Origin of the sequence: Herbaspirillum sp. C7C8 (assembly GCF_022627875.1) — a bacterium.
Classification (GTDB): Bacteria; Pseudomonadota; Gammaproteobacteria; order Burkholderiales; family Burkholderiaceae_D; genus Herbaspirillum.
Map to the genome: position 1 here is coordinate 1 of NZ_JABXGG010000001.1, position 459477 is coordinate 459477.

404 protein-coding genes, 2 tRNA genes, 2 other RNA genes and 1 pseudogene (1 of these 409 only partly in view) are annotated in these 459477 nt (G+C 62.7%); 177 read left to right on the forward strand and 232 right to left on the reverse strand.

What is annotated here, in order from left to right; genetic code table 11:
- Positions 1-220: 220 nt before the first annotated feature.
- The 11 genes from HWE01_RS00005 to HWE01_RS00055 all read right to left on the reverse strand — a co-directional run bounded on the left by HWE01_RS00005 (position 221) and on the right by HWE01_RS00055 (position 11544).
- Entirely contained in the window at positions 221-721 is a 501-nt protein-coding gene (locus tag HWE01_RS00005; protein WP_241820767.1) for a cupin domain-containing protein, read from the reverse strand.
- Positions 722-759: 38 nt separating this feature from the next.
- Entirely contained in the window at positions 760-1317 is a 558-nt protein-coding gene (locus tag HWE01_RS00010; protein ID WP_008331043.1) for a TetR/AcrR family transcriptional regulator, read from the reverse strand.
- 9 nt (positions 1318-1326) lie between these two features.
- Positions 1327-1797, reverse strand: coding sequence for a nuclear transport factor 2 family protein (locus tag HWE01_RS00015; RefSeq protein WP_008331044.1), 471 nt, complete (start codon positions 1795-1797; stop codon positions 1327-1329).
- Between the two features lie 246 nt (positions 1798-2043).
- Complete coding sequence (locus HWE01_RS00020; protein ID WP_241820768.1) at positions 2044-3162, reverse strand: hybrid sensor histidine kinase/response regulator; 1119 nt, start codon at positions 3160-3162, stop codon at positions 2044-2046.
- Complete coding sequence (locus HWE01_RS00025; RefSeq protein WP_008331050.1) at positions 3159-3794, reverse strand: chemotaxis protein CheB; 636 nt, start codon at positions 3792-3794, stop codon at positions 3159-3161. The genes HWE01_RS00020 and HWE01_RS00025 overlap by 4 nt, the downstream gene beginning before the upstream one ends.
- Complete coding sequence (locus tag HWE01_RS00030) at positions 3791-4642, reverse strand: CheR family methyltransferase (protein WP_008331052.1); 852 nt, start codon at positions 4640-4642, stop codon at positions 3791-3793. Before HWE01_RS00030 ends, HWE01_RS00025 begins: the two co-directional genes overlap by 4 nt.
- A complete protein-coding gene (locus HWE01_RS00035) occupies positions 4627-8115 on the reverse strand; it encodes a response regulator (protein ID WP_241820992.1) in 3489 nt (1162 codons plus the stop codon). Before HWE01_RS00035 ends, HWE01_RS00030 begins: the two co-directional genes overlap by 16 nt.
- Positions 8116-8347: 232 nt before the next feature.
- Positions 8348-9007, reverse strand: a complete 660-nt coding sequence (locus tag HWE01_RS00040) for a DUF1345 domain-containing protein (RefSeq protein ID WP_175343333.1) — start codon at positions 9005-9007, stop codon at positions 8348-8350.
- Between the two features lie 111 nt (positions 9008-9118).
- Positions 9119-9337 carry a hypothetical protein gene (locus HWE01_RS00045; protein WP_008331060.1) on the reverse strand — a complete coding sequence of 73 codons (219 nt, stop codon included), beginning with the start codon at positions 9335-9337 and terminating at the stop codon, positions 9119-9121.
- 106 nt (positions 9338-9443) lie between these two features.
- The gene (locus HWE01_RS00050; RefSeq protein ID WP_008331062.1) at positions 9444-10865 is read right to left on the reverse strand and encodes a sensor histidine kinase; all 1422 of its coding nucleotides are present in this window, start codon (positions 10863-10865) and stop codon (positions 9444-9446) included.
- Between the two features lie 16 nt (positions 10866-10881).
- Entirely contained in the window at positions 10882-11544 is a 663-nt protein-coding gene (locus HWE01_RS00055) for a response regulator transcription factor (protein WP_241820769.1), read from the reverse strand.
- 357 nt (positions 11545-11901) lie between these two features.
- Between HWE01_RS00055 and HWE01_RS00060 the strand changes: the two genes are divergently transcribed.
- A complete protein-coding gene (locus HWE01_RS00060) occupies positions 11902-14130 on the forward strand; it encodes a TonB-dependent receptor (protein WP_241820770.1) in 2229 nt (742 codons plus the stop codon).
- Between the two features lie 16 nt (positions 14131-14146).
- Positions 14147-14833, forward strand: a complete 687-nt coding sequence (locus tag HWE01_RS00065; RefSeq protein WP_241820771.1) for a Fe2+-dependent dioxygenase — start codon at positions 14147-14149, stop codon at positions 14831-14833.
- Positions 14834-14866: 33 nt separating this feature from the next.
- Here the strand turns inward: HWE01_RS00065 and HWE01_RS00070 are convergent, their stop codons facing one another.
- The 5 genes from HWE01_RS00070 to HWE01_RS00090 form a co-directional block, all read right to left on the reverse strand.
- Complete coding sequence (locus tag HWE01_RS00070; RefSeq protein WP_241820772.1) at positions 14867-16282, reverse strand: DHA2 family efflux MFS transporter permease subunit; 1416 nt, start codon at positions 16280-16282, stop codon at positions 14867-14869.
- 112 nt (positions 16283-16394) lie between these two features.
- Entirely contained in the window at positions 16395-17249 is an 855-nt protein-coding gene (locus tag HWE01_RS00075) for an ABC transporter permease (RefSeq protein WP_008331071.1), read from the reverse strand.
- Positions 17250-17307: 58 nt separating this feature from the next.
- Complete coding sequence (locus HWE01_RS00080; protein WP_008331072.1) at positions 17308-18135, reverse strand: ABC transporter ATP-binding protein; 828 nt, start codon at positions 18133-18135, stop codon at positions 17308-17310.
- Positions 18136-18279: 144 nt separating this feature from the next.
- Complete coding sequence (locus HWE01_RS00085; RefSeq protein ID WP_241820773.1) at positions 18280-19293, reverse strand: ABC transporter substrate-binding protein; 1014 nt, start codon at positions 19291-19293, stop codon at positions 18280-18282.
- 66 nt (positions 19294-19359) lie between these two features.
- Positions 19360-20415, reverse strand: a complete 1056-nt coding sequence (locus HWE01_RS00090) for an ABC transporter substrate-binding protein (RefSeq protein ID WP_008331074.1) — start codon at positions 20413-20415, stop codon at positions 19360-19362.
- A gap of 167 nt (positions 20416-20582) precedes the next feature.
- Between HWE01_RS00090 and HWE01_RS00095 the strand changes: the two genes are divergently transcribed.
- From HWE01_RS00095 to HWE01_RS00155, 13 genes and pseudogenes are all read left to right on the forward strand, one after another.
- Positions 20583-21254 (forward strand): response regulator, encoded by a 672-nt coding sequence (locus HWE01_RS00095; protein ID WP_008331081.1) that lies wholly within the window; start codon positions 20583-20585, stop codon positions 21252-21254.
- Positions 21247-22626 carry a sensor histidine kinase gene (locus HWE01_RS00100; protein ID WP_008331083.1) on the forward strand — a complete coding sequence of 460 codons (1380 nt, stop codon included), beginning with the start codon at positions 21247-21249 and terminating at the stop codon, positions 22624-22626. The genes HWE01_RS00095 and HWE01_RS00100 overlap by 8 nt, the downstream gene beginning before the upstream one ends.
- Positions 22627-22827: 201 nt before the next feature.
- On the forward strand, positions 22828-24099 hold the full coding sequence (locus tag HWE01_RS00105) for an ABC transporter substrate-binding protein (protein ID WP_241820774.1): 1272 nt from the start codon (positions 22828-22830) through the stop codon (positions 24097-24099).
- A 77-nt stretch (positions 24100-24176) separates the two neighbouring features.
- The gene (locus HWE01_RS00110; RefSeq protein WP_008331085.1) at positions 24177-25055 is read left to right on the forward strand and encodes a carbohydrate ABC transporter permease; all 879 of its coding nucleotides are present in this window, start codon (positions 24177-24179) and stop codon (positions 25053-25055) included.
- Complete coding sequence (locus tag HWE01_RS00115) at positions 25043-25855, forward strand: carbohydrate ABC transporter permease (protein WP_241820775.1); 813 nt, start codon at positions 25043-25045, stop codon at positions 25853-25855. Before HWE01_RS00110 ends, HWE01_RS00115 begins: the two co-directional genes overlap by 13 nt.
- 9 nt (positions 25856-25864) lie before the next feature.
- Complete coding sequence (locus HWE01_RS00120; RefSeq protein ID WP_241820776.1) at positions 25865-26902, forward strand: NAD(P)-dependent alcohol dehydrogenase; 1038 nt, start codon at positions 25865-25867, stop codon at positions 26900-26902.
- Positions 26903-26904: 2 nt separating this feature from the next.
- Entirely contained in the window at positions 26905-28125 is a 1221-nt protein-coding gene (locus tag HWE01_RS00125; RefSeq protein WP_241820777.1) for an ABC transporter ATP-binding protein, read from the forward strand.
- Positions 28061-28942 carry an AraC family transcriptional regulator gene (locus tag HWE01_RS00130; protein WP_034350823.1) on the forward strand — a complete coding sequence of 294 codons (882 nt, stop codon included), beginning with the start codon at positions 28061-28063 and terminating at the stop codon, positions 28940-28942. Before HWE01_RS00125 ends, HWE01_RS00130 begins: the two co-directional genes overlap by 65 nt.
- Positions 28943-28974: 32 nt before the next feature.
- Positions 28975-30456, forward strand: a complete 1482-nt coding sequence (gene xylB, locus HWE01_RS00135) for a xylulokinase (protein ID WP_241820778.1) — start codon at positions 28975-28977, stop codon at positions 30454-30456.
- Positions 30457-30635: 179 nt separating this feature from the next.
- Entirely contained in the window at positions 30636-30971 is a 336-nt protein-coding gene (locus tag HWE01_RS00140) for a hypothetical protein (protein WP_241820779.1), read from the forward strand.
- 29 nt (positions 30972-31000) lie between these two features.
- The gene (locus HWE01_RS00145) at positions 31001-31615 is read left to right on the forward strand and encodes a hypothetical protein (RefSeq protein ID WP_241820780.1); all 615 of its coding nucleotides are present in this window, start codon (positions 31001-31003) and stop codon (positions 31613-31615) included.
- Positions 31570-31821 (forward strand): annotated as a pseudogene (locus HWE01_RS00150) (DUF6708 domain-containing protein); the annotation flags it as partial. The gene HWE01_RS00145 and the pseudogene HWE01_RS00150, both read left to right, overlap by 46 nt.
- A gap of 11 nt (positions 31822-31832) precedes the next feature.
- Positions 31833-32096, forward strand: coding sequence for a PAAR domain-containing protein (locus tag HWE01_RS00155; protein WP_008331097.1), 264 nt, complete (start codon positions 31833-31835; stop codon positions 32094-32096).
- A 31-nt stretch (positions 32097-32127) separates the two neighbouring features.
- On the opposite strand, the gene HWE01_RS00160 is transcribed toward HWE01_RS00155, so the two are convergent.
- The 5 genes from HWE01_RS00160 to HWE01_RS00180 all read right to left on the reverse strand — a co-directional run bounded on the left by HWE01_RS00160 (position 32128) and on the right by HWE01_RS00180 (position 36016).
- Positions 32128-33537, reverse strand: a complete 1410-nt coding sequence (locus tag HWE01_RS00160; RefSeq protein WP_008331100.1) for a DUF2130 domain-containing protein — start codon at positions 33535-33537, stop codon at positions 32128-32130.
- Between the two features lie 142 nt (positions 33538-33679).
- Positions 33680-33754 (reverse strand) — tRNA-Val (locus HWE01_RS00165).
- A gap of 147 nt (positions 33755-33901) precedes the next feature.
- Complete coding sequence (gene dnaQ / locus HWE01_RS00170; RefSeq protein WP_008331101.1) at positions 33902-34636, reverse strand: DNA polymerase III subunit epsilon; 735 nt, start codon at positions 34634-34636, stop codon at positions 33902-33904.
- Positions 34637-34697: 61 nt separating this feature from the next.
- Complete coding sequence (gene rnhA / locus HWE01_RS00175; protein ID WP_241820781.1) at positions 34698-35132, reverse strand: ribonuclease HI; 435 nt, start codon at positions 35130-35132, stop codon at positions 34698-34700.
- An 89-nt stretch (positions 35133-35221) separates the two neighbouring features.
- Positions 35222-36016, reverse strand: a complete 795-nt coding sequence (locus tag HWE01_RS00180; protein WP_241820782.1) for a class I SAM-dependent methyltransferase — start codon at positions 36014-36016, stop codon at positions 35222-35224.
- Between the two features lie 62 nt (positions 36017-36078).
- Between HWE01_RS00180 and gloB the strand changes: the two genes are divergently transcribed.
- A complete protein-coding gene (gene gloB, locus HWE01_RS00185) occupies positions 36079-36873 on the forward strand; it encodes a hydroxyacylglutathione hydrolase (protein ID WP_241820783.1) in 795 nt (264 codons plus the stop codon).
- A 340-nt stretch (positions 36874-37213) separates the two neighbouring features.
- Positions 37214-38740: a transglycosylase SLT domain-containing protein gene (locus HWE01_RS00190; RefSeq protein ID WP_008331107.1), complete on the forward strand. Its 1527-nt coding sequence runs from the start codon at positions 37214-37216 to the stop codon at positions 38738-38740.
- Between the two features lie 150 nt (positions 38741-38890).
- On the opposite strand, the gene HWE01_RS00195 is transcribed toward HWE01_RS00190, so the two are convergent.
- From HWE01_RS00195 to HWE01_RS00210, 4 genes are all read right to left on the reverse strand, one after another.
- Positions 38891-40480, reverse strand: coding sequence for an ABC transporter ATP-binding protein (locus tag HWE01_RS00195; RefSeq protein ID WP_241820784.1), 1590 nt, complete (start codon positions 40478-40480; stop codon positions 38891-38893).
- The gene (locus HWE01_RS00200) at positions 40477-41523 is read right to left on the reverse strand and encodes an ABC transporter permease (RefSeq protein WP_008331109.1); all 1047 of its coding nucleotides are present in this window, start codon (positions 41521-41523) and stop codon (positions 40477-40479) included. Before HWE01_RS00200 ends, HWE01_RS00195 begins: the two co-directional genes overlap by 4 nt.
- The gene (locus HWE01_RS00205) at positions 41520-42590 is read right to left on the reverse strand and encodes a microcin C ABC transporter permease YejB (protein WP_034351175.1); all 1071 of its coding nucleotides are present in this window, start codon (positions 42588-42590) and stop codon (positions 41520-41522) included. The genes HWE01_RS00200 and HWE01_RS00205 overlap by 4 nt, the downstream gene beginning before the upstream one ends.
- A 70-nt stretch (positions 42591-42660) precedes the next feature.
- Positions 42661-44487, reverse strand: coding sequence for an extracellular solute-binding protein (locus HWE01_RS00210; protein WP_175343313.1), 1827 nt, complete (start codon positions 44485-44487; stop codon positions 42661-42663).
- Positions 44488-44859: 372 nt separating this feature from the next.
- Between HWE01_RS00210 and fabI the strand changes: the two genes are divergently transcribed.
- Positions 44860-45642, forward strand: coding sequence for an enoyl-ACP reductase FabI (fabI, locus tag HWE01_RS00215; protein ID WP_241820785.1), 783 nt, complete (start codon positions 44860-44862; stop codon positions 45640-45642).
- 389 nt (positions 45643-46031) lie between these two features.
- Positions 46032-47558, forward strand: a complete 1527-nt coding sequence (locus HWE01_RS00220; protein ID WP_008331120.1) for a DEAD/DEAH box helicase — start codon at positions 46032-46034, stop codon at positions 47556-47558.
- A gap of 78 nt (positions 47559-47636) precedes the next feature.
- Here the strand turns inward: HWE01_RS00220 and HWE01_RS00225 are convergent, their stop codons facing one another.
- Genes HWE01_RS00225 through HWE01_RS00240 form a run of 4 tightly spaced genes read right to left on the reverse strand, consistent with a single transcriptional unit; the run spans position 47637 to position 51296 of the window.
- Entirely contained in the window at positions 47637-48275 is a 639-nt protein-coding gene (locus HWE01_RS00225; RefSeq protein WP_241820786.1) for a PqiC family protein, read from the reverse strand.
- Entirely contained in the window at positions 48272-49900 is a 1629-nt protein-coding gene (locus tag HWE01_RS00230) for a PqiB family protein (RefSeq protein ID WP_241820787.1), read from the reverse strand. The genes HWE01_RS00225 and HWE01_RS00230 overlap by 4 nt, the downstream gene beginning before the upstream one ends.
- The gene (locus HWE01_RS00235) at positions 49897-50658 is read right to left on the reverse strand and encodes a paraquat-inducible protein A (RefSeq protein WP_241820788.1); all 762 of its coding nucleotides are present in this window, start codon (positions 50656-50658) and stop codon (positions 49897-49899) included. The genes HWE01_RS00230 and HWE01_RS00235 overlap by 4 nt, the downstream gene beginning before the upstream one ends.
- Complete coding sequence (locus tag HWE01_RS00240) at positions 50655-51296, reverse strand: paraquat-inducible protein A (RefSeq protein ID WP_241820789.1); 642 nt, start codon at positions 51294-51296, stop codon at positions 50655-50657. The genes HWE01_RS00235 and HWE01_RS00240 overlap by 4 nt, the downstream gene beginning before the upstream one ends.
- A 535-nt stretch (positions 51297-51831) precedes the next feature.
- On the opposite strand from HWE01_RS00240, the gene HWE01_RS22845 reads away from it, so the two are divergent.
- The 3 genes from HWE01_RS22845 to HWE01_RS00250 all read left to right on the forward strand — a co-directional run bounded on the left by HWE01_RS22845 (position 51832) and on the right by HWE01_RS00250 (position 55854).
- Entirely contained in the window at positions 51832-51963 is a 132-nt protein-coding gene (locus HWE01_RS22845; protein WP_008331140.1) for a hypothetical protein, read from the forward strand.
- A gap of 124 nt (positions 51964-52087) precedes the next feature.
- Positions 52088-53791, forward strand: coding sequence for a 2-isopropylmalate synthase (gene leuA, locus HWE01_RS00245; protein WP_008331142.1), 1704 nt, complete (start codon positions 52088-52090; stop codon positions 53789-53791).
- A 317-nt stretch (positions 53792-54108) separates the two neighbouring features.
- The gene (locus tag HWE01_RS00250; RefSeq protein ID WP_241820790.1) at positions 54109-55854 is read left to right on the forward strand and encodes a methyl-accepting chemotaxis protein; all 1746 of its coding nucleotides are present in this window, start codon (positions 54109-54111) and stop codon (positions 55852-55854) included.
- A gap of 72 nt (positions 55855-55926) precedes the next feature.
- Here the strand turns inward: HWE01_RS00250 and egtB are convergent, their stop codons facing one another.
- Both egtB and egtD read right to left on the reverse strand, forming a co-directional pair.
- The gene (egtB, locus tag HWE01_RS00255) at positions 55927-57279 is read right to left on the reverse strand and encodes an ergothioneine biosynthesis protein EgtB (RefSeq protein ID WP_008331146.1); all 1353 of its coding nucleotides are present in this window, start codon (positions 57277-57279) and stop codon (positions 55927-55929) included.
- Positions 57280-57324: 45 nt separating this feature from the next.
- Positions 57325-58299 (reverse strand): L-histidine N(alpha)-methyltransferase, encoded by a 975-nt coding sequence (egtD, locus tag HWE01_RS00260; protein ID WP_241820791.1) that lies wholly within the window; start codon positions 58297-58299, stop codon positions 57325-57327.
- A 314-nt stretch (positions 58300-58613) separates the two neighbouring features.
- On the opposite strand from egtD, the gene HWE01_RS00265 reads away from it, so the two are divergent.
- Together HWE01_RS00265 and HWE01_RS00270 are read left to right on the forward strand one after the other, a co-directional pair.
- A complete protein-coding gene (locus HWE01_RS00265) occupies positions 58614-60455 on the forward strand; it encodes an ABC transporter transmembrane domain-containing protein (RefSeq protein WP_241820792.1) in 1842 nt (613 codons plus the stop codon).
- A gap of 96 nt (positions 60456-60551) precedes the next feature.
- Positions 60552-61691: an NADH:flavin oxidoreductase/NADH oxidase gene (locus HWE01_RS00270; RefSeq protein WP_241820793.1), complete on the forward strand. Its 1140-nt coding sequence runs from the start codon at positions 60552-60554 to the stop codon at positions 61689-61691.
- A 67-nt stretch (positions 61692-61758) separates the two neighbouring features.
- Here HWE01_RS00270 and HWE01_RS00275 read toward each other — a convergent pair whose 3' ends face one another.
- Positions 61759-62400: a DedA family protein gene (locus HWE01_RS00275; RefSeq protein ID WP_241820794.1), complete on the reverse strand. Its 642-nt coding sequence runs from the start codon at positions 62398-62400 to the stop codon at positions 61759-61761.
- A gap of 374 nt (positions 62401-62774) precedes the next feature.
- Here HWE01_RS00275 and HWE01_RS00280 point away from each other — a divergent pair, with 374 nt between their 5' ends.
- The 4 genes from HWE01_RS00280 (at position 62775) to HWE01_RS00295 (ending at position 66787) form a co-directional block, all read left to right on the forward strand.
- Positions 62775-63560 carry an SDR family oxidoreductase gene (locus HWE01_RS00280; protein ID WP_241820795.1) on the forward strand — a complete coding sequence of 262 codons (786 nt, stop codon included), beginning with the start codon at positions 62775-62777 and terminating at the stop codon, positions 63558-63560.
- 41 nt (positions 63561-63601) lie between these two features.
- A complete protein-coding gene (gene kce / locus HWE01_RS00285; protein ID WP_175343302.1) occupies positions 63602-64534 on the forward strand; it encodes a 3,5-dioxohexanoate:acetyl-CoA acetone transferase in 933 nt (310 codons plus the stop codon).
- Between the two features lie 162 nt (positions 64535-64696).
- The gene (locus HWE01_RS00290; protein ID WP_241820796.1) at positions 64697-65668 is read left to right on the forward strand and encodes a thymidylate synthase; all 972 of its coding nucleotides are present in this window, start codon (positions 64697-64699) and stop codon (positions 65666-65668) included.
- A 57-nt stretch (positions 65669-65725) separates the two neighbouring features.
- Complete coding sequence (locus HWE01_RS00295) at positions 65726-66787, forward strand: NAD(P)H-dependent flavin oxidoreductase (RefSeq protein WP_241820797.1); 1062 nt, start codon at positions 65726-65728, stop codon at positions 66785-66787.
- Between the two features lie 12 nt (positions 66788-66799).
- On the opposite strand, the gene HWE01_RS00300 is transcribed toward HWE01_RS00295, so the two are convergent.
- The 4 genes from HWE01_RS00300 to HWE01_RS00315 all read right to left on the reverse strand — a co-directional run bounded on the left by HWE01_RS00300 (position 66800) and on the right by HWE01_RS00315 (position 73931).
- The gene (locus tag HWE01_RS00300; RefSeq protein WP_241820798.1) at positions 66800-68278 is read right to left on the reverse strand and encodes an efflux transporter outer membrane subunit; all 1479 of its coding nucleotides are present in this window, start codon (positions 68276-68278) and stop codon (positions 66800-66802) included.
- 88 nt (positions 68279-68366) lie between these two features.
- Positions 68367-69557 carry an efflux RND transporter periplasmic adaptor subunit gene (locus HWE01_RS00305; RefSeq protein WP_008331166.1) on the reverse strand — a complete coding sequence of 397 codons (1191 nt, stop codon included), beginning with the start codon at positions 69555-69557 and terminating at the stop codon, positions 68367-68369.
- A 109-nt stretch (positions 69558-69666) separates the two neighbouring features.
- Positions 69667-72333 carry a glucans biosynthesis glucosyltransferase MdoH gene (gene mdoH / locus HWE01_RS00310; protein ID WP_241820799.1) on the reverse strand — a complete coding sequence of 889 codons (2667 nt, stop codon included), beginning with the start codon at positions 72331-72333 and terminating at the stop codon, positions 69667-69669.
- The gene (locus tag HWE01_RS00315) at positions 72306-73931 is read right to left on the reverse strand and encodes a glucan biosynthesis protein G (protein ID WP_008331171.1); all 1626 of its coding nucleotides are present in this window, start codon (positions 73929-73931) and stop codon (positions 72306-72308) included. Before HWE01_RS00315 ends, mdoH begins: the two co-directional genes overlap by 28 nt.
- A 343-nt stretch (positions 73932-74274) precedes the next feature.
- Between HWE01_RS00315 and HWE01_RS00320 the strand changes: the two genes are divergently transcribed.
- Positions 74275-74769 carry a dihydrofolate reductase gene (locus HWE01_RS00320; protein ID WP_175343298.1) on the forward strand — a complete coding sequence of 165 codons (495 nt, stop codon included), beginning with the start codon at positions 74275-74277 and terminating at the stop codon, positions 74767-74769.
- Between the two features lie 211 nt (positions 74770-74980).
- Positions 74981-77233, forward strand: coding sequence for an arginine/lysine/ornithine decarboxylase (locus tag HWE01_RS00325; RefSeq protein ID WP_008331174.1), 2253 nt, complete (start codon positions 74981-74983; stop codon positions 77231-77233).
- A 79-nt stretch (positions 77234-77312) separates the two neighbouring features.
- Here HWE01_RS00325 and HWE01_RS00330 read toward each other — a convergent pair whose 3' ends face one another.
- Both HWE01_RS00330 and HWE01_RS00335 read right to left on the reverse strand, forming a co-directional pair.
- Positions 77313-77843, reverse strand: a complete 531-nt coding sequence (locus tag HWE01_RS00330) for a chromate transporter (protein ID WP_008331175.1) — start codon at positions 77841-77843, stop codon at positions 77313-77315.
- On the reverse strand, positions 77840-78457 hold the full coding sequence (locus HWE01_RS00335) for a chromate transporter (RefSeq protein ID WP_175343296.1): 618 nt from the start codon (positions 78455-78457) through the stop codon (positions 77840-77842). The genes HWE01_RS00330 and HWE01_RS00335 overlap by 4 nt, the downstream gene beginning before the upstream one ends.
- A 100-nt stretch (positions 78458-78557) precedes the next feature.
- On the opposite strand from HWE01_RS00335, the gene HWE01_RS00340 reads away from it, so the two are divergent.
- The 5 genes from HWE01_RS00340 (at position 78558) to arsH (ending at position 82528) form a co-directional block, all read left to right on the forward strand.
- On the forward strand, positions 78558-79484 hold the full coding sequence (locus tag HWE01_RS00340; protein WP_008331177.1) for a LysR family transcriptional regulator: 927 nt from the start codon (positions 78558-78560) through the stop codon (positions 79482-79484).
- A gap of 160 nt (positions 79485-79644) precedes the next feature.
- Positions 79645-80013 (forward strand): ArsR/SmtB family transcription factor, encoded by a 369-nt coding sequence (locus HWE01_RS00345; RefSeq protein ID WP_050978116.1) that lies wholly within the window; start codon positions 79645-79647, stop codon positions 80011-80013.
- Positions 80014-80065: 52 nt separating this feature from the next.
- Positions 80066-81349 carry an arsenic transporter gene (locus HWE01_RS00350; protein WP_241820800.1) on the forward strand — a complete coding sequence of 428 codons (1284 nt, stop codon included), beginning with the start codon at positions 80066-80068 and terminating at the stop codon, positions 81347-81349.
- Between the two features lie 47 nt (positions 81350-81396).
- Entirely contained in the window at positions 81397-81825 is a 429-nt protein-coding gene (gene arsC / locus HWE01_RS00355) for an arsenate reductase (glutaredoxin) (protein WP_175343293.1), read from the forward strand.
- Positions 81791-82528: an arsenical resistance protein ArsH gene (arsH, locus tag HWE01_RS00360; protein WP_034350837.1), complete on the forward strand. Its 738-nt coding sequence runs from the start codon at positions 81791-81793 to the stop codon at positions 82526-82528. Before arsC ends, arsH begins: the two co-directional genes overlap by 35 nt.
- Positions 82529-82632: 104 nt before the next feature.
- Here arsH and dcd read toward each other — a convergent pair whose 3' ends face one another.
- The gene (gene dcd / locus HWE01_RS00365) at positions 82633-83202 is read right to left on the reverse strand and encodes a dCTP deaminase (protein ID WP_008331199.1); all 570 of its coding nucleotides are present in this window, start codon (positions 83200-83202) and stop codon (positions 82633-82635) included.
- Between the two features lie 224 nt (positions 83203-83426).
- Here dcd and HWE01_RS00370 point away from each other — a divergent pair, with 224 nt between their 5' ends.
- The 3 genes from HWE01_RS00370 (at position 83427) to HWE01_RS00380 (ending at position 87114) form a co-directional block, all read left to right on the forward strand.
- Complete coding sequence (locus HWE01_RS00370) at positions 83427-83648, forward strand: lysozyme inhibitor LprI family protein (protein ID WP_241820801.1); 222 nt, start codon at positions 83427-83429, stop codon at positions 83646-83648.
- A gap of 663 nt (positions 83649-84311) precedes the next feature.
- The gene (locus HWE01_RS00375) at positions 84312-85655 is read left to right on the forward strand and encodes an HlyD family type I secretion periplasmic adaptor subunit (protein WP_241820802.1); all 1344 of its coding nucleotides are present in this window, start codon (positions 84312-84314) and stop codon (positions 85653-85655) included.
- Positions 85645-87114 (forward strand): TolC family protein, encoded by a 1470-nt coding sequence (locus HWE01_RS00380; RefSeq protein ID WP_241820803.1) that lies wholly within the window; start codon positions 85645-85647, stop codon positions 87112-87114. The genes HWE01_RS00375 and HWE01_RS00380 overlap by 11 nt, the downstream gene beginning before the upstream one ends.
- Positions 87115-87152: 38 nt before the next feature.
- Here HWE01_RS00380 and hrpA read toward each other — a convergent pair whose 3' ends face one another.
- Positions 87153-91202 carry an ATP-dependent RNA helicase HrpA gene (gene hrpA, locus HWE01_RS00385; RefSeq protein WP_241820804.1) on the reverse strand — a complete coding sequence of 1350 codons (4050 nt, stop codon included), beginning with the start codon at positions 91200-91202 and terminating at the stop codon, positions 87153-87155.
- 185 nt (positions 91203-91387) lie between these two features.
- Between hrpA and argA the strand changes: the two genes are divergently transcribed.
- The 3 genes from argA to HWE01_RS00400 all read left to right on the forward strand — a co-directional run bounded on the left by argA (position 91388) and on the right by HWE01_RS00400 (position 95962).
- Positions 91388-92701 (forward strand): amino-acid N-acetyltransferase, encoded by a 1314-nt coding sequence (gene argA / locus HWE01_RS00390; RefSeq protein ID WP_241820805.1) that lies wholly within the window; start codon positions 91388-91390, stop codon positions 92699-92701.
- Between the two features lie 97 nt (positions 92702-92798).
- Positions 92799-93071, forward strand: coding sequence for an oxidative damage protection protein (locus tag HWE01_RS00395; RefSeq protein ID WP_008331210.1), 273 nt, complete (start codon positions 92799-92801; stop codon positions 93069-93071).
- A 143-nt stretch (positions 93072-93214) separates the two neighbouring features.
- A complete protein-coding gene (locus tag HWE01_RS00400) occupies positions 93215-95962 on the forward strand; it encodes a M16 family metallopeptidase (protein WP_241820806.1) in 2748 nt (915 codons plus the stop codon).
- 126 nt (positions 95963-96088) lie between these two features.
- Here the strand turns inward: HWE01_RS00400 and rpiA are convergent, their stop codons facing one another.
- The 3 genes from rpiA to HWE01_RS00415 all read right to left on the reverse strand — a co-directional run bounded on the left by rpiA (position 96089) and on the right by HWE01_RS00415 (position 99611).
- Positions 96089-96769: a ribose-5-phosphate isomerase RpiA gene (rpiA, locus tag HWE01_RS00405; protein WP_241820807.1), complete on the reverse strand. Its 681-nt coding sequence runs from the start codon at positions 96767-96769 to the stop codon at positions 96089-96091.
- 83 nt (positions 96770-96852) lie between these two features.
- Positions 96853-98616, reverse strand: a complete 1764-nt coding sequence (locus HWE01_RS00410) for a cation:proton antiporter (RefSeq protein WP_008331216.1) — start codon at positions 98614-98616, stop codon at positions 96853-96855.
- A 482-nt stretch (positions 98617-99098) separates the two neighbouring features.
- Positions 99099-99611 (reverse strand): Lrp/AsnC family transcriptional regulator, encoded by a 513-nt coding sequence (locus HWE01_RS00415; RefSeq protein WP_008331218.1) that lies wholly within the window; start codon positions 99609-99611, stop codon positions 99099-99101.
- 203 nt (positions 99612-99814) lie between these two features.
- Between HWE01_RS00415 and HWE01_RS00420 the strand changes: the two genes are divergently transcribed.
- A complete protein-coding gene (locus HWE01_RS00420; protein ID WP_175343990.1) occupies positions 99815-100957 on the forward strand; it encodes a branched-chain amino acid ABC transporter substrate-binding protein in 1143 nt (380 codons plus the stop codon).
- Positions 100958-101182: 225 nt separating this feature from the next.
- On the opposite strand, the gene HWE01_RS00425 is transcribed toward HWE01_RS00420, so the two are convergent.
- Positions 101183-101509 (reverse strand): hypothetical protein, encoded by a 327-nt coding sequence (locus tag HWE01_RS00425; RefSeq protein WP_008331220.1) that lies wholly within the window; start codon positions 101507-101509, stop codon positions 101183-101185.
- 343 nt (positions 101510-101852) lie between these two features.
- On the opposite strand from HWE01_RS00425, the gene HWE01_RS00430 reads away from it, so the two are divergent.
- From HWE01_RS00430 to HWE01_RS00445, 4 genes are all read left to right on the forward strand, one after another.
- A complete protein-coding gene (locus tag HWE01_RS00430; RefSeq protein ID WP_008331221.1) occupies positions 101853-102359 on the forward strand; it encodes a hypothetical protein in 507 nt (168 codons plus the stop codon).
- A gap of 130 nt (positions 102360-102489) precedes the next feature.
- Positions 102490-102565: transfer RNA gene (locus HWE01_RS00435), tRNA-Thr, on the forward strand.
- Positions 102566-103001: 436 nt separating this feature from the next.
- Positions 103002-103613, forward strand: a complete 612-nt coding sequence (locus tag HWE01_RS00440; protein ID WP_241820808.1) for a TetR/AcrR family transcriptional regulator — start codon at positions 103002-103004, stop codon at positions 103611-103613.
- A 59-nt stretch (positions 103614-103672) separates the two neighbouring features.
- Positions 103673-104614 carry an alpha/beta fold hydrolase gene (locus HWE01_RS00445; RefSeq protein WP_241820809.1) on the forward strand — a complete coding sequence of 314 codons (942 nt, stop codon included), beginning with the start codon at positions 103673-103675 and terminating at the stop codon, positions 104612-104614.
- A 106-nt stretch (positions 104615-104720) separates the two neighbouring features.
- On the opposite strand, the gene HWE01_RS00450 is transcribed toward HWE01_RS00445, so the two are convergent.
- The 10 genes from HWE01_RS00450 to HWE01_RS00495 form a co-directional block, all read right to left on the reverse strand.
- On the reverse strand, positions 104721-105209 hold the full coding sequence (locus HWE01_RS00450) for a hypothetical protein (RefSeq protein ID WP_157174304.1): 489 nt from the start codon (positions 105207-105209) through the stop codon (positions 104721-104723).
- Positions 105210-105733: 524 nt separating this feature from the next.
- Positions 105734-106804 (reverse strand): site-specific integrase, encoded by a 1071-nt coding sequence (locus HWE01_RS00455; protein ID WP_241820810.1) that lies wholly within the window; start codon positions 106802-106804, stop codon positions 105734-105736.
- On the reverse strand, positions 106797-107018 hold the full coding sequence (locus tag HWE01_RS00460; protein WP_241820811.1) for a DUF4224 domain-containing protein: 222 nt from the start codon (positions 107016-107018) through the stop codon (positions 106797-106799). Before HWE01_RS00460 ends, HWE01_RS00455 begins: the two co-directional genes overlap by 8 nt.
- Positions 107019-107065: 47 nt before the next feature.
- The gene (locus tag HWE01_RS00465; protein WP_241820812.1) at positions 107066-107431 is read right to left on the reverse strand and encodes a hypothetical protein; all 366 of its coding nucleotides are present in this window, start codon (positions 107429-107431) and stop codon (positions 107066-107068) included.
- Positions 107428-107574 (reverse strand): hypothetical protein, encoded by a 147-nt coding sequence (locus HWE01_RS00470; RefSeq protein WP_008330650.1) that lies wholly within the window; start codon positions 107572-107574, stop codon positions 107428-107430. Before HWE01_RS00470 ends, HWE01_RS00465 begins: the two co-directional genes overlap by 4 nt.
- On the reverse strand, positions 107571-109622 hold the full coding sequence (locus tag HWE01_RS00475; RefSeq protein WP_241820813.1) for a replication endonuclease: 2052 nt from the start codon (positions 109620-109622) through the stop codon (positions 107571-107573). The genes HWE01_RS00470 and HWE01_RS00475 overlap by 4 nt, the downstream gene beginning before the upstream one ends.
- The gene (locus tag HWE01_RS00480; protein ID WP_241820814.1) at positions 109612-109968 is read right to left on the reverse strand and encodes a hypothetical protein; all 357 of its coding nucleotides are present in this window, start codon (positions 109966-109968) and stop codon (positions 109612-109614) included. Before HWE01_RS00480 ends, HWE01_RS00475 begins: the two co-directional genes overlap by 11 nt.
- Positions 109969-110053: 85 nt before the next feature.
- The gene (locus HWE01_RS00485; protein ID WP_075259306.1) at positions 110054-110275 is read right to left on the reverse strand and encodes a hypothetical protein; all 222 of its coding nucleotides are present in this window, start codon (positions 110273-110275) and stop codon (positions 110054-110056) included.
- 103 nt (positions 110276-110378) lie between these two features.
- Positions 110379-110624, reverse strand: a complete 246-nt coding sequence (locus tag HWE01_RS00490) for an Ogr/Delta-like zinc finger protein (RefSeq protein WP_283817497.1) — start codon at positions 110622-110624, stop codon at positions 110379-110381.
- Positions 110615-110812, reverse strand: a complete 198-nt coding sequence (locus HWE01_RS00495; protein WP_241820816.1) for a hypothetical protein — start codon at positions 110810-110812, stop codon at positions 110615-110617. Before HWE01_RS00495 ends, HWE01_RS00490 begins: the two co-directional genes overlap by 10 nt.
- 529 nt (positions 110813-111341) lie before the next feature.
- Between HWE01_RS00495 and HWE01_RS00505 the strand changes: the two genes are divergently transcribed.
- The gene (locus HWE01_RS00505) at positions 111342-111809 is read left to right on the forward strand and encodes a helix-turn-helix domain-containing protein (RefSeq protein WP_241820818.1); all 468 of its coding nucleotides are present in this window, start codon (positions 111342-111344) and stop codon (positions 111807-111809) included.
- Positions 111810-112114: 305 nt separating this feature from the next.
- Here HWE01_RS00505 and HWE01_RS00510 read toward each other — a convergent pair whose 3' ends face one another.
- Together HWE01_RS00510 and HWE01_RS00515 are read right to left on the reverse strand one after the other, a co-directional pair.
- Positions 112115-112552 (reverse strand): hypothetical protein, encoded by a 438-nt coding sequence (locus HWE01_RS00510; protein ID WP_241820819.1) that lies wholly within the window; start codon positions 112550-112552, stop codon positions 112115-112117.
- A 37-nt stretch (positions 112553-112589) separates the two neighbouring features.
- A complete protein-coding gene (locus HWE01_RS00515; RefSeq protein WP_241820820.1) occupies positions 112590-120998 on the reverse strand; it encodes a two-partner secretion domain-containing protein in 8409 nt (2802 codons plus the stop codon).
- Positions 120999-121249: 251 nt separating this feature from the next.
- On the opposite strand from HWE01_RS00515, the gene HWE01_RS00520 reads away from it, so the two are divergent.
- The gene (locus HWE01_RS00520) at positions 121250-122953 is read left to right on the forward strand and encodes a ShlB/FhaC/HecB family hemolysin secretion/activation protein (protein ID WP_241820821.1); all 1704 of its coding nucleotides are present in this window, start codon (positions 121250-121252) and stop codon (positions 122951-122953) included.
- Between the two features lie 154 nt (positions 122954-123107).
- Here HWE01_RS00520 and HWE01_RS00525 read toward each other — a convergent pair whose 3' ends face one another.
- The 9 genes from HWE01_RS00525 to HWE01_RS00565 all read right to left on the reverse strand — a co-directional run bounded on the left by HWE01_RS00525 (position 123108) and on the right by HWE01_RS00565 (position 128400).
- Positions 123108-124568, reverse strand: a complete 1461-nt coding sequence (locus HWE01_RS00525; protein ID WP_241820822.1) for an aminotransferase-like domain-containing protein — start codon at positions 124566-124568, stop codon at positions 123108-123110.
- Positions 124569-124577: 9 nt separating this feature from the next.
- The gene (locus HWE01_RS00530) at positions 124578-125162 is read right to left on the reverse strand and encodes a LysE family translocator (RefSeq protein WP_241820823.1); all 585 of its coding nucleotides are present in this window, start codon (positions 125160-125162) and stop codon (positions 124578-124580) included.
- 978 nt (positions 125163-126140) lie between these two features.
- The gene (locus HWE01_RS00535) at positions 126141-126398 is read right to left on the reverse strand and encodes a hypothetical protein (protein WP_241820824.1); all 258 of its coding nucleotides are present in this window, start codon (positions 126396-126398) and stop codon (positions 126141-126143) included.
- Between the two features lie 16 nt (positions 126399-126414).
- Complete coding sequence (locus HWE01_RS00540) at positions 126415-126651, reverse strand: hypothetical protein (protein WP_241820825.1); 237 nt, start codon at positions 126649-126651, stop codon at positions 126415-126417.
- Positions 126652-126662: 11 nt separating this feature from the next.
- Positions 126663-127070: a hypothetical protein gene (locus HWE01_RS00545; RefSeq protein ID WP_241820826.1), complete on the reverse strand. Its 408-nt coding sequence runs from the start codon at positions 127068-127070 to the stop codon at positions 126663-126665.
- Positions 127071-127182: 112 nt separating this feature from the next.
- Positions 127183-127410: a hypothetical protein gene (locus tag HWE01_RS00550; protein WP_241820827.1), complete on the reverse strand. Its 228-nt coding sequence runs from the start codon at positions 127408-127410 to the stop codon at positions 127183-127185.
- 10 nt (positions 127411-127420) lie between these two features.
- A complete protein-coding gene (locus HWE01_RS00555) occupies positions 127421-127903 on the reverse strand; it encodes a GNAT family N-acetyltransferase (RefSeq protein WP_241820828.1) in 483 nt (160 codons plus the stop codon).
- An 18-nt stretch (positions 127904-127921) separates the two neighbouring features.
- Positions 127922-128134 (reverse strand): hypothetical protein, encoded by a 213-nt coding sequence (locus HWE01_RS00560; RefSeq protein WP_241820829.1) that lies wholly within the window; start codon positions 128132-128134, stop codon positions 127922-127924.
- Positions 128125-128400 carry a hypothetical protein gene (locus tag HWE01_RS00565; protein WP_241820830.1) on the reverse strand — a complete coding sequence of 92 codons (276 nt, stop codon included), beginning with the start codon at positions 128398-128400 and terminating at the stop codon, positions 128125-128127. Before HWE01_RS00565 ends, HWE01_RS00560 begins: the two co-directional genes overlap by 10 nt.
- Before the next feature lie 988 nt (positions 128401-129388).
- On the opposite strand from HWE01_RS00565, the gene HWE01_RS22915 reads away from it, so the two are divergent.
- The 5 genes from HWE01_RS22915 to HWE01_RS00590 all read left to right on the forward strand — a co-directional run bounded on the left by HWE01_RS22915 (position 129389) and on the right by HWE01_RS00590 (position 133229).
- Entirely contained in the window at positions 129389-129862 is a 474-nt protein-coding gene (locus HWE01_RS22915) for a helix-turn-helix domain-containing protein (RefSeq protein ID WP_241820831.1), read from the forward strand.
- The gene (locus HWE01_RS00575; protein WP_241820832.1) at positions 129862-130446 is read left to right on the forward strand and encodes a PIN domain-containing protein; all 585 of its coding nucleotides are present in this window, start codon (positions 129862-129864) and stop codon (positions 130444-130446) included. Before HWE01_RS22915 ends, HWE01_RS00575 begins: the two co-directional genes overlap by 1 nt.
- 616 nt (positions 130447-131062) lie before the next feature.
- A complete protein-coding gene (locus HWE01_RS00580; RefSeq protein ID WP_241820833.1) occupies positions 131063-131455 on the forward strand; it encodes a toxin-antitoxin system TumE family protein in 393 nt (130 codons plus the stop codon).
- A gap of 1 nt (position 131456) precedes the next feature.
- Positions 131457-131828 carry an HVO_A0114 family putative DNA-binding protein gene (locus HWE01_RS00585; RefSeq protein WP_241820834.1) on the forward strand — a complete coding sequence of 124 codons (372 nt, stop codon included), beginning with the start codon at positions 131457-131459 and terminating at the stop codon, positions 131826-131828.
- A gap of 285 nt (positions 131829-132113) precedes the next feature.
- Positions 132114-133229, forward strand: coding sequence for a sterol desaturase family protein (locus tag HWE01_RS00590; protein WP_241820835.1), 1116 nt, complete (start codon positions 132114-132116; stop codon positions 133227-133229).
- A gap of 38 nt (positions 133230-133267) precedes the next feature.
- Here the strand turns inward: HWE01_RS00590 and HWE01_RS00595 are convergent, their stop codons facing one another.
- From HWE01_RS00595 to HWE01_RS00605, 3 genes are all read right to left on the reverse strand, one after another.
- Complete coding sequence (locus HWE01_RS00595) at positions 133268-133837, reverse strand: hypothetical protein (protein WP_034350847.1); 570 nt, start codon at positions 133835-133837, stop codon at positions 133268-133270.
- 128 nt (positions 133838-133965) lie between these two features.
- Positions 133966-134487 carry a DUF2846 domain-containing protein gene (locus HWE01_RS00600; RefSeq protein WP_157174247.1) on the reverse strand — a complete coding sequence of 174 codons (522 nt, stop codon included), beginning with the start codon at positions 134485-134487 and terminating at the stop codon, positions 133966-133968.
- A 132-nt stretch (positions 134488-134619) separates the two neighbouring features.
- Complete coding sequence (locus HWE01_RS00605) at positions 134620-135522, reverse strand: DNA/RNA non-specific endonuclease (RefSeq protein ID WP_175344059.1); 903 nt, start codon at positions 135520-135522, stop codon at positions 134620-134622.
- 243 nt (positions 135523-135765) lie between these two features.
- Between HWE01_RS00605 and HWE01_RS22850 the strand changes: the two genes are divergently transcribed.
- Both HWE01_RS22850 and HWE01_RS00620 read left to right on the forward strand, forming a co-directional pair.
- The gene (locus tag HWE01_RS22850; RefSeq protein WP_283817498.1) at positions 135766-137043 is read left to right on the forward strand and encodes a methyl-accepting chemotaxis protein; all 1278 of its coding nucleotides are present in this window, start codon (positions 135766-135768) and stop codon (positions 137041-137043) included.
- Between the two features lie 183 nt (positions 137044-137226).
- A complete protein-coding gene (locus HWE01_RS00620) occupies positions 137227-137463 on the forward strand; it encodes a hypothetical protein (RefSeq protein ID WP_034351194.1) in 237 nt (78 codons plus the stop codon).
- Here the strand turns inward: HWE01_RS00620 and HWE01_RS00625 are convergent.
- A complete protein-coding gene (locus HWE01_RS00625; protein WP_008331230.1) occupies positions 137460-138080 on the reverse strand; it encodes a LysE family translocator in 621 nt (206 codons plus the stop codon). The two genes, HWE01_RS00620 and HWE01_RS00625, sit on opposite strands and share 4 nt — an antisense overlap.
- A gap of 256 nt (positions 138081-138336) precedes the next feature.
- Here HWE01_RS00625 and HWE01_RS00630 point away from each other — a divergent pair, with 256 nt between their 5' ends.
- Positions 138337-138714: a response regulator gene (locus HWE01_RS00630; protein ID WP_008331232.1), complete on the forward strand. Its 378-nt coding sequence runs from the start codon at positions 138337-138339 to the stop codon at positions 138712-138714.
- A 31-nt stretch (positions 138715-138745) separates the two neighbouring features.
- Here HWE01_RS00630 and HWE01_RS00635 read toward each other — a convergent pair whose 3' ends face one another.
- From HWE01_RS00635 to HWE01_RS22855, 4 genes are all read right to left on the reverse strand, one after another.
- The gene (locus HWE01_RS00635; RefSeq protein WP_175343998.1) at positions 138746-138916 is read right to left on the reverse strand and encodes a hypothetical protein; all 171 of its coding nucleotides are present in this window, start codon (positions 138914-138916) and stop codon (positions 138746-138748) included.
- 296 nt (positions 138917-139212) lie between these two features.
- Positions 139213-139824, reverse strand: a complete 612-nt coding sequence (locus HWE01_RS00640) for an OmpA family protein (protein ID WP_241820836.1) — start codon at positions 139822-139824, stop codon at positions 139213-139215.
- The gene (locus HWE01_RS00645; protein ID WP_237713574.1) at positions 139817-140302 is read right to left on the reverse strand and encodes a FecR family protein; all 486 of its coding nucleotides are present in this window, start codon (positions 140300-140302) and stop codon (positions 139817-139819) included. Before HWE01_RS00645 ends, HWE01_RS00640 begins: the two co-directional genes overlap by 8 nt.
- 474 nt (positions 140303-140776) lie before the next feature.
- On the reverse strand, positions 140777-140899 hold the full coding sequence (locus tag HWE01_RS22855; RefSeq protein WP_008331242.1) for a hypothetical protein: 123 nt from the start codon (positions 140897-140899) through the stop codon (positions 140777-140779).
- Positions 140900-141141: 242 nt separating this feature from the next.
- Here HWE01_RS22855 and HWE01_RS00650 point away from each other — a divergent pair, with 242 nt between their 5' ends.
- Entirely contained in the window at positions 141142-141390 is a 249-nt protein-coding gene (locus HWE01_RS00650) for a DUF3297 family protein (protein WP_008331244.1), read from the forward strand.
- Between the two features lie 113 nt (positions 141391-141503).
- Here the strand turns inward: HWE01_RS00650 and HWE01_RS00655 are convergent, their stop codons facing one another.
- From HWE01_RS00655 to HWE01_RS00665, 3 genes are all read right to left on the reverse strand, one after another.
- Entirely contained in the window at positions 141504-143444 is a 1941-nt protein-coding gene (locus tag HWE01_RS00655) for a methyl-accepting chemotaxis protein (protein WP_241820837.1), read from the reverse strand.
- A gap of 390 nt (positions 143445-143834) precedes the next feature.
- Positions 143835-144662, reverse strand: coding sequence for a substrate-binding periplasmic protein (locus tag HWE01_RS00660; protein WP_008331248.1), 828 nt, complete (start codon positions 144660-144662; stop codon positions 143835-143837).
- A 254-nt stretch (positions 144663-144916) separates the two neighbouring features.
- Positions 144917-145213 carry a hypothetical protein gene (locus HWE01_RS00665; RefSeq protein WP_034350849.1) on the reverse strand — a complete coding sequence of 99 codons (297 nt, stop codon included), beginning with the start codon at positions 145211-145213 and terminating at the stop codon, positions 144917-144919.
- A 206-nt stretch (positions 145214-145419) separates the two neighbouring features.
- Here HWE01_RS00665 and HWE01_RS00670 point away from each other — a divergent pair, with 206 nt between their 5' ends.
- From HWE01_RS00670 to HWE01_RS00680, 3 genes are all read left to right on the forward strand, one after another.
- Positions 145420-145731: a hypothetical protein gene (locus HWE01_RS00670; RefSeq protein WP_008331249.1), complete on the forward strand. Its 312-nt coding sequence runs from the start codon at positions 145420-145422 to the stop codon at positions 145729-145731.
- A 139-nt stretch (positions 145732-145870) separates the two neighbouring features.
- Complete coding sequence (gene rarD, locus HWE01_RS00675) at positions 145871-146776, forward strand: EamA family transporter RarD (protein ID WP_008331250.1); 906 nt, start codon at positions 145871-145873, stop codon at positions 146774-146776.
- A gap of 109 nt (positions 146777-146885) precedes the next feature.
- Positions 146886-148433: a sensor domain-containing diguanylate cyclase gene (locus HWE01_RS00680; RefSeq protein ID WP_241820838.1), complete on the forward strand. Its 1548-nt coding sequence runs from the start codon at positions 146886-146888 to the stop codon at positions 148431-148433.
- Between the two features lie 103 nt (positions 148434-148536).
- Here HWE01_RS00680 and HWE01_RS00685 read toward each other — a convergent pair whose 3' ends face one another.
- Together HWE01_RS00685 and pepN are read right to left on the reverse strand one after the other, a co-directional pair.
- Positions 148537-149538, reverse strand: a complete 1002-nt coding sequence (locus HWE01_RS00685) for a class 1 fructose-bisphosphatase (RefSeq protein ID WP_008331252.1) — start codon at positions 149536-149538, stop codon at positions 148537-148539.
- Between the two features lie 75 nt (positions 149539-149613).
- Positions 149614-152310, reverse strand: a complete 2697-nt coding sequence (pepN, locus tag HWE01_RS00690) for an aminopeptidase N (protein WP_241820839.1) — start codon at positions 152308-152310, stop codon at positions 149614-149616.
- Between the two features lie 424 nt (positions 152311-152734).
- Here pepN and HWE01_RS00695 point away from each other — a divergent pair, with 424 nt between their 5' ends.
- Positions 152735-153388, forward strand: coding sequence for a DUF4136 domain-containing protein (locus HWE01_RS00695; RefSeq protein WP_008331254.1), 654 nt, complete (start codon positions 152735-152737; stop codon positions 153386-153388).
- A 6-nt stretch (positions 153389-153394) separates the two neighbouring features.
- On the opposite strand, the gene HWE01_RS00700 is transcribed toward HWE01_RS00695, so the two are convergent.
- The 6 genes from HWE01_RS00700 to HWE01_RS00725 form a co-directional block, all read right to left on the reverse strand.
- Positions 153395-154330: a DMT family transporter gene (locus HWE01_RS00700; protein WP_241820840.1), complete on the reverse strand. Its 936-nt coding sequence runs from the start codon at positions 154328-154330 to the stop codon at positions 153395-153397.
- A 107-nt stretch (positions 154331-154437) separates the two neighbouring features.
- Positions 154438-155526, reverse strand: a complete 1089-nt coding sequence (locus HWE01_RS00705) for an ABC transporter substrate-binding protein (protein WP_241820841.1) — start codon at positions 155524-155526, stop codon at positions 154438-154440.
- Between the two features lie 260 nt (positions 155527-155786).
- Positions 155787-155957 (reverse strand): hypothetical protein, encoded by a 171-nt coding sequence (locus tag HWE01_RS00710; protein WP_241820842.1) that lies wholly within the window; start codon positions 155955-155957, stop codon positions 155787-155789.
- A gap of 48 nt (positions 155958-156005) precedes the next feature.
- Complete coding sequence (locus HWE01_RS00715; protein WP_008331264.1) at positions 156006-156980, reverse strand: quinone oxidoreductase family protein; 975 nt, start codon at positions 156978-156980, stop codon at positions 156006-156008.
- A gap of 75 nt (positions 156981-157055) precedes the next feature.
- Positions 157056-157976: a DMT family transporter gene (locus HWE01_RS00720; RefSeq protein WP_008331269.1), complete on the reverse strand. Its 921-nt coding sequence runs from the start codon at positions 157974-157976 to the stop codon at positions 157056-157058.
- Between the two features lie 69 nt (positions 157977-158045).
- Entirely contained in the window at positions 158046-159689 is a 1644-nt protein-coding gene (locus HWE01_RS00725) for a helicase HerA-like C-terminal domain-containing protein (RefSeq protein WP_241820843.1), read from the reverse strand.
- 228 nt (positions 159690-159917) lie between these two features.
- Between HWE01_RS00725 and HWE01_RS00730 the strand changes: the two genes are divergently transcribed.
- The 13 genes from HWE01_RS00730 to HWE01_RS00790 all read left to right on the forward strand — a co-directional run bounded on the left by HWE01_RS00730 (position 159918) and on the right by HWE01_RS00790 (position 173115).
- Positions 159918-160643, forward strand: a complete 726-nt coding sequence (locus HWE01_RS00730) for a YebC/PmpR family DNA-binding transcriptional regulator (protein WP_008331277.1) — start codon at positions 159918-159920, stop codon at positions 160641-160643.
- A 72-nt stretch (positions 160644-160715) separates the two neighbouring features.
- Positions 160716-161984, forward strand: a complete 1269-nt coding sequence (purD, locus tag HWE01_RS00735) for a phosphoribosylamine--glycine ligase (protein ID WP_008331278.1) — start codon at positions 160716-160718, stop codon at positions 161982-161984.
- 178 nt (positions 161985-162162) lie between these two features.
- Positions 162163-162993: a mechanosensitive ion channel family protein gene (locus HWE01_RS00740; RefSeq protein WP_008331279.1), complete on the forward strand. Its 831-nt coding sequence runs from the start codon at positions 162163-162165 to the stop codon at positions 162991-162993.
- A 133-nt stretch (positions 162994-163126) separates the two neighbouring features.
- The gene (hemF, locus tag HWE01_RS00745; RefSeq protein WP_175344012.1) at positions 163127-164047 is read left to right on the forward strand and encodes an oxygen-dependent coproporphyrinogen oxidase; all 921 of its coding nucleotides are present in this window, start codon (positions 163127-163129) and stop codon (positions 164045-164047) included.
- A complete protein-coding gene (locus HWE01_RS00750) occupies positions 164047-164715 on the forward strand; it encodes a nicotinate-nucleotide adenylyltransferase (RefSeq protein ID WP_008331281.1) in 669 nt (222 codons plus the stop codon). The genes hemF and HWE01_RS00750 overlap by 1 nt, the downstream gene beginning before the upstream one ends.
- Entirely contained in the window at positions 164715-165464 is a 750-nt protein-coding gene (gene rsfS / locus HWE01_RS00755) for a ribosome silencing factor (protein WP_241820844.1), read from the forward strand. The genes HWE01_RS00750 and rsfS overlap by 1 nt, the downstream gene beginning before the upstream one ends.
- Positions 165464-165934 (forward strand): 23S rRNA (pseudouridine(1915)-N(3))-methyltransferase RlmH, encoded by a 471-nt coding sequence (rlmH, locus tag HWE01_RS00760; protein ID WP_006464668.1) that lies wholly within the window; start codon positions 165464-165466, stop codon positions 165932-165934. Before rsfS ends, rlmH begins: the two co-directional genes overlap by 1 nt.
- Positions 165935-165991: 57 nt before the next feature.
- Entirely contained in the window at positions 165992-166606 is a 615-nt protein-coding gene (locus HWE01_RS00765; RefSeq protein ID WP_241820845.1) for a Maf family protein, read from the forward strand.
- Positions 166603-168066 carry a ribonuclease G gene (gene rng, locus HWE01_RS00770; protein WP_008331299.1) on the forward strand — a complete coding sequence of 488 codons (1464 nt, stop codon included), beginning with the start codon at positions 166603-166605 and terminating at the stop codon, positions 168064-168066. Before HWE01_RS00765 ends, rng begins: the two co-directional genes overlap by 4 nt.
- A gap of 162 nt (positions 168067-168228) precedes the next feature.
- Complete coding sequence (gene msbA, locus HWE01_RS00775; RefSeq protein WP_241820846.1) at positions 168229-169971, forward strand: lipid A export permease/ATP-binding protein MsbA; 1743 nt, start codon at positions 168229-168231, stop codon at positions 169969-169971.
- A gap of 2 nt (positions 169972-169973) precedes the next feature.
- Positions 169974-171077: a glycosyltransferase family 9 protein gene (locus HWE01_RS00780; RefSeq protein WP_241820847.1), complete on the forward strand. Its 1104-nt coding sequence runs from the start codon at positions 169974-169976 to the stop codon at positions 171075-171077.
- The gene (locus tag HWE01_RS00785) at positions 171077-172063 is read left to right on the forward strand and encodes a glycosyltransferase family 8 protein (RefSeq protein WP_241820848.1); all 987 of its coding nucleotides are present in this window, start codon (positions 171077-171079) and stop codon (positions 172061-172063) included. Before HWE01_RS00780 ends, HWE01_RS00785 begins: the two co-directional genes overlap by 1 nt.
- 32 nt (positions 172064-172095) lie before the next feature.
- Complete coding sequence (locus HWE01_RS00790; protein ID WP_241820849.1) at positions 172096-173115, forward strand: glycosyltransferase family 8 protein; 1020 nt, start codon at positions 172096-172098, stop codon at positions 173113-173115.
- On the opposite strand, the gene HWE01_RS00795 is transcribed toward HWE01_RS00790, so the two are convergent.
- On the reverse strand, positions 173116-174324 hold the full coding sequence (locus HWE01_RS00795; protein WP_241820850.1) for an O-antigen ligase family protein: 1209 nt from the start codon (positions 174322-174324) through the stop codon (positions 173116-173118).
- 129 nt (positions 174325-174453) lie between these two features.
- Entirely contained in the window at positions 174454-177912 is a 3459-nt protein-coding gene (gene dnaE, locus HWE01_RS00800) for a DNA polymerase III subunit alpha (RefSeq protein ID WP_241820851.1), read from the reverse strand.
- A gap of 219 nt (positions 177913-178131) precedes the next feature.
- Here dnaE and HWE01_RS00805 point away from each other — a divergent pair, with 219 nt between their 5' ends.
- Entirely contained in the window at positions 178132-179013 is an 882-nt protein-coding gene (locus HWE01_RS00805) for a sulfurtransferase (RefSeq protein ID WP_241820852.1), read from the forward strand.
- An 85-nt stretch (positions 179014-179098) separates the two neighbouring features.
- Here the strand turns inward: HWE01_RS00805 and HWE01_RS00810 are convergent, their stop codons facing one another.
- Positions 179099-179674: a flavodoxin family protein gene (locus HWE01_RS00810; RefSeq protein ID WP_241820853.1), complete on the reverse strand. Its 576-nt coding sequence runs from the start codon at positions 179672-179674 to the stop codon at positions 179099-179101.
- 101 nt (positions 179675-179775) lie between these two features.
- Positions 179776-180477, reverse strand: coding sequence for a pirin family protein (locus HWE01_RS00815; RefSeq protein WP_008331323.1), 702 nt, complete (start codon positions 180475-180477; stop codon positions 179776-179778).
- A gap of 149 nt (positions 180478-180626) precedes the next feature.
- On the opposite strand from HWE01_RS00815, the gene HWE01_RS00820 reads away from it, so the two are divergent.
- Positions 180627-181565 carry a LysR family transcriptional regulator gene (locus HWE01_RS00820; RefSeq protein WP_241820854.1) on the forward strand — a complete coding sequence of 313 codons (939 nt, stop codon included), beginning with the start codon at positions 180627-180629 and terminating at the stop codon, positions 181563-181565.
- Complete coding sequence (gene gluQRS, locus HWE01_RS00825) at positions 181562-182455, forward strand: tRNA glutamyl-Q(34) synthetase GluQRS (RefSeq protein WP_241820855.1); 894 nt, start codon at positions 181562-181564, stop codon at positions 182453-182455. The genes HWE01_RS00820 and gluQRS overlap by 4 nt, the downstream gene beginning before the upstream one ends.
- Before the next feature lie 24 nt (positions 182456-182479).
- Here the strand turns inward: gluQRS and HWE01_RS00830 are convergent, their stop codons facing one another.
- Both HWE01_RS00830 and HWE01_RS00835 read right to left on the reverse strand, forming a co-directional pair.
- Positions 182480-183934, reverse strand: coding sequence for a DEAD/DEAH box helicase (locus HWE01_RS00830; RefSeq protein ID WP_241820856.1), 1455 nt, complete (start codon positions 183932-183934; stop codon positions 182480-182482).
- A 325-nt stretch (positions 183935-184259) separates the two neighbouring features.
- Positions 184260-184943, reverse strand: a complete 684-nt coding sequence (locus HWE01_RS00835) for a fumarylacetoacetate hydrolase family protein (protein WP_241820857.1) — start codon at positions 184941-184943, stop codon at positions 184260-184262.
- Positions 184944-185233: 290 nt separating this feature from the next.
- On the opposite strand from HWE01_RS00835, the gene HWE01_RS00840 reads away from it, so the two are divergent.
- The gene (locus HWE01_RS00840) at positions 185234-187045 is read left to right on the forward strand and encodes a tetratricopeptide repeat protein (protein WP_241820858.1); all 1812 of its coding nucleotides are present in this window, start codon (positions 185234-185236) and stop codon (positions 187043-187045) included.
- A gap of 170 nt (positions 187046-187215) precedes the next feature.
- On the forward strand, positions 187216-188220 hold the full coding sequence (locus tag HWE01_RS00845; protein WP_034350855.1) for a glucokinase: 1005 nt from the start codon (positions 187216-187218) through the stop codon (positions 188218-188220).
- Positions 188221-188397: 177 nt separating this feature from the next.
- Here the strand turns inward: HWE01_RS00845 and ffs are convergent.
- Together ffs and ubiD are read right to left on the reverse strand one after the other, a co-directional pair.
- Positions 188398-188496: signal recognition particle sRNA small type (gene ffs / locus HWE01_RS00850), an RNA gene on the reverse strand.
- A 163-nt stretch (positions 188497-188659) separates the two neighbouring features.
- A complete protein-coding gene (ubiD, locus tag HWE01_RS00855) occupies positions 188660-190144 on the reverse strand; it encodes a 4-hydroxy-3-polyprenylbenzoate decarboxylase (protein ID WP_241820859.1) in 1485 nt (494 codons plus the stop codon).
- 463 nt (positions 190145-190607) lie between these two features.
- Here ubiD and HWE01_RS00860 point away from each other — a divergent pair, with 463 nt between their 5' ends.
- On the forward strand, positions 190608-191603 hold the full coding sequence (locus HWE01_RS00860) for a lytic transglycosylase domain-containing protein (protein ID WP_175344028.1): 996 nt from the start codon (positions 190608-190610) through the stop codon (positions 191601-191603).
- A 130-nt stretch (positions 191604-191733) separates the two neighbouring features.
- Here HWE01_RS00860 and HWE01_RS00865 read toward each other — a convergent pair whose 3' ends face one another.
- From HWE01_RS00865 to HWE01_RS00930, 14 genes are all read right to left on the reverse strand, one after another.
- Positions 191734-192915: a pyridoxal phosphate-dependent aminotransferase gene (locus HWE01_RS00865; protein ID WP_008331352.1), complete on the reverse strand. Its 1182-nt coding sequence runs from the start codon at positions 192913-192915 to the stop codon at positions 191734-191736.
- A 94-nt stretch (positions 192916-193009) separates the two neighbouring features.
- A complete protein-coding gene (gene nusB, locus HWE01_RS00870) occupies positions 193010-193480 on the reverse strand; it encodes a transcription antitermination factor NusB (RefSeq protein WP_008331354.1) in 471 nt (156 codons plus the stop codon).
- Between the two features lie 104 nt (positions 193481-193584).
- Positions 193585-194070 (reverse strand): 6,7-dimethyl-8-ribityllumazine synthase, encoded by a 486-nt coding sequence (ribH, locus tag HWE01_RS00875; protein ID WP_008331356.1) that lies wholly within the window; start codon positions 194068-194070, stop codon positions 193585-193587.
- A 57-nt stretch (positions 194071-194127) separates the two neighbouring features.
- Positions 194128-195249: a bifunctional 3,4-dihydroxy-2-butanone-4-phosphate synthase/GTP cyclohydrolase II gene (ribBA, locus tag HWE01_RS00880; protein ID WP_008331358.1), complete on the reverse strand. Its 1122-nt coding sequence runs from the start codon at positions 195247-195249 to the stop codon at positions 194128-194130.
- A gap of 66 nt (positions 195250-195315) precedes the next feature.
- Complete coding sequence (gene dusA, locus HWE01_RS00885; protein ID WP_283817499.1) at positions 195316-196347, reverse strand: tRNA dihydrouridine(20/20a) synthase DusA; 1032 nt, start codon at positions 196345-196347, stop codon at positions 195316-195318.
- Between the two features lie 607 nt (positions 196348-196954).
- Positions 196955-198796 carry a translational GTPase TypA gene (gene typA / locus HWE01_RS00890; protein ID WP_008331395.1) on the reverse strand — a complete coding sequence of 614 codons (1842 nt, stop codon included), beginning with the start codon at positions 198794-198796 and terminating at the stop codon, positions 196955-196957.
- A gap of 155 nt (positions 198797-198951) precedes the next feature.
- Positions 198952-199956 carry a tRNA pseudouridine(55) synthase TruB gene (gene truB, locus HWE01_RS00895; RefSeq protein WP_241820860.1) on the reverse strand — a complete coding sequence of 335 codons (1005 nt, stop codon included), beginning with the start codon at positions 199954-199956 and terminating at the stop codon, positions 198952-198954.
- Positions 199957-200053: 97 nt separating this feature from the next.
- Positions 200054-200446: a 30S ribosome-binding factor RbfA gene (gene rbfA, locus HWE01_RS00900; protein ID WP_008331399.1), complete on the reverse strand. Its 393-nt coding sequence runs from the start codon at positions 200444-200446 to the stop codon at positions 200054-200056.
- Between the two features lie 109 nt (positions 200447-200555).
- The gene (gene infB, locus HWE01_RS00905) at positions 200556-203432 is read right to left on the reverse strand and encodes a translation initiation factor IF-2 (RefSeq protein ID WP_034350894.1); all 2877 of its coding nucleotides are present in this window, start codon (positions 203430-203432) and stop codon (positions 200556-200558) included.
- Positions 203433-203484: 52 nt separating this feature from the next.
- Positions 203485-205044 (reverse strand): transcription termination factor NusA, encoded by a 1560-nt coding sequence (gene nusA, locus HWE01_RS00910; protein ID WP_008331401.1) that lies wholly within the window; start codon positions 205042-205044, stop codon positions 203485-203487.
- Positions 205041-205535: a ribosome maturation factor RimP gene (gene rimP, locus HWE01_RS00915; RefSeq protein WP_175344034.1), complete on the reverse strand. Its 495-nt coding sequence runs from the start codon at positions 205533-205535 to the stop codon at positions 205041-205043. The genes nusA and rimP overlap by 4 nt, the downstream gene beginning before the upstream one ends.
- Positions 205536-205919: 384 nt before the next feature.
- Positions 205920-207968 carry a 23S rRNA pseudouridine(2605) synthase RluB gene (gene rluB, locus HWE01_RS00920; RefSeq protein ID WP_241820861.1) on the reverse strand — a complete coding sequence of 683 codons (2049 nt, stop codon included), beginning with the start codon at positions 207966-207968 and terminating at the stop codon, positions 205920-205922.
- A complete protein-coding gene (gene scpB, locus HWE01_RS00925) occupies positions 207955-208869 on the reverse strand; it encodes an SMC-Scp complex subunit ScpB (protein WP_175344036.1) in 915 nt (304 codons plus the stop codon). The genes rluB and scpB overlap by 14 nt, the downstream gene beginning before the upstream one ends.
- Positions 208870-209291: 422 nt before the next feature.
- On the reverse strand, positions 209292-211376 hold the full coding sequence (locus tag HWE01_RS00930) for a putative bifunctional diguanylate cyclase/phosphodiesterase (RefSeq protein ID WP_192811583.1): 2085 nt from the start codon (positions 211374-211376) through the stop codon (positions 209292-209294).
- Between the two features lie 412 nt (positions 211377-211788).
- Here HWE01_RS00930 and HWE01_RS00935 point away from each other — a divergent pair, with 412 nt between their 5' ends.
- Positions 211789-213384, forward strand: coding sequence for an FMN-binding glutamate synthase family protein (locus HWE01_RS00935; RefSeq protein WP_008331414.1), 1596 nt, complete (start codon positions 211789-211791; stop codon positions 213382-213384).
- 104 nt (positions 213385-213488) lie between these two features.
- Here the strand turns inward: HWE01_RS00935 and HWE01_RS00940 are convergent, their stop codons facing one another.
- The 5 genes from HWE01_RS00940 to ugpQ all read right to left on the reverse strand — a co-directional run bounded on the left by HWE01_RS00940 (position 213489) and on the right by ugpQ (position 218662).
- A complete protein-coding gene (locus HWE01_RS00940) occupies positions 213489-213725 on the reverse strand; it encodes a sulfurtransferase TusA family protein (protein WP_006464319.1) in 237 nt (78 codons plus the stop codon).
- Positions 213726-213886: 161 nt separating this feature from the next.
- Positions 213887-214441 carry an NUDIX domain-containing protein gene (locus HWE01_RS00945; protein ID WP_241820862.1) on the reverse strand — a complete coding sequence of 185 codons (555 nt, stop codon included), beginning with the start codon at positions 214439-214441 and terminating at the stop codon, positions 213887-213889.
- Positions 214442-214469: 28 nt separating this feature from the next.
- Positions 214470-217094: an alanine--tRNA ligase gene (alaS, locus tag HWE01_RS00950; protein WP_241820863.1), complete on the reverse strand. Its 2625-nt coding sequence runs from the start codon at positions 217092-217094 to the stop codon at positions 214470-214472.
- Between the two features lie 339 nt (positions 217095-217433).
- Entirely contained in the window at positions 217434-217652 is a 219-nt protein-coding gene (locus tag HWE01_RS00955; protein ID WP_008331427.1) for a hypothetical protein, read from the reverse strand.
- Positions 217653-217918: 266 nt separating this feature from the next.
- A complete protein-coding gene (ugpQ, locus tag HWE01_RS00960) occupies positions 217919-218662 on the reverse strand; it encodes a glycerophosphodiester phosphodiesterase (RefSeq protein ID WP_241820864.1) in 744 nt (247 codons plus the stop codon).
- Positions 218663-218846: 184 nt separating this feature from the next.
- Between ugpQ and HWE01_RS00965 the strand changes: the two genes are divergently transcribed.
- From HWE01_RS00965 to HWE01_RS00975, 3 genes are read left to right on the forward strand one after another with little or no spacing between them, the layout of a single operon-like run.
- The gene (locus HWE01_RS00965; protein WP_241820865.1) at positions 218847-219158 is read left to right on the forward strand and encodes a 2TM domain-containing protein; all 312 of its coding nucleotides are present in this window, start codon (positions 218847-218849) and stop codon (positions 219156-219158) included.
- Between the two features lie 48 nt (positions 219159-219206).
- Positions 219207-220349 carry a sensor histidine kinase gene (locus tag HWE01_RS00970; RefSeq protein WP_008331430.1) on the forward strand — a complete coding sequence of 381 codons (1143 nt, stop codon included), beginning with the start codon at positions 219207-219209 and terminating at the stop codon, positions 220347-220349.
- A gap of 29 nt (positions 220350-220378) precedes the next feature.
- Complete coding sequence (locus HWE01_RS00975) at positions 220379-221179, forward strand: LytR/AlgR family response regulator transcription factor (protein WP_241820866.1); 801 nt, start codon at positions 220379-220381, stop codon at positions 221177-221179.
- Positions 221180-221197: 18 nt separating this feature from the next.
- Here HWE01_RS00975 and HWE01_RS00980 read toward each other — a convergent pair whose 3' ends face one another.
- Positions 221198-221338, reverse strand: a complete 141-nt coding sequence (locus HWE01_RS00980; protein WP_008331432.1) for a hypothetical protein — start codon at positions 221336-221338, stop codon at positions 221198-221200.
- A gap of 268 nt (positions 221339-221606) precedes the next feature.
- Here HWE01_RS00980 and HWE01_RS00985 point away from each other — a divergent pair, with 268 nt between their 5' ends.
- A complete protein-coding gene (locus HWE01_RS00985; RefSeq protein ID WP_008331433.1) occupies positions 221607-223358 on the forward strand; it encodes a glutamine--tRNA ligase/YqeY domain fusion protein in 1752 nt (583 codons plus the stop codon).
- Between the two features lie 115 nt (positions 223359-223473).
- Positions 223474-223836 (forward strand): hypothetical protein, encoded by a 363-nt coding sequence (locus HWE01_RS00990; RefSeq protein ID WP_008331434.1) that lies wholly within the window; start codon positions 223474-223476, stop codon positions 223834-223836.
- A gap of 41 nt (positions 223837-223877) precedes the next feature.
- Here HWE01_RS00990 and HWE01_RS00995 read toward each other — a convergent pair whose 3' ends face one another.
- From HWE01_RS00995 to HWE01_RS01005, 3 genes are all read right to left on the reverse strand, one after another.
- Positions 223878-224891 (reverse strand): transporter, encoded by a 1014-nt coding sequence (locus HWE01_RS00995; RefSeq protein ID WP_008331435.1) that lies wholly within the window; start codon positions 224889-224891, stop codon positions 223878-223880.
- A gap of 108 nt (positions 224892-224999) precedes the next feature.
- Complete coding sequence (locus HWE01_RS01000; RefSeq protein WP_008331436.1) at positions 225000-225233, reverse strand: hypothetical protein; 234 nt, start codon at positions 225231-225233, stop codon at positions 225000-225002.
- 238 nt (positions 225234-225471) lie between these two features.
- Complete coding sequence (locus HWE01_RS01005; protein ID WP_008331439.1) at positions 225472-226767, reverse strand: solute carrier family 23 protein; 1296 nt, start codon at positions 226765-226767, stop codon at positions 225472-225474.
- Positions 226768-227067: 300 nt separating this feature from the next.
- Between HWE01_RS01005 and HWE01_RS01010 the strand changes: the two genes are divergently transcribed.
- The 5 genes from HWE01_RS01010 (at position 227068) to sbcB (ending at position 231114) form a co-directional block, all read left to right on the forward strand.
- Positions 227068-227484, forward strand: a complete 417-nt coding sequence (locus HWE01_RS01010) for a DUF2721 domain-containing protein (protein WP_008331443.1) — start codon at positions 227068-227070, stop codon at positions 227482-227484.
- A gap of 127 nt (positions 227485-227611) precedes the next feature.
- Positions 227612-227914 (forward strand): antibiotic biosynthesis monooxygenase family protein, encoded by a 303-nt coding sequence (locus tag HWE01_RS01015; RefSeq protein WP_008331444.1) that lies wholly within the window; start codon positions 227612-227614, stop codon positions 227912-227914.
- A gap of 204 nt (positions 227915-228118) precedes the next feature.
- Positions 228119-228688: a YqhG/Tai3 family protein gene (locus HWE01_RS01020; protein ID WP_241820867.1), complete on the forward strand. Its 570-nt coding sequence runs from the start codon at positions 228119-228121 to the stop codon at positions 228686-228688.
- A 252-nt stretch (positions 228689-228940) separates the two neighbouring features.
- The gene (locus HWE01_RS01025; protein ID WP_008331449.1) at positions 228941-229540 is read left to right on the forward strand and encodes a YqhG/Tai3 family protein; all 600 of its coding nucleotides are present in this window, start codon (positions 228941-228943) and stop codon (positions 229538-229540) included.
- Positions 229541-229677: 137 nt separating this feature from the next.
- Positions 229678-231114 (forward strand): exodeoxyribonuclease I, encoded by a 1437-nt coding sequence (sbcB, locus tag HWE01_RS01030; protein WP_241820868.1) that lies wholly within the window; start codon positions 229678-229680, stop codon positions 231112-231114.
- 31 nt (positions 231115-231145) lie between these two features.
- Here sbcB and HWE01_RS01035 read toward each other — a convergent pair whose 3' ends face one another.
- Together HWE01_RS01035 and HWE01_RS01040 are read right to left on the reverse strand one after the other, a co-directional pair.
- Positions 231146-231472, reverse strand: a complete 327-nt coding sequence (locus HWE01_RS01035) for a DUF3861 domain-containing protein (RefSeq protein ID WP_175344047.1) — start codon at positions 231470-231472, stop codon at positions 231146-231148.
- Between the two features lie 34 nt (positions 231473-231506).
- On the reverse strand, positions 231507-232133 hold the full coding sequence (locus HWE01_RS01040; protein WP_008331455.1) for a PadR family transcriptional regulator: 627 nt from the start codon (positions 232131-232133) through the stop codon (positions 231507-231509).
- A 241-nt stretch (positions 232134-232374) separates the two neighbouring features.
- Between HWE01_RS01040 and HWE01_RS01045 the strand changes: the two genes are divergently transcribed.
- On the forward strand, positions 232375-232971 hold the full coding sequence (locus tag HWE01_RS01045; protein WP_241820869.1) for a peroxidase-related enzyme: 597 nt from the start codon (positions 232375-232377) through the stop codon (positions 232969-232971).
- 4 nt (positions 232972-232975) lie between these two features.
- Here HWE01_RS01045 and HWE01_RS01050 read toward each other — a convergent pair whose 3' ends face one another.
- Positions 232976-233476: a nucleoside 2-deoxyribosyltransferase gene (locus tag HWE01_RS01050; protein WP_008331457.1), complete on the reverse strand. Its 501-nt coding sequence runs from the start codon at positions 233474-233476 to the stop codon at positions 232976-232978.
- 55 nt (positions 233477-233531) lie between these two features.
- On the reverse strand, positions 233532-235997 hold the full coding sequence (locus HWE01_RS01055) for an acyl-CoA dehydrogenase (RefSeq protein ID WP_241820870.1): 2466 nt from the start codon (positions 235995-235997) through the stop codon (positions 233532-233534).
- A 240-nt stretch (positions 235998-236237) separates the two neighbouring features.
- Between HWE01_RS01055 and ypfJ the strand changes: the two genes are divergently transcribed.
- The 12 genes from ypfJ to HWE01_RS01115 all read left to right on the forward strand — a co-directional run bounded on the left by ypfJ (position 236238) and on the right by HWE01_RS01115 (position 243741).
- Positions 236238-237116: a KPN_02809 family neutral zinc metallopeptidase gene (ypfJ, locus tag HWE01_RS01060; RefSeq protein WP_241820871.1), complete on the forward strand. Its 879-nt coding sequence runs from the start codon at positions 236238-236240 to the stop codon at positions 237114-237116.
- A gap of 31 nt (positions 237117-237147) precedes the next feature.
- Complete coding sequence (locus HWE01_RS01065; RefSeq protein ID WP_241820872.1) at positions 237148-237528, forward strand: MAPEG family protein; 381 nt, start codon at positions 237148-237150, stop codon at positions 237526-237528.
- 14 nt (positions 237529-237542) lie between these two features.
- Complete coding sequence (locus HWE01_RS01070) at positions 237543-237830, forward strand: hypothetical protein (RefSeq protein ID WP_241820873.1); 288 nt, start codon at positions 237543-237545, stop codon at positions 237828-237830.
- A 92-nt stretch (positions 237831-237922) separates the two neighbouring features.
- Complete coding sequence (locus HWE01_RS01075) at positions 237923-238144, forward strand: RNA-binding S4 domain-containing protein (RefSeq protein ID WP_241820874.1); 222 nt, start codon at positions 237923-237925, stop codon at positions 238142-238144.
- Positions 238141-238758, forward strand: a complete 618-nt coding sequence (locus HWE01_RS01080) for a DUF924 family protein (RefSeq protein ID WP_008331470.1) — start codon at positions 238141-238143, stop codon at positions 238756-238758. The genes HWE01_RS01075 and HWE01_RS01080 overlap by 4 nt, the downstream gene beginning before the upstream one ends.
- A 92-nt stretch (positions 238759-238850) precedes the next feature.
- The gene (gene pilV / locus HWE01_RS01085; RefSeq protein ID WP_175344145.1) at positions 238851-239366 is read left to right on the forward strand and encodes a type IV pilus modification protein PilV; all 516 of its coding nucleotides are present in this window, start codon (positions 238851-238853) and stop codon (positions 239364-239366) included.
- 32 nt (positions 239367-239398) lie between these two features.
- On the forward strand, positions 239399-240280 hold the full coding sequence (locus HWE01_RS01090) for a PilW family protein (protein WP_008331474.1): 882 nt from the start codon (positions 239399-239401) through the stop codon (positions 240278-240280).
- Complete coding sequence (locus HWE01_RS01095; RefSeq protein ID WP_241820875.1) at positions 240277-240909, forward strand: pilus assembly PilX family protein; 633 nt, start codon at positions 240277-240279, stop codon at positions 240907-240909. The genes HWE01_RS01090 and HWE01_RS01095 overlap by 4 nt, the downstream gene beginning before the upstream one ends.
- A 2-nt stretch (positions 240910-240911) precedes the next feature.
- Positions 240912-241367, forward strand: coding sequence for a type IV pilin protein (locus tag HWE01_RS01100; protein WP_241820876.1), 456 nt, complete (start codon positions 240912-240914; stop codon positions 241365-241367).
- A 4-nt stretch (positions 241368-241371) separates the two neighbouring features.
- Positions 241372-241845 (forward strand): GspH/FimT family pseudopilin, encoded by a 474-nt coding sequence (locus HWE01_RS01105; RefSeq protein WP_008331481.1) that lies wholly within the window; start codon positions 241372-241374, stop codon positions 241843-241845.
- 106 nt (positions 241846-241951) lie between these two features.
- Entirely contained in the window at positions 241952-243073 is a 1122-nt protein-coding gene (gene ribD, locus HWE01_RS01110; RefSeq protein ID WP_241820877.1) for a bifunctional diaminohydroxyphosphoribosylaminopyrimidine deaminase/5-amino-6-(5-phosphoribosylamino)uracil reductase RibD, read from the forward strand.
- Positions 243074-243120: 47 nt separating this feature from the next.
- On the forward strand, positions 243121-243741 hold the full coding sequence (locus HWE01_RS01115; RefSeq protein WP_241820878.1) for a riboflavin synthase: 621 nt from the start codon (positions 243121-243123) through the stop codon (positions 243739-243741).
- 26 nt (positions 243742-243767) lie between these two features.
- Here the strand turns inward: HWE01_RS01115 and HWE01_RS01120 are convergent, their stop codons facing one another.
- The 9 genes from HWE01_RS01120 to andAc form a co-directional block, all read right to left on the reverse strand.
- Positions 243768-244631, reverse strand: a complete 864-nt coding sequence (locus HWE01_RS01120; RefSeq protein WP_241820879.1) for an alpha/beta hydrolase — start codon at positions 244629-244631, stop codon at positions 243768-243770.
- Between the two features lie 73 nt (positions 244632-244704).
- A complete protein-coding gene (locus HWE01_RS01125; protein WP_008331489.1) occupies positions 244705-245415 on the reverse strand; it encodes an ABC transporter ATP-binding protein in 711 nt (236 codons plus the stop codon).
- On the reverse strand, positions 245412-246179 hold the full coding sequence (locus HWE01_RS01130) for an ABC transporter ATP-binding protein (RefSeq protein ID WP_008331490.1): 768 nt from the start codon (positions 246177-246179) through the stop codon (positions 245412-245414). The genes HWE01_RS01125 and HWE01_RS01130 overlap by 4 nt, the downstream gene beginning before the upstream one ends.
- Entirely contained in the window at positions 246169-247122 is a 954-nt protein-coding gene (locus HWE01_RS01135; protein WP_241820880.1) for a branched-chain amino acid ABC transporter permease, read from the reverse strand. Before HWE01_RS01135 ends, HWE01_RS01130 begins: the two co-directional genes overlap by 11 nt.
- A gap of 8 nt (positions 247123-247130) precedes the next feature.
- Positions 247131-248045: a branched-chain amino acid ABC transporter permease gene (locus tag HWE01_RS01140; RefSeq protein ID WP_008331492.1), complete on the reverse strand. Its 915-nt coding sequence runs from the start codon at positions 248043-248045 to the stop codon at positions 247131-247133.
- 12 nt (positions 248046-248057) lie between these two features.
- A complete protein-coding gene (locus HWE01_RS01145; RefSeq protein WP_241820881.1) occupies positions 248058-249236 on the reverse strand; it encodes an ABC transporter substrate-binding protein in 1179 nt (392 codons plus the stop codon).
- Positions 249237-249338: 102 nt separating this feature from the next.
- Entirely contained in the window at positions 249339-250412 is a 1074-nt protein-coding gene (gene andAb, locus HWE01_RS01150) for an anthranilate 1,2-dioxygenase ferredoxin subunit AndAb (protein ID WP_241820882.1), read from the reverse strand.
- 7 nt (positions 250413-250419) lie between these two features.
- Positions 250420-250920 carry an anthranilate 1,2-dioxygenase small subunit AndAd gene (andAd, locus tag HWE01_RS01155; RefSeq protein WP_175344158.1) on the reverse strand — a complete coding sequence of 167 codons (501 nt, stop codon included), beginning with the start codon at positions 250918-250920 and terminating at the stop codon, positions 250420-250422.
- Complete coding sequence (gene andAc / locus HWE01_RS01160) at positions 250917-252197, reverse strand: anthranilate 1,2-dioxygenase large subunit AndAc (protein ID WP_241820883.1); 1281 nt, start codon at positions 252195-252197, stop codon at positions 250917-250919. The genes andAd and andAc overlap by 4 nt, the downstream gene beginning before the upstream one ends.
- A 256-nt stretch (positions 252198-252453) precedes the next feature.
- On the opposite strand from andAc, the gene HWE01_RS01165 reads away from it, so the two are divergent.
- Entirely contained in the window at positions 252454-253614 is a 1161-nt protein-coding gene (locus HWE01_RS01165) for a muconate/chloromuconate family cycloisomerase (protein WP_283817500.1), read from the forward strand.
- Between the two features lie 64 nt (positions 253615-253678).
- Positions 253679-254590, forward strand: coding sequence for a catechol 1,2-dioxygenase (gene catA / locus HWE01_RS01170; RefSeq protein WP_241820884.1), 912 nt, complete (start codon positions 253679-253681; stop codon positions 254588-254590).
- An 81-nt stretch (positions 254591-254671) separates the two neighbouring features.
- On the opposite strand, the gene HWE01_RS01175 is transcribed toward catA, so the two are convergent.
- Positions 254672-255574 carry a LysR family transcriptional regulator gene (locus HWE01_RS01175; RefSeq protein WP_175344161.1) on the reverse strand — a complete coding sequence of 301 codons (903 nt, stop codon included), beginning with the start codon at positions 255572-255574 and terminating at the stop codon, positions 254672-254674.
- A gap of 425 nt (positions 255575-255999) precedes the next feature.
- Here HWE01_RS01175 and HWE01_RS01180 point away from each other — a divergent pair, with 425 nt between their 5' ends.
- Positions 256000-257016: an AraC family transcriptional regulator gene (locus HWE01_RS01180; RefSeq protein WP_241820885.1), complete on the forward strand. Its 1017-nt coding sequence runs from the start codon at positions 256000-256002 to the stop codon at positions 257014-257016.
- A 43-nt stretch (positions 257017-257059) separates the two neighbouring features.
- On the opposite strand, the gene HWE01_RS01185 is transcribed toward HWE01_RS01180, so the two are convergent.
- From HWE01_RS01185 to HWE01_RS01215, 7 genes are all read right to left on the reverse strand, one after another.
- Positions 257060-260332, reverse strand: a complete 3273-nt coding sequence (locus tag HWE01_RS01185) for a hybrid sensor histidine kinase/response regulator (protein WP_241820886.1) — start codon at positions 260330-260332, stop codon at positions 257060-257062.
- An 8-nt stretch (positions 260333-260340) separates the two neighbouring features.
- On the reverse strand, positions 260341-261000 hold the full coding sequence (locus HWE01_RS01190; RefSeq protein WP_034350906.1) for a response regulator: 660 nt from the start codon (positions 260998-261000) through the stop codon (positions 260341-260343).
- Positions 260990-261847, reverse strand: a complete 858-nt coding sequence (locus HWE01_RS01195; protein WP_241820887.1) for an EAL domain-containing protein — start codon at positions 261845-261847, stop codon at positions 260990-260992. Before HWE01_RS01195 ends, HWE01_RS01190 begins: the two co-directional genes overlap by 11 nt.
- 11 nt (positions 261848-261858) lie before the next feature.
- Positions 261859-262629, reverse strand: a complete 771-nt coding sequence (locus HWE01_RS01200) for a fimbrial biogenesis chaperone (protein ID WP_241820888.1) — start codon at positions 262627-262629, stop codon at positions 261859-261861.
- A complete protein-coding gene (locus HWE01_RS01205) occupies positions 262626-265238 on the reverse strand; it encodes a fimbria/pilus outer membrane usher protein (RefSeq protein ID WP_241820889.1) in 2613 nt (870 codons plus the stop codon). The genes HWE01_RS01200 and HWE01_RS01205 overlap by 4 nt, the downstream gene beginning before the upstream one ends.
- A 10-nt stretch (positions 265239-265248) precedes the next feature.
- Entirely contained in the window at positions 265249-265953 is a 705-nt protein-coding gene (locus HWE01_RS01210) for a fimbrial biogenesis chaperone (RefSeq protein WP_175344167.1), read from the reverse strand.
- 125 nt (positions 265954-266078) lie between these two features.
- Positions 266079-266606, reverse strand: coding sequence for a fimbrial protein (locus HWE01_RS01215; protein WP_008331518.1), 528 nt, complete (start codon positions 266604-266606; stop codon positions 266079-266081).
- Positions 266607-266989: 383 nt separating this feature from the next.
- Here HWE01_RS01215 and HWE01_RS01220 point away from each other — a divergent pair, with 383 nt between their 5' ends.
- On the forward strand, positions 266990-268327 hold the full coding sequence (locus HWE01_RS01220; protein ID WP_241820890.1) for a fimbrial protein: 1338 nt from the start codon (positions 266990-266992) through the stop codon (positions 268325-268327).
- 143 nt (positions 268328-268470) lie between these two features.
- Here the strand turns inward: HWE01_RS01220 and HWE01_RS01225 are convergent, their stop codons facing one another.
- The 3 genes from HWE01_RS01225 to HWE01_RS01235 all read right to left on the reverse strand — a co-directional run bounded on the left by HWE01_RS01225 (position 268471) and on the right by HWE01_RS01235 (position 270620).
- Positions 268471-269508, reverse strand: coding sequence for an Lnb N-terminal periplasmic domain-containing protein (locus HWE01_RS01225; protein ID WP_241820891.1), 1038 nt, complete (start codon positions 269506-269508; stop codon positions 268471-268473).
- A gap of 33 nt (positions 269509-269541) precedes the next feature.
- Positions 269542-270399, reverse strand: a complete 858-nt coding sequence (locus tag HWE01_RS01230) for an NAD-dependent protein deacetylase (protein WP_241820892.1) — start codon at positions 270397-270399, stop codon at positions 269542-269544.
- A 65-nt stretch (positions 270400-270464) separates the two neighbouring features.
- The gene (locus HWE01_RS01235; RefSeq protein ID WP_241820893.1) at positions 270465-270620 is read right to left on the reverse strand and encodes a hypothetical protein; all 156 of its coding nucleotides are present in this window, start codon (positions 270618-270620) and stop codon (positions 270465-270467) included.
- Positions 270621-270734: 114 nt separating this feature from the next.
- Here HWE01_RS01235 and HWE01_RS01240 point away from each other — a divergent pair, with 114 nt between their 5' ends.
- Entirely contained in the window at positions 270735-270914 is a 180-nt protein-coding gene (locus tag HWE01_RS01240; protein ID WP_175344172.1) for a DUF3311 domain-containing protein, read from the forward strand.
- Positions 270914-272410 carry a monocarboxylate uptake permease MctP gene (gene mctP, locus HWE01_RS01245; RefSeq protein WP_008331527.1) on the forward strand — a complete coding sequence of 499 codons (1497 nt, stop codon included), beginning with the start codon at positions 270914-270916 and terminating at the stop codon, positions 272408-272410. Before HWE01_RS01240 ends, mctP begins: the two co-directional genes overlap by 1 nt.
- A 163-nt stretch (positions 272411-272573) precedes the next feature.
- Here the strand turns inward: mctP and HWE01_RS01250 are convergent, their stop codons facing one another.
- The 23 genes from HWE01_RS01250 to gyrA form a co-directional block, all read right to left on the reverse strand.
- Positions 272574-274328, reverse strand: a complete 1755-nt coding sequence (locus HWE01_RS01250) for a methyl-accepting chemotaxis protein (protein WP_241820894.1) — start codon at positions 274326-274328, stop codon at positions 272574-272576.
- 527 nt (positions 274329-274855) lie between these two features.
- Complete coding sequence (locus tag HWE01_RS01255; protein WP_241820895.1) at positions 274856-275707, reverse strand: ABC transporter permease; 852 nt, start codon at positions 275705-275707, stop codon at positions 274856-274858.
- Between the two features lie 36 nt (positions 275708-275743).
- Positions 275744-276553, reverse strand: a complete 810-nt coding sequence (locus HWE01_RS01260) for an ABC transporter ATP-binding protein (protein ID WP_175344176.1) — start codon at positions 276551-276553, stop codon at positions 275744-275746.
- Positions 276554-276678: 125 nt separating this feature from the next.
- Entirely contained in the window at positions 276679-277716 is a 1038-nt protein-coding gene (locus tag HWE01_RS01265; RefSeq protein WP_008331535.1) for an ABC transporter substrate-binding protein, read from the reverse strand.
- 103 nt (positions 277717-277819) lie between these two features.
- A complete protein-coding gene (locus HWE01_RS01270; RefSeq protein ID WP_241820896.1) occupies positions 277820-279067 on the reverse strand; it encodes a CaiB/BaiF CoA transferase family protein in 1248 nt (415 codons plus the stop codon).
- Positions 279068-279426: 359 nt separating this feature from the next.
- Entirely contained in the window at positions 279427-280023 is a 597-nt protein-coding gene (gene recR / locus HWE01_RS01275) for a recombination mediator RecR (RefSeq protein WP_008331539.1), read from the reverse strand.
- The gene (locus HWE01_RS01280; protein ID WP_008331540.1) at positions 280020-280322 is read right to left on the reverse strand and encodes a YciI family protein; all 303 of its coding nucleotides are present in this window, start codon (positions 280320-280322) and stop codon (positions 280020-280022) included. Before HWE01_RS01280 ends, recR begins: the two co-directional genes overlap by 4 nt.
- Positions 280323-280421: 99 nt before the next feature.
- Positions 280422-280748 carry a YbaB/EbfC family nucleoid-associated protein gene (locus tag HWE01_RS01285; RefSeq protein ID WP_008331542.1) on the reverse strand — a complete coding sequence of 109 codons (327 nt, stop codon included), beginning with the start codon at positions 280746-280748 and terminating at the stop codon, positions 280422-280424.
- A gap of 82 nt (positions 280749-280830) precedes the next feature.
- A complete protein-coding gene (locus HWE01_RS01290; RefSeq protein WP_241820897.1) occupies positions 280831-282993 on the reverse strand; it encodes a DNA polymerase III subunit gamma/tau in 2163 nt (720 codons plus the stop codon).
- 97 nt (positions 282994-283090) lie between these two features.
- Positions 283091-284062, reverse strand: coding sequence for a GGDEF domain-containing protein (locus HWE01_RS01295; RefSeq protein WP_034351217.1), 972 nt, complete (start codon positions 284060-284062; stop codon positions 283091-283093).
- 191 nt (positions 284063-284253) lie between these two features.
- Positions 284254-284697 (reverse strand): ComEA family DNA-binding protein, encoded by a 444-nt coding sequence (locus tag HWE01_RS01300; RefSeq protein ID WP_008331547.1) that lies wholly within the window; start codon positions 284695-284697, stop codon positions 284254-284256.
- 133 nt (positions 284698-284830) lie between these two features.
- Positions 284831-285766 carry a D-glycero-beta-D-manno-heptose-7-phosphate kinase gene (gene rfaE1 / locus HWE01_RS01305; protein WP_008331548.1) on the reverse strand — a complete coding sequence of 312 codons (936 nt, stop codon included), beginning with the start codon at positions 285764-285766 and terminating at the stop codon, positions 284831-284833.
- Between the two features lie 37 nt (positions 285767-285803).
- Positions 285804-287183, reverse strand: coding sequence for a UDP-glucose dehydrogenase family protein (locus HWE01_RS01310; protein ID WP_241820898.1), 1380 nt, complete (start codon positions 287181-287183; stop codon positions 285804-285806).
- Positions 287184-287220: 37 nt separating this feature from the next.
- Complete coding sequence (gene lapB / locus HWE01_RS01315; protein WP_241820899.1) at positions 287221-288396, reverse strand: lipopolysaccharide assembly protein LapB; 1176 nt, start codon at positions 288394-288396, stop codon at positions 287221-287223.
- Between the two features lie 16 nt (positions 288397-288412).
- Positions 288413-288739: a LapA family protein gene (locus HWE01_RS01320; protein WP_008331551.1), complete on the reverse strand. Its 327-nt coding sequence runs from the start codon at positions 288737-288739 to the stop codon at positions 288413-288415.
- 326 nt (positions 288740-289065) lie between these two features.
- Positions 289066-289371, reverse strand: a complete 306-nt coding sequence (locus HWE01_RS01325) for an integration host factor subunit beta (protein WP_006462119.1) — start codon at positions 289369-289371, stop codon at positions 289066-289068.
- Between the two features lie 13 nt (positions 289372-289384).
- Entirely contained in the window at positions 289385-291100 is a 1716-nt protein-coding gene (gene rpsA, locus HWE01_RS01330; RefSeq protein ID WP_008331552.1) for a 30S ribosomal protein S1, read from the reverse strand.
- A 216-nt stretch (positions 291101-291316) separates the two neighbouring features.
- Positions 291317-291985 carry a (d)CMP kinase gene (gene cmk, locus HWE01_RS01335; RefSeq protein WP_008331553.1) on the reverse strand — a complete coding sequence of 223 codons (669 nt, stop codon included), beginning with the start codon at positions 291983-291985 and terminating at the stop codon, positions 291317-291319.
- A gap of 57 nt (positions 291986-292042) precedes the next feature.
- Positions 292043-293374, reverse strand: a complete 1332-nt coding sequence (aroA, locus tag HWE01_RS01340; protein WP_008331554.1) for a 3-phosphoshikimate 1-carboxyvinyltransferase — start codon at positions 293372-293374, stop codon at positions 292043-292045.
- Between the two features lie 81 nt (positions 293375-293455).
- On the reverse strand, positions 293456-294343 hold the full coding sequence (locus HWE01_RS01345) for a prephenate dehydrogenase (RefSeq protein ID WP_241820900.1): 888 nt from the start codon (positions 294341-294343) through the stop codon (positions 293456-293458).
- Positions 294344-294382: 39 nt separating this feature from the next.
- Positions 294383-295456 carry a prephenate dehydratase gene (gene pheA / locus HWE01_RS01350; RefSeq protein WP_241820901.1) on the reverse strand — a complete coding sequence of 358 codons (1074 nt, stop codon included), beginning with the start codon at positions 295454-295456 and terminating at the stop codon, positions 294383-294385.
- A gap of 128 nt (positions 295457-295584) precedes the next feature.
- Positions 295585-296697 (reverse strand): 3-phosphoserine/phosphohydroxythreonine transaminase, encoded by a 1113-nt coding sequence (gene serC / locus HWE01_RS01355; RefSeq protein WP_241820902.1) that lies wholly within the window; start codon positions 296695-296697, stop codon positions 295585-295587.
- Between the two features lie 58 nt (positions 296698-296755).
- A complete protein-coding gene (gyrA, locus tag HWE01_RS01360; protein WP_241820903.1) occupies positions 296756-299401 on the reverse strand; it encodes a DNA gyrase subunit A in 2646 nt (881 codons plus the stop codon).
- 741 nt (positions 299402-300142) lie between these two features.
- Here gyrA and ompA point away from each other — a divergent pair.
- From ompA to HWE01_RS01480, 24 genes are all read left to right on the forward strand, one after another.
- The gene (ompA, locus tag HWE01_RS01365; protein ID WP_008331561.1) at positions 300143-300754 is read left to right on the forward strand and encodes an outer membrane protein OmpA; all 612 of its coding nucleotides are present in this window, start codon (positions 300143-300145) and stop codon (positions 300752-300754) included.
- Positions 300755-300923: 169 nt separating this feature from the next.
- On the forward strand, positions 300924-301640 hold the full coding sequence (gene ubiG, locus HWE01_RS01370; RefSeq protein WP_008331562.1) for a bifunctional 2-polyprenyl-6-hydroxyphenol methylase/3-demethylubiquinol 3-O-methyltransferase UbiG: 717 nt from the start codon (positions 300924-300926) through the stop codon (positions 301638-301640).
- Positions 301641-301735: 95 nt separating this feature from the next.
- Positions 301736-302392, forward strand: a complete 657-nt coding sequence (locus HWE01_RS01375) for an HAD family hydrolase (RefSeq protein ID WP_241820904.1) — start codon at positions 301736-301738, stop codon at positions 302390-302392.
- 194 nt (positions 302393-302586) lie between these two features.
- Positions 302587-305988: a DUF748 domain-containing protein gene (locus HWE01_RS01380; protein ID WP_241820905.1), complete on the forward strand. Its 3402-nt coding sequence runs from the start codon at positions 302587-302589 to the stop codon at positions 305986-305988.
- A 173-nt stretch (positions 305989-306161) separates the two neighbouring features.
- Positions 306162-306542, forward strand: a transfer-messenger RNA (tmRNA) gene (gene ssrA, locus HWE01_RS01385).
- Between the two features lie 567 nt (positions 306543-307109).
- On the forward strand, positions 307110-307934 hold the full coding sequence (locus HWE01_RS01390; RefSeq protein ID WP_241820906.1) for a beta-ketoacyl synthase chain length factor: 825 nt from the start codon (positions 307110-307112) through the stop codon (positions 307932-307934).
- Positions 307927-308715 carry a lysophospholipid acyltransferase family protein gene (locus HWE01_RS01395; RefSeq protein WP_008331566.1) on the forward strand — a complete coding sequence of 263 codons (789 nt, stop codon included), beginning with the start codon at positions 307927-307929 and terminating at the stop codon, positions 308713-308715. The genes HWE01_RS01390 and HWE01_RS01395 overlap by 8 nt, the downstream gene beginning before the upstream one ends.
- 3 nt (positions 308716-308718) lie before the next feature.
- A complete protein-coding gene (locus HWE01_RS01400) occupies positions 308719-308982 on the forward strand; it encodes a phosphopantetheine-binding protein (protein ID WP_008331573.1) in 264 nt (87 codons plus the stop codon).
- Between the two features lie 64 nt (positions 308983-309046).
- Positions 309047-309325, forward strand: coding sequence for an acyl carrier protein (locus tag HWE01_RS01405; RefSeq protein ID WP_241820907.1), 279 nt, complete (start codon positions 309047-309049; stop codon positions 309323-309325).
- A gap of 4 nt (positions 309326-309329) precedes the next feature.
- Positions 309330-309896, forward strand: a complete 567-nt coding sequence (locus tag HWE01_RS01410; RefSeq protein ID WP_034350918.1) for a COG4648 family protein — start codon at positions 309330-309332, stop codon at positions 309894-309896.
- A 10-nt stretch (positions 309897-309906) separates the two neighbouring features.
- Positions 309907-311646 (forward strand): ApeI family dehydratase, encoded by a 1740-nt coding sequence (locus HWE01_RS01415; RefSeq protein WP_241820995.1) that lies wholly within the window; start codon positions 309907-309909, stop codon positions 311644-311646.
- Positions 311643-312419 carry a glycosyltransferase family 2 protein gene (locus HWE01_RS01420; protein ID WP_008331585.1) on the forward strand — a complete coding sequence of 259 codons (777 nt, stop codon included), beginning with the start codon at positions 311643-311645 and terminating at the stop codon, positions 312417-312419. The genes HWE01_RS01415 and HWE01_RS01420 overlap by 4 nt, the downstream gene beginning before the upstream one ends.
- Complete coding sequence (locus HWE01_RS01425; RefSeq protein WP_241820908.1) at positions 312416-313378, forward strand: lysophospholipid acyltransferase family protein; 963 nt, start codon at positions 312416-312418, stop codon at positions 313376-313378. Before HWE01_RS01420 ends, HWE01_RS01425 begins: the two co-directional genes overlap by 4 nt.
- Positions 313365-314945, forward strand: a complete 1581-nt coding sequence (locus HWE01_RS01430) for an HAL/PAL/TAL family ammonia-lyase (RefSeq protein WP_241820909.1) — start codon at positions 313365-313367, stop codon at positions 314943-314945. Before HWE01_RS01425 ends, HWE01_RS01430 begins: the two co-directional genes overlap by 14 nt.
- Positions 314938-315402 carry an acyl-CoA thioesterase gene (locus HWE01_RS01435; RefSeq protein WP_008331592.1) on the forward strand — a complete coding sequence of 155 codons (465 nt, stop codon included), beginning with the start codon at positions 314938-314940 and terminating at the stop codon, positions 315400-315402. Before HWE01_RS01430 ends, HWE01_RS01435 begins: the two co-directional genes overlap by 8 nt.
- Positions 315399-316010: an outer membrane lipoprotein carrier protein LolA gene (locus HWE01_RS01440; protein WP_241820910.1), complete on the forward strand. Its 612-nt coding sequence runs from the start codon at positions 315399-315401 to the stop codon at positions 316008-316010. The genes HWE01_RS01435 and HWE01_RS01440 overlap by 4 nt, the downstream gene beginning before the upstream one ends.
- Entirely contained in the window at positions 316003-318417 is a 2415-nt protein-coding gene (locus HWE01_RS01445; protein WP_241820911.1) for an MMPL family transporter, read from the forward strand. Before HWE01_RS01440 ends, HWE01_RS01445 begins: the two co-directional genes overlap by 8 nt.
- Entirely contained in the window at positions 318414-318977 is a 564-nt protein-coding gene (locus HWE01_RS01450; protein ID WP_241820912.1) for a DUF3261 domain-containing protein, read from the forward strand. Before HWE01_RS01445 ends, HWE01_RS01450 begins: the two co-directional genes overlap by 4 nt.
- Before the next feature lie 13 nt (positions 318978-318990).
- A complete protein-coding gene (locus HWE01_RS01455) occupies positions 318991-320190 on the forward strand; it encodes a beta-ketoacyl-ACP synthase (RefSeq protein ID WP_241820913.1) in 1200 nt (399 codons plus the stop codon).
- On the forward strand, positions 320187-320660 hold the full coding sequence (locus HWE01_RS01460; protein ID WP_241820914.1) for a hotdog family protein: 474 nt from the start codon (positions 320187-320189) through the stop codon (positions 320658-320660). Before HWE01_RS01455 ends, HWE01_RS01460 begins: the two co-directional genes overlap by 4 nt.
- Complete coding sequence (fabG, locus tag HWE01_RS01465; RefSeq protein WP_008331599.1) at positions 320657-321394, forward strand: 3-oxoacyl-ACP reductase FabG; 738 nt, start codon at positions 320657-320659, stop codon at positions 321392-321394. The genes HWE01_RS01460 and fabG overlap by 4 nt, the downstream gene beginning before the upstream one ends.
- Positions 321391-322635 carry a beta-ketoacyl-ACP synthase gene (locus HWE01_RS01470; RefSeq protein WP_008331600.1) on the forward strand — a complete coding sequence of 415 codons (1245 nt, stop codon included), beginning with the start codon at positions 321391-321393 and terminating at the stop codon, positions 322633-322635. The genes fabG and HWE01_RS01470 overlap by 4 nt, the downstream gene beginning before the upstream one ends.
- Positions 322636-322793: 158 nt before the next feature.
- Entirely contained in the window at positions 322794-323519 is a 726-nt protein-coding gene (locus HWE01_RS01475) for a 4'-phosphopantetheinyl transferase family protein (protein WP_008331603.1), read from the forward strand.
- Positions 323520-323607: 88 nt separating this feature from the next.
- Positions 323608-324366, forward strand: a complete 759-nt coding sequence (locus HWE01_RS01480; RefSeq protein WP_241820915.1) for a hypothetical protein — start codon at positions 323608-323610, stop codon at positions 324364-324366.
- Positions 324367-324525: 159 nt separating this feature from the next.
- Here the strand turns inward: HWE01_RS01480 and HWE01_RS01485 are convergent, their stop codons facing one another.
- Positions 324526-325596, reverse strand: coding sequence for a maleylacetate reductase (locus HWE01_RS01485; protein WP_008331608.1), 1071 nt, complete (start codon positions 325594-325596; stop codon positions 324526-324528).
- Positions 325597-325603: 7 nt separating this feature from the next.
- Entirely contained in the window at positions 325604-326470 is an 867-nt protein-coding gene (locus HWE01_RS01490) for an intradiol ring-cleavage dioxygenase (protein ID WP_241820916.1), read from the reverse strand.
- 139 nt (positions 326471-326609) lie between these two features.
- Between HWE01_RS01490 and HWE01_RS01495 the strand changes: the two genes are divergently transcribed.
- From HWE01_RS01495 to HWE01_RS01545, 11 genes are all read left to right on the forward strand, one after another.
- Positions 326610-327527: a LysR family transcriptional regulator gene (locus tag HWE01_RS01495; protein WP_241820917.1), complete on the forward strand. Its 918-nt coding sequence runs from the start codon at positions 326610-326612 to the stop codon at positions 327525-327527.
- A gap of 101 nt (positions 327528-327628) precedes the next feature.
- On the forward strand, positions 327629-328222 hold the full coding sequence (locus HWE01_RS01500; RefSeq protein WP_241820918.1) for a chalcone isomerase family protein: 594 nt from the start codon (positions 327629-327631) through the stop codon (positions 328220-328222).
- 5 nt (positions 328223-328227) lie between these two features.
- Positions 328228-329472, forward strand: coding sequence for an MFS transporter (locus HWE01_RS01505; RefSeq protein WP_241820996.1), 1245 nt, complete (start codon positions 328228-328230; stop codon positions 329470-329472).
- Positions 329473-329502: 30 nt separating this feature from the next.
- Positions 329503-331077: a cryptochrome/photolyase family protein gene (locus tag HWE01_RS01510; RefSeq protein WP_241820919.1), complete on the forward strand. Its 1575-nt coding sequence runs from the start codon at positions 329503-329505 to the stop codon at positions 331075-331077.
- A gap of 226 nt (positions 331078-331303) precedes the next feature.
- Positions 331304-331945, forward strand: a complete 642-nt coding sequence (locus HWE01_RS01515; RefSeq protein WP_008331625.1) for a response regulator — start codon at positions 331304-331306, stop codon at positions 331943-331945.
- A gap of 29 nt (positions 331946-331974) precedes the next feature.
- On the forward strand, positions 331975-333642 hold the full coding sequence (locus tag HWE01_RS01520) for a cache domain-containing sensor histidine kinase (RefSeq protein WP_241820920.1): 1668 nt from the start codon (positions 331975-331977) through the stop codon (positions 333640-333642).
- Between the two features lie 37 nt (positions 333643-333679).
- Entirely contained in the window at positions 333680-334054 is a 375-nt protein-coding gene (locus HWE01_RS01525; RefSeq protein WP_157174256.1) for an Hpt domain-containing protein, read from the forward strand.
- Between the two features lie 31 nt (positions 334055-334085).
- The gene (locus HWE01_RS01530) at positions 334086-336332 is read left to right on the forward strand and encodes a hybrid sensor histidine kinase/response regulator (protein ID WP_241820921.1); all 2247 of its coding nucleotides are present in this window, start codon (positions 334086-334088) and stop codon (positions 336330-336332) included.
- Between the two features lie 154 nt (positions 336333-336486).
- Positions 336487-338241 carry a methyl-accepting chemotaxis protein gene (locus HWE01_RS01535; protein WP_241820922.1) on the forward strand — a complete coding sequence of 585 codons (1755 nt, stop codon included), beginning with the start codon at positions 336487-336489 and terminating at the stop codon, positions 338239-338241.
- 14 nt (positions 338242-338255) lie between these two features.
- Positions 338256-339218, forward strand: coding sequence for a chemotaxis protein (locus HWE01_RS01540; protein ID WP_008331639.1), 963 nt, complete (start codon positions 338256-338258; stop codon positions 339216-339218).
- Between the two features lie 322 nt (positions 339219-339540).
- On the forward strand, positions 339541-339987 hold the full coding sequence (locus HWE01_RS01545; protein ID WP_008331640.1) for a bacteriohemerythrin: 447 nt from the start codon (positions 339541-339543) through the stop codon (positions 339985-339987).
- A gap of 30 nt (positions 339988-340017) precedes the next feature.
- Here HWE01_RS01545 and HWE01_RS01550 read toward each other — a convergent pair whose 3' ends face one another.
- Positions 340018-341643, reverse strand: coding sequence for an EAL domain-containing protein (locus HWE01_RS01550; protein ID WP_241820923.1), 1626 nt, complete (start codon positions 341641-341643; stop codon positions 340018-340020).
- A 363-nt stretch (positions 341644-342006) separates the two neighbouring features.
- Between HWE01_RS01550 and HWE01_RS01555 the strand changes: the two genes are divergently transcribed.
- The 6 genes from HWE01_RS01555 to HWE01_RS01580 all read left to right on the forward strand — a co-directional run bounded on the left by HWE01_RS01555 (position 342007) and on the right by HWE01_RS01580 (position 352969).
- Positions 342007-343638: a methyl-accepting chemotaxis protein gene (locus tag HWE01_RS01555; protein WP_241820924.1), complete on the forward strand. Its 1632-nt coding sequence runs from the start codon at positions 342007-342009 to the stop codon at positions 343636-343638.
- Between the two features lie 55 nt (positions 343639-343693).
- The gene (locus HWE01_RS01560; protein ID WP_241820925.1) at positions 343694-345058 is read left to right on the forward strand and encodes a PAS domain-containing sensor histidine kinase; all 1365 of its coding nucleotides are present in this window, start codon (positions 343694-343696) and stop codon (positions 345056-345058) included.
- Positions 345055-346401 carry a response regulator c-di-GMP phosphodiesterase, NosR family gene (gene nosR / locus HWE01_RS01565; RefSeq protein WP_008331647.1) on the forward strand — a complete coding sequence of 449 codons (1347 nt, stop codon included), beginning with the start codon at positions 345055-345057 and terminating at the stop codon, positions 346399-346401. The genes HWE01_RS01560 and nosR overlap by 4 nt, the downstream gene beginning before the upstream one ends.
- Before the next feature lie 158 nt (positions 346402-346559).
- On the forward strand, positions 346560-351086 hold the full coding sequence (locus HWE01_RS01570) for a CHASE domain-containing protein (RefSeq protein ID WP_241820926.1): 4527 nt from the start codon (positions 346560-346562) through the stop codon (positions 351084-351086).
- Positions 351083-352057, forward strand: coding sequence for a diguanylate cyclase (locus HWE01_RS01575; protein WP_241820927.1), 975 nt, complete (start codon positions 351083-351085; stop codon positions 352055-352057). Before HWE01_RS01570 ends, HWE01_RS01575 begins: the two co-directional genes overlap by 4 nt.
- A 276-nt stretch (positions 352058-352333) precedes the next feature.
- A complete protein-coding gene (locus HWE01_RS01580; RefSeq protein ID WP_241820928.1) occupies positions 352334-352969 on the forward strand; it encodes a response regulator transcription factor in 636 nt (211 codons plus the stop codon).
- 60 nt (positions 352970-353029) lie between these two features.
- Here HWE01_RS01580 and HWE01_RS01585 read toward each other — a convergent pair whose 3' ends face one another.
- Genes HWE01_RS01585 through HWE01_RS01600 form a run of 4 tightly spaced genes read right to left on the reverse strand, consistent with a single transcriptional unit; the run spans position 353030 to position 356013 of the window.
- Positions 353030-353752, reverse strand: coding sequence for a GGDEF domain-containing protein (locus HWE01_RS01585; protein ID WP_241820929.1), 723 nt, complete (start codon positions 353750-353752; stop codon positions 353030-353032).
- On the reverse strand, positions 353752-354141 hold the full coding sequence (locus HWE01_RS01590; RefSeq protein ID WP_241820930.1) for a DUF1987 domain-containing protein: 390 nt from the start codon (positions 354139-354141) through the stop codon (positions 353752-353754). The genes HWE01_RS01585 and HWE01_RS01590 overlap by 1 nt, the downstream gene beginning before the upstream one ends.
- Before the next feature lie 28 nt (positions 354142-354169).
- Entirely contained in the window at positions 354170-354733 is a 564-nt protein-coding gene (locus tag HWE01_RS01595) for a SiaB family protein kinase (RefSeq protein WP_241820931.1), read from the reverse strand.
- Complete coding sequence (locus HWE01_RS01600; protein WP_241820932.1) at positions 354730-356013, reverse strand: PP2C family protein-serine/threonine phosphatase; 1284 nt, start codon at positions 356011-356013, stop codon at positions 354730-354732. The genes HWE01_RS01595 and HWE01_RS01600 overlap by 4 nt, the downstream gene beginning before the upstream one ends.
- A 375-nt stretch (positions 356014-356388) precedes the next feature.
- Between HWE01_RS01600 and HWE01_RS01605 the strand changes: the two genes are divergently transcribed.
- The 3 genes from HWE01_RS01605 (at position 356389) to HWE01_RS01615 (ending at position 358136) form a co-directional block, all read left to right on the forward strand.
- Complete coding sequence (locus HWE01_RS01605) at positions 356389-357249, forward strand: SDR family oxidoreductase (protein ID WP_034351224.1); 861 nt, start codon at positions 356389-356391, stop codon at positions 357247-357249.
- Between the two features lie 47 nt (positions 357250-357296).
- Positions 357297-357683: a four-helix bundle copper-binding protein gene (locus HWE01_RS01610; protein WP_008331671.1), complete on the forward strand. Its 387-nt coding sequence runs from the start codon at positions 357297-357299 to the stop codon at positions 357681-357683.
- Positions 357684-357776: 93 nt separating this feature from the next.
- Positions 357777-358136 (forward strand): response regulator, encoded by a 360-nt coding sequence (locus tag HWE01_RS01615; protein ID WP_241820933.1) that lies wholly within the window; start codon positions 357777-357779, stop codon positions 358134-358136.
- A gap of 247 nt (positions 358137-358383) precedes the next feature.
- On the opposite strand, the gene HWE01_RS01620 is transcribed toward HWE01_RS01615, so the two are convergent.
- From HWE01_RS01620 to HWE01_RS01665, 10 genes are all read right to left on the reverse strand, one after another.
- On the reverse strand, positions 358384-359703 hold the full coding sequence (locus HWE01_RS01620) for an MFS transporter (protein WP_034350929.1): 1320 nt from the start codon (positions 359701-359703) through the stop codon (positions 358384-358386).
- A gap of 474 nt (positions 359704-360177) precedes the next feature.
- Entirely contained in the window at positions 360178-360888 is a 711-nt protein-coding gene (locus HWE01_RS01625; RefSeq protein WP_034350931.1) for a response regulator transcription factor, read from the reverse strand.
- 166 nt (positions 360889-361054) lie between these two features.
- The gene (locus HWE01_RS01630; RefSeq protein ID WP_241820934.1) at positions 361055-361465 is read right to left on the reverse strand and encodes a response regulator; all 411 of its coding nucleotides are present in this window, start codon (positions 361463-361465) and stop codon (positions 361055-361057) included.
- A 233-nt stretch (positions 361466-361698) separates the two neighbouring features.
- Positions 361699-362094 carry a response regulator gene (locus HWE01_RS01635; protein ID WP_241820935.1) on the reverse strand — a complete coding sequence of 132 codons (396 nt, stop codon included), beginning with the start codon at positions 362092-362094 and terminating at the stop codon, positions 361699-361701.
- A gap of 2 nt (positions 362095-362096) precedes the next feature.
- The gene (locus tag HWE01_RS01640; RefSeq protein ID WP_241820936.1) at positions 362097-363572 is read right to left on the reverse strand and encodes a DUF7125 family protein; all 1476 of its coding nucleotides are present in this window, start codon (positions 363570-363572) and stop codon (positions 362097-362099) included.
- 335 nt (positions 363573-363907) lie between these two features.
- Complete coding sequence (locus HWE01_RS01645; protein WP_008331689.1) at positions 363908-365305, reverse strand: MFS transporter; 1398 nt, start codon at positions 365303-365305, stop codon at positions 363908-363910.
- A gap of 85 nt (positions 365306-365390) precedes the next feature.
- Positions 365391-366551, reverse strand: a complete 1161-nt coding sequence (locus HWE01_RS01650; RefSeq protein WP_050978123.1) for a porin — start codon at positions 366549-366551, stop codon at positions 365391-365393.
- Between the two features lie 347 nt (positions 366552-366898).
- Positions 366899-367771, reverse strand: coding sequence for a sugar phosphate isomerase/epimerase family protein (locus tag HWE01_RS01655; protein WP_241820937.1), 873 nt, complete (start codon positions 367769-367771; stop codon positions 366899-366901).
- Entirely contained in the window at positions 367768-368613 is an 846-nt protein-coding gene (locus tag HWE01_RS01660) for a shikimate dehydrogenase family protein (RefSeq protein WP_008331694.1), read from the reverse strand. The genes HWE01_RS01655 and HWE01_RS01660 overlap by 4 nt, the downstream gene beginning before the upstream one ends.
- Before the next feature lie 4 nt (positions 368614-368617).
- Entirely contained in the window at positions 368618-369499 is an 882-nt protein-coding gene (locus HWE01_RS01665) for a 4-hydroxyphenylpyruvate dioxygenase (protein WP_034350938.1), read from the reverse strand.
- 129 nt (positions 369500-369628) lie between these two features.
- Between HWE01_RS01665 and HWE01_RS01670 the strand changes: the two genes are divergently transcribed.
- Both HWE01_RS01670 and HWE01_RS01675 read left to right on the forward strand, forming a co-directional pair.
- On the forward strand, positions 369629-370411 hold the full coding sequence (locus tag HWE01_RS01670; protein WP_241820938.1) for an IclR family transcriptional regulator domain-containing protein: 783 nt from the start codon (positions 369629-369631) through the stop codon (positions 370409-370411).
- A 16-nt stretch (positions 370412-370427) separates the two neighbouring features.
- Positions 370428-371240 (forward strand): IclR family transcriptional regulator domain-containing protein, encoded by an 813-nt coding sequence (locus tag HWE01_RS01675; protein WP_008331697.1) that lies wholly within the window; start codon positions 370428-370430, stop codon positions 371238-371240.
- 21 nt (positions 371241-371261) lie between these two features.
- On the opposite strand, the gene nfsB is transcribed toward HWE01_RS01675, so the two are convergent.
- Positions 371262-371915, reverse strand: coding sequence for an oxygen-insensitive NAD(P)H nitroreductase (gene nfsB / locus HWE01_RS01680; RefSeq protein WP_008331705.1), 654 nt, complete (start codon positions 371913-371915; stop codon positions 371262-371264).
- A 196-nt stretch (positions 371916-372111) separates the two neighbouring features.
- Here nfsB and HWE01_RS01685 point away from each other — a divergent pair, with 196 nt between their 5' ends.
- Complete coding sequence (locus tag HWE01_RS01685) at positions 372112-373017, forward strand: LysR family transcriptional regulator (protein ID WP_008331707.1); 906 nt, start codon at positions 372112-372114, stop codon at positions 373015-373017.
- Between the two features lie 12 nt (positions 373018-373029).
- Here the strand turns inward: HWE01_RS01685 and HWE01_RS01690 are convergent, their stop codons facing one another.
- From HWE01_RS01690 to HWE01_RS01720, 7 genes are all read right to left on the reverse strand, one after another.
- Complete coding sequence (locus tag HWE01_RS01690) at positions 373030-373986, reverse strand: DMT family transporter (protein WP_008331709.1); 957 nt, start codon at positions 373984-373986, stop codon at positions 373030-373032.
- 328 nt (positions 373987-374314) lie between these two features.
- Complete coding sequence (locus HWE01_RS01695; RefSeq protein ID WP_241820997.1) at positions 374315-375895, reverse strand: methyl-accepting chemotaxis protein; 1581 nt, start codon at positions 375893-375895, stop codon at positions 374315-374317.
- A 192-nt stretch (positions 375896-376087) separates the two neighbouring features.
- Complete coding sequence (hydA, locus tag HWE01_RS01700; RefSeq protein ID WP_241820939.1) at positions 376088-377512, reverse strand: dihydropyrimidinase; 1425 nt, start codon at positions 377510-377512, stop codon at positions 376088-376090.
- A gap of 101 nt (positions 377513-377613) precedes the next feature.
- Positions 377614-378342, reverse strand: a complete 729-nt coding sequence (locus tag HWE01_RS01705; RefSeq protein ID WP_008331712.1) for a maleate cis-trans isomerase family protein — start codon at positions 378340-378342, stop codon at positions 377614-377616.
- Between the two features lie 11 nt (positions 378343-378353).
- The gene (locus tag HWE01_RS01710; RefSeq protein WP_241820940.1) at positions 378354-379145 is read right to left on the reverse strand and encodes an ABC transporter ATP-binding protein; all 792 of its coding nucleotides are present in this window, start codon (positions 379143-379145) and stop codon (positions 378354-378356) included.
- A 45-nt stretch (positions 379146-379190) separates the two neighbouring features.
- On the reverse strand, positions 379191-380006 hold the full coding sequence (locus HWE01_RS01715) for an ABC transporter permease (protein ID WP_008331731.1): 816 nt from the start codon (positions 380004-380006) through the stop codon (positions 379191-379193).
- Positions 380007-380034: 28 nt separating this feature from the next.
- Complete coding sequence (locus tag HWE01_RS01720) at positions 380035-381075, reverse strand: ABC transporter substrate-binding protein (protein WP_241820941.1); 1041 nt, start codon at positions 381073-381075, stop codon at positions 380035-380037.
- 361 nt (positions 381076-381436) lie between these two features.
- Between HWE01_RS01720 and HWE01_RS01725 the strand changes: the two genes are divergently transcribed.
- From HWE01_RS01725 to HWE01_RS01735, 3 genes are all read left to right on the forward strand, one after another.
- Positions 381437-382201 carry a GntR family transcriptional regulator gene (locus tag HWE01_RS01725; protein WP_008331734.1) on the forward strand — a complete coding sequence of 255 codons (765 nt, stop codon included), beginning with the start codon at positions 381437-381439 and terminating at the stop codon, positions 382199-382201.
- Positions 382202-382287: 86 nt separating this feature from the next.
- On the forward strand, positions 382288-383082 hold the full coding sequence (locus HWE01_RS01730; protein WP_241820942.1) for an enoyl-CoA hydratase: 795 nt from the start codon (positions 382288-382290) through the stop codon (positions 383080-383082).
- Positions 383083-383360: 278 nt separating this feature from the next.
- A complete protein-coding gene (locus HWE01_RS01735; RefSeq protein WP_241820943.1) occupies positions 383361-383933 on the forward strand; it encodes a hypothetical protein in 573 nt (190 codons plus the stop codon).
- 18 nt (positions 383934-383951) lie between these two features.
- On the opposite strand, the gene HWE01_RS01740 is transcribed toward HWE01_RS01735, so the two are convergent.
- The 12 genes from HWE01_RS01740 to HWE01_RS01795 form a co-directional block, all read right to left on the reverse strand.
- Positions 383952-384662 carry a response regulator gene (locus HWE01_RS01740; RefSeq protein WP_008331741.1) on the reverse strand — a complete coding sequence of 237 codons (711 nt, stop codon included), beginning with the start codon at positions 384660-384662 and terminating at the stop codon, positions 383952-383954.
- A 9-nt stretch (positions 384663-384671) separates the two neighbouring features.
- Positions 384672-387428 (reverse strand): DUF4118 domain-containing protein, encoded by a 2757-nt coding sequence (locus HWE01_RS01745; protein ID WP_241820944.1) that lies wholly within the window; start codon positions 387426-387428, stop codon positions 384672-384674.
- A 91-nt stretch (positions 387429-387519) separates the two neighbouring features.
- On the reverse strand, positions 387520-388131 hold the full coding sequence (gene kdpC, locus HWE01_RS01750; protein WP_241820945.1) for a potassium-transporting ATPase subunit KdpC: 612 nt from the start codon (positions 388129-388131) through the stop codon (positions 387520-387522).
- Between the two features lie 29 nt (positions 388132-388160).
- Entirely contained in the window at positions 388161-390269 is a 2109-nt protein-coding gene (gene kdpB, locus HWE01_RS01755) for a potassium-transporting ATPase subunit KdpB (protein ID WP_241820998.1), read from the reverse strand.
- Between the two features lie 152 nt (positions 390270-390421).
- Entirely contained in the window at positions 390422-392203 is a 1782-nt protein-coding gene (kdpA, locus tag HWE01_RS01760) for a potassium-transporting ATPase subunit KdpA (protein ID WP_008331752.1), read from the reverse strand.
- Position 392204: 1 nt separating this feature from the next.
- Positions 392205-392294: a K(+)-transporting ATPase subunit F gene (gene kdpF / locus HWE01_RS01765; protein WP_034350945.1), complete on the reverse strand. Its 90-nt coding sequence runs from the start codon at positions 392292-392294 to the stop codon at positions 392205-392207.
- A 330-nt stretch (positions 392295-392624) separates the two neighbouring features.
- Positions 392625-394775 carry a diguanylate cyclase domain-containing protein gene (locus HWE01_RS01770; protein WP_241820946.1) on the reverse strand — a complete coding sequence of 717 codons (2151 nt, stop codon included), beginning with the start codon at positions 394773-394775 and terminating at the stop codon, positions 392625-392627.
- Between the two features lie 354 nt (positions 394776-395129).
- On the reverse strand, positions 395130-396713 hold the full coding sequence (locus tag HWE01_RS01775) for a gamma-glutamyltransferase family protein (protein ID WP_241820947.1): 1584 nt from the start codon (positions 396711-396713) through the stop codon (positions 395130-395132).
- Positions 396714-396784: 71 nt separating this feature from the next.
- Positions 396785-397195, reverse strand: a complete 411-nt coding sequence (gene hpxZ / locus HWE01_RS01780; protein ID WP_008331757.1) for an oxalurate catabolism protein HpxZ — start codon at positions 397193-397195, stop codon at positions 396785-396787.
- Between the two features lie 21 nt (positions 397196-397216).
- The gene (locus HWE01_RS01785; RefSeq protein WP_241820948.1) at positions 397217-399796 is read right to left on the reverse strand and encodes a branched-chain amino acid ABC transporter ATP-binding protein/permease; all 2580 of its coding nucleotides are present in this window, start codon (positions 399794-399796) and stop codon (positions 397217-397219) included.
- Positions 399793-400671, reverse strand: a complete 879-nt coding sequence (locus HWE01_RS01790; RefSeq protein ID WP_008331767.1) for a branched-chain amino acid ABC transporter permease — start codon at positions 400669-400671, stop codon at positions 399793-399795. The genes HWE01_RS01785 and HWE01_RS01790 overlap by 4 nt, the downstream gene beginning before the upstream one ends.
- Before the next feature lie 72 nt (positions 400672-400743).
- Positions 400744-401928, reverse strand: coding sequence for an ABC transporter substrate-binding protein (locus HWE01_RS01795; protein WP_008331769.1), 1185 nt, complete (start codon positions 401926-401928; stop codon positions 400744-400746).
- Positions 401929-402139: 211 nt separating this feature from the next.
- Here HWE01_RS01795 and HWE01_RS01800 point away from each other — a divergent pair, with 211 nt between their 5' ends.
- From HWE01_RS01800 to HWE01_RS01815, 4 genes are read left to right on the forward strand one after another with little or no spacing between them, the layout of a single operon-like run.
- On the forward strand, positions 402140-402583 hold the full coding sequence (locus HWE01_RS01800) for a nuclear transport factor 2 family protein (protein ID WP_241820949.1): 444 nt from the start codon (positions 402140-402142) through the stop codon (positions 402581-402583).
- A gap of 9 nt (positions 402584-402592) precedes the next feature.
- Complete coding sequence (locus tag HWE01_RS01805; protein ID WP_241820950.1) at positions 402593-403561, forward strand: polysaccharide deacetylase family protein; 969 nt, start codon at positions 402593-402595, stop codon at positions 403559-403561.
- 26 nt (positions 403562-403587) lie between these two features.
- Complete coding sequence (locus tag HWE01_RS01810) at positions 403588-404826, forward strand: amidase (protein WP_241820951.1); 1239 nt, start codon at positions 403588-403590, stop codon at positions 404824-404826.
- A 31-nt stretch (positions 404827-404857) separates the two neighbouring features.
- Positions 404858-405694: a GntR family transcriptional regulator gene (locus HWE01_RS01815; RefSeq protein ID WP_175344625.1), complete on the forward strand. Its 837-nt coding sequence runs from the start codon at positions 404858-404860 to the stop codon at positions 405692-405694.
- An 84-nt stretch (positions 405695-405778) separates the two neighbouring features.
- Here the strand turns inward: HWE01_RS01815 and HWE01_RS01820 are convergent, their stop codons facing one another.
- From HWE01_RS01820 to HWE01_RS01835, 4 genes are all read right to left on the reverse strand, one after another.
- The gene (locus tag HWE01_RS01820; protein ID WP_241820952.1) at positions 405779-406789 is read right to left on the reverse strand and encodes an LLM class flavin-dependent oxidoreductase; all 1011 of its coding nucleotides are present in this window, start codon (positions 406787-406789) and stop codon (positions 405779-405781) included.
- Between the two features lie 91 nt (positions 406790-406880).
- Positions 406881-407909 carry an NADPH-dependent curcumin/dihydrocurcumin reductase gene (gene curA / locus HWE01_RS01825; RefSeq protein WP_241820953.1) on the reverse strand — a complete coding sequence of 343 codons (1029 nt, stop codon included), beginning with the start codon at positions 407907-407909 and terminating at the stop codon, positions 406881-406883.
- Positions 407910-407978: 69 nt separating this feature from the next.
- Positions 407979-408584, reverse strand: coding sequence for a TetR/AcrR family transcriptional regulator (locus tag HWE01_RS01830; RefSeq protein ID WP_008331792.1), 606 nt, complete (start codon positions 408582-408584; stop codon positions 407979-407981).
- Positions 408585-408641: 57 nt separating this feature from the next.
- Positions 408642-409889 (reverse strand): MFS transporter, encoded by a 1248-nt coding sequence (locus tag HWE01_RS01835; RefSeq protein ID WP_241820954.1) that lies wholly within the window; start codon positions 409887-409889, stop codon positions 408642-408644.
- Between the two features lie 101 nt (positions 409890-409990).
- Between HWE01_RS01835 and HWE01_RS01840 the strand changes: the two genes are divergently transcribed.
- Complete coding sequence (locus tag HWE01_RS01840; protein WP_008331796.1) at positions 409991-410950, forward strand: GlxA family transcriptional regulator; 960 nt, start codon at positions 409991-409993, stop codon at positions 410948-410950.
- An 11-nt stretch (positions 410951-410961) separates the two neighbouring features.
- Here the strand turns inward: HWE01_RS01840 and HWE01_RS01845 are convergent, their stop codons facing one another.
- Complete coding sequence (locus HWE01_RS01845; protein WP_008331798.1) at positions 410962-412119, reverse strand: metallophosphoesterase; 1158 nt, start codon at positions 412117-412119, stop codon at positions 410962-410964.
- A 327-nt stretch (positions 412120-412446) separates the two neighbouring features.
- Here HWE01_RS01845 and HWE01_RS01850 point away from each other — a divergent pair, with 327 nt between their 5' ends.
- Positions 412447-412989 carry a hypothetical protein gene (locus tag HWE01_RS01850; protein ID WP_241820955.1) on the forward strand — a complete coding sequence of 181 codons (543 nt, stop codon included), beginning with the start codon at positions 412447-412449 and terminating at the stop codon, positions 412987-412989.
- Between the two features lie 104 nt (positions 412990-413093).
- On the opposite strand, the gene ppk2 is transcribed toward HWE01_RS01850, so the two are convergent.
- Positions 413094-414005 (reverse strand): polyphosphate kinase 2, encoded by a 912-nt coding sequence (gene ppk2 / locus HWE01_RS01855; RefSeq protein ID WP_034341306.1) that lies wholly within the window; start codon positions 414003-414005, stop codon positions 413094-413096.
- 243 nt (positions 414006-414248) lie between these two features.
- On the opposite strand from ppk2, the gene HWE01_RS01860 reads away from it, so the two are divergent.
- A complete protein-coding gene (locus HWE01_RS01860) occupies positions 414249-415196 on the forward strand; it encodes a LysR substrate-binding domain-containing protein (RefSeq protein WP_241820956.1) in 948 nt (315 codons plus the stop codon).
- Positions 415197-415276: 80 nt separating this feature from the next.
- Here the strand turns inward: HWE01_RS01860 and HWE01_RS01865 are convergent, their stop codons facing one another.
- The 4 genes from HWE01_RS01865 to ugpB form a co-directional block, all read right to left on the reverse strand.
- Complete coding sequence (locus HWE01_RS01865; RefSeq protein ID WP_008331808.1) at positions 415277-416371, reverse strand: sn-glycerol-3-phosphate import ATP-binding protein UgpC; 1095 nt, start codon at positions 416369-416371, stop codon at positions 415277-415279.
- Between the two features lie 26 nt (positions 416372-416397).
- The gene (ugpE, locus tag HWE01_RS01870) at positions 416398-417249 is read right to left on the reverse strand and encodes a sn-glycerol-3-phosphate ABC transporter permease UgpE (protein ID WP_008331809.1); all 852 of its coding nucleotides are present in this window, start codon (positions 417247-417249) and stop codon (positions 416398-416400) included.
- 52 nt (positions 417250-417301) lie between these two features.
- Positions 417302-418186 (reverse strand): sn-glycerol-3-phosphate ABC transporter permease UgpA, encoded by an 885-nt coding sequence (ugpA, locus tag HWE01_RS01875; protein ID WP_008331810.1) that lies wholly within the window; start codon positions 418184-418186, stop codon positions 417302-417304.
- Between the two features lie 175 nt (positions 418187-418361).
- On the reverse strand, positions 418362-419675 hold the full coding sequence (gene ugpB, locus HWE01_RS01880) for a sn-glycerol-3-phosphate ABC transporter substrate-binding protein UgpB (protein ID WP_008331811.1): 1314 nt from the start codon (positions 419673-419675) through the stop codon (positions 418362-418364).
- Positions 419676-420020: 345 nt separating this feature from the next.
- On the opposite strand from ugpB, the gene ubiA reads away from it, so the two are divergent.
- On the forward strand, positions 420021-420875 hold the full coding sequence (gene ubiA, locus HWE01_RS01885) for a 4-hydroxybenzoate octaprenyltransferase (RefSeq protein ID WP_241820957.1): 855 nt from the start codon (positions 420021-420023) through the stop codon (positions 420873-420875).
- Positions 420876-420947: 72 nt separating this feature from the next.
- Positions 420948-421607: a thiopurine S-methyltransferase gene (locus HWE01_RS01890; RefSeq protein WP_241820958.1), complete on the forward strand. Its 660-nt coding sequence runs from the start codon at positions 420948-420950 to the stop codon at positions 421605-421607.
- Positions 421608-421619: 12 nt separating this feature from the next.
- On the opposite strand, the gene HWE01_RS01895 is transcribed toward HWE01_RS01890, so the two are convergent.
- The 4 genes from HWE01_RS01895 to HWE01_RS01910 form a co-directional block, all read right to left on the reverse strand.
- The gene (locus HWE01_RS01895) at positions 421620-421847 is read right to left on the reverse strand and encodes a hypothetical protein (RefSeq protein ID WP_008331814.1); all 228 of its coding nucleotides are present in this window, start codon (positions 421845-421847) and stop codon (positions 421620-421622) included.
- A gap of 51 nt (positions 421848-421898) precedes the next feature.
- Positions 421899-422660, reverse strand: a complete 762-nt coding sequence (locus tag HWE01_RS01900; protein WP_008331815.1) for a peptidoglycan DD-metalloendopeptidase family protein — start codon at positions 422658-422660, stop codon at positions 421899-421901.
- Positions 422660-423472: a pyrroline-5-carboxylate reductase gene (gene proC, locus HWE01_RS01905; RefSeq protein ID WP_008331817.1), complete on the reverse strand. Its 813-nt coding sequence runs from the start codon at positions 423470-423472 to the stop codon at positions 422660-422662. The genes HWE01_RS01900 and proC overlap by 1 nt, the downstream gene beginning before the upstream one ends.
- 63 nt (positions 423473-423535) lie before the next feature.
- On the reverse strand, positions 423536-424237 hold the full coding sequence (locus HWE01_RS01910) for a YggS family pyridoxal phosphate-dependent enzyme (RefSeq protein WP_008331819.1): 702 nt from the start codon (positions 424235-424237) through the stop codon (positions 423536-423538).
- Positions 424238-424310: 73 nt separating this feature from the next.
- On the opposite strand from HWE01_RS01910, the gene HWE01_RS01915 reads away from it, so the two are divergent.
- Both HWE01_RS01915 and HWE01_RS01920 read left to right on the forward strand, forming a co-directional pair.
- Positions 424311-425339, forward strand: a complete 1029-nt coding sequence (locus HWE01_RS01915) for a type IV pilus twitching motility protein PilT (RefSeq protein ID WP_241820959.1) — start codon at positions 424311-424313, stop codon at positions 425337-425339.
- Positions 425340-425422: 83 nt separating this feature from the next.
- On the forward strand, positions 425423-425908 hold the full coding sequence (locus HWE01_RS01920; protein ID WP_008331823.1) for a glutathione peroxidase: 486 nt from the start codon (positions 425423-425425) through the stop codon (positions 425906-425908).
- Between the two features lie 13 nt (positions 425909-425921).
- On the opposite strand, the gene HWE01_RS01925 is transcribed toward HWE01_RS01920, so the two are convergent.
- The 3 genes from HWE01_RS01925 to HWE01_RS01935 form a co-directional block, all read right to left on the reverse strand.
- Positions 425922-426770, reverse strand: a complete 849-nt coding sequence (locus tag HWE01_RS01925) for a phosphate/phosphite/phosphonate ABC transporter substrate-binding protein (protein ID WP_502798411.1) — start codon at positions 426768-426770, stop codon at positions 425922-425924.
- A 44-nt stretch (positions 426771-426814) separates the two neighbouring features.
- Positions 426815-429100, reverse strand: coding sequence for a bifunctional diguanylate cyclase/phosphodiesterase (locus HWE01_RS01930; protein WP_241820999.1), 2286 nt, complete (start codon positions 429098-429100; stop codon positions 426815-426817).
- Between the two features lie 271 nt (positions 429101-429371).
- Positions 429372-430505, reverse strand: a complete 1134-nt coding sequence (locus tag HWE01_RS01935) for a sigma-54-dependent Fis family transcriptional regulator (protein ID WP_241820960.1) — start codon at positions 430503-430505, stop codon at positions 429372-429374.
- Between the two features lie 190 nt (positions 430506-430695).
- Here HWE01_RS01935 and HWE01_RS01940 point away from each other — a divergent pair, with 190 nt between their 5' ends.
- Positions 430696-431610, forward strand: a complete 915-nt coding sequence (locus HWE01_RS01940; protein ID WP_175345144.1) for a LysR family transcriptional regulator — start codon at positions 430696-430698, stop codon at positions 431608-431610.
- A gap of 9 nt (positions 431611-431619) precedes the next feature.
- On the opposite strand, the gene HWE01_RS01945 is transcribed toward HWE01_RS01940, so the two are convergent.
- The 7 genes from HWE01_RS01945 to HWE01_RS01975 all read right to left on the reverse strand — a co-directional run bounded on the left by HWE01_RS01945 (position 431620) and on the right by HWE01_RS01975 (position 439407).
- The gene (locus tag HWE01_RS01945) at positions 431620-432693 is read right to left on the reverse strand and encodes a DUF6708 domain-containing protein (protein WP_241820961.1); all 1074 of its coding nucleotides are present in this window, start codon (positions 432691-432693) and stop codon (positions 431620-431622) included.
- A 2-nt stretch (positions 432694-432695) separates the two neighbouring features.
- Complete coding sequence (locus HWE01_RS01950; RefSeq protein ID WP_241820962.1) at positions 432696-433625, reverse strand: hypothetical protein; 930 nt, start codon at positions 433623-433625, stop codon at positions 432696-432698.
- On the reverse strand, positions 433528-434337 hold the full coding sequence (locus HWE01_RS01955) for a T6SS effector BTH_I2691 family protein (protein WP_241820963.1): 810 nt from the start codon (positions 434335-434337) through the stop codon (positions 433528-433530). Before HWE01_RS01955 ends, HWE01_RS01950 begins: the two co-directional genes overlap by 98 nt.
- A gap of 357 nt (positions 434338-434694) precedes the next feature.
- Entirely contained in the window at positions 434695-435495 is an 801-nt protein-coding gene (locus tag HWE01_RS01960; RefSeq protein ID WP_241820964.1) for an SDR family NAD(P)-dependent oxidoreductase, read from the reverse strand.
- A gap of 10 nt (positions 435496-435505) precedes the next feature.
- Positions 435506-436276, reverse strand: a complete 771-nt coding sequence (locus tag HWE01_RS01965) for an SDR family NAD(P)-dependent oxidoreductase (RefSeq protein ID WP_008331842.1) — start codon at positions 436274-436276, stop codon at positions 435506-435508.
- Between the two features lie 109 nt (positions 436277-436385).
- Entirely contained in the window at positions 436386-438269 is a 1884-nt protein-coding gene (locus HWE01_RS01970; RefSeq protein ID WP_008331844.1) for a TRAP transporter large permease, read from the reverse strand.
- A 103-nt stretch (positions 438270-438372) separates the two neighbouring features.
- Positions 438373-439407: a TRAP transporter substrate-binding protein gene (locus HWE01_RS01975; protein WP_034350964.1), complete on the reverse strand. Its 1035-nt coding sequence runs from the start codon at positions 439405-439407 to the stop codon at positions 438373-438375.
- A 764-nt stretch (positions 439408-440171) separates the two neighbouring features.
- Between HWE01_RS01975 and HWE01_RS01980 the strand changes: the two genes are divergently transcribed.
- From HWE01_RS01980 to HWE01_RS01995, 4 genes are all read left to right on the forward strand, one after another.
- Positions 440172-441353 carry an acetyl-CoA acetyltransferase gene (locus HWE01_RS01980; RefSeq protein ID WP_008331847.1) on the forward strand — a complete coding sequence of 394 codons (1182 nt, stop codon included), beginning with the start codon at positions 440172-440174 and terminating at the stop codon, positions 441351-441353.
- A 111-nt stretch (positions 441354-441464) separates the two neighbouring features.
- The gene (locus HWE01_RS01985; protein WP_349640991.1) at positions 441465-443081 is read left to right on the forward strand and encodes an acyl-CoA synthetase; all 1617 of its coding nucleotides are present in this window, start codon (positions 441465-441467) and stop codon (positions 443079-443081) included.
- On the forward strand, positions 443078-443647 hold the full coding sequence (locus tag HWE01_RS01990; RefSeq protein ID WP_008331849.1) for a PPC domain-containing DNA-binding protein: 570 nt from the start codon (positions 443078-443080) through the stop codon (positions 443645-443647). The genes HWE01_RS01985 and HWE01_RS01990 overlap by 4 nt, the downstream gene beginning before the upstream one ends.
- 2 nt (positions 443648-443649) lie before the next feature.
- Positions 443650-444102 carry a PPC domain-containing DNA-binding protein gene (locus tag HWE01_RS01995; RefSeq protein ID WP_008331850.1) on the forward strand — a complete coding sequence of 151 codons (453 nt, stop codon included), beginning with the start codon at positions 443650-443652 and terminating at the stop codon, positions 444100-444102.
- Between the two features lie 73 nt (positions 444103-444175).
- Here the strand turns inward: HWE01_RS01995 and HWE01_RS02000 are convergent, their stop codons facing one another.
- The 6 genes from HWE01_RS02000 to HWE01_RS02025 all read right to left on the reverse strand — a co-directional run bounded on the left by HWE01_RS02000 (position 444176) and on the right by HWE01_RS02025 (position 452338).
- Positions 444176-445471 (reverse strand): dicarboxylate/amino acid:cation symporter, encoded by a 1296-nt coding sequence (locus HWE01_RS02000; RefSeq protein WP_008331851.1) that lies wholly within the window; start codon positions 445469-445471, stop codon positions 444176-444178.
- A gap of 351 nt (positions 445472-445822) precedes the next feature.
- A complete protein-coding gene (gene glcF, locus HWE01_RS02005) occupies positions 445823-447067 on the reverse strand; it encodes a glycolate oxidase subunit GlcF (protein ID WP_241820966.1) in 1245 nt (414 codons plus the stop codon).
- 24 nt (positions 447068-447091) lie between these two features.
- The gene (glcE, locus tag HWE01_RS02010; protein WP_241820967.1) at positions 447092-448165 is read right to left on the reverse strand and encodes a glycolate oxidase subunit GlcE; all 1074 of its coding nucleotides are present in this window, start codon (positions 448163-448165) and stop codon (positions 447092-447094) included.
- 2 nt (positions 448166-448167) lie between these two features.
- Positions 448168-449655 carry an FAD-linked oxidase C-terminal domain-containing protein gene (locus HWE01_RS02015; protein ID WP_241820968.1) on the reverse strand — a complete coding sequence of 496 codons (1488 nt, stop codon included), beginning with the start codon at positions 449653-449655 and terminating at the stop codon, positions 448168-448170.
- 251 nt (positions 449656-449906) lie between these two features.
- The gene (locus tag HWE01_RS02020) at positions 449907-450797 is read right to left on the reverse strand and encodes a LysR substrate-binding domain-containing protein (RefSeq protein WP_008331861.1); all 891 of its coding nucleotides are present in this window, start codon (positions 450795-450797) and stop codon (positions 449907-449909) included.
- A gap of 125 nt (positions 450798-450922) precedes the next feature.
- Positions 450923-452338 carry an FAD-binding oxidoreductase gene (locus HWE01_RS02025; RefSeq protein ID WP_241820969.1) on the reverse strand — a complete coding sequence of 472 codons (1416 nt, stop codon included), beginning with the start codon at positions 452336-452338 and terminating at the stop codon, positions 450923-450925.
- A 307-nt stretch (positions 452339-452645) separates the two neighbouring features.
- On the opposite strand from HWE01_RS02025, the gene HWE01_RS02030 reads away from it, so the two are divergent.
- Positions 452646-453200, forward strand: coding sequence for a cob(I)yrinic acid a,c-diamide adenosyltransferase (locus tag HWE01_RS02030; protein ID WP_175344687.1), 555 nt, complete (start codon positions 452646-452648; stop codon positions 453198-453200).
- Positions 453201-453231: 31 nt separating this feature from the next.
- On the opposite strand, the gene HWE01_RS02035 is transcribed toward HWE01_RS02030, so the two are convergent.
- The 3 genes from HWE01_RS02035 to dxs form a co-directional block, all read right to left on the reverse strand.
- Positions 453232-454575, reverse strand: a complete 1344-nt coding sequence (locus tag HWE01_RS02035) for a DUF3999 domain-containing protein (RefSeq protein ID WP_241820970.1) — start codon at positions 454573-454575, stop codon at positions 453232-453234.
- Complete coding sequence (locus HWE01_RS02040) at positions 454572-457460, reverse strand: DUF2339 domain-containing protein (RefSeq protein ID WP_241820971.1); 2889 nt, start codon at positions 457458-457460, stop codon at positions 454572-454574. Before HWE01_RS02040 ends, HWE01_RS02035 begins: the two co-directional genes overlap by 4 nt.
- Positions 457461-457668: 208 nt before the next feature.
- On the reverse strand, positions 457669-459477 hold the 3' portion of the coding sequence (gene dxs, locus HWE01_RS02045; RefSeq protein WP_008331873.1) for a 1-deoxy-D-xylulose-5-phosphate synthase. Its footprint extends 57 nt past the window's final position; the window shows 1809 of its 1866 coding nt (coding positions 58-1866); the start codon falls outside the window, past its right edge — the gene reads right to left on this strand; the stop codon is at positions 457669-457671.

Consider the following 459477-nt stretch of genomic DNA (forward strand, 5'->3'; position numbering starts at 1 on the left):
CACGACGCGTCGCGCGCCTTGCCAGCGCCCTTTCTGGACAGAACGCATCTCACGCCTATTTATGAAATGGGTTCTAGCTTTATCCACTGGCACGTCTATTCCCGATCAGGAGCTCCGAATGCAAAAACGCCCGCGATATGCAGGCGCTTTCTTGGAAAGACGAGTTCCGCTTCCGGCCGTCAGCCGACTTCCGTGGCACTTCTGTCGATGAACACCATAGTCACTTCCGCGCCAACCGTTCAATCAGTTCTTTGTGCTGCGACCAGTCTTCCAGCAGCTGATCTGCCTGCGCGATTTCAAACGCATCAAATTCGAAGCCCGGCGCCACCGTGCACCCGACCAGGCTATAGCCCTCCCGAACCGTGCACTCGGCCGCAAACCAGGCGCCTGCCGGGACCAGCGCCTGGAAATCGGCGCCCTCATGCTCCAGCGCATTGCCCAGGCACAAGGTCTGAAGCTCCCCCTGCGGCAGCAGGACATGGACGTGCAGGGGGTCGCCTTCATAGAAGTGCCACATCTCTTCCGAATCGATCCGGTGCCAGGTTGACCGGTCCCCGCCAGCAAGCAGGTAATAGATGGCGGTCGCCGCCGAGCGGCCAGCACCGCCCGATGCGCGCGCTACACGCTCCGGGCTGCGATGGCTCTCCCGAAAGAAACCGCCCTCCGGATGGGGTTCAAGATTGAGATGTGAAATCAATTCTTCGAGGCGATGTCGGGACATGTTCTGGGTGATGGACGGGTTGAAGGGGGATATCAATATCAGCTTAAAAGCCGTTTCTCAAAGCGCTTCAATGTCTCCGCAAACACATCGGTACTGTCCAGCGCGCGCGCCAGCACCAGTGCCCCCTGTATTCCCCCCACGACCTCTTCGGCCAGCGCACGGGCTTCCTTGGGCTTGCGCCCGGTGCGCACCAGCGCAGAGGCCAGCGCCTCGATCCAGGCGGCAAAGTAATCACGCACCATCACCGCAAAGCGGTCGCGCTCATTGCCCAGCGCGAACACGCCCACCAGGCAAACCCGTTGCCCCGACAGGAAGTAGCGACTCACATCGCCGAACATGGCCTTGATCCCCGCAACCGCATCTTCGCTCTCGTTCAACGGATCAAACACATGCCGCCTGAACCACGCATCCACATGGCTCAGCACGGCTTCGGCCATTTCCTCTTTGCCACCAGGGAAAAAGTGATAGATGCTGCCCTTGCCCAGCCTGGTCCCTTCGCTGATGCGCGCCAGGCTCGCCCCCTCGAAACCGTAGGTGCGAAACACTTCCGCCAGCAAGGGGATCACATCGTCCTTTTCCGCAATGACTCTAGCCATTCATTTTCCTCAGATACCGAAATCGCTCAGCCCGGGATGATCGGCCGGGCGTGGGCCGCTATTGTCCCACAGGAATTTGCGTTCTTCCGGCTTGATCGGATGCTCATTGATGCAGGCGTGACGATGGTGCATCAGGCCGTTCTCGTCGAACTCCCAGTTTTCATTGCCGTAGGCGCGATACCACTGGCCGGAGTCGTCATGGTACTCGTAGGCGAAACGCACCGCGATACGCGCACCGTCAAAGGCCCACAGCTCCTTGACCAGTCGGTAATCCAGCTCGCGCGTCCATTTGCGCTTGAGCAAGGCGGTGATCGCTTCGCGGCCCTGGGCGAACTCGGCACGATTGCGCCACCAGCTGTCTTCGGTATAGGCAAGCGCGACCTTTTCGGCATCGCGGGTGTTCCAGCCGTTCTCGGCGAGACGAACTTTTTCGATGGCGGTTTCACGGGTGAACGGCGGAAGCGGCGGACGGATCGACATGGTTATTCTCCTTTAATGTACCGATCAACACACTATGTACTGTTCGGTACAGACAATATAGACCGATCAACTTTGATTGGCAAGCATTTTTGCCGTGCCATGTCGCATTGGCGACACCCCCTTCGAGAGACCATCAACCTGGAGACTGCTGCAAACGCGCAGGAGCGCCAGCACCAATGAAAAAGGCCCGCTTGGTGGAGCAGGCCTTCATCTCATGCAGTGGCGATCAACGGGGTTGAGCGTTCGTCAGCGCCTTGGCAACCTCACCGTCACCATGGTCTGCACCTGATCGTCCGAGGTCATGGTGATACTCCCCCCATGCGCCTTGACGATCTGCTGTGCGATGAACAACCCGAGCCCGAGTCCTTCCTTGCGGCCGACCTCGCGCTCGCCGCCACGGAAGGGGTCGAAAATCACCGGCAGCAAGGCCGCCGGAATCACGCCCCGATTGGCGATGACAAGCACCACTTCCCGCTCGCTGCGACCATCGATACCGATGCAGATCGGGCTGCCCGGCGCACCGTGCTGCAAGGCATTGCCCAGCAGATTGGCCGCCACCTGGCCGAGGCGGTCGCCGTCCCAATAGCCGTTGTCATCGCCTTCGATGCGGCGCTCCACGACGCTACCCGGATAGGTGGTCTGGTACTCCTGCACCACCCGTTCGGTGATCTCGCCCAGGCAGGCACTGGCACGTACCAGCGGGATGCCGCCGGCCAGTCGCGCACGGGCCAGGTCAAGCATGTTCTCGATCAGCTTGGCCATGCGCTTGCCGCCATTGAGGATTTGCTGCGAGGCCTTCTGCGCCACCTCATCCTTGTAGGTCCGCTGCAAGAGCGTTGCGGCCATCACCACCGCACTCAAGGGATTGCGCAGATCGTGACCGAGGATGGCCACGAACATCTCATTCATGCGCAGGGTCTCGGTGCGCTCCTTCAACTCCAGCGCCAGCAACTGCTTCTGGCGATACAGCTGGAAGAACACCTCGGCCTTGTTGCGCAGGATGTGTGGTTCGATGGGCTTGTAGAGAAAATCCACCGCGCCGCTCTCATACCCTTTGAACAGGCGACGCTCGTCCCGCACACCGGCCGTGACGAAGATCAGCGGCACGTTGCGGGTACGCTCGCTGCCACGAATCAGCTCGGCCAACTCGAAACCGTCCATGTCCGGCATCTGCACGTCCAGGAAAGCCAGCGCCACCTCATGCTGCAACAGCAGTTCGAGCGCTTCCAGGCCCGAACGCGCCAGCAGCAGCTCCACATCGTCCCGCTGCAGCAGGGCGGAGAGGGCCAACAAGTTTTCTTCGAGATCATCGACCAGCAGGAATTTCACCCGCGGCAGGTCTCTCTCTTTATGCTTTTCTGTCACCTGCTTTCCTTTTTCTGGTCATTCCCCGTTACGCCCAGCGAGCGCAACAAATCGGCGATCTGCGAGAGCGTGAGCACATGATCGATCTGTCCCAATGCCAATGCCTGTGCCGGCATGTAAGGCACCTGTGCCTGTTGCGGACTTTGTACCACGGTAACGCCGCCGGCGCGCGCAATGGCCTGCAATCCGGCCGCACCATCGTGATTGCCACCGGTCAGCACGATGCCCAGCAGGCGCTCACGATAGACATCGGCGGCCGATTCGAAGAGCACATCGATGGCCGGACGCGAATAGTTCACCAGCTCATCGTTGGACATGGCCAGTATCGGACCTTCGTCGCCGCGATCGACCAGCAGATGATAATCCGGTGGGGCAAAGTAGATCATGCCGGGCTGTACCGGCTCCTTGTCCTGCGCTTCCACCACCGGCTGGCGGCAACGGTCGGCGAAGATGGTGGCCAGCAGACTGGGGCGCTCGCGCGGAATATGCAGCACCACCATGGTCGCCACACGCGCACCACGCTGCAGCGCCGGCAGGATTTCCGACAAGGCTTCCACCCCACCGGCAGACGCACCGATGACGATCGCATCAATGGCACGCCCCCCCAGGGCCGGCAGCGGGACGGAGCTCACAGGTCCCCCTTTTTCTGGAAGATGCGATCTTCCCGCACCACTTCATCGAAGGCAGGACCGTGCGTCGAGAACCGCATCGACTCCTTTGAACCCAGTCCCAGGAAGCCCTTGCGCACCAGCGACTCGCGGAACAGGCCGAGCGCACGTTCCTGCAGATGGCGATTGAAATAGATCAGCACGTTGCGGCAGGACACCAGGTGCATTTCGGCAAAGACGCTGTCGGTGGCCAGGCTGTGATCGGAAAAGACCACGTTCTTGCGCAGTGATTTGTCGAAAACCACGGCCCCGTAGGCGGCCGTATAGTAATCCGAAAGCGAGGTCCTGGCTCCGGATTTCTGGTGATTGCTGGTGAAACCGGGGATACGGTCGAGCTCGTAGACGCCCGCCTCGGCCTTCTTGAGGGCGGCCTGGTTGATATCGGTAGCATAGATGATGCTGCGTTCCAGCAGCCCTTCCTCGCGCAGCAGGATCGCCAGCGAATAGACTTCCTCGCCGCTGCTGCAACCAGCCACCCAGATCTTGAGCGAAGGATAGGTGCGCAGCAATGGAATCACCTTCTCACGCAGCGCAAGAAAATAGCTGGGGTCGCGGAACATCTCGCTGACCTGTACCGTCAGGTAATCCATGAGCGCCGGGAACACGGTCGCATCATGCAGTACCTTGTCCTGCAACTGCGACAGCGTCTCGCAGCCGAAACGGATCATGGCCGTGGCCAGGCGGCGCTTCAACGACGCGCCGGCATAGCCGCGAAAATCGCAGTGATACTTGAGGTAGATGGCATCGAGCAACAACTGCATCTCGATATCGAAATGCTGGTTGGCCAGCGCCTGGTTTATTTCGGCATCCATACACGTACCAGGGACAGCAGTTTTTCCACATCCAAAGGCTTGGCGATGTAATCGTTGGCGCCGGCGGCCAGGCATTTCTCCTGGTCATCCTTCATGGCCTTGGCCGTCAGGGCGATGATGGGCAGGCGCTTCCAGACGGCCTGCTTGCGGATCTCGCGCATGGCGGTCAGGCCATCCATCTCCGGCATCATGATATCCATCAGGACCAGGTCGATCGGCGCACCGGGCTGTTCCTGGCTGCGTTGCAGGGCCTCCAGGGCTTCGCGGCCGTTGCGGGCGATGTCGACCTTCATGCCCTTGGGTTCCAGCACCGAGGATAGCGCAAAGATGTTGCGTACATCATCCTCCACCACCAGGATGCGGCGGCCTTCGAAGACCGTCTCGCGGTCGCGCGCCACCTTCAGCATGCGCTGGCTCTCCGCCGGCAGCGTGGTTTCCACCTGGTGCAGGAACAGCGTCACTTCATCGAGCAGGCGTTCCGGCGAGCGCGCATCCTTGATGATGATGGAGCGCGAGAAGCGGCGCAGGTGCTGTTCTTCCTCGGCCGACAGCGAGCGTCCGGTATATACGATCACTGGCGGGAAGGCCACGTGTTCCTGCTCGGCCATCCGCTCCAGCAGCTGGTAACCGGACAGGTCGGGCAGGTTCAGGTCCATCACCATGCAGTCGAAGGTGGTCTCGCGCAGGCGGGCCAGCGCATCGGCGGCGGTCCGCACACCCACCAGGTTGATGTTCTCCCCGGCCAGCAGCTGGCGGATGCTGTCGAGCTGGCGCGCATCGTCTTCCACTACCAGCACGTGGCGCAGGCCCTGCAGGAACTTGGCTTCCAGCTTGCGAATGGCACCCACCAGTTCCTCTCGCTGCACCGGCTTCAAGGCATAACCGATGGCGCCGCGTTCCAGCGCCTCGTGCGAATAATCGGCCACCGACACCACGTGCACCGGAATGTGGCGGGTCTTGGGATTGCGCTTGATCTGGTCCAGCACGCCCAGGCCGGAGAAGTCCGGCAGGTTCATGTCCATGAGGATGGCGCTGGGACGATACATCTCGGCGGCCGCCACGCCTTCGTTGGCCGAATGCGTGACCACGCACTGGAAGCCCATCTCGTGCGACAGGTCGCGCAGGATCATGGCGAAGGCGGCATCATCCTCGATCACCAGGATCAGGCGCGAGGACGATTCGATGCGATGACGGTCGTCGTCGATGGTGATGTCCTGCAGTTTCACCGGCGCACCCGGCACTACCTGCGGGCTGGGGATACGGACGTCCGGTGCGGTGGCCACCTGCGCGGCCTGCAGGGTCGCAGCCGCCGCCGAAGGTGCGGCAACGACCGCCGGCGTACGCACCACGGCCTGCTCGCCACTGTAGACCTGCGGCAACGAGAGCGTGAAGATACTGCCCTCGCCCACCCGGCTCTGCACCTGGATGTCGCCGCCCAGCAGATGCGCCAGGTCGCGCGAGATCGACAGGCCCAGACCGGTACCGCCGTACTTGCGGTGGGTGCTGCCATCGGCCTGGCGGAAGGCTTCGAAAATGAACTGGTGCTGGTCGGCACCGATGCCGATGCCGGTGTCGCGCACGGCGAAGGCGATGCGGCCACCTGCATCCGGATAGATGCGCAGGCTGACCTCGCCCTTCTCGGTGAACTTGATGGCGTTGGAGAGCAGGTTCTTCAAGATCTGGCCCAGGCGCTGCATGTCCGTTTCCATGCGCTGCGGCACGCCCGGGTCGACCTCGACCTTGAAGCCCAGGCCCTTCTGCTGCGCCGTCATGGCGAAGCTGGCCTTGAGTTCCTCGGCCATCTTGCTGACCACGAAGGATTCGGAAACGATATCGAGCTTGCCCGCTTCCATCTTCGACAGATCGAGGATGTCATTGATCAGGGCCAGCAGGTCATTGCCCGCCGAGGAAATGGTTTGCGCGAAGCGCACCTGCTCCTCGGAGAGGTTGCCCTGCTTGTTGTCGGCCAGCAGCTTGGCCAGGATCAGGGTGGAGTTCAGCGGTGTGCGCAGCTCGTGGCTCATGTTGGCCAGGAACTCGCTCTTGTACTGGTTGGCGCGCTCAAGCTCGGTGGCCTTTTCCACCAGCACCACCTGGGTCTTGGCCAGGTCATCCTTCTGGATTTCCAGCAGCTGGGTCTGTTCTTCCAGCTGGGCATTGGTTTCTTCCAGCTCGGCCTGCTGGGTTTCCAGGCGCAGTTGCGAGGCCTTCAGGGCCTGGCCCTGTTCTTCCAGCTCTTCGTTGTTGACGCGCAGCTCTTCCTGCTGGGCCTGCAATTCCTCGGACTGGCGCTGGGTCTCTTCAAGCAGTTCTTCCAGGCGGGTACGATCCTTGGAGGAGCGCACGGCAATGGCGATCTGGTCCGACAGCCGCGCCAGCAGCTCTTCTTCCTCGGAGCGCAACTGGCGCAGGAAGCCCAGTTCGAACACTGCCTGCACCATGCCATCGGCCGAGGCCGGCACGATCATCAGTTCGCGTGGCGCATGGCGTCCCACGGAAGAAGCCACGGTGAGGTATTGCTCCGGCACCTCCTTGACGTGCATGACGCGGTTGAGCTTGGCAGCCTGGCCCAGCAGACCCTGGCCATCGCGCAGGTGTGGCGGCTGTTCGCTCTCCTCTTCTGCCAGCGCATAGGCAGCGAAGCGCCGGAACTCGCCGTGCTCGGTACGCAGATAGATCGCACCGACCTGTGCATTCAGGTAGGCGGTCAGGAAGGCCAGGGTATTCTCCCCCAGCGCGTCCAGGCGTTGTTCGCCCTGCAGTCGTTCGGCCAGGCCCATCTGTCCGGCACGGATCCAGGCCTGCTTTTCGCGGGCGCGATAATCGCGCGAGGTGGTCACGGCCGCGGCCATGATCAGGACCAGCAGCAAGCCCGAACCACCCCACGCCACGGCGGTGGAGAACACCACGGCATCGCGCCAGTCGGCCTGGCGGCTGGCCAGCAGGTCACGCTCCTGTTCTTCCATGTCGTGCGTGAGTACGCGCACGCGGTCCATGAACATCTTGCCGCGATCGGATTGCACCACCGCCAGTGCGCCGACGGTATCGCCGTTGCGGCGGCGGCTGACGGTCTCGGCCAGCTCTTCGAGCTTGTCGGCGACCACGCGCTCGATCTGCGAGAGCCGTTGCAACTGATCCGGATTGTCGGAGAGCAGCCCGCGCAGCTTGGCAATCTCGCCGGGCAGCGCGGCACGTGCCTGGTTGTAGGGACTCAGATAGGACTCGGTGCCGGTGAGCAGGAAGCCGCGCTGGCTGGTCTCGGCATCCTTGAGGGTGGAGACCAGCATCTGCAATTGCTCGCGCACCTTCATGGTGTGCGAGACGGCGCTGGCAGCCTCGCCCCGGCTGACCGAGGCCTCCCAGGTGAACAGGGCAATCAGTACCACCGCCAGGATGGCGACGGCAAATCCGATCAGCGGCCCCAGGGGCAGCGGTGGTCCGGAAAAGGCGCCCTTGCCCTGGCGCTTCAACATGGCAATACGTTCTTCAGCTTGGCTGGAATAAACCCGCACGGTGCGCTCCGTTGTTCGAATCGTTGGTCGAGCTGCGGGGGTTCTGTGTGTCGCTGTGTCCCCCTCCCCTTGGTCTTGCCACCGGGAAAGCCGCCGATTATACGGGCCGCTTCCGGTTTGCGCAGAGCGCCGGTAGGACAAAGTGCCGGCAGTTCAGTTCCACGGCACGGTCATCCTGGCATGGGCATTCGTTTCAGCTGCCGGCCAGGCCGGCGGCGATATTGATGGACAAACCGATGATGGCGGCATTGAAGACAAAGCAGATCAGCGAATGCGCCAGCACCGATTTGCGCAGCGCGCGCGAGGCCACGGCCACGTCCGAGGTCTGCACCGCCACACTGATGGTGAAGGCGAAATACAGGAAATCCCAGTAGCCGGGATTGCGTATACCATCGGGAAAACGCAACGGCAGGGCTTGCGCATCGTCGTCCTCGGCATAGAAAAGGCGCGCGTAATGCAGCGTGAAAATGGTCCCGATCAGAGACCAGGAGCCGAAGACGGTAGAGGCCGTGAAGGCATAGCGCAACAACCGTCCACGCTCGTCGTGATGACTGCTGCCGCCGAGCTCCAGCAGGATGGCCAGAAGACTGGCAATGGCAGCCACGCAGATCATCACCAGCACCACCTGGGCGCTCTCATCCTCGGTCTCGGCCAGACGCCTGACGGCCCCGGCATCGGCGCGCAACATCATCAGCCACAGGCTCAGCAGATAGAACCAGACGCCGACATTCCAGCCGATGAGGCTGCGGCCTGTCCAGTTGCCGGCAGGAGCAAGGAGGGCGGCGGCAATCCCCACGCCGATGCCGATGAGCAAGCGCGGGTGGACCTGGAGGATGTGGCGGGCGACAGACATTGTTCTTCTTGGTAGGGTGAGCCTTCTGGAGCGACGCCTGCATCCTCAGGCTGCGGCGTCACGCAGGGGCAGGTTAGCATGGCCTGTGCGCTCCCGCCAGCGGCGCGCGGCTCAGAATTCATGCTCCTTCAAGGCGCGCCTGGCGCGTTCACGGGCGCTGGCCAGGGCTTCTTCCTCGGTCGGGAAAATGCCCACGGGAATGTAAGTTTCGGCAATCTCGGGCTCACGCGAGAGACGCACGAAGACTTGGGCCTCGAAGCCTTCATCGGGTTTTTCCACCGCATCGTAGCGGGCGATATGGGTGCCACTTTGCAAGACCTTGTCCGTCATGCTGCCTCCTGTGTCGTTCACGATGAAGCCCGTTTGACACAGCCGCAGGCATGAGGTTCTGTGCAAGCATGATGTCCTGCGGCAAGTACGGCCATCGCCGGCGACGTCAGGCCGCCAGGGGAAAGCGCACGGTGAAGATGGTGCCCTGCCCCTGCTCCTTGCAATCGACCGTGATGACGCCGCCATGGTCATGCGCGATCTCGCGCACGATGGCCAGACCCAGGCCGCTGCCGGCGATCTTGTCATTGGCGCGATAGTAGCGGTCAAAGATCAGCTCGCGGTGCTCGGGAGCAATGCCGGGACCGGAATCTTCCACCGTCAATACGGTGGCGCCCGCTTCTTCCAGGCAGCGCACCGTCACCGTCCCGTGTTGGGGAGAGTAGCGCACGGCATTGTCGATGAGGTTGTCGATCAGGTCGGCGAGCAGGAAACGGTCGCCGCGCAGACGCGCCGGTTGCAGATCGAAACCGAGGTCGATCTGCTTCTTGTCGGCCTCCTCGATGAAGTGCTGCACCGATTCTTCCACCAGCTTGTGCAGCGACAGTTCTTCCAGCTTGCGGCTTTCGAACAGGCCCGGTTCGGAGCGGGCCAGTGCCAGCAGTTGCCGGCTCTGACGGATCATGCGTTCCACCGAGGAATTCATCATCGCCAGCGAGCGGGCGGTATCGGGCTGGTCCTGGTGCTTGTCGTGCAGCAGCTCCAGTTGCAGCTTCAGGCCGGTCAGGGGCGTACGCAACTGATGGGCGACATCGGCCATGAAGTTCTGCTGCGCCTGTTCGCCCTTGCTGATACGGGCCATGAGTTCATTCATCGCCACGATCAGCGGCTGCAGTTCCACCGGCGCGCCGAGTCCGTCGATGGCCCCCAGCTTGCCGTGGCCGCGCTGCTCCAGGTTGCGCTGCAGGCTCTTCAAGGGACGCAGACCACGCCGCACGGCGATCAGCACCACCGACAGCGAACCGAAGGTCAGCGCGCCATCCAGCAGCAGGAAGGACAGCAGGATGGTGTAATGGGCACGGTCGCGCTTGCGCAGGGTCTCGGCCACGGCCACCGAGATCACGCCATTCTTGACCCGCACCTGCATGGCCGAAATACGGACCGGCTCACCGCGCATCTGGCCGTCATAGTTGAAGGGACGATCGTAGATCTCGCTTTCCGGCAATTGCGGGAATCCCTTGTCGCCCACCAGGATCTCGCCCTCGGTATTGCGCACGGCAAAGAAGGTGGTGTCGGAGTGATTGCTGCGCAGGATCTGTTCGGCCTGCTGGGTCAGCTCGGCCGTGGTGCGTTCCTGGCGATGGCGCACTTGCGCATACAGGCCCCAGGTGGAATCCATCAGGTTCTGGTCGAAGGCATGCTGGGCCGGCAGCCAGGCCAGCCAGTAGGTCAGGCCGGCCCCCACCAGGTTCAGCAGCAGCAAGGGCGCGATCAGCCACCTGAGCAGGTCGCGCCGGATGCTGAGGTGAGGGTTCCCGGAAGGACGCGGGGCCGCAGCAGTGCTGTCCGCCTGCTGGTCGATGACCGTCATGGTGCGGCGTACCGGTTCAGTTCTCGCTCTTTTCGAGCATGTAGCCGAAGCCGCGAATGGTGCGGATGACCACGCCCGAATCAGCGATCTTCAGGCGGATGCGCGAGACATAGACTTCCACCGCATTGATGGTGAAGTCCTCGCCCCAGGGCAGGACGGCATCGATGATCTGCTGCTTGGAAACCACGCGCGAGGCGTGCTGCATAAGGTATTCCAGCACCGTCCATTCGCGCAGCGACAGTTCGATCTTGCGACCATCGATATCGGCGCGCTTGGTGGCATTGTCCAGCGACAGACCGCCCACGGCCAGTTGCGCCGGTTGCGGCGCGCTGCGGCGGATCAGCGCCTTGATGCGGGCCACCAGCTCGGGCGTGGCGAAGGGCTTGACCAGATAGTCATCGGCCCCCAGTTCCAGGCCATGCACGCGGTCGGGAATGGTATCGCGGGCAGTCAGCAGCAGCACGGGCGTGTTGTTGCCGTTGGCGCGCATGCGGCGCAGGACCTCGAAACCATCGATGCCGGGCAGGCCGATGTCGAGCACCAGCACGGCCGCGTTGAAACGCTGCGACAGCGCATCGTTGCCGTTGTTGACGGTATGCACGGTGAAACCATGCGAGTTGAGTACCCGCGACAGACCGTCGGTGAGTACCGGGTCGTCTTCGACCAGCAAAACATTCATAGGGGGACTTCTGTTGAGAAAAACGGCGCAAAACATCTGCGTAACGCTGCATCGTATTGCAGCCCAGGCCATGCTGCAAATGAGGCGTTCGCCCAGGCGGGGGGCGGCATGCGCAGAGTGTTTCTTTTTTGTCACACTCAGTTCGGCGTCAGCTTGTTGACAGCACTTTGTCAGGCTTGACCCTTAATCTTGCCAGCCATGCGAATGAGAATCCCAATCATTAGCATGTAAAAAACACTGGTCACCAGCCAGCCAAACGTCCCTCCTTGTCGAAGGACGGAGTAGCCAGCCATGCGAGGCGGTCCTGCGCGAGCGGACCGCCTCATCATTTCCTACTCCACTAGCGACAAGAACAACATGAACCGTCTCACGCCGATGGCCGCCGCATTGGTCGCCCTCTTTGCCGTCCCTCTCGCCGCCCACGCGCAGCAGGCCACTCCCGACAGCGCCACCACCGCCGCGCCGGCCGACAGCCAGCTCGCCCCCGTCACGGTGGAAGGCCGTCGGGATGACTTCGCCAGCACCGGCACCGCCCTCACCAAACTGCCCGCCGACCTGCACGACGTGGCGCAATCGGTGACCGTGGTCAACAAGGCGCAGATGCAGTCGCAAGGCGTGAGTTCGCTGGCCGATGCGCTGCGCAACGTGTCCGGCATCACCCTGGGCGGGGCCGAAGGCGGTCAGATCGGCAACAACATCAACCTCAACGGCTTCTCGGCGCGCACCGACATCTATCTCGATGGCTTCCGCGACCGTGGCCAGTACTACCGCGACACCTTCGCCATCGAGGAAGTGGAAGTCCTCATGGGCCCTTCCTCGATGCTCTTCGGGCGTGGCTCCACCGGCGGCATCATCAACCAGGTCAGCAAGAAGGCCAATCTGAAGGCTGCCACCGAAATCTCCGGTTCGGTCAGCACCAATGGTCTGGTGCGCAGCACGGTCGATGTGAACCGTCCGCTCTCGGACACCTCGGCCCTGCGCATCGAAGCCATGGCCCAGAACGGCGCGGCCAGCACGCGCAACCAGACCGACGTGCAGGACTTCGGCCTGGCCGGCTCTTATGTCTGGGGCATCGGTACCCCCACCGAGATCACCCTGTCGGCCCTGTTGCAACACAACCAGGACCAGCCCGATTACGGCCTGCCGGCACTGAACGGCCATCCCGTCAACGTCGACCGCAATACCGCCTATGGCCTGGACAGTGACCGCACCATCCAGGACGTGGCTTCGTTCAATGCAGGCATCAAGCACCGAATCGCCCCGGACGTCACGCTGCGCAATCAGACCCAGTTCAACTACGTGCACACCGATGCGGTGGAAACCGCGCCCAATACCATCGGCACGATCTCTTCCAGCGGCTTCACGGCGCTCACCAATGCCAGCAGCAGCCTGCCGCTGTCCAGTCTCTACGTGCGCGGTCAGAGCCATGACCGTGTGATCACCGACTATTCCATCTTCAACCAGACCGAACTGGCGGCCAAGTTCGCCACCGGCAGCGTCAAGCACGATGCCATCGTCGGTGTGGAAGTCGGCCACGACGGCTACGACAACCAGGCCTCTTACCGCAACGGCAGCTGCAATGGCCGCTCGCTCAATGCCTCCGGCGCCACCACCGGCTACCTGGATTGCGTGAGCGTGGTCAATCCGTCCTACAGCGCTGCCGGCAGCAGCGTAGCCGATGCCGCCGGCAACCATGCCGGTGGCAGCGCCAACACCATCGCCGCCTATGTGGGCGACACCATCGCGCTGGTGCCGCAATGGAAGCTGGTGGGCGGCCTGCGCTATGACCGCTATGTCGCCAGCATCACCAATTCGATCAACTCGGGCAATACCACCGGTTCCACCGCACTGGGCTATGCCCAGCAGAGCGTGAACTTCCTGAGCGTACGTTCGGGCGCAATCTGGCAGCCCAGTGTCGCGCAGTCCTATTACGTTTCCTACGGCACCTCATTCAATCCTTCGCTGGAGCAGTTGACCGGTACCGCAGGCCAGCAGAACCTGGATCCGGAAAAGAACCGTTCCTATGAAGTCGGTGGCAAGTGGGATGTCGCAGAAGGCCTGGCGCTGACTGCCGCCGGCTTCCAGATCACCAAGGAAAACGCCCGCAGCCAGGTGGCTACCGGCGTCTACGCACTGGCCGGTACGGTCCGCGTCAACGGTGCGCGCGCCGGTGCCACAGGTCGCATCACGCGCGACTGGCAGATCGCCGCCAACTACACCTACCTGGATGCCAAGGTCATCGGCGGTGCCGTGGCTGACACGTCGGTAGGCAAGATCCCGGTCAACACGCCCAAGCACACCCTGACCACCTGGACCACCTACGACCTGGCCCCGCACTGGCAGGTCGGTGGCGGCGCGACCTATATGTCGCAGCGCTATGCCAACGCTACCAACACCGTGCAGGTCGGCGGCTACACCCGTTACGACGCGATGCTGGCCTACACCACCAAGGCCTACGACATCCGCCTGAACCTCTACAACCTGAGCAACAAGATGTATTACGATGCGCTGATCCAGTCCGACGGCGGCCGTTCGGTCCCGGGTTCGGGCCGTACCGCCCTGCTGTCACTGGCCTATCGCATGTAAGAAAGAAGACGCGCCCATGCTCATCACCATCCCTCAGCTGCTGGATCCGCAAGCCCTGCAGCAGGTACGCAACTTGCTGGACCAGGCGGGCCAAGCCTGGGTGGATGGGCGCGTCACGGCGGGCTACCAGGGTGCGCCGGTGAAGTTCAACCAGCAGATCGACGAGCATTCGGAGGTCGCCCTGCAATGCCAGCGCATCATCGTCTCTGCGCTGGAGCGGCATCCGCGCTTCATCAGCGCGGCACTGCCCAACCTGATCTACCCGCCCATGTTCAATCGCTATGGCGAGGGCATGCACTTTGGTGCCCACGTCGACGGCAGCGTGCGCATCCATCCGCATACGGGACGCAAGCTGCGCACCGACGTTTCGGCCACGCTGTTCCTGGCCGACCCGGCTGACTACGATGGCGGTGAATTGCAGATCGACGACAGCTACGGCATGCACAGCGTCAAGCTGGCCGCCGGCGACATGGTGCTCTATCCGGCCACCAGCCTGCATACCGTGACACCGATCACGCGCGGCGTACGCATGGGCTGTTTCTTCTGGATTCAAAGCCTGGTGCGCGACGATGGCCAGCGCCAGATGCTGTTCGACATGGACAACGCCATCCAGCGCCTGAACCAGACCGATGCCGATGCGCTCGCACGGCGCACCCTGGTGGGCTGCTACCACAACCTGCTGCGACAATGGAGCGAGACCTGATCGCTCCTGCGCCGGCCCGATGATTGATATCGTTTATCGGAAGTAGCGCGGATCCATCTTGCGGAACACCCAGGCCGAGATCAGGGTGATCGCGCCCACGATCACGAAGGTAATCTGGAAGCTGGCGTTGGTCGCCATGCCCGCCTCGTTCTTGAACAGATTGACCATGGTGCTGCCGATGGTCACTCCCAGCCCGATGGCCAGCATCTGCACCATCGAGAACAGACTGTTGCCGCTGCCCGCATCTTCCTTGCGCAGCCCCTTCAAGGTCACACTGTTCATGGCCGCGAACTGCATCGAGTTGGAGGCGCCGAAGACGGCCAGTTGCACGATCGACGCCGCCAGCGGCCAGCCGGGCGTGATCAGCGCGAAGGAGACGATGGACAGGCCGACGATGGCCGTATTGACCAGCAGGAAGCGGTCATAGCCGAAACGCTTGACCAGCGGGGCGATCCACGGCTTGGCGATGGTGCCGGCAATGGCCGCCGGCAGCAGCAGCATGCCCGCATGCAGCGGCGAATAGCCCAGCCGCACCTGCAAGAGCAGGGGCAGCAGGAAAGGTACCGCCGAAGAACCGATGCGACACACCAGGTTGCCGGCCAGTCCGATGCTGAAATTGGGCTCACCAAACAGACCAAGCCGGAACAGTGGACGCGGATGAACGGACGCATGGCGCCAGTAGACCAGTACAGTCAGCGCTGCCAGACCGAACAGTCCGATGCTCCAGCCAGTACGGTTGTGATCGAAAGGCACGTCCAGCGCCAGCGAGAAGGCCACCATGCAGGCGGACAGCAAGACGCACCCGATCAGGTCGAAGCGAAGTGGACCGGCAAGCTTGTCATCGGGAAGAAAGTACAGTACGGCCCCCATCCCCAGTACACCTACAGGCAAGTTGATCAGAAAGATCCAGTGCCAGGACAGGCTTTCCACCAGCCACCCGCCCAGTACAGGGCCGACCACCGGCCCAAGCTGCCCGGCAATCGAGATCGAGGCCAGCGCGGCGATATACTGCGCGCCCGGCACGGCCCGCAACACGGCCAGGCGTCCGACCGGCAGCAACATCGATCCCCCCAGCCCCTGCACCACACGCGCGGCCAGCAGCAATGGCAGCGTCGACGCCACCGCGCACAGCACCGAGCCCAGCGCGAACAGCAGGATCGCCGCAAAATACACGCGGCGCGTGCCGAAACGGTCGGCCAGCCAGCCGGAGGCCGGCGTGAGCGAGGCCATGGTCAGCGTATAGGCCACCACGACCGGGTGCATGTTCAGGACCGGTTCGCCCAGGCTGCGCGCCACGGCGGGCAAGGCGGTGTTGACGATGGTGGTGTCCAGCGTCTGCATGAAGAAGCCCGACGCGACGATCCACAGCAAGGCACGCTGGGTCACGGGATCGTTGAGAGAGGCGGGGGCGGGCGTGTCGCGAAGACGCGGCGGCAAGTTGGCGGACATGGCGAAGTCGAAGTGGGAATGCGCTGGCGAAAATACGGCGGGGACACGTCGCTCGCAAGCATCCGTGTCCCCGCGTACTACCGCCACATTCTACGCCTTGAGCGCCTTCTCATCAGAAGGCCTGCGGACGCCACTTCAGCAGGCGTCGTTCCAGCGCATGCAGCAGCCAGTCCGCCGCCAGGGCCACCACCGCCAGCACGATCATGGCCGCGAACACGCCGCTGGCATTGAAGGCGCCCTGGGCAGTGGAGATCAGCAGGCCGATACCCTGTTTGGAACCGAGGAACTCGCCCACCACGGCCCCCACCAGTGCAAAGCCGAAGCTCACGTGCAGGCTGGCCAGGATCCACGACAGCGCCGAGGGAACCACTACCGCCATGGTCACCTGGCGGCGCGAGGCACCGAGGATCTGGGCGTTGGCGATCATGTAGCGGTCAGCCTCGCGTACGCCCTGGAAGGCATTGGCGAACACCACGAAGAACACCATCACCACCGCCAGCGCCACCTTGGAGGCCATGCCCAGGCCGAAGGCGATGACGAAGATCGAACCCAGCACCACGCGCGGGATCGAATTGGCGATCTGGATGTAGAGGCTGAAGACATCCGAGAGCAGCTTGTTGCGCCCAAGGACGATGCCGGCGATGACCCCGGCCACCGAGCCGATCAGGAAGCCCAGCACGGTCTCTTCCAGCGTCACCAGGACCTGGGTCCAGAGCGAACCCTGGGAAGTCCCTTCCACCATCCAATCGTAGATCTGCGCCACGATCAGCGAGGGCTGGGAAAAGAAGAACGGATCGATCCAGCCGATACGCGCGCAGACTTCCCAGCCGCCCAGGACGATCACCAGGATGGCGATGCGCAGGCCGATCACCAGTTGGTGACGCGCGCGGATCTTGCGTTGCGCCTCCGCTTCGACGGCGGCGATGTCCATCATCGGGGCGTTGTGGCTTGCTTGTGCTTGTGTCATGGGATTCCCCTGTATTTCAGAATTGAATAGGCGATGTACGTACGCGCGTCCAGCCGCATCACGCGATGTGGACTTCCTCGCGCAGATCGGCCCAGATACGGCGCGAGATATCGATGAAGCGCTGCTCGTAACGCACCTCCTCCATCACGCGCGGACGCGGCAGGTCGATGGGGTAGACGCTCTTCAAGGTGGCCGGACGTGCGGTGAGCACATAGACCTTGTCGGCCAGGGCGATGGCTTCCTCCAGGTCGTGGGTGACGAACACCACCGAGCCCGAATGGGCCGACCACAGGCGCAGCAGTTCATCCTGCATCAGGGTGCGGGTCTGCATGTCGAGCGCCGAGAAGGGTTCATCCATCAGCAAGATCTCGGGGCTGTTGATGAAGGTCTGGGCCAGCGCCACGCGCTTGCGCATGCCGCCGGAGAGCTGGTGCGGATAGTGGTCGCCGAACTTGTCCAGGCCCACGCGGCGGATCCATTCGTCGGCCAGGGCATGCGCCTGTTCCTTGGACTGGCCACGGAACATCGGACCGGCGGCGACGTTGTCACGCACGCTGCGCCAGGGGAAGACGGCGTCGTTCTGGAATACGAAACCGATGCGCGGATCGATGCCGTTGACCGGCTGCCCCATCACCCGCACCTCGCCCACGGTGGGCTTGAGCAGGCCGGTGATGAGCGAGAGCGTGGTCGACTTGCCGCAACCGGTCGGGCCGACCACGGCGACGAATTCACCGCGCGCCACGCTCATGGAGAAATCACGCAGCGCCACGGTGGCCTTGCCATCGGCGGTAATGAAGCGGCAGCTCACGTTGCGCAGTTCGATGGCCGGCGTTGCCTGGGCGGCCTGGCCGGCGGGGGTGAAGGCCTGCTGGTTGATGGCGTTCATCGTGGTGCTCTTTCGTAGCTGAAGGTTGAGTGCCGCCCTGACGCGCGCACGCGCATCATGGCGTAGATCATTGACGGGATGGATCGAATGCAGGGAAGGACTGGCCAATGCTCACTGGTCACTGCTCACTGGCCAGTCCCGGCTTCATTTCACGGTGCTGACGAATTCATCCGTGTAGGTCTTGGACAAGTCCACATGCTTGCCCTTGACGTTGGGGTTGAAACCCGACAGCACAGCCAGTACGGTTTCGGGGCCGCCCTTGGGCATCTTGCCGTCCTGCGAATACATCGGCAGCGAATTGCTCAGCGCCTGGACATACAGCGGCTTGTTGTTGCCGTAATAGTCCTTGGGCATCTTGTCGGCGATCTGCTCGGCGGTGTGGGTATTGATGAATTTGAGCGTCTTGACGAAGGCGTGTGCCAGCTTCTGGGCCTCGTCCTTGTGGCTGTTGAGCCAGCTGCGCTGCACGTAGACGCTGGAGGCCGGATACAGTCCGCCCAGCGCCTTGACGGTACCCTCCACGGTACGCATGTCGATGAGCACCTTGGCGTCGCCCGTCTTGAGCAACTGCGATGCGGTCGGTTCGGTGGTCATGCCGGCATCGATGCGGCCCTGCTTCATGGCGGCGATGAAGGTATTGTCGGCGCCCACCGGCAATACCGAGAACTGCTTGGAGGTGATGCCCTCGCGGGAGGCCAGGTATTGCGTCAGGAAGTTGGTGGACGAACCCAGTCCGGTCACGCCCAGGGTCTTGCCCTTGGCATCGGCCATGCTCTGGAAGTGCGGCGCGGCCTTGGTCGAGACCAGTTCCACTTCACCCGGCACCTGGCCCAGGATGGTGATGGCGGTGACTTCCTTGCCCTTGGTCTGCAGGTCGATGGAGTGATCATAGAAACCGACCACCGCCTGAACGGCCCCGGCCAGCAGCTCATTCTCGGCATCGACCCCGGCCGGCTGCGACTGCAGCTCCACGTCCAGGCCCTCTTCCTTGAAATAGCCCAGCTGTTCGGCCAGCTTGGCCGGCAGGTAGACCATCTTGTTGATGCCGCCCACCATGATGGTGATTTTGGCGGCAGCCGACGCCTGGATCGGCATGGCGGCCAGCACGGTGCCGGCAACGGCCAGCGACAACAGGCCACGACGGAAATTTTTGTTCATGTCAGCTCCTCGAAATGGATCCAGCAGCCCGCGAATTCTACGGGGTCTTCATATAGACGGCGCAATTCACTGTGCCGCGTCGACAAACTCGTTGGTATAGGTCTTGGCAAGGTCGATGTTCTTGCCCTTGATGTTGGGATTGAAGCCGGCCATCACCTTGAGCACCTGCTCGGGGCCGCCGGCGGGCATCTTGCCATCAGGCGAATACATCGGCAGCGAGGCCTTGAGCGCCTGCACGTAGATGGCCTTGTTGCCGCCGTAGTAATCCTTGGGCATCTTCTCGGCGATGTCTTCGGCGGAATGGGTCTGGATGTACTTGAGCGTCTTGACGAAGGCGCGCGCCAGCTTCTGCGCCTCGGCCTTGTGGCTGTTCATCCAGGAACGGTGCACATAGACGCTGGAGGCCGGATAGAGTCCGCCCAGCGCGGCCTTGGTGCCCTCCACGGTGCTCATGTCGACCAGCACCTTGGCCGCACCCGAGGCCAGCAGGATGGAGGTGGTCGGTTCAGTGGTCCAGGCCACATCCACGCGCTTCTGCTTCATGGCGGCGATCAGGGTATTGCCGGCACCGACGGGCAGCATCGAGTAATCGCCCGACTTCAGTCCGGCGCGGGCGGCCAGGTATTGCGCCAGGAAACTGGAGGACGAACCCAGCCCGGTCACGCCCAGGGTCCGCCCCTTGAGGTCGGCCATGCTGTGGACACTGTCAGCCAGGTCGGCGCGCACCATCTCCATGCCGCCGGGTACCCGCAGCAGCTGGGTGATGGAGGTCACTTCCTTGCCTTTGCTCTGCAGGTCGATGGAGTGGTCATAGAAACCCACCACCGCCTGCACGGCCCCGGCCAGCAGTTCATTCTCGGCATCGACCCCGGCCGGCTGCGACTGCAGTTCCACGTCCAGGCCTTCGTCCTTGAAGTAGCCCAGGCTTTCGGCCAGCTTGGGCGGCAGGTAAATGAGCTTGTTGATGCCGCCCACCATGATGATGATCTTGTCGGCCGCATGGGCCTGCGGGGCGATCAGGCCGAGCGTGCAGGCGGCCATGGCGCCGATGGTCAAGGCGCGCAGGCTGCGGCGCAATGGGGCCGCGAGCGAACGCGGAAACACAGGGGTGTCGTGACGCATTATGATTGTCTCCATATTTTTTGGGGTGGGATGGTCTGTCGCCATCTTCACTTCTTGTAGACTTGCGGGCCTATTCTAAGAAGCCGAAACCTTCATCCAGCTTTCCAAATTTCGGCTTTTTGCTTTGCAGTGCAACAAAAAGAACGTCAAGAACAAGAGACCAACGCATGAAATTGCTCCTCATCGAAGACAATCCCCAGCTTGCCCACTGGCTGGAGCAGATCCTCAAGGAACACAAGTTCAAGGTCGATATCGCCGCCGATGGCGAGATCGCCGACCAGGTGCTGCGCGACGAGAATTACGATGTCGTGCTGCTGGACCTGATGCTGCCCAAGCTGCACGGCAAGAACGTGCTGCGCCGCCTGCGCGAGCGCCACAACGGTGTGCCGGTGATGATCCTGACGGCCAGCGGCTCCATCGATGAAAAGGTCGAGTGCCTGGGCGCCGGCGCCGATGACTACCTGGTCAAACCCTTCGAGATCCGCGAGCTGGTGGCCCGCATCAAGGTGCTGGTGCGCCGCCAGACACCCGACAAGGCCGCCGAGATTCATTGCGGCGACCTGGTCTATGACAGCAACACGCGCCAGTTCGCCATCGCCGGTGCCACCCTGGCGCTACCGGCACGGGAGCATGACGTACTGGAAGTGCTGATGTTGAAGCAGGGCAAGACCGTATCGAAAACGGCGCTGATGAAGGGTGTCTTCAGTCTTTCCGAAGAGCCCAGCGCGGACGCCATCGAAATCTACATTTCGCGCCTGCGCAAGAAACTGGAACACTCCAGCGCGGCCATCATGACCCTGCGCGGCCTGGGCTATCTGTTGAAGCAGAAAGATGATTGACAGCCTGCGCCTGCGCCTGCTGTGGTGGCTGCTGATCCCGATGGCGGTCTACGTGGGCTTGTCCACCAGCGATGCCTATGACAACGCCGTCTCCAGCGCCACCCTGGTGCAGGACCGCGCGCTGCTGGCGTCGGCCCGCATGATGGCGGGCCAGGTGGGCTGGAATGATGGCGCCCCGGTGGTTTCAATACCGCCTGCCGCACTGGAACTGTTTGCCTCGCCGGCCCAGGATGCGGTGTATTACCAGGTGCGCATGGATGATGACACGCTCCTGGCCGGTCGCCCGGACTTCCCCGTCCGGCCTGACTTTGCGGCGCTCTATCCGGTCTATGCCACGACCACCTTCGAAGGCAAGCCGCTGCGCGTGGTCAGCTACATCCGCGCGCTGTTCGACGAAGGCACGCTGCGCATGGTGGCCGTGTCGGTGGGCCAGACCATGCAGGGACGCCAGGAAATGATCGCCGACCAGTGGCATGCCTCGCTGCGTCGTCAGATCGTGCTGCTGTTGCTGGCCATCAGCCTGGTGGTGCTGGGCCTGACGATGGAACTGCGCCCCCTGCTGGCGCTCAAGGATGAACTGACCACGCGCGAGCCGGACTCACTCACGCCGCTGCGTGCCGGCGCTCTGCAGCAGGAATTGCGGCCCATCGTGGAAGCCATCAACCAGTACATCTTCCGCCTCAATGCCCAGGTGACGGTGCAGAAGCGCTTCGTGGCCGATGCCGCGCATCAGTTGCGCACGCCCCTGGCGGTGATCGATTCACAGATCCAGTTCGCCCGCCAGCTGGACGATCCGGCGCGGGTCAAGGAAGTGCTGGCCGCGCTGCAGGACAGCAGCCGCAGCATGACCGACCTGACCAACAAACTCTTGCTGCTCTCGCAGGCCGAAGCCTCCAACAGCATCGCCTTCCCGCGCGCGCCGGTGGACCTGATGGCGGTGGCGGCCATGGTGCTGGAAGAACTGGCCGGGCTGGCCCTGAAGAAGGGCATCGATCTCGGGCTGGAGAGCACGCTGGAAAGCGCCATGGTCAACGGCAACGAGGCGCAATTGATGGGTCTGTTCATGAACCTGATCGACAATGCCCTGCGCTATACGCCGCCGGGCGGCAAGGTCACGGTGGGGCTGGCACACAGGCGTGGCCAGGTCGTCATCACCGTCACCGACAATGGCCCCGGCATTGCGGCCGAGGTGCGCGAACGCGTCTTCGAACGCTTCTATCGCAATGCCGCGCCGGACCAGCCGGGCTCCGGACTGGGACTGGCCATCGTGCGCGAGATCGTGCAGGCTTCGCAGGGATCGATCCGGCTCGACGCGCCGGCCGGGGGGAGCGGGCTGGTGGCGACCGTGAGCCTGCCGGCATTGGAAAGCTGACGCCTCGGCGCGCAGCAATACAAAAGCGCGCAGCGCCCAATACAAACGATCAAAAAGTATCAGCCCGCGGCACGCTTTTGGCGTGGAGCGGCGCGCCCTGCCCTCGTACTCTTGCTCCTGCCCTCAAGGCAAATGGGGCTGCGCAGTGTCCCCCGCTGCACCGGCACCCGCCTGAACGATAAAAAAACCAGGAGACAAACCGTGAACAAGATCCGCTTGGGCGCCGCGTGCGCCGTCCTTGGCGCTGCCCTGCCCTTGATGGCATCGGCGCAGTCCTGCAATGTCCCCGTGCTGAAGGTGCTGGCGCAGAAGAGCCTGGGCCTGACCGTGATGGAAAAATCGCTGGCCGATTACCAGAAGCGCACCGGCACCCGCATCGAGATCAGCTACTTCGGCGAGAACGACCGGCGCGCCAAGTCGCGCCTGGATGCCTCCACCAAGGCCGGTTCCTACCAGGTGTATTACGTCGACGAAGCCAACGTGGCCGAGTTTGCCTCGGCGGGCTGGATCGTGCCGCTGTTGAAGTATTTCCCCAAGGACGCCGACTACCAGGACTTCCTGCCCGGTCGCCGCGCCGTGGCCAGTTACAAGGACGTGGCGTATTTCGCACCGCTGATCGGGGGCTCGGACTTTCTCTTCTATCGTCGCGACCTGCTGGAAAAAGCCGGGCTGCCAGTGCCACGCACGCTGGACGAACTGGTGGCCGACATCAAGAAACTGCATTCTCCCCCGAACGTCTATGGCTGGGTGGCACGCGGCCAGCGCGGCTCGGGGATGAACGTCTGGCGCTGGGCGCCCTTCATGCTGGCGCAGGGCGGCCAGTGGACCGACAGGAACAACCAGCCGGCCTTCAACTCGCCCGCTGCGGTCAAGGCCACGCAACTCTATGCCGAACTGTTCAAGTACGCGCCCCCGGGCGCGGCTACCTATGACTGGAGCAATGCACTGGAAGCCTTCCGCTCCGGCAAGGTGGCCTTCATGATCGAGTCCACGCCCTTCGCCGACTGGATGGAGGACAGCAGCAAATCCAGCGTGGCCGACAAGGTCGGCTATGCGCGTCCGCCCGCACCGCTGCCTTCGGCCGCCTATGGCCACGGGCTGGCCATTTCCGCCGTCGGCGCCAAGGATGAGTGCACCCGCCAGGCGGCGGGCAAATTCATCGCCTTTGCTACCGGCAAGGAACAGGAACAGGCCCGTCTGCGCGAAAAGGTCTTCAGCGACTACAATCGCACCAGCACCATCCAGAGCGATTACTTCCAACAGCACGTCAAGCCGCAAATCCTCGCCGGCCTGAAGGACACCACGCCGGTCTCCAGGCTGACCATCTGGCCCAGCCCGCAATGGCCGGACATCGGCGACAACCTCGGCGTGACGCTGGAAGAAATCTTCACCGGTACCCGCAAGGATATTCCGCGCGCCCTGGACGAAGCCGCGCAGTATGCGCAGGACGCGATGGAACACGCGCGTAAATAATTTACTTCATTCAATCGCGTTACACGCTGCAGCCGCCCTATTCCCTTGCCGGACCAGGGCGGATTCCGGAGTCCTGCATGTTCAATCGTGGAAAGACCTCGCTGCCCTACCTGTTCCTCGGCCCCTCACTGTTGGTGATGCTGGTGCTGGGGCTGGTGCCGACGGTGGCGGCGATCAACCTGGCGCTGAAAAATCGCGTGCTGCGCTATCCCGACAGTGACTATGTCTGGCTGCGCAACATCGAGCGGCTGATGTCGGACCGGCGCTTCCTCAACGCCATCGAAGTCTCGGCCATCTGGGAAGTGGTCACCGTACTGGGTGCGGTGGCGCTCGGCATCCTCATCGCCATCTACCTGTTCGAAAACGTCCATGGCAAATGGCGCCAGGCCATGTGCGTGCTGCTGATCACGCCGGTGCTGCTGCCGCGCGTGTCGGCCGCCTTCATCTGGAAGTTCATGTATTCGCCGCTGACCGGCATCCTGGGCTGGCTGCTGGGGCTGGTGGGCATCCATGACACGGCCTTCCTGTCGGACCCGGTGCTGGCGCTCTATGCGGTGGCCGCCGTGGATATCTGGCAGTGGGGACTGTTCTTCGCCGTGATCGTATTGAAGCTGCTGGAAACCTTGCCTCCCGAACCGCTGGAAGCGGCCCGGCTCGATCATGCGCGCACCTGGCAGGTGTATGCCTATATCGCCCTGCCGATGTTGAAGGCCCCGCTCATCAGCCTGGTCTTCATCAAGATGGTGGAATCGCTGCGCTCCTTCGACCTGATTTACGTGATGACCAAGGGTGGACCGGGCGTGGCCACCGAGACGCTGGACATGTATGCCTATGCACAAGGCATCGGACTCTCGGGCAAGGTCTCCTATGCCTCCACCATGGCGGTGCTGATGATGGTGGCGACCACACTGATCTTTACCCTGATCTGGAAACGGGTGAGCCAATGGGAAGACTGATCACACGCTGCGCCATCTGGGGCGTGGGCATCCTGCTGGTGCTGGTGGCGGTGTTTCCGCTGTTGTGGGCGCTGCTCAATTCCTTGAAGACCTTGCTGGACATCGTCACACCGACGCCGCGCTTCATCTTCACACCCACGCTGGAAAACTATCGCCAGGTCATCGGCAGCCCGGAAGTGCTGGTGGGCCTGAGCAACAGCATCGTCATCGTCGGCAGCGCCGTGCTGCTGGGTACGCTCATGGGCGTACCGGCGGCCTACGTGATTGCGCGCTACCACGTGCCGGGCAAGCGCGACATCCAGTTCTTCCTGCTCTCGCTGCGCTTTCTGCCGCCGGTGGCGGTGGCCATTCCGCTCATTGCGATCTGGGTCGATCTGGGACTGTATGACACGCGTTTCTCGATGATCGTGACCTACCTCCTGACCACGCTCTCGACCATCACCTGGCTCTCGATTCCGGTATTCCAGCGCATGCCGCGCGAGATTGAAGAAGCCGCCACCCTCGATGGCTACGGCCCCTACGCGGTGTTCTGGAAGATCGCCCTGCCCAACTGCGCCGGCACCTTGCTGGGCGGGATCATCTTCAGCTTCGTGCTGGTCTGGAACGAACTGATGATCGCCCTGGCGCTGACCTCCTCCAACAGCGCCACCCTGCCGGTGGTGGCCTCGGCCTTTACCTCCATGGGGCAGGAAGTGCCGTGGGGCGTGATCAACGCTTCCACCGTCTTGCTGGCGCTGCCGCCCCTGATCTTTGTCGGCGTATTGAGCCGGCTGTTGAATTCCATCCTCACCGGAAAATAAGGAGACCCCATGCAAGCCCTCGTACTCGAAGCCACGCGCGAACTGGCTCTGCGCGACATCGACCTGCCCCAGGAGCTCGGCCCGCAGGATGTGCGCATCCGCATCCATACCGTAGGCATCTGCGGCAGCGACCTGCACTACTACACCCATGGCCGCATCGGCCCCTTCAAGGTGGACGCGCCCATGGTACTGGGACACGAAGCCTCGGGCACCATCACCGAGGTCGGCAGCGAAGTCAGCCAGATCAAGGTCGGCGACCGTGTCTGCATGGAGCCGGGCATCCCGCGCCTGGATTCGCCGGCCACCCTGCGCGGCCTGTACAACCTCGATCCCGCCGTGCGCTTCTGGGCCACCCCGCCCATCCACGGCTGCCTCACCGGCAGCGTGGTGCATCCGGCGGCGTTCACCTACCGGCTGCCGGACAATGTCAGCTTTGCCGAAGGTGCCATCGTCGAACCCTTGTCCATCGGCCTGCAAGCCGCTACCAAGGCACGCATGAAACCGGGCGACACCGCCGTGGTGATCGGTGCCGGCACCATCGGCGCCATGACCGCGCTGGCCGCCCTGGCCGGGGGCGCGGCGCGCGTGATCCTGGCCGATGTGGTGGCGCAGAAGCTGGCGCATTTCGCGCACAATCCGGCCGTCATCACGGTGGATGTGACACGGCAGGCGCTGAGCGATGTGGTACGGCAAGTTACCGAGGGCTGGGGTGCCGATGTGGTCTTCGAAGCCTCGGGCCATGCCGGGGTCTACCAGACCCTGCTGGACCTGGTCTGCCCGGGCGGCTGCGCGGTACTGGTCGGCATGCCGCCGGAACCGGTGGCGCTGGATGTGGTGAGCATGCAGACCAAGGAAGTACGACTGGAATCAGTGTTCCGCTATGCCAACATCTTCCCGCGCGCACTGGCCCTGCTGAGCTCGGGAATGATCGATGTGAAGCCTTTCATTTCACGCAGCTTCCCCTTCTCGCAGGGGATTGAGGCTTTCGAGGAAGCCGCGCGCGCTCATCCGCAGGATGTGAAGATCCAGATCGAAATGGAAGGCTGACCATGGCTGACATCCACTGCCAGGGCCTCTCCAAGCATTACGCCGGCGGCCCGCCGGTGCTGCATCCGCTGGACTTGCGTATCGGCGACGGTCAATTCGTGGTCCTGCTCGGCCCCTCCGGCTGCGGCAAATCCACCATGCTGCGCATGATCGCGGGGCTGGAAGAAATCAGCGGCGGCACACTCTCCATCGGTGGCCAGGTGGTCAACGACCTGCCCGCGCGTGAGCGCAACGTGGCCATGGTGTTCCAGAACTATGCGCTCTATCCGCACATGAACGTCTATGACAATATCGCCTTTGGCCTGCGGCGCTTGAAGCGCCCGGCGGATGAAATCGATCGCCGCGTACGCGAGGTGGCTGCCATGCTCAATCTCGAGACCCTGCTCGACCGCAAGCCGCGAGCCATGTCCGGCGGACAGCAGCAGCGTGCCGCGATTGCGCGCGCCATCATCAAGACGCCCTCGGTGTTCCTCTTCGATGAGCCGCTCTCCAATCTCGATGCCAAACTGCGCGCCCAGTTGCGCGGCGACATCAAGCGCCTGCACCAGCGCCTGCGCACCACCACCGTCTACGTCACCCATGACCAGCTCGAAGCGATGACCCTGGCCGATCGCGTCATCCTCATGCACGGCGGCCGCATCGTGCAGGCAGGCTCACCGGCCGAGCTGTACCGTTATCCACGTACGCTCTTTGCGGCGGGCTTCATCGGCACGCCCGCCATGAACTTCCTCGATGGCGTGGTCGAACGGGACGACGCCGTGCTGGCCGTACGCTGTGAAGAGCGGCGCTGGATTCTTCAGAATGAAAGGTTTTCACGCCTCACGCCGGGAATGACGGTAAAGTTGGCGGTACGTCCTGACTACGTCCGCATTGCCGACGAGCGGGAAGCCATCCGCAGCCTGAACTGCCCGGTCAGTGTGGAACTGGTGGAGATCCTGGGAGCCGATGCGCTCCTGACCACCCGCTTCGGTCAACAGACGCTGACCGCCCTGGTGAGCGCACAGCACCTGCCGCAGGCAGGCGAGCGCCTGCACCTGGCCTTCGATGAGCAGGCGCTGCATGTGTTCGATGTACAAAGCGGAGAGAACCTGTCGCTGCCCGCAGCCGCCTGCGCGGCCAGCGGGCATGATGACGGCCCGCATGGCAAGGAGACCAAGCATGAGTCCGGATCTGGAGCTGGTGCATACACGCCAGGACGAATCGTTCAGGGCCTGGGTGCATGACTACCCGCACACGGTGGCCAAGTGGCATTTCCATCCCGAATACGAAGTCCACATCATCACCGCCTCCAGCGGCAAGTTCTTCGTGGGCGACTTCATCGGCGACTTCGCCCCCGGCAACCTGGTGCTGACCGGCCCCAACCTGCCGCACAACTGGGTCAGCAATCTCGGTGCGGGCCAGCAGGTGGCCGCGCGCGACCTGGTACTGCAATTCTCGCGCTCCTTCGCCGACCGCATGCTGGGGGCCATCCCGGAGCTCTCGCCCTTGCAGGATCTGCTGGAGGGGGCGGCGCGCGGCTTGCAGTTTCCTGATGCCCTGGGCAGGTCGATCATCCCGCTGATGCGGGACCTGGCACAGGCCAATGGCGCGCGCCGTGTGGTGCTGATGATGAGCGTGCTGGAACAGCTGGCCTCCTGCCGCGAACGCAGACCACTGGCCGGACCGGGCTACGATCTGGATGCCCAGCGCCACATGTCCTCCACCATCAACCAGGTGCTCTCCTGCATCCGCCAGAACCTGGGCGGCAATCTGCGCGAGAGCGACGTGGCCGAACTGGCCGGCATGAGCGTGAGCAGCTTTACCCGCTTCTTCAAGCGTCATACGGGCTGCACCTTCATCCAGTACCAGAATGGCCTGCGTCTGAACGAAGCCTGCGAACTGCTCATGTGCACCGCACTGAGCGTGACCGAGGTGTGCTACCGGGTCGGATTCAACAATCTCTCCAATTTCAACCGCCAGTTCCTGGCCCACAAGGGCATGCCGCCCTCGCGCTTTCGTGCGCTGCACCGGCTCAACGACGACGTCCGGGCAGTTGCGTAAAGCCCATCCACGTGTACGCAAAGGAAAACGATTTGAGCTATCTCGGCATCGACCTCGGCACTTCCGAAGTCAAGCTCGTCCTCACCGACGACGCCTCCCAAGTCATCGCCACCAGCAGCGCCCGGCTGCGCGTGGACAATCCGCATCCGCTGTGGTCCGAGCAGGCTCCGCAGGCGTGGTGGAATGCCACCCTGGACGCCATCGCCGCACTGCGCAGCCAGGCTCCGCAGGACTTCCGGGCACTGCGCGGCATTGGCATCTCCGGCCAGATGCACGGGGCCACGCTGCTGGACCGCAACGGCAACGTACTGCGTCCGGCCATCCTGTGGAACGACATGCGCGCGCATGCCGAATGCGTGGAGCTGGAAGCCCTGGTACCCGACGCGCCGACGATCACGGGCAACCGAGCCATGCCGGGATTGACGGCACCCAAACTGTTGTGGCTGTCGAAATACGAAGCTGCGGTGTACCGCGCCATCGACAAGGTCCTGCTGCCCAAGGATTACCTGGGCTGGAAGCTGACGGGTGAATTCGTCTCCGAGATGTCGGACGCGGCCGGAACGCTGTGGCTGGATGTCGCCCGACGTGACTGGTCCGATCGCATGCTGGCCGCCACCGGGCTGGATCGCAGCCACATGCCGCGCCTGGTCGAAGGCAGTGACGTGGCCGGGCATCTGCGTGAAGAGTTGCGGCGCGAGTGGGGTCTGAGCGGCCCGGTCGTGGTGGCCGGTGGTGCCGGGGACAACGCCGCCAGCGCGGTGGGCATCGGCGTGATCGAGGCGAGCGATGCCTTCCTGTCACTGGGCAGTTCGGGCGTCCTGTTTGCCGCCACGGCGCGACATGCGCCCAATCCACAGCAGGGTGTGCATGCGTTCTGCCACTGCCTGCCGGGGCAATGGCACCAGATGAGCGTGATCCTGTCGGCGGCGGCCAGCCTGCATTGGCTCGCAGGCGTGACCGGGCAGCCCGTGGCCACGCTGGTGGCGGGCGCGGCGCAACTGACGGCGATACAGCAGGCGCAGGCGCCGCTGTTCCTGCCCTATCTGAACGGCGAGCGTACGCCGCACAATGATGCGACGGCCAAGGGCGTGCTGTTCGGCATGACACCGGCGCATGACAGTGCACACCTGGCCTATGCGGTGATGGAAGGGGTGGCCTTTGCGATGGCCGATGGCTATGCGGCTTTGCAGGCGGCAGGTACGCTTCTCAAGAGTGCAGCCCTGGTCGGCGGCGGGTCGCGCAGTGCGTTCTGGGGGGAATTGTGTGCGACGGCCTTGGGCATTGCACTGCGGCGACATGCGGGGGCGGAGGTGGGGGCGGCCATGGGCGCGGCCAGGTTGGCGAGGTTGGCCGATACCGGTGAAGAGGCGGGCCGCGTGTGCGTGGCGCCCGAGGTACTGGAGTGGTACCGGCCCGACTCGGCAAGGCAGGCACAACTTCAGCGCAGGCTGACACAATACCGGCGTCTCTATCGCGGTCTTGCAGACGAATTCATCGCCTTCTCGCAGTCCTGATGTTGGCTGATGGCTGAGCTCCCATCTACTCCGCGACAAAAATAAAACCACAGCATTTATCAAAGAAATTCAACAGACTTCATGCAGGTCCTCGGGCAACATCTGCGCTTCCCGATGCGGCCTGCTGAGGTCTTCTGCGCCTTCTTCGGGACATTCATTTTTCCCGCAGAAGGACACGCATGCACGCCAGTACCACCCGCTGGGACAAGCTCACCCGGCAGCGCCAGCACCATCGCATCCTGCAACTCTCTTTCGTCAATGACGACGCTCCCGACGCCGAACTGCTGATCAATCGCCTTGAGGCCAGCGAGGCGCTCAGCCGCGATTACGCTTACACGCTGGAACTGCTGAGCAACGATGCCGGCGAGCTGGTGCGGGCCTATTGTGTCGATATTTCCCACACCCCAGCCGACCCGGCCGGCAATTTCTGGATAGGCTGGTCCAATGTGCAGTGGACCAAGACCCTGATCAAGAAAGTCAGTGAAGCGGGTTGGCGCAGGTTCATCTTCAGTTGATGTCAGGGGTTGCCATCAAGGTCAGCAACATGAGCAGTGTCGATGTGGCGAGATGGGCAATCGCACAAGCGAAAGAGCAAGGCATCAAACTGGAGACGGCGCGACAGCAGACCCGAACCGATGCACGCAAGGAAGCCGGCAGAGCAGTCAAGCAAGCCAAGGTGCAGAAGCACTTCGCCTATGAACTGGATATCGCCAGACTGGAGAAGGAGGGACGCATCGTGCCGGGGACCACCAAGGGGATTGGACTTCCGGGTGTCGCGATGACGCAGAAGTGGCTTGGCTCCGGATCGCCTCGAGACTTCAGGCTCGGTGTTGCGACCATGATCGTGCAGATGGTGGCGCTGAATTTTGCGATGAAGGATCTGGCGGGCAATGATCAGTTCAATCAGGTCGAGACGCGATTCAAAGCGACGCTGGCAGTCGTCAGTCTAGCGGCGACTATTGTAGAAACAGCAGCGATTAGCGTTGAGAAATCGGTGGAGCATCCATTGGGTGCGTTTATTCGAAAGCAGTGGGCAGCGAGTTACGGACGTGCTGCCAAGATCGTCTTCCATGCTCGGGTGACCGGATTAATCGCAGGGCTTTTTGCAGCGGGATGGTACTCTGGACCTGCCGCGATCCAATCTGGCCTGACACGGTAGCCAAAGTCAGCGTCATTGAGCCTGACGATCCATTCGATCAACCGTCCTGGAACACTCCCGTGGGTTGGGCAGAAACTATCCACGCTATTGATCGTGGCGAATATCCCGATGGCGATAAACGAGAAATGAAAAACTGGTCTGGCGAAAAGAATCCTGCTCTTAACGCTCTACTTTGGGCGAAAGACATCCCTCCCCCAACAAGATAATGAAAGCGCCCATGAAAGACCATCAAGGCCGAGCCGTGATCCGCCTCGGCGACAAAACCTCCCACGGCGGCGAAGTCATTTCCGCCTGCGACTCGCTCAAAGCCATGGGCAAAGCCGTCGCACTCGAAGCAGACATGACATTCTGCCCCAAGTGCAAGGGCCAGTTCGCCATCCAGCCCGGTGGCGGCGGCAGCACCCGCAAGCATCATGGCAAGCAGGTGGCCTATCACGGAGATACCACCGCCTGCGGTGCCACCCTGATCGCTTCACTGTAAAAAGCTGAAGCTGTCACCAGCAACCAGACCATCATTGCCCGTCGTCAGACTGCTCCTTCTTGAGCTCCGCAAACTTGGCCGCCATGGTTGGATTGCCCCGCGTCAATCGCTTGATGGTCACATCCTGCGCCTTGTCATTGGCCAGACGCAGGTTGCGGTCAGTACCGAGCAGGGCTTCCTTGGTCTTCTGCAAGTGGTCGATGGATTTGTCGATCTCGTCGATGGCCGTCTGGAAGCGGCGCGAGGCCAGGTCGTAGTTCTTGGCGAAGGCCGCCTTGAAGGTGTCCAGCTCGGATTCGAAGTTGGTGATGTCGATGTTCTGCGCCTTCACCAGCGCCAGCTCGGTCTTGTATTTCAGCGAGTTGAGCGCAGCATTGCGCAGCAACGTGATGATGGGAATGAAGAACTGCGGACGTACCACGTACATCTTCGGATAGCGGTGGAAGACATCCACGATCCCGGTGTTGTACAGCTCGCTCTCCGGCTCCAGCATCGAAACCAGGACGGCGTATTCGCAGCCCTTCTCCTGACGGTCCTTGTCCAGTTCCTTGAGGAAGTCTTCATTGCGATTCTTGGTGGCGGTGTGATCGTTCTCATTCTTCATCTCGAACATGATGGAGACAATCTCGGTGCCGGCTTCATCCGTATCACGGAAGATGTAGTCACCCTTGCTGCCGCTGCGCGCATCGTTGTCCTTCTCGAAATACGCGCGCGGGAAGGCGGTGGCGCGGATACGGTTGAACTCGGTTTCGCAATGCTGCTCCAGCGTCTCGCCGACCATCTTGGTCGATAGCCGCGCCTTCATGTCGCGCAGGCGCTCGATCATGTCTTCGCGGTCCTTGAGCTGGGTCTCGTATTTGTCCTTGAGTGATTTCTCGGCCAGCTGTTTTTCCAGCTCGGCGCGCATCAGGTTGTTCCTGAGTTCGTCGCGCTCCTTCTCCACCACGCCGACGGCCTCGTTCACGGCCAGCTTCTGGGTCAGCGCGATGGAATCCATCTTCGCTTTCAATGCCTGGATCTCGGCATCCTTCTCACTGACGGTCTGCTGCAATTGCCGGGCGAGGCGAGCCTCGGCCAATTGCTGGTCGGCGAGCTTTTCTTTTCTGGCCTGTTCGAGTTCATTGGCCAGCTTGTCCCGCTCGCGCTCGACATTGGCCATGGCTTCGGCCACGGCCATCTTCTGCGCCATTTCACCGGCTTCCAGTCTTGCCTTCAATTCCTGGATCTCGGCATCGCGCGCTGCCGCGGCCTTCTGCAATTGCGCCTCGGCCTTGGCGCTCGCCAGCGCGATGGCGTTGCGCTTGTCCTGCTCGGCCAGCTCCAGGCGCTCGTGCAATTGCTGCTCGAAGGCACTGTCGCGCACTTGCGAGAGGATGTCGGCATAGCCGGCCTCATCGATCTTGAAGGCTTTGCCGCAGTGGGGGCAGATGATGTCGTGCATGGATGCTCGGGTCCTGTTCTTGTCAGATGACCGCTAGCTTAACGGATCGCGCCCGCGGTGCAGAGAGAGAAAACGAGGAAAGAAAATCGGCAGGAAAGGCAGGAATGCAAAAAGCCCGCACAAGGCGGGCTTTTCTGAATTTTGGTGGAAAGTGCAAGGTTTGAACTTGCGACCCCTGCAGTGTGAATGCAGTGCTCTACCACTGAGCTAACCTTCCGTACCTGACTGGCTTGTTGCTACTGAACCAATCGAGAAGCGAGATTATGCCAACGTTTTTCGACCTGTGCAAGTGCTTCGTAAATAATTCTTCATTTTTTATCGAAAGCGCTGCCGGATGACGACAAAGACCTGACCAACATCAGCCTCACGCCGCTTCAGCGGCCGCCTCCGGTGGCGGCGGTTCGAAGCGCCACACACAGCTGCCGCGCGCTTCCTTGTCAAGCTGGTTGAGCACGTCTTCATGCAGGCCCAGTTCTTCCTCGCTGGCCGTCACCACGATCACTTCGGCCAGCGGCGCCAGCTCCAGCTTGCCCTCGCCTTCACTGACCTCTTCCTCGGCACCCAGATCCATGGTCAGCGAGTTCTGCCCGCGCGTCATCGACAGATACACTTCGGCCAGCAACTCCGCATCCAGCAGCGCACCGTGCAGCACGCGATGGGCGTTGGAGATGCCGTAGCGGTCGCACAGCGCATCAAGCGAATTGCGACGGCCCGGGTGCAGTTCCTTGGCCATCTGCAAGGAGTCCACCACATCGGCCACGTGCTCCTTGAACGGCGGCAGGCCCAGCAAGGCCAGCTCCGCATCCAGGAAGCCGACGTCGAAGGGCGCATTGTGGATGATGATCTGCGCACCACGCACATAGTCCAGGAACTCGGCGGCAATCTGCTTGAAGGTCGGCTTGTCGGCCAGGAACTCGGTGGTCAGGCCGTGCACGGCCAGCGCGCCTTCTTCGGAGTCGCGCTCGGGATTGATGTAGAAGTGAAGATTCTTGCCCGAAAGCTGGCGATTGAGCACCTCCACACAGCCGATTTCCAGGATGCGGTTGCCGTTGCGCGGCGAAAGGCCCGTGGTTTCGGTATCGAGGATGATCTGACGCATGCTTGCTCCTGCTGATGTTGATGCTGCTAAAACACTGATATGAAAGAAAAAACCGCCCCGCTCAGCCTATGCTGTCCACGCCGCGATTGGCCAACTGGTCGGCGCGCTCGTTGCCGGCGTGGCCATTGTGCCCGCGCACCCAGCGCCACTCGACCTGGTGCTGCTGCTGGGCGGCGTCCAGCGCCTGCCACAAGTCGGCATTCTTGACCGGCTCCTTGCTGGCGGTCTTCCAGCCGCGCGCCTTCCAGCCGTGGATCCACTCGCTGATGCCCTTCTGCACATACTGGCTGTCGGTATGCACCACCACTTCGCAGGGGCGCTTCAAGGCATTGAGCGCCTGGATCACCGCCATCAGCTCCATGCGGTTGTTGGTGGTGTCGGGCTCGCCACCGAAGATTTCCTTCTCCTTGCCACCGGCCACCAGCAACGCGCCCCAGCCGCCACGGCCAGGATTGCCCTTGCAGGCACCATCGGAATAGATCTCTACTTTGTCCATACTCTTCACTTCAATCGGTTTGCCCATGCACATTGGCGCATGATAAGCGGGCCGCGATGATACCTGATCTCGCCGCAAGGCCCGTAGATTCAGTCGGTCTTGTGGATGCGATTGGTCACCGGCACGCCACGCGGGGCCTTCAGCTTCTGGCGTTGCAACGCCGGGCCGATCAGGCGCATGCCCGGCACCCGCTTGATGGCCTGGACGATGTAAACCGCGCCGAAATACGGCCACCAGCGGTCGCCGGCCTTTTCCATGAAGCCGAAGCGGTCCAGCCATTGCGCGGTCTCGCAGGGCGGAGCGTAGCAGCCGAAGTGGCCGCGATTGACCTCCATGTTCAGCAACTTGAGCCAGTCCTTCAGGCGCGGCAGGCGGATGAATTCACCATCCTGCGGCAGGAAATGCGCACCGGTCAGGCGGCCGGCAGCCTGGCGCATGCCCCACAGGCTGCTGGGATTGAAGCCGCAGATGATGACCTGCCCTTCCGGAATCAAGACCCGCTCCACCTCGCGCAGTACCTGATGCGGCTCGGCGGCAAACTCCAGCACGTGCGGCAGCACCACCAGGTCCAGGCTCTGCGTGGCGAAAGGCAGTTCGCCGAAGTCCGGCGTCACCACCTGCGGGATTTCCAGCTCGGACTGGCCTTCCACCGGCATGCACTTGTCGGCCAGCCAGCGATAGGGCATGCGGTTGGCCTGCAGCGCGTGGATCTGGGGTGAACCGATCTGCACGGCGTTGAAGCCGAAGATGTCCGCCGTCAGGGCATTGAGATGGCGCTGCTCCCACTGGCGCAGATAGTCGCCGATAGGCGTCTGCAACCAGGCGGCCAGGTCTATAATTTCGGCGTTGTTCGCAGTCACTGCAGTGTCAGCCTTGTCAGCCATCTCTTCTTTCGCGCCTCATGACCCAGCCAGCCCAGCCAGCTCAAGCAGATCAGAAAACTTCATTGGACGTCCTGGCCGTACCGGCGTTCGACGACAATTACCTGTGGATCATCCATGACGGCCGCCATGCCGCCGTGGTCGACCCCGGCGACGCGGTCCCCGTCCTGGCCGCATTGCAGGCCGAGGGCCTGACATTGGCCGCTATTCTACTGACTCATCACCATGCTGACCATGTCGGCGGTGTGCTTGAGCTGGCGCGCAGTGCCGTCAGCGACGCCTTCCCGAACATCCCCGTCTATGGCCCGGCGCGCGAGCATTCCCGCATCAAGGGCATGACGATCCCGCTGCACGGGAATGACGAAGTGAAGATTGCTTCCCTGGGCCTGTCGCTGCAGGTCATCGACGTACCCGGCCACACGCTCGGTCACATTGCCTATTACGCGGCAGATCAAGGCCTGCTGTTCTGTGGCGATACGCTTTTTGCAGGAGGATGCGGGCGCCTCTTCGAAGGCACGGCAGCACAGATGGTCCAATCACTGACCAGGCTCGCCAGCCTGCCCGGCGATACACAAGTGTATTGCGCCCATGAGTACACGCTCTCCAATCTGAAGTTCGCTGCCGAGGTCGAGCCCGGCAATGAAGCGCTGACCGCACGGATCCTGCGCGAGCGTGCCAGACGCGAACGCGGGGAGGCGACCGTACCGACCAGCATCGCCCTGGAGCGCGCTACCAACCCCTTCCTGCGCACCGGCGAAAAGGAAATCCTCGAATCGCTGCAAAAGGCAGGTCGTTTGGCGCAGTTGGACGACGTTAGCAGCTTCGCAGCCCTGCGCGAATGGAAAAATACCTACAGATAAGGGGATATTGACAGACGTTCAGGAGCAAATTCCTGCCAAATCAAGGACTTGGCTTTGTAACAGAGGCCAATTTTTGCTTGACTGCCGAAAAGGGTCTTTCGTACACTCCTTCAATTCCCCAAAATGGGCACCAGCGTTTTTACGAAGTTTTACGAACGCTGTCCACTCTGCACCACGCCGGGGAGACTCGCAGCTTCCGACCTTGCATTACCGTCAACCTGCACGCGCCCGTGATCGGACTGATCCGGACTCCGCCGGCAGGAGGTGTCGAGCTTCATCACAGCTCTGCAACGGAAGCGCCGCACGCAAACTTTTGCCTCTGGTACAGGATATCGCCCACATGCAGCGTACTTTGAAACAACTCGCCATTGCCGCCCTGTTCTGCGCTGGTACCCCGCTGCTCTCCCACGCCAACGATATCTCGATCTACCCCGCCCCCTTCAATGCGATCAATCCCGAACTGGCCGGCAATGCCCTGCCGGGGATGAACGACATCGACATCTGGACGCGCATTCGCAAGGGCTTCGGGATTCCCGATCTGGACAATGCCTTGGTGGAGAGCCAGACCCAGTGGTACAGCTCCCGTCCCGACTACATCCAGCGCACCACGGTGCGCGCCTCGCGCTATCTGTTCCACGTCGTGCAGGAGCTGGAAAAGCGCGGCATGCCCACCGAACTGGCGCTGCTGCCCTTCATCGAATCGGCCTTCAATCCGGAGGCACTGTCCACCGCCAAGGCAGCGGGCATGTGGCAGTTCATTCCCTCCACCGGGCGTGACTACAACCTCAAGCAGAACATGTTTACCGACGAGCGCCGCGACGTGCTGGCCTCCACCGATGCCGCGCTGACCTATCTGCAGAAGCTCTATGGCATGTTCGGCGACTGGCAACTGGCGCTGGCAGCCTACAACTGGGGCGAGGGCTCGGTGCAGCGCGCAGTCAACCGCAATCTCGCCGCCGGCCTGCCGATCGACTTCAATACGCTGTCGGCGCAGATGCCCGCCGAGACCCGCAACTACGTACCCAAGCTGCAGGCAGTCAAGAACATCATCGCCAATCCGGCCGCCTACGATATCGCTCTGCCCAAGGTGGACAACCAGCCCTACTTCGTCACCATCGGCAAGACCCGCAATATCGACGTGAAGGTCGCCGCGCAACTGGCTGAACTGTCGGTCGACGAGTTCAAGGCGCTGAACCCGCAGTTCAACCGCCCCGTCATCATCGGTGGCGACGATACCAAGATCCTGCTGCCGGAAAGCAATGCCGAGAAGTTCAAGGCCAACATGTCCAAGTGGACCCAGGCCTTCTCAACCTGGACGGCGCACACCGTCTCCAGCGCCCGCGAACGCATCGAGACCATCGCCAGCAAGTTCGGCACCACTCCCGAAGTCATCCGCAGCGTCAACCAGATCCCGCCGCGCATGGTCTTGAAAGCGGGCTCCACGATTCTGGTGCCCAAGAACGAAGAGACTGCCTCCCTCGATACCGACCTGACCCCGGAAATCGCCGACAACGCCCGCCTGGCCATCGCTCCTGACGTTCCGGAAACCCGCCGCATCTATGTGAAGGCCGGCAAGCGCGACACCCTGGGCGGCATCGCCAGCCGCTACCACGTGAGCGTGGCGCAGATCAAGCAATGGAACGGCTTGAAGCACGACACCCTGGCTGCCGGCCAGAGCCTGCAACTGCACGTGGCCAACGTCGCCGTCCATGCGGCGCCGCGACGCGTTGCCTCCCATCGCGCCGCCCCGGCGCGACGTCAGGTCGCCTCGGCCAAGGCACCGGTGCGCAAGGCGGCCCCGCCGGCCCGCAAGGTGGCCGGCAAGCCGCTGACCCTGGCCTCCGGCAACGGCGCCCGCAAGCAATAATCCGGAGGAAACCGGAGGAGACCCGGGCGGCTCGACCGCCCACTACAAGAAGACGCGCCCCAAGCACGGAAGAAGAAAAACATTGCAGTCTGTATGGACCCGAAGCCCCGGAGCTGATCCGGACTTCGGGTTTTCTTTTTGGCGAGACCTTCAGCGCGCGGCTTCGGCGTAGGTGGCGGCGGCCACCAGGCGGCGCGTGTAGTCCTGCTGCGGATGCTGCAGTACCTGCTCGGCAGGGCCGCTTTCGACTACCTTGCCATCCTTCATCACGATCACCTGGTGCGCCATGGCCTGCACCACGGCCAGGTCGTGGGTGATGAACAGATAGGCCAGGCCATGTCGGCGCTGCAGGTCGGCCAGCAGTTGCAGTACCTGCTGCTGCACGGTCACGTCCAGGGCCGAGGTCGGCTCGTCCAGCAACAGCAGTTCCGGCTGCAACACCAGCGCGCGGGCGATGGCGATACGCTGGCGCTGGCCGCCGGAGAATTCATGCGGATAGCGCTCCAGGGCGGCTGTCGTCAGACCGACCTCTTCCAGCGCGCCGACGATGGCCTGGCGCTGCTGCGCGGGGGTCTTCTCGGGATGGTGCAGGGCCAGGCCTTCGCCGACGATCTGCTCCACCGTGCGACGCGGTGAAAGCGAGGCGAAGGGATCCTGGAACACCACCTGCAGGCGCGAGCGCAAAGGCCGCAGTGCACGGCTGCTGCGCTCGGAAATGGGCTCGCCGTCGAAGCGGATACTGCCACTCACGCTGGCCGCCGACAGCCGCAACAAGGCCATGCCCAGCGTGGACTTGCCGGAGCCGGATTCACCGACGATGCCGATGGTCTCGCCACGACGCAGTTGCAGGTCGATGCCGTCGACAGCATGGAAGGCGCGTTTGGCAAACCAGCCCTGCTTGATGTGATAGGTGCAGCGCAGTTGCTCAGCCTGTAGCACAACAGGCGCCTCGGCCGGCACCTCTGCCGCATTGCGCTGCGGACGGCTCTGCAACAGCTTGCGCGTATAAGGCTGCTGCGGATTGGCGAAGAGCTCGGCGACGCTGGCGCTTTCGACCAGCTTGCCCTTTTCCATCACGCCGACGCGGTCGGCGAAGTGGCGTACCAGGTTCAGGTCGTGCGAAATGATGAGCACGGCCATGTTCTCTTCCCGCTGCAACTGGTTCAGCAAGGCCAGGATCTGTACCTGGATGGTCACATCCAGGGCCGTGGTCGGCTCATCGGCAATGAGGAGCCTGGGCTTGCAGGCCAATGCCATGGCAATCATGGCGCGCTGGCGCTGGCCGCCCGAGAGTTCATGCGGATACGACAGCGCACGCCGCGCCGGTTCGGCAATGCCAGTCTTCTCCAGCAACGCCACGGCGCGTCTGGCCGCATCGCGCGCATGGAGACCCTCGTGCAGCATCAACACCTCGGCGATCTGGTTGCCGATGGTAAAAAGCGGGTTCAGGGCCGTCATCGGCTCCTGGAAGATCATCGCCACATCCTTGCCGCGCACCTGCTGCATCTGGCGCTCGTTCTTCTTCAGCACATCCTGGCCGTCGAGCAGGATACTGCCTTCGTAGCGGGCATCCTGATTGAGCTGCATGACCGCCAGCGACGACACGGTCTTGCCCGAGCCCGATTCCCCCACCAGGGCAAACTTCTCGCCAGGGGACATCGCAAAGCTCACGCGGTCCACCACCACGGTGTCGCCGAAGCGTACCGTCAGATCCTTCACTTCCAGCAGCGGGGCGCTCATGCCTTCCTCCGTACGTCCAGGGCGTTGCGCAGCCCGTTGCCGATATTGGTCAGCAGCAGCAGGGTCACGGTCAGCACCACGAAGGTGGAGACCGCGATCCACCAGGCATCCAGGTTGTTCTTGCCTTGCGCCAGCAGTTCACCCAGGCTGGGGGTGGAGGGCGGCACGCCCAGGCCGAGAAAGTCCAGACTGGTCAGCGCCAGGATGGCGGCGCTCATGCGGAAAGGGAGGAAGGTCACCACCGTCGTCATGCTGTTGGGCAGCACGTGGCGCCAGATGATGAGGCGGTTGGGCAAGCCCATGGCGCGCGCGGCCTGCACGTATTCCAGGTTGCGATTGCGCAGGAAATCGGCGCGCACGTAATCGGACAGGCTCATCCAGCCGAACAGCGACAGCAATACCAGCAGCAGACCCAGGCTGGGCTGGAAGATGGAGGAGAAGATGATCAGCAGGTACAGCTCCGGCATCGATCCCCATATCTCCAGCAGGCGCTGGGTGATGAGGTCGGTGCGTCCGGCAAAGTAACCCTGCAGCGCACCGGCGGCCACGCCCAGCACCACCCCGATGAACGTGAGCGCCATGCCGAACAGCACCGACACGCGGAAGCCATAGAGCAGACGCGCGAACACGTCGCGACCGCGGTCGTCGGTGCCCAGCCAGTTCTCGGCCGAGGGGGCCGCCGGGTTGGGTTCCTTGGCGAAGTAGTTCAGGGTGTTGTAGCCATAGCGGTTCAGTGGATAGATGACCCAGTTGCCGTCCTTGCGGAATTGCTGCTCGATGAAGGGATCGAGGTAGTCGGCGGGCGAGTCGAAGTCGCCGCCAAAATGCCTGTCTGAATAATCTTTCAGTATCGGGAACATCAGCCTGCCCTGGTAGCTGGCCACCAGCGGCTTGTCGTTGGAGATCAGTTCGGCGCCCAGACTCAGTATGAAGAGAAGGGAAAAAATCACCAGGCTCCAGTAGCCGGTGCGGTCCGCGCGAAAACGCAGCCAGATGCGACGGCTGGGCGAGAGGGAGGGGGTGGCGGGCGTAGTCATGCTCATTGCGCCAGGCTTTCGAATTGGACGCGCGGGTCAGCCCACACATAGCAGAGATCGCCCACCAGCTTGACCACCAGGCCGATGAGCGTGAACAGATAGAGCGTACCCATGACCACCGGATAGTCACGCCGGATCGCCGATTCATAGGCCAGGAGCCCCATGCCGTCCAGCGAGAACAGCGTTTCGATCAGCAGGCTGCCGGCGAAGAAAGAGGCGATGAAGGCCGAGGGAAAACCGGTTACCAGCGGAATGAGTGCATTGCGAAACACGTGCTTGTACAGCACCTTGCGCTCTGACAAGCCCTTGGCGCGGGCGGTCAGCACGTATTGCTTGCGGATCTCTTCGAGGAAGGTGTTACGGGTCAGCATGGTGATGACGGCGAAGGCGCCGATGACCGAGGCCGTTACCGGCAAGGTGATGTGCCACAGGTAATCGGTGATCTTGCCCATGAAGGAGAGGCTGGCCCAGTTGTCCGAGGTCAGGCCGCGCAGCGGGAACCACTGCACGAAGCTGCCGCCGGCAAACAGCACCAGCAGGAACACCCCCAGCACGAAACCGGGAATGGAATAGCCGACCAGCACCAGCCCGGTGGTGGCGGTATCGAAACGGCTGCCCTCGCGCACCGCCTTGGCGATGCCCAGCGGCACCGAGATCAGGTAGCTCAGCAGGAAGGTCCACAGCCCGATGCTGATGGAGACCGGGAGCTTGGATTTGACCAGGGTCCAGACATCGCCGTGGTGGTAGAAGCTCTTGCCGAGGTCGAAGGTCAGGAAACCCTTGAGCATGATCCAGAAACGCTCGACCGGCGGCTTGTCGAAGCCGTAGAGCTGCTTGATCTCGGCGATGCGCTGCTCGTCGATGCCCTGCCGTCCGCGATAGGCCGAGGCACCGCTGGCGGCGCCGCCACCGGAGGCTTCACCGCCACCGCCGCGCCCCTTCATCTCCAGCATGGCCTGTTCCACCGGACCGCCGGGGACGAACTGGATCACCGCGAAGGTGATGGCCACCACACCGAAGAGCGTGGGAATCATCAACAGCACCCGCTTCAAAATATAGGACCAGATATTCATGCCTGCCACCATCCTCGTTCGTGCCCGCCGCACCGGATGCGGGCCTTGGTCTTTTCATTCATTTTTTGCCTCACCGCGCCTTTTCCTCCCACCAGGTGCTGATCACATAGGGATCGGCCTGGTAGTAGAGCGGCGCCACCGCCGGGATACCGAAACGGTTGCGGTAGGCGATGCGATGCGTGGAGGAATACCAGTGCGGCACCACGATGTACTTGTGCAGCAACACACGGTCGAGCGCGCGGGCAGCCGCAGTCAACCTGGCGCGGGTATCGGCGGCCACCACGGTCTGCACCAGCTGGTCCACCACCGGGTCCTTGAGCCCCCAGGCATTGTTGGAACCCTTTTCGTCAGCGGCCCTGGAGCTGAACATGTCGAACAGTTCGTTGCCGGGGCTGCTGGTATCGGGAAAGCGCACGCTGGTCATGTCGAAATCGAAGTCTTCCATGCGCTTGGCCACCAGCGCATAGTCGGCACTGCGTTGGACCACGTCGATGCCCAGCGTACGCAGGTTGCGGGCGAATACGCTGATGACGCGCGACATCGAACTCTGGTCATCGAGGATCTCGAAGGACAGCGGCACACCCTGGGCATTGCGTACCGCGCCATCGCGATAGACCCAGCCGGCCTGGGCCAACAGCGCGCGGGCCTGGCGCAGGTTGGCGCGCAAGGAAGACGGCGGGTCGGTCGAGGGCGGAACCGGCGCCGGTCCGAAGACCGCAGGATCAAGCTTGAAGCCCTTGGCCTGCAAGGACTTCAGCAGGGCCAGCTCATCGCCTTGCGGCTCCCCCGTGGCGGCCAGCTGGCTGTTGTTGAAGAACGAGTAGATACGCTTGTACTGGCCGTAAAACAGCTGACGGTTCATCCATTCATAATCCAGCGCCAGCCCGATGGCCTGGCGCACGCGTACATCCTTGAACTGGTCGCGCCGCAGGTTCATCACGAAGCCCTGCATGCCGGCGCCGTTGGAATGCCTGAATTCCTTCTTGATGATGCGACCATCGCGGAACTGCGGGCCGGTATAGCTGCGCGCCCAGTTCTTGGCGCTGTATTCCACGACCACGTCAAATTCGCCGGCCTTGAAGGCTTCCAGCCGCGCCAGGTCATCCTTGTAGAAGCGGTAGACGATGCGCTCGAAGTTGAACATGCCGCGTCGGGCCGCGACGTCCTTGCCCCAGTAATCCGGGTTGCGTTTGTAGATGATGCTGCGACCGGTATCGTAGCTCTCGATCAGATAGGGGCCGGTGCTGATGGGCGGGGTCAGCTGGATCTGGTCGAAGGGCGTGCCCTGTGCCCATTTCCTTGAGAACACCGGTACGCTGGAGACGATCAGCGGCAACTCGTGGTTCTTGCTGGCGAAGTCAAAGCGCACGGTGGCGGCATCGACCACCACGCAGCCCTTGACATCGGCGAAGACCGACTTGTACTGGGGCGCGCCCTTGGCGATGAGGGTGTCGAAGGAGTATTTCACATCCTCGGCAGTGACCTTGTCGCCATTGTTGAAACGCGCCTTGGGGTTCAAGTGGAAGGTCATCGACATGCGGTCCGGGGCCAGCTTCATGTCGTCGGCCAGCAGGCCATAGACGGTGGCGACTTCGTCGGAAGAGGACACGGCCAGGCTCTCGAACATCAGCTGGTCCAGGCCAGCGGCGGCCACGCCCTTCATCGACATGGGATTGAACTTGTCGAAACTGGTGCGACGGTCCGGATTGGCCAGGTACAAGGTGCCGCGCCGGGGCGCATCCGGATTGACGTAGTCGAAATGAGTAAAGCCGGGCCCGTACTTGGGCGTGTCATACAGTGAAAAGGCGGGCTCGGCGAATGCCAGGGTGCCATGGGCCAGGGCGGCGGCCAGCAGGCAGGAGAGAAAAATCTTGGCTGTCTTCAGGGGCGGGACCATGCGGTTGTCTGTCTGCACTCTCGTGGGCTGTGATGTCTCGGGGGCAAGCAAGTCCCGCGCCTGATGGGCTCCGGCCGAATGCCAGCAGCCTGGGGGACGGGATCAGGAAACGATTTCCGTGTCGGGGCATTGTAAAGAGAGCGGCGATTACAGGGAAGCAATTAAAGCAACTTGACGAATGCTGCTTGGCTTGCCGCGTCACGCCCTGCCGGTGCCGCAAAGGTTGCCGCGCCTGCCGCAAGCCCCTACAATCCGGGTCTGTCCCATCCCGGCCGCCGCCGCTGCGCGGCGCCGCTATCATTTACCGACCGCGCCACGCCTGCTTCTGCCCCGCAGAAACACGCAATACGCGGCGGACCCTACGGAGTCAACATGGCATTTCTGCAAGGCAAAAAAATCCTGATCACCGGCTTGCTGTCCAACCGTTCCATCGCCTACGGCATCGCCCAGGCGTGCAAGCGCGAAGGTGCTGAACTGGCCTTCACCTATGTGGGTGAGCGCTTCAAGGACCGCATCACCAAGTTCGCCGAGGAATTCGACAGCAAGCTGATTTTCGACTGCGACGTCGGCAGCGATGAGCAGATCAATGCCCTGTTCGCCGACCTGGGCCAGTCCTGGAGCCAGCTCGACGGCCTGGTGCACGCCATCGGCTTCGCCCCCTCCGAAGCGATTGCCGGCGACTTCCTGGAAGGTTTCTCGCGTGAAGGTTTCAAGATCGCCCACGACATCTCCGCCTACAGCTTCCCGGCCATGGCCAAGGCTGCCATGCCGCTGCTGTCCTCCAACGCCGCCCTGCTGACCCTGACCTACCTGGGTTCGGAGCGTGTGGTACCCAACTACAACACCATGGGCCTGGCCAAGGCCTCGCTGGAAGCCTCGGTGCGCTACCTGGCCGAATCGCTGGGCCCCAAGGGCGTGCGCGTCAATGGCGTCTCGGCCGGCCCCATCAAGACCCTGGCTGCCAGCGGCATCAAGGGCTTCGGCAAGATCCTCGGGGCGGTTGCCGCTACCGCCCCGCTGCGCCGCAACGTCACCATCGAAGATGTCGGCAATGCCTCGGCCTTCCTGCTCTCCGACCTGGCCTCGGGCATCACCGGCGAAATCACCTATGTGGATGGTGGCTTCTCCCGCGTCGTGGGTGGAATGGCAGAATAATCAAGCACCGCCCACAATAAAGAGACAGTTTCTCGAAATAGCTTCGTGCCAATTTCGATGTTTTAGGGTATGATTCGCCTTGTGCATTGCAATAACCAATGCACAGGCGAATCGGACGTGAAATCTGTTCTGCAGTGTTTCCAGCCGTATTTGTCCAAGCAGCTTCGCAAGCCTTACCTGTCATTACGACAAGTTCCCAGTAAAAGCCCCCCGCCCCTGGCATCCCTTGATGATGCCGTCCCGGCGCAAAGCTTTTGTGCCGAAATTTCTTTGTATTTTTCATAGTCATTTCGTCGGTTGGCGTTGCTTTTTTTCGTTCAGGCACTCGATGCCCGGCGCGCTCGCGTGCGCCCGTCTCGTGCCTGGCGTTCACTTTCACGAAAGAGATTATGACTTTTGAAGCACTCGGCCTGAACCCTTCGATCATCAAAGCCCTGACCGAAGCAGGCTACACCTCCCCGACCCCGGTGCAGGAAAAGGCCATCCCCGCCGCCATCAGCGGCCAGGATCTGCTGGTGTCCTCGCAGACCGGCTCGGGCAAGACCGCCGCTTTCATGCTGCCGTCGCTGCACCAGCTGGCAGACCTGCCGCAGGCGCCGCAAGCAGCCCGTACCCCCAACCAGGAACGCCAGGCCAGCCGTGCCCGTGGCGAGCGTCCGCGTTACCAGCCGGCACAGCCGAAGATGCTGGTGCTGACCCCGACCCGCGAACTGGCCCTGCAAGTGACCACCGCCACTGACAAGTACGGTGCCTACATGCGCCGTGTGCGCGTGGTGTCCATCCTGGGCGGCATGCCTTATCCGAAGCAGATGCAGCTGCTGTCGCGCAACCCGGAAATCCTGGTGGCGACCCCGGGCCGTCTGATCGACCATATGGAGTCGGGCAAGATCGACTTCTCGCAACTGCAGATCCTGGTGCTGGACGAAGCCGACCGCATGCTGGACATGGGCTTCATCGACGACATCGAAAAGATCGTCGCCGCGACCCCGGCCACCCGCCAGACCATGCTGTTCTCGGCCACGCTTGACGGCGTCGTGGGCAACATGGCCAAGCGCATCACCAACAACCCGCTGACCATCCAGATCGCTAGCTCGTCGACCCGTCATGAAAACATCATGCAGCGCGTGCACTTCGTGGATGACCTGTCGCACAAGAACCGCCTGCTGGATCATCTGCTGCGCGACACCAGCATCGACCAGGCCGTGATCTTCACCGCCACCAAGCGTGACGCCGACACCATCGCCGATCGCCTCAACATCGCCGGTTTCGCTGCTGCCGCACTGCATGGCGACATGCACCAGGGCGCCCGCAACCGTACCCTGAACAGCCTGCGCCGCGGCCAGGTGCGCATGCTGGTGGCCACCGACGTGGCCGCGCGCGGCATCGACGTGCCGGGCATCACCCACGTGTTCAACTACGACCTGCCCAAGTTCGCTGAAGACTACGTGCACCGCATCGGCCGTACCGGCCGTGCCGGCCGCAATGGCGTGGCGATCTCGCTGGTCAATCACGCCGAAGGCATGCAGGTCAAGCGCATCGAGCGCTTCACCAAGCAGACCATTCCGGTGGATGTGGTCGAAGGTTTCGAGCCGAAGAAGTCGGCTGCGCCGCGCAGCCCGCGCAAGCCGGGTGGCTGGCGTCCGGGTGATGGCCGCAGCAACAGCGGCCCGCGCTTCGGCGCCGGCAACCGCGAAGGCGGTGGTCATCGCGAGGGCGGTTTCGGTGGCAACCGTGAAGGTGGTTTTGGCGGCAATCGTGAAGGCGGCTTCGGTGGCAACCGCGAAGGCCGCAGCTTCGGCGGCGCCAAGCCGGCCGGCAACGGCCCGCGTCGCGAAGGTGGCGGCGGTGGTGGCTACAAGGGCAATGGCGGCGGCTTCCGCGCCGACGGCCCGCGCCGCTCCTACGGCGATCGCTGATCGCTGCAAGCTGTCCTGATGTTGAAAAGCCGCTTCCTTGGAAGCGGCTTTTTCTTTGGTGCGACAAAATGCGCCAGCTCAAGCTGAGCACTGTCCTCCCCGCCCCGCCTGCAAAGCGCGAACATCATCGGCAATGGCCTGCACCGCCTTCCCGACTGCCCTCTGCGTGGCAGCGACGACATCGGCATTGGCAGCGCCTGCCACCCGCTCCACCACCGTCAGGCGGCACGCCGCGCTGCGACGGTCATCCGAGCGCGTGATGGTCCAGCCGAAGCTGGCCTGGACCTGGCCGTTGCGGGCTGCGTCGAAATCGCGCAATTCCACATGGATGCGATAGCTGGCCTGGTCCGCCGGTCGGCCGCCGCGCGAGACGTCGATGGCTCCCAGCCTTGCCGCCACGCCCGCAGACAGCGCATCGCGCAACTCATTGTTGAAGGGCGAGGACCAGCGGTCCTGCTCCAATACCTCCACCCGTGTAGCATCGCTGCGCACCACCAGTTGCGGACGCGCCAGGCGGTCGGGCACGGACACCGGCATGACTTCGATGAAGGTCTGCGGCCCCTGGCTGGTCGTACGTACGGACGCGCCGCCATCGGCCGGGGCCGCCAGCGTGTAGAAGCGCGTCGGCGGTGAACTGCCGCAGGCGGCCAGCAGGGAAGCGGCCAGTACGGTCGCCACCAGGGTCTTGAGGGAGAACGAAGTCTTGTCTTGCATCATGGCTCCTGTTTGCCCCGGATCAGCGCTTCCGGATGCTGTTGCAGGTAATCGGTGAGGATACGGATCGAGGCCGCAGCCTTGGACAGTTCCTGCATGGTCTGGCGGATGTCCGACTGCAGCGGTGCATCATCGGAGAGCGTGCGCTCGGCGGCATTCAAGGTCTTGCGGGCATCCTTCATGGTCGCCTGCATCTCCGGCGCGATGTCGTTGTTGATGTGTGCGGCCGTCTGCTCGGCCGTGGTCAAGGTCTTGTTCAAGGTCTTCAGAGTAGTCTGCAGATCGCGACCGATCTCGTCGAACGGTACCTTGGAGAGCTTGCCCGCAATGTCGGAGAGCTGCTTCTGCAGTTCGTCCAGGCTGCCCGGGATGGTCGGCAGCTCCAGCGGCACCTTGTCCGGATCGATCTGCACCGGCTTGGCCTTGGGGAAGAAATCGATCGCCACATACAGCTGACCGGTCAGCAAGTTGCCATTGCGCAGCTGCGCACGCATGCCGCGCTTGACCAGCATGCGCAACAACTGCGCGTTGGAACGGCGCTGCTCGCCGGTCTCTTCGTGGAAGCGGCGGCCCAAACGATCCGGATAGATCTGCACCAGCACCGGCATGCGGAATTCACCGCGCGCCTTGTCGTACTCCACGCCGATGCTCTTGACCTCGCCCAGCACCACGCCACGGAAGTCCACCGCCGCACCCGGCTGCAGGCCACGCAGGGACTGGTCGAAATACAGCAGGGCCGTTTGCGGCGCGCCATCCGGCTCCTTCATGGCAGTGCTTTCATCTTCCACCAGCGCATACTCGGTGCCCTCCTTGGCCGGTGGGCTCACGTGCTGTTCATCGCGCTCGCGGAAGGCGATGCCACCCAGCACCACCGTGGAGAGCGCCTGGGTGTGCAGCTTGAAGCCGCTGGCGTTGAGTTCCATGTCGAAGCCGCTGGCATGCCAGAAGCGCGAAGCCTGGGTGACAAACTTGTCGTAGGGCGCATTGACGAAGATGCGCAGGGTCACCCCCCGACCATCGCTGTCGAGGTCATAGGCGACTACCTGACCGACCTTGATGCGCCGATAGAAGATGGGCGAGCCGATATCCAGCGAACCCAGGTCATCGGTATGCAGCACGAACTGCCGTCCCGAGGCATCGCGCGTGACGATGGGGGGCTGCTCCAGGCCGACGAAGTCTTTCTTGGTCTCTTCCGAGACACCGGCATCGGCGCCGATGTAGGCCCCCGAAAGCAGGGTGCCCAGGCCCGAGATGCCCGAGGCGGCAATGCGCGGACGCACCACCCAGAAACGCGTGTCCTCGGCATTGAAACCGGAAGCGTCCTGGTTGAGCTGGATGCCCACCAGCACGTGCGAACGATCGGCGGCCAGCTTCAGGCTCTGCACCTGGCCGATCTCGACATCCTTGTACTTCACCCTGGTCTTGCCGGCCTCCAACCCTTCTGCGGAACGGAAGCTGACCGTGACCATGGGGCCGCGCTCGACCAGGATCTTGGCCACCAGCGTCAGGCCGACGATGGCCGCAACGATGGGAATGAGCCACACCAGCGAGGGCAGCCAGTTGCGCTGGCGCGCGCGGCGCGGTTGCAGCAGCGCCGGCTTGTCATCGGAATGATCGGGTGGAGTCATGCGGTTTCCTGTGGCTTGTTGACGTTGTCATGGGGAGAAGCAGTATCGGGGAGCGGCTGGCCAGGTGCAGGGAAGGCTTGATCGGTCTCGCGCTCGTCCCAGATGAGGCGCGGGTCAAAGGCCAGCGAGGCCAGCATGGTCAGCACCACCACTGCGCCGAAGGCGGCGATGCCGATACCGGCGTGGATATTGGCAAAGCCGTGGATCTTGACCAGCCCGGTCAGGACCGAGACCACGAAAACATCCAGCATGGACCAGCGTCCGATGGCCTCGACCACGCGATACAGCCTGGCGCGTTGCAGACGGCGCCAGCGACTGCGGCGACGGGCCGAGAAAACCAGGATGCCCAGCGCCACCAGCTTGAACAGCGGCACCAGAAAGCTGGCCACGAACACCACCAGGGCCAGGCCCCATTCGCCGGATGTCCAGAAATAGATGACGCCGGAGAGAATGGTGTCGCGCTGTTCATCGAACAGGGTACGGGTCACCATCACCGGCATCATGTTGGCCGGGATGTACATGATGCAGGCCGCAATCAGGAGCGCCCAGGTACGGGTGAGGCTATCGATCTTGCGTACGTGCAGCCGCGCATGGCACACGCCGCAGGCTTGATGGGGCTGGGCCCCTTCCCACACGGTGCCGCAGTGATGGCAGCCGATCACGCCCAGCGCGGCGGCATCCTGCACGGGCAGGTCTTCATCCGGCTCTTGAGTGAGGTCGGGCGCATGCGATGTCACCTGGCGGGTGGAGAAGCTCATGCACCGGCCTCCTTGTCACCGTATTGCCCGGCTTGCTGCTGCTCCCACACGTGCCAGAGGTAGCGTGGATTGAAAGACACCACGACCGTCAGCAGCACCGTCAGTCCACCGAAGGACCACAAGGCCGGACCGGGGATGACCTCGGCCATGTTGGACAGCTTGATCAGCGCCACCAGCACGCCCAGCATGAATACCTCGATCATGCCCCAGGGCCGTGCCACCTGCATGAGCCGCAGCAGCAGCACGAAGCCGGGCGGACGTGACTGGCGTCCCCCCGGCAGCAACAGGTAGAGCAACACCCCCAGCTGGATCAGCGGGAACAGCAAGGTCGTGGCCAGCACCAGCAGGGCCACCTCCGACATGCCGTCACGGGTCAACGCCACCACCGCACCGATCAGCGTGGTCTGGCTGGAGAGCCCCTGCAGCTCGATGGTAACGATGGGAAAGGCATTGGCGATCACGAACAGGATCAGCGCAGCAATGGTCAGCGGCAGCAGGTGCTGCAGGCGGCGACCGGTATCACGCTCCAGTTCGGCGCCACAACGCAGGCAGCGGGCGACCTCGCGCTCGCCCAGCGTCATGCGCTGGTAGACGGCGTCGCATTCTTCGCAAACGATGAGGTCGGTACGTTTCTGCATGGATGTTGGCGGTTATTGACTATCCTTCCGGGGTGGCGGAGGCGTCGGCATTCTGTTGTTTGTTCTTCGTGGCAGGCGACGCAGAGAGCGGTGCCGGCGCAACAAGTCAACCCTGGTTGGCAAAAGGACTACTGCGGCGCTCGGTTTGGAGCATTTTCACCCGGCGGCGTTCCATCCTCACAAGGAATTGATATTGCAGCAGTGCAGATAAATGACCAGCCGGTTATTAACAAGACGATTCTAGCAACGAATTTATTGGAATGTGCCTTTCTTTTACGTGTGTCAACCGTGTGTAAAAAAGATAGCCCTTGACAAGCGGATGCCCAATCTTCTACATTGCTCGGATGAACTCCGCAGCAACCACCTCCATCCGCCACAACAGCGCCAGCAGTCTGCTAGCGTTGCTATCGGTGTCGCTACTACTAGCCTCGCGCTAAAATCCGTTTTCCTGTCGTATCCGCTGACTTCACGCGATCCGGCAAACCCACAAAATCCAGCAGGTCCGGCAGTACAACCAGGCAGTGACGCGCGTTCCATGATGAAAGCCGACGTCGCCGCCCACCAGGCCAAGCATATGTATTCGATGATCCGCACAATCTGCAACCAGCGCGCGCAACTGCCCCAGGCAGGCGCCCCGCTGCGGGAGATGCCGCCTCTGGCTCTATGAAGGGTTGCCTGGCCACGCGCTCGTGGCAGCCAGGCAACCCGATCGGCCACATCTGACGCACTGAAGCATTCACGTATCCAAGCACTGAAGCATTCCACGCCATCCGGAAACCAAGAGGTCCATCATGATGTTAAGCAACCCCGCCGCCAAATACCGTCCCTTCCCTGCCATCGACCTGCCCGACCGCACCTGGCCCGGCAAGGTCATCGACACTCCGCCGATCTGGATGAGCACCGATCTGCGCGATGGCAACCAGGCCCTGATCGAACCGATGAACGCCGAGCGCAAGCTGCGCTTCTTCGAACTGCTGTTGAAGACTGGCCTCAAGGAAATCGAAGTCGGCTTCCCCTCCGCCTCGCAGACCGATTTCGATTTCGTGCGCAAGCTCATCGTCGAGAACCGCATCCCCGATGACGTCACCATCATCGTGCTGACCCAGTCGCGCGAAGAACTGATCCGCCGCACCGTCGAATCGCTGGAAGGCGCCAAGAAGGCCATCGTCCACCTGTACAACTCGGTGGCCCCGGCCTTCCGCAAGATCGTCTTCAACATGTCGCGCGAGGAGATCAAGAACATCGCCGTCACCGGCACCCGCCTGGTCAAGGAACTGACCGATGCGCGCCCGGGCACCGAATGGCGTTTCGAGTATTCGCCGGAATCCTTCAGCACCACCGAGCTGGATTTCTCCAAGGACATCTGCGATGCCGTCTGCGAAACCTGGGGTGCCACGCCGCAGCGCAAGATCATCCTGAACCTGCCCTCCACCGTCGAGTGCGCCACCCCCAACGTCTACGCCGACCAGATCGAATGGATGTGCCGCAACCTGAAGCACCGCGACAGCGCCATCATCTCGGTGCACCCGCACAATGATCGCGGCACCGCCGTGGCCTCGGCCGAGCTGGCCGTGATGGCCGGCGCCGACCGCGTCGAGGGCTGCCTGTTCGGCAACGGCGAGCGCACCGGCAACGTCGACCTGGTCACGCTGGCATTGAACCTGTACACCCAGGGCGTGAACCCGGGCCTGGACTTCTCCGATATCGACGTGGTGCGCCAGGTGGTGGAAGAATGCAACCAGATCCCCGTTCACCCGCGCCACCCGTATGTCGGCGATCTGGTCTTCACGGCCTTCTCCGGCTCGCATCAGGACGCGATCAAGAAGGGCTTCGCCAAGCAGCAGCCCGATGCCATCTGGGAAGTACCCTATCTGCCGATCGACCCGGCCGACCTGGGCCGCAGCTACGATGCCGTCATCCGCGTCAACAGCCAGTCCGGCAAGGGCGGCATGGCCTACCTGCTGGAACAGGAATATGGCCTGGCCCTGCCGCGCCGCTTGCAGATCGAGTTCTCGCGCGCCATCCAGCGCGAGGCCGATGCCACCGGCAAGGAAATCGCCGCCTCCGATATCCACGCCATCTTCCAGCGTGAATACCTGGAGCGCGTAGAGCCCTATGTCTACCGTGCGCACCGCATGTCCGAAGACAGCTCCAAGGCCGAATCCATCAACATCGAAGTTGACATCGTACGCAATGGTCAGCCGGTCACCGTGCGCGGCAGCGGCAATGGTCCCATCGATGCCTTCGTGCATGCGCTGGGCCTGGACATCAAGTTGATGGACTTCCATGAACACGCCATCGGTGCCGGCGCCGACGCCAAGGCCGCCAGCTATATCGAGCTGCGCCTGAACGAAGCCCCGACCGGATTCGGTGTGGGCATCGACGCCAACATCGTGACTGCCTCCTTCAAGGCCGTGCTGTCTGCCGTGAACCGCCAGATCGCCATCAGCGAGAGCGCCAACCAGGCTGGCTCCGCACAGGCCAAGGCTGCCTGAAACGGAATCCGGCCGGCGATCCCGGCCGCTTTCTGAACGCGACGCCGCCCTACCGGGCGGCGTTGTTGCATCCCCCTCCCCCGCCCTCTTGCCGTCTGACGCCGTTGCACGGCCGCCACGTTGATGCGCGGCAATCTGCGCTGATCCTCGTTTTCCCTGACGCCGGACAAGTTCGCAGAATTTACGTGTGCCAAACGTTCTCAATGTACGTAACTGGCTTATTATTGCTTCCTGGTCGTCATACCAGTTAAAAGTCACATGCCACGTGTGACATCTCTCATCAGCAAGCCGCATCCACATTTTTCGGGGGGAAAATCATGCGCTTCAACAATCTCAGCATTTCCATACGACTCACACTCGCGTTCTCGGTACTGATCCTGGTGATCGCCGCCATCGTCACGCTGGGCCTGGCCCGCTTGAGCAACATCAACCAGGCGCTGGACCTGGTGGTCAATGACCGCTACAAGAAGATCGACATCATCAACAACATTTCCGGCAGAGTCGACGATCTGGCCATCTCGCTGCGCAACCAGTTGCTCATGAGCGATCCGGCGCAAATTGCCAAAGAGCAACAAACCATCGAGCGCCTGTCAGCGGAAAACACCAAGCTCTACGATGAACTGGGCAGCCTGATCGTCAATGCGGAGGCCCGCGCCAAGTTCGAAAAGGTCACGGAAACGCGCAAGAGCTACGCCGCCCTGCGCAAGGAGATCGACCGCCTCTACAACAGTGGCGAGAAGGATGCCGCCATCAAGCTCATGCTGGAGCAGATGATGCCGCTGCAGAAACTCTATTTCGGCCATCTCGATGCGCTCTCGGACATGCAGCAGAAACTGATGGATCAGTCGGTTGCCGATGCCGAAGCCATCTACAGCTCCACGCGTACGATCATGCTGGTCTCCGGCCTCCTCTCGGCGCTGTTCGCCGCCTTCATCGCCTGGACCATCTCGCGCAGCATCACCCGTCCGCTCAGCCGTGCCGTGGAAGTGGCCGAGACCGTGGCGGCGGGGGATCTGACCGCCGTCATCGCCGCCCACTCCAACGATGAAACCGGCCGACTGCTGCAGGCGCTGGCGGCCATGAACCAGAAGCTCAAGGCCATCGTGCAGGAGGTGCGGCGCGGTACCGACTCCATGGTCACCGCCTCGACCCAGATCGCCAGCGGCAACCTGGACCTGTCCTCGCGCACCGAGGAGCAGGCCAGCGCCCTGGAAGAAACCGCCTCCTCGCTGGAACAGCTGACCTCCAGCGTCAAACAGAATGCCGACCACACCCGCAAGTCCAGCGAGCTGGCCGGCAACGCCACGCAAGTGGCCAACCAGGGCGGCCAGACCGTCAAGCAGGTGGTGCAGACCATGGGCGCCATCAATGATTCCTCGCGCAAGATCGTGGACATCATCTCGGTCATCGACGGCATTGCCTTCCAGACCAACATCCTGGCGCTGAATGCCGCCGTGGAGGCAGCACGCGCAGGGGAACAGGGCCGCGGCTTCGCGGTGGTGGCGTCGGAAGTGCGCGGCCTGGCCCAGCGTTCGGCCACCGCCGCCAAGGAAATCAAGGAACTCATCAATGATTCCGTCGGCCAGGTCACGGCCGGCACTGAACTGGTGGCACAGGCCGGCAGCACCATGGATGAGGTGGTCCACAGCATCGAGCAGGTCAGCCACATCGTCGGGGAAATCTCGGCCGCCACGCGCGAGCAGAGCGATGGCATCGAGCAGGTCAACCAGGCCATCATGCAGATGGACAACACTACCCAGCAGAATGCCGCGCTGGTGGAGGAAGCCGCCGCCGCCGCGCAGGCCTTGCAGGATCAGGCGCAGCGACTGCTGGAACTGGTGAGCGTGTTCCGTCTCGATGACCTGGGCACGGCACCCGCACCGGCTCCCGTGGTGCGCGCCGCACCGTTGCGCACGGCGACACCGGCATCGACGACGGCCCTGCCCGGCAAGCCTGCTGCCACCAAGCCGCCCGCAGTCCGCGCCGCGGCTGCCGCGCCGGCACCACGCGCGCTTCCGGCCACCAGCAAGGAAGACAAATCGGAAGAGTGGGAAACCTTCTGAGAGGTCAAAGTCGGTACCGCCACCAGGGCCGGCTGCGGCCCTGGTGGCGGCTTGAAGACGCAAGCAAGGCCATCAGCCCTGGCGGGCCAGGCGTATGCCGCTGACCTGCCAGCGTGCGCTGGCCGGGAAGAAATTGCGATAGGTCAACCGTGCATGGTTCAGCGGCGTGGCCGAAGATGACCCACGCAGCACGTACTGGTTGACCATGAATTTGCCATTGTATTCACCTACCGCACCCGGTGCGGCGGTGAAGCCGGGGTAAGGCCCATAGCTGCTGCTGGTCCACTGCCAGGCCACGCCAAAAAATTCACGTCCGCGCCCATGCAGCCGCGCGGCTGCATGTTCCCACTCGGCCTCGGTCAACAGACGGGCCTGAGCCCAGCGGGCATAGGCATCGGCCTCGTAATACGAGAGATGCACGGCAGCCCGATGCGGCTGCAAGGGCTGTACGCCATACTCGGTGAATTCGCGCCACTGGCCGTCGGCGCCGCGGCGCCAGTACAGGGGATGCGACAAGCCAGCCTGCCGCTTCCATTCCCATCCCTCGGACAACCACAGTGCGGCATCGTCATAACCGCCCGCCTCAACGAAGGCCAGGTATTCGGCATTGTTCACCAGCCGCGAAGCGCACTGGTAGGGCTCGACGAACTGGCGATGGCGCGGCGTCTCGTTGTCGAAGCAAAAGCCGCCACCGGCATGACCGATCTCGACGATACCGGCCTCGATGCGATGCCAGCGCAGCGCCAGCTCGGCCGGGTCGTCCAGCTGCAGGTTCATCGGCAGGGGTTGATAGGCCGGTTGCAGCGGGTTCATCGACAGCAGGAACTTGATGTCGGTGAGCATCAGCTCCTGATGCTGCTGCTCGTGCTGCATACCCAATTCCAGCAGCGCAAGGAAACCCGACAGTTGCGGATGCGCGCTGCCCGCTTCGCCGGGTTCCGACTCCAGGGCATCGATGAGCAGCAGCATGCGTGCATCGACCTGCTCGCGATAGGCCAGCACCTCCTCCAACGCGGGCCGCGTGAGCAACCCGCGCTGCGGACGCGGAAACTTCTCGCCCACGCCCTCGTAGTAGGAATTGAAGAGCACGCGGAACTGCGGATGGAAGGGCGTAAAGCCGCTCTGGAAACGCTCCAGCAGGAAGGTTTCGAAGAACCAGGTGGTGTGGGCCAGGTGCCACTTGACGGGGCTGGCATCCGGCATGGCCTGCACGCAGCAATCCTCGGCCGAGAGCGGTTCGGCGATGAGCAGGGACTGCCGGCGCAGGCGCCGGTAACGGTCGCCCAGGCGCTCGCGCGGGCGTTGATGGAGGTGCTGGACGGCAGCGTCGATGACGGCATCGATGGTGGCAGCGGTGGCGGCAGTGACGACGGCCTGGTCGTCTTCGCCTTGCGTGGTGGTGTCCTGGGTAATGACGGAAGGCATCCGGTCTCCTGCAAGAATCATTGAATCAATATGGGCCAGCGCCGCCTAGCGCGCCTGCGCATGGCAGACCGCGAACCAGCGCCGCTGGTCAAACCACAGGCGGCAATTGCCGAATCCGGCTTCTTCCAGCAGGCCCAGGATGTCCTGCTCGGTGAACTTGTGGCTGTATTCAGTATGGATGCGCTCGCCCTGATGGAAGGTGCGGCGTCCGCCCGGCCAGCGCACGATCAGGTCGCGCCGCGCTTCGAGGTGCATTTCGATGCGCTGCTGGCGGCCGTTGTAGAAGGCCACGTGGCGCCAGTCGCGGGGGCTGAAGTCAGCCCCGATCAAGCCGTTCACATGGTTGAGCAGGTTCAGGTTGAATGCCGCTGTCACACCGATGGCATCGTCATAGGCCGCTTCCAGCACGCGCGCATCCTTGACCAGATCCAGCCCGATGAGAATGCCGCCATCGCTGGCACCGGGCGGCAAGGCCGCACGTACCCGGCGCAGGAAGTCTAGCGCCTGGCGTGGATCGAAGTTGCCCAGCGAGGAACCGGGATAGAAGAACAGGCGGCGTTGCTGTCGCACCGTTTCCGGCAGTGCCAGCGTGGCGGAGAAATCCATCCCCAGCGGCAACATGGGCAGTTGCGGGAAGCGCTCCTGCAAGCCGGCCACCGACTGGTGCAGGAAATCGGTGGAGATATCCACCGGCACATATTGTTGCGGCTGCAAGGCCTCGAACAGCGCGGCGGCCTTGGCGCAATTGCCGGCGCCCAGGTCGATCAAGGTACAGCCCTTGCCGATGGCCTGCGCCATGGCCTGCTGATGGGCGGCGAAGATGGCGGCTTCGGTACGGGTGGGGTAATACTCGGGCAGAGCACAGATGGCTTCGAAGAGCTTGCTGCCCAGCGCATCATAGAAATATTTGGGTGAGATGGCCGCCTCGGCGGCGGTGAGCCCGGCCAGCAGTTCATCATGTGATGTGCGCTCTGCTGGCGCGGCCTCCCGGCGGGAGGGGATCAGTGCGGGTTGGGCCAAGCGAATCTCCTTGCCTGTCATGGGGTTGGGATGATGCGGATGCCTGCTGCTGCGCTGCGCCGGTCGAGCTGATCGCGCTCGAATCCGCATACTGTAGCAGGGCAAGGCAGGCAAGCAATGGCTGACGAACAACATCGCGTTGTGAGACAAGCTGCGCGATGTCTGCACGGACTGTCTATACTTATGCCTCTTCCGATTAAGGCAAGCCCGGTTGGTTCAACGCAGCCAGCAGTTTTTCCCGGCGTTGACCGGCGACTCTGGCCGTGCGGCAACATGCACGCAACGATTGGCCCGGCAGCCTCAACAGCTCATCCATGTCCATGTCCTCCACGACTCCTTCCCGCATCGACTCCCCTGCCACCGACGCCACGCCAGCCTCGGATTCTCCCACCGCCCGCAAATCCGCGCTGGCCGCACTGCGCGGACTGCTCCCCTTTCTCGCGCCTTACCAGAAGCAGTTCCTGCTGGCCGGCCTGGCGCTGCTGGTGGCGGCCGCAGCCACACTGGCCGTACCCTATGCCTTCAAGCAGATGATCGACCTCGGCTTTGGCGCGGCCGGCAGCAAGAGCGCCAGCCACATCAACCTGTACTTCCTGGCCCTGTTCGGCGTGGCCTGCGTGCTGGGGGTGGCCACGGCGGCACGGTTCTACATGGTGTCCTGGCTGGGCGAGCGGGTCACCGCCGACCTGCGCAGCGCGGTCTATGCCCACGTAGTGACGCAGAGTCCCGAATTCTTCGAAACCACCAAGAGCGGCGAAGTCCTCTCGCGCCTGACCACCGATACCACGCTCATCCAGGCCCTGGTCGGCACCAGCATTTCGATGGCCCTGCGCAATGCCCTGCTGTTCCTGGGCGGCATGAGCATGCTCTTCATCACCAGCGCCAAGCTGACCTCCATCATCATCGTCATGCTGGCGGCCGTGGTGCTGCCCATCGTCTTCTACGGGCGCCGCGTGCGCAAGCTCTCGCGCGCCTCGCAAGACCGCGTGGCCGATGCCGCCGCCATGGCCGGTGAAATCCTCAACGCCATGCCGACCGTGCAAGCCTTCACGCATGAAGAGATCGAGGCGCGCCGCTTCGGCGATTCCGTCGAGCGTGCCTTCCAGACAGCAATGGACCGCATCCGCGCCCGCTCGCTGCTCACCGTCGTGGCCATCCTGCTGGTCTTCGGTGCCATCGTCTTCGTGCTGTGGCTGGGCGCGCACGCGGTCATGCAGGGCCGCATGACCGGCGGCGAGCTGGGCCAGTTCATTCTGTACGCATCCCTGGTGGCCGGTTCGCTGGGCGCCCTCTCGGAAGTGATGGGCGACACCCAGCGCGCCGCCGGCGCCACCGAACGCCTGCTCGACCTGCTGGCGGCGCAGTCGCCGGTACAGTCCGTACTGCTGCCGGAACAACTGCCACCCCGCACCGCCAACGGCGCGGCCCTGAAGATCGAAGACCTGGACTTCCACTATCCCTCGCGCCCCGGCAGCGCATCACTGTCCGGCTTCTCGCTGGATGTGCGTGCGGGAGAGACGGTGGCCGTGGTCGGTCCCTCGGGGGCCGGCAAGACCACGCTGTTCCAGTTGCTGCTGCGTTTCTACGATCCGCAGCACGGCAGTATCCGGCTGGAGGGCGTGGACATCCGCTACCTGACACTCCAGGACCTGCGCAAGGCGATCGGCATCGTGCCGCAGGACACCGTGATCTTCTCGGCCAATGCCATGGAAAACATCCGCTTCGGTCGCCCCGATGCCAGCGATGCAGAAGTGATCGCGGCCGCCCGCATGGCCGCTGCGCATGAATTCATCGAACGCCTGCCGGAGGGCTATCAGTGCTTCCTGGGCGAGCGCGGCGTGCGCCTTTCCGGTGGCCAGCGCCAGCGCATCGCCATCGCCCGCGCGCTGCTGAAGAACCCGCCGCTGCTGTTGCTGGACGAAGCCACCAGCGCCCTGGATGCCGAATCCGAGCGCCTGGTGCAAAGCGCCCTGGAAGCGGCCATGGTCGGCCGCACCACGCTGGTCATCGCGCACCGCCTGGCCACCGTGCAGCGGGCCGACCGCATCATCGTGCTGGAACACGGTCGCATCGTCGAGACCGGCACCCATGCCGAACTGGTGGCCCGCGATGGCCTCTATGCCAGCCTGGCGGCATTGCAGTTCGAGACGCAATAAGGCATACGGCGGGGGCCGCCGACGCAATTTGAAGAAATCCCCTAGACTGCGCATCTCGGCATCTTCCCGATGCCATGACATGACAGGAGTTCTTGCATGAGCAGTCTATTGTTTTCGCCGCTGACCCTGCGCGGGGTCACCTTGCCCAACCGCATCGCCGTCTCCCCGATGTGCCAGTATTCGGCCGAGGACGGCTTCGTCAACGACTGGCACCTGGTGCACCTGGGCAGCCGTGCCGTGGGCGGGGCCGGCCTGGTCATCATGGAGGCCACGGCGGTGGTTCCGGAAGGCCGCATCACCAGCGCCGATCTCGGTATCTGGAAGGATGAGCACGTCGCGCCCCTGCGCCGTCTCACCCGCTTCATCGAGCAGCAGGGTGCCGTGCCCGGTATCCAGCTGGCGCATGCGGGCCGCAAGGCCAGTGCCCTGCGTCCCTGGGATGGCCCGGCGGCCAGTGTGCCGGAGGCCAAGGGAGGCTGGCTGCCGCAGGCGCCCTCGGCCCTGGCCTTCGACACCACCTATACCGAACCGCATGCCATGAGTACGGCGGAAATTGCCGCACTGGTGCAAGCCTTCGCCGAGGCCGCCCGTCGCGCCCTGGCAGCCGGTTTCAAGGTAATCGAACTGCATGGCGCGCACGGCTACCTGGGCCATCAGTTCCTCTCGCCCCTGAGCAATCACCGCACCGACCAGTACGGCGGCAGCTTCGAGAACCGCATCCGCTTCCTGCTGGAAACGGTGCAGGCGACCCGCGCCGTCTGGCCCGCCGAACTGCCCCTGCTGGTGCGCCTGTCGGCCACCGACTGGACCGAGGGCGGCTGGGGCGCCGACGATACAGTGGCCCTCTCGGCCCGCCTGCGGGAAATGGGGGTGGACCTGGTGGATGTGTCCACGGGCGGCAACCTGCCCTCGGCGGCCATTCCGGTCGGCCCCGGTTACCAGACCGGCTTTGCGGCGCGCGTGAAAAACCAGACCGGCATCGCCACCGGCACGGTCGGCATGATTACCGACGCCTTCCAGGCCGAGCACGTGCTGCGGACCGGCCAGGCCGACCTGGTGCTGCTGGCGCGCGAACTGCTGCGCGATCCCTACTGGCCGCTGCATGCCGCTCAGCAATTGCGCGAAGACGTGGCCTGGCCGCCGCAATACGTGCGGGCGGCGTCCAGCAAGACACCGTTGCGGCCGGATGTGCAATACGGCGGCAAACAGGACCAGGGCCTCACAAGCAGCGCCTGAAAGAAAAACTGCCGTTCAGCCTTCAGGCTGAACGGCAGTTTTTTGCTGGCTTCGCGTCGAGAGGCGATCAGCCCGGACGACGCCGTTGGCGCAAGTACTCGATGATCCCCGGCAGGATCGACAGGATCACGATGGCCACGATCAACAGGCTCAGGTTCTTCTTGACGATGGGCAGGTTGCCGAAGAAGTAGCCGGCATAGCCGAAGCTGGCCACCCAGGCGATGCCACCGATGACGTTGTAGAGGAAGAAGCGCTTGTAAGTCATCGCGCCCACGCCCGCCACGAAGGGTGCGAAGGTGCGCACGATGGGGGCGAAGCGGGCGATGATGATGGCCTTGCCGCCGTGCTTCTCGAAGAAGGCATGGGTCTTGTCCAGGTATTCCTTCTTGAAGATGCGCGAGTTGGGCTTGTCGAACACCTTGATACCCAGCATCTTGCCAATCTGGTAGTTGGTGCTGTCGCCCAGGATGGCGGCCACGATCAGGGTCAGCAGCATCAGGTGAATGTCATAGGCGCCGGTAGCGGCCAGGGCGCCGGTGACGAAAAGCAACGAGTCGCCGGGCAGAATGGGCGTGACCACCAGACCGGTTTCGCAAAAGATGATCAGGAACAGGATCAGGAATAACCAGGGACCATAGGAAACGGCCAGTTCGGCCAGGTGACGGTCGATGTGGAGGATGAAATCGACCAGGAACAGAAGGATATCCATAAGCCTGTAGAGAGAGGGGAAGTGGCAGAAAGTGGGCATTGTACCAACAGCCCCGCCCCTCTCCGCGAAATTTGATGCAGTGCCGCAGCCACCCTTCCCGCCCCTCCTCCCCTCGCGCATTGATGAAAGTTTTTCCCTGTCGCGCAATCTGTTCATGCTCCACCCCAGCCATGGCCCAGGCCGCTGTGCCAGAGCCCGCTACCCGTGGGCTGTGGCGGCCGGATCGGGCGGTTTCAAGGGAAATCCCGGGTCAGAATGCTGCCGTTGACGCTCCTGCGCGGCTCCACTACAGTCGTTCGCACCGGCCTTTCCCCACTACGACAAGACCAGCCCACGCTGGCATCGGGGCCGGATCCCCCCCAGGAGACCAAACCATGGATCTGAACCTGCAGGACCATCACGTCATCGTCACCGCCGGTGCCCAGGGCATCGGCCTCGCAATTACTGAAACGTTCATCAAAGCAGGCGCGCAAGTGCACGTCTGCGATATCGATGAGGCTTTCCTGGCCGATGCACGTGCCCGACTGGCAGGCGCTGCGGTGAGTTTCAGCCGTACCGACGTGGCCAGTCCGGCGCAGGTCGATGCCATGTTCGCCAACCTGGCCACGCGCTGGGACGGAAGACTGGACGTCCTGGTCAACAATGCCGGCATTGCCGGTCCCACGCTGCCGGTGGAAGACATCGATGCGGCGCAATGGGACCAGACCATCGCCATCAACCTGACCGGCCCCTTCCTCTGCACCCGGCGCGCCGTACCCATGCTGAAGAAAAACGGCGGCGGCGCCATCATCAATATTTCCTCGGTGGCCGGTCGGCTGGGCTTTGCCTTGCGCACGCCCTATTCGGCATCCAAGTATGGCGTCATCGGCCTGACCGAGACCTGGGCCATCGAACTGGGCCCCTCCAACATCCGTGTCAACGCCGTCTTGCCGGGCATCGTCGAAGGGCCGCGACAGGAGCGCATCGTGGCCGCCAAGGCGGCGGCCTATGGCATCGAACATGAAGAAATGCGCACACGCTTGCTTTCCAAGGTCTCGCTGCGGCGCATGGTCAGCGCCCAGGACATCGCCAACCAGATCCTTTTCCTCTGCTCGCCCGCCGGTGCTGCCATCAGCGGCCAGAGCCTGTCGGTGTGCGGCAACGTCGAAACGCTGGCCTAGCGCCCTTCCCCTTTTCTTTGTCCTCTCCAGGAGCACGTCCCATGGCCCAGCCTCGCAAAGTCATCATCACCTGCGCCGTCACCGGCGCCATCCATACGCCTTCGATGTCGCCCTACCTGCCGGTGACGCCCGAGCAGATCCGCGATGAAGCCCTGGCTGCCGCCGAGGCGGGCGCGGCCATCGTGCACCTGCATGCGCGCGACCCGCACAACGGCAAGCCGACCCAGGATCCGGACGCCTTCCGCAAATTTCTGCCGCAGATCAAGGCCGCCTCCAACGTGGTCATCAACCTCACCACCGGCGGCGCGCCGACCATGGGGGTGGAAGAACGGCTGCAACCGGCGCTGCAACTGAAACCGGAAGTGGCTTCCCTGAACATGGGCTCGATGAACTTCGGCCTGTATGAAATGCTGAACCGCTTCAAGGATTTCAAGTACGACTGGGAACAACCCTACCTGGCCGGCTCGGACGACCGCATCTTCCGCAATACCTTCAAGGACATCGCCTACATCCTCGAGTCCTGCAGCGCCAACCAGACCCGCTTCGAGATCGAGTGCTATGACATCGGCCACCTCTACACGGCCGCGCACTTCATCGACCGCGGCCTGATCAAGCCGCCCTTCCTGATCCAGTCGGTATTCGGCCTGCGCGGCGGTATCGGCAACGATGTGGAAGATGTCATGCACATGAAGCGCACCGCCGACCGTCTCTTCGGCGATGCCTATTTCTGGTCGGTGCTGGGGGCCGGACGCGGCCAGATCCCGATTGCCACCATGGCCGCCGCCATGGGCGGACACACCCGCGTGGGGCTGGAAGATTCCCTGTGGGATGGCCCCGGCCAGCTGGCCAAAAGCAATGCCGATCAAGTGCGTCGTATCCGTACCGTGATCGAGGCGCTGTCCTTGCAGGTGGCCACGCCGGACGAAGCGCGTGACATGCTGCAACTCAAGGGCGGGCAGAACGTCGGATTCTGAAACAGGCCCGGCCTTGCGGGGAGCACCGGGACGGAGCAGCGTCTCCGGTGTTTTTCTTCATCTTGCTGCAATGACAAGCTGGTCCGGCATCGGGTGTTCGGGCGGTCGATACGCTACAATCCTTCATCTTTTGGCCACCCGGCCAGCCTCCCGAGCATTGCAATGAAACAATACCAAGACCTCATCCAGGACGTGCTAGAGAACGGCTCCTGGCAAGACAACCGCACCGGCATCCGCACCTTGAGCATTCCCGGCGCCATGATGCGCTTCGACCTGCAGAAGGGTTTTCCGGCGGTGACCACCAAGCGCCTGGCCTTCAAGTCGGTGGTGGGCGAACTGTGCGGCTTCCTGCGCGCCACCCGCAGCGCGGCCGATTTTCGTGCTCTCGGCTGCAAGGTCTGGGACCAGAACGCCAACGAAAACGCCGACTGGCTGGCCAATCCCTTCCGTACCGGCACCGATGATCTGGGTCCGGTGTATGGCGTGCAATGGCGAGAATGGCCGGCCTACAAGCTGATCGACGCCGCGCACACCGCGCAGATCGACGCGGCCCGCGCCAAGGGCTTTGCCATCGTCTCCTCGCTGCAGGACAACGGCGTGGAAAAAGTCCTGCTCTACAAGGCCGTGGACCAGTTGCGCGAATGCCTGGACACCATCGTCAAGAATCCCGGCAGCCGCCGCATCCTTTTCCACGGCTGGAACTGCGCGGTGCTCGACGAAATCGCCCTGCCCGCCTGCCATCTGCTGTACCAGTTCCTGCCCAACCAGAGCACCGGCGAAATCTCGCTCTGCCTGTACGTGCGCAGCAACGATATCGGCCTGGGCACGCCCTTCAACCTGGCCGAGGGGGCGGCGCTGCTGCATCTGGTGGCACGCCTGACCGGCTACCAGCCGCGCTGGTTCAGCTACTTCGTGGGTGATGCGCACATCTACGAAAACCATATCGACATGGTCAAGGAGCAGTTGACGCGCGAGCCCTACCCGCTGCCGCAACTGGCCATCGCCGAGCGCGTGCCGGAATTCGCCAGGACCCGCGAGTACGCCCCGCAATGGCTGGAACGGGTCGAGCCAAGCGACTTCTCGCTGGTCAACTACCAGCACCACGCCCCGCTGACCGCGCCCATGGCGGTCTGATCCACTTCGGCAGGCCACGGCATCGCATCGGCGCCGGCCTGCGCTTCGGGAGTTCGCATGTCCACTGCGCTGCTGCAACGACTGGGCCTGGCCCATCCCATCATCCAGGCGCCCATGGCGGGCACCTCCACCGTCACCATGGCCGCTGCGGCCTCCAATGCCGGTGCGCTCGGTTCGCTGGCGCTGGGCGCTTGCTCGGTGACGCAGGCGCGCGAAGCACTGGCGCAACTGCATGCCCTGACCGACAAACCCTTCAACGTCAATTTTTTCTGTCATCAGCCGGCGGTGCTGGACGGGGCGCGCGATGCGGCCTGGATCGCGCATCTGCAAGGGCATCTGGACGAATTCGGCGGCAGCATCAAGCTGCCGCTCAAGGAGATCTACCGCAGCTTCGTCGTCGATACCGAGATGCAGCAGTTGGTGCTGGAACTGCCCCCGGCAGTGGTGAGCTTCCACTTCGGTCTGCCGCAGGCGGGCGTGATCCAGGCGCTCAAGAATGCAGGCGTCTTCCTCATGGCCACCGCCACCAGCCTGGAGGAGGCGCGCCTGATCGAAGCGGCGGGCGTCGATGCCATCGTCGCGCAAGGTATCGAGGCCGGCGGCCATCGCGGCATCTTCGATGAACACAAGGATGAAGAAATCGGCACCTTCGCCCTGGTACGCCTGCTGTCCACGCACTGCCGACTGCCGGTGATCGCCGCTGGCGGCATCATGGACGGCGCCGGCATCGCCGCGGCCCTGCAACTGGGGGCACAGGCAGTGCAGTTGGGGACGGCCTTCCTGCTCACCCGCGAATCGGGGGCCAATGCCGCCTACAGGAATTTGCTGAAAAGTTCACGTGCCCACCACACCCGCGTGACGGCAGCGATCTCGGGCCGCCGCGCACGGGGCATCGTCAACCGTTTCATGGAAGAAATCGACATATCGACTGCAAACCGCCTCCCCGCCTACCCCGCCGCCTACGACGCCGCCAAGCAACTGCATGCCCTGGCCAGCGCCAGGGACGTGCACGAGTTCGGCGCCCACTGGGCCGGCCAGGGCGCGGCGCTGATCCGGGATGGTTATACGGTGGGGGAACTGGTGCATCTGCTGGTGCAGGAGTGGCGGGCGCAGGCCTGAGCCTGCCCGTGTTCAGGAAACGGTGTCGGTGCGGGTGACGGTGTCGTCCGGAACCTGCTTGTCCTGCCAGCCGCCGCCCAGCGCCTTGTACAGCGAGACCGTGGCCTGCAGGCGCTGCAGCTTGATCTGGCCGAGCTGGTTCTGGGCTTCGGACAGGGTGCGCTGGGTATCGAGTACCACCAGCAGGTCTTCGGCACCGGCGCGGTAGCGGATCTCGGCCAGTTCGAAGGCGAAGCGCGCCTGGTCCACTTCATTGATTTTCAGGCGATAGCGCTCTTCCAGGCTGCGAATGGCGCCCAGCGCCTTTTCCACTTCCGACAACGAGGTAATGACGCGCTGCCGGTAGACCTGCACCAGCTCTTCCTTCTGCGCTTCGGCCAGCGCCTGCTGGTTGCGCAGGTTGCCGCCATCGAAGATCGGCGCGATCAGGCTGGTACCGAGATTGGCAAACAGATTGGGACCATTGAAGAGCGACAGCAAGGCATTGCTCTGCGCGCCGGTGGAACCGGTGAGCGAAATACTGGGGAAGAGCGCGGCCCGTGCTACCGCCACATTGGCATTGGCGGCCGCCAGATTGGCCTCGGCGCGGCGGATGTCGGGGCGGCGGGTCAGCAGTTCGGAAGGCAGGCCGGCCGAGATGCGCGGCATCTGGATGCGCGCCAGACCCTTTTCCTCGACCTTGAAATTCTGCGGCGGACGGCCCAAGAGGATGGCCAGCGCGGTCTGCGCATCCTGTTCCTGCTGCTGCAGGTCGGGAATCAACTGGCGCTGGTTGGCCAGGGCCGAACGCTGGCGCGCCAGGTCCAATGGCGAAGCTGAGCCGGCGCGGCTTTGCGCCTCCACCAGGCGTAACACGCGCTCGGCATTGTTGACGTTCTGGCGCGCGATCTCCAGCCGGTCGCGCAATGACAGCACCTGCAGATAGGTGGAGACGATGCCGCTGGTGACGGTCAGGGCCACCGTCTCGCGATCGTAACGATTGGCACGCAAGGTGGCTTCAGCGGCTTCGACGCCCGCACGGTTCTTGCCCCAGAAATCGATTTCGTAGCTGACCTGCAGGCTGGCATTGGCGGTGTTGGTCGGTGTGCCGCCGGAAATGGGCATCTCGCGGCTGGCACCCGCGTTCAGTGCCACGTTGGGCAACAGTGGCGCCCCGGCGATGCGGGCCTGTGCCTCGGCCTGCTTGACGCGCGAGAAGGCGGCGGCGATTTCATAATTGTTGCGCTGGCCTTCCTGCACCAGCGCGGACAATTCACTGCTGCCAAACTGCTTCCACCAGTCGCTATCGGGCCACAGCTGCTCGGCGTGGGCGACGTCGGCGGAGACGCCGCCGCCCCACTGGTCGGGCACCTGCATTTCCAGGATGGGATCGGGCTGCACGTCCCGCGTGACGCAGCCACCGATGGCCAGGACCAGCGCGACGGCCATCGCCACCCGCGTCAAGCGGGGCAACGGGAAAGAAGTCAGCAGCAGTGAACTACGCAATGTCATGGCCTTGAACGTCGAAAAACGGAAAACGGAGAAACCGGGCCGCCCGGGCAGCCGTTACTGTACAGCAAGCCCTGCCGGCCGTGCGCGACTACTTGGCAAGCGCCGGCGGATTGGCCGGCAGCAGCACCTGCTCGCCCTCCTTCAACCCCGACAGTACCTGGGCGCGTTCGCCATCGCGAATGCCGATCTTGATCTTGCGCGTCTCCAGCGTGCCATCGGGCGCCACCACCTTGACACTCTGGGTGCCGTCCATGCCTGGCTTGGTCACCAGGGAACGCGGAATGGTCGGCACATGCTCGGCGCGCGCCAGCACGAAATACACGTCGGCACTCATGCCGCTCATCAGTTCGCGGCTGGGATTGGCCACGTCGAAGAGCACGGTGTAATACGCCTTCTTGCCCTGGCGTCCGGAGTCATCGGTGGGCAGCAGCATGATCTGGCGCAGCTTGCCGCTCCAGCGCTTGCCGGGGTAGCCGGGCGTGGTGAAATACGCCGTCATGCCCTTTTGCAGGCGCGTCACGTCCTCTTCCGCGACCGGCACCTGCACCGTCATGCGCGAGAGATCGGCGATGCGCATGAGCACTTCCTGGTTGGCGCTGACCATCTGGCCGGGACGTGCATTGAGGGTGACGATGGTACCGCCGGCGGGGGCTTCGATGCGGGTCTGCTTCTGCACCGCCTCATCTTCACGGATGGCCGCTTCGGTCTGCTGGATCTGGGCGTTGGTGGCGTCCACGCGGGACGCCGCCGCATACATGTTCATGCGGCTGGATTCATAGGATTCTTCGCGGGTGGCGTTCTCGGCCTTGAGCTGGGTCTGGCGCTGGAACTGCAACTGGGCAAAGTCGAGCTGGGCGTTCTGTCCGGCCAGTTCGGCCTTCAGGCGCGCCAGGGTGGCACGGTTGCTTTCGATGCGGCTGTTCTGCACGGCCGGCGCCACGGTGGCCAGCAGGCGCCCGGCTTTGACCGACTCACCGATCACCACTTCCACATCCGAGATCTGTCCGGCCACCTTGGAGCCGACATCCACGTAATCCTGAGCCACCACATTGCCGGTGGCGTTGACCACCTGTTCCAGGTCGGCGCGCTCTACCGCGACCGTCTCCAGCTTCACCGGAATCGGCTTGGGCGGCGGCGGTGGCGGCGCCTGGCGGGAATACAGCGCATAGCCGCCGCCCAGCACCAGCGCCAGGGCGATACCGCTCCACCAGGCTTTCTGCCGCGCAGGCGCATGGGTGGTCGGAATAATATGTGGAAGTGGTTCGTGCGGCTCGGTCATGTCACTGGCGGCAAGCGTTCAAGTCGGATTCAACAAGGCGTGATGATCCCTGCAAAACATGACGGCCGAATGTCTTCGGCCGTCCCTGTTGCGGTGCTGGCGCGCCCCCTCAGGCGGCCAGTACCGGTGCTTCGATGGCGCTGGCGGGTACGGCCTGCTGGCGGGCCGCGTGCCAGTCGGGATGAACCTCGGCAGCACCGCTCCAGACCGCCTGGTGCAGTTGCGACAGCAGGCCCGGCTCTTCCAGGATGCTGTTCTTCTGCTTGTCGTTGAGCGCGTCCGGTCCATCCTTGAGCGCACTACGCACCAGCTTCTCGCGCAGGTGCTGCGTCAGTGCCGGCACCTGCGGGTGCGCATGCGCGGTGGCGCACACCAGCGCATTGAACGACGGATCGACCACGGCCTCGACGAAGCCCGGCAAGGGCGGCGTCTGTTCGTGATGGCGCACGGTCTCGCGCAGTTCCAGCGGCGGCGAGGTCTCTTCCGGGATCTTGAACAGACCGGCACGGCGGAAACCACGACCATAAGTTACCCGCGAAGACAGCACCGACACCGGCACCGAAACGGCCAGCGAACCGGCAATCGGGATGAGCCACCAGATGAAGGAGGGATTGAGCCAGTACACCAGCGCACCCCAGGCCACGCCCAGCACCGAATGCCAGCCATGGCGGCGCACCGCCTCGCCCCAGCCGGTTTCATTGTCGGCCCGCGGCGGCGACTTCCAGCCGGCATTCCAGCCGAGGAAGGCCCCCAGCACGAAGCGCGTATGGAACAGCATGCGCACCGGGGCCAGCGCCATCGAGAACAGCAGTTCGATCAGCATGCTCACGAACAAGGCCAGCGCGCCACCGAAACCGCGTGCGCCCTTCACCGCAAACAGCAGCACGGCCAGGATCTTGGGCAGGAACAGGATGGTGGCCGTAGCCGACACCAGCGCCAGGGCCTTTTCCGGATGCCACTCGGGCCAGATCGGGAACAACTGGCGGGGCGCCGTGAAATATTGCGGATCGATCAGCGTATGGGCCGCCAGCAACACCGTGGAGAGGATCAGGAACAGGCCCCACAGCGGCGCCGACACATAGGCCATCACGCCAGTGACGAACACGGCGCGATGCACCACGTGCATGCCGCGCGCCAGGAACAGGCGGAAGTTCATCAGATTGCCCTGGCACCAACGGCGGTCGCGGCTCAACTCGTCGAGCAGGTTGGGCGGCATTTCTTCATAGCTGCCATCCAGGTCATAGGCGATCCACACCGACCAGCCGGCGCGCCGCATCAGCGAGGCTTCCACGAAGTCGTGCGACATGATCGGCCCGGACAGGTTGCTCTTGCCCGGCAGCGGCGCCAGCGCGCAATACTTCATGAAGGGCTGCAGACGGATGATGGCGTTGTGGCCCCAGAAGTGCGATTCGCCCAGCTGCCAGTAATGCAGGCCGGCCGTGAACAACGGGCCGTATACGCGCGTGGAGAACTGCTGGATGCGCGCATAGAGCGTATCGCGTCCGGCTGCACGCGGCGCGGTCTGGATGATGCCCGCGCCCGGATGGGCTTCCATCAGGCGGGTCAGCTTGGTGAGGCATTCGCCGGTCATGACGCTGTCGGCGTCCAGCACCACCATGTAGCGATAGGCGGCGCCCCAGCGGCGGCAGAAATCGTCCAGGTTGCCGCTCTTGCGCTTGACGCGGCGGCGGCGATGGCGATAGAAGATGCGCCCGAAGCCACCAGTCTGGCGGCACAGGCGATCCCATGCGGCGGTTTCTGCCGCGCAGATATCGGCTTCGCCGCTATCGCTCAAGATGAAGAAATCGAAATGCCGGATCTGCCCGGTACGTTCCAGCGACTCGTAGGTCGCCCGCAGGCCGGCGAAGACGCGTGCCACATCCTCGTTGCAGATGGGCATGACGATGGCCGTGCGGGCCTCGGGTGCAATCTCGGTATTGCCGGCCTTCTCATGCGAGATCAGATACTTGTCGTCACCACGCATCAAGACCAGGAAACCCGTCATGGCCGTCCAGAACCCGGCCGAGACCCAGAGGAACAGCAGCCCGAACAGGAACAGCACCAGCATCTCCAGCGGCTTGCTGCCGTGATAGGGCAGCACGTCGCTCATGAAGTAGGTGGCCATCGAGGTCTGCAACACCATCAGCACCAAAAGCGTAATACGGCGCACGTTGCCCGTATGCTGCCAGTGCCCCTTGGGATCGGGGGCCTCGGACTGGTCCAGGTGATCTTCGATGTAGCGCGGTTCGTCATCCACCGGCGGCGCGGCTTCGACCACCTTGGCGCGGCCCTTGCGGGCGCGCCGCCAGCGGCTGGGACGACGTTCCAGGCGGCGGTTTTCTTCTTCCACCCAACGCGAGAACGGATTGAGTTCACCCCAGGGACGCGGCACCATGGACTTGCGCTGCAGAGGCGGCCCGACCGGAATGCGCGGCTGGCCGCGCTCCTGACCGATGGGTGGAACCGGGGCGCCCTGCACGGCCCGCGCAGCTTGCACGGCCGGCACCGCAACCGGCTGGGCGGCGGGATACATGAGGCGCAGGCGGGCATCGACCGAGGCTTGCGCCGCGGCCGGCACCAGGCTGGCGTCGCGTCCGCTGGCCTCGGCCAGCACGCGGTGCAGGTCGACCACCGGATCGCCGGAGCCGATTGCACCCGCCCGCGCGGCCAGGTCCTGGCGTTGTTCAGGCGACAGCGGCAGGCACGCGAGGTAATCCTCCAGCGTCTGCGAGGCTGCCGAAGTCTGCCTTAGTTGGGGGGTAATATGTAGCTCCACGTTTCAGACAAGGTTGTGCCGCCATTGGCATTGCGCAGGAAACCGCGCAGCTCGACAGGCTTGTTTTCTTCCAGACGGCGCAGCTTGACTTCCACACGCCAGCCGCCGGTCACGTCATTCTTGCGGGTAGTCACGCTGGCCAGCTTGCCATTGGCATCGGCCTCGACCACCCCTTCCACCCGCGCGTTGGCGGGCAGCTTCTTGAGATTGCCACCATCGAAGTCAATCGCCAGCTGCTGCACCTCATCGGTCTTGCCGTCCTGCTTGGGACGATAGCCATGGCCGAACAGGGTCTGGGTGACGAAGGCCAGCGGCGGGCGCTTCTCGTTGTCCTTCTGCCAGGACAGGCGGTATTCCACGTTCAGCGGCTGGCCCGGCTTGGGCAGCGTGTTGGGGATCCAGTAGGCCACGATGTTGTCGTTGGTCTCGTCAGGCGTGGGGATCTGCACCAGCTCCACGCGGCCCGAACCCCACTTGCCCTTGGGCTCGACCCAGGCGCTGGGGCGCGACTGGTAGTTGTAGTCCAGGTCTTCGTAGTGCGAGAAGTTGCGGTCGCGCTGCATGAGGCCAAAGCCCTGGGGATTGTCGAAGGAGAACGAGGTCACCAGCAGGCGCTTGGGGTTCACCAACGGACGCCACAGCCATTCGCCGGTCCCCGACTGCATGGCCAGGCCGTCCGAGTCATGCACTTCCGGACGGAAGTCGTCGGCCGGACCCGGCTGGTTCTCGCCGAAGAGGAACATGCTGGTCAGCGGAGCAATGCCCAGCTTGGTGACGTTGCTGCGCAGGTAGATCTGGGCCTTGACGTCCATGACCGTATCCACCCCGGGCTTCAACACGAAGCGATAGGCGCCGGTGGCGCGCGGCGAATCCAGCAGCGCGTAGATCACCAGGTCCTTGGCATCGGCGGCCGGGCGCTCCAGCCAGAATTCGGTGAAGCGGGGGAATTCCTCGCCCGAATAGAGCGCCGTATCGATGGCCAGACCACGTGCCGACAGGCCGTAGCTCTGCCCTTTCCCCATGGCGCGGAAGTAGCTGGCACCGTGGAAGGTCAGCACGTCATCCTTGACCTTGGCCGAGTTGAGCGGGAAGCGGATACGAAAACCCGCAAAGCCGATATTGCGCAGGGTGCGCGGATCGACGCTGCGATTGGCGCTGTAGTCGAAGAGGGCCGGACTGAAATGGATCTCGCGCACGGCGTTGCCCACCACTTCATTGATCTTGACCGGCTCGGTATAGCTGGCGCCAAGATGGATGAAGGACAGTTCGAAGGGCAGCTTCTGCGCGCGCCAGACCGACTTGTCATCGCGGAAGTAGAGCCGGCTGGCCTGCTCGTAGCTCAGGTCCTTGAGCGACTTGGGCAGGTCATCGGCAGGCTTCTTGTAGGATTTGCCGGCCAGCGCCTTGGCGCGGGCGGCCACCGTGTTGAAATCGAAGGCCAGGGCCGCCTGCGGCAAGGCCAGCGCCAGCAGACCCGCCAGGGCCGCCGGAGCGGCAAGGCGACGCCACCAGGCCCGTCGTGCGGCACTGCGCGGGGAAACAAGTCCCTCGCCAGGCCAGGAGGTGGTGTGAAGCAGCATTATTGTTTTGTCGGACATGCAGTTTTCTGGTTGATTGCCCCGGCAGACACTGGAAGCAGCGCCGCACCGGAAGGCAGGCGCTAGTTTACCCAAATGTGGCCGGGATTGTTCGCTAGTTCATATCGGGATGGCATGCTTGCGGCCGGAATGGCCCCAATGGCCAATGTTTCATGAAAGAAACTTCATTCGACCGCAAACCCGGCTTTAGCCCTCAGGGCAGCCGGCCAGTTCAGATATAAGGGCAGATGGCACTGCATAAAGTTCCGTGTTGCAGCATGGCTGCTGTAACATTATGTTTTGTCGCGCCTGCCTCCGGCCCCGTGCCGGCCTGCTTTCCCCTCGTTCCAACCCAGATTTGCGCATGACCACTGCTTCCGGCTCCCTGACCATCGTCGTCGCCACCGACCTCAACAACGGCATCGGTATCCGCAACACCCTGCCCTGGCATCTGCCGGAAGACCTGGCGCATTTCAAGCGCACCACCTCCGGGCATGCCATCCTGATGGGCCGCAAGACCTTCGAATCGATCGGTCGCCCGCTGCCCAACCGGCGCAACATCGTCATCACCCGCAATGGCGGATGGCAACACGCGGGCGTGGAGACGGCCGGCTCCCTGCAGGAAGCCGCCGCACTGGTGCAGGCAGCGCCGGCCTTCATCATCGGCGGGGCGCAGATCTATGCCGAGGCGCTGCCGCTGGTGGACCGCCTCATCATCACCCGCATCGGGAAAGTCTTCGATTGCGACGCCTTCTTCCCGGCCCTGGACCAGGCGCTGTGGCAGGAGACGGCGCGCGAGAACCACCGGTCCGAAACTTCCGGATTGGACTACGCTTTTGTGACATACCAAAGACGTTGACCCGGCCCGACAACAGGCTGTTGTTTTTTCCCTTTTTTGCTTACACTGCGCAGCTCTTTAGCGCAGTTGGCGCACACGTGGCGCGCATATCTGCGACAATCCCGCTTTCATTTTTCCGGCGCGCAAGCACTGCCAGCCCAGGCGCTTTTCTTTTGACCCCCTGCGCGCGTGTGCCGACCCGGCTCCCCGCGCGCAAAGCCTGGAGAAATCCATGAAATTCCGATTCCCCATCGTCATCATCGACGAAGACTTCCGCTCCGAAAACACCTCGGGCCTGGGCATCCGCGCCCTGGCCGACGCCATCGAAGCCGAAGGCATGGAAGTGCTGGGCGTGACCAGCTATGGCGACCTGGCCCAGTTCGCCCAGCAACAGTCGCGCGCCTCGGCCTTCATCCTGTCCATCGACGATGAAGAAATGGGCGCCGGCTCGGATGAAGAGACCGACCACGCCCTGAAGGCCCTGCGTGCGTTTGTCAGCGAAATCCGTCATAAAAACGCCGACATCCCCATCTATCTCTACGGTGAAACCCGCACCTCGCGCCACATTCCCAACGATGTGCTGCGTGAGTTGCACGGTTTCATTCACATGTTCGAAGACACGCCGGAGTTCGTGGCCCGGCACATCATCCGTGAAGCCAAGTCCTACCTGGACGGCCTGGCCCCGCCCTTCTTCCGCGCCCTGGTCGATTACGCCCAGGATGGCTCCTATTCCTGGCACTGCCCCGGTCACTCCGGCGGCGTGGCCTTCCTGAAGTCACCTGTGGGCCAAATGTTCCACCAGTTCTTCGGCGAACGCATGTTGCGCGCCGACGTCTGCAACGCCGTGGAAGAACTCGGCCAGCTGCTGGACCACACCGGCCCGGTGGCCAACTCGGAGCGCAATGCGGCGCGCATCTTCAATGCCGACCACTGCTACTTCGTCACCAACGGCACCTCGACCTCCAACAAGATGGTCTGGCACTCCACCGTCGCCCCCGGCGACATCGTCGTGGTGGACCGCAACTGCCACAAGTCCATCCTGCACTCCATCATCATGACCGGTGCGATTCCCGTGTTCCTGATGCCCACGCGTAACCACCTGGGCATCATCGGCCCGATCCCGCTGGAAGAGTTCACCCTGGAAAGCATCCAGAAAAAGATCGAAGCCAACCCCTTCGCCCGCGAAGCCAAGAACAAGAAGCCGCGCATCCTGACCATCACGCAATCGACCTACGACGGCGTGGTCTACAACGTCGAGACCCTGAAGAACATGCTCGACGGCGAGATCGAGACCCTGCACTTCGACGAAGCCTGGCTGCCGCACGCCACCTTCCACGACTTCTACAAGGACATGCACGCCATCGGCAAGGACCGTCCGCGTGCCAAGAAGTCGCTGATCTTCTCGACCCAGTCGACTCACAAGCTGCTGGCTGGCCTGTCGCAGGCTTCGCAGATCCTGGTGCGCGAATCGGAAACCGTGAAGCTCGATGAAGACGCCTTCAACGAAGCCTTCCTGATGCACACCTCGACCTCGCCGCAGTACTCCATCATCGCCTCCTGCGACGTCGCAGCGGCCATGATGGAAGCGCCGGGCGGCACGGCGCTGGTGGAAGAAAGCATCCTGGAGGCGCTGGACTTCCGTCGCGCCATGAAGAAGATCGACCAGGAATTTGGCGATGAGTGGTGGTTCCAGGTCTGGGGACCCAACAGCTTTGCCGCTGACGGCATCGGCGAGCGCGAGGACTGGGTCATCAAGGCCGAGGACGACTGGCACGGTTTCGGCAACCTGGCGCCGGGCTTCAACATGCTGGACCCGATCAAGGCCACCATCGTCACCCCCGGCCTGGCCCTGAACGGCCAGTTCGGCGAGAGCGGCATCCCTGCTTCCATCGTGACCAAGTACCTGGCCGAGCACGGCGTGATCGTGGAGAAGTGCGGCCTGTATTCCTTCTTCATCATGTTCACCATCGGCATCACCAAGGGCCGCTGGAACACTCTGGTGACGGCGCTGCAGCAGTTCAAGGACGACTACGACAAGAACCAGCCGATCTGGCGCATCCTGCCCGAGTTCGCCCAGCGCAACCCGCGCTACGAGCGCCTGGGCCTGCGCGACCTGTGCCAGCAGATCCACGAGACCTATCGCGCCTACGACGTGGCCCGCCTGACTACCGAGATGTATCTCTCGGACATGCAGCCGGCCATGAAGCCCTCGGACGCCTTCGCCAAGATGGCCCACCGCGAAATCGATCGCGTCCCCCTGGACGAACTGGAAGGTCGCGTGACCTCGATCCTGCTGACCCCCTATCCGCCGGGCATTCCGCTGTTGATCCCGGGTGAGATCTTCAACAAGACCATCGTTGATTACCTGAAGTTTGCGCGTGATTTCAACGAGAAATTCCCGGGCTTCGAAACCGACGTGCACGGACTGGTCAAGCGTGAAGTCAACGGCCGCCGCGATTACTTCGTGGATTGCGTCAAGCAGTAAGTCTCGGCGCTGCGTGCAAAAAAAGCCGGTGCCTGCGAAGGCATCGGCTTTTTTCATGCTGCTGCCGGATGCAATCCGATCAGAAGCTACCGAGATAGAAATAACCCGCCAGTGCCCCGCCAAACAACAACCACAGCGGATGAATCTTGGTCTTGAGCGCAATGATGGCGGTCGTTGCCGTGATGGCCGCGAGGAAGCCATGCGTGATCGATGCCTGCGCAATCAACAGCGCCGAAGCCGCCACCAGTCCGCCGGTGACCGGCAGCAGGCCGGCCTGCACGTGACGCCGCCAGGGCTTGTCCTTGCACCTCTCCCAGACGTGCAACATGATGATGGTGATGATGGAGGACGGACCGAACTTGGCCAGGCTGGTCACCAGCATCCCCCAGAAGCCCGCCACATGCCAGCCCACCAGCGTAACCACCATCAGGTTGGGGCCCGGCGCGGCCTGACCCAATGCAAACAGCGCACTGAAATCCTCGGCGCTCATCCAGTGATGGACTTCCACCACCTGGCGCTGCATCTCGGGGAGGATGGTATTGCCGCCACCGAAGGCCAGCACCGACAACTGCGTGAAGATGATGGCCAATGCGATCAGGGTCTGGCTCATTGCGCGCCCTCCTTCTTGCCCGCAGTCTGCGGCTTGGCCGCGAAGCGGCTGCCATAGCGGGCGGTGAGCACCACGCTGACGGGCGTCATCACCAGCATCACCCACAGCAGCGGAATGCGCAGCAAGGCGATGGCAATGAAACAGACCACTGCCACGCCCGCCAGCACCAGGTTCTTGCGCAGGGGCAAGGCGATCTTGACGGCCATCTGGATCAACAGCCCCGCTGCCGCCGCCGCCAGTCCCGCGAACAGGTGCTTGACGTTGGGATCATGCTGGAAGTGCTGGTAGATCATGCCCAGCAGGATCACCACCATCGAGGGCACGGCGATGAGCCCGGTGATACCGGCCAGCGCCCCCTTCCAGCCCCGGAACTTCATGCCCAGCGCCACCGACAGGTTGATGATGTTGCCCCCGGGGAGGAACTGGCACAGGCCCAGCAGCTCGACGAATTCGGGATCGGTGAGCCAGCGGCGGCGCTCCACGATCATGCGGTGCGCCAGCGGCAAGGCACCGCCGAAGGCGGTCATGCCCAGGCCAAGAAAGCCCAGGAAGATTTCCCGGGTAGAAGGAACGGCCCGCTCAGGGGCCGGCAGGTCAGGAGTACTCATCATCATCTCATGCGAACGCGGCGTGATTGCCGGATGAATGAAAGGCTACTCTTGGGGAGGGTTTTTGTCTAATATATGTCAGATACTTGATCCATATTTTAAAAATATGTCACCTTCCATCGATCTGCGCCTGCTGCGCTACTTCATCGCTGTGGCTGAAGAGGGCCACCTGACCAAGGCGGCCGAGCGCATCGGCATCCAGCAGCCGCCGCTGTCGCAGCAGATCCGCCTGCTGGAGCGCGAGCTGGGCGTGACGCTCTTCAACCGCCTGCCGCGCGGCATGGAGCTCACTGACAGCGGGGTGGCCCTGCTCAATGATGCACGCGCCCTGCTGGCGCAACTCGATACGTCGGTGGCCAGCGTGCGCCGTATCGCCCAGGGCAAGATGGGGCGCATTGCGGTGGGCTTTACCGAATCGGCTTCGCTGCATCCCTTTGTGCATTCGGTGATCCGCGCCTTTCGCGCCGATGCACCGGATGTCGCCATGACGGTGGAAGAAAGCAACACCAATGAACTGATCGAAGCACTGCGCGCCAAGCGGCTGGATCTGGCCTTCGTCCGTTCCCCGGTGGGCGATTCAGGCGGATTGACCATCGAGACCATGCTGGTCGAAGACATGGTGGCCGCGTTGCCCATCGACCATCCACTGGCCGAGCAGGGCAAGCGCAAGAGCCTCGCCCTGCACGCACTGGCCGAGCAGTCCTTCATCATGACGCGCCGGCCCAACGGTCCTGGCCTGTACGACACCATCATCGCGGCCTGCCATGCGGCCGGATTCTCGCCGCAGGTGATCCAGGAGGCGCGCAAGAATCTGTCCACGCTATCGCTGGTGGCTGCTGGCGTGGGGGTGGCGGTGATCCCGGCATCGATGACGCGGGTCAATGCGGAGGGCGTGGTGTACCTGAAGCTGACCGGTGCGCCCGAGTTGAAGGCACCGCTGCACCTGGCTTACCGGACTGGCAGCATCAGCGGTGCGGCGCGCCTGATGCGGCAGGAAGCCTTGAAATTGAGTGCGGGGCGCAAACGGCGTTGATATCTGCTGCATATGGCAAGTTGCAGATCCATACAAAGCAGGCTTGCAGCTGGTGAGAGTGTGGTTTTCAACCTGAAGGCAGGCGGCGATGTGGAAACGGACTCTTGCATCAATACAATATTTCAATAATAATTTAACTATTGAATTGAAGGAGAGCGAAATGGAAACCAGGACTGTCATCACCGCATTGGCCGCATTAGCCCAGGAATCGCGCCTGGCCATCTTCCGGCACCTGGTTCAGCTTGGCCCCGAAGGCTGCGCCGCCAGCAAGATCGGAGAAACCTTGGGCATCGCCCCCTCGTCCGTCTCCTTTCATATGAAAGAGCTGACACACGCGGGCCTGGTGAGCTCCCGCCAGGACGGGCGTTTCGTCATCTACGCGGCCAACTACGGTGCAATGAATGAAGTATTGAGTTTTCTGACGGAAAACTGCTGCGGGGGCAATCCGTGCTCGCCCGTGAGCGCCTGCAGCGAACGGTCCACCACCACGTCAGCAACAGCGGGAACCATCAGACAGAGTTCATCATGAGCACCCACCGGCTTAAACCCTTGCCCCCTCATTTCCTGACCAAGGATAGAAAGTGCTGACTGCGCTCGTCATCTTCCTGCTCACCCTGATGTTTGTCATCTGGCAGCCCAAGGGACTGGGCATTGGCTGGAGTGCCTGCGCCGGCGCGGCCGTGGCGCTGGCGGCGGGCGTCATCCATCTTTCGGATATCCCGGTGGTCTGGCATATCGTCTGGAACGCTACCGGCACCTTCATCGCCATCATCATCATCAGCCTGTTGCTGGACAAGGCCGGCTTTTTTGAGTGGGCCGCCCTGCATGTAGCGCGCTGGGGAGGTGGACGCGGGCGTCTGCTGTTCGTGCTGCTGGTCCTGTTGGGCGCGGCGGTATCGGCCCTGTTCGCCAACGACGGCGCTGCGCTGATCCTCACTCCCATTGTCATCGCCATGTTGCTGGCACTTCGCTTTTCGCCGCAGGCAACACTGGCCTTCGTGATGGCGGCCGGCTTCATCGCCGACACGGCCAGCCTGCCGCTGGTGGTGTCGAACCTGGTCAATATCGTCTCGGCGGACTTCTTCAAGATCGGATTCGCGCAATACGCCTCGGTCATGATCCCGGTGGACGTGGTCTCGGTCGTGACGACGCTTATCGTCCTGTTCATCTACTTCCGCCGCGATATCCCCCGACACTATGACCTGACGCAACTGCAAGAACCCGCCGCAGCCATCCATGATCGAGCGACCTTCGTCGCCGGCTGGTGGGTACTTGCGATGCTGCTGGCAGGCTTTTTCTGGCTGGAAGACAGGGGCGTACCGATCAGCGCCGTGGCAGCCGCGGGCGCAGTGATTCTCCTGGCAGTCGCAGGCAAGGGCCAAGTCATCTCCACGCGTGAAGTCATCAAGGGCGCGCCCTGGCAGGTGGTGTTCTTCTCGCTGGGGATGTACCTGGTGGTGTATGGACTGCGCAATGCAGGACTGACGGACCACTTGACGGGCGTGCTGAACGGTCTTGCCGAACATGGCGTCTGGGGCGCTGCACTCGGCACCGGTTTCCTGACGGCCTTGCTGTCCTCCATCATGAATAACATGCCCACGGTGCTGGTCGGGGCACTATCGATCGATGCCACCACCGCACAGGGCGTCGTGAAAGAGGCAATGATCTACGCCAACGTCATTGGCAGCGACCTTGGCCCCAAGATCACCCCCATCGGCAGCCTGGCCACCTTGCTGTGGCTGCACGTGCTGGACAAGAAGAACATTCATATTTCCTGGGGCTATTACCTCAGGGTCGGCGCCTTGCTGACGCTGCCGGTCCTGCTGATCACCCTATCCGCTCTGGCCATCAGGCTGGGGGGATGAGCAGGATGGCCCTGCCCGCTCCGTCAACTTCAACACAGGCATTCATCATGACCACGATCTACCATAACCCCGCATGTGGCACCTCCCGCAACACCTTGGCCATGATCCGCAACAGCGGTGAAGAGCCGACGATCATCGAATACCTGCAGCACCCGCCCAGCCGCGAGCAGCTGGTCCAGATGATCCGGGATGCCGGTCTCGCCGTACGCGACGCCATCCGTCAAAAGGCTACGCCCTACGCCGAGTTGGGCCTGGATGATGCCGCTCTGAGCGACGACCAGTTGCTCGATGCCATGCTGACCCATCCCATTCTGATCAACCGGCCATTCGTGGTGACGTCCAGGGGAACCCGCCTGTGCCGCCCCTCGGAGCTGGTACTGGAGATCCTGGAAAATCCTCAGCAAGGTGGATTCACGAAAGAAGACGGCGAAGTCGTCGTCAATGCGGAGGGCCACCGTGTCAACTCTGCCAGGTGATCTGCCCAACGTCGACGCGAGTCAGTTCAAGGCCCCCTCCATCGCCGATTTCGCCAGGATCGGGGCGTCGTCACACCCTCCGCGATTTCTCTTGCTGTACGGCTCCGTTCGTGAACGCTCCTATAGCCGACTGCTGACCATGGAAGCGGCCCGCTTGCTGGAGGCATTGGGTGGCGAGGTCAGGATCTTTGATCCGCGCGGCCTGCCGCTGCCGGACAGCGAACCGGAGACACATCCGAAAGTGCTTGAACTGCGGGAGCTGGCCAACTGGTCTGAAGGGATGGTGTGGTGCTCGCCTGAACGCCATGGTGCCATGACGGGGATCATGAAGGCACAGATCGACTGGATTCCACTCTCTCAGGGCGCCATTCGCCCTTCGCAAGGCAAGACGCTGGCGGTCATGGAGGTATCGGGCGGCTCGCAGTCCTTCAACGCCGTCAACCAGATGCGGATACTCGGTCGCTGGATGCGGATGCTGACCATCCCGAACCAGTCTTCGGTGGCCAAGGCATATCAGGAGTTTGACGAAGCCGGCAGGATGAAACCGTCGGCATACTACGAGCGCGTGGTGGACGTGATGGAGGAACTGTTCAAATTCACGCTGTTGACGCGCGACGTCTCGCCCTTCCTGACTGACCGCTATAGCGAGCGAAGAGAATCGGCCGAAGAACTGACCAGGCGCGTCAACCAGCGCGCCCTCTGATCCGACAGACATGCTGCGAGGCGCTTGATTGGCCGGCGCAGCCCATCAATCATAGTGCAGCAACATTCCATAAATGATTTATATCATTTATGGAATTCAACCCATCAGGTCTTGGGCAGGGTCACGCCATGCTGACCCTGGTACTTGCCGCCGCGATCCTTGTAGGAGGTTTCGCAGATTTCATCGCTCTCGAAGAACAGCACCTGGGCGCAGCCTTCTCCGGCGTAGATCTTGGCGGGCAGCGGGGTGGTGTTGGAGAACTCCAGGGTGACATAGCCTTCCCATTCGGGTTCGAAGGGGGTGACGTTGACGATGATGCCGCAGCGCGCGTAGGTGGACTTGCCCAGGCAGATGGTCAGCACGCTGCGCGGGATGCGGAAGTATTCGACGGTGCGTGCCAGGGCGAAGGAGTTGGGGGGGATGATGCAGACATCGCCCTTGAAATCGACGAAGGATTTCTCATCGAAGTTCTTGGGATCGACGATGGTGGAATTGATGTTGGTAAAGATCTTGAATTCGTTGGCGCAGCGGATATCGTAGCCATAGGACGAGGTGCCGTAGGAAACGATCTTGCTCCCGTCGGCCGCCAGGCGCACCTGACCGGGCTCGTAGGGTTCGATCATTCCTTCCTGCTCCGCCATGCGGCGGATCCACTTGTCTGACTTGATGGCCATGGTTGTTTGCTGTATTCGACGGATTCGGAGAATGCGGCATTTTACGCGAAAAATGGGTCAAGTTGGGGCGATTGGGGGGAATCGGGGCGGCAGCGGCCCATTCGCGTTACGCCATGTTGATCCCTCCGGAAGGAACCGCGTGAGTGCGACCATTCACCTTATCGGAATTGACACTTCCGCTCCTGAATTTCATCGTTTGAGTCTGTACTCATCAGGACAGCCTCATGTATCCACACATACTGTTTGCTCTGACACTAGCTCTGCTCGCAGCAGAGACGCCTGCTATCGAATGCGCTCGTGCTGGCAACTTCGCGGAAAAGGCCATCTGTAGCGATCCGGTACTCACCCGCCTGGATACTGCGCTGAACCAGAACTATCGATGGATGTTGGACGCCGACATCGGCAAGGGTGCGAGAGACGCACTGAAGCATTCACAAAGGATCTAGGTGATCCAGCGCAACCGATGCAGGGACCGTGAATGCTTGATGACGCTATACAAGCAACGCATTGAGGATATCTGCGACTACCCCGTCATCGGCGGAGTTCATCCGGTCTGCGATGAGCCCGGTGTTTCGGCTGGAATACCTCACCCCGACTAATACCTTCTGCGCTCTACGCTCCCGCTCTCTTCTATCAATTGGGCGGAGTTCGAACTGCCCCATACTGACAAGACAGTTTTTCGGACTGCGCGTAGAGGCAGGCGACCCTTCTGCATAACCCCCAAAAAGTTTTGGTCGACGAAAAAACCTCAATCAGAAATGTCGACAAAAACTTAATTTTTTGATTTTTCTAAAAACTCGCTTTTGCTGTATTTCATAAATGCGACGGCCGAATATCGTCCGATTAAATCGACCTCCGTTTACCGTAAATATTCGATGGGCTCCCGCGTGAAATCAGGGTTCAATGTCGCAGGTTTTTACAAGACTTGTTAGCTGGACCATTAGTCAGACGGACTATCGAATTGCATTAGTCAGGAATCTGTCGGAACACTAATTTCAGGAGGAGCACTTGTGAGTGATGGCCCTGTTTATGAAACAAGCCCTATGCGCATCTGCATGAACTGCAAATGACACAAGGCGCTGCCAGCGCTTCTCCATGGGGTTGACGATATGAAACTGCTTCAATGGATGGCCGCATGGCGCGCCCTGTGGCAACGCTACCTTGGCATCTTTCTGCATTTCTGGCGCGTGCGGAAAAACCTGCGCACGGATTACTACAACCAGCAGGAAGCCCAGTTTCTGCCAGGCGTACTGGCCCTGCAGGAATCGCCGGCTTCACCGACCTTGCGATGGACAGGGCGCATTCTGATGAGTCTGGTGGCCTTCTTCTTCCTGTGGGCAATCTTCGGGCGCATCGACATCATCGTCCATGCCACCGGCAAGATCATTCCCTCATCCCGAACCAAGACCATCGCTTCGATCGATGTGGCCAGCGTCAAGGCTCTGCATGTGGTGGAGGGACAGACGGTCAAGGCAGGCGAGTTGCTCATCGAGCTCGATTCCAGCAGCAGCGACGCTGAGCATGACAAGGCCGCCGATGCCGTGGCACAGGCGCGATTGCAGCTTGCGCGGGCAAACGCATTGCGCGAAGCCGTAGCATCCGGCGCAAACCCGAAATTGCCGCAGGTACCGGCAGCGACTGCTGCGCAATGGGAAGCGGCGCAGCGGCAACTGGAAAGCCAATATCGGGATGTCAAAAGCAAGCTGGATCGCCTGGATGATGAAATCGTACGCTACGGTGCCGCCCTGCCCTTGGCCAGGCAGCTTGCCGAAGACTATCAATCGCTGCTGGCCGACAATACGGTCTCGCGCCATGCCTGGCAGGAGAAAGAGCAAGCCAGGATTGAGCTCCAGGGACAGCTTGCCGATGCCCGCAACCAGCGTTCCGCGCTGATTGCCCAAACCCTGAAAGAAGCGCATGACGAGGGCATCGACGCCAGCAAGCGAATCGAAGCAGGCTTGCAGGATCAGCGTCGCGCTGGCGAGCACAGCAAGTTGCTCAAGCTGGTAGCGCCGGTCAGCGGAACGGTGCAGCAACTCAATGTCCATACCGTGGGCGGCGTGGTGCCGGCAGCCCAGCCGCTCATGCAGATCGTTCCGCAGGAAGCAGCCGTGGAGGTGGAAGCGTTTCTGGAGAACAAGGATATCGGCTTCGTCCAGGTTGGCCAGGACGCCAAGGTCAAGATAGAAGCCTTCGACTACACCAGGTACGGCACGGTCCCGGCAACGGTGCGGCATGTTTCGCATGACGCCATTGAAGACGAGAAGCGCGGCCTGATCTACGCCAGCAAGATCGTTCTGTCACGCCATACGCTGGCAGCAGAGGGGCGCACCCTGGCGCTTGCGCCGGGCATGTCGGTCACCGTCGAGATCCGGACGGGAACACGACGGGTCATCGAATACGTGCTCTCCCCTCTGATTCGCCACCAGCAGGAGTCACTCAATGAACGTTAGAACTGTCTGCGTAGTCTTGATGGCAGCAGCGCCGGTATGTCTGACGGACATGGCCCACGCACGGGAATGGCTGGAACGGGCCTCGGCGCCTCTTGAGGATCCCTTGTTGGCGCGTCCACCGGAACTGGACGAAGGCAAATTGCTTCCGGGAGATGCCCATACCCTGGTTTGCGATGGCCGTTCTGCCGTACCGACTGCGCCACTCAGCTTGGGGGATGCGATCGACCTGGGCTTGTGTCATCACGCCCAGGTGAGGGCCGGCTGGGCGCGCATCAAAGTGCAAGCAGCGCAAAAGGGCGAAGCCAGGGCGGCCTATTTACCCAGCATCAACGCTGGACTGCGCTTGCAGCATGAGCGTGTGCAGCAGCCCGATTCGCTACTCCCTCTGGAGAACCAACGCAAGAGCCGTTCCCAGTACTACACGCTGACCTGGCGCCTGTTGGACTTCGGTGGCCGCAGCGCCAACCTGCGCGCAGCCGATGCCTTGCTCGACGCCGCCCTGGCCAGTCATGACGCCATCTTGCAAAAGACCATGAGCAGCGTCATTGCGGCCTATTACGACGTTCAAACAAGCGGTGCCAATCGCCAGGCCCGTGAACTGAACGAACGCCTGGCACGCCAGATCATGGAGATCACCCACAAGCGTGCCGAACGGGGCATGGCGGCGCGCTCCGACCTGTTGCAAGTCCAGACCTCCCTGTCCAAAGCGGAACTGGAACATGCGCGTGCCATCGGCCAACATGAAAAAGCCCTGGTCACCTTGTCGGTCTCATTGGGACTGCGAGGACAGGGAGCTCGCCTGCAAGTCCCCATCGACAGTCCCGACTCGGCCATCGAGGCCGGTCAGATTGCGCAAGACCTGGCGCAATGGATGGAGCTCGCTGGGCAGCAACATCCTGCCTTGCTTGCCTCCAGGGCGCAATTGGCCTCGTCGCGCGAGAAGCTGGCGGCCACGCGCGCCGAAGGCTTGCCCAGTCTGGATTTTTCTCATGGGTACTACGTCAACGGACGCCCCAATCAGGGGAGTGCGGGCGCGCAAACACGCGAGACGGTGAGCGCACTGGCCTTGAACTTCCCGCTCTTCGACGGCTTTGCTCACACCTACAAGGTACGCAACGCCCAGGCACAGATCGACCTCCGGGAAGCCGAACTGCTGGAGGCCGAGGGGCAGGTTATCAGCGAACTCGCCAATGCCTTCGCGGAGAATCAGGCTGCCCAACGCAACCTGAGCTCTTCCCTGCGCCTGCTGGAAAGCGCGAAGATGGCCATGGAAGACGTTCAGCGCAAATATGAACGCGGACTGAGCGACATCATCGGCATCCTCAATGTACAGGCCGCACTGGCCGATGCAAGCCAGGAACGCATACGTGCCCTGGCCGAATGGCGTTCCGCCAGGTTGCGGCTATTGGCCAGCGCCGGAGAATTGGGACGCACGCGGATCGCTGAACAAGGCAAGTGAGGGGTGGCGATCAACACACGACGGGCGCTCAAGGTGGTTCAGCGCTGCATGCTCTCCCACACCTTCTGCAAGCGCTTCACCGACACCGGCATCGGCGTCTTCAGTTCCTGCGCGTAGAGCGACACGCGCAGTTCCTCCAGCATCCAGCGGAACTCGGTCATCTTGGGATCCACCCGCCCGGCGCGGTCCTTGAGCGCGCGCTGGTAAGGCTGCGCCACCGAATTCCACTCGGCCAGCAAGCGCGTATCGCGGGCCGGATCGGCGCGCAGTTTGTCCAGCCGTACGTTGATGGCCTTGAGGTAACGTGGGTAGTGACTCAGATTGGTGTAATCCGTCTCGGCCACGAAACGCTTGCCCACCAGTTGCGACAACTGCGCCTGCATGTCGGTCGCCGCAGCCGCATGCGCCTTGATACCCTGCAGCTTCTTGGGCAGGGCGTGATACTCGGCCAGCACCTGGCCGCACAGGCGCGCGATCTCGTTGACCAGCAAACCCAGACGCGCCTTGCCCTCATCACGGCGACGATTGAATTCGTCCGCATTGCGCGGCAGCGGGTCTTGCAGGAAGGCGCGTTCCAGCCCGGCATTGAGGATCTGTTCCCGCAATTCCTCCTGCGAGCCCAGGGCCATGAACTGCATGCCCATCTGCTGCAGACCCGGAATGTTCTTCTCCAGATACTTGAGCTGTTCCTTCATCTGCAACGCAAACAGGCGACGCAGACCCGCATGGTGGAAGCGCGCGGCCTCGGCCGGATCATCAAAGACCTCCAGGTCGCAATGCGTCTTGCGATCCACCAGCGCCGGGAATCCGATCAGCGTTTGCGCCTGCTTGCCACTGCCGCGCGTGATCTCCAGCAGTTCGGGCAATTCGCCAAAACTCCAGCTGGTGAGATTGCTGTACTCGCCCACTGAGGCGGGGGCCGCCGGGGCTGCATTCGCGGCTCCCTTGCCGAGGGCTGCAGGTGCCGGTGCGGTGCTGTCCTCCTCCTCGCGCGGGGCAATGGCGACCTGCTCGGCCAGCTTCTGGAACTGCTGGCGTGCCTGGCCGCCGAATTCGGCTTGCAGGGCCGCGAGGTTGCGGCCCATCTCCAGCTGGCGACCATGCTCATCGACGATCTTGAAGTTCATCGCGTGGTGCGCCGACAGCGTCTCCTGCTTGAAGTCGCTGGGCTTGACCAGGATCGTGATCTGCTCGCGGATGTCGGCAATGATGGCGTCGATCAGGTTGCCCCGGCCAAAGGTCTTGCGCTCCTCCATGCGCTCGCAGAAACGTGCGGCGTAATCGGGCAGCGGTACGCAGTGGCGGCGCAACTTCTGCGGCAGGGACTTCAACAGCAGATGCACCTTCTCCTTCAACATGCCCGGCACCAGCCAGTCGCAGCGATCCGCCGAGACCTGGTTGAGCGCATACAGCGGCACGGTCAGCGTGACGCCATCGCGCGCCGCACCCGGCTCGAAATGATAGCTCAAGGCCATGGCGATGCCCGCCACGTTCATGGTCTTGGGGAACAGCTCGGTGGTGACGCCCGCTGCTTCATGACGCATCAGGTCGTCACGGTTCAGGTACAGCAACTTGGGATCGGCGGCCGTGGCTTGCTTGTGCCACTTCTCGAAGTCCACGCCATTGCAGATGTCGTGCGGGATCAGCTTGTCGTAGAAACCGATGATCAGTTCATCGTCCACCAGCACATCGAGGCGACGGGACTTGTGTTCCAGGTTTTCGATCTCCCGCACCAGTTTCTGGTTGTGCGCAAAGAATGGTGCGCGAGTCTCGAAGTCGCCACCGACCAGGGCGTCGCGAATGAAAATCTCGCGCGCGTCGGCCGGGTTGATCTTGCCGTAGTTGATGCGGCGCTGGCTGTACACCACCAACCCGTAGAGCGTGGCGCGTTCGGAGGCGGTGACCTGGGCGGCGCGTTTTTCCCAGCGCGGTTCGCCCCAGGATTTCTTGAGCAGATGGCCGCCCAGTTTCTCCAGCCATTCGGGCTGGATGTTGGCGACGCAGCGCGCATACAGGCGGGCGGTATCGACCAGCTCAGCGGCCATCACCCAGCGGCCCGGCTTCTTGGTCAGATGCGCACCGGGCCAGATGTTGAACTTGATGCCGCGTGCGCCCAGGTATTGCGCATCGTCCTCACTCTTGAAACCAACGTTGCCCAGCAAGCCCGTCAGCAGCGCCAGGTGCAGCTGGTCATAGGTGGCGGGGGCTTCATTGAGTCGCCAGCCCTGTTCCTTCACGATGGTCAGCAACTGCGAATGGACATCGCGCCACTCGCGCAGACGCAATTGCGAGAGGAAATTCTCACGGCAGTGTTCCTGCAGCTGGCGATTCGATTTCTTGTGGGCGATGGCCTCCTCGAACCACTTCCAGATCTTCAGATAACTGGCGAATTCCGATTTCTCGTCGGCGAATTTCTTGTGGGCGTTGTCCGCTGCATTCTGCGCATCCATGGGCCGGTCGCGCGGGTCCTGCACGGATACCGCTGCGGCGATGATGAGCAGTTCAGTCAGGCAGGCATTGTCACGTCCCGCCAGGATCATGCGCCCTACGCGCGGGTCCAGCGGCAACCGGGCCAGCTGCTTGCCCAGTGCAGTCAGGCGATTGACGCCGCCCTGCTCTTCTACCGCACCCAGCTCCTGCAACAGCTGATAGCCGTCGGCGATAGCGCGGCCCAGCGGTGGTTCAATGAAGGGGAAACTCTCCACATCGGTCAGGTGCAGCGACTTCATGCGCAGAATCACCGAGGCCAGCGAGGAGCGCAAGATCTCGGGATCGGTGAACTTGGGACGCTGCAGGAAATCCTGCTCATCATACAGACGGATGCACACGCCCGCGGCCACCCGGCCGCATCGTCCGGCACGCTGGTTGGCCGCCGATTGCGCCACCGGCTCGATCTGCAACTGTTCGACCTTGTTGCGATAGCTGTAACGCTTCACACGTGCGAGACCGGCATCGACCACATAGCGGATCCCCGGCACGGTCAGTGAAGTTTCCGCCACATTGGTCGCCAGCACGATGCGACGGGCATTACTGGTCTTGAAGACGCGTTCCTGCTCCTGCGCAGACAGGCGCGCAAACAGCGGCAGGATTTCCACATGCGGGGGATGATGCTTGCGCAGTGCTTCGGCAGCATCGCGAATCTCGCGCTCGCCGGGCAGGAACACCAGCACGTCCCCCGACCCGATGCGCGCCAGTTCATCCACGGCATCGACCACGGCATCCATCAGGTCGCGCTGCTCGCGGTCCTTCTGGGCCTGGCTGGCGCGGCCTTCGGCGCGCGCACGCGCCTGCGCCACTTCGGTGGAGACGCCGCTGCGGTCGGCATTGTCGATGGGACGATAGCGGATCTCCACCGGATACAAGCGGCCCGAGACCTCGATCACCGGAGCCGGTACGATCTCGCCCTTGACCTCGCGGCCGAAATGGCGGGCGAAACGGTCGGCATCGATGGTGGCCGAGGTGATGATGATCTTCAGATCGGGGCGCCTGGGCAGCAACTGCTTCAGATAGCCCAACAGGAAATCGATGTTGAGGCTGCGTTCATGCGCCTCGTCGATGATGATGGTGTCGTACTGGCGCAAGAGCGGATCGGTCTGGGTCTCGGCCAGCAGAATGCCGTCGGTCATCAGCTTGATCCATGCGCCCTTGGACAGCGTGTCGTTGAACCGGACCTTGTAGCCCACCAGTTCGCCCGGCGGGGAATTCAGTTCCTGCGCGATGCGCTTGGCGGTCGAGGAGGCAGCGATACGGCGCGGCTGGGTGTGGCCGATCAGGCCCTTCTCGCCACGGCCCAGCTCCAGGCAGATCTTGGGCAGCTGGGTGGTCTTGCCGGAACCGGTCTCGCCGCTGACGATGATGACCTGATGACGGCGCAGGGCTTCGGCGATCTCGTGGCGGCGGCCGGAGACGGGCAGCTCTTCGGGAAAGGTGACCGGGGGCAGCGCATTGCGGATCGGTGGCGCGGCCTCGGCGGCAGACTCGGCGCGACGGGGAGCGCGCGGCTCGCGCGGGCCGCGCCCACGGTCCTGTTGCGGGTTGTGCTGCGACTGGGCGCCTGGGGGAGTGTGGGGTGCTTTGGTAACGGACATGAGGCCGACATTATACCTGCCACCGCCCGCCCGGTCAGGCTGGATGCGGCTGTAGGGCCGATGGTGCAGGTTTTGGCGAGCCTTGCCGTGCCAATGGCTCCGCTTTGCAACATCCGCACAAGAAATCTGCTCCCAAGCGGCCCGCAAGCCTACGGCCCGCCGCGACGCTGGTTATAATGCGCGTCATGGAAAAACAGACCGAATTCGTCAACTGGCTGCGTTCCGTCGCGCCCTATGTCCACGCCTTCCGCGGCAAGACCTTCGTGGTCGCCTTTCCGGGTGAGCTGGTCACGGCCGGCGGCCTGCAGGTACTGGCCCAGGATCTCTCGCTGCTGCATGCCTTGGGCATCCGCGTGGTGGTGGTGCATGGCTCGCGCCCGCAGGTGGCCGAGCAACTGGCCCTGCGCAATGTCGAGGCGCGCTTCCAGAACGGCCTGCGCGTGACCGACAGCGCCGCGCTGGAATGCGCCAAGGAAGCCGCCGGCGAACTGCGCCTGGACATCGAGGCCGCCTTCAGCCAGGGCTTGCCCAATACCCCCATGGCGCATTCGGCCATCCGCGTGATCTCCGGCAACTTCGTCACGGCTCGCCCCATGGGCGTGATCGATGGCGTGGACCTGCAACTGACCGGCGTGGTGCGCAAGATCGCCGCCGACGTCATCCAGCCCATCATGAATGCTGGCGGCATCGTGCTGCTCTCGCCGCTGGGCTTCTCGCCCACCGGCGAAGCCTTCAATCTGACCATGGAAGACGTGGCCGTGTCCGCCGCCATCGCGCTGCGCGCCGAAAAGCTGATCTTCCTGTCCGAAACCCCGCTGATGAAGGATGCCGGCGGCGCTGAAATCCGCGAGCTGTCCTCGCACCAGGCCGAGGCGGTGCTGTCGGCCGGCTTCCTGCCTTCGGACGCAGCCTTCTACCTGGCCAGCGTGGTCAAGGCCTGCAATGCCGGCGTCTCGCGCGCCCACATCGTGCCCTTCTCCACCGATGGCTCGGCACTGCTGGAACTGTTCACCCACGATGGCGTGGGCACCATGGTCACCTACGAGAACCTGGAAAGCCTGCGCCAGGCCACCATCGAGGATGTGGGCGGTATCCTCAAGCTGATCGAACCGCTGGAAGCCGATGGCACTCTGGTCAAGCGCGGCCGTGAACTGATCGAACGGGAAATCGACTACTTCTCCGTGATCGAACACGACAACGTCATCTTCGGCTGTGCTGCACTTTATCCCTTCCCCAAGGAACGCATGGGCGAGATGGCCTGCCTCACCGTCAATCCGGAAGTGCAAGGCCAGGGCGACGGCGACCGCATCCTCAAGCACATCGAAACCCGTGCGCGCGAAGCCGGGCTGACCAAACTCTTCGTGCTCACCACCCGTACCTCGCACTGGTTCTTGAAGCGCGGCTTCGTGCTGGCCGGTGTCAACGACCTGCCGCAGGATCGCCAGCAGATCTACAACTGGCAGCGCAAGTCGCAGGTATTGATCAAGAATTTGTATTAATCATTTTTCCGTCAGGACGTGAGCAGGCTCAACCGCTGACCCCCATCGCTGGCCCGCCCGTCCCAGGCATTTCAACTTAACGAACCAAGGAATCGACATGGCACGCATGGTCCACTGCATCAAACTGAACAAGGAAGCCGAAGGCCTGGACTTCCCGCCCTATCCGGGCGAACTGGGCAAGCGCATTTATGAAAGTGTTTCCAAGGAAGCCTGGGCTGCCTGGCTCAAGCACCAGACCATGCTGGTCAACGAAAACCGCCTGATGCTGGCCGACGCCCGCGCCCGCAAGTACCTGGCCGCACAAATGGAAAAGCATTTCTTCGGCGAAGGTGCCGATGCCGCAGCGGGCTACGTACCGCCGAGCGAGTAAATCGGACCGCGTCATTGCTGGCGCACGGACTGCAACGCCGCCCTGGCTCGCCACGGCGGCGTTTGTTTTGCGTCCGGGGGTTGCAGCGCAGTAGAGGGCGCTACAATGCGCGCTTCGTTTCCGACTTCCTGCTGGAGCCTATCTTGTCCTTGCGTCGCACGCGCCTTGCCCTGCTATCCCTCAGTCTGGGCCTTGCCCTCTTGCCCCCGCAGATCCACGCGGCAACTGCTGCGCCAAGCCTGCCGCCGGGCATTACGCAGGGCCCCAGTGCCGAGGGCATCAGTGAGTACCGGTTTGCCAATGGTTTCAAGCTGCTCCTGCTACCGGACGACTCCAAGCCCACGGTCACGGTCAACATCACCTATCTGGTCGGCTCGCGCCATGAAAACTATGGTGAAACCGGCATGGCCCATCTGCTGGAACACCTGATGTTCAAGGGCTCGCCGCACAATCCGGCGATCCCGCAGGAATTCAGCAAGCGCGGCATGAACTTCAACGGCACCACCTGGCTGGACCGCACCAACTACTACGAGACCTTCGAGGCCGGCAAGGACAACCTGCAATGGGCCATTGCGATGGAAGCAGATCGCATGGTCAATTCCCGCATCGCGCGCAAGGATCTGGACAGCGAGATGACGGTGGTGCGCAACGAATATGAAGCCGGCGAGACCTCTCCCTCGCGCGTGATGTTGAAGCGCATGCAGAGCGTGGCCTATGACTGGCACAGCTATGGCCGCAGCACCATCGGCGCGCGCAGCGATATCGAGAACGTGCGCATCGAGAACCTGCAAGCCTTCTATCGGACCTACTACCAGCCCGACAATGCGGTGCTGCTCATCGCCGGCAAGTTCGAGCCGGCGCAGGTACTGCAATGGGTCAACCAGAGCTTCGGCCGCCTGCCCAGACCCAAGCGCAAGCTGCCTGAATTCTGGACGGTGGAACCGACCCAGGATGGCGAACGCCAGTTCGTGATCCGCCGTCGGGGGGACGTGCAACTGGTGGCGCTGGGCTACAAGATGCCCTCCGCGCTGCATCCGGATGCCACCGCCCTTGCCTTCGCCGCCGACATCCTGACCGATACGCCCAATGGTCGCCTGCACAAATTGCTGGTCGAGAAAGGTCTGGCCACGCAGGTCTATGCGATGCAGCTCAATGGCTTTGCGCCGGGGCTACAGATGATCGTGGCGCAGCTCAAGGCGGGCGCCGACATCGAACCGGTCAAGCAGGCCATGATCAGCGCCGTCGAATCCTTCAGCACGACACCGCCAACCGCCGAGGAAGTGGCACGCCTGCACCGCGAGAGCAGCAACAATTTCGAGACGCTGCAGAACAATCCGCAGCAGATGGCGGTGGCCATGTCCAACGCGATTGCACGCGGTGACTGGCGCCTGGTCTTCATCGAACGCGACCTGGAGCAACGCCTGAGCAGTGCAGACATCGCCGCTGCCGCCGGCAGATACTTCTGCCGCGACAATCGCACCGTCGGTCTCTACCTGCCGGAAGATCATCCGCTGCGCGCCGACGTCCCGGCTGCCCCCAGCGTGGCATCGCTGCTGACGCAATACCAGCCGCGCCCGGCCATCGCCTCCGGCGAAGCCTTCGACCCGGCACCGGGCAACATCGAACAGCGCACTACCCTCATCGCGCCGGGCCAGTCGCCGCACACGGCACTCAAGCTGGCGCTGCTGCCCAAGCAATCGCGCGGGCAGACGGTGTCGGTGAGCATGAATCTGGAGTTCGGCGATGCCCAGACCCTGTTCGGTCAGCGCGCCGTGGCACAACTGACGGCGGCCATGCTCATGCGCGGCACCCGCAATCTTGATCGGCGCCAACTGGCCGACGAGTTCACGCGCCTGAAGATCAACGGCAACGTCTATCGCTTCCAGACCACGCGCGAGAACCTGGTCCCGGCGTTCGCGCTGGTGGGCGAGGTCTTGCGCTACCCGCGCATAGATCCGGTCGAGTTTGCACAGTTGAAGAACGAGACCGTGGCCGCGCTCGAAGCCACCCGCAAGGAGCCGGATGCGCGCGCGGGCGAGGCCCTGCAGCTGCACTTCAACCATTACCCGGCCGGTGACTGGCGCGCCGCGCAAACGCTGGAGCAGCGCATCGCCGCCGTGCAGGCGGTGACGCTGGAACAGGTGCAGGACTTCCATCACCGTTTCTATGGCGCCTCGCATGGTGAGGTGGCCGTGGTCGGTGACTTCGATGCGCAGGCCGCGCGCAAGGCGATTGATGCAGCCTTCGGCGGCTGGGCCAGTGCGGCGCCCTATGCGCGCGTGCTGCAGAGCTGGGCCGACATCCCGGCCAGGCGCATGGTCATCGATACGCCCGACAAGGAAAACGGTGTCTATCTGGCGCGCCAGAATATTCGCTTGCGTGACGATGATCCCGACTACCCGGCCCTGGCCGTGGCCAATTACCTGCTCGGCGGCTCCAGCCTGAAGTCGCGCCTGGCGGACCGCATCCGCCAGAAGGATGGTTTGTCCTATGGCATCAACAGTGGCCTGCAGATTGGCGCCATCAGCGATGCCGGCTACTTCATGGTGCGCGCCATCGCCGCGCCGCAGAACCTGGACAAGGTCGATGCGGCGGTACACGAAGAAATCGCCCGCCTCATCAAGGACGGCTTCACCGAGGATGAACTGCAACGCGCCAAGTCCGGCATCCTGCAGCAGCGCAACCAGCAGCGCGCCGGCGACGGCGGCATCGCCACCAGCTGGAGTGCCTTGATGAACCTGGACCGCAGCTTCCTGTGGCAGCAGCAGCTGGACCTGAAGCTTGCCGACCTGACGCTGGCGCAACTCAACGCGGCCGTGCGCAAGTACATTGATCCGGCGCGCATGACCGTGGTGATTGCGCGTGATGAGGCCAAGGCCGGCCAGCCCTGAGGCAAGGCGTGCAATGAAGGGATGAAGGGATGAGGGGATGAGGGGATGAAAAAATGCCCGTGTCATAGGACAACGGGCATTTTTGTCTGAGACAAAGACCAACGGCAGTGGGCAGTGGGCAGTGCGTCAGAACTCCAGTTTCCTGACGCCCTCAGCCGTGCCCAGCAGACAGACGTTGGCACCCTGGCGCGCGAAGAGGCCATTGGTGACCACGCCGACAATATTGTTGATCTTGTCTTCGATGTCAGCCGGATCGGTGATGGACAGTCCCAGCACATCGATGATGTAGCAGCCATTGTCGGTAACCAGCGGCTGGCCGTCGCCGTTCTTGTTCAGACGCAGGCGCGGCTGGCCGCCCAGTGCCGCCAGCTTGCGGGCCACCACGGCATGCGACATCGGGATCACTTCCACCGGCAGCGGGAAGTTGCCCAGCACCTCAACCAGCTTGGAACCATCAGCGATGCAGACGAATTTCTGCGCCACGGAAGCCACGATCTTCTCGCGCGTGAGGGCAGCGCCCCCGCCCTTGATCATGGCACCGGCACCATTGATTTCATCGGCGCCGTCGATGTAGACGGGCATGGTCTCGACCTCGTTGAGATCGAACACGGTGATGCCGTGCGAACGCAGCCGTTCTGCCGTGGCTTCGGAAGAGGCAACCGCGCCCCTGATGCGGTGCTTGATCTTGCCCAGTTCATCGATGAAGAAGTTGGCCGTGGAGCCGGTGCCCACGCCGATGATTTCGCCGTCGACCACGTAGTCGATGGCGGCCTTGGCTACGGCTTGCTTGAGTTCGTCTTGAGTCATGATGGTTCAGTTCAACGTAAATAAAATCGGGGGCGTGCCGTTTCCGGTCACGCCCGAATTCTCAAATGACAGGATCGACGTGCTCAATGCACATCGTCCGGCTGCTCATCCAGCGTCTCGAAGAGCGCAATCTGCAGCCGCGAATGCAGCTTGACCAGCTTGCTCCACAGCAACCACAGCAGCGCGGCGGCCGCCGCCAGCACGAAGGCCAGCAGGTTCAGCGGTGGCAGGATGCTGGCGCTCAACACGAAGATCAGCAGCATGATGCCCACGATGGACATGATGGGCAAGACCTCCGAGACCACCTTGCGCACGCCCGAAGTATACGCTCCTGCGAACTCGGGCTTGACGCTGACCTCGGCCAGCAGCATCGACAGCGCCTGCAACTTGCGATAGGTGGCAATGAGGAAGGGCAAGGAGAGCACCAGGGCACAGCCCCAGATGATGGCCTTCTGCACCTCCGGGTCAGGCGTCCATGCCGAGAGCTGGCGCGAGAGACCGTCCACGAAGAAGGCCCCGGCCAGGAATACTGCAATCACCAGGGCCAGGTTCACCATCACCTGCATGAGGATGCGGCGGATGATGCGCGTGAGTTCGGCACGATCCCCCGTAGGCTGCAGGCTTTCCAGCCAGCGTGAATACATGCCCAGCAGGCCGGAGACGCGTGCCGGCACCAGCGTGACAGCCTTGGCCGAGAGCGGATCGGCGGCCTTGATGAGGTAAGGCGTAAGCAAGGCGGTGACCGCCGAGACCGCCACCACGATGGGATAGAGGAAGTCGCTGGTCACCTTCAGGCTCTGGCCGAGCGCGGCGATGATGAAGGAGAATTCGCCGATCTGCGCCAGGCCCATGCCCACGCGCATGGGCGTACGCCCGCCCTGCCCCGCCACGAAGGTCCCCAGCCCGCAACTGATGAGCTTGCCGAAGACCACCGCCAGCGTGATGACGGTGATCGGCATCCAATACTTGACCAGCACGCCGGGATCGAACAGCAAGCCAATGGCCACGAAGAAGATGGCCGAGAACATGTCGCGGATCGGCTCCACCAGGCGTTCGATGCGATGCAGCTGGCGCGACTCGGCCATCACCGCACCGACCAGGAAGGCGCCGAGGGCCACACTGTATTGCAGCTTCATCACCAGCAGGCAGAAGCCGAACAGCACGCCCAGCACCGCCACCAGCAGCATCTCGTTGCTCTTGAAACGGGAGATGAAACTGAGCAGGCGCGGCACCGCCAGGATGCCCACCACCAGCGAGACCGTCATGAACAGCACCAGTTTGCCCACCGTCGTAAAGACTTCGGTGGAATCCACCGAGCCGCTGGTAGCCACGCCCGAAAGCAGCGCGATCATGCCGATGGCGAGGATGTCTTCCACGATCAGGATGCCGAAGATGATCTGGGCGAACTTCTCGTTCTTCATGCCCAGCTCGTTGAGAGCCTTGACGATGATGGTGGTGGAGGACACGGCCAGCATGGCCCCCAGGAAGATGGCATCCATGCGCTTCCATCCGAAGTACAGGCCGATCTCGTAGCCGATCCAGATCATCAGCAGGATCTCGGCGGCGGCGGCAATGAAGGCGGTGGCGCCAACCTTGGCCAGTTTCTTCAGGCTGAATTCCAGACCCAGCGAGAACAGCAGGAAGATCACGCCCAATTCTGAAAGAATATGCACGGTCTTCTCATCCTGGATCAGGTCGTAGGGCGGTGTATGCGGACCGATGATCACGCCGGCCACGATATAGCCCAGCACCACCGGCTGCTTCAACTTGTTGAAGACCACGGTGACGATGCCGGCAATGAGCATGATGATGGCCATGTCCTGGATGAATAACTCGACTTCGTGCATCGTGCGGGATTTCCTTTCTGTGTTGCCGTAGAGATGGCCGGTTGGCGCCGCAGGAGGCTGCGGCACCGGGCATGGCTGCGCCCTGCGGCTGTGGCCGCGGACGGTGGATGACAAGGGTTGCGGGTACTGCTGGCGGGCCGGCCACAGGAGGCGCCGGCGCTGGGTGCTGATCTGTGTCCGCTCTTGTTGCTGGTGACCACGGTACGGCTTGAACGGGCTTGAGCGAAGACGCAGTGGCGCAACATCTCTTCATCGCACACTGCGGGATGCCTCGAAAATAACACAACTGACAAGCGCACTGCAATGCAAAGTGCGTGCCTGCTCAGGGGCAAACGAGGATCCTGCACCATGAGATTGCATCAACGGGAAATGAAAAACTTAGTAATTTCGGCGCATCTGCTACGGGAAGCAGGCACCTAACCTAACAAAAATCCTGCCGGATGCGTTTGACGGCATCCTCCGTGCGGGCTTGCGCAACAGTCTCAGCCCGGTACGCGCACCTGTACCTCGACGGCCTTTTCATCGAAGGCGATGCGGGTGGTGAACTTGGCGCGCTTCATGGGGAAGCGTGACTGGAAGTGACGCACATTGCCTGAGCCAGAAATCACACGTCTGACGAACTGGTAATAGGCATCCATGTCGATGACGTGCACGGCCAGGAAGTAGTCGTATTCGCCGGAGACGAAGTAGCACTGCATCACCTCGGCCTCCTTGGCCATGCGTTGCTCGAAGTCCTGCATATGCTGGTCGGACTGGTTGTTGAGCGAGATCTCGAGGAAGGCCAGCATGCCGTAGCCCAGCGCGAAGGGATCGACCATGGCCACTTCAGCGCTGATGATGCCGGCCTCGCGCAGTTCGCGGATGCGGCGCAGGCAGGTCGGTTGCGAGATGTGCAGCTTTTCAGCCAGTACCCGCGTGGAGATCTGGTTGTCCTTCTGCAGCATGTTGAGCAGTTTGCGATCCACCTTGTCGAGGGTGTGAAGTTTGGCAGCCATGGGACAGAGTCGAGGAAGATTGTTCAGGCCGGCCGCTCAAAAAAAACTTGGCTTGGCCGATTCTTATGTTGTACCGTCGCATTATTCAGAAAGTCGGAGACGAAAGCAAAGCGGTACGCCATGTCGCCGCAACAGGGATCTGAATAAACTGTGTTGTGAGACAAAACATTAAAAGTGGTCAATCCAATCTACAGAGGAAAGTTATGAAACTCAAGTGCGCCATTATTCCATTAACCGCCGCTGTTGGTCTGGCATTCGCTGGCGCCGCGTATGCCCAGGAAGTGGTCAGGATCGCTCATGTGGGTCCGCTGTCCGGTCCTAACGCCCACATGGGCAAGGACAACGAGAACGGCGCGCGCATGGCGGTCGACGAATTGAACGCCAAGGGCTTCACCATTGGCGGCAAGAAGGTCAGGTTCGAACTGCTGGGCGAAGATGATGCCTCTGATCCCAAGCAGGCCACTGCCGTGGCCACCAAGCTGGTCGACCAGAAGGTTGCTGCCGTGATCGGCCATCTGAACTCCGGCACCACCATTCCGGCCTCGAAGATCTACAGCGATGCGGGCATCCCGCAAGTATCGCCCTCGGCCACCAATCCAAAGTATACGCAGCAAGGCTTCAAGACCACTTTCCGCGTGGTCGCCAACGACGCGCAGCTGGGTGCCGCACTGGGCAAGTATGCGGTGCAGAAGCTGGGCACCACGAAGATTGCCGTGATCGATGACCGCACCGCCTACGGCCAGGGCGTCGCCGAGGAATTCGCCAAGGGCGCCAAGGCTGCTGGCGGCAGCATCGTGGCCACCCAGTACACCAATGACAAGGCCACCGACTTCAATGCCATCCTGACCTCGATCAAGGGCAAGAAGCCGCAGGTGATCTTCTTTGGCGGCATGGACGCAGTGGGTGGCCCGATGCTGCGACAGATGAAGCAGCTGGGCATCGGCGCCAAGTTCATGGGCGGTGACGGTATCTGCACCGGCTCGCTGCCCGGCCTGGCCGGCGATGGTCTGGGTGAAGACCAGGTGATCTGTGCCGAAGCCGGTGGCGTGGATGCCTCAGGCAAGAAGGGGATGGATGATTTCCGTGCGGCCTACAAGAAGAAGTTCGGCATTGACGTGGTCTACAACGCTGCCTATGCCTACGATGCCACCATGACCGTGGCAGACGCCATGGCCAAGGCCGGCTCCGCCGATCCCAAGAAATACCTGCCCGAGCTGGCCAAGATCAGCCACAAGGGCGTGACCGGTGTAATCGCCTTTGATGCCAAGGGTGATATCAAGGATGGTTCGCTGACACTGTACACCTACAAGGGCGGCCAACGTACCGTGCTGGCGGTGACCAAGTAATAGCGAAGATCTTTTCTGGTGGCCGCTTTGCGGGATGGCCTCCAGCGCGAAGATAAGGCAGCGCCTCCGATGTACATCGGGGGCGCTTTCTTTTGGAGGAAGAGTTTTTACCGGGTCGGGACGTACTGACCGCGCTGCGCATATTGTTTTGATGATTTTCGCCATGTTCCGGTTTACTTAGTTTTTTCTCCTGCGCATCCAGACCGGATACTTAGATCCTGTCGTTCAGCTGGAGAGCGCCTTTTGCAGCGCCGCCTTGTTCATCGTCGAGCGGCCCTTGATGCCACGCGTGCGCGCTTGCGCATACAACTGCTTGTAGGTAGGGCCGCCGGAGCCGGTGTGTGAACGTAGCCCCCCTCGACGCGAGGCGGGCATATCTTGGGTGGACGTCTTGCTGGCCTTCTTGGATTCGCCGTGCTGGGCGCGTTCCTTGTTGACGGTGCGCGCGGCGATTTCCTCGGCACGTTGGATGCCGGTGCCACGTTTCATGGCGCCGGACTTGATGTGCTGGTACTGGCGTTCACGTTTTTTGCTCCATGCGGCTTGCGGCATGATGGCCTCCTCAGGCTGGCGCCCACCCATGGACAGGCGGACAGTGGATGGGGATCGACTGCTCAGAGAATTGTTTTCCCCAGGAAGAATTCATCTTCCCTCCCTCCCCTTGGACCCGCCATCCGATAGAGACTGAAAGCCCTGTAGGAAGAGGAGAACACGAACGCCTTGCCGATCTGCCCGGCCATTTCTGGAGCGCGGTGCAAGCGTGCGCATTGGTCATCCTTTCCCGGGTGCCTCGCGGCGGCGATGCTGACAGGAAACGTCACAAGGAAAATCATGAGACAACCTTTCTGTGCCTCATCAGTCCAACCGCTCATCACAAAACGGACGGGAGAAAAGAATGAAACGGATCACGGCGGCTTTTGGCGTGGTGCATGCGGTGATTGCGGTCTTGTTTGCGCTGGGTGCACTGGCATTGATCGCCATTGCTGCGCGCATGGGATTTGACGCGGTGACCGAAGGTCTGGGGCTGGTGCAGGCGCAGGCGCTGATCGAGGCCATTGGTATTCTGGCCGCAGCGGTGGTGGCATTTCAGATTGCCGAGACCATTACGGAAGAGGAGGTGGTACGGGACGCCAACATCAGCGCGCCGACGCGGGTACGGCGGTTCCTGTCGCGGTTTTTCGTGGTGGTGATCGTGGCGCTGGCCATCGAGGGCCTGGTGATGACCTTTCGCGCCGCGCACGAGGAGGCCGCTGACATGATCTACGCCGCGGCGTTGCTGGTGGGGACAGGGGTGTTGCTGGCCTCCTGGGGCTATTTCATCTATTGCAACCGTTCGGCCGAAGAGCTGGAGCCGGACGCCATGGAAGAGGCCAAGGAAGAGGACAAGAAAATTGACGGCTGAGCGGTAGTGGCCGGTCCTAGCGGCCTGGGCCAGCGCGCAGCACGGGCCTGCCTCTTTGGGCAGGCCGGCTGAAAATTTCTGGCGGGGATCTGGATGAAGCCGAAATAACCCGTTATAATCGCGGACTTTTGCTGATGTAGCTCAGTTGGTAGAGCAACTGATTCGTAATCAGTAGGTCGACGGTTCGATTCCGCCCATCAGCACCAGCACGCAAGGGTTCCGGCTTACGCTGGGACCCTATTTGGGTAATAGACGCCTATCTGGGTAATAGAATTGCCCCCAGAGAGGTTTATGGTCCCCAAAAAAGCCCGCGATTGCGGGCTTTTTTTATTGGCCTAGATGTCTGCTTCTGGCCGGAAGCGGACGCCCGCGACAAAACGCCTGGACGGGCTGTTTTCATTCTGGCCCGTTACCAGTGATATGAAAATGTGGCTGCCACATCGCGTTCTTCACAGTATCGGCTGCTTTTCCGTCAGGCGATTGGTCTGCGTGATCCGCGCAGTGCGGCTGACGGAAGTATCTTTCCGCCTTTCAAGCTGTAACGGATTTCTGTTGCCTACTGGTTGCTGCGAGCCGGCTTCAGACTATCACCCTCCCGTCATACTACTTGAATATGGAACCGTTTTGATCCAAAATTAAGGAATGGTTCAAACAACGGAAAAAATCAGCCGCGGCCGTCCCAGGGAATTCGACTATGACGAGGTCGTGGATAGGGCTGTCTCCTTGTTCCGGCAACGCGGTTTCGGCGCTACGTCGATTGCCGATCTTGTCGATGCCACTGCACTGACGCGCGGTAGCCTGTACAAGGCATTCAAGGACAAGAAGTCCATCTATATTGCAGCCTTCGAGCGCTACACGGCGCGCGGGCACGAGCGTATCGGGGCTATCGTGCACGGCGGCGGGACCGGGCGCGAACGCGTAGAGCGCCTGTTGGCGTATTACCTCGAACAATCTTCTGGCGAGCCGGGGAGACTCGGCTGCCTGGTCGTGGCTACAGGCCTGGAGGTAAGCGTGTTGGACCCAGATATCGCGATACTGTTTCGACAGGCGCTGCGGCGCCTTGAGCGCATTTTGGTTGAGTTGATCGCAGCTGGGATTAAGGATCAATCGATATCGGCAGATCTGAATGCGAAGTCTGCTGCAAAGTCTCTCCTTTGTTTCGTGCAGGGCTTGCGTGTTGTCGGAAAGAGCGATGAACAGCGCACGCATCTCAATAAAGGAATGATTGATATGGCGATGAAGATGCTGGGATAAGCCATGCCCCTTCTTTGGACGGTCAATACCGTCTTATTTTTCTTTAATTTGGAACCATTATGTCTATAAATAATTCGACTGAACACTCCGATCGTAGCTACGGCCTTCACGAGGATGAAGTTGAGTTGCTTCACCACCTGATTGATGTCGACGGTGTTCGGCTTCACTACGTGGAGGCTGGCTCTGGCGCCCCGATCCTGTTGATTCCCGGCTGGCCAGAGAGCTGGTACGCGTGGCGAGATGTGATTCCAAAACTTGTCCGAGCCGGGCGCCGGGTGATAGCCATTGATCCTAGGGGCATGGGTGACTCCGCCCATCCCGTCCATGGATTTGATCCCGGAGTCGTCGCGGCAGAAATACATCGTTTCGCGGAACTTCTGGGCTTGATTAAGGGGACAGGACTGGATGTCGCTGGTCACGACGTTGGTGCCTGGATTGCGTATGCCTATGCGGCGGACTGGCCTGCCGACGTAAAGAGCCTGACGTTGCTTGACGCAGCGTTACCGGGGATTTCACCGCTAGCCACCGGGGAGATTCCCTCTGACGAAGTCAACAAGCGAACCTGGCATTTCGCCTTCAACCGCATTCCCGATCTACCCGAGATACTGGTACGTGGGCATGAGCGCGAATATCTTATCTGGCTGTTCTCCCAGAAAGCCGCCCGTCCATGGGTATTTACCCCCGAGGTAGTTGACGAGTATGTGCGCACCTATACTCAGCCGGGCGGCACGCGAACAGCTTTCGCCTATTACCGGGAATCCTTCTCTCGCGATGCACTGGATGCAAACAAGGCCAGGGCGAACCAAATGCTGGAGATGCCGGTTATGACCATAGGTGGTCAGTCCGGGGTCGCATCCGGCCTGTTCAACACAATGAATGGCATCGCCAGGAATGTTCGAGGCCATGTCCTCGAGGATTGTGGTCATTTCATCATGGAAGAATGCCCGGATGAAGTGGCCAGACATCTTGCCGCTTTCATTTCGGACGTAAAAGACTCATAAGCACAATATGGATCACGCGGCCGAAAGCAGACATCTAATATGTCATGCCAAATTAACGTCGTCTGCTTCTGGCCGAAAGCGGCCCTTTGGTCCAAGCAATTCTCCTTCAAGATGCGGTCGTATCGAGAGCCCAGTCGACGATTTGCTCGGGACTGGGATCGTAGTCGCTCATCGGCTTTCCGCCACCCCATGTGTCGCTATCGTGGTCATAGTCGGGGGCGTAAAAAATGAGGTTTGATGCGTGTAGCCGTGACACGTTACAGTCAAATATAGCCATGTACGCCTCGTGTAAGCCACCTCGATCTAGTTTCATCGCGCGCCGGACAATTTCAATAAGTTCTGCTCGGGTGATATCGGGCACCGGCTTTATGTGCTGCTTGCGTAGTATTCTGCGTACGAAGTTAGCGTGATCTTCACTTCCATGGATGCCTTGGAAAGAAATCATCGCGAGTTCTGTTCCAGCAAGCCTGTTGAACTCGGCGCGCAGCGCTTCATTGGGAGTGCCATCAAGGGCATCAGCCAGCTCAGCGAGCCGGGAGACGAGTTCCTCATCGAGCGATGGGGGGGTAAGCTCTCGCCGCAGTTCCATATACAACACGCTCCGAAAGATTAGTTTCTTGAAGGTCCACTTCTGGCCGATTGCGGACCCTATTATTTTTTCGACTCTTTAGCACGCCAAGCGCTGAAGGCAGTATTTATCGCGTCGGCATACCTCAATGCTACGTTTCTGTTCTTATATTCTGAGCTACTACCTACAGCACCGGGTGCCGAGTAACTAATCTTTTCGGCTAGCTTGCTGAGATATTCATGTCCATCGTTTGCATAGTCAGCTCGCTCCTGGTCACTCAATTGGACTAAGACGTTGTAACTTACCGCATCGTGCTCGCAGTTTACGTCCAAAAACAATGAGCCCGCATCTGAGAAAAGAAACCAGAAGTGCGGCTCGTTATCAATAACTTCCATAGTCTCCCCGTTTTTGTAGAAGTCCGCTTCTGGCCGAATGCAGACATCTTAGCTCGAAGAGAGAATGTCGCGCGACCAACAGAACAATAGAATTGCCTCAGGCGAGCCCCATAACGCGAAAAGCCTGCGTAGCAGGCTTTTTTGTTGTCTTTTTTATCACTCGAATCGCGCTTTGAGTGGCTGAACCAACTCAGGCTTGCGGCGGTAAATTCGTCTGGTCGTCCGTGAGTCGGCATGAGCCAATAATGCGCGGGCCTGTTCCAGGCTGTCGGCATCACTTGCGCACTTGGCGCGCAAATCATGGTCGGTGAAGGATTGCGTAACCTTCGTTTCCGCCAACACGCGGGCCATGAAACGCTGCCACATGGAATCCCAACCGCTGAAATCGTCTCTCTCTTCGTTGTAATAACTGGTCCCGGTACGGGTGCAGAACAGCAGATCGACCTTTTTCGGCCGTGCTTCCATTGCTTGAAAGACCTCGTCGCGCAGATCAGGCGTCCAGGCATAAATAGTTCGCTTGCCGGTCGAATTCTTCACCTTCCGGCGCTGCACGTGGATGCCGTCTTCCTTAAAATCCTCCGAAGGGACCAGACGCAACAGGTCCCCTTTTGAAATTCCGGTCAGCAGCTTAATGCGCATGTAAGCCTGGATGATGGGGACACCCGACGATCCTCCGTTCGACTGCCGTTTGAGCGCCAGGCACTCCACAATTTCCCAATCCTCCACGTATCGGTCACGGGCTTTTTGCCCTTCCAAGCGCATCTGCCCGATGAACGGATGCCGGTCGGTGTAGCCCCACTCCACTGCTTTTGTGAAGGCATGTGACAACAGCGCCACCGCCCTGCGCGCCGCGACCTTCTTCGGTGACTTATCGATGAACTGATAGATGAGCTGTGGACGGATGTCAGTGAGCAGCAGCTCACCGAACACCCCACGCAATCGGCCCACGTATCGATTGCCGTCGCGCTGCTGCTTCGCTCCCTTGGTCGGCACCACTTCCAGGGCGTACCTGTCCAGCAACTGCGCAACAGTTTCTGCCGCATCCAATTTCTCCAGGCGTGCCGCCCAGGTCCTGTATGCCTCCGGTAAGGTGCTGCCGAGACGGAACTTCTTTTTTCCGTCCCACCGCGACTCAAGGCCAGCCGGTACATGATAGTAGTAGGCGCCGTGGTGCAGTACCCAGCGCGTCGGCAGTCCACGATGTTGCGCACTTCTCGGCTTAGGCATTTGTCAGCACCTCCCAGTTCGGTTCACGGACAGATCGCTGGCGAACGGGCGGCTCCAGCCCTCCCAGCAGGCGCTCAACATGAGTCTGTAAAACAACCAGGGATCCATCGGCCCGCACCTTGTATTGGATGCCCATAGCATTGAGCTGCTTCTGCTGTGCCTTCGCTCGCTTGCGCTTCGTGAGATCGGCGATGTCCGTTTTATTCAAGAACATTTTATTCTCCTGACGGCACCTCGCTGGATGCCGCCCTTTCAGTGAAATCATTCTGCGGACGTTGAATCCGACCGCAAGTCATTCGCCAGACTGCCGCTATAGTCGGCCAGGTACAAGCGCCGTGAATGTCCGTTGGCCGCAGCGTTGTGGCGCACGCTCCCTGCGTCATCGCAGGTAATGATGTCGGCCAGTGGCACGCCACGGAATTGCCCGGCCAGTTCGTTGTCCAGCTCCACCCAGGCAAACCGCTCACCATTCCCCAGGTGCTGACGAATGACCGACACATAGCCGGCCATCACACCATCGTCGGGTGTGTTGAACGTGATGCGGTCCAGGGACTGCGGGGGCTGCATCACGAAGTCACGCGACTTGCTGGCGGTGGCGATCACATCAAATTTCACAGGTGCATTCATTGCTTCTTCTCCTTGGTGGCCGTAACAGAACACACGCCAAAGCGATCGACGGCGGCGGCGATCACGTCGCAGCTATGGGCTGCGATGGCGGTGTAGGAATGGCGTGCGCTGGCGGTGCGCACGACGACACGAAACGCGGTCATGAGGCGTTCCCTTTCGTTGGGTTGGGATCAATCGGAAGTTCGGTCACATCGAGCCGGCCGGCGCGCCAGTCCGCAACCTGGCGCGGCGTGCCGCGACGCGGGGATTTGTCCGGCAGCGGCACCATGCGTGGCCAGGGGCACGCCTTGATGGCATCCCAGGCGGCCAGGGCCCGGCGCTGTTCATCGGCGGTCATGGCTGGCCCTGGCCATGTCGGCATGTCGTCCACCACCGGTCGAGGCCAGGGACATGCGCCCAGCGCGAGCCAGGCATGCTCAACCTGTGCTGCCTGGTCGGGCTGGAACATGACCGGTGCGGGCGCCATCTTCGGCTCAAAGGACACATCGGCCGCAAAGGCAGGCGCGGCGGGCTGCGTACAGTTATTTACACGAGTCCAAGGGAACCCCGAACCCGCCGATGCGCGGGCGTCGTGCCCTTGAACTGGCGTCCATGTGTGACGAACAGATTTAAAAACCACACCGACCATCTGGCGACATTGCACGCCATAGGGCATCACGCGTTCGCACTCTTCATAGCGGCCGGTGACCGTCTTGTTTTCTTTGGCCAGCGTGACCATCAGGTCGTCGCGCTTTACCAGTGCGCCACCCTGGGCGCGCAGGTAGCTCGCCCAGCATGCACGCTTCTCGCCCTCGACCTTCTGCACGGCATCCCAGGCAGCGGCCATGGCCGGCGGGGCTTCTTTGAGCATGTCTGTCGGCACGCGGCGCAGTTCGCGCCAGACGCTTACCGGTGCGCCACCCCATTGCTGGAACTGGCGAATACCCCAGCGAGCCGCCCAGGCTTCTACACGGGCCGAGGCCGTCAGCTCACGGTCTCCCGCCATATCAGTAGTGATGAGGTAACCTTCTTTGGTCTTGTGGTCGGCCACACCATCGATGTTCTTGGCCACGTACTTAGCGATATAGCCGGCAGCACTGCCTTTCGCCCAGTCGATTCGCTTCACATCCAGGCGGCGCTTGAATGCGCCCGGTTCGCCGCGATCCACGCGCCAGGCGTATCTCTTCATGATGCGGATAGCGCGGCTAGCCACGTCCTTGACGTGCGGTGTGGTGTAGTCCGGCAGCGCACGCACGAACACCAACATGTGCCAGTGCGGGCACCCATCGTGATGCGGTTCAGCAATACGGAAGCCGTACAGACCGATACCACGCCGAGCCAGCGCCGAGCGCGCCAGCGCAGTCATCTTGCCCAGGTATTTATTGGCCGTGCGCGGGTCCGAGCCGTCATATTTCGGATTCGGCTTGCCCGTATGCAGCGTTGCATGGAAGCGCGATGGGCACGACCAGGTGAGGAATAGCCCCTGATCGTTGCACTCCTTCGCAATGGTCTCGAAACCATTGATGCGCAGCATGAGTTCGCCACGGCGGATGGTCTTATTTGCAGTCGTCTTCTCCGCCAGCTCAGCAATGCTGAATTCTTGGCCAGCCTCATTGCGCACAATGGTCGCTTCCAGAGCGGCAGCATTTCTTCTGTTCTGTGCCAGGCGAGACAGCACCGCATCATTGCTGGCATAGGGCTCGCCGTGATAGTGAACATAGCCAAGACGGATATTGCCGCCCTCGAACGCGCGGCCGACCACCTTGCGCAGTTGCCTGCGCCACCAGCGTGGATCTACGACACGCGCAATGATGGCGCGCAGGTCGTCATCATCCACTTCCGGCATATCAATGCCGTAGTCGCTGCATTCTTGCTCGATGAGGTCGCGGGCGTGGGTATCTGAAATCGCTTTCCACAAGACTTTCTTGACGTTCTCGGCGGCTTTCTCGGCCGTGGCGCAAATATCAGCATCATCCTGCGACAGATCCACGCCGGCCGGCACATACTGCTCAGCGAATTCGCGGACGAACTGAACGGCGACCGGCTCAAAAATCTTGTTCCAGTGCCATACCGACATCAGTTCCAGTGCCTGGCTCACGACACGTCCGCGCCACTTCAGCGGAATACGTGCCAGTTCCCCGGCAAACTGGTGCGACTCGACGAAAGCCCGATGCCGACGCCGGGTCTTCGCATCGACTGTTCTAGACTGCATTGAGAGCTCTTTCATACGTCGTAATGGCACGCAGCACCGCATGGCGCATGGCCAGGCGTTCAGCTTCAGTGAAGGAGTGAATAGGGCATTCCCAGCGATCCGCCGAGAGTCCTGCCAGGGCCAGGATGTGCCGGCGTACGGGCTTGGGCATCGCCGCCCAGGAATAAGCAATCCCCGTTTGCAGATTGGGCCGCCTGCGATTGCGCAAGAGTGAGATGGATTTACTTAGCTCGGCCTTGGCAGCTTCATTACCCGGAGGGGTGGGCACCCATGCAGCGCGCTCGCGCAGCAGGTCCGCAGCCGGCCGGAATGACGCATGGTCCTTAATTCGTGCACCGCGCATCATTACCCTTTCACCAGCCCGAGGGCAGCCAGAAGAGCCGGCGCAAGCAGCAACAACACAGCAATGCCATGAGCGATCACAGTACGCATTACCATGCCCCCATCAGACCGCCGAGACGCTGCAGACGCTGGCCAAGGCGATGTGCAATGGCAGATTTACCCTGCCAGATCACATTCCACTGCAGTTCATCTTGCAGTACCGCCTTGCGCAACAGCATGCGCTGGGCGCATTGAAATTCTTTGATGTCGTCGCCCATGCGAAGCCGCAGCGAGGCGAGCGCAAGCGTTGTCTGTTGCTGATCGAGAGCCATGTGAGGTTTCTTTAGGGTGAGCGAATCCCGCGTGCGCCAAAGGGCGCACGACAGGTCTTAGTCAATTTGGGGTTCAGCGACCGGCTAGGCGGTCACCAGTAAATCAGGCAGTGCCTGTTCCTTTGGGGGCAAGGTACGCACGGGGCGAGATGGGAAGGCTCACCTCGGGATTGGGCATGGCCGACAGGGAAACGGTACGAGAAATCTCCAGCGTGGCCACGAAGGTATGGCCGCAATCGACGTTCTGGCACCGATAGGTGATTTCCTTCATCAGCGTAGACATCGTCCGGCTTTTGGCTGCACGCACTGGACTTTGGCAATGAGGGCAGGGGAGGCTAATTACACGCATAATTTCGGATTTCCTATGACAGCATAGAGCGTCCGGCCTTTACCGGTTACGCGCTTTACACCGTTACGTAAAGCTGTTTTAGCGAGCCACTCTAGTGCCTGGTCGACAGATTCGAGTCCTTCACGCTGGCGGATAGCGTCAATTTGTTCGCGCTCCTCATCCGATAGCATCATTTCGTTCCAAGTCATTTACGGTTGCTCAAAAGTTACTTATTGCTGCCTTGGTTTATCAGACAATACGGCTTACGCTATCACTAGCATCTGATGCCAAAATCGCGGCAGCCTGGCGTAACGCTAACTCACGCAGGAGAGTCGATACTTGCTCACCTTGATATGCGGCTAACGATTCGACGAGCTTCTGTTCATAGTCGTCGAGTCGAAGCATGTGGCGATGCTGGCGGACGCGCTTCGGGTCTTGATACATATTTGCTCCCTTTTCAAACCGTTACAGATTCGATTTCTTTTTCGTAGGAGGCCAAACCACGGAGAAACATCACACGGATGAAGGCCGCGCGGGTACGGTGGTCTCGGCGTGCAAAGATTTGGGCCTTTTCAATTTCTTCAGTAGTCAGACGAAGAGTCACAGGCTGTGAGCTATGCTCCGCAGCTATTGATTGGAAGGGGCCTTGAGTACTCATGAGTTAATATTTGTGTGCGTCACTAGCAATGACGCAAATATAGTGGACAAAAACCCACAAGTCAAACCAAAAGTCGAGAAATGTCGGATTTCAAGTCGCGCCTCAAAGAGGAAAGAAAGCGCCTGGGCCTAAACCAGGAGAAATTTGCACAACTAGGTGGAGTGTCTAGAGATACTCAGTTGAACTATGAGAGCGGTTTACGCGCACCGGATTCTGATTACTTAGCGGCAGTGGCTAAGGCTGGTGTTGATATTCGCTATCTCTTTTCTGGTGTTTCAGCTGAAGATCAGCTAACCGACAGAGAAAAAGAACTATTGACCGTAACCCGTCAACTCAGTGACGAAGGTTTCACTAGCGTCATGGCACTTGCTACTAGCCTTGTTCCCAATCGTCACAGATTTTCAATTAATCTGACCGATGAGGAACAAGCTCAAGTTGAAGCTATGGCACACAAAAGCGGAATATCTATTGGAGAGATGTTGCGCTTGCTGGCTATTAATCAGGCAGAGGAAATACTCAAAAAGCCAAGCTCTGGCAGAAAGAAGTAGCTGTTCACTATGGGATATGTTTCCACCAGTCGGATAGACCCAGGCGGACTCCAAAATCTATACGAATTGACCCTCTCACCTCCTTCGCCGCAGCAGAATTGTTAGGCAATACAAGAATCCCGAAGATTTGCTAGGAAAAAAAGCTTGCTGAAGCATCACCAAGCGGAGGTGGAGCGAGCTAAGGATGCGCGTCATCAATTACCGCTGACTTGCGTGCTCACATCCTCTCTTGCGGTGAGCGTGGCACGGCTCACGTCGCTCTCGCTGGTAACTTGGGCGCCGTTGGATCAACTACCCAAGCGCTCTCAGTTTCTAGCCAGAAGGTGACAAGCATCAGAAGTCACATCATCGTAAGTCATCGCAATAGAAAGTGCAGTCTTTCCCATATACGAGCTAGGGGTAATCTTCAACTGAATACCCTCTTTGCAATACACTCCCATCGACAGTGGCTTCCAGCCACGTTCATCAAAAGTTTCTTTGGAAGGATAGTGCCAAAGATCGGGATCGATAATTAAGTATGAGGACGCGACGCCAGACTTGGAGACTTCTCCGTTAGCATAAATTCTTACGTCTCCATTTGGCGTCTGCCTAATCCATTTCATTTCCCCCCTTATTATCTCCAGCTTTTTGTATGTTGGCCCAACATTTTTCCCCGTAACGATTGAGTAAAAAAAACCTACCAAAACGATCGGCATAAATATGGCCAGAGTTCGATTTTTGATTTTCCTGAAGTTCAGCTCCATAAGTTTCTCTCAGCGCCCAAAAATAATTCAAATCTTGTCATTCTTTCTTACTTCCCATCTTCGCCTCAACGGAGGCTCCGGTACCAGCAGAAAATCCGCTGCCCAAGCCCAATTCTACTGACGTACCCGACCACCCTCCGCCAAAACTATGGTTTGCGCCGGCACAAATGATAAATATGCACCCTGACGTAGTTACACCCGCCCCCTTTAAGAATTCAGAAGTAACGTTAGCCTTTGTTTCAGAAGACAGACCATAATTAGAAGGCAAAAATCCGGCATTGATACTCAACGACGATGAAATTGGTACGCTGCCTCCTCCACCAAAAAATACCGCCCCATTATGTAAATTAACTGCGACGTTTATATTCGCACCAAAGGCTCCACCTTGAACTGATAAATAGTCTGGTGTCGGCAGCCCCCCTGGCCCAGCAATACCCGCGGAAAAATCACCGGTATTCCAGCCAGAAGCAAACGGACTAACCATTTTTACAACGCTTGAAGCTGAGCTCGGAACATTAGCCCATTTATAGGTATCCCTTGTGTTTGAAACAATGAATTCTTGCAATTCTAATGGCGGTAGATTTTGAAGGCCTGTTTGAACCAGATATCGATTTCCTTGGGCATCGGAAATAAGCACCATTCCCACCACATCGGATAAATCCCCTGTTGTGGTTCTGCCGTCTAATTTTATTACGGCCCCCTTAAACAGGCCTTCACCGAGCGCCGTATTTTCAGCCGTTCGCAACGCCTGCTCGATTTCGTCAACTGTGTATTTCCCAGCGCTCTTTACAGCCAGTTGTTTAGCAAGAGTTTTTTCTTTTGCGATCTTATCTTCGTGCAGCTGCCGGTTATTCAGATCTACGTTATAGGCACTCGCCGCACCAGCGCCTCCTCCAACCGCAGCACCGATTCCCGACGCAGCAGCAAGTGATACAACACTCTCCACTTCCGTCGGAAGTCCTAGCTTTTTGATCTGTTCAGCAACATCAGGCATCAACGCTGAACTTGCTGCTGCACCCAACGCACCCGAAACACCACCGGCCAGCAATCCAATGGCAGCATGCGCACTGGCGCGATAGGCCCCACCTTCCTTCCACTGATCCGCCTCCGCGCTCAACTTGGCAGCTTCGGCCTGATCACCCTCCTGTGCCGCCTTAAGGGCTGAGCGTCGCAGCTCCCCTTCTTTGGCGTCGGCATAGCTACCAATCATCTTGGCAGCCTGCTGCCCAAACGCCTGCGTAATCTTCGCCTGCGCCTCAACATCCTCACGCAGTTCATTACCATCCCAGTTCTTGGCCAGGCTATTGCTGCTGTCCTTGCCGGTGCGTACCGACGCATCCAACGAGGCCACGGCCTGATCCGGACTCTGGCCGGTCTTTTCCTGCTGCGCCTGTGCATCGGTGATCTTCACAGCACCACCAGAAACACCACTGCGCGTCACACTCGTCTCGCTACCCGAGGCATTCCCGATACCAATGCCGCCGCCTGGCTTACCTTGCGAGGTGCCAGCACTAATGCTCTGACTCTCTGCCGAGTATTGACTCCGATTCTGGATATCACTGCTGGTCAGGGTTCCTGTCGTCAGGCTGTTCTTTTCCTGCCCCACCGCCTGATCCGTGCTGGCAATCTGCGCCCCCTTCAGGTCTGTATTGCCTTTGACGTTGATCTGGAATCCGCCATTACCCGCAGTAATCCCAGACTGCTGGCCCACACTGGCGTAATCCGCATCAACACGACTACGGCTCGCACTGATGCTAGCTCCCGAGCCATACCCGATGGTGGCACTACCACCAATACTCTCATCGTGACTCTTGAAGGTGCTGGTGTCCTGCACACTGGCAATATTCAGGTCACGTCCCACATTGGCCACCACCTGCTCACCTGCCACGGTGGCACCCACCAGATTCGTATCGCGTCCAGAATCGATATTGACCTGCCCACCCGCACGCACCTGCGTCATGGCGTTGGACACATCCTTGCCATCACTATTGCCCCGGCTGCCCGCAGCATTGGCCGTAAAACCAAACTGGGTCTTGGTACCAAACTGCGCAGTAAAACCAATGCCCCACGAAGACGACGACCGATCGCTATGCTGTTCATCCGTATTTTGCGCAGCAATGAGATTGATATCGTTGTCCGCCTTCAGCGCCAGATCACCCTGAGCATTGATGTCGCTGCCCGCAATGGTGATGTTGCTGTTGGCTCCATCGCCTGTGGCGCGGATGCTCATGTTGCCACCCGAAGCAACGGTAGAACCGCGTTGCGTCACCGTATTCTGTTCGGTACGGCTGCTGTTCTGGCTGCTGCCCAGCATCACGCTGATGCCGATGTTGCCGCTGCCTTCTGCCGACGCTTTCTGCATATCTCCTGCAGCGCTGTAGACCGACATGCCCGCCGTCGCCGCCGCCAATGCCTTTGCGCGCCCACTCTTGGTCTTGCTGGCAGCGTCGGCCATTTGGTTTACCGACTGCATCGCTGAAATCACCGGACTGGTGACCGACAACGTTACTCCGCTTTGCTTGTACTTGTCTTCCGTGACCGTCCGGCTTGCCTGCTCCGCCGCCCGAATCTCCACCGCCTTCGCCGCAATCTCGACATCCCCCTTCGGCGCCATCACATCACTACCCACCTGCGTATAGCGATTCCCCGCCACGACACTGACGTTGCCCTCCACGCTACCTACAGTTGAAGCCGCCGCCGTCTGGCTCTGCCCATCCACGTCCTGACTCTGCACGCGGCTCCCCACTGTCACCCCAAAGCCCGCCCCCATCACCCCGCTCTTGGTCTCCTGACGGAAATTGCGCTGCGTACTGCTGTCGGTCGCGGCCACGATGTTCACGTTGTTGCCCGCTACCACCGCTGTACCTTGGGTGGACACCACATCGCTGCCCGTCACGTTCACATCATTGCCCGCCTGCACCGCCACGGTGTTCCCCGAGAAGGTGCTGCCCACTTGCCGGCTGTAGCTGCTGGAATCATCGGTCTTGACCGAAGTGGCCGTCAGGAATCCGCTCGAACTGTGCTGGTGCTCATCCCGTGCGCTACCCGATTCGTTGGCCGTCTCGATGCGCACATCCCGGCCCGCCGCTGCACTGAGTTGACCATCGGCCACGATCTGCGTGCCCTTGGTCACCATGTCCTGGCCCGCCCGAATGCTGATGTTGTTGCCGCTGACTTGCGTGCTCACGTCCTTGCTGCCGGTGAGCGTGGCACGGTTCACGCCGCTCTCGCTGATGCCGTGAGCGCCGTTGGACTGGTCGACCAGATTCGGGCCGGTCAGTGTGCCGACCCAGTTCGAGGCGCCGCTGTCGTTGGCCCAGTTGATCTGCTGCCGGAAGTTCTCGTTGACCGTACCCAAGGTTACGTCGCGGCCTGCGGCCAGGCTGACGTCGCCCGTGCCCGCAACCACGGCTGCATTGGCCGTCAGGTCACGGCCTGCGGCCATCGTGATGTCCTTGCCGCTGACACTGGCGACCTGGTTGATGTTGGTGCCGCTGGTGACGGCATTGGCGGTGCTGACACTGGTGCTGTTGACGTTGATGTCGCGTCCGGCTGCCAGCGTGACGCTGCTGCTGCCGTCGATGGCGCCGCCCAGGTTGTTGACGTCCTGCGCAGCCACCACCGTCACGGCACTGCCGCTAATGCGTCCCCCCAGGTTCTGCACATTGTTACCCGCCAGAGATACGCTCTGCCGCCCGGCAATCGTGCCGCCGCTGTTGACGATATCCTGTGCCGTCTGGAAGGCCACGTCGTTGCCCGCAATCAACGTGCCCTGGCCGGTCACTTCCACATTGGAGGCATGGATGTAGACCTGCGGCACCAGCACTTCCTGCGTACTGCCATCAGCCAGCGTGACGTTCTGCTTGACCAGCCAGACGATATCGGTCTTCAGTTCCGCAATCTGCGCATCGGTCAGCGCCACGCCCACGGTGTAGTGATTGGTCTGTGCCACTTGCACACCCGCGTTCATCAACGCCTGGTATTGCGCTTCGTTGCTACTGTATCCGGCCAGATACCGCTGGCCGGTGATCTGCTGTACCTGGCGCTGGATCAGTTGCTGTTCGTAGAAACCATCGCCCAGTTGCCGCACGTTGGACGTGACGCCCAGCTGGTTGAGCATGAAGTCCGACGACAACCAGCTGCGCGTGCCCACAAACTGCGGATCGGTCTGCACCAGATAGCGCTGCGCTGGCCCCGCGTTGATGCGGTAGAGCGCATTGTTGGGCAGCGTCAGGTCCAGATTGGCAATGCGGATACTGGCCGCCCCTGCCGTTGCACCCGATGCGCCCGAGACCGACGAAGCCACAGCGCGCACTGAATTCTGGCGATTCGGTCCGGTCCCGCTGGTCGGAGTGATGTCCAGCTGGAAGTTAGTCACGATGTCCTGTGACTGGTAAGGCGCATTGTCATAGCGGCGGTCGTCGGCGCTGAAAGCGTGACTCTTGATGTAAGTGTAGCTGGCCGAACCCGTCGTGACCACGCGCTGGCGGCCCAGCGGGCCGGTGTTGTTGATGGCCGTACCATTGACGCTATCGCCAGCCAGCGTGCCTCCCGCGATGACCTGGCTGGCGTAATTGTTGACGCTGCCCGCCACCAGATTCATGTTGCCGCCCGAGGTGATCATGCCCGGATCGCTCTTGGTGACCACGGTACGGGTGATCTGCTCGGTGCCGTCGTAGATGGTCCATTCGCGGTAGGAGCGATGGCTCACGTCGTTGTTGAATGCAGCTATCTTGCCGTTGAGCTCCTGAAGTGCCGAAATGAAGGCGTCGTACTTGGGCTTCCAGACTGCGTAGTCAGCGTTGTACTTGTTCATCTCTTCCGCACTCGGAAGCGTCGTCACACAGCCTTCGTAGCAGGTCTCGATGGAGCGCGGCATGACGGGAGCAGGGCCAGGATCTTCTGCTGGCGGCGTTACGCCCATCACTTGCCAGATGCGGTCAGTGACACCATAGTTGATGATGGCCGGGTGCACCACAATGCTTGCATCACCGCCAGAGCTGCCTTCCTGCCATGCTTCGACATAAGCCACTGCGATGGCGTTGTCACCATTGCGGCTTCCCCTTGAGTAGGTAAAAGGCGGACCGTAGCGTTCAGCCGGATAGGTTGACGAGGGCAAGACCAGGCGGAAGTTGTCCTCATCCCCCATGTCGCGCCAGTTGTAGGGGCCCACCACCTGGCCCGATCCGAGATTGACCAGGCTGGCCGTGCTGCCATCGATCATCGTGGACGAGCCATTGACGCGATAGCTCACGATGCGATTACCCGGCCCTGTCTGGTCCGTCGTCTCCAGATGCGCATTGGTATTGTTGATGGTCCCGGCCGCTATGGTGAGATTCCCATCCGCATTGATGGTGGCGCTGCTATTGTTGATCTCGCGCGCACTACCGGTGGCGCGCTTGTTGGTGTCCAACGCCCCACCGATGGCCATGTCCCCCGCCGAATAAATCAGCGCGTGTTCGCTATTGTTGATGACGCCCGCTCCGATGTCGAGCTGGTTACGCGCCGCAATGACCGGCGCGCTGGTGACGCCATCCACCGTCTCATCCTGGTTGTTCAGGACATCCGCGCCGATAGCAATGTTATCGCCATAGATGCGACCGGTGCCGATGTTGTTGACGGTGCTGCTCTCGATGACGGTGTTGACGCCATCAATCAGGCCACGGTTGATGAAGGTGTGGACATCGGTGGCCTTCAGTTTCAGCGTATTGCCCACCAGCGAGCCGCTGGCCTGGTTGTCGATGGTGGCGGCCGTCAGCGTGAGCGTGCCGCCCGCACCGACCGCGCCGGCATTGGTAAAGGTGCCGGCCGTGCGCAGGTCGATGTCGCCGGTGGCCCCTATCTGGCCGGTATGAAGGATCGACGCCACCAGATCAAGACGCAGGTCTTTCTGGCTCAAGAGCTTGCCGCTACCGGTGAAGGAATAAGCTAAAACGCTGGTCTGCTGGCCGGCGATGATGGTGCCGTTGCTGTTGTCCACGGCCAGCGTGCGGCTGGTGGGATTGGCATCGGCCAGGCTGGCGCTATTGGTGGCGGAGATGAGACCGGCTGTGTTGTCGATGCGGTTGCTGGCGGTGAGCGCAATGGTGTCGCTACGCAGCGCACCCTGGCGGTTGCTGATGTCGGACGCTGCGATGTTGACCGTGGCACCTTCCATGCCCTGGTCCTGGCCCTGGGTGTTGTCGTTGCGCACGGTGGCGGCCTGCACATTGACAGTACCGTCCGAACGCATCAGGCCGCCGCTGTTGTCCACGCTGCCGCTGCCGGCCTGGATGTCCACGCCCAGCCTGGCCTGCATCGCACCGCCGTAATTACTGGTGCTGTTGCTGTCCACCGCCAAGCTGCCATTGGCGACGATCACGCCGGCATCGTTGTCGAGGCTGGTAGTCTGGAGATTGATGTCGCCATTGGAAAAGACATTGCCGCGATTGACCAGCGTGCCCCCTGCAATGCTCAGCGGACCTTGCGCGACGATGCCGCGCGTACTGCCGGAATGGCTGTTGCGCATGGTGTTGATGCCGGCATCGATGGTCAGCGCATCGCCCGCTTGCAGCAGGCCGTCGTCATTGCCGAGGTCGCCGCTGCGAATGTCGAGCTTGCCTTGCGCGACGATGTTGCCGCCGCCGTTGTCGAGGGTGCCGCTATCGATGTGCAGGTCACCCTGCGCACTGATCTGGCCCTGGCGGTTGTCGAGAGCCTGGTGTTGGCTGTCAATGTGCACCTCATTGCCACTGAGGTTGCCATTGTGGTTGTCAATGCCGGCGGCGTTCAAGGTCAGCGATTGCGCCGCACTGACCTGGCCCTGATTGCTGAGCGTCCCGCTAGTCGCGACGCTGACCGCATCACGGGCGGACGCCAGCGTGCCCCGGTTGGACAGGCTCGCGGCCTGGACCTCTAGAACGCCATTGGCACCCAGTGTGCCGCTGTTGGTCACGCCTTGCGTGGCTTCGATGCGCAAGCGGTCACCGGCATTAAGGCCACCGCTGTTGTCCAGGCTGCCCACCTTGAGGCCGACGGACTGCGCTGCTTCGATGTGTCCGCTGTTGTTCGTGTCGGCACTGCTGGTGACATTCAATGCGCCCTGGCTCGCACGCAGGGTGCCGCTGTTGTCCAGGGAGGCAGCATTGATGCTGGTATCTCCCGTGCCCTGCAACGTACCACTGTTGCTGATGCCGTTGGAGGCCTGCACCGCCAGGGTAGAACTGCTGCCGATGCTGTTGCGGTTGTCGAGGCTGGCGGTGGTAATTTGCACGCTGCCCTCGCCACCGATGGTGCCGCTGTTCTGCATCGCCCCGCTCGCTTGCACGGCCAACGTCCCGCCACTGGCAATGCTGCCGCTGTTGTCCACGGTGGTGGTGTTGAGCGTGGCTGCGCTATTGCTACCCAGTTCGCCAGTGTTGCTAACGCCGCCTGTGGTCTGCACCGCCAGCAAGCCATTGGCCGTGATGCTGCCGCTGTTCTCCAGGCGGCCATCGGCGGTCACCACGGCCTGCCCCACCGAGGCGCCGATGCTGCCTGCATTGCGCACGCCCACACCATGCTCGGTGGAGGTGAGATAGATGTGGCCCGCATACATGCCGCCCAGTTGCGCCACGTCAATGGCGAGAGCAGGCGCGGCGTCAGTGGGCGCCACGCCAGGAACCACGCTGGCGTGATCTGCGCTCACCGTGTTCAGGCCCGTACTGACCTTCAGTTCCGGCGCCCAGAGGCCGGCATTGACCTGCACCGCGCGCGCGATGATCTCGGCGTAGTCGGTGCGGCTGGCGTCCATGCCGTTGCCCTCGATGCCAACTGCGCCGCTGGCCACCCGATAGCTCTCCAGACTGCCGTTGACGAGTTGTGGCACGCCCGTGGTGAGCGTCGCACGACTGGCATTGATGAAGCCGCAGCCCGAGCAGGTGATGCCGGTCGGATTGGCCACCACCACCTGCGCCCGCGCCCCGGCCACTTCGAGGTAGCCGCGCAAATAACTGGGGTTGGCTGAATTGACCTGGTTGACGATCACCCTGGCTGTGCCCGTGGCCAGCCAGGGATTGCCGGCCACATAGCCACCGAGCTGGGTGGCCGTGGTGCTTTGCGCATTGTTGAGGATGGCGCCATTGGCGCCGACATCGAATTGCCGGTAGCTATTGACCGACACCCCTGCCGCACTGGGTGTTTGGATGTTGATCACCGGCACGCCATTGGGCGTGACCAGCACCGTGGGCTGCTGGTTGCGCGGGGCATTGCGGTCACCCAGGATCTGCGCGTGCGCCACCGTGTTCATGGCCAGTGCCAGCGCCACGGACAGCAGCGAAAAGCGCAGGGCCGACGGGAGCAGGTCCGGCATTGGGCCGACACCGGCCAACGTACGGCCATGGTGTTGGATGCTGGAGGCGATTTCTGCAACGGCCATCAGTTGGCCGCGATGCCGGTTGAAAACCAGCTTGTAACGCTGACGGTTCATGAACTTCCCTGATGCTTTTGTTGTTATGACCGGGCACGCAACGCATCTCGATTCGCTGTTTGTCGTTGTTGTTGCGCTTTCCGGGTAGCAAGATTTTTCTTGCCAGGCGGGAAGATGTTAATTTATGTTAGCGAGGAAATGTGATTTTTGAAGTCAAAAGAAGGTTTCTTGTCAGCAAAATCCAACAGTTGTTTCCATTCCTTACATTTTCCTGGGGGCCTTGGCCAGTGCGGCTCAGAGCTCTGTTCACCATGTTTTCAGCTTGCCGTTTCCCTCCCTTCAGACTTGCCCTGATCCTGGCCCTGCATCTGCTCGCTCCCCTTGCCCTGGGGCAAACCGCCGTCAATCCCGAACAATTGCAGCGTGAACGTGAACGCGCCCTGCGCCAGCAGCAGGAGCAACGGCCCGACGTCAACCTGGGCGCATCAGCGACACCTGCGATGGCGCAGGATTTTCCGGAGCAGGAGCAACCCTGCCGGCAGATTGCGTCGATCACGCTGGAAGGCGACCAGGCCGAACGTTTTGACTTTGCGCTCGACAGCGTGACCGGGCCACAGGGTGCCATCGGGCGCTGTCTCGGCTCGAAAGGGGTCAACCTGGTGCTGGCGCGGGTGGAGAGCGCCATCGTCGCGCGCGGTTACACCACCACCCGCGTGCTGGCGCGTGCGCAGGATCTGTCGAGTGGGCAACTGGTGTTGTCGGTGGTGCCGGGACGCGTGCGCCACATCCGCTTTGCGCCCGATGCGGATCCACGCGGCACCGCGTTCAATGCCCTGCCGGTCAAAGCGGGCGACATCCTCAACCTGCGCGATATCGAACAAGGGCTGGAAAACTTCAAGCGCCTGCCGACCGTCCAGGCCGACATCAAGATCACGCCCTCCGAAGATGCGGGGGCCGAAGCAGGCGACAGCGACCTGGTGATCCAGTACCAGCAAGCGTTTCCGTTCCGGCTCACGGCGACATTGGACGATGGTGGCGCAAAGGCCACCGGCAAGTATCAAGCCGGACTGACCCTGGCCTACGACAACTGGTGGACCCTCAATGACCTCTTCTACGTCAGTATGAGCCGCAGCCTGAATCATTACGGCGACCACGGCAGCCGGGCCTATACGCTGCATTACTCGCTGCCCTGGGGTAACTGGATGGCGGCCATCACGATGTCGGGTAACCAGTATCACCAGACCGTAGCCGGTGCCTTTGAAAACTTCGTCTACAGCGGCCGCTCGGAAACCACCGAATTGAAGCTCTCGCGCCTGGTTTATCGCGATGCCGCCAGCAAGACCACGGTGTTCGGCAAAGGCTTGCTGCGCAAGGCCTACAACGCCATCGACGATCTGGAGGTCGGGGCCCAGCAGCGGCGCACCACGGCCTGGGAAGCAGGGCTGAATCAGCATCAGTATCTGGGCGAGGCCGTGGCCGATGCCACGCTGGCCTATCGCCGTTCACTCGACACCCAGGGCAGTGAACCGAGTACACCCTTCGACCTGCCGCAGATCGGTACGCACTATGGGCTGTGGCTGCTGGATGCCTCGCTCAATGCGCCCTTCCAGCTGGCCGGTGCCAGGCTGCACTATGCCGCTACCCTGCGCGCGCAGTGGAACCGCGGCAGCCTGCCGCCGCAGGATCAGTTCTCCATTGGCGGACGCTACACCGTGCGCGGCTTCGATGGCGAACTGACCCTGCAGGCAGAGCGCGGCTGGTTCCTGCGCAATGAAGTGGCGGTGGGATTGGGCGAGAGCGGGCAAGAATTGTTTGCCGGTGTTGATACCGGTGCGGTAGCAGGACCGACGGCGCAGTTCCTCACCGGCCAACGGCTGACCGGAGCGGCGCTGGGCTTGCGCGGCAGCCTGTTCAAGCTGAGTTACGAGATGTTCGTGGCCACGCCGCTGGCCAAGCCGCAAGGCTTCAAGACGGCAGCGGTGACCGGGGGATTCAACCTGCAGTGGGCGTTTTGATGATCGTCCAAAAGACTGACGTTAATCGTCGTTTCCTGAGCGCATCTCTGCCCGGTCTGTAAGCAAATATCCAGTCCCTGTAAATTCTTCGAAAATCCGCTGTTGTACCCCCAAAGAGCTCAACCCGGCAAGCCACCGGCGGGTCTTAGCCCAGTCAAGCAATTCTGCTGATGGGACCGCTGGCGCGGGCCAGGCTTGAGCGCACGCCTGCCACTGCGCGCAGGCGTTCATCGAGGTAGGCGCTCACGCGGGGATGTTGACTGAAGGCGACGTTGAAGCGGATGTGCTGGTCGGGTGTATCGTTGGCAGAGAACGCGGCGCCACGCATCATCAGGATCTCGTTGCGGTAGGCATCCTGCACCAGCAGGTCCACATCCAACCCTTCCGGCATGCTACCCCACAGGAAAATTCCGGCATCACCAGGCTGCTCAAACCGTACGCCGGCCGCACTCAGCTGCTGCATGCTGGCGTGGCGCGCCACCATGATCTTGCGTTGCAACCGCTCCAGGTGCTTGCGCAGGTTACCGGCCTTGAGCACTTCCAGCAGAACGTATTCGTTCAACGCCGGCAAAGTCATGATGCTGTGGATCTTGGTTCGCATCAGCAGCTTGAGCAGTGAGGGCTGGGCGGCCAAGTAACCCATGCGCAGAGCCGGGCTCAATGCCTTGCACAGGCTGGAGTAGTAGATCACGCCATCCAGTCCGGATAGCGATGCCAGACGCGTACTGTGGCCCTGCTGGAAATGGCCGTGCACATCGTCTTCGGCGATCAGAAAGCCATGCTGTTGCGCCATGCTCAGCACCTTGTGCAGATTGGTGGCGCTACTGCTCCATCCGGTGGGATTGTGCAAAGCCGTCTGCACGAACAGCAGGCGCGGACGGTGCGCGCGGCAAGCGGCTTCCAGTTCGTCTAGATCTAGCCCATCGGGGCGGCGCTGGATGGGCAACAAGCGCACGCCGTCCTGGCGCAACCTCCCGAACATCAGGAAATATCCTGGGTCCTCCACCAACACCGTATCGCCGGGTTGTAGAAACGTGCGGCAGATCAGATCGATTGCATGCGTACCACCAAAGGTGGTGAGGACGTGGCGCGCTTCCGCAGCGATACCGATGCTACGCAAAAGCAACGCGATCTGCTCGCGCAGTTCGGCCAGTCCTTGCGGTGGACAGCGCGAGGCCATGCCGGCCACGCTGCGCGCCAAGCCACGTTGCACGGCGGCCGCCGGCACTGCGTCCTGCAGCCAAGTGGGCGGCAAGGCTCCACTGCTGGCTTGCAGCAATCCCGGCCGCTGCTCGTTCACTTGCTGAATCAGCCAAACCGGCTCCTGCTCCTGACCCGCTTCTAGCGCCACTTCGTCGAGAATGGCGCGGCTGGCGTCGGTTGGTGTGCAGACGAAGAAGCCCGCCGTACCGTGCGTTTCGATGACACCTGCGGCCACCAGCCTGTCATAAGCCACCACCACGGTATTGGTGCTGACCGCGAGCTGAGTGGAGAGCTGGCGGATCGACGGCATCTTGGTCCCGCCGGGCAGGACGCGTTGCGCGATCTGCTGGCGCAACGCGTCCTCAACCTGCTTGAATAGGGCGATGGATGAGGAGCGATCGATGGAAAACATCGGGAAAGTCTAGCGTAAAAACATCACCGAGAGCACTAGCAGAATGGCCCCCATCACCAGATTAAATATGCGCTGGTTGCGGGGTGCCTTCAGGACATTGCGAATGGAGACACCGAATAGCGCCCACATGGTGTTGCATGGCATGCCCACCACGGTGCCGATCACGGACAACAGTAGTGCACTGGCGAGCATGTTGCTCTGCGAAGGCATAAAGACTGACGCCATTGTGACCGCCTTGAGCCAGCTTTTAGGGTTCAACGCCTGAAACAGCACCGCCTGCGCAAACGACACCGCCCTCGGTGCGCTGGATCCGGCCACTGAGGCAGCTGCAAGCTTCCAAGCCAAAAACATCAGGTACAGTGCGCCCGCGATCCGCATTAATTGTTGCGTCATCGGATACGCGATCAACACGCTGCCCAGCCCTACGCACATGAGCATGGTCTGCACGAAGATGCCAACCTGGATACCGAGAATAACCGGCAGCGCACCGCGATAGCCGAAATTAGCACCGGTAGTGGCCAGCATGACGTTGTTCGGCCCGGGTGTGACGGACATCACAAAGCAATAGCTCATCAGGGGCAGCAGTTCAGTCATGGTATGGAGTCGTAGCGTGGAGAAGCTCCCAGTCTAGAAGCACGGCACGGCAAGGAACAGATACAAAGCGCCGCATACAAGCACATGCTGTATCAGTCGGACGATTGCTACAGTGGCGATACGAATTAACCGGATCTGAGTAACAATAAGCTTAGCTTGCTACTGACTAGACTTTAGGCTACGGATGGACTGGTTCACTTCATCACCATTAATCACGGTGCTGACGGAGTTGGCGCGCTTGGGCCTGGTACTGCTGGTCGGCGTCATGTCGATCTGGAAGTTGGTCACGATATCCAGCAGCTGATAAGGCGCATCATCATAGCGGCGATCAGCACTGAAGGTGTGGATCTTGACTTAGGTGTAGCTGGCGTAACCCGTCGCGACGACGTGCTGCTGGCCCGGTGGACCGGTGTTGTTGACGGCTGTGCCGTTCACGCTATCGGCAGCCAGCGTACCGCCAGCGATCACCCAGCAGCCCTCGTCCCGTGCGCTGCCATCGGCCGAAGCTTTTTTCGCCTCCCTCAGTGCTATAGACCGACATCCCCGTTGTCGCAGCCGCCAACGTCAGCGCACGGCCACTCTTGGTCTTGGTTGCTGCGTCGGTCATCGGCTATACCGGCTGCATCGCCAAAATCTCCGGTCTAGTCTGCTCGGAATGGCTTTCGCTACTGCTGCTCCCGACGCTCAGTGCGAGATTGATACCACCAACCTTCTCGGCATCGGTGGCCTAGTTCAACCACATCATCGACTGCTTGAATCCATCTGTTATATCCTCCCCGGAAGAAGCTGATGCAAACTACATCTTCGATTGGCGACCTAGAAGCCCCCTACCGCGGATCCTTTTCCGGCAACCAACCCTGTTCAATACGGTTAATCAGCAAAGTATCGTTCCACGTCCCTCTAATGGGAGCGATGTCCTGTTCATTCTGGAATGGTAATTTCGTCATATCTTTTCTTTCCCGGCCTCGCCGGTTTTTCCTATTCTTCGGGCTTGTAATGCTTTCCTAGTCCGGCTTCGCGATGAAACAAATCTTCCGCGCGACTTGCATCGCGCCGATACTTAAACGTCGCGAGTCCATAAACTCCAATTGCCCCTGCCGCCGTCAATAGCCAAGATCCCGAATGCAGATAAATGGCGACCGCCCCTAAGACGGAGCACGGCCAACCAAGTTCTTCAGCCGCACCTAACCTAGCATCGGCGATGATTGAATTGAGTTCGGCCTCAGTCTTTGGCATATCACTCTCTTTTTTCCTATTTAACCAGTACAATTTGTGAGTGTTGACCGAGTGCCTCGGGGAAATCGCCAATTTCTGGATAATCCCGCATATCGACGACGTTCCCGCCGTTGCGGGTGTCAGCACCCAGGAATACAAGATCTGGCCCGTCTTCTATCACCTCATATTCCCCGGGCAATATATTCAGCCGAACACCGTCAGCGGCCTTGCCAGAAAATGGGCCTCGCTTAACTCGAACATAGAAGAACGACATTTTGTTTTCCTTTATCGGAGGGGCAATTCGAGAAGTCGCCAAATCACGAAAGAAGTGCCACCAACAACAAAGAAGCGAAATTGCCAACGGCTAGATGATGCACTCAACTTGGATTCTTTCGACATGAGGGAGTCGAGCGCTACTTTATCAATTGGCGACCGTGCCGCAACATGCCATGCGTGGTTGTACTGCAGCCCGTATTCGTTGCGCTTAATTGCGCGGCATCCTAACCAGAAGCTAACCGCCCATGCCCCCAACGCTGCCGCCAGCGCGAGGGATTTCCACTGGAGCGCGGGACCGGTCGCTTTCTCGACTGCATACCCAATACAGGCACCCGCAGCAGTCAACAGAAAGTAGGTGTACTTCTGCCGGCTGTCCTGGATCTGCACCTGAAGCTTGTTGGCGGCTTCAATACCCATTGCGTTTATGCCCTTTCTTCCTGGCCAGCACAGCGCCGGCCTCTCTCACTGGCGAAGCCGCGTCTAGCGCGGCATTGTCGTCCCTGGTACGGAAAGAAAAGTTTTTCCCAGGTCAATCAGTTTCGACAAAAAGTGCCACGAATTGCAGCAGAAATGCTGTTGCGATCAAAGCGATTCCGATTTTTGAAAATACCTTGTATCGACGGATCTCATCGGTCTCCGACATTTCAACGTAGCCACCACTATTCAGCACGTCGATGGACGGCAGACCGAACTTGAAGAGAATGAGTGTCCCGATGAATCCCATCGCCAGCGCAAGAGCATTCAAAAGCGTTTGCATAGTTTTTTTCCTACCCAATTCGTCGGAAGAATTGCTTGGCCGGTTCGCGTGAAAATTCGTCTTCAATTTCACGCGCCTCCTTCGCAATGTACTTTCCAGCAATCTTCAATGAAGCCTCGTTTTGTGCACCGACAATTGCCTCGATATAGAAACTTGGCATTACGGTTTTGAAACCATTGATCATCTCTTCTATCGATTTTTTTACAATCTCTGCGCCGTTACCTTGTCGTTGAAATGCTGGTGCCACTGCATAACCGATCTGAAAACAGGGCAAGCCTTCGTATGGTTCGATGGTTACGAATACAGCGATTGCTTTGACAGGTCCTGTCGGACTTATTTTGGCGTAAGTGAGACGCGTGGTTTCAGCCTTGGGCTGATCCATGTGAACCCCGATATCCGGATGGACTCTACCGCGTTCCATTTGGAACAGTCGCTTCTTGAGGGCGTCCTGTAGCCCCACAAGTGAGTTCATTGGATCTGTCATTTGGGCCATATTTTTCCGTCCCATTTTCTATTCGGTTGAGGCATTCAAGCTTTTACCAAGATCTCGGGCGTACCGCGCTTCAACTGCTGCTAAAGCGCCCTCTTGGGTGCCGGTAAATCTTCTCGCCTGGAGTTCGAGCCACGCCGCTTTGAGCCGATAGTCCGCCGCTAACCTTTTTAGCATTGCCGGAGCCGCCTTCCTGCCTGGATCAATAGCCATGTTTTCCTCGATCAAATCCATCCAAGTTGCTTAGCCAACCCAGCAGCAATCACACTTCCAATTACTGCAAGCATAATGATTCCGATAGGTCGCTGAAACCAGGGAAGGCGCTGAACAATCCTGGCGTCTAATGCAAGCAGCGCTGCCTTGATCGGTTCAATCTGTGCATGCGGTTCGCGTAGCTTCGCTAATATGTAACTCAGGTGCTCTCGCACGAACTGCTGTTCTTCGTCGCTTAAACTTGAGTCATATGCCTTGCTAATGCTGGCATTGACGTCCACCGTCAATTCGCTCCTTATATCCAAGTCGCCCCCCCTTTCCCGGCCTGGCCGATCTTTCCTTTACTCTTTCGTCAATTCATCTCTTGCTTCTGCCCCTTGCGGGGGGAGGCGTACATTCCTTTTCCTTCCTACTTTTCACGGATTCGCATGGTCATGCCACAAGTAGCGCACTTGTAAGCTGGATATCCTTGAGAGTCCTTCCCGCTCTCGTTCATTCCGGTCACGCGCACAGATTCCCAGGAGGAAGAATACGGCTGGTCATTCTCTGAGGTTCGTTCATTACCCTCATGCCCTTGAGGGCAAACGAAATAGCGATATGTACGCATCGTCATAAAATTTTCCTAGTCTAAGATCGCTTGCAAACGAGCAAGCGCATCGTCGATCACGAAATCAGGGACTGTCTCGATTTTCTTTGCGCCCCTGTCCTCAATGGGGTTGATGACGGATCTTGATTTCTCCCACGGCGCTAGTGACGAAGCCACGGAAGCCTGCGCTATTGTGCTTGATCCAGATTTGCTCCCGCGCTTTAAGGACACTGCTAGAGAGCCGAAACAGAACTCCTGGGCGCTGTGAGACGGAGTACTGATGGCAGGAAGATGATGCAACATGATTGCCAAAAATACAATTATTAATGCATATGAAGCCTGCGCGCGCGGTTGCCCCCACCCCGCGCCTGCTCGCTACATAGGTCGGTTTTGACTCAAATTTGCGTCACTCGCCGAGGCCCGCCCAGTCTGCCCCGGCGCCCCACCCCCGGGGGCATCAAATCTGACGCATTTCGACGCAGACATCTAGCATTTGGATGTTTCGTTTTTCGCACCAAATTCGTAATGAAATTGAGCGTCATTCTGTTGCGGATATTTCGTTTATTTCGTATGATTTGTTTACAATGCACTTGAGGATGCCTCGCCCGTTGGCGATTTATTTCATAAATCGCCAACGGGCGAGGCTCCTACCAATTTATATTTCCCACCACGCAACAAGGAGAATCACAGTGTCCACCCATGATCTTGAAGCCTTAGAGAGCAGGGAAGACCTAGAAATGGCAAAGACTGCTCAACGCTGCATCGTTAAAGCATTGGATCACTCCAACGCAGTGAGCATTGCTTTACTAGAAGATGGCGTAGAACGCATTGAAGGGGCACCGACTCTGAAGCTGCCGCCGCAAGTTCTTCGCTTGTTTGCCGATATGCTCGGCAATTTGGCTCAAGGCAAAGCGGTTGCATTGATGCCAAAGGATATGGATATCACTACACAGCAAGCGGCGCAGATGCTGAACATTTCGCGGCCTTACCTCATCCGTTTATTGGAAGAAGAGAAAATTCCATTCCATATGGTCGGATCGCATCGCCGAATTCATCTTTCCAATGTCCTCGACTATAAGCAAAACCGCTCCCAAGCCTCAAAGGCCGCGCTTCGGACTCTAATCGAAGAAGGGCAAGAACTTGATGAGGATGATCAATTGTAATGGCCGGCGTTCCCAAGTACACGGTTGTGCTGGATGCCTGCGTGCTCTATCCAGCCAAGTTACGAAACTTGCTGCTCTGTTTAGCGGAGCGGGGAGCATTTCACGCCCGCTGGACTCAGCACATTCAAAATGAATGGGTAGGCAGTTTGCTGAAAAAGGGAAAGGAAGGCATCACAGAAGAGAAACTCAAGCGCACTGTTCAGTTGATGAACGCTGCAATCGAAGATTCTGTGATCGAAGGATATGAATATTTGATCGATAGTCTGGAACTCCCTGACGCAGACGACAGGCATGTATTAGCAGCGGCCATCGTTGGTCATGCGGACGCTATCGTGACATTCAACCTGACTGATTTTCCTTCGGAGAAAATTTTGAAGGAACATAAAATTGAGATCATCCATCCAGATGATTTTCTCATTTTTCAATATGACCTCAGTCAGGTCGAATTTCTAACGACCGTGAAAGAAATGCGAGAAATAATGAAGAATCCCTCCTTATCCGCTGAGCAGCTTACTAGATCTTTTGCTGTAGCGGGCCTGCCTCAAATTGCTACCCGTATGCAGGAAGCATCTGAACTGATTTAGAAGAGATGCTGCTGAGGTTTATTCAGCGTACAGGCGGATATCGGATGACCGCTTCGGGCCGATCACGGACACGACGCACGGCGCTCTATCATTGGCCGCCGCGCTTGGCTAATAGTGGGTTATTCGACAGAATCCGCACCTATGAAATCAAGCACTTACGGACACTATTCAGGGGTCTCAATAACCCACCGGCCCCGTCCTAACCTGCTGATTTTTATAAGCTTTTAGCGCCCAGCTGACGCTATTTCGTAATCAGTAGGTCGACGGTTCGATTCCGCCCATCAGCACCAATAAAATCAAGCGCTTAGGCCAATCCTCCGGGGTTGGCCTTTTTGCTTTTAGGCTCCATGTAACCACCATGTAACCGAACTTGGTGAACGCCGAGCGCCATCAAGCTATTGAGCCCAGACCAGCTTCCAAATATTCGCTGCCCTTTGGTGTGTGGCGTTTTGCAATCTCAACGACCTTGTAAGCCTGTTACTTTTTCCACATGCGATTTTTTTGAGAATAATTACTAGGGCGCATATGGTATAGATCACTTACTTGCCCTACTGAGGGTAAGCCTTGAAAAAAGAAGGAAAGTCGATAATAATATCCTCTCAGGATAGGATATAAAATGCACATCCCCGAACACTCGCTTGAATTTCTGCTGGGATACGACGGCAGAATGCACTTTTTGGCTAGCGAGCACTTTCTGAAATTCGAAGTGAAACAGGTTAGCCAAACAGAACGAACGCCACATGGACTGAGTTACTCGTTCACGTTGCATGATCCAGATGGCATAAGAATTTTGGGGTTCGATAACGCACACCCCGTCCCGCATAACGGTGGGAAATTCGTGAAGTCAGCTTTGGCGTCAGATCATTGGCATAGAACACGTGATGACGCCGGGCGGCCTTACAAGTTTGTCTCAGTCGAGAAGCTGCTTGAAGATTTTTTCACCGAGGTAGAACGAGTACTTCGTGAACTCGGCCTCTCTTTTGACGTTGTGGAAGACAAGGAGAAATGAAATGAAAACTCAATCTATGAAGAGCCTGAAAGAAGAAATGATGGCAGTAGCACGAGGGGAGATAAAGGCGCCCGAAGATGCGGGACAGACCTCCTTTGAGTCTGCAGAGGCCATGTTGCGGCTATTGACCCCTGATAACCGAAAGCTTCTTGCATTGATTGAAGAACGCAAACCCGAATCCGTAGCTGCTTTGGCAGATATGGCAGCACGTGCTGAACCTAATGTAAGTCGCACCTTAAATAAACTTGCTGCTTTTGGATTTGTGCAGCTAAGAGAGGGAAAAGGGAAAGCCAAGATACCTGAAGTCAAGGTACATCGTATTACAGTGAGTATCGATGTATTTAATGAACAAGATAAGATCGTCTTCGCATGACCTTACCTTTCTTATCCATCGTATCTATCAGAATTATCCCTTGCTGACAGGAAATACCAAGATCCTGTTGATTTCTCGCAGAGTCTGCCTTCCCTTTAGCTCGCAAAAATAGCCCAATCCCGTTGGGCTATTTTTTTTTACGGGATGCGACGATTTTGTCATCGAACCCGGTAACGCATCGCTCGTGCTTGGGAATCAGCAAAGGCTCGAAACGGCCGCTACGGCCGCGTGGCACGTCAGGCTTTTGTCAGACAGCATCTTGTGCGCCGCGTCATAATATCCCCCATGGAAAAAATCATTGTCTACATCATTCCCGTCTTCCTGCTGTTGATCGCCGTGGAATTCGCCTATGGCTACGTTCGCGACCGCAACACCTATCGTCTGTCCGACGTCATGGCCAGCCTGTCGCAAGGGATGATCAGCCAGTTGGTGGCGCTGCTCAGTCAGCTGTTCCAGGTCGGGCTGTATTCACTGGCTTACCGTGCACTGGCCATCTTCCCGGCGGCACGCTTCTGGCAAGGTGCGCTGGGCTGGGTCGCGGCCATCTTGCTATTCGATTTCTTCGACTACTGGTTGCACCGGTTCGGCCACGAGAACGCATTGGGCTGGGCGGCTCACTCGGTGCATCACCAGAGCCAGGACTTCAATTTCTCCACGGCCTTGCGTCAAGAAAGTACCGTGGCACTGCTCGGCTGGGTGTTCTACCTGCCCATGGCGATCCTGGGCGTGGAGCCCGAGCAGTTCGCTATCGCCGGACTGGTGGTGCTGGCCTATCAATTCTGGATCCACACCGAACACATCGGCAAGCTGGGTTGGTTTGATCGCGTGTTTTCCTCACCCTCCAATCACCGGGTTCACCATGCAGTCAACGAGCAGTACCTCGACAAGAACTACGGTGGCATGCTGGTGATCTGGGACCGCATATTCGGTACCTTCGCCGAAGAAAAAGAGCAGGCGGTCTACGGCACGCGTACGCCCCTCAATAGCTGGGATCCGATCTGGGCAATCGTGTCCGGCTACTGGCAGATACTCCACCGTGCGGCAAAGATGCCACGCTGGCAGGACAAGCTGAAAATATGGTTCAAAGCCCCTGGCTGGCAGCCGCCAGGGATGGAAGCACATCGCCCATTCGACCTTGAACTCGCGCGCCGTCGCTATGATGTGCAGTTGCCGCGCGTGAGGCAGTGGTTGTCAGTATTACAGTTCCTGGCACTGCTGGCAGCTGCCTCGACTCTGCTGTGGAGGGCAGAGGAACAGTCCTACCTGCACCTGCTGGTGATCAGCACCGCCTTGCTCGCCTGTTTCTGGACGCTCGGTGCGTACATGCAGCGTCGCCTGGGCCTGGCCTTGGTGCTTGCCATTGATGTGACGGCGGCAGTGACAGCCTACGCCTTGCTCTGACGCGACGCCTCAGGCCGCAATGGAGATATTGAAGGACACTACCGGTCAGCCTCATCCGCGATTTTCTGCGCAAGCTTGGACAAGCATCCATTGACGGCCGACTTGAAGCTCGGATCGTTGGCAACCATTACGCCGACAGGAGAGAGTTTGTAAGTCTCGCCTTCGGCAGTCTCAATCAAATGCGTGCCAAGCTTCCCGGAGAAAATGCACTGAATGCTGTCATCGTTCGTCGGAACCCGAACCGACAAGGCGATCCCTATTCCGAAAAATGCGCCCGCCATTGCCTGGCCCTTTCTGATGGGGAAAATGTCAATGACACGGAATTGATCAACTTGGAGAGTAAACGACCCCGGCTTCAGTCTCACCTCCAGAAGTGCGGCCAACTGCTTCAACGGCGGCGTAGAGAAACTGTCATCACCAAGATACCTGACCGCCTTTGCCCAGTCGGATGACTTGTAAACCTTGGTGTCAGCCGGACGATTATCGATCACATCGACCTTGGCAACTCTTGCAGAATCAATGGGGGCCAATTCGATATTGGTAGCGCATCCAACCAATAGACTGCCGAACAGGCACACAACGAGCAGGCGAAACGCGAGGGATCTCATTTTTGATTTAGATTTCGAAGAGCAATTCAAGAAAAGACTGGGCACTTACGCTGCCAGACCATACGCAATACATCGCAGTCACGAGAAACGCTGACGTCTCAAGCACTGGGGAGTGATTCCTCACCTCATTACTTCGTCCCCACGACTGCAGGCAGAGGCGCCTGGTAATGCGTTTTGGCGATCTCTTCTTGCCCGATACTGTTCGCGATTTCAGAAATCTGCCAGCTGTATTGCGTTCGCATCGTTGGCGTTGGCGAAAAATCCGTCAGGCGACTGTTGGCCTGCGAACGAAGGATCACGTATTTCGTCTGGCCTGCCTTGACATCGACGGTCACCGTTACGGGCTTGCCTGTGACGACGTCAGTGGTATAGAACTTCTTGCCCCAGGTATGCACAAACACATGAGCCCCCGGGGTGAGATCAAGCACGGAATAGCCGTTGTTATCCAGTTCGAAAGTCGGCGTACCATCCACACTGATCAGCGCCCGTACCACTCCCATGGCCCATAGATCCGGACGGTAGACATACACTCTGCCTTTGTCCACCGGGACGGGACCCGCGTCGCTGAACAAAGGGCCGGTAGCGGAACAAGAAGCCAGACATTGCAAACAGAAAAACCCGATCAGCAGACGGCGCAATGTGGCAAACAAGGTATTGAACCTGGCGACATTTCTTATCATTTTCTTCCCCCTATCTCCTTTGCGGAGATGTATTGATTTTTTATTTGTCCGCATCTTGCCGATCGCGGACGTCGCAAACTATATCAGCAAAGACTGCGGCGGTCATAACAACCGCAACCCCGTCCGCCGCACAAAGGCCGCATAATCCATCGGCGCTCCCACCTCGGTATCAGCGCGGTTGGCCTGCACATACGCCCAGGACCTGCCGTTGCTGGCGTCATACACCAGCTTGAAGAGTCGCGCAGGCACGGCAACGTGACCTCGTCCTATCGTGCTTGGCGCGGCATCGAACAGCGGTCCTGTGAAGACGAACACATCCCCGCGCGCGCGCATGGCGTACTTGCGCGTATCCCTTTCGATCTTGGACCAGGGGCCGGAATTGTGCTTCTGATTCTGCGGGACCATATTGGCCAATGAAAAACTCTGCGCCATCGACTCCGGCGTCGCCATGTCCCCGGCAGGCGCCATATGTCCGCGCGCGTAGCCCGATCCCCGGTAATCCTCCAGCTCCGCCCGCTCTGCGCGCGGCAGCCGCGACTCCGGATAGAACCGATCCGTACGATGTTGCTCCCGGGCATGCACCAGGACTGAGCGATTCAGGCGCTCCACTACGACCAAGGGCGTTTTGGTCTGCGTGTTGTAGAGCACGGCAAAGGCGCTGAAACACAATTCCCGCAAGTGCGCGCCCGCAGGCAATTGCACGGGATGCGCGCCAGGGAAGAACTGCGGACATTGCGCAAAGCGAGTGACCGTGCGCCCCGGTTCGGCCTGACGCGCAGGCGCAGGCGCGTCCTCGAGCGGCAGGTCGAGATGAGGCAGGCTCAATCGCTCCCGCCAGCCCTCGGTCAGCTGCGTATTGATGACGCAACTGGCAATGCCGAAGACAACGAGCGTCGTACTGGTGAAGGAAATCAGAAAACGGCGGATGGATCCTGTGCGTTTCTGCTTGCTGTTTCTGGAGGTGGCGCGCTTGCGCGGGGCTGCCTTTTTCTGTCGTGTTGCCATAGCGGCCGAATGGTAACGCGCATCCACCATCCCTGCCAGCCCATCAGGAAATCTCCGATGGTTGTTTTTCTCCCGCTCCATACACTACGGCCTGAAGAGGTCATCTCCATTCAACCAGAAAAATGACCCTCCCGCTTGCGCCGAGATGGCGCTAGCCAAAGATCAACCCTTATTCAGCTTCCTGTTATGGCTCTTCTTGATTCGCTCTCGTTCTTCTCTCGTTACAGAAGAAAAAAAGCAGACATGCTGGGACAACTCGCCGCAATTGACAAAGCGGTGGCCGTCATCGAGTTCACGCTTGACGGCAAGATCATCAAGGCCAACAAGAACTTCCTCGATCTCATGGGCTATTCGCTGGCCGAAATCAAAGGCCAGCATCATCGCATCTTCGTCGACGAGCAAGAGCGCAATGCACCGGCCTATGCACAGTTCTGGCAGAAGCTCGGACGCGGCCAATTCGATCAGCGCCTCTATCGCCGCATCACGAAATCAGGTGCCGAGGTCTGGATTCAGGCAACCTACAACCCGATCATGGATGCCTGGGGACGTCCCTTCAAGATCGTCAAATATGCCCGCGATGTTACGCAGCAGCAAATGCAGCTAGCGGATTTCTCGGGGCAGATCACGGCAATCAACAAGGTTCGCGCCGTCATCCAATTTGATGTGGAGGGCAATATCCTCCATGCCAACGACAACTTCCTGCGCGCCGTAGGCTATTCACTTGCAGAGATCCAGGGCAAGCATCACGCCATCTTCGTCGAACCTTCCGAGCGCGCTTCGCCGCAGTACAAGCAATTCTGGCAGCGGCTGGGCATGGGCGAATATGACGCGGGACTGTATCGGCGGGTCAAGAAAAATGGCGATGCCTTGTGGCTGCAGGCAAACTACAACCCCATCTTCGACATGAATGGGCGGGTCTTCAAGGTCGTCAAATATGCCACCGACGTGACCGTCCAGACTCAAGCCACGCAGACCCTGCAGGCAGCGGTGAAGGGCCTGTCCGAAGCATTGAGCGCAGGATCGGCCAGCGCGCAGCAGGCCAATCAGCTGGTCAAGTCCACCTCGACCGTCGTCGTGCAGGGCGGAGAAGTCATGAATGAGGTGGTACACAAGATGGCCGCGATCAATACCAGTGCGGTCAAGATTACCGAGATCATCGCCGTGATCGACGAAATCACCTTCCGCACCAACCTGCTGGCCCTCAATGCAGCCGTGGAAGCAGCCCGCGCGGGCGAGCACGGACGCGGATTTGCGGTGGTCGCCGGTGAAGTACGCAGCCTGGCGCAACGCACGGCGACCTCGGCCAGCGAAATCAAGACCCTCATCGGCGGCTCGGTCAATGAGGCCCGACAGGGCGCGGATCTGGTCAAGAACGCCGGCAAGACCATGAGCACCATGGTCGAGTCCATCAACAACATCAGCGAGATCATCGAGACCATCAGCACTTCCGCGCACAATCAGACCAACGAGATCGAGCACGTCAATGAAGCGGTGGGCCAGCTCCAGCTCCTGATGAAATGAACCTAAACCGGGACCAAAAAACAATCCATGCGCTTGTATGGATCTTGTCTGCTGGACCCTGACGCATTGCCTTGGTTAGAATGCACACGTCACCGTTACGGAAACGGTGACTCACCTCTGCTACTTTCGGATTCGCAAAGCTGGCACCGGATTTTTCTTCCAGCGAATCGAATGGTCGACATCATGGATTGGGTTCCAATCGTCTTCATCATCTTCAAGCTTGCCGTGCTCGGCATTGGCATGTTCTACGCCATCAAATGGCACTACGACCAGGGCAAGAAGGGCAAGCAAGCCGAGCGCAACGCGGTCCTGCGCGCCAGCGGCAAGGTGGCGGCGCTGTTCGTGATCTCGCTGGTGGTCCTGGGCGTGGCAACGTTTCTCGTCTCCAGGATGCTTGGCCTGGAACTGAGCTTCTCCTAGGGTCGCCTGGCCAGCGCCAGCAGCGTGCCGAAGAAGACCATCATCGCGCCACTGATGCGGTTCATCCAGCGCAGGCCACGCGCATTCTGCATCAGCCCCTTGAGCCGCGTTCCCGCGTAGGCATAGGCCGCAATGGCCACCAGTTCCAGCACCAGGAAGATCGCGCCCAGAGTAAGAAAACTGGATAAATAATTTTCAGGCACCACGAACTGCGGGAAGAACGCAGTAAACACCAGGATGGCCTTGGGGTTGCCGATGGCCACCAAAAATTCCTTGCGGGCATGTTCGGTGATACTGCGCTGCAGCGGTTGAGCTCCCTGCCCGCTTACCTCGACCCTGGCGAAAATGAGCTTGCAACCCAGCCAGATCAGATACGCCGCCCCCAGCAGCTTGACCACCGTAAAGGCCATCTGCGAGGCCATCAGCAGAGCGCCCATGCCCACGGCGGCCACGCCGATCATCAGTGCAAACGCCACCAGGCGACCCGCTGCCGCCAGCAGTGCATGTCGCAGGCCATGGTGCGCGCCAATGGTGATGGACAGCAGATTGTTGGGGCCAAAGGCCATGTTCAGCGCGAAGCAGGAAGGAAGGAACAGCAACAGGCTTTCCGGAGACATCATGGGTCCTTGGCAAATGAGGGTGACACCGGGAGAACGTATCCCTATGGGTGAAACGCGTTCCAGCCACCGAGACGCTCATTCTAGCGGGCCGCACAACGACGCGCAGGTGAAGCACATATTCTTACACCGTCGTCAGCGAATCTTTCCCGTGAAACAGGAATTGACTGATGCAGATATTTCCATTTCGGTCACATAATCGCGATGCCGTTCGTTCTGATCTCAGGACGTAGCCAATCCACCCGGAGATCGCTTCATGAATCCGAGCAGTCGCGCTCGTACCCTGCTGATCGTTGAAGACAACAAGGATGTCAGAACCATTTTTGCGGAGGTCTTCCAGGGCGCAGGTTATCAGGTGCTGGAAGCCGGTAACGGCGAGGATGCGCTGGCGCTCATGGCCAGTACGGGGGCCCCGGTCGATGTGGTGCTCACCGATCTGCGCATGCCGGTGATGGATGGTTTCGAACTGGCGAGCCGGATCAAGGCCGATGTACGGTTCTCGACCATTCCGGTGGTATTGCTCAGCGCCACCCCCATGAGCAACTCCTGGCAGGCGTTGGGGGTGTTTGCAGCCCTGCTCACCAAACCCTGCTCATTCGAGCAACTGCTCACGACCATCGAGGCGGTGCAATGACAGCGGCACTTGCGCACCGCGCCCATGAACCTCACGAGATATCACACTGCGCCTGGTCCGTTCTGGCAGGCGTAGGCCGCATGGCCGGCTTGCGCTTGAGTACTCGCCACAGGAACAGGCCCGACAAGGCCATGCCGACCACGACGTATGCCGCGTAGAACGCAGCGAGATAGCTGCCGTAGTGGAGGAGAAAATCAATCATGGCCATGTCCGCCTGCATTGGAAAGGTTGATGCGATGGCGTGATCTTATGTTTTATATAAATTCGGGAATATCAGGAAATTTCCTATCTGTATCGCACACACGTCATTGCTGAGCTATTGGATAGTCAACGATTTATTTTGGCCGGGAGATCACTGAGGCAACGGGGGGCGCCGACACATGTCTGAAGAGCCTCGATGAGGCCGTGGCCCGACCAGCCTGGCGTGATTATCCTGACCATTGCCGAGGTGAGAGACGACGACCGGGAGCGATTGTGCTGCCAGGCAAGCGCGCTGGTTCAGCGGATCTTGATTTCCACGAAGCGGTTGCGCGGCTCGGCCACGCCGCGTTTTTGCGGGACCCGGGGATCGCGCGCTCCCTTGCCGATGACCTCGATGCTCAGGGCCTTGACCTCTGCCCGCTGCAGCTCGCGCTCGATGAGGCGCGCGCGGCGCAGCGACAAGGCATCGTTGGTGGCATCACTGCCGATATTGTCGGCGTGACCGGTGAGAACAAATTCACCGGCCGGGAATTCCTTGATCTCGGCGATGGCCTTCTTGAGCAATTCCTGGGAGGGCGGCGTGAGGCGGTCCGTTCCCAGTTCGAACAACAAGTCGTAGCTGCGCGGGCGTGCCGGCAGGCTGCGCATGACCTCGGCGTAACGGCGCTCCACTTCAGCCGCCGACAGTGTCTGCACAGGCTCGGGCTTGCCTGCGCGCGTCTGGACAGCAGCGTAGGGAGAGGTCAGCGCGGTCTCACCGCTGGCAGTCTTGACCACGATGCTGCTGGCCGAACCATCGGGCTGCGGCAGCAGAACAAAACGCTCGCCGGGTCCGGCACAGGCTGCGAGCAGGACGACCAGCGCCATCAGGGCGCAGTTCGTCGACAAGGGGAGCAGTAGCTTATTCACCGGGCACCTCCACGATGAAATCGGTTCCACGAATGCCGATGGTAGCCGTCGGCGTGCTCAGCAACTGGTTCTCCGGGGTACGCTTGCCGATCAGTCCGGAGACGTAGCGCAGTGTACCCTTGGTGAGCCGCACGGCGATGTTTCCTTCGTCGGTCTTGTCGCTGTAGGCGAATCGTTCCAGCAGGAACTGGCTGTTGGGGCCGAGCGAGATGAGCGTGTCGTCACGCAGGGTGAAGCCGACCGAGCTGGCCGCAGCAGTCACGACGCGGTCTCCCGCATAGAGACGCTCACCAATGGCCAGTGGCCGGCTCTTGCCACTACGCTCGGCGTGTACATCCCCTTGCAGTACCTTGACGATGCCGGCCTGGCTGGCTGTGCTCTCCTGTGCCGACGCATCGGCCTGACCCAGCAGCCAGATGCCGGCCAGCAGCACCCCACGCCATCTGCACAGCAGGCCCGCCTTCCCTGTGTTCGCCATCCCCATGCCATGTTCCCCCGAAATCGTGATGATGATCCGTCGGCCAGCACGACCAAACGAAGCGAGCTGGCGACGATGCCACTGCGCAATTTCACAGAAAATCATCCCTCCGGTCAACTTTTCTTTAGAACCCATTTCATCAACAGGCGTGAGTGCGAGCGAGTCCCGTTTGGGATGAAGTGCAAGGCGCGAGTGGGTCAAGACCGGACGTCTTGACCCAAATTCGTCACGCGGCAATTCGCCCAAACGGGGCGCTCCCTCCGGGTTCTGGACCGAACGCATCTCACGCCTGTTGATGAAATGGGGTCTGGTTGACGTACATGCTGGAGTCTCAAGGAAGCAGCCTGCGATGCACTACCCCGGTGCCATCGCCATGGCACCGGGGTAACGCATCGCAGGACGAAAAAAAACCGGTCAGGCAAATGACCGGTCTTTCAAGGGTGAGCACAACACCCGCCAAAGCGATGCAACTGCTCAGGCCGCCTTCTTGGCTTCCAGCATCGATTCTTCCAGAGCGATCAGGGATTCGATGGCGGCGATGAGCATGCCGATGCGATGACGGCGGTAGATCAGGCGTTTTCTTGCACGATTGTTCATGTTTTCTCCAGCAGCCGGCGCGGTGCCGGCAGGTTGACGGGTTGGACCGCCCTCCCCGCACCACGAACTTCACATGGCTTGCCAGTGAGCATCCAGCGGGGCGGGCCAGCGGCCAAGGCCCGACATTATAGCCGAGTGCCCGCCATCGCCCGCTGCCGTGCGGCCAGGGCCAGCACGACGCGCGGCGCCGGCAGGCCGCAGAGCCATTGTCTTGGCGGTTTTTATATCCGATAATCGCGCCCATGAACGATACCGCACAACGCCCCGCCCTCCCCGATCGACTCAGCATCGATCCCCGCAGCCCGCATTACGATGCCGCCCTGTTCGAGCACGACATCGGCATCAAGCTCAACGACAAGGAATTGAACAACGTCAGCGAGTACTGCATCAGCGAAGGCTGGATCAAGATCCCCGCCGGCCGCGCCCTCGATCGCAAGGGCAATCCCATGCTGACCAAGCTCAAGGGCCGGGTCGAAGCTTTCTACCGCTGATCCTTCCCTGATCTGCCGGCAGCGCTCACGCGCGGCCATTTCCTCCCCGCATGCAGAAAGGCCCGCAGCATCACGCTGCGGGCCTTTGCTGTTGCCGCCCCGGCAAAGTCGCTTCAGGCCCTCAGCGCCATGCGTCCCACCCGGAAAACGGCCACCGCCTGCACCAGCTCGCGGGCCTGGTCCGACAGGCTGATGGCTGCTGCGGCACTTTCTTCCACCAGTGCCGCATTCTGCTGCGTGGTGTTGTCCATCTGTGTGACGGCCTGGCCCACCTGGGCAATGCCGGTATTCTGCTCGGCCGTGGCGGCGTTGATGCCGACCATGATGTCGCTGACGCGGCGAATCGAGGTCACGATCTCCTCCATGGTCTTGCCGGCCTGGTCGGCCAGTTGCGTGCCCTGTCCCACCTGGTCGACGCTGGCAGTAATCAACTCCTTGATCTCGCGCGCCGCCGTGGCCGAACGCTGGGCCAGGCTGCGGACCTCGGTGGCGACCACCGCGAAGCCGCGTCCCTGCTCGCCGGCACGGGCCGCCTCCACCGCGGCGTTGAGCGCCAGGATGTTGGTCTGGAAGGCGATGCCATCAATTACACCGATGATGTCGCTGATGCGATCCGAGCTGGCATGGATGCCCTGCATGGTCTGCACCACCTGCTGCACCACCGCGCCACCCTGGCTGGCGACCTCGGCGGCATCGCGCGCCAGCTGGCCGGCCTGGCGCGCGCCCTCGGCATTCTGCTGCACCGTCGAGCCCAGTTCTTCCATCGAGGCGGCCGTCTGCTGCAAGGCGCTGGCCTGTTCCTCGGTACGCTTGCTCAGGTCCGCATTGCCTTGGGCAATCTGGGCGCTGGCCGTGGCCACGCTTTCGGAATTGCTGCGCACGCTACCCACCACCTTGCTCAACTGCGCCATCATGGCCTGCATGGCCAAGAGCAGACGGGCCACCTCGTCACTGCCCGTGATCTCGACGTGCTGGGTCAGATCGCCGGACGAGACGGCTTCGGTCAGGCGTACCGCTTCAGAGAGCGCACCGGTAGTGGCGCGCGTGATGGCCACCATCACCCACAGTGCCGCCAGCGCCAGTGCCGCCAGCGACGCGCACAGCACGATGAGCTCATTGCGCAGGCGCGGGATCTTGGCCTGCAGCCCGTCGCGCATCATGTCAAAGGAAGCGTTGACCAGCGCGAATTGCGTATCGATGATGCGCGTCATGGTGGAGACCCATTGCGGCGCCGGCATGGTCAGCGAATCGGCCTGCACGATGGCGCTGTCGGCCAGCTTGAAGGCTTCGTCGGCGGCGGTCACGGCAGTTGCACGTGCGCTTTCCACCTCGGCGGGCAAGGGGTGACGCCCGGCTGCGAGCGTCAGTGAGCGACGCGCGCTGTCGTAGCTGCGGCGGGCGCGGTCGGCAAGATTTTCCAGGCGGGCGCGCTCTTCGGCATCCGCCTGTCCGCGTCCCAGGATCACGGCGCCGCGCGCACGCGCCTGGCCCAGTGCTTCAGTCAGTTGCGGCAGCTCGGACATCACTGCGCGCTGTACATAGAACAGGGCGGCTTCGGCTTCCAGTGCCAGGCCGGAACTGTTGGCCAGATCATCCAGAAGCTCAAGCTCGCGCTTGATCAGTTGCCCATGCTGCTGGTTGCTCTGTGCACCGCTGATGGACTTGGCGGCGATATTTTGCGTCAGCGTATGCCAGTCGGCATTCAGGCTGTCCAGTGCTGCGCTCAGGGTCTTGTCCTGCAAGGGCAGCAGACCGCTGCGCACACGTTCGAAACTCGCATCGACCTCCTTCTGGCGCTCCGCGCGACCGGCCGCTGCACCATCGCCATCGGCCAGATACAGGGCCGACAGTCCGCGATGCTGCTGCATTTGCTTGAGCAGCAACAGCAGATCACGTCCGGGCGCAATGGCCAGGCCTTCGCGCTGGGCGGTGGCCAGGTCATTGAGGTTGGCGCGCACCAGGATGGTGGTGGGCACGATGAACAGCAAGAAAGCGAGTGCGCCGATCAGGACGAACTTGCGTGAGTAATTGAGATGATTGATCCAGGCGCGCATGATGTTGTTGATGTTGGAGTGGAGGAAGGGCCATCATTGGCCACTTGCGCTGTCGCGCGAGACGCTCCGTTGCGCCATCAAGTCGCTGCATTGCGACTTTTTTCAGTCGAGGGATGCTACCGGGGTCGGCTGGTTTTCTCCATGGATTCCAAGCTTGGCGACCCGCTCTGTTGTGCATTTCCGACTGTCTCGTTTCGTCCCGCTGTTCCCGAAACAAATACGAGCCACTCCTAGACCAAGGCTGAGCCGGGAGAGTTCCTGAAAGAAAGATAAATCTGCCGGCCAGGTCTCATGTGTCACCGGAAGTCACAGCTACTCACCATAAGTCACGCGTGAGGCGCCAGCCGGATGGAGAAAGGAAGATGAAAAGCGAGAGCGACGCACCGCACCTCACCTGGCGCGGTCACCATCGGCGGGATTGGCGGTGTCGATGCGCAAATCGGTTTCGAAGCTCTGCAGTACGGCGCGCAGTTCACCGCGCTTCTGCATGGCTTCCAGCTGGGCGTTGATGCGGGGCAGCAGCTTCACGCAGGGGCTGGCGCGGCTCATGGCGATGTAATTGTCGCTCTCGCTGACGAAGGGGCGCAGGGGCATGAAGCGATCGGTCTGGCCGGTCTGGTTCAGGTAGATCATGCCGTTGTAGTAACCGGTAATGAGATAGTCGATCCGCCCTGAATCGAGCTTGGTGAAATTCATGTAAAACTTTTGCGCCGTCTCGATGGTGAGATGGTCGCGCAGGAATTCATCGAAGCCGCCACCAAACTGGTTGCCCAGCGTGATGGCGCCACGTTTGCCGACCAGGTCCTTCCAGCCCGCATAGGCGAAGTGCTTGTCGCGCGCCACGAATACCGCAATCGGATTGACAAACAGCGGCACGGAGGCAAAGGCCAGATATTGCTGGCGCTCCGGCGTGTTCTTGAGCGAGGACACCATGGCCACTTCGCCGCTCTCGGCTTCCTTGAGTACCCGATGGAAGGGGCCAACGTAGCGCACCTCGTAGGGGATGTTGAGCGCACTCAAGGCACGGGTGGCGATCTCGATGCTGGCCCCGGTCAGCCGCTTGCCGTCATACCAGTGCAAGGGGGCGTAATCGGAATCAGCCGAGATGACGACCTTGCTGCAATCGGCCGCCTGCACCGTCGGCGGCGCGGTCAGCGCCGTGAGCGCAGTGAGCACCGTAAAGACGGCCAGTGCCGTGGCGCAGGATGGTGTGTGCATGGTCCCCCCCTTTTCTTCTGCTTCATCACGCGGCCCTGAACAGGCGGTGCGAGCAAATCATGTCCGCTTCAGCATAACCCCGGTTGCGCCCCACGCCAAAACGCATTTCGCGCGTGGCGAGAGAGCAGCGCATTTTTGCCACAGCGATCTGGCCGTCACCTGTCGCAGATCAAGCGGCATGGTTGTCCACAGAACAAAGCCCCGATCCGATCATCTCGGCGGCAGCACACCTTCAGCGCGCCTTCAGCACATCCTCACACAAGCTCGCGCAGCAGCGCCGCCGTGCTGCCCCGGAGATGCGCGGCAATGACGCAACGATACGTCTTGTAACGAAACCGGGGGCGCGTGTCAGCTGGCACGCTGACAGGCACTGCGAAGGCAAGGACCTGGTCTGCTCGCATCCGAATGGAGCCTGAATTATTCAATGATGCGGCGCATTCACTGATGAGGTGAACTGCATTCACTTTTGCATCCATCCGGAAACCGGCATGTTTTGCCTGTGCCGCTCCAGCCCCGCTGTCAGAGGCGCGCGAATCGTCCGACAAGAACATGCTGGCCTTTCCGACTGCCGCGCTGCATCGGGATTCCTATGATGAAGCCAAGTTTTCACGCAATGCAGGCGACCCGCCAAGCTGCCATGCCTGCTTCCAGGAAACGAAGGCCCCCCTGCGGATGCAAGCAAGCCCCGATCCGCCACTGAAGTCCCGACTGCATTCGGCAGCATCGAATGCGCAACCAAGGATAAAGGAGAACAGCCATGACCAAGACCTTCCTCACCGCCGCCGTGCTGGCCGCTGCCACCTTCGCCACGGGTGCCTATGCGCAGTCCTATGATCAGGACGGCAGTTCCATGCAGACCAGCCCGCAGCAGCAATATGACTCCACGTCGTCGCAGTCGCAGTACTACAACTACCAGGGCGACCAGACCAGCTCGCCGGCCGCCATGCAGGAAAGCGGCCAGAACGGCCAGTACATCGACCGCAAGAGCTATGAAGTGCCCAATGGTCGTCCCAACAACTACGCGCGTGAACTGAAGGATGGCCCGATGGGCACGTCTCCGGGGGCATGATCCTCGCTTCTCGCCTCGCCCCCGAAGCCCCGGCCCCGACCGGGGCTTTCTGCATGGGCGCCACCGACCGGCCCGGCATGCCGTAGAATCGCGCTTTTGCCGGCGCCTCTTCCTTGCGCCGGACACACCCGGTCCCGTGATGAATCCTCAACTTGTCGGCCGCGGCATCGGCTTGTCCGTGCTGGCCTCTTCCCTGTTCGCCTTTCTCTCCGGCTATACCCGTCTGCTGGCGCCACTGGATGGCACGGACATCTTTGCCTGGCGCATCCTCATTACCCTGCTGTGCGTGCTCGGCCTGCTGGCCTGGCGCGGAGAACTGCCGCGCCTGCGCGCGGCCATGGCCGAACTGCTGGCCAGTCCCTCGCGCGTGCTCCTGCTGCTGCTCATGGCGGCCTTGCTGGGCTTGCAGCAATGGCTCTTCCTGTGGGGCTCGGTCAATGGCCGGGCACTGGAAGTCTCGCTGGGCTATTTCATGCTGCCCCTGTCGATGGTGCTGGTGGGCCGCTTCCACTATGGCGAGAAGATGGACCTGCTGCAGCGCCTGGCGGTGCTGTGCGCCTGCATCGGCGTGGCGCATGAACTGTGGATGACGCGCGCCTTCTCCTGGCCGACGCTGGCGGTGGCGCTGGGCTATCCGCCCTACTTCATCCTGCGTCGGCGCATCCGTCTGGATTCGATGCTCATCTTCGCGGTGGAACTGATGGTGCTGGCGCTGCCGTCGCTGGTCGCCCTCATCATGAGCCCGGCCTCGCTGCCCACCCTGCACACGCCGGCCATGTGGCTGCTGCTGCCCGGTCTGGGGATCCTGAGCATGATCGCCCTGACCAGCTACCTGCGTGCCGGCAAGCTGTTGCCCATGGGCCTGTTCGGCATCCTGGGCTACGTGGAACCGGTACTGCTGGTGCTGGTGGCCATGGCGGTGCTGGGCGAAAGCCTGCGACTGACGCAGCTGGGTACCTATGTGCCGATCTGGCTGTCGGTGGTACTGACGGCCCTGCACAGCGTCAGGCTGATGCGCCGACCTGCGGTGCAGAGCATGAATTGAGGGCATTTTCGTGGACTGATCGGGGCCAGTACGGCTGAGCCAGACCTTATACTGGCAGCCACGGTCGTCCTTGGGGAGGGCGCAGACCGGCAGGAGGGGGAGACATTACATGCGGCCAATGCTGGCAAAGGCAGGGCGGGTAGCGCGCCATTCGGTAGCGCGGCGGGCACGGCTGTTCGTCGTGCTGATCTGCCTGGCCATCGCTGCCGGTCACATCTGGCAAAGCCTGGCCGCACGCATGGTACAGCTGGACAACACCCGCATCTATTCGGGCAACATCGCCCGCACCCTGGCGCGCCATGCCTATGACGTGTTCCAGGCCACCCATGGCGCCCTGATCAACATCAGCGACCGCATCGACGAGACCGGTGCCAACCACGCGCAGCTGCATGCCATGAGCCCCATCCTGCGCCGGCTGGCCAGCGAAATGCCGCAGCTCGACGGGCTCTACATCTTCGATGAGCACGGCAACCGGGTCGCCAGTTCCTCGCCGCCACGCGCGGCCGATGCCAACAATGCCGACCGCGAGTACTTCATCTATCAGCGCGATCACGACGATCCCGAACCGCACATCCATCCGACCTTGCTCAGCCGCAGTACCGACCAGTGGATCATCCCCATGTCGCGCCGCCTGAATCATCCCGATGGCCGCTTCGCCGGACTGCTGCTGGCGACCTTGCGGCTGGATCACTTCAATGCGCTCTACCAGACGGTGGAGATCGGGCGCGACAGCGCCATCCTGCTGCTGCTGCGCCCCGGCAAGGTACTCACGCGCCAGCCCTTCAATCCGGCCTTCGTCGACGTTGACCTGAGCCGCGATCCGGCCATCGGCCCGGTGCTGGCCAGTACCGGCAGCGGCCACGCACTGGTGCATTCACCGCTGGATGATATCGATCGCTACGTGTCCTGGCAGCCGGTGCAGGGTTTCCCGCTGCTGGTGACGGTGACCTCCACCCGTGATGAAGTCCTGGCCCCGTGGCGCCAGCAGACCATCGTCTATGGCGTGGCGGTATTGCTGCTGCTGATCATCATCGCCGTGTTCGGCTGGCGCCTGATCGGCCAGATCGAACTGCGCCTGGTCGCCGAAGACCGCGCGCTGCAAGTCATGGGCGAACTGCACCAGGCCAACCAGCGCCTGGAGCAGTTGGCGCACCAGGATGGCCTGACCGGCCTGGCCAACCGACGCCATCTCGATACCACGCTGGTAGCGGAGTTCCGGCGCGCGGCGCGCAGCGGGTCGGCGCTGTCGCTGATCATGATCGATGTGGATTTCTTCAAGCAGTACAACGACCTCTATGGCCACCAGGCTGGTGATGAATGCCTGCGCCGCATCGCGGAGGTTCTCAAGCAGCGCCAGCGCCGCCCGGGCGACCTGGCCGCGCGCTACGGCGGCGAGGAAATGGTCATGCTGCTGCCCGAGACCGATGCCGCCGGCGCCATGCAGGTGGCCGAGAAGATCCGCGCCGAGATCCAGGCGCTGGACCTGCCCCATCGCGGCAATCCAACCGGCGTGGTGACGGCCAGCGCCGGGGTCTGCGCCATGGAATTGCTGCGGCCTGATGAACGTACGGCGCAAGACCTGCTGGGCCGCGCCGATGCCGCGCTCTATGACGCCAAGCATGGCGGACGCAACCAGGTCAGGCTGGCCAGAACATAGACGGAGCCGCCGGCAGAAAAAATGCCGCCCGGCATATACCGGGCGGCATGGTTTGCGCATGATTTGCGCATGGTCTGCAACGCGCGCACCACGCGCCGCAGAATTACTCCTTGTGATACGAGGTCACGCGCTCGACTTCATTCTTCGACCCCAGGAACACGGCCACACGCTGGTGCAGCTTTTCCGGCTGGATGTCCATGATGCGCTGCTGGCCGTCGGTGGCGGCGCCACCGGCCTGCTCGACGATGAAGGCCATCGGGTTGGCTTCGTACATCAGGCGCAGCTTGCCCGGCTTGCCAGGCTCACGCGCATCGGCCGGGTACATGAAGATGCCGCCGCGGTTCAGGATGCGATGCACGTCGGCCACCATGGAGGCGATCCAGCGCATGTTGAAATCCTTGCCGCGCACACCGGTGGAACCGGCCAGCATTTCATCCACGTAGCGGGTGACCGGCGGGAACCAGTGACGCTGGTTGGAGGCGTTGATGGCGAATTCCTTGGTGTCTTCGGGAATCTTGATGTCCTTCTGGGTCAGCACCCAGGCGCCCATTTCACGGTCCAGCGTGAAGCAGTGCACGCCGTCGCCGGTGGTCAGCACCAGCACGGTCTGCGGGCCATAGACGGCATAGCCGGCGGCGACCTGCTTGGTGCCGGGCTGCATGAAGTCCTGCTCGGTCGGCTCGGTCATGCCTTCCGGGGCCTTCAGCACCGAGAAGATGGTACCGATGGAGACGTTGACGTCGATGTTGGAGGAGCCGTCCAGCGGATCGAACATCAGCAGGTATTCGCCCTTGGGGTAGCGGTTGGGGATGCGGTGGATGGTCTCCATTTCTTCCGAGGCCATGGCCGCCAGGTGACCGCCCCATTCATTGGCTTCCAGCAGGATCTCGTTGGAGATCACGTCCAGCTTCTTCTGCACTTCACCCTGTACGTTTTCGCTGCCGGCGCTGCCCAGCACTTCGCCCAGCGCGCCCTTGCCAACCGCATGCGAGATCGACTTGCAGGCACGGCCGACGACTTCGATCAAGAGGCGCAGCTCGGACGGGATCTTGTTGTGCAGGCGCTGCTGCTCGATCAGGTGTTGCGTGAGGCTGATGCGTTTCATGGTGGTCTTCCTTGCAGTGGTTTTTATTTAATGAATCGGATGAATGAGTGAGGGGTCATTTATCTGTCTGACAGATCAATCGGCCAGGGCCTTGGTGATGACTTCGGCCACGTCGCGCGAGAGTTTGGGCGTGGCTGCAACCTGTTGCAGGGCCAGGCGCATCTTTTCCTGCAGCGCCGGAGTGTACTTGCGCCAGCGGTCCAGGCTGCGCGCCAGGCGAGCGGCCACTTGCGGATTGCTGGCGTTCAAGGCGATCACCTGTTCGGCCCAGAAGGCATAGCCATTGCCGTCCAGCGCATGGAAGGCCGAGGGGTTGCCGTTGCAGAAGCTGAAGATCAGGCTGCGGGCGCGATTGGGGTTCTTCAACGTGAAGGCCGGATGCTCGGTCAATGTCCGCACGGTGTTCACATCGGCATTGCGGGCCGTGGCCTGCAGGGTGAACCACTTGTCGATGACCAGGGCTTCCTGTTCGAACTCGGCATAGAAGCGCTGCAGCGCTTCGCTCTTGCCGGGGGCGGCGCTGTTCAAGACCGCCGACAGCGCGGCCAGGCGGTCGGTCATGTTGTTGGCGTCCTGGTCCTGCTGCTGGGCCAGGGCCATGGCTTCTTCATCATCGAGCTCGGCCAGGTAGGACAGGGCCACGTTCTTCAAGGCACGGTGGCCGGCCGATGCGGCGTCGGGGCTGTAGGCGCCCGGGGTCTGGTGGGCGCGATACACGGCCAGCAGGTCCTCACGCAGTTCGCGCGCCAGCGAGCGGCGCAGGAACTGGCGCGCCACGTGGATGGCGTGCGGGTCGATGACTTCCATCTGTTCGGCGATCATGGTCTCCGACGGCAGGGTCAGTACCAGTTCGCGGAAGGCCGGGTCCAGCGACTCGTCCTTGAGGGTGGCACGCAGGGCTTCAGCCAGGGCACCATCGTGCTCGATGTTGTTGAGCACGGTGTCGACCGCCACCACGTGGCCGGACTGGCGCGCGGCCTGCACGGCCACCGTCAGATTCAACAGGCGACGCGTGGCCAGGCGCTGGCCGGCTTCCCAACGATTGAAGGCATCGCTGTCATGCGCCATCAGGAAGGCCAGTTCGGCATCGCTGTAATCGTATTGCAGGACCACCGGGGCGGAGAATCCACGCAGCAGCGAGGGCACCGGTTTTGCATCGACGTTGATGAAGGTGAAGCTCTGTTTGGCCTTGGTCAGTTCCAGCACGCGGGTGGTGGCACCGGCCTTCTTCTCGCCTTGCAGGGTCAGCGCCAGGTCACGGCCTTGCGCATCCAGCAGGCCCACGGCCACCGGGATGTGGAAGGGCTGTTTCTTCTTCTGGCCGGGCGTGGCCGGGCAGCTTTGTTCCAGCGTCAGGGTCAGGGTCTTGCGCTTGGCATCGTAGTCGACCGCGGCTTGTACCAGGGGCGTGCCGGCCTGGCTGTACCAGCGCTCGAACTGCGACAGGTCGCGGCCATTGGCATCGGCCATGGCGGCGCGGAAATCGTCGCAGGTCACGGCCTGGCCATCGTGGCGCTTGAAGTACAGGTCCATGCCCTTGCGGAAGCCCTCTCGGCCCAGCAGGGTCTGATACATGCGCACGACCTCAGCGCCCTTTTCGTAGACGGTGACGGTGTAGAAATTGTTGATTTCGACGAAGGAGTCGGGACGCACCGGGTGTGCCATCGGACCGGCATCTTCCGGGAACTGCGCCTGGCGCAGCACGCGCACATCATCGATGCGCTTGACGGCGCGGCCGCTGTCGCTGCCGATCATGTCGGCCGAGAATTCCTGATCGCGGAAGACGGTCAGACCTTCCTTCAGGGACAGCTGGAACCAGTCGCGGCAGGTGACGCGGTTGCCGGTCCAGTTGTGGAAATACTCGTGGCCGACCACCGCTTCGATGTTGGCGAAGTCGACATCGGTGGCGATGCGCGGATTGGCCAGCACGTACTTGGTGTTGAAGATGTTCAAGCCCTTGTTTTCCATGGCGCCCATGTTGAAGTCACCGACGGCGACGATCATGAAGCGGTCCAGGTCGAGGTCCAGGCCGAAGCGTTCGACGTCCCAGGTGATGCTGTTCTTGAGCGAATCCATGGCGTGCTGGGTCTTGTCGAGGTTGCCCTCTTCCACCCACACCTGCAGCAGCGCATCACGGCCCGAATGCAGGCGCACGGTTTCTTCCTGGCAGACCAACTGGCCGGCCACCAGGGCGAACAGGTAAGAGGGCTTCTTGAACGGATCTTCCCACTTGGCGTAGTGGCGGCCATCGGGCAGGTCGCCCTGCTCGATCAGGTTGCCGTTGGACAGCAGCACCGGATAGCGGGCCTTGTCGGCGCGCAGCATGACGGTGAATTTGGCCATCACGTCCGGACGGTCCGGGAAGTAGGTGATCTTGCGGAAACCTTCGGCTTCGCACTGGGTGAAGAAATTGCCGTTGGACACATACAGGCCCATCAACGAAGTATTGCGGTCCGGATGCACCAGGGTCTCGATCTCCAGCGTCACCTTGGCCGGGGCGGCGGGGATGGTCAGCACACCGCCGGCGATGCGGAAATCGCCCTGGGCCTGCGAGAGCGTCTTGCCGTTCAGGCGCAGGGCCACCAGTTCCAGCTCTTCGCCGAAGAGCACCAGGTCGCGGCCGCGGGCGGCGGGGTTGCGGGTCAGAGTAATGCGGGTGGCTACACGGGTGTCGGCGGGATCAAGGTCGAAACCCATCTCGACGGTGTCGGCCAGGTAATTGGGAGCGGCGTAGTCTTTACGGTAGATCGTCTGGGGCGTATCGGTGCGCATGGAGGCCTGTCCGGGAAGGGAAATGGAGGTCAAAAATGATGGCTAAGGTGAAGGCTAAGACAGCGGAAAGCCAATTCAGGTGCAGCAAAAACCCGATTTTACCAATCATCCCGCACTGCGCGAATGGAATCGGCCTGAATTGCTGCGCCGTCCTTCCTCAGGGACCATCGGCGGGAAACATGGTTCATATCGCCCTCTGGCCAGTACAATGACCAAACCGGCACTTGCCCCGTATCGGGATGCGCCGGGCAGGCGCCATGCGGCTTTGCGGCGAGCACTCGCCGCCCGGGATCAAAATGGCCTCGCGCAGAGTCTGACCAGGCCCGGCTTTCTGCCTTTTGCTTCATATCGCCGCGCAAGCGCCCTGCCCATGGCATCCTGGCCTTGCACCCGATGCCGGACCTTTTTCTGATGGAGTTCGTTCATGAAACGCTGGCTTTACCCCCTTCTTGCAGCGGCCAGCTTGCTGCTCTCCGGTTGCGCCTCGGTCATCGAGAGCAACGTCACCGCTTTCCACGCCTGGTCGCCCGGCGACAACCAGAAGGACTATGCCTTCGCCCCGGCCAAGGACCAGGAAAACGACCTGCAATACCAGAACTATGCCGGCCTGATCCGCCAGGAGCTGCAGTTCCTGGGATTTACCGAGGCACGTGATCTGAAGTCGGCGCAATTGCAGGTCAGCTTCAGCTACGGCATGAATACCGGGCAGGTGGTGGTGAGCCAGCCGGCCTACGATCCCTTCTTCTATGGTCCGGGTCCGGGCTGGGGGCGCTTCGGACCACGTCCGTTCGGCTTCTACGGGCCTTATGGTCCCTTCTACGATCCCTTCTGGTATGGCGCACCGATGCAGACGACCAGCTATCCGGTCTTCCTGCGGCGGCTGCAGATCGGCATCAGCCAGGCCAGCGACGGCAAGAAGCTGTTCGATGTGGTGGTGGACAGCGAAGGCCAGCGCGCTGGATTGGCGGAGGCCATGCCGGCCATGGTACGCGCCGCCTTTGATGACTTCCCCGGCCCCAGCGGGGTGACGCGGCACATCCGCATCAAGGTCGACAAGAACGGCCAGCCGGAGGACTGATCGTCCTCAGCCATGCGGCGGCCGTCCCAGCCGCTTGCCCAGTCCCCAGATGCTCAACAGCAGCAGCGCGCCGCCCAGCCACTGGCTGGGGCTCAGGGTCTGCCCCAGCAGCAGGGCCGCCAGCAGCACGGCGGTGAGCGGCTCGATGAGCGTGGCCACGGTCAGGGCCGTAGGGGTCAGGCGCGCGGCGCCCCAGCTGAACACCAGCAGCGCCAGGGCCGCCGTGACCACGCCCAGGTAGAGATACCAGGCCTGCGGCGGCAGGCCGCTGGGCCAGTGCAGCGGCCGGGCCAGGCTGGCCAGGCCCATCACCAGGGCCGCCACCACGGTCAGGCAGGTGGCCGATGGTCCTGCCCCCAGGGCCGCGGAGAGCCGTCCGCTGACCAGCGTGAAGCCGGTATAGAGCAGCGCCGAGGCCACCGAACAGAGCAGGCCGATCATCAGATCCATCTGGCCCGACCCCGCCGTATCGGCGCTCTGGTGCCGCGCCACGATCAGCACGGTGCCGCCCAGGGCAGCGGTCAGTACGGTCGCCAGCGTCCAGTCCAGCCTGTCCTGTCCGCGCAGCAGCGCGATCAAGGTGGAGAACACCGGCGGCAGGCACAGAGCGATGAGGGTGGGAATAGCCGCGCCGATGCGCTCTATCCCGAGGAACCAGCACAGCACGTAACCCGCCATGGTGGTACCGGCCAGCAGCACGGGCAGCAGCAACGTGCGCAGGGTCGGCAGATGGATGCGGGTGCCGAACACCAGGCACAGGAAGACGGCACCCACCGCAAAGCGCCAGAAGGAGATGTCGCCGGGAGCAAAACCGTATTGCGCAATCAGGATGTTGACCACCAGGGCACCGGTGCCCCACAGGAAGCCGGCGCTGCAGGCGGCCATCAGCGCCACCCCCGAGTAATGGGGCGCAGCCAGGGAAGGAGAACGGGAGCCGGTCACGGTAAGTCCTTGCAATGAAGGTGGCGGAAGCGTCCGACCGGTCGCCGGGCGCAGCGCCACAGTGTAGCCCAACACCGACCCGGCCTGCTGGCCCGCCGCGCTGCCCCTCAATTGATGAAGCGCCCGCCCGTGCCGATGGCGGTCAGGTCGACGAAATCCGAACCGCTGTGATCGGTGCGGCTGAAATGCAGACTGAAACCGCCACCATCGTAGTTGGCCGGGGTGATGCTCTCCAGCGCCCGGATCAGGCCGGCACGCGTGAGATGGGGACCGGCACGGCGCAGGCCCTCCACCAGCACGCGGGCAGCGATGTAGCCCTCCAGACCGATGAAGTTGCAGCCCGCACGCGAGGCGCTGCTGTCCATGGCTTTCTGATACTCATAGACGATGGGCAGTCTGGCCTTGTTGGGGAACGGCACCACCTGGGTAATCTCGGTGCCGACACCGGCCTGCTGCAGGCGCGCGGCCAGCGACTGGCTGCCGACGAAGGAGTAATTGGAAAAACCTCCCAGATAGCCGGCTGCGCGCATGTGCGTGATGAGCGCGGCCGCCGGTCGATACGACACCGCCTGGATCACCACATCGGGGCGCATCTGCATGAATTTTTCTGCCGCGGCCGAAACCTCATCGCTGTTGCGCTCGATGGGCCGGCTGCCCACCAGGGTCAGGCCGTAGACGCTCACGCGCTGGCGCAGGTTCTCCAGCAGGCTCTTGCCCAGCTCGTCGTTCTGGTAGAACACCGCCACCCTCACCCGTCCATTGCCTTGCAACTGGCGCAGGAGGAAGTCGGTTTCCTGCGCGTAGCTGGCGCGTACGTGGAAGATCAGGCGATGGAAAGGCTCGCGCAGGGCGACCGCGCCCGTGTGCGGCGCAATCAGCGGAATACCGGCCTCGCGGATGGCCGGCAATGCCGCCAGGACCGTAGGCGTGCCGGAAAAGCCGAACAGCGCGAAGACCTTGTCGCGCCAGATCAGTTGCTGGGTATTGGCCAGGGTGCGTTCAGGATCGTAGCCGTCATCCAGACTCAACAGCCGCACGCGTCGGCCATGGACGCCGCCGCGGGCATTGACCTGGGCAAAATAGCTGCGCGCTCCTTCCTGAAAATCCCGGCCGACCTCGGCGGCCGGTCCGGTAAAGGGCGAGGACTGGCCCAGGACGATCTCTTGCGCTGTGACCCCGTTCTCGGCTGCCGCCATCCCGTGCAGGCCGCATGCCCACGCCAATGCCAAGGCCAGTCGGCCACACCGGACGACGACCGTACGCCAGCTCCTTCCCATCTCCCTCTCCCGCCAAAAATGTTCTCCCTGGAGGCGCTCGGGTGAAGAAACTCACCCAAACGTCAAAGGCTGCATTTGACGATCAAGACGGAGAAAAATGCGCGATCTGCGCATAGTCGTGAGCAAAAACCGATAACTTGCGAGATCCATGCCGAATAATTTCGATATTCGGCAAAAAACTAGGAAAAATAGGCTTCGCTGGCAAAGGTGATGAAGACGATCATGAGCACCGCGCAGATCAGCACGAGCAACAGCCGCCCGAACTTGGGCGAGCCGTCGTTGCCTGTGGCCTGCTCGGGGGGATGCCCCATGGGGTTGTCGAGGCCGGGCTCGCGCGGTGGCTGGTCCATGAGGCTTTCTCTTGTGGCTGGCGTCAGTCGGGATGAATCAGGCGGCCATCAGGGGATCAGGATGGTCGAACCGGTGGTCTTGCGCGCTTCCAGGTCGGCATGCGCCTGGCCTGCATCCTTCAAGGCATAGCGCTGGTTGATCTCGATGCTGATCTTGCCGCTCTCGACCATGTCGAACAGGTCACCGGCGGTGGCGTCGAGTTCGGCGCGGGTGGAGATGTAGTTGCCCAGCGAAGGCCGGGTCAGGAACAAGGAGCCGCGGGAAGCCAGTTCGGACACGCCGAACGGCGCCACCGGACCGGAGGCATTGCCGAAGCTGACCATCATGCCGCGCGGGCGCAGGCAATCCAGCGAGCCGGTGAAGGTGTCCTTGCCGATGGAGTCGTAGACCACCGGGACGCCCTTGCCGCCGGTAATTTCCTTGACGCGGTCGACGAAGTTTTCGGTCTTGTAGTTGATCACGTGGGCAGCGCCATGTTCTTTGGCCAGCGCAGCCTTCTCGTCGCTGCTGACCGTGCCGATCAGGTTCACACCCAGCGCGCGTGCCCACTGGCAGGCGATCAAGCCGATACCGCCGGCCGCGGCGTGGAACAGGATGGTCTCGCCGGGCTGCACGACATAGGTCTGGCGCAGCAGGTATTGCACGGTCATGCCCTGCAGCATCATGGCGGCGGCGGTATCGAAACTGATGGCATCGGGCAGCTTGACCAGGATGTCAGCGGGCATCACCCGCGCTTCGCAGTAGGCCCCATTGGGGCGGCCTGCGTAGGCCACGCGGTCGCCGACCTGGAAACCGGCCACGCCCGGCCCCACCGCTTCGATGGTGCCGGCGCCTTCCTGCCCCAGTCCGGCGGGCAGCGGCTGGGGATAGAGACCGGAGCGGAAGTAGCAATCGATGAAGTTCAGGCCGACGGCAGCGTGGCGGATGCGGACTTCACCGGGGCCTGGCTCGCCCACTTCCACGTCCACGTATTCCATCACTTCGGGGCCGCCGGTCTTGCTCATGCGGATTGCTTTTGCCATCTGGGTCTCCTGGTTGGTGGTTGGTGCTCGGTTTCGCGCCTGAAAATTCACTTTTGTGAGGCAGTATAAAACGCCTCAGCGCTTCTTGCGCGACAGCAGCCACATGCCGGCCAGCACCAGGGCGGTGCCGGCCAGCTGGATGCCGGTGATGGGCTCATCCAGCAAGACCGCGCCCATGAACAGCGTCGACACCGGCCCCACCAGCCCGGCCTGGGCGGCAGTGGGCGCACCGATGCGAGAGACCGCCACCATGGTCAGGAACACCGGCAGCACGGTGCAGAACACGGCGTTGAACAAGGACAGCTGGTACACCGCCGCCACCTGCGTGACCAGATCAGAGGGAGCGCGCAACACGAAGAACTGGATCACGCAGGCCACGCTGGAGACGCACATGGCATAGGCCACCAGCCGCACCGCGCCGACCCGCCTGACCAGCTCGCCGGAAGCAATCAGATAGATCGAATAGCTCAAGGCCGAGCCCAGCACCAGGGCACTGCCGAGGAGGACGTTGCTGCCGCCGGTGTGCAGATCATGCTGCAGCACCAGCACGGTGCCGAAGTAGGACACGAGCAGCGCGCCCCATTCGATCGCACCGACCTTGCGCTTGAAGAAGAAAAAAGCGATCAGCATCACGAAGGAAGGGGTGAGGAACAGAATCAGCCGTTCCAGCCCGGCGGAGATGTATTGCAGCCCGAGGAAATCGAGGAAGCTCGACAGGTAATAGCCCATCAAGCCCAGCACCACGATGCGCAGGACGTCGGCGCGCGCCAGCGGCGGCTGGGTGCGGGCCTTCCACAGTGCCACGGCGGCAAACATGGGGAAGGAAAACACCATGCGCAAGGTGATCACCATGACCGCATCGACCTGATAGCGGTACATCAGCTTGGCCACGATGGCCTTGGCGGAAAAGAAAATGGCGCCGACGATGGCCAGCAGCAAGCCGCCCAGGAAGGCCTGGCGCGGGGTGGAATGGACGGGGGAGTGAGCGGCAGTCATGGCCGCGATTGTAAACCCTGGGCTGCCCGCGCGCCGTACGGATGTCCGGACAGCGCGGGCGGTGGCGGATCAGCGTTTCTTCATCAGGGTGCCGAGCACGCCGCGAATGAGTTCACGGCCAACCTGCGAACCGATGCTGCGCGCGGCCGACTTGACCATGGCCTGCAAGGGCGAATCGCTGCGGCGGCTGCCACTGCCGCTACCGAAGATACCGCCGGCGGCATCCTTGAGCAGATCCCCCAGGCCGCCGCTCTGGCCTTGTGACGGTGCGGGCGATGGTTGTGGCCGGGGTGGCGGCATGCGCGTACCGCCGCCGGGACGCGAGGTGCTGGCCGGGGCCGGTGCAGTGCGGCCAGCCGAAGCGCCCCAGGCGTTGTCATCCACCGGTGCCGGGGCTTCTTGCGGGACCGGGGCCGGGGCGGACTGCGGTTGCTGCACGGCACGGCCTTTCAGGCGTTCATAGGCCGATTCGCGGTCAATGGCCTGTTCGTAGACACCGGCCACCAGCGAGGACGCGATCAGGGCACGCCGCTCCGGGTCGCTGAGCGGACCGATCTGCGAGGCCGGTGTCAGCACGTAGCCGCGTTCGACCATGTTGGGCCGGCCCTTCTCGTCCAGGAAGGACACCAGGGCCTCGCCCACCCCCAGTTCGGCGATGGCCTGGGCGGTGTTGACCATGGGATTGGGACGGAAGGTCTCGGCGGCGGCCTGCACCGCCTTCTGGTCGCGCGGTGTGTAGGCGCGCAGGGCGTGCTGTACGCGGTTGCCCAACTGGCCCAGTACGGTGTCGGGGATGTCCAGCGGATTCTGGGTCACGAAATAGATGCCCACGCCCTTGGAGCGGATCAGGCGCACCACCTGCTCGATCTTCTGCAGGAGCGGCTTGGGCGCTTCATCGAAGAGCAGGTGCGCCTCGTCGAAGAAGAAGGCCATCTTGGGCTGGTCCAGGTCACCCACCTCGGGCAGGTGCTCGAAGAGCTCCGAGAGCATCCACAGCAGGAAGGTGGAATACAGGCGCGGCGCGTTCATGAGCTTGTCGGCGGCGAGGATGTTGATGACGCCGCGACCTTGCGCATCGGTCTGCATCCAGTCCTCGATGTTCAACATCGGTTCGCCGAAGAAGCGGTCGCCACCCTGTTCATCGATGGCGATCAGGCCGCGCTGGATGGCGCCCACGCTGGCGGCCGAAATGTTGCCGTATTCGGTCTTGAACTGCGCCGCGTTCTCGCCCACATGCTGCAGCATGGCGCGCAGGTCCTTGGTATCGAGCAGCAAGAGGCCGTGATCATCGGCAATCTTGAAGACCAGTTGCAGCACGCCCTGCTGGGTGTCGTTCAGGTTGAGCATGCGGGCCAGCATCAGCGGTCCCATGTCGGAGACGGTGGCCCGCACCGGATGACCCTGCTCGCCATAGACGTCCCAGAAGGCTACCGGCGCGGCGGCCCAGGCGGGCTCGGGCAGGCCCAGCTGGGCCAGGCGCGCGCTGGTCTTGGGCGAGTTGCTGCCGGCCTTGCCCAGGCCGGAGAGGTCACCCTTGACGTCCGCCATGAAGACTGGCACGCCGATGTCGGACAAGGCCTGGGCCAGCACCTGCAGGGTGACGGTCTTGCCGGTGCCGGTGGCGCCGGTGATGCAGCCGTGGCGGTTGGCCAGTTGCGGCAGCAGGCACAGCTGCACCCCTGAATGGGTGGCGATCGGAAGCGGATTAATCATGTCGGCTCGGCCTCGAAGGCAAAAATGATGGGGTGGCGATATGGTAAAATGCCCGCCCGATTATAGTCAGAACATGGCGCCAGGAAATGTATTATCGGTCCTGCCTGCGCCGGTCCCCTTCTGCAGCGATGCGTCACCTGCGCCCCACGGTCTAGCCGAGGCGCCCCGGAGCGCGGTCTGGGCAGGCGGGGCGGTTCTGGCCTCACTCTCTCGCAGGAAAGATTGAACATGGCTGGACACAGCAAATGGGCCAATATTCAGCATCGTAAAGGCCGTCAGGACGAAAAGCGCGGTCGCGTCTGGACCCGTCTGATCAAGGAAATCACCGTCGCCGCCCGCATGGGCGGAGGCGATCCGGACACCAACCCGCGCCTGCGCCTGGCCGTGGACCGCGCCTCCGACGCCAACATGCCCAAGGACAACGTGACCCGCGCCATCCAGCGCGGCACCGGCGCCCTGGATGGCGTGAACTATGAAGAAGTGCGCTATGAAGGTTATGGCATCAACGGCGCGGCCATCATCGTCGACTGCATGACCGACAACCGCGTCCGTACCGTGGCCGAAGTGCGTCACGCCTTCTCCAAGTTCGGCGGCAACATGGGGACCGAAGGTTCGGTGGCCTTTCTCTTCAAGCACTGCGGCCAGCTGATGTATGCGCCCGGCACCGATGAGAATGCGGTCATGGAAGCGGCGCTGGAAGCCGGTGCCGAAGACGTCATCACCGACGACGAAGGCGGCATCGAAGTGCTGACCGCCCCCAACGACTTCGCGGCCGTCAAGTCCGCCATGGAGGCGGCCGGCTTCAAGGCCGAAGTCGCCGAGATCACCATGAAGCCCTCCACCGAAACCGTGTTCGCCGGCGAGGATGGCGTCAGGATGCAGAAACTGCTGGATGCGCTGGAGAACCTGGACGATACCCAGGAGCTCTATACCAATGCCGTGATCGAAGAATAATTCACCTGAATTGAACCGATTCGGACAACACGCCCCTTTCCGCCCCATTCGCCACTTATATCTTCCTATCCCATGAAAATCCTAGTTGTTGGCTCCGGTGGCCGTGAACATGCGCTGGCCTGGGCCATTGCCAAGTCGCCGCGCATCCAGACGGTCTATGTTGCTCCCGGCAATGGCGGCACTGCGCTCGACGAGCGCCTGCAGAACATCGCCATCACCGATCCCGTGGCCCTGGCCGACTTCGTCGAGCAGGAGCACGTGGCACTGACCGTGGTCGGTCCGGAAGGCCCGCTGGCTGCCGGTATCGTCAACGTCTTCCGTGCCCGCGGCCTGAAGATCTTCGGCCCCACCAAGGAAGCGGCCCAGCTGGAAAGCTCCAAGGACTTCGCCAAGTCCTTCATGCAGCGCCATGCGATCCCTACCGCCGAATACCAGACCTTCTCGGACGTTGCCGCCGCGCATGACTACATCGCCCAAAAGGGCGCGCCCATCGTCATCAAGGCCGACGGCCTGGCCGCCGGCAAGGGCGTGGTGGTTGCCATGACGCTGGAAGAAGCGCATACGGCCGTGGACATGATGCTCTCCGACAACAAGCTGGGCGACGCCGGTGCGCGCGTGGTGATCGAGCAATTCCTGGCCGGTGAAGAAGCTTCCTTCATCGTCATGGTCGACGGCAAGAACATCCTGCCGCTGGCCACCAGCCAGGACCACAAGCGCCTGCAGGATCATGACCAGGGTCCCAACACCGGCGGCATGGGTGCCTATTCGCCCGCGCCCATCGTCACCCCGGCGCTGCATGCGCGCGTGATGCGCGAAATCATCGTACCCACCGTGCAGGGCATGGCCAAGGATGGCATCCCCTTCTCAGGCTTCCTGTATGCGGGCCTGATGATCGATGCCGACGGCAACCCCAAGACGCTGGAATTCAATTGCCGCATGGGCGATCCGGAAACCCAGCCCATCATGGCGCGCCTGAAGACCGATCTGCTGACCGTGTTTGAACACGCCGTCACCGGCACGCTGGACAAGGTCGAACTGGAATGGGACCGCCGCACCGCACTGGGCGTGGTCATGGCCGCGCACGGCTATCCGGAAGAACCGCGCCGTGGTGATCTGATCACCGATATCCCGGCCGAAACGCCCGATTGCGTGACCTTCCACGCCGGCACGGTCCTCAACGGTGACAAGCTGACCACCAACGGCGGCCGCGTGCTGTGCGTAGTGGGTCTGGGCGACAGCGTCAAGGTCGCGCAGAAGCACGCCTATGACGCTGCCGACCTGATCCACTTCGCCGGTTCGCAGATGCGCCGCGACATCGGCTGGCGCGCCTTGAAGCGCTAAGCCGGGCCGCATGCCGTCCCCATCCCCCGCAACGCCCTGCGTGTTGCGGGGGATTTCATTTGGCAGGCGTGCGCAGCGCTGCAACAAAAATGGCGCCCCCACCGCCCAAGCCTGACGGGCGTTTGCGGGCAGCATGCCACCGCCACAACCCGCATTCCGAGAAAAAAAGGACATATCGATGCCAGACCACCTGCTCAATGTTGAAACTTTGATCAACCTCTACCTGGTTCCCTTCGGGCTCAAGGTGATCGCCGCCATCGTCATCTGGATCGTCGGCGGCCTGTTCATCAACACCTTGTCCAAGGTCGTGCGCCGCGTGCTGACGGCGCGCCAGTTCGAGACCACCCTGATCAACTACGCCAGCTCGGCCATGCACGTGATCCTGCGCATCCTGCTGGTAATGGGCATCCTGGAAGTGTGCGGTATCCCCACCACTTCCTTTGCCGCCATGATCGGTGCGGTCGGCGTGGCGCTGGGCGTGGCCTGGTCGGGCCTGCTGTCGAACTTCGCGGCCGGCATCTTCCTGGTGGTGCTGCGCCCCTTCAAGGTGGGCGACTACATCACCGCGGCCGGCCAGACCGGTAGCGTCTCCGACATTGGCCTGGTGACCACCATCATCACCACCGACAACAACCTGCGCGTGATCATCGGCAACAACAAGCTGTTCTCGGAAAACATCATCAATTACAACGTCAACGCCACTCGTCGTACCGACCTGCGTTGCCAGATTGCCTATGGGGTCGATCCTCAGGAGGCCATCGCCAAACTCTCCGAGCGCATCAAGGCCATCCCCAACGTGCTGCAGACGCCGGCCCCTGGCATCGTGATCCTGGAATTCAATGCCACCGGGACCCTGATTGCCCTGCGCGTGCACGCGCCCACCCCCAACTTCGGCCAGGTCTACAACGACGTGCAGAACGCCATCGCCGAGGTCTGCCTGAAGGAAGGCTGGCCGGCACCAGCGACCTATCAGGTCAACATCGCGCCGACACAGCCGCCGCAAAACTGAGGCCAATGCCCCACAAGGCCGCCCCGGCAAGGCGCACGGAGCGGCTTTTGGCGCCCCAGCCAGGGGCGCTCAAGGTACAATGGCGGGTTGGAACGCATTTCCGTCCAGTAACCGTGCATCAGAGCGACCCGCCGTGACCCACCATTCCAACGCTTCCACCAACACTGCCGCCGTCAAGGCTTATCTGCAGGACCTGCAACAGCGCATCGTCGCGGCCCTGGAAGCCGCCGATGGCAAGACCTTCCTGTCGGATTCGTGGGAACGCCCCGAAGGTGGCGGCGGCACCTCGCGCCTGCTGGAAGAAGGAAACCTGCTCGAACGTGGCGGCGTGGGCTTCTCGCACGTGATGGGCAAGAACCTGCCGCCTTCGGCGGCGGCCAACCGCCCGCAACTGGCGGGCCGGGCCTGGGAAGCGATGGGCGTGTCGCTGGTGCTGCATCCGCGCAATCCCTACGTGCCGACGGTGCACATGAATGTACGTTTCTTCACCACCCACGCGGAAGGCGAAGAAGCAGTCTGGTGGTTCGGCGGCGGCATGGACCTCACGCCCTACTACGGCGTGAAGGAAGATGCAGTCCACTTCCACCGCACCTGCCGCGCTGCGCTGCAGCCCTACGGCGAGGACCTGTATCCGCGCTTCAAGAAGTGGTGCGATGACTATTTCTACCTGAAGCACCGCAAGGAGCCGCGCGGCGTTGGTGGCATCTTCTTCGATGATTTCAACGCCCTGCCCTTCGAGCAAGCCTTTGCCCTGCAGCGCAGCGTCGGTGATGCCTTCCTGGACGCCTACTTGCCCATCGTAGCGGCGCGCCGCGATACGCCCTATGGTGAACGTGAGCGCGACTTCCAGGCCTATCGCCGGGGACGCTATGTGGAATTCAACCTGGTCTTCGACCGGGGCACGCTGTTCGGGCTGCAATCCGGTGGCCGGACCGAATCCATCCTGATGTCGATGCCGCCGCTGGTAAAGTGGCGCTATGACTGGCATCCCGAGCCGGGCAGTGCGGAAGCGGCGCTGTATGCCGACTTCCTGGTGCACAAGGAATGGCTGTAATGGCGCCGCCTGCGGCGCAGCGCTGCATCGCCGTGCTCGGCGGCAGCTTCGATCCGGTGCACAATGGCCATGTCCTGCTGGCCGAGCATTTCGTGCAGTTGCTGCAGCCCGACGAGCTGCGCGTCATCCCCACCGGCAATCCGTGGCAGAAGCACGGCTTGCAGGCCGCCGCGGCCGATCGTGTGGAAATGGTGCGGCGGGCCTTCGATCGCCAGCAGGTACCGGTCGTCATCGATGAGCAGGAAATCCGTCGCGCCAGCGCGACCTATACCATAGATACCCTGCGCGCCCTGCGGGCCGAACTGGGACCGGAGGTGTCCATCGTGTTCCTGATGGGCGCGGATCAGCTCCAGCATCTGGACACCTGGCAGCACTGGCAGGAACTGTTTGACCTGGCGCACCTGTGCGCCGCCTCGCGGCCTGGCTTCGCGCTGGCCGACACGCACGTGCCGCCGGCCGTGAGAGAAGAATTCAAGCGACGCAACGCTGCGCCGCAAGAGATCCGCAGCACCCCGCACGGATACGGCTACCTGGCCCTCGGGCTGGCGGTCGATATCTCGTCGACTGAAATCCGTGCCCAGCTGCAACGCGGCACCCGACCCGATTCGCTGATTCCGGGCAGGGTGCTAGACTATATCGAACAACAACATCTGTACCGAACTCAATAATGGACATCAAAAAACTGCAAACCCTGGTCGTGGACGCCCTGGAAGACGTCAAGGCCCAAGAAATCCGCATCTTCGACACCTCGCACCTGACCAGCCTGTTCGACCGCGTGGCCATTGCCTCCGGTACCTCGAACCGTCAGACCAAGGCGCTGGCCGCCTCGGTGCGCGACAAGGTCAAGGCCAAGGGCGGCAACGTCGTCAGCGTTGAAGGCGAGGACACCGGTGAATGGGTGCTGGTCGACCTGGGTGACATGATCGTGCACATCATGCAGCCGGCCATCCGCACCTACTACCGTCTGGAAGAAATCTGGGGCGACAAGGAAGTCAAGCTGGGCGCGGCCAAGCGCACCGGCACCTCGGCTGCCGCCAAGCGCGCCGCCGTCGACGAAGCCCCGGCCCCCAAGACCCGCCGTACCCGCGCCCAGGCTGAAGCCGTCGAAGCCAGCCAGGCCCTGGACGACGACGAGGACGCACCGAAGAAGCCGGCGCGCAAGCCCCGTACCACCTCGGCCACCACCGGCACCCGCGCCGCTGCCGGCACGACCCGCACCACCGGCACCAAGACCACGGCGGCCAAGACCACCACGACCCGTGGCACCGCGGCCGGCAGCAAGACCACCACGAGCAAGGCCGCCAGCCCTCGCAAGGCGGCAGCGCCCAAGACCCCGACCGGCAAGACCGTGCGTGTGGCACCGGCCAAGAGCGAGACCGCCAAGAAGCCGGCCGCCAAGCGTTCCAGCAAGGCTTGATGCAGCTGGTCATCGCGGCCGTCGGCCACAAGATGCCGGCGTGGATAGAAACCGGCTTCCAGGAGTATGCCAAGCGCATGCCACCGGAATGCCGGATCATCCTCAAGGAAATCAAACCCGTCGAACGCTCCGGCAGCCGCACCGCAGAAACCGTGATGGCCCAGGAGCGCGAGAAGATCGAAGCGGCGCTGCCCAAGGGCGCGCGCGTGATTGCGCTGGACGAGCGCGGGCGCGACTGGACCTCGGTGCAGTTGTCGCAGCAGCTGGTGCAGTGGCAGCAGGACGGGCGCGACGTGGCCTTCGTCATCGGCGGGGCTGACGGGCTCGATCCCGGCTTCAAGGCCGGCGCCGACACGCTCATCCGCATCTCCAGCATGACCTTGCCGCATGGCATGGTGCGGGTGATGCTGGCCGAGCAGTTGTACCGCGCCTGGTCGATCACCCAGAACCATCCGTATCACCGCGCCTGACGGCGTCCACCGCCGGCTTCCGGCCTTCCGGTACCGGCTCTTGACATCCCTGGCTCAATGAAACAAGCGGACCACAAAATCTACCTCGCCTCAAAAAGCCCGCGCCGTCGCGAACTGCTGCGCCAGATCGGCATCGATTTCGAACTGCTGCTCTCGGACAAGGAAGTCGACGAGAGTGTCCTGCCCGGCGAAGCCCCGCTGGACTATGTCGCCCGCGTTACCCGCGCCAAGCTCGACAGCGCCCAGCAGACCATGATCCTGCGCCAGTTGCCGCACCGCCCGCTGCTCTCGGCCGATACCACCGTGGTGGTCGATGACATGATCCTGGGCAAGCCGGCCGATCACGATGAAGCCGTGCGCATGATCACCCTGCTCTCCGGCCGCACGCATCAGGTCTTGACCAGCGTGGCCGTGGGCGTGACGCACGGGCTGGACACCGAGGTCTGGCAGATCGTGCAGCAATCCGACGTCAGCTTCGCGCCGCTCACCGAGCAGGCCATCGCTGCTTACTGCAATACGGTGGAACCCTACGACAAGGCTGGCGCCTATGGCATCCAGGGCCTGGCTTCAGTGTTCATCAGTCATATCGTGGGCAGTCATTCCGGTATCATGGGACTGCCGCTCTTCGAGACGGCTCAACTATTACAACAAGCGGGCGTGCGCATCCTATGAGCGAAGACATCCTCATCAACATCACGCCGCAGGAGACGCGCGTGGCGCTGATCCTGCAAGGCGCCGTGCAGGAACTGCACATCGAACGTACCCTCTCGCGCGGCCTGGCCGGCAACATCTACCTGGGCAAGGTGGTGCGGGTGCTGCCGGGCATGCAGTCGGCCTTCATCGATATCGGCCTGGAGCGTGCGGCGTTCCTGCATGTGGCCGACATCTGGGAGGCCCGTCCGCACGATGGTCAGAATGCGCCGGCCATTCCCATCGAGAAACTGCTGCATGATGGCCAGACCATCACGGTGCAGGTCATCAAGGACCCCATCGGCACCAAGGGGGCTCGGCTGTCGACGCAGATCTCCATTGCCGGGCGCATGCTGGTCTATCTGCCGCAGGACAAGCACATCGGCATCTCCCAGCGCATCGAGAACGAAGCCGAGCGCGAACTCCTGCGCAGCAAGGTGCAGGCGCTGTTGCCGCCGGAAGAAAAAGGCGGCTTCATCATCCGCACCATGGCCGAGGATGCGTCCGACTCCGACCTGCAGATGGATGTGGAATACCTGCGCACCACCTGGGCCACCATCATCAAGCAGGCCAAGACCAAACCGGCTCCCACCCTGCTGCATCAGGACCTGTCGCTGGCGCAGCGGGTGCTGCGCGACTTCGTTTCCGACCAGACCGCCACCATCCAGGTCGATTCGCGCGAGAACTTCCACATGCTGCAGGAGTTCGGCGCCATCTACACGCCCTCGGTGCTGCCCAAGCTGATGCACTATCGCGGCGAGCGGCCGCTGTTCGACCTGTACGGCGTGGAAGAGGAAATCGAGCGAGCCCTGGGTCGCCGGGTGGACCTGAAGTCGGGCGGCTACCTGATCGTTGACCAGACCGAAGCGATGACCACCATCGACGTGAACACTGGCAGCTTCGTCAACGGTCGCAACTTCGATGACACCATCTTCAAGACCAATCTCGAAGCGGCGCATGCCATTGCCCGCCAGCTGCGGCTGCGCAACCTGGGGGGCATCATCATCCTGGACTTCATCGACATGGAGAGCGCCGAGCACCGCCAGGCCGTGCTGGCCGAACTGGGCAAGGCGCTGCAGCGCGACCGCACCAAGATCTCGGTATCGGGCTTTTCCACCCTGGGGCTGGTGGAAATGACTCGCAAGCGCACCCGCGAATCGCTGGCCCATATCCTCTGCGAGACCTGCCCGGCCTGCAAGGGGCGCGGCCAGGTCAAGACGCCGCGCACGGTGTGCTACGAGATCCTGCGCGAGGTCATGCGTGAGGCCAAGCAGTTCAATCCGCGCGAATTCCGCATCCTGGCCTCGCAGGTGGTGGTGGACATGTTCCTGGAAGAGGAATCGCAGCACCTGGCCATGCTGGGGGACTTCATCGGCAAGCCGGTGTCGTTGCAGGTGCAGAGTGATTATCAGCAGGAGCAGTACGACATCATCCTGATGTAAAGCCCGGGTGGCACGGCAATACCCCCGCGCACTGCCGTGACACCGACTCTCCGGCCCCCACCGGCCCCTGCAAATCGATGACAAGAGTGCCTGCCAGCCCAACGAACACGGCATAATCTCTCTTTTTCGTCTCTGCACGACCTGCAAGCAAGGATTCCCCCGATGCTGTCCAACAACATGAAACGCCTGGCTGCCCTGCACTGGCCCTACAAGAAGCGGCTGGCGATCGCCTTCATTGCCATGATCGTCACGGCGGCCACCGAGCCGGTGGTGCCCTATATCTTCCAGGTGCTGCTGGACAAGGGCTTCGTGGGCAAGCCGGCCTTTTCGCTGTGGCTGGTGCCGGCGGCGGTGATCGGCATCTTCTTCATCCGCGGTATCGCCACCTTTACCAGCTCTTACATGATGACCTGGGTCTCCACCCGCATCCTCAATGAACTGCGGCGCCAGATGTTCGCCCGCATGCTGGACCTGCCGGTGCAGTTCTATGCCACCAATACGGTGGGCAAGGTCATCAATTCCATGATGTTCGAGGTGCAGCAGATCATCGACATGGTGACCAAGGTGTTTACCTCCATCCTGCGCTCGGCCCTGACGGTACTGGGTCTGCTGGCCTGGCTGCTGTACCTGAACTGGGTACTGACCATCGTCACCCTGGTACTGCTGCCGCTGGTGACCATCGTGGTACGTACCACCGGCAAGCGCCTGAAAAAACTCAATCGCGACTCGCTGGCGGTCAATGCCGAGATGACCCAGGTGATCGAGGAAACCACGCGCGCCCAGCAAGTCATCAAGATCTTCGGCGGCCAGGACTACGAGAAGGAACGCTTCAACCGCCGCGCCGAGAACCTGCGCAGCTATACCATGCGCATGACGGCCGCGTTTTCCTCGACGGTGCCGATCACCCAGCTCATGACCGCCACCGCAGTGGCCGTGGTCATCGTCATGGCCCTGATCCAGTCCGGCAATGGCCAGATCACCGTGGGCGGGTTCGTGTCCTTCATCACGGCCATGTTGATGCTGCTCACCCCCTTGAAGCAGCTGGCCGAGATCAATGGCCCCCTGCAACGCGGCATGGCCGCTGCCGAAGAGGTCTACAAGCTCATCGACAAGACCACCGAACGCACCACCGGCCAAGCCCTCAGCGGACGTGCCACCGGCCGGCTGGACTTCGTCGAGGTCGGTTTCGCCTATCCCGGCCACGAACAACTGGCGCTCAAGAACATCAACCTGCACGTCGAGGCCGGTGAAACCATCGCCTTCGTGGGCATGTCCGGGGGCGGCAAGTCCACCCTGGTGAGCCTGGTACCTGGCTTTTACTCGGCTACCTCCGGCGAGATCCTGCTCGACGGCCGTCCCATCGAGACCATCTCCCTGCTCAGCCTGCGCCAGCAGATCGCCATGGTGAACCAGAACACGGTGCTCTTCGACGACACCCTCGCGGCCAACATCGCCTATGGTGATCCCCAGCCAGACCCGGCGCGCGTAGAGGCAGCCGTGGAAGCCGCGCACCTGACCGACGTGGTGGCGGGCCTGGCTGACGGGCTGCAGACCCGCATCGGCGACAATGGCTCGCGCCTGTCCGGCGGGCAGCGCCAGCGCGTAGCCATTGCCCGTGCCATCTACAAGGATGCGCCCATCCTGATCCTGGACGAGGCCACCTCGGCCCTGGATACCGAATCCGAACGCGCGGTACAGGCCGCACTGGACCGGCTCATGCAGGGCCGCACCACCTTCGTCATCGCCCACCGTCTGTCCACCATCGAACGCGCCGACCGCATCGTGGTGCTCTCGCATGGACAGATCGCCGAGATTGGCAACCATCAGGAGCTGCTGCAAAAGGAAGGCGTATATGCCAACCTGTACCGCCTGCAGTTCTCCCAGCAACAGGAAGCCTCCGCCTGACCATGCACCAACACGACACCCTGATCCCGGCAGAACTGCTGCAGAAGTCGGACAAGATCCTTTTCATCGCCCACCTGGCCCTGGGAGATTTCACTTACCTGCAGAACTTCTTCAAGGGCTTTGCCGCGCAGAACCCGCATATGAAGATCCATCTGTGGGTGGACGAAGTAAGGCGCACGGCCGATGCAAGCCAGTGGCCGCACCTGAAGAAATACGCCCTGTACGACTGGACCGCCGCCTGCCCCTTCTTCGCCAAGGTCTATACCCGCACCTACAGCCCTGAGCTCTATCGCGAATCCATCGCCGAGGCGCGCCGCGAGGACTATCCCATCGTGGTCTCGCTGGCCACCCTGCGTCCGCACCTGTATGCAGCACTGGCGCGCGAGATCAGCCCCGAAGGCTGGGTGGTGGGCATGAAGAAATCAGTCAAGCTGTTCCAGCCGCATCATCTGCTGGCTTATCGCAAGCTCGATGCCGCCATGCCCCCCTATCGCAGTACCACGCCGGAGCATCACATCAGCGATGTCTATGCGCACTGGTTCCAGCAGCTCAGTAGCTTGGACGTCAGCGGCGCGGCACGCTTCCCCTTTGTCGATATCCCGGCGCAGTGGCACCAGTACGCGCAAGACCAGCTGGAGGCGTGGCAGTTCGCGCTGCGCAAGGGCAAGCTGGTCTTCATCAATCCCTATGCCAAGACCAGGAAACGCTGCTGGCCGCTGGAACATGTAGCCGCATTGATCCAGGCCATGCAGGCGCGCGCCGGCTGGGAAGATGCCTGCTTCATCGTCAACGCCGTACCGCAGGAACTGGCCCATGCGCGCGAGGTGATCGGCCGTTACGGCCTGCAGCGCACCCAGCTCTTCAGTGCCGAAGAAAACTTCTTCCAGCTGCCGGCCATGCTCGCCTGTTGCGATCTGATCATCTCGGTGGAGACGGCGGTGATGCACCTGGCCAATGCGGTACGGGTACCGGTCATCGCCCTGATGCGCCAGAAGAATCCGGAGTGGGTGCCGGTCGACCGCGACCATAGCACCGTCATCACCGCGCCCGGCCGCCGCGACTGGGTCAAGGCGGTGACTGTCGAACAAGTCATGAAAGCCATCTGATGAACGTCCCCACCCAACAAGAGATCATGGCGGTACCGGAGAATGGCAAGCCGTCCTTCCATATCGCCTTTTGCGTCGACAACAATTATTTCCGCGCCATGGGCGGCACCATCGCCTCGATCGTGGCCAATAATCCGGACCAGCATTTCACCTTCCACGTGCTGGCCTTCGAGGTGTCGGAAGACCATCAGCGGCGCCTGAAGCAACTGGAATCGATGTATCGGGTCAAGACCGAGTTGCACCTGCTGAACCTGGAAGACTTCACCCAGTTCTCGCATTTCCTCGGCCATTCCCACTATTCACTGTCGATCTTCACGCGCCTGGTCATTCCCACGGTACTGGCCAAGGTGACCGACCGGGTGCTCTACCTGGATGCCGACATCCTCTGCTTCAATCGCCTCGATGAACTGGTGGACATGGATATCTCGCAGGAGATCGCCGTGGTGGTACCGGATGCACCGGTCACGCTGCAGCGCCGGGTGACGGCGCTGGGGCTGGCGCACAACGAGTATTTCAACGGCGGCGTGATCTTCATCAATATTCCCAGATGGCTGGCCGAGGAGATTACGCCCAAGACGCTCGATGCCCTGCTCAACAGCAAGACCGACATGCGCTTCAACGATCAGGATGCGCTCAACATCGTCCTCAATGGCCATGCCCGTCATGTTTCACCGAAGTGGAACTACCTGTACGACCTGATCCACGACCTGAACGTGAACAAGTTCGCCCTCAAGCCGGTGGGCAAGGCCATCTTCGTGCACTTCGCCGGAGCCGTGAAGCCGTGGGCGGCATGGAGCCGGCACGAGGCCTGCACCCTGTTCCGCCGCTATCTGGATATCTCACCCTGGGCCGACATGGCGTTGGACCAGGCGCCGCGCAATACCAAGGAGCTGCGCATGCACTCGCGCTTCATGTACCGCCAGGGACGCCCGCTGGAAAGCCTGAAGTGGTATCTGCGCTACCTGGGCAAGCGCGCTGCCAAGTGAGACGCAGGCCTGTGCACGCAACCCGGTGAACCATGAACTCTTCCGAAACCATGCTCCAGAATCAAGCGCATCACACCTCCTCCCGCAACGATGAGGTGTGGCACGTCGCCTTCTGCGTCGACAATCATTACTTCCGCGCGATGGGGGCCATGCTGGCCTCGCTGGTGGCCAACAATCCGTCGCGTCGCTTCGTCTTCCACGTCTTCGCCTTTGCCATCTCGGAAGACAATGCGCGCCGGATGCGCAACATCGAAGCCAACCCCGACATCAAGGTCGTGCCGCATCTGGTGGCGCCGGAGACCTTCGCGGAGTTCGCCGAGATGATCGCCAAGTCTTACTATTCGCTCTCCACCTTCACCCGCCTGATCGTACCCGCCACGCTCAAGGACCAGACCGACCGCGTGCTCTACCTGGATGCCGACATGCTCTGCGTGGGCGACCTGGAAGAACTGATGACGATGGATCTGGAGGACAGTACGGCGCTGGTGGTCGATGACGTAGGCTGGGAAACGGCCAACGGACGGGACGGCCGCTATTCGGTGCTGGGCCTGAAGCATCCGCGTTACTTCAATGCCGGCATGCTCTACATCAACATCCCCGCCTGGGAGAAGAACAAGGTCAGCGAGCTGGCCATCCTTGCCCTGGTGTCCAATCCGGAGAAACTGAGCTTCAACGACCAGGATGCCCTCAACATCGTGCTGGATGGACAGGCACGCTACATCCCGGTGAAGTGGAATTACATCTACAGCATGATCGCCGATCTCAAGCAAGGCCGCCAGGCCATGAGCCCGGTAGGTGATGCGCGCATCATCCACTTCGCCGGGCTGGTCAAGCCCTGGATAGACTGGAGCGGCCATGCGGCGCGCGAGCTGTATGTGCGCTATCACGCGCTGTCGGCATGGAGCGACCTGCCACTGGACCCGGCACCGCTGAACCACAAGGAAATGCGGGTCTATGCGCGCTTCCTGATCAAGCGCGGGCACTATGCCAGAGGTTTGTACTGGAACGCCCGCTTCCTGCTCACGGCCGTGCGCAGGAAGCTGCGGCGCTGATCAGTTCGCCTCTTCCTGGCCGCGCAGCAGCCCCCAGAGGATGACCATGGTAAAGCCCAGGCTCATCACCCCGGAGTTGTGCGCCATGAACACCTGGGAAAAACCGAAACCGATGAAGTTGACGATCAGCAGAATGCCCCCCACGGCATAGGGCCTGGCCTGTTCGGAGGCTGATTTCAGATGAGCGATGAACAGGCGCAGCGGCACGAAGTACAGTGCCAGCAACACCAGCAGGCCGGGGATGCCGCGCTTGACCAGGGCATCGAGCCATTCGTTGTAGACGTGATTGTTGCCTGACATGAGCGGATTGACCTTGCCCGCTTCGATCTGCTTGCTTTCCCAGGCCACGAAACCAGCCTTGCCCATACCCAGCCACGGCGACTCCGCCGCCGCCATGGCGCCGGTACGCCACATTTCCATGCGCGTACCAATGGAGGTGTCGGCATCTTTCTTGTGCATGTAGGTCATGGCCTCGGAGAAGGCCAGCGTCACGCGCGCCCGGTAATCCGAACTCGGCAACACCGTGAAGACCAGGACGATGGCTGCGATCAGCGCGGCAAGCCCGCCCCACACATAACGCGGCTGGATCGAGCGGCTGTAGTACACACACAGGATCAGCAGGCAGGCCGGCAAGCCCACCCAGCTGCCACGGCTGCCGGTAAACAAGGAACCCAACAGGCCCATGACACCGCCCACGATCAGCAAGGGCAGCCAGATCCGTACCGCGCGCTGCTGCAGCGCCCAGGTGAGCCCGGTCAGGCAGAGGATACCGATGATGAAACTGATGTCGCCATATTGGATGGCATTGGTGTAGCCGGTCGCGCGCAGGTTATGCGAAAAGTACTGCCAGCCGGCGAAAAGTCCCGAGCCGATACCACCAAGGATCAGACCGGACCAGAAGCTCGCCGGTGACGGCGGATAGGCCCGCAGCAGCAGCAACGCCATGGCTGCCAGCAGGAAGCGCAGCGGCAGGTCATATTCCTTGAGGCTTTCGTGGTGGAACAGGTGCATGGCCACGGTGACCACGAAGTAGATCACCAGTACCGCGATGAGCAGGCGATCTTCCCGGCTCAGGGTGGAACGGATGCGCTTGTTGACCAACGTGAAGCTGCCCAGGGACAGCAGGATGGCGCCAACAGAAAAGCCGCTGGGGACAATCAGTGCGATGGCGGAATAGAGAAAGACTGCGAACGAGGTAAAGCTGCCCATCTAAGTGAATCCTGTTTATAGTTTGAATTGACGGAGGCCAAGGCCCCCCTTGGTTTCGATAACGTGCGATCAGTGGAAATCCGGCCCCTTCCCCGGCTTCTTGTTCAATGATTTCCTGGTCACACATCCTCAATACTCGACCACTACCGCCTCCTTGCCAAACGACGCCACCAGCGTCGACTGCAGACTGTCGCTGGGATTGACGCGCCAGGCATCGCCCAGCACCACCTCGCAGGCCGCATCGGCCTGGCGATACTTCATCACGAAGGGCAGGCCCTGCTCCTGGCGATGCGCAGCCAGCGTATCGCGCAGGTGATTCGGGTCGATCGCCTTGTTGAGCGACACCACCATGCGTACGCCATACTGGATGCGCGCCGCGCCCAGGTCCATGACCTTGTCGGCGGCCACCCGCAGGCCGCCATTGAAACGGTCTTCCGACACCTTGCCCGAGACCACCAGCAATTCATCTTCCTTGATGAGATGCTTGAAGGGCTCGAAGAGTTCGTTGTAGATCGTGGCTTCGATCACGCCCGTGCCATCGTCGAGCGTGCAGATCACCAGCTTGCCGCGCTGGGTCATCTGCACCCGCACCCCGGTGATGATGCCGGCCAGACTGCGCGGCTCCCACGAAGGTTCCAGACTGGCGATCTTGGTGCGCACGAAGCGGCGCACTTCCTTTTCGTAGGCCGAGAACAGATGGCCGGAGAGATAGAAGCCCAAGGCGCCCTTCTCTTCGGTCAGGCGCTGCTTGTCGCTCCAGGGCGGTACCTGCACGTATTCCAGCGGCGCTTCCAGGTCGCTGTCGTCACCGCCGAAGAGGCTGACCTGGTTGGCCGATTTCTCGGCCTGCTCGGCACTTTCCCAGGCCAGGTTGACCGAGGCCTGCAAAATCGCGCGGTCGACCTTGAAGCAGTCGAAGGCACCGGCGCGAATCAGCGAATCGATAGTACGACGATTGATCTGCTTCTTGTCCACCCGCTTGGCGAAGTCGAACAGGTCCTTGAAGGGGCCGCTCTTGCGCGCCTCCAAGATGGCTTCGATGGCGTTCTGCCCGGCACCCTTGACGGCACCCAGGCCATAGCGGATTTGGGTGGCCTTCTTGCCCGCCTCGCCCACCGGCATGAAGCGGTAGTCGGACTTGTTGATGTCCGGCGGCAGGATGGCCAGCTTGCAGATGTCGATCGCATCCTCGATCAGGATCTTGACCTTGTCCGTATCTTCCATGGCCAGCGACAAGTTGGCGGCCATGAACGCGGCGGGGTGATGCGCCTTCAGGTAGGCGGTGTAGTAGGACAGCAGCGCATAGGCGGCCGCGTGCGACTTGTTGAAGCCGTAGCCGGCGAACTTTTCCATCAAGTCGAAGATCTCGTCGGCCTTGGCCTGGTCCAGCCCGTTCTTGGCCGCGCCTTCGCGGAACAGTTCACGGTGCTTGGCCATTTCCTCGGCCTTCTTCTTGCCCATCGCCCGGCGCAGCAAGTCGGCGCCGCCCAGCGAGTAGCCGCCGATCACCTGCGCCATCTGCATCACCTGCTCCTGGTAGACCATGATGCCGTAGGTCTCGGAGAGGATGCCCTCGGTACGCGGGTCAGGATAGTCGAAGGCTTCGCCGTGCTTGCGCTTGCAGAAGTCGGGGATCAGGTCCATCGGGCCCGGACGGTACAGCGCCACCAGGGCGATGATGTCCTCGAAGCGGTCGGGACGTGCGTCCTTCAACATGCCCTGCATGCCGCGGCTTTCCAGCTGGAACACGGCGACCGTCTTGGCCTTGGTCAGCAGCTCATAGGACGGCCGGTCATCCAGCGGCAACTTGGCCAGATCGAAATCGGCCATGGCCGGATCGAGCATGCGGATGTAGCGCACCGCCCGGTCGAGGATGGTCAGCGTGGTCAAGCCCAAGAAGTCGAACTTCACCAGGCCGACGGCTTCCACGTCGTCCTTGTCGTATTGCGAGACCACGCCGGAATCGCCGCCCTGGGTATAGAGCGGGCAGAAATCGGTCAGCTTGCCGGGCGCGATCAGCACGCCACCTGCGTGCATGCCGATGTTGCGGGCGATGCCTTCGACCTGCTGGGCCAGGCCCATCAGCTGCTTGACCTCTTCCTCGTTTTCCAGGCGCTCCTTCAACAGGGGCTCTTCCTCGATGGCGTCGGCCAGGGTGACCAGCTTGCCCGGCTTGAAGGGGATCAGCTTGGAGATGCCATCGCAGAAGTTGTAGCCCAGGTCCAGCACGCGGCCCACGTCGCGCACCGCGCCCTTGGCGGCCATGGTACCGAAGGTGGCAATCTGCGAGACCGCCTCCTTGCCGTAACGATCCTTCACATACTGGATGACGCGATCGCGGCCTTCCTGGCAGAAGTCGATGTCGAAGTCGGGCATCGAGACGCGTTCCGGGTTCAGGAAACGTTCGAACAGCAGGTTGTAGCGTAGCGGGTCGAGGTCGGTAATCAACAGGCAATAGGCCACCAGCGAGCCGGCACCGGACCCCCGGCCGGGGCCGACCGGCACGCCATTGTTCTTGGCCCACTGGATGAAGTCGGCCACGATCAGGAAGTAGCCCGGGAACTTCATCTTGATGATGGTGTTGTTCTCGAACTCCAGGCGCGCCTCGTAACGGGGCCGCTGCTTCTCGCGTTCGGCTTCGTCGGGGAACAGCTCCTTCAGGCGCACTTCCAGGCCGGCCTTGGTCTGGGCTACCAGGAAATCGTCGATGCTCATGCCGTCCGGCGTGGGGAAATCCGGCAGTTGCGGCTTGCCCAGTTGCAGCACCAGGTTGCAGCGCTTGGCGATTTCCACGGTGTTGGCAATCGCGCCAGGCAGGTCGGCGAACAGCTCTGCCATCTCGGCCTGCGACTTGAAATATTGCTGCTCGTTGAAGCGCTTCACCCGGCGCGCATTGGCCATGATCTCGCCTTCGGCGATGCAGGTGCGGGCTTCGTGGGCGATGAATTCCTCAGGGCTCTGGAACTGGATCGGATGCGTGGCCACGCAAGGCAGGCCCAGCTTGGCACCCAGGGCCACGCTCTGGCGCACCTGCAGCTCCATGTTGGCCTGGCCGGCGCGTTGCAGCTCCAGATAGAAAGCACCGGGGAAAATCTCGGCCCAGCGGCGCGCGCAGGCTTCGGCCTGGGCCAGGTTGCCGTTGTCGATGGCCTGGCCAATGTCGCCCATGCCGGCCCCGGACAGGGCGATCAAGCCGTTGCCGCCGTCCTGGTGGCGCAGCGCCTCCAGCCATTCCATGCGCACTTCGGCGCGGCCCTTGTATTGGTTGCTCAGCCAGGCCTGGGACAATACTTCACACAGTTGCAGGTAGCCATGACGACTCTTGATCAGGACCAGCAGGCGGAAGGGCTTTTCGCGGTCGGCGTCGTTGGTGATCCACAGGTCGCAGCCGGCAATGGGCTTGACGCCCTTGCCGCGCGCTTCCTTGTAGAAACGCACCATGCAGAACAGGTTGGCGAGGTCGGTCACCGCCAGGGCGGCCTGTCCATCCTTGGCGGCGGCCTTGACGATATCGTCGATACGCACCAGCCCATCGACGATGGAGTACTCCGAGTGCATACGGAGGTGTACAAATTGCGGGGTAGTCATAGGGTAGCCATTTTACCGGAGCTTGCGATCCTGACCGATTCCGTTTGATCTCGATTTGTGAGAAATATGAAGACTTTACACAAATCCAATCCGGGTCAAGCGACCGACCGCCTTGATCTGCATCAGAGAAGCTCAAGGCGTACGCCAAATAACTGCGGCCACCCGGACCACACGGTTATAATGCTGACGATTCAAAGACTTACAGTTGAGTACGCCATCATGCAGTCCCCGCAGACCCCCTACGTCAACATCGCCGCCTACAAGTTCATCAGCTTCGATGACACCGCTGAAAAGCGTCCGGCTTTCCTTGAAATTTGCCAGAAGAACAATCTTCGTGGCACCGTGATCCTGAGCCCGGAAGGCATCAACCTCTTCCTGGCCGGCCTGCGCCATGAAATCGACGCCTTCCTGGCCTGGTTGCGCGCCGATGCGCGATTTACCGACCTGATCGTCAAGGAAAGCTATTCCGAGAAGCAGCCCTTCACCCGCATGCTGGTGAAACTGAAGGCTGAGATCATCACCATGAAGCATCCGCTGATCAAGCCTGAGCTGGGTCGTGCGCCTTTCGTGGAAGCCCGGGAACTCAAGCGCTGGCTGGACCAGGGGCACGACGACGAAGGTCGTCCGGTGGTGATGGTGGATACCCGCAATGGCTTCGAGGTCGATGTGGGTACGTTTGACAACACGGTGGACTACCGCATCAACAAGTTCACCGAATTCCCGCAGGTGATCGAGGAGCACAAGGCCGATTTCGAAGGCAAGACCGTGGTCACCTTCTGCACTGGCGGCATTCGTTGCGAAAAGGCTGCAATTCATATGCAGAACATCGGCTATGACCATGTCTACCAGCTCGAAGGCGGCATCCTGAAGTATTTCGAGGATGTCGGCGGTGCCCATTACAACGGCGACTGCTTCGTTTTCGACTATCGCACTGCCCTGAGCCCGGAGTTGAAGGAAACCCAGACCGCCCAATGCTTCGCCTGCCGCGCCGTGGTCACCCCGCGTGAACAGCTCTCGCCGGATTACGTACCGGGCAAGTCCTGTCCGCATTGCGCGCCCAGGCAGCGCGCAGCGCAGCAAGCCAGTTCTGCCGCCGCCTGACCGCAGCCCTGCCCGGCAACGAAAAAGCCGACCCCGCGAGGTCGGCTTTTTTACATCTTCAGAATTGCAATGCAGACAATGAATCTTATTTCTTGAACTTGGCCGCCGTTTCCACCACGCGCGCACCGAACAGCTTGGCTGTTTCCAGGTCGCCCGGCAGCGGGCCTTCTTCCGGCGAGGAGTCCGACGGGCTTTGCGCCATCAGGCCCGAGAAGGAACCGACGAAGTTGATGTCATTGCGCTGGGCAGCCTTGCTGTTGGCAGGCATCAGGCCGGTGCCGACCCAGACCATGCTGTGCTGCATGCCCAGCGTGAACAGGTAATGCAGGGTCGAGAGCTTGTCGCCGTTCATGGTCGCCGAGTTGGTGAAGGCGGCACCGACCTTGTCCTTCCACTTCTGGCTGAACCAGGGCTTGGAGGAGGCGTCGGCGAACTTCTTGAACTGCCAGGAGACCGTGCCCATGTAGGTCGGCGAACCGAAGATGATGGCATCGGCCGCATCCAGGCTGGCCCACTGTGCATCGGTGATGGTGCCTTCGGCACTGATGGCGATCAGCTCGACATCGGCGCCGGCAACGCCTGCCGCGCCAGCCTGCACGGCTTCGGCCTGCTTCTTGGTGTGGCCGTAGCCGGAGTGGTAAACGATGGCAACTTTGGTCATGACGAAATTCCTTCTCTAGAGAGTGAAGTGACGCGGGGAAAACCGCCGGTGTGATCGGTACCGGCGGGCTTGCTACTGCAACCCTGCCTGCGCTGAAATGCTCAGCGCGGCAGGTCGAACAAGAGCACTTCAGCCTTCTCGCCGCCGCTGATGTCAATGCGGTCGACCGCACTGAATTTCACGGCGTCGCCGGCTTGCAGCGCCTGGCCATTGACGCTGACCTTGCCGCGAGCCACATGTACATAGCCCAGGCGGCCTGGCGGCAGGGTGTACCCGGCCGTTTGTGCGCCATCGAACAGGCCGGCGTACAGCTGGGCATCCTGGTTCATGCTGACCGAACCGTCACGGCCATCGCGCGAGGCCACCAGACGCAGCTTGCCGTCCTTGTCAGCGGCCGAGAAGTGCGCTTCCTGGTAACCCGGCTCGGCGCCAGCACGGTCGGGCATGATCCAGATCTGCAGGAAGTGCGTGGTGCCGTCTTGGGAGTGGTTGTACTCCGAATGACGCACGCCCGTGCCGGCACTCATGCGCTGCACGTCACCGGGACGGATCACGCTGCCATTGCCCATGCTGTCCTTGTGCGCAAGTTCACCTTCGAGCACATAGGAAATGATCTCCATGTCACGGTGGCCATGGGTACCAAAACCCTGCCCTGCGGCCACGCGGTCCTCGTTGATCACCCGCAGCGGACCGAAGCCCATGTGCTTGGGATCATGGTAGTCCGCGAAGGAAAAGCTGTGATACGAATCCAGCCAACCGTGGTTGGCGTGGCCACGATCGTTCGCTTTGCGAAGTTCCATCATGTCAACACCTCTTTCTTGAGTGGGACCAAACCGGAATTGATTTAGTCAAAATGTTTGTCGATGGCGTCACTATAGAGGCTAACTTTTTCGCAGATAAGGTCTAAAATCCGTAGTGTTCATTCAAAAAATTTAAACAAGCGGAGCTCGACGTGAACCTCACCCTGGAATCCCTGCTGATCCTCGACATGATCGACCGCAAGGGCAGCTTTGCCGCGGCCGCCGTGGCCCTGGACCGGGTGCCCTCGGCCCTGACCTACAGCGTGCGCAAGCTGGAGGATGACCTCGATGTGCTGCTGTTCGACCGTCGCGGCCACCGGGCCCAGTTGACACCGGCCGGCCTGCAATTGTTGCAGGAAGGCCGACACCTTTTGCTGGCCGCCAGCGATCTGGAGCAGCGTGTCAAGCGCACCGCCACCGGACGCGAGACCGAATTGCACATCGTGCTCAACAGTCTGATTCCCTTCGACAAGATGCTGCCGGTCATCGAAGCCTTCGACCGTGAAGAATCCGGCACCCGGCTGCGCTTCACGCCCGGCGTACTGACCGGCGCCTGGGAAAAGCTCATCGAAGGCCGTGCCAACCTGGTCATCGGGGTCACGCTGGACGGTCCGGAAGTGGTCCGCACCAGCGGGCGCTTCCAGATGCAGGAGCTGGGTGCGGTGGACTGGGTGTTTGCAGTGGCGCCGACGCACCCGCTGGCGGCCGCCGACGAACCCTTGTCAGCAGAGCTGGTGCGCAGCCACCGGGCCATTGCCGTGGGCGACAACAGCCAGTCCCTGCCGACACTGACCATGGGCCTGCTGTCGGGCCAGGAAACGCTGACGGTGGCCACCGTGGCCGACAAGCTGCAGGCCCAGCTGGCCGGTCTCGGTTGCGGCCATCTGCCGCGCATCTGGGCCGCGCCCTACCTTGCCACCGGCGCTCTGGTGGAAAAGCAGACCCTGGCGGCCAAACCCAACGACAACTTCATGGTGGCCTGGCCCAAGGCAGAGCAGGGCAAGTCGCTCAAATGGTTCATCCAGTACCTGGCACAGCCGCATGTACGGCAATCATTGATCGGACCGATCCCCCTGCGGGAGCAGATGTGAGGGGTCATGCCTATGTCGGCCGCTTCGCGCCCTCGCCTTCCGGTCCGCTGCATGCGGGCTCGCTGGTGGCGGCGCTGGCCAGCTACCTGGATGCGCGTGTACACGCTGGACGCTGGCTGCTGCGCATCGAGGACATCGATGAGACCCGCACCGTGCCCGGCGCGGCCGACGACATCGTCGCCACACTGGCGGCGTTGGATATGCACTCGGATGGACCGGTCCTGGTACAGAGCCAGCGCAAGGCACGCTATCAGCTTGCACGCGAGCATCTGGGCGCGCTGGCCTACCCCTGCGGCTGCAGCCGCAAGGAAATCGCGGATTCACGGGTGGGCAGGGCCAGCGATGGCGCCGCGCTCTATCCCGGCACCTGCCGCCAGGGCCTGGCGCCCGGCAAAGCGGCACGCACGCTGCGACTGCGCGTGCCGGATGCCGGTGAGCCGGGCGAGCTGGTGCAGTTCACGGATCGCTGGCTGGGGCCGCAGGCCCAGCATCTGGCCTCGGAGGCGGGAGATTTCGTGCTGCAGCGAGCCGATGGATTCTGGGCCTATCAGCTAGCCGTGGTGGTAGACGATGCAGAACAAGGCGTGACCGACGTCGTGCGCGGCGCCGACCTGCTGGACTCGACGGCACGGCAGATCTACCTGCAGGGACTGCTGGGCCATGCGACGCCGCGCTACCTGCACGTGCCGCTGTTGATGAATGCGTCGGGAGAAAAGTTTTCCAAGCAGAACGGTGCCCAGGCGCTGGACCTGGGCCAGCCGCTGCAGGCCTTGCAGCAGGCGGCGGCCTTTCTTGGACTGGACACGGGCGCAGCCCGTGACAGGGAAGGATTCTGGACCCTGGCGCTCACCGGCTGGGGAGCGCATTTCGGTCCGGGCGCAAGCGCATGATCGACGCCAGGCCCGATGTCCGCATCAGCGCTTGGGGATGCCGCCCAGCAAGGCCGCAACCTTGGGCTTGGGACGGTTGTTCTTCGCCAGCTCCGGCTTGGTGGAAACGGTTTCGGTGGTACTGGGTTCGTATGGCTTGAGGAACCACGGATCAACCTTCTCGCGCCGGGCCACCGGTGCGCCGCCTTCGCGACTGCTGCGGCTGCGCTCACCACGTTCACTGCGTTCACCACGCTCGGGACGTTCACCGCGCTCACCGCGTTCGCTACGCTCGCCACGTTCGTGACGGGCACGCGGGGCAAAGCCGACCAGTTCGGCGCGCTCAAACTTCTTCTTGATCAGCTTTTCGATATCGACCAGCAGGCGTTCATCCTTGTCGCAGAACAGCGAGATGGCGTCACCAGAGGCGCCCGCGCGACCGGTACGGCCAATACGGTGCACATAGTCTTCGGCGTTGTAGGGCAGATCGTAGTTGATGACGCAAGGCAGTTCGGCAATGTCCAGACCACGGGCGGCCACATCGGTGGCCACCAGGACCTCGATCTGCCCCTGCTTGAAGGACTCCAGCGCCGCCATGCGCTCGGACTGGGTCTTGTCGCCATGGATGGCAGAAGCCTTCACACCTTCGGCCACCAATGTGCGCGCCAGGCGCGAGGCACCGATCTTGGTATTGGAAAAGACGATCACTTGCTTCAGTTCGCGCTGGCGAATGATGAAGCTCACAGCATCGGCCTTGGCTGCCTCCTCGACTTTGTAGATGGTCTGGCTGACGTTTTCTGCCGTGGCATTGCTGCGCGCGACTTCGATGGTCACCGGATTGTTCTGGAAGCTGGCGGCCAGCTTCTTGATCTCGGGCGAGAAGGTGGCCGAGAACAGCAGGTTCTGGCGCTGCTTGGGCAACAGGTTGATGATGCGCTGCAGATCCGGCAGGAAGCCCATGTCCAGCATGCGGTCGGCTTCATCCATGACCAGGATCTGGGTCTGCGACAGGTTGACCGTCTTCTGCTGCACGTGGTCCAGCAAGCGGCCCGGGGTGGCGATGACGATTTCCACACCGGCACGCAGGGTGGCGGTCTGGGGTGCCATGTCGACGCCGCCGAAGACCACGGTGGAGCGCAGCGGGGTGAAGCGGGAATAAGCCTTCACATTCTCGGCCACCTGGTCGGCCAGCTCGCGGGTCGGGGTCAGGATCAGGGCGCGCACCGGATGACGGGCGGGGGAAGCGCTGTGGCTGGCATGCGCCAGCAGGCGCTGGATGATCGGCAGGGAGAAACCGGCGGTCTTGCCGGTGCCGGTCTGGGCTGCGCCCATCACGTCCCGGCCTTGCAGCACCACTGGAATGGCCTGGGCCTGGATCGGAGTCGGATGGACGTAGCCTTGTTCGGACAAGGCCTTCAGAATATCGGGCGAGAGGCCGAAATCTTCAAAGCGGACGGCAGGTGCAGCCGGTGCTGCGGACGCGGACGTGGTGTCGGACATGGTTTATTGCGAACGGTGCGACAGCGCCGCGGCAGCCGCCAGGCGGCTCCGGTGCATGGGGTGCATGCGCACGGGTTCTGATTGCTTTCTGTGTTGAAGTGTTACGGGCGAACCGGCCAATTGCTGCGCAGCCGGGCGCTTCGGATGATGCAAACGCCAAAAACGATGCTGACCGGGCGGACGACTTGCAATGCCCGGAATTCCTTGCGGAACTCCGTATTATACGCCGCATCGCCGCCGGCTTCATGACAGTTTGGTTTCCGCCCGGTACCGAGGGCCTGTGCAGCGCTGCGAAGAAGCCGCAGCGCCCTCACCTCCAGGGTGTTCAGCCGATGGTGATGTTGATGTCCGGCAAGCCGTCCACATGCCCTTGCAACTGGTCACCCTTGATCACCGCACCCACGCCTTCGGGGGTGCCGGTGTAGATCAGGTCGCCGGGGAACAGCTCGACCAGGCCGGACAAATAGGAAATGGTCTCGGCCACGTTCCAGATCAGGTCCGAGAGATCGCCCTGCTGACGTACCTCGCCGTTGACCTTGAGCCAGACGGCACCCTTGTCCGGATGCCCGCACTGGGCCACCGGCACGATGGGCGCACAAGGTGCGGACTGGTCGAAACCCTTGGCCATGTCCCAGGGGCGCCCCAGTTTCTTGGCCTGCGCCTGCAGGTCGCGGCGGGTCATGTCCAGGCCGACGGCGTAGCCAAAGACCAGTTCCAGCGCCTTCTCCACAGGGATATCGCGCCCTCCGCCGGACAGTGCCACTACCAGTTCGATCTCATGATGATAGTCCGCCGTCGCCGCCGGATACGGCACCACGGCATCGGTCGGCACGACGGCGTCAGCCGGCTTCATGAAGAAGAACGGCGGCTCGCGGTCAGGGTCATGCCCCATCTCGCGGGCGTGGGCGGCATAGTTGCGACCTACGCAATAGATGCGGCGAACCGGGAACGGCGCACCGCCGACCACCGCAACGGTGGCCTGGGCGGGGGCGGGAATGGCGAAACTCATCAGGAAGACTCCGTGGTGGCGCATGCAGCTGCATGCGGTGGATGAAGAACCGGTCATGGCCGGCTTGGCGAGCGCATCAGTTGTCTGATGTCCCGGTAGTGTAAAAGAAAAGCGCTGGCCCCGCTTGCAGCTCACCCGGCCTCTCTCTCCTACCCGACGACCCGCCATAGCCCGCAATTGGAGGGCGATTGCCCCGGTAATCCGCCAGCAGAAAGCCGGCGAATTTGGGACACTTGCCACTTGCCACTTGTCGGCGCTGCCGGCACTTTCTCCTCATCTCGACTCGATCCATGCACCCGCAAGCCAACGCTTCTCTCATCCTGTTGCAAAAAGCCCTGGCACTCCACCAGAAAGGCCAGCTGGCGCCGGCGGAAGACCTCTACAAGAAGGTGCTGGCGAAGCTGCCACGCCATTTCGAGGCCAATTATCTGTACGGCATGCTCAAGCTGCACCAGGAAGAGTGGGAAGCCGCCGAGGCGCAACTGGCCAAGGCGATCGAACTCAATCCCGACCATCCCGATACCTATTTCGATCACGCCGGGGCCCTGATCCATTTGGGCCGAGATGCCGAGGCAGTGGAACGCTACAACCAGATTCTGGCGCAGAACCCGGCCTTCGCCGATGCCCTGCTGGCGCGGGGCGCCGCCTTGCGTCGGCTCGATCTGAACCGGGAAGCACTGGAGGATCTGCAGCAAGCAGTGCAGCTGGTGCCGGACCATGCCGATGCCTGGTTCCAGCTGGGCAATCTCCAGCACGAGCTCTACAGCTATCGCGATGCGCGCGCCAGCTATGAACGCGCGGTCGCGCTGCGCCCCGATTTCATCGAGGCCTGGTTCAACCTGGGCAATGCCTGCAAGGACAGCTACCAGTTCGAGGAGGCCCTGCGGGCCTTTGACCGTGCGCTGGCGGTGCAGCCCGACTTTTTCGAAGCCCAGTCCAACCGGGGCTTCGTCCTGTTCAAGATGCAGCGTCCGGAGGAAGCGCTGGAAGCCTACGACCGCGCCCTGGCGCTCAGCGACAGCTCCCCGGACCTGTGGTTCAACCGGGCATCGACGCTGGAACAACTCTCGCGTTTCAGCGAGGCCAGCCAATCCTATCAGCGGGCGCGCGAACTCAGCCCCGAGAGCCATTCGGCTCAGTGGAACGAAGCCCTCCTGAAACTGCGCCTGGGTGAGTTCGCCAAAGGCTGGCCGGCCTATGAATCCCGCTGGAAGACCGCGCAGATGCGTGCGCAGGTACGCCAGTTCCTGGAGCCTCTCTGGCTCGGTCTGCAACCGCTGCGAGGCAAGACCATCCTGATCCACGCCGAACAAGGCTTTGGCGACACCCTGCAGTTCGTGCGCTACCTGCCGCGGGTGGCCGGTCTCGGCGCCCGCGTCATCCTCGAAGTGCAACCCGCGCTCAAGCGCCTGCTGGCCGGGGTACCGGGGGCCGCCGAAGTCATCGGCAGCGACCAGGACACGCGTCCCGCGTTCGACTATCACTGCCCGCTGATGAGCTTGCCGCTGGCCTGCAAGTCCTTCAGCGAAGCCGACATACCGCGTGCGCCCTATCTGCTGCCCGAGTCGGAAGCCTGGGCGGCCTGGCTGCAGCGTCTGCCGCACAACCGCGCCCTGCGGGTCGGCCTGGTCTGGGCAGGTAGCTCGGCCCAGACCCACCCGGATGCGGTACGGATCGACAGCGAACGTTCGCTGCCCTTCTCGGCACTCGCACCGTTGGTGGAACTGGCGCATGAGCATGCGCAACTGGAGTTCTATTCCTTGCAGGTGGGCCAGGCCGCGCTGGAGCAGCTGCATGCCCATCCGCTGGCCAGCCAGGTGCAGGATTGCGCCGGCGCATTGCATGACTTTGCCGACACCTCCGGCCTGCTCGCCAATCTCGACCTGCTCATCAGCGTCGATACCGCCGTCTGCCACCTGGCGGGCGCCCTGGGCAAGCCAGTCTGGCTGCTCAACCGCGCCAATACCTGCTGGCGCTGGCAGCTGGAACGCAGCGATACCCCCTGGTATCCGACCATGCGCCTGTTCCGCCAGCGCCAGACCGGCGACTGGAGCGAGGTCATCGCCGAGGTCCGCAGCGCCCTGCTACAACAGTTGGCCTGATGCTGTTACCATGCGCGCCGATACGGATGACCCGCTCATCCGTCGGAACCTGGCGCGCCGGCTCGCCTCATACCCTGTAACGCAGCTGCGGCCCGATCTCTGACACTGTGACAGGCGGCACCGCCCAGCGCCCTGCCGCCTGCCGGCATGAAGAAAACAAGGACAAGACGATGCAAGCCCCCACTCTCTCCCCGAGCAAGTCTCCCCACGCCGCCGGTCCGCGCCTGCTGGCCGACATTGGTGGCACCAATGCCCGTTTCGCGCTGGAAACTTCACCCGGTCATCTAGAACAAGTGCAGGTCCTGCGCGGTGCCGACTATCCGCAATTCACCGATGCCGTGCAGGCCTATCTGAAGCTGGCGGGCCAGCCCGCCGTCAAGCACGCGGCGGTGGCCATTGCCAACCCGGTGCAGGGCGACCAGATCAAGATGACCAACCATGACTGGGCCTTCTCCATCGAAGCGGCGCGCCAGTTGCTGGGCTTTGATCTGCTACTGGTGGTCAATGACTTCACGGCACTGTCCATGGCGGTGCCGCAACTGCGCGCTGATGAGTTGCAGCAGATCGGTGGCGGCGCGCCCAAGGTGGGCCAGCCGGTCGGGCTGGTGGGCGCCGGGACGGGACTGGGCGTGGGCGGACTGGTGCGCGGCGACGGCCACTGGCTGCCGCTGGCCAGCGAAGGCGGTCACGTCGCCTTCGCCCCGGCCAATGCGCGTGAAGCGGCTGTGCTGGCCTATGCCTGGCAGTTTCATGAGCACGTGTCGGCTGAACGCCTGGTCTCGGGGCCCGGGCTCGAATTCATCCATCGTGCACTGCTGGCCATCGATGGTCATCCGGCTGCCGAACTGAAGGCCGCCGGAATCGTGGACGGCGCACTCAAGCAAGGCGACGCGGTCTGCCTGGAAACGCTGGACCTGTTCTGCAGCATGCTCGGTACCGTTGCAGCCGATCTGGCGCTGACGCTGGGTGCACTTGGCGGCATCTATATTGGTGGCGGCGTGGTACCGCACCTGGGCGAATACTTCGCGCGTTCGCCCTTCCGCGCACGCTTCGAGAACAAGGGCCGCATGTCCGTGCTGACCAAGGCCATTCCGACTTATGTGATCACGGCGCAATATCCGGCCTTCACGGGCGTGTCAGCGATCCTGGCCGACCGGCTGGATCCGTACGAGTAAGAACAGGTAGCGCTGCGAGGTTTTGCAGGAGGCTGATGCGGCAGATTCGCGTCAGCCTTTTTTATGGCATCGCGCGAGACGGCAACAGCTCAACAACGAGAAAAAATCTGATGAGGTGAGTCGAGGGGGAGGACCTGCCGGAACAACAGAAGAAACAGAAGAAACAGAAGAGAGATAAGAGGCGAGCCTTGTCTGCGGCACTTGCGGGAAATGGCTGTGGCTGCTTCGTTCCCGACCTGACCAGGTTGACCATGCCACAATGCGCAGGGGCCCGCCGGGGTGCATTGTATCGCAGTTCAGCGACTTGCCGCCAGAGAAATCATTGCAGCGCATCAGAAAGTGAAAAGCCGCGCGAATTGCCTAAACAATTTACGCGGCTTTTTGCATGAAGCTTCATATGTTCGTCAGGCGCGCCATACCGGGTGCGCGCCCTGCCCGCTCAGATGCCGAGGTCCTTCCAGATGGCATCGACACGTTTCTTCACGTCGTCGCTCATCACGATGGGCGTACCCCATTCACGGCTGGTTTCACCGGGCCACTTGTTGGTGGCATCGATGCCCATCTTGCTGCCCAGCCCGCTGATGGGCGAGGCGAAGTCGAGATAATCGATGGGCGTGTTGTCCACCATGACGGTGTCACGCACCGGATCCACACGCGTGGTGATGGCCCAGATCACTTCCTTCCAGTCGCGGATATCGACATCCTCATCCACCACCACGATGAACTTGGTGTACATGAACTGGCGCAGGAAACTCCACACCCCGAACATCACCCGCTTGGCATGGCCGGCGTAAGATTTCTTCATCTGCACCACCGCCATGCGATAGCTGCATCCCTCTGGAGGCAAGTAGAAATCGGTGATTTCGGCGAACTGCTTCTGCAGCAAGGGGACGAACACTTCATTCAACGCCACCCCCAGCACGGCCGGCTCATCGGGCGGTTTGCCGGTGTAGGTGGAGTGATAGATGGCATCGCGCCGCATGGTGATGCGGTCGATGGTGAAGACCGGGAACCAGTCCTGTTCATTGTAGTAACCGGTGTGATCGCCATACGGCCCTTCGAGCGCATGCTCGAATCCGGAGGCGTGTTTTTCATCCGGATAGATATGCCCTTCCAGCACGATCTCGGCCGAGGCCGGCACGTGCAAGTCACTGCCGATGGCCTTGACCAGTTCGGTACGGCTGCCGCGCAGAAGACCCGCGAACTGGTATTCGGAGAGACTGTCGGGCACTGGCGTGACCGCACCTAATATAGTGGCGGGATCGGCACCCAGGGCCACCGCGATCGGATAGGGCTTGCCGGGATTGGCAATGCAGTGCTCGCGGAAATCCAGAGCGCCGCCGCGATGGGCCAGCCAGCGCATGATGACCTTGTTCGGACCCAGCACCTGCTGGCGATAGATGCCCAGGTTCTGGCGTTTCTTGTTCGGCCCCTTGGTGATGACCAGGCCCCAGGTAATCAGGGGCGCAATGTCGCCCGGCCAGCAGTGCTGGATCGGCAGACGCGACAGGTCCACGTCCCGGCCCTCCCACACCACATCCTGGCAGGGTGCCGAGCTGCGCTCCTTGGGTGCCATGTCCCACAGCGACTTCACCAGCCCGCCCAGGTCCAGCACATCCTTGATGCCCTTGGGCGGCTCCGGCTCCTTCAGGCGCGCCAGCAGGTGGCCGATGCGGCGCAGTTCACTGATGCTGTCGGCCCCCATGCCGAGTGCCACGCGATGGGGGGTACCGAAAAGATTCGCTAAAACCGGGATATTTTTTTTGTCGACCTGCTCAAAAAGAAGCGCCGGACCTTCCGCCCGGAGGGTACGGTCGGCGATTTCGGTCATCTCCAGATGTGACGACACGGGGTGTGAAACACGCTTGAGCTCACCTTTTTGTTGCAACTGGGAAATAAAATCCCGCAAATCAGTGTATTTCATACTTTTTAACAAATTTCTTTTTGCATCACAGCCGGCTCAAGTAACCCCGGCAAACGCTTGATTCTATTGAATTTTGACGAAAGGCCACATGCAATATGATACACAAAAGTTATAAAGAACAACTTTCATAGTATTGACTCGATATAAAGTGGCTTCTACAATGCGCCCACTCTAAACCGAAGAGGTGAGCCGTGGGCTCGTAGAGGCTTGATCGAAAACAGTCAAGCCTAGCAAGGTATCCAGGGAACCGGGGTCCCAGCAACTCAAGAAGTGTGTCCAGGGCGTCAGCCCTACCCCCCGAAACATGCCATCCGACGGCAGGGCCAGCAGGCCTCGCGGATGGCCTTGCCGTAACGCCTTGCGACGGTAACGCAATAGATTGCAGCGACGACAGTTCAGCCGTTTGGTCTTCACTTCTTGGCCAGGCGCGCCCTGTTTTTGCCGCAATAACGCAGGAGGTTCAATGTCCAACCAAGCTTCCGAGGCGCCTTTAGCGGGCGCCCCGCAGATGGTTCGCCGCGTGGATTTCCGGAATTTCTCCGGGAATGTACGCATTGCTCAATTTTTCGGCATCGCTCATCGTCTGCTGACGATACTCGGCATTGCCGCGTTGTTTGTTCTGGGTCTGATGTTCTTCAATCCCGACCTGGCCGACAAGCTGATCAGCATGTCGCCCTTCTCGGACGCCACTGAAGAAGTCCAGGAAGCGGAGGCACCGGCCACGCCGGCGCTGGCCGACCTGATGGCCCCGACCGCGCCGATGGCCACCGTCAGTGCACTGGCAGGTGCGGCTGCGGCCAGTTCGGTGCAGCACGCCAACGCACCGATCCAGGCCCTGTCGCCGGAAGAACGCCAGTTGCTGGGCAATCCGCGCCAGCAGAAACTGGTGACCAACTGGCTGGCCAAGCGCTATCGTGTGGCCAGCGATGCAGCTGACATGCTGGTCTCGGCGGCTTACCTGACCGCGCGCGACATCAAGCTCGATCCGCTGCTGATCCTGTCGGTGATCGCCATCGAGTCGCGCTTCAATCCCTTCGCCGAAAGCCCCATGGGTGCGCAGGGCCTGATGCAGGTGATGGCCAAGGTACACCACGACAAGTTCCAGGAGCTGGGCGGCATCAAGGCAGCCTTGAATCCTGTCGCCAACATCCGCGTCGGTTCGCAGATCCTGAAGGAATATGTGACCCGTGGCGGCTCGGTGGAAGCCGGCCTGAAGAGCTACGTCGGTGCGGCCGACATGGCCAATGATGGCGGTTACGGTCTCAAAGTGCTCTCCGAGTACCAGAACCTGAAGCAAGTGGCGATGGGCAAGAACGTGTCGATCTACACCACCGCGACCATCAAGCTGCCGCCGGCCTCCTCGGGTGTCTCGGCCAGTGCCGCACAGCCCAAGGCGCCTGCCAACAACGTGGCCTCGGCATCCAAGCCCAAGACCGAAGAACAACTCGCCGCCCTGTAATATTGCTGGATACAGGTTGGTGTGTTGCGATGTGAATATTACCGGTATTCAGCACGCACGAAAAAGGAGCCCTCGGGCTCCTTTTTTTTTGCCTGTCCGCTGGCAGGCAAGGCTGCAGCCCTGCCCTGCTTCAGGCTGCCTGGCGACGCCGCTCGAAGAATACGCGCAGACGCGCCACGGCCTCCTGCAGGTTTTCCAGCGAGGTCGCATAGGACAATCGGATGAAACGACGCGCCGTAGAGGGGCCGAAGTCCAGTCCAGGTACCAGCACCACGCCGGCCTCATTGAGCATGTCCAGGCTGAGCTGGTCGGCATCATCGGACAGCGCGCTGCAATCGGCATAGACATAGAAGGCGCCGTCGGGCACCACCGGCACCTTGAAGCCCAGGCTTTCCAGGGCCGGCACGATGTAGTCGCGGCGACGCTTGAACTCGGCCTTGCGTTCTTCATACAGCGCAATGGTCTCGGGCGTGAAGCAGGCCACGGCCGCATGCTGGGCAATCGAGGACGCACAGATCAAGAGGTTCTGCGCCAGCTTCTCGACCTGCGGCACCAGGGCCGGCGGCAACACCAGCCAGCCCAGGCGCCAGCCGGTCATGTTGAAGTACTTCGAGAAGCTGTTGATGACCACCACGTCCTCGCCCAGCGACAGCGCCGAGAACGGCGCGCCTTCATAAGACAAGCCCTGGTAGATCTCATCGACGATGGTGAAGCCGCCACGCTGGCGCACTTCGCCCAGGATGGCCCGCAACTCGTCGGGGGCGATCGAGGTGCCCGTCGGATTGGAGGGGGAGGCCAGCAACACGCCGCGGGTCTGCTCGCTCCAGTGCTCGCGCACCATCTGCGCCGACAGCTGGAAGCGATGCTCGGGACCGCTGGCGATGAGCCTGGCGCGTCCCTCGAAGGCCGCCACGAAATGACGGTTGCAGGGATAGCTGGGGTCGGGCATGAGCACTTCGGTATCGCGCTCGACCAGCGCCGCGCAGGCCAGCAGCAAGGCGGCCGAGGCACCAGCGGTAATGACGATGCGCTCCGGCGCGATCTCCAGGCCGTAGACGCTGCGGTAGTGCTCCGAGATGGCGGCCCGCAAGGCCGGCAAGCCGGTGGCCGAGGTGTACTGCATCTTCCCTTCGGCCATCGCGCGCGTGGCGGCCTCGACCACGGCGGGTGGTGCGGTGAAATCAGGTTCGCCGATGCCCATGTGGATCAGGTGACGGCCCTGCTGGGCCAGGATATCGGCCTTCTTGGACAATTCCATCACATGGAAGGGAGCGATGTGCTGCAAACGTGAAGCAAGTTGGTTCAGGTTCATGCGCTAATTCCAGACAACATGGGCAAAAAAGACAAGACGGCGCCCAAGCCAACGGCGCCGTCCAAACACGAGCAAATCAGCCGACGACAGCAGATCAGCGGCGACCGGCTGCTTCCACTTCGGTGCTGCGCGCCTGGGCGGCGAAACGGTCCAGTACGCCATTGACATACTTGTGACCGTCGATGCCGCCAAAGGACTTGGTCAGTTCGACCGCTTCATTGATGACCACCTTGTAGGGGATCTCGATGTGGTTCTGCAACTCGTAGGCACCGATGAGCAGGGCGGCGTGCTCCACCGGCGAGAGTTCCTTGATGGGTCGATCGATCAGCGGCGAGAGGCCTGCACGCAGCTTGTCGGCATCACGGATGGCACCGGTGAGCAGGGTGTCGAAATGTTCGGCGTCGGCCTTGTCGAAACCGTGGGCTTCGCGGATGTGGGCTTCGATGGCGCCCGCGTCCTCGTGATTGAGCAGCCACTGGTACAAGCCCTGCAACGCGAACTCGCGCGCGCGGTGACGCGGGGTGCGGTTCTTGTTCGAATTGGCGTGTGGAGTTTTGTTCGACATGATGAATGCGGCCGGAGCCTTGGATAACTGAAACAAAGGAATGCGAGTGCCGACACAGGCCGGCGGGACGGCAGCGGGATATGCACCCCGCCGCTGCCTGTGAATTATTCTTCTTCGGTCGCCTGGCCGAGTTCTTCCAGCACGATGGACAGGTTGGCCATTTCCACGGCCACGCGCGCGGCATCGGCGCCCTTCTCGGCCATGCGGACTTCGGCTTGCTCGTCGTTTTCGGTGGTCAGCACGGCATTGGCGATGGGCAGACCGAAGTCCAGGCCGATGCGGGTGATGCCGGCGCCGGATTCGTTGGAGACCAGTTCGAAGTGATAGGTCTCGCCACGGATGACCGCGCCCAGGGCGATCAAGGCATCGAACTGTTCCGTCTCGGCCATCTTCTGCAATGCCAGGGGAATTTCCAGGGCGCCCGGCACGGTCACGTGCAGGATGTCTTCATCGGCCACGCCCAAGTGCTTCAGTTCGGCCAGGCAGGACGCCAGCAGGCCGTGGCAGACGTCTTCGTTGAAGCGCGCCTGGACGATGCCGATGCGCAAGCTTTCGCCATTGAGGTCTGGTTCATAGGTTCCGATGGTCATGGCTGTTCCTTCTTGATAGGTTGACTTGCGTAATTCTTGATACGTCGGGCGGCAGGCTCACGCGCCTTCGCGTGCCTGATAACCGGTCACTTCCAGCTGGAAGCCGGCCATCGAGGGCATCTTGCGCGGGCTGGCCAGGAGCTTCATCTTGCACACGCCGATATCCTTGAGGATCTGGGCGCCGATACCGTAGGTGCGCAGGTCCATGCGGTCGGCGCGGCCGGGCTTGGCGGCCTCGGGCGTACCGACCTTGTTGAGTGCACCGAACTGGTCGAACATCTGCTGGGCCGACTCTTCGCAGTTGAGCAGCACGATCACGCCGGACTCGGCTTCCTGCACGGCCTTCATGGCCGCCGCCAGGTTCCAGGAATGGGTGGTCACGCCGGCTTCGAGCAGGTCCAGGATGGAGACCGGCTGGTGCACGCGCACCAGGGTTTCACGACCCGGCTCGATGTCGCCGCGCACCAGCGCCAGGTGCGCGCCGCCCGAGGGAGTGTCGCGGTAGGCGATGGCCTTGAACGTCCCGTGCGCGGTCTGCATCTCGCGCTCGGCCACGCGTTCGATGATGCTTTCGTTGCGGCTGCGGTAATGGATCAGGTCGGCGATGGTACCGATCTTCAGATTGTGCTTCTCGGCGAACTCCAGCAGGTCCGGCAGGCGCGCCATGGTGCCGTCTTCCTTCAGGATCTCGCAGATCACGGAAGCGGGGGTAAGCCCGGCCATGGCCGTCAGGTCGCAACCGGCTTCGGTGTGACCGGCGCGCATGAGCACCCCGCCCTTTTGCGCGCGCAACGGGAAGATGTGGCCCGGCTGCACCAGGTCCGACGGCTTGGCGCCCTTGGAGGCGGCCACCTGGATGGTCCGGGCGCGGTCGGCGGCAGAAATCCCCGTGGTCACGCCTTCGGCGGCTTCGATGGAGACGGTGAAATTGGTACCGTAGGCGGTACCGTTGCGGCTGGCCATGAGCGGCAGGTCAAGCTGGTCCACGTGTTCTTCGGTCAGCGTCAGGCAGACCAGGCCACGCGCATGCGTGACCATGAAATTGATGGCTTCGGGCGTGACGAAGTCGGTGGCCAGCACCAGATCACCTTCGTTTTCGCGGTCTTCTTCGTCGACCAGGATCACCATGCGCCCGGCACGGAGTTCGGCAACGATTTCTTCGGTTGTAGCAAGTGGCATGTTCGCGCTCTTTTCCCAATTGGAACCCGCTATTTTAAAGGATTGCGGGCCTGCTCCGCTGGCCAATTACGCCATTGCCCCGATTTGCGCAGCCTGGGCCGCCTGGGTGCGTTGCAAGGCTTCCAACAACAGGGCCGGATCGCCCAGCGCCAGGCGCTTGGAATCCGACAAGGTCTGGCGGAAGGCGCGCGCACCGGGCATGCCGGTCAAGAGGCCCAGCATGTGGCGGGTGATGCTGTTCAAGCGCAGGCCGCGCCCATTGTCGCCGTGCAATTCCAGCTGGCGCTTGATGTAGGGCAACATGGCCTCGATCACCTCGGCCCGGCTGGGCTGGCGACCACCGGCCAGCTCGCCGTAGTAGCGGGCATCGAAGCTGGCCATCAGATAGGGGTTGTGATACGCCTCGCGACCCAGCATGACGCCATCGACGTGCCTGAGATGCTCATCGATCTCGGGCAAGGTCTTGATGCCGCCGTTGATGAGAATTTCCAGGTCGGGGAAATCCTGCTTCAGTTGATAGGCGTAGTGATACTTCAGGGGCGGGATCTCGCGGTTTTCCTTGGGGCTCAGCCCCTTGAGGATGGCGTTGCGGGCGTGGACGATAAAGGTCTTGCAACCCGCCTCGGCGATCTGACCGACAAAATCGCGCACGAAATCATAGGATTGCACGTCATCGATGCCGATGCGGTGCTTCACGGTCACATCGATGGACACCGCATCGCGCATGGCCTTGACGCAATCGGCCACCAGCGCGGGCTCGCCCATCAGACAGGCACCGAAAGCGCCCTTCTGGACGCGCTCGGAGGGGCAGCCGCAGTTCAGGTTGATCTCGTCATAGCCCCACTGCTCGCCCAGCCTGGCGCTGTGCGCCAGGTCGGCGGGCTCGCTGCCGCCCAGTTGCAGGGCCACGGGGTGTTCCTGCTCGTCGAAATCCAGGTGACGCGGCACGTCGCCATGCAGCAGCGCACCGGTGGTGACCATCTCGGTGTAAAGCCAGGTGTGGCGCGTGATCTGGCGGTGGAAGACGCGGCAGTGACGGTCGGTCCAGTCCATCATGGGGGCGACCGACAGCGTACGCGCAGGCAGGGAGTTCTTCATAAACTGACGAAATGCTTCATTAAATTTCTGGGCTGGAGGCCGGAAAACCAGACAACAAGCGCCGGGGAGGAACAAACCTTCATTTGCCCGTTTTAGCACCCTGGATCCGCCACAGCGGCAAATAGAAAGCCCGCAAGGCTTGCGCATTGCGGGCTGGTGTCCCCTCTATCCTCTTCGAGATAGGATTTTTCGTACAACGGACACGATTCTGCACCACAATCCGGCAGCCGTCATTTCGCAATGCACAAAAACAGCGCAACACAAACTATTTTGGACAAACGTTCATCTCACGCAACAATGAACGGAAGGATAAAGACCGCATTCACGTCCGCCGCGCAGGCGTAAAACCACTAGCACCGGACCTCTGCGACTGGCGAGTGGAAATGGCAAAAAAAAAGCCCACAACCGAAGTTGCGGGCTTGAATCCAATTCTTTAGGAGGAAATTGGAGGAGACAGGTGTAACTATATGGCAGTGCATCATGGCTGTCTGCTTTATTGTGCTGATATCAGTTATTCACAAACCAGATATCACCACCAGCACAGCCCGCCATTCCCGACTCTTCACCGCAGGCAGGCCCTGCGGGCCCGCCCTTCCCCGCTACCGATTTAGATGGATTCTTCGCGCGATGCCTTCTTGCGCTCGTGTTCCTTCAGGTGACGCTTGCGCAGACGAATGCTCTTCGGAGTCACTTCGACCAGTTCGTCGTCTTCGATGAATTCCACCGCGTATTCCAGCGACAGTTCGATCGGCGGCACCAGGCGCACGGCTTCGTCGGTACCGGAAGCGCGCACGTTGGTCAGTTGCTTGCCCTTGATCGGGTTGACGACCAGATCGTTGTCACGCGAGTGGATGCCGATGATCATGCCTTCGTACACCGGGTCGTTGTGGCTGACGAACATGCGGCCGCGATCCTGCAGCTTCCACAGTGCGTAGGCCACGGCAGCGCCGTCGTCCTGGGAGATCAGCACGCCGTTGCGACGGCCGGCCAGTTCGCCCTTGGTGGTATCGACCGGCTTGTAATCGTCGAAGACGTGGCTCATCAGGCCGGTGCCGCGGGTCAGGGTCATGAATTCACCTTGGAAACCGATCAGGCCACGTGCCGGGATGTGGTATTCCAGGCGCACACGGCCCTTGCCGTCCGGTTCCATGTTCTGCAGGTCGCCACGGCGGCGGCCCAGTTCTTCCATCACGCCACCCTGGTGGGTTTCTTCAACGTCGACGGTCAGGTTTTCGTACGGCTCTTCACGCACGCCGTCGACCATGCGGAACACCACGCGCGGACGCGAGACGGCCAGCTCGAAGCCTTCGCGGCGCATGTTTTCGATCAGGATGGTCAGGTGCAATTCACCACGGCCCGACACTTCGTAGGTCGAGTCGTCGTTCTCGGCCTGCACCACGCGCAGCGCCATGTTGGACTTCAGTTCCTTTTCCAGGCGATCGCGGATCTGGCGGGTGGTGACGAACTTGCCTTCGCGGCCAGCCAGCGGCGAGGTGTTGACCATGAAGTTCATGGTCAGGGTCGGTTCGTCCACCTTCAGCATCGGCAGGCCGTTGGGCGCATCCGGTGCACAGATGGTGGAGCCGATGCCGATTTCTTCGATACCGTTGATCAGCACGATGTCGCCAGCCAGGGCTTCATCGACCAGCACGCGCTCCAGGCCCTTGAAGGTCAGCACCTGGTTGATGCGGGCCTTGGTCGGCTTGTCTTCCGGACCATTCATCCACACCACGTCCTGACCACCCTTGACGCGACCGGCCAGGATGCGACCGACGCCGATCTTGCCGACGTAGGAGGAGTATTCCAGCGAGGTGATCTGCAGTTGCAGCGGTGCGTCCGGATCATCCTTGCGGGCCGGGACGTACTTCAGGATCGCGTCGAACAGCGGCTCCATGTTGCCTTCGCGGGTTTCCGGATCCAGGCTGGCGTAACCGTTCAGGCCCGAAGCGTAGATCACGGGGAAGTCCAGCTGCTCTTCGGTGGCACCCAGCTTGTCGAACAGTTCGAAGGTAGCATTGATGGCCCACTCGGCGCGTGCGCCCGGACGGTCGATCTTGTTCAGGACGACGATGGGCTTCAGGCCCAGGGCCAGCGCCTTGCGGGTCACGAAGCGGGTCTGCGGCATCGGGCCTTCCTGGGCATCCACCAGCAGCAGCACCGAGTCCACCATCGACAGCACGCGCTCGACCTCACCGCCGAAGTCGGCGTGGCCCGGGGTGTCGACGATGTTGATGTGGGTGCCCTTGTATTCCACCGCGCAGTTCTTCGACAGGATGGTGATGCCGCGTTCCTTTTCGATGTCGTTGGAGTCCATCACGCGGTTGTCCACTTGCTGGTTGTCGCGGAAGGTGCCGGACTGGCGCAGCAGCTGGTCCACCAGGGTGGTCTTGCCGTGGTCAACGTGGGCGATGATGGCGATGTTGCGAATTGCGCGGATATTGTTTGACATGGTGAATGTGGTTGGGAATGCCGAATCTCGGGAGGCGCGCATTATAGCATGTTGCGACGCATGAACTTTGGAAAAACCTGTGTTTTCAACGGCTTGCCGCTGCTTCGGGGCTGCCCCGGAAGCCGCGCCGCAAGCCGCTTTGACGCTATCTGTGCTCAGGCGGTGGACACCAGCCTTTCGGGGGCCAGGATGGCGTATTCCTGCAACAGTCCGGTGCCCAGCAAGGCTTCATCCGAACCGCGATAGACCCTTACGCGGCCGGTCTGCTCCGGCACCGCCACCCCTTCCTTGCCCAGCGGCAAGCGTTGGCCATGCAGGAAACGGCGCGCCAGCTCATCGTTCAGTTGCACCGCGGGGAAGCTGCGCAAGAGGCCGTCCACCGGCAGCAGCAAGGCCTTGCGGGCCTCCAGCTCGCCGGCGGCATCGAAGGTCTCCAGCGTGACCGCGCCCTCCAGCGTGAGAGCGCCGACACCAGTGCGTCTCAAGGCATTGAGGTGAGCCCCGCAGCCCAATACTTCACCGATATCTTCACCCAACACACGGATATATGTCCCTTTGCTGCAAGTGACACGGATGCGCAGCAGGGGGGCCTGGTAGTCCAGCAGCTCCAGGGCATGGATGGTGACATTGCGGGCTTCGCGCTCCAGCGTGATGCCGGCGCGGGCGTATTCGTAGAGCGGCTTGCCGTCGCGCTTCAGGGCCGAGTGCATCGGCGGCACCTGGCTGATGGGGCCACGAAACTGCACCATGGCCGCTTCGATCTGCTCAAGGCTGACCTCAACAGGACGCTCGCTGATGACCTGGCCTTCGGTATCGCCGGTATCGGTGCGTATGCCGAGGTGCACCACGGCTTCATAGGTCTTGTCGGCTTCCAGCAGGTCCTGGGAGAACTTGGTGGCTTCGCCGAAACACAGCGGCAACAGGCCCGTAGCAAACGGGTCCAGCGTGCCGGTATGGCCCGCCTTGGGCGCATTGAGCATGCGCTTGGCGCGGATCAAGGCATCGTTGGAGGACAAGCCGACCGGCTTGTCCAGCAACAGCACCCCGTGCACCGGCACACGGGGAGGACGCGCCGTGCGGGCCTGCTGGCCGCGCTTGGCGCGCGGCTGCGGCAGTTCAGGGGAAGCGGAGACAATGTCCGCCGTCGTATCGTCGGCCATGAAATGCAGGACCGGCCCACGCCCGATGAAGGAAAACGCAGACCGGTGCGAAAAGAATGAAGAAAACTGCAATGCAACGGGAAAAAACCGCCCGTCATCAAACCTCGTCGTCCGAATCCTTGGCGCGAGTGGCGTTGGCTTCGTCGATCAGGCGCGACATTTCAATGCCGCGTGCGGTCGAGTTGTCATGCACGAAATGCAGTTCCGGCAGGGTGTGGATGGTCAGCCTGCGGCCCAGCTGGGTGCGCAGGTAACCGCCCGCCGCGCGCAGGCCGGCCAGGGTGTTCTTGATCGCGTCCGGGTTGTCCACCAGCGTGGTGAAGAAGACCTTGGCGTGCGCGTAGTCCGGGGTGACCTGCACTTCGGTAATGGTGATCATGCCCACCCGCGGATCCTTCAGCTCGAAGGCGATCAACTCCGACAGATCGCGCTGGATCTGGTCGGCGACGCGCAAGCCGCGTCCGGGAATGGATTTGCTGTGTTTTGCCATGCTTTAAAAAAACAATCCGCCGATGGCGTGGCGGGAGGATTCCCGCGTTGCTGCGACGGATCTTGCCAGTGAAGCCGACGCATCGCGAACGATACGCCGGCGTATTGCATTACAGGGTACGGGCGACTTCCTGGACTTCGAAGATTTCGAGCTGATCGCCCACTTCGATGTCGTTGTAGCCCTTCAGCGACAGACCGCACTCGAAGCCCGACTTGACTTCCTTGACGTCGTCCTTGAAGCGCTTGAGCGAGTCCAGTTCGCCAGTCCACACCACCACGTTGTTGCGCAGCAGGCGCACTTGCGAGCCACGCTTGACCAGGCCTTCGAGCACGTAGCAGCCGGCGATCGAGCCGACCTTGCTGACCACGAACACCTGGCGGATTTCCACCAGGCCCAGCGCCTGTTCGCGCTTTTCCGGGGAGAGCATGCCCGACATCGCGGCCTTCACCTCGTCCACCGCATCATAGATGATGTTGTAGTAACGGATGTCCACGCCCGAGGCTTCGGCCAGCTTGCGCGCCGACGCATCGGCACGGGTGTTGAAGCCGATGATGACAGCCTTCGAAGCGACGGCCAGGTTGACGTCGTTTTCGCTGATGCCGCCCACTGCAGCGTGCACCACCTGGACGCGCACTTCGGCGGTCGACAGCTTCTGCAGCGACTGCACCAGGGCTTCCTGGGAACCTTGCACGTCGGTCTTGATGATCATCGGCAGGTTCTTGACCTCGCCTTCGGTCATCTGGTCGAACATGTTTTCCAGCTTGGCGGCCTGCTGCTTGGCCAGCTTCACGTCGCGGAACTTGCCCTGGCGGAACAGGCCGATTTCGCGCGCCTTGCGCTCGTCGGTCATGACCACCACTTCTTCACCGGCGGAGGGCACTTCGGTCAGGCCCTGGATTTCCACCGGCAGGGACGGGCCTGCCTCGGCGATGTTCTTGCCGTTTTCGTCCAGCATCGCACGCACACGGCCATAAGCCGAACCTGCCAGCACGACGTCGCCGCGCTTCAAGGTACCGGACTGCACCAGGATCGTTGCCACCGGGCCGCGGCCCTTGTCCAGCTTGGCTTCGATCACCAGGCCACGGGCCGGCACATCCACCGGTGCCTTCAGTTCCAGCACTTCGGCTTGCAGCAGGACGTTTTCCAGCAGCGAGTCGATGCCTTCGCCGGTCTTGGCGGAGACGGCGATGAACGGGGCATCGCCACCGTATTCTTCCGGCACCACTTCTTCGGCGATCAGTTCCTGCTTGACGCGATCAGGGTTGGCACCCGGCTTGTCGATCTTGTTGATGGCCACCACCAGCGGTACACCGCCGGCCTTGGCGTGGGCAATCGCTTCCTTGGTCTGGGGCATGACGCCGTCGTCGGCGGCCACCACCAGGATCACGATGTCGGTTGCCTTGGCACCGCGGGCACGCATGGCGGTGAACGCCTCGTGGCCCGGGGTATCCAGGAAGGTGATCATGCCGCGCGGGGTTTCCACGTGGTAGGCGCCGATGTGCTGGGTAATGCCACCGGCTTCACCGGAGGCCACCTTGGTGCGGCGGATGTAGTCCAGCAGCGAGGTCTTGCCGTGGTCGACGTGACCCATGACGGTAACCACCGGTGCGCGCGGCAGGGCCTCGGCGTCACCATGTTCTTCACCCTCGACCAGCAGGGCTTCCGGATCGTCCAGCTTGGCGGCGTGGGCGCGGTGGCCCATTTCTTCCACCACGATCATCGCGGTTTCCTGATCCAGCACCTGGTTGATGGTGACCATCTGGCCCAGCTTCATCAGGTGCTTGATGACTTCGGAAGCCTTGACTGCCATCTTGTGGGCCACTTCGGCCACGGTGATGGTTTCGGGCACGTAGACATCGTGCACCACGGCTTCGGTCGGCACCTGGAAGTTGCTTTCGCGCTGGTCGTCGCCGTGCGAGTGACGACGGCCCTTGGGGCCGGCACGCCAGCCATCGCGACCACCACCACCAGTGGCGCCGCGCGACTTCATGCCGCCGGTGCCACGCTTCTTGGCATCGTCCTGCCAGGTGGAGGAGACATTGGCCGACTTGATCGACTTCTTGTCTGCCGCCACGGCGGGCTTCTTGTCATCCTTCTTCTCGCCCGGCTTGGCCGCGGTCGCCGGCTTGTGCAGCGTGCCTTCCGAGGTCTTGGCCGGGGCCGGTGCGGGTTCCGGTGCCTTGATGACGCGACGCGGCGCATTCATCATGGCCTTGATCTGGGCCACTTCGTCTTCCACGGCCTTGCGCGCGCGATCTGCGGCAGCAGCGCGGTCAGCGGCTTCCTTGGCGGCAGCTTCGGCCTTTTTCTTCGCTTCCTCAGCAGCAGCACGCTTTTTTTCTTCAGCGGCCGGATCGGCGGCAGGGGCCGGCGCAGCAGCGGCAGCGGGGGCCTTCGAGCTGGCAGCAGCAGCCTTGGCCTTCTCGGCTTCGGCAGCAGCTGCGGCGGCTTCGGCAGCCTGGCGCTTGGCTTCGGCTTCGGCTTCTTCGCGAGCACGTTGCTGTTCCAGCTCGGCAGCCTTGGCCTGGGCGGCGCGTTCGGCCTCCAGCTGGGCCAGACGCTCTTGCTGGGCCTTCAGTTCGGCCTGACGGCGAGCCTCTTCCTGCTCACGTTCCTGCGCCTCGATGGCCGGATCGCGCTGAGGCGCCGCAGCACGTGCTGCGGACTCGTCGACGCCGGGCTCGTCACGCTTGATGAAGGTACGCTTCTTGCGCACTTCCACCTGGATCGTGCGCGATTTGCCGGTCGCATCGGCCTGCTTGATCTCGGTGGTTTCCTTGCGGGTCAGCGTGATCTTTTTCTTCTCGCCTTCCGGCGCGGCCCCGCGCGAACGGCGCAGGTGTTCAAGCAGGCGGTCCTTGTCTTCCTTCGACAGGGAGTCGGATGCAGAGCTCTTCTCGACACCGGCCGAACGCAGCTGGGTCAGCAGCAGGTCAGCAGGCATCTTAAGCTCGGTGGCAAATTGGGCAACGTTGTTACTCGCCATTCAGTCCTCTTTTCTATGTGGCTCGGCAGATGATGTGGAGACGCTCCGCTTTTCAGCGGCCTTCGACAGCGCTCCATGCCTTGGCCTGCAGGGCCTTGGCGCGCTCATCGTATTTGGAATCGATGAGCTTCATTTCATCGTCGGTCACATCTTCAAATGCATTTTCAATCAGTTGGCGCGCGCGCTCGGAAGGCAGGGCCAGGATCGCGCCGAATTCGTCATAAGCCAGGCCGGCAAAGGCCGGCAGCGTCTTCACGCCCGCCAGACCCAGCTTGCCGGCCAGCACACGGTCCAGGCCTTCGAAGTTGATCAGCTCCTCTTCCATGCCTTCCAGGCCTTCTTCGGAGGCGATCGCTTCGGTCACCAGGGCGTCGCGCGAGCGGTTGCGCAGCTCATTGACGGTCTCTTCGTCGAACGATTCGATCTCGAGCATCTCGTTGATCGGCACGTAGGCGATTTCTTCCAGGGTCGAGAAACCTTCCTCGACCAGGATGTCGGCCACTTCCTGGTCGACATCGAGCTTTTCCATGAACAGCTTGCGGATCAGCGCGGTTTCGGCCGCCGACTTGTCAGCCGATTCCTCGGCCGTCATGATGTTGATCTGCCAGCGGGTCAGTTCGGCTGCCAGACGCACGTTCTGGCCGCCGCGACCGATGGCGATGGCGAGGTTTTCTTCATCCACCACCACATCCATGGCGTGCTTTTCTTCATCGACCACGATGGAGGTCACGTTGGCCGGGGCCAGCGCACCGATGACGAACTGCGCCGGATCTTCCGACCACAGCACGATGTCAACGCGCTCGCCGCCCAGTTCACCGGTGACGGCCTGCACACGCGAACCGCGCATGCCCACGCAGGTACCGATGGGGTCGATGCGCTTGTCGGCGGTGTAGACCGCGATCTTGGCGCGCACACCCGGGTCACGGGCAGCCGACTTGATTTCCAGCGAGCCTTGTTCGATTTCCGGCACTTCCAGTTCGAACAGCTTCATGATGAATTCCGGCGCGGTACGCGACAGGATCACCTGCGGGCCACGGGCGCCGCGGTCCACGCGCAGGATGTAGGCACGCACGCGATCACCGATGCGCAGATTCTCCTTGGGGATCATCTGGTCGCGCGGCAGGCGGGCTTCGATCTTGCCGGATTCGATGATGGCGTCACCGCGCTCCATGCGCTTGATGGTGCCGGTCACCAGGGCATCGCCACGGGCCAGGAAGTCCGCCAGGATCTGCTCGCGCTCGGCGTCGCGGATGCGCTGCAGGACGACCTGCTTGGTGTCTTGCGCAAAACGGCGGCCGAATTCGACGGATTCGATCGGATCTTCAATGTATTCGTCGACTTCGATATCGGGGAACTGTTCCTTGGCTTCGAACAGCAGCACTTCCTGGTCAGGCAGCTGCAGGCCGGCTTCATCGGGCACGACGTGCCAGCGGCGGAAGGATTCGAACTCGCCGCTTTCACGGTCGATCGAGACGCGAATGTCGACCTCGCCTTCATAGCGCTTCTTGGTAGCCTGCGCAAGCGCATGCTCCAGTGCGCCGAAGACGACTTCCTTATCGACGTTCTTTTCGCGCGCCAGCGCATCGACCAACAACAAAATTTCGCGACTCATCCTTTGCGACTCCTAAAATCGACCTGCGGCACCAGGTGTGCCTTATCCACATCGGCCAGCGTGAAATTCAACACGGCGGCCGACCCATCGTTTGCTTCAAATTCCAATACCAGTTCCTCGCCTTCCGGTTCACGCAGCACGCCTTCATAGGTCTTGCGGTTGGACGTACCGGGCAGCGGCACGCGCAACTTGACCACGGCTTCGCAATCCACGAAACGCACGAAGTCAGTGAACTTCTTCAGGGGGCGATCCAGCCCGGGCGAGGAGACTTCCAGGCGTTCATACAGCACGTTTTCCACGGTGAAGACGTGCAACAGCTGATGCGTCGCCTTCTCGCAATCCTCGACGGTGATCGAACGCGCTTCTTCTGCTTCGGGGTCGAACGGAAAATCGATGAAGACACGCACCAGACCGCGCTGCGCCTTCTCGAACTCAACCAGTTCGTAGCCCAGGCCCGCGAGGGTGGATTCGATCAGCTCCAGCAATTGCAAGACTATTTCTCCATCAGGATGCCGGTTTGCCAGCGCGGGCAAAGCAGACATCTAAAATTGATCAGCAAAAAAAAAATGGGCATCTGCCCATCTTTTGTTATCTCACGCAACGCGAGATCACACATCACGCGAACCACCGTACTTCCATCGATCATGGCGCAGGCGGATCTATCAATGATTTATCACATATGCGATTCGCGGCAGGTTGCGTTTAACTAACATATTATAACCGATTCAGGAATCCACAGCAAATCCGGAATCATGTCAAATAGGATTGCAGTGCCAAAAACGTCCATAAAAAACGTCATTGCTGCATTTCAAGCGTCACGGGTAGTGTAAAGAAGCTCTTGCCCGCCCCGGCATTGCCGACGGGCAAGAACGTCATCAGCGACCGCCGCGCCGACGATTCATGCCAGGCAGGCCGCCCAGCATGAAGTTCGCCGCAGTGTTGCCACCGCGCTGCGGACGATTGCCACGACGCTGGTTGCCGGCATCCGGGAAGCCCAGTGCGGTCTGCAGCGGATCGGGCTGGCGGCTCTTGGGCTGGCCGCCCTTGTTGCCACCACCATAACCTGCGCCATTGCCCCCGCCATTGCCATAGTTGCCACCCTGGTTGCCGAAGTTGCCGCCATTGCGCCCCTTCTGCGGACCCTTGTTCTGCATGGCGTTGCCGCGTGGGCCGTTGTTCTGGCCGCGACCGGCGTGACCGGCGTTGCCGCCATTGCCGGACTTGGCTTCCCCGGCCTGCTTTTCCAGACCACAGGCGACCATCAGGTTGCGCACGGCGTTTTCTTCCAGCTCTTCCCAACGACCACGCTTCAGGGTCTGCGGCAAGGTCATGGCACCGTAACGGGTACGGATCAGGCGCGACACGGTCAGGCCGACCGCTTCAAACATGCGGCGCACTTCACGGTTGCGGCCTTCGCCGATGGTCACGCGATACCACTTGTTCACACCTTCGCCACCGCCATCGGCGATGCGCGAGAACTGCGCCGGACCGTCATCGAGCTCCACGCCCGACAGCAGCTTCTGGCGCATGCCCTCTTCCAGCTCGCCCAAGGTACGCACGGCGTATTCACGCTCGATGTTGTAGCGCGGGTGCATCAGGCGATTGGCCAGGTCACCGGAGGTGGTGAAGAGCAGCAAACCTTCGGTATTGAAGTCGAGGCGACCCACGGCCAGCCACTTGCCAGCCTTCATGGTCGGCAGGCGATCGAACACCGAGCTGCGACCTTCCGGATCGGCATGGCTGACGATCTCGCCCGAGGGCTTGTGATAGACCAGCACGCGCGGCGGACGCTTGCTCACCTTGCGCTGGATCAGCTTGCCATTGATGCGCACGGCATCGGTGGGCAGGATGCGCTGGCCGATATGGGCCGGCTCGCCATTGACCGAGACGCGACCGGCAACGATGAGCTCTTCCATGTCGCGGCGCGAACCCAGACCGGCATCGGCCAGCACCTTGTGCAGCTTGGGCGCATCATCCTCGGCGGTCAGGTCGCGACGGCCATTCTTGCCGCGCATCTGGTGCGGCTGACGGCCACCGGCCTTGGCGCCCTCGTCGCGGTCATACGCTTCCGAGGTCACGTAGGAGAAGATGTCATCGACCGGTTCGGCCGAACGCAGGCCCAGTTGCGGGGCCTTGGGCTTCTTGCCGTTCTTCTCGAAATTCTTTTTGCCTTGCTGGCCAGGCTGACCGCCATGAGCGCCATGACCATTGTTCTTGCCGAACTGGCCGCGCGGCTGGCGTTCGACGGCGGGAGCGACATCGCCCTCGCTCTTGCCATGCACCGGTGCGGCCTCGGCACCACCGGCGGCGGCACGCTGGGCGGCGCGATTGTTGCGCAAGGCACGCGGACCACGCACGCCACGGCGGGCCGGTTTGGCGCGATTGGGATCGACCGGGGCATCCAGCAGCACCGGCGGGGCAACCACTTCCTCACCGACGGTGACGATAACCTTGGGCAATTCGGCCACCGGAGCCGATACCGGCGCGGCCACCTCAGGCGCTGCCGCCTTGGGCTTGGCAGCGCGCTTGGGCTTGGCCGGCGCGGCAGGTGCAGGCTCCATGGCCAGGCTCATCTGAGCCGCGGCCTCGGCGACGGGGGCGTCTGCCGCCACATCGGCCTTCCTGGTACGCGGCTTGGTGACGCGCGGTTTCTTTTCCGGAGCAGGTACGGACTCGGCAGCAGGTGTCTCCACCACTGCCACGGCCGGTGCCGCCGTCTCGGCGCTGAGCTTCTTTGCTCGCGGCGCACGCTTTTTCGGCGCAGCCTCGTCAGCGACGGCTTGCGGCGCGGCCGCGATTGCCTCGACCGGCGCAGCGCCGGCCGCAGGCTTGCGGGTACGCTTCTTCACCGGCTTGTCGGATGCGGCAGCATCGGCCGCGGCCAGGTCGACCTGGGTCTCGTCTTTGGAACTAGTTGGCTTCATTCTTCGAATCTGGATGTGGCGGACGCGCGTCATTTCCCCGCTGATCGGCCCGCTCGGTGGTGTCGTTGTGCTCGCCTGCCGCTTCGTCGGCGGCCTCGATGGCGTCTGTGCCAGTTACGGCAACATCTTGCTCAAAAGGTTCTTGCGCTTCTGGGGAAGCGTCTTCACTGCCTGCAGCGCGCTCTTCCCCGGTGGCGGCTGCGCTATCGGACTGCTCTACATCCTCTGCGGCGATATCCCCGGACCGGGCCGCTTGAGCCTCGGCGCCAGGCACCTCGTCTTCTTCCTGCGCCTGCTCTGCCAGCGCCGCCACCCCGCCCTCGAGGGCCTGCAATTCCAGCAGCGCACCCTGGGCAGCAGCTTCACCGCTGACCTGCTGCAGCGGCGGCAATTCTTCCAGCGAACTCAGGCCCAGGTCATCCAGGAACTTGCGCGTAGTGGCAAACAGCGCCGGTCGCCCCGGCACGTCACGGTGGCCGATCGATTCAATCCAGCCCCGGTCTTCCAGCATGCGGATGGTCTGCGTATTGACGGCCACCCCGCGAATCTCTTCGATGTCGCCGCGCGTGACCGGCTGGCGGTAAGCGATGATGGCCAGCGTTTCCAGCGTGGCGCGGGTGTACTTGGGCGGCTTCTCCGGATTCAGGCGTTCCAGGTAGACCTTCATTTCCTTGCGGCTCTGGAAGCGCCAGCCCGTCGACAGGCTGACCACTTCCACCCCCTTGTCGGCCCATTCGGTGCGCAGTTCATCGAGCATCTGCCGGATCATCTCGGCGTTGATGTCGCTGCTCTCTTCGCTCTCGGGATCGACGTACAGCTTTTTCAGGTCATTGATCGACAGGGGCTCATGCGTGCAAAGCAATGCAGTTTCGAGGACTTTCTTGGCCTCAGCAATATTCATGTACCACTCTTGTGCGTCTTGTTGTTAACAAAGTTCGGCTTGCAGCAGGTCTCCGGCGCTACGGCTGCAGTCCGCCCGTCCGGCAGCGAAAGCCGAAACAGGCCGGGTGCGGCAAGTCTTGCGCAGTGCTGGATGCGGCGGCGCTGCCTTCCGGTGTTTGGAGATTGAATGAGCTGGAATCTAAGACCCGGGCAAATCGGCGTCGCGGAGGACTCGCGCTTTCGCAAAGCCGTCATGTCGCGGGGTTGCGGACGGCCGACCTGCACCTTTTCAACTACCGGCCTTGCGTCATGGAGCCTTTGTTGGCCGCACAGGCTGCGGCGGTCGGGGCGCAAGGCATCAAAAGTACTGGGCGGAGTGTAGCACAAAGATTTGCGGGGATGCAGCCTGTTGCAGCCTGCGGACAATTATTTGCATGACCATTACCGGGCGCTTCCCGCCTGCCGGGTCAGCCAGGCCGTGAAATCCTCGACCGTCATGGGCTTACCAAAGAGATAACCCTGTACCTCGTCACAGGCATTTTCCTTCAGGAAAGCATATTGCTCTTCATCCTCCACTCCCTCGGCGATGACGCGCAGGTTCAGGATATGGGCCAGCGATATGACGGCCTTGACGATGGCTGCGCTATCAGCATCGCGCGCAATGTCGCGTACGAAGGACTTGTCGATCTTCAGGGCGTCGACCGGGAAGCGGCGCAGATAGGAGAGGCTGGAATAGCCGGTGCCGAAATCATCGACAGAAATCTGCAGACCCAGGCGCTTCAAGGCATGCAGGGTCGCCACGCTCTTCTCGGCATCCTTCATGACCACGTTCTCGGTGATCTCCAGTTCAAGACAGGAGGCCGCCAGGCCGCTCTGCTCCAGTACGCCGGCGACGAACTCCGGCAAGCTCTGGTTGAGCTGCCGTGGCGAGAGGTTGACCGCCACCGGTATCGTCGGCAGACCGGCCTCCTGCCAGCGCTTGTTCTGGTGGCAGGCACTGCGCAGCACCCACTCCCCGATGGGCAGGATCAGCCCGGCTTCTTCAGCGAACGGAATGAAGCGGTCCGGCGGCACCATGCCCTGCTCCGGCGACTGCCAGCGGATCAGCGCCTCGGCGCCGATGACACTGCCATCCTTGAGGCTCAGCTTGGGCTGGTAGTAGAGCTTGAACTCGTCCTGATCCAGCGCACGGCGCAGGTTGATCAGCATTTCCAGACGATTGCTGACCTGCGTGTCCATCCACGGCGCAAAGAACTGGAAGTTGTTGCGCCCCTGCTCCTTGGCGCGATACATGGCTGAATCGGCCTGCTTCAACAGGGTCTCGACATCCTTGCCATCGATGGGATAGCGGCTGACTCCGATGCTGGCGGTGACCTGGAACTCGCGATCGCCAGCCTGCCAGGGGCGCGCCACCGCAGCCAGGATACGCTGCATCACCTCGGCGATGCCGAGCTCGCCACCGGTCTGGTTCTGCAACACCAGCACGAATTCATCGCCACCCTGGCGCGCCACCATGTCGGTATCGCGCAGGCAGGCTTGCAGGCGCTGTGCCACGGTCTTGAGAAGTTCATCACCGACCTGGTGACCCAGGCTGTCATTGATGAACTTGAACTGGTCCAGATCCACGAACACCACCGCCGTCAGCCCGCCCTTCTGGCGCGCCGCCTGAATGGCGCGCTGCAGATGCTCGTGCAGCATGTTGCGGTTGGGCAATCCGGTGAGCGCATCGTGGGTCGCGTGATGGCGCATCTCGGCTTCATAGAGCTTGCGCTCGGTGATGGCTTCGACGGTGCCTTCATAACACACCAGCGTGCCGCCATCGTCATAGACGGCACGGGCGTTCTCGGAGATCCAGATGATGTCCCCATCACGCCGGTACACGCGCGACTCGAAATTGGAGACCGAGCCCTGCTGCTCCATGAGCCGCATGAATTCGCTACGCCGCTCCGGCTCCACATACAACTGATGGCGAATGTCGCGCAGACCGACGATCAGGTCTTCCGGCGAGTGGTAGCCGTAAATGCGTGCCAGCGCCGGGTTGACGGCGATGTAGGTGCCATCGGGCGTGGTCTGAAAGACCCCTTCGATGGCGTTCTCGAAGATGCTGCGATAGCGGCGCTCGGCTTCCTGCAATGCCTGTGCGGCCTCCTTGCGCTCGGTCACATCCTGCAGGAAGCCTTCCATGGCCTCCACCGCGCCAGCCGCGTTGTACAGCCCCACCCCGCGCTCCCACACCCAGCGCAGGCTGCCGTCGGCATGCACGATGCGATATTCGATGTCGATGCGGCGCCGCTCGCGCATGCAGAGATCGATGTGGCTGCGCACCATCGCGCGGTCTTCGGGATGCGTCAGTTGCAGAAAAGAAATGCGGCTGTTGAGCAACAGGTCCTCCGGCGTGTAGCCGGTCAGGGCGTAGCAGCCTTCGCTGACGAACTCCAGGGTCCAGTGAGCATCGTCGCGGCAGCGGTAGACCATGCCGTCAAGGTTGGCCAGCAGTGTCTCCAGCAGTCTCGGCGGACGCGCCATGGCCACCACCGACTGGCTCTGCGTGGCGTCCTGGCGGCACAATGCCCTGGCCGCAGGGCGCGAGGAGGAGGAAGAGGCCGCCAATGCGCCTCGTGAAGCAACTGTTTTCATAACGACATCGTGTCTCTGGCCTCTGGTGTGCAGGCTGGCTGTGATGGTGCGGTTGGCCCGGGTGCCGGGCACCGGTTCCCCACGGTGCCTGACTGGAAGATTCATCAAAGCAATAAGGATGCCACTGCGCAAGCAGCGGGCCTGAGAAGCGGCACACAGAGCAGTTCGCCAGAATCGGCCGGAAAAACCCTTCACTTCATCGCGCACTACGGTTGAGCGCGGGCGGTAGAATCCATGCAAACCCGCCCACCGACCGCACCGGCCGGTGCAGGTTTCCTCATGACAACTAGCGGACTCTTCTATGTGGGCAAATCGGTATTTCGTGTTCTGGTCAGTGCTCGTGCTGACCGCAGTCTTGCTGGCCCTGGCGGCCACCCATGGCCTGGGCTGGGGCTGGGCGCTCATTCCCCTGGTATTGAGCGTCATCGGCGTCCACGACCTGGTGCAGCGACGCCATGCGGTCTTGCGCAACTATCCCCTGATCGGCCACTTCCGCTTCCTGTTCGAAGCCATCCGGCCGGAACTGCGCCAGTATTTCTTCGAAGATGAAATGGATGGCCGCCCCTTCTCGCGCAAGAAGCGCAGCGTGGTCTACCAGCGTGCCAAGGCCGATGTCGACAGCCGCCCCTTCGGCACCGAGCTGGACATGCAGCAGGCCGGCCATGAATGGATAGGCCATTCACTCTCCCCCACCAAGATCGCCAGCCATGACTTCCGCGTCGTCGTCGGGGCCGACCGCGCCCAGCCGTATTCGATGTCGGTCTTCAACGTCTCGGCCATGAGCTTCGGCTCGCTTTCGGCCAATGCCATCCGTGCGCTCAACCAGGGCGCCAAAAAGGGCAATTTCGCCCACGACACCGGCGAAGGCTCGGTCTCCGAATACCATCGCGAATTCGGCGGCGACCTGGTGTGGCAGATCGCCTCGGGCTATTTCGGCTGTCGCAATGCGGATGGCAGCTTCAATGAAGAGAAATTCACCGTCCAGGCGCAGTCGTCACAGATCAAGATGATCGAGGTGAAGCTTTCACAAGGCGCCAAGCCGGGCCACGGCGGCGTGCTGCCGGCGGCCAAGATCACCCCCGAGATCGCCGCCACGCGCGGCATTCCGATGGGTGTGGACTGCATCTCGCCGGCCGTGCACTCGTCCTTCTCCACGCCGATCGGACTGCTGGAATTCATCGAGAAGCTGCGCGGGATGTCCGGCGGCAAGCCGGTCGGCATCAAACTGTGCGTGGGACACCCCTGGGAATTCTTCGGCATCGCCAAGGCCATGTTGAAGACCGGCATCGTGCCCGACTTCATTACGGTGGATGGGTCCGAAGGCGGTACCGGTGCGGCCCCGCTGGAATTCGTGGACCACGTCGGCATGCCGTTGCAGGAGGGGCTGCTGATGGTGCACAACACCCTGACGGGCATCGGCCTGCGCGACAAGGTCAAGATCGGCGCCAGCGGCAAGATCATCACCGCCTTCGATGTGGCGCGCACGCTGGCACTGGGAGCGGACTGGTGCAATTCGGCGCGCGGCTTCATGTTCGCCCTGGGCTGCATCCAGTCGCAGAGCTGCCATACCGACCGCTGCCCGACGGGCGTGGCGACCCAGAATGCCCAGCGCGCCCGCGCCCTGGTGGTACCGGACAAGGCCGAGCGCGTCTTCCGCTTCCACCAGAGCACCCTGCACGCGCTGCAGGAGCTGGTGCAGGCAGCCGGTCTGCCGCACACCTCGGCGCTGCGGCCGCATCACATCGTGCGGCGCATCAACGACCATGAGATCCAGCTCATGTCCAACGTGCTGAAGTATCTGCAGCCCAACGATTTGCTGGAAGGCAATTATCGTTATCGGGTCTACGAAAAGTTCTGGCCGATTGCCCGTGCGGAAAGCTTCCATCCGGAATTTTGAAGAAAGCTTCATCTCCCCGGACAAACAAAAACCCGCAGTTCAACCGAGCTGCGGGTTTTTCAATGCTGCCAGCCTGATCTTGCCGGGATGGACAGGGGTAGGGCTTATTTGCGCTTCATGAAGAAGATGAACTCGTGTTCATCATTCTGCGATTGCTCCAGCAGATCGTTGCCGGTCTGCTTGGCGAAGGCCTGGAAATCGCGCACCGAACCGGTATCGGTGGCGGTCACCCTGAGCACCTGGCCACTGGCCATGTCCGCCAGGGCTTTCTTGGTCTTGAGGATGGGCAGCGGACAGTTCAGACCGCGCGCATCGAGTTCCCGGTGAAATTGGATGGTCATTACTTCGACTCAAAATGGATCACGACGAAAACGATTTTACTGCAAAATGCGCCGACTTGATGCGTTGCACAAGTTCTGTTGTTTTCGCCGCACTAGGCTTGTGCAAAAGCAAGAAGAACATGTGCCACGATGGAACGGTTCGTCTTGTCTTGTCTACCCGCTTACTTCAGGACCTGGGGTGTTTCGATCGGCGTGCTTGACCCGGCAAATTCGACGTACTGTACCGGCAGCGCACGCCGCCGCATCCAGTCCGCGACGGCATGGCCGGTCCCGGCAGGCCAGGGGCGCAGGTCGGCCGGGGCTGTCAGACGATATTCCACCAGCTCCGGAGAAAGCCTGATGGTGCCGCTCGCCTTCACGTAGTACGCAATGATCAGCTCGTTCTTGCGCATGAATTCATAGACGCCGATCAACTCGATCTCCTGGGCGTCCAGGTCGGTCTCTTCCTTCAGTTCCCGGGCGATCCCCTGTTCAGGGGTTTCGTCGCGTTCCATGAAACCGGTGATGAGCGCAAAACGCCCTTCGGCCCAGGCGGCATTGCGCGCAGTGAGCATCTTGCCGTCGATCTCCACCAGCGCGGCCAGCACCGGCAGGGGGTTGTCCCAATGGGTCCAGTGGCCATCAGGACAGGCCAGCCGGACCTTGCCGGCCTCGCCTTCAGCGGCGCGCAGCACCAGCGATGCCGCGCAGACCGGACAAAACTTGAACTCGCTCATGCGCGCTCCGGGTCAGGGCCGTTGAACATTACAGCTTGGACTGAACCCAGCCGGCCACACCCTGCAGCGCACCCGGCAGAGCCGCCGGCTCGGTGCCGCCCGCCTGGGCCATGTCCGGACGACCGCCACCCTTGCCGCCGACCTGCTGGGCAACGAAGTTGACCAGTTCACCGGCCTTGACCTTGGCGGTAGCGTCCGCAGTCACGCCCGCGATCAGGCTGACCTTGCCATCCTTGACGCTGCCCAGCACGATGGCGGCGGTCTTGAGCTTGTCCTTCAACTTGTCCATGGTCTCGCGCAGGGTGGCGACGTCAGCGCCTTCCAGCGTGGCCGCCAGGACCTTGATGCCGTTGATGTCGATCGCCTGGTTGACCAGTTCGTCGCCCTGGCTGGAAGCCAGCTTGGACTTCAGTGAAGCCAGTTCCTTTTCCAGCGCCTTGACCTGGTCCTGCACCTGGCCGATGCGCGGCAGCAGTTCTTCCGGCTGGGTCTTGAGCGCCGCAGCGGCTTCGGCCACGCGGGTCGACAGCGACTGCACCAGCGCCAGTGCGCCTTCGCCGGTGACGGCTTCAACGCGGCGGATACCAGCGGCCACGCCCCCTTCGGAGACGATCTTGAACAGGCCGATGTCACCGGTACGGGTGACGTGGGTACCGCCGCACAGTTCGGTGGAAGTACCGATGGAGAGCACACGCACCTGGTCGCCGTACTTTTCGCCGAACAGCGCCATGGCGCCAGCGGCGATGGCATCGTCGTAGCCCATCAGCCGGGCGCCGGTGGCGACGTTGGCCAGCACTTCGCGGTTGACGATGTCTTCCACGCGGCGGATTTCGTCGGCGGTCATCGGGGCGTTGTGGCTGAAGTCGAAACGGGTCTTGTCGGCATCAACCAGCGAACCCTTCTGCGACACGTGCGAACCCAGCACTTCGCGCAGGGCCTTGTGCATCAGGTGGGTGGCCGAGTGGTTGCGCATGGTGCGGGCGCGCTGGTCGGCATCGACCTTGGCCTCGACGGCGTCGCCGATGGCCAGGCTGCCCTTGATCAACTGACCGTGATGACCGAACACCTCGGCCTGGATCTTTTGCGTATCGGCCACGGCGAAGAGGCCATTGGCCGCTTCCAGCGCTCCGGCGTCACCGCACTGACCGCCGGATTCGGCATAGAACGGGGTGGTGTCCAGCACCACGATGGCGTCCTGGCCGGCCTCGATCTTCTGCACCGGGCTGCCGGCCACGTAGAGGGCCACCACCTTGGCCGACTGGGCCAGCGATTCGTAGCCGACGAAGCGGGTCTTGTCGCCGGTGTATTCAATGGCGGCGGCCATCTTGAACTTGCCGGCGGCGCGGGCGGCGCTCTTCTGGCGTTCCATGGCGGCGGTGAAGCCGGCTTCGTCCAGTTCGACATTGCGCTCGCGGCAGATGTCGGCGGTCAGGTCCAGCGGGAAGCCGTAGGTGTCGTACAGGGTGAAGGCGGTTTCGCCATCGAGCTTGCTGCTGTTGGCGGCCAGGGCGGCTTCCAGAATCTTCATGCCGTGTTCCAGCGTTTCGCCGAAACGTTCTTCTTCCTGCTTCAGCACCATCTCGACACGCTCGGCGGCTTCCGGCAGTTCCGGATAGGCCGCACCCATCTGCACCACCAGGTCCTTGACCAGCTTGTGAAAGAAAGGCTTGGTCTGACCCAGCTTGTGGCCGTGACGCAGCGCGCGGCGGATGATGCGGCGCAGGACGTAGCCACGGCCTTCATTGCCGGGGATCACGCCGTCAACGATCAGGAAGGAGGTGGCACGGATGTGGTCCGCAATCACGCGCAGCGAAGCATTGGAGAGGTCGGTCTCGCCGGTTTCGCGGGCAGCCGCTTTGATCAGCGCCTGGAACAGGTCGATCTCGTAGTTGCTGTGCACGTGTTGCAGGATCGCGGCCAGGCGCTCCAGGCCCATGCCGGTATCCACGCAAGGCGCCGGCAGCGGGGTCAGGGTGTATTCGCCGGTGGCCGGGTCGAGCTGGCGGTCGAACTGCATGAACACGTTGTTCCAGATCTCGATGTAGCGGTCGCCGTCGGCGTCGGGGCTGCCCGGGGGGCCGCCCCAGATGTCGGGGCCATGGTCGTAGAAGATCTCCGAGCAAGGACCGCAGGGACCGGTTTCGGCCATCTGCCAGAAGTTGTCGGAGGCGTAGGGTGCGCCCTTGTTGTCGCCGATGCGCACCACGCGCTCGGGCGGCAGGCCAATTTCCTTGGTCCAGATGTCGTAGGCTTCATCATCGGTCTGGTAGACGGTCGCCCAGAGCTTGTCGGCCGGCAGGCCGTAGACCTGGGTCAGCAGTTCCCAGGCCCACTTGAGCGACTCGCGCTTGAAGTAGTCGCCGAAGGACCAGTTGCCCAGCATCTCGAAGAAGGTGTGGTGGCGCGCGGTGTAACCGACATTTTCCAGGTCGTTGTGCTTGCCGCCGGCGCGCAGGCAGCGCTGCACGGAGGCCGCGCGCACGTAGTTGCGCTTGTCGGTGCCCAGGAACACGTCCTTGAACTGAACCATGCCCGAATTGGTGAACAGCAAGGTCGGGTCATTGCCCGGTACCAGGCTGGAGGAGCGGACGATGGTGTGTTCTTTGGATTCAAAGAATTTCAGAAACTTGTCGCGAATTTCGGCTGAGTTCATGTTCGAAGACGGATAAATGGGCCAGATGCTGCCGGTAACGCGCAGATCGGACCCGGATGGGAGTCGGTGCAAAAAACGATTGCGAACCGATGATTATACGTGATCCCGGCCCGGATACGCAGGCCCGGACGCCGTACCACCACGCCCGCCCGGCAGGCCGGGCAGCGCTTCTCCGGAGACGAAAAAAAACCCGCCGGGAAACCCGGGCGGGTTACAGGATCGGCTGACCCGGCATGGCGCGCTACCCTGCGTTGCCGGACCTTAACTGTGTCAGCCCATCCTTCCGGTAAAACCGGGGGCGGGCCGCGCCAGGCGGACCGCCACAAGAAGACCGGGCGATCAGGCGCCCTTGTTGACAGGCATCGTTGCTGCCTTCTTGGCCTTCTTGTGCTTGTGCTTCTTGGCCTTCTTGGCGTGCTTCTTGTGCTTCTTGTGAGCAGGCTTGGCAGCCGGGGCTTCAGCGGCGGGAGCGCCAGCCGGAGCCGGGGCAGGCTGGGCCAGGACCGGCATGGCGAAGGCGGCGACGAGTACGGCAGCCAGCAGTTTGTTGATCTTCATCGTTTTCCTCTATCTCTCAGTGTTGTGTGCTTCCACAAGTCCACCGGCGTGCTCACGGATGCCGGCCTTGTGCCTCCTTAACGCAAGCATTTCTCGACAGGTTGACAACAACTGTCGACTGTCTGCCAGTTATTGCCTTAGGCAGGTGAATCATAGCTAGCGCAGGAGGATTCAGTCCGCCGGTAAGAGTGCAATTTGTCGTTCATTTCCACGCGGCGCGAAGTGAACGATGTGGACATGATGTTGCCGTTGCCAACTCTACCGGCCTACCAGGCGTCGGCTGCGATCAGATCGATGCGGTCGGTGCAGAAGGCATCCACACCCCACTGGCGGATTTCCTCGGCGCGCGCCATGTCGTTGACGGTGTAGCAGAACAGCCCGACACCGGCCGCTTTGACGGCGGCAGCCAGCGCCGGGGTGAGGTGCTTGTGATTGGTGTGCAGCGCCACTGCCTGCAGTTGTTGCAGACGCGCCTGCCAGTCCTCGGGAATCACATCCACCAGATAAGCCCGTGGCAAGGCCGGGGCGACTTCCCTGGCTGCCAGCAGGGCCTCGAAGGAGAACGAGGACAAGACCGGCAGCGCCGCCCCGCTCTTGCCGGCGAAGCGCCGTGCCACCGCCTGGGCGGTCAGTTCGCCGGTACGGCGTGCCAGTTCCGCTGCGGCGGGCTTGATCTCGACGTTCATCCAGATTCCCTCGGCCAGGCAGAAATCCAGACCCTGCTCCAGCGTGCAGATCCGTTCACCGGCAAAACGCGCATCCAGCCAGGCGCCGGCGTCGAGGTCGCGCAATTGGGCCCAGTCGCTCTCGGCGATCTTGCCCTCGCCGGGCAGGGTGCGCCCGCGCTGCGGATCGTGCATCAGGATGGGGAGGTCGTCGCGGGTCAGCATGACGTCGAATTCGACGGCGCGATAGCCGTGTTCCAGGCCGCAGCGGAAACCGGCCAGGGTGTTTTCCGGCGCCAGGGTGCCGCCGCCACGATGGGCGAGGATGCGAGGATAGGGCCACATGATGTTCTCCGAGGGTGGGCCTTGCAAAAAGGGGCAAGGTAATCGGCGCATAAGGTAGAGCAGTTCACGCCGTGCGACAAGCACTTCAGGCCAGCCAACCCGCCCTTGGTCGCAAGGTGCTCGCCGGCGGCGCCGCGACGGTGCATTCTTGCCGCATCCTTGATCCACCTGCTGCGAGGCCATCATGCACGAGACTGCTCCCTCCCCCCTGCCCGGCGACAAGACTTGCGCCCCGGGCGCCACCCCCTGCGACTACGCCCGCGCCGAGCGCCGCGTGGCACGTCAGGTCGGCTTTTTCTACCACCTGGGCATCTACCTGAGCGTCAATGCAGCGCTGATGCTGCTCGACCTCATGGGGCCGCGCGCCCACTGGTGGAGCCTGGGGCCTCTCCTTGGCTGGGGAATCGGGGTACTATTCCACGCCTTGCGCGTATTCGGGCACTTTCCCGCCGGCTGGAAACAGGCGATGATCGCCCGTGAACTACGCCGACGTTGACAGGCCCGGTGCGCCGGGCAGCTTGTTTGCCTCATCACCGAAAACTGCATGACCCGACACGATACATCGATCCCGCCCCGCCTGACCGTCCTGCTGCGCGAGCTGGCGCTGTCCCTGCTGCCCACACTGGTGATCAACCTGCTGTGTGCACTGGCCGTGACCTACCTGATGCGCATCGGCGGCAGCTTCTATGAAAACCTGCAAGTGTCGATGTGCATCGGCCTGCTGGCCATGCTGCTCATCAACGGCACGCGCCTGGCCATCTGGGGCGATGGCGAGCCCAACAAGCTGGGCTTTCTGGCGATCATCGCGGTCATGGCCCCGCTGGCGGTGCTGCTGGGACGCCTGCTGGCCAGCGTATTGCTGGACCAGCCCATCCTGAGCCTGGTACCGGAGCACAGCGACAACATCATCGCGGTGATGGTGCTGACCTTCCTGGTCTGCTTCGGCGCCACCGTCTTCTTCTGGAACCGCCAGAAGATGGCCGCCCTGCAAGCCCACGCCAGCCAGGTCGAAAAGCAGGCCGTGCAGGCGCAATTGCAGATGCTGCAGGCCCAGATCGAGCCGCACATGCTCTTCAACACGCTGGCCACGCTGCAATCGCTCATCAGCACCGACCCGTTGCAGGCCGAGCTGATGTTGAACCAGCTGGTCCAATACCTGCGCACGACCTTGTCGGCTTCACGCGCCGACAGCACTTCACTGCAAAAGGAATTCGACCTCATCAAGGCCTACCTGGGATTGATGTCGCTGCGCATGGGTCTGCGCCTGACCTATACCCTGCAGCTGCCGGAACACCTGGGCCGACTGCGCCTGGCGCCGATGCTGCTGCAGCCGCTGGTGGAAAACGCCATCAAGCATGGCCTGGAACCCAAGGTGGAAGGCGGCAACTGCACCGTGCGCGCGGCGGTCCACAACGACATGCTGGTGCTGAGCGTGCTCGACACCGGCGTGGGCCTGCCCACCAGCATCAGCCTGAACCAGCCGCCGGCGCAGAAGGAACCGGTGATCGGCATGCACTTCGGGCTGGACAACATCCGCGAGCGCCTGGCCACGCTCTACGGTCCGCTGGCTGAACTGATCATCACCCACAACGTGCCGGCCGGCGCAATGGCGCAGATCACCATCCCGCTCAAGGCCCTCAAGGCGGCCCACCGCAGCAGCAAGAGCAGCCGCCTGCTGGATCGCTGAGTCCCCTGCCGTTTTTGTCGGAGTCCGATATGGCCCATCCCACTGCCCTGATCGCCGAAGACGAACCCCTGCTGGCCAACGCACTGCGCCAGGCCCTGGCGCGCTGCTGGCCGGAACTGCCGGCACCGCATCTGGCGGCCAATGGGGACGAAGCGCTCGAGCGGGCGCTGGCACTGCTGCCGGATGTGCTGTTCCTGGATATCAGGATGCCCGGTCGCAGCGGATTGGAGGTGGCCGGCGACTTGGCCGAGGAGTGGCCGGCGGGGCGTCCCTTCCCGCTCATCGTCTTCGTCACGGCCTACGACGATTACGCCCTGCAAGCCTTCGAGCGCGCCGCCATCGATTATTTGCTCAAACCGGTCAGTCAGGAGCGCCTGGCGCTCACGGTCGCGCGCCTGCAAGGCTTGCTGGCCCGGCGCGCCGCCAGCGACCAGGATAGCCAGCTGGGAAGCGCCCTGGCGCAACTGCGTGCCCTGGCCGCGCCAGTGGCCGAGCCGACACCGCCGCGACTGGACTACATCCGCGCCGCAGTCGGCAACAAGGTGAAGTTGATCCCGGTAGACGAAGTGATCTATTTCGAGGCCACCGACAAATACGTCAATGTGGTCAGCGCCGAGGGGAGCGCGCTGATCCGGTCCAGCCTGCGGGAATTGATCCCGCAACTCGATGCCCGCCAGTTCTGGCAGATCCATCGCGGCACCGTGGTGCAGGTCCGGCAGATTCAGGCGGCGGTGCGGGAAGAGAGCGGCAAGCTCTTCGTGCAGCTGCGCGACCGCCCGGAAAAACTGGCGGTCAGCCGCCTGTTCGCCTATCTGTTCAGGCAGATGTAGCCGCTCCTGGCTCAACCATCAGCGTCCGTAGTAATACCCGGGGCCGTAATAAGGACGGTAGTAATGCGGCTGCGGCGGGCCCACCGGCACCACCACGCAGGCCGACAACGTGGCAGCGGCCACGGCGGCGGCGACGATCAGCTTGATCCAACGGCTCATGATGCACTCCTTGTGTTTTGGCGTTTTTGTTCACTGCGCCCGGCTGATGCCTGGCCACGCTGGCAGAGTGCCAGCCGCGCCCCCTCACAGGTAATACATGGGCGTATCTTGTGTAACAAGAACAGGTAAAAACCTTCATATCGCCTCCAAGGCGCGTTGTCGACGGGCAAAAAAACCTGCCGCAACGGCGGCAAAGCCCGTGGAACCTGGGTAGCTGCGGTAGAATGCCTGCCATCTGAATAAACAGGCATTCCTCCCGATTCATCTCATGAGCAACGAACTGAAAAACGGTCATCCCCCTGCCCCCTCCACCAATTTCCTGCGCGGCATCATCGAATCCGACCTGGTCTCGGGCACCTATGCCCAGCGCAGCAGCCAGGATGGCCAGGCCCTGCCGCAGGTGGTGACCCGTTTTCCGCCCGAGCCCAACGGCTACCTGCACATCGGCCACGCCAAGTCGATCTGCCTGAACTTCGGCCTGGCGGCAGACTATGCCGGCCGCTGCCACATGCGCTTCGACGACACCAATCCCGAGAAGGAAGAACAGGAATACGTCGACACCATCCTGGACTCGGTCAAGTGGCTGGGCTTCTCCTGGGAGCATGAAGGCAAGTCGCACCTGTACTACGCCAGCAACTATTTCGACGTCATGTACGCCTGCGCCCAGGCGCTCATCCGCAAGGGCCTGGCCTACGTGGACGAGCAGAACGCCGAACAGATGCGCGAGAACCGCGGCACCCTGACCGAACCCGGCAAGGATTCGCCGTGGCGCGACCGCCCGGTGGAAGAATCGCTGCGCCTGTTCGAGGAAATGCGTGACGGCAAGCATCCGGATGGCTCCATGATCCTGCGCGCCAAGATCGACATGGCCAGCCCCAACATGAATCTGCGCGATCCGGCCATCTACCGCATCCGCCATGCCACCCACCACAATACCGGCGACAAGTGGCGCGTCTATCCGATGTACACCTTCGCGCACCCGATCGAAGATGCGCTGGAAAACATCTCGCACTCCATCTGCACCCTGGAATTCGAAGACCAGCGCCCGTTCTATGACTGGCTGCTGGAACACCTGGCCGAGGAAGGCTTCTTCAAGAAGCCGCTGCCGCATCAATATGAATTCGCGCGCCTCAATCTGACCTACATCATCACCAGCAAGCGCAAGCTGCGCCAGCTGGTGGATGAAAAGATCGTCTCCGGCTGGGACGACCCGCGCATGCCCACCATCGTCGGCCTGCGTCGCCGTGGCTACACGCCCGAAGCGATCCGTCTGATGTGCGACCGCACCGGCGCCTCCAAGAACAACAGCTGGATCGACTTCAGCGTGCTCGAAGGCGCGCTGCGCGAAGACCTTGATCCCAAGGCCCCGCGTGCAGTGGCCGTGCTGCGTCCCTTGAAACTGATCATCGACAACTTCCCCGAAGGCGTGTCCATCGATTGCAGCGCTCCGGTCTATCCGCCCGCGCATCCGGAACACGACACCGCGCACCGCCACTTCCCCATCACCCGCGAACTGTGGATCGAGCGCGAAGACTTCATGGAAGAACCGACCAAGGGTTATTTCCGCCTCTTCCCCGGCAACAAGGTGCGCCTGCGCTACGGCTACGTGGTCGAATGCACTGGCTGCGACAAGGATGAGCACGGCAACGTCATCGCCGTGCACTGCAACTACTTCGAAGACAGCAAGAGCGGCACCGAAGGCAGTTCCAACTACAAGGTCAAGGGCAACCTGCACTGGGTCAGCGCCGAACACGCCCTGGCCACCGAAGTGCGTCTGTACGACCGCCTGTTCTCGGACCCGCATCCGGATGCCGGCGGCAAGGATTTCCTGGCGGCCTTGAATCCGAACTCCAAGGAAGTCATCACCGCCTACCTGGAGCCGACCCTGAAGACCGCCCAACCCGGCGACATCTACCAGTTCGAACGCCACGGATATTTCGTGGCCGACCGCGTCGATTCGACCGGGGGCCAGCCGATCTTCAACCGGGCCGTCACGCTCAAGGACAGCTGGGGCAAGTAAGCACAATCAGGGGAAGACGGCCGCAAGGCCACGCGGGCGGCAGCGCGCCAGTCGTCCGCGCCAACGGGATGGCGCAGCCGGGTGGCCAGGGCCACCGGCAGAGCTAGGGGAACTCATGTTCGAGCAGATCAAGATCCAGCGCTTGTCGATGTCATCCATCTACAAACTGCTGGCCCTCGGTACCAGCTTCTCGCTGGTACCGTTTTCAACGCTGATGGGTGTGCTCTCGCTGTTCGGCGCACAAACCATCACCTGGGATGGCAAGCACCTGATCGGTTATGACGGCCTGATCGCCTCGCCCTTCATCGGCCTGTTCCTCTCGGCCTTCATCACGCTCTTCCTGGGCACCCTGTGCTGCATCGGGCTGTGGCTGTATTCGCTGTGGCGCCCGCTGTCACTGAAGGTGGAGGCGGTGGACAACCTGGACATCGACCAGCTGATCCGCGAGAGCGAAGAAGCCATGGCCACCCGCGACTGACTGCCACCAAGCACCACTCAGCACCACTGAGCGCGGGGCACTCAGAAGATCTTCATCCACTTGAGGAAGGCCACGGTGGCCACACCGAGGCCGCCCATGACGCTCATCACGATCCAGAACGAAGCCTCATCATGAAGGCCCGGCAAACCTGCCACGTTCATCCCGAAGATCCCCGACACCAGCGTGGCCGGCATCAAGAGCGCCGTCAGGACCGACAGCGCCATCAGGTTGCGGTTCATCTGCTCCGACATCTGCGAGGCGATCTCTTCCTGCAGCAGCTTGGCGCGTTCATAGACAGCCTCCACGGTGGAGTGCAGTTCGTTGAGTTCATCCAGAGCATGGGTCAGGTCTTCCAGTGCCTCGCGCGGCACCCAGCCTGGACGCAGGCGCTGAAACTGGGCCAGGATGCGCCGCTCCGGTGCGATGAAGCGACGCAGCTCGGCCAGTTGGCGGCGGATGCCGGAGAGCTCGGCGCGGTCTTCGGAACGGCGATCCGAGAGCACCGAGAATTCGATGTCGTCCACCTTGTCATTGAGCTTGTCCAGACGTGCATTGAAGCCATCGGCCAGGCAACGCAGCAGCTCGGCGAACAGGTCCATGGGATTGTCGAAGTCACCGCCGTCCAGCACCTTCTGACGCAGCAGGTTGGTCGACAGAAGCGGCTGGGTGCGCAAGGTCAACAAGCGGGTACGGTCCAGATAGAAATGCAGTGCCCCCTTTTCGGTCCCGGTGTCGCCGATCTCCATCTTCATATCGGTCAGCGTGCCATACACCCCCTCGGGCGTGGCGTGCAGGCCCGGATGGGTGTCGCTGCTGAGCAGGAATTCGGTGATGTACTCGGGAATGTCGCTGTGATGCGCCATCCATTGCTGGATCTTCACATCGGCGGTCTTGACGTGCAGCCAGGCGAAATCCGGTGCGCTGGGGTGATAGTCGACCACTTCATTCCAGTTCATCTGGCGCGCCCGGCCCTCCTCGAATCGGAAGGCGCAGATGAATCCGGCCGGTTCGTAGAGCAGGTGCAGTGCTTGCGGGGTGTCCGGCGGATTGTGCATGAGCGGCCAGGTCAGGAATGGGCGGAAGGCATGAGACCCCGCATTCTAGCGACCGTCTTTGACAGATTTGTGACAGGGCCGTGACGCCCCGTGCACGGCCGCCCCGGCTCAGTAGTTGAAGTTGCGGTTGCCCCAGGCCTCGCGGGCCGCACCGCAGACCCGGATCTGGTCTTCGTTCATGCCGGAGGTGCCATTCAACTGGCACTGGTCGGAGACCGACTTGGCCTCCTCGATGTTCTTGCGGAAATAGGCGTAATCCTTCTTGCCGGCCACGGCGTCACAGGCCGACAGCAACGGCAGGGCGATGCACAGCAGCGCTGGCAGGCGGAGGGCGGATTTCATGCGGTGGTTCCCCTGAAAGGCGGGCCAGGCCCGCGACAGGCAGCGCCGAGATGCGCCCCCGACCGGCCCTTCCCCGGGGCCGTGGCGGCAGCGCTGCGCTGCAACGCGACAAAGTATAGACAGCCGTCGAGGATTGCTCAACGGAAATCTTCACTTTCCTCACCTCATGGTAGAACAAAAAGGGCCGGTCACCATGACCAGCCCCGGTGTGCTGCATGAACGCCTTGTCAGGATGAAATCATCCGCGACGCTTGAGCAGGGCGTGCAGGATGATGGCACCGAAGGTAGCGGTGCCGATGCCGCCCAGGGCGAAGCCGCCCATCTTCAGGGTGAAGTCGCCTGCGCCCAGCACCAGCGTGACGGCGGCCACGATCAGGTTGGTATTGTTGGAGAAATCGACCTTGTTCTCGACCCAGATGCGGGCGCCCGATACGGTGATGAGACCGAACACCACGATCGACACGCCGCCCAGCACCGCGCCAGGAATGGTCAGGATGACCGCGCCGAACTTGGGCGAGAAGCCCAGCAGGATGGCGATCACCGCCGCCACCACGAAGACCAGGGTGGAATAGATCTTGGTGACGGCCATCACGCCGATATTCTCGGCATAGGTGGTCACGCCGGTGCCGCCCACGCTGCCCGAGAGCATGGTGGCCAGGCCGTCGCCGATGAAGGCGCGACCGATGTAGCGGTCCAGGTTCTGGCCGGTCATGGCCGAGACGGCCTTGATGTGGCCCAGGTTCTCGGCCACCAGGATGATGGCCACCGGTGCCAGCAATGCCATGGCGCTGCCCTGGAAGACCGGTGCGGCAAAGTGCGGCAGACCGAACCAGGCAGCATTGGCCACGGTGGAAAAGTCGATCGGCTTGCCCAGGCCCATGCCGTTGGTCAGTACCGCGTAGAGCACATAGGCCAGCAGCAGGCCGATGAGGATCAACAGGCGCTGCAACATGCCGCGCGTAAAGACTGCCACGAAGCCCACGCAGAGGATGGTGGCCAGCGCCATCCAGCTGTCGAAACTGCTGCCGGAGACGCCCTTGACGGCGATGGGGGCCAGGTTCAGGCCGATCACCGCCACCACCGCACCGGTCACTACCGGGGGCATCAGGGATTCGATCCAGCGCGTGCCCACGCCCGAGACGATCAGCCCGATCACGGCATAGACCGCACCGCAGGCGATGATGCCGCCCAGCGCCACGCCGAGGTTGGCGTTGGGACCGGAGCCGGCATAACCGGTCACGGCGATGACCAGTCCGATGAAGGAAAAGCTCGACCCCAGGTAACTGGGCACCCGGCCGCCGACCATCAGGAAGAACAGCAGAGTGCCGATGCCCGACATCAGGATCGCCAGGTTGGGATCGAATCCCATGAGCAGCGGGGCCAGCACGGTCGAGCCGAACATGGCCACCACGTGCTGCACGCCCATGGCCAGCGTCTGCGGTGCAGGCAGCCGCTCATCGGCGGCGATCACGGCGCCCTGGCCGTCGTTGGTGCTTTGGCGCAGCCGCCATTGGGGGAAATACGAACCCGACATGGAGATCCCTTTCGTTGTGGATTTGTTTTGATTTGTACGTGGATGTGGAACGGGGGCTAGTGTATTGAGCGACCGCACAAATAACAATTGCTGCGGCGCTGCCCCGCAAAAATAAATCCGTAAAAGATTTCGGCCGCCCCGGCGCGCTGCTGCCCGGCGGAGCAAAAAGCGCGCCTGCACCACCCTGACGCCCCAAAACAGATCGCCCGTTTGCGCAAACGCCGGCGACCTTTCCCGGGCATGTTTCTTGCGCCTCGGGAGCGGTTAGAATCACGTCCCCGATTGTTCCCTGCCATGTCAATGATCAACCTCACCACCCCTGCCCTGCTGTTCCCCGCGACCTCGCTGTTGCTGCTGGCCTATACCAACCGCTTCCTGGTGCTGGCGCAGCTGATCCGCAACCTGCAGCACCAGGGACAGAACGATGAACGCGGGCTGGTGATCCGGCAGATCCTCAATCTGCGCAAACGCATCGTGCTGACCCGCTACATGCAGGCACTGGGCGTGTCCAGCTTCATCATGTGCGCCATCTCGATGTACCTGATCTTCGTGGATCGCAATCACTGGGCCGAGGTGCTGTTCGGCCTGAGCCTGATGCTGCTGGTGCTGTCATTGCTGGTGTCGCTGTGGGAAATCATGATCAGCACGCGCGCCATCGAGATCACCCTGGAAGACATGGCCCAGAAGCTGGAAAAAGGGAGCCTCCCCGTCCAATGAAAGCTTTTCATTCATGGCACGATTCCATTGAAAGCCGGCATCGGACGAACATGTAATAATCGAGCGCCCGGCCGGCCTCGTAGATGGCCGTCCTCGGGCATCCCTCGACTATGCACTGGAGACCCACATGATCCTGGAACTGGCGGACATCCGCATCCAACCCGGCAAGCAAGCAGAATTCGACGAAGCCATCCAGCGCGGCCTGGCGCAAACCATCAGCAAGGCCCGTGGCTATCTCGGCCACAAGGTCCAAAAAGGCATCGAATCGCCCGAGCGCTACCTGCTCATGGTGTACTGGGCCACCCTGGAAAACCATACCGTGGATTTCCGTGAATCGCCCGCCTTCACCGAATGGCGCGGCATCGTCGGCCCCTTCTTCGCCGGTGCCCCGCAGGTGGAGCACTTCGCACTGCTGACCGAATCCGCGTAAGACCGGTGCGCGCCGGGCGCGCCCATCGCCCACCGGATACCCGCTGCGCCACCCGACCCGGTGCTGCGGAACGTTTTCCGGCCTGCCCTTGACTAAGGGGCAGGCCCGGGGGGCCGGCCCAAAGAGCCGCCCCCGCAGGCCGCATACCGATGATGCGCCGCCATGACAACAGCGCCGGTCTGCACCGTGCGCAGGAACACCAGAATGACCACACTGCTCCGCTTACCCACCCCACGCCATCTGCGCGCCGGTGCCTGTGCACTGGGCATGCTGCTGGCCCTGTCCGGCTGCAACAACTTCAGCGGTGACGAACGGCAGCAGGCCGAGGTGATCGGCAACTTCTACCGTATCCACCTCAAGAACCGCGCCCCCGGCCTGCCCTCGGCCGAGGAACTCAAGCAGTTCGAGCCGCTGGTCAGCCGCGCCCTCTACGCCCTGCTGACCCGGGCCGAAGCCGCCGACATGCGCTATCACAGCGTGGCCGGCCCGCAGGCCGCGCCCCTCATCGAGGGCGACCTGTTCACCTCGCTCTACGAAGGCGCCACCTCCTTTGAAGTGCAGTCCTGCGACAGCGATACCGACCGCGCCTCCTGCCAGGTCGCCTTCCGCTACCAGAACGAGGGTGCCGACGAGTCCTGGAACGACAAGATCCTGCTGGTGCGCCAGGCACACCAGTGGCGCATCGACGATATCGAGTTCATCGGCAACGACCAGTCCTCCCAGCGCGAATACCTCAGCGACAACCTCAACGACGCCATCGACCAGGCCCAATGAGCCGAGGCGGCTCGCCGTCGCACCCCGGCAGCGGAATTGGCGGCCTTTTGGCAATGTGTTCCCGGCCTTCCTGTTGCGACCAGACGCTTAAGATATGGCTCTGGCATGCTGGGCGGCTTGCGCCCGCCTGGCTGACTGCGCAAGGGCACGCCAAAAATAGCAAAATGACCATAGCACCACGAAACAACACGCCAGCGCCATCCTGCGCCTGGCCCAGGGAGAATCGGATTGAAGCGGATCGGTAAGACACTCATGGTCGCCACCAGCCTGCTGCTTGCAGCCTGCTCGGCCAATGAAGAGGGCAAGGCCAAGGAACTGGTCACGGAGTTCTACCAGACCCATGCCTCGAACCGTCCCTCGGGCGCGCTGACGCTCAGGGAACTGATTACCTTCCGCCGTTTCCTGTCGGTGCCGCTGTTCGACCTGTTGAAGGATGTCTCGGTGGCCCAGGAGGCCCGCGTGGCGCAGTCGACAGCCGAGCAGACGGCCGATCCTGATGCCGAGCCCTTGCCGCCGCTGGTGCAAGGGGATTTGTTGACGGGCAATCCGAATGGTGCCTCCACCTTCCGGGTGGTCCGCTGCGAAGCGCAGGAGCGCGAGGCCACTTGTGCCGTGGAGCTGATCTTCAGCGACGCCAAACTGCAATCCCCGGTCAAATGGACCGACAAGCTCATGCTGGCCCGTGATGCCCGCGGCTGGGTCATCGACAACATCGAGTACGCCGGTGGCAATGCGCCCATGCGCAGCGGCACGTTACAGGATGCCCTGCGCAAGGTCTTGCAGCGCGACGCCGCGCCGATGGCGCCGATGGTACCGCTGGCCCCCGCCACGCCTGCCGCCCCGGAGAAATGAGCCCGGGCCGGTAACGGCCGCTGTGGCGCTGCGGCGCCTCCAAGAACCCGACTTCGCCCCGCGCCCTGCCGTTCTGCATGCAGGCAAGGGCGACACAAGGCTCTATAATCGCGCGATTCCCTCAGAAGCCCGCTGCGATGTCCAATCACACCTTCCTCTGGCACGACTACGAAACCTTTGGCGCCGTGCCGCGCCGCGACCGTCCTGCGCAGTTTGCCGCCGTGCGTACCGATGCCGAGCTCAACGAGATCGGCGAACCCATCATGATCTACTGCAAGCCGGCCCCGGACTACCTGCCCGACCCGGTGTCCTGCCTGATCACCGGCATCACGCCGCAGCACTGTCTGGAACACGGCATGGCCGAACACGAATTTGCGGCCCGCATCGAGCAGGCGCTCGGAGAACCCGGCACCATCGGCGTGGGTTACAACACCATTCGTTTCGATGATGAAGTCACACGCTTCATGTTCTGGCGCAACCTGATCGATCCCTATGCCCGCGAATGGGCCAACGGCTGCGGCCGCTGGGATTTGCTGGACGTGGTGCGACTGACCTATGCGCTGCGTCCGGAGGGCATCCAGTGGCCAACCAAGGAAGACGGCAGCGTCAGCTTCAAGCTGGAGCACCTCTCCAAGGCCAATGGCCTGGCCCACGAAGCCGCACACGACGCACTCTCCGATGTGCGCGCCACCATCGCGCTGGCGCGCCTGATCCGCCAGCACAACCCGCGCCTGTTCGACTTCGCCCTGGCCTTGCACAAGAAGGACAAGGCGGCTGCCGAAATCGGCTTGCCGGCGGCCAGACCCTTCCTGCATGTGTCGGGCATGTTCCCCGTGGCCAATGGCTGCCTGGCCCTGATGTGGCCGCTGGGCATGCACCCGACCAACAAGAATGAAGTGATCGCCTGGGATCTCGGCCATGACCCCGGCGAACTGGCGGGCATGGATGCGGCCACGGTGCGCGAACGCATGTTCACCCGGCGTGATGAACTGCCGGAGGGCATGACCCGACTGCCGGTCAAGAGCATTCACCTGAACAAGTCGCCGATGGTGGTGGGTAGTCTCAAGACGCTCTCCGCCGAGCGCGCCGGCCAATTGAACATCGATGTGGACGCAGCCCTGCGCCACGCCGAAAAAGCCGCCGCCCTGCCCGATTTGAGTCCGCTGTGGCGCGAGGTCTACCAGCGCGAGCAGGAAGGGCCGGTGGACGTGGATGAAGATTTGTACGGCGGTTTCATCGGCAACGCTGACCGCCGCCAGCTCACGCAGCTGCGCGCCCTGCCGGGGCAGGCACTGGCTGGTGCCAGCGTGGCCTTCGATGACAGGCGATTGAATGAAATCCTGTTCCGCTATCGCGCCCGCAACTTCCCCGAGACCTTGAGTCCCGAGGAAGCACGGCACTGGGAAGAACACCGTGCCGCACGCCTGTTCGAGGGTGCCGGTGGTGCACGCACCGTCGCGCAGCTGTTCGAGCAGATCGACCAGTTGCAGGAAGAGGCGGATGACGAGCGCACCCAGGACATCCTCGCTGCGCTGTATGACTATGCGGAGATGATTGCGCCGGCCAATCAGTAAGCAGCAGGCGCGCAGGCGCGCCTCTTGACTCTTATTCGGCGGCAGGTTCGCCCTGCGCTGCGCCGGCGGCCTTGCCCTGCGACTTCAGCTTCATGATGAAGTCGCGCAAGGCTGGGCCGATCTCCTCGAACAGCGGATGCTTGCGGTTCTTGAGGATCACTTCCCCGAACAGCTTCAAGCCCAGCGCCAGCTGCGCGCTGGTGTCACTGTCGAATTGCCCGTTGCCACGCAGGCGGGAGACGATAGTGAAGAGATCGTCATGGTTGCCCGCCTCGAAACTCAGGGGTGCGTGCAAGGGCTGTCCTTCCGAGGCCGTAGCCAGGTGCTCAAGGGTGATGCGGTAGCGATGTTCTCTCATATGAAGTTCCTTTCCAATTTCTGAAACCGCCGGCTCAGACCCGCTCCACCGCCACGGCGGCGCGGTCGATGATGTCGATGATGGCATGCAGTTCTTCCTTGGCCAGCTTGCCCTTGGCCAGGCGCGTATGCAGGGCCATGCGGAAGTTCTGCACGGCGCGGCGCAGTTCGGGCGAATCGGCGTCGGGACGTTCCTGGCGGCGCAGCTCGAACTTGCGCAGCACCTGCTGCAGCAGCTCGGCGTTTTCCTGTTCTTCCAGATAGGCTCGGCCCTCGGCGCTGAGGGTGTAGAGCTTCTTGCCGCCTTCCTCGCCCTGCACCGAGGCATGGCCCATTTCTTCCAGCAGGGTCAGGGTCGGGTAGATCACGCCAGGGCTGGGGCTGTAGCCACCGCCCACCAGCTGCTCGATGGCCTTGATCATGTCGTAGCCGTGGCGCGGCTTTTCCTGCAGCAGATGCAGCATCACGATGCGCAAGGCGCCCTGCTCGAACATGCGCGCGCCGCGTCCGCCGCCTTCACGGCCGCCGGGGCCATGATGGCCACGCGGACCGCGCGGCTCGCCGTCTTCGAACAGGCCGCCGCCATGATGCCCACGGTCGTGACGCTGGTGCTTGGGGCCGTGGCCCGGTTGGCCGGGTTGATGAAATAAATGCTTGAACATGGTGTTTCCTTCTTGTCAGGTTGCCAATGCAGCGACTGACGCACGCTGCGTGTCGATCGATATAGCCAAGATATATCTTAATCATCTGCATTTCAAGATATATCTTAATAATATTTTCAAAAAGTATTCTGAGGGCAATATGAAGCAAAAAGCTTCACCGTCAGTCCGGCGACATTAGCTGCGGGCCAGAAGTGCTAAGGTCTTGACACCACACCCACAACAAATGAACAAGGAGACACGCATGCCCCAAGCCACCACCCCCAATGCGCCCATTGGCCGCTTCCCCATCCCCGATCTTCATATGCTGCCGGAGGATATCCGCAGCCGCATCCTGGCCGTGCAGGAAAAGTCCGGATTCATCCCCAACGTGTTTCTGGTACTGGCGCATCGGCCGGATGAATTCCGCGCCTTCTTCGCCTATCACGATGCCTTGATGGACAAACCCGGCGGGCTCACCAAGGCCGAGCGCGAGATGATCGTGGTGGCCACCAGCAACGCCAACCAGTGCCAGTATTGTGTCGTGGCCCATGGGGCGATCCTGCGCATCCGCGCCAAAGATCCGCTGCTGGCCGACCAGGTCGCCATCAACTACCGCAAGGCCGACATCAGCGCGCGACAGAAGGCCATGCTGGACTTCGCCATGAAGGTCTCGGCCAGCGCCGGGGCTGTGAATGATGAGGATTTCGCCACGCTCAAGGCGCATGGCTGGGAAGAGGAAGACGCCTGGGACATGGCCGCCATCGCGGCCTTCTTCGGCATGTCGAACCGGCTGGCCAACGTGACCAGCATGCGGCCCAATGAAGAGTTCTACCTGATGGGACGCCTGAGCCCGCAATGAAGCATCAGCGCTGGCCGCCGTGCCAGCGCGCCACCCGTTGCAGGCAGGCGTGCAGACCGTCCTGCACCAGTTCGGCGGCATGCGCCAGCATGAGATTGCGCGGCAGTCCGAAATCCTCGATCAGCATGCCTGCGCGGCAGTAACCCGGTTCGGCTTGCGGCACCTGATGCAGCAGGTCCTGCGCCGGCGTGTTGTAACACCACACCTTCTTGCCGCGCCCGACGGCGTATCCGATCTCGAAGACCGTGCCCGAGTCGGGTTCATGCCCGCGAAAATCGCAGACATTGGCCACCACGTAATCGGCGGAGTCGATCAGGGCCACATTGATCTGGTAGATGCGGCGCGCCACCTCGGCCTTGCTGTCGCCGCTGACCTCGTCGTCACCGGGGCACAGGGCGACCAGCCCGAGTTCGGCGCACCACTGCTTGATCTGCAGTTTGTGCTGCGCATAATCGCGCTGGAAGACATCGGGGCCGGCCAGGTAGATGCGAGGCTGCGGGGTCATGGTTGATCCTGTGGAATACGCGGGAACCGGCAGGATAACGCAAACCTTCATCTCCTCATGAACGCAGTTGCGCCACAATCTCCGCGCGATCGAAATCTGCGCCGAAGTCATCGACCTGCACGCTCTGGTCGCCATAGCGGGCAAAGGCATCAAGCGCGTCCTTCTCCTGCTGCGAGATCAGCTGGCGTTCCAGCGCCAGCCCACTCCAGGCCGGGACTTCCAGCAGGCTCTGCGGCATCGGCGGCAGCTTGCCCTCCTTGATGTCGGCCTTGAGCCTATGCTCCAGTTGCTGCACCACCGGCGTGAGCATGAAGGCTTTCTCGCCGCAGGCCAGCGGGTCACCATCGCGCGGGACATAGGCATCGGCCACCAGCCGGTTGCGGCTCTCGCCCGGCGTCTGCATGGCCTTGGCCACGCATGTGCCCAGCACGTCCGAGGGCTGGCGGTAGGGCCGGCCAAGCGGGAAGATCAGCACCCGCAAGAGCAGCGCGATGACCGGATTGGGGAAGTTGTGCAAGACCTCGATGATGGCTTCCTGGGCGCGATGCAGCGCATCCTGCACCGACCAGTCCACGTAGGGCAGATCCTCCTCCTGCCGGCCCTCGTCCTCGAAGCGTTTGAGTACCGCAGAGACGAGATAGAGCTGCGAAACCACATCGCCCAGCCGTGCCGACATCCGTTCACGGAACTTGAGGGTGCCGCCCAGTACGCCCATGCTCACATCGGTAAGCAACGCAAAGGCCGAGGACAGATGCACCACCGCGCGGAAGTAGCTTCGCGTGGCGCCTGTCGCATGACTTGAGGAAGGCAGCAGCCAGCCACGGCTGATGCCGCCCACGAAGCTGCGCGCCGCATTGGCCGCGACGAAGGAAAGGTGGGCGAAGAGCAGCCGGTCAAATTCCTGCACGGCGCGTTCGCGGTCCTCGTCAGCAGCGGTGGCCAGTTCCTGCAACACATAGGGATGACAACGGATGGCCCCCTGGCCGAAGATGATCAGGCAGCGCGTCAGGATATTGGCGCCCTCCACCGTGATGGCAATGGGCACCTGCTGGTACACCCGCGCCAGGAAATTGCCCGGCCCCATGCAGATGCCCTTGCCGCCGATCACGTCCATGCCGTCATTGACCACCATGCGCCCGCGCTCGGTGACGTGGTACTTGGAAATGGCCGAGATGACCGAAGGCTTCTCGCCGGCATCCACCGCCAGTGCCGACAAGCGGCGCGTGGCATCCATCATGTAGAGATGCCCGCCCATGCGCGCCAGGGCTTCCTGCACGCCTTCGAACTTGCCGATCTCGATCTTGAACTGGCGTCGCATGGCGGTGTAGGCACTGGTACCGCGCACGGCCAGCTTGGAGAAGCCGACGCTGGAGGAAGGCAGAGAAATCGCCCGCCCTGCCGCCAGACATTCCATCAACATGCGCCAGCCGCGTCCGACCTGCTCGGCACCGCCGATCACCCATTGCATCGGAATGAAGACATCGCGCCCCTCGGTCGGCCCGTTCTGGAAGACGGCATTGAGCGGCCAGTGGCGACGTCCGGTGATCACGCCCGGATGAGCGGTCGGGATCAGGGCGCAGGTAATGCCCGGCTCGGCATTGCTGCCCAGCAGTCCGTCCGGATCACGCACGCGAAAGGCCAGGCCCAGCACGGTCGCAATCGGTGCCAGGGTGATGTAGCGCTTGCTCCAGGTCACCCGGAAGCCCAGGGTTTCGCGCCCCTCATGCTCGCCCTTGCAGACGATGCCCACATCCGGAATGGCCGCCGCATCCGAGCCCGCATAGGGACTGGTCAGCGCAAAGCAGGGAATTTCCAGGCCCTGGGCCAGGCGCGGCAGGTAATGATTCTTCTGGGCCTCGGTCCCGTAATGCAGCAGCAACTCCGCCGGGCCGAGCGAATTGGGCACCATCACCGCGATGGCCGCCGCCGAACTGCGCGAGGCCAGCTTCATCACCACCTGCGAATGCGCATAGGCCGAGAACTGCTTGCCGCCATATTGACGCGCAATGATCATGCCCAGAAAACCCTTGTCCTTGATGAACTGCCAGGCTTCGGGCGGCAGGTCCTGGGTCTTCACGCTGGTCTCCCAGTCGCTGACCATGGCACACAACTGCTCGACCTCGTTGTCGAGGAAACTCTGTTCTTCCGGCGTCAGGCGCGGTGCGGGCAGCTCGAAGAGGCGCTTCCAGTCCGGCTTGCCCGAGAACAGCTCGGCATCCCACCAGACGGTGCCGGCCTCGATGGCATCGCGCTCGGTGGCCGACATGCCGGGCATGATCTTGCGGAACAGGTCCAGTGCCGGGCGCGTCATCAGCGACTGACGCACGGACTTGATGGCCACCAGCAGCGTCGGCGTAAAGAAGAGGATGGCCAGCAGCACCAGCACCGGCAATTCAATACCGGCCAGGCGCGCGCCCAGCCAGATCAGGACAGCCTCGGCCACCAGCCAGATCCAGGCGCCCGCGCGCATCATCATGAGGGCCAGTGCGCTGGCGATGAGAAGAATGAGCCAGATGATCATGTCGCCTCCTGTGCTGTTGTCATTGCGGATGAGGGGTGCAGGCCGTGACACAGTGTGGCACCGAATGCCGGCAGCGCCAAGCCGACATCCCGCTAGCCGGTCGCCTCACCCTATCGCGCCAGCTCATCCGGCGCAATCGGACAGTGCAGCCTGCCCCGGTCAGACAACGCCGGACAAGCCGCCGCCCATGCCATCCATTACAATCCCGGCATTGCAGCGTGCAGCAGCGGAGAACACATCATGAAATGGGAAGGCAATCGCGAAAGCGACAACGTGGAAGATCGCCGTGGCGAGGATGGCGGCGGGGGCGGCGGCTTTGGCTTCGGCGGACGTTCCATCGGGCTGGGCACGGTCGCGGTGGCGCTGGTGGCGTCCTATTTTCTGGGCATCAATCCGCTGACCATGCTCAACCTGCTCTCCGGCGGCTCGCCGGCACCGGTGCAGCAGCAGGCACCGGCCCACAAGCCTGCGCCCAATGACCAGATGGCGCGCTTCGTCTCTACCGTACTGGCCGATACCGAAGACACCTGGGGTCAGATCTTCGCCAACAACGGCAAGCAGTATGTACGGCCCAAGCTGGTACTCTTCTCCGGCAGTACGCCCACCGCCTGCGGCACCGGCCAGACCGCCACCGGTCCCTTCTACTGTCCCGGTGACCAGAAGGTCTATATCGACCTGTCCTTCTATGAACTGATGAAGCAGCGTTTCAAGGTCTCCGGCAATTTCGCGCAGGCCTATGTGATCGCGCATGAAGTGGGGCACCACGTGCAACACCTGATGGGCATTTCCGACAAGGTCGATGCGGCCCGCCGCAATGCCAGCGAGAAGCAGGCCAATGCCATGTCGGTGCGACTGGAGTTGCAGGCCGACTGCTTTGCCGGAGTCTGGGCCTATCATGCCAACCAGGCCCGCCACATTCTCGAAGAAGGCGATATCGAAGACGCCCTGCATGCCGCCTCGGCCATCGGCGACGATGCCCTGCAACGCCAGGCGCGCGGCGTGGTCGTACCGGACTCCTTCACTCATGGCAGTTCGGCGCAGCGCGTGAGCTGGTTCAAGCGCGGCATTGCCCAAGGCAAGGTCAGCGCCTGCAACACCTTCGCTGCCAAGGACCTCTGACCTCTGATTTCACAATAAGGAGACGCAAGGCATGACCCTATCCTACTGGTGCATCCTGGTGGCCGGCCTGATGCCGGTCCTCACCATCGCCGTGGCCAAGTATGGGCGACGCGACTTCGACAATGCCGAACCGCGCGCCTGGCTGGACAAGCAGACCGGCGTGCGCCGCCGTGCCGACTATGCGCATCGCAACCATTTCGAGGCCTTCCCCTTCTTCGCCGCCGCCGTGCTGGTGGCGCAGCAAGTGGGCGCGCCGCAAGGGCAGATCGACATCGCCGCACTGGTCTTCATCGCCGCCCGCCTCCTCTACACGATGCTGTACCTGGCGGACAAACCCTCGGCCCGTTCGGCGGTGTGGATCATCGGCTATCTGAGCGTGATCGCGCTGTTCGTCATCGCTGCGCGTGCCTGAGAGAGGAGCCCTCGATGAACCACCCCGCCGCCTCCCGACTGCCCCTCATGCGCGATGCCCTGGACGCCCTGCGCGCAGGGCGTGGCGACATCGCCACCCTGTGCAGCACCTGGCGCGCCCAGGAAGAGGTGATGAACGCCCTGCCCGCCCGCTATCGCCAGGTCGCCGAAGACCTGCTGGCGCGACTCGAAGCCGGCAGCCTCTTCACCGAGGAAAGCTGCTCCTTCAGCCAGAAGGATCTCACCGACAGCCTCGCCACCTGGCTGGACAAGGCGCAGCAGACGTTGGAAAACGCCGCCTGAACACCTGCGCGACTGGACAAATGGCCGCGCCGGGCGTACCGTACCGCTCGCCCTTGCCACCTGTCGTGACCGGGGTTTCCGAAAGAAAGCACATGCAAAAGATCACCTTCCCGCTGCAAGGCCATCCCTACGTCGAGCTCAACCAATTGCTCAAACTCTGCGGCCTGTGCGACAGCGGCGGCGCCGGCAAGCAGCTGGTAGCCGACGGCCAGGTCAAGGTCGACGGCAAGCCGGAAACCCGCAAGACCTGCAAGATCACCGCCGGCCAGAAAGTCACGCTGGGCGACGTGCAGATCACGGTGCTGGCCGAATGAGCCCGCACGCCGGCGTCGACGCGCTACTGGACTTCTGGTTCGGTCCCGAGTGGGAGCAGCTCCCCGCGCATCAGGTGGCCGAACGCCAGAAGAAGCTCTGGTGGAGCAAGAACCCCGACATCGACGCCCAATGCCGCACCCGCTTCGAACCGCTGGTGCAGCAGGCAGCCGCCAACCAGCTCGACGACTGGACCGAATCCCCGCGCAGCATGCTGGCCCTGATCCTGTTGCTGGACCAGATGCCGCGCAATATCTACCGCGATACCCCCCAGGCCTTCGCCTTCGATGCGCTGGCGCGCCAGTGCAGCCACCTGGCGCTGGCCATGGGACTGGACGCCGCCTTGCCGCCGCTGGCCCGGGTCTTCGTCTACCTGCCGCTGGAACATGCCGAAGACCTGGACGACCAGGAGTATGTGGTGCAACTCATGGGCAGCCTGGCCAAGGCCGCCAGCGGCGAGGACAGGCCGAGCTTTGACGGTTATGCCGACTATGCGCGACGTCACCATGCCGTGATCAAACGTTTCGGTCGCTTTCCGCATCGCAATCGCATCCTGGGGCGTGACAGCACGCCGGAGGAAGTCGAATTCCTCAAGCAACCGGGCTCTTCCTTCTGAAGTTTTCGATGGCGGCAGACTGATTCGGGCTTTTGCTGGAGCGGCGTTTTCTTTTTCCCTAGACTCGCGGGCTTTCCCTTGCAGGATTTCCCATGCGTGGTCGCTCCCGTGGTTTTTCGATGATGGAAGTACTGGTGGCCATGCTGGTCATCGGCACTGGTGCCCTGGCCATCGCCATGCTGCAACTGCATGCGCTGCGCAGCAGCCGCGACAGCAGCCTGCATGCGCGCGCCACGCTGATGGCGCAAGAACTGGCCGAACTGCGCGCGGCCTTGCCGGCTGGCACCGCCCCATCCGATGCGCTACTGTTTTCGCTCACCACCGGCAAACCGCTCAGCGCCCCTGCCGATTGCGAACAGGCCGCCTGCAGCCCGACTGATTTCGCCCTGGCCAGCCTGGCCGACTGGAGTGGCAGGCTGGTACGCGACTTCCCCCATGTCCGTGTCACGGTCTGCCGTGACGGCCAGCGCGCAGCGCCGGAAGACTGGCGCTGCGACGCACTGGAGCACAGTCCGGTGGTCCTGAAAATGGCCTGGCGCCGCCTCGCTACGGGCAGTCCCGCTGCCGGTGGCACGACACCGCTGTTGAGTCTGACCCTGGGACATTGACGATGCTGTCCCGTCTATCCCTCCCGATCCGAATGCGGCGCCTGCAGGAAGCCGGGCTGACGCTGGTCGAACTGATGATCGCGCTGGCCGTCGGCCTGCTGGTGGTGCTGGTTGCCGGCACCCTGCTGCAGCAGGCGCGCACAGCCTATCAGGAGATGGATGACGCCGGACGCGTCGAGGAGACTGGCCGGGTGGCCCTGGATCACCTGCAGCAGGTGTTGCGCCAGGCTGGCCATCTGCCTGTGGAGAGTCTCCCCGAGGGCGCGCCGCCGGCCCTGCTGGCGGGCCTGCGCGGCCTGGATGACAGCCGCCAGGCCGATGCACTCGATCCGGCCGCAGGACGCTTCGGCAGCAGTACCGGCGATGGCGTCAACCGCAGCGACCTGCTGATGCTGGGCTTCTTCGGCGCCCCGCGCGGCAGCCATGCCCAGCTCAGCCATTGCAGCGGCGCGCCGGCCCCGGTGAAGCCGCTTGAAGAAGCCGCACGCCACTGGGTCATCTATTTCATCGCCCCCGGCACCGGCGATGAACCCGAGCTGCGCTGCCGCTACCAGGGCAAGAACGGTGCCTGGACCTCCGATGCCATCGCCCGTGGCGTGGAAGCCATGCAGTTGCGCTACGCCATCGACAGCGACGACGATGGTCGTCCCGACCGCTGGCTGGACGCCTCATCCATGCCTGCCGATGCCTGGAACCGCGTGGTGCTGGTGCGTATCGCGCTGCTGGTGCGCGGTCTGCAGCGACGCCCTGCGCCGCAGGATAGCGAGGCGCGCGCTTACGACCTCTTCCTCCCCGCGCGCCGCTCCGATCCCGCCTGGCGCGTCATCGAATCGGGCCAGGAACAGCGGCGCCGTGCGGTGTTCCAGGGCACCGTGATGTTGCGCAACCTGGTGGTTGCGGAGCTCCGCCAATGAAGATTGCGACGCGTCCCGACCATCAGCACGGTGCCACCCTGATGATCACGCTCATGCTGCTGAGCGTGATCATGCTGCTGGGTGTGGCCACCACCTCGCTGCTCCTGCTGGAGGAACGCGGCGCGCGCAATCATCGCGAACATGCCCAGGCCAGACTGGCGGCCCAGGCGGCGCTGGAGGATGCCTGCGATGACCTGCGCTACCACCGCCACATCGATCCCGAGGAGTTTGGCGCGGCGCGCGCCTGCCGCACCGATGCCGCCGGTGCCGGCCTGTGCGTCGGCCAGCCCGAACATGCCGGCTGGGAGCCGGCCCATCTGCACGGCCCCCGGGCAATCTCGGCTACCTACGGGCAATTCACCGGGCGCCAGTTCCGCGCCCTGCCCGGCGTACCGATACCGCGCTATCTGATCGAACGGCTGGCACCGGTGGACCACAAGACTGCGGGCCGGCTTGCACAGGAACAGGCCTCCACCCCGCTCTATCGTCTCAGTGCCGTCGGCTATGGCCGGCATGGCGCCATCCTGGCCCTGCAGGCACTGGTGCGTTTGCCAGCCCGGCCGGCCAGCGCTCCTGCCAGTTGTCCGCTGCGGGCCTGGCGTCCTCTCTATCTGACTTTTACGGAATGAACATGTCTGTCCCCCTGCTCGCCCCTCCCTTGCCGCCACGCGGCTTCACCCTGCTGGAAATCCTGGTCAGCCTAGCCATCGTCATCCTGCTGGCCGCACTGGGCTGGAATGGCTACCGCCATATCGTCCAGAAAGCCGGCCGCGCCGAAGGACGCGCCGCCATTCTGCACGTGCTGCTGCAACAGGAACGCCACCATGCCTACCAGCACCGCTACCGGGCATTCCAGCCGGGCAACGCGGCGCAGGGATTCAAGTGGTATTCCGGTGCCACCCCGCAGACCAGCGCCTATGCTCTGTCGGCAAGAGCCTGCGAGGAAGAGGATCTCTCCAGCTGCGTGCTGGTCACGGCCACGCCCGGAGGCAGTGGCGTCAACAGCGGCTATGAGGATCGTCAGTGCGGCGTGCTGCAGGCCGACAGCCGGGGCAACCGCCGCGCTGACGGCAAGGAGTGTTGGTGACTCCATGCGTGCAACAGGATTTACGCTCATCGAGCTGATGGTGACCTTGCTCATTGCCGCCCTGGTGCTGGGGGTCGGCCTGCCGACTTTGCGACACTTGGCCAGCGAACACCAACTGGCCGCCGCCGGCAGCGATTTCTTCCACGCCGTGCAACTGACCCGCTCGGAGGCCCTGCGCGCCGGTCGCCGCGCCGAGATGCGTCCGCGTGACGGGCGCGACTGGCAAAGCGGATGGGAGATCCAGGTCGGCCAACAGGTGGTGGCTCGCCATTCCGCCCTGGACGCCGGCATCGCCGTGGCCTATACCGTCGGCGGCGAGCTGGTGGCCTATCAACCGGACGGTCAGCCGGTCACGCGTGGCACCTGGTATTTCAGCGGCGGCGTGAATTCACGCGCCGTGGTGATCAATTTCCTGGGTCGGGTACGGATCTGCAATCCGGTGATCGACATCGAGTGCAGCCAGGCCGCCACCGAGTGAAGCAGGCGCAGACAGCCTTGCGGATGATCGCGCAAAGCCGTGTATATTGACGGGCATCCGGCCTCGCCCGTGGCAGGCCCTGCCGCCTTTTTCGTTTTTGCTCACCATGACTTCCACCGCCGACCCGCTCTACCAGTTCGATATCGAGAATGACCAGCAAGCCATGGCGCTGGCCTTGCTGCAGGCCGGCTTCGGCATGCTCGACACCACGCCCAATCCACGCGTGGGCTGCGTCATCGTCAAGGAGCGGCGCATCATCGGCGCCGGCTTCACCCAGCCGCCGGGCGGTCACCATGCCGAGATCCAGGCCATGGCCGACGCCGCCGCGCGCGGTGCTGACGTACGCGGCGCTACCGTCTATGTCACGCTGGAACCCTGCAGCCATTTCGGCCGCACCCCGCCTTGCGCCGATGCACTCATTCGTGCCGGCGTGGCGCGCGTGGTGGCGGCCATCGCCGATCCCAATCCGCTGGTAGCCGGACAGGGCCTGGCCCGCCTGCAGGCGGCCGGCATCGAGGTGGCCTGCGGCCTGCTGGAAGAAGAGGCGCGCGAGATCAACATCGGCTTCCTGCATCGCATGCGCACCGGCCGCCCCTGGGTGCGCATGAAGAGCGCCGCCAGCCTGGATGGCAAGACCGCCCTGCACAATGGCGTGAGCCAGTGGATCACCAGCCAGGCCGCCCGCGATGATGGCCACATCTGGCGCGCCCGCGCCTGCGCCATCCTGGCCGGCATCGGCACCATCCAGAAGGACGATGCTCAACTGACCGTACGCGCCATCGACACCCCGCGCCAGCCGCGCCGCATCGTGGTCGACAGCAAGCTGATCGTCTCGCCCGAGGCGCGCGTCATCCAGGGTGGCAATACCTGGATCTTCACGGCCACCGATGACCGCGAGAAACGCGCCGCCCTCGAAGCTGAAGGCGCCGAGGTGATCCTGCTGGCCAACGCCGAGGGCAAGGTCGACCTGCCCGGCCTGGTGCGCGAACTGGGGCAGCGGCAGATCAATGAACTGCATGTGGAAGCCGGCGCCAAGCTCAACGGCGCCCTGATCCGCGAAGGCTGCGTGGATGAACTGCTGGTCTACCTGGCCCCGGCCCTGATCGGCGATGGCCGCAACATGTTCGAGCTGCCGCCGCTGGAAGACCTGTCGGGCAAGATCGGCATCCACTTCCACGAGGTCAAGCAGGTCGGGCCGGATTTGCGTATCCTTGCCCGTTTCGCGTAAGTGATTTTTTGCTTTTTATTTCAGATTTTTTGTATCAGGACTGAATCATGTTTACAGGAATCGTTGCCGCCGTCGGCACCATCACCTCCGTGACCCCCTTGGCAGCTGGCCCCGAGGCCGGTGTTCGGCTGACCATCGATGCGGGCGCCCTGCCCATGGCCGATGTCGGCCTGGGTGATTCGATTGCGCTCAATGGCGCCTGCATGACCGTGGTGGAGAAGACCGAGCGCGGCTTCACCGTCGATGTCTCCCGTGAAAGCCTGCGCCTGACGGCAGGGCTGGACGTTCCCGGCGAAGTCAACCTGGAAAAGGCCCTGACCCTGGCCGAGCGCCTCGGTGGCCACCTGGTCTCCGGCCACGTCGATGGCCTGGGGCAGGTGCATTCCTTCGAGCCGGTGGGCGAATCGCGCGAGCTGATCGTCGATGCGCCCGAGGCCCTGGGCAAGTACCTGGCTTACAAGGGGTCGATCGTGGTCAATGGCGTGTCGCTGACGGTCAACCGCGTGGAAGACCTGGCCGACGCCTGCCGCTTCTCCATCAACCTGATCCCCCATACCGTGGAAGTGACCACGCTCAAGCACCTGAAGGCGGGCAGCAAGGTCAATCTGGAGATTGACCTGATTGCGCGGTATGTAGAGCGCATGCTGTCGTCGTCAACCGTCTCCTGAGACGCCCTCTCGCATGCAGGTCGTCCTTAACGGCGGCCTGCAGCCCCGATCTCCGCAATCACCGCCCGACACACCTTACTTCCCGCATCAGCCAACGGGAAGAGCACCGTGTAATGATGCGTCCCCGGCACCACGTGATGCGCCACCACCTGCGGCCAGCAATTGGCCATCACGGCCGCCTGCAGGTGAAACTGCTCGGTCTCCAGTTCACCGATGATGGTATGCACGCGCGTACCCGCAGGCCCGGCCTGCAGCACCAGCGAGAGCGCATCCGCCCGCGGCTCATCCAGCGTGAGCGCCTTGTTCAGTGAAGTCGGAATGAGCGGCACCAGATCGAACACGCCACTGATGGCAAAGACGGCCTGCACCGGCAACGCGCCCGCCTGCGCGGCAACGAAGGCCGCCAGGTGACCGCCTGCCGAATGCCCCATCAGCGAGACGCGGTTGAGGTCGATGCCCAGTCGATCCGCCTGCTGCGCAAGGATGGCAAGAAACGCCTGCACCTCCGCCACCATGTCCTCGATGCGCGATTGCGGCGCCAGCGAATAATTGATCACCGCCACACTGATGCCCGCCTCGACATAGGGCGTGGCGATGAAACCGATATCGCGCTTGTCGCCACCCTGCCAGTAGCCACCGTGAATGAAGACCAGCAAGGGCCGCTGCGCCCCTGCCGCCCGATAGAAATCGAAACGCTGCAGCGGTGCATCACCGTAGGCGATGTCGGACTCGGTCAGCAAGGTATTGGCAATGGCGGCGGTCGCCTGCTGCCACTGCTGCAGCACCTGCGGAAAATCCGGAAAGGCCGCCTTGAGGTTGTAACCCGCTTCGCACTCGGCGATGGGACAAACAACGCGGCGAGCGTCCGTCTTGACTTGATTGGGGAGCATTCAGTTTTCCTTAACGCTGTTTGCAACAGCATTAAACCTGCGTTAATGGATCAATATCCGCGCAACAAGCGTCCTACACGCTCAGATACTGATCCCACAATTCCGTTTGCACCGACAGCTGCGCCGAATCCCCCTGCCAGACAACCTTGCCCTTTTCGAGGATGGTGTGCCGGTCAGCAAAGCCGATCAGACGCTTGATGTACTTGTCGATGACGATGATGGTCAGCCCATACTCGCGCAAGGCTTTCAGGCAAGCCCAGATTTCTTCCCGTACCAGCGGTGCCAGACCTTCGGTGGCTTCATCGAGGATCAGCAGATGCGGATTGGTCATCAGTGCACGACCGATGGCCAGCATCTGCTGCTCGCCGCCCGAGAGCTGGCCGCCGCCATTGTGGCGACGTTCCTTCAGGCGCGGGAACTGTTGATAAATCTTTTCCAGCGTCCAGGGATTGTCGCGGCCATTACGGCGCGCCGCGAAGGCGGAAAGATTTTCTTCCACGCTCAGGTTCCTGAAGATCTGCCGCCCCTCCGGCACGATGGCGATGCCGCGCCGGGCAATCGCATCGGCACTGGCGCTGTGGATGGCTTCGCCACGAAAGCGCACCACGCCGCCGGTCGGACGATTCAATCCGAGGATGGTGCGCAGCGTGGTGGTCTTGCCCATGCCATTGCGACCGAGCAGCGTCACCACCTCGCCTTCCCTGACCTGCATGTCGATCCCGAACAGCACCTGGCTCGCGCCATAGCCCCCGGTCAGCCCTTCCACTTCCAGCAATGCGCTCATGGCGTTTCCTCCTCGCCCAGGTAGGCCAGCTTGACCTCGGCATTGGCGCGAATCTCCTCCACGCTGCCAGTGGCCAGCACCGCGCCCTGCACCAACACCGTCATACGGTCGGCCAGGGCGAAGACGGCCTCCATGTCATGTTCCACCAGCACCACCGTCAGCTCCTGCTTGAGGGACTGGATCAGCGCGATCATGTCGCCGGACTCCTCATGCCCCATGCCGGCCATCGGTTCATCCATCAACAGCACACGCGGACCGCAGGCGATGGCCAGGCCCACATCCAGCCGCCGCCGCGCACCATGCGACAGTTGCGACGACAACTGATGCGCCACCTGCTCCAGTCCCACGCGCCGCGCCACCGTCATCGCCGCCTCGCGGACCGCCCGATCAGTGGCGCTGGCATGGAAGAAACCATAGCTGCGATGCTGTCCGCGCTGCACCGCCACCTGCAGGTTCTCCAGCACGCTCAGTTCATCGAACACGCTGGTGATCTGGAAGGAGCGCACCAATCCCGCTGCCACGCGCGCCTGTTCGGCATGAACATGCACGGGCTGGCCGAACAGATAGACCTCGCCAGCATCGGCGGCCAGTGCACCGGACAGCAGCGACAGCAAGGTCGTCTTGCCTGCCCCGTTGGGGCCGATGATGGCGTGGACGTGTCCTGCCGCAATCTCCAGATCCACATCACGCGTGGCCGCCAGACCACCGTAGTTCTTCTTCAGGCCCTTGACCGCGAGGGCAGGCGCTGCCTGTTCATGCACCATGCTGCTCTCCCTTCTTCAGGGTCTCGCCGATGGAGGCCAGCGAGCTGATGCCGCGCGGTGCCACCATGACCACCAGCAAGAGGATCAGGCCGACATGGATCTGCCAGTATTCAAAATGGGTGGACAAGACTTCCTCCAGCAACAGGAAAGCAGCCGCGCCCAGCAGGCCACCGTAGAAATACCCGACCCCGCCCAGCGCCACCATCACCAGCAGGATGCCGGACTGCGACCAGTGCAACAGCTTGGGGCTGGCAAAGAGATTGCTCATGCCGATGAGGCTGCCGGCCAGTCCTGCAATGACCGCTGCGATGACGAACGCGGCCAGCTTGTAGCGCAGCACCGGATAGCCGATGGCCAAGGCGCGCCTTTCATTCTGCCGGATCGCATTCAAGGCCAGTCCGAAGCGCGAGGCCAGGAGCCGCTGCAGCAGCACCAGGCTGGCCACCAGCCAGGCCAGCACCACCCAATAGAAGGCGTTGTCGCCGCTCATGTCGAGCCCGAAACCCAGCAACGGACGCGCCGCGACCTGCAGGCCATCATCACCGCCGTAATACCGGAAGCCGACGAAGAAGTAGTAAAACAACTGCGCCAGCGCCATGGTGATCATGATGAAATACACTGCCCGTGTGCGCAGTGCGATCACGCCAATCACCACGCCCACGAGGGCCGTCACCAGCGCTGCCAGCAGCCAGATCAGCCAGGCGCTGGTGAGGCCATGGAAACTGGCGATGGCCGTGACATACGCGCCCAGCCCGAAGAACACCGCATGACCAAAGCTGACCATGCCACCGTAGCCAAGAATGAAATTGAGGCTGGCCGCCACCATCGCGAAGATCAGGATGCGGGTGAGCACGCCAATGTAGTACTCCATGCCGCTGGCCTGCGCCAGCAGTGGCAGCAGCACCGCCAGGACAATCAGCAGGGGAACGAAAAGACGCCGCATGACACTCCTCAGGTACGGGCAGGGAACAGACCACTGGGGCGCCAGAACAGCACCGCGATCATCACCAGGTAGATCATCATCGAGCCCAGCGCGGGGCCGACCGAGGCCGCTGCATCGGCGCTCAGGAACAGCGCGAAGAGCTGCGGCAGCAGGCTGCGTCCCAGCGTATCGACCACGCCCACGATGAGTGCGCCGATGGCCGCGCCCGGCACCGAACCGATGCCGCCGATGACCACCACCACGAAGGCCAGGATCAGCACGTCATCCCCCATGCCGGCCTGCACCGCCACCAGCGGGCCGAGCATGATCCCGGCCAGCGCCGCCAGCAGCAGCCCGAAGCTGAACACCAGCCGGAACAGCAGACGGATGTTGATGCCCATGGCCGTGACCATCTCCAGATTGTTGGCCCCGGCGCGCACCCACATGCCGATGCGCGTGCGGTTGATGAGGAAATACAGCGCCACGGCTACCACCACGCCCACTGCCATCACCAGCAGGCGATAGCTGGAATAGGGCAGTCCGAACAAATTGACCGGACCGGCGAAAGCCGGCGGCATGTTCAGCGGCAATGGCTGCGGCCCCCAGATCATGCGCACGCCATCATTGAAGATCAGGATGAAGGCGAAGGTCGCCAGCACGTGGACCATATGGTCCTTCTTGTAGAGTCGCCGGAACACCAGCCACTCCAGCAGGAAGCCCAGCGCCGCCGTGACTGGCAAGGCCACCAACAGGCCCAGCCAGAACGAGCCGCTGGCCCCGGCCACCACCGCCGCCACGTAGGCGCCGATCATGAAGAAGCTGCCATGGGCCAGGTTGACGAAGTTCATCACGCCAAAGATCAGCGTCAGTCCCGATGCGATCAGGAACAGCATGACACCGAACTGCAGGCTGTTGAGCACCTGCTCGAAGATCAGATTACCCAAGGTGCACCATCCTCAAGGCATCCTGCATTGACCGACATAGGCGTCGACGTGATCGGGCAGCAGCGTCTGGGTCATGTTGTTGACGTACTTGCCGTCAGCCCCCTTGGTCACCACCCGGGCATATTGATTCTGGATCGGGAAGTGATTGGCCGCAAACTTGAAGCCACCGCGCACCGACTTGAAGTTGGCCGCCTTGATGGCCGCAATCAGCGCCTCGCGATTCTCGACCTTGCCACCAATGGCCTTGACGGCGCTGTCGATCAGCATGGCCGCGTCATAGGCCTGGGAGGCGAACATCGACGGCTGGTGGCCATACTCCTTGACATAGGCCGCCACGAAGGCGCGGTTCTGTTCATTGGGCAGGTCGGCCGACCACTGGCCGGTGTTGGCCACACCCGCGATCAGGTCGCCGTTGGAGAGCATCTGCTGGTCGGCGTCATAGGCGGGCATCACGCGCACGATCTTCGTATCCATGCCGGCGGCCGCGTATTGCTTGACGAAGTTCACGCCCATGCCGCCCGGCAGGAAGAAATACAGGGCATCGATATTGGCCGCGCGCAACTGCGCGATCTCGGTGGCGAAATCAAGCTGGCCGAGTTTGGGAAAGAGTTCCAGCGCGGGATCCTTCTTCAGGAAACGCTTGAAACCAGCCGAGGCATCCTTGCCCGCCGGATAGTTGGGAGCGATGATGGCCACACGCTGGTAGCCCTTGTCTGCCATCAGCTTGCCGGCCGCTTCATGAGCCGCATCGTTCTGGTAGCTGGCACTGAAGAAATAGGGATTGCAGCCGGCACCGGCCAGTTGCGCAGGACCGGCATTGGCACTGACCACCACGGTCTTGCTGGCGAAGGCCGCCGGGGCCACCGCCAAGAGGATGTTGGAATAGACGAAGCCACTGAGGATATCGACCTTCTCGCGCTTGATGAGACGGTCCGCGCCCTGCTTGGCGGCATCAGGGCTGAACTGGTCATCGACCACGATGACTTCGGCAGGCACGCCGCCGAGCTTGTTGCCCAGCATCTTCATGGCCAGCATGAAGCCTTCGCGCTCATCCACGCCGGGCGCACTGGCCGGGCCGCTCAGGGTGGTCAGGAAACCCACCTTCACCACATCGGCCGCCTGCGCGGACAGGCTTGCACCCGTCGCCATCGCCATCATTACCGCACCTGCCACTTTCGTGAGTCGATTCATGCCTGGATTCCCCTCTAGATTCTTTGGTTTGAATTCGGTGTGAAGCTGAAAACGCAGCGGCGCGTGAAACCTGGATTTCACTGCGCGCCCCGGCTGGAATAACTATTTCCGCAGGTCTGCTTTCGAGACGAAGGCATCCGCAAAGAACGCCGTCCCGGGCAGGCCGCAGGTAGCCGTAAAATCGCGTCGCGCTGACTCTACCACGACCGGCGCGCCACAAGCATAGACCTGGCAAGCCTGCATCGCTGGCACATCCTGCATCACGGCCTGGTGGACAAATCCGGTGCGTCCAATCCAGCCGCTGGTGGCATCGGGTTCCGACAGGACCGGCACGTAGTCAAACCACGGCAGGCTCGCCGCCCAGTCCCGGCACAGTGCATCCAGATACAGGTCGGCGGCACGGCGGCCACCCCAGTAAAGACGCATCGCACGCGTGCTGCCGGTGGCGATGGCCTCTTCCACCAGTGCCTTGACCGGAGCAAATCCTGTGCCACTGGCCAGGAGGATCACCGGTTCCCTGCCCTGCCGCATGAAGAAGCTGCCGGCAGGTCCTTCGAGCGAGAACGGCTGCCCCGGCTGCATGCCGTTGAAGAGGCGGTCCGTGAACAGTCCGCCGGGCAGGTGGCGCACGTGCAGCTCCAGCAGGTCACTGCCATCCCGGGCATGCGTCGCCATGGAATAGCTGCGGCGCTGGCCGTCTTCCAGCAACAGGTCAATGTATTGGCCAGCGCGATAGGACAAGGGCGCCGCACAGCGCAGGCGCAGGATCGCCACATCCGGGGCGGCGCGCGTGATGCCTTCCAGCGTAGCCTGCACTTGCTGCAATGCCGGTGCGGCACTCGCTGCAGGGGCGGCATCACCCTCCACGCCCACACCGATCTCAACCCGGCCTGCCACCACGCGCACCGGGAAGCTGCGCACCGCCTCGGTCACCGGCGCACAGCGCGGCGCACCACTGCGGATATCGAACAAGCCCTGATGCAGAGGACATTCAACACAGCCGTCCTCCACGTAACCATCCGAGAGCTTGGCATTGCCGTGGGTACACAAATCCTTGAGCGCAAAAATTTCCTCACCCAGGCGGAACACCGCCACCGCCTGGCTGCCCGCGCGGGCCGCGGCCACTTCGCCCTCGGCGAAATCATCGGCATGGCCGACATCGAACCACTCGCTCATGGCCGCCTCAGATCGGGGTGGCCAGGAGGGTCGCCACGCGCAGCGTGTCGTAGACCACACGGCGGCGGGCATAGCGCCAGCCTGCCTCGGTCTTGACCACGCGATCCTCATAGCGGCCCGCCTGGTAGACGAAGGACTCGCCGTTCTGCAAGGTCTGTACCACCACGTAGCTCGATTGCGCATCCACCGACCCGTCGGCGTTCTGCGTGAACACCAGCCCCGAGCTCATGTGGCGATAGGTGTGCGCCTCGTAGATATTGGCGTGGCGCAGCGAGAGCACGCGATCCTGCAGCATCTTCTTGCTGTCGCAATAGATGATGCCGATGGGCAGGCCGGCATCGGCGTTCTCGCGCGGCACGATTTCATACAGGCAATCGTCGGTGAAGAAATCCGGCCACTGTTCCAGTCGGTCATTGTCGAGCGCATGCACATAGCGCTCCTGCAGTTGGTGCAGCTCGAACCACAAGCTCATCTGTTCCATGTTTTGCATCTGCTTTGCCTCGCTCATGACTTCTCGATGGACGGGAAGCCCATCAGTCTCTGGTAGCCCATCCAGAACTTGCGGATCAGGCTTTCGGTAATCAATGTGTCTTCCTGGTCAGGGTTGTCGCGCGCCATGTCGATCACCGAGCAATGCTCAGGATCGCGGGCGGTACCACGCTGTACCAGTTCGGTCGCCTCGGTGTCTTCCATCGAGATGTAGCCGGCCGGGCCCACCAGGTTGGCCTGCTTGATGCGCAGGGCGCGCAGCTCGGGGGTGTCGTCCTCGTAGCCGAAGAAGTGGAAGACCAGCTCGAAGTTGCTCGGGCCCTTGGGCAGCAACTGGCGCGCCACCAGGGTGTTATGGATCTGCTGCACCACCAGCTGCGGGAAGATGGGCTGGATGTGGTTGGTGGTCAGTTCCTCGAATTCCTTGATCTGGCCCAGCACCGACGGATCCTGCAGCGAGAAGCCCTCGTCGAAGGAGCGGATCTCCTGCTGCTTGTAGGCATCGGCCGTCTCCACTTCATTCTTGGTGGCGGTGATGATGCTGTGCAGGCCGTGATGCTTGTCGGCCAGCGAGCGCGCCTTCATGCCCACGCGGAAGATGTTGAAGGTGGTGTGGAACAGGTGCAGCAGGCTGGCGTGATACGGATCCTTGACGTTTTCCAGGTAGAGCTTCCAGTTCGACTTGGAATACTGGCGCGTGCAACCGAGGTAGACGATGGGCTTGTGGAAGATGCGGTCGATCCACGGACGCATCTCGGCGCCGATGTAGTCCGGCAGCGATTCGACGGTCTCGCTGAAGGTGGCGAAGACCAGGCCCTTGTAGCTGTCCACGCGCAACTGGCGCAGGCCGTGGCACTTGGGATCGAAGTCCTTGGCCATGCCGGTGGCGCCCTTCTGGCCACGGCGGAAGGGTACGCCCAGCAGGTTGCCGCGCGCATCGAAACTCCATTGGTGATAAGCACAGCTGTGCGAACTGGCATTGCCACGCGGGGTACGGCAGACGATGGCGCCACGGTGCGAGCACTTGTTGACCCAGGCGGCCAGGGTGCCATCTTCGGTGCGGGTGACTACCACCGGGGTATCGCCGACGAAGGTGCTTTTGTAATCGCCGTTGTTGGGGATCTCGGCTTCCAGTGCCAGGAAGCTCCAGGTCTCGCCCCGGTAGATGCGTTCCTGCTCCAGGTCATAGACTTCCTTGGAGCTGAATACCTTGTAGGGCGTGCGCGCACCGTCGGTGCGGGGGAATTGCACCAGCGGTGCATAGCCTTGCTGTTTGAGTTGGATGGATGTGCTCATGCGAAGTCCTCATCGTTGGAGGCCAGGTGGGACCTGGACGATGATCCATCTTAGGCAGGCTGCACAAGAACGAATATCCGCCATTTGCATAGTTGAAGGGCAGTATTGTCCGTTTTTTGCAGTCCTCCAACGTTATACCCAAAAGGTATGAAGCATGCCTGAATCGGTCTTGGACATTCGGGCAACTTTGTTTCTATCATCCAGTTCGAGTCAGCACTTGTCAGCTTTCGCCCTCTTTTTCTACACGGACAGCATCTTGAATTCCACCTTGCCCGCCACCTCCATCGAAACCGTAGAGGTTCTGCTACTGGACGTTCCCACCATCCGCCCGCACCGCCTGTCCATGACCACCATGCACCGCCAGACGCTGGTGCTGGTGCGCATCACGGGCAACGATGGCATGGCCGGCTGGGGCGAGGCCACCACCATCGGTGGGCTGGCCTATGGTGAAGAAAGCCCGGAAAGCATCAAGGTCAACATCGATACCTACATCACACCGCTGCTGCTGGGTGCGGATGCCAACCAGGTCGCCGCGCGCATGCACCATATTGCCGAGCACGTACAAGGCAACCGCTTCGCCAAATGCGCCATCGAGACGGCGCTATCGGATGCACTGGCGCGCCGCCTGGGCGTGCCGCTGTCCACGCTCTTCGGTGGCCGCGTGCGCGAGAGCCTGCCCATCGCCTGGACCCTGGCCAGCGGCGACACCGCGCGCGACATCGAGGAGGCCGAGAAGATGCTGGCCCAGCGCCGCCACAACATCTTCAAGCTCAAGATCGGCGCGCGCACCGTGCAGCAGGATTGCGCCCACGTGGCCGCCATCAAGCGCGCACTCGGTGATCGCGGCAGCGTGCGGGTCGATGTGAACCAGGCCTGGACCGAGACCGAGGCCATGCTGGGCATGCAGCTGCTGGCCGATGCCGGCGTGGACCTGGTGGAGCAGCCCATCGCCGCCACCAATCACGACGGCCTGTATCGCCTGCGCCAGAAGAACCGTATCGCCATCATGGCCGATGAAAGCCTGCATGGCCCGCAGGATGCCTATCAACTGGCCCGCGTGGGCGCAGCCGATGTGTTCGCCGTGAAGATCAACCAGTCCGGTGGACTGGCCGGTGCGCAGCAGGTGGCCGCCATCGCCGCTGCCGCCCAGGTCGAACTGTATGGCGGCACCATGCTGGAAGGCGCCATCGGCACCATGGCCTCGGCCCAGTTGTTTGCCACCTTCGGCACGCTGGCCTGGGGTACCGAACTGTTCGGCCCGCTGCTGCTGACCGAAGAAATCCTGGCCACGCCGCTGCGTTACCGCGACTTCGCCCTGGAACTGCCGAGCGGTCCCGGCCTGGGCATCAGCCTGGATGAAGATCGCGTCAACGCGCTGCGGCGCGACCGCAAGACCCCGCTGGTCTCCGTCGCCTGATCCATCGGCCCGGACCGACTGCACCCACCCCCACACATATCCAACCAGAGACAGGAGAGACAACGTGGACAAGAAAGCCATCGACGCCGTACTGCAAAAAATCGAAAGCACCGAACTCGCGGAGGGCAACCAGCGTGTCAAGACCATCGTCAACCGCCTCGTGCGCGACATGTTTTATACGATTGAAGACCTGGATGTGCAGCCGGAAGAATTTTGGGCTGCCGTGGATTATCTGACCTCGGCCGGCAAGTCGGGCGAGTTCGGCCTGATCGCCGCCGGCCTGGGTTTCGAGCACTTCCTCGACCTGCGCATGGATGAAGCCGAAGCCCGCCGCGGCGTGCAGGGCGGCACCCCGCGTACCATCGAAGGACCGCTGTACGTCTCGGGCGCGCCCGAGCAGAAGGGCTTTGCGCGCATGGACAAGGATCCCCAACCGGGCGATACCCTCTTCATGCAGGGCCAGGTCTTCGACGAACACGGCAAGCCGCTGCCCAATGCGCTGGTGGAAGTCTGGCACGCCAACCACCTGGGCCGTTATTCCTTCTTCGATCCGGAGCAAAGCCCGTTCAACCTGCGCTGCTCCATCCGCACCGACGAGCAAGGCCGCTATCGCTTCCGCAGCCGCGTACCGGTCGGCTACAGCGTGCCGCCGGGTGGTGCCACCGACCGCCTGCTCAACAAGCTGGGCCGTCACGGCAGCCGTCCTGCGCACATCCACTTCTTCGTCACGGTACCGGGCTATCGCAAGCTGACCACGCAGATCAACATCGCCGGCGATCCGTACCTGTGGGATGACTTCGCCTTCGCCACCCGCGAAGGCCTGGTGCCGGAACTGAAGCACGTCACCGATGCGGCCGAGATCCGCAAGCATGAAGTCGATGCGCCCTTCTATGCCATCGAGTTCAACTTCAACCTGCTGCCGGAACAGAACGATCTGCCCAAGGCCGACATCAATCGTCCGCGTCTGGCCGCGTAAGCCAGCGCTGACCGGAAAGACCACGGGCCATGCAGCTGCATGGCCCGCGCAGTTTGCCTGGCGCGCACTGCGCGAGCGTGTTCAGGGGTATTGCTCTGCCTGCATCCGTGCAATTTCTGCGGCGGTCGTCCGCAGTTTTTCCAGCAACAACGAACGATCATTGGCACGGAAATTCATGATCACCGGTGAGTACACCCCCTTGTTGGACAAGGGTCGATACACCACGTCAGAACGGTGCAACCCCTGCACCGAACGCGGCACCAGCGTGACCCCGACACCCGCTGCCACCAGGCCGATGGCCGTCTGCATTTCATTGGCTTCCTTGACGATGGTCGGGCGCAGGGCGCGGCTGGAAAAAAGCTCAAGCACCTGATCCGCATAACTCGGGCGCGGTCTTGCCGGATAGAGAATGAAGCGCTCCTCGGCCAGCTGCGCCAGCGTCACCTTGCTGCGCGCCTGCAGCGCATGGCCCAGCGGGAACACCGCCACCAGTGGCTCTTCCACGATGGTCTCGCAGAGGATGTCAGGGTCGCTGATGGGCAGGCGTCCGAAGCCGACATCGATGCGCCCGGACTTGAGCGCCTCGATCTGTTCCATGGTCACGATCTCGGAAAATCCGATTTCAATTTCCGGCATGTCGGTGCGGAAACGCTTGATCATCTCGGGCAGCAAGCCATACAGCGCCGAGGGCACGAAACCGATGTTGAACCAGTGCTGCTGGCCACGGGCGATGACGCGAGTACCTTCCTCGATCTGCTCCAGACGGGACAATACCTGCAAGGTCTGTTCATAGAAAAACTTGCCCGCCATGGTGAGCGCAATCGGACGCGAGGCGCGGTCGATCAGCTCGGCGCCGAGGAGATCCTCCAGCTGGCGGATCTGCCGGCTCAGGGGCGGCTGGGCGATGTGCAGCAGTTCGGCTGCACGGCTGAAACTGAGCGTGCTGGCGACGGCATTGAAATACTTGAGATGACGCAGTTCCACACTACCTCCGAGGCATACCATGATGCTGATCTGATATTGTACGTTCATCCGCCGACCGCATAGAATCGACGATCAGCCGGCCGCAGAGCCGTGCTCCACAGCAACGAGGCCCGCGTCCACGGCAGCAGGGTCCGACCAGAAGACCGTAGAGGAGACCGAGATGATCCATCCCGCCCACGCAGGCGCGCTTTGCCCTGCACACCGCCGACGACCTTCCACCTCGGGCATGAAACTTGCACTTGCATGAGGCTGAACGCAGCCGCCGCTGGCTGAGGGAAAGCAGACAGCGCGCACTCCGTTCGCATCGACCATGAAGGTGCAAGGCAGACCGGCACCCGCGCCCTCTGCAGGCAGCAGCACCCCTACCCGGTACCACCGCTTTTCCGCCACCGGCCCGTGCGGAAGAGCCGCGTTAAGAGGTTAACATGCTCAACACTGTCCACGCGCTCAGTCTGGAGCCCTTGTATCGTCGCCGCGTTTTTCACTCCACCCGCAAGGTCGACTGTCACGCCCAGGTCGCCAATGAACTGGCGGAACATGACCTGTTCTGGAAGGGCGACGATGTCGATACCGTGCTCTTCAAGGCGGCGATCCAGCAGTTGCAGATCTTCATGCTCAAGTATGGCGCGGAGGTGATCGTGCGTCCGCGCCCCTTCAACGGTTTCGCACTGGTACACATGACCCTGTCGGGCAGTGCCGAGATCGAATCGGATGGCCGCAAGGTGTGCATCCCGCAGGGGCAGACGGCGCTGATCGCACCAAAACGGAATCTGCGCCTGTGGTGGCAGGCAGGCTCCGAACAACTGATCCTGAAAGTGCCGCTGGCACTGTTCGAGGAGTTGCGCGCGATCGGCCAGTACGGTCCTGTGGAGGTACCCTCGGTGTTCCTGCTGCCCGAGCAGGCCGCCCCCTATTGGGACTTGCTGATCCAGTCACTGCTGCGCGTGCTGGCCTTGCCGGCTCAAGGGGCAGAACAGGGGCAATGGGTGCAGCACTTCGAGCGCAGCGCTGCGCAATTCCTGCTCTCGCAACTGACCAGCACGGTCGAACCGGTGCATGCCTCCACCGCCGGTCAACGTGCGGCCAGCGAATCCGCGGACAGCCTGGTGGGTGCAGGCAAGCTGCAGCGCCTGGACATGCTGGAACGCTACATCCGCAGCCGCCTGTGCGCGCCGCTGGCACTGGCCGATCTGGCCGGTGCGGCCGGCGTGAGCGTACGTGCGCTCAATGCGCTGTGCCATCAGCAATATGGCGTGGCGCCTATGGACCTGCTGCGCAATATCCGGCTCGATGCCGTGCGCGAGCGACTGCTCACGCATCCCGGTGCCAACATCACCGATACCGCGTTTGAATTCGGATTCGGCCATCTGGGGCGATTCTCGGCCTACTATCGCGAGCGCTTCGGCGAATTGCCCAAGCAGACGCGCAGCGTGACACGCTGAAAATATCGGTGCAGGGCAACGAACCGTAACCCGTCGACCGCACTCAGGTCGCAGCCTCGATGGCCTGCATCCACTGCATGCAGGCCGCCAGCGCCGTGCTCTCACCTGCCGTGACGGCTTGCTGGAGTGCGATGCTGCGCGCAGCGAGGGCATCCCATCCCAGGGCTTGCAGCCCGCCCTGCAGACGATGCAGGATGCGCACCACACGCTCACGGTCAGCGCTATCGATGGCCTGCTGCAGCTTGCCCTTTTCCAGCGGCCAGCTCTGCCGGAAAGCCTCCCGCAATACCCGCTCGAACGGATCGCCCGGGAGCGCCTGCACAGTGGGCGCCGGGGGCGCTGGCGCCGTGTTCAGCAGCCCCGCCAGTACCTCCTGCATCTGTTGCAGCGAAGCTGGCTTGGTGAGCAGAGCATCGAACAGCGCTGCCGGTAATTGCGCCAGACTGCCCGGACCCGCCGCCGTGGTGGCGATGATGCGCGCCTGCGGCTGCTGCGCCCGCACGCGGGTGGCCAGCGCCACGCCATCCAGACCGGGGATGCCGAGGTCGGTGATGAGCACATCGGCCGGACGCATCTGCCACTGCGCCAGCGCCTCCAGACCATCGCGTGCCAGACGAGGGGAGGCACAACCCAGCGTCTGCAACTGTTGCTGCATCAAGGTCAGGTTCACATAGTCATCCTCGACCACCAGCACGTCGAGTCCGCTGGCTACGCTCACCACCTGCGGGGCAGGCGGTGCATCCGCCGTTGCTGGCTGTCTGGCCAGCGCGCGCAACCAGGCCTGCCGGTCGAAGGCACTGACCTGCCGCCAGCCAGCGGCGAGGCTGGGGAGAGGGACTGCATCAGGGCAGATCAGCACGGCCTGCATGGAGCGGCTTGGTGCGCTGGCGATGAAGTCGTCCACGCAGTCCGGTGCGACCAGATGGATCGCCGCCCCGTACGACTCGGCCGCATCACTGCACCCGGCACCCCAACTGGTGAGATAGTCACGGAGCATGGCCGCCATGTCCGCATCGTGACAATGCAGCACCACGATCTGAGCAGCCAGCGGGCGCAAGACAGGCAGTGTGGGGCGTGCATCGAGCAGCGACAGGGTGATTTGCGCACCAAAGACGCTGCCCTTGCCCAGCTCGCTGTCGAGCGTGATGTCGCCACCCATCAGCTCGGCCAGGCGGCGACACAACGACAAGCCCAGGCCGGTTCCACCGAAGCGCTGGCTGATGCTGTCATCGGCCTGCTGCAAGGACTTGAAGATGCGCTGGCGGGCACCGGTCGAGACGCCGATACCGGTGTCGCTGACCTCGAAGCGCAGCACCATGCGCGCAGGCTCGCGGCGCAACGGCCGGACCGACAGCGTGACGGCGCCCCGGGCGGTGAACTTCACGGCATTGCCCACGAGATTGTGCAGGATCTGCATGAGCCGGCGGGAATCTCCGAGCAAGGGCTGTTCCAGCTCCACCGAGGGCAGGCAGCGCAACGCCAGTCCCTTGTCCAGCGCCAACGGAGCGAACAGTTGTGCGCACTGTTCCAGCAAGTCGTTGACCTGCAAGGTCTCCGAGGCCAGCGTGATGGATTGCGACTCGATCTTGGTGATGTCGAGGATGTCGTTGACCAGACCCATGAGCATGTCGAAGGCATGGCGTATCAGTTCGATGCGCTGCCGCTGCGGTGGCAGCAGATCCTCGCGCGCCAGCAACTCCATATGCCCGATGGCGCCATGCAGTGGGGTACGAATCTCGTGGCTGACCTGGGCCAGGAACATGGACTTGGCCTGGTTGGCGCGGTCGGCCATGCTCTTGGCTTCGCGCATGAGCGCTTCGTGGGCCTTCTGCATGTTGAGGTCGATCATGCCCAGCAACAGCACATCCTGGCCGGAAAAGCGCGTGCGTGACCAGACCGCGCCCAGATGGCTGACCGCGCCATCGCGCAGAGGCAGCTCGGCCTCGATCATGGCCTGGCGCAGATTGTCCCCCACCCGCACCGCCGTGAGGATCTGCGCATAGAAGGAAGCGCTGGGCAACGCCGACTGTTCCAGCATTCGCGCCGCGACCGCATTGCGCAGCACCACCTCGCCGGAACCGGGCGCATAGACGGCGATTCCGACCGGCAGGGTATCGATGATGGTCTGGCTGAACTGGCGGCTTTCGACCATGGCCAGCGCCTTCTTCTGCAGCGGACCGATCACGCAACGGTCGAAGTACAAGGTGGCAGCCCAGACGAAGAGCAGCGCAAACAGGCCCCAGAATGCCCCGGTGGTGAAATTGCCCTGCAAACCGGCCAGCACGTCGTGCCAGGTGAAGGTAAGCACCACCACCCATTCGGGGCCCTCGATGGTCTGGGCGATGAAGAAGCTGCCATCCTCGTGGAAATGACCGACGTGATCATGCGGATCCATGACATGCCGCACATGCTCTTCGATGTGACGCATCAACAGTGCACTGACGCCAGGGTCGGGCTCGCTGAGCAAGCGGGTGCTGCCCTGCCCTTCAAAGACCATCAGGCCGGGCATCTCTTCATCCTTCATGAAGAACTGGCGGAACTGGCTGGCCGGGACCGAGAACACGGCCGTTGCCTGATCACCCTTGTCCAGCGCGATCCGCACGGCCAGCCGGGTGACCGCCGAACGCAGCAGCGGCGCACTGAAGGCCGGGCTCATCCACAGTACGCGCTGGCCGGTACTGCCCTGGGCGCGCGCCGCACGTTCGCGTTCGGCGGCGAAGGCGGCATCCACCGGTGCGCTCATGGCACTGATGAAGGGCGAGGTGCCGAGCTGGCGCACCTGTTGTTCTTCCTCGTTCGACAGCGGCGGCGACACCGCCAGAAAGCCGGCGTCAGCGGTATAGATGAAACCGTCCAGTGTCACCCCGGGTTCGGCCGGATTGAACATCGGCAGGGCCGACGCCTGCCGTAACAGGAGCAGCAGCGCGGCCAGGCGCTGGCGGTCGGCCGCGGTATCGCCGCGGATGAGCAGCGTGAAGGGCACCACCGTCAGGCTCTCCGGACTGCGGCTCATCTCGCCCGGGTCGACGCGCTCGCTGTAGCTGTCGAGCACCAGCAATTCCTTTTTATAGAGATGCTGCAGACGGGCATACATCTCGGCAAACTGGATGACACGCGCGGTGAGACGATCCACCTCCGACTTGATCTGCTCGCGCTTGCTGGTGAAGCTGCCGATCTGGCGCTCTCGGAACTGCGCAAAGGCGCTATAGCCCAAAAACACCATGGCACAGACGATGGCCACCGACAGCAAGCTGGCGCAGCCATACAGCAACCGCCGGTAATAGCGCTCCGACAGTGCAAGGATCTGGCGCGGCATGGATGGCCTCAGTCGCCCAGGTTCTGGAAGACCCGGCTCAGTTCAACATCATTGCTCACGCCCAGCTTCTTCATGGCGGCCACCTTCTGGTTGCTGATGGTCTTGGGACTGCGATGCAGCCGCTCGGCAATGGCGCTGATGGACATCCCCTGGCAGATCATGCGCGCTACCACCAGCTCACGCTCGGACAACTGGGCCAGTCCGCTCTGGCGTGCGTTGACGTTGAAGAGACTGCCCAGCAAGGCCGACGCCAGCGACTGCGGCAGGTAGACCTGACCGTTCCGGACACTGCAGACGGCTTGCGGCAGGTTCACGAAATCGCTGCGATTCTTGCCGATGAAACCGGCCGCACCCAGCTCCAGTGCGCTGGAGATGATCTGCGGCTGGGCATGGGCACTGAGGAAGATGACCTTCATCGCCGGATGCTGGCGCCGCAGCCGCTTGAGCAGATCCAGGCCGTCGGCGTGCGGATCATCATCGAAGGCGTAGTCGCACAGCAGCACGTCCACCGGCTCGCGCTCCAGGCAGGCCATGAGCTGCGCGATGCTCTCGGCCGAGAAGGCCAGGACGAGATCGGGGCAAGTCGCCAGGATGGCTTCGATGCCTCGCAACACCACCGGATAATCATCGGCGATCCCGACCCGTATCGTTGTCCCCTTAGTCGCCATGCTGGCCCCCTCTTTCCCGCGCTGGTTCAATCGTGGCCGCCACACTCGGGCGGCGCTGCATCTGCCGGAAGAAGTCCGGCATCGCCAGCGGTCTGGCGAAATAATATCCCTGGAAGCGCCGTACCCCCATCTGGCGCAAGCGCTGCCACTGCCATAGTGTCTCGATGCCTTCGGCGGTGACGATGGCATCGAATTCGGCGGCCAGAGTCACGATGGTTTCAATGAGGCGACTGTACAGGGAATTGTCCTGCATGGCAGCAACAAATGATCGATCGAGCTTGAGACAACTGATGCGACCGCAGGCCAACTGGTGCAGGCGCGCATCGCCAACGCCGAAATCATCCAGGGCGATGGCGATATCGGCCCGCTCGCACCGGGCAAACAGGCTGCGACAATACTCCGGCCCCAGGTCGGCGCCCCGCTCGGGCATCTCTATCATCAACCGCAGCTGCGGCCATTGCAGTCGGTGCAACCATGCCTGGCATTGGGCCACCAGCGCCTCGCTCTGCAACTGCTCGCCGCAGGCGTTGAAGGACAACACGAAGGGTTGCCGCAGGCACGCCGGCGCCCTCTCCCAGGCCACGCGGACCTGATGCAGCATCTGGCGTGTCGTAGCCGCCAGCAAGCCTTCATCGGACAGACGTTCAAGAAAGATGGCCGGGGCCAATACACCGGCTTGCGGGTGCTGCCAGCGCATCAGTATCTCGGCGCCCTGCCAGGCCCCGTCCACCCCCACGATGGGCTGCAGGAAGGGCTGGAACTGGCGGCGCCGCAGGGCCTGCAGCAAGTGGGCGCGCTCCATGGGCGGGTTGGGCGCAGAGCGCCCGCACTGGGCTGGGGCAAGCATGAAAACTCCGTTCAGGGCAGGTTGAGCGGCGTCAATGGACGCATGTGATCACTGGCTCGTCCCGTGTCATCGATGAGCTGGAACTCCAGGCGCGGGTGCTGCCATGTCAGCGCGGCATCGTCCTCGGGCAGCACGAAGATCTGTTCGCCGTGGGGCGGCGCCATCTGCTCGGGCGCCAGGCGCGGCACGAATTGATGCAGGCCGTCGCTGATCCGCAAGCTGGCGAAGGAAGCAAAGTAGGGGCTGTCATTGCGGCAGACCAGCACCCATTGTCCGGCTTGCCGTTGCAAGCGGAAGTGCAGTGCATCGACCCACTGCGGTCCCGGATCGGCAACGCCAGGCGGGCGATAAAACACCTTGATCTGGGTATTGAGTCCCAGCAGCAGGCGCGGTGCACCTCCCGGCGGCGGGTCAGGCAGGATCGGAATCTCGTACAGATTGAGCCAGAACACCGACTCGCGGTCCACCGGCAGCGGCTCGCCGGTATACAACACCCGGACCTGGCTGATCGCCTGCGCCGGCAGCCGCTGCACAGCAGGCATGACGAACAGCGCAGACTGCACGGTATCCGGTGCATGACTTCCCTCGCCCTGGTCCACCCAGCTCTGCACCACTACGGCATGGGGGTTGGTGTTGGCCAGCCGCAGGCTGAGCTCGCCGGCCCCCTGGCTGAAGACCAGCCGGGTGCGTTCGGGCATCAATCCCGCCTCGGCGCGAGCACCAAACAACATCATCGACAGCAGCAGGCAGCGCGCCAGCCCAGGCATCGAGCAGCGACTCATTGCGCGGCCCCCGTCGCGCCCGGCGGCACGGCTTGCGCCGGCAGGAATTCAGCCCGGCGCGGTGCAGCGGTACAGGCGGCCTGCAGCCGGATCAGCGCCTGCTCCAGGTCCTGAGCTTGCAGGTCATAGCGGGCCGTACAACGTTCCTGCTGACCATCGCCCCAACGCACCAACAACTCCCCCTGCAACTGGTCGGTACGCAGATAGGCCTGGCTGCCCTGTCCCACCATGCCGATTACACTGCCCTGCGCGTCGAGCACGTCGGCGCCCATGGGCAGCGGAATGGCGTCATCGCGGTGCAGGCGGATCAACAGGGCATGGCCGGTGCGTGTCCTGAAGCTGAGCTTCAGGGTGGCACCGGCATAGGGAATCACCGTACGCTGGCTTTCCAGCAGTTCGGTCTTGTGACTCTTGCTACTGGCCGCCAGCTCGACCACATTGCGATGATAGGGCGAGAGGGAAGGCAGCAATGCGTAGCCATGGCTGTCGATCACGGCACCCTGACCATTGAAGAGGCGCGCACCTTCTGCTCCCTTGGCCTCGACCAGGGCAAAGGTGTCGCCCAGGTAGGGACCCAGGGTAATGCCACCCGCATGCACCGCCAGGGCACCGCGCACATTGCCGGCGGCCTGCCAGTAGTCCCGCCCGCGCGCCAGGTTGACATTGAGGTTGGCCTTGGGCAAACGCACTCCGATGTTGCCGTTGAGGCTGTCCTGCTGGCCGCCCGGCATATGGCTGGCGCCCGCGCTGTAGCTGAGATGGCGCTGGCCGGCCAGCATGCCGGAGACCTGCGTCTGATAAAGATCTTGCTGCTGTGCCCTGACCATGGAGGTACTCAATATCGGCCGCTCCCCGCCCGGACTGCCCAGCGGGATCGACAGCGAGAGCATCAACGAGGAGCCCGCTTGCGCCAGCGCGGCCGGCCTCCCTTGCAAGTCATCCGGGTTGCGCGCGACACGGCTGACCTGCTGCCGCTGGAAGGCCAGGTTCAGACTCACACCATTGCGCCACAGGGTCGAATAACCGAACTGCAATTGCGTGATGCGGCTACGGTCATGATGGAAGGTCTGGGTCAGGCCGGAGAGATAGAGGGAAGCCATACTGCCCAATTGCTGGCTCAGCGAAAGATCCACGCGCGAGTGCTGCTGGTAGCTGTTGGAGCTGGCCAGCGATGAAAAACCGGTACGTCGTGCCTGGCGCTCGCTGATCACATCGACCAGTTCCCGGTATCCCGAGGTCGAGTAGCGATAACTGGCAATCGAGAACTGCGTGCCGGTGGCATCGAAGGCCCGCGAATAGGACAGCCCCATCATCCAGCCGCCGCGCGCACCGCCGCCGGTATCGGCATGTGAATAATTCAGCGTCAATCCCGCTGCGCCCAGCTTGCCGGCCAGAGTACTCCCCAACACTACCGACTGATAGGCCGGTGCGGCCCGCACCCCCAGGCTGCCTGTCATGCTGTTGCTCACGCCGCGCTGGTACAGGGCATCGACGAAAGGCAGGCTGGTATCGGTATCGCGCGTTCGTCCCAGCGTGATGCTGTAACGGGAACTGCCGGGCCGCATCGATTCCGGCAAGGCCGAATACGGCACGCTGAAGTGCGAACGCGTGCCATCGGCCTCGATCACCGTGACATCGAGATCCCCGTTGTAGCTGGTCGGATACAGATCGTCGATCACGAAACTGCCCGGCGCGACCGTGGTGCGGTAGATATCGCGTCCCTTCTGGCTGACGATGACCTGGGCATTGCTGCGGGCACTGCCGCGAATGACCGGCGCATAGCCGCGCAACGAATCGGGCAGCATGCGCTCATCCGTACTCAGTTCAACCCCCTGATAGGCCAGCCCCGAGAGCAGCTTGCCGGAGGTATAGCTCTCTCCCACCGTCAGTTCGCTGGTCCAGTGCGGCAATGCACGCCTGGCATAGGTGCGTACCGGATTCCAGCGCAGTCCGTTGCGGCTGTCATAACCCAGGCTGCCTTGCTGGCGCAGCCGCCACAGGCCGAGATTGATGCCGCTGTTGGTGAAACCGTTGAGCGAACTGCTGCTGCCCTGGGCGGTATGGGCGTAATACTGGCTGATGCTGTAATTGAGGAAGCCCATGCTTTCACCGGCATCGTAGAGCGCCGGATCGACATAGCCGCGCGCCACGTGATTGCGTTGCGACTGCGGCAGACTGAGGTCCAGCCGCAGGCGGGAGAGATCGAACACGGCCTGCGCGCCGGTAGCCAACTCGTCGATGCGGGCGCATTCGCGTGGCCCCAGCTTGGCGATCAGATCCTGCCGCAGATCGAGCAGGACGGCATCCTCGGCCTTGAAACAGGGCGCCGCGCCCAGTCCTTCCACCAGATCAAAGCGCAGCGAACGGCGATGGCTGAAGCTGCCATTGACATACACATCCACGCTGTAGATACCGGGCTCGACATTACCCACCCGGTTGAAACGCGACAGGCTGCCCTTGTTGATGGGCGAGGCCATCTCCAGCGCCTCCAGAAAGCGATAGTCACTCTCCGGCTGCGCCGCCGTAGCGACCGGCCAGGCAACCATGGCGGTCCCGAGCGACAAGGCCGAGACGGCCACGCGCCGCAGGGGCGAGCAATGCGTTCTCACCGTCGCCTCCTCAACGCACGGGATAGTCGCGTTGCACTTCCACCCCGACATCGTTGAGCAGACGCAGCTGCATGCGCATACCGGCCAGGTCGGCCGGCATGCGCTCCAGCGACCAGCGCAATTCCTGGAAAGGCTGGATCACGGTGGTCCTGGCCAGCACCTGCCTCTGGTCGCCCAGCAGCAGATCAGCCTGTTGCACCATCAGATGATAGCCACTGGCATTGCGCACGACCATGCTGGCCGCGCCATCGCCGAGCTCAATGGCAAAGGACAGTGCATCCGGTGCCCGCGCGGCATCGGCCTCGGCGGCCAATGCCGCCGGACGATAGAAGACTTTCATGCGGCTGCGTACGGTGAGCACCAGTTGATTGTCATTGACCGAAGCGGCCTTCAGCGCCGGCACCTGGAGGAAGTTGAGAAAGAACAGCGACTCCCGGTCCTGCGGCAGTGCATCCCCCACATAGGACAGTCGCACTACCTGGCCCCCATGCGGCTCGACCCGAAATACCGGCGGAATGACGAGGAAGGGAGAGGCCAGCCCATCGGGTCGGGCGGCGTGACCATCATCCAGCCAGAGCTGTACCAGATTGGGGTGATCGTCGGGATTGCTGAAGCGCAGGATCTGTTCGCCGGCATCGGCCGGATAGACGACGCGTGTGCCCAACATGGTCACACTGGCACTGGCATCGGCGCTCAACATGAAGACCAGCAGCATGAGCAGACCTGCAAGCGGGCTTGTTCTTTTCATCGGAAAAACGGGAGAAGCGCTACCAGGAACCATCCTGGCAGCGACGCAAGTGATACGAACGGGAAATGGAAGTCCGCACCCGGATGGGCGCATCAGAAGTAGTCGAGGGCGTACTGCACCGATCCGATCACCGAGCCGGCCTCTGCAGCACCGCCTTCGGCAATGTAGCGTACGGCGAAGGTGTGCGAAGCACTGGTGCCGCCAGCGGCGATTTCCAGTCCCTCGGCCGACACGCCACTGCCACCGACCAGCTTGATCGGATCACCGCCGACGCTCTGACGCAATTGCAGTGCCACGTTCTTGGCACTGCCCAGGTTGGGAATGTTGTTGCCGCTGGTGGCGGCGCTGGCCAGGAATTGCGTTTTGATCTTGAGCTTTTCGGTAGCCGATGCCTTGCAGCCACTGACACTGACCACGAAGGGCGTCTCGCCCGCCGAGCTGCCTGCCGCGGCCAGGTCGCCCGTGGCCACGGTGGGCAGCAACACGACCGGATTGGCCGCGCCATCTACCGTCACCTGACAGGTCTGGCTGTTGACCTGGCCACGGAAATTGATGGTACTGCCTGCTGCCAGCACCACTGACGGCGAGACCAGCAGCGCAATTACAAGATGCTTTTTCATGATTATCCCCTGGGAGAATTCGGTTGATCCACAAAGAGTGCCGACACCAACCGCTATGTGTCCGGCACCAGTCGCATCATAGGCAAGCCCGCGATGCGCAAGAATCGGTACCCCCCCAAGATGTGCCTGGTCCAGTCTGATTGGCACATGGGCGAAATCCCAAGCGCCGCCCGCTGTCGTCAATGGGCGCACGCCCATGCGCAGTGAGGCGCAGGCCCATTGATCGGACGGTTCATGTGCGCGAGCATGCGTGGCTTCCACGTCCTCACCGGAGTCTTTCCTTGACCGCTCGCCCATCCGATCGCTGCCGCCTTGGCGCATCTCACCCCAGGTGGCCGTCGCGACATGTGCGGTGGCTGCTCGCGGCGCTCGTACTGTGTCTGTTGTCGGTCCCGAGCCACGCACTCTGCAAGCGCAACAATCGTATCGAGTATCCCTTCACGCCATTGAGCGATGGCGGTTCGTCCCAGTTCTGGTTCGGCCGCATCAACCTCGCCAGCACGGCGCTGCAGCCTGCCGGAACCATGCTGGGCAGTGCCGTCGCCACGGCGGCGGAGGCCTCCGGCATCAGCGGCGATACGCTGCTGTGGACCTGTGACCTGGCCGATGCCGGACAAATCTCGGAGGTGTTTTCCACCAATGGCGATGACCGTGTTGGCGGCTTTGCCGAGATTGGCAGACAGGATGGTCTCGCCGGCTTTTACCGGACCTGGTTTCCCGGCGTAGCGATCAGACTTACGCATCTGCGTTCGGGCAAGGTGTTTTCGCGTTATTACCAGTCCGCCCGACTGGACAGCTATGACATCGATGAAGCCCGCAAGAAGATTCTGATCCGCGCCAAACATCTCAGCCCCATCAAGGCCGAGATTGCCCGCGTCTCCGATCTCAGTCCCGGGACGGGTACCAGCAACTGGTGCGGCGACCGTCCGGACACCACGCGACAGGCCGCCGTTCCCTACCGATGCCTGCAGCCCAATGGCTATCTGATGCTGCGCGGCCCTGGCTACAACCGCGCCAGCGGGGACATGGATGATGATGGCGAAGATCACGCGACGCGCTTCCTGTTCTTCGGCGCCGCCAACGGCATCGCCTTCGGCATGCGCCAGGCGGCCACCCTGAGCGTGCTGCCGTCATGCGTGGTCCAGAACGTGACCCCGGAAGTGGTTTTTCCGACGATCTCGGAAGAGGAACTCAGACGGGGCGAAACACGGCAGGTGGAATTCACGCTGGCCTTCCGCTGCGACGAGGGCGTCAATGCAAGACCGCCGACCGCAGCGGGCACCGACGACAACCAGACCGCCTTCGGCATCCAGGTTTCGCCGGGCGCGCTGGCGGCAGCGCGGCAACTGGGGTATGTCAATCAGGACCAGGGGGTCCGTTTTCTGCTCTCGGACAATTACGGCCTTGATCCTTCGCTGGCCAGAGGAGTGGGCATCAGCCTTAGCGACAGCGAAGGCCAGCAGCCGATGCTGTTCCTCAGTTCGCCGCTGGCCGGACAATGGATGTCCAGCCCCTTGCCGGCCGGACGTAATGCCGGTTGGTATCGGCTCGATACCGGTAATGCAGCACGCTGCCCGCCACCCGCCCCGGCACCGGCAACGCCGGTGTCTCAATTCACGGTAGAGAAGCGGCTGACGGCCACGCTGCAAAAGCTGCCTGGACAAACCGTGGCCGCAGGACGGGTGTTTGCTACCGCCTATGTCATCGTCAAGGTGCAGTAAAAGTGCGCAGGGCACGCGGCGTCTGAGGCTTCGCCCGGTTCAGTTCCATCAATTCGGCAACAAGGTATTTACGCGCTGGCCCCGGCCTCTGGCCAGGCTGCCGTAACCTGCGCGAAGATCGGGCTGCGCATGCACAACCCGTTTCAACGCCACTGGGCAGGAGCGATGCCCGGCACACCCCGCCGGATGCGCTCGCTGTAGTCCTGCTGCAGGCCGCTTTGTAAAGCGCGCTCGGTGATACGCCCGGCCTGGTGCAATTGAGCGAAGCTGTAGCCCGGCGTCAGCACACCGTGGTCGAATACATACTCGGCAAAGTAGCCGGAGAGCAGCAGTCGATAGTCCAGCGGCAGGGAGGGCGAGAGACGGCGTGCCAGTTCGAACACGATGGTGGTGCAGTTGCTGGTGAGGGTGTTGTAGAAACGCGGGCGCTCGCACAATTGCGCCGCGCGTTCGAGATAACCGAGGAAGACCTTGCGCAACTGATCCGGACGCAATTGCAGACGATACAGATACACATCCTCACCGCGTGCGTTGGTGCGGGTAAGGATGATGTCGCGCTCATCGGCAGCAACGATGACGGTCTCGAACTTGCGGAAGAATCCGCCCAGGGCGGAGAAGGCCTCGCCGCGTTCGCGCCGGATCTCCAGGGAGAACACCAGAGGCGGACCATCGGCAAAACCGAAGGACACCAGCGTGTGGGCAATGGCCGGCCCCATCCAGTAGGACAGCAGCAGATCGGCCGAGACCAGTTGCGACAGATCAACCTGGCGCGATTCCCAGACGATGTCGTAGTCGCTCTCAGTGCGCCAGGTGAAATTGCGCACATTGTCCAGTTTGACGACATCGCCCCGCACCTGCGACACCAGCATGCGCGCCACATCGTCAGCCCAGTCGCGCTCATGACTGGGGCGGATACCACTCCACCAGCCCGCCATGGCGATACCGGCCAGCACCAACAGCACTGGCCCCCAGCGCAAGGAAAGCGGGAGGCCGGGCAGCCCCGGCATCCCAGCCACCAGCGCCAGCGTCGCAGCCGACGGCAGACTCCACAGTGCGATGGCCGCGATGCGCAGCCATGCGGCCCGCGCAAGCTGGAACCACAACGCAAACCCGCCCCATATCGCCAGGCCCAGCGTGAGCAGGCCCAACACCATCATCATCACAGCATGTACCAGCCCCATCGGCATCCATCCCCGGCTTGATCAAGGCGCCGCTCAGGCCCCCAGCAAACTCGCCAGGCGCGGCAAGACCACGTCGGCATCCTCGCGCAACTTGAAGGCCAGCAATCCATCGGCGCGCGTGATGCCGCGATTGACTGCCACCACCGGTTTGCCCGCAGCGGCCACCATGCGCGCAAAGCGAAAGCCCGACAACACCATCAGCGAAGAACCTATCACCAGCATGGCATCACAGCTCCGGGCCATCGCTTCGGCCTTTGCACTGCGTGCGGCCGGTACGCCATCACCGAAGAACACCACGTCCGGTTGCAGCATGCCACCACAGGCTGCGCAGGTCGGTACATGAAAGGCGGCATCGGCCTCCGGTTCCAGCCGGGCGTCGCCATCGGGCAGGACCTCGGCCTGCAGATGGACGAAATCGGGATTGCCGCGCAGCAGCTCCTGCTGGATCTGGGCACGTGGATAGACCGTGCTGCAGCCCAGGCAACGTACCGCATGGATGCTGCCGTGCAGTTCGGTCACCTCGCCGCTGCCCGCCCGCTGGTGCAGGCCATCGACATTCTGGGTGAGGATGCTGCCGAGGTAACCGGCCTGCTGCAGTCGCGCCAGCGCCCGGTGCGCTGCATTGGGCGCGGCCTGTGCCAGGCGCGGCCAGCCCAGCATGCTGCGCGCCCAGTAGCGCTTGCGGGCTGCTTCGGACTGGCGAAACTCGGCCCCTTGAATGGGCAGGCGGCCACGACGCACACCACTGTCGTCACGATAATCGGGGATGCCGGAGGCCGTGCTGACGCCGGCGCCGGTCAGGACCAGCACCTGACGATGGGTCTTGAGCAATTGCGCCAGCGCGGGCAGGAGATCGACGGCCTCCTCGGCAACAGACAGGCTCTCGCTCATGGGCTAACTCGCTGGAAAATCAGGACAGCCGCCAGCCTACGCGAATTCACGCAAGCCTGCAGAGCTCAGGCGTATGGTTGCAGGCCGTGCGCCGGCGACACCCGCGCCAGTTCACCCAAGGTCGTCAACAGGGCCGGATAAGCGAGCAGCGCGCCAACGGCGTTCGCCGAACTGTCCTGGATCCGCTCATCCTGCCGGCTCACCTGGCCGAGATCGAACACGTTTGCCGGATTCTCCCTATAATTCGCCTGCAACTTTCAAGGCGCCCCAGGCCCGCAAGGCCGGGCGGCGCCGACATAAAAATTCTTCCGCCAAAAGTTCGAGGAGCATCAATCATGCGGCTATTACTTCTGCTGCCTTTCATCGGCCTGCTCTGGGTCCCCTTCTACAACGCCGAATTGCCCAGCCTGTTCGGCTTCCCCTTCTTCTACTGGTACCAGTTTGCGTGGGTGCCGCTGACATCATTCATCATCTGGCTGGTCTATCGTGATGGCCTGAAGAAGGGAGTCCAATAATGGAGGCGTCCAACATCCACTGGACCGCACTCTGGGTCTTCCTGTTCTTCTTTGCCCTGGTCACCGTGATGGGCTTTCTGGCCTCCAAATGGATGGCCGGCGGTAGCAGCAACAAGGGTGCCCACCTCGATGAGTGGGGCCTGGGCGGCCGCAACTTCGGGACCTGGATCACCTGGTTCCTGGTCGGTGGCGACTTCTATACCGCCTATACCGTCATTGCGGTGCCGGCACTGGTCTATGCGGTGGGAGCCTATGGCTTCTTCGCCCTGCCCTATACCATCCTGGTCTATCCCATCGTGTTCGTGATCATGCCCAAGCTGTGGCATGCCGCCCACAAGGCCGGCCACGTGACAGCCGCCGATGTGGTGTGGGGACGCTATCAGTCGCGTCCCCTGGAGTTCGCCATCGCACTGACCGGTGTGATCGCCACCATGCCCTACATTGCCTTGCAGCTCATCGGTATGGAAGTGGTCATCAAGGCCCTTGGCCTGAGTGGTGAACTGCCGCTGCTGGCGGCCTTCGTGATCCTGGCGCTGTACACCTACTCGGCCGGCCTGCGGGCTCCGGCGCTCATCGCCTTCGTCAAGGACATCATGATCTACATCGTGGTGCTGGTGGCGGTGGTGGTGGTACCGGCCAAGCTGGGCGGCTACGGCGCAGTGTTCAACTCGGCACGCGAGGCCTTTGCGCTCAAGGGCGGTGCCACCGGCCTGACCTTGAAGCCCACGCAGTTCCTGCCCTTCGCTTCGCTGGCATTGGGCTCGGCACTGGCGGCCTTCATGTATCCGCATACCCTGACCGGCATCTTCGCGGCCAAGGATGCCAATACCATCCGCAAGAACGCCGTCTTCCTGCCGGCTTATACGGTGCTGCTGGGACTGATCGCGCTGCTGGGCTACATGGCCTACGCGGCTGGCATCAAGGTGCAGGCCAACAACGACGTCGTGCCGGCACTGTTCAATGGCCTCTTCCCGAGCTGGTTTGCGGGCTTCGCCTTTGCCGCCATCGCCATCGGTGCGTTGGTGCCAGCGGCGGTGATGTCCATCGGTGCCTCCAACCTCTTCACCCGCAACTTCTGGAAGCCCTACGTCAATCCTGGCATCAGCCACGAAGGTGAAGCCAAGGTGGCCAAGGTGGTGTCGCTGGTGGTCAAGTTCGGTGCGCTGGTGTTCATCCTGTTCCTGCCGACCAAGTTCGCGCTGGACCTGCAATTGCTGGGCGGCGTGTGGATCCTGCAAACCTTCCCGGCGCTGGTCTTCGGGCTCTTCGTGAGCTGGTTCGGTGCCCGCGCGCTGCTGTGCGGCTGGGCCGTGGGCATCATCGGCGGCAGCTGGCTGGCCTTCACCGACGGCATCAAGCCGGTGCACAGCTTCATCGTCAGCGGCCAGACCTATACGCTCTACACCGGCATCATTGCGCTGGCCCTGAACGTGGTGGTCGCCGTCATTGCCAACCTGATCCTGGGCAAGGGCTCGCAGCCTGCATTGAAGCGTTGATGCAAAGAGACATCGCTACCTTCGGGTGCGATGTCTCTGCACATCGGCCTGTCGCAGGCCAGCGCCGGCGTTATCCCGAAAGTTGCAACGACCGGCGTAAAAAATGCTCCTCATCGAGGAGCATTTTTTTTTCGTTCTTCAAACCGAGGGCAGACCTGCCGGATCAGAACTCCTCCCAATCCGCAGCCCCCTCTTTCGTCGCTTTCTCGGTCTTCACGCTACCCAAGGCCGGGGTCTCGGACATCTTGGGCTTGGCTTTCGGACTCGGGGATGGGGCGATCATTCTTTCCTTGGGCTCTCGGTGAGCAGGACCTGCCGGTGCCTTTCCCGCCTCCATGGCCCTCGGTTTTGCAGAGGTATTGCGGGATGGTTCAATCGGGCCGCGGTCCGCGGACTCCACCCTGAAGAAGGCGACTGCGCCCGCCAGACGATCGGCTTGGTCCTGCAGGGATTTGGAGGCGGCTGCAGCTTCTTCAACCAGCGCCGCGTTCTGCTGAGTCGCCTCATCCATGAGCGTGATGGCCTGATTGACCTGGCCGATACCATCGCTCTGTTCACTGCTTGCCGCCGTAATCTCGCTGACCACATCGGTGACACGCTTCACGCTGGAAACCACCTGCTCCATGGTCGATCCAGCCTGCTCCACCAGTCTGCTGCCTTCATCCACCTTGGCCACGGTGTTGTCGATCAGCTCCTTGATTTCCTTGGCCGCTGCTGCCGAACGCTGGGCCAATGTGCGGACCTCCGAGGCGACCACGGCAAAGCCGCGCCCTTGCTCGCCGGCACGGGCTGCTTCCACGGCGGCATTTAAGGCCAGGATGTTGGTCTGGAACGCGATGCCATCGATGACGCTGATGATGTCGACGATTTTGCGAGAGGCTTCGTTGATGTCCACCATGGTGGTGACCACGTGTCCGACGACTTGCCCTCCCTCTGTCGCCACATGGGAGGCCGCGTCGGCCATCTGGTTGGCCTGGCGGGCGTTGTCGGCATTCTGCTTGACGGTGGAGGTCAGCTCTTCCATGGCAGAGGCGGTTTCCTCCAGGGAACCTGCCTGCTGTTCGGTACGCGAAGAGAGGTCGATATTGCCGGCGGCGATTTCCCCTGAGGCAACGGCGATGGTATTGACGCTGGCACGGACCTCCGTGACCACGTTGGACAGATTGGAGACCATGCTCCCCAACGCCCGCTGGAGCTGACCGATTTCATCGTTGGAAGCGGTACTGATGCGCAGCGTCAGATCGCCCTGGGCGACAGCCTCGGCGGTCGAGACGGCCATTCTGAGCGAGTTCCCGATATTCCTTGCCAGCAATACCCCGATGCAGCCGATCACCACGGCCATCAGGGCACTGATGATCAGCGCAACGGCAGTGGCCTGGTTCTTGGTGTCGGAGGCAGTCTGGGCAGCCGTTTGACCGAGTTTCACGTTGTATTTCTTGTGTTCCTCAAGCGCGCTCATCATTGCATCGGCAACTGGCTGGCTCGACTCCAGGCCAGCGAGCGCTGCTGCCTGATCTGTCAGCGCCTGTGCGATCAACTTGGTACGCAGGTCCTCGTATGCGGCAACGCGCTTGCGTACTTCCTTGAGCAGATCAGCGTCAGTGGCATCGGTGAGGTCTTCCTTCTCATAGGTCGCGAACGCCTTGTCCAGGCTGGCACGGGCGGCCATCATACTTTTTTCGGCTTCCTGGCGGACCGCAGGATTGGGCGCCGAAATGTACTTCCTGAGCGAGAGCTGGATGGTGTACACCGCATCAACCGCTCGGTCGAGTTCAAGGATGCTGGGGACGGTATTGATGGTTGAATAGCTGGCCGCCGTATTGACGCGATCAATCTGGTAAGTACCGACACCAGCCAACAGCAGCATTCCGACAATGGCGATGGCAATCATCGCGTAGAGCTTTCTGGCAATAGTCATGGGAAACTCCGGTCAAGTGGCAGCGGATCACCATCCTAACCATGCAGACCAACGGGCAATGAGTGAAACAGCGGTGTAAACCACCCATTTTTCATCAATGCTGCAATAGGCCGCAAAGCCTTTTGCAGACTGAGTTTCTGCGTTTTTTCCTCATCAAACCTCACCACGCCGCAGACCAGCACGGCGCTACAGATTTCCGTGCATCAAGACGCTGGACATCCTTTGTCGATGACGCTGCGCACATGGCGGCGCAGTCAGGATCAGCTTCCCCATCTCACCCCAGAGAGCCAGCTCAATTCCGACGATACTTCAGCCACTTCGCTGACCTTGATGTTGGTGACACCTGCAACGGCCAGCCATGCGATTCCCTCTTGCCGACAAGAGCCGCAATTCCCCCGGTTTTGCACACAAAACGTCACTACATCAAAGAAAAAAGGGCAGCGGTATCGCCTACCGCTGCCCTTTTGCGCCGGGTCTGGCGCGTGGAGCTTCATATCGCCCCAACACCGCCCCCTCAAGGCACCGACTCAGAGTTTCTCGGTCTCACCGCTCTTGGGCTGCCACTTCATGAGCCGCTTTTCGATGACGCCCACCGCCAGGTCCAGCACCAGGGCAAAGATGGTCAGCACGACGATGCCGGCAAAGACGGTGTTGATATCGAAGGTCCCTTCGGCCTGCAGGATCAGGTAGCCGACGCCGCGCGCCGAGCCCAGGTACTCACCCACCACCGCACCGACGAAGGCCAGGCCGATGGAGGTGTGCAGGCTGGAGAACACCCACGAGGTGGCCGAGGGCAGATAGACCGTGCGCAGCAGCTGGCGCGCATTGGCGCCCAGCATGCGGGCATTGGCCAGCACCACCGGGCTGACTTCCTTGACGCCTTGATAGACGTTGAAGAAGACGATGAAGAACACCAGCGTCACCGCCAGCGCCACCTTGGACCAGATGCCCAGGCCGAACCACATCGCAAAGATCGGCGCCAGGATCACGCGCGGCATGGAATTGGCCGCCTTCACATAGGGATCGAGAATGGCCGAGGCGGTCGGCGAGAGCGCCAGCCACAGGCCGATGGCCAGACCGAAGACGGTGCCGATGATGAAGGCCAGCACGGTTTCGCTGAGGGTGATCAACAGGTGTGAATAAATCTCCGCCGGGAAGTTGAGCGTGAAGAAGGTCGTGTCGCCAATACCTACTTCCAGCGAGCCGCTGCCCACGGTGAACCACTCCCAGATGCGCTGTGCCACCTTCAGCGGTTCGCCGAAGAAGAAGGCGGTCTGAGGATTGCGCGTGGCCACGTGCCAGACCAGCAGCACGATGGCCAGTACCATCAGTTGCCAGAAACGGATGTTCTTGTGATTCGGTTTAAATAATTTCCACATGATGCTGATTCTCTTCCCTGATCTTTTTCGCCCGGCTTAGGCTGCGCGCTTCTGTTGTTGATAACCCTTGAGGACTTCATCGCGCAGCACATCCCAGATCTGCTGGTGCAGTTCGACGAAGCGCGGGTGCATGCGAATCTCGGCCACGTCGCGCGGACGCGGCAGGTCGATGCGGAATTCGCCGATGGGGTGCGTACCGGGGCCGGCCGCGAGCACGATGACGCGGTCGGACATGGCGATGGCTTCATCGAGGTCGTGGGTGATGAAGAGCACGGCTTTCTTCTTGGCGTTCCACAGGTCCAGCACTTCGTTTTCCATCAGCTGGCGGGTCTGGATGTCCAGGGCCGAAAAGGGCTCGTCCATGAGGATGATGTCGGGGTCGAGGATGAGCGTCTGCGCCAGCGCCACACGCTTGCGCATGCCGCCCGAGAGCTGGTGCGGATAGCGGTCGCCGAAGCCTTGCAGGCCCACGCGGGACAGCCATTGCTGGCCCAGTTCCTGGGCCGCCTTTTCATCATGGCCGCGATACTGCAGGCCGGCAATCACGTTCTGCAGCGCGCTGCGCCAGGGCATCAGCGCCTCGGCCTGGAACATGTAGCCGGCGCGACGGTTGATGCCCTTGAGTTCTTCACCGAAGACCTTGACGCTGCCCGACGAGGGTTGCAACAGACCGGCCCCGACATTGAGCAGGGTGGACTTGCCGCAGCCGGTCGGGCCGACCACGGAGACGAATTCACCCGGTGCAATCGAAAGATCGGTATTGGCCACGGCGGTGTAGCGCTGGGAACGGTCGTCCTTGGAGACGAAGGTGCAGGTGATGTTGTCGAACTGGAGTGCTGGCGTCATGGCAATGCGGGCCGCTGCGGCCCCGTTGGAGGATACGTAGGGAACTGGCAGGCCCCGGCCCCAGATGTGCAAATGCCCGTTGCCGGGCATTTGCGCTGCAGTCGCACAGGCCGGGAGCGCTGCGCTTACTTGTACTTGGCGTTGGCTTTCTGCACGAAGGAATTGGTGAAGGTCTTGGACAGGTCGATCTGCTTGTCGGCCAGCGAGGGCTCGAAAGCCTTCAGGGTACGCAGCGCCGTGTCCGGGCCGCCCGGCGGGAAGTAGCCGTCCGGCGAGATGGCCTGGCGCACCTTCATGAAGGCGTCGATGTAGAGCGCGCGGTCACCCAGCAGATAGCTTTCCGGGACGGCCTTGATGATGTCGGAAGGGCCGGCCTTCTGGATCCACTTCAGCGCGCGCACCATGGCATTGGTCAGGGCTTGCGTGGTGTTGGGATACTTCTGGATGAAGGCGGCCGGTGCATACAGGGTCGCAGCAGGCATCGGGCCACCGAAGACGTCATTGGTATCCTTCAGGGTGCGGGTGTCGGCGATGGTCTTGATCTCGTTGTGCTGCTCGAGCATGGAAATCACCGGATCGAGGTTGGCGATCGCATCGATCTGCCCCGAGCGGATGGCCGAAATGGCACCGGCTGAGGCGCCCACGCCGATGAAGGAAACATCGGAGGGCTTCAGGCCCGCCTTGGCCAGCACGTAGCTGGCCATGATGCTGGTGGAGGAGCCGGGGGCGGTGACGCCGATCTTCTTGCCCTTGAGGTCAGCCACGGTCTTGTAGTTGGGCATGGTCTTGTTGTTGACCGCCAGCACGATCTGCGGAGCGCGACCCTGCAGCACGAAGGCCGTGATGGGCTGGTTCTTGGCCTGCATGTTGATGGTGTGCTCATAAGCGCCCGAGACCACGTCGGCACTGCCGCCGATCATGGCCTGCAGTGCCTTGGCACCACCGGCGAAGTCGGAGATCTCGACCTGCAGACCCTCATCCTTGAAATAGCCGAGCTGCTCGGCGATGGTCAGGGGCAGATAATAAAACAGGTTCTTGCCGCCCACGGCAATGGAGACCTTGGGTTTTTCCAGTGCCTGCGCACCGGCGCTGCCGTTGAATGAAAAGTAGCCGGCCAGGAACAGGCCAGCGGCGATCAGCAATTGCTTCCAGCTCAATTTCATTATGTCTCCTCCTTGTGTGGATGGGGTACTGCTTGTTGTACAGCTTGTTGTACCGCTTGTTGCCGGCGACCCCGTGGAGGGAGTCTGCCTTTGTCATGCCGCTTCAGAGAACGCCTTCGTCCCGCAGCTTCTTGATGTGGGCCTCATCATACCCCAGCGATTGCAGGATTTCATCGCTGTGGGCACCCAGCTCCGGCCCCAGCCATCTGGTCTGGCCGGGCGTCTCGGACATCTTGGGCGTGATGCCCGGCAGCTTGACCGCCGTACCGTCGGCGAACTGGTGCTGCTCGAACATGTCGCGCGCCAGGAATTGCGCATCGTTCATCATGTCCTTGACCGAATAGATCTTGCCGACCGGCACATCGGCGGCCTGCAGCGTGGCCAGGGCGCCATCGATGGTCTGCGTGTCGCACCACTGCTGGATGGCGGCATCGATTTCCTCGGTGCGCGGCACCCGGCCATCGTTGCGCGCCAGGCCGGCATCGCTGGCCATGTCGTGGCGGCCGATGGCGACCATCAGGCGCTTGAAGATGGCGTCACCGTTGCCGGCGATGACGATGTTCATGCCATCGCCCGTCGTATAGGTGTTGGACGGCACGATGCCCGGCAGAGCGCCGCCCGTCCGTTCACGCACCACACCGGCGAAATCGAATTCGGGCACCATCGATTCCATCATGTTGAAGACGGCTTCATACAGGGCAACATCCACCATTTGCCCCTGCCCTGCCACGCACTGGGCGCCGGACTTGCCGTTCCAGCGACCACCGGTGACATCGCGATGACGCAGCGCCATCATGGCACCGATCACGCCGTGCAGCGCTGCGATGGAGTCGCCGATGGAAATGCCGATGCGCACCGGCGGACGGTCCGGATGACCGGACACGTAGCGGATGCCGCCCATCGATTCACCGATGGCACCGAAGCCCGGCAGGTCGCGCAGCGGACCGGTCTGACCGTAGCCGGACAGGCGCACCATGATGGTGGCCGGGTTCAGCTGCCTGAGGTCGTCGTAGCCGAGCTTCCATTTCTCCAGTACGCCGGGCCGATAGTTCTCGATGATGACGTCGGCGTCCAGGGCGAGCTTGCGGGCGATCTCCTGGGCGCGCTCATCCTTCATGTTCAGGGTGATGCTCTTCTTGTTGCGCGCCTGGACCGACCACCACAGCGAGGTGCCGTCCTTGAGCACGCGCCACTGACGCAAGGGATCCCCATTGCCTGGGGCTTCGATCTTGATGACCTCGGCACCGAACTCGGCCAGCATGCGCGAGCAGAAGGGCCCCGCAATCAGCGTGCCCAGTTCGAGTACCTTGATGCCGGCCAGCGGACCGGGCTTGGATGTGGCTGTGCTCATCGTGCTTGCACCGGATGCCTGGCAGAAGCGGCCTGCGGGCGTTCCGATGTTCTCCTCTCTGTCGATGCTGCGGGATCCGGCTCTTGTGGGGGTATGGCCGGTGTCCTGGAATGCAGTGGATTCGGGTGATGCTGCGCGGCGGGCAAGAGCACGGCACGGTGTGCGGGTTGATCAACACCTTGCAGCTCCTGGCCTGACGTCATACGTGCGCGCCGGCAGCCCACATTCTATTGCAGCATGCGCGCAATGTCGCGCATTTTGACCGTCATTGGCGACGTCATGCCTGCAAGTTTTTCATCTGAAAACGATCTCCCGGGCATCGGGTACGCAGCGGACGAGCATGGGCCGTCGCCTGCCGCTCAGGTAGTACGGCGATCCAGCATGGCGCGGGCGATGGTGCCGGCGTCCACGTATTCCAGTTCACCGCCGACCGGTACACCCCGCGCCAGACGACTGACCTTCAGGCCGCGGGCCTTGAGGGTTTCGCTGATGTAGTGGGCGGTGGCTTCCCCCTCGTTGGTGAAATTGGTGGCCAGTACGACTTCGCTGACCACGCCATCGGTGGCACGGGTGATGAGTTTTTCGAGATGGATGTCGCGCGGCCCGATCCCGTCCAGCGGCGAGAGTCGGCCCATGAGTACGAAGTACAAGCCCTTGAAGGTCAGCGTCTGCTCGATCATGACCTGGTCCGAGGGCGATTCCACCACGCACAGCTGAGTGTGGTCGCGCTGGCTGTCCTGGCAGGTTTCGCAGACGACCTGTTCGGTGAAGGTATTGCACAGCGCGCAATGACGGATGGTATCGAGCGCCTTGGCCAGCGACTGGCTCAGGTCGGCGGCAGCGTCGCGATCGTGCTGCAGCAGGTGGTAGGCCATGCGCTGCGCGGTCTTGGGGCCGATGCCGGGAAGCCGGCGCAGCGATTCGGTCAGGAGGGTGAGACTGGAGGGCGTTTTCAATTGCGGTCTACGGAATAGCGGAAGGCTTCCAGCGCCTCTGCCGTCATGGAGGGGACGAATTCGATGATCTCGTATTCGGCCACGCCACCGATGAAGAAGGGATCGGATTCCATGATGGCTTCGATCTCGGCACGGTCGGCACAGTCGGCAATGATGATGCCGCCGGTACGCGGCACCTTGCGGCCGGACATCAGGAATACGCCCTCGGCATATTGCTGGTTGAGGAATTTCTTGTGCGCAGTCAGCAAGGAATCGATTTCGCTTGCCGGCCTGGTGTATGTGATCGAGACGATGAACATGGTGCCTCCACTAAGCAATCCTGCATTCCATCAGAATCAGACTGTCCCGCGCGATGCTGCCTGCGCCCGGCGGCACTGGCCACCGGGCAGAGGAGCGCATCAGAACGGCATCTTGAAGCCCGGGGGCAGCGGCATGCCGGCGGTGACGCCCGACATCTTTTCCTGGGCGGTGGCTTCGGCCTTGCGCACGGCATCGTTGAAGGCGGCGGCGACCAGGTCTTCCAGCATGTCCTTGTCGTCAGCCAGCAGCGACGGGTCGATGGAGACGCGCTTGACGTCGTTCTTGCAGGTCATCACGACCTTCACCAGGCCGGCGCCGGACTGGCCCTCGACTTCGATGCTGGCCAGCTGTTCCTGGGCCTTCTTCATGTTGTCCTGCATGGCCTGTGCTTGCTTCATCAGACCTGCCAGTTGACCTTTCATCATGCTCATTGCTCCTTGTTTCAATTCACGGAATTCTATCGCGTTTGGGCAGACGGTCGGCAATCCTTGCCTCGCCGTCCATGCCTCACAACGCCTGGATCGACCCCGGCACGATGGACGCGCCGAACTCGCGCATCATGCTCATCACGAAGGGATCGCTCTTCATCTTCTGTTCGGCCTTGCGCTGGCGCTCGGCACGTTCGGCCTCGGCCACGGCATTGGCGGTATCGGCCACGGCGCCGATCTCGGTCTCGACCCGGATTTCCTTGCCAAAACGCTCAGACAGGGCCGCGACCAGTTTTTCGATGCTGCCCGAGGAACGCAGGGTTTCCAGCGGGATACGCAGGTGGAAGCAGACGTTGCCGCCATTGAGCGCCTCGCAACGCACCAGTTCGCTCTGGAAGGCCATCTGGTGTGCCACGCCGCGCAGCGCGGTGAGACTGGCCGCCAGCGTCGGCCAGTGGCCATCCCAACCCAGTTCGGCGGCAATGCGTGCGGTTTCCTGCTGCTGCGCGGGAGTGGCGGCCGGACGCTGGGGCGCGGGAGGTTCTGCGGGTGCCGCTGCGGAGGTGGCAGGAGCAGGCGCAGTATCCATTCTTTCTTCGGCAAAGCCGGGCATCGGCACCGCGGGCGGCATGGCGGACGAACCGGTATCGTCTTCCCAGGGGGGGATGGCGTCGAAGGGAGGTGGCTCGGGCATGTCCGGCGGGATCGACTGCGCAGCACGGCCCGCCTGCGACGGCACCACGGCTGGGGCGGTCGGCGCTGGTGCACTGGCAACTGCTGCGGGGGCAACCGAGGGAACGGGTGCCGTCGACGGTGCTGGCGCTGCCGGCCGGGCAGCCGCCTTGCCGCCCTTGCCGCCGCGCAGGGCCATGAGCGCCGCCTCGCGTGCCGAGGTCGGTGCAGCCGGCGCAGCAGTGGCGGCAGCAGGCGTTGCCGCAGGCGCCGATACCGGCGGCGGCGTCTGGCTTGGTGCAAGTGCAGGTGCTGGTGCCGGAGTCGGCGCAGCGGCAGCCTGCGGTTGCGCACGGTTGACCGGAGCGCTCGTCACGGCGGCCTGCGGCGCCAGCAGGGGTGCGGCCTGGCGCGGCCCGGCCGCACGGCCGCCACCGGGCGCGGGCGGGAGCGGTGCGCTGGCGCTGGCACTGACCGGACGGAAGGCCAGCATACGCAGCAGGGTCATGCTGAAACCTGCATATTCGTCAGGGGCCAACCCCAGTTCATTGCGGCCATGGACGGCGATCTGGTAGAACAACTGCACATGCTCCGCACTGAACTGGCCGGACAGGCGCAGAATATCTTCACGATTGGGCAGGTCATCGGCCAACGCGGCCGGCACGGCCTGGGCCAGCGCGATCTGATGCAGCAGCGTGCCCAGATCCTGCAGAGCGGCGTTGTAGGACAGGCTGCGGGTGGCCATGTCATCGGCCACAGCCAGCAGCGCGGCGCCGTCCTGGAGCGCCAGGGCATCGAGGATGCGGATCAGGTAGGACTGGTCGAGCGCACCCAGCATGCCCTGCACGGCTTCCAGCGTGACCTTGCCGGCGGCATAGGCGATGGCCTGGTCGGTCAGCGAGAGCGCATCGCGCATGGACCCGGATGCGCCTTGCGCCAGCAGGCGCAGCGCGGGCGGATCGAATTCGATGCCTTCCTGGTTCAGGATGTTGTCGAGATGGCCGATGATGTGGCCCGGTGGCATCTGCTTGAGGTTGAACTGCAGGCAGCGCGACAGCACGGTCACGGGAATCTTCTGCGGATCGGTGGTGGCCAGGATGAACTTGATGTGCTCGGGCGGCTCTTCCAGCGTCTTCAGCATGGCGTTGAAGGCGTGGTTGGTGAGCATGTGCACTTCGTCGATCATGTAGACCTTGAAGCGCGCGTTCGAGGGAGCATAGATGGCCTGTTCCAGCAACTGCGCCATCTCGTCCACACCGCGGTTGGAGGCGGCGTCCATCTCGATGTAGTCGACGAAGCGGCCGGCATCGATGGCCACGCAGGCCTCGCACACGCCGCAGGGCGCAGCGGTGATGCCGCCGCTGCCGTCGGGACCGACGCAATTGAGCGACTTGGCCAGGATGCGCGAGAGCGTGGTCTTGCCCACGCCGCGGGTGCCAGTGAAGAGATAGGCGTGGTGCAGCCGCTGCTGTTCGAGCGCGTGCGTCAGCGCGCGCACGACGTGTTCCTGGCCGACCAGGGTGTCGAAGCTGCGGGGACGGTATTTGCGGGCGAGAACTTGATAAGACATGGAGTGGCTGCCGTGGGCTTTTTGGCTCAGGGGGGCATTTTAAGCTATTTCGCCGCCGCCAACGCCTTTGCCTGCACGCTGCCGCCCTGCCCCGGCATCAGGCCGGTGCGCGACGCGCCTTCTTCTGCGCATACATGGCCAGATCGGCGCTGTGCAGGAGCGCTGCCAGGTCGGCGTGTTGCTGCGGATCATATTGCACCACGCCCACGCAATAATCGAGCTGATACTGGCGCCCAGCGCTCTGGTTGAAGACTTGCAGGGCCCCCTGCAGATGCTCCAGCACCACCGGGACGTCGGACAGCGCGGTATTGGTCAGGAAGACCGCGAATTCATCCCCGCCCAGGCGACCGATGACATCGGACTCGCGCAGACTGGTCAGCAGCAGCCCGGCAAAATCGGCCAGCGCCAGGTCGCCTTCGGCGTGACCGAAGCGATCATTGATCTGCTTGAAATGATTGAGGTCGAATCCCAGCATGCAGGCTGGCCGGCCGGTGCGCTTGCCGGTGGCCATGGCATGCCGCGCCAGCGACTCGAAACCGCGCCGGTTGGATACGCCGGTCAGCTCGTCGATGGTGGCCAGTTTCACGGCGGCCAGCTCCTGCTCCACCATGGCCGCCAGATCCTTGAGCAAGGCCTGCTCATCGGCCTCAAAAGCGCGCGGCCGGGTATCGACCAGGCACAGCGTACCGAGGGTGAAACCGCTCTCGCTCTTGATGGGGCATCCCGCATAGAAACGGATGAAAGGTTCGCCGGTGACCTGCGGATTGTCGGCGAAGCGCGGATCGAGCCGGGCATCAGGCACGATGGTCAGACCTTCATGCAGGATGGCATGGGCGCAGAAGGAAACGTCGCGCGAGGTCTCGGTGGCATCTCCCATGCCGACACAGGACTTGAACCACTGGCGATGGACATCGATCATCGTCACCACCGCCATCGGCACATCGAACAACCGCCGCGCCAGGCGGGTCAGACGGTCGAATCGTTCTTCGCGCGGGGTATCGAGGATGCGCAGCGAATGCAGGGCGTCGATACGGGCGGCTTCATTGGCGGGCAGCTCGGCGATTCTCATGGTCATCAGCACAGAATGGACGTGGGTACCACCTTTAACGACAGGCTGCGAATGACTTTAACCCCAAATTTTTGGAGAAACAAGAATTAGTTTTTCACAATTGCACCACCGCTTGTCGGCTTTTGCTGTCAGCCGCTGCATCCTTGTCGAGCACGAATGACAGGCTCCCCTCTCCCCGGCCTGCCACGCGCTTACTTGCCGGCCGCCGCCTTTTCAGGAGCCTTGTCGGCGGGCTTGTCCGTCATTTTTTCCGCTGCCTTGTCGTCGGACCTGGCGGACCTGGCAGCGCCCTCCCCGGCCTTGTTCTCAGCCCGTGAGGACTTGCCTTGCCTGCCGTCCTTGGGTGCCGTTGCGGCCGCCCCCGCCTTGGCCTGCCCGTTGACCGTCAGTCCGTTGGCGGACAGCTTCACGGCCGCCTTGTCCTTGATGCCCTTGACGCGCTGTTCCAGGTCGGCCCAGTCCTTGAAGGCGCCGCCTTTCTGGCGCTCTTCCAGGATGCGTCTGGACATGGAAGGTCCGATTCCGCGTACGCCGTCCAGCGCGGCCTGGTCGGCCTTGTTGACGTCCACCTCGGCCCAGGCCAGGGCGGTGGCGGCGAAGAAGCTGAGGATGAACAACAGGGTTTTCTTCAACATGATGTTTCCTTTCGACTTGCAACGTTCGGTTGGAGGAAAAACAAAGGGCAGCCCACCCGAAGGTGGACTGCCCTTGCTCAACGAAAACCGCACCAGCCTGTTGACCGAAATTGCGCTAGAAATCGCCCTCAAATCAGGCTGCGAGCAATTCCTCGCGCGTGACGGTGGCCGTGCCCAGCTTGCCGACCACGATGCCGCCGGCGCGATTGGCCATGGTCACCGCATCGACCAGCGAAGCGCCCGCACCCAGCATCACGGCCAGGGTGCCGATGACGGTATCACCGGCACCGGAGACGTCATACACCTCACGCGCCATGGTCGGGAAGTGCGTAACTTCACCATCGCGATAGAGGCTCATGCCTTCTTCCGAACGGGTCAGCAGCAGGGCTTCGAGATCGAGTTCGGCGCGCAGCTTCTGGGCGCGTGCAGTGAGCTCTTCCTCGTTCTTCCACTGGCCGACGATACGCACCAGTTCCGACTTGTTGGGCGTGAGCACGGAGGCCCCCGCATAGCGCGCGAAATCATCGCCCTTGGGATCGACCAGGATGCGCTTGCCCAGCTTCCGGGCGGTGGCGATCATCTCAGCCACGTTGACCAGACCGCCCTTGGCGTAATCGGAAAAAATGATCACATCGTAGTCAGCCACCAGTGAATTGAATTGCGTGAGCTTGTCGCGCAACACCGTATCGGTCGGGGCTTCCTCGAAATCGATGCGCACCAGTTGCTGCTGGCGACCGATCACGCGCAGCTTGACGATGGTGGAGATGCTGGGGTCGCGGTTGAGATGGCTGCGGATGCCCATCTCGCCCAACATGCTGTCCATCACGCGGGCCGGTTCATCGTCGCCGGTCACGCCCAGCAGCGCCGTCTGCGCACCCAGGCTGGCGGTATTGCGGGCGACGTTGGCGGCGCCGCCCAGGCGCTCTTCCTTGCGTTCGACGCGCACCACCGGGACCGGGGCTTCGGGCGAGATGCGATTGACTTCCCCGAACCAGTAACGGTCCAGCATGACGTCGCCAACGATGAGGATGCGGGCCGCATCCCAGGCGGTCGCGATGTTCTTGTCCACGATGTGCTCTACCTTCCTATCCAGATTGCGCGGGGGCTTATTGCACGCGCGCTTGCAGTGAACGGCCGATGCCGTAGTACTCGATGCCACTGTCGGCCATGAGCTGCGGATCGAACAGGTTGCGCCCGTCGAAGATCACCGGATGGTTCAGCGCTGCCTTGACGCGTTCGAAATCGGGGCTGCGGAAGGCCTTCCATTCCGTGACGATGGCCAGGGCATCGGCGCCTTGCAGCGCGTCCATCGGCGAAGAGGCAAAGCGGATGCGCTGCAGGCCGGCGCTCTCCTCGGCAAAGTCCAGTTCCAGTACGCGGGCTGCTTCCTTCATGGCCACCGGATCGTAGACCGCCACGCTGGCACCGCGCCGCACCAGTTCACCGATCAGCACGCGCGAGGAGGCTTCACGCATGTCATCCGTGTTGGGCTTGAAGGCCAAGCCCCAGATGGCGAAGTGCTTGCCGGACAGGTCCTGGCCAAAGCGCGTCACTACCTTCTTGCCCAGCACGTGCTTCTGCAGGTCGTTGACCTGCTCCACGGCGCGCAGGATCAGCAGCGACTGGTCGTAATCACGCGCGGTACGTTCCAGGGCCTGCACATCCTTGGGGAAGCAGGAGCCGCCATAGCCGCAGCCGGCATACAGGAAGCTGTGGCCGATGCGCGGATCGGAGCCGATGCCGTGGCGCACCGATTCGATATCGGCACCGACACGATCAGCCAGGTTGGCCAGTTCGTTCATGAAGGAAATGCGCGTGGCCAGCATGGCGTTGGCGGCGTACTTGGTGAACTCGGCCGAACGCACGTCCATCCAGTAGGTGCGTTCATGGTTGCGGTTGAAGGGGGCGTAGAGCTTCTTCATCAGGGCCTGGGCGCGCAGGCCATCGGCGGTCTGATCATGGCCGATGACGATGCGGTCAGGGCGCATGAAGTCCTCGACAGCAGCACCTTCCTTCAGGAATTCCGGATTGGAGACGACCGAAAAATGCAGCTCGGTCTGGTCGCGTGCGACCAGTTCTTCCCTGATCGCTGCCGTGACGCGGTCGGCCGTACCGACCGGCACGGTGGACTTGTCCACCACCACCTTGAAGCCCTGCATGTGACGGCCGATATTACGGGCCGCCGCCAGCACATATTGCAGGTCGGCCGAACCGTCTTCATCAGGCGGGGTGCCTACGGCGATGAACTGGATGTCCCCATGGGCCACGCTGGCGGCCACGTCGGTGGAGAACTGCAGGCGGCCAGCCGCGCGGTTGCGCGCCACCACTTCTTCCAGACCGGGTTCGTGGATGGGAATGCCACCGTTGTTGAGAATGTCGACCTTGCGCTGGTCGACATCCAGGCAGAATACGTCGTTACCCAGTTCGGCCAGACAGGCGCCGGTCACCAGGCCTACGTAGCCGGTGCCGATGATGGTGATTTTCATGGTAGATCCAGAGGTTCAAGGTCGGCCCGCGAGGGCTTCAATTCATGACATTCAATTCTTCTGTGCGGCGCGGCGGATAGGTCTCCCACTGGCTGCAACCCGGGCATTGCCAATAGAACTGACGCGCCTTGAAGCCGCAGTGGCTGCACTGGTAGCGCGCCAGCTTCTGGGTGTAACCGTGCACCAGGGTCTTGACCACGGCCAGCTCGGGACGTACGGTCTGGGGCGCACTCATCATGCGCGCTTCCAGGAACTTGTCCAGGCCCAGCAGCGTCGGGGTGCGACGCAATTCGTCGCTCACCAGTACGTTGGCCGCATCGATGCCATCAGCGTCCAGCACCGCCTTGAAGACCACTTCCAGCAGGTCGATCGAGGGCGCTTCGGCCAGGTAGGCGCGCAGCAGGTTGATGCCCTCCTGCGGACGGCCCACGGCAATGTAGCCATCCATGAGGCGCTGTGCCACCAGGGCGGTGTGCGGCACGCTCTGGTGCTCGACGCGGCGCCAGGTTTCCAGCGCACCTTCGATATCGCCGCGCGCGCGCAACGCGTCGCCCATGAGCATGGTGGCGCGCACGCTCTTGCGGTCGGCGGCCAGGGCCTTGTCCAGCAAGGCCATGGCCGCCTCGGTATTGGTGCGCACCAGTTCGTCGGCAGCCAGTTCGCAGTAGAACTGGGCAATCTCGCGCTGGCGTCCACCGGCGCCGGTGGCCTGCAGGATCTCGGCAGCGGAGATGGCACGCTCCCATTCCTTCTCGCGCTGGTAGATTTCCAGCAGGGCGCGTCCGGCCTGGGCGCTGTAGGGGGTGTCGATGAGCTTGTTGAAGGTTTCTTCAGCACGGTCCAGCAGACCCGCCTTCAGGTAATCCTGGCCCAGCTCGTAGAGTGCATGGCCATGATGCTCGGCCGGCAGGTCGGGACGCGCCAGCAGGTTCTGGTGCACACGGATGGCGCGCTCGGTCTCGCCACGGCGGCGGAACAGATTGCCCAGGGCGAAGTGCAATTCCACCGTTTCAGGGTCCAGCTTGACGATCTCGATGAAGGCATCGATGGCCTTGTCGGGCTGCTCGTTGAGGAGGAAATTGAGCCCCTTGAAATAGCCGCGCGGCAGAGTACGCGACTCGGAGAGCAACTGGTTGATATCCACCCGCGCAGCAATCCACCCCAGGCCGAAGAAGACCGGGATGCCGAGCAACCACCAAAATTCAAATTCCATAAATAGTGAAAGACAATTAGAGGATGTGCTGCGCAGTGATGACGCTGTCAGGTTGCGGCGGCTGGGCCTGCACCTGGGCGATTTCTTCCTGTTGCTTCTGAACTTGCGACAGCGCCTTCTTGTAGCGCGTGGCTTCGCGGCGGTGGCGCAGCACCAGCGGTGCCATGGCCAGCACGCCCAGGACGGCGCCGATCACGAAGAAGGCCAGCAGCACCAGCACCAGCGGGTCGGTACGTTCATAGCCGAGGAAGAAGTGCATGGTCACTTCCTGAGTATTGCGCAGCGCAAAGAAGAAGAAGAACACGAACAGGATGGCCGCGATCAATCGGGACAGTATTTTCATGGCGTAATCCTTTCTGGCGGGTCGTGATATTGCCCGAAGGCAGGCAGGCCAGGCTCGCCGGTAAGCGGTGCCGGTCTGCAGCATTATTGCGCTGGACGGAAAAATCGCGCCTGTTTCGCGCGCATTCCCGGTCAATCCGGGGTAGATCGGGATTGTACGTGAAAAAAAACGGCATCCAAAGATGCCGTTCATTTTGTTGATCTGCCTTTACACCCGTTCACCTGGCGATGTCCGAATGTGCAGCATTCAACGATTATTACTGCTCGCGGGCGCAGAAAACTTCATTTGCGCCCGGCAAGAACTGTCTGGTCACAGGCTCAGCCGGGTCAATCCTCGCGGATTGGCTGGCCGACCATCGCATCGACGCGTTCGCGCAATTCCTTGCCCGGCTTGAAGTGGGGGACCCGTTTTTCAGGGACCATCACCTTGTCGCCGGACTTGGGATTGCGGCCGATACGCGGCGGACGGCGGTTGAGCGCGAAGCTGCCAAAACCACGGATCTCGATGCGCTGGCCGGTCGCGAGAGCGTCGACCATGGCATCGAGGATGGTTTTGACCGCGTAATCCGCATCCTTGGCAACAAGTTGCGGATAACGCTCAGCCAGACGGGCGATCAGCTCCGACTTTGTCATCGTGACCGGAAGATCAGTTCTTGTTGTCGAGCTTGGCCTTGAGCAGCGCGCCCAGGCTGGTGGTGCCCGAAGCAGCGTTGGAGTCAGCCGACATCTTCTGCATGGCTTCCTGGGTCTCGGCGTTGTCCTTGGCCTTGATCGACAGCTGGATGCTGCGTGCCTTGCGGTCGATGTTGATGACCAGGGCTTCGACAGCGTCGCCCACCTTCAGGTGGGTACCGGCATCTTCCACGCGGTCGCGGGAGATTTCGGAAGCGCGCAGATAGCCTTCGACTTCGTCGGTCAGCTGGATCACGGCGCCCTTGGGCTCAACCGACTTGACGGTACCGGTCACGATCGCACCCTTGTCGTTCAGGGCAGCGAAGTTGTTGAACGGGTCGCCTTCCAGTTGCTTCACGCCCAGGGAGACGCGCTCGCGTTCCACGTCGATGGCCAGCACAACGGCTTCCAGCTCGTCGCCCTTCTTGAACTTGCGCACGGCTTCTTCGCCAGCTTCGGTCCAGGACAGGTCGGACAGGTGCACCAGGCCGTCGATGTTGCCCGGCAGGCCGATGAAGACGCCGAAGTCGGTGATCGACTTGATCGAACCCTTGACCTTGTCGCCCTTCTTGTGGCTCATGGCGAAGTCGTCCCACGGGTTCGGCTTGCACTGCTTCATGCCCAGGGAGATACGACGACGCTCTTCGTCGATTTCCAGAACCATGACTTCGACTTCGTCGCCCAGCTGGACAACCTTGTTCGGGGCCACGTTCTTGTTGGTCCAGTCCATTTCGGAGACGTGCACCAGGCCTTCGATGCCTTGTTCGACTTCCACGAATGCACCGTAGTCGGTCAGGTTGGTGACCTTGCCGAACAGGCGGGTGCCTTGCGGGTAACGACGCGACAGGCCGGTCCACGGATCGTCGCCCAGTTGCTTCACGCCCAGGGAGACGCGGTTCTTCTCTTGATCGTACTTGAGGACCTTGGCGGTGATCTCTTGACCAACCGACAGCACTTCCGACGGGTGACGCACACGACGCCATGCCAGGTCGGTGATGTGCAGCAGGCCGTCGATGCCACCCAGGTCAACGAACGCACCGTAGTCGGTGATGTTCTTGACGATACCGGTGACGACGGTGCCTTCCTTCAGGGTTTCCATCAGCTTGGCGCGCTCTTCGCCCATCGAGGCTTCGATCACGGCACGGCGCGACAGAACGACGTTGTTGCGCTTGCGGTCCAGCTTGATGACCTTGAATTCCAGGGTCTTGCCTTCGAACGGAGTGGTGTCCTTGACCGGACGGGTGTCGACCAGCGAACCCGGCAGGAAGGCACGGATGCCGTTGGTCAGAACGGTCAGGCCGCCCTTGACCTTGCCATTGACGGTACCGGTGACGATCTCGCCGGACTCCATCGCCTTTTCCAGCGAGAGCCACGATGCCAGACGCTTGGCCTTGTCGCGCGACAGGATGGTGTCGCCGAAACCGTTTTCCAGGGATTCGATCGCAACGGAGATGAAGTCGCCGACGTTGACTTCGACTTCGCCGTTGTCGTTCTTGAATTCTTCAACAGGGATGAAGGCTTCGGACTTCAGGCCGGCGTTGACGATCACGAAGTTGTGATCCAGGCGCACGACTTCTGCCGAGATGACTTCACCCGAACGCATGTCCTGACGCGACAGCGATTCTTCGAACAGAGCAGCAAATTCGCTGGAGGTATCAACACCTGCAGCGATAACGGTAGTGGTAGACATAAAAGAAAGTAAGAAAGATTGGCCGGTATCCGTGTGATGCAATCAGGCTGACTTGCACTGCCGTCTTCGTTGCCGCCGACGACATGGGTACTGGGTTAGGTTTATCAACACCCGTCAGACTTTGCATCTGCCGGGCACCAATGGCACTACGGGTACAACAAGGACTTGCCCATGATGGGTCCTGAACATGCCGTTTCAAGCGGATTGCAACGGATTTCAGTGCCCCAGGGCAGCGTACCAGCTGAGTACCTGCTGCACCGCTTCGTCAGCGGTCATGTCGGATGTATCCAGGTGATATGCGCCCTCCGCAGCCTTCAAGGGGGCCGACGAGCGGTTCATGTCGCGTTCGTCGCGCTCCTTCAAATCTCTGGAGAGGTCTTCGATATTAGCAGAAAAACCCTTGTCAATCAATTGCTTATAGCGCCTTGTGGCGCGTGCTTCCACACTGGCAGTCAAAAATACCTTCAAGCGGGCAGCGGGGAAGATGACGGTACCCATGTCACGGCCATCGGCCACCAGGCCCGGAGGTTTCCTGAATGACAACTGAAGTCCGTACAGGGCCTGGCGAACCGAGATCAGCGCGGCGATCTTGGAGGCGGTATTGCCGACCTCCTCGGCGCGGATAGCCTGGGTCACGTCTTCATTGGCCAGGAAGATATGGGCTCCATCGAAGTGGCAGTGCAGGTGTTCGGCAGCCTTGGCCAGGGCATGTTCATCGTCCAGCGCGATGCCGCGACGCAACACGGACAGTGCCGTCAGGCGGTACAGCGCGCCCGAATCGAGGTAATGGAAACCCAGTTCACGCGCCACTTTCTGGGCCACGGTGCCCTTGCCCGAGGCAGTGGGGCCATCGATGGCGATGACCGGTATCTTTGCTTTTTCCATGGCCTGAACCCTTTATCTGTGAATAATTTAGTGTAATTCCGTCAAACACAGGGTTTATCAGATCAAGGTTTGTTCGGCAATCTTTTTGAAGACGTCGAAGTAATCCGGGAAGGTCTTGGCCACGCACTTGGGATCGTTGATACGGATACGGTTGCCACGCCGCAATGCACCATCCAGCGCCGCCAGCGAGAAGCACATGGCCATGCGGTGGTCATCGTAGGTATCGATGGCGGCCGTACCGATCTCGGCCGGAGGCGTCACCGTCAGGTAGTCGGCGCCCTCTTCCACCTGCGCGCCCAGCTTGCGCAATTCGGTCGCCATGGCCGCCAGGCGGTCGGTTTCCTTGACGCGCCAGCTGGCGATGTTGCGCAGGGTACTGGGACCGTCGGCATAAAGCGCGGCCACGGCGATGGTCATCGCCGCGTCGGGAATGTGGTTGAAGTCGGCATCGATGGCCTTGAGCGGGCCGTTGGAGGAGGCTTCGATCCAGTTCTCGCCCATGGTGATGGTGGCACCCATCTGCTCCAGCGCTTCGACGAAGCGCACGTCGCCCTGGATGCTGTCGCGGCCCACGCCCTCGACCCGGATCGGGCCGCCGGTGATGGCACCGGCCGCCAGGAAGTAGGAGGCCGAGGACGCATCGCCCTCGACATGGATGCTGCCGGGGCTGCGGTAATGCTGGCCCGCCTTGATGGTGAACTGTTGCCAGCCGTCCCGTTCGACTTCCACACCGAAGCGGCGCATCAGGTTCAGGGTGATCTCGATGTAGGGCTTGGAGATGAGCTCACCCACCACCTCGACCTGCATGGCCTCTTCACGTGCCATCAGAGGAGCCGCCATCAGCAAGGCCGTCAGGAACTGGCTGGAGACATTGCCGCGCACCTTCATGCGCGAGGACGCGAGCTGGCCACGACGGATGTGCAGGGGTGGATAGCCGGGATTGCCGGTGTACTCGATACGCATGCCGACGGCATTCAGGGCATCCACCAGGTCGCCAATCGGACGCTCGTGCATGCGCGGCACGCCATGCAGCGTGTAGTCGCCGCCCAGCACGGCCAGGGCTGCGGTGAGCGGACGGATGGCGGTACCGGCATTGCCCATGAAGAGATCAGCCTGGTGCACCGGCAGCATGCCGTTGACGCCATGGACGATGTAATCCTGGGTCCCTTCGATCTGCTCCCACTTCACGCCCAGCGTCTGCAGGGCCATCAGCATGACCAGCGTATCGTCTGAAGCCAGCAGGTCGAAGATGCGGGTAGTACCGCCCGAGAGCGCCGCCAGCAGCAGGATGCGGTTGGAGATGCTCTTGGAGCCCGGCAACTTGACCGTGCCTTGCACGTGCGGGACCGGATTCAGATCGATATGGCGGGGGTAGGAAGGCTGTTTCATCTTGCTGGCTTTTCTGTGGATGATTCGTTGGAGGAATCCGGCCGCCCAGGCGGCCTTGGTGATGGGCTCTGGAAGAAATATTCAGTTGGTCTTGCGCTCAGCCGCTTCGATGGCTGCGGCCCATTGCTGGCGGGCATGCTGGGCGCTGGCATAGACCTTTTCGATGGCGGCGCCATCGCTGGCGGCAATCATCGCGCGAATACCCTGCAATTGCACCAGATAGGCATCGACCTCGGTGAGCAAGGCATCACGGTTGGCCAGCGTGATGTCGCGCCACATCTCCGGCGAGGAAGCGGCAATTCGGGTGAAATCGCGAAAACCGCTGGCAGCGTACTGGAACAGCGTGTCGGCATGCGGCTTGGCGGCGATGTCATCCACCAGCGCGAAGGCCAGCACGTGCGGCAGATGGCTCACCGAGGCAAAGACCGCATCATGCTCCTGCGGCGAGAGCCGATGGATGATCGCGCCACAGGCACGCCAGGCTTGCGCCACGGTCTCGACGTCGGCGCCACTATTCTCGGGCAAGGCGGTGATGACCACCTTCTTGCCTTCATACAATTCCGCCAGGGCCGCTTCCGGCCCATGCTTTTCGCGTCCGGCAATCGGATGGGCCGGGACGAACTGGCCAATCCGTTCACCCAGTGCCTTGCGGGCGGCAGCGACCACATCGCTCTTGGTACTGCCGGCGTCGGTGACGATGGCCTGGGGATAGAGGTGCGGACGGATGGCGGCCAGGATGGCTTCGGTCTGCGCGACCGGCGCGGCCACCAAAATCAGGTCGGCGCCCGGCACGGCGGTGGCCGCATCGGTGGCGATGGTATCGATGATGCCCAGCTCGCGCGCCCGTTCCAGGCTGGCCAGCGAGCGGCCCACGCCGACGAAGTGATCGGCCTGGCCGGCACGGCGCAGCGCCAGGGCGAACGAGCCGCCGATCAAGCCCACGCCGAAGATGACGACTTTCTTGAACACGTTGAATTCAGCCTTCAAAGGTGGCAGGACGGCAGGCGCTCACAGGCCCAGCGGATAAGAGCCCAGCAGCTTGAAGAAGGCCGCATTCTGGCGCAGCTCTTCCAGCGCCCTGGCAACCTTTTCATCCTGCTCATGGCCTTCGAGGTCGACGTAGAAATAATATTCCCACGCGCCCATGCGGGCCGGGCGCGACTCGAAGCGCGTCATCGACACGCCATGGCGCGCCAGCGGGGCCAGCAGGTTGTAGACCGCACCGGCCTTGTTGGGCACCGACAGCACGATGGAAGTCTGGTCGCGGCCCGACGGTGCCGTGCGCAAACGGCCGATCACCGCAAAGCGGGTGCGATTGTGCGGATCATCCTGGATATGGGCATTGACCGTCTGCAGGTTGTACTTCTGGCCGGCGATTTCGCCGGCGATGGCCGCCACGCTTTTATCTTCACCTGCCATGCGCGCGGCCTCGGCGTTGGAGGCCACCGCCTGGCGCTCGATGGCAGGATAATTCATATTGAGCCAGGCATTGCACTGGGCGAGGGCCTGCGAGTGGGCGCAGATGCGGGTGATGCCGTCCATGTTGCCGCTGGCGGTCATCAGGCTGTGATGCACGGGGATGGCCACTTCGCCGCTGATGGTCAGCGTAGTCTGCAGCAGCAGATCCAGGGTGCGATTGATCACGCCTTCGGAGGAATTCTCGATGGGTACCACGCCGAAATCGGCGGTACCGGCTTCGGCATCGCGGAACACTTCATCAATCGATACACACGGCAAGCCTTCGATGGCGTGACCGAACTGCTGGTACACCGCCTGTTCGCTGAAGGTACCTTCGGGGCCGAGGTAAGCCACCACCACACGCTTTTCCAGCGCGCGGCAGGCCGACATCACTTCGCGGAAGATGGTCTGGATATCGGTGCCCAGCAAGGGGCCGGGATTGCGGTCGGCGGCGCGGCGCAGCACCTGGGCTTCGCGCTCGGGGCGAAACACCGGGGCATTGGTCTCGGCCTTGACGTGGCCCACTTCCTGCGCGACGCGGGCGCGCTGGTTCAGCAGGTCGAGGATCTGCGCATCGATGGCATCAATCTTCTGGCGCAGGGGTAGCAACTTGTCGTCACTCATCTTGCTCTTTCAGGTGTTGCACGGCGCGCGGGCACTACGAGCGGCCGGCGGCGCACCGGGCATGGCGTTGGCTTGGCGCACGGCCACGGCCTGCACTGCGCGGGCGCTGCGCCCGGCCAGATGCGGCCTCAACCGTGCTGCTGTTCGAAGTCTTTCAGATAATCGACGAGAGCCTGTACGCCCTCGATCGGCATCGCGTTGTAGATCGATGCACGCATGCCGCCGACCGACTTGTGGCCTTTCAGCTGCAGCAGGCCGCGCTCTTTGGCGCCGGCCAGGAAGGTGTCATTGAGCGACTCATCGCGCAGGAAGAACGGCACGTTCATGCGGGAACGGCAATCCGCTGCGATCCGGTTGCTGTAGAAATCGGTGCTGTCCAGGTAGCCGTAGAGCAGCCCGGCCTTGGCGATGTTGCGCGCTTCCAGCGCGGCCACGCCACCCTGGCGCTTGATCCACTGGAACACCAGACCGGCGATGTAGATCGCGTAGGTCGGCGGGGTGTTGTACATGGAATCGTTGTCGGCCACGATCTTCCAGTCGAAGGCCGAGGGACAGAACGGCAGCGCGTGACCCAGCAGGTCTTCGCGCACGATGACGATGGTCACGCCAGCCGGGCCGATGTTCTTCTGCGCGCCACCATAGATGACGCCGTATTTGGACACATCCACCTCGCGCGAGAGGATGTGCGAGGACATGTCCGCCACCAGAGGTGCACCGTCGGTATCGGCCGCGACCTCGGGCGTGTACTGGTATTCGACGCCGTCGATGGTCTCGTTGCTGCAGATGTGCACGTAGGCGGCATTGCGCGAGAGCTTCCAGTCGGCACGTGCCGGGATGCTGGAGAACTTGCAGTCGGCCGAGGAGGCCGCCACGTTCACGGTGCAGTAACGCCCTGCTTCCTTGATCGACTTGGTCGACCAGGAACCGGTGTTGATGTAATCGGCCAAACCGGCTTCATGCTTGCCCGCCGGCGAACGCAGCGCCGCCAGGTTCATCGGGATGATGGCGTTCTCGGCAATGGCCCCGCCTTGCAGGAACAGCACCTTGTAGTTGGAAGGAATGTTCATCAGCGCGCGCACGTCAGCCAGCGCGGCTTCGATGATGGACATGTATTCCTTGCCGCGATGGCTCATCTCCATGACCGACATGCCACTGCCATGCCAGTCCAGCATCTCGTCGGCTGCCTGTTGCAGCACTTCCTTGGGCAATACCGCCGGACCGGCGGAAAAGTTATAGACCATGTCTGCGTTCGCCATCAAAAAAGGCGGCAGGCGCTTGGCCCACCGCCTTGAACTTGCTTTACTCGCCAGCGGCAGGTGTTTCGCCGCCGGCAGCCTCGGTACCTTCGCTCTCGATCGCGTCTTCCACATCGGACTCGACCACGCGCTGCAGGCCGGACAGCTTGGTGCCGTCTTCCACTGCAATCAGGGTCACGCCCTGGGTCGCGCGGCCCATCTCGCGAATCTCCGAGACACGGGTGCGGATCAGGACACCGCCGGTGGTGATCAGCATGATCTCATCGGTGGAATCGACCAGGGTCGCGGCCACGACCTTGCCGTTGCGCTCGCTGGTCTGGATGGCGATCATGCCCTTGGTGCCGCGACCGTGACGGGTGTATTCGGTGATCGGAGTACGCTTGCCGAAGCCGTTTTCGGTGGCGGTGAGCACGGACTGCTGTTCATTCTCGGCCACCAGCAGGGCGATGACCTGCTGGGTTTCTTCCAGGTTCATGCCGCGCACGCCACGGGCGGTACGGCCCATCGGACGCACGTCGTTTTCATCGAAGCGCACGGCCTTGCCGCCGTCGGAGAACAGCATCACGTCATGCGCGCCATCGGTCAGGGCGGCACCGATCAGGAAGTCGCCTTCATCCAGATCGACCGCGATGATGCCGGCCTTGCGCGGATTGGAGAAGTCCGACAGCGGGGTCTTCTTGACCGTGCCCAGGCTGGTGGCCATGAAGACGTAGCGGTCGTCCGGGAAACTGCGATTGGCGCCCGACACCGGCAGGATCACCGTGATCTTCTCGCCATCCTGCAGCGGGAACATGTTGACGATGGGCTTGCCGCGCGAATTGCGCGAGCCCTGCGGGACTTCCCAGACCTTCAGCCAGTACAGGCGGCCGCGATTGGAGAAGCACAGGATGTAGTCGTGCGTATTGGCGATGAAGAGCTGGTCGATCCAGTCGTCATCCTTGGTGGCCATGGCCTGCTTGCCGCGACCGCCACGCTTTTGCGCGCGGTATTCAGAAACCGGCTGCGACTTCATGTAACCGGTGTGCGACAGCGTGACCACCATGTCTTGCGGGGTGATCAGGTCTTCGGTAGCCAGGTCGGTGGCGTTGTGCTCGATGGTGGAGCGGCGCTCGTCCTTGGCACCAATGCCGTAGTCGTTGCGGGCGGCGTTGAGTTCGTCGGTGATGATGGCGGTCACGCGGGCCGGCTTGGAGAGGATATCCAGCAGGTCGGCGATCTGCGCCATCACGTCCTTGTATTCATTGACGATCTTGTCCTGCTCCAGGCCGGTCAGGCGTTGCAGACGCATCTGCAGGATTTCCTGGGCCTGTTCGTCGGAGAGCTTGTAGAGACCATCGGACTGGATGCCGTAATGGGCCGGCAGGCTTTCCGGACGGAAGGCTTCGATGCCGCCCGGGTTACCTTCGCCGGTGCGGGCCAGCATCTCGCGCACCATGGACGAATCCCAGGCGCGGTTCATCAGTTCGGCCTTGGCGATCGGCGGGGTCGGTGCGGCGCGGATGATGGCGATGAAGTCATCGATGTTGGCCAGCGCAACAGCCAGGCCTTCGAGCACGTGGCCGCGTTCGCGCGCCTTGCGCAGTTCGAACACGGTGCGGCGGGTGACCACTTCGCGGCGATGCGAGAGGAAGCATTCCAGCAGCTGCTTCAGGTTCAACAGGCGCGGCTGACCATCGACCAGCGCCACCATGTTCATGCCGAAGGTGTCTTGCAGCTGGGTCTGCTTGTAGAGGTTGTTGAGCACAACCTCGGGCACTTCACCGCGCTTCAATTCGATGACCACGCGCATGCCCGACTTGTCGGACTCGTCGCGCAGGTCGGAGATGCCTTCGAGCTTCTTGTCGCGCACCAGCTCGGCGATGCGTTCCAGCAGCGCCTTCTTGTTGACCTGGTAAGGCAGCTCATCGACGATGATGGCGATGCGGCCTTCGCGGCCATATTCCTCGAAGTGGGTCTTGGCGCGCATGACCACGCGACCGCGGCCGGTGCGGTAACCATCGCGCACGCCCGAGACGCCATAGATGATGCCGCCGGTGGGGAAGTCCGGCGCCGGCACCAGTTCGATCAGTTCATCGATGGTGCAGTGTTCGTTGGCCAGCAGGTGCAGCGCGCCGTTGATCACCTCGGTGATGTTGTGCGGCGGGATGTTGGTGGCCATGCCCACGGCGATGCCGGAGGAGCCGTTGACCAGCAGGTTGGGAATACGCGTGGGCAGGACCGAGGGTTCCTTTTCCTTGCCGTCGTAGTTGGGCACGAAATCGACGGTTTCCTTTTCGATGTCGGCCAGCAATTCGTTGGAGATCTTGTCCAGGCGGCACTCGGTGTAACGCATCGCGGCCGCACCGTCGCCGTCGATGGAACCGAAGTTGCCCTGGCCATCGACCAGGGTGTAGCGCAGCGAGAAGTCCTGGGCCATGCGCACCAGGGTGTCATAGATGGAGGCGTCACCGTGCGGGTGATATTTACCCATGACTTCACCGACCACGCGCGCGCACTTCACGAACGGGCGGTTCCAGACATTGTTCATCTCGTGCATCGCATACAGCACGCGGCGGTGCACCGGCTTCAAGCCATCGCGCACATCCGGCAGTGCCCGACCCACGATCACGCTCATGGCGTAATCGAGGTAACTCTTGCGCATCTCTTCTTCGAGGGAAATGGGGATGGTTTCTTTAGCGAATTGATCCATTGGAGAGTCGAAAGATGTTTCCCGGCCAGAAAATCATGCCGGGCGGGCGTGGCCCTTGGACTGATCAGAACAGCACATTCTAGCACGCCAGGAGGGTCAAAAGCCCGTCAAAGGCCCTCATCGCCCCGGCAACGGCATGCTTCGCGATGGCAGCCGGTCCGGTGCCCACTATCACCGCATGCGCCGCAAAGCTCCTCCCAGCGCCTGAGAGCGACCAAACAGGGGGCCGAGCGCCTATATATATTAGAGCGCCCGAATTCAGCGACCAGCATTGCCACCCGGCATCGAATGCTTCTCCGCCGTGGATTGCTGTCAAATGGCCAATTTGGGGAAATTTTCCGAAACTCACTTTCCCGGTGCACGCCATCGGGAGAAAACCCGCGCGCCGGGAGGCACGATGCCGCGGAGAAAATGGCAACTACTTGCCCGAGTGAAAATGCGCGAACTGTATGAAAAATAAGGATTTTCTCTAAAAAATCCGGCTTTTTTCTGCCTTAAAGGAACAAAAACGGGCCAAAAATATCGCGTTGCGAAGAAACAACACAGTCCCAAAAACGTTGTCTGGACCAATTGGCAAGCATCGCTGAAGGTCGATCCGTGTGGCAGAATGGCGGCTAAGTTCATTACTAGCCCCATGGAACAAGGGCCGGTGACGACCTGAACACATGATATTATTCATTTTTTGATGTCGTAATCTTGTAGCGCAGTTTATCTGCGGATATCTCACCCGAGAGGAGAAACATGAACAAATTAGCAAAACTCGTCTTCGCTGCTGCGTCCGCAGCCATCGCACTGTCTGCCACCGCTCAGGAAACCAAGGACATCAAGGTTCGTCCCGGCAGCCTGTACCTGCAAGATGGCCGTGACGTCGTGACCCGCAGCGGTTACGGTCTGTGCTGGCAAACCGCTTACGTGAACGGTCCGTGCGAAGAACCGCCCGCACCGGCTCCGGTTGCCGCTGCTGTTGCTCCGAAGCCCGCTCCGGCTGCTGCTCCGACCTCGGAAAAAGTCACCTACGCTGCTGACGCCTTCTTCGATTTCGACAAGGCAACCCTGAAGCCGGCTGGCAAGGCCAAGCTGGACGAACTGGTTGGCAACCTGAAGGCCATCAACCTGGAAGTCATCATCGCCGTCGGCCACACCGACTCGATCGGTTCCGTCGCCTACAACCAGAAGCTGTCGGTTCGTCGTGCTGAATCCGTCAAGGCTTACCTGGTTTCCAAGGGCGTTGAAGCCAACCGTGTCTACACCGAAGGCAAGGGCAAGTCGCAACCGGTCGCTGACAACAAGACCGCTGCTGGCCGCGCCAAGAACCGTCGCGTGGAAATCGAAGTTGTGGGTACCCGCAAGTAATCGATTGACGCTACAAGCAGTCATGAAAACCCCGCTTCGGCGGGGTTTTTTTATTCCTGATGCGTTTGCGCGTCATGTACGGACAAGCCTCGCCTTGTCCCGCAATTGCGGCCGATGTTGATCTGGCCCAGGCCACCCGCAGCGTCGGATTGGGCTATCATTAGGCCCCATGAACACGACCAATGCGACCATGAACGCCGATCCCCAAGAGATCCAGAAATTCAGTGAACTGGCCCATCGCTGGTGGGACCCGGGTTCCGAATTCCGTCCCCTGCACGAAATCAACCCGCTGCGCCTGGAGTGGATCAACGCCCGTGCACCGCTGGCCGGCAAGAAGGTGATCGACATCGGCTGCGGCGGCGGCATCCTGGCTGAATCGATGGCCAGGAAAGGCGCCGACGTCACCGGCATCGACCTCTCCGACAAGGCGCTGAAAGTGGCCGACCTGCACAGCATGGAGTCCGGCGTACAAGTGCGCTACGAGAAGATCGCCGCCGAAGACATGGCCGCGCGCGAAGCCGGCCAGTATGACGTGGTGACCTGCATGGAGATGCTGGAACACGTACCTGATCCGGCCGCCATCGTGCGTGCTGCGGCCACCCTGGCCAAGCCGGGCGGCAAGCTGTTCTTCTCCACCCTGAACCGCAACATGAAGTCTTACGTCATGGCCATCATCGGTGCCGAATACGTGCTGCGCCTGCTGCCCAAGGGCACGCATGACTACGCCAAGTTCATCACCCCGGCCGAGCTGGCGCACTACACGCGCGAGGCCGGCCTGCAGATCGACGGCTTCAAGGGCATGGGCTACAACCCGCTGACCAAGATCTATTCGCTCAACGACGACACCAGCGTGAACTACCTGGTGGCCTGTACCAAACTGGGCTGAGCGAGCGTTCGCGCCCCCGCCTGCCTGCTCTCGTCGTGCTCACATCGCCGCAGCCATCGGCTGCGGCGCTTTTCTTCCTGCCACTCTGACCGCCCATGCCACTCCGCCCTCCCCGCGCGATCCTGTTTGACCTCGACGGCACACTTGCCGATACCGCTCCCGACCTGGCGGCCGCCGCCAACTTCCTGCGCCAGCAACGTGGCCTGGAAAATGCCCCCTATGAAAGTTTGCGCCCGGTGGCCTCAGCCGGTGCCCGTGGACTCATCGGTGCAGCGCTGGGCATCCATCCGGGCGATGCGGAATATGAAGATTTGCGCCTACTTTTCCTGGACCGCTACCAGGCCAACATGAGCACCCACAGCCGTCTCTTCGATGGCATCCCGGAGTTGCTGAGCCAACTGGAAGCGCGCGGCATCGCCTGGGGCATCGTCACCAACAAGGCCGCGCGCCTGACCGACGTACTGGCCCCGCAGATCGGCCTGGGCCATGCCGGCTGCACCGTCTCCGGCGACACCACCCCGCATCCCAAGCCGCACCCGGCACCGTTGCTGGAAGCCGCCAAGCGCCTGGGACTGGCGCCCGAGGATTGCTGGTACGTCGGCGACGACCTGCGCGACATCCAGGCCGGCCGTGCCGCCAACATGCCCACCATCGCCGCCGCCTGGGGCTATTGCGGGCACACCGAACCCGCTGCCTGGCAAGCGGACGCGCTGCTGCATGCACCGCTGGACATCCTCACCCTGCTGGACTGATTCCCCTGCCAGTCTTGCCTGACGCGCCCGGAAACTTGGGCGCGTCTTTTCCCTCCTAGCAGTGCCATGTCGCCTCGCATTAGAATGGCGACAACCCCGGCGCACGCCGCAGCATCGCCTACCATCACAACCAGAACCGGCCACCGGCGCACACACGGCGCCAGCACGGACCGGCACCGACAAGGGAAACCGTCATGAGCAAGCCGGACCGCGCCTCTCTCACCCAGCATCCCGCCTGGCATCGGATGAGACGTCCGCTGCGCTGGGTCGGCTGGACGCTGGTTGTCCTGCTGGGCCTGGCCGCGCTGAGCTGGGCTGCCCTGCCCGCACTGGTGCGCAAGATCGCTGTCGACCAGACCCAGGCGCAACTGGGTCGCAGGCTGGAGATTGGCGAGATCGCCTTCAATCCCTTCAAGCTGGCGCTGCGCGCCTCGGACATCACCCTCTATGAAGCCGATGGCAAGCAGCCCTTCTTCAGTGCCAAGGGCTTGCTGGCCGACCTGTCCGCCGCCTCGCTGCTGCGCATGGCGCCGGTGCTGGACGAAATCAGGCTGAGTACGCCGCAACTGCACGTGGTGCGGGTGGATGCGCACGGCATTGGCCACTACAACTTCTCCGACATCCTCGACCGCCTGGCGGCCCAACCCAAGAGCGAAGGCCAGGCGCACTTTTCGCTGGCCAACGTGCAACTGCAGGACGGGCAGATCCGCTTCGAGGACAAGGTCAGTGGCAAGAACATCGACATCGCCGCGCTGCAAGTGGGCCTGCCCTTCATCTCCAACCTGCCCGGCAACATCGACAGCTTCGTGCAGCCGCAATTGTCGGCCACCGTCAATGGCACCCCGCTGCACCTGAAGGGTCGCAGCAAACCCTTCACCTCGACGCAGGAATCGACCTTCGCCATCGACATCGACCGGCTGGACCTGGTGAGCTACCTGCCATTCGTTCCCGCCGAATTGCCGGTGCTGATCCAGAGTGCCAAGCTCAGTACCCGGCTGGACCTGGGCTTCACCCGCAAGGATGACAAGCCGACCGTCACACTGGCCGGCGAGGTCCGGATGGAGGACCTTTCTCTACAGGACAAGGCGCATGCGCCCCTGTTCAAGGCCAAGTCGCTGGCGCTGCAGATAAAGCAGTTCGACGTCCTGGCCGCCAGTGGTGAACTGAGCCAGCTCACGCTGGAGCAAGCGCAGGTCTGGGCCGGCATGAACGCGCGCGGCGAGATCAACTGGCAGCGTGCGCTGGCAGATGGCCAGACCGGTGCCCGCAGCACCTCCAGACAAGCGAGCGCCCCTTCTCCCGCCGCCACTGCGAAGCAGCCGGCTTCCCCCATCGTGCTGCAGCAACTGACCGTGCAGGATGGCGAAGTCAACTGGCGCGATGAAGCCAATGCCTCGCCGGCTCAGGCCATCAAGCTGAGCAAGATCGATATCAACGCCACCCAACTTTCCACCGCTGCCGATGCCAAGCCGGCCCGCTTGACGCTGTCCGCCGTCGAGAACGGCCGTGGCAAGCTGGCCTTCGATGGCCAGGTCCAGGCCATGACGGCCAGCGTTGCCGGCAAGATCACGCTGGAGAACATCGACCTGGCGGGCTACCGTAATTACCTTGCCCGTGCGCCCATCAGTGGACTGGCGGGCCGGCTCTCCGGCCAGACCACGCTGCAACTGCAGCATGGCCATCTGCAGCTCGACGACAGCAAGGTGCAGTTGGCCGACCTGCGCCTGACTCCTCCCGGCAAGGGCGCGCAGCCACTGGCTCTGCAATCGCTGTCGCTGCAGGCGCCCAGGCTGACCGATACGCTGGACCAGGCGATTCCCTTCAAGCTGCAGGCACGCTTTGAGAAGACCGGTAGCGTCGAACTGACCGGCCAGGCCGCCGCGCATTTCAAGCACGTGGCACTGGAACTGGAGATCAAGGACCTGCCCATTACGCCCTTCCAGCACTATTTCAGCGATGTACTCAATGTCTCCATCAGCAGCGGCCTGGCCAGTGCCCGGGGCAAGCTGGAAGTGACGCCGCCGCTGGAGGATCGCAAGCTGGCACTGGACTACAAGGGCAGCGCCGCCATCACCAACCTGCGCATGCAGGACAAGCTGACCTCCACCGACTTCCTGCGCTGGCGCACACTGGAACTGGCCGGTATCGAGGCCCGACTGGGCGGGCGTACGCAGGTGAAGCTGGAGAAGGCAAGGCTGTCCAACTTCTACGCGCGCGCCATCCTCTCTGAAAAAGGTCGCCTGAACCTGCAGGACATCGTGGTGGCCGACGCCCGGGAACAGGGTTCGATCACCGATGACAGCAAGAAGGCTGGCAAGGACGACACACCGTCCGGTACAGCAAGCACGCGCAAGACTACCTCCGCCAACCCGGTCACCGCCGCCGCGTCGGCGGATGCGCCGCTGGTGCGTATCGGCCAGGTGGTGCTGGACGGCGGCAACATCAACTACACCGACAACTTCGTCAAACCCAACTACACTGCCAACATGACCGGACTGGCCGGCAGCATCGGCCAGATCGCCTCGGACAAGCCGCAGCCGGCACCGGTGAACATCACCGGCAAGATCGACAACGATGCCCCGCTGCAGATTTCTGGCTCGCTCAATCCGCTCTTCAAGCCCATGTACCTGGATCTCAAGGCCAGTGCCAACGGCGTGCAACTGCCGCGCCTGACGCCCTACTCGGCCAAGTACGCCGGCTATCCGATCACCAAGGGCAAGCTCTCGATGGATGTGCATTACACGATCGAGAACGACAAGCTGGTCGCGCAGAACGATCTGCGCATCGAACAGCTGAGCTTCGGCGAGCGGGTCGACAGTCCGGATGCCACCAGCCTGCCGGTGATGCTGGCGGTGTCCTTGCTCAAGGATCGCGATGGCAACATCAACCTGAACCTGCCGATTTCGGGCTCGCTGTCGGACCCGCAGTTTTCGGTGGGCGGCATCATCGTGCGGGTGTTCGTGAACCTGATCGTCAAGGCTGTCACCTCGCCCTTCGCGCTGATCGGTTCGATGTTCCGTGCTGACGAGCACATTGGCGAACTGCGCTACATCGAGTTCTCGCCCGGCTCCTCGGAAGTCACCGACGAAGTGCGCAAGAAGCTCGATGCACTGGGCTATGTTCTGCATGAGCGCCCCGGCATCAAGCTCGACATCACGGGTCGTGTCGATCCCAAGGTCGATGACCAGGGTCTGCGCCGTGAAGGGCTGGAACGTGCGATGCGCAGTCTCAAGCGGGCCGACCTGATCGCCAGGGAAGGACAGCCGTCCGGCCCGGTGCGCATCAGTGCGGCCGAGCGTGCCAAGTACCTGGAACGCGTCTACAAGGACAGCAAGTTCGACAAGCCGCGCAACATGATCGGATTGCTCAAGAGCCTGCCCGAAGCCGAGATGGAAAAGATGATCCTGGAACACACCGAAGTGACCCAGGATGACTTGCGCAAGCTGGCGCAGCGCCGGGCTGACCAGGTGCGAAATTATTTACAGGAGCAGAGCGTGATCGAACCTGCGCGCATCTTTCTGATTGCCCCCAAGCTGGACGGCGCCGGCATCCCGGACAAGGAGCCCAAGGCACGGGTCGATCTGACGATACAGTGAGCAAAGGCTGCGCAGGCGGGCCTTGAAAAGCCGCACGCTGCCCATACAGTAGGGAGTAGGTTATAATCAGCCTCCCGCTGCCAAAGCGGGGGCCTCTTCAGGAAATGCTGCGAGGGGCCAGCGTAATACGCAAGTTCACGCGCCCAGCGGGATTTGCGAAGCTTCAACACCACGGGGCCGACTTGGTTTCGACAGGGGTTGCAAAGCGGAACAGGGCATGCCGAGGACTGGTTACCTCGTTAATCCATCCGGAACTGCTTAAATGCAAACGACGAATCTTACGCTCTCGCAGCGTAAATCGCACCTAGAAACCTAAGAAACTTCTAGCTCTACAGCACTTCTTCCCTGGGGTGTGCTGGCAACAGCGGTAGAGTCATTTACAGGGAATCGTGGCGTATGGGGTTACTTCATACGTCATTAAATCCAAGGTAACTCGTCCTGTCGAAGCGTGTGCGTCCGCGTCGCCAGGATCAAAACCAATTGACTGCACTACGCATGTAGAACTGTCTGTAGAGTGCTTCTGGACGCGGGTTCAATTCCCGCCGGCTCCACCAATACCAATGCCCGACTGTGTATGCAGTCGGGCATTTTTGTTGCCCCTGGCGGGTCTGCGAGGGTTGACGCGGATTCCCGCGACTTGGTGGTTGGGCTGGGTTGCCAGAAAAAAACCGTTCTGACTTTCTCCAGGCCATTTTTCTCTCCTGCTGTTGATTTGCTCGCAGAATTGACTCTCTCCCTCCGACCCTAAACAAGTTCCAGAATCGCGCCACGGCGTTTCGTGCCGGGCCACCGAAATAGTTAAAAAATTGGCGCTGAGAACGTACATCCCTTCACTTCAAGACGATAGACAACGTACCGAATCGACAACACCAACCCGGCGGATAAGCCCCCTGGCTGTAGCTCTCCGTGTTTCTCCTTGAAAATTTCGTGTTAATTCAAGAGGGTTTTGTCGTACCATTACCCGGTCTTACAAATTGTAACGTTTAAAGACACCGGATAAGTGCTGTAAATAAACAAGAAAACGGCGTATCCACCGATGCAGGCAGCGTACCGGCCTGCTTCGGAAGAAGGGGGATCCGGTAGATAACACCGCCAAGTAGAAGCCTGGGGCTTTTGACGATATGTATTCAGGGGATGTCAGTTTTTCAGTTGCATCGCATGCGCAGTGGGTTCCGGGTCTCGAATCCCAAGCTGACTGGCAACGATGGATCAGGCATGATCGCCAGGCTGCAGGTTCGGGGGAACCAGCAGTCAAGGCCATGCCGCCCATGCTGCGCCGACGCACCAGCCCGGTGGGCAAGCTGGCGCTGGAAGCCGCCTACGGGGCCTTCAATGCTGCCTCCCTTGGCACTGCCGCCCGCCAAGTCGGCGACGCCAGCGATAGCACCACGGACAGTGCCGGCCTTGACATCCCGGTGGTGTTTGCTTCGCGCCATGGCGAATGCGCCCGTTCTGTTGAGCTCCAAATGGCCTTGGCCGCTGCCGCCCCCATGTCGCCCACCGCCTTCAGCCTCTCGGTGCACAACGCCAACGCCGGCCTGTTTTCCATCGCCCGTGGCAGCCAGGCCAATACGGTGGCCATTGCGGCCGGCCAGAGCACGGTCGAACATGCCGTCATCGAAGCCTGCGGCCTGCTGGCCGACGGCATGCGTCAGGTGCTGCTGGTGGTGGCCGACGCACCACTGCCGGCGCTCTTTTCCGACTTCGCCGATGAACACGAAGAGCCCTGCGGCTGGTCCTGGCTGATGCAGGCGGCCGACGAAAACGCTGCATTACCCACACTGTCCCTGCAATGGCAGCAGGTGCAAGCGGCCAGCCACACCATGCCCTGCGCGCGAGGCACCGCCGGGCCCGCTGCGGTATTGCGCTTTTTCCTGGACGCCGCAGCGTCCACTCTGCAGCGGCAGGCCGACGGCCGTCACTGGCACTGGATGCGACATGCTTGAACGGGTCCTGCCGCTGATCGACCGTGGCTGGCGCATCTTGGCCACGGGGATGTGTTTTGCTCTCTTCGGACTGGGCGGGCTGCTGCTGCGACTGGTGATCTTCCCCGTTTTGCAATATCTGGTCCGGGATCCGCAGCAACGCGTGCTGTGGTCGCGCCACCTCATCCGCCTGGCGTTTCGCGCCTTCGTCGAAGTGATGCGCCTGTGCGGCGTGATCCGCTATGAAATCACCGGACTGGAACGTCTGAACCGCAACGGCCTGCTGATCCTGGCCAACCATCCGACGCTCATCGATACGGTGCTGCTGATGGCCTTCGTGCGCCATGCCGACTGCATCGTCAAGGGTGCACTGTGGCGCAATCCCTTTACCCGTGGACCGGTGCAAGCGGCCGGCTACATCAGCAATGCCCAGGGGCCGGATCTGATCGATGATTGCATCCGCTCCATCCGCAGCGGCGGCAATCTCATCATCTTCCCCGAGGGTACCCGCACGCCCGGCGACGGCCAGATCAGCCTCAAGCGCGGTGCGGCCAACGTCGCCGTGCGCGGCGGCTGCACGATCACGCCGGTGCGCATCCGCTGTACGCCCGGCACCCTCGGCAAGGGAGAGAAATGGTGGCAGGTGCCGGCCACGCGCGCGCATTTTCGCCTGCACATCGGCGAGGACCTTCAACCGCATCACATCATCGGCAACGAGCAGCTGCACGGCGCCGACCATCCGACACTGGCCGCGCGCCAACTGACGACTTACCTGCAACAGTACTTCATGAAAGAGAACTAGGCCATGCACGACCTGGAACAAGACATCAAGCAACTCATCATCGAGGCCCTCGACCTGGAAGACCTCGCCCCCGAGGATATCGACAGCGCCGCGCCCCTGTTCGGCGATGGCCTGGGCCTGGATTCCATCGACGCACTTGAACTGGGCATGAGCCTGCAGAAACGCTATGGCATCAAGCTTTCTGCCAATTCCGAAGAGACCCGCAAGCACTTCGCCTCGGTACAGGCGCTGGCTGCGCTGGTGGCCAGCCATCAGGCCACGGCCTGAGCGCCTCCCCAGGCTGTACATCACCACAACGACGTTGCCAAGCCACTTGCAAGAGAAGCACATCATGACCACTCTGACACCTGACATGACCAAGGACGAAATCACCGTGTGGATCGTCGATATGCTGCACGAGATGTTCGAGCTCGACAAAGCCACCATCACGCCCCAGTCCAACCTCTACACCGATCTCGACATCGACAGCATTGATGCCGTCGACATCGTGGTCAAACTCAACCAGACCACGGGCAAGCGCATCCAGCCCGACGTCTTCCGCAGCGTGCGCACGGTGCAGGATGTCGTGGATATTCTGGCCACGCTGATGCGCGAACAAGCGCACGCGTAAGCGCATGAAACCTCCCGCGATGTCCCGGCTGACCGCCCTGGCCGGCCCGCTGTTGATCCTGCTGTATCCCCTGCTGATCTGGTACGCCCACGGCAAGCTGGAACCACGCATGCTGGCCCTGCTGCTGGTGCTCATCGCCGCGGTGCGCCTGTTCACCAGCCGCAGCAGCCGCCCGCTGCGTTGGATGGGCGTGGCCGCGCTGGCGCTGGCCGCGCCGGCCCTGGCCTGGAATGCGCTGCTGCCGCTGAAGCTCTATCCGGTAGCCATCAGCGGCGGCATGCTGGCCCTGTTCGGCTACAGCCTCTACAAACCGCCTACCGTCATCGAACGCATGGCACGCCTGAGTTCTCCCGACCTGCCGCTGTTCGTGATCGCCTATACACGCCGGGTTACCCAGGTGTGGTGCCTGTTCTTCGCGGTCAATGGCAGCATCGCCCTGGGCACCGCACTGTGGGCCTCGCCAGCGGTGTGGTCGATGTACACCGGGGTCATTTCCTACGTCGCCATGGGCGCGCTGTTTGCCGGCGAATACCTGGTGCGCCTTTACGTCCGGCGCCAGCATCATGCGTGAGACAGTCGACATGCCCGCCACCACAAGGCTGGACCTGCTGCAACTACCGTTCCAGGCATTTGACGGCGAACGCGTGATCGGCTGGCGCGACGGCGTGGCGGTCACGTATGCCACCTGGCGCGCCGAGTTGCTGCGCTGGAAGCAGTTGCTGCAGACCACGCCGGGCCAGCGTTTCGCCCTCTTCCATCAAGACACGCTACATTTCGCTGCCGCCCTGTTGGGTACCTGGCTGGCCGGCAAGACAGCCTACCTGCCCAGCGATGCCCTGCCCGACACCTGCGGCCAGTTGCGCGGCGAGGTCGATGGTTTCCTCGGCGACTTCGGTGTCCATTGGCCGGCCTTGCAGCCCGCTCCTGATGCCTCCTTCGACGAGCCTTCCTCTCCTTGGCCCGCCTTGCGCGCGGACTTCGCCGGCCTGGTGGTCTACACCTCCGGCAGCACCGGGCAGGCCCAGGCCATCCCCAAGCAACTGGGCCAGATGGCCAATGAAGTGGCCACGCTGGAGGCGCTCTTCGGTGCCACAGTGGGTCAGGCCGAAGTGGTCGCCACGGTATCGCACCAGCATATTTATGGTTTGCTGTTCAAGGTCTTGTGGGCGCTGTGTGCGGGACGTCCGGTGCATGCAGGCAGCGCGTTCTTCCCCGAGGATCTGCAGCGCATGGCTGGTAACCGCCCGTGGCTGCTATTGTCCAGCCCGGCCCATCTGAAACGCCTGCCCGAGCAGGCCACGCAACCGGATGCGCGCCAACTGCGCGCGATCTTCTCTTCCGGCGGTCCGCTGCCGGCCGAAGCGGCATGCGATGCCGCGCGGCTGCTGGGGCAGCGTCCGCTGGAAATCTATGGCAGCTCCGAAACCGGTGGCATCGCCTGGCGCCAGCCCGACAGCGATCTCCTGCAGCGCCGCGAGCACTGGCAGGCCATGCCCGGCGTGTCCGTGCGCCTCGGCGCCGAAGGCGAACTGGAAGTGCGCTCGCCGCACCTGCCCGACAGCGGCTGGTTCAGCATGGCCGACCGTGCCGTGCTGATGGAAGACATCCCCGCTGCCTTTGAACTGCGCGGGCGCAGCGACCGCATCGTCAAGCTGGAAGAAAAACGCATCTCGCTGACGCGCATCGAACAACTGCTGGCCGCCAGTCCGCTGGTCGAGGAAGTGCGCGTGATCGTTCATCAAGGCCGCCGCGCACGCCAGTTCATCGCTGCCTTCGTGGTGCCCACTGCGCAAGGTCAAGCCCTGCTGGTCGCACAAGGCAAACTGGCCCTTAACGCCGCGCTCAAGACGGCATTGGCCGGCGCCATCGAAGCCATCGCCCTGCCGCGCTTGTGGCGTTACCTGGAGGCACTGCCGGTGAACTCGCAAGGCAAGGTTACGCTCTCGGCACTGACCGCGCTGCTGGAGAGCAGTGCGCCCACATTGCCGAACGTAACCGAACTGCAGCGCAGCACAGGGCAAGTGCAACTGGCGCTGGACATCCCCGCCGACCTGCTCTACTTCCGCGGCCACTTCCCCGGCGCACCCATCCTGCCCGGCGTGGTGCAGACCGACTGGTCGCTCACGCTGGGCCGGCGCTACTTCAACCTGCCGCCACGCTTCCTGGGCCTGCAGACCTTGAAGTTCCAGCGCGTCATCACACCAGGCATGCGCGTGCTGCTGGACCTGCAATTCGATACCGCCAAGTCGCAGTTGTCCTTCCGTCTGCACTCGGACGCAGGCCAGCACGCCAGCGGCCGCTTCCTGCTGGGGGCGGCATGACCGCATCCACCTTGCACAGTACCGTGGTGGTGATCCCGGTCTACGACCACGAGCACGCCATCGGCGCGGTAGTCGCTGCCGTACGCGGTCACGGGCTGCCTTGCATCCTGGTCGACGATGGCAGCAGCCACGTCTGTGCCGCCGTGCTGCGACAACTGGCCGCCACCGATCCGCAACAGGTCACGCTGCTGGTCCACACCCGCAACCAGGGCAAGGGCGGCGCCGTCATGACCGGCCTGCGCCATGCCGCGTCGGCTGGCTACACCCACGCCTTGCAGATCGATGCCGACGGCCAGCACGACAGCGCCGACATCCCGCGTTTCCTGGCCGCATCACAGGCGGCTCCGGCCGCCGTCATCAACGGCAAACCGATCTATGACGACAGCGTGCCCAAGGGCCGGCTCTATGCCCGCTACCTGACGCACATCTGGGTGTGGATCAATACGCTGTCGCTGGAGATTGCCGATTCGATGTGTGGCTTCAGGGTCTATCCACTGGCGCCGACGCTGCAGTTGATGGATAGCGCTCCTATCGGGCGGCGCATGGATTTCGATACCGAAATCCTGGTCCGCCTCTACTGGCGCGGCCTGCGCGTAAACAACCTGGCCACGCGGGTACGCTATCCAGCCGACGGTGTGTCGCACTTCCAGGTCTGGCTGGACAACGTACTGATCTCGCGCATGCACGCCCGCCTGTTCTTCGGCATGTTGCTGCGCGCGCCGCTGCTGCTGGCGCGCGGCAGCTGGCGGCGCCTGGGCGGGCGCAGCGCATGAGCCATCCACCCCGTACGCGCCATTGGGCGCAGATCAACGAAGTCAGCTTCGTGGCCGGCATGCGTTTGCTGTTCGCGGTCTATCGCCTGCTGGGCCGGCTGCCCTTCCGGCTGATGCTCTATCCGGTGCTGTGTTGGTACATCGCTGCCAATGGCCGGGCCCGCCAGGCCTCGCGTGCGTTTCTGGCGCAGGTGCGGCGATACCGTCCGGAGCTGCCGCTGCGTTCCGGGATTTTTGGCGTTTTCCTTCACTTCGCCGCATTCGGCGAAAGCCTGCTGGACAAGATGTTGCTGTGGGGCGGCCTGTTCCCCATCAAAAACGTTCATTTGCACAGTAGCGCGCCTATTTCCGAGGCCATCGCCGCCGGGCGTGGCGGACTCATCATCTGCACCCACCTCGGCAACCTCGAGCTGTGCCGCGTGATCGGCCGCCAGCATCCCGCCCTCAAGCTGACGGTACTGGTGCATACGCGCCACGCCCAGGCCTTCAACCAGATGCTGGCCCAGCTGGATCCGGCCAGTCAGTTGAACCTGATGCAGGTCACCGACATGTCTCCAGCTACTGCCATGATGCTGGCCGAGAAGGTGGCACAGGGCGAGTTCGTGGTCATCGCCGGTGACCGGGTGCCGGTCTCGCCGCAGCCACGGGTGGCGCGCGCGCCTTTCCTGGGCCGCAGTGCTCCCTTTCCGATCGGCCCCTACGTCATGGCGGCGCTGCTGCAATGTCCGGTGTTCCTGATGTTCTCGCGCCGCAGCGCCGAAGGCGCGGAGGTCAGCTTTGAAGCCTTCCGTGATCGCATCGTCCTGCCACGCAAGCAGCGTGCAGCGGTGCTGGACGAACTGGCGGCAGCCTATGCCGCACGCCTGGAAGCGCACTGCCTTCAGGCGCCTTACCAGTGGTTCAATTTCTATGATTTCTGGGCCGATTGCGCCCTGGACGAACAGCATGCCTCACACTGACGTTTCCTCTTCCGCCAAGAGCGCCCCTGTCTGCTTCGGCGCCCAGCCCCTCACCATCGAGGATGTGGTGGCGCTGGCGCGGCGCGAGCGCACGGTGCAACTGCACGACGCCGAGAGCTTCCGTGCACGTATTGCGCGCGGTGCCGATTTCCTCGACCGACTGCTGCGCGAGGATGGCACCATCTATGGCGTCACCACCGGCTATGGCGATTCCTGCACGGTGACCGTGCCGCCGCAACTGGTGCCGGAACTGCCGCATCACCTCTACACCTACCACGGCTGCGGCCTGGGAGCGCTGTTCACGCCGGAGCAGGCGCGCGCCATCCTGGCGGCCCGGCTCAATTCCCTGTGCCAGGGCTTCTCGGGCGTGAGCGTGGCCTTGCTGGAACAGATCGCGGCGCTGCTGCAACACGATCTGTTGCCGCAGATTCCCTGCGAAGGCTCGGTGGGTGCCAGTGGCGATCTCACGCCACTGTCCTACCTCGCCGCCGTACTGTGCGGCGAGCGCCAGGTCTGGCGCGATGGCACCACAGTGCCGGCCGCCGAGGCACTGGCCGCAGCCGGCCTGACGCCGCTGCGCCTGCGTCCCAAGGAAGGGCTGGCCATCATGAACGGTACCGCCGTCATGACCGCGTTGGCCTGCCTGGCCTTCGACCGTGCGCGCTACCTGTGCCAGCTGGCTACCCGCATCACGGCCATGAGCAGCTTCACGCTGGATGGCAATGCCCACCATTTCGATGCCACCCTGTTCTCGGCCAAACCGCATCCGGGCCAGCAGCAGGTGGCGGCCTGGCTGCAGCGCGACCTGCCGTGCGGCCAGGCGCACCGCAACGAAAAGCGTCTGCAGGATCGCTATTCGGTGCGCTGTGCGCCGCACGTGATCGGCGTACTCAACGATGCCCTGCCGTCGCTGCGCCAGTTCATCGAGAACGAACTCAACAGCGCCAACGACAACCCGCTGATCGATCCGGATGGCGAGCGCGTGCTGCATGGCGGCCATTTCTATGGAGGGCACATCGCCTTCGCCATGGACAGCATGAAGACCGCCGTGGCCAACATCGCCGACCTGCTCGATCGCCAGATGGCCCTGATGGTGGACCAGCGCTACAACAACGGCCTGCCGGCCAACCTGTCCGGCGCCCAGGGCGAACGCGCGCCCATCAACCATGGCCTGAAGGCCCTGCAGATCAGCACTTCGGCGTGGACTGCCGAAGCCCTCAAGCTGACCATGCCGGCCTCGGTATTCTCGCGCTCCACCGAATGCCACAACCAGGACAAGGTGAGCATGGGCACCATTGCCGCGCGCGATTGCCTGCGCGTGCTGGAACTGACCGAACAGGTCGCGGCCGCCTTGCTGATCACGGTGCGCCAGGGCGTGTGGCTGCGCAGCCAGCGCCAGCAACCCGGCGATACGCCGCTGCAGGACTTGCCGGCCGGCCGTCTGGCCGCCATGCAGGCCGCGTTGGCCGAAGACATCGCGGTGGTTGATGAAGACCGCATGCTCGAACCCGACCTGCGCCGGCTGCTGCAGCGTCTGCGCGCCCAGGCATGGAGTCTGTATGACTGACCCCCTCCTGCCTGCGGGCAAGATCACCCTGGCCAATTCGCCCTGGCGCGGGGAGGTTGAGTTGCAGATCCAGTTCTATGACCTCGACCCCATGGAAATCGTCTGGCATGGCCGTTATGTCGAATACATGGAAGCCGCGCGCTGCGCCCTGCTAGACGGCATCGGCTACAACTATCCCGCCATGAAGGAGTCCGGCTATGGCTGGCCGGTGATCGACCTGCACCTGCGCTATGCCGCACCGGCGCGCTTCGGCCAGCGCATTCGCGTCAGCGCAGCCATCGTCGAGTGGGAAAACCGCCTGCGCATCGACTACCTCATCAGCGACGCCGTCAGCGGCGCGCGCCTGACCCGTGCCTCCACCGTCCAGGTGGCGGTGCAGATGAACAACCACGAGATGTGCTTCGTTTCGCCCCCGGTGTTGTGGCACAAGCTCGGACTGACGCCTCCCACCCCATGAACGCACGCTCCCTTCTCTGCTGCTTGGCCTTGCTGGCCATCCAGCCTATCGCCCAGGCCGCTGCGCCGGTACAACAGATCCAGTCCAGGCTGGCCAAACCGACCGTGATGTGTGGTCGCTTCGACCAAACCAAGCAACTGACCGGCATCAAGAAGCCACTGCAATCGCATGGGCGCTTCTGCGTGCTCAAGGGCCGGGGCATCCTGTGGCAGACGCTGCAACCGTTCCCCGGTACCCTGCGCATCACTCGCGACGCCATCGTGCAGATTCAGGATGGCCGCATCGCCATGAAACTCGATGCGCAACAGGAACCGGTGGTAAAGATGATCAATAGCGTCCTCTTCTCGCTGCTGGCAGGGGATTTGAGCCAGCTCGACACGCTCTTTGAACTCGATGGCAGCCTGCGCGACGGCCACTGGCAGGTCGCGCTCAAGGCACGCCAGCCGGCCCTGGCCAAGGCCATCGGCGACATCAGCCTGGCCGGTGCCAGCTATGTGGACAAGGTCAGCATGCAGGAAGCCAGCGGCGACCGTACCGAGATCAGCTTTTCGGCCATCAAGACCGGCGAAGGCGCCATGACGGCCGAAGAAGGAGCCCTGTTTGACTAAGCCCGGCCGTTGCCTGCAGCGCCTGTTGGCGCTGGCATGGCTGCTGGCGGTGCTGCTGGTGGCCGGACACAACGCCTGGCTGTGGCTGGGCCAGCGCGCCAGTCCCGATACCGACATCCTCGCGCTGCTGCCCGGCGCCAACGGCAAGGATGTGGTGCGCCAGCAAGCCTTTTCTCACATGGTCGACGCGGCCCAGCAAAAGCTGGTGGTACTGGTCGGCGACCGAGACTGGAGCCGGGCCCGCGCCGGTGCACAGGCCTATCTTGACGTCCTGCGCGGGCATGCTGAACTGATCGTGCCAGTCAGCGGTGACTCTGCGCAATGGCAAAGCCAGTGGCTGGACAGCCTGGAGGCTAGCCGCACCGTGCTGCTCAGCGATACCCAGCGCGCCGAGCTGGCCGTCGGGAATGCACAGCAATGGAGCCAGCGCGCCCTGGCGGGTCTTTACGGTGCCTTCGGCGGACCGCGTCTGGGCGCCTGGCAGGATGATCCCTTCGGACTCTTCAGCCAGTGGGTCCAGGAACGCGCCAAGGAAACGCCGGTGCGTCCGCGTGATGGCCAGCTCTTCGTAGAACGTGACGGCATCAACTATGTCCTGCTGCTACTGGAGTTGAAGGCCCCGGCATTGTCGATGCAGGCACAGGAGCAGGTCATGCCTTTGCTGACACAGGCGCAGCGAGCCGCCCACAACCAGGCCAGCGAGGTCGTCAGCGGCGGGGTGATTCTGCATGCCGCCGCCGCCAGTGCCCAGGCCGGCAGTGAGAGCGCCACCATCGGCGCCGGCTCGCTGCTGGGCATCCTGCTGTTGATGTGGCTGACCTTGCGCTCCTTCAAGCCGATTCTCTACATCGCCCTGTCCATTGCCGTCGGTTGCCTGGGTGCGCTGTCGGTGAGCATGCTGCTGTTCGGCAAGATTCATTTGCTGACCCTGGTATTTGGAGCCAGCCTGATCGGCATCGCTCAGGACTATGGTATCTACTTCCTCTGTGCCCGCCTGGCAGCACCGGCCTCGCAGGATTCACAGGCCCTGTTGCGACGCCTGTTGCCGGGGCTTGCGTTGATGTTGCTGGCAGCCCTGATCGGCTATCTCGGCATGGCCCTGACGCCCTTCCCCGGTTTGCAGCAAATGGCCGTGTTCTCCGCACTGGGACTGGTGTTTGCCTGGCTGACGGTGATCTGCTGGTTCCCACAACTGATCGGTCCGCACACGCTGCGCGCGACCCCGCGAGCGCTGCGCTTCGGCCAGAGCATCGCGCGCTGGCCTGATCTGCTGGGCGGCTTCGCCTGGCACCTGGTCCTGCCCGGGGCGGTAGCGCTGATCGGACTGGCCATCGTCGGGGTCGCCCGTCTGCACAGCAGTGACGACATCCGTGCCCTGCAGAAAAGTCCACCTGCCTTGCTGCAGGATCAGATCCGCATCAGCCAGTTACTGGACATGGCCGCGCCGGTACAGTTCTACCTGGTGCGCGGCGCGTCGGCCGAGGCCGTCTTGCAGCAGGAAGAGGCGCTGCGCGAGAAGCTGCAACCGCTGCTGCAACGCAAGCTCATCAGCGGCGTACAGGCGCTCTCCAACTGGGTTCCCTCGCAGCGCCGCCAGCAGGAGAATTTGTCCCTGCTGCATCGCAGTCTGCTGGATACCCGAGGCGATGCGCCCGATGCCATCACCCTGACTGCCCGCGCCATCGGGGAGAGTGCGCAGTGGGCGCAAGCGCTGCGCCAGCGCATGCTGGAGAAGACCCAGCCGATCACGCCAGCGCAATTCCTCGCCACCCCGGCCGCAGCCGCCTCGCGCCATCTGTGGCTGGGACAAGTGGATGGTCAATTCGCCAGCATCGTCGCCCTGCGCGGGCTGGCCGACTATCGCCAGCTCGACCAGTTGGCCGCCGTCGCCGAAGGACTGCCGGGTGTGCAATGGGTGGACAAGGTTGGCGAGATCTCGTCGGTGCTGCGTCAATACCGGATCATGATGGCTTGGGCGCTGCTCTGCGCCTACGCGGCCATCTTCGCCCTGCTGACGCTGCGCTACCGCCGCCGCGCCTGGCGCGCGCTGGCGCCGCCGCTGCTGGCCTCGCTGCTGACCCTGGGCCTGTTCGGCTGGCTGGGTCAGCCGCTGCAACTATTCCACGTGCTGGCTGGACTGCTGGTGCTGGGACTGGGCGTGGACTATGGCATCTTCCTGCTCGAATCTTCCCCAAACCAGCGTGCACATGCCTGGCTGACCGTCGGCCTGTCTGCCGCCAGCGCACTGCTCTCCTTCGGCCTGCTGGCGTTGAGCAAAAGTCCGCCACTGCACGCCTTTGGCCTCACCATGCTCTGCGGGATGCTGCTGGTGTGGCTGCTGGCCCCCCTGTTCACCCATCCCGGTCTGGACACCTTGCGCGCCCAGCCGGTCAAGGACTCCGTATGAAACCCGCCCTGCTGCTTGCCGCCATGACCGTCGCCTTCCTGCTTGTCGCCTGCGCCGCGCCCATGGCGCCCGATGGCCGTGCCCCGGCGCGCCTGTCCCTGCGACTGTCGCCGGCCGCACTGGGACAAAGCATCAGCCTGCAGCAACATCTGACGGTCGAGCGCGGCAGCCGCGTCGACCAACTCGACACCGCCCTGGAAATCGATGCCGGGCATGTCGATCTGGTCGGTCTGGCCTTCGGCCAGCGCGTCATGTCGCTTCACTATGATGGCCAACGCTTGCAGGTCTGGCGTCATGCCTTGCTTCCCAGCCAGGTACAAGGTGAAGATGTGTTGCAGGACGTACAACTGACGCTCTGGCCGACCGAGGCGATTCGCCAGGCACTTCCTGAGGGCTGGGAGTTGCGCGAAGCCCAGGCTCAACGTACCCTCCTGCTCCACGGCGAAACGATTGCCGTGATCGACTATCCCGACCAGCGGCGCTGGGGAGGGAAAGTGATCCTGAACAATCTGCGTTACCACTACAAGCTGACGATTCAGTCGGTGGTAACCTCTGAATGACATCGCCCCAAGCATGAGCCTTTATCTCAACGCCCTCGGCATGGTCTGCCCGCTAGGCGGCACGCACGAGACGATCCGTGCGCGTCTGCTGGCCGGTCAGAGCGGCCTGCGCGACGATGCACGCCATGTCGACGCAAATGGCACGCCACTGGCACTGGGCGCCGTGAGCGAGGATACGCTGCTCCCGGAAGACGGCCATCTGCCCCTGCGCGAACGCAGCCGTAACAATCGCCTGGCGCTGGCAGCACTGCAACCCATCCGTGCTCAGGTCGATGCCGCCATCGCCCGCCATGGCGCAGAACGTATTGGCATTGTGCTCGGGACCAGTACCTCCGGCATCGCCGAGGGCGAGGCCGCCTTTGCCGCACGGGCCAGCAGCGGCAGCTTTCCGCCCGGCTATCACTACGGCCAGCAAGAATTGGGCTCGCCCGCCACCGCGTTGCAACTGACGCTGGGCACCACCGGTCCGGCCTACGTGCAATCGAGCGCCTGCGCTTCCAGCGGCAAGGCCATCGCCAGTGCTGCACGCCTGCTCAACATGGGTCTTTGCGACGCCGTGCTCTGCGGCGGCGTCGACAGCTTGTGCGATTTCACCATTGCCGGCTTCACCGCACTGGAATCGGTGAGCACCCAACGTTGCAATCCGCTCTCACTGCATCGCCAGGGCATCAACATCGGCGAAGCTGCGGCCCTGTTCCTGCTCACGCGCGAGCCGGCGCCCGTGCAATTGAGCGGGTGGGGCGAATCCTCCGACGCCTATCACATCTCGGCCCCCGATCCCCGGGGCAGGGGCGCACAACTGGCTATCAGCCAGGCTTTGCGCCGTGCCGGACTGCGCGCTGACCAGATCGACTACATCAACCTGCACGGCACGGCAACAGCGCAAAATGATGCGATGGAGTCACACGTCATCGAGACCCTGTTCGGGCTGGCAGTGCCGGTGAGCTCGACCAAGCCCTTCACCGGCCACACCCTGGGCGCGGCCAGCGCCGTTGAGGCCGGACTGTGCTGGCTCCTGATGCAGGACGGCAATCCGGACGGCCTGCTGCCGCCGCATCTGTGGGATGGCGTGCCTGATCCGGCGCTGCCGCCACTGGCGCCGGTAGCGATCGGGCAAGCTCTGGGCCGGCCGCTGCGGCACGTGCTCTCCAACTCCTTCGCCTTTGGCGGCAGCAACGTGGCGCTGGTGTTTTCTCGCCGGGAGGACACATGAATCCGGCCCTGCAAGATATCCCGCCGATTGAGCAACTGCTGCCGCACGCCGCCCCCATGATCCTGATCGACCGCGTGGTGGCGGTGAGCCACGATCAACTGCAGGCCGAACTGGAAATCCGCCACGACAGCCTCTTCCGGCAGGGCAGCGGCGTAGGAGCCTGGGTCGGCATCGAATACATGGCGCAGAGCATCGCCGCCTGGGCCGGTTACCACGAACTGAGCCAGGGCGGTCGCGCCAAGATCGGCTTTCTGCTGGGATCGCGCCGCTATCACTGCGCAGTTCCCGAATTTGCCACCGGCATGCGCCTGGGGGTGTCGGTGCAACTGCTGTTGCAGGCGGAGAACGGGCTGGGCTCCTTCGAATGCCGCATCACCGACCTGGCGACGCAACAAGAACTGGCGCAAGCCACCGTGTCGGTGTTCCAGCCGCACGACGCAACACACTATCTTCAAGAAGGCATGGCATGACCACATCGGGAGAACACAGCATTTTCGTCACCGGCTCGAGCCGGGGCATCGGCCGCGCCATCGCGCTGCGCCTGGCACGCGAGGGGTACCACATCGTCCTGCATTGCCATGCACGGCGCGACGCCGCCGACCAGGTAGCCGCCGAGATCGCGGCGCTGGGCCGTCAGGTCCGCGTACTGCAATTCGACGTCGCCCACCGCGAGCAAGCCTCGCAAGCCCTGCTGGCGGACGTGGAACAGCACGGCTGCTACTACGGCGTGGTCTGCAACGCCGGCATCACCCGCGACAACGCGTTTCCCGCCATGCCCGGCGAAGACTGGGACAGCGTCTTGCGCACCAACCTCGATGGTTTCTACAACGTGCTCAATCCGCTGGTCATGCCCATGGTGCGGCGGCGCGCTGCGGGCCGCATCGTGACCCTGGCCTCGGTGTCCGGGCTGATCGGCAATCGCGGCCAGGTCAACTACAGCGCGGCCAAGGCCGGCGTCATCGGCGCCACCAAGGCGCTGGCGCTGGAACTGGCCAAGCGCGACATCACCGTCAATTGCGTCGCCCCCGGCCTGATCGATACCGACATGACCGAAGACGCTCCCGTCGAGGAAATCCTCAAACTGATCCCCGCCCGCCGCGCCGGCAAGCCCGAGGAAGTGGCGGCGGCCGTGGCCTTCCTGATGTCGCCCGATGCGGCCTACATCACGCGCCAGGTAATCTCGGTCAACGGAGGCCTGGCATGACGCATCCCCGCAGCGAGCGCCGGGTGGTGGTCACCGGCATGGCCGGCATCAGTCCCATCGGCACCGACTGGACCAGCGCACTGGCGCAGTTGAAGACCTATACCAATGCCGTGCAGCGCATGCCCGGCTGGGATGACTACATCGGCCTGCACACCCGCCTGGGTGCACCGGCAGCAGAGTTTTCGCTGTCCGAACGCTACAACCGCAAGACCACGCGCAGCATGGGCCGGGTCGCCCTGATGGCCACCCGCGCCAGCGAATGGGCGCTGGCCGATGCCGGGCTGCTGGAAGATCCTCTGCTCAAGAGCGGCCAACTGGGTATCGCCTATGGCTCCTCGGCCGGCACGCCCAATGCGATTGCCGACTTCGCCATGATGTTCGCCGAAAAGAATACCCGCGACATCAACGCCAATACCTACCTGAAGATGATGGCCCACACGGCGCCAGTGAACATGGGCGTATTCTTCGGCATTACCGGTCGCATCATCACCACGTCCAGCGCCTGCACCTCGGGCAGCCAGGGCATCGGCTATGCGTACGAGACCATCCGCAGTGCGCGTCAGGTGGCGATGGTCGCTGGCGGTTCGGAAGAACTGTGCGCCACCGAAGCCGCAGTCTTCGATACGCTCTACGCCACCAGCGTTCGCAACGACACTCCGAAGCTCACGCCCAGCCCCTTCGACCGCGACCGCGACGGCCTGGTGCTGGGCGAAGGCGCCGGCAGCCTGATTCTGGAAGACCTGGAACACGCCCAGGCACGCGGGGCGCGGATCTATGCCGAGATCGTCGGTTTCGGCACCAACAGCGACGGCGCCCACGTCACCAATCCCAACGCTGCCACCATGCAGGCGGCTATCCAGATGGCGCTGGACGACGCCGGCTTGCCGGCCTCGTCCATCGGCTACATCAATGCGCACGGCACCGGTACGCGCCAAGGTGATCTGGCTGAGACCCAGGCCACCGCACGCGTGTTCGGCCATCGCGTACCGATCAGCTCGCTCAAGAGCTACATGGGCCATACCCTGGGTGCCTGCGGCGCGCTGGAAGCCTGGCTGTCCATCGAGATGATGCGTCACGGCTGGTTCGCTCCGACCATCAATTTGCAGCATCCCGACTCCGACTGCGGCGAACTGGACTACCTCACCGGGCAAGGCCGCGCACTGCAGTGCGAATACGTGATGTCGAACAACTTTGCCTTCGGTGGCATCAACACCTCGCTCATTTTCAGACGCTGGCCCTGAACGCCCCTCCTCTGCCTGCTCTGCCTCCTCTCATGACAAGGAAAACAAGCGATATGAAGATCATTTCCCTCTCCCTCGCACTGACCCTGGCGCTGGCCGCCACCATGGCCGGTGTCGCCCTCAAGGGCGACATCGTCAAGCTGGGCAAGTAAGTCGTCATGGCCTTCACCGTAGCCTGGGTGGTGGATGGCCGCAGCTTCGTCGGCGCGGGCGCATGTTCCTCCACGCTGGCCCGACTGGCGGCGGTCCTGTCGCCCAATGAGCGCATGCGCCTGCAGGGTTTCCTGCGTCCGCAGCGTGCGGGCGAATTCCTGCTGGCCCGGCTGCTGATGCGCCATGCACTCATGCAGGTCAGTGGCTGCCGCCTGGACGACATCGCGGTAAGCGAGCCAGGCGGGGCCGCTCCGGTGGTGCGCATCGCAGGTGAGCTGGCCGATGGGGTCGGGCAGCCAGCGGTCAGCCTCTCGCACAGCCGCGGCTGGATCGCCTGTGCGGTAGGAGTGGGCACGCAGATCGGCGTGGACATCGAAGCTCCTGCGCCCGAACGCGACCTGTCGGCACTGGCGGAGCTGGCCTTCACACCGCATGAGTTGTCCAGCCTGGAAGGCCTCACCGGCGACCAGCGGGAAGCCGCCTTCTATCGGCTGTGGTGCGCCAAGGAGGCCGATTACAAATGCCGCCACAACGCCCGTCAGAACCAGGTTGCCTTGACTGGCGACGCTCCGTCCTTCCTGCATCACGAACCTGGGGCGCACTACCATCTGTGTCTCTGTACTACGGTGCCGGTGCGGCTGCACCCTGCGCAAGACATCGCGCTGCCGACCCTTCTGGAGCTTACCGGCAGCCAGAGCAACGCAACACCGCAGCAATACGACGGCGGCTGATACACCGCAAGACTGTCATCGCTGGACCGCAGTAAACCGCATCACCGAACAAGAACACTCAACCACGTAGACATATCAAGGGGAAAACATGTCCACATCACGCATCTGGCTGCTCGCAGCCGGCACACTTCTATTGACCACCGCCTGCTCCACGCCGGAAGAGCGCATGGCCAAGTTGCAAATCAAGCAGCAGCGGCTGGCAGTGAAGTCGCAGCAAGCAGCACAACGCGACGAATTTCGCACGAAGGCGGTGTCCGCCGCGGTGACCGACCAGCGCACGCCGTTGGAAAACGTCCTCAAGGCGCTTGGCAGTTGCGACGCCAGCTTCGCGGCGACGGTACGCCAGTTCTCCGGCGCGTTGCAACCGGCTTTCGTGGTCACCCTCAAGGGCCCGGTGGCCAGTATCGATGTCCCGGACCGTAGCACCGCAGGCCGCAACCACATCGCCGTAGCGGCCCCGGCACAGGCCTACGGACAAATCCTGAGCGGCTACTACGACGAACGCCTGGAAATCAACGGCCAGTTGCAGAAGATCAGCTGGGGTTTCTTCAGTCCGGCTACGCCGGAACAACTGGTCAAAGCCTTGGGTGCGGCCATCCCCAACTTCAAGCGCACCAGCCGCGAGCTGGAAGGCAACTACGTGCGCATGGAAATCTTTGATCGCGGCGGATGGCACCGCACCACGCGCTTTGAGCATTATCGGGCCCAGGCCAATGTACTGGGCGAGCGCTCCTTGGTCATTGAAGCTTCGCGCGATCCAGCTTTCCCGGGTAGTCGCATCGGCTGTTCAGTGCGTGGCACACAAGTAGCGCAGTTCCAGGACGAGCTGCGGCCAGAGGTGGATTAGGGCCTGTTCACATTCAATCTGTGAGATGCGTTGCCCCCAGAAGGCGTGGTGGCAACCCTCCGGGAGAGGCCGCCCGTGGCCTGGCCGATGTTCCTGGCCTGGCGGTCTCCTGGTAATCTGGACGTCGTCTATGCAAGCCTTGCACCGCCACACCATACGTCACTCAGGCGCATCCCCCTGCCAGGCACGCTCCAGCAAGGTCCGCAGCGCCGCGCGCTCCAGCGGACGCGGATTGGCATAGGCATTCTGCAAGGCGATGTCGGTGCAGCGATCCAGCGCCTCATAGGGCATACCCAGCTCGCGCAAGGACAGCGGCGCCCGCAGCTTGCGCGCCAGCGCATGCAGCCCCTGCGCGGCATCGTCGGTGCCCAGTGCCCGTGCGATGCGCTGCATGGCCTGCGGTGCGGCCGGTGCGTTGTAGGCCAGCGCATGCGGCAGGATCACGGTATGCGTCTGCGCATGCGGCAGGTTGTAACTGCCTCCCAGGGTGTGGCACAGCTTGTGATGCAGCGACATGCCCACATTGCCCAGCACCGTGCCGCACAGCCAGGCACCATACAGGCATTGACTGCGTGCCGCGAGATCATCACTGCGCACCAGCAGCTGCGGCAAACCCTCGGCCAGTGCGCGCAAGCCCTCTTCGGCCAGCAGCGACATGATGGGGTTGGCGTCCGGCGCATACAGGCCCTCGGCCGCATGTGCCATGGCGTTGATGCCACTGGTCACCGACAGCGGCAGCGGCAGGCCAAGACTCAATTCGGGATCATAGATGACCGTGCGCGGCAACACGCGCGCGGCGCGGCCGGTCTTCTTGAGACCGGCTTCGGTGATGCCGTAAATGGGCGTCATCTCGCTACCGGCATAGGTGGTCGGGATGGCCAGGATGGGCAGCTCGGATTCCAGTGCAATGGCTTTGCCCAATCCCATGGTGGACCCGCCACCAATGGCGATGGCACAGTCCGCGCCCAGCGCCTGGGCCACCGACCGCGCGTGTCGTGCCGTCTCGATAGGCACGTGCATGACGGCCTGGTCGAATACCCCGGCGCAACGATCGCCAATCAGGGACGCCACGCGCTCGGCCTCGGCACGCTGGCCGGGCGTACACAGTACCAGGGCACGATGCGCGCCCAGAAGCTCGGTTTCTCGAACCAGATGTTGCAGGCTGCCGGCACCGAAGATGACACGGGCAGCAGCGCTGCTATAAGTGAAACTGGGCGCGGACAGGGACATGGCGGACTCAGGTGCGCTGGGGATTGAGGATGAAATCATAGTCCAGCGTGTAAAAGGGCTGGTCACACACCGTGCCATCGGGCGCGGTACCGGCCTCGTGGCGCGGCCAGTCGGCAATGAGGGTGGAGCGTACACCGAAGACGGCATCGGATTGCAGGTATTCATCGCCACGACGGAAGACGTGGGTAATCAGCGTCTCATAGCCCTCGGCCTGGATGCGGAAATGCAGGTGCGCCGGTCGCCACGGATGACGGCCCAGGGTCTCCAGCATCCTGCCCACCGGGCCGTCGTGCGGGATCGGATACGAATTGGCGAGGATGCTGCGGAAGTGGTAACGCCCGGCCGCATCGGTATGAAGCGTACCGCGCGCCTGCAACTGCGCCAGGTCCGGATACTGCACGTCATAGAAACCATCCTCATCGGCTTGCCAGACTTCCATCCTGGCGTTGGCAACGGCTTGGCCATCCAGACCGCGTACGCTGCCGCTGACGAAGCAGGGCTGCCCCTTGGCCCCGTTGGAAATATCCGCCCCCAGCGGATAAACCGGGGAGTTCTCCACGTGGAAAGGACCGAACACGGTCGCCTCGGTGCAGCCGGCCGGCTTGTGGTGCTGCTGTGCCATCACCAGCGTGGACAGCCCGAGCGTGTCGGAGAGCAGAATGAATTCCTGGCGCTTGTCCGAACACAGTTGCCCGGTCTCGGTGAGGAAACGGATGCCCGCGAACCACTCCTCCTCGGTCAGCCTGACTTCGCGCGCAAAGGCATGCAGATGCTGCACCAGGCTGGTCACGATCTGCCGCAGGCGTTCATCGGCCATGCCGGCATGGCGCGCCAGGACGGCCTGGGTGATGGTGTCTTCGTTGAGATTGAGCATGGTCTCCTCGGCGATGGGGAAAATGGTTTTGATTTTTTCGCTGAGCGGTAATATAGGTCTTATTTTTCTGCAGATATATGACGAATGTGGAAAACTGTTTTCCACTTCGGACTGCCCACCTCGCCAGGAAAGCCGCCCCATGGACCGCTGGAATCAATTCGAACTCTTCGTACAGGTAGCCGAGCTGGGCAGTCTCTCGCGCGCGGCCGAAGCGCTGGGCATGTCCAATGCCGCCGCCAGCCGCAGCCTGGCGGCGCTGGAAGAACGCCTGGGCGCACGTCTAGTGGAACGCAGTACGCGCCGCCTGGGCCTGAGCCAGGCCGGCGAGGGCTTCTACCGCCAATGCAAGGCGGCACTCACGCAGATGAAGGAAGCCGAAGCCCTGGTCAACGCCAACAGCGTCGCACCGGGCGGACTGCTGCGGGTGACCTCCTCGCTGTCCTTCTGCATGAAGCACATCAGCCCGCTGCTGCCACGCTTTCATCGGCTCTATCCGGACATCACCCTGGACGTGGTCTCGGCCAACCGCTACGTCGACCTGCTCGACAGCGGCATCGACGTGGCCATCCGTACCCGCGAGTTCGAGCCGGATTCCAACATCGCCGTGCGCCGCCTGGCGGCCACCCGCCGCATCCTGGCCGCCTCCCCCGGCTACCTGGCCGCGCGCGGCGTACCACGGTCGCTCGAAGAGCTGGCCGCGCATGACCTGCTGGTGTACAGCCACGCCAACCACCCCAACCAGCTGCGCTTCACCCATCGCGACGGCCATGAACGGCAGCTGGACATCAGCGCCCTGATGCAATCCAACGACGGCCAGATCATCCGCGCCGCCGCGCTGGAGGGACTGGGCATCCTGATCCAGCCCAACTACATCATCTATGACGACGTCGTCGCAGGCCGCCTGGTCCCGGTGCTGGACGAATGGGACTTGCCTCGCCTGACCATCAACATCGCCTACCAGGGCCGCAAGCACCTGCCGGCCAGGGTACGCGTGTTCGTCGACTTCCTCCTGCAGCACTTCGCGGAAATGGACTATGAGCGCAAATGGACGCGCTGAGCAACGTGTCAATACTAATTGGTAAATATTAAATACCAATTGGTAGCTTTTATCTTATACTGGTAATCCCCTGGTCACCCAAAGTGTTGAGGAGACTCCCGATGCCCGACGCTACCGTTGCCCCCCTCGAACTGCCGCGCCAAGCGCACCGACAGCGCCTGCAACTGGTCGGCTGCATGCTGCTGCTGGTGCTGGCGGCCCTGTGCCCGGGCCGCGCTGCCCATGCCAGCGAGCCCTGGCGCGAAGCCCTGCCCGCCCGGGTTGAGCCGCTCGGCAGCGGCACCATGACCTGGCTGGGTTTCCGCATCTATCATGCCACCCTGTGGGCAGCACAAAAGCCGCTGGATGAAAACCAGCCCTTTGCCCTGCAGCTGGATTACCAGGTCAAGATCAGCCGCGACAAGCTGGCTTCCACCTCCATCGATGAAATCAAACGCATGAGTCCGGCCCCCATCGCCGGCCCGACCCTGGCGCGCTGGAAGAGCGAGCTGGAGAGCGCCTTCGTGGACGTGGCCGATGGCGATGAACTGGTCGGCGTCTATCTGCCCCGGCGCGGCATGCGCCTGTATGACCGCAAGCGGATGCTGGCCGAGATCGCCGATCCGGAACTGGCGCGCTCCTTCTTCAACATCTGGCTGGGCCAGCCCAGCCGTGACGACAAGCTGCGTCGCCGCCTGCTCGGGGAGATACCTTGAGCGCAGTGATGGAGCCCTCCTGCGCGCCGCGCTCGCGGGCCGGCAATGCCGCCTATGGCATGCTGGGCGCACCGCTGGCCATGGCGGCACTGCCGCTGTTCGTGCAGATCCCGGCCTACTACGCCAGCCACGTCGGCGTGGCGCTGGCGCCGCTGGGTTGGGTGCTGTTTGCGGCGCGCCTGCTGGACATGCTGCAAGATCCCCTTTTCGGTCACTTGCTGGACCGCTCGGCGCAACGGCAGAAGCGCTGGATGGCCGCCGCAGGCGTGGTGCTGACATTTGCCTTCATATGCCTCTGGAAGCCCCCCGCCACGCCCCAGGCCGCGATGGTGTGGCTGGTCGGCATGCTGGTGCTGGCCTACGGCGCCCACAGCATGTTGAGCATCGCCTATCTGTCCTGGGGCTCGCGCCTGCCGGAACAGGGCATGCGCGCCGTCGCCTGGCGTGAAGGTGCGGGCCTGGCCGGGGTGATCGTCGCCAGCGTGGTACCGGTCGGCATCCTGGCCGCAGACCCGGCATTGATCGACCAGCGCATCACCTGGTATTGCCTGTTCTTCACTGCCGTACTGGGCGGTGCGCTGTTGTTGCTGCTGCGCCAGCCGGCGCCAGCGATGACGGCGCAGGGCCAGCGCTGGGCGGTGTCGCTGCGCGGGCTGTGGGCCAACCGGGCGTTTCGCGCGCTATTGCCGCCCTACCTGCTCAATGCCCTGTCGGCTGCCGTTCCGGCGACGCTGGCGCTGTTCTTCATCGAGGATCAATTGCAGGAGCGCGCACTGGCCGGCGTCTTCCTGGCGACCTATTTCGGCGCAGCCGCGCTGGGGCTGCCGCTCTGGAGCGCCCTGGCACGCCGCATCGGACCCATCGCCTGCTGGCGCCAGGCCATGCTGCTGTCCATCGTCGGCTTCGTCGCTGCGGTTCTGCTGGGGCCGGGCGAGCGCTGGGCGTTTCTCGCCGTATGCCTGGCCACCGGCGCGGCACTCGGTGCGGACCTGCTGCTGCCACCGGTCCTGCTGGCGCGCGTGGTCACCCAGCCTGGATCGGTGGGCAGCGCCTTCGGCATCCTCACCATGCTGGGCAAGCTGGCCCTGGCACTGGCGGGCATCGCCCTGCCGCTGTTGTCGGCGCTCGGTTACCACCCGGGCCAGGGACCCGGCAGCAGCCTGCCGCTGGTCTATGCGGCCCTGCCCTGCGTGCTGAAACTGGCGGCTTTTCTGGTGCTGGGGCGCTATGGTCGCCAGCATCCCGCATGATCGGTCTTCCGCTCTACCGTTTTACCCGCCATGACTAAAAATTCCAACGCGCCATCGCACCCGGCATCCACCCTGCGCCTGCTCTTGGGCGACCAGTTGAATCCACAGCACTCCTGGTTCGACCAGGTCGATCCCGAGGTGGTCTACGTGCTCATGGAAGTGCGCTCCGAGACCGACTACGTGCTGCACCACGCGCAAAAGATCCTGGCCATCTTCGCCGCCATGCGGGCCTTCGGTGAGCAGTTGCGCCAGGCCGGTCATCGGGTGCGCTACATCCGGCTGGACGATCCCTGCAACCGGCAGTCGCTGGTCGATAACCTCGGTGCCCTGGCGGTCCACTACCAGGCCCGTCAGGTGCAATGGCAGGCACCGGATGAATGGCGGGTCGACCAGACGCTGCAGCAGTGGGGTCAGGCCTGGGCGAGCACGCATCAGGGCGAGATTGCCGTGTGCGACAGCGAGCATTTCCTCACCGCGCGCCACGAACTGCCGCGCCTCTTCGCCGGCCGCAAGCAGTGGTTGATGGAGCATTTCTACCGACAGATGCGACGGCGCTTCGAGCTCTTGCTCGATGGCGATGGCAAGCCCGCAGGCGGCCAATGGAATTTCGACCACGACAACCGCAAGCGCTGGCCCGGCAACCCGCCCGAACCCGCGGACTGGCGTCGGCCGCACGATCACGCGGCGCTGTGGGACATGCTGCAGGCCCAGGGTGTGCGCAGTTTCGGCAACGCCCAGGCCACGCAACTGCGCTGGCCGCTGGACCGCACCGAAGCCCTGCAACATCTGGATCACTTCATCAGCACCGTGCTGCCGCATTTCGGCGACTACGAAGACGCCATGAGCAGCCAGGCGCAGCGGCTGTTCCATTCGCTGCTCTCGTTCGCCCTCAACGTCAAGATGCTGCATCCCCTGGAAGTGGTGCGCCGCGCCGAAGAAGCCTATCGCGAAGGACGGGCGCCGCTGGCGGCAGTGGAAGGATTCATTCGCCAGATCATCGGCTGGCGTGAATATGTACGCGGCATCTACTGGTCGCAGATGCCCGGCTATGACCAGCGCAACGCCCTGGGCCATCGCCTGCCCCTGCCGGCCTGGTTCTGGAGCGGACAGACGCGCATGAACTGCCTGCGCCACGCCATCGGCCAGTCGCTGGAGACGGCCCACGCCCATCACATCCAGCGCCTGATGGTGATCGGCAACTTCGCCCTGCTGGCCGGGCTCGATCCCCGGGAGCTGCACCACTGGTATCTGGGCATCTATATCGATGCCTTCGAATGGGTGGAGCTGCCCAACACCCTGGGCATGAGCCAGTGGGCCGACGGCGGCATCATCGCCACCAAACCGTACGTGAGCAGCGCCGCCTACATTGGCCGCATGAGCGACTACTGCCAGGGCTGCGCCTACGATCCCAAGCAGAAGACCAGCGCGAATGCCTGCCCCTTCAATGCCCTCTATTGGGACTTCTTCCTGCGCCACCAGTCCACCTTCGGCAACAACCCGCGCATGGGCATGGCCTACCAGCAGCTCAGAAAAATGCAGAGCGCCGATATCGAGGCCCTGCAACAACGCGCCGCCGATCTGCGCAACCAGCTCGATACCCTCTGAGCCCCGCACCGACAGGCGCTCCCGGCGCATGGTAATGGCTGCCAAAGCCGGTAAAAGCAGGCAAAATACACAAAATCTGACGAACTCACGAAATTCTCTGCATAATGGGCCTTCAAAGCATTGCCCATGGGCAGCAGTGTTGCTTTTCGTCGAAAAACGATTATATCGAATTCAAATTCTATCTAATGAATTTGATTTATTTGTGTAAAATACCGATAATGGATTTATGAAAACCGCAAAGACAACCAGTTCCGAGGTATGCACCACGCAGGAAGCGGCGCACATCCTGGGCATCTCGGTGTCCTCCGTCCAGCAGTTGGTGGAGGCCGGCATCATCGAGGCCTGGAAGACCAAGGGCGGCCACCGCCGCATCCCGCTGGCGGCCGTGCATGCCTACAAGTCCACCCCCGGCTCGTCCTCGGGCGGCGAGGCAGGCGAACACGGACGCGCCAGCCCGGCGCCACGTGCCGGCAACGGCCGCACCGCGGTGCTGGTGATCGAGGACAACCGCCTGCAGCGCGAGCTGTATGCCAGTGCCCTCGGTTCCTGGGGCCTGCCGCTGGACCTGGTGTATTGCGACAACGGTTACAAGGCGCTGCTGGAGATCGCGCGCAGCAAACCCGACGTGGTGCTGGCCGATATCGTGATGGAAGGCATGGATGGCTACGAGGTGGTCAAGACCATCCTCCACGACCCGGAGCTCAAGGATGTGAGCATCGCCATCGTCAGCAGCCTGGACGGCGAAGAGATGGCCATGCGCGGTGGTATTCCGGCCGGGGTGGTGTTCTTCTCCAAACCGGTCAATTTTGATGAATTGCGCGGTTACATGCGGGCCTGCTGTGCCCGCAGGGAGCGCGAAACCCGCTAAGGGACCAACGAAGAAAGGCCAGCAGTGCCATGGATGACCGGAAACACCCCCCTCTGCCCCTCCGGTTCGCGCGCATCGATCTGCGCCTGGCCCTGGGCCTGTTTTCCCTGCTGCTGATCTGCGGTCTGTGGCTGGCGGCATTCAAGGAGCTCGACGCCAGCCGCGAAAACCACCTGCAAGATGCCCGCCGCGACGCCCAGTCGCTCTCGCGGCTGTTCCTCGAACACGCCTACCGCACCATCGAGGCAGCCGACCAGGCCGCCGTCTACCTGCGCTACCGCTATGCCGAGCGCGGCCAGTCGCTGGACCTGGCCACCGAGATCGCCAATGGCCTGGTGGCGCGCAATGTCTACAACCTCTTCACCGTCGTCAATGCCAAGGGCGACGTGGTGCTCTCCAGCAAACCCTTCACCCCGCTGAATCTGTCGGACCGTGAGCACGTACAGGTGCACATGCACGGGGGGGAGGACAAATTCTTCATCAGCAAGCCGGTACTGGGGCGCGTCTCGCACAAGTGGTCGCTGCAGCTGACCCGGCGCATCAACCGACCCGATGGCGGCTTTGGCGGTGTGATCGTGGTGTCCATCGATCCCCAGTATTTCACCAGCCTGTACCACCAGATCGATGTCGGCCACCATGGCGTCATCACCCTGGTCGGTGCCGATGGCGTCGTGCGCGTGCGCCGTACCGGCGACATGGATGCCATGGGTGAGCAGATCAACGGCGGCAAGGTCTATGCCGCCATGCTGGCGCAGGGCAATGGCGTGATCGATGCGGTCAGCCGCATCGATGGCCGCGAGCGCATCTATGCCTTCCGCAAGCTCAACGACTATCCGCTCTATGCCTCGGTGGGCATCGACATCGAAGAACGCCTGGCCCCCTATTATCGTGAGCGCAACCGCACCCTGACACTGGCCTCGCTGATCACGCTGGCGGTGCTGGCCTTCAATGCAGTGCTGATCTGGATGGCCGGCTCGCTGGTCAGAAGCCGCCAGGATGCCATGCAGGCCAGCCACGCCAAGTCGCGCTTCCTGGCCAACATGTCGCATGAATTCCGCACGCCGCTCAATGGCGTGCTGGGCTATTCGGATGCCCTGCGCGAGGAACTGGGCGAGTCCCCCCTGGCGCAATATGCCACGGCCATCCATGACAGCGGCAACCGCCTGCTGGAGCTGGTCGACGCCATCCTTGAAGTCACCGCCCTGGAAGACCGCCGGGTGAGCGTCCATCGCGAGCCGGAGAATATCCGCGAACTGGTCGGCCAGGCCATGGCGCGCCATTACCAGGCTGCCCAGGCCAAGGGCTTGCTGCTGGAATGCCGCATCACCGACGAGGTTCCGCAGATCATCGTGTGCGACCAGCGCAAGATGCTGCGCGTGCTGGAAAACCTGATCGGCAATGCCGTGCGCTACACCGATACCGGCCGCGTCATGGTCGAAGTCGACCGCGCCGGCAATGAGTTGGCCATTCGCATCAAGGACACCGGCATCGGCATTCCCGCCGGGCAACGCGATACCATCTTCGAGAAGTTCACCCAGGCCGACGACAGCGAACGACGCGCCAAGGACGGCGCGGGCCTCGGCCTGACCATCGCGCAACGCCTGGTGACGCTCATGGGAGGCCAACTCATGTTACAGTCCGAGCAACACCAAGGATCGACATTCAGCTTCACATTGCCGCTGCAAGAGCCGAAGTAAAACGGCCGCGACCAGATCAGGACAGAGGGGGAATACCGTGCCATTGGGCCAGTCACTGAGCCACTATCATCATATCGACCCGAGCCAGCTGCTGGAGGCCGTGGGCGGCGATGCCGCCACCGTGGCCGCGCTGGCGCGCACCTTCGTCGATAGTGCCCCGCCCATCTTCGCCCGGCTGGAGCAGGCCGCGCTGGACGGCAATGCCGAGCGCAGCCGACACGAAAGCCATAGCCTCAAGGGCATGAGCGCCATGTTCCAGGCCGATGTGCTCACGGCGCTGCTGCAGCAGACCGAGCAGGCCGCCCGCAACGGCCAGCCACCGCGCCCGGAAGAACTGGTGCAACTGCAGACCAGCTTTGCACTGGTACTGGACGAAATCGGGCGCTGCGCGCGCTCCCTCGCGCAGCCCTGACCCGCGAGGGCCAGCCAGCCCCTGCCTGCCCATGACGCCACCCACGCCCGCCCCGCCGCGCATCCGCAAGTCCGCCCTCACCCTGGGCGGGTTGCTGCTGGGGTTGCTGGCGAGCACCGTCTTCATCTCGGGCGCACTGCTGTACCGCGCCAGCCTCAACGACTGGCGCAATGACCTGGCCACGCTCTCCACGGTACTGGCCGAAAGCACCTCGCAGACCATCTCCTCGGCCCGCCTGGTCCTCGACAGCATCCAGTCCGACATCGAAGCAGCCAACGTCAGCAACGACGCCCAGCTCTACGAGCACGTCAGCAGTGCCGCGTATTCCAAGACCATGCGCGAGAAGATCCGCGGCCTGCCCTTCATCTCGGGCATCGGCATCAGCAATGCCCAGGGCCGCATCATCGGCCTGTCGCGTACCTTCCCGCCACCACCGCTGGATCTGACCGACCGCGACTATTTCCTTCATCACAGCAGGAATGCCTCGCGTGAGGATTTCCTGAGCGAAACCGTCAATTCACGGGCCGCCGGTGTGCCGACCTTCTATCTGAGCCGCCGCATCAATGACCGCCAGGGACGCATGCTGGCCATCGTGGTGGTCGCCCTGCCGTGTTCGTTCTTTGAAGATTTCTTCGCTGCCGTTACCAAGGACAAGCCCTTCTCCATCCTGCTGGCGCGCCTGGACGAGAAACCGCTGATCACCACCGCCCTGGCACACGACACCTCCGCGCAGCGCGACATCCGCCCCCTGGCCGACCTGCACGCGTCACGCCCGGCCGACAGCGACGGCAAGCAGCCCTATTACTTCATGCAGTCGCACTGGCTGGGCATTCACCGACCGGTGCGCAATGCGCCGATGTATCTGGAAATCGGCGTGACCGACAAGGTCTATTTCGGTGAATGGCTGGAATCCATGTACCCCTTGATGCTGGTAGCGGTGATCAGCCTGATCGGCCTCATCGGCGGCTTTGGCGTAGCCCTGCGTCAAGTGCAGCGGCGTGAGCAGGACGCCCAGCTGGCCTTGCAGTTGAAGGAAGAAGCCGACCATGCCAATGAAGCCAAGTCGCGCTTCCTGGCCATGGTCAGCCATGAAATCCGCACCCCCATGAATGGCATCCTGGGCTTGTCCGAATTGCTGATGGAGTCGGGGCTGTCAAACAAGCAGCGACACTATGCCGACAGCATCCACAATGCCACCGGCGGACTGGTGCGCATCATCAACGACATCCTGGATTTTTCCAAGATCGAATCGGGCAAGCTCGACCTGGAAGGCGTTGCCTTTCATCCGGCGCGGCTGGTGCGCGAGCTGGCCGAGCTGTACCGGCCCTCGATCCACAACAAGGAAGTGCAACTGGACGTGCGCATCGATTGTGACGAGGCGCTCTGCCTGGTCGGGGACCCCTCGCGCCTGAAGCAGGTGCTGGGCAACCTGCTGAGCAATGCCATCAAGTTCACCCAGGCCGGCTACGTGCGGCTGAGCATGTCGGCCCACCGTGAAGAAACCAGCCCGCAACGCTGGCGACTCTTCTTTGCCATTGCCGACAGCGGCATCGGCATTTCTCCCGAGTCCCTGGCCCAGTTGTTCCAGCCCTTCACCCAGGCCGATTCCTCGATTTCACGCCGCTTCGGTGGTACCGGGCTGGGTCTGGCCATCAGCAAGAACCTGGTGGAACTGATGGGCGGCAAGATCGCCTGCCAGAGCGTGCCGGGACAATCCACCAAGTTCAGTTTCGATATCCTCTGCCCGGAGGGCGTGGCACCGGCTGGCACCGTCAGCACCGAGCAGGGCCAGGTGCCGCCGGCCCGCCAGCCCGCCACCAGTGCGGTCGCAGCGGCGCCCGCACTGGTGGCGCAAAGCGCACCGCCCACCCCGGGCGCGGCGGCCTCCTCCGCACTCACGGGCGCCCGCATCCTGGTGGCCGAGGATACCGAGATCAACCGGCAACTGCTGCGCATCCTGCTGGCGCGGCGCGGCTGCATCCTGCAGGAAGTCGAAAACGGCCAGCTGGCCTTGGAGGCAGTGCGCAACGGCAGCTATGACCTGGTGCTCATGGACTGCATGATGCCCATCATGGACGGTTACCAGGCCACCGCCGAGATCCGCGCCTACGAACAGGCCCAGGGACGTCCGCGCACCCCCATCGTGGCGCTGACCGCCAGTGCCATCGAGGGCGACCGCCAGCGCTGCCTGGATGCCGGCATGGACGACTACCTCAGCAAGCCCTTCACCCAGGTCGGCTTGATGAATACAGTGGAAAAATGGCTGCACAAGACATGAATGCAGCAAACCTGAGTTGAATTCAGGAAATTCCCTAAGAAAATAAAACAACTGATTAAATCGATTTATTTGATTTATTTGCTGAAGCCACTTATGATGGTTCCTGAGCGCACCCCTTTATTCCTATATCGCGCCCACATCAGGAGTCGTCATCATGAAATGGTTCTACGATCTCAAAATTGCCAGCAAGCTCAACGCAGCCTTCCTGGTTGTGCTGCTGTTCATTGTCGCGCTCGGGGGCTTCTCGGTTGCGCAACTGGCCGAGGTGAACAAGGCGGCAAACGATGTGTCTGCCAACTGGCTTCCCAGCATCAATACCTTGTCCCGGATCAGCCTGGCGCTGGCCCGCTCGCGCAGCTTCGACATGCAGCAGTTGCTGACCGATGACAAGAAGGAAGAACAGGCTTCCCGCGAGCGCGCCGACAAGCAGATGGACATCCTTGCCAAGGAAATGACGCACTACGGCACGCTGGTATCGGAACCGCGCGAAAAGGAAATTTATCCGGATCTGCAGCGCAATATCGCGGCCTACCAGGATGCCCATGTGCGCATCACGAAGCTCTTCGAGCAAGGCCAGAAGCCGGCTGGTCACGATGTTCTCAATACCAGCTCCACCCCGGTCTACCGCAAGCTGCAGGACCAGATCAATGAACTGACCTCGGTCAACATCAAGGGCGCAGCCGCCTCCGAGGTGCAGGCGCGCCAGGTCTACGAGCGTGCACGGCTGGCCATCATCGGACTGATCACCAGCTGCATCGCGCTGGCCATGCTGCTGTCGTGGTGGATTGCCCGCCTGGTATCCCGTCCCCTGGTCAATGCCGTAGCCATTGCCCGCCAGGTGGCTGAAGGCGACCTGACCGCCCATATCCCGGAGAACACCGGTCGCGACGAAACCGCCCAGTTGACGGCTGCGCTCAAGCAGATGAATGACAACCTGCTCAAGATCGTCCAGGAAGTGCGTGTGGGCACCGACACCATCAGCACCGCTTCGGCCGAAATCGCTACCGGCAACATGGACCTGTCCTCCCGTACCGAACAGCAGGCCGGCGCCCTGGAAGAAACCGCCTCGGCCATGGAAGAACTGACTTCCACCGTGCGCCAGAACTCCGACAATGCCCGCCAGGCCAACCAACTGGCGGTCTCGGCCTCCGAGGTGGCCCAGGCTGGAGGCCAGGTAGTGGGCAAGGTTGTTCATACCATGGATGCCATCAATGAATCGTCGCGCAAAATCGTGGACATCATCGCGGTCATCGACGGCATTGCCTTCCAGACCAACATCCTGGCCCTGAATGCGGCCGTGGAAGCGGCCCGTGCCGGGGAACAGGGACGCGGTTTCGCGGTGGTGGCCTCGGAAGTACGTTCGCTGGCCCAGCGCAGCGCATCGGCGGCCCATGAAATCAAGGCGCTCATCGACGACTCGGTGGCCAAGGTCGACACCGGCACCAAGCTGGTCGGCGAAGCCGGCCAGACCATGGACGAGGTGGTGGCCAGCGTCAAGCGCGTCTCCGACATCGTCGCCGAGATCACCGCTGCCGGCGCCGAGCAGAGCCAGGGTATCGAACAGATCAACAATGCCGTCACGCAGATGGATGAAAATACCCAGCAGAACGCTGCCCTGGTCGAACAGGCTGCCGCGGCCGCCAAGGCCTTGCAGGAACAGGCGGCACGCCTGAGCCAGACGGTCGGCGTGTTCCGCTTGGATGACAGGCACGTGGCGGCATCTGTACAAGCCGCCCCAGTCCGGCCTGCCCGGGCGGCCAGCGCCCCGCGTGACATTACCCCGGCACGTCCGGCAGTGGCTGCGCCACGCGCCAGGAACATCGCCCAGCCTGCGCCTGCCGCCCGTCCCGGTGCCCAGGCCAGGAGCCAGCATGACAGCGCCGACAACGGCGACTGGGAACAATTCTGATCCTTGAGGACGATATGGACGCCTTCCAAAAAGAAATCGACGAACGTACCAACCTGACCTCCAGCAACAAGTTCGAACTGCTGCTGTTCCGCCTCGGCACCCCGGACGGCAGCACCGACAAGCCGGGCGAGCTGTATGGCATCAATGTCTTCAAGATCCGCGAGATCGTGCCCATGATGGACATCACCGCTGCGGCCGGCATGCGCTCCCCGATGCTGGGCATGGTCAACATCCGCGGCCAGGTGATGTCGGTGGTGGACCTGCCGGCGGTGGCCGGATGCAAGCCGGGGCATGGCTTCAACATCCTGCTCATCACCGAGTTCGCCCGCCATACCCAGGCCTTCGCGGTGGAATCGGTAGAGGAAATCGTGCGCCTGGACTGGAGCCAGGTCCTGCCGGCTGACTCCCATGCTTCCGGCAGCGTGGTCACCAGCATCGCCCGCCTCGACTCGGCCCAGGATGGCGGTCGCCTGGTGCAGGTGCTGGACGTGGAGCAGATCCTCAACATGATCTCGCCGGTCAAGGAACAGATCGAGCCGGTCCCGGCCGGCAGCAATGAACTGAAGATCAAGCCGGGCTCGGTCGTGCTGGCCGCTGACGATTCACGCATGGCACGCGCCCTCATCGAGCAGTGCCTGACCGATCTCAAGCTGCCCTACGTGATGACCACCGACGGCGTGCAAGCCTGGAAGAAACTCCAGGAGCTGGCCCGCCAAGCCGAACAGGAAGGCAAACCGCTCACCGACAAGGTCGCCATGGTGCTGACCGACCTCGAGATGCCGGAGATGGATGGCTTCACCCTGACCCGCAAGATCAAGGCTTCGGACCTCTACAAGCAACTGCCGGTGGTGATCCATTCTTCACTGACCGGTGCCGCCAACGAAGACCATGTGCGTTCGGTGGGCGCCAATGGTTACGTCGCCAAGTTTTCCCCGCCTGAACTGGCAGCAATGCTGCGCAAGGTGCTGCCCCCCTGACGGCACCTACTGCAGAGCCAGGAACGGCGCTTTTTACAAGCGCACGGCCGACGCCCGGTCGGCCGGCAAGACCCGCCCCACTCCACCCCTGACGGTGCCGTGGGGCTTTTTCATGGAGATCGCGGGCGCGCGTGGCCGTGCGCGCCGAGCCACCCCGAACTCCCGACCAATCCTGATCGGCTTGAGCTATCTCAAATTATTTCGAGACCAGACTTCTAGAATCGGACATGAACATCCCTGTGGCAGGTCGTGCGTCTGCCGCTGCCGTGGATGTCTGCGTTGCGACCCGCGTGCGGTCGCGCCCTGCCTCAGGAGGCTGGTCATGGTTCCCTCTGCCGATCGTGTCGTATCCCTCGCCCCGAGCGGCGACAACCCGCCGCTGGCGCAACGCATCCCGGCCCTGCTGGCCGAGATGGATGCCGAACATCGCGAAGTGCTGGAGAGCGTGGCCGCCCTGGCGGTGGTACCGCCCACGCAGTTCGCCGCAGCCTATGGCGCACTGGTGGCGCAGATCGAACAGGGATTCCGGGAAGAAGAAAAGATGATGGACGCCATCGGCTACAGCGAGATCCGCGCCCATCGCCGCGACCACGCCGAGCTGCTGGCGCTGCTGCACCGTCTGCGGCCCTATTTGGAGGACGGCAACGCGCCGCTGGCCGATATTGTCATGGGCATGATCCCGGCCATGCTGGTACGGCACATGGCGGGCATGGACCAGGCGCTGGCACTGGCCTTGCGCATGCAGGGCGGCGCAGCGGAGCGGCACTGAGCCAGCATTGCGCCGGCGACGGCGTGCGACTCAGGCGCTCAGTGCGGTGGAAGTGGCAGCCTGGGGCCCGCGGATGAGCTCAGGCCCGCTGCCGTAATCGGCCAGCGTGGCCCGGTAGAAATCAATGAAATCGGCCGCCGGCAAGGGCTGGGCAAACAGCCAGCCCTGGGCGAAGTCGACCCCGTGCTCGCTCAGGTAGGCGGCCTGTTCCAGGGTTTCCACGCCCTCGGCGACGATGTAGAGATGCAGGCTCTTGGCCATGGCGATGATGTGATCGATCACCGCACTGGTGGCCGCACCGGTGCCTATGGTGCTGACGAAGGACTTGTCGATCTTGAGCGCATCCATGGGCAGGCCCTGCAAATACTGCAGGTTCGAATAGCCGGTGCCGAAATCATCGAGCGCCATCGAATGCCCCAACTCACGCGCCCGCGCCAGCGTCACCCGGGCCGAGGCGATATCCATGCAGCCGCGTTCGGTGGCTTCCATCCACAACTGTTCGGTACGGATATCGGTACCGGCCAGCATCTGGCTGACCACATCGATGATGCGACCGGTCTTGATATCCTGGGCGGCGACATTGACGGCCACGTGCAGGGCGCGGTCGGCGCGCAGGGTATCGCCCAGCTCGGCCAGCACGGCCGCGATGACCTGGTCGGTCATGGGCAGGATCAGACCGCTCTCCTCGGCCAGCGGCACGAACAAGTCGGGCCGCACGATGCTGCCGTCCGGGCGACGCCAGCGAATCAGTGCTTCGGCGCCAACGCAGCGCCCGGTGGCCAGCTCGATGATGGGCTGGTAGAAAACGATGAATTCACGCTTGCGCACGGCCAGTTGCAGTTCCGCCAGCGGCGACAGGCGCGCCTGCGACACGCGCAGCACCAGCAGCACCAGGACCAGCCCCAGCAGCACGCCAGCGGGCAGGAACCACTGCTGCTCTCCCGTCATGGCCTCCAGTACCTGCTGTCCATCGATGATGGCCGCAGCGGTCCAGCCATCGCGACTGACGGTGGAGACAAAGAACCCGTCGAAATCCTGGGTACCCAGACCACCCAGCGCCCGCCCTGCCATGCCCGCCGACAACGGCACGCCGTACTGCGCCACCAGCCCGAAGCCATTGCGCGCCAGCACCACATGCACGCCATCTTCCAGGACCACATCGACGAAGCGTTCACGCTGCACCAGGGCCACATGGGCTCCGTACTGGATGGCCATCATGCTGGGGCCGTCGGTGACAAAGGACGGCTGTTCCAGCGCCACACCGATGCCGTCACGGGTCGTGAACTGCGGCTCAGGCTGGGCCCGCCGCAGCGCCTGACCACGCCGGTCCCAGGAAGTGCACTTGAGCTGGCCGTATTCGTAATAACCCATTTCCTCGATGGTGCCGGAATGGACGGCAATGAGCCGCATCTGGGCAATGTGTTCATCCGAACAGGGAAAGAGCAGCAGCGGCGAGAGCGATTTCAGGGAGCGCTGGGCGTTCTGGAAGGTGGCTTCGGCGCGCTCCACGACGGTCTCGGCGTAGCGCGTCAGGCGCTCATGCTCGGACTGGATCACCGCCTGGCGCGACAGCCACAGCATGCCGATCACCGGCACCGTCGCGGCCACGACGGTGGCGATGATGGTCAGCAGCACCACCTTGTTCTTGTTGCTCACGTCTGCCCCCCCCTTGCGCCGCGCCTTGGCGACGGCCCGTACGAATCGACTATTCCATGTCCATGCTCATCATTAGACCTCGAACAAACAATTAAATCAATTTAATCATTTTATAAAATGGTGAAGCGTTTTTGCAACGGCTGGGAGCGGTCCATTCGCAGCGTCGCCAAAATTGAATTTAATACCTATAAATCAATGACTTACAAAAAAACTTCAGCATCCCCTCAAGACTTTTCGTAATGACAACTTAGTTGGAGGCCCGCAACAAATTCATTATATATTCCCGTAGAGAATCGATTTTTTAGTGATTTCAATGAATTTATGCTTTAATGATTCCATCAATCAATTTTTCAGGGACCGATCATGCGCCTCAACCTACCCGTCACTCAACAAGAGCGCGAGATCGACGCCCACGCCTCCATCGTCTCCAAGACCGATATCAAGGGCCGCATCACCTATGTCAACCCGACCTTCATCGACATCAGCGGCTTTACGGAAGAAGAGCTGATTGGCGCCCCGCAGAACATCGTGCGCCATCCGGACATGCCGGAGCTGGCCTTTGCCGACCTGTGGAGCACCCTCAAGGCGGGCCTGCCCTGGACCGGGCTGGTCAAGAACCGCTGCAAGAACGGTGACTTCTACTGGGTCAAGGCCAATGTCACGCCGATCTGGGAACGCGGCGTGTGCACCGGCTACATGTCGGTGCGCACCAAGCCCAGCCGCACCGAGATCGCCGCCGCCGACCAGGCCTACCAGGAGCTGAAGAAGGAAAGCACCCGCATCGCGGTCCATCGCGGCGAAGTCGTACCCACCGGTCTGCGCGGCAAGCTGCGCCAGGTGTCGCAGGTTTCACTGAAGGCCCGGCTGGACCTCGGCCTGGCCACGGCCGCCGCGGGTGTAGGCGCGCTGGCTTTCCTGAACGGCCAGTGCAGCAGCCACGCCAGCAGCCTCCCGACACTGGTGACCACCGGCATTGCCCTGACCAGCCTGGCCTTGCTGCGCATGACGCTGGCCAAACGTATCTTCACCCCCTTGCGTCGGGCGGTAGCGCAAGCGCGCCGGGTGGCTGGCGGCGATCTGTCGGCCACCGATCTCCAGGCGCGCCGCGATGAAATGGGCGCGCTGCTGCAAGCCATGGAACAGATGCGCGTCAACCTGGTGGCCTCGGTCGGTGACGTGCGCCGCAGCGGCCTGCACATTGCCCAGGCCACCGGGGAGATCGCACGCGGCAACATGGACTTGTCGGCCCGTACTGAATCCCAGGCCAGCAGCCTGGAAGAAACCGCCGCCAGCATGGAAGAGCTGGCCTCCACCGTGACCCAGAACAGCGAGAACGCGCGCCAGGCCAACCACCTGGTGGAGCAAGCGCTGGCCACCACGCGCAGTGGCGAAGCTTCCATCAACCACATCAATGACACCATGGATGCGATCCACAAGAGCGCCGAGCAGATCAAGCAGATCACCGGACTGATCGACGGCATCGCCTTCCAGACCAACATCCTGGCCTTGAACGCCGCCGTGGAAGCCGCCCGCGCCGGTGAGCAGGGACGCGGTTTCGCAGTGGTGGCCGGCGAGGTACGCAACCTGGCGCAACGTTCGACCCAGGCCACCAAGGAGATCAAGCTGCTCATCGAGGCATCTTCGCAGCGGGTCGGCTCGGGCGTGAAACTGGCTGGTGAGATCCGCGACACCATGGGCGGCATCATGCGCTCGGTCACGCAAGCGGCCACCGCCGTGGCCGAGATCACCGCAGCCTCGGGGGAACAGCAGACCGGCATCCACCAGGTCAACGAAGCCGTAGTGCTGATGGATGAAGTGACCCAGCGCAATGCGGCGCTGGTGGAAGAGGCCGCCGCCGCAGCCGGCAGCCTGGAAGAATCGACCCGGCAAATGATCCAGGCCATCAGCGTATTCAACCTGGAAGGCATGCCGGCCCAGTCTATCCCGATGCGCTCACCAGAGGCCAAGCGCGTGGCGCTGCTGCGCGCGGCCTGACCAGCGGGGCGCGGCTCCCGCCCTTGACCGGGGAGCCATCGCTGAGGAGGCGAACATGGGACACAGCGAAGCATTGATGGCCGAAGAGTGCGCCAGCCCGCGTACCCATACCGATGACGCGCCCGACACCCGCGCCCTGGTCAAGGCCAATGCACGGTATCGCCACATCATCGGCAACACCCCGGCCATCATCTACAGCAGCGTACCCTCGGGCGACTTCCAGCTCACCTTCGTCAGCGAAAACGCCACCCGCCTGCTGGGCTACGATCCGGAGGAAATGCTGGACGATCCCAACTTCTGGTTCAACCACATCCACCCCGATGACACCGCCGCGATCTTCTCCAGCCTGGCCATGCTCTTCGTGGAAGACCAGAAGATCTATGAATACCGTTTCCGCGCCAGCGATGGCAGCTACCTGTGGATGCACGATACGCTGCGTCTGATCCGGGATGCCGAAGGCACTCCCCTGGAAGTGATCGGACTGATGACCGACATCACCGGCCGCAAGCAGCTCGAAGACACCCTGCAACGCCAGGCCGAAGAACAGCGTGCCCTGATCGAGCAGCTCAGGATGGCCCAGGCCCAGCTGATGCAGTCGGAGAAGCTGGCCTCCATCGGCCAGCTTGCGGCCGGTGTGGCGCACGAGATCAACAACCCGATCGGCTTCGTCAACGCCAATCTCAATACCCTGGGCAACTACGTAGCCACGCTGCTGGAGGGCATCAAACTCTACCAGTGCGTCGCCGGCGGCACGCTGCCCACCAGCGTGGCGCAATCCGAACTGCAGGCCTACGAGGCACGCGCCGACCTGCAATTCCTCAGCGAAGACGTCACCGAACTGCTGGCCGAATCCAACGAGGGCCTGCAGCGGGTCAAGAACATCGTGCAGTCACTCAAGGATTTCTCGCGCACCGGCGAAAGCAACTGGCAGATGGCCGACCTGCATCACGGGCTGGACAGCACCCTCAACATCGCCAACAACGAACTGAAGTACAAGGTCACCATCATCAAGCAATACGGCGAACTGCCCATGGTCAAGTGCCTGGCCTCGGAACTGAACCAGGTCTTCATGAACCTGCTGGTCAATGCAGCTCAGGCCATCACCGAACGTGGCAGCGTGACCATCCGCACCGAACGCCGGGGCGAGCGCGCCATCGTCAGCATCAGCGATACCGGCCACGGCATCGCGCCCGAACACATCAACCGCATCTTCGAACCTTTCTTCACCACCAAGCCGGTCGGCAGCGGGACCGGGCTTGGATTGTCGCTGTCCTACGGCATCATCAAGAAGCACGGCGGCGATATTCATGTCAGCAGTGAACCGGGCCAAGGCACCACCTTCCGGATCGAATTGCCCATCGATCCCGCCAGCGCCCAGCCGGCCAGCAAGGCCACGGGCGAACCAGGAGAAGCATCATGACCGCCATCCACAGCCAGGAACTCCAGACCCTGCAACAAGCCGATCCGTTCGCCCTGCCACCGCCCTGCGTACTGCTGGTGGACGATGAACAGAGCATCCTGTCGGCCCTCAAACGCAGCTTCCGGCCTCTGGGCTATCGCCTGTTGACGGCCACCAGTGCCGAGGCCGGGCTGGACATCCTGGCCAGCGCCGAAGTTGATCTGGTGATCTCCGACATGCGCATGCCGGGCATGAATGGTGCCCAGTTCCTGGCCCAGGTCAAGCAACAGTGGCCGGCCACCATGCGCATCCTGCTGACCGGTTATTCCGAGATCGGCAGCACCATTTCGGCCATCAATGATGGCGGCATCCACCACTACCTCTCCAAGCCCTGGGAAGACCGCGAACTGCTCATGACGGTCGCCCATGCGCTGGAAGAACAGCAACTGCGCAAGCAGAAAATGGCACTGGAACGCAAGGTGCGCGAACAGAATCTGCAACTGGCCGATTTCACCCGCCAGCTGGAACGCCAGGTCCAGGCCCGCACCGAGGAACTGCGCCAGACCGTGCTGTTCCTGGAGAGTGCCCAGGAGGAAGAACAGAAAGCCTTCCTCAGCATGCTGCACGTCTTCTCCGACATCAGCGAACTGCGCGCCGGACTGGCCAATGGTCAGTCGGCGCGCATCGCCCGCTGGTGCGAACAGCTGGCCATGCGCATGGGCATGACCAGCCTGCATGCCAGGCACACCATGATGGCCGGCATGCTGCACGGCATCGGCAAGCTGGACCTCTCCGATGAGCTGGTAAGAAAGCCCATCGAAAAGATGAGCAGCGACGAGTTGCAGCGTTTCCTCTGGCATCCGGTCAAGGGCCAGATGCTGCTCACCCCCATCCCGACCCTGGCCGAGAGCGGCGAGATCATCCGCCATCAGCACGAACGCTACGATGGCCGTGGCGTACCGGAAAGCCTCTCGGGCGACGCCATCCCGCTGGGCTCGCGCATCCTGGCGGTGGTGCGCGACTTCGAGGGTCTGTGCAATGGCGGCATCACCAGCCACAACGTCAGCCCGGAGAAGGCCCTGACCATGCTGCGCGCCCACGCCGGCCATCGCTACGACCCGCTGGTGGTCGAGACCTTCATCGCCATGATGGAAGAACAACGCCTGGCCCTGGAACAGCAGACCCGCCTGCTGGCGCCGCAAGACCTGCGCGTGGGCATGAAGCTGGCCGAGGACCTGCGCACCCGCTCCGGCGTCCTGCTGCTCAACAAGGAGCACGTACTGGACGAAGCCATCCTGGCGCGTCTGCGGCGCTTCGAGCAGATCGACGAGATGCCGCTGAAGGCGCGCATCCTGTTGCACTGAGGCAAATACGTATTGGGGTCAGCCTGCCCTGCGCCGGCTGACCCGGGAATTTCCTGATTGCCAGCCCGACCCGGGACTGTTGCAATCGGCAGGACAGGGCGCTGGGCGCCCGTTCGCGTTGGGGGACGCGAGGCTGTTCCACCATAACAATATTGATCATGACCAGAATCACGAGAAATACCTGCCTGTTCCTGCTCGTCGCCTTCAGCCTGCTGCTGGCGGGCGTGGCCGGCCTGTCGCAACTCAACCAGAAGGAAGTACAGGCCAGTCTGGCACTGGACAGCCGCTGGATCCGCGACGACATCGAATCCCTGTTGCGCCGCTACGAACACGGCCTGCGCGGTACCCGTGGCGCCATCCTGGCCATCGGCGCGGATGAACTGAGCCGCGAGAAACTGTTGCGCTACATGGACAGCCGCGATCTGGCCCAGGAGTTCCCCTGGGCGGGCGGCTTCGGCTTCATCCGTCATGTGCCGCTGGCCGCGCTGCCGGCTTATGAGAAGAAGGTACGCCAGGAGCAGATGCTGTTTTCCAGCATCACCGAGCTCACCCACAATCCCGGTGAACGCTACGTCATCGAATACATCGAGCCCATCGTTCCCAATCGGCAAGCCCTGGGTCTGGACATCGCCTCCTCGCCCGAACGCCGCTCGGCCGCCGACCACGCCATGCTGACCGGCCGCGCCGAACTGACCACGCCGATCAGCCTGGTACAGAAGCAAGGCACTGCCGCCAATGCCTATCTTTTCCTGCTGCCCATCTATGCCGGCTCGGTCACTCCGCCGACCATGGAGCAGCGTCGGGAAAAAATCATCGGCTGGGCCTACGCACCGCTGTCGGTACACGACATCCTGTCCGAACTGAGCCGGCGCTGGAACGTCCATTCGCTGCAGATCCGTGTGGAGGACGTGGCCAGCGACGCACCTGCGGTCGAACTGTTCCGCAGCGGCGGATTCGACCAGATCGATGGCGCCGTCACCCTCGATACCGCCCTGCCGCTCTATGGCCGCGCCTGGAAACTGGCGATCCGCGCCGCCCCTGAATACACCCAGGCGCACCAGTTCATCAGCGACCGCGCCATGTTGCTCTCCTGCGGTACGCTGACCATGCTGATCCTGGCCATCGCGCTGGCCTATCAGGTCTTTTCCACCCGCGAAGGCAAATTGCAGGAAGCGCGCGCACTGCTGGCCGCCGTGGTGGACAGTTCGCCCGACGCCATCGTCACTACCGATGCCCATGGACTGATCACGTCCTGGAACCGGGGTGCCACCGATACTCTGGGCCTTTCGGAGGATCGGGCACTGGGCACGGCCCTGTCCGCGCACGCAACGCTGCGCGAACTGGACCAGCGCAGCAACGCCCGGCAGCCGGGGACAGGTTTCAGTCCCGCCCCCGGTCAGCAGGAGGAGCCACACGTGGTCAGCTTGCAGGGGGAGGCGTTGCGCTATGCCTCGGCGCTGATGTTCCCGCTGCGCGACCGTGCCGGGCAACAGATCGGCAAGGCCTTCATGCTGCGCGACATCACGCGCGAGAAACGCATCGAACGCCAGCTGCACCGCATCAACGAAGAACTGGAACTGACTGTGCAGCAGCGTACCCATGCGCTGCACCAGGCCAAGACCATGCTGCAGACCGTGCTCAACGTGATGCCCTCGCTGGTTGGCTACTGGGACAAGCATCTCATCAACCGTTTCGCCAACGCCTCCTACGAGCGAGTGTTCGGACGGGCACATGGTGAAATCACCGGCATGTACATGCTGGACCTGGTAGGAACGGAGCTCTACGAAAGTGCCCTGCCCTACATCGATGCCGTGCTGGCCGGCGAAAAACAGATCTTCGAGCGCACCTTCACCCATGCCGTCAACGGCTACAAGCACGTCCTGACCACCTACATCCCCGACATCACCGAAGCCGGGGATGTAATCGGCTTCTACGTCGTGGCCCATGATGTGACCGAGATCACCCACAACCGCAACCAGCTCAGCGATGCACTGGCCCAGAACCAGTCCCTGCTGGACCAGGTACAGCAGGCCAATGCCCTGCTCAACAACGTGCTCAGCTCGGCCACCGGTGTGGCCATCATCGCCACCGCACCGGATGGCGTGATCACTCTCTTCAATCGCGGCGCTGAACGCATGCTGGGCTATCCGGCCGAGGAAGTGATCGGTCAGATGAAGGAAGAAGCCTTCTCGGGCCGTCTCAACAGTCCGGCCACCGGCGCCCAGGCAACGGCGCAAGAGAAGGCCGTGAGCGACTTGCGTTATCGTCGCAAGGATGGCGTGACTCTGCCCGTCACGCGTCAGCAGACTTCCATGCTGGACCACCGCCAGCGCCATATCGGCGATCTCTACATCGCCATGGACATGAGCCTGCAACGCCAGCAGGAAGCCGAACTGGCGGCCGCGCGCGACCAGTTGATGCTGGCTGCGGAAGTGGCCAAGCTGGGCGTGTGGGTGTGGGACCGCCACAGTGATACGCTGGAATTCAACCGCCAGATCGCCGAGATCTACGGTATCGGCGATGGTCGCAGCGGCCACGTCACCACCTATGACGGCTGGCGCCGTCGCGTGCATCCCGACGATGTCGGCTATGTAGAAGCAGCCCTGCAGGCGGCGCTGGCCGGTACCGGAGAATTCGAACCGGTGTTTCGGGTGCAGCGCGAGGACGGCAGCATCCGCTTCGTGCAGGCTCGGGCGCACGTGGACCGCAACGGCATGGGCGCGCCGGTACGGGTGATCGGCATCAACCTGGACATCACCCAGCGCATCGAGTTCGAAAACAACCTGGTCGAGGCGCGTCTGAAGGCCGAGCAGGCCAGTTCGGCCAAGAGCCTGTTCCTGGCCAGCGTCAGTCATGAAATCCGCACCCCCATGAACGGCGTGCTGGGCATGATCCAGCTGCTGCAACGGACACAGCCGCAACCGGCCCAGCGCGACTACCTGAACAAGGCCGAAATCTCGGCACGGTCGCTGCTCAATCTGCTCAATGACCTGCTGGATTTTTCCAAGATGGATGCCCGCCAGGTACTGCTGGAACTGCAGGCCTTCTCGCTGGAAAAACTGCATCACGATCTCGCCGCGATCCTGGCGGGCAGCCCGCCCCAGGAAGGCGTGAGTCTGCACATCGCACTGGACGGCGAGCTGCCGCAACGCGTGGTGGGCGATGTCTACCGCCTGCAGCAGGTGCTGGTCAACCTGATCAGCAATGCGCTCAAGTTCACCCATCTGGGACGAGTCGACGTACAGCTGACGCGCCTGCCGGGCAGCAACGCGCAGCAGCTGATGTTGCGAGTAGAAGTGTGCGACACCGGCATCGGCATCGCCCCGGAACGCCTGCAGGACATCTTCGATGCCTTCACCCAGGCCGAGGCCTCCACCACCCGCCGCTATGGGGGCACCGGCCTGGGTCTGGCCATCAGCCGCCATCTGGTGCAGCTCATGGGCGGACAGTTGCAGGTGAGCAGCGAACCGGGACGCGGCAGCCGCTTCTGGTTCGACCTGCCGATGCAGATCGAAGATGCCACGCCGCTGTCGCAGGCGCGCGCGGACCAGGCCAGCCCGCATGCCGATTCCCCAGCCGTGCGCGAGGGCGCACGCGAACTGGAAGGCGTGCACATCCTGCTGGTGGAAGACAATGCCGTCAACCGTCAGGTCGCCAGCGGTCTGCTGTCGCTATGCGGCGCGCACATCACCAGCGCCGAGAACGGTAGCACCGGCGTAGCCCTGGCCAGCGATCCCGAGCGCCATTTCGACCTGATTCTGATGGATCTGCAGATGCCCGGTATCGACGGCATCGAAGCCACCCGGCGCATCCGTCGCCAGCAGGACCTGCGCCATATCCCCATCCTCGCCATGACCGCCAATGCCTCGCCGGAAGATCGCCGCCGCTGCATCGATGCCGGCATGGCCGGCCACATTGCCAAACCCATCGACGTCAGTACACTGGTCCCTACCCTGCTGTCGCACCTGCAGCACGATCGCCCCGCCGCCCCGCAAGAACGCGCACCGACCGAGACCAGCGCCGTCTCCCTGCCCGCCGACCGCCAGCAGGTCGAGCAGCACGCCGACGTGATGCGGCGCTTCCGTCAGGCCAGCGACGTCTACCGTACCACGCTGGATGCCGCCGGAGCGGAACTGGAGCGGCTGTTCACGCAATATGAGGCGGCGCTGACGCAGGTCTCGGCAGTAGACATCGGCCAGAGCAGTCATGCCTTCAAGGGTCTGTGCGCCACCATCGGCGCCAGCGGCCTGGCCGCGTATTTCGCCGACATCGAGAACGCATGTCGCGCTGCACGGGAAGAGTCGCCCGATGCCCTTTTCACTGCCCGTGCAGCGGGCTGGCATGAACAACAGGGCGCAGTGCGGCGCGATGCCGGCGTAGTCCTGCAGCAACTGGCCGTACAGGCACTGCAAGGGGTGCGCGATCCATCGCCGGCGGGGCTGCCGCTGGCCGATGCAGAAGAGCTGCCGGCCTCGACAAAGGCGACCGATTTTCCTGACAGGCAGCAGCTGCACGCCTTGTTAGCGTCGAGCAACCTTGAAGCGCTGGATCTGGCCGAAGCCATCGGCAAGCGCCATGGGCTGATGCGACAACCCTACTACCAGCAGTTGTGGGAACTGATCGAGAAACTCGATTTCCCGGCGGCCCTGGCCCATCTCGATCATCACTTCGGAGAATCCACTTGAAACGCATCCTGGAAGAACTCTCGTCCCTGCGCGGCAGCCGCCCGCGCGTACTGCTGTGCGACGACCAGCCCATCAACATCCGCCTGGCCAATGCCCTGCTCAAGGGCGATTACGAGATCTTCATGGCTACCAGCGGTGTGCAGGCCATCGAGCTGAGCGAGAAGGTCGTACCGGACCTGATCCTGATGGACGTGAACATGCCAGGACTGAACGGCTATGAGACCTGCGAACGGCTCAAGCAGAACACCGTCACGCTGGGCATCCCCGTGATCTTCCTGACCGGACTGAAAAGCGAGGAAGATGAGGTCAAGGGCTTCGATGCCGGCGGCGTGGACTTCATCAGCAAGCCCATCAACGGCACCGTGCTCAAGGCACGCGTACTGACGCACCTGACGCTGAAGCTGCAATCGGATTTCTATCGCAACATTGCCGTCACCGATTCGCTCACGGGCCTGTTCAACCGTCGCAAGTTCGACAGCGAGCTGGCCGAGAAATGGGAGCTGTGCAAGCGCTCCGGCCAAGCCATGTCACTCTTGATGATCGACATCGATTACTTCAAGAAATACAACGACCACTACGGTCATCAGGCTGGCGACCAATGCCTGGCCGAAGTGGCGCACGCCATCCGCAGCAACTTCCACCGCAGCTACGATTGCGTGGCACGCTATGGCGGCGAGGAGTTCGCCTGCATCCTGCCCATGGCCGGTCTCGATCAGGCCATGAAGCTGGCACGCGACGTCTGCGACGCCGTGGCCCGGCTGCATCTGCCCCATGCCAGGTCGGAGATCGGTCAATACGTCAGCTTGAGCATCGGGGTGGCCTCGGTGGATGCGCCAGGCCACAGCAGCAGCCCCGCCTCGCTGATCGCCCTGGCCGACCAGAACCTGTATCAGGCCAAGGCACACGGACGAGCACAGGTATACGGGCAGACAGTGAGCCGGACCGACACGGCACCCGTCCCCGCAAGTTGAAGCCAGCCACGGCAGGAACACCTCCCCACACGTCTGCGAACAGGCCGCTGCACGCTGCACCGCAGCTGCATCTCGAAAAATAACGAGGAAATATTCGAATAAATTTGAACTCACTGGCCTGAATTTCAGCCAGCGTCGACTATTTTCGACATCCCGGTAAAACTGCGTTTTTCTTCCCGCATGTCCTTGTCCCCAGGAAAGCAGTCTGCCTGACGAGGGAGCGGTGAAGCCCATTAGACCCGTTCGATGCGTCCGTATCGGTCAAGGAAGAAAAACATGACAACTGCACATCTCGCTCACATCGTCGGTGGTGAAGACTCTCTGGGTGGCCCGCTGGTCCGCCTGCTGGAGGCCGCCGGATTCCACGTCGCCCACCATTCCTCGGCGGCCCAGTTCCTGCAGCACACGACCGGCAGCGCCCCTGGCGGGCTGGTGCTGGAAGTCCACATGCAGAATCTCGACGCGCGGCGCCTGCGTTCTCTGCTGGATGAACGTGAACTGGGCCGGCCCCTGATCGTCATCACCGGCCATACCGCCGCCAATGCACCGGAGGAGATGTACAGCGGGCACCACGATGCCGGCCCGCGCCCCCTCCCCGGCGCGGCCAGTGAGCATGGCGCGCAGCCCATGGTGCGGCAGCAGCTGGTGGAAGCTTTCCGGGGTGCGCTCATGCCCTTCGATGAATCCGGTCCGCAGATGCAGCAGCGGCAGGAACATCATGCACGCCTGAAGACCCTCACCCGGCGCGAACGCGAAGTGCTGGAACGTCTGGTCAAGGGAAGGTTGAACAAGCAGATCGCCGCCGAACTGGGCACCTCGGAACGCACCGTCAAGGCCCATCGCCAGCAGGTCATGCGCAAGATGAATGCCGACTCGCTGGCCGCGCTGGTGGCGGCCATGACGCGCTACTGAAGGCGCCTGCGGGCGGTCGCTCGCCTCATCGAGCCCCTGCACGATGAGGGGCGCTGGGCTTCAGCCGGTCACCGTATCCTCGGACTCCACCCGATTGCGCCCACCGCGCTTGGCCTGATACAAGGCCTGGTCGGCACGGGCATAGGCTTCTTCAAAATCGCTGCCGGCGGTGGCCCAGGCCACTCCGAAGCTGGAGGTGACCGGCCGCGCCGACAGGCATTGGAAACGTTCACCGGCAATCGCCTGGCGGATCCTGCCGGCCAGGGTCACTGCCTGTTCCAGCGCCACCCCGGCCAGCAGGATGGTGAATTCCTCGCCACCCACGCGGCCGATGACGCCGTTGCCTGCCAGCGTGGTGCGCAGACGACCAACCAGTTCGCGGATCACGGCATCGCCTGTCGGATGGCCGAATTCATCATTGATGCGTTTGAAGAAATCGATGTCCAGCACGATCAGCGACATCGACGATTGTTCCAGGATCTGGTGTGCGCGCTCGAAGACAGCGCCACGATTGAGGGCGCCGGTCAGATTGTCGTGCCGCGCCTTGTAGTCCAGTTCATCGCTCAACTGCTGCAGTCGCGCATTGAGCAGGTTCAGCTCGCGCTCGGTGCGGTCGCTGCGCGAGATCAGGCGACGGCTCTGGCGCATCAGCTGGCCATAGTGCTGCACCAGTTCCTCCAGCGCCGCGCGATGGCTGGCCGGGGCGCTGGCGGGATCGGCCAGTACTGCCGTAGCACGGTGCAGGGCCTCGGCTTCGGCCGCAAAAAGATCGTCGCGGTCCATCAGCTCTGCACCGCGTGATCGTGGAAGACCAGCGCGGCGAAATCTTCCTGCAACTCCTGGCCGAATTCGAAGATGGTGTCGTCTTCCTCGTCGTGGTACCAGTTCAGAACGACTTCGGTTCCGCTCTCGGCCTTCTCGTTCAAGGCGTCGAAGAGCGAGAACAACATCTTGGTGCTGGAGCTGTTGAAGTAGGCCAGCGCCACGTTGACGGTGATGGTGCCGCCGTGTTCATCGTCGACCAGGAAGCGGCGCAGCGTGGTGATGATCTCGCCCCAGAACTGGGCGGCATTCTCGGGGTAGGATTCGCCCTTCAGCGAAAGCGTGCGCTGGTCGAAGCGGAAATCCACCTCGGGGGAGCTGGCGCTGGCGGCGATGAATAAGTTGTCCATGGTGTCGTGTGTCAGAGGCGGCGGGCCCTCAGATGGTGGCCCGGAGATAGAAGGTCTGCGCGCCATCGGCGGCCGGCTGGGAGAACTCGAAGTCCAGCGGCGCACTGGCATCGCGCGCCACCGTCAGGAAACCCAGACCGGCACCCTTGCTGTCGGGCGGTGTCTCGGTGCGCAGCATTTCCTTGTAGGCAGCCTTGATTTCGTCATTGGTCAGCGAACGCAGGTGTTCCAGTTTCGCCCGCAGCCTGTCGGCCATCTCGGCATCGACGGGATTGGCGCAATGCAGGAAGTAGCGACCATCGGTCTGGGTGATGTAGACCGCTCCATGGCGCATGGGCGGCTCTGTGACTTTTCCTTCCTTCTCGTGCAGATCTGCCGAGTAGTGGACGATGTTCTGCGCCATCTCGATGAAGGAAGAGAACAGTTTGCGCCGCGTCTGCGCCAGCGCCCCGGTATGCTCGGCGCGCAGCTTCACGGCCTCGGCCATGGCGGCGATGATGGTCTGGGAAAAATAGCCGACGTAGTAGAAGACGATGTCGCGCCGGGCGACATAGCTGTGGAACTCAGCCCACTCCTGTTGGATACCGTTCATGCCTGTGTTCCGTGTTGAGAGTCTTGAAGAGAATCCTGAAGCGCCGCCGCCAGGCGCACACCGAAGAAGCAGATGTCATCGCGTCGCCGCTGCGTCCCCTGGTAATGACCGTGAATGTCCATGACCACGCGCCCCAGCGCCGGCATCGGCAGGTGGCCGTGTTCGAGCAGGGTGCGGCGCAGGCGCTGCTTGCCGAAGGCGATGTTCCTGGGACCGCCGATCTGGTCGATCACGCCATCGGTACAGACGAAGATCATGGTCCCCGGTGCCAGCTGCTGGCTGTGGTTATCCCACTGCATGTCGTCGGGGGTGTCGACATAGCCGAGACCGACACGCTTGCCTTCGATGGTCAGCACTTCGGTGCCATCGGCCACCAGCAGGAACAGCGGCATCTTGGCACTGCTGCTGGTGAGGGTGCGGGTGGCACTGTCGAACCAGAAGAAACAGGCGTCCATGCCATCGTCCGATTCGGAGGGCTTGTCGGACTGGCCGTGCTGCCCGAGCACACGCTTCATGCTGCGGTTGACCTCGCGCAGGAGGCGCGCCGGGTCGTGCGGGCCATGCAGTTCCAGTGCCTGCTTCAGCGAGGATGAGGCGATCAGGGTCAGGAAGGCACCCGGCACCCCATGACCGGTGCAGTCGGCGACGGCGGCAAACCAGCCGCCGGGATGCGCTTCGAAATGATAGAAGTCGCCGCCGACCACGTCACGTGGCTCCCACACCAGGCAGGCATCGGCCAGCGCCTCGGTCATGGCGGCGCGCGAGGCGCTCAACATGGCGCGCTGGATCACGCTGGCGTAATCGATGCTCTGCATGACCTGGCGGTTCTTTTCTTCCTGCATGCTCACCAGTTCACGCATCAGGGCCAGGCCCGCGCCCAGGCCGGCCAGCTGGCCCTGCTCGACGATCAGGAAGCCATCAGCCAGGGTCTTGTCGCCCGAGGCCACGGCCAGCGCGCCCAGCGTTTCGATGGGGGTAGCGGCCTCGACGATGAGCGGGTTCTTGTCCATGAAGGCGATGCAGCTCTTGCGCTCGTACAGCTCGCGGTGATACGGCTTGGACATCTGGGACATGAAGATGTGACGGCTGATGAGACCGATGGGCCGCTGCCGTTCCACCACAGGAAGACTGACCAGCTCCTTGTGCTGGCCGAAGATCTCCAGGACGGCAGCGTTGTTCTCATCGAACTGGACGACCGGCACCTGTACCGCCAGCGCTCCCGCTGTCGGTTGGAACAACTTGCTCCCTGTCGCCGGAGTCAGACTGAAATGACTTTCCACCGTGCTCGCCCGCGTCGTGATTTTTGGATAGACCGCGGATCATATTTCATTCCTGTGACAACAATGTGACGCTGTCAGGCGACAATTAACCAACTGTGCGACACGATGCGTCTTGCCAGACCACCAAGAACCCATACGTCGCATCCCTCCCCGACTGCTTGCCCATCCGAATTCCCGCTCCAGACAAGCCTGCATGGTGCCGGCTGAATTGTCTCTGCTTCACAGGCACGGCAGTGGCGGTGGATGGGCACGGATCTCATCTTCAGCCTCTCCGTCATCACCGTCAGTGAGGGACTGCGCCCCGATCACGGCGCGGGACTACAGACCTCCGCGCCCCGGATTCCTACCATGGGACATCACGACATGGAGGACAGCATGAACCAAGCCAGCACCGGAACCCTTCCGGCCCAACACCAATCCCATCAACCCGGCAGTGAGCAAGAGATGCAGCCACGTCCGCACAGCGCACCAACCGGAGAACCCGGACGGCGCCTGGCTGGCAAGGTGGCGCTCATTACCGGTGGCGACAGCGGTATCGGGCGCGCAGTAGCCTTGGCTTATGCCCGCGAAGGCGCGCGCCTGGCCATCGTCTACCTGGAGGAGGAGGAAGACGCCCGCCAGACCCAGAAAGAGGTGCAGGCGCTCGATATCCCCTGCCTGCTGCTGCCGGGCGACGTAAGCTCGCCCGAGTTCTGCCGCAACACCGTAGGTGCGGTGATGGATGCCTACGGCCGCCTGGATGTGCTGGTCAACAATGCGGCCCAGCAGTACCCGGCCACGAGCATCGAGCAGATCTCGCAGCAACAGCTGGAGCACACTTTCCGCACCAACATCTTCTCGATGTTTTACCTGGTCAGGGAAGCCATGCCCTTTCTCACGCGCGGTGCACGCATCATCAACACCGCCTCGGTGACTGCGTATCGTGGCAGCAAGCACCTGGTCGACTATGCCGCCACCAAGGGTGCCATCGTGGCCTTCACCCGCTCGCTGTCGCAGCAGTTGGCCCCGGCCGGTATTCACGTCAATGCCGTCGCGCCGGGCCCGATCTGGACCCCGCTGATCCCGGCCAGTTTCAGTGAAGAAGAGGTCGCCAGCTTCGGCAAGAACGTACCCTTGGGCCGTCCCGGCCAGCCAGACGAAGTGGCACCGGCCTATGTCTTTCTCGCCACCGAAGGCGCCTCCTACATGACCGGGCAGGTGCTGCACCCTAACGGCGGGGAAATCGTCAACACCTGAGCATGTCTGCAGACATCGCTCCCCTCAATCCATACAAGGAGTCCATCATGAGCACCCAAACCGTTTCCGAGACCCGTAATGTCCATCAGTCCAGCCAGCAGACAAGTTCATCGTCCTCGATGACGACCTGCCTGCAGGCCTGCCAGCACTGCCACGAAGTCTGTCGCAAGGCCGCCTTCGGCATCAGCCCGGCGGCGGCGCAGGAGCTGGCCGCCGACGACGTACGCCTGTTGCTGGAATGCGCCGAACTGTGCCAGCTCTCGGCCAACTGGCAACTGGCGGGATCGCAATATTGCCGACAGATCTGCGGCATCTGTGCCGAGGTCTGCCGCCATTGCCAGGCCCGCTGCAATGCCAATGACGACATGCAGGAATGCGCGACCGTCTGCCAGCGTTGCGCGGAAAGCTGCGAAGCCATGAGCAGCATGAGCTGAGCCGGCGCTCAGGAAAACCCCGATGGCGGCCATGTTGCCCGCAGTGCATGATGAGCTTGTCCCATGACTTCATGACTGATGGAGCGCCCACTCATGCACAAGACCGCCCTGATCGCCACCAGCCAGCCCGAGATCAGCCGCGCGCTGACCGAATGGCTGGCCATCAACGACATCGACATCCAGATCGCCAGCAGCGGCAACGATGCCATCGAACACATCGCGCTGGACCGCCCCGACGTGGTACTGGCGCAGCTGGCCATGGAAGGCATGAGCGGTCTGCGTCTGGCACATTACCTGAAGGCACAGAAGCAGCTGGCCGACGTACCGGTCATCTTGCTGTGCCGCGATGAACGCGAGATGGATCTGGTCAAGGGACAATGGCCGGCCTTCCTCTGTGCCGGCGCGCTGCATCCCGCCCTGATTTCCGAACTGAAGCGGGAACTGGTCAACTAGGGCCTGTTCACATTCAATCTGCGAGTGCGAGAGGTCGCCAAGCGTTGACTGCCTAGCGCGGCGACGCGCCGTGGTGGTGCCACGGCAAGGAGCTGCAACAACGGCAGGCGACGCTTGGCGGCCTCTCCCGGAGGGTTGCCCCCAGAAGGCGCGCTGGCCGCGTTGCACGTCCACGGCATCATCAAGAAAACAAAGGCCCGGCAGCTTGCGCTACCGGGCCTGGTCATTTTTGCGTTCGCGCCTGCGATCAGGCCCGGTAGCCCTTGCTGCTCATCGGTACGAAGGCCAGCAGCACCCCGAGGATGGACAGGCCGATCACATACAGCGCCGGACCTCGCGGGTCAGCCTTGATCCACAGCGAGATCAGCACCGGCGTGAGCCCGCCGAAGACGGCATAAGCCATGTTGTAGGCGAAGGACAGTCCGGTAAAGCGCACCGCCGGCGGGAAGGCACGGGTGGAAACAATGGGGGTGAGCGAAATGCTGCCCACGAACAGGCCCACCAGCGCATAGCCCGCGATGAGCGACGCGGGCGAACCCGGCAACTGGCCATAGAACCACCAGGTCGACAGTCCCAGGCCACCCCAGCCGATGATCATGCTGACGCGCGTGCCGATGCGGTCGCACAGCCAGCCGATGGCCAGGCAACCCAAGGTCAGCATCAGCGTGCCGGCGCAGTTGGCCTGCATCACCAGCTTGGCCGGCAGGTGATGCACGGTCTGCAGATAGGACGGCGTCATCAGGATCACCACCACCACCGCGCCCGACAGGCACCAGGTCATGCCGGCCGTCAGCAAGCTGGCGGCGCGGTGTTCGCGCAGCACGGTCTTCAAGGGCAGTTCATTGGACTGCTGGCGACGTGCAGCCAGCTCGCGGAATACCGGGGTCTCTTCCAGATAGCGACGCAGATACACCGACACCAAGCCGAACACGCCCCCGAGAATGAAGGGAATGCGCCAGGCATACGCCGCCACTTCAGCCGGGCCATAGACGCTGTTGATGAAGATGCCCATGAGCGACCCCAGCAAGATGCCACCGGTGATGCCGGCAGTGAGCGATCCGACACCGAAGCTGTAACGGTTGGCCGGCACGTGCTCGGCCACGAAGACCCAGGCACCCGGCATTTCACCGCCGATGGCGGCACCCTGCAGGGTACGCATCAACAGCAGCAGGATGGGCGCGGCCACACCGATGCTGGCATAGGTCGGCAGGAGACCGATCACCAGCGTGGGCACCGCCATCAGGAAGATCGAGAGCGTGAACATGCGCTTGCGGCCGATCACGTCGCCATAGTGGGCAATGATGATGCCGCCCACCGGGCGCGCCAGATAACCGGCGGCGAAGATGCCGAAGGTCTGCAGCATGCGCAGCCATTCCGGCATGTCGGCCGGGAAGAACAGCTTGCCGACCACCGCCGCGAAGAACACGTAGATGACGAAGTCGTAGAACTCCAGCGTGCCCCCCAGGGCGGACAGGCCCAGGGTGCGGTAGTCGGAGGAAGTGAGCGGACGATGCCGGGACTCGTTCAGAGCCCCGGTCAATTCAGCAGATCGGGCAGAAGTGGTCATGATGGTTCACTAGCAGCAAAGCGGCAATCCGGAGCGCCGCCAGCATCGCCACAGGATCAGCGAACCCATGGCAATGCCGCAGCCAGCCGGATGGCCTGCTTCAACTTGTTCGGTCGGGTAAGCGCAGAGGGCATGCCGGGACAGTGCTGGGCATGTCTGCGAAGGACAGATTCAGCGGAAAACGTAAAGCGAAGAAATACGATTTGGCGTCGAAACTTGCCCAATGATACCCCAAAAGCGGCGAAGCTTCCGCAATGCAGCATTTCTTGCCGTCGTTGGCGGACCTGGCAGCATCCCTGCCGGTTTCAGGCCGATGTGAAGTTTAGGGCCTGTTCACATTAAATCTGCGAGATTTAATGTGAACAGGCCCTAGTGACGGGAACAAGTCAGAAAGCCCGCCCGACAGCCTCTGCTGCCAGGCGGGCTTCAGTAACAGGTGAAGCCAATGACAAAATGGCGCGAGCCTCTTGCGGCTCAGGACTCCAGGACAATATCGACGGTCGAGCAACGGCGCAGCATCAGGAAGCCTTCGCCGTAGATATTGCGGATCTGCATGGGTGCCTCCTGCAACGAGCGCAATTTCTGACGCACGCGGTAGATCAGCGCATCGATGCGATGGGCATCATATTCCTCGCCCCCGGAACGCAGCAGGTCGAACAATTGCGCGTGCGAGACCGGATAGTTGGGACTTTGCAGCAGCGCAGCCAGGGCGATGCTTTCCTTGTCGGTGAATTGCAGCGCCACCGCGCCATTGCTGGAGAGGCGTCCGGAGCGACGGTTGAAGGCCCACTTTTCGGACTGCGGCGAACTCTGGTGCGGCGCGGTCTTCATGCGCCGCGCCAGGGCCGTGAGCGTGGCCGAGACTTCCTCCAGCTTGACCGGCTTGACCAGGTAGTAATCGGCGCCGTCGCTCATGCAGCGCACCCGCTCCTGGCTGCGCGTGGCGGCGGTGAGGATGATGATGCCCATGGACGGGAAATTCTGCCGCAGCGAGGCCAGTTCCGGCAGGAGACTGCCATCCGGCAAGCCGATGTCGGAAATGAGGATGTCGGGCTGACGGCTCCTGAGCGTGTCCCTGGCCTGCCCCAGTGCCGAGCAGACCGAGACCTCGTATCCCAATTCCCCCATATGTGCGCTCAACGTGTTACGCCAGTCGAGATCGCTTTCTACGATAAGTACTTTCATCACTCTTTTGTTCCGGACGAAACCTGTTTTTATGACTGCCGGAGCATCCCCATGCGCCCCTCCCGGACGGGAACCGGGACCTTCTGCGAGCGCGGAAATGCTTTCCATAATCACAACGTTATACAGAAAATATCTGCAAATAAAATCATAAAAACTCGCAGATCCCTTACACCTGAAAACTCCGCCTGGCCTGGCTTTGCGCCCGTTGGCGCAGGAGGTCCGTGACCGTCCCGAGCAGGTGGTCTACCGAGCATGGTTTGAGTAAAAAAGCGGCAATGGTGGACAGCCGCGCACTGGCTGCCGGCAGGTGGGCACTGATCAGCACCACCGGAATCCGGGAAAAACGTTCATGCGAGCTGGTGTAGCGCGCCAGCTCCATGCCATCCATCCGCGGCATGCGCAGGTCGGTCAGAATCAGATCCGGCACATGCTCAGGCATGAGCGCGATGGCCTCCACGCCATCGGCAGCCGCCACCACCTGCAGCCCACCCTGCTGCAATATTCCGCACAACATCGCGCGCGACTCCGCGTGATCTTCCACGACCAATACGGTCGGTGCCTTGCTGATCGTTGCCACCTTGTCCTCCCGCCCTCTATCCCGCACGTCATGTCACGGTTACTTGTCGTGATTTATGGTGATGGTTGGCGATGAAACGCGATATCAGGAAATTCCTGAAACTCGGACAACATGGCGTCACCGCAATCCGGGGACAGGCGCTGCGTGCCCGGCACGAGCGTGAGGGAAAGACGCGCAAGACCGCCCCTGGCCAAGCTCTGCCATGGGCGCCGGGGCAATCAGGGGTGGGGGGATCAGGCGTGCGTGCCGAGCAGGCGCTCGATTTCGGCCAGCAGTTGCTCGAAGAAGACCGGCTTGCGCAGGAACAGATTGTGACTGGATTGCGACAGATCGTGACGTTCGGGTGCACCGCTGCACAGGATGATGGGCAGGCCGGCACCTTGTGGCAAGGCACGCAGGGCGCTACACAGCTCCAGTCCGTTCATCACCGGCATCATGCAGTCGGAGATGACCAGATCGGGCCAGGCCTGCTGCACCTTGAGCAGCGCATCGGCGCCGTGCACGGCCGTCATCACGCGATAGCCGTGCAGCTCCAGCAGCATGGCATAGGTGTCGGTGATGTCGATCTCATCGTCGACGATCAGGAGCAGCGGTTGGACCGCCGGCTGGGGAGGTGACACACCGGACATGGTCAACGTCCATCCGCAACCGGCGCGGTAACAGGGGTGACCAGGCCATCGATCTCGATGCCGGCGTCGGAGATGTTCATCAGGCGGCTGGCGCCGTCGTAGCCGTTTTCGCGCAGTTTCATCACGGAAATCTGGCGGCGGTTGACGTTATCCTTGACCACGTATTCCAGCAGCATCATGTTTTCGTACAGTTGCGAGGAACTGGGATCGACCTGGGGCCGCGATTCGCGGAAGTACGGCAACTGCTCGGTGATGAAAGTGGTCACGCCGCGCGCACGCAGTTCATTGGTCAAGGCCACCAGGAAGGGGCGCATGCGCTGCTGCTGCACCACGATGCTGCGCAGGCCATCCACGCCATCAATCAACAGGCGTGTCACGCCACGCTGGGCGATGTTGTCCAGCATGCGCTTGGCCAGATCGTCGCACAGCATTTCCAACGGCAGCTGCCACATCATCTGCAGAGCCCCGCTGTCGATATGTTCATCCAGCTGCATCCCGGCCTTGCGGGCTTTGGCCAGCAGGCGCTCGGGCGATTCGTAGAAACCCAGGATCAGGCATTGCTGTTCATCCTTCAAACCCTGCTCGATGAAATGCAGGCCCATGAGGGTCTTGCCCACGCCGGGGCTGCCCAGCAGACAGGTGAGCGAACCGCTGACCACGCCCCCGCCGATGCACTTGTCCCACGACGCAATGCCCACGCTGACATAGCGGTCCGAGGTGCCCGGCACCTTGCCCGCGCGGGTGGCGGTGGCTTCGAAGCGGGGGAAGATCTCGACCCCGCTCTGGTTGATCTCGAAGACGTGCTTGCCCAGCAGGTGATTGGCGCCGCGCAGCTTGAAGACCTTGATCTCGCGCACCAGCTGCATGCCGGACTCGTACTGGCTCAGTTCGATCACACCATCAACCAGAGTGTTTTCCGACTCGGGCATATTGCCTTCCACCGGCGAGAGCAGCAGCGTAGTGCAATTCATGGTGAACACCAGGGCATTCAGGGAGTGCATGAATTCCGACAGGTTCAGATCCGACGGTCCCGACTCCCGCACCGAACGGAAGCCGTCGATGATCAGCATGGAGGGACGATGGCGGTTCAGTTCGGCGCTGATCAGGCGCAGCAGGCCGCGCAAACCCTCACTGGCCAGCGCGCCGTAGCCGCTCAACATCTGCATCTGGTCGCCGACCAGGCTTTCGTCGAAAAAATCGAAATTGCTCACATGATTGAGCATCTTGGCGTGCGATTCGGCAATGAGCGTCAACAACATCACCTTCTTGCCACCGCGTGCCTGCGCAAAACCGACCTGCGAGGCCAGCGTGGTCTTGCCGCTACCGGCCAGCCCCTGGATCAGGTAGAGACTGCCCGCCGGCAGGCCACCGCCCAGGATCTCGTCAAACCCGGCAATACCGGTGCTGAGCAGCGCAATGCGGCTGGCCCGTGAGGTCGGGACGGCAGCGGGGTGAGGGGACGATGGGTGATGGCTCATGGGGAGGATGGCTCGGCGTTTTTATTGTGCAAAGATTTAATGAGTTTCGTCATTATACGATTGCCTATTACTTGCTTATGGTTGTCATACAGGCCGAAAGTTGCATTGGTCAGGAAAAGAAAAGATCCTGACATCCCTCAGCCCAGGCAAGCGGCGTATCGATACGGCAGCATCTTCCTTCCCTTTCGAGGGCCGCATGGAAGTGACGCCTGCAGCAATTTCCCAGATCGTCCCGGGCCAGGCCCGGGATTCGGTCGTGAAAAGGCCAAGGAAAAAGCGCCGTTCCCCTCGCAGGCAACGGCGCTTTGTTTCACTTCCCCTGCGGCAGGAACGCCTCAGGACTTGGCGTAACGCCCTTCCAGATCGGCCTGGGCCCGCAGCCGTTCATATTCGTTGAGCGGCATGGGCTGGGCATCGGGCTCGCCCAGTTTTTCCAGCGGGATGCGATAGGTTTCGCGGGCCGACAGCGCCGCCAGGGCCGACACCACGGTGATGCCGAAGGCAATGCTGCCCACGGTGAGCCAGATGTTGTGCGAGCCGGGGGGCGCCACGGCGGTAAAGAGCGCCGGCAGCATGGCGGTGATGGCGGTCCCGACATTCTGCGCAATGGCCATGGCCGAGACCCGCGAACGGGCCGGGAACAGTTCCGGATAGAAACTCGGGAAGACCGCGTTGTAACCCTGATAGACCACGCCCCACATCAGAATCGACATCACGAAGGCCAGCTCGACATTGCGGATGCTGATCGCATACAGGTAGGCGAAGGCGAACAGCCCGGCCAGCAGCGAGCCGATGATGATGGGTGGACGACGGCCGATGCGGTCCGACAGCTTGCCCACGTAGGGAATGACCAGCACGGCGACGATGTTGCCCACCACCGGAATCCACAGGTAGACATCCTTGGCGAAGCCGATGCCATAGGCCGGCTGCACCGCATAGGCGGCACCGAAAATGGTGGCCACCACCGGGATCACGTTCATGAGCGCCATGCAGACCACGCGCAGCATGTCGGGCGAACTGTCGCGGAAGGCTTCCACCACCGGCGAGCGACGCTGCAGTTCCTTCTTGTCAGCGGCCTTGAAGAGCGGGGTTTCCTCGACCGTGCGGCGGATGATCCAGCCGGCGATGATGACCAGGAAACTCAACAGGAAGGGAATGCGCCAGCCCCACACGTTGAACTGCTCAGCTGGCATGTAGTGCGCCAGCGGCAGGAAGACGGCGGCAGCCAGGATCTGTCCGGCCTGCACCCCTTGCAGGGTGAAGCTGGAAAAATAGCCGCGCCGTCCGAAGGGCGAGTGCTCCAGGATCATGGAACTGGCGCCGGAGATTTCACCGGCCACCGCGAAGCCTTGCGCCAGGCGCATGATGACCAGCAATGCTGGTGCCCACAGGCCGACCTGGTCATAGGTCGGCAACAGCCCCACCCCGATGGTGGAAAAACCCATCAGAAACATGCACCACAGCAACACCTTCTTGCGGCCATGAGTGTCGCCCAGGTGGCCCAGCACGAAAGCGCCGATGGGACGCGCCACATAGCCCACGCCATAGGTGGCCAGGGAGGCGATGATGGCAGTGGTCGGATCGCCCTTGGGGAAGAACAGCTGCGGGAAAATCAGTGAAGCGGCGGTGGCATAGATGAAGAAGTCATAGTATTCGAGCGCCGAGCCGATCCATCCGCTGGCGGCGGCCTTCTTGCTCTGCTGCGACTGATCGCGGGAATGAGAGGATTGCATGGTGTCTCCGTGATGATGCTGGGCAAGCCGTCCGTTTTGTCGGGAAGATGCGGACCGGTTTGCCGGTATAAGGAAATGGCGTCGTTCAGAAGCGATGCAGGATGCCCATCTGCAAGCCGATCAGGCTCTTGCCATTGATGTCGGCCCCGGCCAGGTTGCTGCCCGGTCCGGCCGAGCCGCTGAAGCGCCAGCCGGCGTTAGCCTGGTTCTTCATGTAGTTGGCGAATCCATAGAGCGTGGTCCGCTTGGAGAGGTCATAGTAGGCGCCCACGTTGCCGCCCTGTGCACCACCGTCCTTGTGAGAGGTGTCGACCATCACGCCATACAGCGCGCCGATGCGCAGCTGCGGGGTCAGGCGATAGTCCGCCGAGACCTGATAGACGTTGTAGAAGCGCTGGATATTCGGATCGTTACCGGCAAAGAAGTTGTTGGGATTGCTGACATTGTTGAGGATGGTCGCGGCATTGTTGCCGTTGGCGTTGGCGGTGGTGTTGTTGCTCCGTACGTAGGCCAGGTAGATCTTGCCCGGGCCGTAGTCGTAGTCGGCATACACGTTATGGTATTGCACCGTATTGCTGTAGAGGCCGCCGGCATTGGGCTTGGCCACCACACCGGCATAACCGGCGCGATACGGGCCGTTAGTGTAATCCAGACCGAACTGGTAGACACCTCGGCGGCCCGGTCCCTCGCCGGCCGTCTCCGGCATGGCGTAGTGGATGTCGAACTGGAAGCCGGCCCAGCGCGGCGACTTCCACGACAAGTCATTGTCGAAACGCGAGGGCACGCCGAAGGTATTGATGATGGAACCGTAGGTGGTGCGCTCGGTATAGTCGATGGCGCCACCGATGAAGAAGGGCACGCTGTTCTGGCGGCCAATGCGGAACTCGCCTGCGGCGGGCGTCCTGATGCCGACCCAGGACTGGCGGTCGAACAGGCGCGTGCTGTCGGCCAGGCCACCGGTGTCACCGGCAAAACCGTTTTCCAGCGTGAAGGTGGCCGCATAGCCGCCACCCAGGTCTTCCACGCCTTTGACGCCGATACGGCTGCGCAGGATGGCGCCATCGTTGAGCGCCCACAGGCTCTTGCCGCTGCTGCTGTGCATGTAGCCCAGGTACTGATCGACGGTGCCGTACAAGGTGACGTTGCTGCTGCTCTGGGCCAGTGCCGCAGTGGATGCGGCCAGTAGCAGGCCCATGGCGACGGGGGTCCGCAAGTTGCGCGATGCGCATTCGGATCGTGGTTTCATGTCTCTGATCTCTGTTGTTTGTGGTTGTTGTGGTGGTTGTGGTGGTAGAACGGGCCGCACTCCCGGCGCACGCAACAGGTCCCCTGCCAACGCACAGCGAGACATGTCCGGTTCGGGAGAATGGGCAGGGGCCCGCGCACTCCCTGGCGTGTTCAGGGAGGGGGCCGGTGCTTCAGGATGAAGGGCGGTGCGATGTCATGAGGTCTCCTCTGTTGTGGTGATGCGCACCGGCCCCAGGGGAGACGGTGCCGCATCGTCAAACCCGCTCGCTATGGTCTTGTTGTGGCGAGCCGGCGGTAATGCCGATGACTGATTGTTGACTGCAGGTTAAAGATCACGCAGTGCGTTCACGCCGCCACCGGCTCACGTGCCCGCAAGCCGCGCCGCAAGACCTGATCGGTCACCCACTTGGCGGACCGGCGCGCACGCTCGGCCACCACGGCCGGCGACATCTGCAGGTAATCGTCATTGAACACTTCAAAGCTGTAGTCGCCGCGATAGCCGCCGCGATGCAGGCGTCGCACCATGTCCGACAGTTCCGGCGAATGCTCGCCCTCACCGGGGAAGACGCGCAAATGACGCGCCGTCTCCAGCCGTTCTTCGGGCGTGCGGATCTCGCGCCACATGAAATCCGACAACTGGACCATCACGATGCGGCGACCGGGAATGGCCTCCAGGTCTTCCAGCGCGCCGCCATTGGCGAGGATGTGGAAGGAATCGATCACCACGCCCAGGTTGGCGTGATCGGCCATCTCCACCACTTCCCAAGCCTGCATGTATTGATTGATGTGACGCCCCCAGGACAAGGCCTCGAAGCCCACGCGAATGCCCAGCGGCACCGCCAGGTTGGCCAGCTTGGCGAGGTCGCGCGCGATATGGCGCGTATCGCCGCTGGCATGCTGCGAGGTCGAGGAGCACACCATCAGCAGCGGCGCGCCGACCGCCTTGCAGATCTGCAGCAGGTTGCGCGCCACGTCCACCTTGTAGTCGTGCAGGCTGCCCTGCAGACCTTCGTAATCGCGCATGACCTGGATGCCGGTGACGCGCACGCCGCTCTCGCGCACCAGCCTCACCGCCGCTTCCAGCCCGCCGGGATACGCGACCAGATCCTTGGACCACAGCATGAGCTGCGAGAAACCGGCTGCCTTGGAAGCGGCCAGCTTGGATTCCAGTCCACCCGGCAGGGTGATGGTGTCCATACCGAAATTGTCGAGGTTCACAATGCCTCCAGATGACGGAAATCGTCGGCAGCCACGCCCGGCCAGCCGAACAATTCGAGATACAACGGCGCCTGCTCGATGAGCATTTCCTTGCCCTTCTGGATGCGGCAGCCCTTGGCCCGGGCCTGCACCAACAACTGGCTCATCTCGATCTTCATGCCGCAGTCGGCCACGATGGCCCCGGCACTCACGCCTTCCAGCGCAAAGGGCATCGGGTCGCCCGCGTGCATGCCCAGCGGCGTACAGTTCACCAGCAGGTCAACACCGCTGGCGTCCGGTGGCGCAAAGCGCACGCGGGTCGCCGGATAGGCCGCTTCCACACGCGCCAGCAGGGCTTCGGCCCCGGCGCGATTGGTATCGAAGACGCTGATCTCGGCCACGCCCTGCGCGGCCAGCGAGGCGACGATGGCACAACCGACACCACCAGTGCCCACCACCAGGGCGCGCGTCTTGTTCCACACCAGCGGACGGTCGGCGGCGGTACGGGCCAGTGCGCGGATGAAACCTTCGCCGTCGATCAGGTCGCCCCAGATCACGCCATCGGCATCGCGGTAGACCGCATTGCAGGCGCCGGCCACACGGGCGCGCAGGGTGGCCTGTTCGACCGCATCCAGGGTCATGGGCTTGTGCGGAATGGAAACGAAGATGCCGCCGACGTTTTCCGTTTTCATGAACATGCGCACGGCTTCGCAATAGCGCTCGGGTTCGATCTTGAACGGGATCACGCGTGCATCCAGATCGTGATGCCTGAAGTAAGCGTTGAACAAGGTCGGTGCCTTCACCTGTTCCACCGGCCAGCCGATGACAGGGAAGATGCGGGTGGTGCCTGTGATTTCCTTCATGGTCTCAGTTCTTGTCTTTCTGGCTGCGGACCAGTTCGAAACTGATGCCGCCCTTGTAAAGCTGGGTGAGCGCGCCACGCTCGCTGATCTGGGTGGGTGCGCGGTCGACGAAGATCACGCCGCGCTCCTGCAATTGCCGCACGGCTTGCAGCACGTCGGACGTGCCCAGGCCCAGGCGCAGCCACTCTTCTTCCCAGTGGATGTCTTCGGTGCCCGCGGGCGGTTCCACCAGCTGGATGTAGAACTGGCGGCACGGACTGGCCAGCAGCATGCCCTTGGGCAGGATGCCGAAGAATTGCCCTTCCGGCAGCACCGAAAATCCCATCAAGGAAGAATAGAAGTCGATCCATTCGCGCGTGCGCTCCGGCCCCACCGCCTGCACCAGCCCGAAGAAGTGCATGCCCGAGAGCGCCGTGGTCTTGCGCCGCTCCTGGCTGGAAGGCTTGAAGTCAACGTCGTAGATGGAGAAATCGCGATAGCGGTCGACGAAGTAGATGATGGAATCGCCACAGCCATGAACACCCGGGATGTTCAGTTCCATCGCCCCGGCGCGCGTGGGAATCGGCCAGGCACCCAGTTCGGTGACGCGGCGATAGGCCTCGTTGGCATCGCGCACGCGCAGCGCGATGGCGCTCAGGTTGGTGGCCTGCACCTCGTGATCGAAACCGGACCAGGCCGACACATCGGCATTGACGATCACGTTCATCCCGCCCTGGGTGTAGAGCACCACCTCACGCGAACGATGGCGACCGACCTGTTCGAAACCCATGCGCTCAAGCACCGCGCCCAGCGCCAGCGGCTCGCTGGTGGCGTATTCGATGAACTCGATGCCATCGATGCCCAGCGGATTGGTGGGGACAGGATTGTTTTCTATGGTGTTCATCATGATCCCGATGATTTGTCTCGGAGCCGAGTATAGCCAAGCCCCACCCCCGCAAAAAGGCCGACATACGCCCAAACGTGCGATAATCGCGCAACTTGTTCGCCAATCACTCATTTCTGGACTTTTTTTACGATGATCGACCAAACCTCCGTGGAACTGGACATCCAGAAACGTGACCTGATCGAAGGATTGATGAAGGGATTTGATGTCATCACCGCCTTCAACAGCGATTCACCGCAGCTGACGGCCACCGAGGTGGCCGAGCGCGTGGGCCTGACCCGCAGCGCCGCGCGCCGTTATCTGCTCACGCTGGTGCACACCGGCATGGCGGCCTCGGACGGCAAGAAGTTCTGGCTCATGCCGCGTCTGTTGAACCTGGGCCAGTCCTATCTGGAATCGGCCCGCGTGCCGCGCGCGGTGGTGCCCTTCCTGCAACGGCTGACCCAGCAGTTGCAGGAGTCCACCAATTTCTCCCTGCTCGATGGCGACGAGATCGTCTACGTCACCCGCGTGACGGCTGCGCAGCTGGTCAATGCCGGTTTCGAGCCGGGCACGCGCCTGCCGGCCTACACCACCACGGCCGGGCGCGTGCTGCTGGGCATGCGCGAGGATGCCGAGATCGCCGCCTATCTGGACCGCGTGACCCTGATCCCGCACACCCACATGGCCATGACCGACAAGGCCGCCCTGTTCACCGAGATCGTCACCATGCGCAAGCAGGGCTATGGCATTACCGAGAACCAGTTCGAGATGGGCATGCGCGGCATCGCCATTGCGGTCAAGAACCGCAATGGCCGCGTCATCGGCGCCTTGAGCGTGACCTCCAACATCGCCGCCTGCTCGCGCGAGGAAGCCATCGCACGCGGCGTACCGGCGCTGCAGACCACGGCCAATACGCTGATGATGTGGGTATGAGGACGAGGGGTCAGCGATGAGCGAACGGGAGAAGATCGACTTGCCGGAAGACGGCAGCGAGGCTGGCGAGGGCGGCCTGGCCCGGCGCGACTGGATTGCCGGACTGGAGAAGGGATTGCTGATCCTGGAAGCCTTCGACTACGACAACCAGCGCATGACCTCGGCGCAGGTGGCGGCACGCACGGGCCTCTCACGCACCGCCGCGCGACGTTATCTGCTCACGCTGGAACACCTGGGCTACCTGCACAGCGAAGGCAAGACCTTCGCCCTCACGCCCCGGGTGCTGAAAGTGGGCTGGTCGTATTTCGATTCGGCGCCGCTGCCGCGCATCCTGCAACCGCATCTCCAGCAGATCACCGGGCAGACCGGCGAGGCCGTCTATGCCAGCGTGCTCGATGGCTGGGACCTGGTCTTCATCGCCCGCAACGGCACCACGCGGGTGATGACCACCGGCTTCGTGCTGGGCGCACGGGTACCGGCACAACTGGCCTCACCGGGCATCGTGATGCTCGGTGCCCTGCCCGAACAGCAGGTGCGCGACTGGCTGGCCACCTGTGCCATGACGCCCTTCACGCCCCACACCATCACCGATCCGGATCGCCTCTACGAGCTGATCGCGCAGGCACGCCAGCAGGGTTATGCCCTGGTGGAGCAGCAATTGCAGACGGGAGTACGCGGCATTGCGGTGCCGCTCAAGAATCGGCATGCCAAGGTGGTGGGGGCGCTCAGCCTGAGCTTCCCGCTGGCGGTGGAATCGCAGGAACAGACGCTGGCGCGCGTGCTGCCCGCCTTGCAGCAGGCAGCCAATGCGCTGATCCATCAGGTGTGAGGGACCAGCGCGTGATGCCGGTTACAGGTCAGTGAAGACAGTCTCGGCAGCCAGGCGCGACTTCGGCAGCTTGGCATTGAAGTCATCGGCACCGCTGTAGCCCAGGCCGACCAGCACGACGCTGGTGAAACCCTTCTCGCGCAGGCCCAGTTCCTCATCCAGCACCTTGGCATTGAAACCTTCCATCGGCACGGCATCCACTTCCAGATCGGCCGCGCCCAAGAGCAGCGTGCCCAGCGCCAGGTAGACCTGCTTTTCCATCCAGTGCTGGGCATCCTTCAATTCATAGCGATGCAGGTTGCTGTAGAGCAGACGCGAGCCGTGCTGGCCGGCCTTGGCCTCGGCATTGGCGAAGCGGCCATCGGCGTCTTCTTTCTCCAGCACGGCGTCGAGGTGCGGCTCGCTGATGGCGGTGCGGGCGCACAGCACCAGCACGTGCGAGGCGTTGAGGATCTTGGGCAGGTTGTAGGGATGACCGGCTTCGGCGGCCTTGCCGATGCGGGCCTTGGCGGCATCAGTGGAAGCCACCACGAAATGCCAGGGCTGCGAATTTACCGACGATGGTGCCAGGCGCAGCAGCTCGCGCAGTTCGGCGATGATGTTCTCGGGGACCTTGCGGCTGGGATCGAAGGCTTTGGTGGAGTGACGTTTGCGGGCGGCTTGGAGCAGGCTCATGGGGTTTCCTTGCGTTTAATGGTGGTGGCGTTGAGCATTAAAGCGCGCTTAATGCTCATGAATTGGCGAGTACGGCTTGCGTGACATCATCGGGCAGGATGCGGTTTCAACAAAGCCGAGCGGGACAGAAACATTTTCAAAAAATAATTGAAAGTAGAATGAGGACTTCGATCCTCCTTCTTCAACATTGCCGCTCATGATTCGTCTGGAAGACCTCGCCATCTTCGTCTGTGCCGCCGACAACGGCAGCCTCTCCGCCGCCGCGCGCCAGCACGATGTCACCCCTGCGGTGGCCAGTGCCGCCATGAAGCGCCTCGAAGGCGAACTCGGCGCACGCCTGCTGGCGCGCTCCACGCGCAGTCTGCGTCTGACGCCCGATGGCGAACGCTACCTGCAATACGCCCGCAACGTGCTGGCCGAAATCAATGCCGGACGCGACGCCGTGGCCCACGGCAGGCGCGTGGTCGGCGGCAACCTGTCGCTGTCGGTGCCCTCGGATTTCGGACGCAACCTGATGTGCCAGTGGCTCGATGAATTCCAGGCCCAGCATCCGGCGGTGAGCCTGCAGGTGCGCATCAGCGATCGCGTGGCCGACATGTTCCGCCAGCCGGTGGAGGTGGCCATCCGCTACAGCCCGCCGGAAGATTCCAGCCTGGTCGCCCTGCCCCTGGCCCCCGACAACCGCCGCGTGCTGTGCGCCTCACCCGACTATCTGGCGCGCCATGGTCGTCCGCGTACCCCGGCCGACCTGCGCCAGCACAACTGCCTGCGCTATCTGCTGTCGGACATGCTGCATTCGCAGTGGACTTTTTTCCAGGACGGCACCCCGGTACCGGTGCAGGTCAACGGCGACCGCGTCTGCGACGATGGCGAACTGGTGCACCGCTGGGCCGTGGATGGCCGGGGCATTGCCTACAAGTCGCGACTGGATGTGCTGGCCGACCTGCGCAACGGCAGGCTGGAAGCCCTGATGGAAGATTACGCCGGAGAAGCTTCGCCGCTGAACCTGGTCTGCACGCATCGCATGAGCCTCTCGCCCACGGTGCGCGCATTGCGTGAACTGCTCGGCGAGCGCATTGCGCGTTACCTCACCGATCGCTGAAGTGCGCCTGCATCACGCCTTGCTCAGGGTGCGACGCCAGCCCGGCGCGGGCAGCGCCGGCAAGAGCAGCCCCAGGCACAGCAGCCCCATGCCCAGCAGCAGATCGGCCGAGAGCTTCTCGCCGAAGACCAGCGAGGACAAGGTCAGGCCCACCACCGGCACACCCAGCATGCAGACCGAGACCGTCACCGGCGAGAGCCGCTGGGTCATCTGCAACACGATCAGGAAAGTCAGCGCAGTGGCCAGCGGACCGGTATAGGCAATCACGCCCCAGGAGTGCGGATCGGCCAGGAAGGTCGGTGCGCCATCCACCAGCAAGGCCAGCCCGCACAGCGGCACGGCGGCCACCAGCGTCTGCCAGGGCAGGAGGTCGAAGTCCAGCTTCACGCCGGGGGTCAGCTTGATCTGCAGAATGTTCATGGCCCAGGACAGCGAAGCCGCACCCAGCATCAGGTAGCCGATCATGCTGTGCAGGTCCGCATGCAGCAGCGCCGGCAGCACGATCACCGCCATGCCTGCATAGCTGCAGACGGTGGCCAGCGATTGCCGGGTGCTCAGTTTGTACTTCAACACCAGCGCTGCGCCCGGCACCACCCAGATCGAGGTGGCGTAGGCAATCAGCGAGGCGCGGCCCGGCATGACGAAGTGCAAGGCGCCCGTCACCAGCGCCGTGAAGAGACCCATCTGCAACACGCCCACACCAGCCACCACCGGCCACTCCTGGCGGGTCGGCAGGCGCAGCTTGCCCAGCGCGACGGCGATGGCGAAGCTGAGAATGGCAGCCGACAGGAAACGACTGGCTGCGAACCACAGCGGCGGGATGAACTGGCTGCCGAATTTCATCACCGGCCAGTTGCCGCCCCAGATGCAGATCGCCACGACCACGCAGACCAGGAAAAGCCGGCTCATCGGCTGCGGCCGGGAGGAGACAGGGCGGGCGGTGGCGGGTGCGGCAATGGCGGTGGACATCTGGGCTCCAGGAGGAAAAGGCGGAGCGCCGCAAGCCGGGAAACCGAGCCGTCCGGGGCATGCTGCAGCGCATCCAAACGGCTCTCATGGTAGAGAAGAGGCGGCAAATAGTGCTGCCGTATTTGAGGGGAGACAGGCATCTTGACAGCACTTGCTGCCGCCAAAGCACTGATCTTCAGATTATTTGTCGGCAAAGACCCATTTGGTGCAGCATGCACCACTCCGGAGCCACTGCAAGCCCATGGAAAAAGGGCGGCCTGCCGTTCCGCAGCAACCGCCCCCTTTCCGGCCGATATGAAGGTCAATGCGGGCAGGTGCCCGCCAACCCCTAGCGCACGGCCAGGCCCCCCTGCCCCTGTCGATCCAGGGTGAAGACTCCGACCAGATTGACCAGCTTTTCCGCCTGCTCCTGGAGCGACTGTGCGGCAGCGGCGGCCTGTTCCACCAGGGCGGCGTTCTGCTGGGTGGTTTCATCCATCTGGGTGATGGCTTCTCCGACCTGTTCGATGCCGGCGCTCTGTTCGTGGCTGGCGGTGGCGATCTCGCTGACCACGGTGGAAACGCCCTGGATGCTGGCCACCACTTCCTGCATGGTCTGCCCGGCCTGCTGGACCAGGTGGGTCCCGGTATCGACCTTGCCTACCGAATCGTCGATCAACTGCTTGATCTCCTTGGCGGCGGCGGCCGAGCGCTGGGCCAGCGAGCGCACTTCCGAAGCCACCACGGCAAAGCCCCGCCCCTGCTCGCCGGCGCGGGCCGCTTCCACCGCAGCGTTCAGCGCCAGGATATTGGTCTGGAAGGCGATGCCGTCGATGACGCTGATGATGTCCACGATCTTGCGCGAGGAGGCATTGATGGAGGCCATGGTCTGCACCACCTGCCCCACCACTTCACCGCCCTGGATCGCCACCTTGGCCGCACCCGAAGCCAGTTGGTTGGCGTGCTGGGCGTTGGCGGCGTTCTGCCTGACGGTGGAGGTCAGTTCTTCCATGGCCGAGGCGGTCTCTTCGAGCGAACCGGCCTGTTGCTCGGTACGGTTGGAGAGGTCCATGTTGCCGTTGGCGATTTCATCGACCGAGGTCTTGATGGACACGGTCGCCCCCTTGATGCCTTGCACGGTCTGAACCAGGCGATCGCGCGTATAGGCCACGGCCGCCACCAGGCTGTGCTGGTCGCCGCTGCTGGTGCGGATGCTGCCGGTGAGGTCACCGGCAGCGATCTTGCGCGCCATTGCGGCGGCTTCGGAGGGCTCGCCGCCGATGGAGCGGAAGATGTTGCGCGAGACCAGGCCGGCGATGATGGACAGCAGCACGCCCAGCGCGATCAGCACCACCACGGCCTGCACCAGGGCGCGACGGAAGTCTGCCTCGATGTCATCGGAATAGACGCTGCAGATCAGGTCCCAATTCCAGGGCTTGAAACGCTTGACGAAGCCCATCTTGGGGCTGGGCTTGTCGCTGCCCGGGCGCGGCCACCAGTATTGAAGAAAACCCTTGCCGCTCGGCGAAGCGCCGGCGGCGGCGATCATCTTGTAGAGTTCGTTGCCCTTGGCATCCTTGAAGGAGAGCATGTTGCGGCCATCGAGCTTGGTGTTGATGGGGTGCATGACGATGGTGGAATCGGCCCCCACCAGGGTGACGTAGCCGTCGCCCGTATAGCGCTGGTCGCGGATGCGGGCGATGGCGCCCTGTTGCGCCTCGGCGCGGGAGAGCTTGCCGTCGGCCTCCAGTTTGGCGAAGCCGGCCACGGTGGTATAGGCCATTTCGGTCACGTCCTCCAGCCCGCGCTGGCGTTCGGCGATCTGCAGGTCACGGGTCTGGTAGGCATGCCAGACGGAGAGGAACAGCAAGGCCATCCAGGAGAACACCAGGGGTAGCCAGAGTTTTTTCTTCAGCGAGAGTCGATTCATCATGAGCGTGGAGGCGTGGTCGTTATCGGAAAGGGCGAAACAGACGTCATTGGCGGGAATGACACGACCACGCAGCCCCAGCTTGCCGCCAGGCAATCCATGGCGATCCTCCCCCCATGCAGATTACGGCTTGCGACACGCACACTAAAGGCCAAACTGACAATTAATCGATAAATTGTTTATAAATTCTTGTTAGCCAGGAATTTGCACCTTGGGCCGGGCCGGATCCGGCAAGCCGCAGGGCAGGAATTGCCCGCGCCCCGGCGCACCCAGCACCTCGCCATCACGCCACACAATCTCGCCGCGTGAGACCGTCAGCACCGGCCAGCCGGTCAGCGGCATGCCTTCATAGGGCGTGTAGTCTACATCGTGATGCAGCATGCTGTTGCGCACCGTGACCTGGCGGTGCGGGTCCCAGATGGCGATGTCGGCATCGCTGCCGATGGCGATGGTGCCCTTGCGCGGATAGAGGCCATACATCTTGGCCGGGTCGGTGGCGGTCAGCGCCACGAAACGATTGAGATCGATACGGCCCTTGCCCACGCCTTCGGAGAACAGGATGGGCATGCGCGTCTCCAGCCCTGGTGTGCCATTGGGGATGTAGCGGAACGGCACTTCCTGCCCGCCCGGTTTCTTGCCTTGCGCATCCTCGTAGCGGAACGGCGCATGGTCCGAGGAAAACACCGTGAACAAGCCACTGGCCAGGCCATCCCAGACATATTGCTGGTTGGCCTTGTCGCGCGGCGGCGGGCTGCAGACGCACTTGGCACCGTGGTAGCCGTCATCGAGGTGCTCGGCCGTCAGCACCAGGTATTGCGGGCAGGTCTCGGCATGGATGCGCAGGCCGTGACCGTGCGCCCAGCGGATCTGCTCGATGGCTTCACGGCCGGAGACATGCACGATCAGGATGGGCACGTCCACCAGTTCGGACAGGGCGATAGCGCGATGCGTGGCCTCGCGTTCCACCATCATCGGCCGCGAATGGGCGTGGTATTTGGGCGCGGTCAGCCCGGCTTCTTCCAGCTGCTCGGTGAGCCAGCCGATGCAGTCGGCATTTTCCGCATGCACCATGACCAGCGCCCCTTCCCGGCGCGCCAGCGCCAGCAGGTCGAGGATCTGGCGGTCATTGAGCTTGAGATCGTCATAGGTCATGTAGATCTTGAAGGAGGTGTAGCCCTCGCGCACCAGTTGCGGCAACTCGTTCCTGAGGACCTCTTCGCTGGGGTCGCTGACGATCATGTGGAAGGCATAATCGATCACCGCCTTGCCCTCGGCGCGGCGATGGTAATCCTCCACCGCCGCGCGCAAGGAACCGCCCTTGGCCTGCGCCGCGAACGGGATGACCGTGGTGGTGCCACCGCAGGCAGCGGAAATGGTGCCGCTTCGAAAATCGTCGGCCATGCGCAGCCCCTCTTCCATCGGCTGGTCCAGATGGCAATGCGCATCCACACCGCCGGGCAGCACCAGCTTGCCGCTGGCATCGATCTCTTCACGGCCGGGCGGCAGTCCGCGTCCCAGCATGGCGACCTTGCCGTCCTTGATGCCGACGTCGCACTGCATGATGTCGGAGGCGGTCGCCACGGTACCGTTGCGGATCACCAGGTCAAAGCTGTCCATCTGTATTCCTTTCCAACAAGCGTGTATCACCCCGCGCCGCCGGCAACAGCCGGTGCGTCAGTCAAGGGAGGTAGAAGAAATTGCCGCAGAGGCGGCCAGCGCTAGCGCACGTCGCGGAACAGGCTGCCCCAGCCGCGAATGCGCGAAGGATCGGCACCGGCCTGTTGCAGTGATTTCCAGACCACGGTGGAGATGGTGTCGTAGATCGGGATGCCGACCTCGCGCTCCAGCTCTTCCACCAACGGAGCACCGCGCAGGTTGGTGCAGAAGATGGTGATGGCCTGCGGCTTGTCCCTGGCGACTTCGCGGACCATGGCACGCAGTTCGTCGGCACTGACTTCGGAGAAGGAGAAATTGTCCTGCTTGCGCAGGTGGCGTTCTGACACGCACTCCAGCCCCGAGGCTGCGTAGTTCTTGATGATGGCGGCCTGCACCTCGTCCAGATAAGGCGTGACCAGACCGAAACGCTTCACGCCGGTGATGTCGAAAATTTCGTTCAAGGCCAGCACCGACGTGCAGGCCGCAATGCCGGTGGCGTCGGTGATGCGACGGCACAGGCGTTCATCGGCATCGAAACCCAGCCAGCCCGAAGAGGTGCCATTCCAGGCGATGCTGCCGACCTTGGCATGCGAGAGCAGTTCGGCGGCGCGCAGGATCTCGCTGTCGTCGAACTGCGCCAGGGCCTGATTGGACAGCGCGATCTCGGTCACCCGAAAACGTCCGAAATGCGCACTGGCCTCGGGGATGTCGGCCAGCATGGCGGTGGTGACCGGTTCCAGCGTGGTGTTGGAGGACGGCGTGAGCATGCCGAGCAGAGTACGTGGGATCATGAGATTTCCTTTCAGGCTGCCAGCAGGGCAGCGTCGGCATGGGCCAGCGCCGATTCCTCGCGGATCAGGCTCAGCACGTGGCGCTTGTATTGGTTGAATTCGGGCGTGGTGGTATCACGCGGACGCGGCAGGTCGATGTCGATCAGCTCGCGCATGCGACCGGGCCGGTGCGTCATCACCGCTACCTTGGTGGCCAGGATCAGCGCTTCATCCACGCTGTGGGTAACGAAGACGATGGTGCCCTCGTAGCGCTGCCACAGGGCCACCAGTTCTTCCTGCATTTCCATCTTGGTCTGCGCATCGAGTGCGGCGAAGGGTTCGTCCATCAGGATCACCGAGGGATTTTGCAGCAGTGCGCGGGCAATCCCCACGCGCTGCGCCATGCCTCCCGAGAGTTCGCTCGGATAGTGATTCTCGAAACCCTTGAGCTTGACCGTCTCGATGAAAGGCTGTGCCGCCGCACGTCGTTGGGCGGCACTCTTGCCCTGCAGCTTGAGCGAGAATGCGACGTTGTCCCAGACCGGCAACCAGGGCATCAGGTTGGCCTGCTGGAACACCATGCCGCGATCCGCGCCGGGACCGGTGATGGACTTGCCGGCCACGGTCACCACGCCACTGGTGGGAAACTCAAAGCCGGCGATCATGTTCAACAGCGTTGACTTGCCACAGCCGGAGGGACCGAGCAAGCAGAGGAATTCCTTCTTTTCCAGGCGCAGGCTCACGTGGTCGATGGCCAGCATGTCGGTGCCGCGCTTGCGGTCCTTGAAGACCTTGACGATATCGTTGAGTTCGATGAATGCCATGATGCGATGTCCTTGATCGTTGATGAACAGCCCGAGGCCGTCTTTTCAGCCCTTGCCCTGCACGGTAGCCACGTGCTGCCAGCGCAGCATGGAGTGCATGATCTGCTTGAGGATCCAGTCCGCCAGGAAACCCAGCAGGCCGATGCTGATCATGGCCGCGATCACCAGGTCATAGCGCAGGAAGTAATACGAATCCCACAGCGCATAGCCCAGCCCGCTCTTGACGGCCACCATCTCGGCAGTCACCGTCAACATCCAGGCACTGCCGATGCCGATACGCAGGCCGGCAAAGATGCTGGGCATGGCCGCCGGCAGGATCACGAAGCGCAGCAGCTGGCTCTGTTTTGCGCCGGCCATGGCGGCAGCGCGCAGCAGGTTGCGGTCGGCGGTTTTGACGCCATGGACGGTATTCATCAGGATCGGGAAGAAAGCCCCCAGGAACACCAGGAAGATGGCCGGCTTGTTGGCGATACCGAACCAGATGATGGCCAGCGGAATCCATGACACCGGGGGAATCGGCCGCAGCATCTGCACCGTCGGTTCGATGGTGCGTTCGACCCAGCGCCACCAGCCGATGGCCACACCCAGCGCGATGCCCGAGACCGCCGCGATGAGGTAGCCTGCCGTCACGCGCAGGCAGCTGGCCATGGCGTCGTAGATCCATTTGCCGCTGCTGTCCTGGGCCGCTTCATTGAAGCCGAAAATCCAGTCCATCCAGGTCACGAACACCCGCGAGGGTGCCGGTAACAGCGCGGGCGGAATCACGCCCGAGCGGGAGAAGGCCTCCCAGAACAAGACCAGCAACAGCGGCACCGCAAAGCGCCACTTGGCTTCCGACAGGGATTGCTTCCATCCGCTCATGATGATTCCTTTGGGGCCAGATCGTGGATCAATAACCGAGTTCGGTCTTGGGCTTGCCGGTCACGCTCATCAGGAAGCTGTAGTCCATGTTCTTCTCGGCCAGGGCAGAGACATCGCTGGAGACGTATCGCAGGTCCTTCATCATCACGGCGATGGCCTTGGTCTGGGCGCGGTACATGCGATAGTCGGGATAGGCGTTCTTGAGCGCCTCGGTGGCGATCTTGGCATCCAGCCCGGTGCCCTTGACGATGCTGTTGATCCAGCCCTGCTTGTCCTTCTGCAGCCCGTCGACCAGCCGGACCACCGCCGCCACGGTCTCCTTGACCTCGGCCGGATGCTCCTTGATGACATCAGAACGCGTGACGATCAGGTTGGTCAGTCGCCCGGCCGCCTGGTCATAGGGATAGGCAAAATGCTTGCCAACCCCGGTCATGCGGATCTGCGAAGCGAAGGGCTCGACCGAGCAGATCAGCTCGACCTCGCCGCGCGCGAGTGCGGCGGCGTGGTCGGACGGGTTGGGGATGTTGACGAACTGGACGTCCTTGGAGGGATCGATGCCATGGCCGGCCAGTTCGCCCCGCATGTGCAGGTCCTGGGCATTGCCGCGCGAGGCTGCGATGCGGAAGGGCTTGCCCTCGGCCTTGTATTGCGCAATCAGCTTCTTGAGACCGGCCCAGTCATCCGAGGCCAGCGTGCTGTCCTTGCCCACCAGCATCTCCGAGCCACCATTGACCTGGCCCGACACCGCCACCAGGTCGAAGCCCTTGTCCAGACCGCTGACGTAGGCCAGGTAAGTCACCTGGGCAATATCCACGCTCTTGGAGACCAAGGCCGTGAGGGCATCGCTGCCGGCGGTGAAATTGATGCCCTCGATGTCCACGTTCTGCGCCAGCGCCGGCACCATGGCCATGGACATGCAGTGCGCACACTTGGCATAGGCCAGCTTGATCTTGGGCTTGGCCTGGGCCATGGCCGAACCGGCACCCAGAGCACTGCAGGCCAGCAGGGTGGCCAGGGCGGCAGCCTTGAAGAACAGGCCGGAGGGGGACTTGCGGACTTGCTGTTGCATGGTTTTCTCCCAGGTGGACAATCGAAACAGGCTATTTTGTGACAATTTTATTTTCTATTGCCACCGTTTATGCAAAGCCTGTGCCAGCCCGAAAAGCGCGCTCGCAGACGGCGAGAATTCTTCTTGAAGAGCCTTTGTAGCGGCCCTATCGGAATGTCTTTCCACTCTGGATTGCCGACCGACAATCCCGACGGGCGCACCAAAGGAAGCCGATTGCACCATCGCGACAAGAAAAACGCCCCACCAAAGTGCAACATTTCACAGTCATTTTTGTACGCCTAATTTTATTATTTTGTGACAATCAATCACCACAATTTTCCGCTATCATGGCGGGCAAATCCCAGTCATCCCATGAGAGAACATGCGCCCGACTCCCGCCAGCAGCCCCCGCAAGAAACCCGGCAAGCACGAGCATCCGGACACCAGCCCGCTCCCGGGTCAGGCCTTGAGCGTGCGACCGCTGGCCGGTGATGCCATCTATGAACGCATCGTCGGCGCCATCATGGAACACCGTCTCACGCCCGGCACCAAGCTGGTGGAGGAGAAGCTGGCCGGCATCTTCGGCGTGAACCGCACGCGGGTGCGCGAGGTGCTGGCGCGGCTGGCGCATGAGGGCCTGATCACGACCATTCCCAACCGTGGCGCCTTCGTCGCCAGCCCGACGCCGGAGGAAGCCCGCAACATCTTCGCCGCGCGCCGCATGCTGGAGCCGGCCCTGCTACGCCACCTGTGCGAGCACACCCGGCCCGAGCACATCGCACTGTTGCGTGCGCATGTGGCCGAGGAAGCGCAGGCGCGCGCCAGCAACGACCGGCGCGCCATCATCCGGCTCTCGGGGGAATTCCACATCCGTATTGCCGACATGGTGGACAACCCGGTGATGAGCAAGATGATGCGTGAGCTGGCCTCGCTGACCTGCCTCATCATCGTGCTGTACGACTCCCCGACCGTGCCGGCCTGCACCCATGATGACCACGGCGACATCATCGACGCCATCTCCGCCGGTCGCACGGAAAAGGCGGTGGCCACCATGCTGGCGCACCTGCACCATATCGAGAGCGTGCTCGACATGTCCGCCCCCCAGGGTGAGGACGAAGACCTGGAGGCGCTGCTGGGCATGGTGTAGGGGCTGCATCGAAGCAGCGCTTGAGGTAGTCTTCCGGGAGGCCCGGCGATGACATGACACGGGCGCCCCCATTCGGAGACCACACCATGCAAGAGACAAGCCAGGACCTGCTGCTGCGCCACGACCAGCACGGCATCACCACGCTCACCCTGAACCGGCCGGCACAATTCAATGCTCTCTCCGACGCCATGCTGGCGGCCTTGCAGGCGCAGCTCGATGCGCTGGCGCAAGATACGCAGGTACGCTGCGTGATTCTGGCTGCCCAGGGCCGCGCCTTCTGCGCCGGCCACGACCTGCGCGAAATGCGCGCCGCCCCCGAGCAGGCTTGCTACCGGCAATTGTTTGACCGCTGTAGCCGTCTGATGCAGTCGCTGCGGGCGTTGCCGGTCCCGGTCATCGCCAAGGTGCAGGGGCTGGCCACGGCCGCCGGCTGCCAGCTGGTGGCCAGCTGTGACCTGGCGGTGGCGTCCGACCAGGCGCGCTTTGCGGTATCGGGCATCAATGTGGGCCTCTTCTGTTCCACCCCGGCGGTGGCCTTGACGCGCAACCTGCCGATCAAGCGGGCTTTCGAGATGCTTGTTACCGGCAGGTTCATCGATGCGACCACAGCAGAGCAGTGGGGGCTCATCAATCAAGTGGTGCGGGCCGATGAGCTCGACGCCGCCACCGAGGCGCTGGCTCGCGAGATCTGCAGCAAGCCTGCCGTCTCGATTGCGCGCGGCAAGGCCATGGTGTATCGCCAGCAGATGATGGCGCTGCCGGATGCGTATGCCCATGCTGCCGAGGTGATGGCCTGCAACATCATGGATGCCGAGGCGATGGAGGGGATACAGGCGTTTCTGGAGAAGCGTGCGCCCAACTGGCCCGGACGGGGGGATTGATCAGGTTTTCATCAGATACCAGAAGACGGGCTGTATCGTCCGGGATCAGATGGTCGCAGACGCAAAGAAAACACTGTGGGGCCATATGCAGGGAAAAATCGGCCACGCCAAACAATAAAGAAAAGTTAGAACCCATTTCATCAACAGGCCCCAGGTTCATATCGTCCTGGAGCCACCCTCGGGCAGTCCCTGACTCAAGCCCCGGTCGGGCTGGACAATCGGTCAGGCTGACGGCAAGATGCGGCATCCTCACTCCTGCCCTTCACGCCGAGCTGCCCATGCAAGCCGATTACGCCACCATCCTGCAATGGATCTACCTGTTCAATTCCCTGGCCCTGGCCCAGCTGGCTCTGAAGCAACTGGGCCGGCGACGCAAGGCGCGCACACTGGAGCAAGGCTTCCGCGCCGCCCGCACCGCAGAATGGCGCAACACGGCGCCGGACTTCATGAACGCGCGCCTGGGGCCGCCCCACGCTCAGCAGGCGCGCGAGGATGGCACCACGCTGTACCGCTGGCGTGGTGAGCGCCACTGGCTGGATGCGCTGTACCGTGACGGTCGATGCGAGAGCGTGGACATCTCCGATCATCTGGAAGAAAGCTTCCCCACCGTCAATACCTACTTCAACTGCGCGGTGCTGGCTGCGCTGGCCTGCGCCTGGAAGTTCTCGGGACTGGCCGATGCACCGGACCTGGAAGTCACTGCGGCCGGCAAGCAATACCTGGCCAATTTCATCGTCTTCGTGGCCGGGGCCTGGCTGCTTTCCTTCGTGCTCAAGCGCCACCGCCTGCTGCTCAACCTGGGCTGCATCGTGATGGTCGGTCTGGCGCTGCCGCTGCTGAACTGGCCCTGATCCGTCAGCGATGGCCGCTCATTCGGCCACCACGTCGGCCAGCCGGTAACCCACGCCGATCTCGGTGAGGATGTGCACCGGCTGGGCTGCATCCTGCTCCAGCTTCTGGCGCAGGCGCTGCATGTAGATGCGCAGGTAATGGCCGTCTTCCGCATGCGAAGGTCCCCAACCGGCCACCAGCAACTGGCGGTGCGTGATGACCCGTCCGGCGTCGCGCAGGAGCGTGGACAGCAGGCGGTATTCGATCTGCGTCAGATGCAGCGCCTCGCCATTGCGCGTCACGCTGCGGGCCGGCAAGTCCACCATCACCTCACCCAGCCGGTAGCGGCCACTGGACTGGCCAGCGCCTGAAGCGCGCGCGTGGCGACGCAACTGCGCGCGCATGCGGGCCAGCAGCTCGGGCATGCCGAAGGGCTTGACGAGATAGTCGTCGGCACCGGCGTCGAGGGCTTCCACCTTTTCCGATTCCTGGGTGCGCGCCGAGAGGATCACGATGGGCACGCTGCTCCAGTTGCGGATCTCGCTGACGACCTGCTTGCCATCGCCATCGGGCAGGCCGAGGTCGAGGATGATCAGGTCGGGCTTGCGGGTGCCGGCCTCGGTGACGCCTTCGCGCGCGCTCTTGGCTTCGTGGACGATGAAGCCCTCCTGTTCGAGCGCACTCCTGACCAGCTTGCGGATATGCGGATCATCTTCGATGAAGACGATGTTGCCTGCGTGTTCTTGCATGGGGTGTCCTTATTCCTCGGGCAAAGCTGGCTGGGTCTCCACCGGCAGCATGAAGCAGACGGTGGCGCCCTGCCCGGCTTCCTGCGGCGCAATCCAGATGCGCCCCTGATGCGCCTCGATGATGGCGCGGCAGATGGCCAGGCCCAGGCCGACACCGGGGGTGCTGGACTCATTGTCGCCGCGCGTGAATTTTTCAAAGGCGTGCTGTGTCATGGCGGGCGGGAAGCCGCGCCCCTGATCGCTCACGCAGACCTTGACCTGCGGCTGGCCATCGCTGTCTTCCACGTGTGCACTGATGGTGACGGGGCTGCCGGCGGGCGAATACTTGATGGCGTTTTCCACCAGATTGGCCAGCACCCGCTCCAGCAGCACCGCATCGACCCGCAACAGCGGCAGGTCGGGGGCGATGCGCGTGTCCACCGGTCGGCCTTCCAGCGCCTTGGCCAGCAGGCGCAGCGCCGAGCCGGTCAGTTCCTCCAGCGCATTCCACTGACGATTGAGCGTCACCACGCCCGCCTGCAGGCGCGCCATGTCCAGCAGGTTGTTCATCAGTCCGACCATCTTCTGCGACTGTTCGCTGATGGTGCGGGCCATAGCCCGGGCATCGTCGTCCAGCCGGTCGTCGGCGGCCAGGACATCGGCGCTGCCGACCAGCGAGGTCAGCGGCGTACGCAGATCATGCGAAATCGCCGAGAGCAATGAATTGCGCAAGCGTTCGGACTCCATTGTCACTACCGCATCCTGGGCCACCTCGGCATAGTGCAAACGCTCGATGGCCATGGCGATCTGCGAGCAGAAGATCTCCAGCATCTGGCGATTCTCCGGCAGGGCCAGCTGGGCGGTGGCGAGTTGCTGCTCTTCCTGACTGGCGGCCTCGATGGCAAAGGCCAGCACCCCGCGCGTACGCATGGTGGCCGTCAGCGGCAGGTACAGTGCCGCCGCCGAGGGCAAGGTGGCCGTGCCCTTGCCGGCGGCCTGGCCATTGTCATAGACCCACTGGGCCACGCCGGCATCGACGTTCTTCAAGACATGCCCGCCGCCACCGTCCTGCTCGGGTTCGGCCAGGCGCAACTGGTCGACGCTGTCGGGCAGGAAGAAGGCGATGCGCGCACCGAACACGGCGGCCAGATGACGGCGGCCGATTTCCAGGATCTGGTCCAGCGTGAGCAGGGCCGACAATTCCTTGCCCAGCATGTAGAGATTGGCGGCCCGCCCCTCGCGCTGCATGGCCACGCTGGCCTGCCGGCGCAGGCGCGCGGTGAGCGAGCTGATGAACAGCGACACCGCCAGCATCACCGCCAGCGTCAGCAGGTACTGCGCATCGGAGACCGTGATGGAGAAGCGCGGATCGACGAAGAAGAAATCGAAGGACAGCACCGACAGCACTGACACCAGTATCGATGCACCACGGCCATGGCGCATCGCCACCAGCATCACGCCTACCAGGTAAAGCATGATGACATTGGCCGGATGCAGCTTGCCATCGAGTACGAAGGCCAACGTGGTGGTGGCCACGCAGCTGGCCACCGCCCAGAGCGTGCCGCGTGCATGACGACGCCGCATGAGCAGGGCCTCGGCGGCACTGGCGGCACTGTCGCCGGCGGGACGCTCCTGCTGTACGCGGGTACGGCTGCGGGCGATGGTGTAGAGGTCGATCTCGCCACCGCTGCGGGCGATGCGCTGGGCCAGGGTACCGCGCGGCCAGCGCAGCAACTGGCGCAAGCCGCCCGCTTCCTGTCCGATTACCAGCTTGCCGGCATTGCGGCTGCGCGCGAATTGCAGCAGCGCAGCGGACAATTCCTCGCCGCTGATGCTGGCCGTTTCGGCCCCCAGCGATTGTGCCAGCTTCAGGTAGGCCACTACGCGCTCGCGCGCCTCCATGGCCTGATGCTGACCTGGCAGATCCACATGCACGGCCAGCCATTGGGCCTGCAGTTTGGCCGCCAGACGAGCCGCTTCGCGGATCAGACGTTCCTCGCCGACACCGCTGCCCACGGCCACCACGATACGCTCGCGCGCCTGCCACAGCTGGGCGATGGACCGGTCGGCGCGATACTGGCGCATGTCGGCATCGACCCGGTCGGCGGTGCGGCGCAGAGCGATCTCGCGCAAGGCGATCAGGTTGCCCTTGCGGAAGAAATGGCGCCCGGCCTTCTCGGCCTGCTGCGGCAGGTAGACCTTGCCCTGTTGCAGGCGGGCCAGCAATTCATCGGGCGGGATATCAACCAGCATGACATCGTCGGCTTCATCGAAGACGTGATCGGGCACGGTCTCGAAGACGCGGATGCCGGTGATCTGGCCGACCACGTCGTTGAGGCTTTCGATGTGCTGCACGTTGAGGGTGGTGTAGACGTCGATGCCGGCGCGCAGCAGTTCATCGATGTCCTGCCAGCGCTTGGCATGGCGCGAACCGGGCACGTTGGAGTGCGCCAGCTCGTCGACCAGGATCACGCCGGGATGGCGTTCCAGGGCGCCATCCAGATCAAACTCGGGCAGCTGGCGATCCCGGTAAGGCAGCCTGCGCATCGGCAGTCGGGTGATCCCGGCCAGTTGCGCCTCGGTTTCCGCACGACCATGGGTCTCGACTACGCCGGCGATCACGTCCGTGCCTTGCGCTGCCAGTGCCTGGGCGGCTTCCAGCATGGCGAAGGTCTTGCCAACGCCGGCCGAGAAACCGAAGAAAATCTTCAGGCGGCCGCGCGCCTGGCGTTCTTCGTCGCGCATCACGCGTTCGAGCAGGTCGTCGGGATCGGGGCGGGTGTTCATGTCGGGCGGTCAGGGATGGAGCATTGTAGTGGCAAAAAGCCGGTGGCACGCACAACGCATGCCACCGGCCACCCGGCAAGCGCGGCCGGACTTACCTGGCCGCGTCCACCTTGGACAGGGGTGCGGCCGCATCCAGCGCCAGATTGAGCTTGAGCACATTGACGCGCGGCTCGCCGAACAGGCCCCATTGCGGCGTCTGGCTGTTGGCGCGGATCAGCGCCCGCACCTGTTCCACCGTGATGCCACGTGCACGCGCCACGCGGCCGGCCTGGTACTGGGCAGCCGCCGGACTGATGTGGGGATCCAGGCCGCTGGCCGAAGCAGTCAGCAGGTCCATCGGGATGGGGCTCTTGTTACCCGGATCAGCCTCCTGCAAGGCCCTGGCGCGGTCTTCTGCGGCTTGCTTCAAGGCCGGGTTGGTGGGACCGAGATTGCTGCCGCCGGAGGCCATGCCATTGTTGGGGAAGGTGCCGGTGGCCGAGGGGCGCCCCCAGAAATAAGCCGGGCTGGTGAAGTTCTGGCCGATCAGTTCCGAGCCGACTGGCTGGTCTTGCCGTTGGATCAGGCTGCCATTGGCCTGATGCGGAAAGAAGGCTTGCGCCAGGCCCGTCACCAGCAAGGGATAGAGGCCACCCAGCAGCACGCCCAGGAGGATGAAGAGGGTGATGGCCGGACGCAAAGGATGGGGAGTCGAGGTTTTCATGTGACTTTCCTTGAGAATCGAAATCAGGTTCAGACCAGGCCGAAGGCCGTCAACAGCAGGTCGATCAGCTTGATGCCCACGAACGGCACCACCAGCCCGCCCAGGCCGTAGATCAAGAGGTTGCGGCGCAGGAGCACGGCTGCACCCAGTGCGCGATAGCCCACCCCGCGCAGGGCCAGCGGGATCAGGGCGACAATCACCAGGGCATTGAAGATCACCGCCGACATGATGGCCGAGTCGGGACTGGTCAGCCGCATCACGTTGAGCGCGCCCAGCTGCGGATAGCTGGCCACGAACATGGCCGGGATGATGGCAAAGTACTTGGCCACGTCATTGGCGATGCTGAAGGTGGTGAGACTGCCGCGTGTCATCAGCATCTGCTTGCCGATCTCGACGATCTCGATCAGCTTGGTCGGATTGGAATCAAGGTCGACCATGTTGCCGGCTTCCTTGGCGGCCTGCGTGCCGCTGTTCATGGCCACGGCCACATCGGCCTGGGCCAGTGCCGGGGCGTCGTTGGTGCCGTCACCGGTCATGGCCACCAGCTTGCCTTCGGCCTGGTGCTGGCGGATCAGGGCCAGTTTCTGTTCCGGCGTGGCTTCGGCGAGGAAGTCGTCGACGCCCGCTTCGGCAGCAATCGCCGCTGCGGTCAGGCGGTTGTCACCGGTGATCATCACGGTCTTGATACCCATGCGACGCAGTTCGCCAAAGCGTTCCTTGATGCCGCCCTTGACGATGTCCTTCAATTCCACCGTACCCAAGATGCGGATCGGTGCGCCCTGCTGAATGACAGCGGCCTCGTTGCTCCATTCGATGACCACCAGCGGCGTACCGCCACGGCGGGCGATGGCTTCGACGTCGCTTTCCACCTGGGCCGGCAGGCGCTGGTCAGCCGCGCGCACCAGCTTGCGGATGGCGTCGGCTGCGCCCTTGCGAATGCGACGATTGCCGATGTCGATACCGGAGACGCGCGTCTGGGCCGAGAAGGCGATGAACTGCGCACCCAGCTTGGCCATCTCGCGCTCACGCAGGTTGAAGCGGTTCTTGGCCAGTACCACGATGCTGCGGCCTTCCGGGGTTTCATCGGCCAGGGAGGCCAGTTGTGCAACGTCGGCCAGCTCGTGCTCGGTGACGCCCGGAGCCGGCATGAAGTTGGCGGCCTGACGGTTGCCCAGGGTGATGGTGCCGGTCTTGTCCAGCAGCAGCACGTCGACGTCGCCGGCAGCTTCCACGGCGCGGCCCGAGGTGGCGATGACGTTGGCCTGCATCATGCGACTCATGCCGGCCACGCCGATGGCCGAGAGCAGGCCGCCGATGGTGGTCGGGATCAGGCACACCAGCAGGGCGATCAAGGCCGTCACCGAGACCGGTGCACCGGCACCGGCGGCATTGACCGAGAAGATCGAGAACGGCAGCAGGGTCACCGTCACCAGCAGGAACACCAGTGTCAGTGCCACCAGCAGCAGGGTCAGCGCCAGCTCGTTGGGGGTCTTCTGACGGCGTGCGCCCTCGACCATGGCGATCATGCGGTCGAGGAAGGCTTCGCCGGGATTGACCGAGACACGCACCACGATCCAGTCCGACAGCACGCGCGTGCCACCGGTCACCGCCGAAAAGTCGCCGCCGGACTCGCGGATCACGGGGGCGGATTCGCCGGTGATGGCGCTCTCGTCGACGGTGGCCACGCCTTCGATGACATCGCCATCGGCCGGTACCGTATCGCCCGCTTCGATGAGCACCAGATCACCCTTGCGCAGACTGCCACCTTCCACTACTTCGCATTGGCGTGCAGCGTCGGCCACCGCCATGCCACGAGTGTAATCGGCACTACGCAACTTCTTGGCCAGCACGCTTTTCTTGACGCCGCGCAGGGCCGCAGCCTGGGCCTTGCTGCGACCTTCGGCAAGGGCCTCGGCGAAGTTGGCGAAGAGCACCGTGAACCACAACCAGGCGGCGATGGCGAGGATGAAACCGGCCGGCGCATCACCCCGGCCGGTAACGGCCTGGATGAACAGCAGTGTGGTCAGGATGCTGCCGAGGTAGACCACGAACATCACCGGATTGCGCCATTGCACGCGCGGCGAGAGCTTGCGGAAGGAGTCGACCAGGGCCGGCTTGACGATCTTGGGATCGAACATCCAGCGCGTGGTCTGCGCAGCGCTGACGGTGGCATCGGTCGGCGCGACTTGGGTGCTGCCGGCCGGAGTATTGCTCGAAGGGGTAGTCATAAGGGTATCCGTTGCGGGTTGCTCCGCCGGGCGCAATGCCCGGCGCCATCCATCCAAATCATTTACATCGCCATCATCTGCAGGTGCTCGACCACCGGTCCCAGCGCCAGCGCCGGTACATAGGTCAGGGCCCCCACCAGGATCACGGCACCGATGAGCAGCGCCACGAACAGCGGACCATGCGTGGGCAGGGTGCCGGAGGTGGCCGCCAGGCGCTTCTTGCCGGCCAGCGAACCGGCCATGGCCAGCACCGGCACGATGATGCCGAAGCGACCCAACCAGGCGCACAGGCCGGTGGTGATGTTGTAGTACGGTGTATTGGCCGAGAGCCCGGCGAAGGCGCTGCCGTTGTTGTTGGCCGCCGAGCTGAAGGCGTAGAGGATTTCCGAGAAGCCGTGCACGCCGGGGTTGGCAATACCGGCCAGGCCCGCTTCCACCATCACCGAGAGGGCGGTGAAGATCAGCACCAGGGCCGGCGTCATGAGGATGGCGATGGACATCATCTTCATGTCGAACACGCCGATCTTCTTGCCCAGATATTCCGGCGTACGCCCGATCATGAGGCCGGCGATGAACACTGCCAGCACCGCAAAGATGAGCATGCCGTACAGGCCCGAGCCGACCCCGCCAAACACCACTTCACCCAACTGCATCTGCAGCATTGGTACCAGTCCCCCCAGGGGCGAGAGCGAATCGTGCATGGCATTGACCGCACCGCAGGAAGCCGCCGTGGTGATGGAGGCGAACAGCGCCGAGGCCGGAATGCCGAAGCGGGTTTCCTTGCCCTCCATCATGCCCGGGCCGGAGGCGTGCAGCGACGCCAGCATCGGGTTGGCTTGCGATTCCGAGTACATCAGCACCAGCGTCATCACCACGAACAACAGCGTCATGGCGGCGAGAATGGCCCAGCCCTGACGACGATCGCCGACCAGCACGCCAAAGCTGGTGCACAGCGCAGCCGGGATGATGAGGATGGCCAGCATCTGCAGGAAGTTGGAGAGCGGCGTCGGATTCTCGTACGGATGGGACGAATTGGCGTTGAAGAAACCGCCGCCGTTGGTGCCGATCATCTTGATGGCTTCCTGCGAGGCCACCGGGCCCATGGGCAGGGTCTGCCTGTCGGTGCTTTGCGCTTCGGTCACGGGTTCGCCCTTGGCATCCTTCAACGGCTGTCCGGCAGCATCCAGCTTGGGGATGGTGTAGTGGGTCACTTCCAGGGTCTTCACTTCCTGATAGGCACGGAAGTTCTGGATGCTGCCCTGTTGCACCAATACCAGCGCGAACACCACCGACAGCGGCAGCAGCACGTAGAGCGTGCTGCGGGTCATGTCGACCCAGAAGTTGCCGATGCTCTTGCTGCCGTGACGGGCAAAGCCGCGAATGAGCGCAAAGGCAATGGCGATGCCGGTGGCCGCCGACAAGAAGTTCTGCACCGCCAGGGCTGCCATCTGGGTCAGGTAGCTCATGGTGGCTTCGCCCGCATAGCCCTGCCAGTTGGTGTTGGTGACAAAGCTCAGCGCCGTGTTGAAGGATGAGTCCGGGCTGACGTTGATCTGTGCCGCCGGGTTCAGCGGCAGCCATTGCTGCACACGCTGCAGCAGGTAGACCACCACGGCACCGATGACATTGAACAGCACGACGGCGATGGCGTACTGCTTCCAGTCCATCTCGTGGTCACGGCTGATACCGCACAGTCGATAGAAGATACGCTCGATGCCGCCGAAAAGGCGGTTCACACGGGACTTGCCTTCCATCACGCGGGCCATGTACCAGCCCAGCGGCAGGGACAGGACCAGCAGGATGACCAGATAAAGGGCGAGCTGGAGAAAATTGTTGCTGTCCATGTCAGAAATCCTCCGGCTTGATGAGGGCATAGACCAGGTACAGCAGGAGGGCGATGGCCACCACCAGACCCAGCAGTGTCATGAGGTTCATTTCTTCTCGCCTTCCTGCCGTTCCAGACGGCTGCACAGGGCGATGAACGCCCACATCGAAAGGCCGCAGACGGCCAGCATGCCTATGTAGAGAAAATCCGTTTGCCACATTTCCCGCTCCATTGTTGACGTTGTCGCGCTCGCTTCCCGGGGCGGAAAGCGAGACAGTCGAACGATAGGGAAAGCAGCATCAAATCCCGGTAAATGTTTTGCGCAGGAGCGTAAACAAACCGTAAATGAGACGAAGCGTATCGCCAGCAGGGACGAACGCGGGAGGCAAAGGGAAGGAAAGGGAAGGAAAACAGGGACGGGCGAGCTACCGCCCGGCGGATCAGACGTCGCCGACGCGCCCCAGTTCGACGCGGTTCTTGCCCAGGCGCTTGGCCGCATACATGGCCTTGTCGGTCATGGCCAGCAACTCTTCAGGGCCGACTTCGCCATCCAGGTTGGGCTGATAGACGGCCACGCCGATGCTGCTGGAGATGTTGACGGTGGAGTGCGTCAGCTGGAAGGGTTCGCGGATGGTGTGGAGGATCTTCTCGGCCACCATGACCGCATCTTCCTGGGTCTGCAGGTTTTCCAGGATCACCACGAATTCATCGCCGGCCAGGCGCGCCACGGTGTCGACATCGCGCACCGAGCGTTGCAGACGACGGGCGAACTCCACCAGCAGCTCGTCGCCGGCCTCGTGGCCGTAACGGTCGTTGACGCCCTTGAAGCCATCGATGTCCATGAAGAACAGCGCCAGCAACTGGTCGGCACGACGCGCGCGCATCATGCCCTCGGGCAGGCGGTCGCTGAAGGCGCGGCGGTTGGGCAGGCTGGTCAGCACATCGGTGAGGGCCAGTTCGCGCATCTGGTCGCGGAAGGCCAGGCGCTCGGTAATGTCATGCAGGAAGGCGATGAACAGATGACCGCTCTGACGCTTGACATGCCCGACCGTGATCTCGACGGGCAGTTCATGGCCATCATGATGCAGGGCCTGCAGCTCGATGCGGTTGTTGATGACCACGCTGGTGCCATCCTTGAGGAACTGCGCCATGCCGCGGTTATGGGCCGCACGCATGTCCGGCGGGATGATGAGTTCGGCCATGTCGCGCCCCATGGCCTGGTCACGCGGCCAGCCCAGGAGCAGTTCGGCCTGGCGGTTCCACTCGACCACGCGACCCTGTTCGTCGGCGGCGATGAAGGCGTCCTGGGCATTTTCGAGGATGGCGCGCAACTCGGCGGCACTTTCTTCGAGCTGGATCTGGTTGGCCTGCTGCTGGTCCAGCGCCTGCTGCAGGGCACTGGCGGTTTCATGCAGGCGGCTGGTGCGTTCGGCTACGCGCTGCTCCAGGCTTTCGTTGAGCGAACGCACTTCGCGCAGATAGGCTTCTTCTCGCTCGACCATGTTGACCAGGGTCGAAGACAGCAACTGGATCTCGCGATAGCTGTTGACCTGCGGGATGGCAACGTCCGGACGACCTGCGGCGCGCTGCTCCAGCGCCGCCGAGAGGGCATTGATGGGGGCGACCAGGCGACGCGTGAGGATGAAGGCCAGGATCACCAGTACCGCCCCCGAGAGGGCACCGACCAGGATCACCCGCTGCTCCAGATCACGGAAGGCATGCAGCGCCACGGTCTCGGGCTGGCGTACGATCACGCTCCATTGCAGCTTCATGCCATCGTTGCGGCCAGTGCGGGCGTAGCCGCTGACGTAGCGGCGGCCATCGGGCCAGGTTTCCAGCAGCGAACCGCCCTCCGGACTGGCCTTCGCGGCGCGCCAACTGGGGGTGTCGACCTTGCCCTCTTCCATGCCCTTGGGACCGAGGATGACGGTGCCGTCATCGCGTACCAGGATGACCTCGACGTCGTAACGATTGACGGTCGGATCCAGCAGCTTGGCAGCGATGTCGCGTGCCCATGACCAGGACAGGTGCATACCCACCACGCCCAGTAAATGTCCGTCGACGTCATGAACCGGCGCCGACAGATCGACGAAGCGCCAGGGATCGGATTGCGGCGGCAGCTTTTGCGCCAGCAGCACGGCGGGATGGAAGTCGGCCGCATATTCCCCGTTGATGCCCTCCTTGAACCAAGGCCGCTCGGCCACGCTGGCCCCTTCCAGCAGGCCATTGCTGGCGACCGCCACGGTACCGTCGGGGCGCGCCAGCCCGATCCACGCATAGTGCGGGACGTTGGCCTGCAGTTCATTGAAGACCCGGCGGATACGCGGCAGGTCCTGCCCGGCGCGCACCGAAGGCCGCTGCACCAGCAGGCGCAGATCGACCTCGCGCTCGCGCATGCCACGTTCGAGCGCATCGCGCATCTGCCAGGCCAGCTGCTTCATGCGCGTTTCGCTTTCCGAACGCGCATAGCCGCGGGTGAACTGATCCACCAGAATCAGTACCGACACGGTCGTGATGAGCACGGTGATGACCACCCCCAGCGTAATCAGCGACGACAGATTCGGCGGAGATGGGGCTTTATTCTTGTTCAATTCAGACAAAATGGCGACGCGGCTTGATACATGACGGCTCCCCTGTGAACCGCATAGGTTTATGGCATCTTGCCAGAACAACTATGGTTTTTCATCGCATTTCCCGAAAAACTTCGAGAATTTTTTTCCACGACAAAAAAATCACCAATTCTCGCGAGTCAAAGCTGAGACAAAGGCGGCAAAAGAGCGCAATAAGCGTCAATTCCTGCACTACGGGAAATGCAAAAAGACAACGGCGGGCGAGTCTTGGTGAGAATCTTCGCTCTGCGCCAGTGTGGCCGCGCAGGCGGACAAAGGCCGCCTGCGGGAGTGTGGATGCCAGTGCGTGGGTCCGTTGGCGCGGGTGCGGCGATTTCAGACGCCGGCACAGACTCCGTCGGCACGCGGATCGGTGGCGCCCTCGATGACCCCGTCCGGATGGACGCAGACCGCTCCTGCGTGGCCCATCATGTCGGTGTAATCCTCCACCACCTGGACCTCATGGCCGGCCCGACGCAAGGCCTCGATGGTGGCGGCCGGTACCCGGCCCTCCACCTTCAGGTTGGTGGAGACATCGCCCCAGGTGCGCCCCAACAGCCAGCGCGGTGCGCTGACCGCCGCCTGCAGGTTCTGGCCGAACAGCACGTGGCGGGTGAATACCGCCGCCTGCGTCTGCGGCTGCCCTTCCCCGCCCATGGTGCCGTAGGCCAGAGTGCGCCCGTCATTCAGACGTGCCAGCGAAGGGTTCAGTGTATGGAAGGGGAGCTTGCCCGGTTGCAGCTGGTTGGCGCCGTCGTCCAGCGTGAAGCTGGCGCCTCGGTTCTGCCAGACGATGCCGGTGTCGGGCACCACCACGCCACTGCCGAATTCCCAGAAGATGCTCTGGATGTAGCTCACTACGCGGCCCTGGGCATCGGCCGCACCCATCCAGATGGTGTCGCCCGGCTTGGCCGGATGCGGCCAGGGGGCGGCATGCTGCATGTCAATGTGCCTGGCTTCCCGGTCCAGCGCCTCGGCCAGCAGCCAGTGCGCGGCATCCACGCTCATGTGGGCGGGGTCGGTCACGTGCTGGTTGCGCAGGATGAAGGCGCGCTTGGTGGCTTCCACCAGTGCGTGGATGTGCTCGAAGCCGTCGGCCTCCTTGATACCGAGACGGTCGAACAGACCGATGATCATCAGCGCCGAGACACCCTGTGTCGGCGGTGGCAGGTTGTAGACGCGGCCTGACGTCAATTGCACCATCAGCGGCTGTACCACCTGCGCGCGGAAGGCCTCCAGGTCACTGCGGCGCAATGGGCTGCCGGCCGCTTCCAGGCCCGCAGCAAGGCGTTGCGCCAGGTCGCCGCGATAGAAATCATCGAGACCGGCCTCGGCCAGGCGCGAGAGGCTGTCCGCCAGGGCTGACTGTTTCAGCACCTTGCCCTGCGCGGCGATGCCGTCAGCGGCATAGGTGGCGGCGAAGCCGGGCTGGTCCTTGAGCTCATCCCACTTGTCGCGGGTCAGCTCGTGTTGGGAGCGGGTGATGGGCACGCCGTTCTTCGCATGGCGGATGGCATCGGCCAGCAGCACCGGCAATGGCAGGGCGCGGCCGAAACGGCGGGCATGCTCCAGTGCCGCCGACCAGCCGCCCACGGCACCGGCCACGGTCAGCGCCGCATGCGGGCCGCGTGTGGGCATGGCACTGTGACCATGTGCGGCGTAGAAGTCCTTGGTCGCCAGCGCCGCCGAGGGGCCGCAGGCGCGAATGGCTATCGGCTCCTGCCCCGGTTCGCTGATGACCCAGAAGCCATCGCCACCTATGCCGTTCATGTGCGGGTACACCACCGCGATGGTGGCCGCTGCCGCGACCATGGCTTCGACGGCGTTGCCACCCTCGCGCAGGATCTGCGCACCGGCTTGTGCGGCCAGGTGATGGGGAGCGGTGACCATTCCGCCCAGACAGGTCTTGCTGTACAACATGGCTGACTCCTGATGTTCTTGTCGAGTAGGGAAAACTGCTGCGAGGATCATACCCGCGGACGGCAAAGCTTTCAGGGGACCGTCTTGGCGGCATCCATCCATGAGACATGCGCGGCCACGATGCGCCAGCCTTGCGGGCAACGCAGCCAGGTATGACTCTGGCGTCCGATGCGCACTTCGCCCTCGCGGGTGAATTCGGTATCGGCCACGGCATAGTCGCGGCCATAGGTGGTGATGACGGTGGCGCGCAGGCTGCGCATCAGACTCTTCGGTGAACGGCCCTGACGGAAGGCGCGGATGGCCTCGGTGCCGACCAGGTTCTCGGTGGCGCCGTAACGCACCGTGTGCGGCCCCTCGAGAAACAATTCATCGAGTACCTCGATCTGGTTGGTGGTCAGGGCCACTTCGTAACGTTCGAAGGCGTGACGCACTTCGGCCACTACGTCGGGCAGGTTGATCTCGTAGGGCTGGGTTGATTCCATGTGTTCGTTCCTTGCAGCAAGTCAGTGCGCGCCGAGATAGGCCCTGGCCAGCGCATCATTGGCGGCGATCTCGGCGGCGGTCCCTTGCGCCACCACGCGGCCGCCTTCGATGACGTAGGCACGATCGGCCAGGGACAAGGCCAGCGCAGCCATCTGATCGACCAGCACGATGGTCATGTTCTCGCGACGCAGCTGATCCAGCGCCGCAAACAATTCGGCGATCACCTTGGGCGCCAGACCCAGGGACGGCTCATCGAGCAGCAGCACACGCGGCCGCGACATCAGTCCGCGCGCAATGGCCAGCATCTGCTGCTCGCCACCGGAGAGCAGACCGGCGCGGTGATGCAGGCGCTCACGCAAGCGCGGGAAGCGGCCCAGCATCTCTTGCACGCGCGCCTCCACATCCTGGGGATAGAGGAAGGCACCCAGACGGATATTGTCCAGCACCGACAGTTCCGGAAACACCTGCCGCCCTTCCGGCACCAGCACCACGCCCTGCCGCACGATCTGTTCGGCGCGCAGATCCATGAGGTTCACACCACCGGCGTGGATGCCTCCCTGTACCGGCCGGTGCAGGCCGGCCAATGAACGCATGAGCGTGGACTTGCCCGCGCCATTGGCGCCCAGCAACGCAATCATCTCGCCCTGGCGCACCTGCAAGTTGATGCCATGCAGAACCGGTTCGGCGCCATAGCCGGTGACCAGTTCACCCACGCCCAGCAATTCATCCGCACCGCTCATCGCTGCGCGCACGGCTGCCACCGCCTGTTGCGTGCCGTCGCCCAGATAGGCCTTGCGCACCGCCGGATCGTTCTGTACTTCCTGCGCTGTCCCGATGGCCAGGCGCTGGCCCGCATCAAGCACGACGATGCGGCGCGAGATCTGCATCACCAGTTCCATGTCATGCTCGACCACTACCACGCTGATGCCGGCATCTGCGATCTTCGTCAGCAGTTGCGCCAGCATGGTCTTGTCTTCGCGCGAGAGACCGGCGGCCGGTTCATCGAGCAGCAGCACATCGGGATCGGTCGCCAGCGCGCGGGCGATTTCCACCAGGCGACGATCGACGTGTGCCAGGTCGGCACTGGGGATATCGAGCGCACCGCGATAGCCGCAGAAATCCAGCAGTTCACGGCAGCGTGCACGCACTTCACCGGAAATGAACCCCCGCGCCGACAGCAGCCCGCCGAGGCGACCACGGCCACACGCCAGGGCCACGTTATCGGCCACGGCAAGACTGCCGAACAATTGCGACGTCTGGTAGGTACGGGCCACGCCGTGACGCGCAATGCGGAAGGCCGGCAATCCCGCCAGGGCGATCTGGCCCAGCGTGAACTGACCGGCACTGGGACGATAGAAGCCGGAGAGCATGTTCAGGGCCGTAGTCTTGCCCGCGCCATTCGGTCCGATCAGGCTGGTGACCGCGCCACCGGGAACCTCGAAGCCCAGATCGCTGACCGCACGCACGCCCCCGAAGACCATCGTCAGGCCATCGGCTGCCAGGGCGCGGCGCACGCGGACCGGCAACGCCACTTCCGCCCCGTCGTCCGCCAGCACCGCATCGGGAGCGCAAACCACCGGCTTGCGCAAGCGCGCCGCCAGCTTGCCCAGCAGGCCGGTCACGCCATCCGGGGCGACCCACAGCACCAGCAGCAGCAAGGCACCGAAGAACAGCAAACGATAGTCTTCCAGGCTGGAGAGCAGTTCCGGCAAGGCGCCCACGATGACCGCACCGACCACGGGGCCAAGGATGGACCCCGAGCCCCCCAGTACCACCACCAGCACGAAGAGAATGGACTGCATGAAGCTGAACGTATCGGGCGTGACGAAGGTGGACAGCGGTGCGAACAGACCGCCCGCCAACCCCGCCAGCGCCGCCGACAAGGCAAAGGCGACGGTCTTGATGACCAGCGGATTGAGACCGATGGATTCGGCCGCGGTCTCGCTGTCGCGCACCGCACGCATGGCCGCGCCCCAGCTGCCGCGCGAGAGCCAGCAGTAGGCGGCCAGTACCACCGCAGCCGTCACCAGCCCCAGCACCGCAATTGCACGCTCGGCCTGCAAACCCAGGAAGGCTGGTGCGCTCAGGCCCATGATGCCGTTCTGGCCGCCGGTGAGGTCGCGCAGTTCGATGATGGCGTGCTGGATGATGAAGCTGAAGGCGATCGTGATCATCGCCAGATACGGCCCCTTCACCCGCAGCGCGGGCAAGGCCAGCAACACGCCCAGCGCACCGGCGACCACCGCGGCCAGCGGCCAGGCCAGCCAGAACGAGAGCCCGGCCTTGGTGGTGAGAATGGCGACGGTATAGGCACCCACCGCATAGAAACCGACGTGACCGAAGGAGACCTGGCCGGTCAGGCCGATGAGCACATTGAGCCCGATGCCGACGATGGCCACCAGGGCGATGCCGGCCAGCACGAAGACGTAATAGCTGTTGATCGACAGGGCCAGGGTGATGGCGGCGATCAGGCCCAGTGCAGAAAACGCCAGGGCAGCCGGCGTGCCCAGCCCGAGCTTGATGCGACCCGACGCAGGCGCCGCCGCAGGCCGTGCTGCCACCTCCAGACTGCGGGCGATGGAATGGGGTAAACGATTCATACCTTTTTCACCTGTGCGCGGCCGAACAGGCCATTGGGACGAATGGCCAGCACCGCAATCACCAGGGCGAAGGTGATGATCTGGGTGTAACCGGAACCGAGCGTGGCCGTGATGAGCGCTTCGGCCATACCGAACAGCAGGCCCGCGATCATCACGCCCCAGGCGCTGGTGATGCCACCGAGGATGGCCACGGCAAACGCCTTGAGGCCGAACAGCGTGCCCATGTCGGCATTGACGTTCAAGAGCGGGGCAATCAGCACACCCGCCACCCCGGCCAGCAGGGTCGAGAGCGCAAAGGCCGCCGCGATGGCGCGCGTGATGGGGATGCCCATCAGCCGCGCTGCATCACGGTTCTGCACCACCGCCAGCAGGGCGGTACCCCAGCGCGTACGGCGCGAGATGGTGTGCAGCAGCGCGGCCAGGGCCAGGCCGACGAGCGGGATCAGCAACTGCAGCGGATAAACGCCCAGGCCCATGCCGCCCAGCTCGATGGAGGACTGTGCCAGGGGCGAGGGCAGGCTGCGCGGCTCCTTGCCGAACGTGTGCATGACCAGGTTGTCCAGCACGATGCCCAAGGCCACCGTCGACATCAGCCAGGCATTCGATCCCTGGCGCGCAAACGGACGTACCGCCAGCACCTCGACCAGCATGCCGTAGAGCGCGCAGGCGGCCAGCGCCAGCACGATGGCCAGCCACATCGGCCAGCCCAGCGTCTGGGCGAAGGTGAAGCACAGCACGGCACCCAGCATCATGGAGCTGCCCTGCGCAAAATTGACGGTGCCGGAGACGGCATACGTCATGTAAAAACCGAGCGCCATCAGACCGTACATGCTGCCCAGTCCGAATCCGCTGATCAGTGCCGACAACAGCAGCATCGCGTTCTCCTGGCGCCGCCCTGCCCGCGCAAAGCTGCGGGCAGCGGCGGCGCATTGTCTTGACCAAGGGGTTTACCGGGACATGCCGACCGGCAGGATGCGGTTGTCGATGAACTGCGCCCAGACGTAATCATCGGCTTGCAGGGCGTCATGCACGGTCGGGCTGAAAGGCTTGACGTAGGTCTTGATCAGCCCCTCGTAGCGGTCGATCTTGTAGAAACCTTCGCGGATCGCGTCCCCATCGGTGGACCCGGCCTTGGCAATGGCCAGCGCCGCCAGCTGCATGCCGTCATAGGCATTGGCCACGCCCACGGCGGGGGTGATATCGTCCGGGCCCTTGATGGCGGGATATTTAGCCTTGAGCTCGGCCACTACCTTCTCGCCTACCGGCGAGAGCTTGCCGAAGAAGCTGAAGGTCTGGATGAAGTGGACGTTCTTCGCGTTCGGTCCCGCCAGTTCGGTGAAGCGACCACCGGCCGGGCCCCAGTGCGAGACCACCGGCACCTTCCAGCCCATGCGGTCGAGCGACTTGACCACCTGGGCCGAGGGGCCGACGTTACCCACCAGATACAGGGTATCGGCACCGGCGGCCTTCAAGCGGCTCAGTTGCGGTACCACGTCCACGTCGCTGGCCTCGAACTTCTCGATGCCGGCGGGCTTCAGGCCCTTCTCGGCGAGCGCGGCGACGATGCCCTTTTCATTCGATTCGCCCCACGGGTTGTTGACCAGAATCAGGCCGGCCTTGCTGCTGTTGAAGGTCTTCTGCGCGTAGTTGAGCATGGCCTTGTCCACCAGCTCATCGACTGCCGAGACGCGGAAGGCATAGTTGGGATTGGCGCCATTCTTGGTCACTCCGGTGCCGGCCGCCCAGGGACCGACGAAGGGCACTTTCTGCTGGTTGATGATGGGCACGATGGCCATCGAGACCGGCGTATCGAGGCCACCGAAGAGCACCGCCACCTTGTCCTTGAAGATCAGTTCACGAGCGGCCACCACCCCCTTGGCCGGATTGCCCTCGTCATCGCGGCGCACCAGTTCCAGCTTGCGCCCACCGAGCAGGCCGCCCTTGGCATTGATCTCGTCGATGGCGATGCTCATGCCGCGCGTGAGCGCCTCGCCGGCCTGGGCCGACTGGCCGGACAGCGCGGTGACCAGACCGATCTTGATGGGCTCGGCCGCCATGGCCAGGGGGGACAACGCGGCGGCCAGGGTGGCGGCAGCGACGGCGATGAGGGTGCGGCGGGTAAGGTGGATCATGGTGTTGCCTCCATAAGGTTCCGGTAAGTGAGAGTGACTCTGCCCGGCATGACTTATGCAAGGGCTATGCCAAGCGCAGCAGAAAGACTTAATTTTTGCCGACAATATCTCTCTAATAGTGACGTCATTTAATAATCTTTATTGCCGCTGATAATCAATCAAACTTGCAATCAATAAATGCACAATGCTTGTGCATAACCTGGAGAAAATGATGCACGCCGCACCATCATCAATCACCCCGCAGGCCACTGCCCTGCCCTACGATCCGGCCGCCCTGGTGGACGAATACCTGCGCGTGCTGATGATTCCCGACCCGGTGGCCGCGCGCCGCTTTGTCTCCCCGGAGCTGAAGATCCGTTTTACCGGCGGGCGGGAAATGATCGATCCGGCGCAATGCGCCGCCTTCAATGCCACGCGCTACGGTTGGGTCAAGAAGCGTTTCGAGGGGACCGAAGTGGTGGCCGGCGCCACCGTGGCAAAGGCCATCGTCTACAACCGTGGCACGCTGTACGGCGTGTGGCCCGATGGCGAGGCCTTCGAAGGCAATCGCTACGTGGACCGCTATGTGGTCCGCCATGGCCTCATCGTGCAGATGGATGTCTGGAACGACAGTGCCGAACGCCTGCTGGTGCGCGCCGGTTTGGCCGAGCTGTAAGGAGGCCCCATGCAAGCGACGATCCTGCCCCCCGACGCGCGCCAGGCCGCAGGCCATGACGAGGGATGCGCCCCCTTCGGCGCCCTGCGCGCACATGGCCGCTTCGGCTACTCGCCCATCCATCGCCGGCCCGACTATTGCTGGCCCAATGGTGCAAGGCTGGCGGTCTACCTGGGCTTCAACATCGAGCACTTCGCCTTCGGGGAAGGACTGGGGGCCAAGCTGGGGCCGGTGTGCCCCGAGCCCGATGTGCTCAACTATGCCTGGCGTGAATACGGCAACCGCGTCGGTGCCTGGCGCTGCCTGGAATTGTTCGAACAACTCGGCTTGCCCGCCGGCGTGCTCATCAACACTGCGCTCTACGATCATTGCCCGGAACTGGTCGAAGCCTTCGCCGCGCGGGGTGACGAACTGATCGGCCATGGCCACACCAACGCGCATCAACAGGGCAAGCTGGACGAGTCGACCGAAGCCGCTCTGCTGCGCCACTGCCGCGACCGCATCCAGGCCGGGAGCGGGGTACTGCCCACGGGCTGGCTCTCGCCCTGGATTTCGGAAAGTCTGGTCACGCCCGACCTGCTGCAGGAGAGCGGCTATCGCTACACCCTCAACTGGGCACATGACGACCAGCCGGTGCACATGCGCACCCGCACCGGCGAAACCTTGTGGTCGATTCCCTACCCGCAGGAATTGAACGACATTCCCATGATCGTGGCGCGCCAGATGGATGGCCGCGACTTTGCCCGGATGATCGTGGACAATTTCGACGAGATGCGCGAGCAGGCCCTGCGCCAACCGCTGGTGATGGGCATTGCCCTGCATCCCTATCTGGTGGGCCAGCCCTATCGTCTGCGCCATCTGCGCGGCGCCCTGCAACACCTGGCGGCGGCGCGCGATCGCGGCGAGATCTGGTTCACCACGCCCGGCGCCATCTGCGACCATGTGGACAGCCTCGAACAACTGCGCCAGCCGTTCTGAGCTGGCATGACGCATCAGGAGAATCAATGAGTACCGCCCAGGCCTTTACCAGCACTACCACCGCCACCGCCTTCGAGATCGATGATCACGTGGCCGCCTTCGTGCCGCATGGCCGCTTCACCCTGGCCGGTGCTGCCAGCGGACCACTGGCCGGATTGCGCTTTGCCGCCAAGGACCTGTTCGACGTGGCCGGCCACCCGACCGGGGCGGGCAACCCCGACTGGCTGCGCAGCCACCCCATCCCCACGCGCAGCAATGCGCTGGTCGGGCAATTGCTGCAGGCCGGTGCCACGCTGGTGGGCAAGACCCTGACCGACGAGCTGGCCTACAGCATCCACGGCGACAATCACCACTACGGCACCCCGGTCAACAGCGCCGCGCCCGATCGCGTGCCGGGCGGCTCCTCCAGCGGATCGGCGGCGGCGGTGGCCGCGCGCCTGTGCGACTTCGCGCTGGGCACCGACACCGGTGGCTCGACCCGCGTGCCGGCCAGCTATTGCGGCGTGTGGGGGCTGCGTACCAGTTTCGGCCTGCTCTCCACGGCCAGCATGGCACCGCTGTGTCCCAGCTTCGATACGGCGACCTGGCTGGCCCACGATCCCGACACCTTCGAGCGCGTGGGGCAGGTGCTGCTACCCAAGACCGGTTCATTGCAAGTGCGCAAGGTCCTGCTGCCCTTCGATCTGCTGGAACTGGCCGAGCCCGAGTTCCAGCCGGTGGTGCAACGGGTCTACGATGCGCTGCGCTCGGAACTGCCGGGAGAACACATGCGCATGTCGGGTGAGGAAGGCGAACTGGAGAAATGGCGCATGGCCTACATCAAGGCCTCCGCCTTCGATGCCTGGCAATGCCATGGCGCGTGGATCAGCTCGGCGCGTCCGGTATTCGGGTCGGCGGTGCAGGCGCGCTGGGACATGGCGCAGCACATCAGCGCCGACACCGCCCGCGCAGCGCGCGAAAAACAGGACCTGGTGCGGCATCGCGTGCGCTCCCTGCTGGGGGCGGACGGGGTGGCCGTGATGCCGTCGGCCTCCAGCGTAGCGCCCTTGCGCGATGCCTCGGCCGCCGCCATCGATGAGGTGCGTGCGCGCACCTTCGGCCTGACCTGCGTGGCCGGACTGGCGGGCCTGCCGCAGGTGAGCATGCCCTTCACCACTCCCGCCGGGCTGCCGATCGGCGTATCATTGCTCGGCCCGGCCGGCAGCGACCTGGCCCTGATCGCGCTGGCGACCCGCCTGTGGCGCAATCTCCAGGCTGCGCACTGAGACCGGGCAAGATCCACCATTCGACGAGACGATGAGCGACCTTTCTCCCCGCAAGACTTCCAGGCCGTCTTCCCGCACTGGCAAGCCCCAGGAACACGCCCCCAAGCCAGGTCCGGCACGCCAGAGCCGTGCCGGCCGGCCGCGCGTGCGGCACGACGATCTGGCCGACACCTCGCAGCTGGCGCTGGAGGGCGAAGCGGGCGAAGACATCATCGTGCGCATCTACCAGACCGTGTTCGACAGCGTGATGAGCCAGCGCCTCACCCCCGGCACCAAGTTGCCGGAGGCGGCGCTGTGCGAACTGTTCGGGGTGGGCCGCACGGTGGTACAGAAGGCCTTGCAGAAGCTGGCGCATGAACACATCGTCGAGTTGCGACCCAATCGCGGCGCCGTGGTGGCAATGCCCACTCCGGAAGAGACGCGCGAAATCTTCGAGGCCAGGCGCGCCCTGGAAGGCGCCATCATGCGGCTGGCCGTCAGCAATGCGACCCGCGCCGATCTGGCCAAGTTGCGCCGCCAGCTCAAGGAAGAACATCAGGTCATGCACAGCTATGCGCAGACGCACTGGGCACGTCTGGCCTCGTCCTTCCACATGCGGGTGGCCGAGGTGGCGCGCAATCCGACCTTGCAGCGTTATCTGGGCGAGCTGGTATCACGCTGCTCACTGATCGTGGCCCTGCACGAGCCGGCCGGATATGCTGCCTGCGAGCATGACGAGCATACCCATATCGTCGACCTGATCGAACGCGGTGATGCCGAAGGAGCGGTGGCGGCGATGGAAGCGCATCTGCTCTCGCTGGAGGAGCACATCCATCTGGTGAGCGAGAAGAGCGGCAACAGTCTGGCGCGCATGCTGGGAATGGAATAGGCGCTTCATCAGCCCGGCGGCGCAGGTAAAAGAATGGCGGCCAGGACCGCTCCCTGCCGCCATTTTCACGTAGTGCGCTCAAGCTCAGAGCGTGACCGTTTCCTTCAGCGACTCGCGCGCCTGGGCGGCGATTTCGAAGGAATGCAGACGCGCCGCATGGTCGTAGATCTGCGCGGTGATGATGAGCTCGTCGGGCGCATGTTCATCGATGAAGGCTTGCAGGCCTTCTTCCACGGTCTCGCGGTCACCGACCACGGCGCAGGAAAGCGAGCGCTCGACATGGGCCTGTTCTCCTGGCTGCCACAACGCATCGATATCCTCCACCGGCGGGCGCAACTGGCCGGGAGTGCCACGGATGAGATTGAGGAACTGCTGCTGCAGCGAGGTGAAGAGGCGCTCGGCTTCGCGCTGGGTATCGGCGGCGAAGACATTGAGCGCCAGCATCACGTAAGGTTTCTTCAGGGTCGCCGACGGCTTGAAGCGCTCGCGGTAGATCTGCACCGCCGACTTCATGAAGCCCGGCGCGAAGTGCGAGGCGAAGGCGAACGGCAAACCCAGTTCGGCCGCCAGCTGCGCGCTGAACATGCTGGAACCCAGCAGCCAGATTGGCACTTTCAGACCGCTGCCCGGAACGGCGCGCAGCGCCTGGTAGTCCGAGGGTTCATCGAAATATTCCTGCAGTTCCAGCACGTCCTGCGGGAAGTTCTCTGCGGTATCACCGCCCATGTGACGGCGCAGGGCACGCGCGGTGCGCTGGTCGGAACCGGGCGCACGGCCCAGGCCCAGATCGATGCGTCCGGGATAGAGCGACTCGAGCGTACCGAACTGTTCGGCAATGACCAGCGGCGAATGATTGGGCAGCATGATGCCGCCGGAACCGACGCGGATGGTCCTGGTGTTGGCCGCCACGTGCGAGATCACCAGCGCCGTGGCGGCACTGGCGATGCCGGGCATGTTGTGATGCTCGGCCAGCCAGTAACGCCGGTAGCCCAGGGCTTCGGCGCGCTGCGCCAGTTCCTTGCTGTTGTTGAAGGCCTGGGCGGCGGTACTGCCCTGGTTGATCGGCGACAGATCGAGGACGGAAAACGGAATCATGCGGCAATCCTTGTCGAGTCGGCACAGCCCTTGCAGGCCGTGCCGGTGGCCGGGTAGCTTCCCCGGAAATGGCATACCGTGGTGCGTGGACTCAGTCCAGCTTCACCACCAGCTTGCCGAAGTTCTTGCCTTGCAGCAGGCCCATGAAGGCTTCGGGGGCCTTCTCCAGGCCCTGCACCACGTCTTCGCGGTAACGCAGCTTGCCTTCTTTGAGCCAGGTGCCGACTTCCTGCTGGAAAGCGGCATACAGGTCGGGGCGGTTGACGTAGTAATCGAAGATGATGAAGCCCTGCACACGAATGCGCTGGGTCAGCAGGCGGCGCAGGATGGCGCTGCTCTCGGTGGCCAGGCTGCCACCGTTGTAGTGGGCGATCAGCCCGCACACAGGCACGCGGGCGTGGATGTTGAGCAAGGGGATGACGGCATCAAGCACGGCGCCACCGACGTTCTCGAAATATACATCGATGCCACGCCCGCAGGCCGCCTTGAGTTGCTCGGCGAAGTCGGGCGCACGATGGTCGATGCAGGCATCGAAGCCCAGTTCCTTGACCGCCGATTCACACTTCTGCGCGCCACCGGCGATGCCGACCACATGGCAGCCACGCTGCTTGGCGATTTGTCCGACCAGCGAACCGACCGCGCCGGTGGCTGCGGCCACCACCACGGTTTCACCGGGGCGCGGCTGGCCGATGTCGATCAGGCCGGCGTAGGCGGTATAGCCGGGCATGCCCAGCACACCCAGCGCGTGCGAAGGATGGTCGAAGTCGGCCGGCAGCTTGTTGGCGCCGCTGCCGTCGGAGATGGCGTACTCCTGCCAGCCGGTGTAGGCCATGACGAGATCGCCTTCCTGAAAATCTGGATGACGCGAACTGACCACGCGCGAGACCACGCCAGCGGTCATGACGCCATCGATTTCCACCGGAGGAGCATAGGAAGGGGCATCGCTCATGCGACCGCGCATGTAGGGGTCCAGCGAGAGCCATAGTCCACGCAGCAGCATCTGGCCGTCCTGCAATGGCGGGATGGCCACTTCTTCGAGACGGAAATTCTCGGCCGTGGGGGTCGTAGTCGGGCGCGAGGCGAGGACGATGCGGCGATTGGTCTTGGGTAGTTGGGTCATGGAAATCCTTTCCGTATTCGGTTCATGTTCGCTTCATGGAGCGGGCGCGCGACAGGTCGCGGGGCTGCGCTACCGTGGTGCCACCAGCACGCGTCGCGTGACCAGCATGGCCGCTTCCATCGGCGCGCGGTCACGCCCGAGCCTGGACAGCAGACTGGCGCCCAGCCATTGCTGGTAAAGCATGGTGGCCGTGGCCTGCGGTTCCAGCACGGTATGCAGCGATCCTTCGGCGATGCCTTCCTCGATGCAGGCGGCGATGCGCCCGATGAAGCGCTGCGTGCCCTCGTGCAGGGCCTGTCGCATGTCGTCGGACAGGTCGGCGACTTCTGCGGAGAGCTTGACCACCAGGCAGCGCTGTTCGGCCTCCTGGCAGCATTGACTTTCCAGCCAATACCCCCAGTACGTCAGCAGACGCTGGCGGGCATCTTCGCCTTGACCCTGGCCGTGGTCGGACAGGGCATGGTCCAGCCGTTCCAGGTAGGCGGACACATAATGCTGGATCAGTTCGCGACCATATTGTTCCTTCGATCCGAAGTAATGATAGAAGGAACCCTTGGGAATCTGCGCCGCCGCCAGGATCTCCGCCAGACCGACGCCGGTATAGCCCTTCTGCGCGATGAGCGCATGGCCGGCTTGCAGGATGTGACGCTTGTTGTGATCGTAGTGTTCTCGCATGCGCTGCATTCTAACGGAAAATTAGACCGGTCGTCTAAGGCCGGTCTTTTTCGCAGATCAGCTTGATGCAGGCTGCTTGTGCGCGGACGGAAACAGCGGCAGGACCAGCATCGCCACGATGGCCGCGCCGATCCACACGGCGGCCCATCCGTGCCAGTGCAGCAGCACCGGAACCGCCTGCGCGGTCAGGAAGAACACACCGAAGACACAGCTGTTGCCCAGCCCCAGCGCCGTGCCGACCTGGGACGCACCGGCGGCTACGGCCAGTTCGGTGTAGGCCACGCCATGCCAGGCGGAGACCACCACGCCGGCCGCTACCAGCACGCCGCCCAGCCAGGGTAGCGCAGCGGACATGCCGCTGAGCGAGGACAGGCCGAGCAGCAGGAACAGCACCGCACTGCCCAATGCACAAGCCCGCAGATAAGGGCGGCGCTGGCCGCGCCGGTCGGTCCAGCGGCCACTGGCGATGCGCGCCACCGCCGCCCCCAGTTGCACCAGCGTGAGCAACACGCTCATGAGCAGCAGGCTGGCCTGCCCCACTTCATGCAGGAAGATGCCGCCGAAGCTGATCAGCGCCACCTGCGGCGCGCACAGCAAACCGGTGCCCAGCGCCAGCCGCCATACCAGCGCACTGCGCAAGGCCGATGCGGCAGGCTCCGGGGCTGCCTGCGAACGGGCCACCATGTCCGGTTCGCGCAGCCAGCACAGCACCAGCCCGCCACTGGCCAGGCACAGTGCCATCAGCAATCCGAATACCGCGCCAAAGCCCGCGCGGTCGGCCAGCGAGGGCAGCAGCAAGGCACCGATACCGCCCCCCAGCGGCACGGCGGTCTGGCGGATACTCATGGCCAGGCCGCGTTCGCCTTCGCCGAACCAGGCCATGATGGCACGTCCGCTGGCGCCGTTGACACTGCCACCCAGCAGACCCGCCAGCATGAGACCGCCATACAGCCACAGGATCGCCGACGCGCCCTGCGTCGGACGGGCCATCGCCATGAGCAGCAGGAGCGCGGCACTGGTGCCCAGCAGGCCCGCCAGCAGGACCTTGCGATCACCCAGGCGGTCGGTCAGTACTCCCCAGGGCAGTTCGCCCAGCGCCACGCCCAGGCTCAACAGGCCCAGCGCCAGTCCCAGTTGCGCATTGCCGAGTTGATAGTCATTGCGCAGCACCAGCGAGGTGACCGGGATGCCGGAAAACACCGCCGAAAAACTGGCGTTGGCGGCAACGCCCGCGGCCAGCACTTTCCAGCGATGTACGGAAGGAACGCCGGTGACTGTTGCGGGAGGGGTGGAGAGGATGGACAAGGCGGGCTCCGGTGGGGATCAGGCCTTGCAGTGTGCCGTGCAGGGGTATGGCTTAAATGTCATAATTCCGGCATTACCAGCCATTTGACGTTTTCTGCACCATGCCCGCGCGCGACATTGCCTTCCTCATTTTTGCCGATTGCAGCATGCTCGATTTCACCGGCCCGCTGTCGGCCTTCGATGCCGCCAACCGGGTCAGCGGGCGCGCGCTCTATCGGATCACGCTGCATTCCGAGCCGGGCGGCATGATCCGCAGTTCGGCGGGGGCGCTGATCCAGACCGAACGCATCGGTCGCGCCAGCTTCGATACCGTGGTGGTAGCAGGAGGCGGGGCACCGCGCGAAGGACTGGTGTCCGAAGGGCTGCGTCGCTACATCGTGCGCGCAGCCGGTCGCTCGCGCCGCATCGCCGGCGTGTGCACGGGCGCGTTCGTGCTGGCGGCAGCGGGCCTGCTCGATGGCAGGCGCGCCACCACGCACTGGCGCATGGCGGCCAAGCTGCAGCAGATGTATCCGCAGGTGAAGGTGGACAGCGAGCGCATCTATTCCTGTGATGGCAAGGTGTGGACCTCGGCGGGGATTTCCGCCGGGATCGATCTGGCCCTGGCGCTGATCGAGGAAGATCACGGTGCCGAACTGGCCAAGGCGGTGGCGCGCGAGCTGGTGGTGTATCACCGGCGTCCGGGCGGACAGTCGCAGTTCTCGGCCCTGCAGGAGATGGATGGTGGCTCGGAACGCATACGCCGCGCCCTCAGTTTTGCGCGCGCGCACCTGCATCAGGAAGTGAGCATCGACACGCTGGCCGAAGTGGCCTGTCTCAGCCGCCGTCAGTTCGATCGCAGCTTCGCGGCCGAGACCGGCCAGACCCCGGCACGTGCCATCGAACAGATGCGTGCAGAAGCGGCGCGGCTACGCATCGAGCAATCGCAGGACAGCCTGGAGAGCATCGCCCGCGCCACCGGCTTTGGCGATGCCGAGCGCATGCGGCGCGCCTGCCTGCGGCTGTTCGGACAACCGCCACAGGCCATGCGGCGCCTGGCGCGTCTGGACGATGCGCAATAGGCGGCGTCGGTTCAGCCTGCGGTCAGGCGTACGCGCGTGATCTCGGAAGGTGCCAGCAGTCGCTTGGGCGGCCCCCAGTAGCCGGTGCCCCGGCTGACATAGATCCACAGTCCCTGCAGGCGCTTGAGACCGGCCACATAAGGTTGCTGCAGCGGCACGAAGAAATTCCACGGGAAGAACTGGCCGCCATGCGTGTGCCCCGAAAGTTGCAGGTCGAAGCCGGCCTCGACGGCGACGGTGGCGCTGCGGGGCTGGTGCGCCAACAGCACGCGCGGATGGTCGGCGGGCGCGTTGGCAATGGCGGCATGCGGATCGCTGCGATGGGCTTCATCGAAATGATGAGCGGTGTAATCGGTCACACCGGCCAGCACCAGGCCCGCGCCGTCATGGCGCAGGACCACGTGTTCATTCATGAGCACCGTCACGCCCAGGCGGCGCACCTCGTCTATCCATTCGTGGGCGTTGGAGTAGTACTCGTGATTGCCGGTGACGAAGTAGGCACCATGCCGCGCGCGCAGTTGTGCCAGCGGTGCGGTGTGCGGCGCCAGCTGGTGCACGCTGCCATCGACCAGGTCGCCGGTGATGGCCACCACGTCCGGCTGCAGGGCATTGACCCGGTCGACGATGGCTTGCAGGTATGCTGCCTTGATGGTGGGGCCGACGTGAATATCGCTGATCTGGACGATGGTGAAGCCCTCCAGCGCCGACGGCAGGTTGGCAATCGGCACGCTGACCTCGACCACGGCGGCGGTGCGGCGGGCATTGAGATAGCCGATGACGGTGGCCGCTGCGGTAAGGGCCAGCACCAGCCAGGCGCTGAGCTCAATCATTTCGTGTTGCTGGATGGGCGACAGGTGCAACCAGGGCAGCGCCGCCAGCCCCAGCGCGCGCAACAGGGTCAGGAGCAAGGCCGAGGAAAACGCGCCCATGGCCAGCATGCCGGCCCAGGCCAGACGATCGGCTGCGGTTTCCGACAAACCGCGTCGCTTGAGGTAAGGCACGGCCAGCGCCACCGGCATCAGCAGGAAGGACAGCAACAGCACGACAGCGCCCAGCGTGATCCAGCCCGCCCGGGGAGTCAGTGCCGGCAGCAGTTGCCAGCCGATCCAGGCGTGCAGGGCGGCCAGCAGGCCGAGGACGGTGAACAGCGAGACGAGGCTACGGCGCATGGAAAACCTTTGAAAGAGGAGACATCGCCCGGGATTGCGAAGGCCGGCCTTGCTTGCCGGAAATCTGAGATATGAAGGCTGCAGGGATGCTTTTCAAGCAATTCCTGCGAAAAACCTCGTAAATCCTGCCCAAAATGCCGCATCGGCAGACAGCAGAAACCGCCAGATGAAGAAAAAGTCGGCCACGGGCATGCAGGAAGACGCTCAGAGGAGGATAATATTGCTTCTATCCCCCCGTTTTTAATTCGCGCGACCTTGGCGGCACCTGCCGCATCGATGGCAAGAGCATCGACACCAGGCCGCGCCTGCATCATTGGAAGAGTTATTTTGAGTTCAAGCAAAACCAAACGCTGGCATGGCAATGTCGAGGCGATCAAACCCGAATTCCTCAACGGCGTGATCACCCAGATGAGCTCCTACGGCGACCGCGTCCATTTCAGCATGTTCGGTTCGGTGCAAAAGCCGCACTATGAAGTCATCAACAGCTTCGACAAGAAGATGGCCTTCGATGGCAATCACCACCTGCACCGTGCCGAAGAAACCGAATTCGGTCCCGGCAATGTGACGCCCATCTTCACCCTTGACCAGATCAAGCGCATCGTCGCCACCGGCGGCAGCGGCACTCGCAGCACCCCGCGCTCGGCGCGTGCCGCCTCGGCACGCAGCGCCGGCGGCACAGCCCGCCCGACCACTGCCGCGGCCCGCGCGCGCGAAGCGGTCGACGGCGAGAAGTACGCCTACTTCAAGGCCAATCGTCATATGCTGCCCGATGAAATCAACCAGCATTCCGATGAGATCAGCAAGCTCATGCTCAATGGCATGTCGGCCGAGCAGGCTTTCGGCGAAGTGATTTCCAAGTACTTCGACTGAGCCCGGGATGACGACACAGTCCGTCTGAACTGCCCAAATGCAAATGGCCGGAGCTGCGTCTCCGGCCATTTTCGTTGCGGCGCCCTGCTCTGCCGGTCAACAGATCAGTAGATTTCCGGCACGATCATGGAATCGGGCACCGGGTGGCGCTCGTAGTCCTCATGGCGTTCGCGCTCGGGCAACTGCACGGGCGGATGCGGTACTTCCGCATAGGGCATCTGCTGCAGCAGGTGGCTGATGCAATTCAGGCGCGCCTTCTTCTTGTCCACCGCCTGCACGATCCACCACGGCGCTTCCGGAATGTGGGTGCGCTCCAGCATCACTTCCTTGGCCTTGGTGTATTCCTCCCAGCGACGACGCGACTCCAGGTCCATGGGGCTCAGCTTCCACTGCTTGAGCGGATCATGAATGCGCGAGAGGAAACGCAGATGCTGTTCTTCATCGGTGATGGAGAACCAGTACTTGATGACCTGGATGCCGGCACGGGTCAACATGCGTTCGAACTCGGGCACGGAGCGGAAGAATTCCTCGTACTGTTCGTCGGTACAGAAACCCATCACCCTTTCCACACCCGCGCGGTTGTACCAGCTGCGGTCGAACAGCACGATCTCGCCGGCCGCCGGCAGATGCGATACATAACGCTGGAAGTACCATTGCGTGCGTTCGCGGTCATTGGGTGCCGGCAGCGCAGCCACGCGGGCCACGCGCGGGTTCAGGCGCTGGGTGATGCGCTTGATCACGCCCCCCTTGCCGGCGGCGTCGCGTCCCTCGAAGACGATCACCACCTTGTGCCCGGTCTGTACCACCCAGTCCTGCAGCTTGACCAGCTCGCCCTGCAGGCGGAACAGTTCGCGGAAATACAGGCGACGGTATTCCTTTTCCTCGCTGCCATGGGCGCTGGAAAATTCACCGGTCACCGGATCGACGGTGCGGTCTTCCAGTTCCAGCTCCATTTCTTCGTCATAGCTGTCGGCCAGTTCGCGGTGGACGCGCTTGACCAGTTCTTCCTTATCCATCATGTCCTCGTGTGCAAGATAAAGTGGCGAACGCGGCACTTCCCTTCGCCTGAAAGTGCGTGACAACATACCTGCCCTTTGTGACCAAGACATGACAGGCGGATAACATCGCAACAGCAATACCGCCGGCCCTGCCCCTGAAGGTCCATCCTGCATCAACTGGCGGCCAAATGCCATGATGCCCTGCAGAACCTGCCGCACGAAAATACGCTATAGTCCCGAAAACGATTCCGGCATAAGAGCATGACACTTACAGAACTCAAATACATCGTGGCCGTCGCGCGGGAAAAGCATTTCGGCCATGCAGCAGAAGCTTGTTTCGTCGCCCAGCCCACGCTGTCGGTGGCCATCAAGAAACTGGAAGATGAGCTGGGCGTTGTCATCTTCGAACGCGGCGGCACCGAGGTCTCGGTCACTCCGCTGGGTGCGCAGATCGTCGCCCAGGCCGAGCGCGTGCTGGAGCAGACCGCCGCCATCAAGGAAATCGCCAACCAGAACAAGGATCCGCTATCGGGCCCCTTGCGCCTGGGCATCATCTACACGATCGGCCCCTACCTGCTGCCGTCGCTGGTCAAGACCATGATCGAGCGGGTGCCGCAGATGCCGCTGATCCTGCAGGAGAATTTCACCACGCGCCTGATCGAGCTGCTGCGCCAGGGAGAGCTCGATGCGGCCATCATGGCCCTGCCCTTCCCCGAGCATGGGCTCAACGTGACGCCGCTGTACGACGAGCAATTCATGGTGGCGCTGCCGCGCCAGCACAAGTGGGCCGAGCGCAAGGAAATCGATGCGCGTGAACTCAAGAGCGAGACCATGCTGCTGCTGGGCAACGGCCACTGCTTCCGCGATCAGGTGCTGGAAGTCTGCCCCGAGATGTCGCGCTTCTCTACAAATGGCGATGGCATCGCCCGCACCTTCGAGGGGTCGTCACTGGAGACCATCCGTCATATGGTGTCCTCGGGCATCGGGGTGACCGTGTTGCCGCGCGCCTCCATTGCCGATGCCGACGCGCGCGACGGCATGGTGCGTTATGTTCCCTTCGTCGCGCCGGCCCCTTCGCGCCGCGTGGTCATCGCCTGGCGCAAGAGTTTTACCCGGCAGGCGGCCATCGATGCGGTGCATCAGGCGGTGCTGGCTTGCAAGCTCAATGGGGTACAGATGCTCACCGAAGAGTCGGCCAGCGCGGCTTGATCCCTGCGTCAGCTTGCAAGGAAAAGGGGCCTCGCAATTGCGAGGCCCGTGTCATTTCTGCCAGTACGACGTGTTGGAACTCAGGTGATGCGATGCGTGCTCTTCACATCAAACCAATGCACATCCCCCGCTCCGAACGAAGCCCCGATCCGCTGACCGGTACTGACCGGCACATTGGCCGGGCAACGCAGCACCAGCGCCTGTCCGCCACAGCGCGCATGCACCAGCAATTCCGCACCCAGCGCTTCGACCAGCTCCACCTCCAGTGACAGCTGCGCGGCCGAGCCGTCGAGGATGGGCAGCAGGTGTTCCGGCCGCACGCCCAGGATACGCTCCTGGCCGGCCGCACCGGGCAGCGCCTGCGGCAGTCGCACGGTGGCGGCAGCCTCGCCCTTGCTGGCCTCGAAGCTGGCACCGTCAGCCGACAGCCTGCCCTCCAGCAGATTCATCGGCGGCGAACCGATGAAACTGGCCACGAAGGTCGTGGCCGGACGTGCATAGACTTCAGCGGGCGTACCGATCTGCTCGGCCACGCCGCGGTTCATCACGATCATGCGCTGGCCCAGGGTCATGGCCTCGACCTGATCGTGGGTGACATAGAGACTGGTGGTGCGCAGGCTGGCATGCAGCTTCTGGATTTCCAGACGCATCTGCACGCGCAGCTTGGCGTCCAGATTGGAGAGCGGTTCGTCGAAAAGGAAGACCGCAGGCTTGCGCACAATGGCGCGCCCCATGGCCACGCGCTGGCGCTGGCCGCCGGAGAGTTGGCGCGGGGTACGCTCCAGCAGCGCGCCGAGTTCGAGGATGGCGGCGGCGCGCTGCACGCGCTCGTCGATCTCGGCCTTGGACAGCCCCTGGATCTTCAGCCCGTAGGCCATGTTCTGGTACACCGTCATGTGCGGATACAAGGCATAGTTCTGGAACACCATGGCGATGTCACGCTCCTTGGGTTCCAGGTCATTGACCACGCGATCACCGATGACGATCTGTCCGCTGCTGATCTCTTCCAGCCCCGCGACCATGCGCAGGAGCGTGGACTTGCCGCAGCCCGAGGGACCGACCATGACGATGAATTCGCCATCGGCGATCTCGGCATCGATGCCATGGATGACGTCGACCGCCTTGGCGCCCGTGCCATAGGTCTTGCGAACTTGCTTGAGATGGATTGCTGCCATGGTTGTCAGTAGTTAAATGATATAAATTATTTCTCGGAATCGACCAGGCCCTTGACGAACCATTTCTGCATCAGCACCACCACCAGCCCGGGCGGAAGCATGGCCAGGATCATGGTGGCCATTACCAGGTTCCACTCGACGGCCGAATCGCCACCGGAAATCAAGGTCTTGATGCCGATGCCGATGGGATACATGCTGGTGTCGGTGGCGATGATGAGCGGCCACAGGTACTGGTTCCAGCCGTAGATGAACATGATCACGAACAGCGCAATGACATTGGTACGCGACAGCGGCCACAGCACATCCTTGAGGAAGCGCAGCGGCCCGGCACCATCAATGCGCGCGGCTTCGGCCAGTTCATCAGGCACCGTCAGGAAGAACTGGCGGAACAGGAAGGTGGCCGTGGCCGAGGCGATCAGCGGAATGCTCAGACCCGCATAGCTGTTGAGCATGCCCAGGTCGGAAACGACCTGGTAGGTCGGCGTGATGCGCACCTCCACCGGCAGCATCAGCGTGACAAAGATCATCCAGAAGAACAGCCCTCGCCCCGGAAAGCGGAAGTACACGATGGCAAAGGCCGAGAGCATGGAAATGGAGATCTTGCCGATGGCGATGATGAGCGCAGTGGCCAGGCTCACCCACAGCATGTGCAGCACCGGTGGTGCGCTCACCTGGCCGGATGCGCCCTTGAAGAGCACCGCGCCGTAGTTGTTCAGAAATTCCCCGCCCGGCACCAGCGACAGCGGCGACAGCGCCGATTGCTCGGCGGTCTGGGTGCTGGCCACGAAGGCGACATACAGCGGGAAGAACACGATGAGTACACCCAGCACCAGCACCACATGGCTGAGGAAATCGAGGATGGGGCGACGTTCGATCATGCGGTCACCTCTTCGATCTGGAGTAAGAAAAGAGCGTTCATGGGAGCGGGCTTCATGCGTATTGCACCTTCTTTTCAACGTACTTGAACTGCACCACGGTCAGCAGGATCACCAGCGCCATGAGCACCACCGATTGCGCCGCCGAGCCGCCCAGGTCGCCGCCTCTGAAGCCGTCGGTGAAGACCTTGTAGACCAGGATCTCGGTATCCTTGCCGGGACCGCCGTGGGTGGTAGCATCGACGATGACGAAGGTATCGAAGAAGGCATAGACCACGTTGACCACGAAGAGGAAGAACGTGGTCGGCGAGATCAGCGGGAAGACGATGGTGAAGAAGCGCTTGACCGGCCCCGCGCCATCGATGGCGGCGGCTTCGATGAGCGACTTGGGAATCGACTGCAGGCCGGCCAGGAAGAACAGGAAGTTGTAGCTGATCTGCTTCCAGATGGCCGCGATGACGATGAGGATCATGGCATGCGTGCCATTGATCATGTAGTCCCAGGGCAGACCCAGCCAGGTCAGCACGTGCGAGAGGATGCCCAGGGAGGGACTGAGCAGGAACATCCACAGCACCCCGACCACCACCGGCGAGACCGCATAGGGCCAGATGAGGAAGGTCTTGTAGACCGAGGCGCCACGGCGCACACGGTCGGCGAAGACCGCCAGCAGCAAGGATAGCGCCAGGCCGAAGAAGGCCACCAGCGCCGAGAAGATGGCCGTGGTACGGAAGGATTCGAGGTAGGTCGGGTCGGCGAAGAGGGTCTTGAAATTGTCGAGCCAGACGAATTCGGAATAGCCGCCGAAGGCATCCTGCAGCAGCATGGACTGATACAGCGCCTGCACCGCAGGCCAGAAGAAGAACAGCAAAGTGATGATGATCTGCGGTGCCACCAGCAGATAGGGCAACCACTTCGAGGTGAAGCGCGCGCGTTTTTCCACGATCGTTCCGGCCAGGGATCGCCTGGCCGCAGAGGTTGATTGAATCGGAACCGGATGTCAGCTTGCTGACATCCCAAAACGGAAGCCGGCGTTGCCCTCCAGGATCGTGGAGGACAGCGCCGGTTCCTGTCCCGTCGTCGCGTTCAGGCCGGACGGGAGCTACTGCGCAAGGAAATTACTGGTTGCCCTTGTTGGCCTTCTCGAAACGGGCCAGCAGTTCGTCGCCGCGCTTGACGGCGGAGTCCAGCGCTTCCTTGGCGGTCTTCTTGCCGGTCCAGACGTTTTCCAGTTCCTCGTCGAAGACGGTGCGGATCTGCGGATAATTGCCCAGGCGCAGGCCACGCGACTTCTCGGTGGTCTTGACGATCATCTGCTTGACGGCCACGTCGGTGCCCGGATTGCGCTCATAGAAACCGGAGCTCTTGGTCAGCTCGTAGGCCGCCTTGGTGACCGGCAGGTAACCGGTATCCTGGTGCCACTTGGCGGCCACTTCCGGCTTGGAGAGGTAGCTGAAGAACTTGGCCACGCCCTTGTATTCATCGGCCTTCTTGCCGTTCATCACCCACAGCGAAGCGCCGCCGATGACGGTGTTCTGCGGGGCGCCCGGCACGTCGCTGTAGTACGGCAGCGGCGCCACGCCGAACTTGAACTTGGCGTTCTTGCGGATATCCGCGTAGGCCGAGGAAGAGCCGGTGATGATGGCGCATTCGCCCGCGTTGAACTTGGCGTTGGCCTCGTCCTTGCGGCCGGCGTAGGTGAAGTAGCCCTGCTTGGCCCAGTTCGACAGGTTCTCGATGTGGCGCACGTGCAGCGGGCTGTTCATCTTCAGGCGCGCATCCAGGCCGCCGAAGCCGTTGTTCTTGGTCGCCAGCTCAACGTTGTGCCAGGTTGAAAACGATTCCAGATGCACCCAGGATTGCCAGGTCGTGGTGTAGACGCACGATGCGCCGCTGGCCTTGATCTTGGCGGCCATGCCGATGAATTCCTGCCAGGTGGCGGGCGGCTTTTCCGGATTCAGGCCTGCCTTGGCGAACATGTCCTTGTTGTAGAACATGATGGTGGTGGAGCTGTTGAAGGGGAAGGACATCATGCCCTTCGGGGTCGAGTAGTAACCGGCCACGGCGGGCACGTAGGCGTTCTGGTCGAACTTCTCGCCGGCCTGGTGCATCACTTCATAGACCGGTTTGACTGCGCCCTTGGCGTAGATCATGGTGGCGGTGCCCACTTCGAACACCTGCAAGATGTCGGGCGCGTTGCCGGCACGATAGGCGGCAATGGCGGCGGCCATCGATTCGTCGTAGGTCCCCTTGTAGACCGGCACGATCTTGTAATCGCTCTGGGTCTTGTTGAAGTCGTCAGCCAGGGCATTGACGCGTTCGCCCAGGGCGCCGGTCATGGAATGCCACCAGGTGATCTCGGTTGCGGCGAAGGCGGAGGATGTGATCGTCGCCAGGACACCGGTCGCGATCAGTGTTTTCATCATGTTCATCAGAGGGAACCTCTCGAAAAAAGGGGGTTTGATGCTAACAACGCTCCATGACAGCCGCGTTACATTAGCCGTACTGCTGGCTTTGGGCAAAGGAAATGCGTGTGGCCATGCAGCACGAAAACCGAAAACGTCTCAGGAAATGGGAATTGGTTTTTATTATTTCTGCTACGGATGCTACAGATGCTACGGATGCTACGGATGCTGCCGCTACGACTGCCTCGCAACGCCGCGCCGCATCGGTCCCGGGACCGGCCCGGCCTGCCGTTGCCACACCAAAAAAAAGCACGACGGTGCGAAAACGTCGTCGCGAATTATAATGCGGTCTTTCGATTTTGCGGACATTCCATGAACAGGCTCAGGCTTTACGCGCTGCTGGTGCGCGCCCACAAACCCATCGGCATCCTGCTCTTGTTGTGGCCCACCCTGATTGCCCTGTGGCTGGCGGCGGGCGGTGTGCCCGACTGGCGCATCCTGGTGATCTACGTGCTGGGCACGGTGCTGATGCGTTCGGCCGGCTGTGCCATCAACGACTACGCCGACCGCGACTTCGACCGCCATGTGAAACGCACCGAACAACGTCCCCTGACCTCCGGCAAGATCAAGTCGTGGGAAGCCCTGATGGTGGCCGGTGTGCTGGCGCTGCTCTCGTTCCTGCTGATCCTGCCGCTCAATGCCTTGACGCTGCAGCTGTCGGTGGCGGCGGTCATCATCGCGGGCAGCTATCCGTATTTCAAGCGCTTCTTCGCCATCCCCCAGGCCTATCTGGGCATTGCCTTCGGCTTTGGCATTCCCATGGGCTTTGCCAGCGTGAGCGGCACGGTACCGCTGGCAGCCTGGGTCCTGCTGGTGGCCAACATCTTCTGGGCGGTGGCCTATGACACCGAGTATGCGATGGTGGACCGCGATGACGACCTCAAGATCGGCATCAAGACCTCGGCCATCACCTTTGGCCGCTACGATGTCGCCGCCGTCATGCTGTGCTACGGGGTGGCGCTGGCACTGATCTGGGTGGTCGGCCTGCAATACGGACTGGGGCTGTGGTTCTCGGCAGGGATGCTGGTGGCCTGCGGCTTTGCTGTGTATCACTACACGCTCATCCGCGAGCGCGACCGCATGCGCTGCTTCGCAGCCTTCAACAACAACAACTGGTTGGGCGCGGCCATCTTCGCCGGTGTCGCGCTGGATTACCTGATGCACTGATGCACTGATGCACTGATGTCCTCACGCACGCCAGGCGGTGACACTGTCTGGCCCAACAACAAAGGAGACGAGATGGAAGCGGAATTCTGGCTGGAACGCTGGCGCGACGGGCGGACACATTTTCACCAGGCGCGGGTGACGCCATTGCTGCAGAAGTACTGGCCGCAGCTGTCCCTGAGCGCGGGCAGCACGGTGCTGGTTCCCCTGTGCGGCAAATCGCTGGACATGCTGTGGCTGGCCGAACAGGGTCACCGTGTACTGGGCGTGGAACTGTCGGAACTGGCCATCACGCAATTCTTCAGCGAGCACCAGCTGACGCCGGTGGTGCATGAAAGCGGGCAAGGCCGGCACTACGTGGCGGGCCAGATCGAACTGATCTGCGGCGACATCTTCGCGCTGGAAGACGCCACGCTGGCCGCCTGTGCCGGCGCCTACGACCGGGCGGCCCTGATCGCCCTGCCGCCGGAGATGCGCGCGCGCTACGTCGCGCAGATCTATGGACGCCTGCCGGCGCAGGCACGCAGCCTGTTGATCACGCTGGAATACGACCAGCAGAAGATGGACGGCCCGCCATTCTCGGTGAGCCAGGAAGAAGTCGCCACCCTGTACGCCCCGCACAGCGCGGTCGAGGCAATTGACCGGCGCGACATCCTGGAGAAGGAACCCAGGTTCCTGGAGCGCGGCCTGCAGGCGCTGGAAACGGTGGTTTATCGCCTGCAACGCCAGCGCTGAGGCCCTTTTCGCTCACACCTCAGCCGTGGTCCGCACCACCGTCACCCGGCTGATGAAGAATTCCCCGTCCACCACCACGCGAAACGGCACCCCGGCCACATTGAAGCCAGGGCCGCCCTCGTCGTCCCAGACCTGGGCTACGGCATCGAAGTCGCGCGGGGTCATCTGCAGCATCTGTGCGCTGATGACGAAGGTGGCGCCGGTCTTCTGCCGGCGCACGATGTCTTCCAGTTTGGCCATGTGGATTCCTGATTCTTTCCTGCGTTGCGGCGCCAAGCGCCGGCGCCGGTCTCAGCGCGCCGGCAGCAGCGCCATCACGTTGACCGGCTTGCCGTTGCGGCGGATTTCAAAATACAGCTTGACCTTGTTGGTGTCGCTGTTGCCCATGGTGGCGATCTGCTGGCCACGCGTGACCATCTGGCCTTCCTTGACCGTGATCGTCGCATTGTGCGCATACACCGACAGCAGCTGCGGTGTGTGCTTGATGATCACCATGTTGCCGTAGCCGCGAATGCCGTGACCGGCATAGGTGACCTTGCCGGCCGCCGCCGCCACCACCGGCTGGCCCTGGCTGCCGACGATGTCGATGCCCTTCTTGTAGCTGTCGGCACTGGGCGCGGACTTGCCCTGGGTGGGCCACATCCAGTCCAGTCGGGCATCGGCCGGGGCCGGTGCATCGTCCTCCTCATGCGACTTTGACGATGGTTTGGCCGCCGGCCTGCCGGTACTCTTGCGCGAGGCGCTGGCGGCGCCAGGCGAGGACGCCGTCGGCCGCGGCGTCTGCCCGGCACCGGTGCGGGCGACCACGCCGACCGGCGGACGCACCAGCAGGCGCTGGCCGACATCCAGATCATCGGGATTGCGCAGGCGGTTCCAGGCCCGCAGGTTGGCCGGACTCTGGTCGAAGTCGCGACCGATGCTGTAGAGCGTGTCACCTCGCCTGACCGTGTAATAGCCATCGCTGTCGGCCGTGGAAGCGCAGCCGGAGAGCAGCAGGGTCGAGACCAGCGGCAAGGCCGCCAGCGCACCGAGGAAGCGGTAAGCCTGTCCCATCAGGCCTTGCCGAATTCGTCGCCCAGCTCCTTGCTGCGGTGGGCGGCGGCTTGCAGGGCATCGACGATGGCCGCCTTCACGCCCGCTTGCTCCAGGCTGGTCAATGCAGCATAGGTGGTACCGCCCTTGGAAGTGACGCGCTCGCGCAGCGTGGCCACCGATTCATCGGAACGGCGCGCCAGTTCGGTAGCGCCGGCAAAGGTGGCCTTGGCCAGTTGCAGGCCGTCTTGCGCGGACAGGCCCAACTGGGCGGCGGCCTGCTCCATCGCTTCGAGGAAATAGAACACGTAGGCCGGACCACTGCCCGACACGGCTGTCACCGCATCGAGCTTTTCTTCGCTGTCGAGCCACAGGGTTTCGCCCACGGCCTTGAGGATGGAATCGGCCTGCGCGCGCTGCAGGGTCGAGACCTGCGCATGCGGCACCACGCCGGAAATGCCACGGCCGATCAGGGCCGGAGTGTTGGGCATGGCGCGCACGATGGCCTGATGACCATCCAGCCAGCGCGACAGGTCCACCATGCGGATACCCGCGGCAATCGAGACGATCAGCTGGGCAGCGATGAAGGGCTTGAGACTGGCCACCACCTCGCGCATCTGCTGCGGCTTGACCGCCAGCACCACCACATCCGCATGGGCGATGCTGCCATCGATGGACTGCGCGGTGCTCACGCCAAACTTGTCCTTGAGCGCCTGCAGCGCATCGGCATTGAGGTCGACCACGTGGATGTCTTCTGCTGCGGCGACCTTGCCGGCCAGTCCGCCGATCAAGGCCGCTGCCATGTTGCCGCCGCCGATAAACGCAATCTTCACTTCTGCTCCTTGTGTCTTGTGTGAGGCTGATGATGATGGGTTGAAAACTTCATACGGGCTGTTTCACCCGTAATGCCGCGCCCCGAAAATGGCGCTGCCGATGCGCACGATGGTGGCCCCTTCGGCCACTGCCGCGGCCAGATCGGCCGACATGCCCATGGACAGAGTATCGAGCGCCAGTCCGCTGGTGCGCAATTGTTCATAGAGCCCCCGAACCGCAGCAAAGGCGGCGCGCTGTTGCTTCATATCGTCGCTGGGGGCCGGTATCGCCATCAGCCCGCGCAGACGCAAGCGAGGCAGTTGCGCCACCTGGGCCGCGACCTCGGGCAACTCCTGCGGACTCAGGCCGCTCTTGCTCTGTTCGGCACTGATGTTGACCTGCAGACAAATATCCAGCGGTGCCAGTTCCGCCGGTCGCTGCTCGGACAGGCGCTGCGCGATCTTGAGCCGGTCCACCGAATGCACCCAATCGAAGTGCTCGGCGATGGGCCGGGTCTTGTTGCTCTGAATGGGACCGATGAAATGCCAGGCCAGCGGCGTATCCGGTACCAGAGTCGGCAGCGCGGCGATCTTGTCGAGCGCTTCCTGCAGATAATTCTCACCGAAGGCACGCTGGCCGGCCGCGACGGCTTCGGCCACCGCCTCCGGACCAAAGGTCTTGGAGACCGCCAGCAGCTGGACCGAGGAGGGTGAGCGCCCGGCCTGGCTGGCCGCCTGGGCGATCTGTTGTTGCACGTGTTGCAAGTGTTGAGCGATTGACGACATAATCCGGGAGCCGGAAGGGGCGAGCCTGCAGGGAGATAACGATATTGTTGGTCCAACCTTGCCGGGATTATAAATGGACATTGCCACCCTACTGGCATTTGCCGTCAGGAATCAAGCTTCCGATCTGCATCTTTGTGCCGGGCTGGCCCCTCTGCTGCGGGTCCATGGGGCGATTCGGCGCATCAATCTGCAGCCGCTGGACGGCCCGCAACTGACGCAGGCCCTGCTGGCGGTGATGCCGGCGTCGCTGCAAGCGCAGTATCGCGCCGGTGCCGATTGCGATTTCGCGCTGACGCTGGCCGGACTGGGCCGCTTTCGCGTTCACGCCTTCCGGCAGCAACGCGGTCCGGCGGCGGCCATTCGTCCGCTGGGCCAACAGCCGCCCGCACTGGCCGAGCTGGATGCACCGGCCTGCTGCGCCGACCTGGCCGGGCGTGCGCACGGCCTGGTGCTGGTGAGCGGATCGACCGGATCGGGCAAGAGCAGCACCCTGGCAGCCATGGTCCGGCTCATCAATGAGACGCGCCCGGTCCATATCCTCACTCTCGAAGATCCCATCGAATTCCTGCATGCGCCGTGCCGCGCGCTGGTGACCCAGCGCGAAATCGGTACCCATGTCCCCAGCTTTGCGCAGGCCCTGCGCGCGGCCTTGCGCGAGGATCCGGATGTCCTGCTGGTGGGCGAACTGCGTGATACGCCCACCATCCGCCTGGCGCTGAGTGCGGCCGAAACCGGTCATCTGGTCCTGGCCACGCTGCATGCCGCCTCCGCCGCCCGCGCGGTCGACCGTATCATCGATGCTTTCCCCGAAGGTGAAAAGGACACCGCTCGCGGCCTGCTGGCCGAGGCATTGCAGGCAGTGATCGCCCAGATCCTGCTGCCGGACATCACCGGCGCTGCGCGGGTGGCGGCCCATGAGGTGCTGGTGGCCACGGCGGCGGTGCGCAATCTGATCCGCGAAGGACGCAGCGCGCAACTGCTCTCGGCCATGCAGGCCGGTGCCGCGCAGGGCATGCAGACGCTGCAGGCCAGCCTGGCCCTGCTGCTGCAACAGGGCCGCATCAGCGCGGCAACGGCGCGGGAACAGGGCCTGTCGGCCTGAGCCCGCCCGGACGCTCACAAGCAGGCGCGGGCGCTGCGGTTTAGAATGGCGGCCACAACGATGCTAGCCCCGAGGAACAGTCCATGACCACTCTCTACGATTTCCAGCCCAAGCTGGCCGACCAGACGCCCTTTTCCCTGGAACAGCTGCGCGGCAAGGTGCTGCTCATCGTCAATACCGCCAGCAAATGCGGCTTCACCCCGCAATACAACGGCCTGGAAGCCATCCACCGTCAGTTCCACCCACGCGGACTGGAAGTGATGGCCTTCCCCTGCAACCAGTTCGGCGCGCAGGAGCCCGGCAATGCCGAGGAAATCGGCGCCTTCTGCGAAAAGAATTACGGTGTGAGCTTTCCCCTGTTTGCCAAGATCGATGTCAATGGCGAACAGGCCGATCCGCTGTACCAGTACCTGAAGAAGGAAGCCCCGGGTCTCTTGGGCAGCAAGGCCATCAAGTGGAATTTCACCAAGTTCCTGGTACGCCGCGATGGCAGCGTCTTCAAGCGCTACGCGCCGCAGACCCGTCCCGAGGAAATGATTTCCGATATCGAAACACTGTTGGCCGAATAAGTCCGTCCGCCTTTCAGGGCAGCGCGCGGATGATCTGGTAGGCCGCGTCGTGCACCGGCACGAAATGCGTGGCGCGCAGGCTGTCCAGGGTCAGCTTCACGCGCAGCGCGTTCTTGTCCAGGAACACCTCGCGGATCTTCTTGCGGATATCGGCGCACAGCTGGCCGCGATAGACGAAGGGATCGAAGGGAATCGCCCCCGAGCGCCACAGCACGCGCACATCGCTTTTTCTGAGCTGGCCGTCGCTGATCATGCGCGAGAGATTGGTGCTGGCCACAAAGGCCGCATCGGCATTGTGGTTCAACACGGCCATGACGGACCGCTCATGATTGCCGGAATAGCCGATGCGCGAGAAATAGCGTTCGAACTGCAGCTTGTACTGGCGCGCAAACAGATGGCGCGGGATCAGCGCGCCCGAGGTACTGTCCGGATCGGCCAGCGCCAGTACCCGGCCCTTGAGCGAGGCCACGCTGTCATAGGGCCCCTGCTGGCGCGTGATGAGCAGCGAGTAATACACCGATGACACCCCGCCCTGCGCAGCGAAATTGGGCTCCACCTGCTCCATCGAGGCAAAGGGCGTGATCTGCGGATCGCCCTTGTGTGCCGTCACGTAGGAGGCCGGCCCCAGCCGCGCGACATCGACGGCACCGGCGATGAGTCCCTCGATGACACCGCCGTAGGAAGTGGGGATGATCACGTCCACCGGCATCTTCAGGCGTTCGCGCAATTCGTCCACCAGCGGACTGAGCGCCGTCTGCTGGTCGAGATCGCGGCCCTGCGGCACGAAGGAGAAGCGCAGCCGCTGCGGCCGTTCGCAGGCCGCGCGAGCGCCGGCCAGGACCGGTGCCGCGGGCAGCAGCATGCAGGCCGCACCTGCGGCCAGCACCAGGGTGGCGAAGTGGGTCTTCATGCGATATCGAACCTGCCTTTCTGCAAGAGCGGCACCAGTTGCGCGGCCGCGACCGGACGCTGCAGATAGAAGCCCTGCACTTCGTCGCAGCCCATCAGTTTGAGGTGCATCAGTTGCTCGCGCGTCTCCACGCCCTCGGCCACCACCTTCAGTCCGAGATTGCGCGCCAGCGAGACGGTGGAAGCGACGATCATGCCGTCGCTGTTGTCGTTGCGGATGTCACGCACGAAGGAGCGATCGATCTTCAGCGCCACCACCGGCAGCGCCTTGATATGACTGAGACTGGAATAGCCCGTGCCATAGTCATCCAGATAGATGCGCAAGCCTTCGTCGCGCAGCTTTTCCAGGGTCTGGCGCGCCTGCTCCAGGTCGGCAATGAAACAGCTTTCAGTGACCTCGATCTCCAGCCACTGCGCACTGAGCTGGTGGCGCTGCAAGGCTTCGCGCACGGTCGCAATGAGGCGTTCGTCATTGAGCTGCTTGGCCGACACGTTGATGGCCACCGGCACCAGGGGCAGGCCATCGGCGCGCCATTGCGCCAGCTGGCGGCATACGGCTTCGATGATCCAGTGGCCCAGCGGTTGCACCAGGTCATGGGTCTCGGCCAGGCCGATGAATTCGCCCGGATAAATCAGACCGTGCTCGGGATGCTGCCAGCGGATCAGGGCTTCCATGCCGACCACGCGATAGTCCTGCAACTCGACCTTGGGTTGATAGTGCAGGCAGAATTCGTTTTCCTTGAGCGCCTGGCGAAAGCGCCCCAGCAACTCCAGCCCGCGCACCGCAATCGCATTGAGCGAGGCATCGTAGAAGCGGTACAGGCCGCTGCCGGCGTTCTTGGCGCTGTACATGGCCGAATCGGCGTTGGTCATCAGGGTGGCGATGTTCTGGCCATCGCGAGGGTAGAGGGCGATACCGATGCTGGGCGTGGTTTCCACATCGCAGCCCAGCAGATCGGGATAGGGAGCGCGCAGGGTTTCAACCAGCTTGTCGGCGATCTCGGCGACGACTTCCTCGCTGCGGATTTCCGAGACCAGCACCACGAATTCATCCCCGCCCAGACGCGCCACCAGGTCGTACTCGCGCACGGCCGCGCGCAGCCGACGCGCCACTTCCTGCAGCAGCGCATCGCCCACGGCATGACCGAGGGTATCGTTGATGAGCTTGAACTTGTCCAGGTCGAGAAAGAACAGCGCATACAGGTTGCGGCTGCGACGCGCCCGCGAAAGTTCGGTGGCGGCCAGTTCGTAGAACAGCATGCGATTGGGAATGCCGGTCAGGTAGTCATGCGAGGCCAACTGGTAGGCGCGACTCTTTTCCTCTTCAAGCTGCTGGATCAGGCCGCTCTTCTCCCGTTCGGAATAGCGCAGTTGCTCGTAGAGGAAGCGGCGCCGGTGGGCCATGCCGATCAGACCGCCCGAGAGGACCAGCACCAGCATGGAAATCAGGATGGCCTGCAAGACATACTGCCGGTGCGCCGGCCACAGCTTGTCCAGCAGCACCTGCTGGTCGCGGCTGACCACCACCGCCAGAGGATAATGCGCCAGCCGCCGCTGCACGCCGACATGCTGGGCGACATCGCCCGGACGTAGTGCATGGATGAGTCCGTCACCCTTGCCGGTCAGCAGGAAGGTGGCGTATTCCTGGCCGGCGTAATCGGAGCCGCCCGAGAGGATGCCTCCGGCCAGCTCGGCCAGCTGCAGCCCGGCGGTGTTGATGATCTCGATGCGGCTGGAGCCGTCCACGCTGACTTCTTCGTAGGTCTTGAGGAAATAACCGAGATCGAGAATGGCCGCGAAGAAGCCCTGTAGCCTGCCCTTGCCGTCCTGCAAGGGGATGAGCAGCGGCACGCGCCAGCTGTAGCCATCGCGGTTCAGGGGCGGCGTGATGATCATCTGACCGTGTTCGCCGGTGCTGGTGAGCGTGCTCATGAATCCGGCATTGATGAGACGACTCAGTTCTGGCTCGCTCTTCTGTCGTGCCGAGGAATAGACCAGCCGTCCGCGCGCATCGAACATGGCCACGCGCAGATAGGCCGAATCGCCATTGAAGAGGGGATTGAAATAGGCCGACGAGGATTGCTCGCCATTGAGCATGGACTGCCCGATGCGCGAATACAGCAGGGTCTTGCCCAGTACCTCATCCAGATTGGCCGAGACGATGGCAGCCACGTTGCGGCTGTCGGCGATGGACGCGGCGATGGCCAGCTGCTTTTCGTTCTCGATGCGGATGAGGGTGAAGTACCACAGCAGCGACAGCGCCCCGGCAGCGAGCAGCACCATTCCCGCCGACACGCCCCTGCCCGCGAGCAGTCTGGTCAGCAGCCCTTGCGGCTCGAACGATAACGGCTTACGCAATCCCCACTCGCTTGATTGTGGCGCCTTGAGTGACGCCTTCGCTTGTCCCTTTATGATCCGGCGAGGGTAACGGGCATTTATTTCAAGTGAATGACAAGCGCGCGAGCATTAAGAGAAATTTAATGCTGGCCAGCGCGCCGCGGGGAGCGCACTGATCTGGGCCCAGGAAGGAGGCGAATGATTTATAGAACCCATTTCAGGCGACCGCATAGGCCGCGTGTGCAGGCACGGCCTGATCCCTGACATGCGGGATATCCAGCTGCCGCAACTTGCGATACAGCGAGGCGCGGCACATGCCCAACTGGCGTGAGGCTGCGGAGATGTTCCAGCGGCTGCCGTTGAGGGCTTCGATGACGCGGGTACGCTCATCGCGTCTGACATCGGCAGCACCGCCCTGCCCCGGCGCCTCCAGTGCCATGCGCGAGGCCGGACGATGCAGGGGCAGCACCTGCGCCAGGCCGGCGGGCTGGAACTGCATCAACTCCTCCGGCAGGTCGCGCAGGGTGATGCGTCCCTCGTTCATGACGGCGCAGCTGTAACGGATCACGGCATGCAGCTGGCGCAGATTGCCCGGCCACGGATAGGCCAGCAGACGCTGCAGGACGGCGGGCTCGATCATGCTGTCCTGGACCGGATGGCCCAGCTCGTCGGCCATCATCTGCATCACCAGCGCGCGCCGGTCGCTGCGTTCGCGCAAGGCGGGCAGGCGCAATACGCCACCGGCAACGCGGTAATACAGGTCTTCCCGGAAGCGGCCATCGGCGATCAGGGTTTTCAAGTCCTGGTGCGTGGCGCAGATCAGTTGTACGTCCACCGGCACCGGGCGTTGTGCGCCCAGGGGCATCACTTCGCGTTCGGAGAGCACGCGTAGCAGGCGCGTTTGCAGCGCAAAGGGCATGTCGCCGATTTCATCGAGGAAGAGCGTGCCGCCATCGGCCTGTTGCACCTTGCCCTTCATCCCGCCGGGCAGCGCACCGGAGAAGGCGCCCTTGCAATAGCCGAACAGTTCGCTTTCGGCCAGGCTCTCGGGGATGGAGGCGCAATTGACGGCGATCCAGTTGGCGCGACGGCGTGCGCTGTAGTCATGCAGGGCACGGGAGAGATATTCCTTGCCGGTCCCGGTCTCGCCCAGAATGAGCACGGGGATGCCGCGATCGATGAGGCGCTTGCCGCGTTCGACCAGATCGCCCATCAGGTCGTCGCCAGCGGCGAGCTGATCGATGTCGCGATAACGCGGCGCATGAGGCGCGCAAGTCGAATGGGCTGTGCCAGCCGGGATGGAGCAAACGTCACGATCAGGCAAGGGCTGCGCTACCGGGGTGGTCGGCATGATGGTCTCCTGTCTTGGACTGCTTTTTTATCGAGCCGGCATCCGCAGAACCGGTTCTTTATGCGCGGGAACCTGCCTGGGGCGGTCCCGGAAACGTGTCGCAATGGCACGTCTGCGGCAAAGAATAGCCAGTCCGACTCATGACTTCCAATACAATGTACAGACAGAATCAATACCTTGAAGGTATCAAATGATCGAATTGAGACATCTCACCTATTTCCGCACCGTAGCAGAAACCCTGCATTTCGGCCGCGCGGCGGAACTGCTGCACATCTCGCAACCGCCGCTGACACGGCAGATTGCGGCACTGGAGAAGGAGTTGGGAGCGCAATTGTTCGACCGCAGCAAACGCGCCATCCAGCTGACGGCGGCGGGCAAATATTTTTATCGCGACACCACAGAAATTTTCAAGGCCCTGGAACGGGCCAAGCGCAACGTGGCCTCTTCCAGCACGGGTATGAGCGGGGCGCTGAAGGTGGGGTTCATGATGTCCTCGGCCTACAACATCCTGCCAGCGGTGACGCGCCATTATTCGGCGGCCTATCCGGAGGTGGACATGCGCCTGAGCGAATACGTGCCCAACCTGCTGGCCACTGACATTGAGGATGAGAAAATCGATGTGGGCATCATGTATCGCCCCGAGGATTGCCGCCGGCTCGACAGCCACACCATCTACGCCGAACCCTTGCTGGCGGTGCTGCCGCGTGGGCATCGCCTGGCGCACAAGCCTGAGATCTCGGCCGCCGAGCTGGCCGAGGATGCCTTCATCAGCATTCCGCGCCCGATTGCGCCGGTGGTGTATGACCTGATCCGGCAGCATTGCCAGCTGCATGGCTTCCGTCCGCGCATCGTGCTGGAGACCAACCTGCAGCAGACCATCGTCAACCTGGTCGGCGAAGGGCTGGGGGTGGCGCTGGTACCGACCTCGATGCAGGCCATGCACCTGGACACCACGGTCTTCAAGCCGCTCATCGGTGCGCCGACGGTGGAGGTGGCGGTGATCTGGAACCGCGAGAATACCAATCCCTGCATACGGACCTTTGCACAGACGGCGGTGGAGGTGTGGCAGGCAATGCAGTCGGTCAATCAGGGTGCGGGCGCGTAAGACGATGGATCAGGGCCTGCCCACGGGGGGCGTATCTGCAGCCCACAGCAAGGCATTCAAGGTGGCGTCCTGCTCGCCGCGCCAGTGTTCCATTGCGCTTTTTGCGCCGTCGGGATATTCCTTGCGATTGATCGCGTGCGTGGTCTCGGCCCAGCCTATGGGGGTGTTGTCGCGCGGTTCGTCGTAGGGATCGTCGGATTCGATACCGCTGACTCTGCTGACATAGTCTGGCCAGACGGGATCGCGGCAAGTCCAAAGGGCCATCAAGCGATGACTAGTCAAGAGCAAGATGAAAGGCATCATGCTAATGCGATAGGCCGCACTGGCGCGCATCCCCAAGTCATACATGCAGAACAGGAAACTCTCCAGCATGTTCTCCTTTTCTTTGAAGAAAAGCAGCGGTTTGGGCAACTCTTCCGGACCGTGATTCATGTACCAGCACCAGTAGTTCCACTGCGACAGCAGGCCATCGAGGCATTCTTGCCCTTCCCACTTCCGTCCGATCGCAAAGGCACGAATCACGTTACCTTCTTTATCCACTTCGTAATGACGGATGTGATAGGTATTCCTGTGGTTGGAATATCCGCGGTGAATGCAGAATATGGCGTTTTCATCCCAAGGGACTTCCCATGTGATATCGCCTTGACCAGGCTTGGCGAAGAACCGGCGACGCCGAATGGCGTAGAGTTTTTTCTCTTTACGATTGAAACGGATGGGACGGCGCTTAAGTGAAAAAAATTCGTCTCTTCCGTGCCGGAAAGCGAAGTAGCCGAACAGAAACGTAATGACCAGGCAATACAGGTCACCCAGAATTCCACCGGCATCCGGATACAGCACTCTCGTCAGGTAGTAGCTCCACATTCCCCCGGCCACCCCTAAACAAGAGACCAGGACGCCTCCGGCCAGCCACTGTCTTTCTCTGTATGGCTGGTCTGTTACATCCATAAAAGTCGAATTGATCCGGAAGACGGTACTTGTATCTTGGCACTCCGGACCAACAGGGTTGTAGATGGGTAAGCGATGCTTCAGATCCCATTCGGGAATGGGGCGACCAGCTTTAAACTGAAAGATGCGCTCATCCATTTCTAGCCCCCAACTGCATTTCGATATGCCTTTAACTGCGCGTCGAATGATCCATATTTTTCTCCACGTCCAAATTCACAATGAGATATCCAAGTTTTTAGCGCACTGTCGTTTACCAACGCTATCGCAATCGCCACCAAGAAAGATGCAATCAGAAGTGGCCAAAAAATGGATCCGATGGCGTTGTAGGCTGCAATGGCAATTACGCTGCCGAGCGCACCGTTGGCCAGATACAGCCAACCAAGGAATTGCTTCTGTTCTCCAAAAGCAGCACGCGCGCTGAAAACAATATCGTAAGCACCAGCCAACACACCCGCAAACATCCCTATAAAGCGGGCCGCCTGAATACCCGCCCGAACCAACGTATCGCTGACCGCCCATTGCCTGAGGATGAACGCCCCCAGCGGATGTTCCCCCGATTTCTGCACACTGACCGCCAGCGCGATATCGGGAATGGCGATACCCTTGATGCTCCCTGCGGCGATGCGCCCCTCCCGTTCCAAGCTGGCGATGTCGAGTTCATAGGCAATCATGCGCCGCCCCATTGCCGAACTCCTGACTGCTCCCTTGGCCTGGTGATAGGCATCACTCCTGGTCTGCTGCCGATTCGTCTTAAGTTCGATGCCTTGGGCTTTAGCCTGTTCAATCGCCCAGCGCGACACATCAGCAGCACTCATGTTGCTGGCCTTGATCGTCACTCCCGCCAGCAGATGCACGTGGATCATCGCCAGAGAATGCGCCACGCCCCGGCTGGCGTCATTGAGACGCTTGCCGATCACATTGGCCGTCGTCAGTGCAAGGCGGTCGATCAGCTGCGGTGCGTAAGGGGTCACGTCAAGCCGGGCTACGGCCCCCTTGTAGAGATTGAGGATATTTTCGAACTGGATATCGCTGCCCTTGAGTTGCGGCTCGGTGGCTGCAACCGGCCGCAAGGCCCGGAACGCACAGTTCGCTCAGGTCATTGACGAGGCCCACCGGATCATTGATGGCGACCACGTAACCCTTGTGATGCGGGGCCTGGGCGGCCATGATGTCGGCCATCTTGCCAGCCCATGCGTGACGCTTGTTCTCCTCTGCCGGCGGCGTGTTGCTGAACGAAAAGGCCCGCGCCATCTCGCCCGTATCAGCGGCAAAATGAGCCACCTGTTCCTTGCAGGCGTTGAACTCTCCCGCATGCGGTGCCGTACCAGCCAGCATGGCCGCCACATCGATGCACTGCATGTGCTTCCTGCGCCAGCCCGTTTCGCTGACTTTCTTTTGCAAAGCCTTGGTCCAAGCCGTATTGGACCAGCCTATCCATAGCCGGGTAGCAGGATCGTGGGGCGTATGGGCGATGTCGACGCAATAAGCCCGTACGATTTCTCCGGGGTCCACGCAGGAGAAGGGTATGCGCCCGGGATGGGGAGGGTTGTATTCGAGCGGAAAATTCCACAGATGCCCGGTAGGCATCACGACGCAGGCCTTGAGCCGTGCGCGACACTCGTCGTAGGCATAGAGATAGCCGGGCCTTAAAGCCCGCAAGGTATAACGTGCTTCGCCGATCTGCCGGGGCGCGCCTTCGATTCTGAAATTGCCGGAAATCGCAGGCACAGCCTGCGCGCCATACGGACTGGCCACGGCATAGCGGACCGGATAGATCAGCAAGCCTTTTTTGTCGCAATAACTGCATGTCAACATCGCTGCGTTCCTGTTGAATCATCAGTCCCTCCGGCACTTGACCAGTACAGGCTGAAAAGAAAAACGCAGATGTTTGCATGACGACATGCTCACGTCTGTTGAAATACTACGAGAAATCCCAAGCATTTAGGGCCTGTTCACATTAAATCTGCGCATCTCGCAAATTTAATGTGAACAGGCCCTAATGTTGAGCACACGCAGTCGACCAATATGCTCAGAAGAAAAAAACCCGGACGCTCTTGGACGCCCGGGCATCAAACCGCGGCAGGTCGGCTTCCACGCCCGCCTGTCCGTGGTCAACAAACAAATGTCACACCCGGCGGCTCACCCCGCACAGCGCAGCGACAGGCCACCATCGACGATCATGTCCAGCCCCGTGATGTAGCGCGCGTTGTCGGAAGCGAGGAACAGCGCGGCATGCGCCACATCCCAGGCATCCCCCATGAAGCCCATCGGACACTGTGCATTGCGCCTGGCGCGCATCTCTTCGACATCGCCGCCATAGGAGGCCTTGAGCGGTTCGCGGATCATGGGCGTATCCATCATGCCGGGCAGCACGCAATTGGCGCGGATGCCCATGGGCGCATACTGCATCGCCACGTTCTTGGTGAAGGCGAGGATGGCCGCCTTGGTCGCGGTATAACCCAGGTAGGGAAAACCGATCCAGCGCAAGGCCGCCAGCGACGAGATATTGACGATGGCCCCCTTGCCCTGCCGCTCCATGATCGGCAGCACATGCTTGTGCGTCAGGAACAGGCTGGTCTGGTTGACCGCCACCAGCCGGTTCCAGCTCTCTTCACTGGTTTCCACCGGGCCGCCCACCTCGGCGATGCCCACATTGTTGTGCAGCACGTCGACCCGACCGAAATGATCCATGGCCGCCTCCGCCATGGCCTTCACATCAGCACTGCGCGAGACATCGGCGGCCAGCACTTCACACTCGCCCCCCTCGCTTCGGATGATGTCCTGCGTCTGCATGGCGGCCTCGATGCTGCGGTCCACCGCCAGCACCCGCCCGCCCTCGCGCGCATACAGCACGGCGGCAGCCTTGCCATTGCCCCAGCCCGCGCCGACCGAACCGGCGCCGGTGACGATGATGGCCTTGCCTTGCATGAGCTTGTCCATGCACGTCCCCTCAGATTTCCAGTACGCCGCCGGCGACGAAGCCCCCATCGACCGGTATCACGTGGCCGGTGATATAGGCTGATTCTTCAGCGGCCAGATAACAGACGGCCGAGGCGATCTCATCGGTGGTGCCATAACGGCGCATGGGGACCAGGCGATAGTAGCTCTGGCGCGTCTGCTCCGAGTGCATGGCCTGGGTCATGGGCGTATCGACCGGACCGGGCGCAACGCTGTTGACGGTGATGCCGTATTGCGCCAGCTCGATGGCCATCTGGCGCGTCAGTCCGATGACGGCGGCCTTGGAGGTGCCATAGGCGGTGCGCCCGGCGCCCGCACGAATGCCCGAGATGGACGAGATATTGACGATGCGTCCCCATCCTTGCCTGAGCATCAGACGCGCCGCCTGCTGGCCTGCCAGCAGCACGCCGGTGACGTTGACGTTCATGGTCTGCAACCAGTTTTCCAGCGGATAGTCGAGGAAGGAATAGGTGCGTGCCACGCCGGCATTGTTGACCAGCACGTCGCAGCGCCCATAGTCCTTCTCGATGTGGGCGAAGGCCTGCGCAATCGACTCGGGGCTGCCGAGATCCATTTGCAGCGGGGCCGCCCGATGGCCGGCGGCCACCAGTGCGTCGGCGGTCTGGGTGGCCGCCTCCAGGTTGATGTCAGCGACCAGGACGATGTGCCCTTTGGCCGCGAGTTGTTGCGAAATGCTGGCGCCGATGCCCATGGCTCCGCCCGTCACGAGCGCCACGCGGGCGCCGCTCTCATTGCGATTCATATTGTCTCCGTGGATTGGGACGGCCCCGCAAGGAGGTGGGGCCGCCGTTTTTAATTAGGGCAGGTCAATCATGGAAGCTTCCCGATCGCTCGCACGACTGGTGAGGGGATCAGAGGAAACCGATGGAAATCCAGGGCACGAAGGCCACCACCAGAAGCGCCACCACCAGCGCGGCCAGATAGCCCCAGACCCGGTTGAAGACGCCGTCCGGCGACACCTTGCCGATGGCGCAGGCGGCATAGAAGCCCACACCGAAGGGCGGTGCGAACAGGCCGATGCCCATGGACAGGATCACCACCATCGCGTAGTGCACGTCATGCACCCCCAGCGAACGTGCCACCGGGAACAGCAGCGGCCCGAACAGCACGATGGCGGGAATGCCTTCCAGCAAACTGCCCAGCACGATGAAGATGACGATGGTGATCAAGAGGAACCCGACCCCGCCTCCCGGCACGCCCTGCATCAGACCCACCAGCTTGGCCGAGAAGCCCGACTGCGTGAGCGCCCAGGCCATCGCGGTGGCCATGCCGATGATGAGCAGGATCGCACCCGACAAGGCGGCGGACTCGACCAGCATCGGATAGAGACGCCTGAAGTTCAGGTGCTTCATGAACAGGTGCATGATCAGCCCGACCACTACCGTATAGGCCACGCCGATGGTGGCCACTTCGGTGGCCGTGGCGACCCCCTCGATGACGGCCACGCGGATCAGCATGGGCAGCGCCAGCGCCGGCAGCGCGGTGATCAGGGTCTTGAGGATGAGCGAGACCGGGGCGCGCTTGACATCCGGCATCGGCTCGCGGCGCGCACGCATCCAGCACACCACGGCGATGGCGATGGTGGCGATGGCCGCCGGCATGAGGCCACCGATGAACAGTGCCGTGATCGATACGCTGCAGACAGCGCCGATGGTGATCAACACCAGGCTGGGCGGAATGGTCTCGGTCATGGCGCCGGAGGACGAGAGCAGTGCCACCAGTTCTTCCGGCTTGGAGCCGCGCTTCTTCATCTCGGGGAACAGCGCCGGAGCAATGGCCGCCATGTCCGCCGCCTTGGAACCGGAAATGCCGGAGACCAGGAACATCGCGCCCAGCAGCACGTATTGCAGACCGCCGCGCACGTGGCCCAGCAGCGCGGCCATGAAGTCGATCAGGGTCTTGGCCAGGCCCGACATTTCCAGCAACGACCCGAGCAGCACGAACAGCGGCACCGACAACAGGATCAGGCTGGACATGCCTTCGTCCATGCGGCTGACCACGATCATCAGCGGTGCCGTCGTGGCCAGCGCCAGGTACGCCATGGTGGCCGTGCCGAAGGCAAAGGCAATGGGGATGCCGCCGGCCACGCATACACCAATGAGCAACACGAAGAACACGATCAGGTTGTAATTGCCCATGCCCAGCAGCATGGGCTTGGCCAGCCACAGTGCGCCACCGATCACGGCCACCACGGCCAGCGCCGACAGCAGCAGGCGCATCGTGGTCATGGCCGCCATGCGCGAGACCGCCGCCAGCAGCATCAGGATGGCGCCAACCGGCAAGGCTGCCGCGCGCAGGCCGTCGGGAATTTCCAGGGCCGGTGTGGTGATGGGCATCTGTTCCACCGCGTGGTCCACGGCGGGATGGATCACCATCAGCACGAAGATGCAGACCACCAGCGCGGCCACCGTTTCCAGCCAGATGCGGCCCTTCTCGGAACATTTGTTGATGATGGCGGTGAGTCGCATGTGCTCGCCGCGATCCAGCGCCAGCACCGCGCCCAGCATCGACAACCAGATGAAGAGAATCGAGGCCAGTTCATCGGACCATACCAGGGGATCATGCAGGGCATAGCGGTAGATCACGCCCGTGAGCAGCACCACGGTCTCGGCCAGCACCAGGGCCGCCGCCACCGCGCCGACCACGTGCATCACCATGCGATTGAATGCGACCAGGGCGCGCGCTGCCGGGTTCATGTTGACCGGGGCGCGGTAAGTCATTGCAGCTTCCATCATCAAGCTCCAGCGAAATGGATTCAGGGCGACAGGGACAGCATCGGCGATGCCGCCCCCATCGCACCGGGGCTCATGCCTTCACGAGCCCCGGCGAACGGGCCATTCAGGCCAGCTTGCCGGTGTACTTCTCCAGCAGGGCCCAGGGCTCGTCGCCGAACTTCTTCTTCCACTCGGCATAGAAGCCGGCCGCGCGCAGCTTGGCGCGGAAGGAATCGGCATCGGCATTGTTGAAGGCCAGGCCTTTGCCCTTCATTTCGTCGACCAGCGAATCATTGAGCTTGCGCACGTCGACGCGCTGGTTCATGCCGGCTTCGTTGATGACGCGCGCCATCATCTCCTGCAGATCCTTGGGCAGACGTTCGAAGGATTTCTTGTTGCCCAGGAACCAGAAGCCATCCCACATGTGGTTGGTGATGGAGCAGTACTTCTGTACTTCGTAGAGCTTGGCGGTGGAGATGATGGCCATGGGGTTTTCCTGGCCTTCCACGATCTTGGTCTGCAGGGCCGAATAGACTTCGGCGAAGTTGATCGAGGTCGGCGCCGCATCGAAGGCCTTGAACATCGAGGTCCACAGCGGGCTCGGCGGTACCCGCAGCTTCATGCCCTTGAGGTCGTCGGCGGTCTTGATGGGCTTGGTGCTGTTGGTGATCTGGCGATAGCCGTTGTCCCAGATCTTCTCGAAGGCGAACAGCGTGGAGCGGGCTTCGATCTGCTTGCGTACGTGTGCGCCCAGTTCGCCATCCATGGCGGGCCAGACCTGGCTGTAATCCTTGAAGGCAAAACCGATGCCGGAAATCTGCGCAGCAGGCACCAGCGTACCCAGGATCAACGGCGAGAGCGTGAAGAAGTCAATGGCACCGGCACGCACCTGCGAGAGCATGTCGGTGTCGGTACCCAGCTGGTTGTTGGGGTAGAGCTGCAGTTCGATGCGGCCCTTGGATTGTTCCGCGATGGCGGCGGCCATTTCCTTGGCGCGCGCATTCATCGGGTGAGTGACCGGCAGATTGTTGGCGTACTTGAAGGTGAACTCGGCCGCATGGGCCGACGTCGATACCAGGCCGGTAGCGGCAGCCGCCGAAGCGACCGAGGCGGTCTTCAAAAAATGGCGGCGCGTGAACTTGCCAGTGGATTGTTCCATCTGCTTGTCTCCTGTTTGTCTGTTTGTAATTTTGAACATTGCTGAATCCGGCACGACCACACAGGGCCGCCAGATCGGGCGTGCAGCTCCCTGTGCCGGGTGGTCAACACTGCCTGTGCAGCGATAGAGCAAGTTGGATGCCAAGCCCCCCGATGCTCCCGCGGCGGCGTGGCAGTGTCCCCTCCTCATCGGCACTGCGCCTGTATTCTCTGCGATAAGGGCGGCCCAGTACAAGCACGCAATCACGCTGGTCGACATTTATTTGTACGCATCCTTGCTGCGACACCTGTCGCAGGACTGTCGCTACAGTGTCGCAACCGTCGACACCTGTGCATGCTGCCCACCGGCAACAAACGCTTCTGCCTGGCTGCTGCAGCGCAATGATTTACGTTAACGTAAAGTACGTGCTATCTTCATGCGGTCGGTGGAGGCTGCCCTGTCCGCTCCGGTTTTTCCCGCTTGTCGGGAATGACAGGGAGGGCCTGACGGACACCTCAGCCCCCATCAACATCAACAACAAAGCGAGACCCGGCGCGGCTTTGCGCCGGACCGCCCAGGAGACGGGCAAGATGCAGGCCGGCGCATGGCAGCGGTTTGGCCGGCAACGGTTGCGCGATGCCCCGGCCAGGGATGCTCGACACCGGCTGCATGCGGTGAGGCGAGCGGTCCTGCGCGTGGCACCGATTTTGCATATTGCCCCTGTGTGTAACAACGGAGCGCCCCTGCTCCATCGACCCCGTCCAAGACGGAAACAAGGACACCCCATGACTGTTTCTGCATCCTCACCCTGCATCACCGGCTGGAACCATTCGCAATTCGGCAAGCTCGACGGCATCGATCCGGAAGTGCTGATCGGCCAGGTCGCCAAGGCCGCCATCGAGCACGCGGGACTGCAACCGGAAGACATCGATTCGATCCACTTCGGCACCTTCAATGCCGGTTTCCTGTACCAGGACTTTCCTTCCTCGCTGGTCATGAACACGCTGCCGCAACTGCGCTTCAAGCCGGCCACGCGCCTGGAGAATGCCTGCGCCACCGGATCGGCGGCCATCCATTCGGGCCTGCAGGCGATCAAGGCCGGGCAATCGAAGCACGTGCTGGTGATCGGCTTCGAGAAGATGACCGAGCTGGCCACACCGCAGGTGGGCGAGGTGCTGCTCAAGGCCTGCTACGCCAAGGAAGAAGCGGGCATCCCGGGCGGTTTTGCGGGCGTCTTCGGCAAGATCGCGCAGAGCTACTTTGACCGCTTCGGCGACCAATCCGACGCGCTGGCGCAGATCGCGGCCAAGAATCACAAGAACGGCATGGTCAATCCCTACGCCCACATGCGCAAGGATTTCGGCTTCGAGTTCTGCCGCACGGTCTCCGAGAAAAATCCCTTCGTGGCCGGACCGCTCAAGCGCACCGACTGCTCGCTCATTTCCGATGGTGCCGCCGCCCTGGTCATCAGCGCCGCCGATGTGGCCAGGTCCATGCCGCGTGCCGTGCAGTTCCGGGCAGCGGTGCATGTCAATGATTTCCTGCCGCTGTCGCGTCGCGACCCGACCCGCTTCGAAGCGGCCGAGCTGGCCTGGAAAAAAGCGCTGGGTGAGGCCAGCCTGAGCCTCAATGATCTGTCGCTGGTGGAAACGCACGACTGCTTCACCGTGGCCGAGTTGCTGGAATACGAAGCCATGGGCCTGGCCCCGCACGGCCAGGGCGCGCGCGTGATTGCCGAAGGCATCACCGCCAAGGACGGCAAGCTGCCGGTCAATCCCTCGGGCGGGCTGAAGTCCAAGGGCCATCCGGTCGGTGCTACCGGGGTGTCGATGCACGTGATGGCAGCCATGCAGGCGTCCCATGATGCGGGCGACATGCAGATTGCCAATGCGCGCTATGCCGGTGTGTTCAACATGGGCGGTGCGGCCGTGGCCAACTATGTAAGCATTCTGGAGCGTGTGAACTAAAAGCGCATGTGATGCGTCGGCGCGCCGTCCAGCCGTGAGCTGGCGGCGCGCCACATGAAGTAATGTGCAAAAAAACGAGAACAAGACAGCACGCCAATTTCCTTTAGAAAAATCGGGACGAGTGAGACGATGTTAAGCAAAGTGATGAACCTGGGCCGCCTGCTCTCGGATGTGGCGCGCCGCTTTCCGGAAGAGCCGGGACTGATCCTGGCACAAGGCGCCGCCGATGGCAGTGACCGCCTGATCTGCTGGCGCGAGATCAATGCCCGCGTCGATGCGCTGGCGCACGCCCTCACCCGTCGTGGCGTCAAGAAGGGCGACAAGATGCTGGTCCACTCACGCAACAACCAGCAGATCTTCGAGAGTGCCTGGGCCGCCTTCAAGATGGGCGTGGTCTGGGTGCCGACCAATTTCCGCATCACGCCGCCCGAGGCCGCTTATCTGGGCCAGTCCAGCGGCGCCTGCGTGATGCTGTATGACCGTGGTTTCGCGCAGTATGTCGACGCGGTGAAATCCGCCTCGCCGGCACTCGAACACGTGGTGGCCCTGGCCGACGCGCGGCCGGGCGAACTCGATTACGAAGCGCTGGTGGCCGATGGCAGCGGCGAGTCCTTCCCCGAGGCCGAAGTCGATTACGACGATCCGCTGTGGTTCTTCTACACCTCCGGCACCACGGGTCATCCCAAGGCGGGGATGCTCTCGCATGGCCAGATGGCCTTCGTGGTCACCAATCACCTGGCCGACCTGATGCCGGGCCTCACGCATCAATCGCGCTCGCTGGTGGTGGCACCGCTGTCGCACGGCGCAGGCGTGCATGCAGTGGTCAATACCGCACGCGGTGCGGCCAGCATCCTGCTTTCGTCCGAACGGCTGGTGGTCGAGGAAGCCTGGCAGCTGGTGGAGAAATACCAGGTGGACAATCTCTTCACGGTGCCCACCATCGTCAAGATCCTAGTCGAGGATGAGTCCGTCGACCGCTACGACCACAGCTCGCTGAAACACGTCATCTATGCCGGCGCGCCCATGTATCGCGCCGACCAGGTCCACGCATTGAAGAAGCTGGGCAAGGTGCTGGTGCAGTATTACGGCCTGGGCGAAGTGACCGGCAACATCACCTTCCTGCCGCCTTACCTTCACTTCGAGGATGACGCCCATCCGCAGGCGCGCGTAGGGACCTGCGGCATGCCGCGCACCGGCATGCAGATCGCCATCCTCAATGACGACGGCCAGGAACTGGCCCCCTTCGAGACCGGCGAAATCTGCGTGCGCGGACCGGCCGTCTTCATGGGCTATCACAACAATCCCGAGGCCAATGCCAAGGCCTTCAAGCATGACTGGTTCCATACCGGCGACCTCGGGCATGTGGATCGGGATGGCTTCCTCTACATCACCGGACGTTCATCGGACATGTACATCTCGGGCGGCTCCAACGTCTATCCGCGCGAGATCGAGGAAGCGCTGCTGACGCACCCGGCGGTCTCCGAAGTGGCCGTGCTGGGCGTGCCCGATCCCAAGTGGGGCGAAAGCGGGCTGGCGGTGATCGTCTGCAAGGCAGGTCAGCAGGTCGATGGCGAAGCCTTGCTGGCGCATCTGGAGACGCGCATCGGCAAGTACAAGTGGCCACGCCGTTTCGTCTACTGGGACAGCATGCCCAAGTCGGGCTACGGCAAGATCGTCAAGAAACAGATCAAGGCGCTGCTGGAAGAGCAGGGCGACTACCGTCTATGAAACTCTCCAGCAAACCTGGCGAGACCACGGCCAGCGCCGGTTTCCTGGCGGTGCGCAAATTCCTTCATGCAGGCCAGCCGAGCTATCCGCGCACGCTGGACCTGGAGGCCGACCCCGCCGAGGAACTTCGTATCACCCTGCAACCCGGCACCCCGGTCGGCCCGGCCTTGCGCCGCGTGCTGGCACGCTATGGCCAGCGCGGCGGCGTCGGGCGGCTGTGCGGCGGGACCGCGCGACGCCTGCATTACCACCGCATCGAACAGACCGGCGACGCCAGCCGGCCTTATGACTATGGACCACCGCATGTATTGGAAGGCGTCATCAGCTTCGTGACCGGCGCCATCACCATCGGCCAGAACGCCGACGGAAAAGTTTTACTGCATTGCCACTCAGGTTTCATCGATGGCGATGGTACGCTGCATGGCGGCCATCTGCTGCTCGACACGGTGGAGGTGGGCGACGATCCGCTCATCCTGCGCCTGTGCCTGTTTTCCCGCAGCGCCTTCGTCGTCAACAGCGATGAAGAGACGCACTTCAGTCTATTGCATCCGACACCCATGGAATGATGATGACGCTCCCCGCCCATGACAGCGACTCCCTTGACGACCACATCCACGTAGAACAGGGCCAGCTCGGCAAGCTGGTGATGGCCCGCCTCAAACCCAACCAGGACCTCACCGAAAGCGTGGAAGCGCTGTGCCGCCAGCATGGCATGGACAAGGCCATCGTGCGGGGAGCCATCGGCAGCCTCATCGATGCCCATCTGCAATACGCCACGCCGACCGGTCTGCGCGAGATGGAGATCAACGGGCCGGGGGTGGAAATCCTCAATGTGTTCGGTGAAATCGGATTTGCCGATGGACCTGCCAGCGCGCATCCGCTGCAAGGCGTGGTGGCCGATACGGAGGGGCGCATCTTTGCCGGTCGCTTCGTGCGCGGTGCCAATCTCTCTTTCATCACCATCGAGATCACCTTGCAGGAATGGATTGCGGTCAAGCAATCCGAAGCGCTGCCGGCCTGAATCACTTTCCTTGCTCCCATGAAAAATGCCGCCCGGCTCATCACCTGGCGGCATTGTTCAAACCTTGAGCTAATCAGGCTTCCGTATGCAGCGTGGCTTCGGCTTCCTGTTCGATCTCGACTTCGGCGCGGGCCGCTTCTTCTTCGCTGAGCAGACCGCCTTCCCACTTGGCCACTACGGCCGAGGCAATCGAGTTGCCCACCGCATTGGTGGCCGAACGGCCCATGTCGAGGAAGGTATCGATGCCCAGGATCACCAAGAGGCCCGCTTCCGGAATGTTGAACTGGTGCAGGGTCGCGGCAATCACCACCAGCGAGGCGCGCGGCACACCGGCGATGCCCTTGGAGGTCAGCATCAGCACCAGCATCATGGTGATCTGGGTGGAGATGGGCATGTGGATGCCATAGGCCTGGGCGATGAAGAGCGTGGCGAAGGTGCAGTAGATCATCGAACCATCGAGGTTGAAGGAATACCCCATCGGCATGACGAAGCTGGAAATCTTGCGCTTGACGCCGAAGCGATCCAGCGCATCCAGCAGCTTGGGATAGGCGGCTTCCGAGCTGGCGGTGGCAAAGGCCAGCAGGAAGGCTTCCTTGATCAGGGCCAGCAGATGGAAGATGCGCTTCTTCAGGAACACGAAGCCCACCGCAATGAGCAGCAACCACAGCAGCACCAGCGAGAAATAGAAGTCACGCATGAAGACCGCGAAACTGACCAGGATGTCGAGACCATTGACGGCAACCGTTGCCGCCATGGCGGCAAACACGGCCACGGGTGCGAACTTCATGACGTAGACCGTGATCTTGAGCATGGTGTGCGAGAGGTCGTCGATGACGGCCAGCAGGTGCTTGCCACGCTCCCCCAGGGCCGCCAGGGCGATGCCGAAGAACATCGAGAACACCACCACCTGCAGGATTTCGTTCTGCGCCATGGCTTCCACAATCGACTTGGGTACCAGGTGGTTGAAGAATTCCTTGACCGTGAACTTGCCGGTGGCCAGGCCCGCACCGGCAGCATCCGGCGAAGGCAGCGCCACGCCGGCACCCGGTTGCAGCAGGTTGGCCATGATCATGCCCAGCGCCAGCGAGACCAGCGAGGCGATGAAGAACCAGGCCAGCGACTTGCCGAAGATGCGGCCCACCGACTTGGCATCCCCCATATGGGCGATGCCCACCACCAGGGTCGAGAACACCAGCGGTGCAATGACCATCTTGATGAGGCGCAGGAACAGGTCCGAGGCAATCGAGACGTAGCCGGCCAACTCCTTGGCCTCATCCTTGCCGTAGTGATTGAAAATCAGATAGCCGACCAGGATGCCCAGCAGCATGGCGGCAAAAATGTAGGCGGCTTGTGGAATGCGTTTGTTCATGTGTTCTCCTGCCCTCGCTCGCCACCGGCACCAGGTACCGGTGAGAGGACGATGATGTATGGCTTGCGGGCGGCGCCGGCCGGTGCGGTGACAGGGGCGCCATGCTTTTGGATGGTCAGGAAGCGTCAGTTTCTGATGAGAAACCCTGACCGTTTTTTCCCGCCGTGCGGAAAAAAGGACGAAGCTTATTGACTTATGCCCCTTGCCGTCAAGCCGCATCGAATAAATAGGGTCAAAATGCCTCGGGGGTGATCAAAAAGCCCACAAACAGGCACAAAAAAACCCCGCAAAGCGGGGCTGGTGTTGTGTTGCGGGAAACTTCACGCGGACCGGACGAGTGTCAGCGCATCGTCAGGAAGGTGCTTGCAGGGCGGCGTCGAGCAATTCGATCCAGTGTCGCACCGGGGTCTCGGTACCGGATTGCAGGTGCGTGACACAACCGATGTTGCCGGTGACGATCATGTCCGGATCGGTGGCCTGCAGCTTGCTGATCTTGTTGTCGCGCAGACGATAGGACAGCTCCGGTTGCAATACCGAATAAGTCCCCGCCGAACCGCAGCAGAGATGGCTGTCGGCACACAGTTGTACATCCACGCCGGCCGCGCGCAGGATGCCTTCGACCTTGCCGCGGATCTTCTGGCCATGCTGCAGGGTGCAGGGCGGGTGATAGGCCACGCGCTTGCCGTTGAAATCCTTGAGCCGGTGCTGCAGCTGCGTCTCGAACTCGGGCAGGATCTCGCTGATGTCGCGCGTCATGTGGGAGATGCGGCGCGCCTTCTCGGCGTAATCCGGATCATGCTGCAGCAGGTGGCCGTATTCCTTGACGGTTGCACCGCAACCCGAGGCATTCATGACGATGGTATCGGCACGGATACCATCGCGGCCTTCGATGTAGGGCCACCAGGCGTCGATATTGCGGCGCATGTCGTCCAGGCCGCCATCCTGGTCATTGAGGTGATAACGGATGGCACCGCAGCAGCCGGCCTTGGGCGGCGAGAACAATTGCACGCCCAGAGCATCGAGCACCCGTGCGGTGGCGCTGTTGATGTTGGGGGCCATCGACGGCTGCACGCAACCTTCAAGCAGCAGCATCTGGCGCGCATGGGTGCGCGTGGGCCAGGTTCCGGCCTCCTGAGGCAGCGGCACCTTGTTCTGCAGCAGCTTGGGCAGCAGCGGGCGCACCATCTGCCCCGCCTTCATGGCCGGACGGAAGATCCACTTGCGCGGCACCAGTTCCTTCAGGGCGGTGCGCAAGACACGCTCGCCGAAGGGACGCTGCACCTGCTCTTCCACCACCTTGCGGCCGATGTCGACCAGTCGTCCGTACTGCACCCCGGACGGGCAAGTCGATTCGCAGTTGCGGCAGGTCAGGCAACGGTCCAGGTGCGATTGCGTGGCGGCCGTGGCGGGCTTGCCTTCGAGCACCTGCTTGATGAGATAGATGCGGCCGCGTGGCCCGTCCAGTTCATCGCCCAGCAATTGATAGGTGGGACAAGTGGCGGTACAGAAACCGCAATGCACGCAGGAACGCAGGATGCTGTCGGCTTCCTCGCCGGCCTGGGTGTTGCGGATGAAATCAGCCAAGTTGGTCTGCATGATGATCGCTTGGAAAAGAGGCGCTTACAGGCTGGCGTACAGGCGGCCGGGATTGAAGATGCTCTGCGGGTCGAATTGCTGCTTGAGACGGCGATGGATCATTTCCACCGCGGGCTGCAAGGGATGGAAGACACCGATGCCCTTGTCACCGCCGCGATGCAGGCTGGCGTGACCACCGACGGCCAGTGCGGCGGCACGGATGGCGACGGCATCCACATTGGATTCCGGACGCAGCCAGCGCTGTGCCCCGCCCCACTCGATCAGCTGGCGGCCCGGCAGGTCGATGGGCGGGGCCACCGACGGCACGGACAGACGCCACAGCGGGGCTTGCAGGTCGGCGAAGAAGGGATGCGTCTGCTCGCGCAGGTCGGTCCAGTAATCTTCCGGATTGCTTAATTCGGTGCCACCCATCTTTTTGATTGCTGAATCCACGGCGGCCTGTGCGCCCGACAAACGGATGGTGAGCACATTGTTGACCCAGGCGCTGGCTACCAGCGGCAGGGGTTGTCCTGCGCTCTGGTTCAGCAGGCGCAGCGCGCCCTCCTGGTTGATCTCGAAGACGCGGGTGCTGCTGGCAATCGGTCGCGGCAATACTTTCAGCGAGACCTGCAGGATCAGGCCCAGCGTGCCCAGCGAACCGGCCAGCAGGCGCGAGATGTCGTAACCGGCGACGTTCTTCATGACCTGTCCGCCAAAGTGCAGTTGCTCGCCCTGCGCATCCATCAGCACGGCGCCCAGCACGAAATCACGCACGGCGCCGGCACTGGCGCGCGAGGGACCGGACAGACCCGCAGCCACCATGCCGCCGACGGTGGCCGCGCCGCCGAAGCGCGGCGGCTCCCAGGCCAGCATCTGATTGTGCTCGGCCAGGGCGGCATCGATCTCGGCCAGCGATGTCCCGCAGCGGGCGGTGATGACCAGCTCGGTCGGCTCGTAGTCGATGATGCCGCGGTAGGCGCGCGTGTCGAGCACGTCACCGGTGGGCTCTTGTCCGTACCAGTCCTTGGTGCCGCCACCACGGATCTGCAGAGGGCGACCGGAGAGGATGCGTTCGCGGAAGGAGGCCAGCACGGCCTCCATGTCTTGTTGTGCTTGCATGGTCAGAATCTCGGCAGATCGGGGAAGCGCAGCTGGCCGCGCTGCACGTGCATCTTGCCGTACTCGGCACAGCGATGCAGGGTGGGAATGGCTTTGTCCGGATTGAGCAGGAAGGCCGGGTCGAAGGCACGCTTCAACTTGAAGAAGGCCTCGCGCTCGGCGGGAGAAAACTGTACGCACATGGAGTTGATCTTCTCGATGCCCACGCCGTGTTCGCCGGTGATGGTGCCGCCCACTTCCACGCACAGCTCCAGGATCTCGGCGCCGAACAGTTCGGCACGGTGGAATTCGTCGGCGATGTTGGCATCGAAGAGGATCAGCGGATGCAGGTTGCCATCGCCCGCATGGAACACGTTGGCGCAGCGCAGGCCGTATTTCTTTTCCATCTCGGCGATGCCCAGCAACACCTGCGCCAGCTTCTTGCGCGGGATGGTGCCATCCATGCAGTAGTAGTCGGGCGAGATGCGGCCCGCCGCCGGGAAGGCATTCTTGCGGCCGGACCAGAAGCGCAGGCGCTCGGCTTCCGACTGCGAACAGGCAATCGCCGTCGCGCCGCTGGCGTTGAGCACGTCGGTCATGCGGCCGATTTCTTCTTCCACTTCTTCCACGGTGCCGTCGGATTCGCACAGCAGGATGGCTTCGGCATCGATGTCATAGCCGGCTTTCACGAACGGCTCGACCATGCGCGAGCTGGTCTTGTCCATCATCTCCAGACCGGCGGGGATGATGCCGGCGGCGATCACGTTGGCCACCGCATTGCCGCCTTTGACCACGTCGTCGAAGGAGGCCATGATCACGCGCGCCGCCTGCGGCTTGGGCACCAGCTTGACGGTCACTTCGGTGACCACGCCCAGCATGCCTTCGGAACCGATGAAGACGGCCAGCAGGTCCAGGCCCGGGGCATCCAAGGCGCCGCTGCCCAGTTCCACCACGTCGCCCTCGATGGTGACCATGCGTACGCGCAGCACGTTATGCACCGTCAGGCCGTATTTCAGGCAGTGCACGCCGCCCGAATTCTCCGCCACGTTGCCGCCGATGGAACAGGCGATCTGCGAGGACGGATCCGGCGCGTAATACAGGCCGTGCGGGGCCGCCGCTTCGGAGATGGCCAGGTTGCGCACGCCGGGCTGGACCACGGCGGTGCGCGAGTACTTGTCCATCTTGAGGATCTGGTTGAATTTTGCAGTGGAGACCACCACGCCATCGGCAATGGGCATGGCCCCACCAGAGAGGCCGGTACCGGCGCCGCGCGGCACGATCTGCACCTGCAGTTGGTGGCAGGTCTTCATGATGGCGACGACCTGCGCCTCGTTCTCGGGCAGCACCACCACCATGGGCAGCTGGCGATAGGCGGCCAGGCCGTCGCATTCGTAGGGGCGGGTATCTTCCTCGTCGAACAGCACGCAGTGCGCGGGGACGACCCGGCGTAGCGCATCGACGACTTCGCGCTGGCGGGCCGGCGCGAAGGACGGTTGGGCGGGAGCATTCATGCTGGACCTCGGCGGTAAGCTAGGCAGGCGTGCGGCGCTGGATGTCCCTCTTCTTGCATCCGGTGCTGCGGCTCACGCTGTCTCGTTTGTTGTCGACCCGCATGGGGCGGGCTTTTTCAGTCCGACAAGTGTAACGAATTTTGCCGCTCTGCACGGTCCCCTGTTGTCTGACGGCCCACTGAAAAGAATTTCCGGCCGCCGTGAATTATTTTCAGGGCGGCCGGACCAGAGAGAGGTGATGCAAAGGCGAGTCAGATGTTGCGGAAGGCGTTCTGGATCCAGCTGATGAAGGTATCGACCTCGGGCCGCTCGCGCACGGCGCGTTCGTAGACCACGTAATACGCATGCGGCGGGGTGCGCAGGCGCACGTCGAACAGTTCCACGATCTCGCCCCGGGCCAGCAGTTCTTCGGCGAAATGCTGGCGCGTGAGGCCGATGCCGTAGCCATGGCGCACGGCTTCCAGCAACAGGCCCAGGTCATCCACGCGCAACCCCGCCGAGGGTTCCACCCAGTCTTTCAGACCGGCCGCCTCGAACCAGGGCTGCCAGGGTTCCAGTGCCGAACGCAGCAGGGTCGCATGCTGCAAGTCGGCGGGCGATTTCATCGGCGGCAGGGTCTTCAGGTAGCCGGGGCTGGCCACGGCAAAGGCAGGTTCTTCGAACAGCTTCTCGGTGATGATGTTGGGATAGTTGCCGGCCCCGAAACGGATCTCGACGTCACTCTCCGACAGCGACAGGTCATACAGCGGCACCGACAGGTAAAGCTCGACCACGATCTCCGGATGACGCTGGGTGAAGTCGGCAATGCGCGGCATGAGCAGGTGGCGCGCGAAGGTGGGCGGCAGCATCACCTTGATCTTGGGCTGCACGGCGGCATTGCGATGGGGCATCGGGAAATCGGTCAGCGTACGCAAGGCGCTGCGGACCACGTCCAGATAGCGCCGACCGAATTCGGACAGCCCGATGGAGCGTCCATCGCGATAGAACAGGCGCTCGCCGACGAATTCTTCCAGCAGACGGATCCGGTGCGACAGCGCCGAGGGGGTAATGCACAACTCCTCGGCGGCAATCGCGAAGGAGTTGTGGCGGGCTGCGGCCTCGAAGGCGGACAGGGCATGGACGGGGGGGAGGCGGGTAGCCATGGATGGTGGATTCCTGCAGCGGTTCAAGCAAAACTGATGAAAACTAACATTGCGTTACCGAAAAACTAAAAGGCCAAGAGCATGAAACCAGGTTTTTCTTCCCTGGCCTGGCTGACACATCGACCTCACTGCTCCCAGCGCAGGATCTTGCCGGGGTTCATGATGTTCTTCGGATCGAGCGCATGCTTGATGGCGCGCATGACGGCAATGGCGCCGTCGCCATGCTCCTGGATCAGGAAGTCCATCTTGTGCAGGCCCACGCCGTGTTCTCCGGTGCAGGTGCCATCCATGTCGAGGGCACGCGCCACCATGCGGGCGTTGACGCCTTCGGCGCGGGCGATGTCGGCGGGGTCATTCGGATCCACCATCATCTGCACGTGGAAATTGCCATCGCCGACATGGCCGATGATGGCGTGGATCAGGCCCTGCTCTTCGCAATCGGCCTTGGTGGCCAGCACGCATTCGGCCAGGCGCGAGATTGGTACGCAGCAGTCGGTAGAAATCGCGCGCGCCCCCGGACGCAATTGCAGCAGCGCGAAGTAGGCGTTGTGACGGGCGGTCCACAGGCGTGTGCGGTCTTCGGGACGGGTCGCCCATTCGAAGCCGAGGGCATGAAATTCGCGGGCGATGTCCTGGACCAGTTCGGCCTGTTCCTTGACACCATTGTCGCTGCCATGGAATTCAAACAGCAGCAGCGGATTGACCGGCAGGTTCAGCTTGTCGTGGGCATTGATGGCGCGTACGCCGTTTTCATCGAGCAGCTCCACGCGCGCCAAGGGCACGCCCATCTGGATGGTCTGGATGACGGTGTTGACGGCGTCGGCCACGCTGGGGAAAGAACAGATCGCCGCCGAAATGGCCTCGGGCTGGGGATACAGACGCACGGTCACTTCGGTGATGATGCCCAGCGTGCCTTCGCTGCCGACATAGATGCGGGTCAGGTCGTAGCCGGCCGAGGACTTCTTGGCGCGGGTACCGGTCTTGATGATCTCGCCCTGGGCGGTCACCACCGTCAGGGTCAGGGTGTTTTCCTTCATCGTGCCGTAGCGCACGGCATTGGTGCCCGATGCGCGGGTGGAAGCCATGCCGCCCAGCGAGGCATCGGCACCGGGGTCGATGGGGAAGAACAGTCCCGTATCCTTGATCTCCTGGTTCAACTGCTTGCGGGTGACACCGGCCTGGACGGTGGCGGTCAGGTCTTCGGCATTGACGGCCAGGACCTGGTTCATCTGCGACAGGTCCACCGTCACGCCGCCCTGCAGGGCCAGCACGTGGCCCTCCAGCGAGGTGCCGGCACCGTAGGGGATGATGGGAGTGTCGTACTGGCTGCAGAGCTTGACGAAGGCGGCGACTTCCTCGGTGCTGTGGGCGAAGACCACGGCATCGGGCAGCATGGGATCGTAAGAGGATTCATCGCGACCGTGGTGCTCGCGCATGGCCAGGGTGGTGGAGCAGCGCTCGCCGAAGAGGGCCTTGAGCTCGTCGAGCAGGGCCTGGGGCACGGGGCGTTTCAGTTTCCGGGCGTCAACTAGGTGATTCATGCAGGTTCTCTCAGGGGTCTGGTGTCTCGGTTCTTGTTATGGTCTTGTGCGGGAAGGATGCAGGGGCCGGTGAAGCGGCATCGCTCGCCGCTCCAGTGGACTGACCACTGATCCAATCGGTGAATTTTACTCTCTTGCGGGCGCGAATTTGCGCAAATGTCGGCGCCCAAGCCGCGCAGTCAGACAAATCAAGTGAATTGTTTACGCAATTTTTCCAGCAGGCGCGGCGCGCCTCGCAAGGTGTGGGAAACACTTGCCTTGGCCCTTGCTTGCGCTTAAGCTGCCCGGCGAATCAACAAGGAGCATGATGGGTAACCGACTTTCCAAGATCGCCACCCGCACGGGCGACGATGGCAGCACCGGCCTGGGCGATGGCAGTCGCGTGGGCAAGGACAGCCTGCGCATCCAGGCACTGGGTGATGTGGATGAATTGAATTCGCAGCTGGGCCTGCTGCTGTGCGAGACGCTGCCGGCTACGCTGCGGGAGGAACTGGTCTCGATCCAGCACGACCTGTTCGACCTGGGCGGAGAGCTCTGCATTCCCGGTTATACGGTGCTGGCCGATGCGCACCTGGCGCGGCTGGATGCGCTGCTGGAGAAATACAACGCCACCCTGCCCCCGCTGAAGGAATTCATCCTGCCGGGCGGCTCACGCACGGCGGCGCTGGCACATGTATGCCGCACTGTGTGCCGCCGCGCCGAGCGCAGCGTGGTGATGCTGGAAAAATCGGAGGCGGGGGTGAATGCCCCGGCACGGCAGTATCTGAATCGTCTCTCCGACCTGTGCTTCGTACTGGCGCGCGTGCTCAATCGCGAAGCGGGCGGACAGGACGTGTTGTGGGAGAAGGGGCGGGAGCGCTGAGCGCACTCCCGCTGCGAGGCGAGGACGAAGGCTACTGCGACGCGTCGGTCGGTTTGCTGCGCGCCAGACGCCAGGCGATCCCGCCCAGGGTGGCAACGGCGAGGATCAAGGTCATCCAGAGCACGATGTGGCGGGTACTGGCCGCAATGCGCGGCTCCTTTTCCTGCGTCATCGGCAGCCGTGCACCCAGCGTGGCGATGCCCGTCTCGGGATGCGTGCCCATCAGCAATTCCCCGGTCGGCTGCGCCACCGCCGTGAGCGCGGCATTGCCCGCGCCGATCCTGAACGGCGCTGATCCCCGTGCTACGAAGGTCAGCTGCGCCGGGCGCCAGCCCAGGCTCACCTGAGGCAAGCCACTGCCGAGGCCGCCGTTGCGCATGTCCACCAAGATGCGCCAGTCACGCGCGGACGTGGCCTCGAATTGCAACGGTGCCGAGCGCTCCTCTCCTGACTTTCCTTGCAAGCGGAACGCGGTTCCCGTGGCGATGCCGCGCCAGGCTGCCTTGGCATCATCGCGGCTCTGCAAGCTGACCTTGGCGATGGTATTGGGCTGCGGCAAATCGATGCGCAGGCTTTCTACCGGATAGACGCCGCCACTGGCGAACACATATTCTCCCGCCTGGCTGCCGGCTCGGACCTGCGCTGCGGCCTGCCAGCGCAAGGGGGTGGCGCCGCTCCCGGCGACTGGCTCCGCCAGCAGGGTCTCGGATGCGATCTCGGCGATTTCGGGCATGCCATCGGGCCAGCTCAGCCGCAGGTAGCGTTGTCGCAATCCTTCCAGCGCCACGCGCTCCTGGCGCAACTGCTTGTCGTTCGCGGAGGCGTTGAGCAGCTCGGCTTCCCCCACGGCGTGCCACTGCGTCAGGTCCGCGCTGCTTTCCACCCGGACGCGGCCCTGATATTGCGCCCCACGCAGATGAATACGCAAGGCGCTGACGGCTGCCTCCCGGCCCAGATCGACCAGGACGGTATCGTCAGAGGCGCGCGACGCGGCGGGCGCACCAAGCTCGGCGCGCAAGCTGCCATCGGCCCCCAGCAAGACCCCCAGCCGGCCCTGGCCAGCCGTCCTGGCCGCCGTGGGCACGGCAAACCAGTTCACCGGCGCCAGCACCGCGCGCTGGATCGGGGCGGGAACGCTGGCCGCCTCCAGCGAGAACGGTACCTGCTCTCCGGCCCCGTTGAGGATGCGTACATCACCCAGGTCGCTGCGCTGGCTGGCCGCATAAATCTCCGGCGGCAAGCGCATGCGGTAATACGGACCGGTGCCGCTCACGGTGAGCCCATACCATTGCGTCACGACCGGCGGCGGCGCCTCACCGGCCTGCGCCACCAACGCCACCAGGCTGGCGCAGAAACCCATCATCATCCGCTTCATGGCTTGACCTCCTCTGGCGTAGCCTGCCTGGGTGGCAAGGGCGAGAAATACCCCACCAGCAACAGCAGCACCCCGACCCCGATGAAGGCCACAATCCGTTCCAGGCCCTGGATGCGCGAGAGGTCGAACAGGAACAGCTTGATCACCGTCCCCCCCAGCAGGGCGCCACCGGCGAACCACAGCATGCGCATGCCGCCGCGCGTGGCAATGACCTGCATGGTGAGCGCGCACAAAGCCCAGAACACCGTCAACGCGGCCTGGGCCAGCGCGGAATGCGAAATGTCGGCCAGCGTGTACGGCAGCCCGGTCCAGTGATGCAGGGTGCGCAGCAGCAGCGCGTTGAACCACAGGAACACCGTGGCGAATGCCAGATAATTCATTTCCACCGGCGGTTCACTCACCTTCAGTTGGCGCAAACGCCCTATCCATGCGGCCACTGCGACAAAGGCCAGTAATTGCGCTACGTCCAGGGGGTTGAGCAGGGGCAGCCAGAACAGTGGTGTGGCGTCGCCCTCGCTGGCGGCACTGCCGATGCTCCAGACCCACAACAGCAGCGCCAGTGGTGCTGCGCCCCAGACCTGGTAAGGCCAGGCATGCGCGGCCACCGGCCAGCGCAGCCGGGAACCCAGGGTAGCCACCGCCAGCAGGCACAGTCCCAGTCCATAGGCCCAGGCGCTCCAGCTCCACGCGCCTTCGGGGACGAATTGGCGCAGGCGCCAGTAGCCCTCGAAGGCCAGCAAGGCACACAACATCCAGAAACTGAGCAGGTGCTGCAGGGCATGGGGCGACCAGCGTGACGTCTCTTCGCGCTCTTGCCCCTTCTCCAGGCGCCACAGGATGGCGTAGGTCGACACCACGGCCAGCGGCCAGGCCAACCATCCCCAAGCGGTCAGCGGCGCCGCAGATGTGAGGAACAGGCCCAGTGTCAGCAGAGCCAGCAGCGGTGCCAACGCCTGCTCGACGCATCGGGCCAGCGGCCAGGCCAGCAGGCAACGTGCAGCATGTGCCAGCCAGGCCGTGAGAATGGCCCACAGCACCAACGTCGGCAGGATGAAGGACACCGCCTCGGGGTAAGCCAGCGGGGCGGCGTGGGACTGGATCTCCCGCACTCCGGCAGCCGCCCACCAGCACAGGCCCCAGAGCGCAGCGGCCAGTCCCGCTTCGGGCAGCCAGACGTGCCAGCGTCCCGCATCGCTGCGCACCTGCAACCACCATCCGATGAAGAGCCCCGCCAGCGCGATCATCAGCATGGACAGGAAGCCGGCATTGGCCACGGGCAGCGCCGAGATGCCGACCGGCTCGCCCCAGGAAGCCAGGAAGGCCACTGCCGCCGCACCCTGCATCAGCAAGCCGGACAGCAGTGCCAGCAGCCGGCGCTGGCGCACCGACATCCAGACCAGGGCGGCTCCCTCGATCGCCCAGGCGGCACCGGTGGTCTGCCCGGAGAATGCGAAGGGCAGCGCCAGGGTGGCAAAGATGGCACCGAGCGCGAGCATGGCATCGAACAGCAAGCCCAGCCGCTGCCGCCAGCGCATCAGTCCCGCTGCGACCAGCAGATAGAAAGCCGACAAGGCCACGGCGCTCCAGGCCAGGCCGAAAGGCATGGACTTGACCATTGCCGCCTGCAGCGCCGTGGCGGCAATGGGCGTACCGAACACCAGCGTCCCATCCACATAATGCTGTACGACGCACTCGCGGCGCAGGGCATACAGGAGAGATATCCCGACATACATGAGCAGGAACAGCACCAGGAAGGCTTCGGTGCTGGCGAAATGCTCCGGAGCATAGGCGGTCGCGCCCCAGATCGAACCGATCACGAAGGTGAAGGAAAATCCCAGCAGGTTGAGCGCGCGCCAGGCCTTGAACCAGGCGATGGCAAAGATGCCGGCGTTGAGCAAGGCGTAATAGCTGAACAGTGCGACATGGCTGCCGCCGCCGCTACTGACCAGCACCGGCGCCAGAAAGCCGCCCGCGCTGCCCATGAAGGCCAGGGTAGCCGCATCCTGCCGGATCGCCAGAAAGGCGCTCAGGGCGCAGATCACCACCATCAGAGGCAAGGCCATGCCGGGGGCAATGAGCGCATACAGTTTGACTGCCGCAAAGACCGTGAGATACAGCACCCCCACCCCGCCGCCTTGCAGCAGGAGTCCGTACACGGTGCGACGCTCACGCAGGCGCCAGCCCAGCCCCAGCAGAACGGCTGCGCCCAGGGCGGTCCCGGCCAGACGCAATTCGATGGGCAGCAGGCTGTTGCTGGCAGCGTACTTGAGCAGGAAGGCGACGCCGAAGAACAGCACGATGATCCCCACGCGGACCACTGTATTGCCGCCCAGCAGCCAGTCCCGCGCTGCATGGAAAGCACGCTCCAGCAGGTCCGGTGCGGCAGGCATGGCAGGCGGCACCTCAGCTTTGCGCTGGGCAGTCGTGCTCGCCTGGACCGCAGGTGGATGCTCGGGTTGCGCAAGGGACGGGACGATGGCCGGGTCAGGCGCTGGTGCAAGCGATTCGGACACGGAGGACGCAGTGAGAGCGACAGGCTTGCTGTCGGCACGACGGGGCCGGACGTCTTCAGGGAGATCCGCCGCGATGGGCGGTTCAGGTTGTGGCAGGTAATGAGGGGATTCCCGGCGTAGCCGCTCCACCTCTTCACTGAGCATGTTCACCCGGTCTTCCAGCTGTCTCACGCGTGCGGCCAGCGAGGCCGTCGGTGCCGTCCCGGTGAAGGCGGCCGGCGGCGCCTCTTCCTCGACCGGTGCAAACAGCACGTTGCCGAGCCAGAATCCCAGCCCCGCTACCAGGATCATCGTGGGGCCGATGGACCAATCACCGGCCAAGGCCAGCACGATGCCCGCTATACCGCCGACTATCGTCAACACCCATCTCATGGGCCTCTCCTCATTTGAATTCTTGCAGGAAGATTTCAGGAGCGAGCGCGCACAGCCGCCGGTCACCCCTTCACGAAAAATATTTCCACAAGGAAATTATTTGAATGAACGAGGTCTTTGACCGGTGCGGCTACAGGATGTTCAACCGATGAGAAAATGCGCCGCATCCCTCGGCTGCAGAGGGATGCGGCTGGCGGGGAAAGAAGCGTCAACCGTTGTTGACGACCAGTCGGGTCTGGTCCTTGCCGAAACGCTGCACGATGGACTGGGCAATGCCATCGGCATCGAGCCCGCATTGCGCCAGCAGTTGTGCGGCATCACCGTGATCGATGAAGCGATCCGGCAGGCCCAGGTGCAGCACCGGCTTGTTGATGCCGGCTGCGGCCAGTGCTTCGGAGACGGCCGCACCGGCGCCGCCCATGATGCAGCCCTCTTCCACCGTGACCAGCGCATCGTGGGAGGCGGCCAGTTGTTTGACCAGTTCCACGTCCAGCGGCTTGATGAAGCGCATGTTGGCCACCGTGGCATTGAGCTTGTCGCCCGCGCTCAGGGCGGGTGCCAGCAGGCTGCCGAAAGCCAGGATGGCGACATCCCGGCCCTGGCGGCGAATTTCGCCACGGCCCAGCGGCAGGGTCTCCAAGGTCTTCTCCACTGCCGCACCCACGCCTGCACCGCGCGGATAACGCACTGCGGCCGGGCCGGGATACTGATAGGCCGTAGAGAGCATCTTGCGGCACTCGTTCTCGTCAGAAGCGGCCATCACCACCATGTTGGGAATGCAGCGCAGGAAGGCCAGGTCATAGTTGCCGGCGTGGGTGGCACCATCGGCACCGACCAGACCGGCGCGGTCCAGGGCGAAGGTCACGTCCAGGTTCTGCAGGGCCACGTCATGGATCAACTGGTCGTAGGCGCGTTGCAGGAAGGTCGAGTAGATCGCCACCACCGGCTTCATGCCCTCGCAGGCCATGCCGGCGGCGAAGGTGACGGCGTGCTGTTCGGCGATGCCGACGTCGTAATAACGTTTCGGGAAGGTCTTCTCAAAGCCCACCATGCCCGAGCCCTCGCGCATGGCCGGGGTGATGCCGACCAGTTTTTCATCGGCGGCGGCCATGTCGCACAGCCATTGACCGAAGACCTGGGTATAGGTCAGCTTGCCGCCCGCGCTGGGCTTGATGCCTTCGCTGGGATTGAATTTGCCGGGACCGTGATAGAGCACCGGATCGGCCTCGGCCAGCTTGTAGCCCTGTCCCTTCTTGGTGACCACGTGCAGGAACTGCGGTCCCTTGAGCTGCTTCAGGTTCTGCAGCGTGGGGATGAGCGAATCGAGATCATGGCCATCGATGGGGCCGATGTAGTTGAAGCCGAATTCCTCGAACATGGTGGCCGGAACCACCATGCCCTTGGCGTGTTCTTCCAGACGTTTGGCCAGCTCCAGCACCGGGCCGGGCAGCACCGACTTGCCCACGTCGCGCGCCTTTGCGTAGAACTTGCCCGACATCAGGCGCGCCAGGTAGCGATTGAGCGCACCCACCGGCGGCGAGATCGACATGTCATTGTCGTTGAGGATCACCAGCAGGTTGATATCCTCATGCACGCCCGCATTGTTGAGCGCTTCGAAAGCCATGCCCGCAGTCATGGCGCCGTCGCCGATGACGGCAATCGCATGGCGGTCCGAACCCTGCGTCCTGGCCGCCAGCGCCATGCCCAGCGCGGCCGAGATGGAGGTCGAGGAATGCGCCGTGCCGAAGGTGTCGTATTGGCTTTCGATACGGCGCGGGAAGCCCGAGATGCCCTCCTGCTGGCGCAGCGTATCCATGCGGTCACGACGGCCGGTGAGGATCTTGTGCGGATAAGTCTGATGGCCCACGTCCCAGACGATGCGGTCTTCAGGGGTGTTGAAGACGTAATGCAGCGCGATGGTCAGCTCGACCGTGCCCAGGTTCGAAGACAAGTGGCCGCCGGTCTTGGAGACCGAGTCCAGCAGGAAACCGCGCAGCTCTTCGGCCAGCGGCTTCAA

Excerpts from the sequence above, each read along its gene's own strand:
- HWE01_RS00005 (WP_241820767.1), bottom strand. The coding sequence starts at position 721 with ATGTCCCGACATCGCCTCGAAGAATTGATTTCACATCTCAATCTTGAA.
- HWE01_RS00010 (WP_008331043.1), bottom strand. The coding sequence starts at position 1,317 with ATGGCTAGAGTCATTGCGGAAAAGGACGATGTGATCCCCTTGCTGGCG.
- HWE01_RS00015 (WP_008331044.1), bottom strand. The coding sequence starts at position 1,797 with ATGTCGATCCGTCCGCCGCTTCCGCCGTTCACCCGTGAAACCGCCATC.
- HWE01_RS00030 (WP_008331052.1), bottom strand. The coding sequence starts at position 4,642 with ATGGATGCCGAAATAAACCAGGCGCTGGCCAACCAGCATTTCGATATC.
- HWE01_RS00035 (WP_241820992.1), bottom strand. The coding sequence starts at position 8,115 with ATGTTGAAGCGCCAGGGCAAGGGCGCCTTTTCCGGACCACCGCTGCCC.
- HWE01_RS00040 (WP_175343333.1), bottom strand. The coding sequence starts at position 9,007 with ATGTCTGTCGCCCGCCACATCCTCCAGGTCCACCCGCGCTTGCTCATC.
- HWE01_RS00045 (WP_008331060.1), bottom strand. The coding sequence starts at position 9,337 with ATGACGGACAAGGTCTTGCAAAGTGGCACCCATATCGCCCGCTACGAT.
- HWE01_RS00050 (WP_008331062.1), bottom strand. The coding sequence starts at position 10,865 with ATGACGGTCATCGACCAGCAGGCGGACAGCACTGCTGCGGCCCCGCGT.
- HWE01_RS00055 (WP_241820769.1), bottom strand. The coding sequence starts at position 11,544 with ATGAATGTTTTGCTGGTCGAAGACGACCCGGTACTCACCGACGGTCTG.
- HWE01_RS00060 (WP_241820770.1), top strand. The coding sequence starts at position 11,902 with ATGAACCGTCTCACGCCGATGGCCGCCGCATTGGTCGCCCTCTTTGCC.
- HWE01_RS00065 (WP_241820771.1), top strand. The coding sequence starts at position 14,147 with ATGCTCATCACCATCCCTCAGCTGCTGGATCCGCAAGCCCTGCAGCAG.
- HWE01_RS00070 (WP_241820772.1), bottom strand. The coding sequence starts at position 16,282 with ATGTCCGCCAACTTGCCGCCGCGTCTTCGCGACACGCCCGCCCCCGCC.
- HWE01_RS00075 (WP_008331071.1), bottom strand. The coding sequence starts at position 17,249 with ATGACACAAGCACAAGCAAGCCACAACGCCCCGATGATGGACATCGCC.
- HWE01_RS00080 (WP_008331072.1), bottom strand. The coding sequence starts at position 18,135 with ATGAACGCCATCAACCAGCAGGCCTTCACCCCCGCCGGCCAGGCCGCC.
- HWE01_RS00085 (WP_241820773.1), bottom strand. The coding sequence starts at position 19,293 with ATGAACAAAAATTTCCGTCGTGGCCTGTTGTCGCTGGCCGTTGCCGGC.
- HWE01_RS00090 (WP_008331074.1), bottom strand. The coding sequence starts at position 20,415 with ATGCGTCACGACACCCCTGTGTTTCCGCGTTCGCTCGCGGCCCCATTG.
- HWE01_RS00095 (WP_008331081.1), top strand. The coding sequence starts at position 20,583 with ATGAAATTGCTCCTCATCGAAGACAATCCCCAGCTTGCCCACTGGCTG.
- HWE01_RS00100 (WP_008331083.1), top strand. The coding sequence starts at position 21,247 with ATGATTGACAGCCTGCGCCTGCGCCTGCTGTGGTGGCTGCTGATCCCG.
- HWE01_RS00110 (WP_008331085.1), top strand. The coding sequence starts at position 24,177 with ATGTTCAATCGTGGAAAGACCTCGCTGCCCTACCTGTTCCTCGGCCCC.
- HWE01_RS00115 (WP_241820775.1), top strand. The coding sequence starts at position 25,043 with ATGGGAAGACTGATCACACGCTGCGCCATCTGGGGCGTGGGCATCCTG.
- HWE01_RS00120 (WP_241820776.1), top strand. The coding sequence starts at position 25,865 with ATGCAAGCCCTCGTACTCGAAGCCACGCGCGAACTGGCTCTGCGCGAC.
- HWE01_RS00125 (WP_241820777.1), top strand. The coding sequence starts at position 26,905 with ATGGCTGACATCCACTGCCAGGGCCTCTCCAAGCATTACGCCGGCGGC.
- HWE01_RS00130 (WP_034350823.1), top strand. The coding sequence starts at position 28,061 with ATGAGTCCGGATCTGGAGCTGGTGCATACACGCCAGGACGAATCGTTC.
- HWE01_RS00140 (WP_241820779.1), top strand. The coding sequence starts at position 30,636 with ATGCACGCCAGTACCACCCGCTGGGACAAGCTCACCCGGCAGCGCCAG.
- HWE01_RS00145 (WP_241820780.1), top strand. The coding sequence starts at position 31,001 with ATGAGCAGTGTCGATGTGGCGAGATGGGCAATCGCACAAGCGAAAGAG.
- HWE01_RS00155 (WP_008331097.1), top strand. The coding sequence starts at position 31,833 with ATGAAAGACCATCAAGGCCGAGCCGTGATCCGCCTCGGCGACAAAACC.
- HWE01_RS00160 (WP_008331100.1), bottom strand. The coding sequence starts at position 33,537 with ATGCACGACATCATCTGCCCCCACTGCGGCAAAGCCTTCAAGATCGAT.
- dnaQ (WP_008331101.1), bottom strand. The coding sequence starts at position 34,636 with ATGCGTCAGATCATCCTCGATACCGAAACCACGGGCCTTTCGCCGCGC.
- rnhA (WP_241820781.1), bottom strand. The coding sequence starts at position 35,132 with ATGGACAAAGTAGAGATCTATTCCGATGGTGCCTGCAAGGGCAATCCT.
- HWE01_RS00180 (WP_241820782.1), bottom strand. The coding sequence starts at position 36,016 with ATGGCTGACAAGGCTGACACTGCAGTGACTGCGAACAACGCCGAAATT.
- HWE01_RS00190 (WP_008331107.1), top strand. The coding sequence starts at position 37,214 with ATGCAGCGTACTTTGAAACAACTCGCCATTGCCGCCCTGTTCTGCGCT.
- HWE01_RS00195 (WP_241820784.1), bottom strand. The coding sequence starts at position 40,480 with ATGAGCGCCCCGCTGCTGGAAGTGAAGGATCTGACGGTACGCTTCGGC.
- HWE01_RS00200 (WP_008331109.1), bottom strand. The coding sequence starts at position 41,523 with ATGAGCATGACTACGCCCGCCACCCCCTCCCTCTCGCCCAGCCGTCGC.
- HWE01_RS00205 (WP_034351175.1), bottom strand. The coding sequence starts at position 42,590 with ATGAATATCTGGTCCTATATTTTGAAGCGGGTGCTGTTGATGATTCCC.
- HWE01_RS00210 (WP_175343313.1), bottom strand. The coding sequence starts at position 44,487 with ATGGTCCCGCCCCTGAAGACAGCCAAGATTTTTCTCTCCTGCCTGCTG.
- fabI (WP_241820785.1), top strand. The coding sequence starts at position 44,860 with ATGGCATTTCTGCAAGGCAAAAAAATCCTGATCACCGGCTTGCTGTCC.
- HWE01_RS00220 (WP_008331120.1), top strand. The coding sequence starts at position 46,032 with ATGACTTTTGAAGCACTCGGCCTGAACCCTTCGATCATCAAAGCCCTG.
- HWE01_RS00225 (WP_241820786.1), bottom strand. The coding sequence starts at position 48,275 with ATGATGCAAGACAAGACTTCGTTCTCCCTCAAGACCCTGGTGGCGACC.
- HWE01_RS00230 (WP_241820787.1), bottom strand. The coding sequence starts at position 49,900 with ATGACTCCACCCGATCATTCCGATGACAAGCCGGCGCTGCTGCAACCG.
- HWE01_RS00235 (WP_241820788.1), bottom strand. The coding sequence starts at position 50,658 with ATGAGCTTCTCCACCCGCCAGGTGACATCGCATGCGCCCGACCTCACT.
- HWE01_RS00240 (WP_241820789.1), bottom strand. The coding sequence starts at position 51,296 with ATGCAGAAACGTACCGACCTCATCGTTTGCGAAGAATGCGACGCCGTC.
- HWE01_RS22845 (WP_008331140.1), top strand. The coding sequence starts at position 51,832 with ATGATGAAAGCCGACGTCGCCGCCCACCAGGCCAAGCATATGTATTCG.
- leuA (WP_008331142.1), top strand. The coding sequence starts at position 52,088 with ATGATGTTAAGCAACCCCGCCGCCAAATACCGTCCCTTCCCTGCCATC.
- HWE01_RS00250 (WP_241820790.1), top strand. The coding sequence starts at position 54,109 with ATGCGCTTCAACAATCTCAGCATTTCCATACGACTCACACTCGCGTTC.
- egtB (WP_008331146.1), bottom strand. The coding sequence starts at position 57,279 with ATGCCTTCCGTCATTACCCAGGACACCACCACGCAAGGCGAAGACGAC.
- HWE01_RS00265 (WP_241820792.1), top strand. The coding sequence starts at position 58,614 with ATGTCCATGTCCTCCACGACTCCTTCCCGCATCGACTCCCCTGCCACC.
- HWE01_RS00270 (WP_241820793.1), top strand. The coding sequence starts at position 60,552 with ATGAGCAGTCTATTGTTTTCGCCGCTGACCCTGCGCGGGGTCACCTTG.
- HWE01_RS00275 (WP_241820794.1), bottom strand. The coding sequence starts at position 62,400 with ATGGATATCCTTCTGTTCCTGGTCGATTTCATCCTCCACATCGACCGT.
- HWE01_RS00280 (WP_241820795.1), top strand. The coding sequence starts at position 62,775 with ATGGATCTGAACCTGCAGGACCATCACGTCATCGTCACCGCCGGTGCC.
- kce (WP_175343302.1), top strand. The coding sequence starts at position 63,602 with ATGGCCCAGCCTCGCAAAGTCATCATCACCTGCGCCGTCACCGGCGCC.
- HWE01_RS00290 (WP_241820796.1), top strand. The coding sequence starts at position 64,697 with ATGAAACAATACCAAGACCTCATCCAGGACGTGCTAGAGAACGGCTCC.
- HWE01_RS00295 (WP_241820797.1), top strand. The coding sequence starts at position 65,726 with ATGTCCACTGCGCTGCTGCAACGACTGGGCCTGGCCCATCCCATCATC.
- HWE01_RS00300 (WP_241820798.1), bottom strand. The coding sequence starts at position 68,278 with ATGACATTGCGTAGTTCACTGCTGCTGACTTCTTTCCCGTTGCCCCGC.
- HWE01_RS00305 (WP_008331166.1), bottom strand. The coding sequence starts at position 69,557 with ATGACCGAGCCGCACGAACCACTTCCACATATTATTCCGACCACCCAT.
- HWE01_RS00315 (WP_008331171.1), bottom strand. The coding sequence starts at position 73,931 with ATGTCCGACAAAACAATAATGCTGCTTCACACCACCTCCTGGCCTGGC.
- HWE01_RS00320 (WP_175343298.1), top strand. The coding sequence starts at position 74,275 with ATGACCACTGCTTCCGGCTCCCTGACCATCGTCGTCGCCACCGACCTC.
- HWE01_RS00325 (WP_008331174.1), top strand. The coding sequence starts at position 74,981 with ATGAAATTCCGATTCCCCATCGTCATCATCGACGAAGACTTCCGCTCC.
- HWE01_RS00330 (WP_008331175.1), bottom strand. The coding sequence starts at position 77,843 with ATGAGCCAGACCCTGATCGCATTGGCCATCATCTTCACGCAGTTGTCG.
- HWE01_RS00335 (WP_175343296.1), bottom strand. The coding sequence starts at position 78,457 with ATGATGATGAGTACTCCTGACCTGCCGGCCCCTGAGCGGGCCGTTCCT.
- HWE01_RS00340 (WP_008331177.1), top strand. The coding sequence starts at position 78,558 with ATGTCACCTTCCATCGATCTGCGCCTGCTGCGCTACTTCATCGCTGTG.
- HWE01_RS00345 (WP_050978116.1), top strand. The coding sequence starts at position 79,645 with ATGGAAACCAGGACTGTCATCACCGCATTGGCCGCATTAGCCCAGGAA.
- arsC (WP_175343293.1), top strand. The coding sequence starts at position 81,397 with ATGACCACGATCTACCATAACCCCGCATGTGGCACCTCCCGCAACACC.
- arsH (WP_034350837.1), top strand. The coding sequence starts at position 81,791 with ATGCGGAGGGCCACCGTGTCAACTCTGCCAGGTGATCTGCCCAACGTC.
- dcd (WP_008331199.1), bottom strand. The coding sequence starts at position 83,202 with ATGGCCATCAAGTCAGACAAGTGGATCCGCCGCATGGCGGAGCAGGAA.
- HWE01_RS00370 (WP_241820801.1), top strand. The coding sequence starts at position 83,427 with ATGTATCCACACATACTGTTTGCTCTGACACTAGCTCTGCTCGCAGCA.
- HWE01_RS00375 (WP_241820802.1), top strand. The coding sequence starts at position 84,312 with ATGAAACTGCTTCAATGGATGGCCGCATGGCGCGCCCTGTGGCAACGC.
- HWE01_RS00380 (WP_241820803.1), top strand. The coding sequence starts at position 85,645 with ATGAACGTTAGAACTGTCTGCGTAGTCTTGATGGCAGCAGCGCCGGTA.
- hrpA (WP_241820804.1), bottom strand. The coding sequence starts at position 91,202 with ATGTCCGTTACCAAAGCACCCCACACTCCCCCAGGCGCCCAGTCGCAG.
- argA (WP_241820805.1), top strand. The coding sequence starts at position 91,388 with ATGGAAAAACAGACCGAATTCGTCAACTGGCTGCGTTCCGTCGCGCCC.
- HWE01_RS00395 (WP_008331210.1), top strand. The coding sequence starts at position 92,799 with ATGGCACGCATGGTCCACTGCATCAAACTGAACAAGGAAGCCGAAGGC.
- rpiA (WP_241820807.1), bottom strand. The coding sequence starts at position 96,769 with ATGACTCAAGACGAACTCAAGCAAGCCGTAGCCAAGGCCGCCATCGAC.
- HWE01_RS00410 (WP_008331216.1), bottom strand. The coding sequence starts at position 98,616 with ATGCACGAAGTCGAGTTATTCATCCAGGACATGGCCATCATCATGCTC.
- HWE01_RS00415 (WP_008331218.1), bottom strand. The coding sequence starts at position 99,611 with ATGGCTGCCAAACTTCACACCCTCGACAAGGTGGATCGCAAACTGCTC.
- HWE01_RS00420 (WP_175343990.1), top strand. The coding sequence starts at position 99,815 with ATGAAACTCAAGTGCGCCATTATTCCATTAACCGCCGCTGTTGGTCTG.
- HWE01_RS00425 (WP_008331220.1), bottom strand. The coding sequence starts at position 101,509 with ATGCCGCAAGCCGCATGGAGCAAAAAACGTGAACGCCAGTACCAGCAC.
- HWE01_RS00430 (WP_008331221.1), top strand. The coding sequence starts at position 101,853 with ATGAAACGGATCACGGCGGCTTTTGGCGTGGTGCATGCGGTGATTGCG.
- HWE01_RS00440 (WP_241820808.1), top strand. The coding sequence starts at position 103,002 with ATGGTTCAAACAACGGAAAAAATCAGCCGCGGCCGTCCCAGGGAATTC.
- HWE01_RS00445 (WP_241820809.1), top strand. The coding sequence starts at position 103,673 with ATGTCTATAAATAATTCGACTGAACACTCCGATCGTAGCTACGGCCTT.
- HWE01_RS00455 (WP_241820810.1), bottom strand. The coding sequence starts at position 106,804 with ATGCCTAAGCCGAGAAGTGCGCAACATCGTGGACTGCCGACGCGCTGG.
- HWE01_RS00460 (WP_241820811.1), bottom strand. The coding sequence starts at position 107,018 with ATGTTCTTGAATAAAACGGACATCGCCGATCTCACGAAGCGCAAGCGA.
- HWE01_RS00465 (WP_241820812.1), bottom strand. The coding sequence starts at position 107,431 with ATGAATGCACCTGTGAAATTTGATGTGATCGCCACCGCCAGCAAGTCG.
- HWE01_RS00470 (WP_008330650.1), bottom strand. The coding sequence starts at position 107,574 with ATGACCGCGTTTCGTGTCGTCGTGCGCACCGCCAGCGCACGCCATTCC.
- HWE01_RS00475 (WP_241820813.1), bottom strand. The coding sequence starts at position 109,622 with ATGCAGTCTAGAACAGTCGATGCGAAGACCCGGCGTCGGCATCGGGCT.
- HWE01_RS00480 (WP_241820814.1), bottom strand. The coding sequence starts at position 109,968 with ATGATGCGCGGTGCACGAATTAAGGACCATGCGTCATTCCGGCCGGCT.
- HWE01_RS00485 (WP_075259306.1), bottom strand. The coding sequence starts at position 110,275 with ATGGCTCTCGATCAGCAACAGACAACGCTTGCGCTCGCCTCGCTGCGG.
- HWE01_RS00490 (WP_283817497.1), bottom strand. The coding sequence starts at position 110,624 with ATGCGTGTAATTAGCCTCCCCTGCCCTCATTGCCAAAGTCCAGTGCGT.
- HWE01_RS00495 (WP_241820816.1), bottom strand. The coding sequence starts at position 110,812 with ATGACTTGGAACGAAATGATGCTATCGGATGAGGAGCGCGAACAAATT.
- HWE01_RS00505 (WP_241820818.1), top strand. The coding sequence starts at position 111,342 with ATGTCGGATTTCAAGTCGCGCCTCAAAGAGGAAAGAAAGCGCCTGGGC.
- HWE01_RS00510 (WP_241820819.1), bottom strand. The coding sequence starts at position 112,552 with ATGGAGCTGAACTTCAGGAAAATCAAAAATCGAACTCTGGCCATATTT.
- HWE01_RS00515 (WP_241820820.1), bottom strand. The coding sequence starts at position 120,998 with ATGAACCGTCAGCGTTACAAGCTGGTTTTCAACCGGCATCGCGGCCAA.
- HWE01_RS00520 (WP_241820821.1), top strand. The coding sequence starts at position 121,250 with ATGTTTTCAGCTTGCCGTTTCCCTCCCTTCAGACTTGCCCTGATCCTG.
- HWE01_RS00525 (WP_241820822.1), bottom strand. The coding sequence starts at position 124,568 with ATGTTTTCCATCGATCGCTCCTCATCCATCGCCCTATTCAAGCAGGTT.
- HWE01_RS00530 (WP_241820823.1), bottom strand. The coding sequence starts at position 125,162 with ATGACTGAACTGCTGCCCCTGATGAGCTATTGCTTTGTGATGTCCGTC.
- HWE01_RS00535 (WP_241820824.1), bottom strand. The coding sequence starts at position 126,398 with ATGCCAAAGACTGAGGCCGAACTCAATTCAATCATCGCCGATGCTAGG.
- HWE01_RS00540 (WP_241820825.1), bottom strand. The coding sequence starts at position 126,651 with ATGTCGTTCTTCTATGTTCGAGTTAAGCGAGGCCCATTTTCTGGCAAG.
- HWE01_RS00545 (WP_241820826.1), bottom strand. The coding sequence starts at position 127,070 with ATGGGTATTGAAGCCGCCAACAAGCTTCAGGTGCAGATCCAGGACAGC.
- HWE01_RS00550 (WP_241820827.1), bottom strand. The coding sequence starts at position 127,410 with ATGCAAACGCTTTTGAATGCTCTTGCGCTGGCGATGGGATTCATCGGG.
- HWE01_RS00555 (WP_241820828.1), bottom strand. The coding sequence starts at position 127,903 with ATGGCCCAAATGACAGATCCAATGAACTCACTTGTGGGGCTACAGGAC.
- HWE01_RS00560 (WP_241820829.1), bottom strand. The coding sequence starts at position 128,134 with ATGGATTTGATCGAGGAAAACATGGCTATTGATCCAGGCAGGAAGGCG.
- HWE01_RS00575 (WP_241820832.1), top strand. The coding sequence starts at position 129,862 with ATGGCCGGCGTTCCCAAGTACACGGTTGTGCTGGATGCCTGCGTGCTC.
- HWE01_RS00580 (WP_241820833.1), top strand. The coding sequence starts at position 131,063 with ATGCACATCCCCGAACACTCGCTTGAATTTCTGCTGGGATACGACGGC.
- HWE01_RS00585 (WP_241820834.1), top strand. The coding sequence starts at position 131,457 with ATGAAAACTCAATCTATGAAGAGCCTGAAAGAAGAAATGATGGCAGTA.
- HWE01_RS00590 (WP_241820835.1), top strand. The coding sequence starts at position 132,114 with ATGGAAAAAATCATTGTCTACATCATTCCCGTCTTCCTGCTGTTGATC.
- HWE01_RS00595 (WP_034350847.1), bottom strand. The coding sequence starts at position 133,837 with ATGAGATCCCTCGCGTTTCGCCTGCTCGTTGTGTGCCTGTTCGGCAGT.
- HWE01_RS00605 (WP_175344059.1), bottom strand. The coding sequence starts at position 135,522 with ATGGCAACACGACAGAAAAAGGCAGCCCCGCGCAAGCGCGCCACCTCC.
- HWE01_RS22850 (WP_283817498.1), top strand. The coding sequence starts at position 135,766 with ATGCTGGGACAACTCGCCGCAATTGACAAAGCGGTGGCCGTCATCGAG.
- HWE01_RS00620 (WP_034351194.1), top strand. The coding sequence starts at position 137,227 with ATGGATTGGGTTCCAATCGTCTTCATCATCTTCAAGCTTGCCGTGCTC.
- HWE01_RS00625 (WP_008331230.1), bottom strand. The coding sequence starts at position 138,080 with ATGTCTCCGGAAAGCCTGTTGCTGTTCCTTCCTTCCTGCTTCGCGCTG.
- HWE01_RS00630 (WP_008331232.1), top strand. The coding sequence starts at position 138,337 with ATGAATCCGAGCAGTCGCGCTCGTACCCTGCTGATCGTTGAAGACAAC.
- HWE01_RS00635 (WP_175343998.1), bottom strand. The coding sequence starts at position 138,916 with ATGATTGATTTTCTCCTCCACTACGGCAGCTATCTCGCTGCGTTCTAC.
- HWE01_RS00645 (WP_237713574.1), bottom strand. The coding sequence starts at position 140,302 with ATGGCGAACACAGGGAAGGCGGGCCTGCTGTGCAGATGGCGTGGGGTG.
- HWE01_RS22855 (WP_008331242.1), bottom strand. The coding sequence starts at position 140,899 with ATGAACAATCGTGCAAGAAAACGCCTGATCTACCGCCGTCATCGCATC.
- HWE01_RS00650 (WP_008331244.1), top strand. The coding sequence starts at position 141,142 with ATGAACGATACCGCACAACGCCCCGCCCTCCCCGATCGACTCAGCATC.
- HWE01_RS00655 (WP_241820837.1), bottom strand. The coding sequence starts at position 143,444 with ATGCGCGCCTGGATCAATCATCTCAATTACTCACGCAAGTTCGTCCTG.
- HWE01_RS00660 (WP_008331248.1), bottom strand. The coding sequence starts at position 144,662 with ATGCACACACCATCCTGCGCCACGGCACTGGCCGTCTTTACGGTGCTC.
- HWE01_RS00665 (WP_034350849.1), bottom strand. The coding sequence starts at position 145,213 with ATGTTCTTGTCGGACGATTCGCGCGCCTCTGACAGCGGGGCTGGAGCG.
- HWE01_RS00670 (WP_008331249.1), top strand. The coding sequence starts at position 145,420 with ATGACCAAGACCTTCCTCACCGCCGCCGTGCTGGCCGCTGCCACCTTC.
- rarD (WP_008331250.1), top strand. The coding sequence starts at position 145,871 with ATGAATCCTCAACTTGTCGGCCGCGGCATCGGCTTGTCCGTGCTGGCC.
- HWE01_RS00680 (WP_241820838.1), top strand. The coding sequence starts at position 146,886 with ATGCGGCCAATGCTGGCAAAGGCAGGGCGGGTAGCGCGCCATTCGGTA.
- HWE01_RS00685 (WP_008331252.1), bottom strand. The coding sequence starts at position 149,538 with ATGAAACGCATCAGCCTCACGCAACACCTGATCGAGCAGCAGCGCCTG.
- pepN (WP_241820839.1), bottom strand. The coding sequence starts at position 152,310 with ATGCGCACCGATACGCCCCAGACGATCTACCGTAAAGACTACGCCGCT.
- HWE01_RS00695 (WP_008331254.1), top strand. The coding sequence starts at position 152,735 with ATGAAACGCTGGCTTTACCCCCTTCTTGCAGCGGCCAGCTTGCTGCTC.
- HWE01_RS00705 (WP_241820841.1), bottom strand. The coding sequence starts at position 155,526 with ATGGCGGCAGCCGAGAACGGGGTCACAGCGCAAGAGATCGTCCTGGGC.
- HWE01_RS00710 (WP_241820842.1), bottom strand. The coding sequence starts at position 155,957 with ATGGACCAGCCACCGCGCGAGCCCGGCCTCGACAACCCCATGGGGCAT.
- HWE01_RS00715 (WP_008331264.1), bottom strand. The coding sequence starts at position 156,980 with ATGGCAAAAGCAATCCGCATGAGCAAGACCGGCGGCCCCGAAGTGATG.
- HWE01_RS00720 (WP_008331269.1), bottom strand. The coding sequence starts at position 157,976 with ATGACTGCCGCTCACTCCCCCGTCCATTCCACCCCGCGCCAGGCCTTC.
- HWE01_RS00725 (WP_241820843.1), bottom strand. The coding sequence starts at position 159,689 with ATGATTAATCCGCTTCCGATCGCCACCCATTCAGGGGTGCAGCTGTGC.
- HWE01_RS00730 (WP_008331277.1), top strand. The coding sequence starts at position 159,918 with ATGGCTGGACACAGCAAATGGGCCAATATTCAGCATCGTAAAGGCCGT.
- purD (WP_008331278.1), top strand. The coding sequence starts at position 160,716 with ATGAAAATCCTAGTTGTTGGCTCCGGTGGCCGTGAACATGCGCTGGCC.
- HWE01_RS00740 (WP_008331279.1), top strand. The coding sequence starts at position 162,163 with ATGCCAGACCACCTGCTCAATGTTGAAACTTTGATCAACCTCTACCTG.
- HWE01_RS00750 (WP_008331281.1), top strand. The coding sequence starts at position 164,047 with ATGGCGCCGCCTGCGGCGCAGCGCTGCATCGCCGTGCTCGGCGGCAGC.
- rsfS (WP_241820844.1), top strand. The coding sequence starts at position 164,715 with ATGGACATCAAAAAACTGCAAACCCTGGTCGTGGACGCCCTGGAAGAC.
- rlmH (WP_006464668.1), top strand. The coding sequence starts at position 165,464 with ATGCAGCTGGTCATCGCGGCCGTCGGCCACAAGATGCCGGCGTGGATA.
- HWE01_RS00765 (WP_241820845.1), top strand. The coding sequence starts at position 165,992 with ATGAAACAAGCGGACCACAAAATCTACCTCGCCTCAAAAAGCCCGCGC.
- rng (WP_008331299.1), top strand. The coding sequence starts at position 166,603 with ATGAGCGAAGACATCCTCATCAACATCACGCCGCAGGAGACGCGCGTG.
- msbA (WP_241820846.1), top strand. The coding sequence starts at position 168,229 with ATGCTGTCCAACAACATGAAACGCCTGGCTGCCCTGCACTGGCCCTAC.
- HWE01_RS00780 (WP_241820847.1), top strand. The coding sequence starts at position 169,974 with ATGCACCAACACGACACCCTGATCCCGGCAGAACTGCTGCAGAAGTCG.
- HWE01_RS00785 (WP_241820848.1), top strand. The coding sequence starts at position 171,077 with ATGAACGTCCCCACCCAACAAGAGATCATGGCGGTACCGGAGAATGGC.
- HWE01_RS00790 (WP_241820849.1), top strand. The coding sequence starts at position 172,096 with ATGAACTCTTCCGAAACCATGCTCCAGAATCAAGCGCATCACACCTCC.
- HWE01_RS00795 (WP_241820850.1), bottom strand. The coding sequence starts at position 174,324 with ATGGGCAGCTTTACCTCGTTCGCAGTCTTTCTCTATTCCGCCATCGCA.
- dnaE (WP_241820851.1), bottom strand. The coding sequence starts at position 177,912 with ATGACTACCCCGCAATTTGTACACCTCCGTATGCACTCGGAGTACTCC.
- HWE01_RS00805 (WP_241820852.1), top strand. The coding sequence starts at position 178,132 with ATGCAGTCCCCGCAGACCCCCTACGTCAACATCGCCGCCTACAAGTTC.
- HWE01_RS00810 (WP_241820853.1), bottom strand. The coding sequence starts at position 179,674 with ATGACCAAAGTTGCCATCGTTTACCACTCCGGCTACGGCCACACCAAG.
- HWE01_RS00815 (WP_008331323.1), bottom strand. The coding sequence starts at position 180,477 with ATGATGGAACTTCGCAAAGCGAACGATCGTGGCCACGCCAACCACGGT.
- HWE01_RS00830 (WP_241820856.1), bottom strand. The coding sequence starts at position 183,934 with ATGTCCGACACCACGTCCGCGTCCGCAGCACCGGCTGCACCTGCCGTC.
- HWE01_RS00835 (WP_241820857.1), bottom strand. The coding sequence starts at position 184,943 with ATGAGTTTCGCCATTCCCGCCCCCGCCCAGGCCACCGTTGCGGTGGTC.
- HWE01_RS00840 (WP_241820858.1), top strand. The coding sequence starts at position 185,234 with ATGCACCCGCAAGCCAACGCTTCTCTCATCCTGTTGCAAAAAGCCCTG.
- HWE01_RS00845 (WP_034350855.1), top strand. The coding sequence starts at position 187,216 with ATGCAAGCCCCCACTCTCTCCCCGAGCAAGTCTCCCCACGCCGCCGGT.
- ubiD (WP_241820859.1), bottom strand. The coding sequence starts at position 190,144 with ATGAAATACACTGATTTGCGGGATTTTATTTCCCAGTTGCAACAAAAA.
- HWE01_RS00860 (WP_175344028.1), top strand. The coding sequence starts at position 190,608 with ATGTCCAACCAAGCTTCCGAGGCGCCTTTAGCGGGCGCCCCGCAGATG.
- HWE01_RS00865 (WP_008331352.1), bottom strand. The coding sequence starts at position 192,915 with ATGAACCTGAACCAACTTGCTTCACGTTTGCAGCACATCGCTCCCTTC.
- nusB (WP_008331354.1), bottom strand. The coding sequence starts at position 193,480 with ATGTCGAACAAAACTCCACACGCCAATTCGAACAAGAACCGCACCCCG.
- ribH (WP_008331356.1), bottom strand. The coding sequence starts at position 194,070 with ATGACCATCGGAACCTATGAACCAGACCTCAATGGCGAAAGCTTGCGC.
- ribBA (WP_008331358.1), bottom strand. The coding sequence starts at position 195,249 with ATGCCACTTGCTACAACCGAAGAAATCGTTGCCGAACTCCGTGCCGGG.
- dusA (WP_283817499.1), bottom strand. The coding sequence starts at position 196,347 with ATGAAGAACTCCCTGCCTGCGCGTACGCTGTCGGTCGCCCCCATGATG.
- typA (WP_008331395.1), bottom strand. The coding sequence starts at position 198,796 with ATGTCAAACAATATCCGCGCAATTCGCAACATCGCCATCATCGCCCAC.
- truB (WP_241820860.1), bottom strand. The coding sequence starts at position 199,956 with ATGGCCGACGATACGACGGCGGACATTGTCTCCGCTTCCCCTGAACTG.
- rbfA (WP_008331399.1), bottom strand. The coding sequence starts at position 200,446 with ATGGCAAAACACAGCAAATCCATTCCCGGACGCGGCTTGCGCGTCGCC.
- infB (WP_034350894.1), bottom strand. The coding sequence starts at position 203,432 with ATGGCGAGTAACAACGTTGCCCAATTTGCCACCGAGCTTAAGATGCCT.
- nusA (WP_008331401.1), bottom strand. The coding sequence starts at position 205,044 with ATGAGTCGCGAAATTTTGTTGTTGGTCGATGCGCTGGCGCGCGAAAAG.
- rluB (WP_241820861.1), bottom strand. The coding sequence starts at position 207,968 with ATGAAGCCAACTAGTTCCAAAGACGAGACCCAGGTCGACCTGGCCGCG.
- scpB (WP_175344036.1), bottom strand. The coding sequence starts at position 208,869 with ATGAATATTGCTGAGGCCAAGAAAGTCCTCGAAACTGCATTGCTTTGC.
- HWE01_RS00930 (WP_192811583.1), bottom strand. The coding sequence starts at position 211,376 with ATGGCGCGTCCGCCGAGACTGCTGGAGACACTGCTGGCCAACCTTGAC.
- HWE01_RS00935 (WP_008331414.1), top strand. The coding sequence starts at position 211,789 with ATGTGGGCAAATCGGTATTTCGTGTTCTGGTCAGTGCTCGTGCTGACC.
- HWE01_RS00940 (WP_006464319.1), bottom strand. The coding sequence starts at position 213,725 with ATGACCATCCAATTTCACCGGGAACTCGATGCGCGCGGTCTGAACTGT.
- HWE01_RS00945 (WP_241820862.1), bottom strand. The coding sequence starts at position 214,441 with ATGAGCGAGTTCAAGTTTTGTCCGGTCTGCGCGGCATCGCTGGTGCTG.
- alaS (WP_241820863.1), bottom strand. The coding sequence starts at position 217,094 with ATGAACTCAGCCGAAATTCGCGACAAGTTTCTGAAATTCTTTGAATCC.
- HWE01_RS00955 (WP_008331427.1), bottom strand. The coding sequence starts at position 217,652 with ATGAAGATCAACAAACTGCTGGCTGCCGTACTCGTCGCCGCCTTCGCC.
- ugpQ (WP_241820864.1), bottom strand. The coding sequence starts at position 218,662 with ATGTGGCCCTATCCTCGCATCCTCGCCCATCGTGGCGGCGGCACCCTG.
- HWE01_RS00965 (WP_241820865.1), top strand. The coding sequence starts at position 218,847 with ATGCACGAGACTGCTCCCTCCCCCCTGCCCGGCGACAAGACTTGCGCC.
- HWE01_RS00970 (WP_008331430.1), top strand. The coding sequence starts at position 219,207 with ATGACCCGACACGATACATCGATCCCGCCCCGCCTGACCGTCCTGCTG.
- HWE01_RS00975 (WP_241820866.1), top strand. The coding sequence starts at position 220,379 with ATGGCCCATCCCACTGCCCTGATCGCCGAAGACGAACCCCTGCTGGCC.
- HWE01_RS00980 (WP_008331432.1), bottom strand. The coding sequence starts at position 221,338 with ATGAGCCGTTGGATCAAGCTGATCGTCGCCGCCGCCGTGGCCGCTGCC.
- HWE01_RS00985 (WP_008331433.1), top strand. The coding sequence starts at position 221,607 with ATGAGCAACGAACTGAAAAACGGTCATCCCCCTGCCCCCTCCACCAAT.
- HWE01_RS00990 (WP_008331434.1), top strand. The coding sequence starts at position 223,474 with ATGTTCGAGCAGATCAAGATCCAGCGCTTGTCGATGTCATCCATCTAC.
- HWE01_RS00995 (WP_008331435.1), bottom strand. The coding sequence starts at position 224,891 with ATGCACAATCCGCCGGACACCCCGCAAGCACTGCACCTGCTCTACGAA.
- HWE01_RS01000 (WP_008331436.1), bottom strand. The coding sequence starts at position 225,233 with ATGAAATCCGCCCTCCGCCTGCCAGCGCTGCTGTGCATCGCCCTGCCG.
- HWE01_RS01005 (WP_008331439.1), bottom strand. The coding sequence starts at position 226,767 with ATGTCGGGTTCGTATTTCCCCCAATGGCGGCTGCGCCAAAGCACCAAC.
- HWE01_RS01010 (WP_008331443.1), top strand. The coding sequence starts at position 227,068 with ATGATCAACCTCACCACCCCTGCCCTGCTGTTCCCCGCGACCTCGCTG.
- HWE01_RS01015 (WP_008331444.1), top strand. The coding sequence starts at position 227,612 with ATGATCCTGGAACTGGCGGACATCCGCATCCAACCCGGCAAGCAAGCA.
- HWE01_RS01020 (WP_241820867.1), top strand. The coding sequence starts at position 228,119 with ATGACCACACTGCTCCGCTTACCCACCCCACGCCATCTGCGCGCCGGT.
- HWE01_RS01025 (WP_008331449.1), top strand. The coding sequence starts at position 228,941 with ATGGTCGCCACCAGCCTGCTGCTTGCAGCCTGCTCGGCCAATGAAGAG.
- sbcB (WP_241820868.1), top strand. The coding sequence starts at position 229,678 with ATGTCCAATCACACCTTCCTCTGGCACGACTACGAAACCTTTGGCGCC.
- HWE01_RS01035 (WP_175344047.1), bottom strand. The coding sequence starts at position 231,472 with ATGAGAGAACATCGCTACCGCATCACCCTTGAGCACCTGGCTACGGCC.
- HWE01_RS01040 (WP_008331455.1), bottom strand. The coding sequence starts at position 232,133 with ATGTTCAAGCATTTATTTCATCAACCCGGCCAACCGGGCCACGGCCCC.
- HWE01_RS01045 (WP_241820869.1), top strand. The coding sequence starts at position 232,375 with ATGCCCCAAGCCACCACCCCCAATGCGCCCATTGGCCGCTTCCCCATC.
- HWE01_RS01050 (WP_008331457.1), bottom strand. The coding sequence starts at position 233,476 with ATGACCCCGCAGCCTCGCATCTACCTGGCCGGCCCCGATGTCTTCCAG.
- HWE01_RS01055 (WP_241820870.1), bottom strand. The coding sequence starts at position 235,997 with ATGATCATCTGGCTCATTCTTCTCATCGCCAGCGCACTGGCCCTCATG.
- ypfJ (WP_241820871.1), top strand. The coding sequence starts at position 236,238 with ATGAAATGGGAAGGCAATCGCGAAAGCGACAACGTGGAAGATCGCCGT.
- HWE01_RS01065 (WP_241820872.1), top strand. The coding sequence starts at position 237,148 with ATGACCCTATCCTACTGGTGCATCCTGGTGGCCGGCCTGATGCCGGTC.
- HWE01_RS01070 (WP_241820873.1), top strand. The coding sequence starts at position 237,543 with ATGAACCACCCCGCCGCCTCCCGACTGCCCCTCATGCGCGATGCCCTG.
- HWE01_RS01075 (WP_241820874.1), top strand. The coding sequence starts at position 237,923 with ATGCAAAAGATCACCTTCCCGCTGCAAGGCCATCCCTACGTCGAGCTC.
- HWE01_RS01080 (WP_008331470.1), top strand. The coding sequence starts at position 238,141 with ATGAGCCCGCACGCCGGCGTCGACGCGCTACTGGACTTCTGGTTCGGT.
- pilV (WP_175344145.1), top strand. The coding sequence starts at position 238,851 with ATGCGTGGTCGCTCCCGTGGTTTTTCGATGATGGAAGTACTGGTGGCC.
- HWE01_RS01090 (WP_008331474.1), top strand. The coding sequence starts at position 239,399 with ATGCGGCGCCTGCAGGAAGCCGGGCTGACGCTGGTCGAACTGATGATC.
- HWE01_RS01095 (WP_241820875.1), top strand. The coding sequence starts at position 240,277 with ATGAAGATTGCGACGCGTCCCGACCATCAGCACGGTGCCACCCTGATG.
- HWE01_RS01100 (WP_241820876.1), top strand. The coding sequence starts at position 240,912 with ATGTCTGTCCCCCTGCTCGCCCCTCCCTTGCCGCCACGCGGCTTCACC.
- HWE01_RS01105 (WP_008331481.1), top strand. The coding sequence starts at position 241,372 with ATGCGTGCAACAGGATTTACGCTCATCGAGCTGATGGTGACCTTGCTC.
- ribD (WP_241820877.1), top strand. The coding sequence starts at position 241,952 with ATGACTTCCACCGCCGACCCGCTCTACCAGTTCGATATCGAGAATGAC.
- HWE01_RS01115 (WP_241820878.1), top strand. The coding sequence starts at position 243,121 with ATGTTTACAGGAATCGTTGCCGCCGTCGGCACCATCACCTCCGTGACC.
- HWE01_RS01120 (WP_241820879.1), bottom strand. The coding sequence starts at position 244,631 with ATGCTCCCCAATCAAGTCAAGACGGACGCTCGCCGCGTTGTTTGTCCC.
- HWE01_RS01125 (WP_008331489.1), bottom strand. The coding sequence starts at position 245,415 with ATGAGCGCATTGCTGGAAGTGGAAGGGCTGACCGGGGGCTATGGCGCG.
- HWE01_RS01130 (WP_008331490.1), bottom strand. The coding sequence starts at position 246,179 with ATGGTGCATGAACAGGCAGCGCCTGCCCTCGCGGTCAAGGGCCTGAAG.
- HWE01_RS01135 (WP_241820880.1), bottom strand. The coding sequence starts at position 247,122 with ATGCGGCGTCTTTTCGTTCCCCTGCTGATTGTCCTGGCGGTGCTGCTG.
- HWE01_RS01145 (WP_241820881.1), bottom strand. The coding sequence starts at position 249,236 with ATGAATCGACTCACGAAAGTGGCAGGTGCGGTAATGATGGCGATGGCG.
- andAb (WP_241820882.1), bottom strand. The coding sequence starts at position 250,412 with ATGAGCGAGTGGTTCGATGTCGGCCATGCCGATGATTTCGCCGAGGGC.
- andAd (WP_175344158.1), bottom strand. The coding sequence starts at position 250,920 with ATGAGCGAGGCAAAGCAGATGCAAAACATGGAACAGATGAGCTTGTGG.
- andAc (WP_241820883.1), bottom strand. The coding sequence starts at position 252,197 with ATGAGCACATCCATCCAACTCAAACAGCAAGGCTATGCACCGCTGGTG.
- HWE01_RS01180 (WP_241820885.1), top strand. The coding sequence starts at position 256,000 with ATGCTCAACACTGTCCACGCGCTCAGTCTGGAGCCCTTGTATCGTCGC.
- HWE01_RS01185 (WP_241820886.1), bottom strand. The coding sequence starts at position 260,332 with ATGCCGCGCCAGATCCTTGCACTGTCGGAGCGCTATTACCGGCGGTTG.
- HWE01_RS01190 (WP_034350906.1), bottom strand. The coding sequence starts at position 261,000 with ATGGCGACTAAGGGGACAACGATACGGGTCGGGATCGCCGATGATTAT.
- HWE01_RS01195 (WP_241820887.1), bottom strand. The coding sequence starts at position 261,847 with ATGCTTGCCCCAGCCCAGTGCGGGCGCTCTGCGCCCAACCCGCCCATG.
- HWE01_RS01200 (WP_241820888.1), bottom strand. The coding sequence starts at position 262,629 with ATGAGTCGCTGCTCGATGCCTGGGCTGGCGCGCTGCCTGCTGCTGTCG.
- HWE01_RS01210 (WP_175344167.1), bottom strand. The coding sequence starts at position 265,953 with ATGCTGCTGGTCTTCATGTTGAGCGCCGATGCCAGTGCCAGTGTGACC.
- HWE01_RS01215 (WP_008331518.1), bottom strand. The coding sequence starts at position 266,606 with ATGAAAAAGCATCTTGTAATTGCGCTGCTGGTCTCGCCGTCAGTGGTG.
- HWE01_RS01225 (WP_241820891.1), bottom strand. The coding sequence starts at position 269,508 with ATGGGGCTGGTACATGCTGTGATGATGATGGTGTTGGGCCTGCTCACG.
- HWE01_RS01230 (WP_241820892.1), bottom strand. The coding sequence starts at position 270,399 with ATGAGCGAGAGCCTGTCTGTTGCCGAGGAGGCCGTCGATCTCCTGCCC.
- HWE01_RS01240 (WP_175344172.1), top strand. The coding sequence starts at position 270,735 with ATGCGGCTATTACTTCTGCTGCCTTTCATCGGCCTGCTCTGGGTCCCC.
- mctP (WP_008331527.1), top strand. The coding sequence starts at position 270,914 with ATGGAGGCGTCCAACATCCACTGGACCGCACTCTGGGTCTTCCTGTTC.
- HWE01_RS01250 (WP_241820894.1), bottom strand. The coding sequence starts at position 274,328 with ATGACTATTGCCAGAAAGCTCTACGCGATGATTGCCATCGCCATTGTC.
- HWE01_RS01255 (WP_241820895.1), bottom strand. The coding sequence starts at position 275,707 with ATGTGGAAATTATTTAAACCGAATCACAAGAACATCCGTTTCTGGCAA.
- HWE01_RS01260 (WP_175344176.1), bottom strand. The coding sequence starts at position 276,553 with ATGACGCCAGCACTCCAGTTCGACAACATCACCTGCACCTTCGTCTCC.
- HWE01_RS01265 (WP_008331535.1), bottom strand. The coding sequence starts at position 277,716 with ATGAAATTGAGCTGGAAGCAATTGCTGATCGCCGCTGGCCTGTTCCTG.
- HWE01_RS01270 (WP_241820896.1), bottom strand. The coding sequence starts at position 279,067 with ATGAGCACAGCCACATCCAAGCCCGGTCCGCTGGCCGGCATCAAGGTA.
- HWE01_RS01280 (WP_008331540.1), bottom strand. The coding sequence starts at position 280,322 with ATGTTCATCGTCTCGATCACATACACCAGGCCGGCAAGCGAAATCGAT.
- HWE01_RS01285 (WP_008331542.1), bottom strand. The coding sequence starts at position 280,748 with ATGATGAAAGGTCAACTGGCAGGTCTGATGAAGCAAGCACAGGCCATG.
- HWE01_RS01290 (WP_241820897.1), bottom strand. The coding sequence starts at position 282,993 with ATGTCTTATCAAGTTCTCGCCCGCAAATACCGTCCCCGCAGCTTCGAC.
- HWE01_RS01295 (WP_034351217.1), bottom strand. The coding sequence starts at position 284,062 with ATGAGAATCGCCGAGCTGCCCGCCAATGAAGCCGCCCGTATCGACGCC.
- HWE01_RS01300 (WP_008331547.1), bottom strand. The coding sequence starts at position 284,697 with ATGTTGAAGAAAACCCTGTTGTTCATCCTCAGCTTCTTCGCCGCCACC.
- HWE01_RS01310 (WP_241820898.1), bottom strand. The coding sequence starts at position 287,183 with ATGAAAATCACCATCATCGGCACCGGCTACGTAGGCCTGGTGACCGGC.
- lapB (WP_241820899.1), bottom strand. The coding sequence starts at position 288,396 with ATGGAATTTGAATTTTGGTGGTTGCTCGGCATCCCGGTCTTCTTCGGC.
- HWE01_RS01320 (WP_008331551.1), bottom strand. The coding sequence starts at position 288,739 with ATGAAAATACTGTCCCGATTGATCGCGGCCATCCTGTTCGTGTTCTTC.
- HWE01_RS01325 (WP_006462119.1), bottom strand. The coding sequence starts at position 289,371 with ATGACAAAGTCGGAGCTGATCGCCCGTCTGGCTGAGCGTTATCCGCAA.
- rpsA (WP_008331552.1), bottom strand. The coding sequence starts at position 291,100 with ATGTCTACCACTACCGTTATCGCTGCAGGTGTTGATACCTCCAGCGAA.
- cmk (WP_008331553.1), bottom strand. The coding sequence starts at position 291,985 with ATGGAAAAAGCAAAGATACCGGTCATCGCCATCGATGGCCCCACTGCC.
- aroA (WP_008331554.1), bottom strand. The coding sequence starts at position 293,374 with ATGAAACAGCCTTCCTACCCCCGCCATATCGATCTGAATCCGGTCCCG.
- pheA (WP_241820901.1), bottom strand. The coding sequence starts at position 295,456 with ATGAGTGACGACAAGTTGCTACCCCTGCGCCAGAAGATTGATGCCATC.
- serC (WP_241820902.1), bottom strand. The coding sequence starts at position 296,697 with ATGGTCTATAACTTTTCCGCCGGTCCGGCGGTATTGCCCAAGGAAGTG.
- gyrA (WP_241820903.1), bottom strand. The coding sequence starts at position 299,401 with ATGGATCAATTCGCTAAAGAAACCATCCCCATTTCCCTCGAAGAAGAG.
- ompA (WP_008331561.1), top strand. The coding sequence starts at position 300,143 with ATGAACAAATTAGCAAAACTCGTCTTCGCTGCTGCGTCCGCAGCCATC.
- ubiG (WP_008331562.1), top strand. The coding sequence starts at position 300,924 with ATGAACACGACCAATGCGACCATGAACGCCGATCCCCAAGAGATCCAG.
- HWE01_RS01375 (WP_241820904.1), top strand. The coding sequence starts at position 301,736 with ATGCCACTCCGCCCTCCCCGCGCGATCCTGTTTGACCTCGACGGCACA.
- HWE01_RS01380 (WP_241820905.1), top strand. The coding sequence starts at position 302,587 with ATGAGCAAGCCGGACCGCGCCTCTCTCACCCAGCATCCCGCCTGGCAT.
- HWE01_RS01390 (WP_241820906.1), top strand. The coding sequence starts at position 307,110 with ATGTATTCAGGGGATGTCAGTTTTTCAGTTGCATCGCATGCGCAGTGG.
- HWE01_RS01395 (WP_008331566.1), top strand. The coding sequence starts at position 307,927 with ATGCTTGAACGGGTCCTGCCGCTGATCGACCGTGGCTGGCGCATCTTG.
- HWE01_RS01400 (WP_008331573.1), top strand. The coding sequence starts at position 308,719 with ATGCACGACCTGGAACAAGACATCAAGCAACTCATCATCGAGGCCCTC.
- HWE01_RS01405 (WP_241820907.1), top strand. The coding sequence starts at position 309,047 with ATGACCACTCTGACACCTGACATGACCAAGGACGAAATCACCGTGTGG.
- HWE01_RS01410 (WP_034350918.1), top strand. The coding sequence starts at position 309,330 with ATGAAACCTCCCGCGATGTCCCGGCTGACCGCCCTGGCCGGCCCGCTG.
- HWE01_RS01415 (WP_241820995.1), top strand. The coding sequence starts at position 309,907 with ATGCCCGCCACCACAAGGCTGGACCTGCTGCAACTACCGTTCCAGGCA.
- HWE01_RS01420 (WP_008331585.1), top strand. The coding sequence starts at position 311,643 with ATGACCGCATCCACCTTGCACAGTACCGTGGTGGTGATCCCGGTCTAC.
- HWE01_RS01425 (WP_241820908.1), top strand. The coding sequence starts at position 312,416 with ATGAGCCATCCACCCCGTACGCGCCATTGGGCGCAGATCAACGAAGTC.
- HWE01_RS01430 (WP_241820909.1), top strand. The coding sequence starts at position 313,365 with ATGCCTCACACTGACGTTTCCTCTTCCGCCAAGAGCGCCCCTGTCTGC.
- HWE01_RS01435 (WP_008331592.1), top strand. The coding sequence starts at position 314,938 with ATGACTGACCCCCTCCTGCCTGCGGGCAAGATCACCCTGGCCAATTCG.
- HWE01_RS01440 (WP_241820910.1), top strand. The coding sequence starts at position 315,399 with ATGAACGCACGCTCCCTTCTCTGCTGCTTGGCCTTGCTGGCCATCCAG.
- HWE01_RS01450 (WP_241820912.1), top strand. The coding sequence starts at position 318,414 with ATGAAACCCGCCCTGCTGCTTGCCGCCATGACCGTCGCCTTCCTGCTT.
- HWE01_RS01455 (WP_241820913.1), top strand. The coding sequence starts at position 318,991 with ATGAGCCTTTATCTCAACGCCCTCGGCATGGTCTGCCCGCTAGGCGGC.
- HWE01_RS01460 (WP_241820914.1), top strand. The coding sequence starts at position 320,187 with ATGAATCCGGCCCTGCAAGATATCCCGCCGATTGAGCAACTGCTGCCG.
- fabG (WP_008331599.1), top strand. The coding sequence starts at position 320,657 with ATGACCACATCGGGAGAACACAGCATTTTCGTCACCGGCTCGAGCCGG.
- HWE01_RS01470 (WP_008331600.1), top strand. The coding sequence starts at position 321,391 with ATGACGCATCCCCGCAGCGAGCGCCGGGTGGTGGTCACCGGCATGGCC.
- HWE01_RS01475 (WP_008331603.1), top strand. The coding sequence starts at position 322,794 with ATGGCCTTCACCGTAGCCTGGGTGGTGGATGGCCGCAGCTTCGTCGGC.
- HWE01_RS01480 (WP_241820915.1), top strand. The coding sequence starts at position 323,608 with ATGTCCACATCACGCATCTGGCTGCTCGCAGCCGGCACACTTCTATTG.
- HWE01_RS01485 (WP_008331608.1), bottom strand. The coding sequence starts at position 325,596 with ATGTCCCTGTCCGCGCCCAGTTTCACTTATAGCAGCGCTGCTGCCCGT.
- HWE01_RS01490 (WP_241820916.1), bottom strand. The coding sequence starts at position 326,470 with ATGCTCAATCTCAACGAAGACACCATCACCCAGGCCGTCCTGGCGCGC.
- HWE01_RS01495 (WP_241820917.1), top strand. The coding sequence starts at position 326,610 with ATGGACCGCTGGAATCAATTCGAACTCTTCGTACAGGTAGCCGAGCTG.
- HWE01_RS01500 (WP_241820918.1), top strand. The coding sequence starts at position 327,629 with ATGCCCGACGCTACCGTTGCCCCCCTCGAACTGCCGCGCCAAGCGCAC.
- HWE01_RS01510 (WP_241820919.1), top strand. The coding sequence starts at position 329,503 with ATGACTAAAAATTCCAACGCGCCATCGCACCCGGCATCCACCCTGCGC.
- HWE01_RS01515 (WP_008331625.1), top strand. The coding sequence starts at position 331,304 with ATGAAAACCGCAAAGACAACCAGTTCCGAGGTATGCACCACGCAGGAA.
- HWE01_RS01520 (WP_241820920.1), top strand. The coding sequence starts at position 331,975 with ATGGATGACCGGAAACACCCCCCTCTGCCCCTCCGGTTCGCGCGCATC.
- HWE01_RS01530 (WP_241820921.1), top strand. The coding sequence starts at position 334,086 with ATGACGCCACCCACGCCCGCCCCGCCGCGCATCCGCAAGTCCGCCCTC.
- HWE01_RS01535 (WP_241820922.1), top strand. The coding sequence starts at position 336,487 with ATGAAATGGTTCTACGATCTCAAAATTGCCAGCAAGCTCAACGCAGCC.
- HWE01_RS01540 (WP_008331639.1), top strand. The coding sequence starts at position 338,256 with ATGGACGCCTTCCAAAAAGAAATCGACGAACGTACCAACCTGACCTCC.
- HWE01_RS01545 (WP_008331640.1), top strand. The coding sequence starts at position 339,541 with ATGGTTCCCTCTGCCGATCGTGTCGTATCCCTCGCCCCGAGCGGCGAC.
- HWE01_RS01555 (WP_241820924.1), top strand. The coding sequence starts at position 342,007 with ATGCGCCTCAACCTACCCGTCACTCAACAAGAGCGCGAGATCGACGCC.
- HWE01_RS01560 (WP_241820925.1), top strand. The coding sequence starts at position 343,694 with ATGGGACACAGCGAAGCATTGATGGCCGAAGAGTGCGCCAGCCCGCGT.
- nosR (WP_008331647.1), top strand. The coding sequence starts at position 345,055 with ATGACCGCCATCCACAGCCAGGAACTCCAGACCCTGCAACAAGCCGAT.
- HWE01_RS01570 (WP_241820926.1), top strand. The coding sequence starts at position 346,560 with ATGACCAGAATCACGAGAAATACCTGCCTGTTCCTGCTCGTCGCCTTC.
- HWE01_RS01580 (WP_241820928.1), top strand. The coding sequence starts at position 352,334 with ATGACAACTGCACATCTCGCTCACATCGTCGGTGGTGAAGACTCTCTG.
- HWE01_RS01585 (WP_241820929.1), bottom strand. The coding sequence starts at position 353,752 with ATGGACCGCGACGATCTTTTTGCGGCCGAAGCCGAGGCCCTGCACCGT.
- HWE01_RS01590 (WP_241820930.1), bottom strand. The coding sequence starts at position 354,141 with ATGGACAACTTATTCATCGCCGCCAGCGCCAGCTCCCCCGAGGTGGAT.
- HWE01_RS01595 (WP_241820931.1), bottom strand. The coding sequence starts at position 354,733 with ATGAACGGTATCCAACAGGAGTGGGCTGAGTTCCACAGCTATGTCGCC.
- HWE01_RS01605 (WP_034351224.1), top strand. The coding sequence starts at position 356,389 with ATGAACCAAGCCAGCACCGGAACCCTTCCGGCCCAACACCAATCCCAT.
- HWE01_RS01610 (WP_008331671.1), top strand. The coding sequence starts at position 357,297 with ATGAGCACCCAAACCGTTTCCGAGACCCGTAATGTCCATCAGTCCAGC.
- HWE01_RS01615 (WP_241820933.1), top strand. The coding sequence starts at position 357,777 with ATGCACAAGACCGCCCTGATCGCCACCAGCCAGCCCGAGATCAGCCGC.
- HWE01_RS01620 (WP_034350929.1), bottom strand. The coding sequence starts at position 359,703 with ATGACCACTTCTGCCCGATCTGCTGAATTGACCGGGGCTCTGAACGAG.
- HWE01_RS01625 (WP_034350931.1), bottom strand. The coding sequence starts at position 360,888 with ATGAAAGTACTTATCGTAGAAAGCGATCTCGACTGGCGTAACACGTTG.
- HWE01_RS01635 (WP_241820935.1), bottom strand. The coding sequence starts at position 362,094 with ATGTCCGGTGTGTCACCTCCCCAGCCGGCGGTCCAACCGCTGCTCCTG.
- HWE01_RS01640 (WP_241820936.1), bottom strand. The coding sequence starts at position 363,572 with ATGAGCCATCACCCATCGTCCCCTCACCCCGCTGCCGTCCCGACCTCA.
- HWE01_RS01645 (WP_008331689.1), bottom strand. The coding sequence starts at position 365,305 with ATGCAATCCTCTCATTCCCGCGATCAGTCGCAGCAGAGCAAGAAGGCC.
- HWE01_RS01650 (WP_050978123.1), bottom strand. The coding sequence starts at position 366,551 with ATGAAACCACGATCCGAATGCGCATCGCGCAACTTGCGGACCCCCGTC.
- HWE01_RS01660 (WP_008331694.1), bottom strand. The coding sequence starts at position 368,613 with ATGAAGGAAATCACAGGCACCACCCGCATCTTCCCTGTCATCGGCTGG.
- HWE01_RS01665 (WP_034350938.1), bottom strand. The coding sequence starts at position 369,499 with ATGATGAACACCATAGAAAACAATCCTGTCCCCACCAATCCGCTGGGC.
- HWE01_RS01670 (WP_241820938.1), top strand. The coding sequence starts at position 369,629 with ATGATCGACCAAACCTCCGTGGAACTGGACATCCAGAAACGTGACCTG.
- HWE01_RS01675 (WP_008331697.1), top strand. The coding sequence starts at position 370,428 with ATGAGCGAACGGGAGAAGATCGACTTGCCGGAAGACGGCAGCGAGGCT.
- nfsB (WP_008331705.1), bottom strand. The coding sequence starts at position 371,915 with ATGAGCCTGCTCCAAGCCGCCCGCAAACGTCACTCCACCAAAGCCTTC.
- HWE01_RS01685 (WP_008331707.1), top strand. The coding sequence starts at position 372,112 with ATGATTCGTCTGGAAGACCTCGCCATCTTCGTCTGTGCCGCCGACAAC.
- HWE01_RS01690 (WP_008331709.1), bottom strand. The coding sequence starts at position 373,986 with ATGTCCACCGCCATTGCCGCACCCGCCACCGCCCGCCCTGTCTCCTCC.
- HWE01_RS01695 (WP_241820997.1), bottom strand. The coding sequence starts at position 375,895 with ATGAATCGACTCTCGCTGAAGAAAAAACTCTGGCTACCCCTGGTGTTC.
- hydA (WP_241820939.1), bottom strand. The coding sequence starts at position 377,512 with ATGGACAGCTTTGACCTGGTGATCCGCAACGGTACCGTGGCGACCGCC.
- HWE01_RS01705 (WP_008331712.1), bottom strand. The coding sequence starts at position 378,342 with ATGATCCCACGTACTCTGCTCGGCATGCTCACGCCGTCCTCCAACACC.
- HWE01_RS01710 (WP_241820940.1), bottom strand. The coding sequence starts at position 379,145 with ATGGCATTCATCGAACTCAACGATATCGTCAAGGTCTTCAAGGACCGC.
- HWE01_RS01715 (WP_008331731.1), bottom strand. The coding sequence starts at position 380,006 with ATGAGCGGATGGAAGCAATCCCTGTCGGAAGCCAAGTGGCGCTTTGCG.
- HWE01_RS01720 (WP_241820941.1), bottom strand. The coding sequence starts at position 381,075 with ATGCAACAGCAAGTCCGCAAGTCCCCCTCCGGCCTGTTCTTCAAGGCT.
- HWE01_RS01725 (WP_008331734.1), top strand. The coding sequence starts at position 381,437 with ATGCGCCCGACTCCCGCCAGCAGCCCCCGCAAGAAACCCGGCAAGCAC.
- HWE01_RS01730 (WP_241820942.1), top strand. The coding sequence starts at position 382,288 with ATGCAAGAGACAAGCCAGGACCTGCTGCTGCGCCACGACCAGCACGGC.
- HWE01_RS01735 (WP_241820943.1), top strand. The coding sequence starts at position 383,361 with ATGCAAGCCGATTACGCCACCATCCTGCAATGGATCTACCTGTTCAAT.
- HWE01_RS01740 (WP_008331741.1), bottom strand. The coding sequence starts at position 384,662 with ATGCAAGAACACGCAGGCAACATCGTCTTCATCGAAGATGATCCGCAT.
- HWE01_RS01745 (WP_241820944.1), bottom strand. The coding sequence starts at position 387,428 with ATGAACACCCGCCCCGATCCCGACGACCTGCTCGAACGCGTGATGCGC.
- kdpC (WP_241820945.1), bottom strand. The coding sequence starts at position 388,131 with ATGAAAACCTCGACTCCCCATCCTTTGCGTCCGGCCATCACCCTCTTC.
- kdpB (WP_241820998.1), bottom strand. The coding sequence starts at position 390,269 with ATGTTCGATCCCAAGATCGTCAAGCCGGCCCTGGTCGACTCCTTCCGC.
- kdpA (WP_008331752.1), bottom strand. The coding sequence starts at position 392,203 with ATGGACAGCAACAATTTTCTCCAGCTCGCCCTTTATCTGGTCATCCTG.
- kdpF (WP_034350945.1), bottom strand. The coding sequence starts at position 392,294 with ATGAACCTCATGACACTGCTGGGTCTGGTGGTGGCCATCGCCCTCCTG.
- HWE01_RS01775 (WP_241820947.1), bottom strand. The coding sequence starts at position 396,713 with ATGTTGTACAGCAAGACCTGTCTGGGCGGAATGGTCACCGCTCCCCAT.
- hpxZ (WP_008331757.1), bottom strand. The coding sequence starts at position 397,195 with ATGGAATCAACCCAGCCCTACGAGATCAACCTGCCCGACGTAGTGGCC.
- HWE01_RS01785 (WP_241820948.1), bottom strand. The coding sequence starts at position 399,796 with ATGAATCGTTTACCCCATTCCATCGCCCGCAGTCTGGAGGTGGCAGCA.
- HWE01_RS01790 (WP_008331767.1), bottom strand. The coding sequence starts at position 400,671 with ATGCTGCTGTTGTCGGCACTGATCAGCGGATTCGGACTGGGCAGCATG.
- HWE01_RS01795 (WP_008331769.1), bottom strand. The coding sequence starts at position 401,928 with ATGATCCACCTTACCCGCCGCACCCTCATCGCCGTCGCTGCCGCCACC.
- HWE01_RS01800 (WP_241820949.1), top strand. The coding sequence starts at position 402,140 with ATGCACGCCGCACCATCATCAATCACCCCGCAGGCCACTGCCCTGCCC.
- HWE01_RS01805 (WP_241820950.1), top strand. The coding sequence starts at position 402,593 with ATGCAAGCGACGATCCTGCCCCCCGACGCGCGCCAGGCCGCAGGCCAT.
- HWE01_RS01810 (WP_241820951.1), top strand. The coding sequence starts at position 403,588 with ATGAGTACCGCCCAGGCCTTTACCAGCACTACCACCGCCACCGCCTTC.
- HWE01_RS01815 (WP_175344625.1), top strand. The coding sequence starts at position 404,858 with ATGAGCGACCTTTCTCCCCGCAAGACTTCCAGGCCGTCTTCCCGCACT.
- HWE01_RS01820 (WP_241820952.1), bottom strand. The coding sequence starts at position 406,789 with ATGATTCCGTTTTCCGTCCTCGATCTGTCGCCGATCAACCAGGGCAGT.
- curA (WP_241820953.1), bottom strand. The coding sequence starts at position 407,909 with ATGACCCAACTACCCAAGACCAATCGCCGCATCGTCCTCGCCTCGCGC.
- HWE01_RS01830 (WP_008331792.1), bottom strand. The coding sequence starts at position 408,584 with ATGCGAGAACACTACGATCACAACAAGCGTCACATCCTGCAAGCCGGC.
- HWE01_RS01840 (WP_008331796.1), top strand. The coding sequence starts at position 409,991 with ATGCCCGCGCGCGACATTGCCTTCCTCATTTTTGCCGATTGCAGCATG.
- HWE01_RS01845 (WP_008331798.1), bottom strand. The coding sequence starts at position 412,119 with ATGCGCCGTAGCCTCGTCTCGCTGTTCACCGTCCTCGGCCTGCTGGCC.
- ppk2 (WP_034341306.1), bottom strand. The coding sequence starts at position 414,005 with ATGGATAAGGAAGAACTGGTCAAGCGCGTCCACCGCGAACTGGCCGAC.
- HWE01_RS01860 (WP_241820956.1), top strand. The coding sequence starts at position 414,249 with ATGACACTTACAGAACTCAAATACATCGTGGCCGTCGCGCGGGAAAAG.
- HWE01_RS01865 (WP_008331808.1), bottom strand. The coding sequence starts at position 416,371 with ATGGCAGCAATCCATCTCAAGCAAGTTCGCAAGACCTATGGCACGGGC.
- ugpE (WP_008331809.1), bottom strand. The coding sequence starts at position 417,249 with ATGATCGAACGTCGCCCCATCCTCGATTTCCTCAGCCATGTGGTGCTG.
- ugpB (WP_008331811.1), bottom strand. The coding sequence starts at position 419,675 with ATGAACATGATGAAAACACTGATCGCGACCGGTGTCCTGGCGACGATC.
- ubiA (WP_241820957.1), top strand. The coding sequence starts at position 420,021 with ATGAACAGGCTCAGGCTTTACGCGCTGCTGGTGCGCGCCCACAAACCC.
- HWE01_RS01890 (WP_241820958.1), top strand. The coding sequence starts at position 420,948 with ATGGAAGCGGAATTCTGGCTGGAACGCTGGCGCGACGGGCGGACACAT.
- HWE01_RS01895 (WP_008331814.1), bottom strand. The coding sequence starts at position 421,847 with ATGGCCAAACTGGAAGACATCGTGCGCCGGCAGAAGACCGGCGCCACC.
- HWE01_RS01900 (WP_008331815.1), bottom strand. The coding sequence starts at position 422,660 with ATGGGACAGGCTTACCGCTTCCTCGGTGCGCTGGCGGCCTTGCCGCTG.
- HWE01_RS01910 (WP_008331819.1), bottom strand. The coding sequence starts at position 424,237 with ATGTCGTCAATCGCTCAACACTTGCAACACGTGCAACAACAGATCGCC.
- HWE01_RS01915 (WP_241820959.1), top strand. The coding sequence starts at position 424,311 with ATGGACATTGCCACCCTACTGGCATTTGCCGTCAGGAATCAAGCTTCC.
- HWE01_RS01920 (WP_008331823.1), top strand. The coding sequence starts at position 425,423 with ATGACCACTCTCTACGATTTCCAGCCCAAGCTGGCCGACCAGACGCCC.
- HWE01_RS01925 (WP_502798411.1), bottom strand. The coding sequence starts at position 426,770 with ATGCTGCTGCCCGCGGCACCGGTCCTGGCCGGCGCTCGCGCGGCCTGC.
- HWE01_RS01930 (WP_241820999.1), bottom strand. The coding sequence starts at position 429,100 with ATGGTGCTGCTCGCTGCCGGGGCGCTGTCGCTGCTGTGGTACTTCACC.
- HWE01_RS01935 (WP_241820960.1), bottom strand. The coding sequence starts at position 430,505 with ATGCCGACCACCCCGGTAGCGCAGCCCTTGCCTGATCGTGACGTTTGC.
- HWE01_RS01940 (WP_175345144.1), top strand. The coding sequence starts at position 430,696 with ATGATCGAATTGAGACATCTCACCTATTTCCGCACCGTAGCAGAAACC.
- HWE01_RS01945 (WP_241820961.1), bottom strand. The coding sequence starts at position 432,693 with ATGGATGAGCGCATCTTTCAGTTTAAAGCTGGTCGCCCCATTCCCGAA.
- HWE01_RS01960 (WP_241820964.1), bottom strand. The coding sequence starts at position 435,495 with ATGGACAAGCTCATGCAAGGCAAGGCCATCATCGTCACCGGCGCCGGT.
- HWE01_RS01965 (WP_008331842.1), bottom strand. The coding sequence starts at position 436,276 with ATGAATCGCAATGAGAGCGGCGCCCGCGTGGCGCTCGTGACGGGCGGA.
- HWE01_RS01970 (WP_008331844.1), bottom strand. The coding sequence starts at position 438,269 with ATGATGGAAGCTGCAATGACTTACCGCGCCCCGGTCAACATGAACCCG.
- HWE01_RS01975 (WP_034350964.1), bottom strand. The coding sequence starts at position 439,407 with ATGGAACAATCCACTGGCAAGTTCACGCGCCGCCATTTTTTGAAGACC.
- HWE01_RS01980 (WP_008331847.1), top strand. The coding sequence starts at position 440,172 with ATGACTGTTTCTGCATCCTCACCCTGCATCACCGGCTGGAACCATTCG.
- HWE01_RS01990 (WP_008331849.1), top strand. The coding sequence starts at position 443,078 with ATGAAACTCTCCAGCAAACCTGGCGAGACCACGGCCAGCGCCGGTTTC.
- HWE01_RS01995 (WP_008331850.1), top strand. The coding sequence starts at position 443,650 with ATGACGCTCCCCGCCCATGACAGCGACTCCCTTGACGACCACATCCAC.
- HWE01_RS02000 (WP_008331851.1), bottom strand. The coding sequence starts at position 445,471 with ATGAACAAACGCATTCCACAAGCCGCCTACATTTTTGCCGCCATGCTG.
- glcF (WP_241820966.1), bottom strand. The coding sequence starts at position 447,067 with ATGCAGACCAACTTGGCTGATTTCATCCGCAACACCCAGGCCGGCGAG.
- glcE (WP_241820967.1), bottom strand. The coding sequence starts at position 448,165 with ATGCAAGCACAACAAGACATGGAGGCCGTGCTGGCCTCCTTCCGCGAA.
- HWE01_RS02015 (WP_241820968.1), bottom strand. The coding sequence starts at position 449,655 with ATGAATGCTCCCGCCCAACCGTCCTTCGCGCCGGCCCGCCAGCGCGAA.
- HWE01_RS02020 (WP_008331861.1), bottom strand. The coding sequence starts at position 450,797 with ATGGCTACCCGCCTCCCCCCCGTCCATGCCCTGTCCGCCTTCGAGGCC.
- HWE01_RS02025 (WP_241820969.1), bottom strand. The coding sequence starts at position 452,338 with ATGAATCACCTAGTTGACGCCCGGAAACTGAAACGCCCCGTGCCCCAG.
- HWE01_RS02030 (WP_175344687.1), top strand. The coding sequence starts at position 452,646 with ATGGGTAACCGACTTTCCAAGATCGCCACCCGCACGGGCGACGATGGC.
- HWE01_RS02035 (WP_241820970.1), bottom strand. The coding sequence starts at position 454,575 with ATGAAGCGGATGATGATGGGTTTCTGCGCCAGCCTGGTGGCGTTGGTG.
- HWE01_RS02040 (WP_241820971.1), bottom strand. The coding sequence starts at position 457,460 with ATGAGATGGGTGTTGACGATAGTCGGCGGTATAGCGGGCATCGTGCTG.